Source organism: Rhizobium sp. KDH_Rht_773_N, assembly GCF_052946295.1.
The window spans coordinates 2,717,501-3,170,383 of record NZ_CM129525.1; the positions used below are offsets into that span (position 1 = coordinate 2,717,501).

Genomic DNA, 452,883 nt, shown 5'->3' on the forward strand with positions numbered 1-452,883 from the left:
GTAAACGGCGGCCGTAACTATAACGGTCCTAAGGTAGCGAAATTCCTTGTCGGGTAAGTTCCGACCTGCACGAATGGCGTAACGACTTCCCCGCTGTCTCCAACGCAGACTCAGTGAAATTGAATTCCCCGTGAAGATGCGGGGTTCCTGCGGTCAGACGGAAAGACCCCGTGCACCTTTACTATAGCTTTACACTGGCATTCGTGTCGGCATGTGTAGGATAGGTGGTAGGCTTTGAAGCAGGGACGCCAGTTTCTGTGGAGCCATCCTTGAAATACCACCCTTATCGTCATGGATGTCTAACCGCGGCCCGTCATCCGGGTCCGGGACAGTGTATGGTGGGTAGTTTGACTGGGGCGGTCGCCTCCGAAAGAGTAACGGAGGCGCGCGATGGTGGGCTCAGAGCGGTCGGAAATCGCTCGTCGAGTGCAATGGCATAAGCCCGCCTGACTGCGAGACTGACAAGTCGAGCAGAGACGAAAGTCGGTCATAGTGATCCGGTGGTCCCGCGTGGAAGGGCCATCGCTCAACGGATAAAAGGTACGCCGGGGATAACAGGCTGATGACCCCCAAGAGTCCATATCGACGGGGTTGTTTGGCACCTCGATGTCGGCTCATCGCATCCTGGGGCTGGAGCAGGTCCCAAGGGTTTGGCTGTTCGCCAATTAAAGCGGTACGTGAGCTGGGTTCAGAACGTCGTGAGACAGTTCGGTCCCTATCTGCCGTGGGTGTAGGAATATTGACAGGATCTGTCCCTAGTACGAGAGGACCGGGATGGACATATCTCTGGTGGACCTGTTGTCCTGCCAAGGGCATAGCAGGGTAGCTATATATGGACGGGATAACCGCTGAAGGCATCTAAGCGGGAAACCCACCTGGAAACGAGTGTTCCCTATCAGAGCCGTGGAAGACGACCACGTTGATAGGCCGGGTGTGGAAGTGCGGCAACGCATGAAGCTTACCGGTACTAATAGCTCGATTGGCTTGATCGTTCTCATTGACTATGCTCATCGAATGAAATTCGATGAGCCAGACCTTCTGTCCTGACGCTGTCGCGGCTCTGCCGCTTCGCTCCGGACGGGCCGCGCCACTAGGCGCGACGGCCGCTTGGCCTTGCGGAGCTCTGCTCCGACGCCCTCATGAAGGTAAAGACGTGTTCAAAAAAGATGTGAAAACATCACCAGCTTCTCACACAAGTTGCGCTTCGCTGACCTGGTGGTTATGGCGGGGTGGCTGCACCCGTTCCCTTTCCGAACACGGCCGTGAAACGCCCCAGCGCCTATGGTACTTCGTCTTAAGACGCGGGAGAGTCGGTCGCTGCCAGGTCTGCTAAACGCAACTCAACGCATGTGCCCGAAGCTGAACAAGCTTCGCAACCCTACATGCGGAAATAATGATAAAATCTTCTCTTCACAAACTCTACGGCCCAAAGCCGATCAAAGGGCCGCTCACATAGCGGCCTTTTGCTTTATAATGCCTCATGAACGCGAGACAAATTGCGTCGCAATTTGCTCGGATGAGATCCGCAAAGCGCACACGCTTTGCGTAGCCGCGACAAATCCCCTTGGGATTTGCGCTGGACGCGGGGTGGAGCAGCCCGGTAGCTCGTCAGGCTCATAACCTGAAGGCCGCAGGTTCAAATCCTGCCCCCGCAACCAATCTCCCCCCTAACCCAATCAAAACCCCGCCACAGCGCCTTTTGGCCTTCCCGGAACCCACAAACCGACAGTTCTGCCAGATCAGCGACCAAATTTGACGGGGCGCGTCAAACCCAGCCCCCGTTAAGGTGGTGGCTCCTTCCGCCCGGCGCGCTCGCGCTTCCTCTCTTCCTCTTGCCTATTGTGACTTTACGAGCCCCGAGAATCCGGCGACGGCCAGGAGGCTCAGGGTCCAGCCGATCACCGACTGGAAGAAATAGTATTTCAGAGTGAATGGGCCATTCGGCTTCAATGAGTCCGGCCGCCAGTATTCCCTTTGCCCGATCGAGGCGACCGGCAGGAGCACGTCCAGAGAGTACATCATGGCATTGAACTCCGGGTAGCTGGCTGCCTCCGGCTGATTGCGAAAGCAAGTGAGTTGGTTCTCGCCGGTATCGGCACGCCCCGCCAACTCCTGCCCACTCGACGGCATGAAACGGCTTTCGCCTCGCCGTAGATCGCACATCGTCCACTCCGGCGAGCGCAGGACAACAGGGCTGTTTGGCTTCATCGCGCCGGTTCGGTACGCAGTCGCAAAGACGGCGGTCCCGATGGCCCAGAAGAGCGCAAGCCAGACCAGCGCCAGAAGCGGTTGGCGCCCATAGCGCAGGGTGACGGCAAGGACGGCGTCGACAACTGCGAGCATCGTCCGCAACATCGGGTTCTTCGCGCGAGCCCGCCGTGCGCGCCGTTGCAGCCTTTCCTTGGTGATCAGCACGGCTCGGGCCTCCTCGTCATGGCCCATCTCCCGGAGGACCTTCGCCAACTGCTCATAGGGCTGCGGCCAGAAGTCCGCGCCAAAGCGTTCCGGCGTCTGGCGCGACAACCAGTCGAGACGGTTTTCCGCATCGGCGGGTCCGCCAATAAAGGCGCCATACTGGCAGCGGTTTAGAAGCAGGTCGCCCGGAGCTGGCCAACTCGCCTGTTCGTCGTCGATCGCACCGATCGTGGTGGCCGTCAGGTCGAGCGTCCCCTCGATGCGCGCTTCCTGCCGTAACAGGAACGCGCCTTCGATCGTGGCGCGGTTGAGCCGCAACGCAAATCCATCCGGATGCGAAAGCGACGCCGCCGCGCAGTCGATGTCGCCGCCGAAGCGGGCGCCCAGCAGACGCGTTTCACCGATGATGGTCGCTCCCCGCAACGCAAGGTCGCCAGCAACAATAATCGCATCACAGTTGAGGACGACTTCGGCCGGGCGTTCAAGCCGGGCGCCGGTCGCATTGAGGTCGCCGCCAAGGCGAACCGCTGCGAGATTGATGCCGCCTCGAACTTCCGCCCCGCGTAGCAGAATGCCGCCGCTTGCCTCGGCCCCGTCAGCGTCGAGCGCGATCGCGCCCGGTGAATTGACCGAGATGCCATCAGCTTCAATGCTGGCCCCTATCCGTGCGCCGAGAAGTCGGATTTCGCCGGTGACACTAGCACCGCGAAGGGACAGACAGCCGCGCGCTTCGAGCCGGTCGGCCTGCAATCCGGGCAACGCCGAGCCGTCCAGGAACAGATTATCGATGATGGCGGACCGCAACACGAGCGAGGCTTCGAAATGGCAGTCCTTGAGCCCGATGTCGCGCGGAATCCTGCATCCCTCGAGATCGAGGATACCCTTGATCCAGGCTCCGCTTAGGCGCAGGCCCTTCTCGTGCAGGCGATAGCCATCGGTGCCAAGGATGAGGTAACGCAACAGTTCGGCTCGCACTGTCCGCTCTGGCTCCTCCCGATCAGGGCGCAGGCCATCGCCCAGCCGGTCGAAGTCGCCCAACTGCAGATGGGCGACGACCTTTGCCTCCGCAGCGCTCAGGGGGCCAAAGCCCGCAAGGCCCGATGAGAAGGGAATGCCTTGCCCTGAGGGCGGGGATTTCTGGTTCATGAAACCGGCATCCGTCTGATCCGAGCTTTGCATCGTGCGCTCAAGTTCCGTTTGACGGGGCGTCTGCCGCCTTGCCCGCGTTTTTCTTGCCATGGCGTTGCTGCCGATACTCTCCCCTCTGGCGGTTAGCGCTGGCCCCGGAGGCTTGAGTGACACCGAGTGCGGGGCAGTTGGCCGACAACGCAGCGTTGGCCTCCGTCCCGTTCCTCGTGGGTGAATTCGCCGGTTTTGGCTGCAGGTCAAGGGGCGTTGTCGAAATGGCTGCCGGTGGCGCGACATATCGGACCATATGCATAGTTTCTGGACTTAATGCCGATCACAGCCTGTCGCACCCGATGCTAAGGTGCTGCGATGACGCTTGGAATCCGCGTCCGCCGCCGAGATGCCGCATAGAGAGAGGCCTGCCAGGGAGCGGAGGTCGGAACTCTTCCCTGGACTGCGCGCTGCCACTTCACCGAACTTGTCGAAAGCCTGCCATGCCAGAAGACCAAGAAGCACCAAAGCCAAGCGAACCGGCAATACCGCGAGGTCTTGTCCTTCTTTCGGGCTTACTCTTGACAATCTGGCTGGTGATAAATTCATCGCTTGAACTGCCAATTGTGGCCGTCGGCGCGCTCACCTCCCTGGTCCTCGCTGCCATTTTCGTTCATCGCGGCGAGGTCTGGAGCATCAGTGTCACGCCCGCCAGGGTCCTGCATTTCGTCGCCTATACCGGCGTCTTCTTCCGCGAGTTGGTGAAGGCAAACATCAACATGCTTTGCTACGTCTATTCGCTGCGCATCGATATTCGCCCGGGGATCGTCAAGGTCAGGATGCCGCTGAAGTCCCCTCTCGGGCGGCTCGCTCTTGCCAATTCGATCGCACTGACGCCCGGCTCGCTGGTAATGGACCTTAAAGGCGAGGCCCTCTTCATCCACTGGCTCGACGTGGCGTCCACGGACCCGGAAGAAGCGAGCCGGATCATCGTCGATCCCTTTGCAAAACATCTGGAGGCAGTGTTTGGCTGATTTCCTTCTGCAGATCGCCGTCGTCCTGATCTTCTTCAGCATCGCCTTTTCCGTGCTGCGGCTTGTGATCGGCAGAACGGCAATCGATCGTGTTGTCGCCATCGATATGCTCACGGTTGTGACGATTTCCCTGGTTACGCTCTACGCCCATATTTCAGGGCGCTTCGTCTATATCGACGTTGCTCTTGTCTACGGCTTGTTGAGCTTTCTAGCGGTACTCGCCATCGCCCGCTTCCTGGAACGAGGACCCTAGGCACCATGCTCGAGATGCTGATTCTGTTGATGTGCGGCAGCATCCTGGTGAGCGGAGTGTTGGCCGTCGCCCTGAAAAACCTGATGGCAGCCATGGTCAGTGGCGGACTGGCAAGCCTTTTTGCGGCCGCGTCCTATGTGCTGTTGGCCGCGCCCGATGTCGCCATGGCGGAGGCCGCCATCGGCTCGGGCCTCGCAACGCTGATCTTCCTCTACACGATACGCAAGACCGATGGCGGAGGCCGCGTCGATGAGTGAGGTGATCGGCAGCATCGTCATCCTCGTCGGAGCGTTTTTCCTGTTTTCTGCAGGCGTCGGGTTGCTGCGCATGCCGGACGTCTTCACGCGCATACAGGCCGGCACCAAGGCCTCGACACTCGGCAATATCCTGGTCCTTGCCGGCCTTGGCATCTACCATCCAGACTGGTCATTGAAGCTCCTGATCATCGCCTGCTTCGTGCTGATGACCAATCCGCTGTCGTCCCATGCGCTGTCGCGGGCTGCCCATGCCATCCGCACACCAATGGCAGCGGCAACCATCGTCGACGCTCTGAGGGAGGAGAATGACCGGGTGAGAGAGGACCGCTCATGAGGCGCGTCTTCAGCCTCATCGCCGTGCTTTCGTTCGCCGGGGTCTTTGCCGGACTTGTCAGCGATTACGACGAGCGCCAGAGTCTTTCCGCGCTCGCGATACACTATCTGACGCAGGTTCCGAAGGATCTCGGAGCCGCCAATGTGGTGACCGGAATTCTCATCACCTTTCGCGGTTTTGATACGCTGGGTGAAGTCGCAGTGCTGTTCATGGTAGCGGCCAGCGTCGGTTTGCTCCTCGCCGGCGGGGAGGTGGCTGAGCCTCGCTCGTCGCAAGCAGGCAACGGCGCGAGCCAAGGGCCAAGCGAACTGGTGCGCAACGGCGCAGAGGTCGTGCTTCCGGTGATTTTCCTTTTCGGCGCCTATGTCATATTGCACGGCCACTTGTCGGCTGGCGGCGGATTTCAGGGTGGCGCAGTCGTCGCCTCCGGCGTCATGCTCATGATGTTGGCTTATCCGACAGGGCCGTTGAACCACGGCTTCCTCAGCATAACGGAATCGCTCGCAGGCGTGGTCTATGTCCTGATCGGCATCCTTGGCATTATCGTGGGCAGCGGCTTTCTGGACAGCCACATCTTGCCACGCGGCAATTTCGGGACGCTCGTCAGCGCTGGCGCCATCCCGCTGATATCAGCTCTGCTGGGCATCAAGGTCGGGGCGGAACTGAGTGTCATCATCGACCGGTTTCGCAGCTAGCCCGAAGGGGAGGGAGCCATGGGATTGCCGATATCGCACATTCTTTTTAGCACCGGGTTCCTCATCGTTCTCATTGGCTTCTTCGGGATGCTGTGGCACCGCAACATCCTGCGCATCATCATCGGCTTCTCATTGATCGATACCGGCATGCACATCGTTCTGGTTGCCACCGGCTATGTCACCGGGGGAACCGCGCCGATCGTCGACGTGGCGCTCTCGACAACAGACGCGGCAACGCGCGCCGTTGACCCCATTCCGGCCGCGCTCGTCGTCACGGCCATCGTGATCGGGTTTTCGGTCACCGCGATCATGCTGTCCTTTGCGATCCGACTCCATGCCGTGAGCAAAACTCTGTCGATTGATGCGCTGACGGAGTCTCGATGGTAGACGACCTTCTCCACCCCCTGAACATCTTCCTGCTTGGACTGGGTGGGGGATTTCTCATTCCCCTGCTTTATCGCGTCGCCAGACCGTTGCCTGCAGTCGGCTTCATCATTGCCCTGCTCGGAATGACCGTCATCTCGTGTGTTGGCCTGTGGCGCATTTACGATGGCGCGCCGACGCTTGAAATCCTGACTGCGGGAAGCGTGCCACCGTTTTCGATCAATCTGCGCTTTGGTCCATGGGAAGGTTTCTTCTGCGCTTGCGTCAATCTCGTCGCCACACTTGGCGCCTGGCACCTCTGGCACCGGCTGCGCTCGAATTACGCGGCTGTCCTGCTCTATCTGATCCTGGTCATGGGCATCAACGGCATGGTCATGACCCGTGACCTGTTCAATCAGTTCGTTTTCCTGGAAATCATGTCGATCGGGACCTATGGCCTGCTCGGCCTGGAGCGCACCCCTGCAGCCCTCGCGGCAAGTTTCAAATACATCATGGCGACAGTGCTCGCCTCGTCGTTCTTTCTGCTTGGTGCCGGCCTCCTCTACCACGTGACAGGCACGCTCAACATCGACGACATTATCGCCCAAAGGGCAGCAATCTCTGGCCCGATCGGCGTAAGCGCGCTGCTGTTCGTCCTTGCATGCCTCGTGCTGGAGCTGAAGCCGTTTCCGGCCAATGGCTGGGGGCTGGACGTGTATGAAACCGCGGAAGGCGGCATCGCCGCAATTGTTTCCGTCGGGGTTTCTGCCGGGGTGTTCTTCGGGCTTTTCAAGCTGCTGCCGCTTTTCGAAGCCTACCTCGGCATCCTCGCCGTGTCGGGAGGGATCACCTTCCTCTGTTCTAATCTCGTCGGACTGCGGCAGACGAACGTGCAACGCATGCTCGGATATTCCTCTATCGCCCAGATGGGGCTCCTGATGCTTGCGCTTGCCCTGCTGCATCAGCTTGGGGCAGAGCAATCGCTGCCTCTGGTGGTGGGTGGACTGTTCGTCAATCATCTCCTGGCGAAGGCAGGCCTGTTCTGGCTGGCGGGGCGTATCGGGCGCCCGGACATCGAAAAATGGTCCGATGTTGCCGGCAACCGTGTCGTGCTTTCCGTTCTTGCCGTGTTTGTGGTCGCTATCGCAGGTCTCCCGCCCTTTCCGGGATTTTGGGCGAAATGGGAACTCGTGATGCAGGCTTCGGCCGGCGAGAGATCGATCTGGATCGCCGTCATTCTGGTCGGGTCGCTGCTCGAGGCCGCCTATATGTTCCGCTGGTTCAAGCTCGCCACGCGCCCGATCGGTGACCGGGCCGAGCGCATCCTGCCGGCGGAGCGAACAACCTTGACCGCTCTTCCGGCGATGAGGCTTGGTCCCATGATGGGGGCTGCCATCCTGCTGTTTGTCAGCGGCTTTGTGGCGGCGTCCCTTGCCGGCGCGGTTTCGCCGCTGCTCATCGCCCCTTTGTGCATTGGTGGCGTCCTTTTCCTTCTCGACGGACTCCCGGGGCGGATCAAGTGCGTGTTGATGCTGGTTGCGACGGCGATCGCCGGATCGTGGATCGCTCGTGACACGGACGGGTTGCGTGCGCTCTTTGCCGCCCTGCTTCTTTCGGGGGGCATCGTCGTCGCTTTCGCCAGTCTCTACCGGCTGGATGTCCGCCGGGGCTTCTACCCGATGATGGCGATTCTGCTTCTGTCAATCGCCGCTCTCCTGCGCGCCGAAACCAGCCTCGAATTCTTCTTCCATTGGGAAATCATCACCCTTTCGTCCTACTTCTTGATCGCTCAACGGCCTGGCGCTCATCCCTACGTGCTGCAGTTCCTTCTGTTCTCCTTGGTATCGGCGTTCTGTCTGCTTGCCGGCTTCGGCATCGCTACCCGCGCCAATAGCAGCACGGCCCTGGCAGCCTTTGCCACCGCTGGTCCGGATGCCGCCCGTGCCTTCTTGCTCCTCGCAATCGGATTTCTGATAAAGGCCGGGGCCGTCGGCGTTCATGTCTGGCTTCCAGGCGCCTATGCCGAGGCCGATGACGATCTGTCGGCCATGCTGTCCGCCGTCATCAGCAAGGTCGCGGTATTCGGACTTTTCATGGTGACCTATCTCGCCATTCGCTCCGACGTCGGGCTTGAGATGGCACATGTGATGGGGTGGATCGGCGTTCTGACGGTGATTGCCGGCGCGTTGATGGCGTTTCAGCAGTCCGACCTGAAACGAATGCTCGGCTATTCCAGCATGAGCCAGATTGGATACATCATCACCGCGATTGCATTGATGAGCCATCTCGGCTGGGTCACCGCGTTTTACCTCGTCGCCAATCACCTGATGGTCAAGGGCATACTGTTTCTCGCTGCGGCTGCTGTCATTCTGCGCACCGACACCCGATTGTTCGATGAGACCGGCGGCCTCGCGCGTCAGATGCCGCTTACTTTCGCCGCGGTTGTTGTCGCCCTTGTCTCGATGTCCGGTCTTCCCCCGCTCGCCGGTTTCGGCGGCAAATGGCTTCTGCTGAGCGCAATGGTAGACCGCGGATGGTACGGCCTTGCGGTCACTGGAGTGGCCGCGACGTTCATCGGCTTCCTTTACATGTTTCGTTTTGCCTATTCGATCTTCCTGGGCCAGGCGAAGCCCGTGGTTCGGGTCGTCAAAGAAGCGCCCCCGGCGCTGCTGGTGCCTCAGTTCGTGCTGGTCGTCGCGATTTTCCTGCTCTCCTTCTTTCCAAAACTTGTCATGGATCCGGTCTCAGCGGCGATCGACCCCTATTTTGCCTCGACACTCGTCTGGCAGGGCATGTCGCTGGAAACGATCTACGGGTACTGGAATCCGATCCCGGTCATGATGGTAAGCGTCGCGATTGCAGGGGTGCTGCTTGCGATCTTCCTCCTGGTCTACAAGACGTCGCGCGGTCGCTTCATACCGTTCAGCGCCGCGCATTTTTACGCCTTCTATCGCGCTGCTTTTACGCCGCTCGTGACACCCTTCGCAAATCTGGTGTGGGACGGCGTTTGCAATTTGACGATCGGCGCAGGTGGAGTCGTGCGCCGTGTCTATACCGGCAACGGGCAGACCTACGCGCTTTATGTGCTGTACTATGCCATGGCGCTCTACGTCCTCGGCACGCTGCGCTTCGTTCCAGCTTGACCTCAGCCTTGCCAGCCTCGGCGCTCGGTCACTATTGGCCCGCCGAAGCTTGCGCCAGCCCGCCCAATATACGGCTGGGCAGGAAGATCACCAGGGACGCAGCTCCTTCGACGACCGACGCACCATCGGCGAGTATTGTCTGGCCCACCGGCCCCTGATCCTCCCTGAGGATGCTGCGTATCAGGGCATCGTTGTTGACGACCTCCATCAGAGTCGGCGAGCTTGCAAAGACATTGTGCCTGCCGCCGTCAATATCGGAAACGTCGATGACTGCAATCTCCCTCTTCTGAAGAGTGGCGACTTCCTGGCCGCTTCCGACACGCGGATGCCCGCCCGCCAAGCGCCTTGAAAATCCCAGCGCACGGTCACGCTTGGAAACAATGATGGTGAAGGGTCGCGGGACCTCGCCAATGTCGTCAAGCTGGCTCAAGAACACGTCGACATCGATATCGGGCGCGGCAAGAACAACGCCCCCCAAGCGCTTCAATGTGCTGGTGCGGCCCCTCAGTGCCAGATCCCGTAGCGCTTCGGTGACCACGTACGCGCCCATCGAATGACCGACCACGACGACTCTCTTCGCATTGGTCTGAGCTGCTATCTCGATCGTCTCGGCAAGTCCACGCCGGCCGACCAGGGCGCTATCACGATCGAACACGTAGAGCGGAATCGATGCTCCCGATGGCCAGGCGTAGTGAAGTGACACCGCCTTGATATTGTAGTCGTGCACGATCTGGGCATTGCGGAAGACGCTGTCGGCGAAGTTGTTGTTGTAACCGTGGACAAAGATGAAGATCTCGCGGTCTTCTTGCGGTCGCCGCGCGAGCGCCGTGTTCAGCTGTTTGATGAACTCCTGCCGACCGTCGATTGGTTGGTAGGTCGCTGCCGAAAAATGGCGGCTGGGATCTGGAATCCGGCCGCTTGCCTCGACGCGGCCAGGAACGTGGTTTCGTGGAATGGCGATGTCGAGCTTCGCAAAATTCAGCGTTTTCGATCGCTCCGCAGAGTAGGGCAGGGAAAGATTGTTGGATCGGGCGCGTGTCGTTACGACGTAGACCGGCACCGTTGCCAGGGTTTGCGTTGCAGGCGACGGCGTCACCGGAAGGCCGAGAACCGCGCGTGGCCCCCCGCAGCCGGCGAGCACAAACAACATGATCACGATGACGGACAATCGCATTGACGACATAGTCCAGCCTATCCCTGGCAAGCTGTCCAACCTTGGCGAACCACAAGGACAATCGGTTCGGATCACTCGCTCCGGCTGCACGCATGAGGCGAAGCGTACAAAACTCTTAAGCTATGAATCGCTCCGGCGGTAGATGAATTTCCGACCCGGCAGCGCAAATCGGAGGCGTGTGTCGCCTAGACGACAAAGGACGGCGTGGCAGTCATTCGGTCGCGATCCGGGACAGGAAGACCGACAAAATCTGGACTGCAGGCATGGTCACGGGATTCTGTGCTGATCACTTCGCTTCTTGAACCGCTCTATAGTCCATAATGGGCATCCCGCCGTGCGGTTTTACGACTGCGCAGGGCTGATCGACGTTAGGAAGGAGCATCGCTTGATGGATGACGTGGGTGTTCCGCGTCCTCCTCGCAAATGACGTTTCAACAGAATTGCAGACTCTAGCAGCAGGACGTTTGCTCACATATCGAACGCGGCGTGCGGCCTCCGATCGACGGCGCATCGATCACATTGAGAATGACGCTTTCTAGCTGCCTGCGCACCTTGAGCGTCCATCGCCGAGGAGCGTTCGGGAAGGACTGGGGGATCCGCCGATGAACGTGCATGTCGCTCAATCCAGGTTCGGCAAATTGCTCGGCGTATCGGTCGCGATATTGGCGACCTCGCTGTTGGCAGCTTGCCGCGATGAGGACGAGTCTGCCGAAAGACCGCCGCGGCCGGTTCGAACCGTTGCCGTGTCGTTTAATCCCGAGGACACTTTCGGGTCGCTCGTCGGCGAGATCCGGCCGCGCACCGAGACCAGCTTCAGCTTCAGACAGGGCGGGGAGATCCGGGAGCGCGACGTCGAAATTGGAGACCTCGTCGAAGTGGGAACCGTCCTTGCTCGCCTTGACGCAGAGGACGCTCAGGATGCGATGCGCAAGGCCGAGGCAAATCTCTTTGCAGCCCAGGCTCAGTTCCAGAATGCCGAGACCGAGCGCGCACGCCAGCAGCAGCTCTATCCACGCACATCCACGCGTCAGGCCATGGAGGCCGCGACTGCCGCGGCAAGCATGGCGCAGGCTGGTGTCGATGCCGCTCAGGCCGGCTTGAGAATTGCCCAGACGAACCTCGACAATCGCGTTCTCAAGGCAAATGCCGCCGGCGTCGTTACCGCGATCGGCGGCGAGGTTGGACAGGTCGTGGGCGGCGGTCAGATGGTTGTGCGGATCGCCCAACTTGGAACGCGCGACGCCGTGTTCCAGGTTCCCGAGGCTACCATCCAGACCACGGGTGGCGATGCACGCGTCGACGTGCAGCTCCTGAGCAACTCAAACATAAAGGCGACCGGTACGGTCAGGGAGATTTCACCGACAGCAGACCCCATCACCCGCAATTTCACCGTGCGCGTCGGACTGGATACCGCGCCTGACGAATTTCGTTTCGGTAGCGCCGTGCGCGGTACGATCCGCCTTGCCGGCGAGCCCGCGGCGCGGCTGCCCATCACGGCCCTGTTCAATCAAGGCAACGAGAATGCCGTCTGGATTGTCGATGCGGCCAGCAAGACAACGAAGCTCGTGCCCGTCGAGGTGCATCGCTTCGACACTGAGGATTTCCTCGTCTCCAAGGGTCTGTCGACGGGAGACAAAGTTGTCGTCGCCGGTGTTCAGCAGCTTCGCCCCGGCATGCCTGTGCGGTTGCTTGAAGGAACCACAGAATGAACGAGGGCTTCAACCTGTCGGGCTGGGCGATCCAGCGCCAGAGCCTTATCATCTTCCTTGTGTTCTTGAGTGCGGCCGCTGGCGTACTTGCCTATGTCAATCTAGGTCGTGATGAAGATCCGGAGTTCACCTTCAAGACAATGATCGTCTCGGCCGGGTGGCCGGGCGGAACAATCGAACAGACCACGGATCAAATCACCGACCGCCTCGAGCGAACGCTTGAGGAGGTTCCCCATCTCGACAACCTGCGCAGCCTGACGACGGCCGGACAGTCCGTCGTCTATGTCACGCTTGACGATTCCACCCCCCCTGATCAGGTGGGTGAGTCCTGGTATCAGGCCCGCAAGAAGGTCGGCGATATGGTTTCGACTTTGCCGGCAGGTGTGCGCGGGCCGTTCTTCAATGACGATTTCGGCGATACGTTCGGCATCATCTATGGTTTCACCTCGGAGGGATTTCGTGATCGCGAAGTCCGCGACTGGGCCTACGAAGCCCGCACCCGCCTGCTGAAAATCGACAACATCGGCAAGGTCCAGCTGATCGGCACGCAGGACGAAACGATCTATATCGAATTCTCGACCGAACGTCTGGCAAGTCTCGGCCTTAGCGCTGCGACGGTCATCAATACCATACAGGCGCAAAATGCCGTGCTGCCGGCGGGCCTGATAACCTCGGCCCAGGACCGGACCATCCTGCAGGTGTCCGGTAGCCTCGCCGACGAGACCACGCTGCGACAGTTGAACATTCCGACCGCTTCCGGTTTCGTGCGCCTCGAGGACATCGCGAGCGTCGTGCGCGGGACGGTCGATCCGCCGCAGCCGCGATTCCGAATCAAGGGCAAGCCAGCGATCGGCATCGCCATTTCGATGGCGTCGGGCGGCGACATCCTGCAACTCGGCCAGAACATTGAAGCGACGATGCAAGGGCTCGAGGATGATCTGCCGATCGGCATCAACCTAACGCATGTCGCCAGCCAGCCGGCCGTCGTCAAAACGGCGATTCGCGGCTTCACGACGTCGCTCGCCCAGGCGGTGATCATCGTTTTGGGCGTAAGTTTCCTTGCGCTTGGTGTACGAGCAGGCATTGCGGTTGCCGTTTCCATTCCGCTTGTTCTCGCCTTGACCTTCCTGTTCATGGACATCACCGGAATCGCATTGCAACGGGTTTCCCTCGGTGCATTGATCATCGCCCTGACACTCATGATCGACGATACGATGGTGACCGTCGAGACGATGATGGCGAAGCTGGAGCAGGGCTACGAGCGTATCCAAGCGGCGTCTCACGCCTATACATCGACCGCATTTCCGATGCTTGCGGGCACGCTTGTGACAATCGCCGGCTTTATTCCGGTCGGCTTCGCCAACAGCTCTTCGGGCGAGTATGCGCGATCTCTCTTCCTGGTGATCGGTTTCGCACTGATCGTGTCCTGGCTTGTCGCCGTGCTCCTGACTCCGATCATCGGCCTTGCCGTGCTGAAATCGAAGTCGGCATCCGGACCAAAGCCGGACGGCGCGCTGCTGCGTGGCTTCAAGAACTTTCTCCATGCCTGCATGCGGATGCGCCTCGTCGTCGTTCTCGCGACAGCGGGGTTGTTTGCGGCCGCGCTGATCGGATCACAGGCCATGAAGCGTCAGTTTTTTCCCCCGTCCGATAGGCCGGAACTGATCGTGCAGTTGACCCTGCCCCAAAGCGCCTCGCAGGAGGCGACCGCTGTCGAGGTGTCGAAAGTCGAAGAGGTCCTTGCCGCCGACCAGGATGTGGCCGACTGGAGCTTCTACATCGGCTCCGATCCGGTCCGCTTTTATCTGTCGATGGATCTCCAGGCCCCCGCCCCCTCGCGCGCCCAGGCGGTGGTTATCGCCGCGAGCGTCGGCGCAAGGGAAGCCTTGCAGGCGCGTCTGCAGAAGGCACTGGACGAGAAGCTTCCCGACATGATCGTGCGCGTCTCACCCCTCGAAATGGGGCCGCCGGTCGGCTGGCCAGTCCAGTATCGTGTCAGCGGGCCTGATATTGCGGGCGTGCGCAACGTCGCCTGGCAGGTGGCCGACGCCATCAGCAAGGTCCCCGGTGTGGTCCAGCCGAACCTTGATTGGAACGAGCCGGTCCGCAAGATCGTCATCAATGTCGATCAGGACAGGGCCCGACTCGTCGGACTCAATTCCTCCGTCATCGCCCAGACACTGTTTGCGACGGCTTCCGGTATTCCAATCACACAGGTGAGGGACTCCATCTACCTCATCAATGTCGTCGCCAGGGCCGCTGCCGATGAACGCGTCGATATCAGCACGATCCGGACGCTGCAGATCCCTGTCGGCCCCAACCACACGGTGCCCCTCTCCAGTATCGCCACGATCGACTACCAGACGACGCAGCCCGTTGTCTGGCGTCGTGACGGCTCGACGTCCATCACCGTCCAGGCCGATACCGCCGAGGATGTACTGGCAGCTGACGTCGTCGCGGCGGCAACGGACAAGATCGAAGAGCTGCGCCAGGCAAACCCGCGGTACCCGATCGTCGTCGGCGGCGCGGTCGAAGGCGCGGAAGAGGGGCTTGCCTCGGTCGTCGAGATGCTTCCTGTCATGGCGGTCATTATCCTGATTGTGCTGATGTTCCAGCTTCAGAGCGTGCAGCGGCTGTTGCTGGTCATCAGCGTCGTGCCCCTTGGATTGATCGGCGTCGTCCTGATCATGCTGATCACCAACACGCCGGTCGGTTTTATCGCGGTCTTGGGAATGATTGCGCTCATCGGCATGATCACCCGCAACTCCGTGGTGCTGATCGATCAGATCGACCTTGCCATCGAGGAAAAGGGCCGCACCTGGGGTAGCGTTATTGACACCACCGCGCAGCGTCTTCGGCCAGTGTTTCTGACGGCCGGCTCGACTGTGCTCGGCATGCTGCCGATCATCCGCGACCCCTTCTGGTCGCCGCTCGCCTTTACCGTGATCGGCGGACTGGTGGTTGCCGCGGCGCTGACCCTGATCTTCCTGCCGGTGCTTTATGTCCTGTGGTTTCGCATTCCAGCCGAGGCCGCGACCGACAAGGCCGAGACGTCCGTGCCGGAACCTGCCCAGGCTTCGGGGTGAACGTTCGGTCGAGTGACCTTCGGAGGCATGACCTGATGCAAAGAGATCCAGAATGGGAGGACTGACGATGTCTACTTTGATTGCAATTGTTTATCCGACAGAAGCCAAAGCCGAGGAAGTGCGCCAGCGCTTGTTCGAATTGCAGAAGGAGTACCTCGTCAAGGTGGGAGACGCTGTCATCGCGACGAAGAATGACGGCGGCAAGATCAAACTGAACCAACTGGTCAATACAACGGCAGCAGGTGCGGCGTCGGGTAGCTTCTGGGGTTTGCTGATCGGCGTTCTGTTTCTCAACCCGCTGCTGGGCGTGGCGGTTGGCGCAGCGTCGGGAGCGATCGGCGGCGCACTATCGGACGTCGGTATCAACGATGCCTTCATGAAGGACCTGGCCGCCAACCTTGATCCCGGCAAAGCGGCCTTGTTCGTGCTGATCCAGGAGATGACCGCGGACAAGGTATTGAAGGAGATATCGAGTCATGGGGGCGTCGTCCTCAAGACGTCCCTCGACGAAACGAAGGAGCAGGTTTTGCGTGACGCATTGCAAAAGGCGACTGCAGCCGCCTAACTTGCACACCCGATATCTTGGGCAACTCTGGCGGGTCCGGACGGCGAAGTAACATTGCAGGGGCGAGCATGCAGGAAACAAGTGGGAGTCGCATGATGGGTTCGGCGGCAACCGGTATCCTTGTTCTTGCTCTGCTCTACGTCGCGCAATCGATCTTCGCACCTCTCATATTCTCGCTGTTCGTCATCGCGCTGGTCTGGCCTTGCCAGGCAAGGCTGCAGCGCTTTCTTCCGAAGCTTCTCGCACTGCTGATCACGCTCAGCGTCACGATGGTTGCGATCGCGGCGATTGGATCGTCTGTGGCGTGGGGCTTCGGCAAGCTGGCGCAATGGCTGTTCGTGAACGCCGACCGTTTCCAGGCCAGCTATGTTGACTGGACAAATTGGCTTGAAAGTCACGGCCTGGCGGTCGCCGGCCCGCTGGCCGACCGCTTCGACGTCGCCTGGCTGGTTCGCTTTGTCCAGGGGATGGCGGGGCGATTAAACAGCTTCGCCGGCTTCGCGGTCTTGGTCTTCGTCTTTGTCATGCTCGGACTGCTGGAGGTCGAAGACTTCAACACGCGTCTCGTGGCCCCCGGAGCCCAGCCCTACGGAATGCGCATCCTGACGGCCAACCGAGTCATCGGCGAAAAACTTCGCCGTTTCATGGTCGTTCGCACCTTCGCCAGCATCCTCACGGGATTGGTGGTCTGGCTCTTTGCGCTGGGTGCAGGGCTTGAGCTTGCCGCAGCTTGGGGTGCGATTGCGTTCGCGCTCAATTACATCCCATTCCTCGGGCCGTTTGTCGCGACCGCTCTGCCGACCCTGTTTGCCATTGCCCAATTTGAGTCCTGGTACACGGCGGGTGCCATTTTCGCCTGCCTCAACCTTATCCAGTTCATCATCGGCAGCTACCTGGAGCCGCGGCTGACCGGAGCTTCGCTGGCGATATCTCCCTTCGCCGTGATCTTCGCGGTATTTTTCTGGAGCTTCATGTGGGGAATTTCGGGTGCATTTATCGGTGTGCCTATCCTGATAGCGTTCATTGTGTATTGCGCAGGAACGCCGTCTGGAACCTGGATTGCCACGCTGCTGTCGGGCAGTTCGTGGACCGACAAGGATCATCAATCAGGGTGAGGACGACGGAGGAGAATCGGCTCGGTTCCGCGTTGCAACTTTAAGCCTCCGTGCAGCTTTGCATCTGACGGTTGAGTAGGGGGGCGGAAAGGACTAAACTGCAAGAGGGGAGACCACTCGCTGCCACCGGCAGCTACGGGATGAAGGCTGCAGCTTCGGCATTCCTTGTTGAGCCATCGGCAAGAACATGCAGAACGAGCCTTCACTTGCATCATTCAGACGTCATCCGGGCCTGCTTCTCGGGCTGAAGAGGAGAGCACGAATGAACTGCACATTTGTTTATGTCGCGCCCGCGACTTTGAAAAGCGATACCGGCATGACCTACCGCGTCCGAGGGGGGCGCCGCCAATTCGAGCGCTTCAATTCCCTACCTATCCGTGGCGGCCAGCTTCCGGCACGTGATGCATCGTCAGTATCCAGAGCACAATGGGCAGTATGTCTGCCAAGCCAGCCGCACATGGCCTGCCTCGCCTTGTCTGCAGTCGACAGGAGGTAATGCGATGGCGATGGAAGGTGTCCCGAACCGTGCGGGGCTGCCCGAAGGCGGGCCGGACCATGGGCGCCTCGCGAGCCGGAATTTCGACGCAGTCGAGGCAATGTCGGAAAATGGCAAAGCGGCCCGCTTGCCTTCGTTTGAATTTTCGACCGAAGGGCTGCCTCGGGCAGATCAGTTCATGGCATGGCACGATAGTTTCGCGCCGATGCTCGAACTCTCGGACATCGACCCCAGAACAGCCAATTTCAACGGCCGACAAAAGCTGTGGGATCTCGGCAGTCTTGTCCTTGCTCGGATCAGCACGGATCGTCTGGCGTTTTCAAGCCTGCCTGGACATCGTCGGCGCGATCCCCTCGATCACTGGACCATAACGGTTCTGCTGTCGGGACAAATTCACACGGATGCGGCAAGGAGCGCGTTTACCGCGGGTCCGGGGGAGGTCCAGATCCATTCGCTTGGGCGCTGTTTCGACGGCGTCGTCGACAAGAGCGAGATGCTCATTCTGTTCGTGCCGCGCGACCTGTCCCTCGAGACGTCGGCCAGACTTGGCTCGGCGGAATTTTCGACACTGGCGACTGGCATGGGGCAGCTGTTTTCGGACTATCTCGTTGACGTCGCCAAACGTTTGCCGATGCTTACCCAGGCCGAACTGCCCGGACTCGTCGCGGCCACGCGCGGGATGATCCTTGCATGTGTTTCGCCGTGCGCAGACCATATCGAAGCCGCCGAAGGGCCGATCGCCACTGTTCTTCTCGAGCGAGCACGCCAACTTGTCCAGAACAGGTTGCTCGATCCCAAACTCGGGTGCGAGTTGTTGCGGCGGGAGCTCGGGATTTCGCGAACGCGGCTTTACAACCTGTTCGAGCCTTTTGGCGGCGTGATGCACTACGTTCAGCACCGTCGACTGCTGAGTGCCCATGCCGCGCTAACCGACCCCAACGACCGGCGCCTCATTTTTCAAATCGCCGAAGAGCGTGGTTTCACCGATGGTGCGGAGTTCAGCCGCGCGTTCAAGCGAGCATTTGGTTACAGCCCGAGCGAAGTCAGGAATCGAGGCGGCGGCGGCATTCCTGTTCACTCCGACCTCGAGGAGTGCCCATCCGAGGAGAGGCTTGGTGTCCTTTTGCGAAGATTGCAGGGTTGACCTCCCGCGCAAGCACGGAACGCGGGCCAAACTCAACGAACAAGAAAGCCAAGCGCCGCCGCGTTTGCCAGGTCGATGAAGAACGCTGAGACAAGCGGGAGGATAATGAACGCGACCGTCGCTGCACCATGAGTCTTGGTGACAGCAGTCATGTTGGCGATTGCAGTCGGTGTGGCGCCAAGCGAGATGCCGCAGAAGCCCGCAGAAATTACGGCCGCTTCGTAGTTGCGCCCCATTGCTGGAAATACCACGAACAGGATGTAGGCAACGGCGATGATCGTCTGGATGGCAAGCACCACGGCCAGCGCCGGCCCAAGTCCACTCAGGCCCCACAATTGCATGCTCATCAACGACATGGCCAGAAACACGTTCAACGAGAGATCGGAGATCAGCGAGAGGGCGCGGCTACGTGTTGGCCATGGCAGCTTCGGCGCGACGAACGGGACGGTGTTCGTCATCACGATCGCGACGAGCAGGCAGACAACGAATAGCGGAAGATTGATACCAGCGTCGACAATGATCTCATGCAAGGCGTATCCGATGAGGATCGCAAGGTTGGTGACGAGTAAGGTCCGCAAGAGGCTGACGTAGCTGACGTCATCGTGATGGCCGCTTGTCGCTGCGCGCGATACGCCGATCGTAAGCTCCTCTTCTGCACCGCTCAAGCCATGGCGTTTGATCAGGTATCGTGCGATCGGCCCTCCGATAAGGCTGGCAATGACAAGGCCGAGAGTTGCGCTGGCGATCCCGATCTCCAGTGCATTCGTAAGGCCGAAACGGCTTGTTATGATCGGCGCCCAGGCGATCGTCGTACCATGCCCGCCGATCAGGGACGTTGATCCCAGCAACACCGAGGTGCCGGGCGGAAGTCCGAGGATGTCGCTCGTTGCAATGGCCACAAGGTTCTGGATGACGAGAAAGACCAGCGTGATGCCGAGAAGAATGAGGAAGGGTCTTCCTCCTGCTGCCAGATCGGAGAGTCGCGCATTCAGTCCGACGCCGGTGAAAAAATAGAGAAGCAGCATATCGCGTGCGGCCAGGGTAAAGCTGATCTCGACTCCAAAAAACTCATAGGCAATCAGGGTCGCAAGGGCCGCCAGAAGTCCTCCCGTGACGGCTTCAGGAATGCTCCAGTGGACAAGGATGGGAACCAGACGGTTGAGATTGGCGCCCGCAAAGAAGACAAGAATCGCGATAGTGAAGGATAGTAGTCCTGGGAGCTGCATCACCGACATGTGTCACCCCTCCGGCGCCGCGGCCCTCGCCACGTTTGCGGTTGCAGGCTCGACTTTGCCACGCGCCGCGCGGTTGAGCCAGTTCTAATCCGTTCATGCGGGCATGGTTGCAACGAAGTGCAAGACAAAACCGAGCCGCCGCCGACCAGCCGGTCGTCACCGCCCCTTTCGCCAATGCTCACCTACGGCAAGGTTTGACCTTTCCCTGCGAGTATTCCCCAAGGCCGATTCATGCAGGTGCCACGCGAGGTTAGTCACGTCACCGGTCGTGAGTTTTGAACTCAGGGCTTGGTTTTGGGATTCTATGCCGATCACAGACCGTCTTCTACGACACTATAGTCGGGACGAGGCGTACAAGTTGAAGTCGCGAATGTTCTGCCAAGCGAACCTCACAGAGGGCGAGTGATGAAGAAATTGCTGATGTGTTCGATTGCAGGCATTGCGCTTGCAAGTTGCACTCCCACACAGCAAGGCGCCGGTATCGGTGCCGCAACAGGGGCGGTGGTCGGCGGAGCCGTGCGGAACGACGTACGCGGGGCAGCGGTTGGCGCAGCGATCGGTGGCGCAACCGGGGCAGTGATTGGCAACGTTGCCGGTCGTCCGGGACAGTGCGAGTTTCAAGATCGCAACGGTCGACGTTACATTGCAGCCTGCCCACGCTGATTTCGAGGGGGCAGGCGGATACAGGCGGTATGGGAACGAAGGCTCGGCAGGATGCGAACGGCACGACTGTTCTGATCGCGGCATTTCCAGCTTAGCCGCTGTGCGTGGGAGTTCAATCAAGCGCGCCGATTGACGACCCTTTGGGTGCGATGAACTCGGTTCAACTGGAGGCAAGACATGGCCACTGCCAATGCCGCACCAAAGACAGCAATGCAGAGATTTCTCGACGGCGTTGAGAAGGTGGGAAACATGGTTCCCCATCCGGTGATCATCTTCCTGATCCTCATCGGCATCGTCATTGTGCTGTCGGCGGTACTTGGCGCATTCGGAGCGGCCGTAAACTATGAGCGCATCAATCCCGACACGCATGAGATCGAGCAGGCATCGACCGCCATCCGCAGCCTGCTGAATGTGGAGGGCATCCGCTTTCTATATTCATCGCTCATCCCCAACTTCATGAGCTTTACGGCAGTCGGCCTGATGATCGCTGCCATGATCGGCGCCGGCGTTGCAGAAGAGTCGGGCCTGGTCACGGCGCTGATCCGCAAGCTGGTGATTGTTTCACCGAGCTGGGCCCTGACCTATATCCTCGCCTTCGTCGGGATCCTTGCCAGTATCGCCGCCGATGCCGGATATCTCGTGCTGATCCCGCTCGCCGGCGTTGCCTATCTGGCAGTCGGGCGCCACCCGTTAGCGGGACTGGCGCTCGGATTTGCCGCCGTCGCCGGCGCGTTTACCGTCAACATGCTGATCAAACCGCTCGATGCGGTGCTTGTCGAATTCACCAACGATGCAGCGCATCTCGTCGATCCCGCGCGATCGATCGGCCTGGCGTCGAATGTGTGGTTTTCGATTGCCTCGGTGCTGTTCCTGACGGTGGTGATTGCATTCATTACCGACCGCATGATCGCGCCGCGGCTCGGCGAGTACAATCCGGCCTTGGCCGAAGGCGATGTTCAGCCCCAGGGAGCAACGCTCTCCGAGCAGGAATCGCGTGGCTTGCGTTTCGCCCTGTACGGACTGATCGGCCTTCTCGTCGTCTTCTTGCTTCTGACCATTCCAGGTGGGGCTCCATTGCGCAATCCCGATTCGGGCGAACTCATCGGCAATTCACCTTTCATGAACGGGTTGATCGCGCTCATCATGCTGATCTTCCTGGTGACGGGTTGGGCCTACGGGATTGGCGCCGGCACCCTCAAGACACTTGCCGAAGTCATCGCGGCGATCGAGAAATCAATCAAGAACATGGGCGGGACCATTTTCCTGTTCTTCGTGCTCAGCCAGTTTGTCGCCTATTTCACTTACACCAATATTGGCACCGTCATGGCGCTCAGCCTCTCTGGGGCGTTGCAGGCCGCCAACATCGGCGCCCTGCCACTGCTGATCGGCTTTATCGTCGTCGTCGCCATCATCGACCTCCTGCTGACCGGCGCCATTGCCAAATGGGCAATTTTCGCTCCCGTCTTCGTTCCGCTTCTGATGAAGCTCGGCGTCGAGCCGGAAGCGGTCCTGGCTGCCTATCGTGTCGGTGATTCACCGATGAACGCAATCACCCCCCTCAACGCTTATTTCGCGCTCGTCGTTGGCTTTGCCCAGAAGTACGACAAGTCGGCCGGTGTCGGCACGATCGTCTCGCTGATGCTTCCCTACGTCGTGCTGATATTCGTGCTCTGGACAGGCCTTTTTGCGGTCTGGAAGGCCCTTGGGCTTCCATGGGGGCTGTGAGGCTGGGTGCCCGCATCCTTGAATGAATGAACACTCGAATGATCGGATGAGATAATGAGCAACACCTCCATTCCACTCGACGTCGCCGCCGCGGAAAATCATCTCATGCGTTTCCTGTCGGTGGAGGGCATCACCGGTCAGGAAAAGAACATCGGGCTTGCCGTCGTTGATGCCTTGAAGGCGATCGGCGTTCCCGAGAAGGCCATTCGCTTCGATGACGCCAACAAGCGGATTCCCCTGCCGACCGAGACAGGCAACTTGATCGTCGATATCGCCGGAACGCGGCCGGGGCCTCGGCTTCTCTTCTCGACGCATCTCGACACGGTGCCACTTTGCGCAGGCGCCAAGCCCCGGCGCGAGGGCGACCGAATTGTCTCCGACGGCACGACGGCACTTGGCGGTGATGCCCGCACCGGCGTTGCCGTCCTTGTGGTGGTCGCCGAGACCCTGATCAAGAACAACCTCCCACACCCGCCGATCACGCTGTTGTTTACGGTTCGCGAGGAAAGCGGTCTTCACGGGGCGCGGGAACTCAATCCCGCCGACCTCCATGGCGCCGCGATGTGTGTCAATGTCGATGGCCAGATGGCTTCCGACCTGATCGTCGGCGCCGTCGGCCAGGAAAATTGGGAAGTCGAGATCGTTGGCCGCGCCTCGCATGCCGGGGTTGCGCCCGAAAAGGGCATCTCGGCAACGCTGGTGGGTGCCGTCGCATTGGCGGAGGCAAGGAACAACGGCTGGTTCGGCAAGGTGGTCAAGTCCGATGGCCGCGGTACCAGCAATGTCGGCATTTTCGGCGGCAAGGACAACAAGCCGGCGGGCGACGCGACCAACGTCGTGACCGACTACGCCTTCATCAAGGGTGAGGCGCGTAGCCCCGAGGCAAGCTTCGCGACGAAGATTGCGACGGGCTACAAGGAGGCCTTTGCCAGGGCCCAGAGCGAAGTGACGGACGATCAGGGCCACAAGGCCGAGGTCAAGTTCAGTCACAAGCCATCCTATCCACCGTTTGAACTCGGCAAGGACACGCCGATCGTCAAGCGCGCGACAAGGGCCCTGCAGATGCTCGGCATCGAGCCGGTCTATGTCTTCTCGAACGGCGGACTAGACGCCAATTGGCTCGACAAGCATGGCGTTCCAACCATCACCATCGGCGCCGGGCAGGCCGAGATCCACACCATCAAGGAATATGTAAACCTCAAGGAATACGAGAAGGGCTGCCGTCTCGGCGTGCTGATGGCAACGCTTGATGATTGACGGGCGGGCATTGCACGGGATGGCGGCAGGCCTGACCTTTGCGGCGGGAGATGGGCGGCCGGCACGCATCACGTCATTGTCGTCCGCGCAAGCCATGGCCGAATTCACCGGAAGTCACGAGGCAGTGTTGGCAATTGTGTGCCCGCGGGGAACACCCGCGGTCCGCATGGCCCGAAAGCGCGAAAGGGAGCCGGGCGATTGAGTCCGATAGCATACACAGCGACCATCATCGCCGTTGCCGTGGTTCTGTTCGTCTGGAACAAACTGCCGGTCGTCTTCGTCGCCATGCTGACTGCCCTGGCCTTATGGGCCACCGGCGTGCTGACGCTCGGGCAAGCGCTTGGCGGGTTTGGCGATCCGGCGGTCATCTTCATCGCGTCCCTGTTCGTCGTCAGTTCCGGGCTGGAAGTCACCGGCGTTACTGCATGGGCGGGTCAGCTTTTGATCCGCGGCGCCGGCGAGGAAAGCCGTGCACGCCTGCTCCTTCTGACCATGGGCCTGGTATCGCTTCTCACTGCGCTGATCAGCGTCAACGGCGCGGTCGCAGCACTCCTGCCCGTCGTCGTCGTCATCGCCGTGCGCCTCCGGCGGAACTCTTCGCAGCTGCTCATGCCGCTGGTCTTTTCCGCGCACGCCGGATCGATGCTGGCATTGACGGGAACACCCGTGAACGTCCTCGTTTCGGAGGCCGGCATCGACGCGGGTGTGGGCGGTTTCGGCTTTTTCGAGTTCGCGCTTGCCGGTATTCCGCTTCTCGCCGGCACCATGGCCATCATCATCCTGTTTGGAAAGCAACTGCTTCCCGAACGCAACGGCGCGACCATGCCGGCCGATTTCAGTCATCATGCGAAGACGCTCGTCGAGCAATACGGGCTTGCAAGTGGCATCTACCAGATGCGGGTGCGGGCAAGCTCACCCTACGTTGGCAAGGCATCGACCGATGTCGATCTTTCTGCCCACCCGGGCTTGCAGCTAGTCGCCCTCCAGGAGGGCGAGACTGCCGGCCCGCTGCGCAGGCCCATCCTCGCGGAGGGTGACCATTTTATCGTGCGCGGAGAACCCGAGGTCGCTGCCGCATTTGCAGCAGCCATGCATCTCGCCTTTCGCGACGACAAGCCGAGTGGGCAGGGCGAAGAGACACTCTTCAACCGCAGCTCGGGTCTTGCAGAGGTCGTCATCCCGCCGCGGTCTGGCCTCATCGGCGAAACGGTTTTCCCAGGCATGGTCACCGAAAGCGGCGATCTGATCATTCTTGCGGCGCAGCGCGGGGGCGCCGGCATTCCGCCGGGCAGCGTTGCCAAAGATGCCGGTGGCGTCGTCCTGCAGGCTGGCGACACGATGCTGCTGCAGGGAACCTGGAGAGCGCTCGACGTCCATCTGAACGACCCGGATGTGCTGGTGGTGAACTCGCCCGAACTGGTCCGCCGCCAAGCGGTTCCCATGGGTCCCGGCGCCCGTCAGGCGGTTGTCATCCTGGTCGCGATGGTCCTTCTGCTCGCCACCGGCCTCGTGCCGCCGGCGGTGGCGGGTCTGCTTGCCGCCGGCGCCATCATTCTCTCGGGGATCATGACCGTCGAGCAAGCCTACCGCGCCGTCGGCTGGACGACCGTTATCCTCGTCGGCGCGATGATGCCGCTCTCGACGGCAATGGTGGAAACAGGCGCGGCCAAGCTGATGGCAGATCATCTCGTCGCCGCCGTCGGAGAGGCGGGTCCCGTCGCGCTGCTTGCCGGGCTTTTCGTGCTCACATCGATCATGGGGCAGTTGATCAGCAATACGGCGACGGCCTTGATCGTCATCCCGATCGGGGTGGCGGCGGCGACCGCCATGGGGATTTCGCCACGCCCGGTCCTGATGAGCACTGCGGTTGCCGCGGCAGCCGCCTTCCTGACCCCGATAGCGACACCGACGAACCTGATGGTCATGGGTCCCGGCGGCTATGCCTTCAACGACTACTGGAAGCTCGGATTGCCGTTGTTGCTCTGGTTCTTCGTCGTGTCGGTGTTCATCGTGCCGTTGATCTGGCGGTTCTGAATTTGCTGGATGGAGGCCGACCGTGGCGACGATCTGGTCGTGTCGCCTCCGATGAACTGGCGACCTGGCTGGCGTGGCATCGCCGCGTTTGCAGCATGACCGCTCGTGATGCAAGTAAGTAATAGCGGCTGTATAGCAGTTGCGGCTTGTGACTTTACAGGTTGTCCGTGCAATCAGGCCCCCGCATCCGGCTGCTTGATGTCATGATCCCCTGTTCCTATACCGGAATCTGAAGTGGCCCCCTCACGATACCGATGACCTGCCTGCCTCCTGGGCGGCCGCCGGACTGGCGACACGCCATGCAGATGGAAAAGCGGGCGGTATCGATGGGGAAATAGGGTGAGGTGGCTGGCCGTCACCTAACTTCCACAGGCTCGAGCACCCACGCCGTTCGCTCGGCCAGTTCGGGAATCTTGCTCAGATAGGCCTGATAATGGGACGTCATGCGATGCGCCTCGACGGCGGCAGCGTCCAGGTAGAGCTCATCGAGAACATAGCGATCGCCATGTGCCCGGTCGCGCCAGACATCCCAGCGCAGATTGCCGGGTTCGGCCCTGCAAAGCGGTGCCATGCCAACAAGCAATGTTCGCAGCTCGGCGGCTTTGCCGAGGTGGGCAGTCAGGATGGCTGTGATCCTGGTCGGCGATTGCATCATACCAAAGGCTCCCCGATGGGATGCGCCAGGCCGGTCCGCCTGGACGCACAAGACATTGCGGGCAGGGGACAACGGCATGAAAGGGCACACCGGCACCTTCCATGCCGCCATCGCGTCAACTCATGCCGAAACGGTTGCCCGGTCGAGCGCCTCGATGAGTTTCTCCGCGAGGGGATGATCCGATTGCGGGTTTTGGCCTGTGATCAGTTCGCGGTCCTCCACGACATGCGGGGAGAAGTCGACCGGGGTTGTGGTGACGTCGCCGCCAGCGATGCGCAAAGCGTCGGGCATGTTGAAATAGAGTTTGCCGTGAAGGATCTGTTCTTCGATCGGTTTCTCCTCGCTGGCGGAAAATACCGTCATCTTGTAGCCGGCATATTGCCAGGCCTTCGCCAGTTCGGACGCCTTGCCCAAGTCGCCGGAAATCAAGGCCGCCCGGTATTCTTTTGCCTGCGGCAGCGCGGCAAGCGAGGCGATCGGCCCGTGACACAGGAAGGCAGTGGGCTTCCCGCTCTTGTGGAAATGGCGCAGGATTTCGCCGAGGTCGGCGTTCTGCATGAGATCGACGACCGGCGCCTGTCCGCCAGGCACGAAGACACCCGCATAGCCCTCGAGCCCCTCGTCGATCACCGATCTCAAGGTCCGGACGTGCTTCATTCCCGGATTGTCACTGAAAAAGGCGCGCCCGCGCTGCAGGGCGGCCTCATCACCATCAAAATGCTGGGCAACATCCGATACGGGATCGATATGCGGCCTGGTGCCGTCGGGCGTCGCCAGCACAACGTCGTAACCGGCTTCGAAAAGCGCCATGGCAGGTACGACGGTTTCGTTGAGGTATTGACCGGTGGGACCAGTTCCACCGCCTTGAATTTCGATCCGGGTAGCATTCGAACCAATGACAAGCACTTTACCCTTGTTCATGGGAACCTCCTGACTTGATGCGGTTAAAAACGGTGCGAGCGAGCGGTTACGATGGCGAAACTCATTCCAATGCCCATGCCGGCGGCCCCTGGCTCACGTTCCCTCAGCATCCTGGTCTCGGAAAGTGAAGGTTGCAATTGTGGGCATCGCATGGTCCTGCCTTGCCTTTGTCGGCCTACCGAGCCGCCTCCACGATGAGATCTGCGACCTCTTCGGGATGGGAGAGCATGGCAACGTGGCCCGACGGCACTTCAACCATCTCGGCTTTTGCGGATTTCACCTGGTCTCTTTGCATATCGGGCGCGATGATCTGATCCTTCGTCGCTACAACCATGAACGAGGGTTTGTCACGCCAGGCGGCATGGCTGACGGGCGTGGTGGTGGCGCGCACATGGAAACGTCCCTGCACGACCGCTACGAGCCTCTGCTCGTCTGGCGACAGGCCTGCCGCGAAGTACCTGGAGATTCCTTCATCGCTTATCTTGAGATACCCGTCCTCATCCTTGACATAGGTCTTTCGGCTTTCCTGAGCGGGGTATCTGGAGGCGATATCGACCAGCGATTGGCCGGCATCAGGTGCGTAAGCAGCTACATAGACCAGGGATTGGACCTTCTGGCTGTTGCCCGCCTCGGTGATGACCACGCCACCCCACGAATGACCCACGAGCACGACAGGTCCTTCGGCATCGCGGATTGCGCGCCGGGTGAAGGCCACATCGCTCTCGAGGGATTCCAAAGGATTCTGGACGGCGATAACTTTCAATCCGACCTTTTCCAGAAGCGGGATCACCTTCTGCCAGGACGATCCGTCGGCAAAAGCGCCGTGCACAAGGACGACGGTCTTGGCTTTGAGATCCGCTGCGAGCGCGGCAGGAGATATGCTTGCGAAGGCCATTAGGGCGCTGGCGACAAGTCCAAGGTTTCGGGACATGCGACGTTCTCCGGTCAGTGATCCGATGGCGATATTGGGAATAATCAACCAACCGAGCCTCGGAGGCATATTAATTGTGGTTAAATCCTGCGATTATGGCGTGTTCAGATGTGCGCCAGGCAACCGCATCCTCCCGTGGTTCTTCAGACCCTTCGCCTCCTCCCGTTTTGCTGCGTTGGCCGACGAGGCATCATGGCCGCCTGCCGGCTGCCGTCTCGGTAGTGCGCGCCAATCCATTTGCATCGAGAAACTGCATGGTCTGCGGCTCCCGGGAGGAAACCCTGGAAGCTCAAGATGCCTGGAGTTGCATCGCCTGTCCGCCATTCGACGAGACAATCATGCTCGCATCGTGTTGTTGAGATGTTTGAACATGGCGCAAAGACTGGGGATGTTCTGTGAGCATGCGCTCCCCAGATGCGCGCAGCTTGAACGCTGCATAGGTTTTAGCGATGCCTGATAGCTTGAGGTGCGCAGGTCCCGTGCCCGGGTGAACTGAAAGGAGGGACTTGTCGATAAGATTACCGATGGATTTGACGGTATCTGCTTGCCCGAGGCCATCGTCTTCCATCATCGTGAGGGCGGCATCGAGGGAGAACTCGCCCGAGAAGGCCGATAGTTGCCTGAAGACTCGTTGATCCATCGCGGACAGAAGGGCATAGCTCCAATCCATCATTGCTTCCGCATTTTGATGTCGAGGGTTGGCGTATCGACTGCCCCGCCATCGTAAAGCAAGTTGGTTGTCCAGCAGTTGCGCGACCCGATCGAGGCCATAGGGTCCCATGCGGCTTGCAACAAGCTCGATCGCCAGCGGGTTGCCGTCCAGTCTCCTGCAAATGGCCGCTATCCTAGCTGCTTCCTCGTCGCCCAGCGGCTCCAGGTAACCGCTATCGACCGCGCGTTCCACGAATAGCTGGATCGCGGGCCAATGTAACGCCTGGGCGGCGGTCAAACGCCCTGTGTTTGGAGGAACAGCAAGCGGTCGCAGAAGGAATACCGACTCGCCGGGCATACGGAGCGCTTCCCGGCTCGTGGCGAGAACATGCGTATTGGAGGTCCGTCGAAGCAGCGAATTCACGATATCGGCCACTGCGTCAATAACATGCTCACAGTTGTCGAGGACTACGAGGATGCGTCTTGGTGACAGCTGACCGATAATGGCCCCAATGGCATCACTTGCTGAAACGGGGATCTTCAGAGCTGAGGCCACCGCTCCCAGCACCGCTGCCTCATCTTCGACTGAGCCGAGATCGACGAAATACGCCAGTTCGAACATGGGGAGCGCACGTGCCACCAGGATGGCTAGAGTCGTCTTGCCGATTCCTCCCGCGCCCACAATGGTCATGAAGCGGCGCTCCGCCACCATCTGTGAAAGCATGGAAATATTCTCGTCGCGGCCGATAGGGCGGCCCAATCGAGGCGGAAACGAAACCATCGTTGCGGCATAGGACCCATCGAGACAAGTCCGATCGTCGCTCAGGGCGGCATGGCAGGGCGGATCCGGTTCGGACGCCCCTTCCCACGTGACCGGAGCGACGAAGCTGTAGCCGCGGCCCGCAACGCTGACGATGTAGCGATTGCCATTTTCGCCACAGCCGATTTCGCGCCGCAGATGTGTCATTTGCACGCGTATGTTGGAAGCTTCGACGTTGAGGCCAGGCCATGCAAATGCCATGAGTTCCCCGTGTGAGAGGACCTGTCCCTGGTGTCGGACGAGGGCGACAAGCATGTCGAAGGCGCGGCTGCCTATTGCCAGCAGATCGTTGCCTCGCAGGAGAACCCTTGCAGTCGGGTTCAAGCGAAATGGTCCAAAGCTAAAATAGCCGCTGCTGCCGTGATATCCCATTTCGGTTTCCCTCGATGGTTTTGTCCTCGTTAGGGCAACGCAATCCGTATGTATCCAGTTCTGATGTTACAGGAGTTCGCCACCAAGGGGGGTAAAGTGCGGTAAATTATCGGGCGCCGCGCGGCATGAAACTGACGCCGACAATCGGCCAAAAATTTATCGGCCGGCTATGGGCGTGGTATATCAAAGCAAGCCAAGTGAGGTAATTTGGTCCGATAATGCCGCCGATGGCAGACAGGCTCTGCCGTGCTCCAGGGCTGGTTGGCCGAGATCCGGAAATTGTCGCGTCCGCCCGCGCGCGATAATGGCCTCGATACCATTCTTGCGCGGACCCGATCATTCAGCCCGCAAAGAGGAGCGCATGGTATCGACGGAACCGGATGATGTGGTCGCATTTGGTCCCTTTCGCCTTCACAGGGAGCATCGCCGCTTGTTTTGCGGTGCCGAAGAGGTGCAGCTCGGCGGTCGGGCAATGGAGATGCTGGTGACCCTGGCCCGAAAAAAGGGCGAAATAGTCCAGAAGGAGGAACTATATAACGCTGCGTGGCCAGGCATCTTTGTCCATGAGGCCAATCTGAAAGTGACAATCGCATCGCTCAGGCGGGCACTGAGGGAATATTCCCCCGCGGAGGACTATATCAGGACGTTTGTAGGTCGTGGCTATTGGCTGAGCGATCAGATTGTTGCCGAAAACATCCCGAGCATTGCGGATCTGCCTGTTGTGGCAAATACCCGGTTTCCCGAACTGGGCACGGTTATCGGGCGGGATGTTGAAATCGCCGAATTGCGAGACAGTATTGCCACCAACCGACTGACCACGATCGTTGGCCCCGGCGGCATTGGAAAGACAACGGTTGCGGTCGCCACCGCTCAGCTGTTCGAAGACGAAGAGGGCGGTTTTGTCACCTTCATCGATCTCGCCCGGGTGGCCGGTGAGGAATTCGTCATCCCTTCAGTTGCCGCGGCGTTCGGTATCAGTTCAAGCAGTCAGGATCGCCTTGAGGCGATCTCATCGATCCTCGCTCGAAGGAAGACACTGCTTTTGCTCGACACGTGCGAGCACGTACTCAATGCCGTTGCGCATCTTTGCGATGTCGTCCTTGCAAATACCAGGGACGTCAGGATTCTCGCGACGAGCCGCCAGGCTCTCCGCGCGAAACGAGAAGAGGTTCTCTGGCTTTCCCCTTTGGAAGTACCTCCGCCTGGCCGCAGCTACACCGCCGAACAGGTCCTTCTTTACTCCGCGCCCCAGCTACTTGTCGAACGAGCGTCCGAGAAGGGGAAATACACGATTGAGGATAGAGATGCCTCTGCGGTCGCCGAGATATGCAGACGGCTCGACGGATCGCCTCTTGCCATCGAACTTGTTTCGTCCTGGCTGACGGGCCGAAGTGCTCCCGATGTACTGGGGGAGCTTGACGATCGTTTCACGACACTGATCGGACGTGGTGAGGATGGACTACTTCGCCAACAGACCCTGCTTGCGACATTGGAGTGGAGCTATGCACTCCTGACGAAGAGCGAGGCAGCCGTGTTGCGTGCCGTGTCGATCTTCATGGGTACGTTCGATATGGATGCGGTTGTCAGCGTCGCAATCCACTACGGCCTGGATCCAACGACCGTTTTTGATGCTGTCGCCGGGCTGCGCGCCAAGTCGATGCTGAGCGTCGAACAGATGTCGGGCGGGATGCGATACCGCCTTCTTGACAGCACTCGAGCATTTGCAGGCAATCTGCTGGAAGCCTCGGGGGAGCTGCCAGTCGTGTCGGAGGCTCATGCTCGCCTTGTGCTGGGCATCTTCACTCGTGCGAGTGTCGATCGGACACGACTTCCGGCGCGGCAGTGGCACGCTGCCTATGCCAGCCACGCGGACGATTTGCGCAGGGCTATCGGGTGGGCGCTCTTTCTTCGCGGCGATCCGCTGCTTGGCATGCAACTGGTCGCATCCGGCATACCTCTATGGCATGAGTTGTCGTCAAGCGAAGAGGCCCGCAGCAACTGCGAGCACGCGCTTGCCGAGTTCGACCGTGTCGGCTGCGATGATAGAAGCCTGAAGCTTAAGCTGATTGTGGGGCTGGCGGCCGTAAGCAGCTACATATCAGCCGATGCGGACAAGGCCATCAGGACCTTTGAGACCGCAATTCAGCTATCACGTGAAATCGGGGATACCAATGCTGAGTGCCAGGCCTTGGGCGCTCTGGCGAGATATCGGCTCCTGCCCGGCAACCAGACCGAAGTCCAAAAGATTCTCAAAGAGTTGAAACGCGTCGCAGCGCGCTCGCACAATCGCCCGGCGCAATGGGAACATGAATTTCTTCGTACGGAACTGGACATCATCCACTGCCAATATCCACCCGCGATAGCCAGGATGGAAAAGTTGCGTCAGCAACTGCGGAACGCCTCGGAGGGATCCGTTTCGCGCTTTGATCTCGATCCCAGGATCAGATCAGAAACGGCAATAAGTGCGCTTATGTGGCTTGGCTCCCGCAGGCCCGGAACGGGCCTCAGCGGCGCCCGAATTATCGCGCGTGAGGCGTTGGAAGCTCATCATGGATGGACGCTCATCTATTCTTATGCACACGGAATACTTTTTGTTCTGAGCGAATGTCAGGAATGGGCGCAAGCCAAATATTACTCCGTGCTACTGAAGGACACGATCTATCGTCACGGCATGCCGGCATGGATTCCGGTCGCAAACTGCCACATCGAAGCGCTTGATGCACTCTCCGGCGTTCGAAAGGACCCAGACGGAGTAATGTCGGCGTTTGATGAGCTCCGCACCGGTCTTAGGCAGATCGGACGTCATGTATACTACGCGCTTTTGATAAGGGCCCTCTACGCGAACGGGCATACGGATGAAGGCATGCGGATTCTCGACTATTTGTTCGAGGTAGGACCGCAACGCTCGATGGTGCCCGAATTGCTGCGCTTGCGGGCCGTCAAAGAACGGTCGGCTGGGCGCGATGACGATGCGATCGCCACCTTGCGTCAGTCGCTACAAGCGGCCGAAGACAACGGTGCGTGGGGCTGGAGGATTCGCTCCGCAACGGATCTTGCCGCTGTTTTGAAAGATCGTTTGCGGTTTGATGACGCGAAAAGTGTTCTCGAGCCCATCTATCGCCAATTCGTGGACGGCTTCGATACTCCTGACTTGCAAAGAGCCGGAAACCTGCTGACGGAACTGCGGAATTTCGGGCGTGTTCCGCGCTCATAGCGAGCTGCACGCCGGTTCGTCGCGGATCGCGTGCACGCGGTAATTGCGAAGAACTGCAAGACCTTCCATCGCCTGTGCTTGGCTTTGTTAATTCGAGCAAGAGCGATGACATGGCAGATTTCGCACGCATTGACGGCGTTTAGCGTGCATCGCCAAGACCGGATGTTAGTCTGTATCCCATTCAGATGACGGAGACGCATCGTGCGGACGCTCCGGCATGTCGCCGCGGCTGTGAACTGTTCGCTCGAATGATGTGCGCCGATCGGATCTTCCGAGGATGCGACATGACCAGGCTTATCGCTACCCTTACCCTCGATGACGCTAAACTGATGCTGTCGGCGGCGGAAGCAAAGGCGGTGGAGTTTGCCATCGCCTACAATGTCGCCGTGGTCGATGCCGGAGGACATCTTATTGCCTTCGTCCGGCAGGACGACGCGCTGATCGGCAGCATCGATCTGGCCATCAAGAAGGCCGTTACGGCACGGCTCTTCGACAAGAAAACGGATTACCTGGCAAGCCTGGCCCAACCCGGCAGGCCGCTTTTCGGCATCCATCAGAGTAATGACGGCAACGTCGTCATCTTTGGTGGCGGGCTCCCCGTTGTCCGAGAAGGGCGGCTGATCGGCGCGGTGGGAGCAAGTGCCGGCTCGGTGGAGCAGGACATCGCTGTCGCCCAAGCCGCCGTATCCGCCATTGATCTTGGGTTGGCGGGCACGCGATCGGTCAATTCAGGAAAGGAGCAGAGAAGATGACGACCAATATCGAAGGAAAAGTCGTACTGATCACCGGTGGCGGAACCGGCCTGGGCGCCGAGACCGCCCAGATGCTGGCTTCAAAGGGCGCGAAGGTCGCGATAGCCGCGCGCAGGCGGGGCAAACTTGACGAGGTTGCCTTCAGGATTTCCGCCTCCGGCGGCAAGGCCCAAGCCTACGAGTTGGACGTAGCAAACAAGAACCAGTTCAAGTCGGTCGTGGACGCGGTCGTTTCCGATTTCGGAAAGCTTGATGTCCTGATCAACAATGCCGGGTTGATGCCGATCCGCCCGATGGCGGAGGCGAATACCGAAGAATGGGACGCGATGATCGACGTCAACCTCAGGGGCACCCTTTACGGCATTGCTGCGGTCCTGCCGATGTTCATCAAACAGGAAATGGGCCATATCATCAACGTCAGTTCCGTCGCTGGCGTCAAGGTCTTCGCGCCGGGGGGCACGGTCTATTCCGGCACCAAGTTCGCTGTCCGCGCCATCTCCGAGGGGCTGCGCCAGGAAGTCGGAAGCAAGATCAGGGTGACCTCGATCGAGCCCGGCGCCGTCGAGAGCGACCTCAAGCACACGACGAGCGGCACGTCGCAGGATGCGGTGATGGAATTTTACAAATCGGCGATCCCCGCCAGTTCCGTTGCAAGGGCGATCACGTTTGCCATCGAGCAACCTGCTGACGTGGACATCAACGAGATCGTGCTGCGTCCGACGGCGCAGGAATTCTGATCGGCGGCTCGAATCCGTTACCGCCACGACTCTCATCGATCGCGACCCGGGTCGCGGCGCTGCGCGAAGGCGCGTCCAATGTTCTCAAGATCGGCCGTTTCCGATCCCACATTAAGAGGAGAATATGACATGGCTTATCAGAGCGTAAATCCGGCGACCGGTAAGGTCCTCAAGACATTCAACAATCACAGCGACGAGGAAATTGAAAGGGCGCTCACCCGGGCGCACTCCCTCTATAAATCGCCTTGGTGCAAAGGCGACAGGACGCCCCGGCTCAAGGTCTTGCGCCGGCTTGCGGAATTGGCAAGCGAGCGCGTGGACGACCTGGCACGCATCCTTACGCTGGAAATGGGCAAGCGCATCAACGAGGCGCGCACCGAGGTGCGGATCACCGCCGAAATCGCCCGGTATTATGCCGACAACGCCGAAGCCTTTCTCGCCCGCGAGAAGGTCGTGACATCGAAGGGCGATGCATGGTTGGAATATCACCCGATCGGCGTCGTCGTCGCCGTCGAGCCCTGGAACTTCCCCTTCTATCAGCTGGTTCGCGTGGCCGGACCGAACCTCGCAATCGGCAATCCCGTGCTCGCAAAACATGCCAGCATGGTCCCGCAGGCCGCAGTTGCCTTCGAAGAGCTGCTGATCGAAGCAGGTGCGCCGGAGGGCGCCTGGACGAATATCTTTGCGACGGGTGAGCAAATCTCAAAGCTTATCGGCGACGATCGGGTTCAAGGCGTGGCCCTTACCGGTTCGGAGGGCGCGGGGAGCATCGTGGCGGCCAACGCGGGCAGGAATCTCAAGAAGTCCGTGATGGAACTTGGAGGAAGCGACGTTTTCGTCGTCCTCGACGATGCGGATGTCGACAAGGCCGTCGCCGCCGGGTTTGAGGCACGGCTTCGCGGGTGCGGGCAGGTCTGCAACGGCGCGAAACGCTTCCTCATCCACGAGAAGGTTGCCGACGAGTTCGTCAAGAAGCTCGCCGAAAAATTCACGAGCACCAAGATTGGCGATCCCATGGATGAAACCGTCGGGCTGGGACCGATGTCTTCGATAGGGGCACGTGACGATATTGCGGGGCAAGTTGAGCGCGCCGTCAAGGCCGGGGCCAAGGTCCTGGTCGGCGGAGAGGTGATCGAGGGGCCTGGCGCCTACTACAAGCCGACCATTCTCACGAATGTAATGCGAGACAACCCCGCCTATTTCGAGGAGTTCTTCGGTCCTGTGGCGCAGGTGCATGTCATCGCGAACGATGACGACGTCATCAGGATCGCGAACGATTCGAATTTCGGGCTCTCCGGCGCGATCTTCACCGCGGACGTCGAGCGCGCGAAGTCGCTGGCATCGCAGGTCGAGACCGGGTCGGTGTGGATCAACACATCCTCTTTCACCGGGCCGGAACTTCCGTTCGGCGGGGTGAAGAGATCCGGCTACGGTCGCGAGCTCGCAGGTGCGGGTATCAAGGAACTGGTGAACCAGAAGATGGTGCTTGTCGCGCACTGATCCGCGTATCGTGCCAACCGGATCGCACTGGCATCCAGCGTCACGAAAGGGGCCGCGGCAGAGCGGCCCTCGTCAGGGAGCCACGGCCCCGCACCTGCCCTGAAATGGGCTCCTTGAGGCGCGCCGGGGATTGGGGTCGGTCCGGCTCCGATATCGTCGAGCTGCGATCAAGCCCCGACGATTGCGAGAAAGAACAGTTTATGGAACTTCGGGCCTGACGCCGACGCCGACGGCGTGTGTGCGGATTTTACCAAGTGCAGGACAAGGATTTGAGTAAGTCCGGATGCACAAGACGGAAGCAAGTCAAGCTTCTGTTAGTCGTCTTTCGTGATTTCTCAGCCACAACCATCCCGAAAACTTGCGCGCCCCAATATCCCCATAGCGTTGTAGCTCCGACTAAGCTACATCCTGTGTAAAGGCTCAAGGTGAACGGTTCGCCGCCACAGCTGCGCCTGTCGGCAACTTAAGGGAAAATGACTTCGCTTATGGATGGCATCGGTCCGCAGCATCACGACTCCGGTCTTCGTGCGCTTTGCGGTATCGCTGCATTCTATCGGATCGCTGCTGACCCGATCCGGCTTCAGCACGATCTGGCGCTGAAAGGGCGTGCATCCGAAGCCATCGACATCCAGCGAGCAGCCGGGATCATCGGCCTCAAGGCGCGTGTGGTAGAGAAGGTCACGGAGCACCGCCTTCGATCAATGCCGGTACCGGCAATCGTGAAAGTGCGCAGTGGCTCCTTTCAAGTGCTCGGCGGCTTGAATCCGTCCGGAAAGTACAGGCTCGTCGATCCGATAACGCGTGTTGATCGCGAAATTGCCCCCTCGGACATATTGGCGGAAATCGGTTCGCGCGTGATCCTTGTCGGCCGGCGGATCGGCGGGGACGGATCCGATCCCAGGGAGTTCGGCTTCAAGTGGTTCCTGCCGTCCATCTGGCGGTATCGCAAGCCACTCGCCCATGTTCTGCTTGCCTCGCTGTTTGTGCAGATATTTGCGCTCGTGACACCCCTGTTCTTTCAGGTCGTGGTCGACAAGGTTCTGACACACAAAGGCTATTCGACGCTTTTTGTGCTGGTCGCAGGCATTGCGATCATCGGTCTCTTCGATGTCGTGCTTCAATATCTGAGAACCTACGCGCTGGCGCACACGACGAACCGGATCGATGTCGAACTTGGGCAACGGTTGTTTCATCACCTCTTGCGGCTTCCACTCGGCTATTTCGAAACCCGCTCGGCAGGCCAGACCGTTGCAAGGGTACGCGAGCTCGAAACGATCCGTGCATTTCTGACCGGCCAGGGGCTTTTCTCTGCGCTTGATGTCATTTTTACTTTTGTCTTCATCGCGGTTCTCTTTGCTTATTCGTGGAGCCTGACGCTGATCGTCATTGCCGCGATCCCGATCTACATCCTGATCGGTATGATCGTCAGGCCGCCGCTTCGCGAATTCGTCAAGGAGAAATTCAACCGTGGTGCTGCGAGCCAGCAGTTCCTCGTCGAAGCGATCGTCGGCATCCACACGGTCAAATCCGCTGCGGTGGAACCGGTGATGCAGGCACAATGGGAGGAGAAGCTTGCAGCCTACGTGCGGACAGCTTTCGACACGACGCTGCTTGGCGCTGGCGGACAAAACGCCATCCAATATGTCAGCAAGCTTTCGACGGCAGCTCTTCTTCTCTTCGGCGCCAAGGCCGTTATCGATGGCGAGCTGTCGGTTGGTTCGCTCGTCGCTTTCAACATGATTGCCGGCCAGGTCACCCAGCCGGTCTTGAGGCTTTCCCAGCTCTGGCAGGATTTCCAGCAGGTGCAAATCTCCGTTGATCGGCTTGGCGACATTCTCAACACGCCGACAGAGCGTCAGCCCGCCGTTCGTTTGTCGCTGCCGGCTCCGAGGGGGCATATCGAATTTCGAAATGTCACCTTCCGTTATCGGCCCGGCTCCCCGGACGTTCTGAAGAACGTATCGCTCGAGGTTCGGCCCGGAGAGGTGATCGGCATCGTCGGTGCTTCCGGTTCTGGAAAATCGACGCTGACCAAGCTCGTGCAACGCCTGTATCTCCCCGAAGAGGGGCAGGTTCTTCTCGACGGGGCGGATCTTTCGCAACTCGATCCGGCCTGGCTTCGAAGCCATATAGGCGTGGTTCTCCAGGAGAACCTTCTGTTCAACCGTACGATTCATGACAACATCGCTTTTTCAAACCCGGCGATGCAACGGGCTCAAGTCATTGCTGTTGCCAGGCTCGCCGGCGCCGATGATTTCATCACAAGGCTGCCGCAGGGCTATGACACGATGATTGAAGAGCGCGGGGCAAACCTCTCCGGCGGCCAGCGCCAGAGGATCGCTATCGCCCGGGCTCTTGCGACCAATCCGCGGATCTTGATTTTCGATGAGGCAACCAGTGCGCTCGACTACGAAAGCGAGAGGGTCATTCAGGCGAACATGGGGCAGATTGCCAGCGGCCGAACGGTGATCATCATCGCCCACCGGCTTGCCGCGATCCGGCCATGCAACAGGATCGTCGGTATGAAAGACGGCCGGATCGTCGAGGTCGGCAGCCATGACGAATTGCTGGGGCGGCCAGATGGCCTCTATTCGCGTCTTTGGGCCTTGCAGAACGACAGGGGAGCGGCATGAGCGCAACCGCGAACGCCTCTCGCTATTTGGGTCTTCCGCGACGGCCGGCAAAGCGTGCCGATCACGAATTTCTGGCGCCGGCCCTCGAGGTTCTGGAGACGCCGCCATCGCCCATACGCATGGCGCTGATCCTGATCATCTGTCTGTTCACCACGGTTGCGCTGGTCTGGTCCTATTTCGGCCGCATCGACATTATCGCTGCGGCGCAAGGCAAGATCCAGCCGACCGGCCGCGTCAAGGTCGTACAGCCGTTGCTGACAGGCAAGGTGAAGACGCTGCCGCCACAAAACGGCGACCATGTGCGCCGGGCCGACATTCTGCTCGAACTTGATCCGGCGGATGCTCTCGCAGACGAAAGGGACGCCGCAAAGAGCCTTGCCTCAGTCAAGGCGGAGGTTGAGCGCCGCAGGGCCGCCATCCAGTTCGTGCGTTCGCAACCGGCGGCGGGATCCGTTCCGGAAGTCAGCTGGGACCACGATACCGGCCTCGAGCTGCAGCAGCGCGAGAACGGCATTCTTCGCGGCGATATCGAGAAATATCACGCAATCATCGCCTCGCTCGACGCGCAGCAGCATCAGAAGGAAGTGGAGAGTGAACGGCTCAAGGCAACAGTGGCCGCGCAGGAATCCCTCGTTGAAACGCTCAGGGAGCGTGTGGCGATGCGCAGCATGCTTGCCTTGAAAGATGCCGGCACCATGGCAAGCGTCATCGATGCAACAGAAACAATGAAGGAACAGGTGACGCAGCTGGCGATACAGCAGGCGCAACTTGCTGACGCCGAGGCTGCAATCGATGTCTTCGCCAAGGAGAAACGGAAAGCAGAAGGCGCCTTTCTGAGCGATCAGCTTGACCGGCTTGGCGATGCCGAGCGGCGCGCGGACGAATTGGAGCAGCGTCTGGCGAAAGCAAAGAATTCTCTCGAGCAGATGACGTTGCGCAGTCCGATTGACGGGACGGTGCAATCCTCATCTGTCACCGGTATCGGGCAGGTGGTCACCGTTGGCCAGGACCTGATGCGGATCGTACCGGAAGACAGTTCGCTTGAGCTTGAAGTCTATATGCCGAACAAGGACATTGGCTTCATCAGAGTGGGCCAGGAAGCCGTCGTAAAGCTTGAGGCCTTTCCCTTCACCCGCTACGGGACGGTTTCAGCCGTCGTCGTGAAGGTCGCCGCGGATGCCATTCCCGAGCCAGACGCGACCCGTCGTGAAGGAGACCCTATCGCGAGGCAGTCAGGCGCAACCTTTGGCGGTGCCGAGCGAATGCAGAATTTGGTCTTTCCCGTTACGCTGCGCCTTGCGAGTGATCACATTCAAGCTGACGGCGCGGATGTCAAATTGTCGCCGGGCATGGCGGCTGTCGCGGAGGTGCGCACCGGCCAGCGCAGAATATTAGAGTATGTGTTTTCTCCGTTGGTTGAGGTGGCTGACGAGGCGCTTCATGAGCGATAGAGGACCGGCACGATTTATGGGCTGCGTACGTCTTGCGACTGCGGTACGCTCGCCCGTTTTGTAAGTAAATAACAAGGCTTATCTTGGGTTTTAGGGATGAAAGGCGTGTTTACTGTAAACTATGTTCTGAAGTGCTTTACCCATCAGCACAACTCAAAGAGCCAATTGTCAGGGCTGTCGGCATCGCTGTGCCGACGGGCTTAACTTCAATTTTCAGCCGAGCGTCGTGCCTGCGGGGAGGTGAACCGATCCGGGGCATGGCAGGGTGGTATAAACAAGCGGTGATTTCATGACGGGCATTGTTACTCCCACGAAGAACGTCAGCTTGACGGGAGATCAGAAAATCGACGGGCTTCTCAGCGGCTACGCCTGGGACAGCACGATAACCTACGCGTTTCCCACCAGCTCGATTTCGTATTCCTATGACGGCGAGAAGGACTACGGCTTCTCCGCGATCTCTTCGCAACAGCGCTCTTTTGCCTTGTTCTTTATGGAGCAATCCTACGGAAACACGGCAAATGACGGCTTCTCCGTTGAGGGGTTTACCAATGCCGATTTCGTCGCCGGGAACGCGGACACTGCGTCGGTGCGCTTTGCACAATCCTGGTATCCCCCGACTGCGTGGGCGTATACCCCAAGTGCGGACAGTGCGGCCGGCGATGTCTGGTTCGGGACGGCATATGCCGGCACGGTAGTTGATTATCGCTACCCGGAGTTCGGCAACTATGCCGGCCATACGCTGGCACATGAACTGGGTCATGCTCTCGGTCTGAAACACGGTCATGAGCCGGACATAGACAATCCGCTGGTCGTGCCCGGTGCCTACGATTCCCTCGAATATACGATCATGACCTACCGTACATATGTCGGAGACAGTCCGACTGGTTACAAATACGAGCAGAACGGTGCGCCGCAGACCTTCATGATGCTCGATATCGCCGCTCTACAGGAAATGTACGGTGCGGATTACACGACCAACAGTGGCAATACCGTTTACAAGTGGAAGCCAAACGAAGGCGTCACCTATGTGGACGGGGTCGCGGCCATCACGCCGGACGCGAACAGGATCTTCGCGACAATTTGGGATGGCGGCGGTATCGACACCTATGATCTCAGTGCCTACACGACCAGCCTTCAAATCGACCTGCGACCAGGGGGGTACTCGGTCTTTTCTCAAGTCCAGTTGGCTTACTTGGGCGGTGGCTCGAATGGTGGCGATGCTCGCGGCAACATCTTCAATGCGCTTCTCTATCACGACAACCTGGCATCGCTGATCGAGAATGTTCAGGCAGGCTCCGGTAGCGATACGATTGTTGGCAACGAGGTCGACAACGCCCTATGGGGCAATGCCGGAAATGATACGCTGACTGGCGATGCCGGCGACGATACCTTAAACGGCGGCACCGGATCGGACCGGATGTCGGGTGGGGTGGGTGACGACACCTATATTGTCGATGTTGCGAACGATGTCGTGACTGAGAACGCAGGCGAGGGAACGGACACGGTCAGGACGACGCTTTCGAGTTACACGCTCAGCGTCAACGTCGAGAACCTGACTTACACGGGCACGACGTCGTTCACCGGTACGGGCAACGCTGCGGTCAATATCATTACTGGCGGAACTTGGTCCGATTGGCTGGATGGCAAGGCGGGAGCCGACATCCTGATTGGTGGGGCGGGCAACGACACTTATTTTGTCGATAATCTGGCCGACGTTGTGACCGAGGCTGCCAATGAAGGCACGGATCTGATCAAGACGACGCTTTCTGCCTACACGCTGACCAATATTGCCAATGTCGAGGACCTGGCCTACAGCGGCACAGGCGATTTTGCCGGGACGGGCGATGCCCTTGCCAACACCATTACCGGTGGTGCCGGCAACGACATACTGGTCGGCGGTGCGGGTAACGACAGGCTGATCGGCGGCGCCGGCAATGACGTGCTCTCCGGGGAGGCTGGCGACGATTGGCTGGATGGCGGCACGGGTGCCGACACGCTTTCCGGCGGTATCGGCAACGACACCTATTGGGTTGACAATGGCGGGGATACGGTCGTCGAGGCTGCCGACGAAGGCAGCGATACGGTGTACGTGCAGTCGGTCTATTTCGGGAGCTACGCGCTCGGCAGCAATGTCGAGAACCTGACCGTCTCCGGCACGACGGCTTTTACCGGCATCGGCAATGCGCTGAACAATATCCTGACCGGCGGGGCCGGGATCGACACGCTGAAGGGTGCGGCAGGTGACGACACCTATGTCATCGGCACCGGCGATATCGTCGTCGAGAATGCCGGCGAGGGTACCGATACCGTAAAGACGGGTCTGGCGGCCTATACACTGGGTGCCAATGTGGAGAACCTGACCTACACCGGGTCAGCGGCCTTTGCCGGTACCGGCAATGAGCTGGACAATATCATCAAGGGCGGTGCGGCGGCCGACAAGCTGACCGGGGCTGCCGGCAACGACACGCTGGACGGTGGGGCGGGAGCCGACACGCTGGCCGGCGGCATCGGCGACGACACCTATGTCGTGGATGCTGCCGGCGACGTGGTCACGGAGGCAGCAGGTGCGGGTACGGACGAGATCCGCACGTCACTTGCGACCTATTCGATCGCTGCGCTCGCCAATATCGAGAACCTGACCTACACCGGTTCGGCTGCCTTCACGGGCACCGGCAATGCTGTGGCGAACGTGATCACCGGCGGCGCCGGCAACGACACGCTGAACGGCGGCGCCGGCGCCGACACGCTGATCGGTGGGGCGGGCAACGATACCTATATCGTTGACAATGCCGGTGACCTCGTCACCGAAGGTGCCGATGCGGGGATCGATACGGTGAAGGCTGGGTCGGCGACCTATACGCTTGCCGACAATGTCGAGAACCTGACCTATACGGGCACGGTGGCCTTCACCGGAACGGGCAACGACCTTGCCAACACGATCACCGGCGGGGCTGCGGCCGACCGGCTGTCGGGTGGAGACGGCAACGACACGCTGAACGGCGGAGCCGGAGCCGATACGCTGATCGGTGGAGCGGGTGACGATACCTATATCGTGGATGTCGCCGGCGACGTCGTTACCGAGGTTGCAAATGCAGGCACCGACACTGTCAAGACCGCGCTTGCGGCCTACACGCTCGGGGCCGATATCGAGAACCTGACCTATACGGGTACGGTGGCCTTCACCGGCACGGGCAACAGCCTTGCCAACACGATCAGGGGTGCGGCGGGTGCCGACACGCTGGACGGCAAGGCGGGAGCGGATGCGCTGATCGGCGGTGCCGGCAACGATACCTATGTTGTCGACGATCTGGCCGATGTCGTGACCGAGGCCGCCAACGAAGGCACGGATCTGATCAAGACGGCGCTTTCTGCCTATGCGCTGACCAACATCGCCAATGTGGAGAACCTGACCTTCACCGGCAGCGGCGATTTTGCCGGGACCGGCAATGCCCTTTCCAACACGATCACCGGCGGTGCCGGCAACGACACGCTGGACGGTGGCGCGGGTAACGACACGCTGGTTGGCGGAGTTGGCACGGACAGGCTGGACGGCGGAGCGGGTAACGATACGCTGGTCGGCGGTGCCGGCAACGACACCTATGTCGTGGATGCCGCCGGCGACGTGGTCACGGAGGCAGCAGGTGCGGGTACGGACGAGATCCGCACGTCGCTTGCGACCTATTCGATCGCTGCCCTCGCCAATATCGAGAACCTGACCTACACCGGTTCGGCTGCCTTCACGGGCACCGGCAACGCTGCGGCGAACGTGATCACCGGCGGTGCCGGCAACGACACGCTGAACGGCGGCGCCGGTGCCGATACGCTGATCGGCGGGGCGGGTGACGACACCTATATCGTGGATATTGTGGGCGACGTCGTTACCGAAAGTGCCGATGCGGGCACCGATACGGTGAAGACCGCGCTTGCGGCCTACACGCTCGGCAGCGATATCGAGAACCTGACCTATACGGGCGCGGTGGCCTTCACCGGGACGGGCAACGACCTTGCCAACACGATCACCGGAGGGGCTGCGGCCGACCGGCTGTCGGGTGGCGACGGCAATGACACGCTGAACGGCGGAGCCGGAGCCGATACGCTGATCGGCGGAGCGGGTGACGATACCTATATCGTGGATGTCGCCGGCGACGTCGTTACCGAAAGTGCCAGCGGAGGAGTCGATACGGTGAAGGCTGCGTCGGCGGCCTATACGCTTGCCGACAACATCGAGAACCTGACCTATACGGGTACGGTGGCCTTTGCCGGAACGGGTAACAGCCTTGCCAACACGATCAGGGGTGCGGCGGGCGCCGACACGCTGGACGGCAAGGCGGGTGCCGATACGCTGGTCGGCGGTGCCGGCAACGACACCTATGTTGTCGACGATCTGGCCGATGTCGTGACCGAAGCTGCCAACGAAGGCACGGATCTGATCAAGACGGCGCTTTCTGCCTATGCGCTGACCAACATCGCCAACGTGGAGAACCTGACCTTCACCGGCAGCGGCGATTTTGCCGGGACCGGCAATGCCCTGGTCAACACGATCACCGGCGGTGCCGGCAACGACACGTTGGACGGTGACGCGGGTAACGACACGCTGGTTGGCGGAGTTGGCACGGACAGGCTGGACGGCGGAGCGGGTAGCGATACGCTGGTCGGCGGTGCCGGCAACGATACCTATGTCGTGGATGCCGCCGGCGACGTGGTCACGGAGGCAGCAGGTGCGGGTACGGACGAGATCCGCACGTCGCTTGCGACCTATTCGATCGCGGCGCTCGCCAATATCGAGAACCTGACCTACACCGGTTCGGCTGCCTTCACGGGCACTGGCAACGCTGTGGCGAACGTGATCACCGGCGGCGCCGGCAACGACACGCTGAACGGCGGAGCGGGAGCCGATACACTGATTGGTGGAGCGGGTGACGATACCTATGTCGTGGATACCGCGGGTGACGTCGTCACCGAAAGTGCCGGCGGAGGAACCGATACGGTGAAGGCTGCGTCGGCGGCCTATACGCTTGCCGACAACATCGAGAACCTGACCTATACGGGCACGGTGGCTTTTGCCGGCACGGGTAACGGCCTTGCCAACACGATCAGGGGTGCGGCGAGTGCCGACACGCTGGACGGCAAGGCGGGAGCCGATACGCTGATTGGCGGTGCCGGCAACGACACCTATGTTGTCGACGATCTGGCCGATGTCGTGACCGAAGCTGCCAACGAAGGCACGGATCTGATCAAGACGGCGCTTTCTGCCTATGCGCTGACCAACATCGCCAATGTGGAGAACCTGACCTTCACCGGCAGCGGCGATTTTGCCGGGACCGGCAATGCCCTTTCCAACACGATCACCGGCGGTGCCGGCAACGATACGTTGGACGGTGGCGCGGGTAACGACACGCTGATCGGCGGAGTTGGCACGGACAGGCTGGACGGCGGAGCGGGTAACGATACGCTGGTCGGCGGTGCCGGCAACGACACCTATGTTGTGGATGCCGCCGGCGACGTGGTCACGGAGGCAGCAGGTGCGGGTACGGACGAGATCCGCACGTCGCTTGCGACCTATTCGATCGCGGCCCTCGCCAATATCGAGAACCTGACCTACACTGGTTCGGCTGCCTTCACGGGCACCGGCAACGCTGTGGCGAACGTGATCACCGGCGGCGACGGCAACGACACGCTGAACGGCGGCGCCGGTGCCGACACGCTGATCGGTGGAGCGGGTGACGACACCTATATCGTGGATATTGTGGGCGATGTGGTCACTGAAGCTGCAAGTGCAGGCACCGATACGGTCAAGACCGCGCTTGCGGCCTACACGCTCGGCAGCGATGTCGAGAACCTGACCTATACGGGCACGGTGGCCTTCACCGGAACGGGCAACGACCTTGCCAACACGATTACCGGCGGTGCTGCGGCCGACCGGCTGTCGGGTGGCGACGGCAACGACACGCTGAACGGCGGAGCCGGTGCCGATACGCTGATCGGCGGGGCGGGTGACGATACCTATATCGTGGATATTGTGGGCGATGTGGTCACTGAAGCTGCAAGTGCGGGCACCGATACGGTGAAGACCGCGCTTGCGGCCTACACGCTCGGGGCCGATGTCGAGAACCTGACCTATACGGGCACGGTGGCCTTCACCGGGACGGGCAACGGCCTTGCCAACACGATCAGGGGTGCGGCGGGCGCCGACACGCTGGACGGCAAGGCGGGTGCCGATACGCTGATCGGCGGTGCGGGCAACGACACCTATGTTGTCGACGATCTGGCCGATGTCGTGACCGAAGCCGCCAACGAAGGCACGGATCTGATCAAGACGGCGCTTTCTGCCTATGCGCTGACCAACGTCGCCAACGTGGAGAACCTGACCTTCACCGGCACCGGCGATTTTGCCGGAACCGGCAACAGCCTCGACAATAGGCTGATCGGCGGCGCCGGCAATGACGTGCTCTCCGGGGAGGCTGGCGACGATTGGCTGGATGGCGGCACGGGTGCCGACACGCTTTCCGGCGGTATCGGCAATGACACCTATTGGGTTGACAATGGCGGGGATACGGTCGTCGAGGCTGCCGACGAAGGCAGCGATACGGTGTACGTGCAGTCGGTCTATTTCGGGAGCTACACGCTCGGCAGCAATGTCGAGAACCTGACCGTCTCCGGCACGACGGCTTTTACCGGCATCGGCAATGCGCTGAACAATATCCTGACCGGCGGGGCCGGGATCGACACGCTGAAGGGTGCGGCAGGTGACGACACCTATGTCATCGGCACCGGCGATATCGTCGTCGAGAATGCCGGCGAGGGTACCGATACCGTAAAGACGGGTCTGGCGGCCTATACACTGGGTGCCAATGTGGAGAACCTGACCTACACCGGGTCAGCGGCCTTTGCCGGTACCGGCAATGAACTGGACAATATCATCAAGGGCGGTGCGGCGGCCGACAAGCTGACCGGGGCTGCCGGCAACGACACGCTGGACGGTGGAGCGGGAGCCGACACGCTGGCCGGCGGCATCGGCAACGATACCTATGTCGTGGATGCCGCGGGCGACGTGGTCACGGAGGTAGCAGGTGCGGGTACGGACGAGATCCGCACGTCGCTTGCGACCTATTCGATCGCGGCGCTCGCCAATATCGAGAACCTGACCTACACCGGTTCGGCTGCCTTCACGGGCACCGGCAACGCTGTGGCGAACGTGATCACCGGCGGCGCCGGCAACGACACGCTGAATGGTGGCACGGGCGCCGATACGCTGATCGGTGGGGCGGGCAACGATACCTATATCGTTGACAATGCCGGTGACCTCGTCACCGAAGGTGCCGATGCCGGGATCGATACGGTGAAGGCTGGGTCGGCGACCTATACGCTTGCCGACAATGTCGAGAACCTGACCTATACGGGCACGGTGGCCTTCACCGGAACGGGCAACGACCTTGCCAACACGATTACCGGCGGTGCTGCGGCCGACCGGCTGTCGGGTGGCGACGGCAACGACACGCTGAACGGCGGCGCCGGAGCCGATACGCTGATCGGTGGAGCGGGTGACGATACCTATATCGTGGATGTCGCCGGCGATGTCGTTACCGAAAGTGCCGATGCAGGCACCGATACGGTGAAGACCGCGCTTGCGGCCTACACGCTCGGCGCCGATGTCGAGAACCTGACCTATACGGGTACGGTGGCCTTCACCGGGACGGGTAACGGCCTTGCCAACACGATCAGGGGTGCGGCGGGTGCCGACACGCTGGACGGCAAGGCGGGAGCCGATACGCTGATTGGCGGTGCCGGCAACGACACCTATGTTGTCGACGATCTGGCCGATGTCGTGACCGAAGCTGCCAACGAAGGCACGGATCTGATCAAGACGGCGCTTTCTGCCTATGCGCTGACCAACATCGCCAATGTGGAGAACCTGACCTTCACCGGCAGCGGCGATTTTGCCGGGACCGGCAATGCCCTTTCCAACACGATCACCGGCGGTGCCGGCAACGACACGCTGGACGGTGGCGCGGGTAACGACACGCTGATCGGCGGAGTTGGCGCGGACAGGCTGGACGGCGGAGCGGGTAACGATACGCTGGTCGGCGGTGCCGGCAACGACACCTATGTTGTGGATGCCGCCGGCGACGTGGTCACGGAGGCAGCAGGTGCGGGTACGGACGAGATCCGCACGTCGCTTGCGACCTATTCGATCGCGGCCCTCGCCAATATCGAGAACCTGACCTACACTGGTTCGGCTGCCTTCACGGGCACCGGCAACGCTGTGGCGAACGTGATCACCGGCGGCGACGGCAACGACACGCTGAACGGCGGCGCCGGTGCCGACACGCTGATCGGTGGAGCGGGTGACGACACCTATATCGTGGATATTGTGGGCGATGTGGTCACTGAAGCTGCAAGTGCAGGCACCGATACGGTCAAGACCGCGCTTGCGGCCTACACGCTCGGCAGCGATGTCGAGAACCTGACCTATACGGGCACGGTGGCCTTCACCGGAACGGGCAACGGCCTTGCCAACACGATCAGGGGTGCGGCGGGTGCCGACACGCTGGACGGCAAGGCGGGAGCGGATGCGCTGATCGGCGGTGCCGGCAACGACACCTATGTTATCGACGATCTGGCCGATGTCGTGACCGAAGCCGCCAACGGAGGCACGGATCTCGTCAAAACGGCGCTTTCTGCCTATGCGCTGACCAACATCGCCAATGTCGAGAACCTGACCTTCACAGGGTCGGGTGGTTTCACCGGGACGGGCAATGCTCTTTCCAACACGATCACCGGCGGTGTCGGCAACGATACGCTGGACGGTGGGGCCGGAGCCGACACGCTGATCGGCGGCATCGGCAACGATACCTATGTCGTGGATGCAACCGGCGACGTGGTCACGGAGGCAGTGGGTGCGGGTATGGACGAGATCCGCACGTCACTTGCGACCTATTCGATCGCTGCCCTCGCCAATGTCGAGAACCTGACCTACATCGGTTCGGCTGCCTTCACGGGCACCGGCAACGCTGTGGCGAACGTGATCACCGGCGGCGCCGGCAACGACACGCTGAATGGCGGCGCCGGCGCCGATACGCTGATCGGCGGAGCGGGTGACGATACCTATATCGTGGATGTCGCCGGCGACGTCGTTACCGAAAGTGCCGGCGGAGGAATCGATACGGTGAGGGCTGGGTCGACGACCTATACGCTTGCCGACAACATCGAGAACCTGACCTATACGGGTACGGTGGCCTTCATCGGAACGGGCAACAGCCTTGCCAACACGATCAGGGGTGCGGCGGGTGCCGACACGCTGGACGGCAAGGCGGGGGCCGATACGCTGATCGGCGGTGCCGGCAACGATACCTATGTTGTCGACGATCTTGCCGATGTCGTGACCGAAGCTGCCAACGAAGGCACGGATCTGATCAAGACGGCGCTTTCTGCCTATGCGCTGACCAACATCGCCAATGTCGAGAACCTGACCTTCACCGGCACCGGCGATTTTGCCGGGACGGGCAATGCCCTGGTCAACACGATCATCGGCGGTGCCGGCAACGACACGCTGGACGGCGGAGCGGGTAACGATACGCTGATCGGCGGTGCCGGCAACGACACCTATGTTGTGGATGCCGCCGGCGACGTGGTCACGGAGGTAGCAGCTGCGGGCACGGATACGGTGAAGACTGCGCTTGCGACCTATTCGATCGCGGCGCTCGCCAATATCGAGAACCTGACCTACACCGGTTCGGCTGCCTTTACGGGCACCGGCAACGCTGCGGCGAACGTGATCACCGGCGGCGCCGGCAACGACACGCTGAATGGCGGCACGGGCGCCGATACGCTGATCGGTGGGGCGGGCAACGATACCTATATCGTTGACAATGCCGGTGACCTCGTCACCGAAGGTGCCGATGCCGGGATCGATACGGTGAAGGCTGGGTCGGCGACCTATACGCTTGCCGACAATGTCGAGAACCTGACCTATACGGGCACGGTGGCCTTCACCGGAACGGGCAACGACCTTGCCAACACGATTACCGGCGGGGCTGCGGCCGACCGGCTGTCGGGTGGCGACGGCAACGACACGCTGAACGGCGGAGCCGGTGCCGATACGCTGATCGGTGGAGCGGGTGACGATACCTATATCGTGGATGTCGCCGGCGACGTCGTTACCGAAAGTGCCGGTGCAGGCACCGACACGGTAAAGACCGGGCTCGATCGCCTGACACTTGCTGCCAATGTCGAAAACCTCGTCTACACCGGCAGCGGTGGCTTTAATGGCATCGGCAACGCGCTTTCCAATACGATCACCGGAGGTGTCGGCAACGATACGCTGAGTGGTGGAGACGGTAGCGATACGCTGATCGGCGGCAAGGGCAACGACTATTACGTCGTCGACAATGCCGGGGACGCCGTCATCGAAAATGCCGGCGAAGGAATCGACCAGGTGCAGACGTCCCTTGCCAGCTATACGTTGGGAGACAACATCGAAAACTTGAGCTCGGGTGCCACTGGCTTCGAAGCCTTTGTCGGAACAGGCAATGCGCTCGACAATCGGATTGTGGGCAATCTCGCGGGGTCGAATACGCTGACAGGTGGCGCCGGAGACGACGTCCTTATTGGTGGAATAGCCGCGGACTTTTTCGTCTACGAGCCGAATTGGGGGCACGACACGATCATGTCTTTCGAGGTAGCTGGCGGGGCACATGATACGATCAGGATCGATCACACGATTTTTGCCGACTGGGCATCGCTGCTCGCCTCATCAATCCTGTCGGGCAGCGACACAATCATTACCGCAGATGCGGACAATACTATCACACTGAAGAACGTGACTGTGTCGAGCCTGCAGTCGTCGGACTTCCAGTTTGTATGAGTTCGGTTCGGACCTGCCGACGGGACTTCCTGTCGGGAGGACCGGAATGGAGTTCCGTCGTGTCTGAAAGGAATTGGATGTGCGCGAGGGAGTTCACGCAACCGGGAATGAAGCTGTCGACAAACGGGGGTGCGTGATGGTCAAACGCATTCTCGGTTTGAACTCGGAAGAAGGTTGGTGCGCATGCCAGCACCAACGCTTTCCGAGCATGGTGCCGTTTCCGTCGCCCAGACCGCCAGGGACGAGGTGATGGCTTTCCAGTGGGTAAATTTCCCGCAAAGCTCGCCAGAACCTTGAAGAATGCGTAAGCGAACCGGGCAATCCCCGATGCAAGGACCAATAATGCGGAATGCCGTCAGAGCAGACGAAAGACGCTAACGCGCCCAATCGCGCGCTTGGCCGGATTCGCGCAGCTCGGCCAAAGTCTTGCCGACACAACTGCCGCCGCCCATATCGCCGATTGCTTTCGCTCGGCCGTCCAGCGTGATTGTGCCCCCTATACGGTCTGAAGCCACATAGGTCGCCACCCCGTCCTGCGAGATCCGCGACAGGTAAAAGATGTTATAGGTTTGGTTGTATTTGCACTGGATGACCAGGGGAAACTGGTTGAATGGATCATCCTGCGCCTGAACGGCAGGAAAGGGGAAGCCGGCGAGCAACACCAGGCCTGCGAGGAATGTTTTTGCGTATCCGCGTGGTCTCTGGCGGTATATCCGGGCCATCGTTCCGTTCCTTCCTGAAGTTGACCTTCGAAATGAGGGGGCATTGGAGCATTTCCGGCGGGGATCGAATCGCCCGAAATGCTCTATCCCTTTGTTTCCAGGTAATTCCGGACGCAAAACCGTTTCACATTCTTGCTGGAACTACTCTGGACGGTCAGGGCCATCAGTCCGTTGCGGTCAAGGAGGCGAACGCTGCGTTGCAGCCTGCCGTTCAGCCGAAGGATACGTTTTTCGCGGAGCTTCGTGAAACAACGGGCAACAGTTTCGACAGTCAGACCGAGATAGTCGGCAATATCGCTGCGCGACATCATCATATCGAATTCAGCATCTTCCGGATGACGCTCTGCCATTTCGCAGACGAAAGCCGCAACCCGCTTCAGCGCGCTTTGCTCGGTGATGACGAGCTGTTTATGCTGGGCCTTTGCAAGGTTCATGAGCGCGATGTGGAGAAGGTCTACGGGGACGGTCGCGTTTTGGTTGGCCCGAAAGGGTCTGATGGACGTTTCGCAGACGGCTTCGGCAAAATCGGTGCGAATATTACCTGTTTCCAGGCCGAACCATTCGCCCTTGCCGCAAAAGGACAAGATGTATCTCTGGCCGCTGGTAGTCAGGCGGTAGATCCGCACCGCGCCTGCCTCGACCTGGTAGATTGCAAGCGCATGTTCGCCTTCGCTGTAGATTGTTTCGTCGGCCTTGAGCCTGATCGATCGATCCCTTACCGTTTGCCCGACAGCCCGATGGCGGTGCCCCGGCGCTGTCGTGTGTTTTACAATCGCGTGGTCTTGAAGCATCGGCGTCGCCCCCATCCGCGTCGCAGCATATGCAATCGTTGCTTGCCGCGGTATTCGAGATACCCCTTACGTATTGCTACTGAAGCCCGGAACCACGGGCGGGTGTATAAGCCTATGCCCCTTGTTGAGAGCGATACGAAAATATCGGGGAGGTCTCGATGGCATCGGAAGAGGAAGGGGAAAGCCGGGCACTCCAAAACCCCGTTGACGTGCGCATACAGCTCGAGCGGATTCTGACGAGCCCGGAATTCCTTGCTCCTGAACGTGGACGGCGCTTCCTGCAATATATCGTCGAGGAGACACTGGAAGGTCGCAGCGAGCGGCTCAAGGCCTATACGATCGCCCAGGCGGTTTTCGGGCGCGACACCTCGTTCGACGCCCAGAATGATCCGGTTGTCCGTATCGAGGCGGGGCGCATCCGTCGTGCGCTCGAACGCTACTACCTCGTCAGCGGAAGCTGCGATCCTATTCGCATCACTATTCCCAAAGGGAGATATTCGCCGCATTTTTCAGATTTTGAGGGCAGCCCGAATGGGGACGAAGCGGCAAATTTGCGGGATTCTGCAAATCAGCGGCGCAATACCGAACGAGCGATCAGCTGGCGCAATCTTCTACTGCCGATCGGCCTGCCTGCGCTGTTCGGCACCATGGCTGTCCTTGCTCTCATTCGTCCGCTCGAGACCTATCTCTCGCCGCCAAAGCCCCCGCCACCCCCGGCCACCGCGACTTCTCAGAACAGACCCAAGGTTATCGTGGAACCCTTCGCGGCTCTTGGTGGCGCCGCAGAAGGGTCGGACTTCGCTAAAGGGCTGGTCGATCAGTTGATCGCGAAGCTCATGAAGGCAGAGCGCTTCGTCGTGCTTGCACCGGGTCGATTCGACACCGCTACGACCGGCATGCAATACAGCCTTCAGGGGAGTGCGCTGACCGAAGGTACGGTCCTCCATCTGCATGTCCGCCTGATAAACGGCGCCGATGGTACGGTTATCTGGGCAAACCAATATGATCGCGACCTGCGCGGTCAGACCATGCTCGATGTCGAAGAGGAGATCGCCACCCAAATCGCGATGGAGATAGCGAATAATCGCAAACTGAACGGCACAGGCTCCGAGCCATAGCGGTCTATCTTGCCGCAATGGCCAGGCCAGAGGCGCGCAGCCCGTTCAGGAAGCGCTCCTGATCCTCCTGCCGCTGCAGGCGCAGAGCGACTTCCTTGCGGACATTGGCCAACAGTGCCGGCGCGTGGAGGCTCAGCCAATCCTCTTCCCGCCTGGCTTCGTCCGTCTTTCCAGCTGATCCGAGGATAGACATCAGCACAAGGCGGTGCATCGGGTTGGAGTCGAGATCGGATTTTCGCGACCACCGCTCCGCCTCTTCGACATTTCCCTTCATGAACGCACATAGCGCCATGCCGACCTCGTAATAACCCTCGGGGCCGATACCCCTGTTCAACGCGATCGACAGCAGTTCGCAGCCGGATTGCCATTTTCCCGACATTGCCAACCGGAAGCCATATTCACCGGCGACTTCCACATCATCGGGATTTGCCGCATAGGCTGCAGCTCCGGCCTTCAGAGCCTTGTCGATATCCCCTCTGTAGAAGCTTACCATCATCAGGGCCTGCAATACGCGGGGATTGCCCGGCGCAAGCCCTGCCGCCCGCTGTACCGCCGCCGTTGCCTGTTCGAGCGACGGGGCCGAAGGGGCGGTGCCAAGCTTATGGCGAAACCGCACCTCATCGAGGTAAACCACGGACAACAGGGCCCAGGACAGGGCGTTGTCGGGAAAACGCCGGGTCGCCTGCTGCAGGCATTCGCGCACGGCGCCGTGGCTTTGCGTGGTCATGCTCTGGCGGTAGCTGTAATAGGCGGCCGTGCAGGCATAGGCGCCCTGATCGCCTGTCCGTGCAGGTTCGGCGGCTGTATCCGTGTCGATCTGAAAGATGGCGCCATGGGGTTGCGTGATCGCATTGGCGATTTGCCTGGCGATATTGCCCTGGATCGCAAGCTTGTTCTCGGCGCTGAGATCGGCATCGAAATTGTTGGCCCAGACGATAACCCCGTCCAACTGGCGTACAAGCCTGGCTGCGGTGCGCAGTCTGCTGCCGTCGAGCTGGACATTTCCCTGCAACACCAGGTCGCCCCCGGCCCCGGTGTGCAGCGGATCGGCGACCACGACAATGTCGTCGGACTGGGCAAGTTGACCGATAACGTCGTCGCGCACACCACGAGCTATATCCAAGCCGGTATCGGCGAGGTCGCTCTCGGAAAAAAATTCGACGATAACTTTCGGCAGGGAAGCTGTTGCCGGCAATGGACCGGTCGGTCCATCTCGTTCGGCAGAGAGCGCAAATGCAAGAACGGCTATCACGCCGATGCCCAGGCCGAGAAGACTCAGCCGCACCGGGCGCCATGCTCGCGCAGCAAGCGGGCGGTCTCGATGCGCCGGTTCCGTCGCCCGCGATGTTTCCTCGCCAATCGCTGCCAGCGGGGGCGGCAGATCTCGGGCATATTCGAAATGCGGCACATAGCCACCCTTGGGGACGGTGATGATGACCATATCCGCCTGGCCCGCGACGAGATAGTAGCGCTCGAGCGCCTTTCTTATCCGGCCGGCCTCGATCCGCACGACCGGATCGTTTTGCGGATCGAACGATGCTTCCCGGCCGAAAACGATATTTGCGATCGTGAATGCCTTCAGGAAATCGGAACGGCCGGCAAGCGTCTCATTGACGACAAACTCCAGGAAGTTCCGCCCGCGCTTCGGTGCATGGAACTCCTCGCTGCCGAGAATCCGTTCAACCTGCCGGCAAATTTCATCTGCCGTCGGTCCAAAACTATTGAAAACATTGATATTTGCGCTTCTCATAATCGTCCCTACGACAAGATCACGCAATTATTTAAGTCAGTCCTAACACATCATATCCCACAAGCCGGTGGTTGCAAGGCTTGCTTTAGGTATGTCAAATATAAGCGGGCCATGCAGGCGACGTATTCGCAGGCTCAAGCGGTTGCGCAGTCACGTCGATGGCGATGGTCATTCGCATGAGCTCGGCCAGATTTCGCGCACCCATCTTGGCCATGACGTTGGCGCGGTGGACCTCTACCGTACGGGCGCTGATGCCGAGATGATAGGCGATCATCTTGTTCTGCAGGCCCTCGAGAACGCCGGTCAGAACCTGGCGTTCGCGCTCCGTGAGCTGACGAAGCCGGGCCGCGACATGCTCGCAATCGGTGTTGGGCCTGTCGATCCGCCCATGTTCCATCGCTGCTTTGATGGCCGAGATCAGCGCTGCTTCCTTCAGCGGTTTTTCCAGAAAATCAGATGCCCCGGCCTTCATCGCCTGAACGGCCGCGGCTATATCGCCCTGGCCGGTGATGACAATCGCGGGCACGGCCGGGTTGAGACGCCTCAGCCGCCGAAGCAATTCGATGCCGTCGATATCGGGCATGCACAAGTCCGTGACAAGACAGGTTCGGCCCGAAAGTGGCAGGAGTTCCAGAAAGGCCCTCGCGCAACTGTGGGCACGAACGGCAAAACCCGCCGATACGAGCAGAAACGTCAGAGATCGACGGAGCGACTCTTCGTCATCGACGAGATGGATCGTAAGGTCGTTCGCCATTGATTGTGGCCTCCGCCAGCGGAAGTGAAAAGGAGAGGATTGAGCCGCCCTGTATTGCCTTATGCGCAGCTATGCGACCGCCATGCGCTTCGATGATGCGCTTGGACAGTGCCAGACCCATGCCGAGGCCGTGTGGCTTGCTGGTGACGAAGGGGCGAAACAGCGCCTCCTCGATGTCGGCAGCAATTCCGCAGCCGTTGTCCGACACTTCGACAACCAGATGCGAGAAATCGTCGGTTCTGGTGCGGATCACGATAGCCGGCTGCTCGACACCGTCGGTTGCCTCCATGGCGTTGCGGAAAAGGTTCGTCAGGACTTGGACAATCTGAACGCGGTCTGCGAGCACGGTGTCACGCTCTGCTGTGAGCTGCAGATCGGGGCAGGCGTTTTTCCGGGACGATCCGGCGAGGGAAAGCGCCACCGCTTCGCGGACCAACGCGTGAACCGCCTCCAGCTGCCTGTCGCCGACGCCGCGCTTTGCGAATCCCCGGATGTTCCGGACGAGCGCTCCCGCCCACAAGGCGTGCTGCGCAATTTCGGACAAGCCCTCACGAAGCTTCTCGTCGTGCCGATGGTGATCGTCGGTCATAAGGCGGCCGCAACCTTCGGAGTAAGCGACGATGGAGGATAGCGGCTGGGACAGTTCGTGAGCCAGTGTCGCAGTCATCTCCCCGAGCGCCGCTATTCTTGCGAGATGTGCCAATTCGCATTGCAGGTCCCGAATCTGACGCAATGTTTCGCGTTCTGTCCGAAAGTCCTCGAAGATCGCCGCCGTAAAGCCTTCCCTTTCGCCAGGTTTGTGGATGATTGTCAGGGCAGCTGGAAATCGAACGCCGCTCTTGGTCGTTGCCAGGCCGGCCCGAACCGCACCCTGGTCCGCCCAACGTGCCTTGAGCTGAACATCCGGCGTCGAGGACCAGACGGTGTCGATCTTATGGTCAAGCAATTCGTCTTCTTCATAGCCGAATAAGGCCACGGCAGCTCTGTTGCAGGCCGAAATTCTGTTGTTTTCGGTCAAGACGAACACTGCATCCGGCATGTGCCGATAGAGTTGCCGCATCCAGCTCGTCTCTGGCCAGTTCTCTTCGGACAACGCGTGTGCCGGCTTGCGGCGTGCCGATGGCGATCCGATGAGCGAGGTCCGCCGCCCCAGGCCGGAGATCACGGAACTGTATTCGGCAATATGCGGCGTCTCCATCCTGGTGGACATGATGGCCTTCTCCGCCACTTGAGAGATGTTGGTGTTTCGACTGCCCTTTTCTCTCGACAATGACGAGAATCTACCACCTTTGGACCGGGCATCGATGTAGTATCGCGTAGACTCTATTGGTCTTTTTCTACAAGCCGACCAGCGAAGGCCTGCCAAGCGGGCACGCCCGGTCGGCCGCATTTCCATTGATCCGGCTCAATGCCTCCGGCTCCTTGTTGCGCTACTCTGATATTCGCTGGCGGCAGGTTGTTCGAGGGAGCCGGAAGATGACGACGTTTGCCCCTGCAATCGCTGTTGCAACCGCCGCGTCGATCGTGACGCCCGTCGGCGCCCAGGAGACCCGCAACGAATTCAGGCGCATGAACCGGGCCGAAAACCTGCCGGGGCACATCAGGACCTATCACAACAAGCCCGCCGCGTGATGAGGCAACAGGCTGCGGATTCAGGCGCCGGACGGGAGCGAGGGTTGGGCCTCCTTTGGAAAGAGATTCGTGACAACCCCATGCTCTGGCTGCTTGTCGCAGTGCCGGTGGTCTTCGTCGCCGCGCGCGTTGCCCCCGAGGCGCATACGGTGCTCTTCATTCTGTCGGTGCTTGCCGTGATACCCTTGGCCGGCCTCCTTAGCCACGCGACCGAATCCGTTGCGGCAAAAACGGGCGATGCTGCCGGCGGTTTGCTCAACGCCACGCTCGGGAACCTGACGGAACTGGTGATAGCGCTGACCGCCCTGCATGCCGGACAATATACTTTGGTAAAATCGTCCGTTGCCGGCGCGATCGTCACGAATACGCTGTTCATGCTGGGGGCATCGTTTCTACTCGGCGGCCTCAAATATCACAGTCAGGAATTCAACCGAGCCAATGCGCGCCTTCAGGCAGGCCTGCTCTTCCTCGCCACGATCGGCCTGCTGATGCCGTCGGCGGTCGCCTCGATGGATTCAACGTCGGCGAGCGCAGTCATCCAGAAACTCAGCTTCGGCCTGGCGATCCTGCTCATCGTCGGCTACGGGCTGGGGCTGTTGTTCACGCTCAAGACGCATCGCGAGTTCTTTGCCGCAGCCGAGCACGCTGAGGCGGACGAACAGCCGTGGCCGATCGGCATGGCTTTATCCACACTTGCCGGCGTGACGATACTTGTCGCGCTGGTCAGCGAGATCTTCGTCGAGTCCGTGCAGGAGGCGGCCGAAGTCTTCGGGATGACGCCCGCCTTTGTCGGCTTCATCGTCGTCGCGCTGGTTGGCGGCGCGGCCGAAATGGCTTCCGCCTTCTCCGGTGCGCGCAAGAACCGCCTCGACCTGAGCGTGGGCATTGCGCTCGGAAGCGCATCGCAGATCGCGTTGTTCGTCGCTCCCGTGCTGGTCTTGTTGAGCTATGTGATCGGTCCGACACCGATGGATCTGCAGTTTTCGCCGGGCGTCGTGGTCATGGTTTTCCTGGCGACGATTACGGCGATGTTCGTCACCAATAGCGGGCGTTCGGCATGGTTCGTCGGCATGCTGGTGCTGATGGTCTATATGATCTTTGCCACGACCCTATATGTTTTGCCCGAGCGGGCCCTGTGAGGCGGATTGCACAGAGGGTCCGGCCGACCTGAACCTGGGAAGGTCGAAAACGTGCCGATGAAATCTGGCCATAGATTGACCCACAGGCAAATGCGGCGTCTGTTCTTCGTCGCGCTCGCAAGGCAGATTCGTGTGATCTGGCCGATCCTGTCCGGGATCGTCTCGGTGATGATCCTATCCGGGCTTGTAATCTGGCGCATCGAAGGCTGGCGGATCGACGAAGCTCTCTATTTCACTTTCGTCACGGGCCTGACCATCGGCTACGGCGATCTTACCCCCAAACATGTTTCATCGCGGATATTGTCGTTGGTCATCGGCTTTGCAGGCATTGTGCTGACCGGCATCGTCGCTGCCGTCACCGTCAAAGCCCTCAATTCCGCCGATTGGGAGCCCTGACGTCCCGCGTCGGATCGGCTGCCTGGATGCCAGTGAGAGCGCCGGCCCGTCGCTCTTGCCCTCTGGATCGAGCAATTGAATCTCGTGCGACGTGATCCGACCGAGCCGTCCCTGCGAATGATATTGGAGACGAGGATCGGGAACGAACGGCGTTCCGTCGAGTTTGGATGATTGACGGGTTCGCGCAGATGATCGGAGCTACGCCATGAGCAGAGAGCGTGGACGAAGGAAATTGATGCTCCGGCTCCCCGATATCCGTCATCGTCTCGTTGGCATGACGAACGAGACGCTGGGTGAGATGTTTGAGGCCTATGACCTTGCCGTCGACGCACTGGATCGGTTCCGAAATCAGCACCCGCGAGAAGACAGGCTGATCGCCGAATATGAACAGCTCTGCCTGGAAATAGAGCGGGAAATTGTCGTCTACTGTAGCGACCGCTGAACCTGTCCGCCGAACCCGGCAGCGGGATGATCGTTCCCGCTTGCCGTCGTTCCGGGCCAGGCCCAGGCCCGCAGCAATTCATAAAAGACGCTGAGGACCACGGGTCCGAGAAACAGGCCGAGAAGCCCGTGAGAGAGCGTGCCGCCGATGACCCCGATCAGGATGACGGGCATAGGGGTCGAGAGGCCACGTGCCATCAGCACGGGCTTCAGGACATTGTCGACGACCGTGATCGGTATGGCGAGACAGGTAAAGAGGAGGGCGGTGGCAGACGGCCAGGAGAACCATGCCCATATGATCATGGGCAGAAGCACCAGCGCCGGTCCCAGCTGCATCACGCAGAGCATGAAGACGGCGAAGGTCAGTGCGCCGCGTGCTGGAATGTCGAAGAAGGCAAAACACAGGCCGCAAAGCAGGGTCTGAAGGAACGCGACGCCGATGACGCCGCGCGAGACATTCCTTACCGTGGCTCCGGCAAGCCGTGCAAAGCCAACACCTTTTTCGCCGGCAATACGGCTTGCCAGCACCTGTATCGCCGCCGCCAGATGTGTGGCTCGTGTGAGAAACAGGCCGGAAAGAATGGTGGAGACGACAAAGCTCAGCACGCCGCCGCCGATCGAGGCGAGCTTCGTGACGACGACGCCCGTGACCTCGCGAATGGGAGCCTGAAACTTGATGATGGTCAAGGCGAGATCGCCTGCTATCTTGTTCCATGCGTCGTCGATACGCTCTCCGATGATCGGCCACTCCTTGATGGCGGCCGGTGCGGCGGGCAGTGCAATATTCTCCGTCATCAGCTTTTCGATCAGCGCCTGCGCGGCATCGGCAAAATTGACGGCCACGAGGGCCAGCGGCGCGATGATAAGGACGAGGCAGCCGACGACAACGATGACGGCCGCAATAACCGGCCTGTTCCCGATCAGCCGCGAGAGCGCCTCGAACATCGGAAACAGTGCCACGGTGAGGATCGCCGCCCAGATGACGATCAGCGCGAATGGCGCAATGAGTACCACGGTCCAGTAGGCGAAAAGCCCGATAATGCCCAGCCGGACAAGATCGCTGACCCTTGCCTCTATCGAAATCTGGCCGGCCTCGGTTTTCGGTGCCGGTGTCTCGGTCGTCTGTTCCATCTGGCCATCCGCCATGTGTCAGGCGGCTCCGCCTACGGCGTTGTGTCGGGCACGATACGGCGGATGCTGCGATCCTCCATGAAGTCGGCCGGCCGCTTCTGGCGTTTGCCGAGATCGGGCTCGTCAAATTTCAGCCGCTCGTAGGGGATGGACTGCAGGATGTGCGAGATGCAGTTGATCCGCGCGCGTTTCTTGTCGTCCGAGGGTACGATCCACCACGGAGCGTGATTGGTGTCGGTCATCCGCAGCATCTCGTCATAGGCACGCGTATAGTCCCACCAGCGCTGGTAGGATTCGACGTCCATCGGGCTCAGCTTCCACTGCCGCAGCGGGTCGTCGATCCGGCGCCGGAAGCGACGTTCCTGCTCTTCCTCGCTGACGGTCAGGAAATATTTGAGCAGGATGACGCCGCTTTCGACGATGGCTGCCTCAAAGCGGGGGGCAAGCTCAAGAAAACGCTGTGCTTTCTTCTCGCTGCAGAAGCCCATGACGCGGTCCACGCCGGCGCGGTTGTACCAGCTGCGGTCGAATATCACGACTTCGCCGGCAGCCGGCAGGTGGGCAATGTAGCGCTGCATGTAGATCTGCGATTTCTCGCGCTCGGTCGGCGCCGGCAGCGCCACGACGCGGAAGACACGCGGACTGACCCTCTCGGTTATCCGCTTGATCATGCCTCCCTTTCCGGCGGCGTCACGTCCCTCGAAGACGATGACGATCCTTGCGCCGGATTTCTTCACCCAGGCTTGCAGATGGGCAAGCTCCACCTGCAGCCGCCCGATTTCCTTGTCGTAATCCCACGGCTTCTTTTTCTTTTTGTCCTTGCCGCCGCGGCTTGCCTCACCCTCGGCCTGCTTCAGCTCGTAATTCTCGTCCATGGCTCTGCCTCCTCCTGTCACTCAGATGCATTGTTTGCCGGCGCGGCATTGCCGATCTGGTCGATATCGCCAATCAGCGTCCGCAAGGCTTCCTCTCTGCCGTTGAAAAGATTGTGGGCGCCGATTGCCTTGATGACGCCGGCGCGTTCGAGCACGCCGCGGCTTTCTTCGCTGAGATCGGCGATTGCGAAAATGACATGCCGTTTGGCAAGGATCTCGGCGACGGCCTCGAGGGCGGTTGCGCCGGTGCTGTCGACATGTGTGATGGCGCTTGCATCCAGCACCAGGCATCTGGTTTCGGCGGGAAGCGCCCTTGCTGTCGAGATGAGCCGCGTGCGCACGTAATCGGCGTTGTAAAACAGGATGTTGCCCTGGATCGCGAAGACGGCCGCACCCGCAACGGGGCGAGCTTCCGCGAACCGTTGAAGGTCGAAGAAGCCGTGCCGCCCTTCGATGCGGCCAAGAAGGCCGTCACGCGGAAACATCGTCTGCCGCAGCAGATAGGCGAAGGTTGCCGCAACCGCGACGATGACACCGTTGAGGACGCCGAAGCTGATTGCGCCCCACATGGCGATCAGCGCGAAGAGAAATTCCATGCGGCTGATGTGCCAGATTTTCTTCAGTTCGTTGACGTCAATGAGGCTGATGGCCGCCGCTGCCAGGATCGCGGCAAGTGCGGGGATCGGAAGGATGCGCAGCGCAGCGTGAAGAAAAACCAGGGCGGCGACCAGGGTGGCGGCCGACACCAATCCTGCAACCTGCGAAACGCCCCCCGTCGATAGATTTATGGCCGTTCGGGAATCCGATACGCTGACCGGAAACGAACCGAAGAGTCCGGGCGCAATATTGGCGGCGCCGAGCCCGATCAGTTCCTGATTGGCATCGACCTCTTCGCCGGTTCGCGAGCCGAAGCTGCGTGCCGCCACGATGCCGGCGCCAAAGCTCACCAGGAAGATCGCCGCGGAACCGGCAGCGATCTTGTCGAGCGGCATCTGATGGAAAGCGGGCAGGGAGAGCGAGGGAAGCCCGCGCGGGATATCGCCAACCACTGCGATGCCCTGGCCCCGAAAGTCGAAGATCGCAGACAGGGCGACGGAGACGACGACGACCAGCACCGGACCCGGAATCTTGAAGCGGAAGGCCCGGACGAGCCAGAGCAGCGCGAACATGGCGAGGCCGAGGATGAGCGAGGGCATGTGGATCATGCCGCTTTTGGCAAGGATTTCGACGACGGGTTGGACCAGGCCGTCGGATTCGATCTTCACGCCTGTGAAACGGCCGATCTGGCCGACCAGGATCGAGAGCGAGACGCCGGCGAAGAAGCCGACCAGAATTGGGCGGGACAGGAAGTTCGCGAGAACGCCGAGCTTCAGCAATTTTGCGGCGATATAACAGATGCCGACCCCGAGGGCGAGAGCGGCCGCGATGGCGACGCGGTCGTTGCCGGCGGCAGGATCGGCTGCGACGATAGCGCCCATCGCAGCCGCAAGCACGGTCATCGTCGCAGCGTCCGGCCCGACAATCAGCAGCCGTGACGGCCCGAAAATCGCATAGGCGATCGGTGCGACGATGCTGGCATAGATACCGGTCTCCGGCGGCAGGCCGGCGATAGCGGGATAAGCGATGGCGCTCGGCAGGCCGACTGCGGCGATCGACAGCCCCGCAGGGATGTCGCTGCGGAGCCAGCTCCTGTAGAAACCGGTCAAGCCTCGCAACATCGGAAGACTGCCTATCACCGCTCCCTCCTTATGCTTTCACCATGAGCCCCATGGTGTTTTGCCGTCGCTTGCGGCGATGCAGACGCCGCCGCCGCGATCGCGATAGATTGCGGCCTCGATCAGCAGCGTAAAACAGCATGACGACGACAAAGATCAGCACGCCCAAAGCAGAACCGTCGAGAAACACAGCCGCGCCCTTCCGGCTGGTCCGGACAAGCCGTTCGATCGCTATCAGCGCGGAATAGTAGGCTTGTTTTGGCTCCGATGCCCGTAGCATCGCGTAGTCTCTATCGCGCTATCACGGGCATATCCGTCGCGCGGGATTGCCTCTGCAGCAGGGCAAGGAGGCGGGACCGGCCAAAGGACTGCCATTCCAGCCCCTACACCCGGAATCCACGTGGGTTTTGGAAGCCGGCTAACGTATGATCGCGTATTTTACGTCTCCCGCCGATCCGCTTGTTATATAATTTCCTCATCTGCTTAGCGCAGTTTGACAACGGGGGGGATGATGTCGGGAGAGCAAGGTTCGACATTCTTGTCCGCCCTTGAGACGGCAGAGACCTATTTCCCCGACCAGAAGCGGCTGGTGCAGCGGCTTTTTTATGTGAGTGAGCCCTTTCACAGCATGTGTGAGGATCTGGCTGCCGCCGCGGAGGCCCTAGCGCATGTCGAGCGGTTGCCGGAACCAATTCGGGACGCACGCCAGCTGGAATATGCGGGTCTCGTCGACGCACTGCTGAAAGAGATGGGGGAGGCGATCGCCCAATCGAAAATCGTCGTGCTCAGGCAGTCTCCGCGAACCGGCCCGAAATCTCCATGAGCGCAGCTGCCATTCAATGACCCAAGGGAGGTCCATGCGTGATGAAAGCAATTTCCCGCAAACTGCTTGGGGGATTCTCGGTGCTGGCAATCATTGCATTGCAGCCTGCCCTTCCGGCGCGAGCCCAGGTTCCCATTCCGGCACCGGCACCCGCACAGGCGAGTGCCGGCGAGCCGGCGGCAACGCTTCTATCCGATGACGAGCTTGAAGTGCTCGTGGCGCGCATCGCGCTCTATCCCGACGAGCTCGTTGCGGCAATTTCAGCGGCATCGCTCTTTCCCCTTCAGGTCGTTGAGGCACAGCGCTTCCTGGAGGCGAAGAAGAAGAACTCCGATCTCAAGCCCAAGAGCGATTGGGACGGCAGCGTCGTTTCCCTGCTGAACTACCCGGATATCGTCAAGATGATGAGCGAGGACCTCGACTGGACCCAATCGCTCGCCGACGCGCTTACCAACCAGCAGAAGGACGTCCTGATCGCCATCCAGCAGCTTCGCGACGAAGCGGTGGAGAAGAATATCATCAAGACGGATGACAAGGTGACGGTCGTCACCGAGAACGACAACATCATCATCCGGCCGACCGATCCGGAAAAGATCTATATCCCGCAATATCCGCCGGAAATGCTTTATGAGCCCGGTTATGCGTCAGAGCCGATCTCCTATTATCCCGATTATTACGACAGCTACTATTACCCCGGCGCAACCTTCTTTGCCGCTGCTGTGACCGGGCTTGCCTGGGCCGCCATCGTCAACTGGGATGACTGGGGTGTCTGGGGCGGCCGCTGGGACGGCGATATCGACATCGACTGCAACAATTGCCTGAACGATCGCGATTTCAACGGGAAGCTGAAGTGGAACGACGTCGACTGGAGCAATGTCGACCGCAGCAAACTGAGCATCGGCAAGGACCAGCTTTCGAAGCTGGACCGGTCGGCGATCAAATCCGGCCTGCAGGCCGACAATCGCAACCAGTTGCGCAACAGGGCCAAGGATATCCAGGCGAGCCAGAGGCCCGGCAATCGCGCCAATTCGGCGCGCGCGGACGATATCCGCAAGAGCACGGCGCAACGCCTGAAGGACAGGCCGCAGGCAAACAGGCCGGCAGCGGCAAACAGGCCGGCGGCGGCCAATCGGCCGGCCGCATCCCGGCCCGAGGCGCGTCCTCAGAAGGCAGCGAACCGCCCGTCCAAGCCAGCGCAGAAGTCCGCCGTGAAGCGGTCCAACAAACCGCAGATGGCCGCCAGAGCGGACAATCGCGGACGCCAGCCAAGCGCGCTCGGCAATGTCCAGTCCGGTCGCCGTGAGGCTGTCGCCTCGAAACGGGGAGCGCAGAGCATGGGCGCCCATCGCCAGTCGGCTCGTCCTGTCCAGCACCGGCCGCGCCCGTCCGGAGGAGGGGGCCGCGGTGGTGGCGGCAGACGGCGATGAGGCCTTTTCAAGTTCAGGGAGTTACATCATGAGACGTCAACCGACGGCAATTCCGCTTGTGTTTGCGGCAGTGTTTTGTGCAATGCCGGTTGCGCCGGCGCTTTCGCAAGTGCAGACCGATCTTGCCGAATACAGGGCGGCAACGTCCTCACCGAAATTCGACAGTCCGCAGCTTGCGCTCGACAAACTGAAATCGGTGCTGGGTTCCGGCAATATCGACGATCTCGCCACCCTGCTCGGCCTCAGGGCGGACAAGCTGCGTGCCAGCAACGAGGCGATGACCGCCTACGGATTGATCCGCGAGGGTGCCGAACGGCAGGCGGTTTTGCGGGATTTCGACGGCGCAACGATCGTGGCGATCGGAGATCGGCTCTGGCCGCTGCCTTTTCCCCTGATCGAGGACAAGGACGGCAAATGGTCCTTTGACACCGAGCGCGGCCTCGAAGAGATCGTCAATCGCCGCATCGGCGAAAACGAACTCGCCACCATCGACACGATGCATGAGTATGTGGCGGCGCAGTACCAATATGCGTCCGCCGATCGCGACGGCGACGGCATCTACGAGTTCGCCAGGAAGCTGATCAGCAGTCCGGGCAAGCTCGATGGCCTGTACTGGGAGCCGAACGTCTATCCCGAGGAAAGCCCGGCAAGCGCGCTGGTCGAGACGGCCGCCTTTGGGGCGGCCAAACGTGGCGAGGGCTATTTCGGCTATCGCTACCGGATTCTGACATCCCAGGGAGACAACGTGCTCGGCGGCAAGCAAAGCTATGTCGTCAACGGCTACATGACCGGCGGCTTTGCGCTGATCGCCTGGCCGGTCAAATATCGAGTGACCGGCGTTCAGACGTTCATGGTCAATGGCACGAGCGTTATCTACCAGCGTGATCTGGGACCGGAAACGGAGGCACGCGCGGCGGCGATTAAGGATTTCAATCCGGATGCCAGCTGGACCGTGGTAAGCGAATAGGATTTCAGCCGCCGGCGTCCCGCAGCGCCGGCGATGCGCACAGGGCAGCCGCCATCGCGCGGTTCGAATAGCGCCTCTTGCCAGTGACCTCGCGCCCCAGCCATTGCGGCAGGTCCGGCTGCTCGTCTTCGCTCGCCATTTCGATCTCGGCGAGCGTCAGCCCCTCGTAGGCGCCGGCAAAGACATCCACATCCCAACTCCTGCCGTCATGGAGAACGCGGTAGCGGGTCTTTTCAATGACATGGCCGGCCGCATGCAGCAGCAGGTCGCGGGCCTCATCGACCGGAATCGCATACTCGAATTCCTCCCGGGCAAGGCCTGGCCTGCGGATTTTGATCGTCAGGCGCGCAGAGCGCCCGTCAATCAGGCGAACGCGTATGGAGTTCTGATCCCGGTCGCAAAGATAGGCCTGCCGGAGGACGTTCGGCGGGCCGGCGTTTGCGCGCCATCCGTCGTTGCGGACGAGGAACTTTCGCTCGATCTCCGTCGCTTTCAATTCGGTACTCCTTCGCTCATGCCTGCGGGTGCCGGTCAGTCGACCGGCGGTTCCCAGGTGAGGAAGAAGCCGACATCCCCCGGCATGCCATCGGGAAAGTTGATGATCATGGCCTTGAGACCGTAGCCTTGCGGTTTGGCGACTTCCTCAAACAGTTCGAGAAGTTCTTTTGCCTTTCCCTGCAGCGTCTTCTGCCATCCGGGCAGGTTGTTGTTGATGGCGCGTCCGCTGTCCGTGCAGAATGTCGAGGGAAAACTGTAGATCAGTGCCTCGTATTTGCCTTCTGCAGCGGCCTTCATGACCAGCCGCTTGATGACGGCCCGCTCCGTTTCTCCGATCTGTTTGCGGAAAAAATCCTCGACGAATTCGGCATGTTTCTTTGCCTCACGCGCCTTGATCTTTTCGTTGCGCTCCATTTCCAGGAGCTGGAGTTCCAGAGCTCGTTTGCGCAGATCCTCTGCGCTTGTCATGGGTTGGGGTGTGGACGTCTCAGGTGATGTCATCGCCGTCTCCTCCAATATGCCTGGAGATGATAGAGCGCGCGATCGCATGAAGGCAGTAAAATACACGTCCGCTTCGGTAGGATACGGTATCCTACGCGGGCGGGAACATATCAGGACCTGTCCGGCAGACGGGATTCCTTTCGTTCGAGTTGCCTTAATTAGCAATTCCGACTGAATTGCGTTGCCGTTGCGCCCGCTCGGGTCTATCGTCCGGCCCGGTACCCTGCAGGTTGTTTGCAATCGGGACCTTTTGGGGGAGCCCATGACAAACGCAGGCGTTGACAGGGCTGGTGGCGCCATCCCATCCCAGCAGGAGGTGGAGCGGCAGCTCGAGCAGATTCTGTCCAGCCCGGAATTTCGTCTCCCCGAGCGGGCGAGACGATTCCTCGAATTCATCGTGACCGAAACGCTTGCCGGCCGGCGGGAATATCTTAAGGCCTTCACGATCGCGCAGGCGGTTTTCGGCAGAGATGCGCATTTCGATGCCCAGCAGGATCCCTGCGTTCGCATCGAGGCGGGACGGTTGAGGAGGGAACTGGAACACTATTATCTCACCGCCGGCAGCGGCGACCGGATCGTCATCACAGTTCCCAGAGGCGGTTATGTGCCCGTGTTCGACATCCGGCAAAATGCCGATACCGTGGAGACGGGGCCTTCGGAACAGTCCGGCCGGTCGTCCACTTCGCCGGAGGCAAGCCAGCAGGTCGATCTCACGGGCGACATGGTCGGCACGGACAGGACGAAATGGCCTCTGTCACGGCCTGGAAAATGGCTCCTTGCGGCAACCGCCGTGTTTGCCTCTGCCGTCGCCGTGGCGATATTTTACTACGCCGGGCCGTTCACTGCCGGCCACGAGACCTTGGCAACTGCCAATCGCCCGACCATCGTCGTCGAAACTTTCGACAGCGCTCCCGAGGGTGCCCTTGCATCCGACATCTCTCGGGGCATCACCGATAGTGTCATCGAAAGGCTCATCCCCTTCAAGGACGTCGTCGTGGTCGCTCGCCTGCCTCAGAGCAGGGAGGCTCAGGCCTCTTCGGAGCCGCTCTACGCCCTTCAGGGAAGCGTGCGACTGGAGGGCAACACATTGCGTTCGACGGCGAGACTCGTGCGCCGGGCAGACGGAGTGGTCATCTGGGCCAACAATTACGATGCGGATATGAAGGTTCAGGATGTCCTGAAAACGCAGGCAAGCCTCGCCGAAGATATCGCGACGGCGGTCGCGCGTCCGTTCGGCGTCATGTTCAAGATCAATACCGCCAATATTGCCGGACGCACGGATCCCTTCTCGTGCATATTGTCCTATTACAGCTACCGCAGCGAAATGACCGCGCAAGCGCATGCGGTGGCGCAATCCTGCCTGCAGCAGGCCGCCGAAAAGAGGCCTGGAGATTCCAATCTCGCGGCTTTCCTTTCGCTGACCTATCTGGACCTGTTCCGCTTTCCCTATCAGCTGAATTCGAAGCCGACCGCCGATACGCTAAACATTGCCAGGGAGCTTGCCGAACGCGCGGTGCGGCTTGACCCCACGAATGCGCGGGCTTTGCAGGCGCTGATGCTCGCCCATTTCTTCGCCAATGACACGACGGAGTCGTTGCGTGCCGGCGAGGCTGCCTATGCAAGCAATCCAAACGATACGGAAGTCGCGGGCGAATACGGCTTGCGCCTGTCGATGTCGGGAAACTGGGACAGGGGCTGCGAGCTGATTTCGCGAGCCGTCAGCCGGAATGCCGGCCCGCACGGATATTACGAAGTCGGCATGGCGCTCTGCGCCTTCATGCGCGGCGATGCCGAGGCGGCGGAACTATGGGCGCGCATGTCGGATCTGAACTACAATCCGATGCACCGCCTTGTCCTGCTTTCAATTCTTGGCTCTCTTGGAAAGACGGTTGACGCAAAGGAACAGATCGACTGGATCGAAACCCGATCGCCGGCACTCGTCCCGAATATCAGGCGGGAGGTCGTCAGGCGGCTGGCGCGCGCCGAGGACCAGAAGCGGTTTTTTGTCGGGCTGGAGGCCGCAGGCCTGATCGTCCCGGGTGAGAAAGCGCCCGCGGACTAGAATGAAAATACTGCATGGCGGTTGCTGCATACCGGCGCTCGATATCGGATCGTCCGCGCGTCTGTGGCGGAACATGATCGGTCGTCCGGGGGCGGTAAGTTGCGCGCAACGCAGCCGTAAAGGCGGCCGCCCGAGCGTAAATCCCGCAGCGTTTACCGTTGCGTACTTCCTTGAGGGGCCGTGGTCCGCATAGTCTTCGCCATTGCTTTTGTCGGGAGGCGCGGCGTCGATGGGAAAACGGGGCAGGGCCGACAGCGGCGGCGCCGATGCCGCGCAGCTCGGTCTATGGAGACTCATGCTGAAACTTCCGGCGCTGCGCGGGCGTCTGCAGATTGCCGCGTCCCGGTCCTCCGCGCTGAACGACCTCCTGGAAGCTTACGAAGAGGCGAGCTTCGCGCTTGAGCGCTTCATGAAACGCGGCGATCCGCAATCGAGAACGTTGGCGGACGAATACACTGCGCTTTGTGCCGAAATCGAGAGCGATATCATTCGTCACCTTCTCGACACGACTTCGCCTTTGACGGATTGAGGCCGAGCCGTGCGGCCACCGACCCGTATCGGTTTTGTCGGCGGCTCGTGTTGCAACTTTTCGTTTTTTAGGCAATAAGCTTACCTTGCTACTTTAGTTGAATCTACTTTAGCTAAATCAAAGCGTGCGAGGCGGCCATGGGTGCTGAGATACACGACTTGAGGGACTGCGAAGTATCGACGGCGGTGGCGAGGGAGGAACTGGAACGACTTCTTGACGATCCAAGATTCAGGGTGACTGCAAGGCAGCGCGACATCCTGAAATATCTGGCGGAACGCCGTTTCGATGGATACGACGGCAACGTCAAGGCCTATGCTATTGCACTCGACGTGCTTGGAAGACCGAGTGGGTTCGACGCTGCAAACGATCCGATCGTCCGCATCGAGATAAGCCGGTTGCGCAGCGGTCTGCACGCTTACTACGAGGCATTCGGCACCGACCGCGAAATTTCGATCCACATTCCCAAGGGAATGTATATAGCGCTTTTCCCGAAGAATCCGCCGCCGCTCGAGCCCGACGATGCCGGGGAGGACGAAGTCTTGGCCGGCGATGCCGGATCGGACGTCAACAATGCGGAAGGGCCGCCGAAAGAGGAGCGCGTGGTGACCGGCAGCCGGCCCCGGTGGAAGCCGGCACTTGCGGTTGCAATCGGCGCTTGCCTGCTTGCAGGCGGTGGGCTTGCTGTCTTTCCCGCGTCGCCCGTTCTCACGGTTCGCCCGACGGTCTACGTCTCCATGGAGGGCATGGATGCCGGGATGAGAGGAGAGGCGAGCGTCACGCGCGATATGCTGCTTGCAGCCTTTACGCAATTTCAGACGCTGACGGTCGCGAAGGCCACTCCCGGTCTTGCCGACAAGGCGGCTTCGTCGTCACGGAGCTACGATCTCGACATCAAATATTACGGGGACGGGGACGATCGCAGCATCTGGTGGCAGCTTGTCGACAAAGGTTCTGGAAATCTCCTGAGGGCCGGTGTCGAGCGGTTCGATATCAGCGGCAGCAGCCATGCCGCGGTCAGGGAAGAAATCACCGATCGGCTTGCAAGGAGGCTTGCCTCCGGCCGCGGTGCCATCAACATGGTCGAGATGCAGGCCGGCAACGACAGCGATATCGGCAATGCCTGCGTCATCAGGATGGAATACGCGCTGGACGAAGCCGACCCGGATATCGCCAGGAAATTTCAGCATTGTCTCGGAAAGACCCTTGCCGCAGCGCCTGACGATCCCGATGCGCTCGCACTCATGTCGCAGGGCCTGTTGGCCACGGATATGCCGGATCCGACCGCCACGGCGAAAGCTTTGGAAACCGCAAAGAGGGCGGTTTCTCTCGCGCCGCTGTCTGATCGGGCGCAGATCGCCTTGATGAATGCGCAATTTGCCGATGGCAGGTCGGAAGCGGCAATCCAGACCGGAAATCGGGCGATTGCGCTCAACCCCCACAATCCCGAGACAGCGGCAAACCTGGCGATCATCCTCTATTCTGCGGGTTATCGGGAGGCCGGTGTGGCAATGGCCCAGGATGCCGGCCGATCGGTCGATACTGTCCCACGCAATGCGATGCTGGTTCTCGCGCTCGAGGCCTATCGGACCGGTGATTATTCCGAGGCTTCCCTGCTTGTCGAGCAGGTCAGTTCCGGCGATTTCCTGACGGGCGCGATCCGTGCCGCGGCTTTGGGACAGCTCGGATCGGAGGGCGCGGGATCTCGTCTTGCCGAAATTGCGACAGGTGTCCCTGACTTCGGCAGAACCTTCGAGCAGCGGATGGCGCAGGCACGGCTGGACCCCCAGCTGGCGACGGATATCAAGTTGGGGCTGGTCAAGGCCGGGGCCGATTTCAAGGTCGCCGCCGCTGGGCCTCGGTCGTAAATGAAGCAGTGCTTACGGAAGCGTTTACGTTGACGTTTACGGTAACTTACTTCCGTTCGACGCGGCAGATGTGTCCTATTGGGACGGGGGATGCCAATTTCGTGGGTCAGCAGAGGGATTTTTGATGCGAAGCACCGTGCTGTTGTTGTCCGCGGCCATTCTGGCCGTGCCAGTCATGTCTCATGCCGCCGATATCGCTCCTGTTCTGGCGCCTCAGCCGCAGCCGGCCGATCCCGATAAGTGGACCTTTTCGCTGTCGCCCTATTTCTGGGCCGCCGGGATCACCGGCGACGCCGGCGTTTTCGGCCTTCCGGAGGTTCATGTCGACGAGAGTTTCGGCGACATTCTCTCGGATCTCGATTTTGCCTTCATGGCAGCGGGGGACGCACGCTACGACCGCTTCAGCATCGTGACCGATATCACCTATGTCCGGGTGACGACCGATTCCGCCACGCCGCGTCGCCTATTGGCCAACGAGGTCGACCTGAAGCAGGAAACCTTCGCGGCGATGATCGGCGCGGGCTACGCCGTGATTGACGAACCCCAGGGCCGTCTCGATGTCATCGGCGGCGTCAAGATCTGGTATACGGAAACGACGATTTCCTTTGCCGGAGGACCGCTGGATGGCGTGTCGGGCAAAGACGATGCCACCTGGGTCGATGCCATGGCGGGTCTCAGGGGGATGTACTCGATTACACCCTCGGTCTATCTGACCGGGTGGGGTCTGATCGGTGCTGGCGGTGCCGATCTCGACTGGGACGTGATGGGGGGTATCGGCTACAAATGGAACGACGCCATTTCCGCTGTTGCCGGCTATCGCGCTCTCGGCGTGAACTACAGCGACGATACGCTGACCAACGATATCGTCGAGCACGGACCGATCCTGGGCGTGGTCTTCCACTTCTAAAGCGATAACCGGCAGCGAGGCTACTGAAAGGCGAAAATCGTCTTCCAGTCGCGCTTCATGTCGACTACCAGCCAGTTCCGCCGTTCGGCCTCGTCCAATGCCTTGTCCAGTTTTCCGAAGGCCGACTCCCGGTCATAGGCATATTCACGATCGGCGTCCGTATGGTGCACCAGCATGGCGAAGCTCGGACCTTCGCCTGCCGTCGTCCAGCGCATCATCTCGTAATCGCCGTCGGAATTGCCGGCGACGAAGATCGGCCGCGCGCCGATGAACTTGTTGATGCCCACGGGCTTGCCGGGACCGTCGTCGATGAAATCGATCTTCGGCAGGCGTTTGAGAACCGGGACGTCGCCGACCAGATCATATTGCGTTGCGATGGTGCTGCCGACCACCTGTTCGGGCGGGATGCCGTAGATCCGTTCCGTCACCGGCCGCATGAATTCCACCCCGCCGCCCGAAACGATGTAAGTGCTGAAGCCATTGGCCCTGAGATAATCGAGCAATTCGCGCATCGGCACGTAGGTCATTTCGGTATAGGGCTTTCCCGTCCTGGGGTGTTTTGCGGTCGCAAACCAGTCAGAGACGGTTTTGCTGAATTCTTCGGTGGTCATGCCGGCGTGTGTCGCCATCACGAGGTCGACGATGCCCTTTTCCCCGCCGCGCGCGATGCCTTTCATGTCGCCGGCAAGAACGCTCTTGAAAGGCTCCTTTGTTTTCCATTCGGGATGTCGGGGCGCCAGCGCCTTGACCCGGTCGAGCACAAAGCCGAGCTGGGTGTAATAGGGCTGCTCGGACCAGAGCGTGCCGTCATTGTCGAAGACGGCAATACGGTCCGAGGGGGCAACGTAGCCGTTGCCGCCCTCCGTGACGGTCGCCTTGACGAAATCCAAGATACGGGCCTTGGCCGGCGTGTCGTTCCAGGAAGGCAGCGGCTCCTGCGCGAAGACGGGGTTCCATGCCGCCGCGATCAGCAGGATGAGGGCGACGGCAACGGAGGCAAGACTGACGTCAATGGCTTGCGTGGACCTTCGCATGGACATCCTCCTTTGCTGCGGACACTCGCTTGATGCAGCGGAAGCCGAGATGGCTGGTCGACGTATCCTCCGGCTCCGCATGGCGGGCGGCCGGACGATAGCGGCGGCAATAGTTCGGGGCGCACAGATGCGAGCCGCCCTTGAGCACACGACGCGGAATGCGGATGCCGGGCTGGCGCGCATCGTAGCTCGCCTCCATGCCCCCGCCACGCGGGTTGTCTGGAATGCAGCAGGCTTTTGCCACCGGTTGCGGATGGCGATCGGACCAGTAGTCCATCGTCCATTCCCAGACATTGCCGATCATGTCGTAGAGGCCGTAACCGTTCGGCGGGAAGCTGCGGACGGGCGAGGTCCGCTCGTGGCCTTTCGCCTTCGTGGATTTCACGGGAAAGGTGCCCTGCCAGGTATTGGCCATGGGGACGCCACCTGGCATCAACTCGTCGCCCCAGGCGAATTCCGCATCGTCGAGACCGCCGCGGGCTGCAAGCTCCCATTCGGCCTCGGTCGGCAGATCCATGCCTGCCCAATCCGCGTAGGCTTTGGCATCGCACCAGGCGACGTGCACGACGGGGTGGTCGAGCTTGCCGCGCAGATCGCTCAGGCCGCCGAGCGGCCGGCGCCAGTTCGCACCGAACTTGAAGGTCCACCATTGGGTAATATCAGGTCCGTTCACGGTCTTCGGCTGAAAGAAGACGAGCGATCCGGCGCGCAGCATTTCCGGTTTTGCGCCGGGATAATCCTTCGCTTCCGGCGCTTTTTCGGCAAAGGTGACGTAACCCGTTGCCTTGACGAATTCCATGAACCTGCGGTTCGTGACGGGGATCTCGTCGATCCAGAAGCCATCCACCCTTACCGGATGGGCAGGCGCCTCTTCGGGATAGTGCTTGTCCGAGCCCATCGTGAAGGTCCGGCCGGGGATCCAGATCATGCCTTCGGGCGCCGTGCCTGGGGACCGCCCATCGTCGAATGCCAGTGCCATCATCGCCTCCGGGGTGTGAGCCGAAAGCTTCGCGCGTAAGCGAAAGGGACGGAAGTAAATTACCGTAAATGCGCGCACCGTTACGGCACGGGCTGCCGCACGCCAGCACGATCGCTCCGTTTTCCGGGCAGGGAAGCGGCAGGGCGGTTCGGGCGCAGGTAACATTTCTTCCGTCAGCGGCGACCGGATTGAGCGGCGACAGCCCTGATCGTTCCCGTAACCTCTGCCCGTAAACCGGTCGGTCAATTGGTCAGCGGTTTGGATTGCGGGTCGGCGCGAAGCGTATCCTCGACATTCGCTGGTCTTGCCGCGGTGCGCGACGGCTGTTCGATGATCGTCAGAGGGGCGGCCACCGCCGTTCCCGCGACCTTGCCGACTGTCTGGGCCGTACCGCCGACCACCGCGGCAACGCCTTCGCCAAAGGTGATATTGGAGTCCGTCAGGGTCTGGCCCGTCATCAGGCGCTGGCCGATCAGCTGGACGATTTCGGGGCTTTCGGCGAACTTGCCGTGGTTCAGGCTGTCCCCGGTCTTGACCTCGGTCAGGTCGATCGCGGTAATGCCTGCTTCCTCCAGCCGGCTGCGATATGGCTCCTTGGACGGATCGATTGCGCCGAGCCGGGATACTTTTCCGGTGATAAGGCTGGACACCGCCAGAGCCCGATCGTCCTGCGAAACGAAGATCGTGAATTTCGGGTGGGGCGTGCCCATCTCCACGAACTGTTTGGCGAAGACCTGTATGTCGATATCGGGCGAAGCAAGAATGACGTCACGGATCTTCGGGTTCACGTGACCATCGCGGATGCCCATCTGGCGCAGGGATTCCATGGCAAGCCAGGTTCCCATGGAATGGGCAAGGATGGTGATATCCTTGACGCCCGGGTCCTGCGCGAGAATGCGCAATGCCTGTTCGAGCGCCGTGCGCGAATAGTTCGTGCTTTCCTTGTCGTATTCGTAGGCCGTCAGCCGCGCGCGCGACGGCCAGGTGAAGAGAACCGGTGTCGCGTCCATGCCGCTGTCGTGGACAATCTGGGCAAGACGGAAAACGGAATCCTCGTATTTGTTGTTGAAACCATGCACGAATACGAGTGCGTGGCCATCTTTGAGGTGCTGGTTGAACCAGGCGCGGCCCTCCGCCCGCGTTTCGAGATGTTCGACATGGGTGACGGCAAAATCGGTCGCCGGGTTCGGCGGCAGCCGCTTGGGCCACTGCACGGTGCCGGCAGCGCGTTTTGGCGGGATGGATACGGCAATGTCGGTCAGATAGGGTTTCGGGCTGCGTTCGCCATTGAAAAGCGTCGCGGGATCGCCGGAAGGCTGACGTGTCGTCGCCACCAGCATCTCGACCTGTGATGTCTTCGGACCGGGCGCGGTGAGCGCGACCGGCGTCATCACGCCACTTGGATGTCCGCAGGAGCAAAGCGACAGCAATACGGCGAAAGCAGGCAACGTCCTCATCAAGGTCCCACCAGGTTCCAGACCGGGGACAATAGGCGCCGCCGATCTGTGCGTAAGTACGCAACAGTAAATTTACGCTGCGCGTCTTCGTGCTCTCTGCTGTTTGCCGATGTTGACGACGAAATGGGTTTCCTGCCAACCGACGTTTTGCCTAAACGCTGGGCGGGCGCGGTCTGGTGACTGCCGATTTTCACGGCAGCGGGTTGCGGATGCGGGGCGGCAGTCGAGAAATCTCAGTCTTTTCAGCAATATCCTGGCTTGGCATGGTTCTTGCTGCCGCAATTCCGGTTGCTGCGGGCAACTGGCATAGCGTCCAACGGCGGGCGTCTCATAGCAAAGCTGCTGATCTGAAACTGGCGTCTCCTTCGGACGACATTTTTGGTCAGCAGCTTTTTTGTTTTTGGACTTTTCAGGACGTCGGGTGTCGTCCAAGGAGATTGAGCAGAATGCCTGCCCATCGTTTGAAGCCGGTCAATGGCTGTTCGTTCGTGTCTGTGAACGGGAGCCAATTATGAGAGAGCCTATCGAAACGTTCCGGTTCGAGAGCGACTTCGCAGGCAGCCTCCGCTGCATCCCGATGGCGGTGCGGTTCAAGCTGGATCTCTGTGGCATAAAGCTGTCGCTGCGACAGTGGAGCCGCTTTGAAGAGCCGGAACGGCGATGGCTGCTGGAGCAGCCCTGCAAGGTGCCCGCCGACGTGGACGCATACCGCATGGCGCTTACCGAGTTCATTGCACGGCGCACCGGTGAACTGGCGAAGTCGATCGATGCCGGCGAGGCAGTGGCATGGGCGGCTTCCGATGGCGTGCCGCAGGTCGTGACAAGCCAGGCGGCCTCAAGAGGTGTCACGCCACCGACTGGTGCTCAGTGGTGCAAGCTGACGGACCTCCAGCGGTTCGCGCTGCTCAAACTGACGCGACCCGGCCACGACAATGAAAACTTCGTCCCTGCAATGCTCGAGTTCGGGATTCTGTCTGAGCTGGAGGGAACTCTATGACCTCCGACAGCAAGACCGTCAAAGGCTCTTGTCCCTATTGCGGTGTCGGTTGCGGCATCGTGATGGAGGTCAAGGGCAACAGGGTGGTCAAGGTCTCCGGCGACAAAACGCATCCGACGAATTTCGGAAGGCTTTGCACGAAAGGCAATACCTGCGGCCAGGCAATCGCCGAGTCCGGTCGGATGGACAAGGCCCACATGCGCCTTGCCCGCAGCCAGGACCAGCTCCCGGTTTCAGTGGACAAGGCGATCAGCGAGACCGCACGGCGGCTGAAGGCAATTATCGAACGCGATGGTCCCGATGCCGTTTCCTTCTACGTCTCCGGCCAGATGTCGCTCGAAGCACAATATCTCGCCAACAAGCTTGCGAAGGGTTTTATCCGCACAAAGCACATTGAATCCAATTCACGGCTTTGCATGGCGAGCGCGGGAAGCGGCTACAAGCTTTCGCTCGGTTCCGACGGTCCGCCCGGCTCGTATCAGGATTTCGACAAGGCCGACCTTTTCTTCGTTATCGGCGCCAACATGGCCGATTGCCACCCGATCCTGTTCCTTCGCATGATGGATCGCGTCAAACAGGGCGCGCGGCTGATCGTGGTCGATCCACGGCGCAACGCCACCGCGGACAAGGCTACCCTCTTCCTGCAGATAAAGCCAGGAACCGATCTCGCGCTTCTGAACGGTCTCCTGCATCTGGTGGTCAAGAACGGTCACACGGATTCCGCTTTCATTGCCGAATTCACCGACGGCTGGGAGCAGATGGTGGACTTTCTGGCGGACTACCCGCCGGAAAAAGTGTCCGAGATCACCGGAATTCCGATTGACGACATCATCAAGGCCGCCGAACTGATCGGCAGTTCGCCGGAGGTCATGAGTTGCTGGACCATGGGCCTGAACCAGAGCACGCACGGCACCTGGAACACCAACGCAATCTGCAATCTGCATCTCGCCATGGGCAAGATATGCCGGCCCGGAAGCGGCCCGTTTTCTTTGACCGGCCAGCCGAATGCGATGGGCGGCCGGGAAATGGGATATATGGGGCCAGGGCTTCCTGGTCAGCGCTCGGCGCTTGTCGAAGCGGACCGCACCTTTACCGAAGACCTCTGGAAAATCCCCCACGGCAGTTTGCGCGCGGAGGCGGGCGGCGGAACGATCGCCATGTTCGAAGACATGGCAGCCGGTGCGATCAAGGCCTGCTGGATCATCTGCACGAATCCTGTGGCGACCGTATCCAACCGCGACAACGTCATAAGGGCGCTGAAGGCGGCCGAACTGGTGGTGACGCAGGACGCGTTTCTCGACACCGAAACCAATATCTACGCCGATATCCTTTTGCCCGGCGCGCTCTGGGCGGAGGGCGATAGCGTGATGATCAATTCCGAGCGCAACATGACGTTGACGCGCAAGGCCGTCGAGCCGCCGGGGGAGGCCTTGCCAGACTGGCTCATTATCGCGCGCGTCGCGTGCGAAATGGGCTTTGCCGAAGCCTTCGACTATGCCTCTTCGGCCGAAGTGTTCGAGGAGATCAAACGGGCCTGGAACCCGAAGACCGGCTACGATATCCGCGGCGCGAGCCACGAGCGATTGAGCGCCGGGCCTCTGCAGTGGCCCGTGGCCTCGGCGGAGGCTGCCGACCGCAATCCGATCCGCTACGTCAACAACGGCGTCAGCCAGGAGCGAAAGGTCCTGGCTGACGGGACCGAGCCCCGGCTCGCCTTTGCTACGCCGACGGGGAAAGCAGTCTTCTTTCCACGCCCGCATATGGCGCCGGCGGAAATGCCGAGCCCGGATTTTCCCATCGTGCTGAATACCGGTCGCCTGCAGCACCAATGGCACACCATGACGAAGACCGGAAAAATCCCGACGCTGAACAAGCTCAATCCCGGCCCCTTCGTCGAAATCCATCCCGAGGACGCGGCGGAACTCGGCATAGAGGAAAAGGACAGGGTCGAGATCCGTTCGAAACGGGGCAAGGCGGTGCTTCCCGCCGTCGTCACCGATCGGGTGCTGCCCGGAACCTGTTTTGCGCCGTTTCACTGGAACGACAGCTTCGGTGACGACCTCGCCATCAATGCCGTCACGAGCGACGCGGTCGATCCCCTGTCCCTGCAGCCCGAGTTCAAGTTCACTGCCGTCGCGATCCGCCTGAGCGAGAAAGCGACCTCGACGGACAGCGAACAGGAGAAACGTCCGATGAATGCCATTGTGGAGGCTCGCGTCGAAACCGCAGCCGCCCCAGCGCCTTCCGCCGCGCCCGAAATCACTGCCCTGAGTGCTATGACAGGAGTCGGGCTTGCCGCTGTTCCGGCTTTTACACCTTCGGAGCAGGTTTATCTGCAGGGGTTCATGACAGGGTTGAACGCTGCGATCGCCATCGGCTCGGTCGCTCTTCCGGTTCTTCCCGAGAGCGCACCTCTGGCGGCCGAGAGCCGGCTGCTTGTCGACGGGATGCTGGCAGGACTCTTTTCGCGGGATCGTAGAAGTCCGGGCGAGATCGTATCCCCGCCTTCCGCTCCGGCGCCGGCACTCCCGGCGGAGGTGACGGCTCCCGTCGTTCTGGTCGCATGGGCATCTCAAACCGGCAATGCCGAGACGGCTGCCTCGAACTTTGCAAAGCGCTTTGAGGCGCAAGGCCGGAAATTTCGTCTTTCTGCGCTGGAGGCCTTGTCACCCGGCGATCTTGCCGGGGCTCAAACCTGCCTGTTTTTCGTCAGCACATTCGGCGACGGCGACCCGCCGGACAACGGCGCCGATTTCTGGAAGGCCCTGAACAAGGAGACCGCGCCGCATCTTGCCGGCCTTCACTATTCGGTCTGCGCATTCGGTGACAGTAACTACGATCAGTTTTGCGGCTTCGGCCGCAAGCTCGACGAGCGCCTTGCGGTTCTGGGCGCGCAGCGCCTTGCGGACCGCATCGACTGCGAGCCTGACTACGAGGCGTCGGTCGCATCCTGGGGGGACCGTCTTTGCGAGATGCTGCAGCCGGCCAAGGTCGCCGAGCTTGCGGTCGCGTCCTCCCGGGCGACGGCAGCGGTTGTCGCTGCACCTCCAGCGGTCGCCGGTGTTTCGCCGAAACCGACGTTCAGCCGGAAGGCGCCCTATGCATCGAGGCTGCTGGTCAACAAGCGGCTGACGGCGGAGGGCGGCGCGAAGGAGGTCAGGCAATTCGCTTTCGACCTTGGTGACGGAGAATTGAGCTACGAGGCGGGCGACGCGCTCGGCGTGTGGCCGAGCAATAGCCCTATGCTTGTCGACGAGATCCTGACGACGCTGAAGCTCGAAGCCGATAGTCCGGTTTCGGTTGAGGGATCGGGAGACATGCCGCTTGCGGAGGCCCTGGAAAAGCATTTCGAGCTCGGGCGGGCGAGCGGCGACTTCGTGAAATGGTGGGCATCCGTTTCAGGCAGCAATACTTTGTCGGAAATATCGTCCGGTGAGCGCGAAGAGCTTGCACGCTGGCTGTGGGGCAAGCAGATCGCCGATATCGTCGCGCTGGCGCCATGCCGGATCCAAGCACAGGAATTCATTGGTGGCCTGAAACGCTTGCAGCCGCGCCTTTACTCGATCTCTTCAAGCTCCAAACTTCATCGAAACGAGGTTCACCTGACGGTCTCCGTTGTCAGATACGCAAACGGCGCCGTGAACCGGGCAGGGACCGCATCGGCCTTCCTTGCCGATCGTGCTGGCGATGTCGTCACTCCGATTTTCATTCAACCTTCGGCACATTTCCGTCCGCCGCATGACCCGGACGCGCCGGCCATCATGGTGGGACCCGGCACAGGCATTGCTCCCTTCCGTGCCTTCCTCCAGGAGCGTGAGGCGCGTGGTGCCAAGGGAAAGAACTGGCTGTTCTTCGGAGAGCAGCATCAGGCCACGGATTTCTACTACCGCGACGAGTTGGAGCGCTGGACGAGGAGCGGTCATCTCACCCGCCTGGACCTTGCCTTCTCCCGCGATCAGGATGCGAAAATTTACGTTCAGCACCGGATGGGCGAGTACGGCGCCGAACTATTCCGCTGGCTGGAGGAGGGCGCGTATTTCTACGTTTGCGGCGATGCCAGCCGTATGGCCAGGGATGTCGATGCGGCGCTCAAGGAAATTGTCGCATGTCACGGAAACATGACCAGCGACATGGCCGAGAAATACGTAAAGGCGCTCTCGGCGGCAAAGCGGTATGTGAGGGATGTCTATTGACGATGGCCGCGAACACGGCTGCCGTTCGTGTTGGACCGACGCGCCGGTATCGGTCCAGCCGGACGGCCGAACACGGCATGTTGGCGGCATTCCGGCGATCCCGAACGCTCGATACGTTCGCCTACTCGTCGCGCCGCAGATTGCGAATTCGGTCGAAGAGAACGGCAAGCACGATTGCCCCGCCGATAAAGCTGCCTTGCCAGAAGGCATTGATGCCGAGCAGGCCAAGGCTGTTGCGGATGACCTCGATGAGCGCCGCGCCGATCAAGGCCCCGAAGGCGGTGCCGACGCCGCCGGCCAGATTGGCGCCGCCGATGACCGCGGCGGCAATGACCTGCAGTTCCATCCCGGCGCCGATATTTGTCGTGACAGCGCCGAGCCAGCCGGTCTGGATGATGCCGGCAACCCCCGCCGACAGGGCGGAAATCATATAGACGATGACCTTGATCCTCTGCACGGGGACGCCCGTCAGCGTCGCGGCCTGTTCATTGCCGCCGATGGCAAAAACATAGCGGCCGAACTTGGTCCAGCGCAGCACGAAACCGGTCATGAGCGCCAGAACGACCATGTAGACCACCGGATTGGCAATGCCGAAAAGCCAGGCGCCGCCACCGAGCGCCAGAAGTTTGTCGTGGTCAGGTCCGAACTGGAAGACGACGGTGTTGTTGGAGGCAACCATCGCAAGGCTGCGCGCGATCGACAACATGCCGAGCGTGACGACGAAAGGCGGAAAGCCGAGATAGGCGATCAACAGGCCGTTGAACGCTCCGACCACAAGGGCAGTGCCGATCGAGGCGGCGATGCCGACTTCGATGCTGTATCCCGCGTGCATGACGACCGCCAGCACCATGCTGCACAGGCAAAGCACGGAGCCAACGGACAGATCGATGCCGCCGGTGATGATGACCAGCGTCATGCCCAGCGCGATAATCGCAACGAAGGTGACGTTGCGGGTGATGTTGTAGATGTTCTTCGCCGTGGCAAAGGAGTCCGTCGTCATCGACAGGAAAATGCAGGCGAGAACGACCGCAACGAGAACCCAGAATGTCTGGCTGCTCAGGATCGCCGCAAGCCAGCTGCGTTGCTTCTGCTCAATCGTCTGGTCAAGTGTAATCGCCATCGTCGGCCTTCTTCCTTCCTGCCCCTGCAACGGATGGCATCGATCACACCTGTTCGATGGCGCCGGTGATGAGGCCGGTCACTTCCTCGGGCGAACTTGCCGCAATTGGCTTGTCGGCCACCTTTCTTCCCCGCCGCATCACGATCACCCGGTCGGCGACCGAAAAGACGTCGGGCATGCGATGACTGATCAGGACAACGGCAATGCCCCGGTCGCGCAATTGGCGGATCAGGTTGAGAACTTCAGCTACCTGGCGCACGGAAATGGCGGCGGTCGGCTCGTCCATCAACACGATTTTCGCTTCCGAAAGCATCGTGCGGGCGATTGCGACCGCTTGCCGCTGGCCGCCTGACATCTGCTTGACGAGATCGCGCGGGCGGGTCTCGGATTTGAGCTCGCGAAATATCTCGCCGGCGCGCTTGTACATCGCCTTGTAGTCGAGGATGCGAAGGGGCCATACGCCGCGGCGCAATTCCCGCCCGAGGAAGACGTTCGCCGCCGCCGTAAGATTGTTGCAGAGCGCCAGGTCCTGGTGAACGATCTCGATACCGTGCTGGCGTGCCTCCTTCGGCCGATGGAGCACGAGATCGGCGCCATCGAGACGCATGGTCCCGTGGCTCGGCCGAAAGTTGCCGGCGATCATCTTGACCAATGTGGACTTGCCGGCGCCGTTATCGCCCATGAGGCCGACCACTTGCCCCGCTTCGAGCGAAAACGATACGTCGCTGACGGCCTGGATGGCGCCGAAATGTTTGGAAATATTGGTGAGTTCGAGAACCGCCACCAGCCTTCTGGCCTCCCAAAACCTGTCGCTATCCGTTCGCTCCGAACCCGGCTTGTTTTCGACGCGCGGCTGCAGCGAATTCGTCTTTCCAATATCCTCCCAGGAAAAACGAATATGAGCATTTACGCAAAACCCCGCGACAGCGTCAACTCATTGTCCGCGGTGGGGAGCCTATTGTAACAAAAATCCGTTTTGTCGGACAAATATCAATTGACGGAAGCCGCGCTCGAATATTAGCTATCACTGGGAGAGAGAGCATGCTGATCCTTGTTACCGGTGCGACGGGCAAGGTCGGGCGGCGCTTCATTGCTGGGCTGCTTGACGATCCGAGCTTTTCCAAAGCGCGTATTCGCGCGCTTTGCCATAACCGCGTGTGCGGAGCGACCGACCGCGTCGAAGTCATCCGCGGTTCGATTGCCGACCGCGATGTTGTCGCTGCCGCGCTCCATGACGTCACCCATGTCGTGCATCTTGCCACCTGCAAGGAAACCCCGAGCGAAATCATGGACGTCGCGGTCAAGGGGCTCTTCTGGCTGCTCGAGGAATTCCGCACCAGCGCCACGGCACGCCAGTTCATCCTGATCGGCGGCGATGCGGGCATTGGGCATTTTTACCATCGCCATGACGATCCGATTACCGAGAGCGTCCGCCATTGCGCCTATCCGGGAAGCTACGCGCTCTCGAAGGTTCTGGAAGAAGTCATGCTGGAGCAGTTCGGTATCCAATATGGCCTCAATGGCTGCTGCCTGCGCGCGCCCTGGATCATGGAAAAGGACGATTTCAAATATTCGCTGTCCTTCGGAGACGACGTCTTCGGCGGTCCGGACTGGAAGACGATGGTTCCGGAAGAGGCCGCACGGCGCTATGCCGCCGCGGGCACGGTGCCGCTGCTGCTCGATGCCGACGGGCGTCCGCTCAAACGCAACTTCGTGCATGTCGACGACCTCGTCTCTGCGATCCTGGCGGCGATCGACAACCCTCGGGCGGAGCGGCAGCTCTTCAACATCTGCATGGATCGGCCGGTCGACTATGCCGAAGTCGCAGCCTATCTGTCGCGCACGCGAAACCTCGGTTCTGTCGAGATACCGAGCCGCTTCCATTCCAACTGGATGGACAACAGCAAGGCGAAATATCTGCTGGATTGGCGGCCGAATTACGATCTCGAAATGCTTATCGACTCGGCGTGGCAATACGAGCGTTCGAAGGAGGAGCCTCGCGTCGTCTGGTATCCGGGTTGATTTCGTATGGCGGGTATGCCGTGCCCGTCGTTTTGAAGGGAGGAAACCATGAAGAAAGCATTGTTACTGACTGTCGCAATTCTGGCGCTGACCGCGGGCCAGGCCCTGGCCAAGAAGCAACTCGTCATCGTCGTCAAAGGGCTCGACAATCCATTCTTCGAAGCAATCAATCAAGGTTGCCAGAAGTGGAACAAGGAGAACCCGGATTCGGAATATGAGTGCTTCTATACCGGTCCCGCATCGACTTCGGACGAAGCCGGCGAGGCGCAGATCGTGCAGGATATGTTGGGCAAGGCAGACACGGCCGCAATCGCGATTTCGCCGTCGAACGCAAAACTTATCGCCCAGACCCTGAAGACCGCCAATCCGACGGTTCCGGTGATGACGCTCGATGCCGACCTTGCAGCCGAGGATGCGGCGCTGCGCAAGACCTATCTCGGTACCGACAACTACCTGATGGGCGCGCGCATCGGTGACTATATCAAGAAAGCCAAGCCGAACGGCGGGAAGATCTGCACGATCGAGGGCAATCCGGGTGCGGACAATATCCTGCGCCGCGCCCAAGGCATGCGCGACACGCTTACCGGCCAGAAGGGGCTTACCGAGCTGAAAGGCGAGGGTGGCTGGACGGAAGTCGCCGGATGCCCGGTCTTCACCAATGACGACGGTGCCAAGGGCGTGCAGGCGATGACCGATATCCTTGCGGCCAACCCCGATCTGGACGCCTTCGGCATTATGGGTGGCTGGCCGTTGTTCGGCGCGCCGCAACCCTATCGCGACCTGTTCAAGCCGATGGCCGACAAGATTGCCAGCAATGACTTCGTCATCGGCGCCGCCGACACGATCGGCGACGAGGTTGCCATTGCCAAGGAAGGTCTGGTGACTGCGCTCGTCGGCCAGCGGCCGTTCGAGATGGGCTACAAGGCACCTTCGGTGATGATGGATCTGATTGCCGGCAAGGCGGTTGAAGATCCGGTATTCACCGGGCTCGATGAGTGCACGAAAGATACGGTCGATACCTGCATTCAAAAGTAGGCTCGCGGTCTGAAACGCCAAGGGGGCACTAGTTGCCCCCGAGACGGATCGAAAGATCCGCAGGGCTTGACGCGTCTTGAATTCCGCGCATTTTGCCAGAGTCAATCGCAGGCGACTTCCTCGTTATTACGATTGTCTTGATAGCACGCGCAGACAGTCGAAAGAATGCTGAGGCAGTAGAAATAAATGCCTGACAAGAAATCGGGAAAGCCGACGGCTTCGGTCGAGGTGGCAACGGTTGACCGCTCGGCCACCGCAAGGCGCCCAAATGCTCCGCGTATAACCGGGGCAAGTGTTCATGTGTCTTTGGCAGGCGAGATCGGCCTCAGGATCGTGCGCGGCGATTATCCGCCGGGCACGATCCTGCCAAACGAGGCAAAGTGGTCGCAAGTCTTCGAAGTCAGCCGATCGGCGGTGCGCGAGGCGATCAAGATGCTGATGGCCAAGGGACTGCTTTCTTCCCGTCCGAAAATCGGCAGCTGGGTTGAGCCCAAGGAACGCTGGAACCTGCTGGATCGCGACGTATTGGGCTGGTATGCCGCCTCTCCCGATCGCGAAGCCTTTCTGAGGACCGTGCAGGAACTCAGGCACATGATCGAGCCGGAAGCGACGGCCCTTGCCGCGGAGCGCCGGACCGAGGAGCAAATGAAGGCAATCAGTCAGGCTCTGCAGGATATGGGGCAGGCGACATCACTCCAGCAGCGAACGGAATCCGATACGCGATTTCATATCGCCATCCTGCGCGCTTCCGGAAATGATCTGCTGGTGCCGCTCGGCGTCTTGATCGAATCGGCGCTGAACCACCTCTTCACCCATGTGACGCGAGAGGAGGACAATTTGCGATATGTGCTGAAACTTCATGAGAATATCGAGAAAAGCATCCGCCTGCAACGGCCGAACATGGCGCGCAACGCAGTCCGCAAGGTGCTGGCAAATACCGATCAGATCATAGCACGCTGGTCGCGATAGAAGCCTGAACCCGCCCGCCAGAGGAAGCGGCGGCTGTCGAAACGGCTTGGTCATCGGTGCAAAAGCCCGCATTCAAGCGGGCTCTGCTGGCCGGAGCTGTAAAGATGCCGGTGTCAGGAGGCCAGCGCCGTGGCGGCGCGCGGCGACCGTGCCATCAGCCGCGCATAAGCGATGGCCGAGAGCATGTTGACGTGGTTGGCGCGGCCGGTTCCTGCGATGTCGAAGGCGGTGCCATGATCGACGGAGACGCGGTCGATCGGCAGGCCCAGGGAGACGTTGACGGCGGTCTCGAAGGCGACGAGCTTGATCGGGATATGGCCCTGGTCGTGATACTGGGCAATAACCAGATCGAAGGCGCCGTTATAGGCGCGGGCAAAGACCGTGTCGGCGGAAATGGGACCGACCACGTCGATACCCTTGGCCTGTGCCAGTTCGACGGCCGGTGCCAGGAACTCCGTGTCCTCGGTACCGAAGAGGCCGTTTTCGCCGCAATGCGGGTTGAGACCGGCGACCGCGATACGAGCTTTCCTGCCGAGGCGCATGAAATGATTATGGCCGGCTTCGATCGTCGCCAGCACGCGCTCGGTCCTGGCGCGTTCGATCGCGCCCTTCAGGGAAACATGGGTGGAAACGTGAATGGTGTTCAGCCGCTCGGAGGCGAGCAGCATGAAGGAACTCTTGGAGCCGGTCAGATGCGCCAGCAGGCCGGTATGGCCGTCGAAATGATGGCCGGCGAGGTTCATGGCCTCCTTGTTGATCGGCGCGGTGACGATGACGTCGGCTTCCTTTGACATGGCCAGATCGACGGCGCGGGCGATATAGCGAACGGATGCATCGCCGGCGACCGGGCTGACCTTGCCGATCTCGGGAAGCGGCGCGCCAAGCGGCACCTCGTCGACGGCGATGGTGTTTCCGTCTTCGGAGGCGGAGGGGCCGAAGCGCAGGCCGACTTCGGTCGCGCGCGCAGCGCGCTCCAGCGCTTCGCTGTTGCCGACGATGACGAAGTCGCGCCGTTCGGCAGCCGGCAACGCCGCCAGTGCCTTGACGATCACTTCCGGGCCGACGCCGGCGGGATCGCCGAGGGTTACTGCGACTTTAGCATTTCTGTCCATCGGTCAAATTCCTTTTGAAAGCCCTGCCTCAATAGGCTGCTTCGTAGATCGAGCGTATGTCGGCGCGCGTCAAGTCGCGCGGATTGTTATCCAGCAGCCTGCGGATGGCGAAAGCATCGTCGGCCATGGCATCGAGATCGTCTTGCGGCACGCCGAGGCCCGAGAGGGTCATCTCGATGCCGAGCTCCGCGCAGAAGGCATAGGCGGCATCGAAGACCGATTTGCCCGTGTCCGAGACACTGTAGCCGAGCGCTTCCATGACCGCTTTCGTCTTTTCCGGTACGGCTGGCGTGTTGAAGGCGAGAACATGAGGGAAGATCAATGCGTTGGCCGCGCCGTGGGCGACATGCCAGCGCGTACCGAGCGGATAGGCGAGCGCATGGCCGCCGGCCGTATTGACCGGGCCGAGGCAGAAGCCGCCATAGAGCGAGGCCAGCGACAGCCCGGCGCGGGCTTCGGCATCCGATCCGTCGCGGACCGCTCTCGCAAGATATTTGCCGACGAGCCGCGTTCCCTCGATCGCATACATGTCGATCATCGGATGCGCCTTGCGATTGGTGAAGGCCTCGACGCAATGCGCCATGGCATCGACACCGGTTGCGGCCGTCGTGCGCGCCGGCACGGAGAAGGTCAGCGACGGATCGATGACGGCGATATCGGCAAGCATGTGAAGGCTCTCGACCGCGAGCTTGGCCTTTGTTTCAGGATCGGTGACAAGTGCGCGGATACCGGCCTCGCTGCCCGTGCCCGAGGTCGTCGGCACCTGCGCGAGCGCTGCCTTGCGCGGCCCTTGAACCTTGTTGGGGCCGACCACCTCGCGGAGCGTCTGCGACGAGCCGGCGAGCACGGCGGCGAGCTTGGCAAGATCCATGGCGCTGCCGCCGCCGAAGCCGACGATGAGGTCGGCTTGCGCGGCTTCCGCAGCGGCGAGCACCTTGTCGAGATTGGCAATATCCGGTTCGGGTGTCACGTCGGCGAAGACCGAAACCTCACCCTTCAGCTGCAGCAGTTCGACGCGGGCGGCATTGAATGCATCCGAAATGACCAGTGTCCGCGAATACCCCTTGCTCGCGGCCCAGGCGCCCAGCTTTCCCGCCGTCCCAAGGCCGAATTCGATCAGGTGCGGCCGGACAACGGTAATAGGTGAATCCAAACTGACCATAGGCGGTCCTCCCCGATGCGCGACGGACTAGGCCGTCAATGATGTAAATTTGTTATCCTGTCCCACGATTTTTGGCAAGAATGAATGGTTGTTTTTCTTGTTTAGATATCCATTTTGGTCGAAGGTGCGCCGAATGTAGCACGTGAGTTTTGGCGTAAGAATTTGAAATTGATTAGATAATTATGAACTATGCAGTTCTGCGGTGGGGCCAGCGCAATTTGAAGCGGACTTGTGGTGTATTTGTAAAAACGGGAGTCCTGTGCAGAGAGGTCCGATGCTGTGCATATCGGACCTCTCCATGCCTTCCCGGTCGGCCAGTCGGCCGTTAAGCGATTGATTCCAATGGGAGGCGCACATATTTAATGGCGCGCCTGTAATAGGTGTAGGCGACATGGAGCGTACCGTCCGCCCCCTGGATGATGGAGGGGTAGGAGAACTCGCGGTTGAGCATGTCTTTCGAGTTGTTGCTCAGGCAATATCCGTCGCCGGTATCCAGGTCGAACTTGCGTTCGAAATGGCCGCCGTGGTCTGCCGAAACCGCAAGGCTCAGCGGCGCGCGCGGAACACCCCAGACAGCCTTTCGGGCTGGACTATCGGGCATTTCCGCGACAGGAGCATTGCCGCTTTCGATCTCGTCATAGAGCGATTGACGTCGGGCGTCGGAGGAGGCAGCGCTGCTGTGGTTGTAAACCATCGCAATTCGTCGATCGCCAAGGCCGACGGCCTGGATCGAGGAATTATTGTTGGGCAGATTGGTTGGTTCCGGCGCACTCCAGGTCTCGCCCTGATCCGAGGAGAACGAGGCGCGAATATGCTCTGCGTAGCGATCGCGGAAGAAGGCGATCATTCTGTCGCCTTCGAGCGGCACGATGTTCATGTGCACGGCGCCCAGGCTGCCTTCTATCTCCTTCATTTTCCAGCTCTTTCCGCCATCGCGGGAGGTCAGGACGCCTGCCGTGTCGGCGTCGCCGCTCCAGCGTTGACCGGGCAGGCTGATGCAGCGGAAGACGGGAAGCAGCCAGTCGCCTCTGCCGTTGACGACTATCTGCTGGCGCACGAAGGTGCCGGGCAGGTCGCAGAGAACGGTGGGAGGAGCAAAACTCTTGCCGCCATCCTCCGAGATCCGGCATTTGACAACCGCGCCGTCCTGGTCGCCCGATGTCTGTGATGTGTAGAGCAGCCAGACGCGACCGTCAGGTGCGTTGAAAATCAACGGATTCTGCTCGGATTTCGCCGGATCGTCCGACATTTTCTCCGGTCCTGACCAGCGGTCGGCGCCGGGTGCCAGCCGGGACATGTAAATCGAAATGTCGCCCATGCCTTCCATCGTGCCGCCGAACCAGACGCATGTCAGTGTTCCATCGGCCAGGAAAGCGAGATTGGCGGCGTGGTTCTGGATGCAAGGAGACGGCAGGTAGGCATCAAGGCGGCCGGCCTGGGCGGAATTTGCCCTGAGCGTGCCGTCCATCAGCGAGGGAACGTCTTCGGGCTTCAAACCTGTCGGTTGCATGGTTTTCCTCCCTTATGGCAGCTTTGCGTAGCCTTCGGCGAGTGCCGCATATTCGGCGTCGTTGAGCGGCACCAGCGGCGGGCGCGTGCGCCGCCAACCGGCGTTGCCGGTCTTCAGGCCAACCATGGCCTTGATCGTCGGGATCTGCACATAGGAGTTCGACAGAGTGCGGAAAGCGTTGATGCGTGCCTGTGCGGCCTCGACTTCGGCGCTTTTCGCCTCGTCATGAACGTGGTCGTAGACGGTGCGCAGCGAATTGGCGACGAGGTTCGAGGTGGCGGTGATGCAGCCGGCACCGCCGGCCTTCAGGAGCGGCAGCAGCAGCGGGTCGGCGCCGCAGAGCACGGAGAAGCCGGGGCAGGCGGCGATGATTGCCTGCATGTTGTTGAAATCGCCTGCAGATTCCTTGATGCCGACAACCGTGTCCGGGAAGGCTTCAACCAGGCGCCTGATCAGCGGGATGGAGAGCGGAACGCCCGAAACCTGCGGAATATGGTAGAGGATCACCTGCAGTCTGGTATCGCCGATTTTCTCCAGAATCTGGGCAAAGGCGGTGAGGAGGCCGTCGTCGGACACGCCCTTGTAGTAGAAGGGCGGCAGCATGACGACCTTGGTGACGCCGAGCGAAAGCGCGTGTTTTGTCAGTTCGACGGTCTCGGGAATGGCAACGACGCCCGTGCCGGGCAGCAGCTTGTCGGCGGGAATGCCGGCTTTCAGCGCGGCTTCGAGGATCATGCGGCGCTCGGCGGAGGAGAAGGAATTGGCCTCGCCCGTCGTTCCGAGCAGCGCCACGCCGTGGCAGCCTTCTTCGATCAATCGCTGGCAATGTTCGGTGAAGAGGCCGAGATCCGGGCTGCCATCGGTATTGAGAGGGGTGGTCGCGGCGCTATAGACGCCTGTAATCTTGTGATTGCTCAAGGGTGTCCTCCTCGTCAGACCGGGCCTGCCCGGCACGTTCCTATGCTGCCGTATTCATCCCAATGTCCCTCAGTTGTCAATCTTACAAATTTGAAATCTACGGGCGTCGATTTTTAAAATATTGATTTTGCTTCTGAAATAATTTCAATCCCCTGATTTGATGTTCTATATGTTATTTTCCATTGACAGATTTACATTATCGCGCAAATGTCAGCGTCATATCGCGCAGCTTCGGGGAGGTCTTTCGAAAGGCGCGCTATTTGCCACGGAGGAGCAAATGACAATTGGTAGTGACCAAGACTTTTCGCAGATTTCCCGTCGTAACGCGCTGAAGCTGGGGCTTGCGGCCGGTGTCGGCTTCTCGCTCTTCGGTGCGAGCGCCCGCATCGTCATGGCGCAGGACGGCCAGGTGTTGAAGGCCATCAATCCCGCCTTCGACCAGGACTGGTCGCCGCTGCGCGGCGGCGGCAGAACTTTCCGCTGGAACTCGTTCTGGTGGGCGTCGCCGATGTATTTCGATGCCGACGGCAATATCCAGCCCTACGTCTTCACGAGCTGGGAATCGCCGGACAAGAAGGTCTGGACCTTCAAGATCGACCCGAAGGCGGTCTTCTCCGACGGCAGCAAGATCACCTCGGCCGATATCAAGGGTTCGTGGGACGTTTCCGCCATGCCCAACACGAAGAACCAGCGTGTCGATCAGGTGCTGAGCAAGGTTGCCGGCTACAAGGAAGTTTCCGCCGGCTCCGCAAACGAACTGACCGGCGTTGCAACGCCGGATGAATCGACCGTCGTCTGCACGCTGACGGAAGCCGATCCGATCTTCTTCATGCGCCTTGCCAACCATATCGTGCCGATCACCAAGGCCGCCCAGTCGCGCGGCAGCGACGGCGAGGAAGTGGCTGACTGGTACAAGCCCGACAGCAGCGCCGTCTATTCCGGCCCGTTCAAGCTGACGGCGCTCGATATCGACGCCGGCACGCTGACCTTCGAGCCGAACGAAAAATTCTTCGGACCGAAGCCGAAGCTTGCCCGTATCGAAATCAGCTCGATCGAAGACAACGTGACCGCGACGTCGCTGATCAAGTCTGGCGAATACAATGCGCACACCGAGCTCGTCACCTCGACGATCATCCAGGATCTCGGCCCGGAATTTTCGGCGGGTCCGCTCATCCCGACCAGCCAGCATTTCTGGTTCAACACGTCTCGCGCGCCGATGGACGATCCGAAGGTGCGCCAGGCGCTGATCATGGCGGTCGATCGCGACGGCCTGTTCAAGGCCTCCTATCCGGATGGTCCGCACAAGAAGGCCGACCAGATCCTCAACTCGGTTCCGGGTGCGGAGAATTCCGGCTTCGAGCCCTATCCGTATGATCCGGCCGCCGCCAAGAAGCTGCTTGCCGAATCCAGCTACGGCGGTCCGGAGCGTCTTCCCAAGCTGATGTTCGTCGGCATTTCCGGTCCGGCGATCCAGGCGGCAGCCCAGTTCATCGCCGAGCAGTGGCGCCAGAACCTCGGCATCACCGCCGTCGACATGAAGCCGCAGCAGGACGCCTATGCCGGTCCGGACCAGAATGCGGTCCAAATTTTCCGCGACGACGTCGGCACGCGCGTTCCCGACGCCGTTTCCTATCTCGCCGGCTCCATCGCTTCCACGTCGTCCAACGCCCAGAACAAGCTCGGCGGGTACAAGAACGACAAGGTGGACAGCCTGCTTGCAGAAGCTGCAACGAAGGCCGCCGACGATCCGGAGCGCGTGAAGCTCGCGCAGGAAGCCCAGAAGGCCTTCCGCGACGACTGGGCCTTCCTTCCGTGGTATTCTCAGGCGATGTCGCGCTGGGCCACCAAGGAAGTCAAGGCCATGGAAAAGAACCTCGACTGGCAGGTCGTGGCTCCCTGGGATGTGTCGATCGGCTGAGGCCGATAACAGGGCCGCATGATGCGGCCAAAGCAGCGGCGCGAGGGCCGAAAGGCCTTCGCGCTATATTTCAAGAAGAACCGGCGGTTGCGGCCTCCCGCGGAAATGCGCCGGGCAAGAATGGGAGGTGGCCTTGTTACGCTACGTGTTCACGCGGTTTGCCATCTGGATTCCGTCCGTCCTGGTCGTGATGATGGCCGTCTACGCGATGGCTTTCTACGGTGCCGGCGATCCGATCAAGCTGATCTTCCTTCGTGCGCCCGGCGACGTTGCCTATAATCCGCAGCGTATCGAGGCGATCCGCGAAAGTGCCGGTCTCAACAAGCCCTTCATCGAGCAGTTCGGCCTTTACATCTGGAACCTCCTGCACGGCCAGTTCGGCAATTCGCTGACCTCGGGCCGCTCCGTCTGGGCCATGGTTTCGGCCGCCGCCCCCGTTTCCTTCCAGCTTGCGCTCTGTTCCATCATCCTGACGGCGATCGTCGCAATCCCGCTCGGGATGATCGCGGCGCTGAACCAGAACAACCGCATCGACTATACGATCCTCGGTTCGGCGCTGTTCCTGTGGGCAATCCCGGCCTATGTCGCAGGCCCTCTCTTGATGGTGGCGCTGATCGTGCTCCTGCCGATGATCAAGGTGCCCTATGGCTGGGGCGGCGTCTTCGACGTGCGCATCATCCTGCCGCTCATCGTCTTGTCCTTCCAGCCGATCGCGCTGATCGTGCGCCAGACGCGCGCCGCCGTCATCGAAGTGCTGTCGGAGGATTTCGTCCGCACCGCGCGCGCCAAGGGCGTGCCGGAAATCGTGGTGGCGCTGAAGCATATCCTGCGCCCCGTGCTCACGCCTGTGGTGACGCAGCTTGGCCTGATCATGATCACCATCGTCAACGGCGCCATCTTCGTCGAGCTTGTCTTCGGCCTGCCGGGTCTCGGCCGGTTGACCGTGCAGGCGCTCACCAATTCCGATTATCCCGTCATCCTGGCGATCACCCTGATCGGATCCTTCCTGGTCATGGTGTCGAACCTGCTGGTCGATGTGCTCTATCCGATGCTCGATCCGCGCGCCAATGATTCCAGAAGGAGCCGCTGATCATGTCCGCCATTCCTCTTGCGACGGTCGAGACGGCCGAGGAGCCGCCGGTCAACCTGTGGCGTGACGCCTGGCAGCGCCTGAAGCGCAACAAGCTTGCGATCTTCGGCCTCGTCGTGATCGTCATCCTTGCCTTCACGGCGATCTTCGGCCCGTCCCTGACGCCCTATGACTATCTCAGCCAGGATCTCGCCTCGCGCAACGCGCCGCCGTCGCTGGCGCATTTCTTCGGCACCGACGATCTCGGCCGCGACGTCTTCAGCCGTATCGTCTTCGGTACGCGCACGGCCTTCCTCGTCGCCGTCATCGTCACCTTCATCGCTGTCCTGATCGGGCTGCTGCTCGGTGCCGTCGCCGGCTTTTTCGGCAATCCCTACGATCGCGCCATCATGTGGCTGACCGATGTGACGATGTCGGTGCCGAACCTGCTTCTCGTCGTCGTCATCAACGCATCCCTGAAGACGCCGATCACGAAATGGATGGAGGCGCAATATCTCGCCACCCTCAATCCCTTCTACCGCCAGACCGTGTGGGTCGATTTCATCCTGGTCTTCGGCTCGATGGCATTGATCTCCTGGCCGCCCTATGCGCGCCTCGTGCGCGCCCAGGTCCTGTCGATCCGCAATCGTCCCTATGTCATGGCGGCGCAGGCGCTCGGCCTGTCCAACTGGCTGATCATCCTGCGCTATATCGTGCCGAACGCGCTCGGGCCGCTGATCGTTTCCGTCAGCGCCGGCCTCGGCACGGCAATGGTGCTGGAAAGCGCCTTCAGCTTCCTCGGCGTCGGCGTCAATCCGCCGACCCCCAGCTGGGGCAACATGATTTCGGACGGCCTGCGCGTCTGGCAGCACTATCCGCATCTCCTCGCCGCTCCGGCGGCCGTGCTCGGCCTTGCTTCGGTGGCCTTCAGCTTCCTTGGCGACGGCCTCAACGACGCACTCAATCCGCGGGGCAGCAAATGATGAACGCAACAAGCAACGAACGCCTGCTGGACGTGAAGGATCTCACCATCGAGATCGATACGCGCCGCGGCCCCGCCGTCGTCGTCGATGGCATCGACCTCTATGTCAACAAGGGCGAGACGCTTGGCGTCGTCGGCGAATCCGGCTGCGGCAAGAGCCTGACGATGCTCAGCCTGATGCGGCTTCTGCCGAACAAGATCAAGGTGACGAAGGGTTCGGCGAACTTCGACGGGCGCGACCTGCAGAAGATGTCCAATTCCGACCTGCGCAAGGTGCGCGGCGGCGATGTCGGCTTCGTCTTCCAGGATCCGATGACCTCGCTCAATCCGGTCATGCGCATCGGCGACCAGATCTGCGAGCCGCTGATCTATCATCGCAGGATGTCGAAGGCGGATGCGCGCGCACGCGCCGTCGAGCTTCTGCGCCTCGTCGGCATTCCCGGCCCCGAAGAGCGGCTGATGGCCTATCCGCACGAGCTTTCTGGCGGCATGCGCCAGCGCGTGATGATCGCGATCGGCCTTGCCTGCAATCCGAAGCTTCTGATCGCCGACGAGCCGACGACCGCGCTCGACGTGACGATCCAGGCCCAGATCGTCGATCTGGTGAAGGATCTGCGCGCCAAGCTCGGGATGTCCGTCGTCTGGATCACCCACGACCTCGCGTTGATCGCCGGCCTCGTCGATCGCGTCGCCGTTCTCTATGCCGGCACGGTCGTGGAAGATGCGCCGGTGGACGAGCTTTATGCTCGTCCCAGCCATCCCTATACGCGTGGGCTGCTGTCCTCGATCCCGAAGCTCTCGGATGCGCCGGCAAGCCGGCTGTCCTCGATCGGCGGCACGCCGCCGGAGCCCGGCCGCCGGCCGAAGGGTTGCCCCTTTGCGCCGCGTTGCCCGCTGGCGGAAGCCGTCTGCCACGAACGTGTGCCGCGGCTTGAGCCGGTATCCGGCAACAGCGCGCATCGCGCCGCCTGTTTCGTCGTCCAGAGAATGCAGGAGGCTGCGTGATGGGTGCCCAACCGCTCTTGAAGGTCGAAAACCTCGTCAAGCATTTCCACGTCAAGCTCGGCGCTTTCGGCGAGCGCTCGGCGACCGTCTATGCGCTCGACAACGTCAATCTCGACATCATGGAAGGCGAGACGCTGAGCCTCGTCGGCGAATCCGGCTGCGGCAAATCGACGACCGGCTTCACCATTCTCAACCTCTATAAGGCGACGAGCGGCAAGGTGGTCTACAAGGGCCAGGATATTGCCACGCTCGATGAGAAGCAGATGCGGCCCTTCCGTCGCGACCTGCAGATCGTTTTCCAGGATCCCTATTCGACGCTGAACCCGCGCATGACGGTCGGCGAGGCGATCGGCGAGCCGATCCTCTTCCACAAGCTTGCCACCAAGGCCGAGCTCAAGGACAAGGTCGCAGCCCTGCTGACCGATGTCGGCCTGCCGACGCGTTTTGCCCAGCGTTACCCGCACGAGCTTTCCGGCGGCCAGCGCCAGCGTGTCGTCATCGCGCGTGCGCTCGCCTGCCAGCCGAAGTTCATCGTCTGCGACGAGGCGATCTCGGCGCTTGACGTGTCGATCCAGGCGCAGATCATCAACCTGCTGCTCGACCTGCAGGAAAAATACGGCCTGACCTACCTCTTCATCGCGCATGACCTCGCCGTCGTGCGCCATATCAGCACGCGCGTCGGCGTCATGTATCTCGGTCGTCTGGCCGAGCTTGCAACGCGCGAAGAGCTTTTCGACAATCCGCTGCACCCTTACACGAAGGCGCTGCTTTCGGCCGTGCCGGAAACCGATCCGGAACTGGAGCGCAGCCGCAAGCGCCAGATCCTGCAGGGCGATGTGCCGAGCCCGCTGAACCCGCCGGCAGGCTGCCGTTTCCATACGCGCTGCCCGATCGCCATGGACGTCTGCAGCAAGGTCGTCCCGGAATGGAAGGAAGCCAAGCCCGGCCATCTCGTTGCCTGCCATGCCGTCAATCCGGGGCAGGCCTCATGACGCTGAAAGTCGCCATCATTGCCGACGACCTGACCGGCTCGCTCGATACGGGGACACCCTTTGTGGAGGCCGGGCTGTCGGTTGCTGTCGCGATCGATGTCGAAGCGGCCGGCAAGGCGCTGGAAACCGGTGCGGAAGTCGTTGTCGTCAATACAGCCTCGCGCGGCCTGCCGGAGGCGGAAGCGGCGGCGCGCGTGCGGGCCGCTGCCGAAACTCTGCGTGCCGCCGGCTCGGCGATCTTCATGAAGAAGATCGATTCCCGGCTGAAGGGCAATGTTGCGGCCGAAAGCATCGCACTGGCCGACGTGCTCGGTCTCGACACCATCCTGATGGCGCCGGCTATTCCCGATCAGGAGCGCATTACCTATCGCGGCTGCGTGGTCGGGCGCGGCGTGGAACATCCGTTGCCGATCGCGGACCTCTTTGCCGGATCTGCTCGTGGCGTGACGGTCGCCGATGCCGAAGACGATGCCGATCTCGATATTGTCGTGGCGGAAAACGACTGGCTTTCCACCCTTGCCGTCGGCGCTCGCGGCCTGGGCTCGGCGCTGGCGCGCCGGCTCGGCGGACATGTACGGCTGACGCCGGAATTTCTCGCGACGCGAAAGACGCTGTTTGCCTTCGGTTCCCGCGATCCAATTACGGCCGCCCAGATGGATCGTCTCGAAGCTTCGGGTGCCCTCCGTATCGTCGTGGACGCGCCGATGGGTGCGGTCGAAAGCGGGGAGGGGCTGGCATTGCCGGCGCTGCTGCGCTGCACGGGCGAGATGACGAGCGATGGCGCGCGTGTCGCCGCTCGCTTTGCGCAGGGCGTGAAATCGGTCATAGATGATACGAATCCTGACATGGTCATGGTTGGCGGCGGCGATACCGCGCTTGCCGTTTTCCGTGAACTGGGCGTTTCGGTCCTGCTGCCGAAGGGGGAGATCGAGGCCGGTGTTCCGTGGTTCGACGTCAGGGATGTCAACGGGCGGCAATTCCGATGTGCCGTCAAGTCGGGGGGCTTCGGCAATTCCGATAGTTTGCTAAGACTGATCGTTCGGAATCAGGCGGCGTAAGGAATGCCAGCGGGGAGAATGAGAGTGGATGAAGCGAATGGCGGATCGGTAAATCCGGAAGCGGCTCCGGCTGCACGGCCGGAGCGCGGCAGGGCCGTGAAGCTGGTCGATCGTGTCTTCGATCAGCTGATGGAGCGCATCCGCGCCGGCAACTATCCGCCCGATTCACGGCTTCCGGGTGAGCACGAGCTTGCTTCGATGCTGGGTGTTTCGCGTCCTATCGTGCGTGATGCGCTGGCGCGTCTGCGCGAGCAGGGCATCGTTTATGCGCGGCAGGGTGCCGGCACGTTCGTCAGCGCGCATGGCTCGCCGACGGCGCAGCTTGCCTATTCGCCGGTCAAGACGATCGCCGATATCCAGCGCTGCTACGAATTCCGCCTGACGATCGAGCCGGCGGCCGCCTATTTTGCCGCCAAGCGCCGCGACGATGCGGCAATCCAGAAGATTGCCGCGGCCCTTGCGGATCTGCGGGAAGCGACAAGCCATCAGTTGCACCGGGTGGATGCCGACTTCGTCTTCCATCGCGCCGTCACAGAGGCCGCCAACAATCACTATTACACGGCCTCCATGGATGCGCTGAAGGCGCACATCGCCGTCGGCATGCATCTGCACGGACTTTCGCTGCTTGGTCCGCGGCCGGGCCTCGAACAGGTGTATCAGGAACATAACGAAATCTATAAGGCGATCGCCGAGGGCAGGGCGGAAAACGCGCGCGACCTGATGCGCGCGCATCTCGAAGGCTCGCGCGACCGCCTGTTCGAAGGGCGCGTGCTCGACCTGTCCTTCTGAAGGGGCTTATTCCTCGAACAAGGCGCGTTCTGTCGCGAATATCTTCGTCAGATAGTCGGCGACGGTTCGGATCGGCAGATCCTTGCGCTGCTGGCGTCGCGTGAGAAGCCAGACCTCCCGCGGCGGCGGCACCGGCTCCAGCGGGCAGTGGCGAAGGCTCTTTTCCGTGCGTCCGATATAGTGCGGCAGCAATGCGAGACCGGCGCCGGCCCTGGCGGCCGTTGACTGGGACACCTGGTTGTTGGCACGGAACGACACGCGCGCATGCGGGAAATGGCGGGCGAGCCAGGCCGCCTCCGGCACGAAGGCATTCACCTCGTCAAATCCGACGAAGACCGGCTCGGCGCCGTCTTCGACCTGCCGGCAGACCTCCTCCGTTCCGTAAAAGCCGTATCCGATCGTCGCGAGCTGCCTGGCGATGAGATCGCCGTCCTGCGGTTTTCCGAGGCGGATGGCAATGTCGGCCTCGTGGCGTTCAAGGCTGATGCTGCGCATGTCGGTCGCCAAGTCGATGTCGAGGCCGGGAAATTGCATCGTAATCATCGCCAGACGGGAGACGAGAAAACCCTGCGAGAGCGCGGGTGACGCGTTGATGCGCACGAGGCCCTTCGGCGTGTCGTCCTTCCAGCCGCGCCCGAGCGTCTGGACGGAGGCCTCCATGTCGCTGGCCGCAGTCAGTGCGCGGGTTCCGGCAGGGGTCAGCACATAACCGTCCGGGCGGCGCTCGACCAGTTTCTCGCCGAGCGTTTCTTCCAGCGAATGAAGGCGGCGGGCAATCGTTGCGTGGTTGACACGCAGCGTGCGGGCGGCGGCCGACAGGCTGCCGTGCCGTCCGAGTGCAAGGAAAACCCGGATATCCTGCCAGTCCGGCTCTGTGCGTTTTTTATCAGCCATTGGCAAAGAATAGCGAATTTTTCGCAGAAGGGAACGGGACTAGATAGGAGGCGACCTCAAACAGAAAGGTTGCCGACATGAGCTCTTCCAGTCTCACCCTCACGCTGATCGGCGGGCCGACCGTGCTCGTCGAATATGGCGCGTTGCGCCTTCTTACCGATCCGACCTTCGACCCGCCGGGCCTCTACAGGGAAACGCCCGTCCGTTTCGAAAAAACCTCCGGCCCCGCCCTGTCTGTCGAAGAGATCGGCCGGCTGGATGCCGTCCTTCTCAGCCATGACCAGCACCTCGACAATCTCGACAGTGCCGGCCGGGCCATGCTGCCCGGCGTTGGCACCACCTACACGACCAGGGCCGGTGCGGAGCGGTTGGGCGGCAATGCGCTCGGGCTTGATCCTTTCGAAACCGTCACACTCGAAGGTGCCGGCGGCGAGAAGCTTCTGGTCACGGCGACGCCCGCCCGGCACGGCCCCGTCGGCATCGAACCGATTTCCGGCGATGTCGTCGGCTTTGCACTTGGCCGCGAAAAGCCGGGCGACCTTCTCTACGTGACCGGCGACACGGTCTGGTACGAGGGTACGGCCGAGGTTGCGCGGCTCTTTTCCCCGAAAGTGGTCCTGCTGTTTACCGGTGCTGCCGAGCCCCGTGGCCGCTTTCGCATGACGATGGGCAGCGAGGACGCTCTGGAAGCGGCGCATGCCTTCCCGAACGCGCTGCTCGTACCTGCGCATAACGAGGGCTGGGTGCATTTTCGCGAAAATCAGGACCAGCTCGCGCACGCCTTTTCGGTCTTCAACCTCGCAGACCGGCTGAGGCTCTTCGAAAAGGGCAAGCCGCTCAGCATCGAGCTGACGGCCTGATCCCTCTCAAACTGGCGCCAGGCGCCAATCTTCCAAGGAGACATATCATGAGTAACGAACAGAAAGTCGCCATCGTCACCGGTGCCTCGCAGGGTATCGGTGCCGGTATCGTTGCGGCCTATCGCAGGGAAGGCTACGTCGTCGTCGCCAATTCCCGCAGCATCGAGCCGTCGTCCGATGCGGGCATTATCGCTGTCCCCGGCAGTATCGGCGAGCGCGGCGTGGCCGAACAGCTGGTCAGGACGGCGGTCGAGCGTTTCGGCCGCGTGGACACGCTGGTCAACAATGCCGGCATCTTCATCGGCAAGCCGTTTACCGACTACACGGTCGAAGACTTCAACAACGTCATCAACGTCAACGTTGCCGGCTTCTTCCATGTCACGCAGTTTGCCATTGCCCAGATGCTGAAGCAGGGCCATGGTCACATCGTTCAGATCACGACGGCCCTTGTGGAACAGCCGATCGCCGATGTTCCGACGGGCCTTGCGACGCTGACCAAGGGCGGTCTCGACGCCGTTACCCGTGGGCTTGCAATCGAATATGCCAGGAGCGGCATCCGCGTGAATGCGGTGGCGCCCGGCATCATCAGGACGCCGATGCATGCGCCGGAGACGCATGATTTCCTCAAGGGGCTGCATCCGGTCGGCCGCCTGGGCGAAGTGAGCGAGATTGTCGATGCCGTGCTCTATCTGGAGCGTGCCGGCTTCGTGACCGGCGAGACGCTCAATGTCGATGGCGGCCAGCACGCCGGCCGCTGGTAGTGGGGAGGTAACGGGCGGAGCGCGATGTGGCGCCCGCCGCCAAGGAGAACGACAATGCCTTATGTGAATATCAAAGTGACGCGTGAAGGCACGGCTCCCGGTGCAAGCAGCACCACGCCGGAACAGAAGGCCGCGCTCATCAAGGGCGTCAGCGATCTTCTTTTCGATATTATGGGCAAGCCGCATGACAGTACCTTCGTCGTTATCGATGAAGTCGAGATGGAAAACTGGGGTGTGGGCGGTCTGCCAGTGCCTGAATATCGCAAGCAGCTTGCGGAAAAAGCGGCGAGACAGAAATAGTGTCGTGGCGGCCTTCGGGGCCGCCACCCGCTTTGCACCAAATGAAATGCAGGGATATCACCTCATGGGCAACTGGCAGGACAATCGTATCGTCGACCTTTTCGGGATCGAGCTTCCTATCATTCAGGCACCAATGGCCGGCGCGACGACGCCGGAAATGGTGATCGCAACCAGCGAAGCCGGCGGCCTCGGATCGCTTCCTGCAGCGCTTTTAACGATCGAGCAGACAAGGGCGTCGCTCGAGCAGATACGATCGGCGACGTCAAAGCCGATCAATGTGAATTTCTTTGTTCATGCCAATCCGGCGGCCGATGCCGTTGCCCAGATGAAATGGCGTACCGCGCTTGCCCCTTACTATGTCGAGCTGGGGCTCGATCCCGCCGCGCCGGTTCCGGCGGCCGGGCGTGCGCCTTTCGACGGCGATTATTGTGCGCTTGTCGAGACCTACCGGCCCGAGGTCGTCAGCTTCCATTTCGGCCTGCCGGGACCGGATCTTCTGGAACGCGTGCGGCGTACCGGCGCCAGGGTCATCGCTTCGGCGACGACAGTTGCGGAGGCGCGCTGGCTGGTGGAGCGCGGTGTCGATGCCGTCATCGCCATGGGGCTGGAAGCCGGCGGCCACCGGGGAAATTTCCTTGGTGACGACATGAACATGCAGGTCGGCACGATGGCGCTTGTGCCGCAGATCGTCGATGCGGTTCCCGTACCGGTCATTGCGGCTGGCGGCATCAGCGACCGGCGCGGCGTTCGCGCCGCTTTTGTGCTTGGTGCCTCCGCAGTTCAGGTAGGTACGGCCTATCTCCTTACGCCGGAAGCGAAAATCACCGCCTTCCATCGCGACGCGTTGAAGTCGGCGCGGGACGACAATACTGCCCTGACCAACATCTTTACCGGTCGTCCCGCACGCGGCATCGTCAATCGTATCATGCGGGAGATCGGACCGCTGTCGGCAACTGCACCGGCATTCCCGACCGCCGGCGGTGCGCTTGCGCCGCTGAGGGCGGTGACGGAGAAGGAAGGCCGGTCGGATTTCAGCAATATGTGGGCTGGTCAGGCTGCAAGCCTTGCACGCGAAATGTCGAGTGCGGAGCTGACGCGGTATCTCGTCGAAGCAGACTAGGAGCAAGGACCCATGCGGGTCGGCACGGACGTCATCGAGGCCGCTAGCGTGAGGGCGTCGCTTCGCCTGCGATAACGGCGCCTGTCTGGACTGGAACGGGGGCTTTGGCGGGTGCGGGCGAGCTCTTCTGCCGCACTTCCGCATCGGACGCGCTGTGCCAGAATTGCCAGCCTTCTCCCTGGATAAGGCCGCGGTCGGAAAGATCCTTCCAGTGGCGATAGGTGGCGGTGCCCGTGTAGACGAAGTTGCGCGCATCTTCGGGGGAGGAATACATGGTGTATTCGGCCGTATGTTGCGAGCGGTTGGCAGGATCGGCCACCTTGTGGAGGAAGCTCGACAGGAACTTGAAGTGAAGAAGGGCGCTGGTGACGCCGACGGCGCCGCGCATTTCGCCGAGATTGAGCGAGAGCGGCCAGACCTGATGCGAGGATTTGAGGTAGAGGCGTTCGCCGGACACATAGATCAGCGGGATCTTGTTGAGCGCGGGGCCGTCCCAGACGCGGCCGCGAAAATAGACACGGCCGCGCACACCGCCCTTGATCCAGATGGTGCGGCTCTTCCTGTCGAAGTGCGATTCATAGCCTGAATGGTCGAAAAGGCTGCATATATCGAGAGGATTGCGGCCGGGTTCGCAGATGTTTTCGCTGACGGGATTGCGGCTGTACATGTCGATCATGACGGAGCGCAGCGAATGGGCGCCGACAGATTCCATATAGGCGGTCAGCTGGCCGATCGAACGCGTATCGCAGTGCGGGTAGACCAGGAACTCATCCGCATCGACATAGAGAACCCATTTCTCCTGGCAATGGCGGTTGATGACTGCGTTGATCCAGTCATTGCCGAAGCGGGCCGCCTTGTAGGAACCGGTGGCTGACAGAAGCGAAACGTCTTCCATGCCGGAAAGGAATTCAGCCGTGCCGTCGCTCGAGCCGTTGTCGATGCAGATGAAGTGCTCGACACCAAGATCGCGATAATATTGCAGGAAGAACGCCATCCGGTGTCCCTCGTCGCGGATCACGCAGATCAATACGTGGCGTGCCTGCTTCAGGCCGCCACGAAGGCCGGCATAGCCGAGTTGCCCGGCCTTCAGCGAGCGGCGCAGCCGGGCCTTGGCGTAGTGCGAGATGCTGGTGGTCAAAGCGCTCATTTCTGCTCCTGAACACTCGCGCCGGCCTTCAAGACCGGCTCTGCCTGCAGGGATCGGGTCGACCTTTCATCACACGACATAATCGCCGGCGAGCAGGGTCTGTACGCGCGGATTGGGCATTTCATTCTGCAGGGCATGTCTTACGCGCTCCCGTATCGAACGGTATTTGTAGACGACCTTGCGGTCGAAGCTGATGCCCCGGTAAAGCGCGTTGTAGGCCGGGTGCGTCTTGCGCAGGTCGATATAGACCTGGCTTTCGGTGTCGCTCCACGGGAAGAACGTGCCGTGCCAGGGTTTGGGGTGAGCCATGTAGTGGACGATGGCGAGCGAGGACATGTCCACCAGATGCAGGAACTGCTTGGGGAAATTCCAGCGGTTCGACACCAGGATGAGCGAGGAACCGCAGACGTAGTTCAGGGCGCCCTGGTCATGTTTGCCGTCGCAGGCGTCCGGGTTCGTGGCGAAGAGCTGCAGTGCCTCCGGCCCGATCCAGCCGTCGCGGTGGAATTTCAGGACGCCGGCATTGAAATAACTGCTGTCCTTGCCGTTCTGCAGCAGGCCGTGGATGGAGGTGTAATCGCGTGCCGCGAAAAACTTTCCGGGTGGTGCGAACGCATTCTCAAGATCGGCAAGGCTGCTGACGATCTGCGTGTCGCCGTCCAGATAGATGATCTGGGTATAGTTTTCGGGCAGGACCTGGGCGAGCACGAGTTTGGCCATGGTGCTGACGCTGATGCGGCCCATGAAATGCGAACCGTCGAGCTTGCCGAGGGATTCGCGCAGCGCTTCCGTCGCGTCCATCAGCTTGACGCCGCTCAGTGCCAGCAGGCCCTTCAGTTCCTCGAAATTGTCGAGGTGCTCCGACATGAGAACACAGATATCCGTCTCGGGATTTGCAAACTTCCGCGCCTGCAGCGCCGAAAGAATAGTCGGAAAGGAATATTCGACATCCGTAACGTAGGCCACGCACTGATTACTCATGGTACAATCCTTCTCGCAGTTCTTCGCCTGGAAGTGTCTTTGTTGAATCCGTGGAAAATTTCTCTTTGCCGGGATGCCGCCGTCTGCCTGCTGAAGGCGGGCCAATTCTTGTTCCGTCAGCAACAAAACGTCCCTCGTCGGCGTTTTGATCGCGGCAGATTGTGAGAAAATTAACCATTGCTATCGCTCCACTACCAAATGCCGGGTGTTGTGGATTTGGCCCTGTAATGTGAAGATCGGCACGGGCGCATGTGGGACGACAGGAAGGGATAAGGCATCGCAATGCTGAACGGCACGATCATTGTGATACTGATTTCGCTCGCAGCCGGAACCGCCATTCGCGCCTGGGCCTTTGCCATATTCGCAATCGTCGTATCGCTCGGTTTCGGCGTCGTGGCCCACCAAAGCGCGTCTCTGCTCGAGGCTGCGCTCTACGGTCTCGGTATCCTCGTGCTGATGCAGGCCTGCTATGTGACCGGCGTCTTCGCAGCCGGGCTCTGGCGTCGCAGCCGCAAGCCGTCCAAGGAGAGTGCCATGGCCGATCCGGCACCTGTGCCGGGCAAGCAGCGGCAAGGCTGAGATCGCCGACATCTTTTCGGCCCCGCACATCATCGTGACGAAAATACCGGCGTGCTCATCAGCGATGCCGGTGTCCTCTGAAGTCGGGCCATGCGGTTCGGCAGCGCATAGGGTGTTGCCAGGCAACCGCTTGCAAGGCCGGCCGTGATGCTGAACAGCAGGCCAAGGTCGGTGCTGCTGCCGGAAATCGTCGCCGAGGCGATCTGCGCGACGGAGGCGAAAACGGCGGCCATCCCGATCGCCCGGTTTTCGCGGTTCACCAGCTTGCTGCGGGCGGCGGCCATCAGGAGGCTGTAGAGGAAGAGCAGGAAGAGAGCCGTGCCCGTGAGGCCGACATTCGACAGAAGGGCTGCGGCGAAGCTCGATGCGCGCACGGTGCCGAGCCCGGCCCCGAAGGTGGCCGTTTCCACAAAGGAGATCAGCGCCAACGTGTTCCAGGCGGTACGTTCCTCGCCGGATTGGGATTCGAGCTTGTTGGCGAGGGTTACGTTCGCCAGATCGCCAAGAGCGTTCCAGACGCTGGGGATCAGCGCCATCGCCAGGACCACGCAAGGCACCATCAGCAGCGTAATCAAAAGGAAGGTGGCATAGGGGCGCGTCGCCTGGCCGCTCAGGAGACGCCTGAGTGCGAACAGCACCGCGACGCCGATCATGAAGAGGCCGGCGACATAGGCCGTCGTCGACGTGCAGAGGATCAGGGTCAGGCCGATCGACAGCGTCGCAAAGCCGGTAAAGCGGCTGGGGAAGCGTTCGAGCCAGAGGATGAGCGTGAAGCAGAAGAAGACAAGGGCAGCCGTCCCATAGGCGCTCGCTTCCGGGAAAGAGCCGACAATGCGCTTGAAGCCGCCGATGACCTCGGCCGTGTGCATCGTGTAATTGGCATTGCGCATGAAATCGAGCAGGTCGGGCTGGCCGATCGTGAAGGTCGCGATATCGACGAGGGCGAAACCCAGGCAGACGAGCGCCGTGACGATGAGCTGGCGGGCAATGAAGCGCCCGTGCCCCAGCCGGGCAAGACCGCAGACGACGGCGAAGCAGACGAGGTCGCCGAGCAGGTAGACGGACTGCGTGAGATTGGAGGAACCCGGCGCCAGCGGCGATGCCATGATCGACATCAGGCCGGAACTGCTGCGCGCGGATGAATAGACCAACGTCGCGCCGGCGAAAATACGCGGCAGGAAGAAGGCCGATACCGCGGAAAACAGGACATAGGCGGCAAACCAGAAGCCGGGGCCGGGATAGGCCAGGCTCGTAAGCGCCGCCTGTTTCTGGCGCGGACGCAGCAGCACGCCGATCGTGACGAAGAAGAGCAGGAGGTGGCTCGGCTGAATGCTGCTGCCGCCGAGTGCCGGAAGCTGGAAGGCTGCCGCCGCGCCGAGCAATGTGGAGATGCACAGCGCCGTGATCGCGAAGCGGGATCCGTAATAGACGAGCGCGAGGCCGAGCAGGAGCACAAGGAAGCCGATCGGTTCTATTGTCATGCCGCAGCCTCCGAGGGGGGCCGAGGATTCTCTGCTCCTGCGCCAAGCGGGCCATGCGTGCGGCCCGACAGGACGGCAAATGCGGACATGAACTCAATTCCGATGCTAACAGGCATAATCCTACCGTGGTCTCCTAGTTCGATCCTGTCTGCGATACCCAGTTCGGTGGCGGCGCATCGCTCCGGGCTATGTCGGGAACAGGGGCGGCGGCCGCCTGCTGCGGCTGCGGCGCCGGCGTGGCGGCGGAGACATCGGCCGCTGCCTCGACGCCGATCTCGATAATGTCGTGCGGCAGCAGGGCCGTGTTCTCATCGGCCACGATATTGCTGTAGCTGCCGTCTTCGTTGCGGCGAACGATCTTGAAGTTCTTTTTCGTCTTGCCGAGGAGCGTCGATTCCGCGCCCATGCGGGCGAGCTCCGCGCTATAGCCGGCCTGATCGCCGAGCAGTTGCGCCACCTGCATATCGATGCCCGCCTTGTTGATGGCCAGGCTGATCGTGTTCAGCTCCTGCTGGTTTTCGGCGTTCCGCTTGTTGATGATGGTTGCCTTTTCGCGCTCGCTCTCGTTCAAACCCTGGCGCGACTTGGTCAGCGCGATCTCGAGGTCCAGCAATTCGCTCTGCGCTTCCGCCAGGCCGCGATCGACCGAATATTGGCGGGTGTTGCTGGTGAGGCCCTTGCTGACGAGGCTGTTGACGTTGTTCAGCTCCTGCTGCGCAAGGTCGATCTGCCGTTTCTGGGAGACGATCTTGGCTTCGAGCGACTGGATTTCCTGCGTGTAGAGGCGGCTGAGATCGTTTGCCGCCTCGATCTGGCTATTGGATTCGACCGCCCGCAGGCGCATCAGGTTCAGTTCCTCCGCCTTGAGCTTGTCGATATCGGGTACGCCGGCGAGTTCGGCGGGAATGTCGAAATCGGACTGGCCGGCGATCTCGGCGCGCAGGCGCGCGGCACGCATCAGGAGATCGCGGCGGTTGAGGACGGCTGTACGATAGTCGCCGGCAGCCTGAATGCGGTCGCGGTCGTAATAGCTGCTGTCGTCACGCGCGCGCATGTAGCCGCCGGCAACGCTGACGGCCTTGATGACGGTCATGTTGGCCTCGAAGGGGTAACGTCCCGGCCGCTCGATGCTGCCGTTGACGAAGATCGGCGCATGCTGGTCGATTTCGACGGCGATGAACGGCCGTCCGGGAAGGTCGGCCTTTTCGGCCAACGCATCTGAAATGGCATCCGACAGCTGCTCGGTCGTGTGACCGGAGGCCCTGATCTGGCCGGCGATCGGAATCGACAGGTTGCCTGCATCGTCGACAGTGTAGGTTCCGTCGAGAGCTTCCCAGCTCGCATATTTGGAATCGGCGGACCGCCATTCCACGATCCGCAGCTTTATCTTGTCCTCGGGAACGAGCGTGTAGTTGTCGGCGCGGGCAGCGCTCCATCCCATCGCGCAGCTGAAGACGGCGGCAAGGCCGACGAGCGCAAGACGATCAGCGAAAAATATGGGTCTCATGGCGTCTGTTACCTCCGTTTTGCCGCGATGGATGGCGAGGCCATCTCACGGTTTGAGGACTGGCTGAGTTCGAGGATGCGCATCGGGGATGCACGTCCCGTCAGAAGGTCGGACAAAGCCAGGAAATTGCCATTCAGCCGGCCGCGGCGGTCGACCGCGCGATCGTTGAGCAGCGCGCCGCGGGCGTTTGCCAGGATGTTACGGCCGATCTGTGCCAGCGCACGGGTCGCGGACATGGTGCCTTTGCGCATCAGGTGCACGGGATTTGCGACTTGCGAGTAGCCGAGCCTCTTGCCGGGCTGACGTCCGGACTTGACGCCAAGATGCACGCCACAGGCGCCCGAAATACGCACCGATCGTCCGAAGCGGGCGATGGAGCGGCTGAAATCGACATCTTCGAGCCAGCCGTAGAGCGGCAGCTGCTCGTCGAAGGCGAGGCCGTGACCGACGATTGGCGCCAGCCGGACCGCCATGTTGCATCCGTAGGCGTTGTAGACTTCCGTCACCTGCTCGCCTCTTTCGCCGGCGGTCTTCATGACATCGATGGCTTCGGACTGGGTCAGCCCTTTGCCGAGGATGCCGTCTGCGAGGACGTCGCCGGTCGCGATGACCACATCCGGATCATCGGCGAAGACGGCGGCCATGCGCGGAATGAAGCCCGGCGCCGGAATGAAGTCGTCGTCGAGGAAGATCAGCACGTCCATGTCCGCGCTTGCCGCCTCGATGATCCGGTTGCGCTGGCAGGTCAGGCCACGAGGGCCGAGCATCAGTTCCACGCCCTTGCGGCCGGCGAGCCCGGCAGCGTCATCCAGGCTGGGGACGCAGACGATGATGCGTTCCGGATGGGGCTGGAGGCTGTCGAGATAGGCGACTGTCTCCAGAAGCGTCGCCGGTCGGCCCGCCGAGGCAATGCCGACGCCTATCTTGAGTTTGGGTGCCTGTGATGTCGGGATCGTCATGGCTGAACGCTCGACGGTGTGTTGTTGACGATCGCGCCGAGGATTTCTGCCCCGACATTGCGCATGCTGTCGACGACGCGGACCGTTTCGTCGATCGAGGTTTGGCCGTAACAGGTTACAACGAGAACGCCGTCCAGTTCCGGAGCGATCGCATTGGCGTCCGGCGACGAGGTGAAGGCGGAAATATCGACGAATATCGCGTCGAATTCCTTCTTCAGATCGTTGAAGTTGAGCTGGGTGCGGCGCGAGCTCAGGCGAATGGCGGGCGTCACGGCGCGGACCTTGCCGAGCGGCAGGAATTTCAGCGTCGGCGTCAGTGACAGGGTGGCGGTGCGGATCGCCTCGATATTGTCGAGCACGTCGATCAGGCCGGCTGAACTGTTCGGTGCGATGGACTTGCTGAGCGAGGACTTCGTCGCAGCCGCATCGATCAGCAGGGTGCGTGAGCCCGATATCGCCGAGAGCACGGCCAGTTCGCAGGCGATGGTGGATGCTCCGTCGCCCGGGTTGACGGCGACGATGCCGATCACCACGCGCCGTCGGCGACGGAAGCCGGTGACGGTCGCGCCAAGCTCGGCCATTCCCGGGATCATCGGATAGGCGACGGTGCCGCTGTCGCTGGCGGTCGGCAGTGCGGCCGCGCGCCCGCTCCTCTTTGCGCGTCCGAGAGAGGTGACGAAAGCCAGGCCAGCCGCCTGCGAGAGCTGCTGGGTGCGCATGATGCGCCGATCGCTGACATGGCGGATCATGGCGAGGCCGAGGCCGGAACCGGCGCCGACGATCAGTGCGAAGGCAAGGATCAGCGAATTGTTCGGCTGCGCCTTGGAGAGCGGTGAGGTCGCCTGCGAAACGATGGTCGCGTCGGAGACCGGATAGGAGATGCGCTGCTTGGCCTCGGTATATTGGGTAAGCGTATTTTCGAAGAGCGTGCGGCGGGCGGCGGTCGCGCTCTGCAACTCCGCAAGCTTGAACTGGTCGCGCGGATTCGCCTTGAAGGTGGCAAGCGCGTTTGCGGCATCGGCAAGCCCGCGCTGCTGTTCGTTGACGAATTGCTCCAGCCATTCGCTATATTGCTGGGCTGCCGCCGCCTTCATCTGAACGTTCTTGCGAATGTATTGCTGGGCAACGGCATCGGCGATCTCGACCGCCCTCTGCGGGTCGGATGCGGATGCGGATATTTCGAGGATCGTCGACTGGCCGATGCGGCGCATTGCGACGATATTGCGCAGACGCGCGATCGCCCGGTCGGTCCGCGACGTCTGCTGGCCCGTCGCAGGCTGGGCCTTGTTCGAGTTCGCGGCATCCTGTGCCGTGTCGGGCTGGGTGGTGCTGGCGAGGTTGCCCGTCAGCCAGTCCTTGACCCTGTCCTGCAGGGAAAGGGCCTGACCGGAAAAAGCCGGATCGTCGGCGAGGTTCAATGCGTTTACGGCGCCGCCAAGGACATCGCTGGATTTGGCGATTTCGAGCTGCGCATCGATGAAGGCGTCTTCGGCGAAGGCTCTTTGGGCGTCCGAGCCGTTCACCTGCGGGAAGACCATAAGCTGGGTACTGGCCACATAAGTCGGCTTGGCGATCAGAAGATAGGCGCCGGCAAGCGCCACGAAGGCCAGGATGGTCGACACGATCCAGGGCCAGCGCATTCTGACGAAAAAGGACATGTCCCGCAGCGTCAGCGGCGAACTCGCGCTGACGGCGGCCGGCAGGGATATCGGGGAGACGCTGCTGAAGACGTGATTTGAGTTCATAGTGTCCTGATCCAAAGGGCGAGAGTGTCTTCTTCGTTGCTGTCCAGCAGGTGCATGGCCCGGAGGGGCCATATGTCGTTTGCGGATTAGTAGCAGCCGCGCTGCGAAAACAGCGCCGGAACGGTCTTCGCGATGATGATGAAATCGCGCGTGAGCGACCAGTTGCGGACATATTGGACATCGAGCGCAACGCGGTATTCGTAGCTGACATCGTTACGCCCGCTGGTCTGCCACTGCCCGGTCAGGCCCGGTCTTGCGGCCATGTAGCTCGTCACATGCTCGCCGTAGCGGGTGAGCTCGTCGGCCGTCACCGGTCGCGGGCCTACGATGCTCATTTCGCCGCGCAGGATATTGATGAGCTGCGGCAGCTCATCAATGCTGGACTTCCTCAGGATCTCGCCCACCGTCGTAATACGCGGATCGTTCTTCAGTTTCCGCGTCGCTTCCCACTCGGCTCGCGCTGACGGATTGGTGCGCAGCAGTTCGGCGAGCTGGGCGGCGGCATCGGTCTTCATCGTGCGAAACTTGAGGCAGCCGAAGGCGGCGCCTCCGTAACCAATGCGCGTATGCGAATAGAAGATCGGTCCCTGATCGCTCAACTTTACGATGAGTGCCACGATCAACATCAGCGGCGACAGCAGAACCAGGGCGGTGGCCGCCATCGCGATATCAACCGCCCGCTTGGATGCCCTGCCGACGACGTGGGGCCGCGATGCCGAGCGCCGATCCTTGTTCGGCCCGGACTGGTCAACATTCGGCCAGGATTCACGAACTTCAATACTCTGTGCTTCCCAAGTCATTGACCGACTCCAACAGTTTCCGTTTAGAACCTTATGAAGTTTGGTGCAGCGCAATGTGCTTGTCTGTGACCGCGGTCATAATGATTAGCAAATTCTTTATGCTAATACTGTGATGCTACGGAGTTCGCCACGAATTCAGCGGCAGGGGATTTCCAAATCCTAATTTTATTCGAGATTTTAACTTAGTATGGCGTCAGAACGCGCGGCTTGAATAGATAAAGTCGGGCGTTATAGCTGTTTTTTGGACAATGTTGATTTAAATCGCCCCAAAAATGGGCAATTCGGCATAATACACCCCTCGAATTCGACGGATGCTAGAAAAAATATAATCTATATAACTGCAGGTATCGTCACTATTATTTGAGATGCTCTTGTCATCTTCGATTGTTATTTGACTCTCAAGTTAGGACAATATAAATGATGCAGTGCAGCATCAGCTACGACCAATCTGTTTGTTTGGGGAGTTATGCGCATGGACGGAGCTACACAAGCGAGAGACTATAGGGTCGCTATGGGCAAGGCGGCCATTAGCGTTGTTCCGGATTCATCTTTGAACAACCGCATCTCAAACGACGACGACTTCCCGTTCTGCCGCGCGACTGTACGCAACTTCCGACGCGGCGAACTAATCGCAGGCGCCGGAGTCTTTGTAGACACGTTTGCTCGCGTGCAGCGCGGGCTGGTCAGCGCCAGTACGATGCTGCCGGATGGCAGGGAATTCATTGTCGAGATCATTCCGAGGGGAGGTCTGATCGGCGAACTTGAAGTATTGCGCAAGCAGATGCTGAACCTGGAGTATAGGGCCAGTTCGGATTGCGAGTTATACTTCTTTGAAGGCCGGCTGCTGCGGGAAAGGTACGCAACCGATCCGCAGTTTCAGGAAAAGGTCTTTTCCAGAACGCTTGCGCGCGTTTCCGAGCTGGAGCGCCGCATCATTTCGAATGCCGGATCGAGCCTGCAGTCGCGACTGGCGGCAATGCTTCTGCGGCTGTCTTCTGTCTACGGAAGGGATACGCCGGCCAACCGGGACGTGCTGGTCATTTCCCAGAACGACCTGGCGGCGACGCTTCCGGCCTCTCGCGAAAAGGTCAACCAGTGCTTGCGGCGCCTGCGCGAATGCAAGGTGATCGACGGGGCTCAAGGCAGGATCCGTATCCTCAACCGCAAGGCGCTGGAAGCCTATGCCGACGGTGCAGCCTCGGCAAAATAGTGCGCTTCGTCCCGAACCGGCGAGCGTCTGCCGCCGGCTCGCGACCACTTCACCTCTCATGGACGGCGTAGGGGCCTAGCCGTCAAAAGCATCCATTGTGTCTGTCGTCGGAGAGCTTCTATGAACGACATCGGCCAACTGCGTCCTGATGAAAATGGGTCCGCCGTTTCGACGTTGCGGTGGCCGGCTTCCGGACGCTATGCCAAAATATGGAGGGACGGTATCGCTGCGCGACCGGTGCTCGACCGCGTGGTCATCATCGATGACTATTCGACGGCGAGGGGCGGGGCGACCGCGCTTGCGGTACTGTCGGCGAAACTCTTGCGCGGGCTCGGCATTGCCGTGACCTATATATGCGGCGACGACGGCGCCAACGAGGAGCTTGCCTCTCTCGGCATCCCGATCGTCAAGCTCAACAGCCGCGACCTTCTGAGCTCCAATCGCGCGAAGGCCTTCGCAACAGGCATTCACAATCCCGCGGCCGCCGTGATGATTTCCGCCTGGATACGTGCCAACGATACGCCGAAGACGGCCTACCATGTTCATGGCTGGCATCAGATCCTGTCGCCGGCCGTCTTCGACGCGCTTGCGCCGGTTGCCGAGCGATGCGTCGTTCACGCGCACGATTTTTTCAACGGATGTCCCAACGGGGCGTTCTTCGATTATCGGGCGCAAGAGATCTGCCGGCGGCGCCCGCTCGGGGCAAGCTGCATCGCCACTTCCTGCGACAAGCGCAGCTATGCGCAGAAACTGTGGCGAACGGCGCGCGGCGCCAATCTCTTCCGTGCGCTCAGAAGCCGTCCCGCCTTCGGCAGGATCATTCTGCTCCATGAAAAGATGGCCGAATTCCTCGTCGGTTCGGGCTACCGGCCGGAACGGCTGATCACCATCCGCAACCCGATCGCGCCGCTGACGGCCGGGCGTGTCGCAGCCGAGGACAATGACGAATTCGTCTTCATCGGCCGGCTGGATGAGGAAAAGGGCATAGAAGACGCGCTTGCTGCCGTGCGCCGCGCCGGCGCAAGGCTCTGCGTGATCGGTGACGGACCGCTGATGCCGAAGGTTGCGGCGGCCGGCGAGCACGTGCGGGCCATGGGCTGGCAGTCGCATGCGGAGATCGGCCGGATCATCCGCACCGCAAGCGCGCTCGTCATGCCGTCCCGCTATCCCGAACCGTTCGGCCTCGTGGCGATCGAGGCGGCGCGCAGCGGCCTTCCCGTCATCATAACCAAGGGCGCCTTCCTTGCGGAGGAAATGGAGAGGGCCGGAATGGCGATCTCCTGCAACACGATGGACGAGCAGGCCTTTGCCGCGACATTGGCGGCCTTCCGCCAGATGCCCAGGGAGGATGTCCGCCTGATGAGCGAGCGTGCCTTCCGGCTGTCGCCCAATCTGGCAACGACGCACGAAGAATGGCGCGACGCCCTTCTCGCCCAATATCGCAGTCTCATTCCGACACATGTGGTGCCCGAGCCGAGGGGCGGGGCAATTGTACAAGGAGCGTTCAGGTGACTGTCAAAGCAGCAAGCTCTCTCCCAGAAGCAATGGCATTCCGGGGCGATGCCCCCGTCGTGGCACGAAGCCGGGCCGTCGAGGCCGGCGGCAGGGCCGAGGCGAAACCGCTTCGCGTCGCCATCGTCCACTACTGGCTGGTGTCGATGCGCGGTGGCGAAAAGGTGGTGGAGGAACTCTGCCGCATGTTTCCGCAGGCAGATATCTTCACGCTGGTCCATAATCCCGAACGGACCAGCGATTTCCTGAACAGCCGCAACATATATACGTCCTTCCTGCAGAAGATTCCGCGGGCGACGCGCCACTACACGAAGATGCTGCCGCTCATGCCCTTTGCGCTCGAGCACTTCGACCTTCAGGACTATGATCTTGTCATTTCAAGCGAATCCGGTCCTGCCAAGGGCATCATCACGCGGGCGGATGCGCTTCACATCTGCTACTGCCATTCGCCGATGCGCTATATCTGGGATCAGTTTCACGTCTACCGGCGCGGCGTTTCCTGGGTCGGCAAGGCCATGATGTCGCTCACCGCCCCGATGCTGCGTGCCTGGGATGTAACGACCGCCTCGCGCGTCGATACGTTCGTGGCGAATTCCAGCTATGTCGCGGGCCGTATCCGCCGCTTTTATGACCGCGACGCCGTCGTCATCTATCCGCCGGTTGCGACCGACGATTTCGCCATCGGGCAGGGCAAGGGCGAATTCTATCTCTATGCAGGCCAGCTCACCGCCTATAAGCGGCCGGATATTGCCGTGAAGGCCTGCACGGAAATGGGCCGCAATCTGGTCGTGATCGGGGAGGGCGAGCAGGAAGCCTATCTGAGGTCAATCGCCGGGCCGACCGTACAATTCCTCGGCCACCAGCCGTTCCCGGTTCTGCGCGATCACCTGTCGCGTTGCCGGGCGCTGCTGTTCCCCGGGATCGAAGATTTCGGCATTCTTCCCGTGGAAGCGATGGCGTCCGGCCGGCCGGTTCTGGCCCTTGATGCCGGAGGCGCGCGCGAAACCGTCTGCGCGCCGCATGTCGGCTTCCGTTTTGCAGAGCAGAGCGTGGAAGCGCTGATGGAAACGATGGCGGCGTTCGAGGCGGTCGAGGATACGCTCGATCCGGCCGCGATCCGAAACCACGCGCTGAGATTCTCCGCTGCGGTTTTCCGCGACCGCCTCGGCTTGCTGATCGACGAGCAACTGGCCAAACACGGGCGCCAGGCCGCAAGCCCCGTCAGAAGGAAGGCAAGCTGACGCGCAAAATCGGCCAGGAGGCCGGCAAAACCGGAGCGGCGGGTAGGCCGGCGCCCCGGAAAAGGTTGGTTGCACATGGCCAGGGACCAGATCGTGTCAAGCGTATCGCATAAAACGGCAACAGCAAGTATCTGGACAATCGGCGGAAAATTCCTTGCACGACTGCTCGATTTCGTGAGCCTGCTCGTGCTTGCGCGACTTCTGAGCCCGGCCGATTTCGGGATCGTCGCCATCGCTACGTCGGTTCTCGTGATCGTCGAGGCGATCCTCGATCTTCCGCTCACCCAGGCGCTGGTACGCATTCCCTCGCCATCGGAGCGGATGTTTGCAACCGCCTTCACGCTCAGCCTCATCAGAGGGGTCGCGATCAGCCTGCTGATGATCGTCATCGCCTGGCCGATGGCTGTCGTCTATAACGACACGCGGCTTTTTCCGCTCGTTGCCGTGGTTTCGATCGCGCCGGCGATGCGAAGCGTAATCAGCCCGCGCATGGTGCTTTTCATGCAGCGCTTCGACTTCCGGCGCGAATTTGCCCTCGATCTCATTACCAAAGGGTCGACCCTGATTTTCGGTGTAGGCGTCGCACTCGCGACGGACAGCTACTGGGGGCTGGCGATCGGCGCCGTCGCAGGGCCGACCGCGGCGACTATCGTCTCCTATATCTTCGCGCCGATGCGGCCGAGACTCAGCCTCTCGGAATGGAAGCATTTCCAGGACATGATCGGCTGGAACACGGTTTCGCAGGTTCTCAATTCGCTCAACTGGCAGATGGATCGACTGCTGCTGCCGCGCTTCACGAGCCTTTCCACCTATGGCGCCTTCAGCGTCGCGGACAATCTTGCCGGCATTCCCTATCAGACATTCGTCGGTCCGCTCATGCGTCCGCTGATGGCCGGTTTTTCCAACGTCAGCGATCGGGGCAAGCAGACCGCCGCCTATCTGAAGGCCACCAACGCGATCATGGTCGTGGCGGCGCCGATCCTGCTCGTCATCATCCTGCTGGCCGAACCGATCCTGCGCATTGTCGTGGGCGAGAAGTGGGCGTTTGCGGCACCGATCCTGCAGTGGCTGTGCATCGTCAGCCTGATCGGCCTGCCGACGACGATCATGCCGCCGCTCGTCATGGTTCTCGACAAGACCCGCTATGTGGCGCTCAGGATGTTTGCTGAATTCGCCGTGCGGGCGCCGGTTACGGTGCTCGGCGTGATGATGTTCGGGCTTGACGGCGCGCTGGCCGCGCGCGTCATCGCCGCTGTCGTTGCCTGTGCCGTCTGCATCATCATCACCCGCCGGCTGATCGGTGCCTCGATCGGCGCGCAGTTCCATGCGGTCGTCCGGCCGCTTGCGGCCTGCCTGCCGATGATCGGCTTCCTGCTCTGGCTTCAGCCCGTTCTCATCGCCATGCCGCTCGGCGTCGACCTTGTCATTGGCGTCGGCCTCTGCAGCGGTGCAGCCCTTGCCATCTTCTGGCTCTCTTCCCTGCTCCTGTGGCAGGCGGCGGGGCGGCCCGACGGGCTGGAAGCCATCATTGTCAGGAGGTTTATGCCCTGGCGAAACGGAGTCGTCGTTTCATGATCGGCTCGCAAAACCCCGCAACGGGGTCGAGATCTCCTGGAGGGAGAACCATGCGTCACGCGAAGTTTGGCGGTAGATTTGCGCTTCTGATCCTCATCTGCCTTTTCGGCCCGCCCGGCCCTCGGCCGAGCGAAGCGGAAGAACCGCTCAATCTCGACGATTTTCAGCTCACCTTCGCCGAGGACTTCAACACGCTCGATGTTTCGGCCTGGGGAGAAAACCGATCGCGCTGGATCGCCCACACCCCCTGGAACGGCGATTTCGGCGATGCCCGCTTTACCGACCCGATGGACGGTTTTCCTTTTACGGTCAATGACGGCATCTTGCGGATCGAGGCTCGCAAGGATGCGGACGGCAAGTGGCGGTCCGGTCTCATCGCCTCGACCAATCCGAAGGGCGAGGGCTTCTCGCAAAAATTCGGCTATTTCGAAGCCCGCATGAAGCTGCCGCCGGGCAAGGGCGTCTGGCCGGCCTTCTGGCTGATCGGTCTCGACCGGTCCAAATTCACCTCGGAAATCGACGTGATCGAATATTACGGTCGCGCGCCCGGCGAGTTCAGCATGGGCTATCACGTCTGGCGGCCGAGCAACCAGCACACGACGGACGGCCACCTGACGAATGTGCCCGAAGGCTCGCTCAGCAGCGACTACCATACGTTCGGCGTGGATATCGGCCCGCAGAAATCAACCTTCTATCTGGACCGCAAGCCGTTGTGGAGCTTCGATACGCCGCCGGAATTCCAGATGCCCTTCTACCCGCTGGTCAATCTTGCGCTCGGGGCAGGCTGGCCGATCGACGAGACGCCGAACCCGTCCTACCTGCTGGTCGACTATATCCATGTCTACCAGCGCAAGAGCCTCGTTTCCGGCGAATAAAGGCTCTATGGCTGGGGCCGGAGGGCGGTCTGCGAGCGCTTGAGCGCATCGAGCACGATGCCGGTCAGCCGGCGCGACGGGGAACTGCGTGGCCAGAGCATGCCGACCTCTCGCGGTGGAAAGGGCACGGGCAGTTCGAGGACGGCGAGGTTGAGGCCTTCCGGCCAGGGCCTTGCCCAGTCCGGCACCAGCGAAACGCCGAGCCCGTTGGCGACCATGACCGAGATCGCCTCGAGGGAATCGAGTTCCAGCCGCTCAGCCGGTTTCAGGCCCTGCCTTTGAAGATATTCGTCGGCAAGACGGCCGCCCCAGTTGTTGCGGTCGTAGCGGATGAAGGGACGGGTCTTCAGGAGCGTGTGCGGATTCTCGCCCTGGCAGTCGGCAGGGGCGACGAGAGCCAGGCGTTCGGCGCGCAGCAGCTCCCATTCCAATGTTTTCGGTATTGAAAAAGGTGGTTTCACGAGGATCGCCGCGTCGATATCGCGGTCTATCAGCCGCTGATAGAGATCGGTGGAGGGGCCGGGCAACAGGAAGACCTCCACATGCGGCATGCTGGCAAACACTTGATGAAGAGCGGCCGGCAGCAGCCCGGTCAGCGCGGTGGTGATAGCGCCGAGCCGAAGCTCGCCGGAGGGCAGATCGGCATTGGCGAGGCTGCGCAGGTCGCGGACCTCGGCGAGGATCCTGCGGCTCTTTTCGATGATGGCGTGGCCGGTATCGGTCGGGCGCACGCGGCGGCCGACGCGGGTCAGGAGCGGCACGCCGACATCGTCTTCCAGCGCCTGCATGCGCTGGGCGACCGCGGCCGGTGTGATGCCGAGGCGGCGGGAGGCTTCGGCCAGTGATCCAAGCTCGGCAACCAGGAGGAAAGTATCGAGAAAACGTGTCTCCATAAGAACAGATTTTCTATCTTCTGAAAGCAGAAAAAGCGAGATTTTTCTTCTTCTTGCGATCGCCATAATGCGGGCGAAACGGGAGTACCTGCCTTGGATATGCAATTGAACGGAAAGACCGCGCTGGTATTCGGCGCGGGTGGTGGACTGGGCGGGGCGATTGCCCGCTCGCTGGCTCAGGAAGGCGTCCGCGTCGCCGTTGCCGATATCGACGAGGCGGCGGCCGCAAAGACGGCGGAAGGCATTGTTTCCGCCGCAGGACAGGCGCTTGCGATCGGCTGGGACATTGCCGATCTCTCCGTCATCGAAGCAAGGCTGGCGGCAATCGCCAAAGCGTTCGGACCTGTCGATATCCTTGTCAACAACACGGGTGGTCCGCCACCGACGCCCGCATCCGGCCAGGCGGCCGAGACCTGGTCGAAATATTTCGACATGATGGTACGCTCGGTGATTGCGGTAACGGATGCCGTGCTGCCCGGCATGAAAGAACGCGGCTGGGGCCGCATCATCACGTCGACGTCGTCAGGCGTCGTGGCGCCGATCCCCAATCTCGGGATCTCGAACAGCTTGCGCCTGGCGCTGGTCGGCTGGTCGAAGACGCTTGCCCGCGAGATCGGGCGGGACGGGATTACCGCCAATATCGTGCTGCCGGGGCGCATCGCGACCGGCCGCATCACCTTCCTCGACGAGCAGAAGGCCAAGCGCGAAAACCGGCCCGTGGAAGAGGTGACGGCGGAGAGCACCGCCTCGATCCCTGTCGGGCGTTACGGACGACCGGAGGAATATGGGGACACGGTTGCTTTTCTGGCCAGCCCGCGCGCATCCTATATCACCGGCTCCGTCATCCGTATCGACGGCGGCCTCATCCAGAGCATATGAGGTGCCGACAATGTCTCTCGATCCGGCTGTCATCGAAACCCTGAAGGGCGTTTCCACGGCAACGCTGACGACAGTGCTTCTGAAAAAGGGGCTGAGAAATGTCTGGATGCGCGGCACCAAGCCGCTGAGGCCCGGCCAGGAGCGGGTCGTCGGGCCGGCTTTCACTCTGCGCTTCGTGCCGGCGCGCGAGGATCTGGCGACGCCCGAGAGCTGGGCTTCGCCGATTTCCACGCGAGCGGCGATCGAAGACATGCCGGAAGGATGCGTTGCCGTGGTCGATGCCATGGGCGTGCAGGATGCCGGCATTTTCGGCGATATTCTCTGCGCGCGGATGATGAAGCGTCGGGTCGCGGCTCTCGTCACCGACGGTGTGGTGCGCGACCTGGAAGGCGTGCTTGCGAGCGGGCTGCCCGTCTGGTGCGACGGCATGTCTGCGCCCCCTTCGGTCGCCGGGCTGACCTTCGTCGGCTGGCAGCAGCCGATCGCCTGCGGCGGCGTCGCGGTCTTTCCAGGCGATATCGTCGTTGCCGACAAGGATGGCGCAGTGCTCATACCGGCCGCTCTCCTGGAGGCAGTCCTTGCCGAGGCGCCGGAGCAGGAGCGCATGGAAGCCTGGATCATGACCGAGATCGACCGGGGCGTGCCGCTTCCCGGTCTCTATCCCATGAATGCGGAAACAAAGGCACGCTATCAGGCGTGGAAGGATGCACAATGAGCTTCGGACCTGACGCAAAGGGCGTCTATGCCATCGCAACCACGCCGTTCCTGGCGGATGGCACGCTCGATACGCCATCGATCGACCGGCTGACCGATTTCTATCAGGATAGCGGCGTCACCGGCATGACCATCCTCGGCATCATGGGTGAGGCGCCGAAGCTGGAACCGGCGGAATCGCGGGCGATCATTCGCCAGGTGGTCGGCCGGTCCAGAGTGCCCGTTATCGTCGGCGTCTCGGCACCCGGCTTTGCGGCGATGCGCTCGCTCGCCCGCGATGCGATGGACATGGGGGCTGCCGGCGTGATGATCGCGCCGACGCCGGCGCTGCGCACCGACGAGCAGATCGTCCAGTATTTCGCCCAGGCCGTCGAGGCCGTCGGCACGGACGTTCCCTGGGTGCTGCAGGACTATCCGCTGACACTGACGGTCGTCATGTCGGCGAGCGTGATCGCCAGGATCATTTCCGACCATCCCTCATGCCTGATGCTCAAGCACGAGGATTGGCCGGGGCTGGAGAAGATCTCGAAACTGCGTGCCCTGCAGAAGGCCGGCGAGCTGCGTCCCTTCTCGATCCTCTGCGGCAATGGCGGCATGTTCCTCGATTTCGAGCCGGAGCGCGGTGCGGACGGTGCCATGACCGGCTATGGCTTCCCCGACATGCTGGTCGAGCTGGTCGGTCTCTTTGCGGCCGGCAAGCGCGACGAAGCGCACGATCTCTTCGACGCGCATCTGCCGCTGATCCGTTACGAGCAGCAGCTCGGCGTCGGCCTTGCCGTTCGCAAGCATGTTCTCATGCGCCGGGGCGTCATCACATCGGATGCGCAGCGCAAGCCTGGAAGCGCTCTCAGCGTGACGGCACGGGCCGAGGTCGATTATCTTCTGCGCCGTCTCGCGCGGCATGATCCGCGCGCACCAGTCTGAAGCACCTGGCTCCCCGCCTCAGGCGGGGAGCCGTTCGTGCTCAGGATGCAGGTCCGGCTTCCGTCCCACGCAGCGCGGCAATGATGTTGTCTGCCGTCTGAAGCCCGGTCCGCTCGACGGCGGCACTCGTCTGCGAGGCGATATGCGGCGTCAGGATAATGTTCGGGGCCTTCAGCAGCGGATTGCTCGGATTGACCGGCTCTTCCGAGAAAGTGTCGAAGGCAGCGCCGGCAAGTTTGCCGGAACGGAGCGCTTCGGCAACGGCGGCCTCGTCCACCAATGCGCCGCGGGCCGTATTGATGAGCAGCGCGCCGGCTTTCATCCGGCCGATTGCCGTTGCGTCGATCAGGCCCGTGGTTTCCGGCGTCGCAGGGCAATGAAGGCTGACGATATCGGCCGTTTCCAGCAGCTGTTCGAAGGTGACTGCGGTGACGGGAAGTTCCCCCGTCCGAGGAGTGCCACCCGGCCTTGCGGCGATCACCCTCATGCCCAGCGCGTGTGCCGTCACAGCCAGCCGTCCGCCGATATGGCCGAGGCCGATGATGCCGAGCGTTCGGCCGGCAAGTTCGCGACCCTGGTATCCTCCGCGGTCCCAGTGGCTGTTGCGCATGCGATCGGTCAACCGTGGCAGATCCCGGCCGAGAGCCATGATCATGGAGAGCGCGAGTTCCGCAACCGCAGCCGCGCCCGCTTCACCGGCGGTGGTGACGGCGACACCGGCATCGCGAGCGGCCTGCAGATCGACGCTGTCGACGCCGGCGCCATGCTTGGCGATGATCTTGAGGGACCTTGCCGTCTCGATGAGCCGCCGCGTGATCGGCGGGTTGCCGCGCAGCAGGATTGCGTGGACCGGTCCGCTGCCGACAGCGTCGAGCAGAGCCTGTTCGTCGGGCGTCGCCACCGTGAATTCGAGAGACATGCCGGCTCGCTCCAGCCTTTCGCAGGCAGGCTTCGCCAGTGCGTTACTCGTTACGAGCACGCGGTATTTTTCATCTGTCATATGCACTTTTCCCAGGAGTAAGATGCCGCAGCATATTGCGTCGCGCCGATTGCCGAAAGGCTTCCTGGCCGGTGCGTGGAGTTTCCGGCACGGCCTTTCCCGATCTAATTCGAGGAATTGAGAATACGGACCGGCTTTCCCTCGATCCAGGCGGCGATATCCTCGACGGCATCGCCATAGAATATGCGATAGGTCGCCTCTGTCACATAGCCGAGATGCGGGGTGGCGACCACATTGGCGAGGCGCCGGAAGGCGTGGTTTGCGGGCAGGGGCTCCTCATCGAAAACGTCAAGGCCGGCGCCTGCGAGATGACCGCTTTCCAGCGCGGCGATCAATGCCGGTTCATCGACGAGTGGACCGCGGGACGTATTGAGGAGAATGGCGCCCGGCTTCATGAGGCCGAGTTCGCGCCTGCCGATGATGCCTGTTGTTTGCGTGTTCAGGGTCAGATGTATCGTGACGATATCGGCGGCGGCCAGCAGTTCATCGAGGGAGGCGGCGTAGCCTATGCCGAGATCGGCGCTCTTCTGCGGCGTGTTGGAGCGCGACCAGGCGGCGACGTTCATGCCGAAGGCGCGACCGTAGGCGGCGACCTGCTGGCCGAGCTTGCCAAGGCCGGCGATACCGAGCGTCAGTCCCCGGAGATCGCGCCCGACCGACAGCTGCCAGGGGTTCCGGGCTGCACGGAAGTTGGCGATTTCGGAGGGAATATGACGAACGAGCGCCATGAGCAGTGCCCAGGTCAGTTCCGCGGCCGAGCCGACGAAGCCGCGCGTGCCGGCAACCACAATACCGAGGCGGGCGGCCGCGGCCATGTCGATCGAGGCATTGGCCATGCCGGTCGTAACCAGCAGTTTCAGCTTCGGCAGCCTGCTGAGGCGTTCGGCGTCGAAGGCGGTCCGTTCTCGCATGGCGATGACGATGTCGTAGTCTGCCAGCCGGGTGATCAGCGCATCGGTATCGGCGATGTGGTCGTCGAAACGGTTGATCTCGACCTTTCCTTCGATATTGCTCCAGTCGGCCATGGTGAGGGCGACGCGCTGGTAGTCATCGAGAATGGCGCAGCGTAAAGGCATTGGAAAAACTCCACGAAATATCGATGTTTACCACCCGGGCCGGAGAAGCTTTATCGCATATTCGAGGGCGATGGTGGCCGCTCGCGCAATCGTGAAAGCGGTGCTGGCCCGTCGAGGTCTGCCGAATGCTGCCGGAGCAGAGCCAGGAATTCAGCCTGAAGCATCGTCGGCAGCCAGTGGCGGCGCAGCGTGACGCCGACGGGGCGGCGCGAATCCGGCAGGGGATAGTCCATCACGGCAAGGAAGTTCGCCGCCAGCTCATAGCGGATCTGGTGGCGGGAGAGCAGCGCGAGATGATCGGATTTCAGAAGCACGCCCCTGATCGCGTTGAGCGAGCCGGTCTCGACGCTCCGGCGGGCGGGTTTGTCCTTCGGAAAGGTTGCGGCCATGGCGTTGAAAGTTTCACGCGAGGGCGTGCCGCGGCGGGCGACGACCCAGGGATAGCCGGCGAGGTCATCCGGCGTGATCTTGCGGGACTGCGCCAGCGGATGGTCGGCACGTCCGACGACGCTAAGCTCGAAATCGAAAAGCGGTTCCTGATGCAGCGTGTTGGAGACAAGGTTTCTGCGCAGTGCGCCGACGAGGATATCGATCCGGCCGCGTTCGAGATCGTCGACCAGCACTTCGTAGCTTCCCTCGACGATCTCGAAACGTGCGAGCGGAAAGCGGTTGGCAAGATGCGCGATCACCTCGGGCACGAGGAAGGTTCGGGTCAGCGGCAGCGTGCCGATCGAAATGCGGCCGGCATAGTGGTTGCGGGCCTCCAGAAGCTCGTCGCGCAGGCTGACGAACTCGGCAAGCGCCAGGCTGAACCAGCGGGCGGCGGAAAGGCCTGCCACCGTCAGGCGGACGTTGCGGCCGGAATTTTCGAAGAGGCGAACACCCATGACGGCTTCCGCCTCGCGGGCGGCGCGCTGCACAGCGGGTTCGGATTGTCCCAGCATGCGGGCTGCGGCGCTGAAGCTGCCGTGTTCGGCAAATGTCGCGATGGCGCGCAGGTGAGGCCATGCCAGTCGGGTTTCGACAGTGACGATCGCGGCTCTTGCGGCCGGCGGGCAGGCCTGACGGATAAGGTCAAGCAGGCGGCGGGACCGCTGCAGGGCGATCCTGCCTTCCGCCGTCAGCGTCATGGTGTCGCGTTCGACAAGGCCTGTATCCAGATGCTTTTCCAGCCGCCGCAGGGCCTGGGAGGCCGCCGGCTGAGTGATGCCGAGAGCGGTTGCGGCCGATGTCAGCGAGGCGGTCTCGGCGCAGGCGACAAACAGCCTGATATGGCGCAGGTTCGGATAGGTTGGCGTCGGCATGGTTCTTCCTGAAGGCCCGCTGCCGGGCTGTGTCAGGGTAGCGCGACAGATGTTTCAACGGAACGGTGTTTGTTCATCCAGTCGGCCGCGACCCGGATGCCGCCGAGCGGAAAGATATGCAATCGGCTGACGAGACTTTCGGGCCTTCTTGCCTTGTGATCGGCGAGGGCGGCGACGAGATCGGTCGGCTCATAGGGCAGCAGCAGTTTCGTCATGTCCATGGCGCGTTTCTGCAAAACCCTCATGGAAGGGCCGATGCCGCAGGAGACTGCATATTTGATCAGGGTCTGCAGCCTTGCCGGGCCGGCAATGCCGACATGGATGGGCATGGTGACACCGGCCGCCTGGACGCGCTCCGCCCAGTCGATGACCGGCTGAGGATCGAAGGTGAATTGGGTGGTGATGGCAAGTTCGGCATCGGTTCGGGAGGCGAAATCCTGCTTCCAGAGCAGCGCCTGATCGGCAAGGGCGGTCGATCCGTCCGGATCGACATCACGGCTGCCTTCCGGATGGCCGGCAAAATGCAGGTGGGTGAAGCCGTGGTGATCGAAAAGGCCCGTCTCGATCAATTGCATGGAACTATGGAAATCGCCTGCCGGTGCTGCCCGGCCGCCGCCCAGCAACAGCGCCTGGCGGACGTCGGCTTCGCCGCGATAGCGCTCCAGCCAGTTCGCCAATGTGCCGATATCGGGAATGCTGCGGGCCGGTATATGCGGCATGACCGCAAAGCCTTGCCCCGTCAGCCTCCTTGCCGTTGCCAGCATGTCCTCTATCGGCGTGCCATCGAGGTGGGCGATGTAGACGCGGGTTCCAGGCGGCAGGAGAGGGCGGAAGTCGTCGATCTTGGCGGCGGTGCGCGGCATGACCTCGATCGACCAGCCGTCGATCATGTCTGCGAATTCCGGCTCCGGCGCGCTTACCCTGGACTTGCCGGCGAAATTCAACAACGCCATCGCATCGCTCCCTTTGATGCTCCTCCATGTCTCTCGAAATGTATACATTCATGAATTCATTTCAATCAAGGAGAGTCGATTCTGCGTATAAAATGCGAAAATCTGCATAGTGCGCAGATGAGAGGTATTCATTTTGTCGAGGAGAATTGACTGATCTACGGAAATGCGGCTTGCGCGCCAAAGTCTCATCTGGCAGTCTGCTTCCCGGAGGACGTGCAGGTTTCGTGGAGGAGGCCGGCACGGGAACATTGGCATGACATTGGCCGGGCCTTACCCGGCGCAGGCGCTGAAGTGCTTGAAATTGCCGGCTCGTTCGAGCCCGCAAACCGTCTTCATGTCTCAAGGAGGAGCAGCAATGAATCTCATGACCAGGCCGAAGTCCGTGCTGCATGCGCCCGAGAAATTCTTCATCGGCGGCGAATGGGTGAACCCGCTTTCGGACCGGATGCTCGATGTGGTCTCGCCGGTCACCGAGGAGCTGATGATGCGATATCCCGAGGGTTCGGCCGAGGATATGGATGCAGCGGTGGCTGCCGCCCGTGACGCCTTCGACAACGGTCCCTGGCCGCGCCTTTCGCCGCGGGAGCGAGCCGGCTATCTGCGCAAGGTCGCAGAAAATATCACCGAACGGCTGGACGAGATCGCTGAAGCCTGGACGCTGCAGGTCGGGGCGCCGATCATGCTGACGAAAAAGCTGGTGCCGCAGAACGCGACACTCTTCAACTATTACGCCGATCTGATCGACGGCAACTCCTACAGTTTCGTCGATGAGCGCACGCGCGCCGATGGCGGCAAGGTGCGGGTCGTCAAAGAACCGGTCGGCGTGTGTGCTGCGGTCACGCCCTGGAATGCGCCGATGGTGCTTTTGAGCTACAAGATCGCGGCGGGTCTGGCGGCGGCTTGCACCTTCGTTTCGAAGCCCTCGCCGGAGACCCCGCTGGAAGCCTATATCCTTGCCGAATGCATCGAGGCGGCCGGCCTGCCGAAGGGTGTCTTCAACCTTGTCCCGGCGGGGCGCGAGGCGGGTGATTATCTGATCCGCCACAGGGGCATCGACAAGGTTGCCTTCACCGGCTCGACGGCGGCGGGCAAACATATCGCGGCGGCCTGCGCCGAGCGCCTTGCCCGTGTCAGCCTGGAGCTTGGCGGCAAATCGGCGGCGCTTCTGCTCGACGATGCCGATTTCAGGCAGGCGCTGCCGAGCCTGATGGTCTACACCATGCCGATCACCGGCCAGGTCTGCTTTTCGCTGACGCGTATCCTCGTGCCGGAGACGCGCAAGCAGGAATTCCTCGACCTTTTCCTGGGTGCTGTCTCCAATATCAAGGTCGGCGATCCTTCCGATCCCGCTGTGCATATGGGGCCGCTGGCGATGGGCCGTCAGCTGGAGCGCGTGAAGGCCTATATCGATGCCGGCATTCGGGGTGGCGCGACGCTTGCCTGCGGCGGCGGTCGTCCGGCCGGGCTGGAAAAAGGCTTCTATGTCGAGCCGACCGTCTTCACCGATGTGACGCCGGCCATGAAGATTGCCCAGGAGGAAATCTTCGGGCCGGTTGTTTGCGTCATCAGCTACAGCGACGAGGAGGACGCGATCCGCAAGGCGAATGACAGCGCCTATGGCCTTAACGGCGCGATCTACAGTGCCGATCCGGAGCGCGCCTATCGCGTCGCGCGCCGTATCCGCTCCGGTGGTCTGACGATCAACGGCAATATCGTCGATCCGACCATGCCCTTCGGGGGTGTCAAGGAATCGGGGCAGGGCCGCGAAGGCGGGATCGAGGGCCTCGACAATTACATCGAGCTGAAAACCATCCATTTCGCCTGAGTGCCGGCGGGGACGGACGGTCGCCGGAGAGGGGCTTTGGCGGCCGTCCTTTCAGGTCGGCTCCGGGTCGATCTGTACGCTCAGCTTATGACCCGTCAGCAGAACGAAATTGCCTGCTGCTGCCGGCATTCCTAGTATTTTCAGCGGCAGGCGGGCGTGGAGGCGCGCGCCGGCGAGGAGGATCATCATGAGATATCTGCAAGCGGTCAGGTCCGTCGGCCGAGGTGCCGGCGCATGAGCGAGCCCTGCTTCGACGTCGCCCATCTCGGCCATGTGGAACTTTACAGCGACCGTTTTGACGAAAGCCTCGATTTCTTCACGCGGGTCTATGGGCTCACACCCAGCCTGATCGAAGACGGCGTCGCCTACCTGCGCGCCTTCGACGATTACGAATTCCACACGCTGAAGCTCGTGCGCCACCATACGACCGGTGTCGGCCATGTCGGCTACCGCACCTCGTCTCCGGAAGCGCTGGAGCGGCGGGTGAAGGTGATCGAAGGCATGGGATGCGGCATCGGCTGGGTGGACGGCGATGCGGGTCATGGCCGCGCCTATCGCTTTACCGATCCGGACGGCCACGTTTTCGAGCTTTATTACGATACGCATGTCTATGAGGCGCCCGAGGGAGAGCGGCCGGCGCTGAAGAATATCGCGCAGCGCTACCACGGCCGCGGCTGCTGCCCGCGCCGGCTCGATCACCTCAACCTGCTGGCAGGCGATGTGCGGGCAATCCGCGATTTCATGACGAAAGCGCTCGGCAGCCGGGTGACGGAGCAGATCCAGCTCGACAATGGCAGGCTCGGCGGCTGCTGGTTCACGGTCAACAACAAGACCTACGATATCGCCTATTCCGAGGATCATACCGGCGCGAAGGGCCGGTTCCACCACGTTACCTATGCTGTCGATCAGCGCGAGGAAATTCTGCGTGCGGCCGATATCTTCCTGGAAAACGGCGTTCATATCGAAACCGGGCCGCACAAGCACGCAATCCAGGGCACCTTCTTCCTCTATGTCTGGGAGCCTGCCGGCAACCGCGTCGAACTCGCCAATGCCGGTGCGCGGCTGATCCTCAGGCCCGACTGGCCGACCGTCACCTGGACGGAAACGGAGCGCAAGAAGGGCCAGGCCTGGGGCCTGAAAACGATCGAGACATTCCACACGCATGGCACGCCCCCCGTGGCGAGGAAGGACTAGTTCATGGCGAAGACGGCCTTGGTCATCAGCGCGCATTCGGCGGATTTCGTCTGGCGCTGTGGCGGCGCGATCGCGCTGCATCAGGAAAAGGGCTACGAGGTCACGGTCGTCTGCCTGTCCTATGGCGAGCGCGGCGAGAGCGCCAAGCTCTGGAAGAATGCCGGAATGACGCTTGAAAAGGTGAAGGCGGCGCGGCGCATCGAAGCGGAAAATGCCGCGCGGGCGCTCGGTGTGCATGACATCCAGTTCTTCGATCTCGGGGACTATCCGCTGGTCGTCGATCAGGAGGCAAAGTTCCGGCTGGTCGACGTGATCCGTGCCGTGCAGCCGGAATTCATGCTCAGCCACTCCAGGTGGGACCCCTATAATACCGACCATATGTACGCGACACAGGTCGCGCTTGAGGCACGGATGATCGCGCAGGCCTGGGGGCATAATCCGGGCGAGAAAATCCTCGGCGCGCCGCAGCTCTATCTCTTCGAGCCGCATCAGACCGAGCAGATGGAATGGAAGCCCGATGTCTTCCTGGATATCTCGCCCGTCTGGGAGAAGAAATGGGCGGCGATCCAGTGCATGGAGGGACAGGAACACCTCTGGCACTACTACAGGAATGTCGCCGAAAACCGTGGCAACCACTTCATGCGCAATTCCGGCGGGCAGTCGGGCGGCCGCAAGGCGACGCATGCCGAGGGCTTCCAGTCGGTCTTCCCGCGAACGGTGGACGAACTCTGATGGCGATCGTTGTCCGGAACATCGAACGGGCGGAGCGATCCGTCATCGATCGGCTCGCGGCTTGCGGGGTGGCGACCGTGCACGAGGCGCAAGGTCGAAAGGGGCTGCTTGCGAGCTATATGCGGCCGATCTATCCGGGCGCGAGGATCGCGGCGAGTGCCGTGACCATATCCGCGCCTGCGGGCGACAACTGGATGGTGCATGTGGCGATCGAACAGATCAGGGAAGGGGACCTCTTGCTGCTTGCGCCGACCAGTCCCTGCGAGGATGGATATTTCGGCGATCTCCTGGCGACGTCGGCCATGGCGCGCGGTTGCCGCGGGCTCGTCATCGATGCGGGCGTGCGCGATGTCGCAGATCTCAGGGAGATGAAGTTCCCTGTCTGGTCCAGGGCGATTTTTGCGCAGGGCACGGTCAAGGAGACGCTGGGCTCGGTCAACATTCCCGTCGTCTGCGCCGGGGCGCTCGTCAATCCCGGCGACGTTGTCGTCGCCGATGACGACGGGGTCTGCGTCGTGCGGCGGGAAGAGGCGGCCGAGGTCGCCGACAAGGCCGAGCAGCGTGTTGCGGCGGAAGAAGACAAACGCCGGCGGCTTGCTGCCGGCGAACTCGGGCTCGACATCTACAAGATGCGCGAGCGGCTGGCACAGAAGGGGCTGAAATATGTCTGACCCCGTTCCGCAGGAAGGCGTGCGCTGCATGTGGATGCGCGGCGGCACGTCCAAGGGCGGTTATTTCCTGGCGGAGGACCTGCCGGAAGATCGCGACGCGTTTCTGCTTCGCGTCATGGGGTCGCCCGATCGACGGCAGATCGACGGCATGGGCGGGGCCGATCCGCTGACCTCGAAGGTCGCGGTCGTCAGGCGGTCGGAGCGGCCCGGTGCCGATATCGACTATCTCTTCCTGCAGGTCTTCGTCGAGGAGCCCATCGTCACCGATGCGCAGAACTGCGGCAATATCCTTGCCGGCGTCGGCCCTTTTGCCATCGAGCGCGGCCTTGTCGAGGCTGGCGACGGGCAGACGGAAGTGCGGATCTTCATGGAGAATACCGGGCAGATCGCCACTGCGAAGATCGCCACGCCGGGTCGCCGCGTGACCTATGCGGGAGAGGCCCGCATCGACGGGGTTCCGGGCGCCTCAGCTGCGGTGCCGATCACATTTGCAGAGACGGCGGGTTCGAGCTGCGGGGCGCTTTTGCCGACGGGCCATGCTGCTGACGTCATCGAGGGGATCGAATGCACGTTGATCGACAATGGCATGCCGTGCGTCGTCATGCTGGCGAGCGATCTCGGCATAGAGGGCACGGAAAGACCTGATGAGCTCGAAGCCGACAACGAGCTGCGAACGAAACTCGAGGCGATCCGGCTGAAGGCCGGGCCGATGATGAATCTCGGCGACGTCTCGAAGAAGTCGGTGCCGAAGATGACGATGGTTTCGCGCCCAAGGGCCGGCGGCGCGATTTCGACGCGCACTTTCATTCCCCATCGTTGCCATGATGCGATCGGCGTGCTCGGCGCCGTCAGCGTGGCGACGGCCTGCCTCTTGCCGGAAGGGCCGGCGGCGAAGCTGGCGGTCGTGCCCGATGGCGGCGAGAAACTGATCTCGGTCGAACACCCGACCGGCGAGATGAGCGTGATTGCAACGGTCAGGGATGGTGTCGTGACGGATGCCGCTGTGTTGCGCACCGCCCGCAAGCTCTTCGACGGATATGTCTTTGCGTGACCGCCGGAATGTTTCGGCGAGCGCGTGGTCCTTCGGAAATGGGAGGTTGGCATGAAGATCGGGTTTCTGGGATATGGCGAAGCGGCGCGCGCATTCCATGAGGGGTTGGCCCGGCCGGGCCTGAGCTTCGTCGCCTACGACATCCTGCTCGCTTCCAACGGTGCGGCAATGCGCGAGGCGATGCGGATGCGCGGGGCCGGGATCTGCGAGACCATTGCCGGACTTGCGGATGCGGACTGGGTGTTCAGTGCCGTGACGGCGGATCAGAGCCTGCTTGCCGTCGAACCGCTCCTGCCGCATCTGCGCCAGGGGCAGGTGGTCATCGATATCAATTCGGTCTCTCCCGGCAGGAAGCGGGAGACGGCTGCCGCTATAGAAGCGGCCGGCGGCGAATACCTCGACATGGCTGTCATGGCGCCGGTTCATCCGCGCAAGCATCAGACGCCGGTTCTGCTTGCCGGCGGGCCGGTAGAGAGGCTGTTGCCCGAACTTTTCCGTCTCGGGTTCTCCGGCGAAATCGCAGGGACCGCGCCCGGTGCCGCGACGGCGATCAAGATGGTGCGTTCGCTGTTCGTGAAGGGCTTGGAGGCGATCACCGCCGAGGCCCTGCTCGCGGCAAAGGCGTCCGGCTGTTACGACGAAATCCTCTCCTCGCTTTCGGGGTCCTTCCCCGGCCTCAACTGGCCGCAATTTGCCGAATACCAGATGGAGCGCACGACGCGGCACGGCCGGCGGCGGGCCGCGGAGATGCGCGAGAGCGCGGCAACGCTCGAGGCGCTTGGCCTTCGTGGCGGGCTGGCGGCAGAGATCGCCGAGGTGCAGGAACGCCTGGGCGCCTGCGGCGTCGGGCAGGCCAGCGGATTGGAAGAAACCGTCGGGCGCGTGCTGGAATTGCGGTTGAAGGCGCACAGGGCCGAACAGGCGGGCTGATCGCGATCGTGGCCTGGATGAGGGGGCTATAGCGAACAAGCGACCTTCCCTCGTGTTCCGGTCGTTCCCTCCCTTGTTGTGCCAGCCCCCTCATCTGCCCCTCTCCGGGGCACCTCCTCCCGCTGGCGGCGGAACCGAATTTACGGCCTCGGCGTCATCGGATCGCTGATACGCCCGGCCTGGAATGTCGCAGGCAATGGCGTGAGTTCGATCTTTGCCACAATGCCCGCCTTGTTGAAAGGGTCGCCCTCGGCAAAGGCTTTGGCTTCGGCCAGACCTGCTGCTTCCAATATGCCGAAATTGCCGATCGGGGCCCCGCGGGCATCCTGCAGGGCAGAGCCGATCAGCACTGTGGCAAGGCCTTCGCCGCCCGATTGTACCCAGGCGCGATGAGCCGGGCGATGCCGGTCGCGGGCCGCATCCTGTCCCTCGTGATGCAGGCAGCGCATGAGGAAGAAGGCCGGCATCAGGCGGCGTTTTCCAGAACGACCATGCCGGCGCCGGTCATGGAGGCCGGGGCGTGGTAGTGTTTGTGGATGAGGTTGACCTGTTCGTCCATCGCGGCGCGCATGACCAGCCACATGATGAGTTCGGCGCCTTCGGAGCCGAACTGCTCCACATAATCCTCACGGCTCATCGCGCGGTAAGGCTCCGGATTGGCGGCGATGCCATCCAGCCAGGCGCGATCGGCCGCCTGGTTGATGAAGCCGGCGCGCGCACCCTGCAGCTGATGCGACAGGCCGCCCGTGCCGAGGATGACGACCCGCTCGTCGCCCGGCCAGCTTTCGATCGCCTCGCGCAGCACCTTGCCCATTTCCCAGCAGCGCTGCGGTGTGGGGATCGGGTACTGGATCGTGTTCACCCAGATCGGCAGAACCTTGACGGGCCAGCGCTCCGGCCGGCCGAAGAAGAGTTCCATCGGTACCTGCAGGCCGTGATCGACCTCGATCTCACGGCAGACCAGCGGATCGAAATGGCGCTCGACCAGCCTGTCGACGAAGTGCCAGGAGAAATCGACGGCACCTTCGAAGGCGGGAATGGCCCGCGGACCCCAGCCTTCATCGACCGGCCGATAGCTTTCAGCCACGCCGACGGCGAAGGTCGGCACGCGATCGAGGAAGAAGCTGTTGCCGTGATCGTTGAAGACGACGACGGCGATATCGGGCCGCGCCTCGCGCATCCACTGCTTGCCGGCTTCGTAACCGTCGAAGAAGGGTTTCCAGTCCGGTGTGTCACGCAGGCCCTTGTCGAGCGCTGCGCCGATCGAGGGGACGTGGCTCGTTCCGAGGCCGCCGATGATCTTAGCCATGTCTCTTCTTTCCCAGCCGTTCGTAGAGAAAATCCTCATGCGACATGCCGGCCTGGGCCGCGCCAATCTGCGTGATCGGGGTCGGATCGACAGCGGCGATCTTGAGGATGAAAAACAGGTTGCCGCCGAGGCGCACCATCTCGCGCCAGTCGCGGCTCTTGACCGCGGCCCTTTCCTCCTCGCTCAAGGCGAAGCGGGCGAGATAGGCGTCCTCATCGGCCTTGAAGGCTTCGCGGTTGTCCATCTGGCCGAGCGCCATCGCCATCTTGTTCAGCCGGTAGCCGCGGATCGAGCCGGCCCGGTCGAAGAGCGGCGTATCGGGAATGGCTGTCTTCTCAGGCATCGGCTCCTCCAAATCTACGTGTCAGCCAGCCAGTGATTGCGGCGGTGACTTCGGCAGGCCGTTCCACGGGTGCGAAATGGCCGGCATCTTCGACAATGACAAGTTCCGTATCGGGTGCCGCGTCGGCGATTTCCTGGTGCTGGGCGAGCGGGCTCCAGCCGTCGTGGCGTGCGGCGACAAGCAGGATGGGGCAGCCGAGTTCGGCCATGTAGGCTGACGCGTTCGGCCGGTCGATCAGCGCGCGGATCTGCCGCTCGTGCACGTCGGGGCCGGCCCGCAGCACCATGGCGCGCAGGCCGGCGACCAGTTCCGTGTCCGACAGCCGGGCGGGGCTGAGCATCGGCGGCAGCCATTCGTCGGCAAGGTCCTCCATGCTGCGGTGGCCGAGATCGATCATCTGCTGGCGCCTGATTTCTTCGCCATCGCGTTTCGGGTGATGGCCGGTATTGGCCAGCACGAGCCCCTTGACGCGATCCGGTGCGATGCGTGCCATTTCCATGGCGACGCGGCCCCCCATGGAATGGCCCGCTACGATCAGATCGCCCTCGGTGGCGGCGAGAACGCTTTGCGCCATGCCCGATATCGAGGAGGCGTGGGAGACATCGGCCGCGTGCACAGGCATGCGGTGTGCCACGGCGTCGGCAAGCGATGCCCAGACAATGCCGTCGGACACGAGCCCCGGAATGAGCACGAGCGTTGCCATCGATTTTCCTCCCGCAGATCAGTCATCACAAATGTATACATCATGTCAAGAGATCGGCGAATTCTGTGCCGATAATCGTCGCATTGAGGAAATTATCCCGCTGTCGTGCATACAATCATATGATAGGATGCCGGCCCGGGGTGGGGTTTTGTATGCGTTCTGGCTGTTATATACATTTAGCCGGGATTGGAGGCGTCGATGAAGCAGAGTGAAGCCGCAACGCATGGCCGTCGCGCCGTCATCGAGTTGCGGGAAAAGATTTTGAGCGGCGAATTGCAGGGCGGCACGCGCCTCTTCGAAGTGCCGCTGGCCGAGGCGCTCGATATTTCCCGGACGCCGGTGCGTGAGGCAATGTCGCGGCTCACGGAGGAGGGGCTGCTCGATCGCCTGCCGAATGGCGGCTTTGTGGTTCGTCGTTTCGGTTTTGCCGATGTGGTCGATTCCATCGAAGTGCGTGGCGTGATGGAAGGCATGGCGGCAAGGCTGGCGGCCGAACGCGGCGTTCCGGCTGATGCGCTCGAGGATATCAAGCAGACGGTGCTCAAGCTCGACGACTGTTTTGGCGAGCAGCTCGACGATGTCGATTTCGATGCCTATTCCGATCTGAACGAGAAATTCCACCATCAGCTTGCCGCGCTTGCCGGCAGCGAGATCATCCGGCGTGAAGTGGAGCGGGCAAGCTCGCTGCCCTTTGCGTCCCCTTCGGCCTTCCTGCCGGACAAGGCCGATATTGCCGCGTTTCGCCGTTCGCTGCGTTCCGCGCAGGACCAGCACAGGGCGCTCGTCAGCGCGATCGAGGCACGGGAAGGCAGCCGCGCGGAAGCGATCGCCAGGGAGCATGCGCGCACGGCGCGGCGCAATCTTGAATACATTCTTGCAGAAGACCCGACGCTCATCGAACAGATCAGGGGACTTGCGCTGATTCACCGATAATATCGGACAAATCGGGTTTTGGAGGGGGGCGGCTCGGGCCGCCCTTTTGCGTTTCCGTCTCCGGGAGTAGGATGCTGCCGGCAGAAAATAGGCTTGCAATCCGATCGCATTGGGCATTTCATGTATACATTATCGCATGCCAATGGGAGGACATCAGGTGGCGAGATCGAACCTATCCGAAGTTTTGAAGTCGGCCGGCAATACGGTGGAACTGCTGCGCAATTCCAAGGTCGGCATGTATGTATACCCGGTCGTGGCGGCCGAGTTTTCCAACTGGCGCTCGGAGCAGGCGGCATGGCGCAACTCCGCCGTTCTCTTCGACCAGTCGCATCACATGGACGAGCTGACCGTCGAAGGCCCCGACGCGGAGAAGTTCCTTGCCTATCACGGCATCAACTCCTTCTCGAATTTCGATACGAACCGCGCCAAGCATTTCGTGCCGGTCACGCCGGCCGGTCACGTGATCGGCGACCAGATCATCTTCCGCGAGCGCGAGGACAAGTTCATCCTCGTCGGCCGTTCGCCGACATCCAACTGGCTGATGTTCTGCGCCGCCTACGGCAAGTGGAACGTGCGGCTGAAATATGATCCGCGTTCGCCCTCGCGGCCGGAAGGCGAACGTGTGCTGCGCACCCACTACCGCTACCAGATCCAGGGACCGGACGCCCCGAAGATCTTTGAGAAGATGAATGGCGGGCCGATCCCCGACATCAAGTTCTTCCATGTCGACAGGATCAAGGTCGGCTCGAAGACGGTGAACGCGCTGCGCCACGGCATGTCCGGCGCGCCGGGTCTGGAGATCTGGGGTCCCTACGAGGACAAGGCCTATATTCTCTCGGTCATCCTGGAATCGGCAAAGGCGGCGGGTGTCGATCTCGTGCGCTGCGGCAGCCGCGCCTATTCGACCAACACGCTGGAATCCGGCTGGATCCCGTCGCCGCTGCCCGGCATCTATACCGGCGACGGCATGCTGGCCGCCTATCGCGACTGGCTGGGCGCAGACAGCTACGAGGCGACGGGCGCGATCGGCGGCAGTTTCGTCTCGAGCAATATCGAGGACTATTACGTCAATCCGTTCGAGCTCGGCTACGACTTCTATATCGGCTGGAAGAAGGACGACTTCATCGGCAAGTCGGCGCTCGAAAAGATGAAAGGCAGGACGAACCGCAAGAAAGTGACCTTCGAGTGGAATGCCGAAGATGTCGTCAATGTCATCGCCTCGGCCTTCCGTCCGGGCGAGGATCATTTCAAGTGGATCGACTTCCCGCAGCCGAACTATGCCTCGACCAGCGCCGACAAGATCATGCGCGACGGCAAGATGGTCGGCATGTCGATGTTCAACGGCTACAGCTATAATGAGCGCTGCATGCTTTCGCTCGGCATCGTCGATGCCGACGTGCAGGTGGGTGACGTTCTGACCCTCGTCTGGGGCGAACCCGATGGCGGTTCCGGCAAGACCTCGGTCGAGCGGCACAAGCAGGCGGAAATCCGCGTGCGCGTTTCGCCCACGCCCTATTCCCGTGAAGCCCGCGAGAATTACGCCGACAGCTGGCGCAGCAAGAAGGGCTGAGTTCCGACACCACCATCCACGGTGTTACCGACGGCGCCCGGGAGGGCGCCGTTTCTTATGGATTCGTCCCGCCGTCTTGGCTCTAGCCGTCCGCGCGCGGCGGCGTTAAAAAACAGCCGCACTTCCCGATCGGCGATCAATCCGATGTCACAATGACAACGCAGATATGCCCCCTGAAAAATCGATTCGAACAAGGACGACAGCAGTGGCACAGGCCCAGCCGCATGAGCGAATTCAATATATCGTCGAGGGCGGCCACCGCCTTGCCGGCGAAATCCATCCAAGCGGCAACAAGAATGCCGCCCTGCCGATCATTGCCGCGTCGCTTTTGACCGACAAGCGGGTGCATCTGACCAATGTGCCGCGCATCCGCGATGTCGAAGCGCTGGTCGAGTTGATCCAGTCCGTCGGTGCAAGGGCGCGCTGGCTCGGCCGCAACGAACTCGAAATCGAAGCAAGCGACCTGAAGCCGGCCGATCTGGACCCCGCCCTCTGCGCCCGGATCCGCGCGTCCATCCTGCTTGCCGGTCCGATGCTGGCGCGGTGCGGCGAGATCACGCTGCCGCCGCCGGGCGGCGATGTCATCGGGCGGCGCCGCGTCGATACGCATTTCCTGGCCCTCGAGCAGCTGGGCGCCGAAATCAGCGTCAACGGTTCCTACAGTTTCCGCGCCGCACAGCTGCGCGGCGCTGATGTCTTCCTCGACGAACCCTCCGTCACGGCGACGGAAAACGCGCTCTGCGCGGCCGTTGCCGCCGAAGGCAAGACGATCCTGCGCAACTGCGCGTCCGAGCCGCATGTCCAGGATCTCGCGCATTTCCTCATCGCCATGGGCGCGAGGATCGAAGGCATCGGCACCAACACCATGACCATCCACGGCGGCCAGCCGCTTGGCGGCGCGTCGCATCGCATCGGCCCGGACCATAACGAGGTCGGCTCGCTGATCGGCCTTGCCGCCGTGACCGGTTCCGAGATCGTCATCCGGCGAGCGGGTGTAGAACATCTGCGCTCGACGCTGATGACCTTCGAGCGTCTCGGCATCCGTTGCCGCATCGAGGGCGACGATCTCGTGGTGCCGGCAGGCCAGGAGATGAAGATCCAGCCGGATTTCGGCGGGCATATCCCGAAGATCGAGGACCAGCCCTGGCCGGCCTTCCCGGCCGACACCATGTCGATTGCCATCGTGACTGCCTCGCAATGTGACGGCGTGGTGCTGATGTTCGAGAAGATGTTCGAAAGCCGGATGTTCTTCGTCGACAAGCTGATCGCCATGGGCGCGCGCATCGTGCTCTGCGATCCACACCGCGCGATCGTCGCCGGTCCGTCGAAGCTGCGCGCCGCACAGGTGGAAAGCCCCGACATCCGTGCCGGCATGGCGATGCTGATTGCCGCCATGTGCGCCGAGGGTACGAGCGTCATCAACAATGCCCAGCAGATCGAACGCGGCTATGAGCGGATCGAGGAGCGGTTGAACGCGCTCGGCGCGCGCATCACCCGCGTTCCGCCGCGCGAGGCTTGAGCCTCAAACGCTGAGATGGGCGTCGAGCGTCTCCGGAGAGGCGAGCAGTGCTTGTGATGTGTCGCGATAGCTCACCGCGCCGCGTTCGAGCACGATGACCTCATCCGTCAGCGGCAGCACCTTGCGGGCCTTCTGCTCGACGATGATCGCCGACATGCCTTCGCCGGTGACGATGCGGCGAAGTGCGGCCAGAAGTTCGTCGACGATGATCGGGGCGAGACCTTCGAGCGGCTCGTCGAGCAGCAGGATTTTCGGGTTGAGCATCAGGGCACGGGCGATGGCGAGCATCTGCTGTTCGCCGCCGGAGAGCTGGTTGCCAAGGTTGCGGCGGCGTTCCTGCAGGCGTGGGAACATCTGGTAGACGCGGCTGACGTTCCATGCGCCGGGGCGGGCGCTCGCCGTGAGGTTTTCTTCCACCGTCAGCGAGCGGAAGATATTGCGCTCCTGCGGCACCCAGCCGATGCCAAGCGGTGCGCGCTTTTCCGCCCCGAGCCGGGTGATGTCGCGCTGCTGCAGGTGGATGGAGCCTGCATGGTGGGTGGTTACACCGATGATGGTGTTCAGAAGGGTCGTCTTGCCGGCGCCGTTGCGGCCGAGCAGGGCGAGCGAACGGCCTTCCTCCAGCGTGAAATCGACCTTGGCAAGAACATGGGCTTCGCCATATCCGGCGACGAGGCGTTCGATCCGAAGCAGTTCGGCCATTACGCATCCTCCCCGAGATAGATGGCCTTCACCTGCGGATCCCTGGAGATCTCGGCCACAGTCCCCTCGGCAAAGAGTGCCCCGGCGGCAAGCACCGAAATACGGTCCGCGAAGGAGAAGATGAGATCCATGTCGTGTTCAATCAGCACGACCGTCACGTTGGCCGGCAGTTCGCGGACGATGCCGAGAACCTCGTGCCGCTCCTCTTCGGGAACGCCGGCGGCAGGTTCGTCAAGCAGCAGCACTTTCGGCTGCATGGCGATCGCAAGGGCGATTTCGAGCAGACGTTGCTTGCCGTAGGGCAGGAGCGTTGTCGGCACGCCCATGACATCGGCGAGGCGGAAGCGTTCCAGCAGGCTGGCGGCTTCATCGGCGACTTCGCGGTCCGCAGAGAGCGGCCGCCAGCCGAAACGGCCATGCCCCCGCCGTTCGCTGATTGCCAGCATGACGGAATCGAGCGGTGAGAAATCGCCGAAGAGCTGGTTGATCTGGAAGGTGCGCGACAGGCCCTTGCCGACCCGGCGGTAGGAAGAGACGCCGGTGATGTCTTCCCCGGCGAGCAGGATCTCGCCGCTGTTCGGCGTCAGAACACCGGTCAGCAGGTTGATGATGGTGGTCTTGCCGGCGCCGTTCGGGCCGATCAGGGCATGACGGGCGCCCTGGCGGATCTGCAGAGAGACGTCGTTGGTGGCGACGAAACCGCCGAAGCGTTTGACGAGATGGCGGGTTTCCAGCGCGAGCGTCATTTGCTTTCCTCAGCCACGGCTTGCTGCATGCGGGTCTCACGCTTGCGCGCCGAACCCGGCAACAGCCTCCGCCAGCTTGGCAGGCGTTCGCGGCCGACCAGAACGATGATGATGAGCACGAGGCCGATCCAGAACATCCAGTATTGCGGCGTGATGACCGAAAGCCAGTTGCGCAGGATGGAGAAGACGACCGCGCCGAAGACGCCGCCATAAAGATAACCGACGCCGCCGATGACCAGCACCAGCAGCACCTCCGCCGAACGGTGGAAGGCAAGCACATCGGGCGAAACGAAGCTCGTCGTCTGCGTCAGAAGCGCGCCCGCAATACCGGCATAGGCGGCGGAGATCGTGTAGATCGCGACGATGCGGCGTGTGGGCGAGATGCCGAGCATGGAGGCGCGGCGCTGATTGCGCTTGATCGCCTTCAGCGACAGGCCGAAGGGAGAATGGACGATGCGTCGGGCGATGTAGGTGAGAGCGATCAGCACGATCAGGCAATAGACGTAGCCGGTGCGGCCCCAGAGATCGAATTCGAAATAACCGAGGATCGGGTTCAGCATCACGCCGCTCAGCCCGTCGGCGCCGCCCGTCAGCCAGGCTGCCTGATTGACGAGTTCGGCAAGCAGCATGGCGACGCCGAAGGTGGTCATCAGGCGCGTGAGATCGGAGCCGCGCAAGACGAGGAAACTCGTCAGGAAGCCGAAGAGGCCGCTGACGAGAGCGGCCGCCAGCAGGCCGATGACCGGCTCGCCCGAGACATGGACCGCAAAAAGGCCCGCCGCATAGGCTCCGAGGCCGAAGAAGGCCGTGTGGCCGAGCGAGACGATGCCGCCATAACCGAGGATGAGATCGAGCGAGACGGCAAAGAGCGCCAGGATGGCGATCTCCGTCAGGATCAGCATCTGCGACGGCAGGACAAAGATCGCGGCGATGGCGACCAGCCAGAGCAGAAATTCCCAGACATGCCACCGGCCGGCACGCTTCAGGAGCCCCATGGCCTCGTCGGAGGCATTGTTGCGTTCGCCGTTCATCGGCTGCCCTCCCGGGAGAAGAGGCCATGGGGCCGCAGGATCAGTACGAGGATCATGACGGCATAGATGATGAAGGCGCCAAGCTGCGGCACGTAATATTTGCCGGCGACATCGGCAATCCCAAGCAGCAGTGCGGCAATGAAGGGACCCGTTATCGACGAGGTGCCGCCGACGGTGACGACGATCATGAAATAGATCAGGTATTTCAGCGGAAAGTTCGGGTCGAGGCCGAGCAGTTCGGTGCCGAGCGCGCCGCCAAGGCCGGCGAGGCCCGAACCGAGCGCGAAGGTCAGCGCGAAAATGACGGAGACGTTGATGCCCATGCCGCGGGCGACGCGGCCGTCATCGACGGCGGCGCGCAACTGGCTGCCGAAGCGGGTACGGGTGAGCGCCAGCTGCAGCGCGACCGTCAGCACGGCGCAGATAACGATGATGAAGAGGCGGTAGCGGCCGATATCGATGCCCAGAAAGCCGAAGCGGCCGCTGAGCTCGGGCGGCAGGTTGATGAGCTGCTGCTGGCCGCCCATGAAATAATCGATTGCCGAAATCGACATGAAGACGAGGCCGATCGAAAACAGCACCTGGTCGAGATGCGAGGCCGAATAGAGGCGGCGATAGAGCAGCCGTTCCAACAGGGCGCCGACGAGGGCGGTGACGACGAAGGCGGCCGGCAGGCACCAGTAGAAGGACATGCCGTAGCGGTTCATCATGATGACGGTGATGTAGCCGCCGGCCATGGCGAAGGCGCCGTGCGCCAGATTGACGAAATTCATCAGGCCCAGCGTGACAGACAATCCGCAGGCGAGAACAAAGAGAAGCATGCCATAGGCGATGCCGTCGAACAGGATTGTCAGCATGAGACCTCACTGCGTCCAGACGGCGGAATTGCTTCCGCCGCCTGTTCCAAAGGCTTACTTGGCAGCCGTATTCGGATCGTGGATCTTCGGGTACGTGGCGAACTCGACATTGTAGAGCTCGCCGTTCTTCTCCTTGACCTCGCGCATGTAGATATCCTGCACGATGTCGCGGGTTTCGGGATCGATGGTGATCGGGCCGCGCGGGCTGACGAACTCCATGCCCTTCATGGCGTCGACGAGCTTGGTGCCGTCCGTATCGCCACCGGTCTTTTCGAGGGCGGCATAGGCGACATGCATGGCGTCATAACCGCCGACCGACATGAAGTTCGGTCGCATGTTGTTGTTGGCCTTGCGGACTTCGGCGACGAAAGCCTGGTTTTCCGGGCTGTCGTGGTCGCTCGAATAGAAGTGGCCGGTAATGACGCCCTTGGCGGCCGGTCCCATGCCGTTCAGCAGATCGTCATCGGTCACGTCGCCGGTGGCGATCAGTTTGATGCCGGCATCCGCCAGGCCCCGGTCGACGAACTGTTTCATGAAGATGGCGCCGACACCCGAGGGCACGAAAACGAAGAGGGCGTCGGGCTTGGCGTCACGCACACGCTGCAGGAAGGGTGCGAAATCCGGGTTCTGCAGGGGAACGCGCAGCGCCTCGACAACCGTGCCGCCTTCCTTCTTGAACTGGTCGGTGAAGCCCTTCTCGATGTCGATGCCGGGACCGTAATCGGTCACCAGCGTGACGACACGCTTCAGGTTGTTCTGGACGGCCCAGGTGGCGACCGGAACGGCAGACTGCGGGCCTGCCATCGAGGTGCGCACGAAATAGGGCGACTGCTTCATGATGGCAGACGTGGTGGCCGAGGTGATGATCGCCGGGACCTTTGCCTGGTTGAGAACCGGCGCGACACCCATGGCAAGCGGCGTCAGGCCGAAGCCGACGAGCATCTTGACGCCGTCATTGACCACGAGTTCCTGGGCGATGCGGCGGGTCTGGTCGGCGGTCCCGGCATCGTCACGCAGGACGAGTTCGATCTTCTTGCCCGCAACCGTGTCGCCGTTGATTGCCATGTATGCGCGCGCGCCGGCCTCGACCTGGCGCCCGGTCGAGGCAAAAGGGCCCGTCATCGGCAGGATCACGCCGATCTTGACCGTTTCCTGTGCAAATGCAGGCGTGCCGGCAAGCGTGGCAAGTGCCGCGCCGGCTATGAATAGTCTTCTTGAAAACGAAACCATGTATACTCCTCCCTTTGTTGCGCATCATATCTCTCTCCCAGAGATACGCCCGCGACCTGGGCATTTTCCCTCTCTCCTCCAGAGGAAAAAGCTGATGCCGCGGAAATTGCTCAGCAACATCAATGTATACATAAAACTTGACATGGCACAAGCTGCGACGCCGGTCGGTCCTGCCAACAGGGCTTGGCGCAAGCACGGTTGGACGCTCCGGCTGAACGGTATTTTGCGCCTGCGGTCCTTGCGTTTTGCCAAGGCAAATCTTCCGTCGTCGCAACTCTGTCATATAGCTATGGCGAGAACGTGCTTTATCGAGTGAATAGAACAGGGAGCGTGCCATGATCGAAAACACTCAGCTCGACCGCATCAAGAATGAAATCGCCGATAGCTTCGACGAGGAGCTGGAAATGCAGATGGAGGAGGACCGGCTCGACGAGCTGGTTGCCGAGGGCATGCCCGGCGAGGCGGAGCAGACACTCGACCGCAAGCTCTATTTCCGTGAACTTTTCCGCCTGCAGCACGAATTGGTCCGTCTTCAGGACTGGGTCCAGTACAAGAAGCTCAAGGTCGTCGTGCTTTTCGAAGGCCGCGATTCCGCCGGCAAGGGCGGTGCGATCAAGCGCGTGACGCAGCGCCTCAATCCGCGCGTCTGCCGCGTCGTGGCCCTTCCGGCGCCGACCGAGCGCGAGCGGAACCAGTGGTATTTCCAGCGCTATACGCCGCATCTGCCGACAGCCGGCGAAATGGTGCTCTTCGACCGCAGCTGGTATAACCGCGCCGGCGTCGAGCGCGTCATGGGCTTCTGCACGAAGGATGAACTGGAAGAATTCTTCCGTTCCGTGCCGGAATTCGAGCGCATGCTGGTTCGTTCCGGCATCATTCTCATCAAGTACTGGTTCTCGATCACGGACGAGGAACAGGAATTCCGCTTCAACATGCGTATTCACGATCCGCTGAAGCAGTGGAAGCTTTCACCGATGGACCTGCAGAGCTGCGTCCATTGGGAGGAATATACCAAGGCCAAGGAAGAGATGCTCGACCGCACGCATATTCCCGAAGCCCCGTGGTGGGTGGTCCAGGCCGTGGACAAGAAGCGGGCGCGCCTCAACTGCATCGCCCATCTCTTGGCGCAGATCCCCTATGAGGATGTGCCGAAGGAGGCGATCGTGTTGCCGGAGCGCGTGCGCCATGATGATTATCATCGCGCCCCGGTTCCGCCGGAAATGTACGTTCCCGAAGTCTATTGATCGAAAAGGCTGCTGCCGGAAGCCGGCAGCAGCCTATCGCGAAGCCGTGTCGCCGTTTTGCGTGCGACGCTTCAATGCGCCGATTGCTGCTTGGCGCGGGCGACGATCTGCGTCGGATTGACGAATTGCAGTGCGATGACGAGCCAGAAGAGCGTCGTCACCATATAGACCACCGCCATCGCATCGATCGACTGGCCGGCACGCACGCCTGAAGCAAAGACCGCATAGTAGAGCGAGACGACGAGCGTCTGCGTCTGCGGCCCGGCAATCAGGAAGGTCAGCTCGAACATGGCGAGCGTGCGTACGAGCACCAGCAGAAGTGCCGCCAGCATGCCGGGCAACAGAAGCGGCAGCAGAATACGGATGAAAAGACTTGTGGTCCCGGCGCCGAAGACACGGGCGGCGGCCTCTATGCGCGGATCGATCTGCTCGATGAAGGGGATCATGACCAGCACGACGAACGGAAAGGACGGCACGAGGTTGATCAGCACCACGCCCCAGAAGGTGCCGCCGAGTCCAAGCTGGTAAAGCACGGTCGCCAGCGGAATGCCGTAGGTGAGCGGCGGGATCAACAGCGGCAGCAGGAAGAGCAGGATGATGGCGCGCTTGCCGGGGAAATCGCGTCGCGCCAGCGCGTAAGCGGTCAGCACGCCGAGAATGCCCGAGATGATGACGACGACGAACACCATCTCGAAGGTGACGATCAAGACGCTGGAGAGCTGGAACTCGCTCCAGGCGCTGAAATACCAGCGGTCGGTCCAGCCGCGCGGCAGCCAGGTGCCGAGCCAGCGTGTCGCAAAGGAGTTGAGAATGACGACTGCGATGATCGCCAGCAGATTGAGGACAAAGAGCGTGGCAAGCGCCCAGACGGCGATGCGCCAGATCTTCGAGGTCAGGCCCTGGTCACGGATCATGGCTCAACCTTTCGTGCCGCCGGCCGGGCCGCGGTAGAAGAGCGAACGTGCGCCGAGAACGGCGACGACGACGATAAGCTCGACCATGCCCATGATAAGGGCGATCGCCGTGCCGTAGGAATGGTCATATTGCTCGAAGGCGGCCTGATAGGCGGCGATCGAAATGACGCGCGTCGGCCCCGCCGGCGCGCCGAGCAGGACGGCGGACGGAAACACCGCGAAGGCCTGGACGAAAGACAGGCAGAACGTCACGGCAAGGCCGGGTACCAGAAGCGGCAGGAAGACGCGCGTGAAGCGCTGCCGCGCATTGGCGCCAAGCGTTGCGGCGGCCTGTTCGATCGCGGGATCGATGCCGGTGATATAGGACAAGGTCAGCAGGAAGGCGAAAGGAAAGCCTGTTATCAGCAGCGAGGCGAAGACGCCCCAATAGTTGTTGGTCAGTTTGACCGGCGAATCCAGGATGCCGAAAAGGATGAGAGCCTGGTTGAACCAGCCGCGCGGGCCGAGATAGGTCAGAAGCCCGTCGGCGACGAAAACCGTGCCGAGCGTGATCGGCAGCACGAGGATCGTCGTCAGCAGCCGCTGCCGGCGCATCAGGCGGACGCGGAAGGCGACCGGGATCGCGAAGGCGAGGTTGACGATCGTCACCGGCAGGGCAAGCCACATCGTGTTGGCGATCGTGCCGTACTGGAACTGGTCGGAGAAGAATTTCGCGTAGTTCTCGTACCAGACGCCGCCATCCTTCGGCATCAGGGAATCCGCGACGCCGTAGACGAAGGGATAGATGAAGAGGGCGATCATGAAGAGCAGGCCCGGCAGGACGAGCAGGGTCGTGCCGTCGAGGCCTTGAGCCGCGAGACGGGTTTTCAGCGACGGGCCGCTCATGCCGGCGCTCCCCTGAAGACCAGTGCGCGGCCGGTAACCGGTTGCAGCGTGGCGGAGGAGCCGCGCGCCAGCGCATCGTCGGCGCGGAAATAGAGTTCCGATCCGTCCTTCGAGCGGGCCATGCCGAAGAAGGCGCGGCCGCGATATTCGGTGCTGGCAACGGTCACGGGAATGCCGGTGCCGTCCGTGGTGGCGACAAGGTCTTCCGGGCGCACGGAGAGCACGGCGGCATCGCCGACGGCGAGGGTATCGCGCATGGTGCCGGTCAGCCGCGCGCCGGCGGCTTCGATTTCCGCTTCGCTGCCGGAAACGGAGATGACACGACCGGGAATGCGGGTGCGGAAGCCCATGAAATCGGCGACATTGAGATTGACCGGGCGCTGGTAGAGATCCTGCGGCGTGCCGATCTGCTGGATGTGGCCCTGGCTCATGACGACGATGCGGTCGGCCAGCGACAGGGCCTCGTCCTGGTCGTGGGTGACATAGATGGTCGTGGAGCCGATCTGGTCGTGGATGCCGCGGATTTCGGCGCGCATTTCCAGGCGCAGCTTGGCGTCCAGGTTGGAGAGCGGCTCGTCCATCAGGACGATCGGCGGCCGGATGACGATGGCACGGGCGATGGCGACGCGCTGCTGCTGGCCGCCGGAGAGCTGGCCGGGCAGCTTGTCCGCCTGGCTTTCGAGGCGCACGAGCGCCAGCGCATCCATGACGCGCTTGTCGGCTTCCGCGCCGCGGATACCCTGCATGGCAAGACCGAAACCGACATTCTTTCGCACGCTCATATGCGGGAACAGGGCATAGCTCTGGAAGACCATGCCGAAGCCGCGCTTTTCCGGCTCCAGCTGGTCGATGCGATCGCCGCCGAGGCGGATTTCGCCGCCGGAGAGGCCAAGCAGGCCGGCAATGCAGTTCAGCGCGGTGGACTTGCCGCAGCCGGAGGGGCCGAGAAGCGCGATAAATTCGCCGGGTTCGATGGTCAGATCGATGCCGTCGAGGGCGTTATAGGCGCCGAAGGATCGCTTGATGCCATCAAGCTCAAGGCGCGCATTTTTCCGCGATGACGCCGCTGCTGCGTTTTGAACCGGCAAAGTCAATGCAATCTCCATTTATCGGCAATCATGGCCGCCAGAGGTCCGGCGCTGGCAGGCCAGCGCCGGACTATTGTGATGGACAGGGATCAGCCTTTCTTGGCGCCGATCTTTTCGTCCCAGATGCGGAAGGCCTGGACGAGCTGCTTGGGCTCCAGCGGCACTTCCAGCGGGCTGCCGGCGATCCAGTCGGCATATTCCGGCCGTCCGAATTCCTTGATGACGTCCTGGCTTTCTGCCGGCGCCATCTCGAGCGTGACGTCCTTCACGGCCGGGCCGGGATAGAAGTAACCGGCGTCATAGGCGATCGCCTGCTGCTGCGGCTGGTAGATGAAGTTCAGCACGTCGAGCAGGACGCCGACCTTCTCGTCGGAAACGCCCTTCGGGATTGCCGCATAATGGGCGTCCGTGACCCAGTGGAAGCCTTCCAGCTTGCCGACCTTGGCTTCCTCGGGAACGATGCCGAGTGCGCGCGGGTTGATATCCCAGCCGGTCGTGGTGGCGACGATGTCGCGCGTGCCTTCGCCGAGTTCCTTGAAGACCACGGCAGTGCCGGTCGGGTAATATTCGATGTTTTCGCCGAGCGCGGCCAGATATTCCCACGTCTTGGCCCAGCCGTTGACCGGGTCGCGCGGGTTGCTGTCGCCGAGCAGGTACGGCAGGCCCATCAGCAGCGTGCGGCCGGGACCGGAATTCGCCGGGCGGGCATAGAGGAACTTGTTCTTGTTCTGCTTCGCCCAGTCGAGCAGTTCCTGCGCCGTCTTCGGCGGGGTCGCCACCTTGTCCGGCATGTATTCGATCAGCGGGCCGGACGGGTAATAGGTGATGACGACGCCCTGATCCTTGGCGAGCGCCTGCATCTTGAAGGCCTGCGGCAGCAGGATGCTTTCAAGATCGGGAAGGGCGGATTTCTTGCCGGACATGTCGATCCACAGGCCCTGGTCGACGCCGGCCGAAAGCGCGTCCGTGCCGGTCAGCACGAGATCGATATCCACCTTGCCGGCAGCCTGCTGGGCCTGGATCTTGGCCGGCAGTTCCGGTGCGGGGGCTTTGGTGAAGGAGAAGCTGGAAACGAATTCCGGCTTGGCCTTGGCGTAGTTTTCGAACATGCCCTGCGTCAGCGCCAGGTTGCCGGCGACATCGACGATGGTGATGGTAACAGGACTTGCCGGTGCCTTTGCCTGCGCGAATGCGCGAAGCGGCAGTATTCCGGCGGCCGCGACGCCGGCAGCTCCGCCGACGAACGTTCTGCGTGTGATCTTCATTCTGTCCTCCTCCGTTGCGGCGGTGCCGGCCTCAGCCCCGAGCACCGCCCGTTTGCATCGCAATGCACGTCCCACGCGTCGATGCGCCGGTTTCCCGGCGGCATCAAACGCTTGCTGCTCGAAGCTTTCCTCCGGTTGCAATTCACGCCGCCGTTCTCCTCCGCGGCATGTCTTGGCAACAGAATTCAATTGATATACTAGTATGCATGAAAGTGTCAACGTCCCGAGACCATGCATGCGGCAGGCTTCCGACCCTGAAATCCTTGCCTTTCCGGCGCCACGCGAGGCCGGCGGAAAGATTCGGCGCGTGACGACGGCGGCGGCGATCCACGAGCGGCTGCATGCCGATATCGTGTCGCTGAAAATTCCTCCGGGCACGGTCTTGCAGGAAAAGCGGATTGCCGAGGATTTCGGCGTCAGCCGGACACCGGTTCGCGAGGCGCTGCTGCGGCTGTCGGAAGGCGGTCTCGTCGATATCTACCCGCAGTCGGGCACGGTGGTTTCGCGCGTTCCGGTCTCGGCTATTCCGGAAGCGGTCATCGTGCGCAAGGCGCTGGAGGGAACGACGGTGGAGGCGGCCGCCGGCATTGCGACGGAGGCCGATATCGCCCACCTCGATGCGATTATCGCGCGGCAGAAGACGCATGCGGCGCTCGGCAACGCCTCAAGCTTTCATGAAGAGGACGAGGCCTTTCACGAGGCGATCGCGCAAATTGCCGGTTATCCCGGCATCTGGGCCATCCTGAAGACGGTGAAAGTGCAGATCGACCGAGCGCGGCGCCTGACGCTGCCGGTCCTCGGGCGCATGGACAACGTCGTGGGCGAGCATATGGTGATCCGCGATGCGATCGCGGCGCATGACGGCGCGGCGGCGCGCGAGGCCATGATCCATCACCTCAGTGCCGTCATTCCTGACGTGGCGGAACTGCGCTCGCAGTACCCGGACTATTTCTGCTAAAAAAAATGAAAGACCAAGGAGACAGATGAAATGCGGCAAGGTTGGAGATGGTTCGGGCCGGAGGCGCCGGTCACGCTGGACGAGGTGCGCCAGACGGGGGCGACGAATATCGTCTCATCGCTGCATCAGGTGCCGATCGGCCGTGCCTGGACCGAAGCGGAAGTGCGCGAACGCCAGTCGCTGATCGAGACGACACCCGCCGGCCGCTCGAAGCTGACCTGGAGCGTCGTGGAAAGCATTCCGATCCCTGACGCCGTCAAGCGCAAGGGCGGGCAGGCAAAGGCAGAAATCGAGGCCTGGATCGCCAGCCTCGAGGCTGTCGCCGCCTGCGGTATCCCGATCGTCTGCTACAACTTCATGCCTGTGGTCGACTGGACGCGTACCGATCTCGATTACGTGACGCCGACCGGCGCCACCGCCATGCGGTTCGACCATGAGCGTTTCGCTGCCTTCGAGCTGTTCGTTCTGCAACGACCGGGCGCTGCCGAAGAATATTCGGATGAGGACAAGGCGCGGGCCAAAGCCGTTTACGAAAGCATGACGGAAGCGGAAATTGCCGAGATTACCCGCATCATCACCTCGGCTCTTCCGGGCTCGACCACCGAGCCGCTTACCATTCCGGCCTTCCGCGAAAAGCTCGTCGCCTATCAGGGCATCGACGCCAGGAAGCTTCGCCAGCATCTCATCGAATTCCTCGAAGCCGTCGTGCCGGCTGCGGAAGCGCGCGGCGTGAAGCTGATGCTGCATCCCGACGACCCGCCGCGCTCGCTCTTCGGCCTGCCGCGCATCGCCTCGACGGCAGAGGACTACGCGGCGCTGTTTGATGCCGTGCCGGCCGCCGCCAACGGCATGTGCTATTGCACCGGTAGCCTCGGCGTGCGCGCCGACAATGATCTGCCGGCGATCGCGCGGCGTTTCGCCTCCCGCATCTATTTCGCGCATCTTCGCGCCACGACCCGCGAGGGCGACGGCCGTACGTTCCACGAAAGCGCGCATCTCGAGGGCGACGTGAACATGGTCGCGGTGCTGAAGGAACTGGTTGCCGAGGATCGCCGTCGCAGCGCCGATCAATCGATCGTCTTCCGCTCCGACCACGGCCACCGGATGCTTGACGACCTGCAGAAGAATGTCACGCCCGGCTATCCGGCAATCGGCCGTCTTCGCGGCCTTGCCGAGCTACGCGGCATTCTGCACGCGCTCGACGCGCCGCCGACCTGATTTTCTGTTTCAGGCAAGACCGCTGCACGTTTGCGCTGGCATTGCGTTAGCTCCGGCTTGCCGCCGAGAGCTGCCGCAGCGCTTCGATCGCCCGTTCGGCATCTGTCGCCGGCACGAAAATGTGGTCGTGGTAATAGGCCGCGACCACATTGGCGCTGATGCCGGCTTCGGTTAGCGCGCGCGAGAAGGCGGCGGTCAGGCCCACGGCCTCAAGCGAGGAATGCACTTTCAGCGTGATCTGCCGCAAAGGCGCGCTTGCCTGCAGCCCGGCCCTGTTCGCCGCATCCCGGGGCAGGATGAGCGTCAGGCCTTCCGTTTCGCGGAAGAGGCCGAGCGGGTGAAGGTGGAGATGGTCTTCCAGCTGCGAGGCCGGCACGGTGCAATAGACGAATTCGCCCTCCACCAATTCCGGCTCCATCGTGGCGAGAAGAACTGAGAGGTCGGTAATGCCTGTCATGTCATCTTCCCTGACGTCTCGTGTTATGGATGGCTGTTCTCCAGCACCGGAAGACCGGTGGTTGGAACGGATGAGTCGGCCGCGACACCGGATCGCGATCCGCGCAGGATTTTTGCGGGCGTTCGCGCCGGGACAGGCGGATGCGGGGCAGGCGGAGGCCATATCCTGCGGACGAGAACCCCTGCGAAATGTCCTTCCCGCCGGGAAGCTAACATGTTCTGCCGACAAGGCGAAGAAACGTGCGAGCATTTGCCGTGGCATGCGCAGGTTCAGGTGCGTCGTGACAGTGCGTGATGGCCCATCCGGCTGCCGGCAAATGCGCTGACCGACCGGGAGGAAAGCCGGTCAGCGCCGGAGGCGCAAGGATCAGAAACGGGTCCGGCCGATTTCATCCGGGCGGCGTTGCGCGGCAATGCGCACCGGCTGATACTCGTAGATCGGATTTTCCGGCTCCAGGCGCAAAAGCGCACAATGGAGCTTGTAATTCGCACCGGTCACGATGTTGGAGAAGATCACATCCATCAGAATGTTCTTCCCGACGCTGATAAAAATCGGACGCTTGAGCTTTATCATGGCGTTCACCTCGTTTTCTATCCAGTGGACTGGATTTTACGAGATCTACTTTAGTCTTTCGTGATATTATTTTGAATTATACATAGGTGTATGTTTCGGTTCGCTGCGTTCTGCAGAGGCAATACTATCAATTCCAGCGCAGTGAAGCCTCACGGCTTCAGCGCGATTTCCAGATAATTGATGAGGGAATCGAACTCGACCGGTTTGCCCAGAAAGGCCAAAGCCCCGCCTTCCATGGCTGCCGCGCGGGTTCGCTCGTCGCGATAGGAGGTCATGAAGATCATCGGCGGCTTTTCGGGCTCGCCGTTGAGGATTGCCTGCAGTTCGATGCCGCTCAGACCCGGCATCTTGACGTCGACGAGCATGCAGTCGATGGCCGCCCGGTCGTCAAAGGCCAGAAACTCTTCCGCGGAGGCAAAAAGCTTGCTCCGATAGCCGCAGGACTGGATGAGATCGTCAAGAGCCTCCCGGATGGCCTGATCGTCATCGACGACCGCGATTGTGGATGTATGTGACACGAGATTGTTAGCCTTGCTTATTCTTGCATTATCTGACGTCTATTATGAGGTTTTGGATGGTGGCGCGGTACCATACAAGGGTCTAGGTTCGGTTATCTGCCTTCCAGCATCTCCGCCTTGCGCACCAGATCGGCTACCGAGCGGACCTGCATCTTGCGCATGACATTGCCGCGATGCAGCTTCACGGTGATTTCGCTGATTCCGAGGTCATAGGCGATCTGCTTGTTCATCAGCCCCTTGACGACGGCGGCCATCACCTCCCGCTCGCGCGGCGTCAGCGTATCGACGAGCGAGGCGACCGCGTCGCTTGCGGCCATTTCCCGCCGGCGGGCCATATCCTTTTCGATCGCGACGCCAACGGCATCGAGAATATCCTGGTCGCGGAAAGGTTTTGTGAGGAAATCGACCGCGCCGGCCTTCATCGCCCGCACGCTCATCGGAATATCGCCGAAGCCGGTCATGAAGACGATAGGCATCCTGCTGCCGATCCGTTCAAGATGAAGCTGAAAATCCAGCCCGCTCAGGCCCGGCAGGCGCACGTCGAGGAGAATGCAGCCCGGCCGGCGCAGGTCGGCGGCGTCGAGGAAGGCGGCCGTGGTCGCGAAGGAGACGGCATCCATCTGGATCGACCGGAAGAGATCGACAAGCGACTCGCGGATGGATTCGTCATCGTCGACGACATAGACGATCGGCAATGCGGATTGAGCGGCTGCCTTCGATGCGGCACTAGTGTCGGTCATGCTCGTCCTCAATCGGTATGATCATTTCGAAGATGGCGCCCCCTTCGGGATGGTTGCCGGCAATGAGCTGACCGCCTCCGGCTTCCAGCGTGCTGCGGCAGATCGATAGACCCATGCCCATTCCGGAGGGCTTGGTCGTGAAGAAGGGGGTGAAGAGCTTCGCCATCGCCTCCTCGCTGATGCCGGGTCCGAAATCCCTGACGGAGAGGGTGACGAATATATCATCCTTCCTGGCGAGTGAGACCAGAATCTTGCGCCGGTCGATTGCCGTCTCGCGCATGGCTTGCACGGCATTGGTGACAAGGTTGATGAGAACCTGCTGCAGTTCGATGCGGATTGCCTTTACTGTGAGCGGCCCTTCGGCCGGGGCCACGTCGAAATCGACCATGTCGCGCTGGAAGTCGTGTTCCATCAGGGCGCGCGTTTCCTCTACCAACGCTTCGAGATCGACCTGTTCGGGCGTGCGGTCGGCCTGCGTCAGCATGGAGCGGGTATTGTGGATGATCTCGCTCGCCCGCTGGCTGTCGCGGATGATGCGTTCGGCCGAGCGGCGCACCGCGGCAAGATCGGGAGGTTCGCGATTCAGCCATCTGAGCAGCGTCTGGGCGTTGACGACGATGGCGCCGAGCGGCTGGTTGAGTTCGTGGGCGAGCGAGGCGGACAAGGTGCCGACGGTTGCCGCGCGGGCGGCACGAGCCAGCTCGTCCTGGGCCTCGCGAAGGGCCTTCTGCATCATCTCCCGCTGCGTGATATCGACCATGCCGACCACGACGCGGTTGAAGGCGGCGGGGTCTTCGGGAAAACTCATGCTCATGATGACGAGCCTGGTTTCGCCGTTCTCGGCTATCAGATTGCCCTTGCCCTCGAAATGCCGCTCGCCGCGAAAGATGGCGTTCATCAGTTCCAAGAAGGTATCGTCGTCAGGGGCGATGTAGCGGCGCATCGCGCGCGAGGGAAGACCGTCGGCCACGTGGCCGAGCAGTTCGAGCGCCGCGTCGTTGGAGGCGATGGTGCGGATGAGGCCCGTGCAGGTGGCGATGACGCCGGGGTTCGTTCGGTAGTAGTCTTTGAGATCGCTCACGCCTTCCGCCTTCAATGACATCAGGAAGGCTCGCACTGCGGAATAGTCGCGCTCCCAGAGCGCGATGCGGCTGTGCTCGAAAATATAGCGGTAGCGGGTTTCGCTGTCGCGGAGGTGCAGGTTGGCCTCGATCAGCCCGACGCGTGCGGTCTCGTTCCTGAGAATGAGCGCGCAGGTGATGGTGATGGCGGCGAGAGAGACTGCAAGGCGCAGCTGGGCTGGCACATTTTCCTCGAGACCATGCGAATAGAGATAGGCAAAAAGGGTAAGGCCGGCGCAGATGACCGCCAGCAGCGTCGTGCCAAGCCGCGTCAGCATTTCCGCCGATAGCAGCAGCACGATGACATAGAGGACGGCAATGGCGCTTTCGATCTCGGTGAAGGCGTCGACATAGAGCACGGTGGCAGCCAGCACCAGCGCGATCAGGCCGAGCGTGATCTCATGCGAGAGCGTTCCCCGCCGGTTGATGAGTTTCGATACAAAAGCTGATCCCATACCCCCTCGCTGTTGGTTGAGGTCCTCTGCCCATACCGTTCGGTGCGCGTTTACCTTAATGGCGCGTTTGTCGGCGCAAAACTATACCAAAGTGTTGGAAGCATAGGCCGAATTGGCTCCGGTGTTTGAAAGAAAAGACCGTCCCGGGCGGCGGGACGGTCTATGGCGGATGGGAGGATCCGCGGGGCTTCGGCGGAGGGGAGCGCCTGCCCTGGAGGTGGCAAGGGGCGATGCCACCAGCCTGGAACCGTGAATGGTCAGGTCGGTTCCGAGCTACGAATATAGAATAGACCCAAGGGCCCTTAGACATAACTATACTTAGGTTTTGGTCCGGCCATACGAAGCGGCAGGTCAGGCTTGCGGGCAAATAAACTTGATACGCGTCCGCATAACTTCCGCAATCGCAACGAAACTGCGGCAGATGGCGGGCGGAGCCGATCAAGTTCATAGGCCCGCAACGGAAAAGCCTGCCGCGCATATTTCCGCGGGCGGCCGGTCGCGCCGTATCTCATTTTGAGATAGCCGCATCGAATAAACCTATTTGTCACAATAGTGTCGCCACGGCATAGTCTTAGGAGGGAGAAACACTTTTAGGACATCGCTGTGGAATATGTGCGCTTTGGCCGGACCGGCCTGAAGGTTTCGTCGCTTTGCCTTGGTACCATGGGTATCGGCTCATCCAGGTGGAAGGGTTGGGTGCTCGACGAGGAAAAGTCGGTACCGATCCTCAAGAAGGCGCTCGATGTCGGCATCAACTTTTTCGACATGGCGGACTGGTATTCGACCGGTATCAACGAACAGGTGGTCGGCCGCACGCTGCTGTCGCTGACGGATCGCGAAAAGCTGGTGCTCGCCACCAAGGCCTTCTATCCGATGAGCGACGATCCGAACGACAAGGGCCTGTCGCGCAAGCATCTGATGGCCTCGATCGACAAGTCGCTGAAGCAGATGGGCACCGACTATGTCGATCTCTATGTCATCCATGCCTTCGATCCGGAAACGCCGATCGAGGAAACGATGAGCGCGCTGCACGACATCGTGAAGTCGGGCAAGGCGCGCTACATCGGCGCTTCCACCATGTATTCCTGGCAGTTCGCCAAGATGAACCATGTCGCCGACCGGAACGGCTGGACGCGGTTCGTCAACATGCAGTGCCAGTATTCGCTGCTCTATCGCGAGGAAGAGCGCGAAATGATGCCTTATTGCCAGGACGAGGGCATTGCGGTCACGACCTTCTCGCCGCTCGCTCGCGGTTATCTTGCCGGCGGCGGTTCGGCGCCGCGTATCGCGCATGACCTTTACCTCGACTGGTTCGGCGACGAGATCGACCAGGAGATCGCCAAGCGTGTCAACGAGATCGCCGCCAGACGCGGCAAGACGGCAAGCCAGATCGCCCAGGCCTGGGTCATCGGCTCCGGCAACAGCACGGTTCCGATCGTCGGGACGGAAAGCCCCGAGCATGTCGTTGCCGCGATCGAAGCTGCGGCGATCGAACTCACGGCGGAAGAGCGCGCCTTCCTGGAAGAGCCCTACCGCCCGCGCGACATGATCAACGACTATAACCCGGTCCGTCGCCCGCGCGCACTTTCAAGGGAGTAATGGGCAAGGGCATAATGGGTTCGACTCGCATCGCTACTGGAGATTTCAATGCTTTACATCGGTGAAGGCTTCGAGGGTTCCGGCCCGAACGCTGCCCATATCAACCTCTATCTCGGCCCGAAGAACGGCCCGATTTCCGGTGCGCTCGCCGGCGCGGCCGCAAGCCCCGGTCCCGGCCACCTGCCGTTCCAGGCCGTGCTGAAGCCTAACCTTCCGGCCAAGCCCGTGACGCTCTTCATCGCCAAGGCGGTGATGGAATCGGGATCCTCGCACGAGCTGATGACCTGGGGACCGGCACAGGCCGGCGTTGCCGCCGGCATTACTGCTGCCCTGCTCGATGGTTCGCTGCCGGCCGAGGCTGAGGATGACTGGGTGGCGATTGCCGCCGTCTGGGTCAATCCGTCGGCAAACGATGCCGAAGAAGTGTATCATAACAACAAGGCTGCAACGCATCTTGCAGCCAAGCGCGCGCTGCTGAAGGGCTGGCCGTCGCGTGCCGAGCTTGCCGAAGGCGTGGCAACGGTCGGCAATCCGTTCTTCACGCCGAAGGTTGCCTGATATGAAGCTAGTGGAAGACAATGCGCTGATCGGTGGAGGATGGGGAAGTGCGGCCGACAGCAGGCGGTTTGCCGTGCTCAACCCCGCCGATGGCAGCGAGCTTGCGACCGTGCCGGATTGCGGCGCGGCGGAAGCCCAGCAGGCGGTCGATGCCGCAGCGAAGGCCTTCAAGACCTGGCGCAAGACGCTCGCCTCGGAACGCTCCGCCGTGCTGCGCCGCTGGGCGGAACTGATGCTTGCCAATCAGGACGATCTCGCGCGGCTTTTGACCGCCGAGCAGGGCAAGCCGCTTGCCGAAGCGCGCGGCGAAGTTGCTTATGCGGCCGGGTTCCTCACCTGGTTTGCCGAGGAAGGTCGCCGCTCGCATGGCGGCGTCGTGCCGTCGCACAAGGCCGATGCGCGCATTGTCGTGATGAAGGAGCCGGTCGGCGTCGTCGCGGCTGTCACGCCGTGGAATTTCCCGCTGGCGATGATTACCCGCAAGGTTGGTCCCGCACTTGCTGCAGGCTGCACGATTGTCATCAAGCCGGCTGAGGATACGCCGCTTTCGGCGCTGGCACTTGCCCGTCTCGGCGAGCAGGCCGGCGTTCCCGCCGGTGTCGTCAGCGTCGTGACGACGAAGTCGCCCGCCGATGTCGTCGGCGTCTGGATGAAGAGCCCTGTCGTGCGCAAGTTCTCCTTCACAGGATCGACGGCGACCGGCAAGCTGCTCATGCGCCAGAGTGCGGATACGGTGAAGCGCATCAGCCTCGAACTCGGCGGCAATGCGCCGCTGATCGTCTTCGACGATGCCGATATCGATCAGGCGGTGCGCGGCACGATCGCCTCCAAGTTCCGCAATACCGGGCAGACCTGCGTCTGCGCCAACCGCATCCTCGTCGAGGACGGCATCTACGACCGCTATGCCGAGGCGCTTGCCAAGGCCGTCGCGGCCATGAAGGTCGCGCCCGGCGTCGAGGACGGCGCGGCCCAGGGACCGCTCATCAATGCGCCGGCGCTGACGAAGGTCGAACGGCATGTGAGCGATGCTGTGGAAAAGGGTGCCAAGGTTTTGACCGGCGGCAAGCCGCACGCGCGCGGCGGCCTTTTCTACGAACCGACGGTTCTGACCGGCATGACGACCGATATGGCGCTGGCGACCGAAGAGACCTTCGGCCCGGTCGCCGGCCTTTTCCGCTTCAAGGGCGAGGAAGAGGCGATCGCGCTTGCCAATGACACGGAAACCGGCCTCTCGGCCTATTTCTTCACGCAGAATCTCGGCCGCGCCTGGCGCGTCGCCGAAGCGCTGGAAGCCGGCATGGTCGGCATCAACGAGGGCGTGATCTCGACGGAAGTGGCACCCTTCGGCGGCGTCAAGCAATCCGGCCTCGGCCGCGAAGGTGCCGCCGAAGGCCTCGACGAATATCTTGAGAGCAAATACGTCCTGTTCGGCGGGCTTGCGGGATAATGACGGAGGATCGCTCTCCCCAGACGAAGAAGGAGCCGGCGGTCGATCGCCGCCGGTTGCCGCTGAACGCGCTGCGGGCCTTCGAGGCCGTGGCGCATCACGGCAGCTTCACGGCGGCAGCCGTCGCGCTCAACATTTCGCAGAGCGCGCTTTCGCGGCATGTCATCGGTCTGGAAGAGAGCATCGGCCGCAAGCTTTTCGAACGCGGCCACAAGGCTACGACGCTCACCGACGACGGACGCTCGCTCGCCGCCGGCATCGGCAAGGGTTTCGACCGTATCGAACAGGCGATGCGCGAAGTCTGCGCGCCGGATGAGCAGCGCCAGCGGAAGCTGCGCATCAACCTGCCGCCGAGCTTTGCCATGAAGCTCACCGTGCCGCTGCTGACCGATTTCCGGCGCAGCTTCCCGGATGTGCTGCTGGAGGTTTCGACACCCTACGGGGTGCCGGACAGCGAATTCGACGTGGCGGTCGTCTATACGCGGCCGGCCGTCGACGAATGGATCACCGACCTGCTCTGGGAGGAGCGGCCGACGATCCTGTGCCATCCCGATCTGGTCAGGGGAGGGGTTTCGGATCTGGCGGATTTCATTGCCGCAAACGAGATCATCCACATCAAGATCGTCGACATGGAGCCCTACGTTACCTGGCAGCGCTTCCTTGTACAGAACGGTCTTGGCGGGGTTTCCGTGGCTCGCGGCGTGACCTTCGACAGCGCCAGTCTCGGGGTTCAGTACGCATTGTCGGGGCAGGGCCTGGTGCTGGCAGATCCGGCATTGTTTCGGGAGGAAATAGAAAGCGGCCGCTTGGTTGCGCCGGTCACCGCACACTATTACGAAGGCTTCGGCTATTACCTGAAGACCGATGCGGAGGGGCTGGTGGATCCTTTGATTGCAGGGTTTCGATCCTGGATTATCAGCCGCTTCAGCAATCGCATGGTGAACGAAGGTGAAAAGCCCGCCCTGCGCATCGTGTCTGGCACAGAGGGTGCCTGAAACGAATTCACTGCCATTCAAGGAGGAGGCAGATCATGACTGAATTGAAGACCCATAGCGGCAAGCCGCTGCATCCCTCGGTGCCGGAACTGTGCGAGCAGGTCCGCGCCGGCAAGATCGATCGCCGCGGCTTCCTGCGTGCCGTCGCCTGGCTCGGTGTGACGGCGGCCTCCGCCAGCGCCTTCCTCGGCGACAGCAAGCCCGCACTTGCTCAGGAAACGCCTGTGGATGGTGGCACGCTGCGTTTCGGCTGCCAGATCCAGGAACTGACAGATCCGATGATGACGAGCTGGATCGAGGCGTCGAACCTCTATCGCAACAGCCTGGAATTCCTGACCTTTGTCGATGCCGACAATGTCACTCATCCCTATCTGGCCAAGAGCTGGACGCCGTCTGCCAATCTCAAGACCTGGGATTTCGAGCTTGACGAACGCGCCAAATGGTCGAACGGCGATGCCTTCACGCCCGAAGACGTGATCTTCAATATCCAGCGCTGGATCGCACCGGACTCGCAGTCTTCCAACAAGACCGCCTTCTCGGCCGTCGAGAAGGTGGAAAAGACCGGCGACCATACCGTCCGCATCACGCTGTCGCGCGCCGTTTCCTCGTTGCCCGAACAGCTCTATTCCTACACCTGCCCAATGTTGCATCGCGACTTCGTCAAGGGCGGCGCCAACTGGCCGGCCAACCCGATCGGCACCGGCCCGTTCAAGCTGGAGAGCTATGAAGTCGGCCGCCAGGCCGTGTTCTCCAAGCGCGCCGATTACTGGGGCAAGCCGGCTCATCTCGACGGTATCCAATATATCGACCTCGGCACGGATATCACCACGCATCTTGCGGCGCTCTCGAGCGGCCAGATCGACATCATCTATCGCGCGACGATCGCCGAATACGATCTGATGAAGTCGCTGCCGAATATCCAGATTCTGACCGGCAAGGCAGCCCATACGCTCGTCATGCGCATGCAGTCCGACCAGAAGCCGTTCGACGATATCCGCGTGCGCAAGGCCGTGCAGCTTGCCGCCGACAACAAGCAGATGCTCGATGTCGCCTATCGCGGCGAGGGCGAAGTCGGCGCCAACTTCCACGTCTCTCCGGTCCAGCCAGACTATTTCGCGCTGCCGGCGGTTGCCCGCGATGTGGAAAAGGCCAAGGCGCTGCTTGCCGAAGCCGGCCACAAGGACGGTCTCGATCTGGAACTGACGCTCGGCAATACGCAGGGGACCTGGGAACAGGATACCGCGCAGGTGCTGCAGCAGAACCTTGCCGAAGCCGGCATCCGGCTGAAGCTCAACGTTCTGCCGGCCTCGCAGTACTGGCCGATCTGGGACAAGGTTCCCTTCGGCCTGACCTACTGGGCGCACCGTCCGCTCGGCGCCATGACGCTCGACCTTGCCTACCGCTCCGGCGGCGCCTGGAACGAGAGCCATTTCGCCAGCAAGGAATTCGACGCTGCGCTCGACAAGGCGCTTGCCGTCGTCGATCCGGCCAAGCGTCCCGAAGCCATGAAGGATGTCGAGCAGATCCTGCAGGATTCCGCCGTCATCATTCAGCCCTATTGGCCGAACCGCTTCAGCGCTGCCGCCACCACCGTCCGCGGCTTCCAGCTTCACCCGGCGGATTATTTCCGCATGGACGGCGTCTGGCTCGCCAAGGCTTGATCTTCGGCGGGGCCGCTCATCGCGGCGGCCCCGACCCGGCAAAGAGGTGGTTCGTGACTGTTTTTCTTTTCATTCTGCGTAAACTGGCAAGCGCTCTCGCGGTGATGTTCACCGTGTCGCTGCTCGTTTACCTGGCGCTGGAGGTCAATGTCGGCGATGTCGCCGTCAAGGTTCTCGGCCAGTTCTCGACGCCGGCCCAGCGCGCCCAGTGGCTGACAGCCAACGGTTACGACGATCCCTTCATCATCCGTTACGGCCGCTGGCTCTGGTCCTTCGTGACCGGCGATTGGGGAATGTCCACCTATTATCGTGCGCCGGTTTCCCACCTGATCCCGGATCGGCTTGCCGCCTCCGGCATTCTTGCTGGCGGGGCGCTGCTCATCATCGTTCCGGTCGGCCTGTTTGCGGGCATCATCGCCGGCATGCGCCCGGGCTCCGTTCTCGACCGCATCATTTCCTTCATCGCGATCGCCACGACCTCGATCCCGGATTTCGCCTCCGCCGTTTTCTTCTCCGCCGTCTTCGTGTTCTGGCTGCACTGGTTGCCCGGCGCCAGCACGATGCTGACGGGCTTTTCGCTGCAGCAGATCATCCTGCCGGTCCTGGTGCTCGGCTTCTATTCGACCGGTTACCTGGCACGTGTCACCCGCGCCTCGATGATCGAGGTCATGGGCACGCACTATGTCCGCACGGCGCGGCTGAAGGGTGCGAGCACGGCGCGCATCGTCTGGCGCCATGCTTTGCGCAACGCGCTGATCACGCCTGTGACCGTCATCATGCTGCAGCTCCCGTGGCTTCTGTCGGGCGTCATCGTCGTGGAGGTTTTCTATGCCTATAAGGGCTTCGGCACGCTTCTCTACGACGCCGCGCTCAACAGCGATATCCGCCTCGTCGAGGCCTGCGCGATGGTGAGCGTCGTGGTGGTCGTTGCGACGCAGATCCTCTCCGACCTCGCCTATGGCTGGCTCAATCCGCGCGTCTCGCTGCTCGATGCGGCCAAGGGACGGAAGTGAGGGCGCCATGCGGAAAACCGTAACACCCTACCTCTCCAATCCCGTCATTCTGATCGGCGGGTTCCTCACGATCGGCTGGCTGCTGGTGGCGATCTTCGCGCCGTGGCTTGCGCCCTATGATCCGATCCGCACGCTGCTGCCGCTCGCAAAGCCGGGTATGGCCGATCCCTCGGGCAATGTCTTCTGGCTCGGAACGGACAAGCTCGGCCGCGATATTCTCTCTCGCCTCATCTATGGCGCACGCACCGTCGTCGTCTTCTCGACGCTGGCGACGTTGACGGCCTATGTGGTCGGCGTCGTGCTCGGGCTTGCCGCCGGTTACTGGCGCGGCTGGGGCGATGCGGTTCTGTCCTATGTCGCCAATGTGGTGCTCTCCTTCCCGGTGCTGGTGCTCTACATCGTCATCATCGTCGTGGTCGGTTCCTCGCCTTTCAACATCGTGCTGGCCGTCACCTTCGGCAGCGCGCCGGCGATCTTCCGCATCGTGCGCGGCATCACCATCGACGTCGCCAGCCGTGATTACGTGGCGGCGGCGGTGACGCAGGGCGAAAGCACCTGGCGCATCATGCTCTTCGATATTCTGCCCAATGCCAGCGGGCCGCTCGCCGTCGATTTCTGCCTGCGCCTTGGCTACACGGCGATCACCATCGGCACGCTCGGCTTCCTCGGTCTCGGTCTGCCGCCGCCGACGCCGGATTGGGGCACGATGGTCAATGAAGGCCGCGCCATGGCGATCGCCTTCCCGCATCTCGTGATTTTTCCATGCCTTGCGATCTCGTCGCTGATGCTGGGCTTGAGCCTGCTGGCCGACGGATTGCGGGAAGTCTCGGAAGCGCAGGGGAGGCGCGCATGAGCAGCAACGAAAGCCAGCCGATCCTTCGGGTCGAGAACTTAAGCGTCGCCCTGCCGAAGGGTGCTGACCGGCCCTATGCCGTGAAAGCTGCAAGCTTCGATCTGAAGGCGCGCGAAATCCTCTGCATCGTCGGCGAGTCCGGTTCGGGCAAGTCGGTGCTGTCGAGCGCGCTGATGGGTGCGGTCGCGGAAGGGCTGAAGGTTGCCGGCGGCAAGGTTGTGCTCGGCGATACCGATCTCGTCGGCCTTTCCGAGCGGGCGTTCCGCGCTATCCGCGGCAGCGATATCGCCATGATCTTCCAGGAGCCGATCGCCTCGCTCAATCCGGCGATGACGGTTTCGGCGCAGATCGAGGAAGTCTTCGAACTGCATTCGGATTTCGATGCCGCCGAGCGCAGGAGACGCGCCCGGGCGCTGGTCGAATCCATGCATCTGCCGAACCCGGACCGTATCCTGCAGGCCTATCCGCATGAGCTTTCCGGCGGCCAGTGCCAGCGCGTCGTCATCGCCATGGCGCTTGCCATGAACCCGCGCGTGCTGATCGCCGACGAGCCGACGACCGCACTCGATGTGACCACGCAGGCGCAGGTGCTGAAGCTGGTGCGCGAGCTGCGCGACGTGCACGGCCACGGCATCGTCTTCATTACTCACGATTTCGGCGTGGTGGCCGATATTGCCGACCGCGTGGCCGTCATGCGCCATGGCGAGATCGTCGAGATCGGCGAGGCGAAACAGGTGCTGACGGCACCTGTTCATCCCTACACGAAGGAGCTGATCGCCGCCGTTCCGAGCCTGACGCCGCATGGCCGACCGGCGGCGCAGACCGGCGAGCAGCCGGTGCTTGCGGTGCATGATCTGCAGCATTCCTACGGCAGCGTTCAGGTTCTGAAACATGTGGAGCTCAGCCTGCTGCCGGGCCGCGTTGTCTCCATCGTCGGCGAATCCGGTTGCGGCAAGTCAACGCTTGCCAAGGCGATGATCCGGCTGATCGAGCCGAAGAGCGGCCGGGTGGAAGTCGCGGGTGCCGATCTTCTCGGCCTTTCGCCGGCGCCGCTGCGGGCGCGCCGCCGGTCGATCCAGATGATTTTCCAGGATCCGTTCGGCTCGCTCAATCCGCGCCGCCGCGTCGGGCCGATGATCGCGCGTTCCGCCATGCTTGCCGGTGTCGAGGCGGGCGAGGCGCGCCGCAGGGCGGAAGAACTGCTTGATCTCGTCGGCCTGCAGAAGAGCGCCTATTGGCGCAAGCCGTCGGCTTTCTCCGGCGGGCAGCGCCAGCGCATCGGCATTGCCCGCGCGCTTGCCATGCGGCCGGACGTGCTGATTGCGGATGAGAGCGTTTCGGCGCTCGACGTCTCCGTTCAGGCGCAGGTTCTGAAACTGCTTCGCGAATTGCAGGAGAAGCTGCAGCTCGCCATCGTCTTCATCACCCACGACCTGCGCGTCGCGGCCCAGATCAGCGACGAGATCGTGGTGATGCAGAAGGGTGAAATCGTCGAACGCGGCAGTGCGGCCCAGGTGCTGCAGGCGCCGACACACCCCTATACGAGAACACTTCTCGACGCGGCGCCGGGCCGCAGCACGTTCTAGCCGCCGCTTCCGGGCGTCGGCACCCTGTTTCGTTTCAACGCATGGCCGGCAGAGGCCGGCATGCGCGTGATTGTCTATTGTCCCGAGGATGCCGTCATGACGGAATATCGCAATTTCATCGCCGGAGAATTCCGGTCTTCCGGCACTCTGGTGCCGGTGCTCAATCCGGCAACGGAAGCCCAATTCGCCAAGGTGCCGTCGGCGACGGCCGATGAAGCCGTCAAGGCTGTCGAGGCGGCGGCGAAAGCGCAGAAAGAGTGGCGGGCGCTGCCGGCCATTGCGCGCGGCGATGCGCTGCGCAAGCTTGCTGTTGTCATCGAGCAGCGGGCGGAAAAGATCGGTTCGGCGCTGGCGCTGGAATCCGGCAAGAGCCTTGCCGATGCGACGGGCGAGGCGATCTACGCTGCCGAGCTGATGCGCTATCATGCCGAATGGGCACGCCGCATCGAGGGTGAAATCATCCCGAGCGACAATGCCAACGAAACGCTGCTTCTGAAGCGCGAGGCGATCGGCGTCGTCGCCTGCCTGATCCCCTTCAATTTCCCGATCTACACGCTGGTGCGCAAGATCGCGCCGGCGCTGATTGCCGGCAACGCGGTCGTCGTGCGCCCGAGCAATTCGACGCCGACCTCGGCCTTCGAAATTGCCGAAGCCGTGGTCGAGGCGGGACTGCCGGCCGGGCTTATCAATATCCTCACCATGTCGCATGAGGTTGCGGCGACACTCTGCACCCATCCGAAGGTCGGCATGATCACGCTGACCGGCAGTCTGCAGGCCGGCCGTGTCGTGCTCGACTATTGCAAGGCGAACATTGCCAAGCCGTCGCTGGAACTCGGCGGCAAGACGCCCGTCATCATCGAGCCGGATGCCGATCTCGATGCCGTTGCCGCGCAGCTCGTTGCCGCCAAGACCAATCATTGCGGCCAGCTCTGCACGGCGCCGGAGCGTGTCTATGTGCACCGTTCCATCCATGATGCGCTGCTTGCCGAGCTGAAGGCCGGCTTTGCCGCACGCGCCTTCGGCGACCGTTCGGTCGATGCGTCCCGCGTCGGGCCGCTCGCCACCAAGGCTGCGCAGACCAATGTGCATAAGGCCGTCCTGAAGGCGGTGGAGCAGGGGGCGCGTATCGAAGCCGGCGGCATCCTGCCTGAAGGCCCCGGCTTCTTCTATCCGCCGACGCTGCTTTCCAATTGCCGCCAGGACATGAAGATCATTGCCGAGGAAATTTTCGGGCCGGTTCTGCCTGTTGTTGCCTACGATACGACCGAGGAGGCGCTGGCGCTCGCCAACGACCATCAGTTCGGTCTGAGTTCGGTGCTCTTCACCAACGATCACCGCACGATCATGCGCTTTTCCGACGCGATCGAAGCCGGCGAATTCTACGTCAACCGTTTCCCGGCCGATCCCTACCAGGGCTATCACGCCGGCTGGAAGCGCTCCGGCCTTGGCGGCGATGACGGCAAGCACGGCATGCTCGAATTCACCCAGACGCGCCTCGTCATACTCAAGCATTGAGGATCACGGCCATGCAGATCGCATCGCTTTCCACCCATGTCGTCGCCGTTCCGCCGCCGCATATCGGCGGCATGTACTGGATCTTCGTGCGGCTGACGACAGCCGACGGTATCGAGGGTGTCGGGGAAATCTATTCGACCGCCTTCCATCCGCAGGCGCTCGTGCCGCTGATCGAAGACGTCTTCCAGCGCTATCTGCTCGGCCATGATCCGCATGATATCGAGCGTTTCTGGCGGCTCGCCTATTCGAGCGGTTTTACCCAGCGCCCGGACCCGACGATGATGGGCATCGTCTCCGGCCTGGAAATCGCCTGCTGGGACATTATCGGCAAGGCGGCCGGCAAGCCGGTGCACAAGCTGATCGGCGGGCGCGTGCATAAGAAGCTGCGCGCCTATACCTATCTCTATCCGAAGAACGCGGCCGGCGAATATGACTATAACGATCCCGACCTCGCCGCCGAATGTGCGGTGAAGATGGTCGAGATGGGCTTTACCGCCGTCAAGTTCGACCCGGCCGGTCCCTATACGGCCTATTCCGGCCATCAGCTTTCGCTCGGCGTCATGAACCGCTGCGAGGAATTCTGCGCCCGGATTCGGGAGGCTGTCGGCAGCAGCGCCGATCTGCTCTTCGGCACGCATGGGCAGATGGTGCCGTCCTCGGCGATCCGGCTGGCGCAGCGGCTGGAGAAATATGATCCGCTCTGGTTCGAGGAGCCGGTGCCTCCGGGCCAGGAAGAGGCGATGGCGGAAGTTGCCCGCAAGACCTCGATCCCGATTTCGACCGGCGAGCGGCTGACGACGAAATACGAGTTCCAGCGCGTGCTGGAAACCGGTGCGGCCTCTATCCTGCAGATGAACGTGGCGCGCGCCGGCGGCATTCTGGAATCGAAGAAGATCGCCGGCATGGCGGAGGCGCATTACGCGCAGATCGCGCCGCATCTCTACAACGGCCCGATCGGTGCCGCGGCCAGCATCCAGCTTGCCGCGTCTTCGCCGAATTTCCTGATCCATGAGGCGATCGTCGATTTCTCGGGCTTCTATGCCGAGATCCTGAAGACACCGCTGCGTTTCGAGGACGGCTATCTGATCCCGTCGGACGAACCGGGACTGGGCGTGGAGCTCGATCTCGATGTCGTCGCCAAACACTCGCCTTACGAAGGACAGCGGTTGCATCTGCAAATGGATGACAAGCCTGCCGACGTGAAGGCCTTTGCGCCGGCCCGCGGCTGAGAACGAAGATGACGACATACGATTATATCATCGTCGGCGCCGGCTCGGCCGGCTGCATTCTGGCCGCGCGCCTCAGCGAGAGCGGCAGGCACAACGTGCTTTTGATCGAAGCCGGCGGCAATGATAGCTCGCCCTGGTTTCGCATCCCGGTCGGTTATGCGCGCTCCTACTACGATCCGAAGGTCAACTGGATGTACTGGAGCGAGCCGGAAGCGGCACTGAACGGCCGGCGCATTTATGCGCCGCGCGGCAAGGTGCAGGGCGGTTCGGGCTCCATCAATGCGATGATCTTCGTGCGCGGCGCGGCCGACGATTTCGACGACTGGAAGGCCGCCGGCAATCTCGGCTGGGGCTATGAAGACGTGCTGCCCTTCTTCCGCAAGCTGGAAACGCATGCGGGCGGCGAGAGCAAATATCATGGCGGCGGCGGGCCGATCCACGTCACGCCGATGCGCGGCCAGTCGCATGCGATCACCGACCGCTTTCTGGAGGCGTGTGCCGAGCTGCAGCTGCCGTTGAACGGGGATTTCAACGGCGAGAGCATCGAGGGCGCCGGTATCTACGACATCAATACGCGCAACGGCGTGCGTTCTTCCTCGTCGCTTGCCTATCTGCGGCCGGCGCTCGGACGGCCCAATCTTGCGATCTTACGCAAGAGCCGCGTGCGCCGGGTGATCGTCGATGCCGAGGCGCGCGCGACCGGCGTCGAGGTGATCGGGCCGGGTGGCGTCACCAGCTATGCGGCGCGGCAGGAAGTCGTTCTTTCGGCCGGCGCGGTCGATACGCCAAAGCTGTTGCAGCTTTCCGGCATCGGCGACGGGGCGCATCTGCAGTCGCTCGGCATTCCGCTCGTCCGGCACCTGCCGGCGGTCGGCAAGAACCTGCAGGACCATCTCTGCGCCAGCTTCTACTATCGCTCCACCGTGCCGACGCTGAACGACGAACTCGGCACCATCTTCGGGCAGGCGCGGCAGGCGCTGCGCTACATCCTGACCCGGCGGGGGCCGCTGGCGCTGAGCGTCAACCAGGCGGGCGCCTTTCTGCGCGGCAGTCCGGAGGAAGAGCGGCCGAATATTCAGCTCTATTTCAACCCGCTCTCCTATCGCATCCCGAGCGATCCGAAGGCGGGACTGAAGCCGGAGCCCTATTCGGGCTTCCTTCTGGCTTTCAATTCTTGCCGGCCGACGAGCCGCGGTTCGGTCAGCATCGTCTCGCCCGAACTGGCGCATGCGCCGCAGATCCGGCCGAACTATCTCGGTACCGCCCATGACGAGGAGGAGGTCATTCAGGGAAGCCGGCTGGTGCGACGGATCATGGAAGCGCCGGCGCTGCGGGCCATCACCGAAACGGAGATGCCGCCCTCAGCGGAGGCTCAGACCGACGAGGAGCTGCTGACCTATTTCCGGGGCAATTCCGGCTCGATCTATCACCTCTGCGGATCGGCTGCGATGGGGCCGGATGAGACGACATCCGTCGTCGATGCGTCGCTGAAGGTGCATGGCGTAAACGGGCTCAGGATCGTCGATGCTTCTATCTTCCCGAACATCACGGCCGGCAATATCAACGCGCCGACGATGATGGTGGCGGAGAAGGGCGCGGCGATGATCCTCGCCGCTGCCTGAGCTATACCTGGTGCCGGTGGATCGGGTCGATCCACGGCACGTCCTCCGGCTTTTCGACCGGTTCGATGTCGAGGTTGACGACCACAGGTTCCTGGCCTGAACGCACGAGCACGCATTCCAGCGTCTCGTCGCGGCTGGCATTGATTTCCTGATGCGGCACGAAGGGCGGCACGTAAATGAAATCGCCGGGGCCGGCTTCCGCAGTGAATTCGAGCTTTTCGCCCCAGCGCATGCGGGCCTTGCCTTTGACCACATAGATGATGCTTTCGAGATCGCCGTGGTGATGGGCGCCGGTCTTGGCATTGGCGTGGATCGTCACCGTGCCGGCCCAGATCTTCTCGGCGCCCGCACGCGCATTGTCGATGGCGGTCGCGCGGTTCATGCCCGGCGTCTGGGCGGTGTTTGGGTCGAGCGCATTGCCGGGAATGACCTTCACGCCGTGGTCGCGCCAGTCGATATGCTTGTGGTCGTGATCGTCGCTCATGCCGCTCCTCCGCTTTTGAACGCAATTTAGGCAAGGCGGGACCGGCGGCCAAGAGCTGCCGGTCCTTTATCCGTCATTCGCGGATCAGTACGTGATTGTCCTTCAGCCAGAAGGGTGGCAGATAAAGCGGCGTATCCGAGAGCGGCAGGATGCATTCCTTCAGGGCAACGCCGAGCTTGTCCGCCATGAAGGCGCGGCGGGCGGCGATGCGGGCATGCATCTCGGGATAGCGGGTGCGGATGGCATCGCGCAGGTCGGCATCGGCAAAGGCGATTGCATCCTCGCAGTTCAGCGCCCAGCCGGCCGGCATCGGCACGGGTATGACATCGACCTGGAAGGGCATGCCGGAACGCAGGCGCTCGATGGAACCGGGGCGAACAGGCGAATGCAGCCATTCCTCGTGGCTGCCGAGGTGGCCGGGGTTGAGAGCGGAGTTCAGGCCGGCGGATTTCAGCTTCTCGGTGACGGCGGTGAAGAGGTCGCCGCCGGTCGTGCCGATATCGGCGGTCTCATACCAGGTGATCAGCGCTTCGAAATAGGCCTTGGCGGATTTGAGAAAGGCCTCGTCATGATCGGTCAGCAGGCCGGCCCGCGAGGAGAGGGCGCCCCAGTAACCGAGCGCGGTGGTGACGCCGTCGCCCTTCTTCAGGCGACGGGCCGTCGGGCTGCGCAGGCCGACGATGTTTTCGCCCTTGCAGACGGAGGCGAACATGGTGTGGACGTTCAGCGGATCGCCCTCGTAGCCCAGCCGGCCGAGCGCTTCGAATTCGGTGTCGCCTTCGCGGACGCCGGATACGACGCGCCAGAGTGCGCGCGAGCAGCGGGCCGACGCCCATTCGAAGGCGGCAAGCTGGTCGACATCGACGACGGATCGCAGGCCGTTTTCCGGATGCATCACGACGGCCGTTGCGTCGGTAACGCTGCCGGCAACACGGCGGAGTACAGCGACGATGAAATCGGGGACGAAGAAGCAGTTTGCGTGGTCCTCGTCCTCTTCCGCCGAAAGATATTTCCAGCCGACGAGGCCGATGCTGTCGTCCTTGCCGATGCCGGCATCGACAAGGCGGTCGGCAAGACGCGGGTTCTGCGTGCGGTCCTGGCCCATGAGGCTGAAGGTCTGTGCCCGCAGCACTTCGATGCCGGGCAGGCGGGCGAGCACCGTATAGCTTTCGGATTCATTGCCGGTGATGACGATGCGCTTTCCCTTGGGGCCGAGCAGCAGCAGGGCCTCCTCGAAGCGCGGCTCGAAGCCGGAGAGGAACATGATATTGCCGAAATGCTCACGGTCGCCATAGACGACGAGCCAATCCGTGCCGGCAGCCTTCAGCGCAGCGTCGGCGCGGGCGGCGTAGGTCCCGGCCGGGATCTGTGGCTGATCGGCGGCGACCGGCCCGAAATCGGGCAGGCCGAGGGGCGAGAGGGTGATTGCCATGCGGTTCCTCCATTCAAGCTGGCATTGAGGCGAAAAGCGGCGTTGGCACCGGTTTCAGTGCCGTGAAAGTGGATGATTGCAAGTTTCCGATAGCGAAGATGCGCTTGTCTGCGCTATCACGCCATGACTGGTTGGAAAGCGCTCGAATATGACACAGAACAATGGCCGCGATGCCGCTCCGACGATTGCCGATGTTGCAAAGCTCGCCGGCGTGTCGCGCGCGGTTGCGAGCCGGGCGCTGTCCAACGAGCCGAGGCCGGTTTCGGCCGACAAGCGCGAACGGGTGGTCGAGGCCGCCGCCCGGCTCGGCTACAAGCCGAACCTTCTGGCGCAGAGCCTGACGACCAAGACGGTCAATCTCGTTGCGGTCGTCGTCAACCACATCCACGATCTTTCCGACCTCGATCTTTTCGACCGGCTGCTGGACCAGATCCAGTCGATCGGCAAACAGGTCATCATGATCCGCATCGGCTCGGTCGCCCGTGTGGAGGAATTCCTGCGCAATGGCGTGGCCTATCATGTCGATGCGGCGCTGGTCTTTTCGGATTTTGCGGATGCGGCGACGGTCAGGCGCATGTTCCGCTCCGATCTCGTCGTCATGCTGAACGGGCTGCATGACGATCTCTCGCCGGTGGTCATTCCCGATGAGGGCAGCGGTATTGCCGAGGCCGTGGCCGACGCCGCGAGAAAAGGCGTCCGGCAGGCTGGGCTTGTGACCGGGCGTTCGTCCTCGCCGATGGAGCAGGCGCGCATCGGCTTCTACAGGCAGGCTTTCGCCGAGAACGGCATAGAGCTGGTGCGCACGGTGCAAGGCGACTATTCCTACGAGAGCGGGCATGCGGCAGCCAAGGAACTGACCGGCGCCGATTGCCCGGATGCGATCTTCTGCACGTCGGATGCGATGGCCATGGGCATTCTCGATGTCTGCCGCGCCGATTTTCCCGGCAACCGGCCGACACGCTTCCGGCTCTACGGTTTCGACAATCTCTCGCTCACCGATTTCGATGCCTATCCGATCTCCTCGATCGGTTACGACAAGGGCGTCTATGTGGAGCAGATGGTGGATTTCATCGCCAATCCCGGCGATTTCCGTCCCGGCCAGCCGCCAGTCATCGTGCCGACGACCTATTTTCCGCGCCTGACTTCCTGATGGTAATGACATCCTGATAGCAAACAGGCCGCCCGGAGGCGGCCTGTCAGGATCATCTCACCACTGCGGGTTCAGAGCCGGCGGGTTGGCTTCGGGACCCCACCATTTCTTGTAATTGGCTTCGTAGGCGCCCGACTGAATGTAATCGGAGACGAACATGTCGAGCCAGCGAACGAATTCCGGATCGCCCTTGGCAACGGCAATGCCGATCGGGTCGTTGGAATAGAGGCCGGCAAGGGTCACGAGCGTCGGGTTCTTGGTGGCGAGGTAGTCGAGCAGCGAGGAGTCCTCGATCGCGGCGTCGACGCGCTTCTGCTGGAGCTGCAGGACGCCATCGGGGGCGAACTGGTCGACATAGACGAGCTGTGCGTCCGGAACGGCGGATTTCAGGAAGGTTTCGCCGGTCGTGCCGCGGCCGACGACGACCTTCTTGCCGGCGAGATCCTTCAGTTCCTTGATGCCGGCGTCCTTCTGGACGATGACGCGCAGGCCGGCGCGGTTGTACGGGATCGAGAAATTGACGACCTTGGCGCGCTCGAGCGTGGCCGACGTATTGGCGATCGCCACGTCGATCTGGCCTGACACCAGCATGGAGATGCGGGCATCACCCGAAACGTCGGTGAATTCGACGGGTACGCCGAGCTTTTCCGCCAGGCGATTGGCGACATCGACGTCATAACCGACCGGGTTGTTCTGGGCGTCGCGGAAGCCGATCGGCTCGCCGCCGAGCGACACGCCGATGCGCACGACGCCGCGCGAGCGGATATCGTCGATCATGCCGGCCAAGGACGGAAGCGCAGAGCCGGCAACGATGGCCAGCGCGGCAATGGCTGTGAGAATGCGTTTCATGGTTCCATTTCCCTCTTCTTGATTATGCCTGTTTCGCGACCCGAAGTTCCGGTTCGGGCATCGAGTCCTCCCAGAGCCAGTAGCGGATTTCGCCCTCGCATCTGAAATTCACGACCTCATGGTTTCCCTTTGCGTCGACGGCATGGATGACCACGCCGGCCAGGAAACCGGAGGACAGTTCCTTGAGCTCCTCAACAGCCAGCTTGACGGCGTCGGAGAGCGAATAGCCGAATTTGAGCGCCAGAACGACGGTGCGCGCAGTCGAGCAGCGCATGGTCATCTCGCCGGTATGAGTGCAGGCGGCCGCACCGTAACGGCTGTCGGCATAGAAGCCGGCGCCGGGAATGGGGCTGTCGCCAAGACGGCCGGGATATTTCCAGGCCCAGCCGGAGGTGGATGTCGCAGCATGGATGCCGCGCGTCGGATCGGCAGACAGAAAGACGGTGGTGTCGCGCACACGCTCGGGATCGGTGATGGCGCGGCTCAGGGGGGCCAGCGGGATATCGGGGAATTTCGCCAGATCTTCCGGCGAGAGTTCCTTTTCCAGCCGCTCCCACCAGACGCGCTTGCTGTCCTCGAAGAGCACGTCGTCCTTGGAGAAACCGATTTCACTGGCAAAGCGGCGCGCGCCGTCGCCGGTCAGCATCACATGCGGCAGGCGCTTCATCACTTCATGGGCGAGACGGGCGACCGGCAACGTGTTCGGCACGGCGCCGACGGTGCCAACATCGCGGGTATTGCCGTCCATGACGGCGGCGTCGAGTTCCATGTTGCCAAGCATGTTCGGCCAGCCGCCGTAACCGACGCTGCGCACCTTGACTTCGCTTTCCACCTTACTGATGCCGGCGACCATGGCGTCGAGGCTGACGGCGCCCTCGCGCAGCATCTGCACCGTCGTCGGGAAACCGGGCCAGGCTTCTTTATTGGCCAAGAGCAGCATGAATACCTCTAATCTTTACGCATTTTGGACAGGAACTGGGCGATACGCGGATTGGCCATGCCGCCCTCGGCGGCGAAGAAATCCGCAGTCGGAAGGTCGACGAGCAGCTTGCCCTTGTCGAGGAAGACGATGCGGTTGGAAATCTGCCGGGCGAACTCGATCTCGTGGGTGACGAAGAGCATGGTCGTGCCCTCGGCCGCGAGCTTGGCGAGGATCGCCAGAACCTCGGCCGTCATTTCCGGGTCGAGGGCGCTGGTCACTTCATCGAGCAGCAGGTAGCGCGGTTGCATGGCAAGCGCCCGGCAGATGCCGACACGCTGCCGCTGGCCGCCGGAAAGCTGGGCCGGATAGGCATCGGCGCGGTCGCCGAGGCCGACGGAGGCCAGCAGCGCGCGAGCAGCGGCTTCGGCTTCTGCGCGCGGCTTCTTCAGCACTTCGATCGGCGCCAGAGTGACGTTACCGAGCACCGTCATATGCGGATAGAGATTGAAGAGCTGGAAGACGGTGGCCGAGCGCTTGCGGGCTTCGGCCAATTCCTTCGGCTTGCTGACGTCGAAATCGTCGACGGTGATGTGGCCGCCGTTCAACTTCTCCAGGCCGTTGATGCAGCGGATCAAAGTCGATTTGCCGGAGCCGGAGGAGCCGAGAATGGAAACGACCTCGCCGGGATTGATGGTGAGATCGACGCCATCGAGAACGGTGACGGGACCGAAGGCCTTTTTGACGTTTTCTACTTTGAGCATATTAGAGCCCTCTCCAGGCGGCATGCGCCCTGAGGCGGTTTTCGAAGCGGGCGCCGAGCTTTGCGAGCAGCTTGGCGCAGACGTAATAGAGCAGGCCGACCACGGTCCAGACGATGAAGGGTTTTAGCGTGCGCAGGTTGAGGATATTGCCGATCTTGGTGAGATCGACGACGCCGATGACCGAGATCAGCGACGTGACCTGCAGCTGGTTGACGAGCAGCGCCGTCAGCGGGCCGATGGCGAAGGCCATGGCCTGGGGGGCCACGACATGGCGCAGCACCTGCCAGCGCGTGAGGCCGAAGACGCGGGCGGCCTCGATCTGGTCGCGGCCGATGGATTCGATCGCCGAGACCGCGATGACATAGACGAAGGCGGCGGTGTTGGCAGAGAGCGTGATGGTGGCGGCCGCGGTCGGCGTGATGCGGATGTGGAAAAGGCCGGGCAGGCCGAAAAAGACCAGGAAGAGCTGTACCAGGACAGGCGAGTTCTTCAGCAGTTCGGCAAAGAAGGTGATGATCGGGGTCAGCGCGGGCACACGGTAGAAGCGGCAGACGGCCCAAAGCGTGCCGATCAAGAGGCCGACCAGCGATGTCGAGAAGAACAGGCCGAGGCTGACGCCGAGACCCTGCAGCAGCAGCCAGATGTCGAAGGGCGTGAAATCGGAAAAGCGCATCAGGCAACGGCCTCCATCATGTCGCGGTTCAGGCGGCGGTGGAGGAGGGCGATGCCGAGCGAGACGAGATAGGTCAGCGCAGCATAGACGACGAGCAGCACGACATAGACTTCGAAGGGCCGGTAGGTCTGCGAGACGACGATCTGCGCCGAGCCGGTCAGCTCGTTCAGCGTGATGGTCGAGAGGATCGAGGACGTGAGGATCATGTTGATCAGCACCGAGCCGAGCGGGCGAACGGAGGTTCTGAGCGCGATCGGCAGCACGATCTTGGTGAAGACTATCCGGCGCGACAGGCCGCAGACCTCAGCCGCTTCGATAATGCCCTGGTCGATCGCCAGGATGCCGGCGCGGATGACGTCGGAGGCATAGGCGCCGCCGGCAATCGACAGTGCCACGACCCCCGTCGTGAAGGCATCGATATAGATGCCGATCTCCGGCAGGCCGTAATAGAAGAAGAACAGCTGCACGATGAAGGGCACGTTGCGGAAGATATCGACGTAGACGAAGGAAATCCGGCGCAGAAGGGCGGATGAGGAGGTGCGCGCAATGGCGACGAACGCGCCCATGATGACGCTGCCGATCAGTGCCAGGGCACAGGCCTCCGCCGTCAGCAGCGCGCCCTGCGCGAGAAAGCCCAGATGGGGCAAGAGGATCGAAAGGTCGAACCGCACGATCACTCCCTATGTACGATTGAAACCGGTTTCATCGTGTCGTTTGTGCGCCCTGATGTCAAGAACGCCTGATACGAAATGCTGATATATCTGTGGCGAAAAGTTCGTTTTTGCCGGTAACGTTCGGCGGAATATTTTTCGTCAAAAGGCGAAAAAGCTGGATGAATATGGACTGCACAATATCTCACCACCTCGCTAGCCTTTATCGCACAAAGAAAGAGCAATCCGCATGAGCCAGCTTCCCCCGATCGACTACGACACCGCTTCCGCGGAGATTCGCGCAGCGCACGACGAGGAAGTGCGGGTTCGTGGCAATATGACCAACATGAAGCGGACGCTGCTGCATTCGCCGGAGGCTCACCGCATCTATGCCGAATGGTTCACGCTGAGGGCCGAGCTCAACCCTGCCATCAGCGATCGCGAGATCTGGATCTTTTCGCATGCGATCTCCAAGGCGCTGAAGTCCGATATCGCCGTCACCTTCTTTCGCCGCGCGCTGATCAGGAACGGGTTCAACCCGGATGCCCTCGAACTCAGCGAGAGGGAATCGCTGCTTAAACGTTTTGGCACGGCCATTGTTGCCGATTCCAAGGCCATTCCCGCCGATATCTGGGCCGAACTGAAGGCGCGCTACGACACCAAGGTGCTCGTCGATCTCGTGGCCTTCGCCGGCATCATGATTGCCACTGCCGTCTACATCAATGTTGTCGAGGTCGATTTCGACCCCGAGCTTGAGGCGTTTGCCGAAGGCGCCAACTGAACTTTTCATCACCCGAGGGGAGTTTTCCATGTCCATCATCAACAGCCGCGCCAAGCTGCTCGGCACCGTCTTCAGCCTGGCGCTGGCTTTCAGCGCGCCGGTCGTTCACGCCGAAACGCCTGCAAATGTGCTTGTCGTTGCCCAGTCGATCGACGACGCGGTCAGCTTCGACCCGGCCGAAGGCTTCGAGCTGACGACCGTCCAGTCCTTCAACAATCTCTATCAGCGTCTCGTGCAGTCCAACCGTGACGACGGTACGAAGATCGAGGCTGCGCTTGCTGCTTCCTGGGAAGCCGGCAGCGACGGCAAGAGCCTGACCTTTGCACTTGCCGACGCGAAATTCGCCTCCGGCAATCCGGTCCGCCCCGAAGACGTGATCTTCTCGCTGACGCGCGCCGTGAAGCTCAACAAGTCGCCGGCCTTCATCCTCAACGAACTCGGCTGGAAGGCCGACAATGTCGATGCCGCCATCACCAAGGTTGACGACAAGCACGTCAAGCTCACTTGGGCGGCCGATGTCGGCTCCGGCTTTGCGCTCTCGATCCTGACGGCGCCGATCGCCTCCATCGTCGATGAGCAGACAGTTTCGCCGCAGGCCAAGGACAATGATTTTGGCAATGGCTGGCTGAAGACCAATTCGGCCGGCAGCGGCGCCTATACGATCGCCACCTACACGCCGCATGAGGCGCTGGTGCTGCAGGCCAACGCCAATTCTTCCGACAAGCCGGTGCTCGAAAGCGTCATCATCCGCAACGTGCCTGACGTCGGCGCCCGCCGCCTGCTCGTCGAACAGGGCGATGCCGATATCGCCCGTGGCCTGTCTGCCGACCAGATCGAAGCGCTGAAGGACAAGAGCGGCATCAAGGTTCTCTCCGTTCCCTCCGCCCGCCAGGACTATATCCTGCTGAACAGCAAGGCGAACCCGACGCTCGGCAACCCGGCCTTCTGGGAAGCGGCGCGTTACCTCGTCGATTATGACGGCATCACCAAGAACCTGCTGCGCGGCCAGAGCAGCGTTCATCAGGCCTTCCTGCCGAACGGCTTCCCCGGCGCGCTCAGCGACACGCCCTTCAAGCTCGATGTCGAGAAGGCCAAGAAGATCCTTGCCGACGGTGGCATCAAGACGCCGTTCAAGATCGAGTTCATCGTCTTCAACGACCAGCCGTTCCTGTCGATCGCCCAGTCGCTGCAGTCGACCTTCGCCCAGGCCGGCATCACGCTCGACATCCAGCCGGGGGTTGCCAGCGACATCTATGCGCGCGGCCGCGCCGGCAAGTTCGAGATGACGCTGCGCTACTGGATCCCGGACTATTTCGACGCCCACTCCAACGCCAGCGCCTTTGCGATCAACAAGGACAACTCGGCCAATACCGTTGCCAAGCAGGCCGGCTGGGTAATCCCGGAACTGACCGACGAGACGCTTGCCGCCGTCAAGGAGCAGGATGCCGCCAAGCGCGCCGCGCTCTACCAGGACCTGCAGAAGAAGATCCAGGCGAGCTCGCCCTTCGTTTTCATGCTTCAAGGCAATGACCAGGTCGTGCTAAGCGACAAGGTGAAGAACTATGCCCAGGGTCTCAACGCAGACCAGGTCTATTACGACAAGGTAGCGAAATAAGTGCCGCAAACGGCAACGCATAATCATGCTGACATGACCAACTCCCGCCAGCGCAACAGCTGGCGGGAGTTGTCGTTCGTCTGGCCGCTTTCGAAATGGCTGTGGTCGTTCGCGCTGACGCTTTTCGGACTGGCGCTGGTTACCTTCGCGATGACGCGGCTGTCGCCGATCGATCCGGCGCTGCAGCTCGTCGGCGATCATGCCAGCCAGTCCACCTATGAGCAGGCGCGGCTGGAGCTCGGGCTGGATCAGCCGCTACCGGTGCAGTTTTTCCGCTACGTCGAGACGGCGCTGTCAGGCAATTTCGGCCAGTCGATCTCGACCGGGCAGCCGGTGGCGAAGGATATTGCCCGCACCTTCCCGGCGACGATCGAGCTTGCGACGGCTGCCATTATTCTTGGTGCCGTCATCGGCCTTGCGCTCGGTATTACCGCCGCCATGCGGCAGGGGACGTGGGTGGACGGGCTCGCCCGCTTCGTCTCGCTCTTCGGATACTCGGTGCCGATCTTCTGGCTCGGCCTCTTGATGCTGCTGCTCTTTTATGCGCGGCTGCACTGGGCGCCGGGGCCGGGCCGGGCGGATGTGGTCTTTCAATATGCGGTGAAATCCGTCACCGGCTTTGCGCTTATTGATACCTGGATATCGGGCAAATCAGGCGCCTTTCGCGATGCGCTGGCGCATCTGGCGCTGCCGGCGATCGTGCTGGCCTTTCACGCGCTCGCCGCCATTTCGCGACTGACGCGCGCTGCGATCCTCACCGAACTCGGGCAGGAATATGTGACGACAGCGCGTACCAAGGGTGCCGGCCTCGGGCGTATCGTCTTCATCCACATCCTGCCGAATGTCTCCGGGACGCTGCTGACGGTGATTGCCCTTTCCTATGCCAGCCTGCTGGAAGGTGCCGTGCTGACCGAGACCGTCTTTGCCTGGCCGGGTATCGGCCGGTATCTGACGACGGCGATGTTTGCCGGCGACATGCCGGCGATCCTCGGTGCGACGCTGGTCGTCGGCGCCTCCTTCGTGCTTCTCAACGCGCTGACCGATCTTGGCGTGGCGCGGCTGGAATCGGGGAAGAAGCGATGAGCGCGATCGTCCAGGCGCCGCTCGGCGGCCCATCCTTCCTGCGGCGTGTGCTGCGTTCGCCCTCGGCGGCGGCGGGCAGTGCGGTCGTGCTCTTCATCCTGGCGCTTGCGCTGCTGGCGCCGCTGATTGCGCCTTATGATCCGAACCTGCAGGAGACGGCCAATCGGCTGATGCCGCCTGATGCGGCACACTGGTTCGGCACGGATGGGTTCGGCCGGGATATCCTGTCACGCATCATCTTTGGCGCGCGGCCGACACTGTTGCTGGTGCTCGTCGTCGTGCTGCTGATGGCGCCGCTCGGCATTCTCGTCGGCATCCTCTCGGGTTTCTTCGGTGGCATCACCGAACGCGTGCTGATGCGCATCACCGATATCGTCATGTCCTTCCCGCGGCTGCTGCTCGCCTTCGCCTTCGTCGCCATCATGGGGCCGGGGCTCATCAATGGCGCACTGGCGCTGGCGTTGACGAGCTGGCCGGCCTATGCGCGTCAGGCGCGTGTGGAGACGGCGGCATTGAGGCGCAGCGATTATCTGGCGGCGGCCGAAATGGTCGGCATCCGCGGTGTGCGGCTGCTCTGGGGGCATATCCTGCCGCTGGTGCTGCCTTCGGCGATCATCCGTCTCGCACTCGATCTCTCGGGCATCATTCTTGCTGCCGCCGGCCTTGGCTTCCTCGGTCTCGGTGTGCGTCCGCCGACAGCGGAATGGGGTTCGATGGTTTCGGAGGGCACGCAGGTGATCTTCGATCAATGGTGGGTGGCGGCCGTGCCCGGCTTTGCGATCCTGATTACCTCCTTTGCCTTCAACCTGCTGGCCGATGGCCTGCGCGATATTCTGGATCCGCGCCATGACTGAGCCGCTGCTTTCCGTCGTGGATCTGTCGATCGCCTTCCCATCCGAGGCCGGACCTGTGCGTGTCGTCGATGGCATTTCCTTCGCCGTCGGCCGCGAAGTCGTGGCACTGGTCGGTGAATCCGGCTCCGGCAAGTCGATGACCGGCAGGGCGATCATGGGGCTCTTGCCGCGCCGGGCAGAGGTCGTGGCAAAGCGTCTCTCCTTCGACGGGCAGGAGCTGACGACATTGGCCCCATCCGGCTGGAACAGACTGCGCGGCAGTGGTCTCGGATTGATCCTGCAGGATCCGAAATATTCGCTCAACCCGGCCCATAAGGTCGGCCGGCAGGTGGAAGAAGCATTGCTTCTGCACACGAAGCTTTCTGCTGCCGAGCGGCGCGAGCAGGCGCTCGATATGCTCGACAAGGTCGGTCTGCCCGATCCGCAGCGTGTCTATTCGAATTATCCGGCCGCTCTTTCCGGCGGCATGGGGCAGCGCGTCATGATTGCCGCCATGCTGATCAACCGGCCGAAACTCCTGATCGCCGACGAGCCGACTTCGGCGCTCGATCGCGGCCTGCAGGACCAGATCCTGACCTTGCTGCGGTCGCTGACCGAAGAACTCGGCATGGGACTGTTGCTCATCAGCCATGATCTGCAGCAGGTCTCGCGTTATGCCGATCGCGTCATGGTCATGCGGCACGGGAAGATCGAGGAACAGATGGCCTCTGCCGATCTCGCCAATGCCAGATCGGATTATACGCGCGCACTCTGGGCGGCGCGGCCCTCGGCCGCGACCTACGGGACGCGGCTGCCGGTTTACGGAGGCGAGGCATGAGCGCGCTCTCCGTTTCCGATCTTTCCGTGACCTTCCAGGGCGACGGCAAGAGCTTTACCGCCGTGCGTGGTATCGGCTTCGAGGTTGCGCCGGGGGAGACGTTCGGGCTGATCGGCCCGTCCGGTTGCGGCAAGACGACGGCGCTGCGTGCCGTTGCCGGGCTGAATACCCATTGGCAGGGCTCGATCACGGTGTTCGATGAGGCGCTGCGACCGGGGCACAAGATCACCGGGCCACTGCGCGCCAACATCCAGATGGTGTTTCAGGACCCCTATTCCTCGCTGCATCCGCGCCACCGCATCTCGCGCATTCTCGGTGAACCGCTGGCACTGAGGGGCGTGTGCAATGTCGAGGATGAGGTGCGGACTGCGCTCGATCAGGTCGGCCTGCCGGCCGCAGCGGCCGGGCGATATCCGCACCAGCTTTCCGGTGGGCAGCGACAGCGCGTGGCGATTGCCCGTGCGCTGCTCCTGAAGCCGAAATTGCTGCTGCTCGATGAGCCGACTTCGGCGCTCGATGTCTCGGTGCAGGCCGAAATCCTGAACCTGCTGAACGATCTGAAGGCCTCGCATGGCATGACCTTCGTGCTCGTCAGCCACGATCCCGGCGTCGTCGCGCATATGTGCGACCGGGCGGTGCTGATGCAGGCCGGTCGCGTCGAAAGCGAACTCGACCGCGCCGCGCTTTCGCAAGGCGGCTGGGTCGAGCAGCTTGCCGTGCGTTAGCTACGCCAGCGGCAGGATCAGCACGTCGCGAGCCGGAACCTCGATACGATTCAGATCATAGCCGTATCCCACCGGCCAAGCGGGTTTGCCGCCAGACAGTTTCCCATCGGCAAGGCTGACCGTCGTCGCCTGGGTCTTGCGGGTCGGATTGACCAGCCACAGGAAGCTTCCTTTCTCGCCCTTGTGGACGCGGGCATAGACCGCATCGTTGGAAAGCGTCACATGGCGCGTCCGACCACTCCATTTGACCAGTTCGGCGAAGAAGGCGGCGTTGGCCTTGCCATCGGTGCGGTAGAAGGCGACGGAAGGATTGGTGCCGATCAGCAGGGTGCGGCCCTTGCCGAAGCGATTTTCGACGACAGCCAGACGTCCGCCATCGAAGTTCCCGCGGCCGGTGCCGCCGGTCAGGCGGTAGGACTGGAGGAGGCCGCCGCCATCGACGGCCATATCGTCGAACCTGAAGTGGATGCGGTCGCCGATATCGGGCATGAATTCCACTTCCTCCTCACGCGCGCCGAAGACCTCGTCGAGCCCCATATTCGGCTGTACCTGACCGACATGGCCGCGGTCGCCGAAATAGCCGGGGCAGGCTTCTGCAATCAGCGTGCCGCCCTTTTCCACCCAGGCTTTCAGGCGCGCCGCCTGTGCGGCGGTGAACATGATCGGGTAGGGGAAATAGAGGAAATCATAGGCATCGATATCGTCGATATGCACCCAGTCCGGCTGCAGTCCCTCACCGAGGAAGGCGCGGTAGGCACCCCACATGGCTTCCGGATAAGGCTTTTCCTTGCGGTCGTAGTTCAGCAGGTAATCCCATTCCTGCGTTTCGGGGACAACGAGAATGCCGACTTCGCCACGCACCGGCTTTGCGTCCCAGAGGGTCTTCTGCGCCGGGTCGTTCGCCCATTTCGCCATTGCGCTCTGCATGTCGGAGCGCGGCGTGCGGCTGCCGTCCATGCCATAGGCGCCGAAGGCGCCGAAGAGCGGGCCGTCGAGCAGCGGGCGCCAGCGCAGGTTCAGAACGCCGCGGGCGCCGCCGGCAAAGGAGGTCATGCTCCAGATACGGATATCCTCGGGCTCTGCCACGCGGCCGTCTTCCTTGTCGCGGCCGATCACCTGCGGCTGCAGCCAGAGCGGGCCGCCCTGGCGCTCGGCGTGCCAGAAAGGCTTGCCGCGGGCGGCAGCGCGGTTGATATCGACGCCGTACCAGGTCTTCCACGGTTCGGTGCCCTTGCGGGCCTGGATCCAGGTGAAACCGTAGATTTCCACCTTGGAGGCGGCAAGCCAGTCGTCGCAGCCATTGGCGGCCATGTTGGGGATCGCGCCTGATATGCCATGCGCGGCAATGACGTTCTTCTGATCGACGGCGCGGATCGTATCGATGCGCCACTGCATCTGGTCATAGAAATTGTCGCGCTTGAACTGCAGCCAGTCGATGCATTCGGGGTAGGGCGCCATATGGACCGGCGGCTCGACATCATCCCATTCGGCATAGCTGTAGCGATGCCAGGCCTTGGCGAGCACTTTCAGGCTGCCGTATTTCTTCTCCAGCCATTTGCGGAAGGCGGCCTTGGCATAGCTGCTGTAATCGACATCGGCGGAATAGTTGACTTCGTTCCAGACGTCGTAGCCGTAGATCGCCGGATGATCCTTGTAGCGGGTGGCAAGCGCCGTCAGGAACTTGCCGGCGGCTTCCTTCACTTCCGGGCAGTTCAGCGTCAGCGCGCCGGCGCCGCCGCCATTGTTGGAAAAGCCGCCGGTTGCGGCCGAGACGCCCATATAGGAGCCGAGCTTGGTGCCGTCGGCATTGACCTGGAGCGCATCGGCATATTTGCGCACCGCCCAGTCCGGCACGGCATGGATGAGCTCGGCGATGACGGTCTTGATGCCGTTCCTGGCGGCGAGATCGAGCTGGCGGTCATATTCTTCCCAGTCGTAGGCGCCGGGGGCCACTTCGATCGCACCCCACATGAACCAGTGGCGGAAGATGTTGAGGCCATCTTCGCCGGCGGTCGCGTAGTCGCGTTCCCAATCGTCGCGCGGCGGATTGGACTTGCGGAAATAGACGGCGCCGAAAGGGAATTGGATATCGTTTCTGAGCATTGTCCTGTCCTTCTCTATTGATGTCCGGACACAGCTTCGCCGTCCGGAGACAAGGCTCCGGCAGGAGGCAATCGAAGATGTCGTCCGGGTGTTCTAGGCGGTCCTGATCTCTAGCGCGGCCCTCCGGCGAGGAGTTCGAGCGTGCGGATAAGGGCGGAATGGTCGCGTTCGCCGTCGCCATTGGCAACAGCGGCATTCATGAGCTGCTGGGTCGCTGCCGTGTTCGGCAGCGACAGATCGAGTGCGCGGGCGGCATCGACGGCGAGCGTCATGTCCTTGCGGTGCAGGCGGATGCGGAAGCCGGGGTCGAAGGTTTCCTTGACCATGCGCTCGCCGTGCACTTCGAGAATGCGGGAGGCGGCAAAACCACCCATGAGCGCGGCGCGCACCTTGGCCGGATCGGCGCCGGCGCGTTTGGCAAAGAGCAGCGCTTCGGAGACGGCCTCGATGGTGAGGCCGACGATGATCTGGTTGGCGACCTTGGCCGTCTGGCCGTCGCCGACACCGCCGACCAGGGTGATGTTCTTGCCCATCTTTTCGAAGAGTGGCCGCGCGCGCTCAAAGGCCTCTTCCTTGCCGCCGATCATGATCGTCAGCGATGCAGCCTTGGCGCCGACCTCGCCGCCGGAGACCGGCGCATCGAGATAATCGCAGCCAAGCGCTTCGATGCGCCTGGCGAAGCCCTTGGTGGCGACAGGCGAGATCGAACTCATGTCGATAACGAGCTTGCCGGCAGAGAGGCCGGAAGCGACGCCGTCTTCACCGAAGAGCACGGCTTCGACATCAGGCGTATCCGGCAGCATCAGGATGATGATGTCGGAGGCTTCCGCGACGGCCCTGGCGCTGTGGGCGGCCTTGCCGCCCTTGGTGACGAGATGCTGCGAGGCTTCCTTCACGCGGCTCAGATGCAGCGTGTGGCCGGCATCAATCAGGTGTTCCGCCATCGGGCGGCCCATGACGCCCAGTCCGATAAAACCGATATTCATGTCACGCTCACTTCCGATAGGGTTTCATCCAGCCAAGGCCCTCGCTGGTGCCGGCCTTCGGCTTGTATTCGCAGCCGACCCAGCCGTCATAGCCGAGGCGGTCGAGTTCGGAGAGGATGAAGCCGTAGTTGATCTCGCCCGTGCCGGGTTCGTTGCGGCCGGGATTGTCGGCGATCTGCACATGGGCGATCCTGTCTTTCAGCCGCGTGAAGGTCGGGATCAGGTCGCCCTGCATGATCTGCATGTGGTAGAAATCATACTGGATGTAGAGATTGTCGGAGCCGACCTTTTCGAGGATGCGCTCGGCGTGATCGGTGCTCGACAGGAAGAAGCCAGGTATATCGCGCAGGTTGATCGGCTCGATCAGCAGCTTTACGCCGGCATCGGCCGTGCGCGCGGCGGCATATTTCAGGTTCTCCACCAGCACCTTTTCCAGCGTTTCGAGATCGGCACCCTTTGGCACGAGGCCGGAGATGACGTTGACCTGCGGGCAGGCGAGCGCCTTGGCATAATCGAGCGCCAGCGAGATGCCGTTGCGGAATTCCTCGATGCGATCCGGCAGGCAGGCAATGCCGCGTTCGCCGCCGGCCCAGTCACCCGAGGGCACGTTGAAAAGCGCCTGTTTCAGGCCGTTTGCCTGGAGCGCCGCGGCGACCTTTTCTTTCGGCTCGGCATAGGGGCCGAGATATTCGAGCGCGCCGAAACCGTCCCTTGCGGCGGCGGCGAAGCGGTCCAGGAAGGCTAGATCCTGATAGAGGAAGGAAAGATTGGCGGAAAATTTCGGCACTGGAACATCCTCAGGCATTGGCGGGAGCGACGAAGCGATGCCGGTGCAGCATGCGTTTGTCGCGTGGGTCGGGATTTGGAACGGCTGAAATGAGGCTCTTCGTATAGGCTTCCTGCGGCGCGGTGCAGATCTGCTCGGCCTCGCCAAGTTCGACGATCTTGCCGCGATGCATGACCGCCACGCGATCACAGAAATAGCGTACCACGGAAATATCGTGGGAAATGAAGATAAAGCTCAGGTTCAGCCGCTGGCGGATATCGAGCAGCAGATCGAGGATCTGGCTGCGGATGGAGACGTCGAGCGCCGAGGTTGCCTCATCGGCGATGATGATGCGCGGATCAAGCGCAAGGGCGCGGGCAATGCCGATGCGCTGGCGCTGGCCGCCGGAGAAGGCGTGCGGATAGCGCTCCATGCCCATCGGATCGAGGCCGACGAGGCGCATCAGTTCGGCGACGCGATCTTCCAGCGCCTTGCCTTTGGCAAGCCCGTTGACGATGAGCGGATCGCCAATCACTTCCTTGACGGTCATGCGCGGGTTCAGCGAGGCGAAGGGGTCCTGGAAGACGAGGCGGACTTCACGATGGAAGTTGCGCAGCTCTTTCTTGCCGAGCCGGGTGACGTCGGTCTCGCCGCCATCCTTGCCGCGATAGAGGACAGTTCCGGTCGTCGGCTCGACGGTGCGCAGGATCAGGCGGCCGAGCGTCGTCTTGCCGGAACCGCTTTCGCCGACGATGCCGAGATTTTCGCCGGAGTAGAGGTCGAAATTGGCGTCGTCGACGGCGCGCAGCGTATTGGCACTGCCGTGCCAGCCGAAAGTCTTGCTGAGATTGCGCACGGACAGGATCGGCTGCGGCGCATCCGAAGACAAAGCGACGGCTGACGGCCTGCCTTCGACGTGATGGGTGAGCTTCACCGTCGAGGCCAGAAGCTGGCGGGTATAGGGATGGGTGGCCGCATGGTAGATCGCATCGACCGGGCCGCGCTCGACGATATGGCCGAAACGCATGACGGCGACGTCGTCGGCCACCTCGGCCACCACGCCCATATCATGGGTAATCAGCAGCATCGCCATGCCGCGCTCGACCTGCAGGCGCTTGATGAGGTCGAGGATTTCGGCCTGTGTCGTCACGTCGAGTGCCGTCGTCGGTTCGTCGGCGATCAGGATATCCGGGTTGCCGGCAAGCGCCATGGCGATCATGGCCCGCTGGCGCATGCCGCCGGAAAATTCGAACGTGTAGCGGTCGGCCATCTTGTCGGGATTGGGGATTTCCACCTGGCGCAGCAGGTCGACCATGCGGGCGCGTGCGGCCTTCTTGTCGAGATTGCTGTGCAGGCGGATGGCTTCCACGATCTGCGAGCCGATCGTGTGGACCGGCGAGAGCGAACTCATCGGCTCCTGGAAAACGAGACCGATGCGCCGGCCGCGGATCTCGCGCATGGCGCGGCTGCCGGGCGGGAGCGTGGCAATATCGGTGACTTCGCTACCGTTGCGCAGCAGGATGCGGCCGCCGACGATGCTGCCGGGCTTGTCGACGATCTGCAGCAGCGAGCGGGCGGTGACACTCTTGCCGGAGCCGCTTTCGCCGACGAGGCAAAGCGTCTGGCCGCGCTTGAGCTGGAAGCTGACATCCTCGACGGCGTGCAGGATATGCGTGCGCAGGCGGAAGTCGATCGAGAGATTTTCAACCGAGAGGACGACGTCATCGGGAAGACCGGTCATGGCTGCCTCCTCAGTTGTCATAGGGATCGGCCGCATCGCGCAAGCCGTCGCCGAAGAAGTTGAAGGACAGGACGGCCGTGACGACCGCGAGCGACGGCCAGATCAGCAGCCAGGGCGCGGTCGCAACCGTGCGGATATTCTGGGCATCCTGCAGCAGCACGCCCCAGCTGACGACCGGCGGCTTGAGGCCGATGCCGAGGAAGGAGAGCGAGGTTTCGGCGACGATCATCGTCGGCACCGCGAGGGTGACGACGGCGAGGATATGGCTGGTCAGCGAGGGCAGGATATGGCGGAAGATCAGCCGTGCTTCGCTTGAGCCGTCGAGTTTTGCGGCAGTGACGAAATCCTCGCTGCGCAGCGCCAGAAAGCGGCCGCGCACCTCGCGGGCCAGACTTGTCCAGCCAAGCAGCGAGACGATGATGGTGATGACGAAATAGACGTTGACCGGCGACCATGTCAGCGGGATCGCCGCCGCAAGGCCGAGCCAGAGCGGAATGGTCGGCATGGCGCTGACGACTTCGATGACGCGCTGGATCAGCGTATCCACCCAGCCGCCGTAAAAGCCGGAGATGGAGCCGAGCACGACGCCGAGCACGAGCGACATGGCGACGCCGACGAGGCCGATCGACATGGAGATACGCGTGCCGTAGATCAGCCGGGTCAGAACGTCACGGCCGAGGCGGTCGGCGCCGAGCAGGTACATGGGGTCGTTGGCATTGATCGGGCCGATGAAATGCGTGGTCATCGGGATCAGGCCCCAGAGCTGATAGGCCGGGCCTTTGACGAAGAAGCCGATCGGCACGACCTTGGTGTCATCGACCACGAAGGTGCGCCTCAGCGCCACCTTGTCGATCTCCACCTTGTAGCCCTTCACATGGAAATTGAACTCCGAGCTGCCGTCAGGCTTTTCCACGAAGAAGCTGAAACCCTGCGGCGGCGCGTAGGTATATTGCGGCTTGGAGGTCGCGGGCAGGGACGGCGCCAGAAACTCGGCGAACAGGCCGACGAGGTAGAGGAAGAGGATGATCGCTCCGGCGACCATCGCCACCTTCTGGCGGATCAGCTTGCCGGCAATCAGCCGCCATGGGCCGATCGCGGCGATCGAGACGGTCTTGCCCTGTTTCAGCGGGCTGATCGAGGGACCGTCTGCGACGACGTTGAGGGGGCCGGTATGGGGTGCGAAGGTTTCGTGCGTCATCGGCGCCTCCTCAATTGAACCGGATGCGCGGATCGAGCAGCGCAAGCAGTAGGTCGGACAGGAGCATGCCGACGAGGGTCAGTGCCGAGAGAAGCAGGATAAAGCTGCCGGCGAGATACATGTCCTGCGAGACCAGCGCGCGGAAGAGCAGCGGTCCGGCAGTCGGCAGGTTCAGCACGATTGCGGTGATCGTGACACCCGAGACGAGATGCGGCAGTACCCAGCCGATCGCCGAGACGAAGGGGTTCAGCGCGATGCGCACCGGATATTTCATGATCACCTTGTATTCCGGCAGGCCCTTGGCGCGCGCGGTAATGACATAGGGCTTGTGCAGTTCATCCGTCAGGTTGGCGCGCAGGATGCGGATGAGGGCAGCCGTGCCCGAGGCGCCGATGATGATGATCGGGATCCAGAGATGGGCGAGGAAATCGCCGACCTTGGCGAAGCTCCAGGGTGCCTCGGCATATTCCGGCGAGTTGAGGCCGCCGACGCTCTGGCCGAGATAGCGGTAGGCGATATACATCAGCGTCAGCGCCAGGATGAAGTTCGGCACGGCCAGTCCAATGAAGCCGAAGAAGGTGAAGACGTGGTCGCCGACGGAGTGGCGGCGCACGGCCGAATAGATGCCGATCGGCAGCGCGACGATCCAGACGAAGAGCAGGCTGAGGAGCGAGATGACCAGCGTCGAGCCCATGCGCGCCCAGATCAGGCCGGAAACGGGCTGGTTCCATTCGAAGGACCAGCCGAAATCGCCGCGGCTGACGATACCCCACATCCATTTGAGATACTGGATGTAGAAGGGGTCGTCGAAGCCGTAGATCTCCTTCAGCCGCTCGATCTGTGCGGGATCGACGGCCTGACCGCTGTCGCTCATCGTCGCGATCATAGAGGTCAGGTAGTCACCCGGCGGCAGCTGGATGATCAGGAACGAGATCAGCGACATGCCGATCAAGGTCGGGATCATGTAGAGCACGCGCTTGAAAATATAGCCAAGCATCGGAATGTTTCTCCTCCCGTTGAGAGCGCCCGGCCAGGCGCTTCCTTCGGATCTCCACCCGCTTTCGGCCCCTCCAGGCCGAAAACGCTCCTCCTTGTCTTCCCCGCCGCTGGGGGCACCTCATTTCCAGGTGAGGTGCAACACCTCCAGCCGTTCGACATCGGGCACCTCCACCTGTGCGCGGCCGTCCTTGACGCTGAAGTTTGCGGCGCGGTCGGTAACGACGAGCCATGCCTTGGCCACCGACTTGCCCTCAGGAATTTCCACCGAAACCGTCTGGGCCGCCAGAGGGTAATTTTCGCGTATCGGCCCTTTCATCATCATCGGATTGGTGAGGTTGAAGAGGCTGAGCGCGATGCCCCCGGCATTTTCGCGCAGCGCCAAATCGATAACGCCGGGGCCCTCGACGGTGACGCGCGGCGTCTTGCCAAGCGCCCAGCGCACGGCATTGGCGATCAGCTTGCCATGGTCGACCGCGAAGACTTCCCAGAAGATTTCGCCGATGTTCCAGGGAATGTAGACGGTGCGGCCGCCCTTGCCGGTTCCGCGGGCGATGACGGCGGCGCCTTCCGGGGCCTTGCGCGGATAGACCTCTTCCATCGGCAGGTCCGGGAAATCAGGCACGTAGAGGAAGGGCGTCGTCGCGTTGCCGGTCGGATCGGCGTGGATGAGGCGCGTGCCGCCCATGATGCGCTCGGCACCGTCGTAGCCCCGATTGATCGGATGATCGCCCGAAAGCGCCACATAGGTGTTCTTGACGATGCCGCGCGGGCCGGAGACGAATTTGGCGCCGAGTACATCGGAGAGGCCGAACTCCTTGCGCTTCTTGCCGAATTCGTCGCGCAGCGAGGTTTCGTAGGAGGCAATGACGCTGCCGCCGCGGTTCACATAGGCGCGGATCGCCTCGTTCTGCGCATCCGAAAGGCAGGAAGCGTTGGCGAGGATGATCAGCTTGAAGCGGTCGAGATTTTCCTTCGTCAGAACCTGATCGGAAAGAAGCTCGAAGGGCAGGCGGGCCTCGATGAGGGCATGATAGAAGCCGAGGTCGTGCTTCTCGGCGCTGTGGCGTTCTTCCGGCGCCCAGTGGCGGAGCGTGGTCGAGGGATCGATGACGGCGATTTCGGCCGTCGGATGCATGCTCTCAAGGACAGGCTCGACGGCGGCCTGCAGGGCGAAGGAATCGGCGACCGGTTCGACCCAGCGCTTGTCGGGCACGACGCCGTTGAACTTGGTGAACCAGGCATAGAGGCCGTGGGCCGTGCCGTCATTGATCCAGAGCTGCATTTCCTCGCCGGAGGTGACGGCATCCTTCCAGCGGTATTCCTCCTCCGGGCCGATCGAGGTGATGAGCACGACCGGGCGGTCGGGGAAGGTAGCGCGGATGCGCTTGCCGTTGCGGCCGGCCGACCAGCCGAGTTCCAGGCCCTTGCGGCCCTGATGGTCGACGACGAGGAAGGGGCAATGTTTGGCGATGACCGAGAGGTCGAATTCCATCAGCGAAGCGCCGCCCATGTTCGGGATGAAGCTCGCATGCGGGCGGATCGCTTTGACGGCATCGTCCCACTGGGCGATCATGTCGGTGAGCACGCGGCGGCGCCACTGCACCCAGGCCTGCCAGGCCGGATCGTCGGCATCCGGTTTCGTCGGCAGCGCGTGGCCGAACATGTCCTTGAAGCGGCGGGCGCTGTCTTCGCTGTAATCGACGCCGTGACCCTGCCAGCGATTGGCGAAGATCGCGTCGATATCGTATTTGCGGACGATTTCCTTCACCACTTCCGGCATGAAGACGGTGTTGTAATCGCCATAGGCATTGGTCACCCAGACATCGGGATAGGCCCAGTGGCGGCGCGGCGTGCCGTCGGCATTGACCATCACCCATTCGGGATGCGCCTTGGCGGCATCGTCGTGGATCGCATGCGGATCGACACGCGCCATGACATGCATGTCGAGCTTGCGGGCGGCATCGACGAGCGCGCCGAAAATATCCTTGTCGCCCAGATATTTGCTTACATAGTGGTAGGGCACTTCGCTCGGATAATAGGCGATGTAGCCGCCGGCGCTGAGGCAGACGGCATTGGATTTCGTGCGCTTGAAAACGTCAATCCAGAAGGCCGGATCGTATTTTTCCGGGTCGTCCTCCACGAAGGTCAGCTGGGTCCAGCGCGTGGCGGTCTTGAACCAGTCCGGCGTGCGCAGCGTGTCGGTATTCTGTCTTCTGGCGTCGAGCATCGTCTTCATCCAATCATTGGCAAAAGAGGGCATTGGCAAAAGAAGGGCCGTGGCGCCGACCGGTGGAGCCGACGCCCGGAAATCATCGTCGATGTCGCAGGCCGTCAGACCTTGTAGAACTGCTCCGGCATGGTGGGAGCGGGTGTCGGCCAGCCGAAGGAGTTCGGCATGGTCTTCGTGATGTTCTTCATGTTGTTCTTGACGATGCCGTAGCCATCCGGCGGCAGGGAAATGCCGAAGACATAGAAGTTGTCGGCGGCACCCTGCAGGATCTGTTTCATGATCTCCTGCTGACCGGCCGCGTCGGAAGTCGATTTCAGCTTGTCGTAAAGCTCGAGCTGCTTCTTCGTTTCTTCCGGCGGCTCTTCGGCGTTGGCATTGTTGCGGTCGAGATACCAGAGCTGCCAGGCCGGGGCGTACATGGCGTTCGAATCCGTCGGCACGTAGTAGCGCGGGTCAAGCATGGCGGCGACACCGCCATTGGCGCCGAACTGGTGGGCCGTCGCATCGAAGTCGCGGCCCTGGCGGACGCGGGTCTCCCAGAGCGAACGGTCCATGGTGCGCATCTGCGCATCGATGCCGACGGCCTGGAACATCGGGATGACCAGCTGGAAGAGATCGAGGAAGACGGCGCGCGCCTGGTCGATTTCGAAGATCACCGTCAGGCGGCGGCCCTTCTCGTCCAGACGGAAATTCTGGTCGTCGCGCTTCGGGATCAGCGTGTCGAGCATGGCATTCGCCTTGTCGACGTCGTAGCTCGTGAATTGCGTGGCGAGTTGCTCGTTGTAGAGCGGATCGCCCTGCTTGATCGAGGGCTGGGCCGGAGCGCCCTGGCCGACGAGAACGGCATCGATCAGAGCCTGACGATCGAGCGACATGGAGAGTGCCGCACGGAAATCCTTGTTGCGGAAGAGCTTTCGTTTGGTCTCGTCGTTGTGGTTCAGGTTGAAGATGAAGTTCATCACATTGGCTTCGGTCGAAGTCAGCGTGTAGAAATCATACTTGCCCTGCTCGCGCGCATCGTAGAGCACCGACTTGTTGTTCGGCGTGGCGATATACTGGTCCATCAGGTCGACTTCGCCCTGCATGGCCTTCAAGAGCAGCACCTGCGGATCGGCGACCATCTGGTAGACGATGCGGTCCATATAGGGGAGCTGATTACCTTCCGTATCGACCTTCCAGTAGAAGGGGTTGCGTTCGGCAATTGCGCGTTCCGTATTCTCGCCGGGTGCGGTCGTGAACATCCAGGCATGCAGGCAGGGTTTCTTCGAGGAGTTCAGGAAGAAGGCGTTGTCGTCCTGGAAACCGGAGGCAGACTGGAAGGCGGCAATCCAGCTTTCGAAGCCGCGCTCTTTGGCAAGCTCGTCCGCCTTCGGATTATAATCGATATGGAACTGCTCGAGGTAATGTTTGGGGCAGCGGGTCGTGTGGTCGTTATTGGCCCAGGCTACCTGAAGCGGGAACATACCGTTAGGTTTGGCAAAGATAACTTTGAAGGTCTGTTCGTCTATGACTTCAAGCTTCGCCGGCTTGCCTGCCGTCTTCCAGTGGCCCTGTCCGTTAACGGCGACGCGTTTGTCGGTCAGGATCGTGTCGTACCAGAATTTGACGTCCGCCGTCGTGTAGGGCTGACCGTCCGACCACTTCATGCCCTTGCGCAGGCGGATCGTATATTCGGTGGAGTCGGCATTGCCGTCGAAGGCTTCGGCGACGTTCAGCGTCACGCCGGACCAGTCGGGCGTATAGCGCAGCAACGGTTCATAGGCCTGGTAGCGGAACAGCATGGACAGCGAGCCGCCGCCGACGAGGGCCATGTTCCAGTCGCCGCCATATTTGCCGACGCTTTCGACCGGCTTGATGACAAGCGGATTTTCCGGCAGCCGGTCTTTCAGGGCCGGCAGTGCGCCGCTTGCAACCTTGTCTTTCAGAATGTCCGCTTCCTTGTAATCGACGGCAAGGGCCGGCAGCGCCGGTAAAAGCAGAACGGCCGAGGTCCCGGCCAGAAACGCACGACGTTTCAGCTTGATCATAGGGTTCTCCTCCAAAAATCCGCGGCCCTTGTCGTTGTTTTTGCTTTCAGGCCGGGATAACGGGAAGAATACATTTGGATATTGTTAGGTAAAGCGTTATGTTCCGTTAGTGCAAGAATTTGCAATTCCGGCGGCGAACGTGTAGCCAAGCGCTCCGAATGCCAGGGGATACGAGGTGGAATGTGGGAAGCAGGGGTCGAGTAACCTTACAGACGATCGCGCGAGAGGTCGGCCTTTCGAAATATGCGGTCTCGCGCTCGCTGGCGGGCAAGAGCGGCGTCAGCGAGGAGACGCGCGCGCTGATCCGCGCCGCTGCCGAGCGGCTCGGCTATACGCGCCCTGCCGGCCAATCGCAGACGAACGACATCGCCGTCGTTTTCCATGATCTCGATGCCGTCAACAGCGAACTTTACATGCAGATCCAGAATGGCGTGCAGCGCGAGGCGCACAAACTGGGCATGGCGCTGCGCATCCGTTGGACCCACAGTGCCGGCCAGCTCGAGGAACTGGCGCGTTCCTGCGCCGGGCTGCTGCTCGTCGGCCCGCACGACCGGGAGGCGATCGTGGCGGCCACGGCGACCGGCGTGCCGATCGTGCGTTTCGGCTGGGTCGATCCTCTGGAGCAGGCCGATCAGGTGACGGGAACCGACCATGAGGCGGGTCAGGCGGTGCTGCAATATCTGATCGAACTCGGCCATCGGTCGATCTGCTATGTCAACGGCACGCCCGGTTTCCGAGGCCGGCGCGAGCGCTTCTACGGGGCGCGGGAGATTGCCGAACGCTGCGAGGACGTTTCTCTGCATGTGCTGCGCTTCGACGAGCAGATCGGCTTCGGCGAGGCCTTCCGCGACCTCAAGGCAAGGGGCATTCACCCGACGGCCTTCTTCTGTGCCCATGACGGACTGGCGCTGACGGTGGTTTCCGAACTGCTGGGGCAGGGATACCGCATTCCCGACGATGTCTCGGTGGTGGGCTTCGGCGATTTCTCGCCGGCCACGCAGATTTCACCGCCGCTGACGACGGTGAAGATGGAAGGGCAGGAGGGTGGGGCTGTCGGCCTGCGGCTGCTCCTGGAGCGCATTGAAAATCCGCGTCTGCCCGGCATGCCGGCCCGGCGCGTGATGATTGCCTCACGCATCGTCGAGCGCCGGTCCGCCGGCCCGTGCAAGGTGCCGGCTGCCGCCGATCCGATCAGGCAGGGGCAAACCGGCGGCGCGCTTGTCGAGTGACCGGGCCGCAGCCTCGACCGGAGAGCGTCAGCCCATCGTTGCGATCGCTGCCTTGACGGCGTCGGCGCCCGGTGTCGTCGGCTTGTATTCCAGGCCCACCGCGCCCGCATAGCCATTGGCGTAAATCCAGTTGAGGCGGCGGGCGAGATCGATGGCGCCGGTGCCGGGTTCGTTACGGCCGGGATGATCCGCCACATGGACGTGGAACAGGCGGTCGATGCGCCCGGCCAGAACGTCTTCGGTACGCTCGTCCATGACGGCGGAATGGTAGATGTCGTAGACGATGCCGATTTCCGGGCGGGCGACGTCATCGACGATATCCAGTCCTTCGCGGGTGGAATCGAGGAAATAGCCGACATGGTCGATGCGGATGTTGAGCGGTTCGACGCCGAGGCGCACGCCGCTGCCCTTGAGGATGTCGGCGCCGGCGCGCAGCGTTTCGGTCAGCGCCTTGCGCTGTTCGTCCCGGGTGAAGCCGTCGAGATCGTTGCCTGCCTGCGCGATCAGCACAGGTGCGCCCAGGCGCTTTGCGACGGCGACGGAATCGGCAAGACCGCTCAGCCAGGTCTGGCGGTTGGCGGCATCGGTCAATGCGATCATCGGCTCGGCGACGAGGCTCGTCACATTGAGGCCGGTTTCCTTCAATGCGGCCTCGATCGCGTCGAGGTCCTTGTCTGTCCAGCGCCAGAACTCGATGGCCTTGAGGCCGGCGGCATGGGCGCGGCGGATGCGGTCGGCGAAGAGATCGCCTTCCTCGGCAAACAACCATTCGATGCAAGCTGAATAAAGACGCATGAAAGCTCCTCCGATCGCCTGCAGGCATGCGACAGATCGCAGCCTGCGGCAAGAGGGATCGTCTGCTCATGCCGATGATTTTCCGCCACGGCTTGACGGCCAGAACCAATGTCGGAAGACTTGGCGGATCGGCCGCAGCTGCCGGCCGCATTCGGGAGGATTTCATGGATCTTGGTTTGAAGGGAAAGACCGCCGTCATTACCGGCGGCTCCGTCGGTATCGGGCTTGCCATCGCGGAAGGGCTGGCGGCGGAGGGCACCAACCTTATCTTGTCCGCGCACGGGCGCGAGCGGCTCGATTCTGAGGCTCAACGCATCGCCCAAAAATATGGTGTCAGCGCCATTGCCGTCGAGAGCGATGTTGCGACCGTCCAGGGCACGGAAGCGATCATTGCGGCGGCGGCCGAACGCGGCGGAGCGGATATTCTCATCAACAATGCCGGCACCGGCTCCAACGAGACGGTCATGGAAGCGCCGGACGAAAAATGGCAGGCCTATTGGGACCTGCATGTGATGGCGGCGGTGCGCCTTGCCCGCGGGATCGCGCCGCAGATGAAGAAGCGCGGCGGCGGCGTGATCCTCCACAATGCCTCGATCTGCGCCGTGCAGCCGCTCTGGTACGAGCCGATCTACAATGTCACCAAGGCGGCGCTGATGATGTTTTCCAAGGCGCTCTCCACCGAGCTCGTCAAGGACAATATCCGCGTCAACTGCGTCAACCCCGGCCTTATCCTGACGCCGGACTGGATCAAGACCGCCAAGCAGCTGACGACCGAAACCGGCGGCGACTGGGAGGGCTACCTGCAGAGCGTGGCGGATGAACATGCCTCCTCCAAGCGGTTCGGCACGCCGGAGGAGCTTGCGAATTTCTTCGTCTTCCTCTGCTCCGACAGGGCGAGCTACAGCATCGGTTCTACCTATTTCGTCGATGGCGGCATGCTGAAAACGGTATAGGCGTTCGTTCCGGTCGCTCCTGTGTCGGCCCGGGGTGAGGCCGGCACATCAATCTTGCTGGGTCTCACCGGACTTGAAGGCGCGGTTTTACGGCAACATAGATAGGCGAAATAACCTATAAAAACGGGTTATTTTGTTGTCTCTTCATGGTTTTGACTCTATTTGCCTGTTATTACAGAAGCATAATGCCGTGAAGTGCAGGGCGACCCAGAGATGTTGACGAAAAAGGGAAAATACGGATTGAAGGCGCTTGTCGATCTGGCGCGGCTGGCGCCGGGCGAGACCGCCTTCATCAACGATATCGCCTCGCGCAACAATATCCCGAAGAAATTCCTGGATACGATCCTGCTCGAACTGCGCAATGTCGGCATCCTGCGATCGAAGAAGGGGCCGGGCGGCGGCTATTCGCTCTCGCGGCCCGCCTCGGAGATCCGCATCGGTCACGTCATCCGCACGCTGGACGGGCCGCTGGCGCCGATCCGATGTGCGAGCCGTACGGCCTACGAGGCCTGTGACGACTGCGCCGATCCCGAGACCTGTCAGGTGCGGCGCTCGATGACCGAAGTCCGGGACGCGATCGCCGCCATTCTCGACAATATGACGCTCGAGCAGTTCGTTGCCGGCGGCGGCCTCGAGAAGGTCGAGGAGAAGCTCCCGGTCTCCGCCGCGAGCTGATCCGCATTCTGTTTGTCTTCGGGCAATTCCGGGCGCGCAATCGCAGCACCGTCTTGCCGGAACTCGTCAGCTTTCCCTGACTTTCAGACTATGCGCGCCGGCTGCGCTCAACAGCGGCTCGCGCTCGATCGCCATGCCGTGGATGCGAGCGTTGCGCCAGTGACGGTCGAGGTTGAGCGCGATGCTGCCGGTTGCGCCGCGGGCAAGTTCGAAGAGAGCGTTTGCCGTGTCCAGCGCCACCTCGGTTGCCGCAAGGCAGGCGGATAAGGCGGAGAACCAGGCTTCCGCCATGGCTGCCTCGGCGGGGCTTACCTGGGCGATATCCAGTTTGCGGCCCGCCTGCTCCAGCGCGCCGGTCGCGGTTTCGATGCGGATGGCGCGCTCGCCGATTTTGCCGGCGGGAGCAGAGGGTCCTCTTGCCATGGCAAGCAGATCGGCGAAGGCGGCGCGGGCAATACCGAGGCCGACGGCCGCCTGCAGCAGCAGGCCGAGCGATTTTTCCGTCGCATGGTCGCCGGATGAGGCGAGCGTGATGCTGTCGGCATTCACGTGCAGTTTGCCGGCAATCAGCGTTGCCGTGCCGTTGGTGCGCAGGCCGAAGGCATCCCAGTCGTCCACCGCCTGCAGGTCTTCGCTGTCACGCTGAAGGTGCATCACGACCCTGCGGCCGGCGGGATCGACCGCTGCCGCAGCGATCCGGTCGGAAAAAAGAACGGCCGGCGCCTGGTCCGAACGGCCCGTCAGGCGAAAACCGGAGCCTTCGGCCACGAGGACCGCCTGATCGGCAAAACGGGCAGGGGCGAAACGGTCGCCATCCAGGGCGCGCTCATAAAGGGCAATCTTCAGCGCTTCCGAAGACTGGTTGCGCAGCCCCTCCAGCACGCGGAAATGTGCTGCCAGAACATCGCCTATTGAAGCATCGCTTTCGGCAATGATGGCGACGATCTCGGCAAGCAGGGCATTGGAAATGTCGAGGCCCTGATATTCCGGAGGCACGGTTATCGCCGTCAGGCCGGATTGGGAGAGGATGTCGAGCTCGCCGTTCGGCATGAGGCGGTTGATGTCGCGCTCGTTAGCCTGCCGGCGAAAGACGGCGGCAAGCTCGCGGGCTGTGGAAACGGCTTCCTCCTCGGTCTCGATGCGGTGCGCCGGAGGGCGCACATTGTCGTGCAATTGCGATATCGTGCCCATCTGCCACTCTTTCCCAGTGCTAAAAAAGTGCGCGATTGCATCGGCTTGCGTAAGGCCGGTTTTTCCACAAAAGCCCGGCCTGTCGAATTTTCTTACCAGCTTGATCGCCTTGCCGTATGCTCTACGTATGGTTAAGGGACAGCCAACCGATCAGGAATGATGATGAGCGATTCTCTTGCACGAAGCCGCGAGGGTTCGAAGGCTGGACGTCAGCCGCGCCCGCGCGTGAGCATGGATATAGCGGATATCCCGACTTACGCCATCGGCGACGTGCATGGGCGTCTCGATCTGCTGCAGAAAGCGGAGGAGGCGATCGTACGCGATGCCGAGCACCTGCCGGGCAAGAAACTCATCGTCATGCTCGGCGATTACATCGATCGCGGCCCGCAATCGGCCCATGTCCTCAGCCACCTCATGGACCCGGCGCCCGAAGGTTTCGAGCGCATCTGCCTTGCCGGCAACCATGAGATCGTCATGCTCGACTATATCGACGGCTGGGCCTCCTACGACGACTGGATGACCATGGGGGCCGCCGAGCTTCTGCGATCCTATGGTCTCGATCCCGATCACCTGCCGCTCGTCTTCCGCTCCGGTGCGCAGCTCGACGCCTTCATCCGCCAGTCGCTGCCGCATACCCATATCGATTTCATCCGCTCCCTGCCGATCATGCTCGACACGCCCAATGTCGTCTTCGTGCATGCCGGCATCGACCCGCGTGTGCCGCTCGAAGAGCAGGCCGACGATGACATGGCCTTCATCCGCCAGCGGTTTCTGGAAAGCCCGCTGCCGCTGCCGAAGCTCATCGTGCATGGCCATACGCCCGGCGACCAGCCGGACGTGCAGCCGATGCGGCTCAATCTCGATACCCGCGCTTTCAGGAGCGGCAGGCTCTCCGTCGCCCGCTTCTGGCAGGGACAGGTCTACCTTTTCTCCACCTGATGCCTGCTCAGGCAGCGTTCTCCTCCGCATCGACCTGAGCCGGCACTTCCGCCGGCTTTTTGCGCCAGCGTCGCAACACGACGTAGAAGACCGGCGTCAGGAACAGGCCGAAGATCGTCACGCCCAGCATGCCCGAGAATACGGCCGTGCCGAGCGACTGGCGCATTTCGGCACCGGGGCCGGTGGCGATGGCCAGCGGCAGGACGCCGAAAATGAAGGCGAAGGCCGTCATCAGGATCGGGCGCAGGCGCAGATGGCTGGCCTCGATGGCGGCATCGACGACGCTTTTGCCTTCTTCCTCCGCCTGCCTTGCAAACTCGACGATCAGAATGGCGTTCTTGGCCGCAAGGCCGATCAGCACGATCAGGCCGATCTGCGTGAGGACGTTGTTATCCATTCCCCTCAGCGATACGCCGATCAGCGCGGCCAGGACGGCGAGCGGAACGATGAGGATGATCGCCAGCGGCAGGACCCAGCTTTCATATTGCGCCGCAAGCGCAAGGAAGACGAAGATCACCGACAGGGCGAAGATATAGATGGCGGTATTGCCGGTGTGGGTTTCCTGATAGGCAAGTTCCGTCCACTCGAAGGTCGTTCCCGGCGGCAGGATCTGCGCCGCAAGGTCCTCCATCTTCTTGATGGCGTCGCCGGTCGAGGTGCCGGGCGTCGGGTTGCCCTGAAGCGGTACCGAGACATACATGTTGTAGCGCTGGACGAGCGCCGGGCCGCTTGCATCCCTGATGTCCATCAGCGTGCCGAGGGGCACCAGCGCGCCGGTTGCCGATCTTACCTTCAGGGCAAGGATGTCGTCCCTGTCCATGCGGTATTGCCGGTCGGCCTGGGCGCGGACCTGGTAGACGCGGCCGAACGCGTTGAAATCGTTCACATAGGCGACACCCAGATTGATGGAGAGCGCGTTGAAGATGTTGGGGATCGGCACGTTCAGGAAACGCGCCTTGTCGCGATCGATCGCCAGGAAATATTGCGGGCTGGCGTCCGAGAATGTCGTGAAGACGCCGGTGAGGCCCGGCGTCGTGGCCGCGGCACCCATCATCTGGCGGGCAAGGCCCAGGACACGCGTCATATCGGCGTTTTCAAGATCGGAAATCTGCATCTTGAAACCGCCGGAATTGCCGACGCCGCGAACGGACGGCGGCGGGATGGCAATGATGAAGGCTTCCTGGATGCTCTGCAGCTTGCCGTAAAGCTCGCCGATGATCTTGTTTGCCGTCTCGCCGCCCTCTTCACGTTCGGCGAAGGATTTGAACGGCACGAAGACGACGCCGGCATTCGAAGCATTGGTGAAGGTCGCGCCGCTGAAGCCGGCAAATTGCACGGCATTGCCGACGCCCGGTACGGTACGGGCGATGTCGCCGACCTGTTTGACGACGGCATCGGTGCGCGCAAGCGAGGCACCGTCCGGCAGCTGGATGACGATGATCGCGTAGCCCTGGTCCATGGTGGGGATGAAGCCGGAGGGGACTTTCTGGCCCATGTACCAGGTCGCGCCGAGCAGGCCGGCAAAAGCGAGCAGCGAGCAGGTCAATCCGATCCAGCTGCTGACCAGATGCCGGACGATCCACGAATAGCCAGAGCTCATCCGGTCGAAGCCGCGGTTGAAGCCGTTCGCAAGGCCGCTTCCCAACTGCGAGAAGATGTTCCTGGGCTTGCTCTCGTGATCGTGCGTTTTCAAGAGAATACCGGCGAGGGCGGGCGAAAGCGTCAGCGAATTCAACGCGGAAATTGCGGTGGTGACTGAGATCGTCACCGCAAACTGTCGGTAGAACTGGCCGGAAATGCCGGGAATGAAGGCCGTCGGCACGAATACCGCAATCAGCACCAGCGAGATGGCGACGACTGCGGTTCCGACTTCGTCCATCGTGACATGCGAGGCTTCCTTGGGCGACATGCCGCGCGCCAGGTTTCGCTCGACATTCTCGACAACCACGATGGCGTCGTCGACGACGATACCGATCGCAAGGACGAGGCCGAAGAGGGTCAGCATATTGAGCGAGAAGCCGAAGGCCAGCAGGACCGCAAAGGTGCCGATCAGCGATACCGGAATGGCGACGATCGGAATGATTGCCGTTCGCCACGATTGCAGGAAGACGAGCACGACGATGGCCACCAGGATCGCCGCTTCGGCGATCGTCCTGTAGACCTCGCTGATCGAATCCGAGATGAATTCGGTCGTATCGTAGACGATGCGGTATTCCAGACCCTGGGGGAAATTCTGGGAGAGATCCTTCATGATCGCCTGGACCTGATGGGCGGTATCCAGTGCGTTGGTTCCCGGTCGGGCGAAGATGCCGAGGGCAACCGCCGGGTCGTTGTTGAGATAGCTGTTGGTGACGTAGTCCTGAGCGCCAAGCTCGATACGGGCGACATCCTGCAGGGACACAAGCCGGCCGCTGGCCGTCGATTTGACGATGACATAGCGGAACTGGCGCACGTCCGAGAAGCGTCCGTCCGTTCGCACCGTATATTCGAAGGCGTTCGGTCCGGTCACGGGCGGGGCGCCGATCTTGCCCCCGGACACCTGAACGTTCTGGTCCCTCAGCGCGGCAACGACGTCATCGGACGTCATTCCGTAGGCGGAAAGCTTTTCCGGATCCAGCCAGATACGCATCGAATATTGGCGTTCGCCGAAAAGCTGGACGTCGCCGACGCCGTCAAGGCGCACGAGCACGTCGCGGATGCGGTTGCGCGCATAGTTGGAGACGTAGAGCTGATCGTAACGGTGCGACGGCGAGAGCAGATGCACGACCATCATCAGGTCGGGCGAACTCTTGTCGGTGGTCACGCCAAGGCGCTGGACCTCTTCGGGAAGGCGGGGAAGGGCGATGGACACGCGGTTCTGGACAAGAACCTGGACCTTGTCGAGATCGGTACCGAGCTTGAAGGTGATCGTCAGCGACATGGCGCCGTCGGCGCTCGAATAGGAAGACATGTAAAGCATGTCTTCGACGCCGTTGATCTGCTGTTCGAGCGGGGTCGAAACCGTATCGGCGATCGTCTGCGGGTCGGCGCCGGGATAGGAGGTGCGCACGACGATGGTCGGCGGGGCGATCTCGGGATATTGCGATACCGGCAATTGCGTATAGGCAATGCTGCCGACGACGAGGAGAAGGATCGAGATGACGGCCGCAAAGATCGGCCGGTCTACGAAGAAATGGGCAAATCTCATTGGCTGCTCTCCGCACCGGCGGTTTCGGGCGGGGCATCGGTACGCTGCTGCGGCAGCTCGCTCATCTGCGGCGTGACCTTTGAGCCGGGCCGGGCGCGGATCAGGCCGTTGACGACGATCGTCTCGGTGCCGTCCAGACCTTCGCGGATGACGCGGTAGCCGTAGAGCCGCGGACCGGGCCGGACCGGCTTGGTCGATACCGTGCCGTCAGCGCCAACGACGTAAACGACGCGTTCATTCTGGTCCGAGCCGATTGCCTCGTCGGGAACAAGGATGGCCTGGTAGGTATTGGAGGCCTCGATCTGAATGCGGCCGAAAAGACCGGGCTGGAGGACGAGATCGGGGTTGGGGAAACGTGCGCGCAGGCGGATGGTGCCGCTTTCGTTGTCGATCCGGTTTTCTGCGAAGTCGAGTTTGCCCTTGAACGGCTTGGCATTGGGATCGGAGATCGTGACCACGACATCCAGTCCGCCGCCGCCCTGCTGCAGGTCCTTGCCGAGCTTGCGCGCCGTCTCGGCGAAGTTCAGCAGCCGGCGCTCGTCGACGTCGAAATAAAAGTCGATCGGGTCGAGCGAAACGATCGTGGTCAGCACGGTCTGGTCGGTCTGTACCAGATTGCCGGCGGAGATCAGGCGGCGGTCGATGCGGCCGCTGAGGGGGGCGGTGATCTCCGTATATTCCATGTCGAGGGCCGCGCGGTCGGCGGCGGCCTGTGCGCCGCGGACATTGGCCTGGGCCGAATCGAATTCGCGGCGGCGGTCGTCCAGCGTCTGTGCCGACTGGCTGCCGCTCGAAGCAAGCGACTGCGCACGTTTATACTGCGCATCGGCAAAGACCAGTGCCGACTTCGCTGCTTCAAGCGCGGCATTGGCCTGATTGAGCGCGGTGACGAACGGCCTTTGATCGATAACGAAGAGGCGGTCGCCTTTCTTCACCAGCGCACCGTCAGTGAAGTCGATTTCCTGCAGATAGCCGCCGACGCGCGACCGTACCGAAACCTCGTCGACGGGTTCGAAGCGGCCGATGAACTCGTCGCTGTCGACCACGTCGCGCACGACGGGTTTGGCGACAGTGACGGGCGGGGGAGCAGGCGCCTGCTGCGCCTCAGCGATAAGCGGCAGGAAAGCGGCCAAGCAGCCGAGTGTCAATGCGTGTCGAAGCGAATAAGCCATTCCGGTCCCCCTTGCGGGCGGCCGAATGCAGCCGCCTGAACCTATGCCTGAGAAAAGCTGTCCATGCCTGCTGGAACGAAAGCATGAGCCTTCGTCCTAAGTCCGAATTCTACCCATGCGTGGCTGCCGGGAGATGACAGGTGCAAGCCGGCACCTCGAAATCAACCGGAGGGAGAAAATCGCGATCTCCGTAACCCTATGAAGGCAGACTATAAACGGGAGAATCCGAAAATTGCAAATGCCAATTGACCGCCCCGATTTGCAGTTCCGCAAACCCCGGCATTTCCGCCGATATCGCTCCATCACGTTGCCGAGAGCGGTTTCTGTCGCTGCCCGGACGTTCGCAGGAGGCCGGATCGAAAGCTCCGCCTAACCGCGGACTGCGGCATTTTGGTCGCAGGTGCGGAATCTTGCGGTTGCATCCTTGTGCATTGCACATGCTCAATATATCTATCAACATCATAAGGATGCTTATTACTAGCCGGCGAAGGTATATGACCAACACTCCAACACTCGGTTTTCTTCTGCACGACGTCGCCCGCCTGCTGCGCAAGCGGTTCGAGCAGCGGGCAAAGGACCTTGGGCTGACACGGTCTCAGTGGCAGACGCTCGCCTATCTCGCCAATAATGAGGGCATCCATCAGAGCGGACTTGCCGAAATCCTGGAAATCGAGCCGATCACGCTGGTGCGCATTCTCGACAAGCTTGCAGAGCGCGGCCTGATCGAGCGCCGCCAGCACCCCACCGACCGGCGTATCTGGCTGCTCTACATGCGTGAGGCCGCCCATCCGATCCTCGCCGAAATGCGCGAGCTCGGCGACGTGACGCGCGGCGAGGCATTGGAAGGCGTAACCCCCGAAGAGCGCGACCGGCTTTTCCACACCCTATCCGTAATGAAGACGAACCTGGTGCAGGCTTGCCGGACCCCGGTCGCCGAGAATGAGACGAAACATGGCTGACAAATCCCCCTTGCGCGTCGTGTCCGACGCGAATGCCAAGAATCCTGCCGACGAAAAAGAGATCCCGCAACAACCGGAAACGGTGGCTGAGGCGCCTTCATCCAGTTCAGCGCCCGCGGCTGCCGCGGTGGCTGCGCCTGGCGGCAACAAGGTCCGCCGCCGGCGCAGCTTCACCCGCCCTGTCCTCTTTGCCCTGCTGCCCGTGGCGCTCGTCGTCGGCGGCTATTATTACGTCAATGGCGGCCAGGTCATGTCGACCGACAACGCCTATATCCAGGCGGACATGGTGGGCATCACGACCGATGTTTCGGGCATCGTCGCGCAGATCAACGTGCATGAGAACGAGCAGGTCAAGGCGGGGCAGGTGCTTTTCAGCCTGCAGTCCGACGCCTTCAGGATCGCGCTTGACGGCGCCAGGGCCCAGCTCGGCGCGCAGCGAAACCAGATCATGAACCTCAAGGCCAGCTACCAGCAGTCGCTTGCCGAGATCACCCAGGCCGAAGCCGATCTGCCCTATTACCAGGATCAGTTCGACCGACAGCAGAGCCTCGTCAACAACGGCAGCGCGACGCAATCGGCCTATGACGAAGCCAAGCACAATCTCGAAGCCGCGCAGCAGAAGGTTTCGGTCGCCAAGGCGGAAGCCGCAACGACGCTCGCCCAGCTCGGCGGCAGCGCCGACCAGCCGGTCGAGGAAAACCCGCTCTACCTGCAGGCCAAGTCGCAGGTCGACAACGCTGAGCGCGAGCTCGACCACAGCGTCGTCAAGGCGCCTTTCGATGGTATCGTCACCAACGTAAACGCCTTGCAGGTCGGCTCCTACCTGCAGGCTTCGCAGCAGGCTTTCTCGCTGGTTTCGACCTCGCATCTTTGGATTGCCGCAAGCCCGAAGGAAACCGAGCTTACCTACGTCAAGCCCGGCCAACCGGTCGACATTTACGTCGATACCTATCCGGGCGTGATGTGGAAGGGCAAGGTCGAGAGCATCAGCCCGGCTTCCGGCTCCTCCTTCTCGCTGCTGCCGGCGCAAAATACGACCGGCAACTGGGTGAAGGTCGTGCAGCGCATACCGATGCGCGTCAGCATCGATGATGCCGAAGGCAAGCCGCCGCTTCGCGTCGGCATGAGCACGGTCGTCGAGGTCGATACCGGCCATGCGCGCGGCCTGCCCGATTTCGTCAACAACCTTCTCGGCCAGGGCAAGAGCCACGAGTAACGGCCATGAGCAATGCTCCCGCATCACCGGCAACCCCGGTTGCCAATCGCGGCGCGATCACGGCCTGCGTCATCCTGGCCGTCATCATGCAGGCGCTGGATACGACGATCGCCAACGTGGCGCTGCCCTATATCCAAGGCAGCGTTTCGGCGTCGGCCGACCAGATCAACTGGGTCTTGACCTCCTATATCGTCGCGGCTGCCATCATGACGCCGCCGTCGGGCTTCCTTGCCGCCAAGTTCGGCCGCAAGCGCGTGCTCCTGACGGCGATCGTCGGCTTCGTCGTCGCCTCCGTTCTTTGCGGTCTCGCGCAATCGCTGCCGCAGATCGTCGCTTTCCGCCTGCTGCAGGGCCTGTTCGGCGCTTCGCTGGTTCCGCTCTCCCAGGGCATTCTCCTCGACATCTATACGGTCGAGGAGCGCGGCTCGGCCATGGCCTTATTCGGCGTCTCGGTCATGGTCGGGCCGGTTCTGGGGCCTGTCATCGGCGGCTGGCTGACGGACAATATCAGCTGGCGCTGGGTCTTCTACATCAACGTGCCGATCGGCGCGCTCGCCTTTGCCGGCATCGTCATCTTCGTTTCGGAGACGAAGAGGGATGCGCTCGCCAAACTGGACTGGTTCGGCTTCGGGATGATGAGCCTGTTCATCGCCGCGCTGCAGCTTTTCCTCGACCGCGGCGAGCAGCTCGACTGGTTCTCGTCAGGTGAAATCGTCATCGAAGCGATCATCTGTGCGGCCGCCTTCTACCTGCTTCTGGTGCATACGCTGACGGCGGAAAAATCCTTCGTCAATCCGCGGCTCTTCCTCGACCAGAATTTCACCGTCAGCATGATCTTCATCTTCGTGATCGGCATTACCTATCTCGCTTCGCTGGCGCTGATGACGCCCTATCTGCAGACGCTGATGGGCTATCCGGTCATCACGGCGGGCATCGTCATGGGGCCGCGCGGCCTTGGCACCATGCTCTGCATGTTCATCGTCGGCCGGCTGATCGGCAAGGTGGATACGCGCTGGCTGCTGCTGCTCGGCCTCGGCCTGACTGCCTGGGCGATGTATGACATGACCGGCTGGACGCCCGACGTGTCGCAATGGACCATCGTGTCGGTCGGCTTCATCCAGGGGGCGGGCCTCGGCTTCCTCTTCGTGCCGCTGACGACGATTGCCTTTGCGACATTGCCGGCGCAGATGCGCGGCGACGGAACCGGCCTCTACAACCTGTCGCGCAATATCGGCTCCTCGGTCGGCATCTCGATCGTTTCGGCGCTGATCGTTGAGAACACGCAGAGCAACCACGAGTCGATCGCCGCCTATGTGACGCCGTTCAACCGGGCCTTCGATGCGACGGCGGCGCAGGGCCTCAGCCCGCTGACCGCCGTTGGCCGGGCGGCGCTCAACGACGTCATCACGCTGCAGTCGACGATCATCGCCTATATGGACGATTTCAAGCTGCTGATGCTGATGTCGCTTGCGGTGATGCCGCTGGTCCTGCTGCTGCGCAAGCCGAAGGCCGCGCCGGCCATGGACCACAGCGCCGTCATGGAGTGATGGCGCATACCCGGCCTATCGGAACGGCTTGCTCAGATAGCGCGATCCCTGAATGCCGAAGCGCCATGGCGCTTCGGCATTTTTCGTAATGCCAATCCGCTTGCCAGAGACGACGGGCAGGGGCGAGGAAGGCGAGAGCGCGTAGGGCGGCCGGTCGAGAGTGCGGTCGTTGACGGAAATGTTGATGCCGAGCGCCTGGCAGAGCTTGCCGGGGCCGCTGCAGAGCTGTGTCAGCACATCGGTGCCGCGTCGTTCCATCATCGCCTGCAGGCCGATTTCCGGCTCCAGCGCACGGATCAGCACGGCCGAGCCCGGCGTGCAGACGAAGTTCAGGCACCAGTACATGCCGTAGATGCGGTAGATATAGACATTCCCGGGGCGGCCATACATGGCCCCGTTGCGCTTTGTCGGGCCGCGGAAACTGTGGGAAGCCTCGTCGTCGGGATAATAGGCTTCCGTCTCGGTGATCCGCCCGCCCGACCCGCTGACCGTAAGGTGGCAGCCGAGCAGATCGCGGGCGACCTCGATCGCATCGCGTTCGAAGAAATGGCGCAGGCTTTCCCCGGCAAGCGGGTCGGCGCCAACAGCGCCATTGATCATATCGTTCGTCATGGAGATTGTCGATAGCATCCTCTCGGGCGATCGACCACCCGGAAGCCGAACGTGGCGTCGTGCGCGGCGAGGTGCGCGTCGACAATATCGTCCTGACGCAGGTCTAGTGACCGGCGTTGGGGTCGCGCATCGGAATGGACGAGACGGTGACGGAGACCGGATCGCTTGCCGGGAAGGAATCTTCCAGGCCTTCGTTCAGTTCCTCTTCGAGCAGGGCGGCATCCTTGTTGCGGGCGCTGTCGCCGTGAACGGGCTCGAATACGGAAGCGAGCAATGCCTTGGCTTTGGCGATGGCATTGTCGTGGGTGAGGTCGGGGGCTTCGCGCAACGTGACCGCGATCCTGTCCTCGCCTTCACTGCCGAACTCGACGACGAAGCCTTCATCGGCCTGGTAGACGATGATATCGCTGAGTGCCATGCCCGTTCCTCCGAAATCGCTAATATGAGTGAAGCGCGTTTTCGGCTGTTTGTCGAGCAAAGACCTTCACCAGCCAGTCGATGAAGACCCGCACGCGCGGCGAAAGCTGGCGGTTGCGCGGGTAGAGCAGCGAGACCGGCGTCTGCGTCAGCGGGAAATCGGCGAGCACCTCGACGAGGGTGCCGGCGGCCAGGTCCTGTTCGGCGTGGTAACGCGGGATCTGGATCATGCCGAGACCCAGGCGGGCGGCCGATATGTAACTTTCGGCGGCGTTGACCGTGACGGTTGCGGGAATGGTGACGTTGCGGACACTGCCGTCGACAATGAATTCCAGCGGCAGCGGGCCGGCACTGCCGGTTGCGCGGAAGCCCACCATGCGATGCGCGCCGAGCCTGTCCGGATGGTCAGGGCTGCCGAAAGCGGCAATATAGGAGGGCGAGGCGAGGGTGATTTCGTCCAGCATGGCGACCCGTCTGGCGACCATGTCGCTGTCCTGCGGGGTGCCGACGCGCAGCACGCAGTCGATGCCCTCGCGCACCAGATCCACCAGCCGGTCGCCCTCGCTCATGTAGAATTCGATGTCGGGGTAGGTCTCCAGAAAGGACGGCAGGCTCGGCAGCACGAAATGGCGGGCAAGCGTGCCGTGCACGTCAACCCGCAGCAGCCCCTTCGGCTTGGTGCCGGCGAAGGCGCCTTCGGCATCCTCGATATCGGCGAGGATCGACAGGCAGCGCTGATAATAGGCCTCGCCGTCGAGTGTCGGGCTGACATGGCGTGTCGTGCGCTGGAGCAGGCGCACGCCGAGGCGCGCCTCCAGCTGCTTGACCGCATCCGTCACCGTCGAGCGCGGCAGGCCGGTATCTTCGGCGGCAAGCGTGAAGCTGCGGCGCTCCACGACGCGGGAGAAGACCCGCATGGCATCGAATCTGTCCATTTAGTTTGTTCGCATTTGCCGGATAGTGATGCCGGATAATGGCTGATTATCCGCAAAGTGGAAAGGGACATCTTCTCCTCATCGAAAGGGCGCTGCGGCGCCGACGCAAAGGAGAAGGAAATGTCTGCCAATCAAAACAAGGTCGCTCTCGTTACCGGCGCTTCCCGCGGCATCGGTGCTGCGATCGCCGAACGCCTCGCAAAGGACGGCTTTACCGTCGTCATCAATTATGCCGGCAACGCGGCGCTCGCCGAAGAACTGGCCCAGAAGATCGAGAAGGCCGGCGGCAAGGCGCTGACGGCGCAGGGTGACGTTGCCGATGCGGAGGCCGTGCGCCGCATGTTCGATGCGGCAGAGGCTGCCTTCGGCGGCGTCGACGTGCTGGTCAACAATGCCGGCATCATGCTGCTGTCGCGCCTTGCCGACGTCGATGATGCGAGCTTCGACCGCCAGATCGGCGTCAACCTGAAGGGCACGTTCAACACGCTGCGCGAGGCCGCCAAACGCTTGCGTGACGGCGGCCGGGTCATCAACTTCTCAAGCTCGGTCGTCGGTCTGAAGCCGGAAAGCTACAGCGTCTATGCCGCGACGAAAGCCGCCGTGGAGACGATGGGCGCGATCCTTTCCAAGGAAATGCGCGGCCGCCAGATCACCGTCAACACGGTCGCCCCCGGTCCGACAGGCACCGATCTCTTCCTCAACGGCAAGTCCGATGAGCTGATCGACCGCCTCGCCAAGGCCAACCCGCTCGAGCGTCTCGGCACGCCCGAGGATATTGCCGGTGTCGTCGCCTTCCTCGCCGGCCCCGATGGCGCCTGGATCAACGGCCAGGTGCTGCGCGCCAATGGCGGCATGGCCTGATGCTTTCGCCGTGGCGGCCTGAGTGCCGCCACGCTCTTTTCTCGCATCCTTTCAATCAACCCCGATCGAACAGCCACCTGCACGAACAGAAGGAACAGGACCATGAGCAAACAAGTCATCGTCATCACCGGCGCTTCCAGCGGTTTCGGCGCTCTTACCGCCCGCGCGCTCGCCAGGGCCGGCCACATCGTCTACGCCTCGATGCGCGAAACCGAAGGCCGCAACAAGCCGCAGGTCGAGGCCGTCGACGCCTTCTCCAGGGAAAACGGCGTCGATCTGAAGGCGGTCGAACTGGATGTCGCTTCCGATGCCTCCGTCGAAACAGGCATCGCCAAGGTGATCGCCGCCGAGGGCCATATCGATACGATCATCCACAATGCCGGCCATATGTCCTTCGGTCCGGCGGAAGCCTTCACGCCGCAGCAATATGCGGAGCTTTTCGATATCAACGTGCTTTCGACGCAGCGCGTCAATCGCGCGGTGCTGCCACATCTGAGGAAGCAGGGCAGGGGCCTGGTCGTGTGGGTTTCGTCCTCGAGCACCCGCGGCGGCACGCCTCCGTATCTCGCCCCCTATTTCGCTGCCAAGGCCGCGATGGATTCGCTTGCCGTCTCCTATGCCAGCGAGCTGACCCGCTGGGGCATCGAAACCGCGATCATCGTTCCAGGCGCCTTCACCAAGGGCACGAACCACTTCGCCCATTCCGGCTCGCCTGCAGACACGGCCCGCGCCGCCGAATATAACGAGGGTCCCTACAAGGGGTTGCCGGAACAGGCGCTCAAGGGGCTTGCTTCGCTCGAACCCGCCGATGCGGATGCCGCTTCCGTCGCGACAGCCATTGTCGAAGTGGTGAACATGCCGTTCGGCAAGCGGCCGTTCCGCACCCATATCGATCCGTCGCAGGATGGTGCGGAAATCGTCAACGGCGTTGCCGACCGCGTCCGGGCCGAACTCTTCCGCCGCATCGGCATCGAGGACCTGCTGAAGCCCGTTGTCGGGAAATAACCGCCTGTCGCAAAATTGTGAACGGTGTCTCGGCGTGCTGCCCCTTACTATCCGGCTAAGCGCACCTATATCAGATTGGACGGAGGCGGACGGCAAGTTGCCGCCAGCCTCCCGACCTCCACTCCAGGGCCTGCCGCGCCTTTCCTGCGGTGCGACAGGCCTCCAGTTTCAGACATCAGATTAAGGCCCGTGACGGTTATCCCTCCCATCGCGGGCCGCTTTCTTTGGGCTTTCAGCGGGCGTTGAGCTTGGCGTCCGCCAGCAGTTTCACCAGCCAGTCGACGAAGACCCGAACCTTGTTGCTGAGGTGCCTGTTCGGCGGGTAGACGACGTAAAGCGGCAGCGATTCGCGCGTCCATTCCGTCAGAGTCTGGACCAGTTCGCCCTTCGCCAAGGGCTCGCGCGCCATGAAGATCGGGATCTGGGCGAGGCCGAGGCCGGTAAGCGCTGCCGTCATATAGGTACGGCTGTCGTTGACGGAGACGATGTAGCGCGGACTGACCTCGATGATCTCATTGCCCTTGCGGAACTCGAAAGGCACGGTGCGATTGTTCTGGGCGCGGAAATAGTTGACGGAATAATGTTCCGTTTCAAGCTCTTCGGGCCGCTGCGGCAGGCCGAATTTCTCCACGTAAAGGGGGGCGGCGCAGGTGATCATTTCGATCTCCGAGACGCGCCTGGCGATCAGCGACTGGTCGGCCGGCGTGCCGGCGCGCAAGGCGCAGTCGACATTTTCGGCGAGATAATCGACTGTGCGGTCACCAACGCCAAGGTCGATGCGGATATCCGGATAGCGCTGGTAGAAATCACAAAGCGCCGGCACGACAATGGAATCGGCAAAGGCGCCTGCCATCTCGACGCGCAGCCGTCCCGTCGGCAGGCTTTGGGAATTCGAAAGGCTGCCGTCCAGCTCCTCCAGTTCGGAAATGATCTGCGCTGCGCGTTCGTAATAGAGGGCGCCATCCGTCGTCACCATGACGCGGCGCGTGGTTCGGTTGAGGAGCTTGGTGCGCAGATGCGCCTCCAGCCCCTGGATAAGATTTGTCACCGTCGCCTTGGGCATGGCGAGCATGTCGGCGGCGCGGGTGAAATTGCCCGTCTCCACCACGCGGATGAAGACACGCATTGCCGAGAGTTGATCCATCGGTTCACTTCCGCAGTTTGCGTTGCAACATTGTTCAGGATTCGGAATAGTGTTATCGCGATATCGCTTCTTATTCCCCGATTTGAATAACAATATCTTTTTGGCGCAAAATGCAAGAGACAGGCGTTGTCTGTCCCTATGCCAGGCAGCGAAGAGATAGAGACGATGGTGCCCGAAATTAAGGACATGGTGCTGGAAAAGGTGGCCGCTGGCCCCGTTTCTGCGCGTGTCTATATGGGGGCCGATTTTGGCAAAGGCCCGCCGATCGTTCTCTACCTGCATGGCGGAGCCTTCCTCGACAGCGACCCGAACGCCGATCGCCCGATTGCGGCGAGCCTTGCGAGGGCTGGTGCGATCGTGGTTTCCGCCGACTACAGCACGCTCTCCGGCAATGTCTTTCCGAAGGCGCTTGAAGTGTCCTTCTCGATCTTTTCCTACCTTGCCCTCAAGAAGGCCGGCCTTGGCGATCGCAAGTCGCTGCTGTTCGTCGCCGGGGAAGAGGCGGGTGGCAATGTCGCTGCCGGCGTTGCGCTGAAAGCACGCGACCAGATGCCGGATGCGCTGGACGGCCAGATCCTGCTTTCTCCGCTTCTCGATCCTTTCATGGGTACATCCTCGATCCGCAAGGCGGACAAGATCGGCATGCGCCAGCGCTGGACGGAGGGCTGGAGCCACTATCTGAGCGGCGGCGGTTGCCATCCCTATGCTGCGCCCTGCCTTTGCTCGCGGATTTCGGGTGTTGCACCCGCACTGATTTTTACGGCGGAGGACGATCCGCTGCATGACGAGACCCTCGGTTACGCCGCTCGCCTGAAGAAGGCAGGCGTTGGCGTGCGCCAGCATGTTCTTCCCGCCGGGACAGGCTGGCCTTCCATTTATGGCGGAAAATCTGAGGGAACTTCGATCTGGCAGGACAACGTCAGCCGCCATTTCGGGGACTTCCTTCAGGATGTGAGCGTTCAGCCACAATTGCATTGACGACGAACTGATTTTTACGGCCGTTTGGGCCGCAAGGAGAGTACCAATGACGTCCAAAAATAAGCGCTGGGCCCTTGTGGGCGCCGGCCTAGGCCTCGCTGCGTCCGTTTCGGCTGCGGCCATCTTTTTCGAACTGCCGATGAGCGCAACTGCCACGGCTGCCTCCGAACCTGCGCAGCCTCCGGCCGTGCCGGTGACAGTTGCCGTCGTCGCCAGCCGCGACGTGACGAACTGGGAGAATTTCTCCGGTCGCCTGGAAGCCATCGACCGCGTGCAGATCCGCCCCCGCGTCGGCGGCGCCATCCAGTCGGTGCATTTCCGTGAAGGCGCGCTGGTGAAGCAGGGCGACCTGCTCTTCTCCATCGATCCGGCTCCCTATCAGGCGGCTGTTTCTCAGGCGCAGGGCCAGGTCGCTTCGGCCGAAGCCAAGGTCAGCCTGGCGCAGACCGAACTCGACCGCGGCCGCCGTCTCTCGGACAACCGGACGATTTCGCAGAGCGATCTCGACCAGCGCCAGAGCACGTTGGCCGAAGCCCAGGCGAGCCTGCGTTCGGCACAGGCAGCCCTGCAGTCCGCTCAGCTCGATCTCGACTATACGCAGGTGCGTGCTCCGGTTTCCGGCCGCATCGGCAAGATCGAGGTGACGGTCGGCAACATTGTCGCGGCCGGTTCGGCCTCGCCGGAACTGACGACGCTGGTCTCCGTCGATCCGATCTACGCAAGCTTCAACGCAAGCGAAGAAATGGTCACGAAGGCGCTTTCGCAGCTTCCGGCAACCGACGCGGCACTGCCGGCTGTCGAGCAGATCCCGGTCGAGATCGGCACGCTCGCCGACGACGGCACGCCGATCAAGGGCAAGCTGCAGCTCGTCGATAACGAGGTGGATGCTGCCAGCGGCACGATTGCGGTGCGGGCGGTCTTCGACAATCCCGGCGGCAAGCTGATCCCCGGCCAGTTCGTGCGCGTGCGCATGGGCCAGCCGAAGGCCGAGAACAAGATCGTCATCAGCGACCGCGCCGTCGGCACCGACCAGGACAAAAAGTTCGTCTTCGTCGTCGACGATGAGAACAAGGTCAACTACCGGCAGATCCAGCTCGGTTCCCTGTTCGACGGCCAGCGCGTGGTCGAAGGCGGCCTGAACGTCGGCGACAAGATCGTCGTCAACGGTCTGCAGCGCATCCGTCCGGGCGCGGTGGTCGCACCGCAGATGGAAGAGAAGGTCGCGACCGCTCAGTAAAATCCAGCCTCCTTCCCTCGGGCGGGAGGCCGCCAACCCGACATGAAATGACCTGCCGGCAGGCCCTCGGGCAGCCGGAGAGGACTTTGCATCCATGTTCACCCCGGAGAGGGCTTTAAAATGAACATATCCAGATTCTTTGTCGACCGCCCGGTCTTTGCCGGTGTTCTTTCGGTCCTCATCGTGGTCGCCGGCCTGATCGGCCTCCGGGCGCTGCCGATCTCGGAATATCCCGAGGTCGTGCCGCCGTCGATCGTCGTGCGCGCCACCTATCCCGGCGCAAACCCGACCGTCATTGCCGAAACGGTGGCGACGCCGCTCGAAGAGCAGATCAACGGCGTCGAGGGCATGCTCTACATGTCCAGCCAGGCGACGTCGGACGGCGTTCTCAACGTCACCGTCACCTTCAAGCTCGGCACCGATCCGGACAAGGCCCAGCAGCTCGTGCAGAACCGCGTGTCGCAGGCCGAGCCGCGCCTGCCGGCGGAAGTGCGTGCGCTCGGCATCACCACGGTCAAGAGCTCGCCGGACTTCATCATGGTCGTCAACCTCGTCTCCGACGGGGAGAGCCATGACATCACCTATCTGCGCAACTATGCGACCTTGAACGTCAAGGACCGGCTCGCCCGCATCGCCGGCGTCGGCCAGGTGCAGGTTTTCGGTGCCGGCGACTATTCGATGCGCGTGTGGATCGATCCGCAGAAGGCTGCCGAGCACAATCTTGCCGCCAGCGACATCAGCAATGCGATCAGCTCGCAGAACGTCCAGGCTGCAGCCGGCATCATCGGTGCCTCTCCCAGCCAGCCGGGCGTCGATCTTCAGCTCAACGTGAACGCCCAGGGCCGTCTGCGCACACCGGAGGAGTTCGGCAACATCATCGTCAAGACGGGCGCCAACGGCGAGATCACCCGCCTGCGCGACGTTGCCCGGATCGAGCTCGGTGCGGCCGACTATACGCTGCGCTCGCTGCTCGACGGCAAGCCGGCGGTCGCCGTCGCCGTCCTCCAGGCGCCGGGCTCGAACGCGATCGAGATCGCCGACAATGTCCGCGCCACCATGGACGACCTGCAGCAGGCCATGCCGACAGGCGTGAAATACGAGATCGTCTACGATACGACGAAGTTCGTGCGCGCCTCGATCGAGAAGGTCATCGACACGCTGCTTGAAGCCATCGCGCTCGTCGTTCTCGTCGTCATCCTGTTCCTGCAGACATGGCGTGCTTCGATCATCCCGCTGATCGCCGTGCCGGTATCCATCATCGGCACGTTCGCGGTCATGTATGTCTTCGGCTTCTCGATCAACGCGCTCAGCCTTTTCGGCCTTGTTCTGGCGATCGGTATCGTCGTGGATGACGCGATCGTCGTCGTCGAAAACGTCGAACGCAACATCGAGGCCGGGCTCAGCCCGCGCCAGGCGACCTACAAGGCCATGAAGGAAGTGTCCGGACCGATCATCGCGATCGCGCTGGTGCTTGTCGCGGTCTTCGTGCCGCTCGCCTTCATCTCCGGCCTGTCGGGCCAGTTCTACCGCCAGTTCGCCCTGACGATCGCCATCTCGACGGTGATCTCGGCCTTCAACTCGCTGACGCTGTCGCCGGCGCTTGCCGCTCTTCTGCTGAAGGGCCATCACGCGCCGAAGGACTGGCTGACGCGGTTCATGGACGCGATCTTCGGCTGGTTCTTCCGCGGCTTCAACCGCGTCTTCGGTGCCGGCTCGAACTATTACGGCAAGGGTGTGGGCGGTCTCGTATCGCGCAAGAGCATCGTCATGGTGATCTACCTTGTGCTGGTCGGCGCGACATACAATATCTTCAATACGGTTCCCGGCGGCTTCGTGCCGTCGCAGGACAAGCAGTATCTGATCGGCTTTGCCCAGCTGCCGGATGCCGCCAGCCTCGACCGTACGGAAGACGTCATCAAGCGCATGACCGACATCGCCCTGAAGCAGCCGGGCGTTGCCAACGCGATCGCCTTCCCCGGCCTGTCGATCAACGGCTTCACCAACTCGTCGAATGCCGGCATCGTCTTCGTGACGCTGAAGGATTTCGAGGAGCGCAAGACGCCTGATCTTTCGGGCGGGGCGATCGCCATGGCCCTGAACCAGAAGTTCGGCGCCATCCAGGATGCCTTCATCGCCATGTTCCCGCCGCCGCCGGTCAACGGTCTCGGCACGACGGGCGGTTTCAAGCTGCAGATCGAGGACCGTGCGGGCCTGGGCAACCAGGCGCTCGACGAAGCCACCAAGGCCGTGCTTGCCAAGGCCTATCAGACGCCTGAACTGGCCGGCCTGTTCTCCAGCTTCCAGATCAACGTGCCGCAGCTCTATGCCGATCTCGACCGCGCCAAGGCCGAGCAGCTCGGGGTTTCCGTCACGGACGTCTTCCAGACGCTGCAGATCTATCTCGGCTCGCTCTATGTGAACGACTTCAACGCTTTCGGCCGCACCTACAGCGTCCGTGTGCAGGCCGATGCCAAGTTCCGCGCCCAGCCGGAAGATATCGGCCAGTTGAAGGTTCGCTCGGCATCCGGCCAGATGATCCCGCTCGCGGCTCTCCTGAAGGTGGATGCCAGCACCGGTCCGGAACGTGCGAACCGTTACAACGGCTTCCTGGCTGCCGATATCAACGGCGGTCCGGCTCCGGGCTTCTCCTCCGGCCAGGCCCAGGCGGCGATCGAGAAGATCCTGCATGAGACGCTGCCGGCCGGCATCGACTTCGAGTGGACGGACCTGACCTACCAGCAGATCCTGGCCGGCAACTCCAGCGTCGTCGTCTTCCCGCTGGCCCTGCTGCTCGTCTTCCTGGTACTTGCCGCCCAGTACGAGAGCCTGACGCTGCCGCTGGCGATCATCATGATCGTGCCGATGGGTGTTCTGGCCGCCTTGACCGGCGTCTGGCTCACCGGTGGAGACAACAACATCTTCACGCAGATCGGCCTCGTCGTCCTTGTCGGCCTATCGGCCAAGAACGCGATCCTGATCGTGGAATTTGCCCGCGAACTGGAGTTCGAAGGCAGGACGCCGCGTGAAGCCGCGATCGAGGCCAGCCGCCTGCGCCTGCGCCCGATCCTGATGACCTCGATGGCCTTCATCATGGGCGTCGTGCCGCTCGTCACCTCGACGGGTGCGGGTGCCGAAATGCGCGCCGCCATGGGTATCGCCGTCTTTTCGGGCATGATCGGCGTCACCTTCTTCGGCATCTTCATGACGCCGGTATTCTACGTGCTCCTGCGCCGGATGACGGGCAACCGTCCGCTCATCCAGCACAACGACAACCATCCGCAGGACGAGGACGACCATATGAAGGTCGCTGCGGAGTAATCTCTCCTTTGTCGGGTAAATCGGGCGGGGACTTCGGTCCTCGCCCGTTTCGTTTTCGGGCATGCGACAAAAATGCGTTACGTTCATCAAAACGGTTGCATGCTGATGCGAGGGGGTTATCAAAGGCAGGCAACAGTTCGGGAGGGCCGGGTGATGCACGCATCGAAAGACGGCAGGAATGCCCGGCCGGGAGGACGAAAATGACCGACAGCAAGACCGCCAAGCGCCGCCTGCGTTCGCAGGACTGGTTCGACAATCCCGATCATATCGACATGACGGCCCTCTATCTGGAGCGCTTCATGAACTATGGCGTGACGCCGGAGGAGCTGCGGTCCGGCAAGCCGATCATCGGCATTGCCCAGAGCGGCAGCGACCTGACGCCCTGCAACCGCGTCCATATCGAACTGGCCAAGCGCGTGCGCGACGGCATCCGCGACGCGGGCGGTATCCCGATCGAATTTCCGACCCATCCGATCTTCGAGAATTGCAAGCGCCCGACGGCGGCCCTCGACCGCAATCTTGCCTATCTCGGTCTCGTTGAAATCCTCTACGGCTATCCGCTTGACGGCGTCGTGCTGACGACCGGCTGCGACAAGACCACGCCGTCTGCGATCATGGCGGCCTCGACGGTCGATATTCCCGCAATCGTCCTGTCGGGCGGGCCGATGCTCGACGGCTGGCATGAAGGAAAACTCGCCGGCTCCGGCATGGCGATCTGGCAGTCGCGGCGGAAGCTTGCGGCAGGCGAGATCGACGAAGAGGAATTCCTGCAGACGGCGCTCGATTCGGCCCCTTCCGTCGGCCATTGCAACACGATGGGCACGGCCTCGACGATGAATGCGCTCGCCGAGGCGCTCGGCCTGTCGCTGACGGGCTGCGGCAATATTCCGGCCGCCTATCGCGAGCGCGGCCAGATGGCCTATCGCACCGGCCGTCGCGCCGTGGAGATCGTGCTCGAAGACCTGAAGCCGTCGGATATCTTGACGCGCGAGGCCTTCCTCAATGCCATCAAGACCAATTCGGCGATTGGCGGCTCGACCAACGCCCAGCCGCATCTTGCCGCCATGGCGAAACATGCCGGCGTCGAGCTGTATCCGGAAGACTGGCAGGTGCATGGTTTCGACATTCCGCTGCTCGCCAATGTGCAGCCGGCGGGCGCCTATCTCGGCGAGAAGTTCCACCGTGCCGGCGGCACGCCTGCCGTCATGTGGGAATTGCTGCAGGCCGGCAAGCTCAACGGCGACTGTCGCACCGTCACCGGCAAGACCATGCGGGAAAACCTCAAAGGGCGTGAAGCACGCGACCGCGACGTCATCAGGCCCTATGACGAGCCTCTGAAGGAGCGTGCGGGCTTCCTCGTTCTGAAGGGCAATCTCTTCGATTTCGCCATCATGAAGATGAGCGTCGTGTCGGAGGATTTCCGCAAGCGCTACCTGCAGGAGCCGGGCCGCGAAGGCGTGTTCGAAGGCAAGGCCGTCGTGTTCGACGGTTCGGAAGATTATCACAAGCGCATCAACGATCCGCAGCTCGGTATCGACGAAAACACGATCCTCGCCATCCGCGGCGCCGGCCCGCTCGGCTGGCCGGGCTCGGCAGAAGTCGTCAACATGCAGCCGCCGGACCACATCCTGAAGCGCGGCATCAACAGCCTGCCGACGATCGGCGACGGGCGCCAGTCCGGCACGTCGGACAGTCCTTCGATCCTCAATGCCTCGCCGGAAAGTGCAGCCGGCGGCGGGCTTGCGTGGCTGAGGACCGGCGACATCATCCGCATCGACTTCAACAAGGGCCGCTGTGACATGCTGGTCGACGAGGCCGAGATCGAACGGCGCAAGGCCGAGGGAATCCCGCCGGTGCCCGCCGATGCGACGCCGTGGCAGCGCATCTACCGCAAGACGGTGACGCAGCTTTCCGACGGTGCGGTCATCGAAGGGGCAGCCGATTTCCGGCAGATCGCCAGCAATCCGCCAAGGCACAATCATTGATTGAAGCGTTTGTTCGGCAAAAGAATACTGAGCGAAAAGGAGGCAGTCGTAACGAACAGTTCACCTAGTAACTAGTTCGGTACTTGCGAAAAGGCTTCATTAATGAGGGCTTGCGACTATATTATCAGTTTTTGCAGGCTTCCAAGGCTGAGACCAATTGCCCGAGAATAAACCAACGCGATCAGAGCAGGAGTTCCAGGATCTTCTTCGGCGACTGGAGCTGGCGCTTGATGCTTCGCAGATTGGTGTGTGGGAGCATAGTATCAACAAGGATGCTATTCTCTGGGATGCGCAGATGCACCGCCTGTACAGTACCGGCCAGACGGATCGGGAAGTGCCGACCTGGGTGTGGACGAATGCCATTCATCCCGAGGACCGGGAACGGGCCGAGCAGGATTTCGAGCGGGCGATCTCTGAACGCGGCGCCTACAATTCCCAGTTCCGCATCATTCTGCCGAGCGGGGAGATCCGGCATCTGCGCTCACGCGCGCATTTCTATGTCGACGAGGAGGGAACGCCGTCCTTCATCGGCGCCGAATGGGACGTGACCTCCGACGTGCTGCTCAATGCCGAGCTCGGCAAGCAGAAGATGATGGCGGAAGCCCGCGCGCTGGCACTCGAAGAAAGCAATGCGCGGATCGAGCATGTCGCCAATCACGATTACCTGACCGGCATGCCGAACCGGCGCCTGCTCGACAGGCGGCTTGCGGAGCTGCTGGCGGACAAGAGCGTATCGACGCTTGCGGTCCTGCATCTCGATCTCGACCAGTTCAAGCAGATCAACGACAGCCACGGGCACGCTGCCGGCGATGCCGTGTTGCGCGCGGCATCCCTCAGAATCCTGGCGGCCATTCCCCCCGATGGCATGGCCGCCCGTGTCGGCGGCGACGATTTCGTCATCGTTCTGGTCAATTTCGCCGGCCTCGACGCGTTGACCGCGATCGTCGAGGACGTGCAGCGGCGGCTACGCAAGAAAATCCGCTTCGGGCAGGAGATGCTGCAGTCCGGCGCCTCGATCGGCGTTTCCTGGAGCAACGACAAACGGGCGCGCAATCTGCTCGCCGAATCCGATCTGGCGCTCTACCAGGCAAAAAAGCTCGGCCGCAACCGTATCGAATTCTTCAGCCGGCAGCTTCAGGACGACCTGCGCGGCAAGCGTCGCCTGGCCGAGGATCTGGCCCAGGCGCTGGAACAGGGCGAGATCATTCCCCACTACCAGGTGCAGCTCGACGCGCGCAGCCGCGAGATCACCGGGCTGGAGGCGCTGGCGCGCTGGAACCATCCGGAAAAGGGCCTGCTTGCGCCGGGCGTTTTCCTGCGCGTTGCGGATGAGTACGGGCTTTCGGCCGATATCGATGCTGCGATATTGCAGCGCGCGCTCGAGGATCGCCTTGCTTGGCAGGCTGCGGGCTGCAAGGTGCCGCGCATCGCCGTGAACATCTCGCCCGGGCGTCTTGCCGATCCCGCGCTGCTGGACAAGCTGCGCCGGCTGGCCATCCCGCCGGGCGCCATCGTCTTCGAGCTGGTCGAAACGATCTTCCTCGATGATTGCGACGAGAAATTCCTCGCCAATATCGACCTCATCAAGCAGATGGGCATCGATATCGAGATCGATGATTTCGGTTCCGGCCACGCCTCGCTGATCGGCCTTGTGCGCCTGAAACCGAAGCGGCTGAAGATCGACCGCCAGCTCGTTACCGATGTTGTGGAATCGGCCGAGCAGAGGCGCGTGGTCGGATCGATCGTCGAGATCGCCAAGGCGCTCGATGTCGAGGTGATTGCCGAGGGGGTGGAGACCGAGGCGCATGCGGTCACGCTGTCACGGCTCGGCTGCGACAGCCTGCAAGGTTTTGCCCTCGGCTATCCTTCCAGTGCGGCCGATACGGGAAGCCTGCTTGCAGCGACCGGCCACGACGACAAATCGCGAAGCGTTGCCGGCTGAGATTTGCAGCTGAGATCGAGTGGATGGTCGGAGGGTTGCGGTTTTGCCGGTCCAGCCGGTGAACGGCCCGGGCTGGTTCCGGGTGCGCCGACACGGCACGCCTTGGGTGCGTGCCGTATTTTTCAGGTCGTGCGGAAGCGGCCCCGGATCTGGCTCATGTAGAAATCGCCAGGCGAAGCTGCTGCGGTCAGTCCGACGACGATGCCTTCCGGGACGTCCTCGTAATGCCGGCGTTGGCCGTTGGTCAGATAGAGCGTGAGGTGTCGGGTCTCGCGCTTGTAGTCGATCGCTTCAATGAGTTTGGACTGCAGTCTAGTTTCCATGCGGTACTCCCCGATGTGTTTCGCGCGAGAGAGGTGGCTGCTGGATCCGACGAGCGGTTCAAGACAGCCCCAAAGCTAATCTCTGGTCGATTCAAGTCAAGGATCGAAAGCGCTGAGCCGCACCTATTTTGAGTTAAATGCGTCTGAAGTTTGACGCGCTAAATTAGCTCGGAAGGATTAGGAGGATTGCGCACGCCCTGGGGTGGAAACATGCTCCTCCAGCGCGTGTTCGAAGACGTTTGCGTCCAGCCTTCAAACGGGGATGACCTTGCGGGTGATTGCAGAACTGCTCCTCCTTGCCGGCCGCGTCTGTTGTGCGTTCGCGGCCGTTATTGGCGCGATGGCTCTCGCCTCCTATCTCGTCGCCTCTCCGGTCGATGCGACGCCGCGGATGGATGCGGAAAGCGGGGCGATCTGGACCTCCGTGCCGGTTCATGTCGATCCGGGCCACCAGCCCTATGAGCGCGTGCCCGATAGCTATCCCTTCAAGTTTTCGGCGGGACGGTCCCTGACGGTCATCGACAACGCGACCTTTTCCCTCGACGGCAACACTTTCGTCCTTGCCGGTGTCCCGCGCATCGCTCCGCGGGCGCTCTGTGTGGATGCGAACGGGCGGCGTCTCGCCTGCGGTCAGAATGCGGCAGGGGCCTTGCGGACAGTCTTGCGCCGCGGCCTCATCGCGTGCCGCCGCAAGGCGTTGGCGCCGAAACTGTTCATGGTCAGCTGCCTGCGGGACGGTCAGGATCTTGCAGGACTGCTCAAGGGAGTGCCGCGGCCGCAGCTCTTTGCCGGCGCGCGGTAGTTACACGCGCCGCCAGAAGATGAGTTCCGGCACCAGCCAGGAGGGGTCGGGCGCGGGCAGCCAGGTCTTCGGGGAAAAGTAGTCCTTGGTGCGGCGCTGCTGGGCGGAGGTCTCCTGAAGCAGGAGCGTGAAGTTGAAGGCGCCCGGCCGCGAATATTCCTGGGTGAAGTTGATGAGGGCGCCGAAGCCTTCCTCCTTCACATCCTTCAGATTGCGGATCGCCGCCAGCGCCTCGTGGAAATCCAGCCAGGCCGGCTGCGTCAGCATGGTTTCGAAGATGCGCAATATGCCCGGGTCGAGCTGTCCGTTGCCGTCGGTCGCGGGGCCGACGAGCTTCACGCGCATGCTGGTGATCGTGCCCCTGCCATTGCCGCGCACGACGAGGAAGAGCGAGCTGGCGATATGCTCCTTCTCCTTCTTGTAGATATGTTCGTAGGAGCATTCGTACGTATCGGAATTGAAGGCCGTTTCCGTCCATTCGCTGGTTTCGACGCCAGCAGAGCGCAGCGCCTCGCACATGACCGGTCCGGAAATCCGCCATGTGCGCAGGAAGACGCTCGCGAGTGCGGGCTGCGGCGGGTCGAACATGCGCGGCGCGATCTTGATGCTGACCGGCTCGGTGCGGCGGAAAACCCTGGGCGGCGGCGGAGGCGGGGGCGCTGCGGGCGGGAAAAGCTCTATGCCGAAAGAGTGGGCGAGCGACTTCAGGTGCCGCATGTCATTCGACAGCAGCACCGTTGCGCCAACGATCGAGACGGACAGAACAATCAGCAGCCACATGACGGCGCGGCCCTTTTTCGGCTGCGGCGCCAGTTTCATGTTCTGATCGGACGATGGCATCGTCAGTTCGCGAGACCTCGGACAATTGAAGTCATCATTTATAAGGCTCGCGCCGATGTGGCAATCGATCTCGGTCCGGGGGCGGCGCGATCGCTTTCAAGTCGCGCCGGCAAAGCTTTCGAAATGCGTCAGGCCGCGATGCGCCGGTAACGCTTTCTGATCCGGTCGATATAATACTGGCCCGGCGAGGGCGCCGTCACCATGGTGCTGACGTCGTCGGCCGGCACGCCCTCGAACAGGCGCTCCTCGCCGTTGCGGAAGCAGATGCGCAGGCGCCCGTCTTCCTGGCTGAAATAGACGTTCTGGATGATCCTGGATTTGACGGGAACTTCGTGCATCGTTTTTGGCCCTGTTTCGTTTTGAGGCAGCTTAAAAGTAAGGATGCGAAGATACCGTCAAGGCGTATGGTAAAGATTGTTTTCTACCTGGACAGCGACAGTCTAAAAAACCGCGTTTCAATAAAATTGTAGGGATCGGCTTAAAAGGCCTGCAAATAGCGGCATGTAGAGTGAGCCTCATGAAAGCGGCGGGCATGGACAGATGCGACCGGCGCTGCGGCCAGGTAAAAACAGCCGGCCGGCTGGAAACGGGGACTTTCGATGAGCAGACTTCTTCTTGTCGCCGCACTCGCAATTGCGGCATCGGGCGCAAGCCAGCCGGCTTTCGCTTTCGGCCCGGGCGGCTTTGGCCGCGATCTCATGTATACGTCGGCCATCGGCCACCTGCCCGAGGAGCCGCTGACGACGAGCGCCGGTTTCGTTCGCCCGAACGTGCCCTTGGCCCTGCAAGCGCCGGTCCAGGCCGAAGGCGAGGGCTATCGGCTCAAGGCCTATTCGCAGCAGCTGACTATCGTCGTCGGCTTTGTCTTCGACAGGGTTGTCAATCAGGCGGCCGAGACCATCAGCGCTGCCGAAGCATTGGGGCCGTTTCTGCGCTAAGGCTTCAATACCTGACAGTTTCGTCTTTCGATTTGCGCCCGCCGGAAGGATCCTGCGGGCGTAGTAATTTTCTTGAGATTGCAATTACATTGTTTCATGCTAAGGCGAGATCGAAGTTCTTTTGCATTGCATTTCAAAACGACGACACGCATCGTTCAAGCCGTGAACGCAAGTTCATCATCACCGGTCTGAGCGCAGGGACAATCGACTTGGCGATTGCTTGGCGCATCAGAAAATGGACTTGCGGGTTTCAATCTGGGAAGGTTGCATGAATTCGGAATTTGCCGTTCGTTCCATGCGGCCCGGCGAACTGGAGCTTGCGCTGGAATGGGCACGTCAGGAGGGCTGGAATCCCGGCCTCGACGATGCGATCGCATTCCACGAAGCCGATCCTTCCGGATTTTTCGTCGGCGCCATCGGCGAGGTGCCGGTCGGCTCCATCTCGGTCGTCAAATATGGCGACAATTTCGCCTTTCTCGGTCTTTATATCGTACATCCCGATTTCCGCGGGCGGGGTTTCGGCAAGGCAATCTGGAATGCCGGTATCGCATCGGCGGGGGAACGCACGATCGGCCTCGATGGCGTTGCCGCCCAGCAGGCAGCCTACCGCAAGGCCGGTTTCGAGGTTGCCTACAACACGATCCGTTATGGCGGCGTGCCGACATCGGTGCCGCAATCGTCACTCGTCGCGCAGCCGGTTCCGGATGCGCGGCTCGAGGGCCTGCTGCGCTACGACAACGGTATTTTCCCGCAGCCCCGGGCAGCTTTCCTGGCCGCCTGGTGCACGGCGCGCAAGGGGCGCAGTTCGCTTGTCGTGCGCAAGAGCGGCAAGATCCGCGGCTACGGCACGATCCGCCGCTGTTACGAGGGCTTTAAGATCGGCCCGCTTTTTGCCGGCGACGCAGACAGTGCGGCCGCCCTTCTGGCCGGTCTCATTCCACAGGCGCACGGCGCGTCGATCTATATCGATATCCCGGCCGGAAATGGCGAAGCGATTGCGCTTGCCGAAGGCATCGGGCTCGAACCCGTCATGGAAACCGCGCGCATGTATCGCGGTCCGGCTCCGGAAATCCCGCTGAAGAACGTCTATGGCGTGACGACGCTGGAACTCGGTTAGTCGACGGGCGAAGCCGGCACGGTGGGCGCCGCCGCCTTCGGGCGGCCGGTTTCGGCGATGGCGATGCCGCCGAGCGTCAGCACGAGCGCAATCATGTGGAAAAGCTGCAGCGTTTCGCCGAGCAATGCCACGGAAAGCAGCGTGCCGAAAACGGGAACGAGATTGATGAACAGGCCGGCGCGGTTGGCGCCGATTTCCTCGACGCCCCTGATATACAGTATCTGTGCCAGCAGAGAGGCGAAAATTGCCGTGTAGACGGCGATCGCCCAGCCTTCGCCGTCAGGCCATTGCGCCGTCCCGCGGGAGGCTTCCCACAACAGCAGGGGCAGGGCGGTCAGGGCGGCACCAAGCGCCGGGATTGCCATCAGCGTGCGCCAGTCGACGACGGGTTTCCAGCGCAGGAAGATCGTATAGACGGAATAGGCGGCAACGGCGATCAGCATCAGGCCGTCGCCACGGTTGAGGCTCAACTGCAGCAGCGTTTCGAGATCGCCATGGGCAGCCGTCAGGCCGACGCCGACAAGCGTCATGCCGAAGCCGATCACCTGGGCCAGCGAAACGCCGGTGCGGAAGAAGACGAAATTCAGGAGGAAGATCAGCATGGGAATGCCGGCCTGCTCGATCGCGACATTGATTGCCGTCGTGTATTGCACGGCCGAATAGAGCATGGCGTTGAAGGTCGTGTAGCCGATCACGCCGTAGAAGAAGAGCAGGGGCAGGTTCTTGCGCACCACCGGCCAGTCCTTCTTCAACTGCGGCAGCGAGACGGCGGCGATCAGCACGAGCGCCAGAAACCAGCGAAGGAAAGTCAGCATCATCGGGCTGACATGGCCGAGCGCCAGCTTGCCGGCGACGGCATTGCCGCCCCAGCAGAGCGTCGCAATGACGAGGCAGATATAGGCTGTGGCTTGCAAGGGGCTCTTTCCGTGCATGTCGTCTCTGGCGGGCTTTTATGATCGGGCTTAGCCTGCCGGCGGCTGATTTGTCACGTAAAAAGCCGAATCTGCTGTGACAACAGGGTCGCTTTCCCAAAAACAAAGCTTTATAGATGCGCGGGTTTGAGCAGGTGTGCGGTTCTCCGCCGGTAACAGGAAGAGTTAGATGACGAACGTGGTCGTGGTCGGTTCGCAGTGGGGTGACGAAGGCAAGGGCAAGATTGTCGATTGGCTTTCGGAACGTGCTGACATCGTTGTGCGCTATCAGGGCGGACACAATGCCGGCCATACGCTCGTCATCGACGGCACGAGCTACAAGCTCTCGCTGCTCCCTTCCGGCGTCGTGCGCCCCGGCAAGATGGCCGTCATCGGCAACGGCGTCGTCGTCGACCCGCATGCGCTGATCGCCGAGATCGGCCGGCTGGAGGCGCAGGGCGTGAAGGTGACGCCGGAAAACCTGCGCATCGCCGACAACGCGACCCTCATCCTGTCCCTGCACCGCGAACTCGATGCCTATCGCGAAGACGCGGCCTCCAACAGCGGCACCAAGATCGGCACGACGCGGCGCGGCATCGGCCCGGCCTATGAAGACAAGGTCGGCCGTCGCGCCATCCGCGTCATGGATCTTGCGGACCTCGAAGCCCTGCCGGGCAAGGTCGACCGCATCCTGACCCACCACAACGCGCTTCGCCGCGGCCTCGGCGTTGCCGAAGTCAGCCATCAGGCGATCATGGACGAACTGACCTCGATCGCCGATCGGGTTCTGCCGTTCCGCGATACGGTCTGGCTGTTCCTCGACAAGCAGCGCCGCAAGGGCGCCCGCATCCTGTTCGAAGGCGCGCAGGGCAGCCTGCTCGATATCGATCACGGCACCTATCCCTTCGTGACCTCGTCCAACACGGTGGCCGGCCAGGCCGCGGCCGGTTCGGGCATGGGGCCGGGTTCGCTCGGCTATATTCTCGGCATCACCAAGGCCTATACGACGCGAGTCGGCGAAGGTCCGTTCCCGACCGAGCTGATGGACGAAATCGGTCAGTTCCTCGGTGAGAAGGGCCATGAATTCGGCACGGTGACGGGTCGCAAGCGTCGCTGCGGCTGGTTCGACGCAGCCCTCGTGCGCCAGTCGGTCGCCACGAACGGCATCAGCGGCATTGCGCTGACCAAGCTCGATGTGCTTGACGGCCTCGACGAACTGAAGATCTGCGTCGGCTATACGCTCGACGGCGAACAGATCGACCATCTTCCGGCAAGCCAGGCAGCGCAAGCTCGGGTCGAGCCGATCTACGTCACGCTGGAAGGCTGGAAGGAATCGACGGTCGGCGCTCGCAGCTGGGCGGATCTGCCGGCGCAGGCGATCAAATATGTTCGCCAGGTCGAAGAGCTTATCGGCGCGCCCGTTGCGCTTCTTTCCACCAGCCCTGAGCGTGACGACACCATACTTGTGACCGATCCGTTTGAGGATTAATGTCGCGGGTCACTTAAGGCGACCGTTCGGGAGTGTGCCGGACTTCTTGAGAAAGTACTGATGGCGGATTTTATTGCAGTTATTCGGCGGGCAGTCGACGGCCTGTCTGAAAATACCCCCGAGATGCGGGTGAAGGTCTACGAGCGTGCGCGCGGCGCAGTGCAGCGGCAGCTCGAGAACATGAAGCCGCGTCCGCCGGAAGCCATGCTGCAACGCCAGCTTGAAAAGCTTGAGGCCGCAATCCGCGAAGTCGAGGCCGAGCATTCGGAAGCCATGCCTGTCGAAGAGGCTGTCGCAGCCGTTCCGGAGCCCGAAGCCTATCAGGAGCCGGCGCCCGAACACGAAGCCGAACCGGAGCCCGGGCAGGCGGCCTCTGTTGCCGAGGCGCCTGCCGACGAAAGCGATGACCGGCAGGACGCGGAGCCTGTCTACGAGCAGGCTGCCGAGCCGGAAGAGGTCGTCCAGGCGGCTGCTCCCGCCGAAGAGGCCGTGCCCGAGCACGCCGGATGGCATCCCTCTCATGAGGAGGAGGCGCCGGCAGAGGAATGGCGCGCGCCGGAGGAGGCTCAGGATCATGCAGAGCCCGAGCACCTTCATGAACCGGCGGAGGAATATTTCCGCGAAGAGCCGCGTCCCGAAGAGGTCGCTGCCGAGCCGGTAGCCGAAACCGCCGGCGAGGTGGAGGAAGAGGTTCACCAGCCGGCGCCGCGCGGCCTGGACCGCGCGTCCAATCGGCTTGTCGAGCCGATGGCCGATTTCGAACCGCAATCGCAGCCGCAGACCAACGACTTCATCGAGCACACGCGCGAGGAACCGATTGCGGTGGATGCGGCAGCGCATTTCGATCGCATGTGGTCCGAGCCGGCTGCCGAAACGCCGGCTCCCATACCGCAGGAAGCCGAGACCGAGTGGGCGCGCGAAGAGCTCCAATCCTTTGCCGAGGCTACGCCTGCCGTTCCCGCCGATGCTTCGGCACGCGCTTTCGACGAGGTCTCGACACTCGGAAACGGTGCTTCGCCGGCCGCCATGCCGGCTGCCAAGGAAAACTTCTCCTGGGAAGCGGCCGCCTTCGACGACCTGCCGCCGATCGAGGCTGGCACGGACAAGAAGACGCCCGTTTCCGCGCATTTCGACGACGTCGATATCTTTGCGGAAGTGCATGCCGGCAACGGCTCCAGTTCGGCGGCTCCCGCACCGGCCGCAGCCCCCGGCGAAGGCTGGCGCGAGGCGCGTGCGCTGCGTGGTTACGACCGCCGCAACGCTGCAGCCGACGACGACGACAGCAATCCGCCGATGGATCTGGACCAGATCGTCGCTTCCAAGATGCAGGGCAAGAGCTTCCGCATGGAGCCCAAGCGCCGCCGCTTCGGTATCGGCACGATCCTGGCGGTGCTCGTGACGCTCGGCATTCTTGGCGGCGGCGCCTATGCCGGCTGGACGAACCGCGAAGCGGTAATGGCAATGGTCGACGGTCTCGTCAGCTCGGCGCCGTCGCAGGCGGCGCGTGACGACGCGGCCACGCCGGGGGCAACGTCTCCGGCGCAGCAGAACGGCACATCCGCAACACCCCGGGCGACGGATGAGGGGGCTGCGACGCCGCCGGCGCGAGCCAACCAGGAAGTCGCCTCGCTCGACGGTTCGGCCGCCAATACCAAGTTCACCCAGCGGCTGCTTGCCGATGGCACCGAAGTCGATAGCGGACCTGCGGCCGTGCCGGGCACGCCGACGGCGGAAGGCAAGTCGGTCGCCGAGCAGAATGTCGCTGCCGCCGATACCAGCGCGCCGAGCGTGCAGTCCGACGCTGCGCCGGCCGAAAACCTGACGCCGAACGGCGCTGTCGCAGCGCCCGCCGCACAGAGCACGCCTGTCGGCGCCACCGAAAAGATGTTCCTCTACGAGGAGCGGATCGGTGAAAGTTCGCCCACGGCAATCGAGGGGGCCGTCGTCTGGACCGTGCAGCACGAAGCCGGACAGGACGGCCGTCAGGAAGCCACCGTGCAGGGCAATGTCACCGTGCCGGAGCGCAACCTTTCGGCACTGCTGACCTTCAAGCGCAATTCCGATCCGTCGCTGCCGGCAAGCCATCTGGTCGAGATCGTCTTCTCGGTTCCGCCGAATTTCGAAGGCGGCAGCATCGACAGCGTCCAGCGCATTTCGATGAAGCGCACCGAGCAGGATCGCGGCGATCCGCTGATTGCGGTTCCGGCCAAGATCACCGACGATTTCCACATGATCGCGCTCAACGACTATCCGGATGCGCGCAAGGCCAATCTGGACCTTCTTGCCACCCGCGACTGGATCGACATTCCGATCACCTATCGCAACGGCCGCCGGGCGCTCTTGACCATGCAGAAGGGCGCCACTGGCGGGAATGCCTTCAACACGGCGATCAAGGAATGGACGGCGCTCGGAGATCTCTCGACCAGCCAGTGAGGTCGAAGATCCCTGAAAAGCCGGGCAAAACAAAAGGCGGGCCGCAAAGACCCGCCTTTTTCATGTCGTTACTGCGGCCGGCTTATGCTGTGGCTTCGACCACACGCACGGCCTTGGCGCGCTCCAGCGCTTCCTTGCGGACCGCGTCCTGCACCTTTTCGAAGGCGCGGACCTCGATCTGGCGGACACGCTCGCGGCTGATGTCGAATTCGGCCGAAAGGTCTTCCAGCGTCACCGGATCTTCGGCAAGGCGACGAGCCTCGAAGATGCGGCGTTCGCGGTCGTTCAGCACGCTCATGGCCTTCGACAGCATGCGGCGGCGGGTATCGAGCTCATCCTGCTCGATCAGCACGTCTTCCTGGCTGTCGTGGTCGTCCACGAGCCAATCCTGCCATTGGCCGCTGTCGCCTTCGGAGGCCTTGATCGGGGCGTTCAGCGATGCGTCGCCGGAAAGGCGACGGTTCATCGAAACGACCTCCTCCTCGGAGACGTTCAGCTTGGTGGCGATCTCGGTCACATGCTCCGGCTTCAGGTCGCCGTCGTCGATAGCCTGGATACGGCCCTTGAGGCGGCGCAGGTTGAAGAACAGGCGCTTCTGGTTGGCGGTCGTGCCCATCTTCACCAGAGACCACGAACGCAGGATATATTCCTGGATCGAGGCCTTGATCCACCACATGGCGTAGGTTGCAAGGCGGAAACCGCGTTCCGGATCGAACTTCTTGACGGCCTGCATCAGGCCGACGTTACCTTCGGATACGACTTCGCCGATCGGCAGGCCGTAGCCGCGATAGCCCATGGCGATCTTCGCGACGAGGCGAAGGTGGCTGGTGACGAGCCTGTGGGCGGCGTCGCGATCGCCGTGCTCGGAGTAACGCTTGGCGAGCATGTACTCTTCCTGCGGCTCCAGCATCGGGAATTTGCGGATTTCGTCGAGGTAACGATTGAGACCGGCTTCGCCGGCGGTAATGGACGGCAAGTTATTTCGGGCCATAATGCACCCTCCTTATATGGACTCCGGTTCCCGATGGAACGCGCCCTCGCGTTAAAGGCAAACCGGGACATGCGGCTCTCTCCAAGCCCGCAATAGGTCCATTTACAGATAAGTATGGCGAAACGGGGATTCAAGGTGGTCCCGGCGTTCACGAGCCCGTTATCGGGCCTTGGCCGGCGCCTGCCGCCGGCATTGATTTTACAGGCGGCTGCCGCATTTTTCCAGTGGCGGCGGCACTCTTGCCTGGCCGCTTCGATGAGGGGAACCTGATGACCAGACCAGCTTTTGCCGCCATCCTGCTGCTTTCGCTTTCGGCCGTTCTTTCATCCTGCGCCAATACCGCAAGGGGACTGGCGGAGGATGGGCGCGATACCAGCCATGCTCTCGACAATGCCACGCACCGGATCCTGGGTGCAGGCGCCAAATAGCGGTCGCAACCTCTCAGCCGCGCAGCGCTTCGGCAAGCTCGATCATGTCATCCGGCAACGGCACTTCGAAATGCATCACCTCGCCGGTACGCGGATGCTCGAATTGCAGCATGTAGGCGTGCAGCGCCTGGCGGCTGAACGTCCTGACGACCTTGCGGGCCTCGTCTGGCAGTAGATTGGCCTTGGTCTTGAAGCCGGCGCCGTAGACGGCATCGCCCAGCAGCGGATGGCCGATATGGGCCATGTGAACGCGGATCTGGTGAGTGCGGCCGGTTTCCAGATGGCATTCGACGAGAGAGGCGAGGGCGCTGGCATCCGGGTTTTCGTGGAAGCGTTCGAGCACTTCGTAATGGGTGATCGCCTCGTCGGCATTGTCGCTGTCGGCGCGCTTGACGGCGCGGCGGGTGCGGTCGCCGGTGGCGCGGCCGAGCGGCGCGTCGATCGTTCCCGAGAGCGCGCGTGGACGACCCCAGACGATCGCCTGATAGGCGCGTTCCAGCGGCATGGTGCGGCCGTGATCGGCAAACTGCAGCGAGAGATGGCGGTGGGCCACGTCGTTCTTGGCGACGACCATGACGCCGGTCGTATCCTTGTCGAGGCGGTGCACGATGCCGGGGCGGCGCACGCCGCCGATGCCGGAGAGCGTGTCGCCGCAATGGTGGATCAGCGCGTTGACGAGAGTGCCGGTCCAGTTGCCGGGACCGGGATGGACGACGAGGCCGGCAGGCTTGGAAATGACGATGACGTCTTCATCCTCGTAGAGGATATCGAGCGCAATAGCCTCGCCCTTCGGGGCCGGATCTTCAGGCTCGGGCAGGGTGATCTCGTAGCTGTCGCCGGCTCGCACCTTGCGTTGCGGGTCGGTAACGGGCGCGCCCTTCAAAAATACCTGCCCGTCCTTGATCAGCGCCTTGATGCGGCTGCGGGAAAACTCCTCGCCGACCTGCGCGGTCAGCCAGGCATCGAGGCGGCCTTCGGCCGTCTCGTCGGCGGTCAGGACTTTTCTATTGTCATCTGCTTGTTTAAAGGGGTCGCTCAAGACGCTTCTTCTCCGACGTATTTTTAGAACGGGACGCCATAGATGACGAAATTCGAGCCAGCCGACGACGAGCAGGAAGAAAAGCCCCTCGATCCGGCTATGGAAAATGTCCGGCGCAAGATGGTTCGCCTGCAGATCGTCTCGGGCGCCATCATGTTCGTGAGCCTTATGGCGGTCTTCGGCGCCGTTGTCTACAAGGTGACGCGTGCCGAACCGTCCCAGGCCACGGCATCTGCAGGCTCTTCCGGCGTTCCTTCAGACGCACCGGTAACGGCAACCGCTTCGCTGCCGCTCGGCTTCAGGATCGAGCAGACGTCGCTTTCCGGCGGACAGATCCTGTTTTATGGCACCGATGTCGACGGCAAGCGCAAGGCGCTGGTCTTCGACATCAAGGCAGGCCGGATCGTGGCCAATATCACGCTGTCGGGCAATTGAGGCCGGCATGGCCGCAAAGCCCGTCACGATCGAAAACCCCGGCGACCCGCGGATTGCGGAGTTTCGCGACATCCGCGAGCGCGACCTGACGGGCCGGCAGAACCGCTTCATCGCCGAAGGCACGGTCGTGCTGCGCATGCTTGCCGAGGCGCATGCTGCGGGCCGGGGATTTTCGGCCGAAAAGATACTGCTGCTCCGCAACCGGCTCGAGGGCGTGTCCGAGATTCTCGACCGCTTTCCCGTCGAGGTGCCGGTCTATGTGGCGGATGCCGATGTTCTGGACGGTATCGTCGGCTTCAACATGCATCGCGGCGTGCTCGCTCTCGGGCGGCGGGAGCAGGCGGCGGAGGCTGCGCTTCTCGATGGACTGCCCGAGCGGGCGCTGGTTCTGGTGGGCTGCGGCATTTTCAATCACGACAATGCCGGGTCGATGTTTCGCAATGCCGCTGCCTTCAAGGCGGATGCGATCCTTCTTGACGAGACGTGCTGCGATCCGCTCTACCGCAAGGCGCTGCGTGTTTCGGTCGGCTCGGTGCTGAGCACGCCCTACCACCGCGGCGGGGATGCGATTGCGCTGCTGTCGAGCCTTGCCGAGCGCGGCTTTGCCATCTGGACGCTTTCTCCGCGCGGCGAAACGGACATCCGCCGGATACCGGCTTGCGATCGCATGGCGCTCGTCGTCGGCACCGAGGGCGAGGGGCTGCCGGAGGCAGTGCTTTCCCGGTTCCGCAGCGCGCGCATTCCCCAGTCCGACGGGCTGGACAGTCTCAACGTGGCGACGGCGACGGGTATCGCGCTCTTTGCCATATCCTCGGCGATGGCGCGGATCTGACGGTTCAGCGCTGCGGATCGGCGATGATCGCAGCCGCGCGGTCGGCGAGGTTCACGCGGTCGTTTGCTCCCTTCTTCTCGCCGGCGGCAGGAAGGAGGGGAAGGATCGGAGAGGACGGGCCTTCCTTGAGGGCTGTGAGCGCCACCATGTTGGCGGCGATCGAGGTAATTTCCTCGCGAAGCGCGCCATCGCGTCCCGTGTTGTTTCTTGCCTTGAACAGATGGTCGGCAAGGGCTGCGCTGCGCCGGCGCACATTGTCGCTCATCTGCGCGGCGATGGCGGTGAGATCGAGTTCGGAGGCTTCCGCCTCGCTGGCCGCTTCGGCGGGCAGATCGGCCAGCGACTTGGCGAGGCCGGCATCACGCAGCACCTTGGCGGCCTTGCGCAGTTCGGCATTGGCGGCCTTCAGCTGATCCTTCAGCCTGGCGATTTCCTGCTGCCGGCGGCCGAGAAGAACTTCCTTGTCTGCCGCGGAGGCAGCCTCGCGGGCGGCCTTGTCTTCCAGGCGAATGACCATGTGCTGTTGCTGGCTGAGCTTCTGTTCGGCGTCCTTGGCGCGCTTCTGCAACACGATCATGTCCTGGCGGATCGTATCGCGTTCCTCGCGCAGCGCGTTGGCTCGGAACTTCAGGTTCTCGGCTTCCGTCTCGCGCGCTGCAAGGTCGATCTTCAGGCTGTCCGTCTGTTCCGCAAGCTTGGAAAGCCGCGCACGCAGCGTTTCCAGTTCGCTATCCTTGTTGGAGCCGGCCTGTTCGGCAATGTGCAGGCTGGTCTTCAGCTGGCTGATATAGTTTTCGTCCTTGCGCAGGTGCGAGCGCTGCTCGGCCGCCTCAACCTGCATTTCGCCGATCTGCGCGCGCGCCTCGTTGACTTCGGAGGCCAGTCTGCCGGCATCGACGGCGAGCGCGTCGTGGCGAAGCTGCAGGGAGAGCGATTTCTCGCGTTCGCGCTGCAGGTCCTGCGCCGTGCGGGCATTTTCGGCGGCGTAGAGCGCGCGCACCATGTCCTTCTGCGCCCGCACTTCCTGCGGGCTCAGCGGCATCGTCGCCTTGAGGCGGTTTTCCGTGTACCAGACGATGCGGCGATGGACGGCAGGCGAGATCAGAAAGACAAGAAAGGCCGCGGTCAGGAAGCCCAATCCGAACAAAAGAGCATATTCGATCACGGCGCGGCCATCGATTCGAAGGTTGATACGGGTCAGTCCGGTTGATTAAGCACGCAGCCGCCGCATCGGCAAGGCTGCGCGCACCGGCAGGACCATATTCCCAAGGATATTAGCGCCGGTTCCGGCTTTTCAGAAGGGGTTCCAGGTCGGGTTCGGCGTGATCTTGAGGTAGCCGACATTGATTCCGAGACGGGCGCCGACGCCGGTGCGGATCGGTACGACCAGGACATTGTTGTTCTTGAGCAGCGTCATGCCAAAGCCGGCAATGACATAGGCCGAGCCGCTGACGCCGCCGAAACGCGCATAGATGGAATCGATGGAGGGCAGGTCATAGACCAGCATCATGACGCGGGAGCCCTGGCCGCCGTAATCGAGGCCGAGGGACGGACCCTGCCAGTAAAGCGGATGTTCGCCGGCATTCTTGGTGTTGAGCTGGCCCTCGCCGTAGGTGAGGCCGGCGATGAAGGCGCCGCCGCCTTCCTGACCGAGAATGTAGCCGTTGGGCAGGCCGTATTTCTGGAAGGCGTTTTCAACAACCTTGGCCAGACCGCCGCTGGTGGAGCCGAAGAAGGAGTGGCCGGCATCGACGATCTCCTGCATCGTGTACTGGCCGTTGTCCTGCGCGGCAGCCTGTCCGGCCACGACCACCGAGGATACCATGATCGCGGTCAGCAACCTGCAGAAGCCGATAAATCTTCCGAGAAATTGGAGGCGCATGATGTCATCCATTCGTCATTGTCAGAGGCATTGGCATTTGATGCATTTTGCGCCGATCGTCTTAACAATCGGTTTACCAAATATGGTGTCATTATGGCGATGAGTACGGTCGCAAACTTCGCGCAATTTTGATCAGGCACACTACCGGGTGGAATGACACTGCCGCCCTCAGGAGACGATGATGTCCAAGAACCCGAATCTCACTCTGTCCGGCCCGGACCTGGCAGCACTTCTGTGCAGCCGCGTGTGCCATGACGTGATCTCGCCCGTGGGCGCGATCAACAACGGCCTGGAGCTTCTGGACGAAGGCGGAGCGGATTCGGACGCGATGGATCTCATCCGCACCAGCGCGCTCAATGCTTCGGTTCGCCTCAAATTCGCACGTCTTGCTTTCGGTGCCTCCGGTTCCGTCGGCGCCTCGATCGATACCGGCGAGGCGGAACGCGCCGCCAAGGACTTCGCGGTGGCCGAAAAGAAGACCGAGGTGACATGGAACGGTCCGCGCGCGATCGTCGCCAAGAACAGGGTCAAGCTGCTCCTGAACCTCTTCCTCGTCGCCTATTCCTCCATCCCGCGCGGCGGCAGTCTGGATATCACGCTGGAAAATCCGGAATTCGATGCGAGCTTCACGCTTGTCGCCAAGGGCAAGCTGATGCGCGTGCCGCCGAAATTCATCGAAATCGCCACCGGCACCGTCGAAGAGGCGATCGATGCGCATTCGATCCAGCCTTACTACACGGTGCTGCTGGCGGAAGAATGCGGCATGGTCCTGGATCATGTGGTTGGCGCCGAAGAGATCGTCTTCACTGCCAAGGTCGCTGCCGCGTAGTTCACCGATTGCTGATCGAAGCGGCGGCGGTAACGATTCCTTAGCCTGATCGACCTATCTTCGAAGGTTAGGAAGGCCCTCGACGGAGACGGCGCGAGGGGTAAGGAGCTGCCATGCAGAGATTCATGATCACCGACAGTTCGGACATCGTTCGTAAGGTCGGCAAGCGAATCCTTTCCGAGCTCGATTTCCTGGTCAGCGAAGCGTCGAATGCCGAAGAGGCGCTGCAGCGCTGCCAGGCCGAACTTCCCGAATATCTGATCGTCGATTCGGGCATGGAGGGAGCGCTCGATCTCATCGCTGCCATCCGCGCCATGGATGGCGGCAAAGAGGTGAAGATCTATTATTGCGTCATCGAGGCGGATCTCAAGAAGCTGATGGCCGGCAAACGGGCCGGGGCGACCGACTTCCTGCTCAAGCCCTTCGACCGCAAGATCCTTACCGCCGTGTTCGGAAATCGGGCAATCGCCGCCTGACGGGCCGCGCCAATCGTTAACGGGAGCCGTCCTTCGGGGCGGCTTTTTCATTTCGCGATAGCCGCGCCCAAACAAAAATCCCGCCACAAGGGCGGGACTTTCAAGGATAAGGGGATTCGGCGGATCAGGCGGTTTCGGCGTATTCGGCACCATCGGGCTCGCGCAGCACATAGCCGCGGCCCCAGACGGTTTCGATATAGTTGGCGCCGCCGGCAGCATTTGCGAGCTTCTTGCGCAGCTTGCAGATGAAGACGTCGATGATCTTCAGTTCCGGCTCGTCCATGCCGCCGTAAAGGTGGTTCAGGAACATTTCCTTGGTGAGCGTGGTGCCCTTGCGGAGCGAGAGAAGCTCCAGCATCTGGTATTCCTTGCCCGTCAGGTGCACGCGCTGGCCGCCGACTTCGACGGTCTTGGCGTCGAGGTTGACGATGAGCTCGCCCGTGACGATGACCGACTGGGCATGGCCCTTGGAGCGGCGGACGATGGCGTGGATACGGGCGACGAGCTCGTCCTTGTGGAACGGCTTGGTCATATAGTCGTCGGCGCCGAAGCCGAGACCGCGAACCTTGTCTTCGATGCCGGCCATGCCCGAAAGGATGAGGATCGGCGTCTTGACCTTCGACAGGCGGAGAGTGCGCAGCACTTCATATCCGGACATGTCGGGAAGGTTCAGATCGAGAAGGATGATGTCGTAATCGTATAGCTTGCCCAGATCCACGCCTTCTTCGCCGAGATCCGTCGTATAAACATTAAAACTCTCAGATTTGAGCATCAGTTCGATGCTCTGCGCCGTAGCGCTGTCATCCTCGATGAGAAGTACCCGCATAATTATCCCCTTTACCGCCGCCGAAAGGTGGCATGGCCCCCTACGCGATACCGAATAAGCTACGTGATTTGGAAGCTGCCACGAAATGGTTAACAAATTCTAATTCACTCTGGCAAGGAGTATCGAATTTATTAAATAATTTTTCCATTTCTCTGTTTTCCAATGGGAATCTCAAAACCCTATTCTCAACTTCGACATTAAGAAACAGCGCTAAGTGATTCATCCGACTCGCTAATGAAAAGGTTCGGTTTTCCTGTCCTGGCATTTACCGAGCCTTAAATCATCGGGCCTATCATTAACGATGCCCGTAAACGAAAGGTTACCAGCGGTAGGTTTTTGTTAATATCGCAGGAAATTTTTCGGCAAACCGTGTCAAAGCGGCGCGCAAGGGCGGTTTCAAGTTGAGCCGGGGTCTCGCATCACGGGAGTAATGCGTATGAAGTCGCGAGAGAGCCTCGTTCGCCTGAAGGAGTTTCAGGTTAACGAAAAACGTCGTCAGCTGCAGCAATTGCAGATGATGATGTCCGAATTTGAACGGATGACGAAGGATCTGGAGAGCCAGATCGTCGTCGAGGAAAAGAAGTCCGGTATTTCCGACCCGAATCACTTTGCATATCCGACCTTCGCCAAGGCCGCACGTCAGCGTGCCGACAATCTTCAGGTCTCGATCAAGGAACTGAAGGTTCAGGAGGAGGCGCTGGAACTGGCGCTCGAGGAAATGCAGGCGGAATATGCCAGGGCGACGGCGCTCGAAGAGCGCGACGGCGCAGTCCGCGCCAGGGCCTGACGATACTGCGGGCGCCGATGCCCGGCGCCTTGGGGGATTAACACAGAAGCCATGCATGACGGGCGCGGTGTCCGTCATGCATGGCTTTTGGTGTTTCTGCCGCGCCAGGCGGCTTTCTCAGTTCACCACGTCGTTCCATTCGGGGTGGCGCTGCGCCTGTGATTTGAAGAAGGGGCACAGCGGGATGATCTTCCAGCCGCCCTTGCGGGCCGCCTCGACCGCATGAAGGGCGAGCGCCTGGCCGACGCCCTTGCCGCGCAAAGCGTCCGGCACGCCGGTATGATCGATGATGATAAGTTTCGGCGATGTGCGGGAATAGGTCATTTCCGCATCATGGCCTTCCACAGTCGCAACGTAGCGGCCGCCGGAACCGTTTTCCTCAATCCTGATATCCATGCCTGTCTCCTGAAGAATTATATGGCCGGAAGCGTGACATGGCCGCATCGGCATGCCAAGCGTGGCGGCAGGAGACAGTGTGTTCAAAAGGGGAGGGGAAACTTGAACAGGCTTGCGGCGATCCGGCCCGTTCTCATGGTAGCGGCGCCGTTCCTGCTGGCGCTCGGCCTTGTGCTTCCGCTCATCCGTTTCGAGAAGCTCTGGTTCTTCGACGAGACGCCGTCACTCCTGCAGATCGTGGCTTTGCTCTGGACCGGCGGCGACATGGCGCTTGCTGCGCTCGTTGCGCTTGTCTCGATCGTGCTGCCGGTTCTGAAGATGATCGGGATCGCGGCTGAATCGGAGGCTGCCGGCGGCACCGGCAGCCTGTTTTATCGCAATGTCGTGCCGCATCTGTCCAAGTGGTCTATGATGGATGTGCTGCTCGTCGCGATCGTGATTGCGGCGGCGAAGACGACGGGACTTGCGAATGCGTTTACGCAGCCCGGCCTCTGGTGTTACGCGGCCTCGGCAATGATTTCGGGCCTTCTTCATTCCCTCAAGGGAAATGCGTCCGGCCCGAAATAATCAGCGAATGGTGGCTCAGTGGCGGTATTGCTGGATGCGCGTGGTGCGCAGGCCGGCAAGGCCATGGCTGTTGATGGAGGACTGCCAGGACAGGAATTCTTCGACAGTGAGCGTGTACCGCTCGCAGGCTTCTTCCAAGCTCAACAGGCCACCGCGAACTGCCGCGACAACCTCTGCCTTCCGGCGGATGACCCAGCGCCGCGTATTGGGCGGCGGAAGATCCGCAATCGTCAGGGGGCTGCCATCGGGGCCGATGACATATTTCACTCGGGGACGTATCATTTCGGTCATTGGACTCTCTACACAACGCAAGACCACGGGCGCCACTCTAACTTGCCACATTTAAAAATTGCCTAAACGCATCGTAAGACTTTGATAACAAATTTAGACGCGCGCCCGGACGGCTGATTTGCGGGTGCCTGCCGTTACGTCAATTTGAGGCGGCTGCATGGGAGCCATGCGGAATAAATGTTACATATTCTTCCCGCACAATCTTATAAGCGCTGCAACATAAGTATGAGCGCAAAGACTTCGTTTCCGCTCTTCTCGCAGTATCAATAAAGATTGCCGTTTGATTGCTTCGTGTCCTTCGGATGCGGGGCAAATGCCGTCTTTCCGATCGTCCGGCGCGTCCAATCCGCGGCCGGTTGCGAGGCAGAGCCGAAGCCAGGCCCGTGAAGGAACTCGAGAATGAAGAGACGTGAACGCGCAGTCCGCGACTGCGCCGATGATGCCGCATTTTCTGCGTCCGAGGCCCGTTTTGGCGGCGTTTCCGCCGTCGACGGCCCAAGCCGCCTGGACGCGCTGGCGAAGGCCGCCGGGTTCGAATATTACCTGTTTTCCGTCTTCCCGCGCGGGGACCGCACGGCCTTTCTCGAAAACAAGCTGGTCAGCAACTGGCCGCAGAGCCTCATCAATTTCTATGAGGAGGCGGACCTCTTCTATTGCAGCAAGCTGGTCGCCGTCATGAAGCGCACGATCATGCCTGTCTTCTGCGAGGAGGGGCCTTTCGGCGGCAATGCGGCGAATCAGGAAAACCGCCGTCTCAACACGATGTTTCAGATGCACGGGCTGCAGCGCACCTTCGCGCTCGCGCTGCACGACGCTGACCTGAAACAATACATATTCGCTTTTTCGGGCGCGCGCGCCATGCCTTCCCACGAGGAGGCGATGGCGTTGCTCTATGGCTGCATGGAGCTCCTGGACACGCTGCCGGGCGACGAGAAGCCGGAAGACCGGCCATCCGAAACGCTCACCCGGCGCGAGATCGAATGTCTGCGCTGGTCGGCTGCAGGCAAGAGCAGCGACGAAATTGCGATCATTCTCGACCTGTCGTCGCATACGGTGGTGGGATATTTGAAGAGCGCGATGCGCAAGCTGGATTCGGTCAACCGCATGCAGGCGGTTGCCCGGGCATTCCGGTACCGGCTGCTGTAACAGCCGATACCCTTTATTCCATCAGAAGCCTTTGCCGCCGTTCAGCTCGGAAATCAGCGTTCCGACGATGATGCGCATGTCCATCAGCAGCGAGAAGTTCTCGACATAATAGAGATCGCTGGCGATGCGGGCGCGCGCCTTGGCCGGGCGGTCCGTCGGGCCGCGCAGGCCGCGCATCTGCGCCAGGCCGGTGATGCCCGGACGCATGGCGTGGCGGTGATGATATTGTGGAACGAGTTCTTCGTAGAGCATGCCGCCGGCACGCATGCCGATCGCGTGGCAGCGCGGTCCGACGACCGACATGTCGCCCTTCAGCACGTTGAGAAGCTGCGGCAGCTCGTCAATGTTCGAGCGACGCAGGAAGGCGCCGACGCGGGTGACGCGGGGGTCGTTCTTGACCGTCTGCGCGACGCCGGTGACGTCCTGCATGTCCGTGCGCATGGAACGGAACTTGTAGACCTTGATGGCGCGGCAGTTCTTGCCCCAGCGCGTCTGCTTGAAAAGAACGGGACCGGGGCTGTCCATCTTGATCAGGGCTGCGACGACCAGGAGCAGCGGGGCAAGCACGATGAGCGCGCTGATCGAGGCAAAAATATCGAAGGCTCGCTTCAGCACGAACTGCACCGAGGCGGGGGGCGGAACGATGCTGTCGAGTGCGGTAACTGGGAACCTCGCGTTGACCTGACGAACAGGCGTAACGCGAAAGCTCTCTTCAGAAATACTTTTGTTAAGGTCCATGACGCTCAAGGATCTACCCTTTGTATTTTGAAGCTTTCGGCGGTGTCATTCGCTGGCTTGGTTAGCGCCAGAATAAGGCGCGACAATGTTAGGCGACGTTTAACCCTACTACATCCTAAATTTGCGACATTTGTTTAACCGAGTCCAGAGAAATTTCGCATCGCAGCAAACTTCGCAGTTGCGTTAAGTTTATGCAAAATCAGGAGTTTTATTTTTCAACCGGGATTTTTATTAGGAATTTTATGTGTTTGGCAGATTCGGGACAGCAAACGACGGTTGTGATGGTTGTGGCCTACACCGTACCAAAACGTGCCATTCCCGTCGCCGCCAAGGCGATCCTGGCCCTGCCGGAATGGAATTGGTCGTCTATTGTGCCGGAATGGGAGCGAGGGGAGGCGGCCGGAACCAACCTTCCGAAACTATGGTCTGACTGTCACAATTATGTCTGCCCGTCGCGGCGATGTTACCGAAGTCACATTGGCGCGGCGGCGCGGATTGTGGCGACATTGTGTCGAGGCGCATGCGGCCGCAAGGTGGCGCACGGGTTATCGAGGTGAAAAGCGGAGACGGAAATTGCCGGGTGATTCTCCCGGCCGGAAACATCCGGGCTCGGGTGCCCGGCAGTCGCGCGGAACAATGCCGCGACAAAGGCAAAGACGCCGGGGGCGGCGATCGTTATGCCTGCTCAAGCACAGGCTTGGTGCCGCCCCAGGAGACGAAGTGGGGATTTGCGAAGTCGAAATCGGCAGCCGCACCGGTCTTGCCGTAGATGAGCGGCCGGCCGTCCATCGTCACGGTCGAACCGCCTGCTGCGCGCAGCACTGCGTCGCCGGCTGCGGTATCCCACTCCATCGTGCGGGTGAAACGCGGGTAGACGTCGGCCTTGCCTTCCGCCAGCAGACAGAATTTCAGGGACGAGCCGATATTGGTGCATTTGGAGATCGCATGTTTCGCAAGGAAGAGGCCGGTCTCGGGACTGTCGTGCCGAAAGCTTGCGAGCGCCAGGGTTTCCGCTGGCCGCTTGCGCACTTTGATCGGCATTCTTGCCTTTATGGCAAAATTCTCGTCGATCACCAGCTTTTCTGCATGCGCGCGCTCGCCGGAAAATGCGATGCCGAGGGCCGGGGCAAAGACAATGCCGGCGACGGGAGCGCCATTTTCCACATAGGCGATGTTGACCGTGAATTCCTGGCGCTTGTCCAGGAATTCCCGGGTGCCGTCGAGAGGATCGACGAGGAAGAACGACTTTCCGGCGATGTCGGGCACCTTGCCGGCGGCCACCGATTCTTCGGCGATGACGGGGATGTCGGGGAAATCGCGTTCCAGATGCGTCAGTATGATGCGCTCGGCCTCCCGGTCGGCGACCGTCACGGGGCTTTCGTCAGCCTTCATTTCCACCGGGCAGCCGTTGCAGAAGACCTCGATGATGGCCCTGCCGGCTTCGAGCGCCGCCCGTTCAAATGTGCTCAGCATGATCCTGCCGTTCGTCCGCGAATTCGCCTTGAGACTGCTGCGCCTCATATAGTGCATGGGAGCCGTTGCCGCATCCCCTTGCCGGGAAGCTGCAACTCTAGCACAGGCTCGCGGGCCGGTACAAAGCGCATCGTGAGCGATGCTCATGAAATGGCATTCGCAATTGCCGGCATCCCGGAGGCTGAAATTTCGCCATCTTCCTTATTTGTGGAATAGATTACGCACGAGGCGGGTATTTCCTGACCGGGTTCGCGCCAAAAGATTAATGGCTCTGGCTAAAAATTTGCCATTTCATGCCGTTTTTGTGTGGATTTTGGTTCGAATTGCGCCATTTAAGCCTGTTTGCCCAAAATTCTGGCCCAGTAAATCCTTTTTGTCTTCACATTTCCGACGAAACCGCTATGCAATGCGACTAGTGGCTCGTGTGAAAGCACGTGCGATAAAACCAATAAGAGATGCAACTTAAATTTGGTTCGCATCCAGGGGAAATGACATATGGAGTATTTCGTCCAGCAGCTCTTCAACGGGCTGACTCTCGGATCCATCTATGGCCTTGTGGCTATTGGCTATACGATGGTTTACGGCATTATCGGCATGATCAACTTCGCCCATGGCGACATTTTCATGCTTGGTGGTTTCGCTGCTCTTATCGTCTTTCTCGTTCTCACATCCATCTTTGCAGGTCTTCCGGTAGCCGTGCTGCTGCTGGCAATGCTTGTGGTCGCGATGCTGATGACGAGTTTGTGGAACTGGACGATCGAGCGCGTCGCCTACCGTCCGCTGCGCGGTTCGTTCCGCCTGGCGCCGCTGATTACCGCGATCGGCATGTCGATCACGCTGTCCAACTTCATCCAGGTCACGCAGGGTCCGCGCAACAAGCCGATCCCGCCGCTCGTCGGCACGGTCTACAATATCGGCGGCATTTCGATCTCGCTGAAGCAGATCATCATCATTGTCGTGACGGTCGTCCTGCTTGCCGCCTTCTGGTATCTCGTCAACAAGACGGCGCTCGGGCGCGCCCAGCGCGCCACCGAACAGGACCGCAAGATGGCGGCTCTGCTCGGCGTCAATGTCGATCAGACCATTTCCATTACCTTCGTCATGGGTGCGGCGCTCGCTGCCGTCGCCGGCACGATGTTCCTGATGTACTACGGTGTCGCGTCCTTCACGGATGGCTTCATCCCGGGCGTCAAGGCCTTCACCGCAGCCGTTCTCGGCGGCATCGGCTCGCTGCCGGGCGCCGTTCTCGGCGGGCTGATGATCGGCCTCATCGAATCCCTGTGGTCGGCCTATTTCACCATCGCGTACAAGGATGTCGCCACCTTCGCCATCCTTGCATTCGTGCTGATCTTCAAGCCGACGGGCATCCTCGGGCGACCGGAAGTCGAGAAAGTATAAATCATGGCAAACATCGACACTTCTGCGGGTAAGCCGTGGTCTTCGATTGTCCAGAAGGGGTTTAAAGAAGCCTTCCTTACTGGCCTCATTTCGCTTGGCTTGTTCGTTCTCTATATCGGTCTCGGCACGCAGCAAAACATAAACAACGAGCTGATCGTTGTTCAACGCTGGGGCCTACTGGCAGTTTTCGTGCTGATTGCGGCCGCTGGTCGTTTTTTGGTCGTTATCTTCAAGGCGAGGCCAGGTCTTTTTGCCAGGGTCATGCGTATTGCATTGCCTGTGGTGATTTTGCTGATCGTGGCATTCATTGCCGCCGACTTTGTTCAGAAGGAACAATGGTACGATCTGGCTATTCTGGCCGGTATCGTCGCGGTGGCGGCACTCCTGTGTTTGCTGACTATTTATGTTTTGCTCCCTGCCGAAAAAAAACGGAACGAGCGAAATGCGGAAGCAGCAAGATTGGGTTTGCCGCAGGAAAAGAGCCTATACGAGACCCATTTTCTGAAGGCCGTGCTTGTTGCGCTGATACTCTATCCACTGGTGATGGTGGCGAAATTCGGTGCGCAGGGTTCGTTGACGTTCGTTGACAATTTCGGGGTTCAGATCCTGATTTACGTGATGCTGGCGTGGGGCCTGAACATCGTCGTCGGGTTGGCTGGCCTTCTTGATCTTGGCTACGTCGCTTTCTACGCGGTCGGAGCTTATTCCTATGCGTTGCTGTCAAGCTATTTTGGTCTGTCATTTTGGGTGCTGTTGCCGCTTTCGGGCATACTCGCGGCGCTTTGGGGGCTGATTCTCGGTTTCCCGGTGTTGCGCCTTCGCGGCGATTACCTGGCGATTGTCACGCTTGCCTTTGGCGAAATCATCCGTCTTGTCCTCATCAATTGGACTGATGTGACAAAGGGGACTTTCGGTATCACCGGCATCGCCAAGGCTTCGATCTTTGGCATCTGGAGCTTTGATATCGGCAAACCGAACAATTTCGCGAAGGCTTTCGGGCTCCCGATGGCATCGGGTTATTACAAGGTCTTCCTGTTTTACGTTATCTTGGCTCTGTGCATGCTGACGGCCTATGTAACGATAAGACTTCGCCGTATGCCGATCGGTCGAGCATGGGAGGCCTTGCGTGAAGACGAGATCGCTTGCCGTTCGCTTGGGATCAATACGGTCACGACAAAACTGACCGCCTTTGCGACGGGGGCGATGTTTGCCGGTTTCGCTGGTTCCTTCTTCGCGGCGCGCCAAGGGTTCGTTTCGCCTGAATCTTTCGTTTTCCTTGAATCGGCGGTCATTCTCGCCATTGTTGTTCTGGGTGGTATGGGTTCGCTTACCGGCATTGCTATTGCTGCGATTGTGATGGTTGGTGGCACGGAGGCGCTGCGTAGCATGGATTTCCTGAAGGATATCTTCGGGCCGACCTTTACGCCGGAACTCTATCGCATGCTGATATTCGGCCTTGCCATGGTTGTAGTGATGCTTATCAAGCCGCGCGGTTTCGTTGGCTCACGTGAACCGACCGCTTTCCTCAAAGAGCGCAAAGCGGTTTCGGGAAGCTTTACCAAAGAGGGCCATGGTTGATGAGCCCTGTCGAGAACACGATGTCGAGTGACACTTTGCTTAAGGTCGAGCACCTGTCGATGAAGTTCGGCGGTCTGATGGCCATCAACGACTTTTCCTTCGAAGCCAAACGTGGCGAGATCACCGCGCTTATCGGTCCGAACGGCGCCGGCAAGACGACCGTCTTCAACTGCATCACCGGTTTCTACAAGCCGACGATGGGCATGATCACGTTGACGCAAAAGAGCGGCAAGGAGTATCTTCTTGAGCGCCTGCCGGACTTCCGCATTACCAAGGAAGCCAAAGTTGCGCGCACCTTTCAGAACATTCGCCTGTTTTCGGGCCTTACCGTTCTGGAAAACCTTCTCGTTGCTCAACATAACAAACTGATGAAGGCTTCGGGATTCACCGTGCTGGGCCTCCTGGGCATTGGCCCTTACAAAAAGGAAGCCGCAGCAGCGATCGAGCTTGCGCGTTTTTGGCTCGAGAAGGCTGATCTGATCGATCGCGCTGATGATCCGGCCGGTGATCTGCCTTATGGCGCACAGCGCCGTCTGGAAATTGCCCGTGCCATGTGTACTGGCCCTGAGCTTCTCTGCCTCGATGAGCCTGCGGCAGGTCTTAACCCACGTGAATCGGCTGCCCTTAACGCCCTCCTGCGAGGAATTCGTGCTGAAACGGGTACATCTATTCTGCTTATCGAGCATGACATGTCGGTGGTCATGGAGATTTCCGATCATGTTATCGTTCTGGAGTATGGCCAGAAAATCTCCGATGGCACGCCCGATCATGTGAAGAACGATCCAAGGGTCATTGCGGCCTATCTTGGTGTCGAAGATGAGGAAGTTGAAGAGGTCATAGCGACCGTAGAAGGGGGCGCAATCTGATGGCCGGGGAGCATCTTCTCAAGATTCAGGGCGTCGAGACATATTACGGCAATATTCGCGCGCTTGCCGGTATCGATGTTGAAGTCAACAAGGGAGAGATCGTCAGTCTGATCGGCGCCAACGGCGCTGGCAAATCAACGTTGATGATGACGATCTGCGGCAGCCCGCAAGCCCGTACCGGCTCGATTATTTTCGATGGACAGGATATTACCAAGCTGCCGACGCATGAGATCGCGCGGCTTCGTATCGCCCAATCACCCGAAGGGCGACGTATCTTCCCGCGCATGACCGTTATGGAGAATCTCCAGATGGGCGCCGGTCTCGATAATCTCAAGTACTTCCATGAGGATGTAGAGAAAATTTTCGCAATGTTCCCGCGCCTTAAGGAACGTCACTCGCAGCGTGGCGGAACTCTGTCTGGCGGCGAGCAGCAGATGCTTTCGATCGGTCGTGCGCTTATGGCTCGCCCGAAACTACTGTTGCTTGACGAGCCCTCGCTTGGTCTTGCGCCACTGATCGTCAAAGGCATTTTCGAAGCAATCAAAAAACTCAATGAAAACGAGGGATTGACCGTATTCCTTGTTGAGCAGAACGCATTTGCAGCTTTGAAACTTTCGCATCGCGCTTACGTGATGGTCAATGGCAAGGTGACGATGAGCGGTTCCGGCAAGGATCTGCTTGCCAATCCGGAGGTTCGCGCCGCTTATCTCGAAGGCGGCCGGCATTGATCCTCGCGTACAGGAGAGTTTAATTATGCAGGGACTTTTCTTCGAGAGCGACGTCGGCGCTCGTACAGTCATCCGAGCGCTCGTGGTGCTCATCGGCTTCTGGACGGCTTGGCGCGCCGGCCGGGCGGTTGCGGACGGTTGGAGCAACTATCCGCTGGCCGTCGTCTATACTTTCCTGCTCGCCTGGGTGATGCAGTTCCTGCACCACGCGCTGTTTGACGGACCGATGCTCAGCGCCTTCTTCTATGCCATCGATTTCGTAACGCTGCTGATCTTCTCGACGGCCGGGTTCCGCTATCGCCGCACCAACCAGATGGTCAACAACTATTACTGGCTGTACGAAAAAACTTCCGCGTTTTCGTGGAAGGAGAAACATTGACAGCCCGTTGAAACTAGGCATGAATTGCCTTCAGAGTGGAACAGCTTTCCTGGCGCAGTCAAAGGTGGGGTATGCGTCAGGCCTTGGAAGAAACCCGCCCAAAAATTGGGAGTAACAATATGAAGAAGTCTCTCTTGTCAGCAGTGGCACTGACGGCGATCGTCGCTTTCGGCGGCGTCGCGCGAGCTGACATCCTGGTGGGCGTTGCTGGTCCGCTGACCGGCGCGAACGCCGCGTTCGGCGCACAGCTGCAGAAGGGTGCCGAACAGGCCGCCGCTGACATCAACGCTGCCGGCGGCATCAACGGCGAGCAGATCAAGATCGAGCTCGGCGACGACGTTTCCGACCCGAAGCAGGGCATTTCCGTCGCCAACAAGTTCGTTGCCGACGGCGTGAAGTTCGTTATCGGCCACTTCAACTCGGGCGTTTCCATCCCGGCTTCCGAAGTCTACGCCGAAAACGGGATCCTCGAAATCACCCCGGCCGCTACGAACCCGGTTTTCACCGAGCGTGGCCTGTGGAACACGTTCCGTACCTGCGGTCGTGACGACCAGCAGGGCGCGATTGCCGGCAAGTATCTGGCAGACCACTTCAAGGATGCCAAGATCGCCGTCATTCACGACAAGACGCCTTACGGCCAGGGTCTTGCTGACGAAACCAAGAAGGCTCTGAACGCCGCCGGCGTCACCGAAGCCCTCTACGAAGGCGTCAACGTCGGCGACAAGGACTTCTCGGCCCTCATCGCAAAGATGAAGGAAGCCGGCGTATCGATCATCTACTGGGGCGGTCTGCACACCGAAGCCGGTCTCATCATCCGCCAGTCGGCCGATCAGGGCCTGAAGGCAACGCTCGTTTCGGGTGACGGTATCGTCTCGAACGAACTTGCTTCCATCGCTGGCGACGCCGTTGCCGGTACGCTGAACACGTTCGGCCCGGATCCGACGCTGAACCCGGCCAACAAGGACCTCGTTGCGAAGTTCAAGGCCGCCGGCTTCAACCCGGAAGCCTACACGCTCTATTCCTACGCTGCGATGCAGACGATCGCTGCTGCTGCCAAGGCTGCCGGTTCGACCGACGCTGAAGCCGTTGCCGGCGCCATGAAGGAAAAGGGTCCGTTCCCGACCGTTCTCGGCGATATCTCCTTCGACGAAAAGGGCGATCCGAAGCTTCCGGGCTACGTCATGTACGAATGGAAGAAGGGCGACGACGGCAAGTACAGCTACTTCCCGAAGGCCGACTAATCTCAGCCTCCGGCAGTGATGCCTTTCATGGAAGCCCGGTCATCGACCGGGCTTCCTTCGTTTTGTTGCCGGCGCAAGATTGGGTGTCGCGGCAGGCGAAAGCCATTCCATTCCCGGCCCTCATGGCCTAAGCCGGAAGCAAAGGATGGAGGAACCAGATTGATGACCAAGCCCCGTATTCTCGTGACCCGGCGCTGGCCGGCTGCCGTGGAGGCCGTGCTCGCCGAGCGTTTTGACGTGACGCTGAACGCCGATGACGTGCCGCTCGGTGAAAGCGAGTTGCGCCAGGCCGTGTCGGACTATGACGCGGTGCTGCCGACCGTTTCCGACAAGCTGCCGGCCTCGGTTTTTGCCGGCGATGTCCGCGCGAGGATCCTCGGCAATTTCGGGGTCGGCTTCAATCATATCGATATCGCCGGCGCCAAGGCGAAGGGCATCGTCGTGACGAATACGCCCGGCGTGCTGACCGACTGCACGGCCGATATTGCCATGCTGCTTCTCCTGTCCGTCGCACGCCGCGGCGGGGAGGGGGAGCGACAGTTGCGCGCCGGCGCATGGAAGGGCTGGTGCCCGACGCATATGATCGGCACGAAGGTGAGCGGCAAGACCGTCGGCATCGTCGGCTTCGGGCGCATCGGCAAGGCGTTTGCGCAGCGCTGCCATTTCGGCTTCGGCATGGAGGTCCTGTTCTTCAATCGCTCGAAGGTCGATCCGGCCGAGGCGGCGCGTTATGGCGCGCGCCAGCTTGCTTCGGTGGAGGAGGTGCTGGCGGCTTCCGATTTCGTCTCCCTGCATTGCCCCGGCGGCGCGGAGAACCGGCACCTGATGAATGCGGCACGCTTTGCCGCGATGAAGCCGGGTGCCTTTCTCATCAATACGGCGCGTGGCGACGTGGTCGATGAGGCAGCGCTGATTGCGGCGCTGACAAGCGGCACGATCCGCGGCGCCGGGCTCGATGTTTACGAGGCGGAACCGCATGTGCCGGAGGCGCTGCGGCGTATGGAGAATGTCGTTCTGCTGCCGCATCTCGGCAGTGCCACGGAGGAAACGCGCACGGCGATGGGGATGAAGGTCGTGGAGAATGTGACCGCCTTCTTCGAGGGGCGGGAAGTGCCGGACCGGGTGGTCTGAAGGCGCCGTCCTTCACTTGCTACATCTCGTGCAGCACATGCGCCGCCTTCACGGCGGCGGATGCCCTGTTCTCCACGCCGAGCTTCACATAGATCTGCTCCAGGTGCTTGTTGACCGTGCGGGCGGAGAGGCCGAGAATTTCGCCGATATCGCGGTTGGCCTTGCCCTTGGCGATCCACATCAGCACTTCGGATTCGCGCTGGGTCAGCGCAAAATGCTGGCGCAGCACTTCGTCGTCGCTGCGCTTGCCGGCGGCAGTCAGGCGGAAGAGATATTCGTCGGGGCCGATGGCGCCGAGGAAGGCCAGTTGCAGGGCGGCCTGGCCGGCATGGGCGATGGAGATCAGCGCGTCGCGGGCAGCGGCGGCACGTTCCCGCATCCAGTTGCCGATGGTGCGGGAGACGACGTCCATGCCGTCGTCGCTGCCCATGGCGGCGTTGACGAGGCGGGTTGCCTGCGGCGTGGACCAGTGGATCGCGCCATCGCCCTTGACGGCCAGCAGATGGCGGCCTGCCGCATCGAGCGCCACGCGGGCGCTCTGCGCCGAGCGGGCATTGCGCAGGTGGACGCGGATGCGGGCGCGCAGCTCGTCGATATTGATCGGTTTCGACAGGTAATCGACGCCGCCGGATTCCAGCGCGTGCACGACATGTTCGGTTTCGGTGAGCCCGGTCATGAAGATGACGGGCACCTGGGCAACGGCGGCATTGGCCTTCAGCCGGCGGCAGGTCTCGAAACCGTCCATCGAGGGCATGACGGCATCGAGCAGGATGAGATCGGGCGTGATGCGCTCGACGATGTTGAGCGCGGCCGAACCCGACGTGGCGATGAGCACGGAAAAGCCCGACTGCTCCAGTGCATCGGTCAGGAAGCCGAGCGCCTCGGGCGAATCGTCGACCAGGAGAACGATGTCGCGGGGAAGCTCAGCCAACGGTTTCACCCTTTTCTTCGAACCTGTGCAGGAAATCCATGAAGCCGGCGAGATCGAAGGCGGCGACATAGGAGCGGAGTTCTTCCGTGAATGGCTGATTTGCCTCCAGCTTGGCAAGGTCGGCGAGCTTGGCTTCTATACCTCTGATATAGCCGATTTCGCCGAGGCGCAGCAGCTCCTGCACATGCGCCGCGCCGGGGCTGCCGAGCGGCATGGTGGCGGTCATCGGCGCCGGTGTCTGGTCGTCGGCATAAAGCCATTTCAAGCCGAGATGCAAAGCGAGCTTGTCGCGCAGCTGCCTGATATCGACGGGCTTGCCGATTGCATCGTTGTGGCTGTCGTCGCTGTCGCCATGGGCGGCGGCATCGCCGATATTGGCCGAGAGCATCAGGATCGGCGCCGTGCGTCCCGTCTCGCGCAGGCGCGAGACGAGCTGCCAGCCGTTCATGCCGGGCATGGAAATATCGACGAGGAAGAGGTCCGGCTCGATGCCTTCGACCAGCGTCAGGCAGTCCGGGCCGCTTGCGGCCGTCAGCACGATGAAATCGAGGGGAGCGAGGATTTCACGCATCATCTCGCGATGGTCCTCGTTGTCGTCAACGACGACGACGGTGCGGCGCGGGCCGTCATAACCGGCGATCTTTTTCTCCTGCGGCGGGGCAGCGGGGCGCATGACCGCCGACAGCATGAGGCGGACGCGGAAAGTGGAGCCCTTGTCCTTTTCGCTCGCGACGGAGATTTCGCCGCCGAGCGTGTTGGTCAGAAGGCGTGTGATGGTGAGGCCAAGCCCGAGGCCGGGCATGGGACGCACGCTTTCGGCCTCACCGCGCTGGAAGGGCTCGTAGATGCGGGTCAGATCCTTCTCGGCAATGCCGCGGCCGGTATCGGAGACGGTGAAGGTCGCGACCTGGCTGCGATAGCCGATATCGAAGGTGACGCTGCCTTCGTCCGTAAACTTGATGGCGTTGGAAAGCAGGTTGACGAGGATCTGACGCAGCCGCTTCTCGTCGGTCCGCACGAATTGCGGCAGGGCCGGCGCACGGTCGTGGATGAAGGTGAGGCCCTTGGCCTGCGCCTGCGGGCGGAACATGTCGACGATCTGGTCGAGGAAATCCTGGATGTTGATCTCGTTCGAATAGACCTGCAGGCGGCCGGCCTCGATCTTCGAGATGTCCAGGAGGCCGTCGATCAGGCCCGAGAGATGTTCGGCGCTGCGGCGTATGACCTTGATGGAGGACTGGCGCGGAGTGGGGATCGTTTCGTCGCGTTCGAGGATCTGGGCGTAGCCGAGAACGGCGTTCAGCGGCGTGCGCAGCTCGTGGCTCAAGCCCACGACATAACGGCTCTTGGCGCGGTTGGCGGCTTCCGCGGCCTCCTTGGCGGTCTGCAATGCCGCGTCGGTCTTCTTGTGGGCGGCGATTTCCCTGAGAAGCAGCGTGTTCTGGCGGGAAGACTCTTCCTCGGCGACGACACGGCTGTCATGGGCAAGCACGTAGAACCAGCAGGCGATGCCGGCGATGACCGAGAAGACGAAGAAGACGATCAGGATCGTACGGTTGACGACTTCGGCCGTCTCCGGCGAGGCCGAGGCGACCTGATGGGCAATCATGGCAAGGATCGCGCCGACCGCCGTCAGCGCCAGCGCCACGGCAATGCCGTAGCGGCCGAGGCGGGTGGTCAGTTTCTGGACGATGGTTTCCGGCAGCAGGGTCTTTGCCACGGCGCCGACCTGCGCATTGAAGCGGGCATTCGGCTTGCACATGTCATGGCAGCGGCTGTCCAGCGAGCAGCAGAGCGAGCAGATCGGCGCGGCATAGGCGGGGCACCAGGCCATGTCCTCCGGCTCGAAAGGATGCTCGCAGACGGAGCAGGTGATGGTGGTCAGGTTCTTCCAGGCGTGGCGCGGCTTGCGGGCGAGGTAGAACCTGCCTTTCGTTGCCCAGGCGAGAGCGGGCGAGGCGATCAGCGCGATCACCAGCGTGACGTAAGGAGCAAGCGAGGCGGCGACCGAGCCGAAGACACCGAAATGGGCAACGAGCGCGATGCCGGCCGACAGCGTCATGGCGCCGAGGCCGACCGGGTTGATGTCGTAGAGATGGGCGCGCTTGAATTCGATGCCGGGCGGGGCAAGGCCGAGCGGCTTGTTGATGAAGAGGTCGGCGGAGATGGTGCAGAGCCAGGCCATGGCGATGATCGAGAAGATGCCGAGCGTTTCCTCGAGCAGCCGGTAAATGCCGAGTTCCATCAGAAGCAGGGCGATCGCCACGTTGAAGACCAGCCAGATGACGCGGCCGGGATGGCTGTGCGTCAGGCGCGAGAAGAAATTCGACCAGGCGAGCGAGCCGGCATAGGCATTCATCACGTTGATCTTCAGCTGCGAGACGACGACGAAGGCGGCCATCAAGAGCAGCGCGGCATTGTGCCAGGGGATCATGTAGCCGAAGGCGGTCAGATACATCTGCGCCGGGTCGGCGGCGCGGTCGACCGGCACGCCCGAGGTAAAGGTCAGCACGACGAGGAAGGAGCCGGCCAGCAGCTTCGGCGCGCCGATGATGACCCAGCCGGGACCGGCGAGGAAGACGGCAAGGCGGTGGCGCCATTTGCGCTGCGGGTCCGGCGGCAGGAAGCGCAGGAAGTCCGCCTGTTCGCCGATCTGCGACATCAGCGCCAGAATGACGGCCGAGGCCGCGCCGAATTCGACGAGGTTGAAATCGGCGACCGTGCCGGGCGGGCCGGAAGCATGGCGGATGCCGGCAAAGGCGCGCCAGACATCGAATTGCTGCCAGTCCATCAGGGCGATGAAGATGAAGGGCAGGATGTTGAGGATGATCCAGAAGGGCTGGGTCATCAGCTGGAACTTGCTGATCAGCCGCACGCCATGGGTGACGAGCGGGATCACCATGACGGCGCTGATAATGTAACCGATCCATAGGGGTATGCCGAGCGTCAGTTCCAGCGCGCCGGACATGATCGAGGCCTCGATCGCAAACAGCATGAAGGTGAAGCTGGCATAGATCAGCGAGGTGATGGTCGAACCGATATAGCCGAAGCTCGCCCCGCGCGTCAGCAGATCGATATCGACGCCGTGGCGGATGGCATAACGGCTGATCGGCAGGCCGATCGCCAGCATGGCGATGGAGGCGACGATGATGGCGAAGAAGGCGTTGGTCGTGCCGTAGGAGAGCGTGATGGCGCCGCCGATCGCCTCCAGCGCCAGGAAGGAGATGGCGCCGATCGCCGTCTGCGAGATGCGCTGGGAGGAGAAGCGCCGGGCGCTCTTGGCGGTAAAGCGCAGCGCATAGTCTTCGAGCGTCTGGTTGGCGACCCAGCGATTATATTCGCGTCGCACAGGAATGATGCGTTGGCGCGCTGCCATGCGGTTCCTTCAGGCTTCTTGTTCCCCTTGTGACGCTTTCGTAACACGGATCATCCCGGCGCTTAAGAGTGCGCTGCGGCGCAAACCTGCACATTTAGCCCCGTCGGTTACGTCAATCGACGTATACGGTTTTGCGATGCAGCACCCGATAGTTCTTTAAGCAACAGTTAATCTCCGTTTCCGGCCTGTTGCGGAACAAGAAGAGGGGAGTTCAACCAGATGAATCTCAAATCCATATTTACGGGCGCTGCGCTCGGCGCGGTCATGGCCGCATCGGCCGCCTTCCACGGCGCGGTTGCCGCCGACGACACGATCAAGGTCGGCGTTCTGCACTCGCTCTCCGGCACGATGGCGATTTCCGAAACGACGCTGAAAGACGCCATGCTGATGCTCATCGACGAGCAGAACAAGAAGGGCGGTCTCCTCGGCAAGAAGCTCGAAGCCGTCGTTGTCGACCCGGCTTCCGACTGGCCGCTCTTTGCCGAAAAGGCCCGCGAGCTGATCGAGAAGGACAAGGTTGCGGCCGTCTTCGGTTGCTGGACCTCGTCTTCGCGCAAGTCGGTCCTGCCGGTTTTCGAAGAACTGAACTCGCTGCTCTTCTATCCCGTCCAGTACGAGGGTGAAGAATCCTCGCGCAACATCTTCTATACGGGTGCCGCTCCGAACCAGCAGGCGATCCCGGCCGTCGACTACCTGATGAACACGGAAGGCGTGAAGCGTTTCGTGCTCGAAGGCACCGACTATGTCTACCCGCGCACGACCAACAAGATCCTGGAAGCCTATCTCGAATCCAAGGGCATTCCGAAGGAAGACATCCTGATCAACTACACGCCGTTCGGTTTCTCCGACTGGCAGACGGAAGTCTCCAAGATCAAGGAATTCGGCTCGGCCGGCAAGAAGACCGCCGTCGTCTCCACCATCAACGGTGACGCCAACGTTCCCTTCTACAAGGAACTCGGCAACCAGGGCATCAAGGCAACCGATATCCCCGTCGTCGCCTTCTCGGTCGGCGAAGAAGAGCTTGCCGGTCTCGACACCAAGCCGCTCGTCGGCCACCTGGCAGCCTGGAACTACTTCGAATCCGTCGATACGCCGATCAACAAGAAGTTCATCAAGGAATGGCACGCCTTTACCAAGAACGACAAGCGCGTGACCAACGACCCGATGGAAGCCGCCTATATCGGCTTCAACGCCTGGGTTAAGGCTGTTCAGGCCGCCGGCACGACCGATACGGATGCGGTTCTCGACCACATTATCGGCGTCTCCGTCCCGAACCTCTCGGGCGGTACCGCAACCGTCATGCCGAACCACCACATCACCAAGCCGGTGCTGATCGGTGAAATCCAGGCCGACGGCCAGTTCGAAATCGTCCAGCAGACCCCCGAGGTCGTCGGCGACGAATGGTCCGACTTCCTGCCGGACTCCAAGGATCTGATCTCCGATTGGCGCAAGCCGATGAACTGCGGCAACTTCAACGTTGCCACCGGCAAGTGCGGCGGCAAGGGTTCCTGAGTTGGCCCGTCCGACATGAGCCAGAAGAACTTCCGTCCGGATTTCAGATCCGGGCGGAAGCTCCGTCCCCAGCGGTTGCTGCCAAACAGGCCAACGATTTAGGCGGGAAAGCCGATGTATCGCGCCATCAAGATCTTTCTTTTGACCCTTTGCCTGAGCCTCACGGGGCTGACGGCCGGCCTGAAGGCCCAGGACGATATCCATGCGCTTGTCGATGCGCTCGGCGTCGGCGGTTTTCCGGAGCGCGAGGCGGCCATCAAGGCGCTTGTCGCTTCCAAGGATGCGCATGTCAGCCGGATATTGCAGCAGCTGAGCGACGGCCTTCTTTACGTCAATTCCGATGCGGGCGGCCCTGTGCTGGTGCAGGGCGGCACGGATGACGAGCCCACCTATTCCGATCCGCTTACCGGCGAAGCCGTTGCCGATATCGATCCCGACACGATGTCGAAAGTGAGGATCAACAATTCCGTGCGCACGCTCATCGGCACGATGATGAGCCAGCTGACGCTCCTGAGCCCGGATCGCGGCGCCCGTCTTGCGGCTGCCCAGGGGCTTCTGAAGGATGCCGATCCGGCCAATCTCGACCTGCTGAATGCCGCGCTTGCCGGCGAAAAGGACGCCGAGATCAAGGGCACGATGGAAGCGGCGCGTGCGGTCATGGTGTTGAAAAGCGATGTCAGCGCCGACGAGAAGAGACAGGCGATCGATACGGTTGCCGCTCGCGGTGGCCGCGATGCGCTGACGATCCTGACGAGCGCGCTTGCCACCGCACCTGACGATCTCAAGCCGGCCATACAGGCGCATATCAGCACCATCAACCGCAGCCTCGCGCTCTGGGATATCGTCCAGAACGTCTGGTACGGGCTGTCGCTCGGCTCGGTGCTGCTGCTGGCGGCCATCGGCCTTGCCATCACCTTCGGCGTCATGGGCGTCATCAACATGGCGCATGGCGAGATGGTGATGATCGGCGCCTATACGACCTATGTCGTGCAGGAATATATCACCGCGAACTTTCCCGGCATGGCCGATTATTCGCTGGCCTTTGCCGTGCCCGCCGCCTTCGTCTTCACCGGCTTCGTCGGCCTCGTCATCGAGCGCGTCGTCATCCGCTATCTCTACGGCCGGCCTCTGGAGACGCTGCTTGCCACCTGGGGCGTGTCGCTGATCCTGCAGCAGGCGGTGCGCACGGTGTTCGGCCCGACCAATCGCGAAGTGCGCAACCCGAGCTGGATGTCGGGCGCCTTCGAACTCGGCGGCTTGTCGATCACCTGGAACCGTCTGTGGATCATCGTCTTCTCGATGGCCGTCTTCGTGGCGCTGCTGATGCTCCTGAAGCGTTCCGCCTTCGGCCTGCAGATGCGCGCCGTCACCCAGAACCGGCGCATGGCCTCGTCCATGGGCATCCGCACCGGCTGGGTCGATGCCTTCACCTTCGCGCTCGGCTCGGGCATTGCCGGCATGGCGGGTGTCGCCCTCTCGCAGATCGACAACGTCTCGCCGAACCTCGGCCAGAGCTACATCATTGACAGTTTCATGGTCGTGGTCTTCGGCGGCGTCGGCAATCTCTGGGGCACGCTGGTCGGGGCGCTCTCGCTCGGCGTCGTCAACAAGTTCCTGGAGCCCTTCGCCGGCGCCGTGCTCGGCAAGATCCTGGTGCTCGTCCTCATCATCCTCTTCATCCAGAAGCGTCCGCGCGGGCTCTTCGCACTTAAAGGAAGGGCGGTGGAAGCATGATTACGGCCTTCCTTCTCCGGTCTCTCGATCGCCGGATCTCCATTGCCATCGCCATGCTGCTGGTGGTCGCGGTGCTGGTGCCGGTGCTCAACCTGGCGACCTCGGCGGACAATCCGCTGCATGTGCCGACCTATATCATGGCGCTGTTCGGCAAATACCTGACCTACGCGCTGCTGGCGCTGGCGCTCGATCTCGTCTGGGGCTTCTGCGGCATTCTCTCGCTTGGCCACGGCGCCTTCTTCGCGCTCGGCGGTTATGCGATGGGCATGTATCTGATGCGCCAGATCGGCTCGCGCGGCGTCTATGGCGACCCGATCCTGCCCGACTTCATGGTCTTCCTGAACTGGAAGGAGCTGCCCTGGTTCTGGTACGGCTTCGACCAGTTCTGGTTTGCGGCGCTGATGGTGCTGGTCGTGCCCGGCCTGCTTGCCTTCGTCTTCGGCTGGTTCGCCTTCCGCTCCCGTGTCAACGGCGTCTATCTGTCGATCATCACGCAGGCCATGACCTATGCGCTGCTGCTTGCCTTCTTCCGCAACGACATGGGCTTCGGCGGCAATAACGGCATGACCGATTTCAAGGATATCCTTGGCTTCAACGTGCAGGCGGACGGCACGCGTGCGACGCTCTTTGCGGCGACGGCGATCTTCCTTGCGCTGTCGCTGACGATCGCCTCGGCGATCGTGCGTTCGAAATTCGGCAAGGTGCTGGTCGGCGTGCGCGATGCGGAAAGCCGCACGCGCTTCCTCGGCTACCGTGTCGAGCATTTCAAGCTCTTCACCTTCGTCGTCTCGGCGATGATGGCGGGTATCGCCGGCGCGCTCTATGTGCCGCAGGTCGGCATCATCAATCCCGGTGAATTTGCGCCGGCCAACTCCATCGAGGTCGTCATCTGGACGGCCGTCGGCGGACGCGCGACGCTGATCGGGCCGATCATCGGCGCCATCCTCGTCAATGGCGGCAAGACGATCTTTACCGGCCTCTTCCCCGATTACTGGCTGTTTGCGCTCGGCGGCCTCTTCGTGCTTGTCACGCTGTTCCTGCCGAAGGGCATCGTCGGCACGATCGCCCAGTATCTCGGCAAGCGGAAGCCGGTTTCGAACGGCGTGCCGCCAACCGCTGCCGAAGAGGGCGTCGAGGCAAAAATCCAGGCTGCGGAGTAGACCCATGATCCCCGACGTCAAACCCAAGAGCGTGCTCTATCTCAACGGTGTCTCGGTCTCCTTCGACGGTTTCAAGGCGCTGAACTCGCTCTCCATCGTCATCGAACCCGGCGAACTCCGGGCGATCATCGGCCCGAACGGCGCCGGCAAGACGACGATGATGGATATCATCACCGGCAAGACCCGGCCGGACGAGGGCGAGGTCTTCTTCAACGGCACGGTCGACCTCACCAAGAAGGACGAGGCCGATATTGCCCAGCTCGGCATCGGCCGGAAATTCCAGAAGCCGACGGTCTTCGAAAGCCACACGGTCTGGGACAATCTGGAACTGGCGCTGAACCGCCGGCGCACGGTGTTTTCGACGCTGTTCTACCGGCTCTCCGGCGAGGACAAGGATCGCATCGAGGAAATCCTGGAGACGGTGCGGCTGACGCATCGCCGCGAGGAGCTCGCGGCCAACCTGTCGCACGGCCAGAAACAGTGGCTGGAGATCGGCATGCTCTTGGCACAGGAGCCGAAGCTGCTGCTCGTCGATGAACCGGTGGCCGGCATGACCGATGCCGAGACGGCGGAAACGGCGATCCTGCTGAAAGACATCGCCAAGACGCGGTCCGTCGTCGTCGTGGAGCACGATATGGGTTTCATCCGCGATCTCGGCGTGAAGGTGACGTGTCTTGCGGAAGGCTCGGTGCTGGCCGAGGGATCGATCGATTTCGTCAGCAACGATCCGAAGGTGATCGAGAACTATCTGGGGCGCTGAGATGCTGACAGTCGAAAACGCAAATCTTCACTATGGCGCGGCCCAGGCGCTGCGCGGCATCTCGATCAAGGCCGAGATGGGCAAGATCACCTGTGTGCTCGGGCGCAACGGTGTCGGCAAGAGTTCGCTCCTGCGCGCCGTCACCGGCCAGCATCCGCTGTCTGCGGGCACGATCACCTTCAACGAGACAAAGCTGAACGGCCTGCCGCCTTTTGCCCGGGCCAAGCAGGGCATCGGCTACGTGCCGCAGGGGCGCGAAATCTTCCCGCTGCTGACGGTGAAGGAAAACCTCGAAACCGGCTTTGCTCCGCTTGGCCGCCGCGACCGCAACATCCCCGACGATATCTTCAGCCTCTTCCCGGTGCTGAAGTCGATGTTGTCGCGTCGCGGCGGCGATCTTTCCGGCGGGCAGCAGCAGCAGCTGGCGATCGGCCGCGCCATGGTCACGCGGCCGAAGATCCTCGTGCTCGACGAGCCGACCGAGGGTATCCAGCCGTCGATCATCAAGGATATCGGCCGGGCGATCCGTTACCTGCGCGATTCCACCGGCATGGCGATCCTGCTGGTCGAGCAATATCTCGATTTCTGCCGCGAACTTGCCGATTACGTCTACATCATGGATCGCGGCGAGATCGTGCATGAGGGCCTTGCCGAGACGCTGGATACGCCGGAAGCACGCCGCCATCTGACCGTATGACCTCTCTGGCGATCACACCGGCAGATGCCGTATTTTGCGGCAGACGCCGTCAGCCCCCTGCGAAAGACCGGTGGGGATACGGGCGTGCGGAAAGCGGCACGGGACTTGCTTTCTTCCAGTCACCGGACACATTCAACGCAAGTTGCCGGACGGGACGGCATCTGCACGGGGGTGGCATGACGAGCGTGGCGGCAGGCATCACCAGACCGCAGAGGGCGGAAGGACGCGGGCATCTTGCGGCCGGGATGCAGGACGGGCGCACGCGAATCCGTGAGCTCTATCAGGAGGGCGCGGCGAAGATCCGCCTGCCGGACACGTTCGACGCCTCGATGGAGGCCGTCATCATCAATACGGCCGGCGGGCTGACGGGTGGCGACCGGATGAACTGGAGCGTGTCGGCCGGTGCCGGCACGCGCATCGACGTCACCACACAGGCCTGCGAGAAGATCTACAGGGCATCGGCCGGTACTGCCGAGGTGACGACGCAGATCGAGGTGGGGTCGGGCGCCCGCGTCGACTGGCTGCCGCAGGAGACGATCCTTTTCGATCGCGCCTCGCTGTTTCGCCGCCTGGATGTCGATCTGGACGACAGCGCGGAATTCCTGGCTGTCGAAGCCATCCTGCTCGGCCGCAAGGCGATGGGCGAGACCATGGAGACGGGGCTGTTTCGCGATCGCTGGCGCATCCGCCGGTCGAGCCGGCTGATCCATGCCGAGGAGCTGCGCCTTTCCGATGCCGTGGCGCTGCTTGCGGCCGAGCAGGCGGTGCTTGGCGGGCAGGTGGCCTTTGCGACGGTGCTCTATGCGGGGCCGAAGTCGGAAGCCTATCTTGCCAGGGTGCGGCCGCTGGTGGAGGGGCATATGGGCGGGGCGAGCGCCTGGAGCGACAAGCTCATCGTGCGCCTTGCCGCAGCCGATGGTTTTGCGCTCAGAAAAATCCTCATCCCGGTCATTTCCGCCTTGCGCAATGGAGCGCCTGTGCCGAAAGTCTGGAATCTATGAGTTCAACAAGCGGATAGACGATGAACCTCACCCCGAGAGAAAAAGACAAGCTGTTGATTTCCATGGCCGCGATGGTGGCGCGCAAGCGGCTGGAGCGCGGCGTCAAGCTGAACCATCCGGAAGCCATCGCCCTCATCACCGATTTCGTCGTCGAAGGCGCGCGCGACGGCCGCCCGGTCGCCGAACTCATGGAGGCCGGCGCCCATGTCATCAGCCGCGAGCAGGTGATGGAGGGCATTGCCGAGATGATCCACGACGTGCAGGTCGAGGCGACCTTTCCCGATGGCACGAAGCTGGTGACAGTGCATCAACCGATCCGCTGAGGAGGGAGCCATGCTGGAGCTTCGGCCCAATTGCGAATGCTGCGACAAGGACCTGCCGCCCGACAGCGCGGAGGCGATGATCTGCACTTTCGAATGCACCTTCTGCGCGGATTGCGTCGCCGACGTGCTGAACGGCGTGTGCCCCAATTGCGGCGGCAATTTCGCCGCCCGGCCGATCCGGCCCGCATCGAAGCTTGCGAAATATCCGGCTTCCACGAAGCGCGTACTGAAGGCCGAGGGCTGCGCGCCCAAGGCGGCTTAAGGAGACACAGATGATCCCTGGCGAAATCATTGCCGCCGACGGCGAGATCGAACTCAATGCCGGAGCGCCGACCGTGACGCTCGAGGTTTCCAATACCGGCGACCGCCCCGTGCAGGTCGGCAGCCACTATCATTTTGCCGAGACCAATGCCGGCCTGTCCTTCGATCGCGAGAGGGCGCACGGGATGCGGCTCGACATTCCCGCCGGCACGGCCGTGCGTTTCGAGCCGGGCCAGACCCGCTCGGTGACGCTGATACCGCTCTCCGGCAAGCGCGAAGTCTACGGCTTCCGCCAGCTGGTGATGGGCCGGCTCTAATCAAAAGAAAATAACGGAGGAAATACATGCGCTTGAAGATCGGGCTCATCGGGGCGGCGCTGATGCTGCTTGTCTCCGGTGCCGCTCATGCCAAGGACGTGGATTGCGCCAATGCGCAGACGCAGGCCGATATGACGAGTTGCGCGCAGGCGCGCTATGACGCGGCCGACAAGGCGCTCAATGCCCAGTACAAGCTGACGCGCGCCGCCATGGTGGCGATCGACAAGGATCTCGACGGCGACATGAAGGGCGCCGAGCAGGCACTGCTCAAGGCGCAGCGTGCCTGGATCAGCTATCGCGACGCCCAGTGCGAAAATTCCGGCTTTCAGGCCCGCGGCGGCACGATGGAGCCGATGCTGGTGGCGGGCTGCCTTGCCGACCTGACCGATCTCAGGACCAGGGAACTCAAAGCACTCGCCGACGGGATGGGCCGGTAAGGTGGGCAGGACAATCATCATCGTAGGCAACGGAGACGTGGCGGAAGGCGGGGCTGAGATCATCGACGCTGCCGACTTCGTCATCCGCTTCAACGAATGCCGCTCTTACGGCGCCGGTGGCACGCGCACCGACGTGGTTGCCGTGTGCAATACCGGCCGTCCCGCCAAGGCCATGCTCGGTTCCGAGAGCTGGCGCGTCCATCCGGGTATCGTCGAAGCCGCGGAAATCTGGAGCGTGCGCGATCCGGAAAAATTCGCGGCCATGCGCGCACCGCTTGCCGTATCGCATCCGGAACTCGACGATTTCTGCGATGACTATACGAGCCGATTCAACGACTTCTGCGTGCAGGCTGGCAAGATACATCGGATCGTTGAGAAACAGATTCATGAGGCCGTGGACCGGGCGCTTTCGGCCTTCTCGCCGGCGCCTTATGTCGTGCCGAGCAGCGGCATGATCGTGATCGGCGACGTGCTCGACAGGTTTCCCGACGACGAGGTGACGCTGGCAGGCTTCGGCCATGTGGGCTGGGAATGGCACCCCTTTGCCGCCGAAAAGCAGCTCGTCGATTCCTATATCGCCGCCGGCCGTCTGAGGCGGCTTGCCGGAAAACCGCCCGGAAAACCGCTTGTCTCTTCCTCGCAAGGAGCCCGATAGATGCCCTACAAGATCTCCCGCGCCGCTTATGCCGGCATGTTCGGTCCGACCACCGGCGACAAGGTGCGCCTTGCCGATACGGAGCTTTTCATCGAGATCGAAAAGGATTTCACCACCTATGGCGAAGAGGTGAAGTTCGGCGGCGGGAAGGTCATCCGCGACGGCATGGGCCAGAGCCAGGTGACGCGGGCTGGCGGCGCTGTCGATACCGTCATCACCAATGCGGTGATCGTCGACCATACCGGCATCTACAAGGCCGATATCGGGTTGAAGGACGGGCGCATCGCGGCGATCGGCAAGGCCGGCAATCCGGACATGCAGCCGGGTGTCAACATCATCGTCGGTCCGGGCACGGAAGCGATTGCCGGCGAGGGCAAGATCGTGACGGCCGGCGGCATGGACAGCCATATCCATTTCATCGCCCCGCAGCAGATCGAGGAAGCGCTGATGAGCGGGCTGACCTGCATGCTCGGCGGCGGCACCGGGCCGGCGCACGGCACGCTCGCGACCACCTGCACGCCCGGCCCCTGGCATATCGCCCGCATGATCGAGGCTGCCGATGCCTTCCCGATGAACCTTGCCTTTGCCGGCAAGGGCAATGCCTCGCTGCCCGGCGCATTGCAGGAAATGGTGCTGGCCGGTGCGACCTCGCTGAAGCTGCACGAGGACTGGGGCACGACGCCCGGCGCCATCGACTGCTGCCTGTCGGTTGCCGACGAGTACGACGTGCAGGTGATGATCCATACGGATACGCTGAACGAAAGCGGCTTCGTGGAAGACACGATCGGCGCCATCAAGGGCCGCACCATCCATGCCTTCCATACGGAAGGTGCGGGCGGCGGCCATGCGCCTGATATCATCAAGATCTGTGGCCAGCCGAACGTCATTCCGTCCTCCACCAATCCGACCCGGCCCTATACGGTCAATACGATTGCCGAGCACCTGGACATGCTGATGGTCTGCCATCACCTGTCGCCGTCGATCCCCGAAGACATTGCCTTTGCCGAGAGCCGTATCCGCAAGGAGACGATCGCGGCGGAAGACATCCTGCACGATATCGGCGCCTTCTCGATCATCTCCTCGGACAGCCAGGCCATGGGCCGTGTCGGCGAAGTGCTGATCCGAACATGGCAGACGGCCGACAAGATGAAGCGCCAGCGCGGACGCCTGAAAGAGGAGAAGGGCGACAACGACAATTTCCGTGTCCGCCGTTATGTCGCCAAATACACGATCAATCCGGCGATCGCCCACGGCCTGTCGCATGAGATCGGCTCGATCGAAGTCGGCAAGCGCGCCGACCTGGTGCTGTGGAACCCGGCCTTCTTCGGCGTGAAGCCGGATATGGTGCTGCTCGGCGGCTCGATTGCGGCGGCGCCGATGGGCGATCCGAACGCCTCGATCCCCACGCCGCAGCCGGTGCATTACCGGCCGATGTTTGCCTCCTTCGGCAAGAGCCTGACGAATTCCTCCGTCACCTTCGTCTCGCAGGCGTCGCTCGATGCCGGCATCAAGGGCCGCCTCGGCGTCGCCAAGGATCTCGTTGCGGTGAAGAACACGCGCGGCGGCATCTCCAAGGCGTCGATGGTCCACAACGACCTGACGCCGGAGATCGAGGTCGATCCGGAAACCTATGAAGTGCGGGCGAACGGCGAGCTTTTGACCTGCGAGCCGGCGACGGTGCTGCCGATGGCGCAGCGCTATTTCCTGTTCTGAGGGCGTCTTGCCTGCCGGCGGATCGAAGGCGCCGCGATGGCCGGTACGGGCGATCGCGCTGCTTGCGGCCGCATTGTGCAAAGCGGCCTGCAAACCGGATTCCGGAACCGGATGCCGCAGACGGCGGTGCTTTCAGCTATCCTCTATAAGCGAAGTATAACTGCTCGTGCGCAACCATGGCGTCGGGAACAGGATCGCTTATTTTGCCGTTTCGGCCCTTGTCTTTCTGAGGGGTTGCTGACCATTGTTCCTCTTAAAGTGAATTCTGAACATCACTCTCTGACTGGTTGTGGAAATCAGTGGATGGACTGTGGTTTTTCAGCCATAGACCATTCTGGAACAGGCACCCGGTGCTTCCTATAAATTCTGTTTAAGGTCAAAAGCTTAGATATGTTTCCCATCGTGGTGATTCCTGTCCCGAAAAGTTGCACTTCCTGCTAGAAAAAGCAGATGCGTGGAATCCCCTGAAATCACTCGAATTTTAGTGATCGGATTAAGACCCCCGCAGCAATTGCGATCTTATCAATGCCCTGGAACCGCTGGGCAGGAAGGTCGATTCTCATGGAAAACTGGATATCGCTTCAGGCTGAGCTCGGCAGTTTCGAGCATCGCAGGACAGTTTATACTTTCGCGCTGAAGATGAGTTTTCTGGCGGTCATTCTCTCCGGATTCATCATCCTGATAACCTTGCCGCCGCTCGACTTCATCGGAATGCTGCCGATCACGCTCGGGCAGGCCATGGTCTTTGCCATCATCCTTTCCTGGCTCATCGGCGGAATGGTGTCCGGCGTGCTGTCGCTCGTGGCCGGTTTCGCCATTCATGACCTGACCGTATCGCGCGCCGAATTCGAAAAGCTCAGCCGCACCGATACGCTTTCCGGGCTTTTGAACCGGCGCGCTTTCACCGATGCCCTGGAGAAAGTGGAAGGGGATGCCTGTCTCGCCATTTTCGACGTCGACCGTTTCAAGGCGATCAACGACCGTTTCGGCCACGGCTGCGGCGATGCCGTCATCACCGCCGTCTCGGCCATGCTTGCGGATGCTTTCGATGGGGCCTCGGTCGTGGCGCGGCTCGGCGGCGAGGAGTTTGGCGTGATCGTGCAGGGCGGCACGCCGCAGGAGCGGGTGGCGCGCATCGAAGCGGTGCGGGCACAGATCGCCGCGCGGCCGATTCCGGCGGATGGGCACGAGGTCACCATCACCATCTCGGGCGGCATTGCCGATCTGCACGAGGGGCGCGACAAGGAGGCGGTCTATGCCTGCGCGGACAAGGCGCTCTATCTTGCCAAGGCGCTCGGCCGCAACCGCGTCGTCCACGAGCGCGAGGGGCTCAACCACGCCTGGCACGGGCTCGTGGAAAACGGTCTCGGCGTCCAGGGCGTCGCGCCTGACGAGGCGGAACTGCTGCAGGCGTCGGGAATCTAGAGCCGTTTGCGGACGGGGCGTTTACGAAACGTGCATTGGTGCTTGCATCGCAAAGGGCTATTTTGCATGGTCTAGGTCCCAGATTAACGGATATGTCATGCAGCGCGTCACCTCCTATCTCCCCGCCGGCACCCCTTCCTCTCACCCGACCGCACAGGTCAAGCTGCCGCACGATCTGCGGCACCTGCGCCGCAAGCTCCTGCATCTGGAGAACGGCGAGATGGTGATGCTCGATCTCAAGGAGCCGGTGCTGTTCGCCAATGGCGACATGCTGGTGCGCGAGGATGGCGAGCTGATCGAGATCCTCGCTGCCGACGAGAAGCTGTTCGAAATTCGCGGCCGCGACCGGGCGCATCTGATCGAACTCGCCTGGCATCTCGGCAACCGCCATCTTTCGGCGCAGATCGAGGAGGATCGCATCCTGATCCTGCGCGATCACGTCATCCGCACCATGCTGCAGGGTCTGGGCGCAATGGTGCTCGATATCAACGAGCCCTTCCAGCCGGCGCGCGGCGCCTATCATGCCCACGGCGGACATTCGCACGGGCACGACCATCACGACCACGGCCATGACCACGATCACGAGCATCATGATCATGACCACGATCATGATCATGACCACGGGCACGGGCATGACCACCACCACGGTCATCAGCACAAGCACGATTGACGGCTGATGGCTGGAGACAGTGAGCTGCAGGCTCTGCTGCGCCTGACGGCATGGCTTTCGCCGGCCTTTCCCGTCGGCTCCTTTGCCTATTCCGGCGGGCTGGAGCGGGCCGTGGCGGACGGGCTCGTTGGCGATGCCGGTATGCTGCGGCACTGGCTGGAGACGCTGATCGGCAAAGGCTCCGTCTGGAACGACGCCGTGCTGCTGGCGGCCAGTCATCGCGATCACGGTGACGCCGCCCGCCTTGCCGAGCTTGCGGAACTGGCCGCGGCACTTGCCGGCTCGCGCGAGCGCCATCAGGAGACGATGCTGCTCGGCGAAGCCTTCCTGACGGCCGCGCAGGCCTGGACGGACGACGTCTTCGGCCGATTGCCGAAAAAGGCTGCCTATCCGGTCGCCGTCGGCGCCGTGACGGGGGCGCATGCGATCGGGCGCGAAAAGGCGCTTGCCGCCTTTCTTCACGCCTATCTCTCCCAGGCCGTCTCCGCCGGCATCCGGCTCGGCGTGGCAGGGCAGAAGGATGGCGTTGCCATCCTTGCCGGGCTGGAGGCGCGGGTGATCGATATTGCCGCGCGCGCTGCCGGTTCCAGCCTCGACGATCTCGGCTCGGCAACGGTTCAGGCCGATATTGCCGGGCTTCGCCACGAAACGCAGCAGACGCGGCTGTTCCGCTCCTGAGCGGGACTTATGCGCATATCTGCGTCATTTGCCGGTGGCGGGAAAGCAGCGCTTCGCTATCATCTGGCTTCGATTGGAGTAAGGCACATGAAATCAAGAAACGGACCCCTGCGCGTCGGCATCGGCGGGCCGGTCGGCTCGGGCAAGACGGCGCTGACCGAAAAGCTCTGCAAGGCGATGCGCGACGACTATTCCGTGGCCGTCGTGACCAACGACATCTATACGACCGAGGATGCCGAAGCGCTGGTGCGCATGCAGGCGCTGCCGTCCGATCGCATCGTCGGGGTCGAGACCGGCGGTTGCCCGCATACGGCCATCCGCGAGGATGCGACGATCAACCTGCAGGCCATTGCCAATCTCAACGAGCGTATTCCCGATCTCGACGTCGTTTTCATCGAATCCGGCGGCGACAATCTGGCGGCCACCTTCTCGCCCGACCTTGCCGATATCACCATCTACGTGATCTCCGTCTGCCAGGGCGAGGAAATCCCGCGCAAGGGCGGGCCGGGCATCACGCGCTCGGACCTGCTCGTCATCAACAAGAAGGATCTGGCGCCTTACGTCGGGGCCGACCTCGAGGTGATGGACCGGGATGCCGCCCGCATGCGGGCGAGCCGCCCTTTCGTCTTTTCCGACATGAAGCGGGGCGACGGCATCGGCTCGATCGTCGATTTCCTGCGCGTGCAGGGCGGCCTTTAGGGCATCCGTGAGGATGCTCCCTCTGCTCAAGCTGCCGACGCTCAGATGCGTTTGAGCATGTTGACGTCGCTGATGGCGATGAAGCGGCCGCGCACGGTCACGCCGGCCGCTTTCAGCGTCGAGAAGGCGCGCGACAGTGCCTCCGGCGCCAGACCCAGCTTGCGGGCGAGCAGGTTTTTCGGGAAGGGCAGCCGTAGCGATGCCGTTGTTGCGCCGTCCTCCACGCAATTTGCGAGCAGATAGTGTGCCACGCGCTGCGGCGCCGTCTGCATCCGGTCGTTGGCGAGGCACTCCATCGCCGACAGCAGATGCAGCGACAGGCTGCGCATGATCGCGGTGCCGATCTGCGGATGTTCGGCCAGGAGGGCGCGCACCTTGCCGATATGGAAACGGGCAAGCACGGTGTTGTCCATCGACTGGGCGCCGTAGCGATAGGTGCCGCCGGCCTGGATCAGGCATTCGGCGAAACTGTCGCCCGGCTCGCAGATGCGGATATCCGCCTCGCGACCTTCGCCGTTCAGGCGAAAGAGCCGGACATAGCCCTCCAGCACGCTGTAGAAATAAACGCCAGGCTCGCCCTCCTGAAAGAGAATGTCGTGTGAAGCAGACGTGATCACGGTGGAGCAGGCGCGCAGCGCCTCCGCTTCCACGCTCTCCAGGTCTGCAAGTATTCCGGCTCTGGAAAGCAGCGCGCGTTCGCGGCTGCCTTGCATCAGCATCCTGTTCATGTTGCGCCTCCGGCAGCGGTCAAGGCCGCCAATGTCCCCCTTGATGATGCAAGGATAGGGGAAGCGAGACGCGGGGGAGTTGATTTTGATCAAACGCTTTCGCGGCGCGTTTATCGAAAGCGGCGATCGACCGGGATGGTGAAGGACCAGGCGTTCGGGAGCTTGCGGCCGGCGATAAACCTGCGCATGAAGGGCAGCAGGACGAACAGGCGCTTGCCGCTTTCGGGCTGTTCGACAGGCTGGCCATCGCGCGGGTTGCCCCAGCGGTCTTCATAGAGATCCTTGAAAAGCGAGCTGACCGGGATCATGGCTTCGTCTCCACAATATTGAATCGATTCAAAATCTCGACGGAGATATTGAACCGATTCAATCCTGCGCCTCCTGCCGGACGCTGTCAAGTTTATTTTGAACCGATACAATCCTTTGCTAGAGTGAACCGAACTCGGAACTGCAAGGAGCGGCATTGGGAAAAGGACATGTGAGGCTGGCCGATGTCGCCAAGGCGGCAGGCGTATCGCAGGGGACGGCATCGAATGTTTTCAGCCGCCCCGAAGTGGTCCGGGAGGAAGTGCGCGAGCGGGTGCTGAATGTCGCCCGCGAGCTCGGTTACGGCGGACCCGACGTCAAGGGCAGGCTGCTGAGGGCAGGGCGGGTGAACGCGATCGGCGTGGCCGCCGTCGAGCCGCTCACCTATTTCTTCGACGATCCCTGGGCGCGGTCGCTGATGACGGCGATCGGCGAGGTCTGCGACGCCAGCGGCACGGGCATTGCCGTCGTCTCGGCGATGAACGAGGAACGGCTTGCCTGGAACATCAACAGCGCGCTCGTCGACGGCTTCATTCTGCTGTGCGTGGAAGGCGGCGAGAGGCTCGTGGAACTCACCCGTCAGCGGCAGCTGCCGTTCATCGCGCTGGCGCTCGGCATCGAGGACGAGACCATCCCGGCAATCGGCATCGACAATGTAGCGGGCGGGGCGGCGGCAGCGCGGCATCTTCTGGAACTCGGGCACCGGAATATCGCGATCCTGTCGATCGGCGATGTCGACGGCCTGGTCGGCCGGGTGGCGCCCGAGCGGGTCGATCCGGAAATGGAAGCGACCCCGCGCGACCGCATGCACGGCTATTGGCAGGCCCTGGCGGAATACGGCATCGCGCGCGACGCCGTTCCGATCCAGGGGACCCTGCATGACAGGCCGAGCACGCTGGCGGCGATGGAGGCGCTGTTTTCCGCCGGCAATCCGCCGACGGCAATTCTGGCGATGTCGGACAAGGTTGCGCTCCATGCCATGCAGTGGCTGGCTGAGCGGGGGCTGAAGGTCCCCGAGGACGTATCCGTCGTCGGCTTCGACGGCGTGCCGGAAGCCGCCACCTCGCTGCCGCGCCTGACCACGGTGGCGCAACCCTTTGCCGAAATCGCACGGCGTTCGGTAACGGCGATCCTCGAAAATGCGCTGCCGCAAAACCACGAGGCGCTCGATCTGGAACTTGTCGTGAGAGACAGCACTGCGGCGCCAAGGCCGCGATAGGTTCGCAAAACAAAAAGGCCGGGTCGATGCCCGGCCTCTCGTCTTATGATTGCCGTCTCATTCGGCCGCGAAGGGCGGCAGCCGCAGCACGTTGGTGTCGCTGCCGGTCTTGCGCTTGCTTTCCGGCTTCTCGATCGCGGCCAGGCGCTCTTCCAGGGCATCGATCGTGCTCTGGCTCGTCTTGAGCTCGCGGGTGAGCTCCTCGCGCGACATGGCGAGCTCCTCCTCTTCCTTCTTGCCGACGAGGCGGCCGAAGAGCCAGCCGAGCAGACGGGAGAGGTCGTCCATGATCAGGAAGAAGGAGGGCACGACGACCAGCGACAGCACGGTCGAGACGATAATGCCGCCGATGACGGCAATCGCCATCGGTGCGCGGAAGGAGCCGCCTTCGCCGACGCCGAGCGCAGACGGCAGCATGCCCGCCGACATGGCGATCGAGGTCATGATGATCGGGCGGGCGCGCTTGCGGCCGGCTTCCACCATGGCATGAACGCGTTCCAGTCCGTGGCGCTTCATCTCGATGGCGAAATCCACCAGCAGGATGGCGTTCTTGGTGACGATGCCCATCAGCATCAGGATGCCGATCAGCACCGGCATGGACAGCGCGTTCTGGGTGATGATCAGCGCTGCCGCCACGCCGCCGATCGCAAGCGGCAGGGAGAACAGGATGGTGAAGGGCTGGATCACGTCCTTGAAGAGCAGGATCAGCACGACCAGAACCAGCAGCAGGCCCATCAGCATGGCGTTGCCGAAGCTGCCGACCAGTTCGGCCTGGACCTTGGCGTCGCCGCTTTCGGCCAGATGCACGGTCTTGGGCAGTTCCGTCTCCGCCACGATGCGCTTGAACTCGCCCGACGCCGTATCGAGCGCGGTACCGAAGGGCACGTCGGAACCGATGGCGACGACGCGGTTGCGGTTGTTGCGCTTGATCGAGCTCGGACCTTCCGAATAATCGACATCCGCGACGCTGTAGAGCGGTACGGAGGCGCCGGTCGAGGTCTTGATCTTCAGCGCCCGGATGGAGGCCAGATCGCGGCGGACATCGAGCGAGGCCTGGACGCGGATCGGGATCTGCCGGTCGTCGAGCGAGATCTTGGCAAGGTTGGCGTCGATATCGCCGATCGTGGCGACGCGCACCGTCTCGGAGATCTGCTGCGGCGTGATGCCGAGGCGGGAAGCTTCGGCCATGCGCGGGCGGATCTGCAGTTCCGGCCGGGGCAGGGCGCCTTCCGAGGAGACGTTGGCAAGGATCGGCGAAGCGCGCAGCTTGGATTCGAGCAGGCTGACCGCATCGTTCAGGTCCTGCTCGTTGGTCGAGAGGAAGTTGAAGGACAGGTCGCGTTCGGCGCGGTCGTTGACCTTGGAGATGCGGGCGTCCGGAATGGAGCGCACGGCGGCGAAGATATCCTTCTCCACATCCCACTGCGGACGCGTGCGGCCGTGCTCCTCCATCTTCGGCACATATTGGCCGATGACCGGCAGCCCGCCGAGGCCCTTGTTGACGAGGGTCTTGACCAGCGAATGGTCGATATTGCCGAGGATGACGCGCACGGTGGCGCGGCGTAGCTCCAGATCGCCCTTCGGCGAAGCGCCGCCGAGGATGAAGACGCTTTCGACGCCGTCGATGCCGCGCACCGCGTCATAGATCTTGTCGGTCGTGGCGGCGGTTTCGTCGAGCGTCGCGTTCGGCGGCAGTTCGACGGAGAGAACGACGCGCGAGGAATCGTCCGGCGGCATGAAGCTGCCCGGCACCTGGCTCAGAAGCATCATCGAGCCGACCAGGAAGCCGATGGCGGCAAGCAGCGTCGTGTAGCGCCAGTACCATTTGCGGGTCGTGCCGGTGACAAGGCGCGTATAGGCCTTCATCAGCAGGCCGTCATTGTCCTGATGGTCTTCCATGCCGTCTTCGGCGCGCATCAGGTAGGCCGCCATCAGCGGCGTGACGAGACGCGCCACCATGAGCGAGAAGAAGACGGAGAAGGCGACGGTCAGGCCGAACTGGATGAAGTACTGGCCGGCGATGCCCGGCATGAAGGAAACCGGCACGAAGACGGCGATGATGGTGAAGCTGGTGGCGATAACGGCAAGGCCGATTTCGTCGGCAGCTTCGAGTGCTGCCCGATAGGGCGTCTTGCCCATCTTGATGTGGCGGGCGATGTTTTCGATCTCGACGATCGCGTCATCGACCAGAATGCCGGTCGCCAGCGTCAGCGCCAGGAAGCTCACGAGGTTCAGCGAGAAGCCCATGAGGTCCATGATCCAGAAGGTCGGGATCGCAGACAGCGGCAGTGCGACGGCGGCAATCAGCGTCGCGCGCCAGTTGCGCAGGAAGAGGAAGACCACGATGACGGCAAGGATCGAGCCTTCCACCAGCGTGTGCAGCGCCGCCTCGTAGTTGCCGTAGGTGAAGTAGACGGAATCGTCCACCATCTGGATGGCGACAGTCGGATTGGCCTTGCGCACCTCGTCGAGGCTCGCGGCCACGGTTTCGGCAACCGAGACTTCGCTGGCGCCCTTGGCGCGGAAGACGGCGAAGGTGACGGAGGGCGTGCCGTTGAAGCGCGAGAAGGACTTCGGCTCTTCATAGGTATCGGTGATCGTGCCGAGTTCGGAGAGCTTGACGAAACGGCCGTTCGGCAGGGCGATCGAGGTGTCGGTCAGCTGGGCGACGCTGCGGGCGTCGCCCAGCGTGCGGATCGTCTGCTCGTTGCCGGCCACCTGGCCGCGGCCGGAACCGAGGTCCACGTTCGTGCCGCGCAGCTGCTGGTTCACGTCGGCGGCGTTGATGCCGTAGGCGTTCAGCTTGTCCTGATTGAGCGAGACGCGGATTTCGCGGTCGGAGCCGCCGTAGCGGTCGATACGGCCGATACCCGGCTGGCCCTGCAGGGCGCGCTTGATCGTGTCGTCCACGAACCAGGAGAGCTCTTCGAGCGTCATGTTCGGGGAGGAGACGGCGAAGGTCTGGATCGCCTGTCCTTCGACATCGACCTTGGAGACGATCGGCTCCTCGATGCCGGCAGGCAGGTCGGAGCGGATCTTGTCGATCGCGTCCTTGGTGTCCTGCACGGCCTCTGCCGTCGGCTTTTCGATGCGGAAGACGACGACGGTCTGCGACTGGCCATCGGTCACGGTCGACTGGATTTCATCGATGCCGCTGATCGAGGCAACGGCATCCTCGACTTCCTTCGTCACCTGCATTTCGAGCTCGGAGGGCGAGGCGCCGCTCTGGGTCACGGTGATGGAGACGACGGGAACGTCGATGTTCGGAAAACGGGTGATCGGCAGCGCGTAGAAGGCTTGGATGCCGACAAAGAGCAGCAACGCGAAGCCGAGCAGCGGTGCGATCGGATTGCGGATCGACCAGGCGGAGAAGTTCATGGAGCTAACCTCAGTCAGTTCGATGCGGCGGATTCTTCCGCCACCGGAGCGATCTTGTCGCCGTCACGCACGAAGGCGCCGGCCTTGGCTACGACCACGTCACCAGCCTTCAGGCCGCTGGTGATTTCCACAAAACCGCTATCCTGAATGCCGGTTCCAATATCCACCTGCTTGACGACGTTATTCTCCACCTTGCGGGTGAAGGAGCCGTTGCGGCTGGTGTTGACGGCTGAAAGCGGCAGGGCGAGCGCCCTGGTTTCGGCGATGATGATCTCGGCGCTGCCGTACATGCCGGCGCGGGCACCGCTTTCATCGTCGATGGCAATGTGAACGGAGCCGAGGCGGGTCGTCTGATCGACGATCGGGGCGACGAGGCGAACCTTGCCTTCGATCTTGCTGTTGCCGCCGGCCACGGTCACGATCGCCTTCTGGCCGACCTTGATCTTCTGGATGTCGGTTTCGGAGAGATCGGCAACCAGTTCGATCGCGCCGTCCTTGATGACGGTGAAGAGCGGATCGGCGTTGCCGGCGGCAATCGCGCCGATCTTGGCGTTCTTGGCCGAAACCACGCCGGCGACCGGGGTCTTCACATCCGTGCGGGCAAGCTTCAGGTCGGCATCGGCGATCTGGCTGTCGACGACCTTGAGATCGGCTTCGGCCACTTCGATCGCCTGTTCGGCGGAACTGACGCGGGCGTTCGCCGCGGCGGCCGTCGCATCGGCCTGTTCGACCGTTGCGGTGGAAACCGTGCCCTTCTTGCCCATTTCCTGGGCGCGGGCCTGCTGCTGGCGCGCCTGTTCGGCATTGGCCTGCGCTTCGGCGAGCTGGGCGCGCAGCTGCGCAAGGGTCGCTTCGCCCTTGGCCTTGGTCGCCATCATCTGGCTCTTCTCCAGAACCAGGGCGTCGTCGTTCAGGGTCGCAAGCGTGCTGTCGGCGGTGACTTCATCGCCGACATCGACATTCAGGGCGCGGATCGACAGACCGTCCACCTGGGGCTGGATATAGACTTCCTCGATCGGCCGGACCGTGCCCGTGCCGATGACGCGGTCGACCAGCGCGCGCTCGCTCGCCTTGGTGACGACGATTGCCGGCAGGTTCTGCGGAGCCTGGGCCTGCGGCTGGCTGGCCTTGGGTTCCTGGGCGAATACGGCGGCGGCCGCAAAAGCGGCGACAAGGAAAGTGGAGGCGCGTAGTAATGCGTGCGGCTTCAGTGCCATGCGTCGTCGTCCAATCTCTTGACGGGATCGGCCTCACTCACGGGTCCTCGAACAGGCTCGCGGTCGGGCGAATGCCGTCTTCCAAATCTCAGAGGTATTTACCCGCATCCCATTTGCCGGAACCTATCGTCCCTGATCCGGCAAATCCGGCTAGTACGTGGTATCGATTTGCTCCACATGCAAGCCCGGCAGAAAATAATTCCCCATGAGACAATATTAATCACCATTGCGGGGCTCATCAATCACCTCAGGGTTATGTGAACATGACGATGATTGATCGGCTCCCCGATGCTTTGACGTTTGAGGCCCGACAAATGCGACAGGTGCGGGCGATTTTTTCCATCCGGCGCAAAAAACGCGCGGGAAAAGCTCCCGCGCGTCCTGTCCTGCCGGCGGCAGGCCGTTACTTGGCCGCCGCTACTTGGCTGCCGCGTCGGTGATCTCGTGGGTCCAGGCGCCCGACGGCTCCTTGTTGATGATCTTCTGGTCGAGCAGGGCCTTGGCCGTGCGGTCGTAGAGCGTCGTGTCGAGCTTGCCGGTGCCGTCGCCGATCAGCTTGGCGACTTCGCCCATCATGCGCTTCTGGTGGTTCTCGTCCTGGCCGCCGGCATCGACGACGATCTCGGCCGCGTCGTCCGGGTTTTCCATGGCGTATTTCCAGCCCTTCATGGAGGCGCGCACGAACTTCACCATCTTTTCCTTGAAGGCCGGGTCCTTGAGCTTGTCTTCCATCGCATAGAGGCCGTCTTCGAGCAGGTCGTTGCCCATGGCGGTATAGTTGAAGACGGTGAGGTCTTCCGGCTTCAGGCCGGCATCGATCGCCTGCCAGTATTCGTTATAGGTCATGACCGAGATGCAGTCGGCCTGCTTCTGCAGCAGCGGCTGCACGTCGAAGCTCTGCTTCAGCACGGTCACGCCGTCAGGGCCGCCGTCGGTCTTCAGGCCGAGCTTGTTCATCCAGGCGAAGAACGGGTACTCGTTGCCGAAGAACCAGACGCCGAGCGTGTGGCCCTTGAAATCGGCCTCGGTCTTGACCGGTCCGTCCTTGCGGCAGATCATTTCCATGCCGGATTTCTGGTAGGGCTGGGCGATGTTGACGAGCGGAACGCCCTTTTCGCGGGCAACGAGCGCGCCGCCCATCCAGTCGACGATCACATCGGCGCCGCCGCCGGCGATCACCTGTTCGGGCGCGATATCGGGGCCGCCGGGCTTGATATCCACGTCGAGGCCTTCCTCTTCGTAATAGCCCTTTTCCTTGGCGACGTAATAGCCGGCGAACTGAGACTGCGTGACCCATTTCAGCTGCAGCGTGACCTTGTCGGCGGCCATCGCCTGGGCTGCGGCAAGCGACATGGCGCTCGCCATCATTGCAACCATCAACTTTTTCATTTTCTTTTTCCCTCTGAAGTTATGCCCAGGCCCCTTGCAGGGCCGGGGCGCGCCTAACCACCACGGATAGACGGATGCCAGAAAGTCACCGCCCTTTCGGCAAGGGCGACGACGCCATAGAAGATCGAGCCTGCAAGCGCCGCCACGGCGATCTCGGCCCAGACCATGTCGACATTCATGCGCCCCATCTCGGTGGAGATGCGGAAGCCCATGCCGACGATCGGCGTTCCGAAGAATTCCGCAACGATGGCACCAATCATCGCCAGCGTCGAGTTGATCTTCAGTGCGTTGAAAATGAATGGCATTGCGGCCGGAAGCCGGAGCTTTACGAGCGTCTGCCAGTAGTTCGATGCGTAGGTGCGCATCAGGTCGCGCTCCATGTTGCCGGAAGCGGCAAGGCCGGCAACCGTGTTCACCAGCATCGGGAAGAAGGTCATGATGATGACGACGGCGGCCTTCGACTGCCAGTCGAAGCCGAACCACATGACCATGATGGGTGCGACGCCGATGATCGGCAGGGCGGAGACCATGTTGCCGATCGGCAGCAGGCCGCGGCGCAGGAAAGCGAAGCGGTCGGCGAGGATGGCGACCACGAAGCCGCTCGCGCAGCCGATGACATATCCGACGAGAACCGCCTTGAAGATCGTCTGCCTGATATCCTCGCCCAGGATCGGCAGGGAGCCCGATATGCGCGTCCAGATCGCGCTTGGCGGCGGCAGGATGACGAAGGGGATGCCGGCTCCGCGCGAGACCGCCTCCCAGACGATGAGGATCCAGGCGCCGAAGATCGCGGGAATGAGGAGACGCAGCAGCCATCTGCCGACAGGCGCGGGCGGCTGGAGTTCGGACAGTTCCGTGACGCAGCGCGAGGCGAGCAGCCAGCCGGCGACAAGCAGCAGGAAGAAGGAGGAGGTCGCGAAGCCCTCGTTGCCCGGCAATGTGGCGAGCAGCAGCCAGGCCGCACCGTGAGCGCCGACGAAGAGGGCGGTCGCGGCGAGCGTTCTCGAGATGGGCGCGAAGGAAACCAGCGCCGCGGCAATAGCGAGCAGGGCGATCAGCGCCGATGTCGCCGATGATGAGGGCGCAGAGGCTCCCGCCGCATAGAGAGGCAGCGTGAACATGGCTGCGATCGTGCAGACAAGGGCGACGAGGCCCTGCCAGGAAAGTGCCGCCCGCTTCATGCCGGTCTCCCGCCCATTGCGCGATCGACGATCTTTCCGACGAGGCCGACGATCGTGACGAGGATGGCCGCCAGGACCGAGCCCGCGACGAGTGCGGCCCAGATATCGATCGTCTGGCTGTAATAGGAGCCGGCCAGCAGCTTCGAGCCGATGCCGGCAACGGCGCCTGTCGGCAGTTCGCCGACGATGGTGCCGACAAGGCTTGCGGCAATCGCCACCTTCATCGACGTGAAGAGGAAGGGAATGGAGGCCGGCACGCGCAGTTTCCAGAAGGTTTGCGCTGATGTCGCGTTATAGGTGCGCATCAGATCGAGATGCATGACCTCGGGCGAGCGCAGGCCCTTCACCATGCCGACAGCAACCGGGAAGAAGGAGAGATAGGTCGATATCAGCGCCTTGGGGATCAGGCCGGTAATGTTGATCGAGCCGAGCACGACGATGATCATCGGCGCCACCGCCAGGATCGGCACGGTCTGCGAGGCGATGATCCAGGGCATCAGGCTGCGGTCGAGCGCCTTGATGTGGATGATGGCGACGGCAATGACGATGCCGAGCAGCGTGCCGAAGGCGAAACCGAGCGCGGTGGAGGAGAGGGTGACGCCCGCGTGGTAGACGAGGCTGCGATTGCTGGAGAGTTTTCTGAGGAAGGTGTTTTCGAAGACGTTCTGCGCCACCTGATGCGGCGCCGGCAGGACGGGTTTCGGCTGAGACAGCGTCTTGCCGATAAATTCCATCGTGGTCGAGGTGACGTTGTTGCGCGTATCCATGTCGCGCTGGAACGGCGTGTTCAGGATGACGGCGGCCACATACCAGATGGCGACGAGGACCAGCAGGATGGTGAGGACGGGGACGATCTTGTCCTTGATTGTGTCGGGTTTCATCACCTGCCCCCCGAGATCCGAAGTCTGGGCTTACTGCTCATAACTATGCCCCGCCCGCAGCCCCTCGCGCACGCGATGGGCGATTTCGAGAAATTCCGGCGTCTCGCGGATATCGAGCGGGCGCTCGCTCGGCAGGGTCGAGTCGATCACGTCGGTGACGCGGCCGGGGCGCGGCGACATGACGACGATCTTGGTCGAGAGGTAGACGGCTTCGGGAATCGAGTGGGTGACGAAGCAGATCGTCTTGTTGGTGCGCGCCCAGAGTTTCAGGAGCGCGGCGTTCAGGTGGTCGCGGACGATTTCGTCCAGCGCCCCGAAAGGTTCGTCCATCAGGAGCAGGTCGGCGTCGAAGGCAAGCGCGCGGGCGATCGAGGCGCGCTGCTGCATGCCGCCGGAAAGCTGCCAGGGGAATTTCTTCTCGAAACCTGCGAGTTCGACGAGATCGAGCGCCTCGGCGATGCGCTTTTTCTGATCGGGCCTGGAATAGCCCATGATTTCCAGCGGCAGGGCGATGTTCTTCTCGATCGTGCGCCAGGGATAAAGCGCCGGCGCCTGGAAAACATAGCCGTAGGCACGCGCCTTGCGGGCCTCTTCCGGCGTCATGCCGTTGATGGCGATTTCGCCTGACGTCGTGCGCTCGAGATCGGCGATGACGCGCAGGAAGGTCGTCTTGCCGCAGCCGGACGGGCCGATGAAGGAGACGAACTCGCCCTTGCGGATGTCGAGATTGACATCGGCGAGCGCATGAACCGCGCCGTCATTCGTCTGGTAGGTGAGACAGAGATCCTTGGCGGATACGACGGAGGGTGCTTGCATCAATGAACCAGTCTTGTTTTCGCCGCGCCGGCGCGGTTTTCCGTGATATTATTGCCGCCGGCCTGACCGGCAGCACAGTCCCTGGAGGAAGAGGATGGACGCAAAATCAAAGCCCACCTGCCATATTGTTCGCCCCAACCACAGCTATGACGGCAAGCAGGGGCTCAGCTATTTCGAAGGTATCGCTGCCGAGACGGTGGGTGCCAAGGGCATCTGTATGCATCTTCTGACGATCCCGCCCGGCGTGCGCGCCAAGGCGCACCTGCACGAGGCGCATGAGACGGCGATCTACATGCTCTCGGGCGAGGCCCATACCTGGTACGGCGACAGACTGGAAAACCATGTGATCGTGCATGCGGGCGAGCTTTTCTACATCCCGGCCGGCGTGCCGCATCTGCCGGCGAACCTCAGCAGCACGCCCTGCACGGCGATCATTGCGCGCACCGATCCGAACGAGCAGGAGAGCGTCGTCCTGCTGCCCGAGCTCGATCAGCTGGTGCCGGCATGAGGTCATTTGCATAGCGGCAGCGGCCCCCACTTGATTGCGGCATCGGCCACGAACCCGATCGTGTAGCCTTTAGGCCCTGATATGATCCTGACGGTGTCGTCGCTACTGCCCTCTTCGCCCTCTGCCTGGCAAGCGACCGTGGCGGTGAAGTCCTTGCCTTCGGTCTTCAGGACTTTCTTGATTTCGCAGTAAGAGGCCGCCGTGGTGATGCCCTCGGAAGTCAGCAGAAAGAAGGTGTCGGAACCGGTGCTTTCGCCGCTCCTGGCGTAGGAGCAGCCATCCTTGTTGCCGTAGCTGCCCTTGATGGGCAGCGTGTCAGCATGTGCCGCGGTGGAAAGCGCGGCCAGGGAAACGATCGTCAGAAACAGATGGCCGCGCATTGCTATCACACGCCGCTTGCCGGGATGCCCGTGCGCTCGACCTTGCGCGGCGCGGTGATCTCCTTCCAGGTCGACAGCGCCTTGCTGACGGCGGTGACAGGCTCGCGCCGGACGAATTCGCCATGGCCCGAGCGGGTCTTGACCGTATCTTCCTCGATCGCCACGACGCCCCGCGTCAGCGTGTAACGCGGCAGGCCGGTGACTTGCTTGCCCTCGAAGACGTTGTAATCGATCGCAGACTGCTGGCTCTTCGACGAAATGGTCTTGGAGCGCTTCGGATCCCAGACGACGAGGTCGGCATCGGCGCCGACGAGGATGGCGCCCTTCTTCGGATAGATATTGAGGATCTTGGCGATGTTGGTGGAGGTGACGGCGACGAATTCGTTCATCGTCAGCCGGCCGGTATTGACGCCATAGGTCCAGAGCATCGGCATGCGGTCTTCCAGGCCGCCGGTGCCGTTCGGGATCTTGGTGAAATCGCCGACGCCGAAACGCTTTTGCGCTGTGGTGAAGGCGCAATGATCCGTCGCCACCACCTGCAGCGAGCCGGAGGCGAGGCCGGCCCAGAGGCTGTCCTGATGCTGCTTGTTGCGGAAGGGCGGGGACATGACGCGGCGGGCGGCGTGATCCCAGTCCTTGTCGAAATATTCGGTCTCGTCGAGCGTCAGGTGCTGGATCAGCGGCTCGCCATAGGCGCGGATGCCCTTCTGGCGGGCGCGGCGGATCGCTTCATGCGCCTGTTCGCAGGAGGTATGGACGATATAGACGGGGCAGCCGGCCATGTCGGCGATCATGATGGCGCGGTTGGTGGCTTCGCCCTCGACCTCGGCCGGGCGCGAATAGGCATGCGCTTCCGGGCCGTTATTGCCTTCGGAGAGCAGCTTGGCCGACAGCGAGGCGACGACGTCGCCGTTTTCGGCATGCACGAGCGGCAGGGCGCCAAGCTCGGCGCAGCGCTGGAAGGAGGCGAACATCTCGTCGTCGTTCACCATCAGCGCGCCCTTATAGGCCATGAAATGCTTGAAGGTGTTGATGCCCTTGTCCTGAACGATGGTCTTCATCTCGTTGAAGACCTGCTCGCCCCACCAGGTGATCGCCATGTGGAAGGAATAGTCGCAATTGGCGCGCGTCGACTTGTTATCCCACATGGTCAGCGCTTCGAGCAGCGACTGGCCGGGCGAGGGCAGCGCGAAATCGACGACCATGGTCGTGCCGCCGGAAAGGGCCGCGCGCGTGCCGCTTTCGAAATCGTCGGAGGAATAGGTGCCCATGAAGGGCATTTCGAGATGGGTGTGCGGATCGATGCCGCCGGGCATGATGAAACAGCCCGTGGCGTCCAGCACCTCGGTGCCGGAAAGGTTCGGGCCGATCTCGACGATCTTGCCGCCGTCGATCTTCACGTCAGCCTTATAGGTGAGGTCGGCCGTGACGATGGTGCCGTTCTTGATGACTGTGGTCATGATCATTTCCTCAATCGTAAAAAGCCAAAGCCAAGACTGCGCCGCGTCCCTCCTCGGTTCGACGCCAATTCACGAATGCGACGCATTCCAGCAGGTTGATCCACTGGTCCGGCGCGGCGTCCTTGAAATGCAAATAGTTGTTGATCCGGATGGTCAAAACCTTTCCCGGCTCAACAATCAGTTTCGACATGCCAGCATCCGGATCGTCGAGATAGCTCATGCAGTCAATCCAGGCGTCCATGTTCCGGCCATAGAAGTCGGGGAAGCCAAACGCCTCGGCGAAGCCATCGTGAAAACTTTCCCGTCCGATGAGGCGAGTGCCATCCATGACGACCACCATCTCGGCTCCGGTCACACCACAATCTCCGCCGTCTCGACCACCGCATGGAACAGCACGTCGGCTCCGGCGGTGGCCCATTCCTTGGAAATCTCTTCCGCTTCGTTATGCGACAACCCACCCACACACGGGCACATGACCATCGTCGCGGGCGCGACCTTGGCGGCCCAGCAGGCGTCGTGGCCGGCGCCCGAGATGATGTTCATGTGGCTGTAGCCGAGGCGTTCGGCGGCGGAGCGGACCGAGGTGACGAGCTTTTCGTCGAAGGTGACGGGCTCGAAATGGCCGATCGCCTCGATGGAACAGCCGACACCCAACGCGTCGCAGATCTTGGGTGCTTCGGCCTCGATCTTGGCCCGCATGCGGTCGAGCTTGGCCTTGTCAGGCGAGCGGATATCGACGGTGAAGACCACCTTGCCCGGCAGCACGTTGCGGGAGTTGGGCGAGAAGAAGACCTGGCCGACGCCGCCGACGGCGCCCGGCTGTTCGCCCATGGCGACAGCCTGGACCATTTCGAGGATGCGCGACATCGCCAGGCCGGCATTGACGCGCATATTCATCGGCGTCGAGCCGGTATGGGCTTCCTTACCGGTCAGCGTGAATTCCAGCCACCACAGGCCCTGACAGTGGGTGACGACGCCGATCTGCTTGTTTTCGGCTTCGAGGATCGGACCCTGCTCGATGTGATATTCGAAATAGGCGTGCATCTTGCGGGCGCCGACCTCTTCGTCGCCGACCCAGCCGATGCGTTTCAGTTCGTCGCCGAAGAGATTGCCCTCGGGGTCCTTGCGGTTATAGGCGAATTCCAGGCTGTGAACGCCGGCGAAAACGCCCGATGCCAGCATGGCCGGCGCAAAACGGGCGCCTTCCTCATTGGTCCAGTTGGTGACGACGATCGGGTGCTTCGTCCTGATGCCCAGGTCGTTCATGGTCCTGACGACCTCGAGGGCGCCGAGAACGCCGAGAACGCCGTCGTATTTGCCGCCGGTCGGCTGAGTGTCGAGATGCGAGCCGACATAGACGGGAAGGGCGTCCGGATCGGTGCCGCGGCGGGTCGCGAACATCGTGCCCATCCTGTCGACGCCGAGCGTCAGGCCGGCCGCCTCGCACCATGTCTTGAAGAGGTTGCGGCCCTCGGCATCCGAATCCGTCAGCGTCTGGCGGTTGTTGCCGCCGGCAACCCCCGGGCCGATCTTCGCCATGTCCATGAGACTGTCCCAGAGACGGTCCCCGTTGACGCGCATGTTTTCGCCTGGCGCTGCCACCATGATTGAAAGTCCTCACCTGTTTTGCGGCAGTCATGCAAAGTCCATGCCCGCCTTGTTCCCGTGGTCAAATCCCGCTGCCGTCTTCCGTTCGTTCAGTGCCGGAAAATCGCCAGTTGCCTTTGTTTTTTATCTGGCGGATAATTTGACCGATTGGTAAACATTACAACTTCCATCGCTGCGCTCAAGACGAAAATCACGAAAAATCGATAGAAAATACGGGCAAAAATACAGGCAATTGCCTCTAAAAGCGGCAGGAGGGCCGCTCTTCCAATCTTGAGCGAAGGAGTTGAATTTCAAGGGGAAAAGAGCGAATGGCCATACCGAGAGCGGCGAAGACACTGCGGCGGACACGCATCCAGGAAGAAAAGGAAGAGCAGATCCTGGAAGCGGCGCTGGACGTGTTTTCGGTCAGCGGCTTCCGCGGCTCCACCATCGACCAGATCGCCGACGTGGCCGGCATGTCGAAGCCGAACCTGCTCTATTATTTCCGCACCAAGGAGGCCATGCACCGGGCGCTGATCGACCGGGTGCTCTATAACTGGCTGGAGCCGCTCAGGGCCTTCGACGCGGAAGGCAATCCGGAATCGGAAATCCGCAGCTATATCCGCCGCAAGCTCGAAATGGCGCGCGATTTCCCGCGCGAGAGCCGGCTCTTCGCCAACGAGATGCTGCAGGGCGCGCCGCACGTTCTCGATATGCTGAAGGGACCGCTGAAGGAGCTGGTCGACGAAAAGGCGGCCGTCATCCGCGCCTGGGCGAATAGCGGCAAGATCGCCCATTGCGATCCCTATCACCTGATCTTCTCGATCTGGTCGACGACGCAGCACTATGCCGATTTCGACGTGCAGGTCCGCGCCGTGCTCGGCGAGGAACATTCCGGCGACGGACGGTTCGAAGATGCGGCACGCTTCCTGGAACAGCTCTTCATCAACGGGCTGCTGCCGGAGCACGCTCGCGGCTGACGCATGTCGCGCAGAAGTGTGCAGCGGTCTTGCGATAACGAGATGCGCAGGAACAGAGAGGCATGTCGCGCAAAAGTGTGAAGCGGTTTTGCGATAACGACATGCGCAAAAACAGAGAAACATGTCGCGCAAAAGTGTGGAGCGGTTTTGCGGGATTCTAAGGCTTCTGCGGAACCGCCAGACGGGCCAGGATGTCCGTGACCCCCTCGATCGTATAGGGCTTCTGCAGGACCGGCGCGTCCGAGTGGCTGTGGGCCTGGGCTATTCCCTCACCATAACCGGTGGCGAAGACGAAGGGCACGTTGTTGGCGGCCAGCCGGTCGGCAATGGCGAAACTGGTTTCGTCGCCGAGATTCACGTCGAGCAGCGCCAGATCGAAGGACTGGCCGGACAGGAAGGCCATGGCATCGGCGACACTGGGCGCGGTGGCGACTTCCGCGCCAAGGCGGCGCAGGATGTCTTCGCCATCCATGGCGATGATCAGATTGTTTTCCACCAGCAGCACGTTGAGGCCGGCGAGCGGCTCGTCGTTTCGCGCCGCGGCCGGGCGTGCGGCCGCTTCGACCGGTGCCGGGGCCGGCAGTTCGCCTGTCGCGCCGACCGTGTTGACGTATCTGGCCGGAATGGAGAAATCGGCCTCCAGCCCTTGCCTGACGTAGCGGACCTCGGCCTTGCCGCCGAGATCGTAGGGGATGGAGCGGCGGATGATCGTCGAGCCGAAACCCTGCCGCTTGGGCTGCGTGACCGGCGGGCCCTCCTTTTCGCGCCAGCGGATGTGGAGAGTGCCGTCCTCGTCCCGTTCCCAGCCGAGTTCGACAAGGCCGGACCCGGAAAGGCTGCCGTATTTGGCGCTGTTCGTCACCAGCTCGTGGAAGACGAGGGCCGTCGTCGAAAAAGCCTGGGGTTCCAGCAGCACGTCGTCGCCGGTCATGCGGATGCGCTGGGCGTTTTTGCCAAGATAGGCGGCGGCTTCGGCCAGCAGCAGCTGCCGCAGCGAAGCCGGCGCCCAATGGTCGCGGGTGATCTGGTCGTGGGCTCGGGAGAGCGACTGGACGCGGCCTTCGAGCTGGCGCACATAATCGGGCAGGCTTGCGGATGTCGATTGCGACTGCCGGATCAGTCCGCCGATGAGGCCGAGAATGTTGCGGACACGGTGGTTCAGCTCGGCGATCAGCAGCTCCTGCCGCTCGTTGGCGAGCTGGCGCGCCATGCTCGCCTCGTCCGTCAGGCGCAATACGACCTCGATCAGGGTGACGCGGATGGTTTCCGCAACCCGCCTTTCCGCTTCGGTGAAGGGCAGGGAACGGCCGCGCACGAGCTCCGACCAGGCCTCGAAACTCTTGCGCGGGGTAAGCCGCGGGCCGTTCGGGCCGTATTCCACCGGCTTGTGCGGGTCGCCGGCCCAGCGGACGGTGCGGACGATCTCCTGGCGGAACAGCACGACATAATCGCGCGGCGAACGGGAGATCGGAATGGCCAGCATGCCGGCAACGGTACCGTCGGTTTCGATATCGGGATAGGTTTCGCCGAGCCGGTCCACGGCATAGACCCGGCCCGCCGCATTGCGGTTGAGGTGGCGGACGAGGGCGGCGAAACCCTTTTCATCCGGCCCGAGGCCGGCAATCGCCAGCCGGCCGTTGATCCACACGCCGATGCCGTCGGCGGGAATGGCGTCGGCCAGCGCGTCGATCAGCCATGCCGGATCGTCGAGCAGGCTCGCATTGTCGGCAACGGAGGTCAGCAGCCGGTCGGCGATGCGGCGCGCCTTGGTCTCGTAGTCGAGCGCCAGGCGCCGTTCGCGGCTTTCGAGGCGGGAGGCGAACATCTGGCCGAAGAGTTCGGCCGTGGAGCGGCTTTCGGCCGAGGGCAGGCGGGCGGAGTAGTGATGGCAGGCAAACAGGCCCCAGAGCCTGCCGTCGACGACGATGGAGATCGAGAGCGAGGCGCCGACGCCCATATTCTTCAGATATTCGATGTGGATGGGCGAAACCGAGCGCAGCACCGACATGGAGAGATCGAGCGGGCGGCCATGCTCGTCGCGTTCGGGCAGGATCGGCACCGGCACCGCATGGATATCGGCAATGATGCGGAAGAGATTGCGCAGATAGAGCGCGCGCGCCTGCACCGGAATATCGGATGCGGGATAATGCAGGCCGAGGAAGGAGCCGATGCCGGGCCGGGCGGCCTCCGCCACGACTTCACCGGAACCGCTGTCGTCGAAGCGGTAGACCATGACACGGTCGAAACCGGTCAGGGCACGCGCCTGGCGCGCGCCTTCGCGAAAGAAGGCTTCCAGCGTTTCGGTATGGTCGAGGCGGGCCATCATGCTGCGCATGGAAAGCGACGGGCCCTCTTTGCCTTCGTCGCAAGGTTCGCCTTCGATGATGATCTGGCCATGGCTCACATGGATCGCCACGTCGAAGCGCTGGTGGCTGGAGGTGAGCGCTATACCAAAAATGCGTTCCACGACATCGGGTCCGCGCAGGGTGGCAAGCTTGTTGCGAAGGCTGTGCAGCGCATCCGGCACGAGGATCGACGAGACGGGCCGGCCGACCGCTTCGGCATGGGCAATGCCCAGGAATTGCGAAAGGTTTGCCGAAGCGCGGGTGACGATCCAGTCGGCGGAGACGGCAAGCAGGAAGCCGAAGGGCTGGACGGAGCCGAGCTGATGGATCGGCTCCCGGTCGCAATTGGTCAGATCGACAGGGCTTGCTGCCTGGTTCATCAAGCCGTTTCCAGTTCGAGCTGCGCGGCCTTGCGGAAGAGCGCGAAGGCATGGCGCGCCGCGGCAACCGCGCCTGCTATATCGTCGATGCCGCTCGCATCCAGGCTGTCCATGAACAGGCGCATGGAGCCCTTCGGACCCTGGGGGCTGAGATAGACGCTCGGCAGGTGCGCGGGCACGGTCCTTGCGAGCATGGCGCCGCCAAGCTTCGACCCTTCCAGCACGTAGGCCGCGCCCCAGAGGGAGGCGTCGTCGTCAAGCTCGGGCTGCTGAAGGGGCCGGGGTGGAAGGTCGTCCAGCGCCGCGATATCGGCAAGGAGAAGGGGCGTGCGCCGGCGTTCCGGCCAGTCCGGCAGCAGCCTGGCAATGCCGGCCCGTTCCAGGGCGGATTCGATTGCGGGCACGGCGCGCGCGTGGGCGCGCAGGAAGGCCTTGTAATCGCCGGGATCGGAAAGGCTGAAATTACCGAAGAGGGCGTCCACCTCGGCATGGCAATCTGCTGTTTGTGCGCGTAGGGCACTGCGAAGTGACATGCTGGCCGTGTTCCAAGTAATATCGCATAGATGCGGCCCGGATGGGGCAGACGAAACTAACGATATACGGCAGCGCTGGCGCATTTCCAGAGAAATCCATAGAAAAACATGGATTTCGCAGAGATTGGCAATGCAATTTCTGCGGATCTGTCCAGCCGGGCCGGCATAGAGCGGCCAGACATTGACGCGGCGCGAAAGTCATGGCCGGCGACAGGTGAAATTCCCTTCCCTCCATCGCAGAGAGAAGGGAGATTGGATCAGGCGGCCGCGCTTGCCCCGCCTTCGAATGCGAAGCCTTCGTCCGCCCAGCCGGTCAGGCCGCCGATCATCAGTTTCACGGAAAGGCCGAGGCGCGAGAGGCGCAGCGCCGCCTTGTCGGCGCCGTTGCAATGCGGGCCGGCGCAATAGACCACGAACAGCGTGTCGGAAGGCCATTCGGACATGCGGTGGGCAGTCATCTTGCCATGCGGCAGGTTGAGGGCGCCGGGAATATGCGAAAGGTTGAAGAGCGCGGGCGAGCGCACGTCGAGCAGGACGAAATCGACCTTGCCGAAGGCGAAGGCCGCGTTCACATCCGAGCAATCGGTCTCGAAGGCGAGCTTGCGGGCAAAATATTCGGCAGTGGCGTCGGGCGCGGCGGCGGGGATTTCGGAAACGGGGCTCGGCATGATCTGGTCCTTTGCTGGCTTGGCTTCGGTTGCGGGCGATCATTGCCGATGATAGGGATGGACGAAATTGGCCATCATGACTGATAGCGTAAAGATCATGCCAAAATCGGAGACATATCGGACACAGGGACCGCATGTGGTGGCGCTCGCCTATGACGGGCTCTGCACGTTCGAATTCGGCATCGCCTACGAGGTCTTCGGCCTGCCGCGGCCGGAAATGGGCGAGGGCTGGTATCGCTTCTCGGTCGCCGGCATCGAGCCCGGTCCGCTGCGGGCGGCCGGCGGGCTGACGGTTGCGGTCGATAGGGGGCTGGAAGTGCTCGACGAGGCGGATCTCGTCATCGCGCCGGGATGGCGGGCGATCGACGCGCCGGTGCCGGCGCCGCTGATATCGGCGTTGAGGGCGGCGCATGAGCGGGGCGCGCGGGTCATGTCGCTCTGCTCCGGTGTCGCCGTGCTTGCGGCATCCGGCCTGCTCGCCGGCCGGCGGGCCACGACCCACTGGCGCTACGTCGCCTCGATTGCCGAGCGCTATCCCGACATCGCGCTCGATGCCGACGTGCTCTACATGGACGAGGGCAGCATCCTGACGGCCGCCGGCAGTGCGGCCGGTATCGATCTCTGCCTGCATGTGGTGCGCGGCGATTTCGGCCCCGATGCCGCCAACAGCGTGGCGCGCCGCCTCGTCGTGCCGCCGCATCGCGAGGGCGGGCAGGCGCAGTTCATCGCCGCTCCCGTGCCGGAAGAGCGCGAGGGCATCCGTCTCGGGCCGCTGATCGAATGGATGCGTGAACGGCTGTCCGAAGAGCAGCCGATCAGCCTGCTTGCCGGCAAGGCCGGCATGAGCATGCGCACTTTCCAGCGCCGTTTCGAGGCAGCCACGGGCGACAGCGTCGGCGAATGGCTGCTGAAGGAGCGGCTGCGGCACGCGCGCGATCTTCTGGAAAAGGAACTTGCCGTCTCGCTCGACGATATCGCTGTCGCCAGCGGTTTCGGCACGCTCGCGACCATGCGCCACCATTTCCGCCGGCGGCTGGGAACGAGCCCCAGCGCCTACCGGAAGTCCTTCGGGCTTTGAGGACCAAATAGCGGGAAAAGAAAAGCCGCCGTGGATGGGCGGCTTCTTCGTCAGGCTTTCGGAGGTTTTACTCCGCCGCCTGCCTCGCCATCGGGTTGTTCGGATGGGTCGTCCAATTGGCGTAGTTCGGATCGACGACCTTGCCGGTGCGCTTGTCGAGGGCGCCTGCCGGAAGCGCTTCCATGGTGATGCAGTTTTCGACCGGGCAGACGCTGACGCAGAGATTGCAGCCGACGCATTCCTCTTCCATCACCTCGAAATGGCGGGCGCCATCGACGAAATTGGTGATCGCCTGGTGCGACGTGTCCTCGCAGGCGATGTAGCAGCGGCCGCATTTGATGCAGGCGTCCTGGTCGATCTTGGCCTTGGCGATGTAGTTGAGGTTGAGGTACTGCCAGTCGGTGACGTTCTGCACGGCGCGGCCGGTAATGTCGTCGAGGGTCTTGTGGCCCTTTTCGTCCATCCAGTCCGAGAGGCCCGTGATCATTTCCTGGACGATCTTGAAACCGTAGGTCATGGCGGCGGTGCAGACCTGCACGTTGCCGGCGCCGAGCACCAGGAATTCGGCCGCGTCGCGCCAGGTGGTGATGCCGCCGATGCCGGAGATCGGCAGGCCGTAGGTTTCCGGATCGCGGGCGATCTCGGCGACCATGTTGAGCGCGATCGGCTTGACGGCCGGGCCGCAATAGCCGCCGTGGCTGCCCTTGCCGCCGACCGTCGGGTTCGGGGCAAAGTTGTCGAGATCGACCGAGACGATCGAATTGATCGTATTGATGAGCGAGACGGCGTCCGTGCCGCCGGCCTTGGCGGCGCGCGCCGGGCGGCGGATGTCGGTGATGTTGGGCGTCAGCTTGGTGATGACGGGCATGCGCGTATACTGCTTGCACCAGCGCACGACCATTTCGATATATTCCGGCACCTGGCCGACGGCCGAGCCCATGCCGCGCTCGGACATGCCGTGCGGGCAGCCGAAATTCAGTTCGATACCATCGGCGCCGGTTTCTTCCACCAGCGGCAGGATCGCCTTCCAGGCCTGTTCCTCGCAGGGCACCATGATCGAGGCGATCAGCGCCCGATCCGGCCAGTTCATCTTCACCTGCTTCATTTCGCGCAGGTTGGTCTGCAGGTCGCGGTCGGTGATGAGCTCGATATTGTTGAGGCCAAGCAGGCGACGGTCGGCGCCCCAGATCGCGCCGTAGCGCGGGCCGTTGACGTTGACGACGGGCGGGCCTTCCTCGCCCAGCGTCTTCCAGACGACGCCGCCCCAGCCCGCCTTGAAGGCGCGCTCGACATTGTAGGCCTTGTCGGTCGGCGGCGCGGAGGCGAGCCAGAAGGGGTTCGGGGACTTGATGCCGACGAAATTGTTGCGGAGATCAGCCATTGTTCATTCTCCCCTTCAGGCGACGGCGACAGCCGGAGCGGCTGCGGCAGTCAGGGCGCGGTGAATGGATTCGGCCGCATCGCGGCCGTGGGCGACGGCAGAGACGGTGAGGTCTTCGCCGCCGAAGACGCAGTCGCCGCCGGCCCACACACCTTCGATCGAGGTGCGGCCTTCGGCATCGACAGCGATCCGGCCGGATTCCATGCGCAGCGCGCCGAGGCCGGAGGCTTCGAAGGTCTGGCCGATGGCTTTGAGGATGTGGTCGGCAGTGATGACGCCGGTCTCGCCGGTGCCGGTGAGGCGGCCATCGACGAGCGCGGTATATTCGACCTCGATGCCTGCCACCTTGCCGTCATGCGAGAGGATGGATTTCGGCGCCAGCCAGTGGCGGATGATGACGCCCTTGGAGGTGGCGAGATCCTGCTCGAATTCCGAGGCGTTCATATGCTCCTTGCCGCGGCGGTAGCAGATGGTCACTTCCTCGGCGCCAAGCAGCTTTGCCTGCACGGCGGCATCGATGGCCGTCATGCCGCCGCCGAGAACGACGACGCGGCGGCCGATGGCGATCTTGCCCTTGTCGGAAGCCTGGCGCAGGGCGTCGATGAAATCGACGGCGTCGTCGACACCCGGCAGGTTTTCGTTATCGATGCGCAGCGCGTTGACGCCGGCAAGGCCGAGGCCGAGGAAGACGGCATCATATTGCGCCTGCAGATCGGCAAGCGAGAAATCGCGGCCGAGCTGCTGGCCGTGCTTCACTTCGATGCCGCCGATCGAGAGGACATAGTCGACTTCCTTCTGGGCGAAGTCGTCGACCGTCTTGTAGGTGGCGATGCCATATTCGTTGAGGCCGCCGGATTTCGGCCTGGCGTCGTAGATCACGACGTCATGGCCCTTGACGGCCAGGCGGTGGGCGGCGGCAAGGCCGGCAGGTCCGGCGCCGACGACGGCGATCTTCTTGCCGGTCGCCTCGGCGCGCCGGTAGAACTGCTTGTCGGCAGCCATCGCCGCATCCGTCGCATAACGCTGCAGCCGGCCGATCTCGACGGGGCGCTCTTCGGCGGTGTTGCGCACGCAGGCCTGCTCGCACAATTCTTCGGTGGGACAGACGCGGGCGCACATGCCGCCGAGGATGTTCTGGTCGAAGATGGTCTTCGCCGAACCCAGCGGATTGCCGGTCGAGATCTGGCGGATGAAGAGCGGAATGTCGATGGAGGTGGGACAGGCCGTCATGCACGGCGCGTCGTAGCAGAAATAACAGCGGTCGGCTGCGACCAGCGCTTCGTGGTTGTCGAGACGCGGGTGAAGATCGGAAAAATTAGCCTCGTACTCGGCGGGCGAAAGCCGGCCGGCACGAATCCCAGTTTCCAGGCGTTCCATTGAAGTTCCCTCTTTATTGGTAACGACTAGTGAGGGAATCGTAACTCAGGTTCAAAAATTTATCAAACGGTAAAATTTTGGCAATTTTCTTGCGTTTTCAGCCTGTAAGCAGTTGATTTTGTTTGTTGTGGCGTTTCTTTGGGCAGCCCCTGCCTGCGAAGTGGAACCTGGCATCGGTAAGCCGGATCGCGGGCCGTTGCGAAAAAGCCGACAAAAGGCGAATTTTTTTACGATCGGACGGAACTAAAGTTAACGCGGGTAGTTGATGGGGTATCCGGATGATGACCGCATCGACCCAACATGCGCGCCCCCAACCCATCATTCGGACGAACTCACGGTCCCCTCCCGGTGAGTGGAGACAACCGGTGCGCCGCCCTCGCACCGGTTGTTTTCCGTTTGGGCTCCAGCTTTCCGGCAAAAGCGTGCAGCGTTGCGCCTCAGCCGCGTTTGAGGATTTCGAATTCCGTTTCCGGAACCGTCAGGTGATATTCGATGCGGCCGGGTACGAGCGTCAGTTCGGCCTTGCCGTTGACGGAGGAGGGCACGACACGTTCCAGCACGGTGCGGCCGAAGCTGTTTTCGCTGAATTCGTGCACGTCGGCGCGGTTCGGCAGCACTTCCACCCAGGCAAGTTCGATGGCCTTGCGGCCGGCAATGTCGGCTTCCCGGCAGTTCAGCGTGACCGATGTCGCGCCGCTGGCGATGGCGCCGTAGGAGGCGGAATTGACGATGAGCTCGTGCAGTGCGAGGCCGAGATGCACGGCGGCGTTCGGCGTCAGGTGGGCGTTGATGCCGAAGATCGGCATGGAGCCGGACGTTTCGGGCCAATAGGGGGCGAACTGCTTTTCGGCGAGCTCGAACAGGAAGGCGCCGCGCCAGCTGGAATCGGTCACGAGATCCTGGGAATTGGAGAGCGACTGCAGCCGCCCGCGGAACTTCACCAGGAAGGAGTCGAGAGAAATCGTGTTGCGCGCGGTCTGCGTGGCAATGCCCTGGATGATGGCAAGCAGGTTCTTGGAGCGGTGCGACAGCTCGCGCAGCAGCGATTTCAGCACTTTCTCGCGGTGGCGGCTTTCGGTGACCTCGGAGATGACCGAGAGCAGGCCGTAATCGCCGTGCCCGCCGGTGCGCTGGACCTTCAGTTCGAATGTCCTGGTTTCGCCGTCGATGGCAACCTCGACCTCGGCGGCGCTCGACGCGCCCGTCTCCAGCACCCGGCGCTTCATCGCCTTCAGTTGTTTGCCGTGCGCCTCGCCGAAGAGCGAGGCGTCGTCGCCGCCGCGCACGAAGCGCTTTTCGAAATGCGGGGGAAGGTTCTCGGCGTAGACGATCGAAAGCCGGGCATCCTGATAGAGGATGGAAATGGCGGCGCTGGCGAGCGCCCGCTCCAACATGGCCGCCTTGCCTTCGGTGGTGAAAGGCGTTCCGGACAATGGTCCAGTCGTATTCACTCGGCCGCCTTTCCTCAGTCCCTTCGAATATAGGGAGGGATGTCACCCCCCGACAAACCTGCCGGTCATTCTAGAAGCAAGCGCTGCAAAAACCGTTAAAGCCGCCAATACGCTCCGGCAGAGCCGGAACGCATCGTCGCCGGAATGGTTCCGGCGCGGCCGAAATTCGCGTTTCAGGCCGCCACGCGGGTCGTTTCGTTAAAGAAAAGCGCCTGGCTGATCAGAGCCTTGACCATGTCGGGGTTGAACGGCTTGGTGACGAGGAAGGTGGGCTCCGGCCGCTCCCCGGTCAGCAGCCTTTCAGGGAAGGCGGTGATGAAGATGACGGGCACGCTCGACGTCTTCAGGATATCGTTGACGGCATCGATGCCCGAGCTGCCGTCGGCGAGCTGGATATCGGCCAGCACCATGCTCGGCTTGGTCTTGTTGTAGAGGGCGACGGCCTCCGCATGGGTGCGGGCGATGCCGGTGACGCGGTGGCCGAGGCTTTCGACCATCTGCTCGATATCCATGGCGATCAGCGGCTCGTCCTCGATAATCATGATATCGGTCGCCACCTGGCGCGAGATCTCGTTCGAAGCCTTGTCGAGCAGCTGCATGGTTTCCTCTTCGGTGATCTCGAGGATCTCGCCGATTTCGGAGACGCGGAAATTCTCCACCGAGGCCAGCAGGAAGGCCTGGCGGGCGAGCGGCGAGACCTTGGAGAGGTTCAGCGTGGCGCGCTGTTCCCAGGCATAGGGAGAGGACGGTTCCGGAATCTCGACCGCGGTGGAACCAAACAGTTGCGTGAACAGTTTGTAGAGTGCAACGCGGTCATTCGCGGTATCCGGGAAAATGGAGAGATCGGCGATGATCGCTTCCAGGACGGCGGCGACATAAGCATCGCCCGATGTCTGGGTGCCGGTAAGCGCGCGGGAATAGCGACGCAGATAAGGAAGGTGCGGCGCAATTCGAGTGGAAAGTGTCATTAAAAAACTCCCGTCTGCAGGCCGGTAATGGCTGCAATGACCTGAAAACGCCGCCTCGGTAAAAAAGTTCCGGAGGCGAGGAACTTTTTTTGCGATGCCGCATTACCCTATCCGACAAATGAAGGGCGTCACGTTTTGACCCATGCGAACGGACTGGAACAGAGCCATCAAGGGTTCGAAAGAGCCGGCTTGATCGATCCGGTATCGGTTCCATTTACCTTTAAGGGGGAATTTGCCTTTCATCCCGAGACAACAGGCAAGAAGTGATCAGTTGATGACGACAGCAAAGACAGAAGCATCGGACGAGCGCCAGCTGGAACTCAGGGCGAGCGATTTACTGGATCCGAACAATCAGATCGGCGTCAGGCTGCGGTCGCTTTATGCCGCGGTACAGGAAGAGGCCATTCCCGACCGCTTCCTCGACCTTCTGGAAAAGCTCGACCAGGCCGAAATGATGGCTTCCGCAAAGATGGCCGAATAGGATATCCGCATGGAAAAAGCGCAACCGAGCTTCAAGCGCGAACTCCTGGCGGCCCTGCCAAGCCTTCGCGCTTTTGCCATCTCGCTGATCGGCCGGCATGACCGGGCCGACGACCTGGTTCAGGACACGATCATGAAGGCCTGGGCCAAGCAGGACCATTTCGAGATGGGCACCAACATGAAGGCCTGGCTCTTCACGATCCTGCGCAACGAGCTTTACAGCCAGATGCGCAAGAGCGGCCGTGAAGTGCAGGACAGCGACGGACTGTTTACCGAATCCATGGCGACGCATCCGTCCCAGTACGGCGCGCTCGACCTGCAGGATTTCAAGAAGGCGCTCGACCAGCTGCCGCCGGATCAGCGCGAAGCGATCATTCTCGTCGGCGCCTCGGGCTTCTCCTACGAGGAAGCGGCGGAAATCTGCGGCTGCGCGGTCGGCACCATCAAGAGCCGCGTGAACCGCGCGCGCCAGCGGCTGCAGGACCTGCTGCAGATCTCGGGCGAGGCGGATTTCGGCCCGGACGCCACCTCGGCGCCGCTGACCTCGAAGGCCTTTGCCTTCTGATTGACCCGTTTCCTGGGAGGAAGGATGGCCGGCTGCCCCATCGGGCGCCGGCTTTTTTATTGCCGCCGAACGGATATCGCGGCGCGCCGCATGCACGGGCGCGCCGCGTTCTTCCGATGTCGAAGCGCAGGCAGAATTGGCGGGATCAATCGTCGCGCCTGGACCCCACGAGATTGGCGGCGACAAGGGCGGCAACGATGCCCGCCGTCAGCAGCGGCTGCGAACGGACGAGGCCGAGGCCGACGGTTGCCAGAGATTCGAGGGCCGCGCGGCGCTCGCGGGCGCGGCGGGCTTCCTGGTGGTTCATGATCGTCATGATGACGAAGACGACGATGGCGATCAGCAGGGCGCAGGCTGCCAGGAAGAGCGATGCGCCGATCGGCCCGTAGATGCCGGCAAGCCAGATGGCCCCGGCGGTGACGGCCAGCGCATAGGCGGTCAGGACGAACAGCAGTGCAACGGCAATGAAGATGCTGTTGCGCTTGGTGCGCTCCACGGTGCGTTGAACGCTCGTGCCCACGAGCAGGCTCAGGATCGGGAAAAGCATCGAGCCTCCTAAAGCGGTTCCGGCCATATGCGCGGTGGTTCTGCGTCCGGAATCGGGTTGAAACGAAGAGATAGGGCGGTTCGCCTCCACAAGAAGGCAAACGGCCTAGCGGCGGGCGAGCATGGCGACGAGCAGGCCGAAGGCGGCGGCGGCGCCGACGGTTGCCAGCGGGTGGCGACGCACGGTGCTTCTGACTTCGCTTGCGCCGCGCAGGTAGCTCTGCTGCAATTCGCGCAGCAGGTCCTCGCTCCGGCCGAGAATGTCCTCGTAACTTGCCGATACCTGCGAGCGCAGCTTCTCGCCCTGATGGCGGGAGGTCTTGCCGAGAACATGGGTGAGTTCGGCAAGCTCTTCGCGCAGCGCCTCGATCTGCTCCTCGATGCCGGTTTCGAGATTGTGGAGGGCGCCGTTGCGGCTGCGGCGGCTGCGGCTGGAATGGAAGAGGGAGTAGGCCATGTCTGTCTCCATTGCTGGGCGCAGAAAAGCGCCACCCGGTTTCGCGCGGGGTCAGCGCCATCAATGGCACGGAAGGGAGCGCCCGGCTTTGACCCAAATCATTGCGGACAACGCATTCGGGCGGGAAAGGTTCCTAGCCGGCGGCAAGCGCGCTGTGGGCCAGCACGAAAGGCGTGCCGTCGGACGGCACCTGATTGACGCGTAGCGGGCAGCCGAAGACGGATTGCATGCATTCGTCCGTCAGCACCTCGCGCACGGTGCCGGAAGCGGCCAGCCGGCCGGATTTCATCAGCACGATCCTGTCGGCGAAAAGGGCCGTCAGGTTGAGATCGTGCATGACCGCGATCACCCCGCCGCCGCGCTCGCAGAAATTCCGCGCCAGCCGCATGATCGTCAGCTGGTGGCTGATATCGAGGCTGGAGACCGGCTCGTCCAGCAGCAGCCAGCAGGGCTTGCCGCCGACGGTGGGCTCGGCGATCTGGCAGAGAACGCGGGCCAGCTGCACGCGCTGCTGCTCGCCGCCGGAAAGCTCCTGGTAGAAGCGCCCTTCGAAGCCCATGAGATCGACGGCGGCAAGCGCTCTGGCGGCCGTTGCATCGGCCTGGTCGGCATGAAGGTTGAGGCCGGAGGTCAGCCCCATGCGGACGATTTCCCGCACCGTGAAGGGAAAGGAAATGCTGCTTGCCTGCGGCAGCACGCCGCGAACCGAGGCAAGCTGCCAGGGTTTGAGCGTGCGCACTTCCTCGCCGTTCAGGAGCACCGAGCCGTCATAGGCGAGTTCCCCGGAAACGGCCTTCATCGTCGTCGTCTTGCCGGAGCCGTTGGGGCCGGCAATGGCGGTCAGTTCGCCGGCCCTTGCGGCGAAGGCGACATGCTGCACGATGGTCTTGCCGGAAAGGCGCACGCTGACGCCGGAAACTTCGATCATCGGGGCAAACTCAAAGGGCAAGGCGCGAGCGCTGCCGCAGCAGGATCCACAGGAAGAAGGGGCCGCCGACGGCCGCCGTGATGATGCCGATCGGCAGTTCGGCGGGGGCGACGATGGTGCGGGCCAGCACGTCGGCAAAGATCAGCAGCGAGCCGCCGAGCAAAGCCGAGGCCGGCAGCAGGAAACGGTGGTCGGGGCCGATTGCCATGCGCAGGATGTGCGGCACGACGATGCCGACGAAGCCGATGCCGCCGCTGACGGCAACGGAGGCGCCGGTTGCGGCCGCCACGGTGACGATGGCGACATTCTTCAGCCGCTGCACCGGCACGCCCATGTGGAAGGCGGCGGCCTCGCCGAGCGTGATGGCGTTCAGCCCGCGCGCCATGAAGGGCAGGGCGACGAAGGAGAGGAGAATGATCGGGCCGGCAGCCGATATCTTGATCCAGGTGGCGCCGGCAAGCGAGCCCATGCCCCAGAAGGTGAGGTCGCGCAGCTGCTGGTCGTTGGCCATATAGATCAGCACGCCCGTCAGTGCGCCGGCGAGCGCGCCGAGCGCGATGCCGGCAAGCAGCATCGTGGCGACCGAGGTCCGGCCGTTGCTGGTGGCGACGCGGTAGAGCAGCAGCGTGGTGGCAAGGCCGCCGCCGAAGGCTGCGAGCGGCAGGGCATAGATGCCGAGGGCCAGGTAGAGCGGCGCTGCGACGCTGCCGCCGAGCACGATCATGACGACGGCGCCCAAGCCCGCGCCGGAGGAAACGCCGACAAGGCCGGGATCGGCGAGCGGATTGCGGAACAGGCCCTGCATGACCGCGCCGGACACGGCAAGCGATCCGCCGATCAGGAAGCCGAGAATGGCGCGCGGCAGGCGGATATCGAAAATGATGATGCGGTCGCGGGCGCTGAGAGCCGTTTGCGACCCCGCCATGTTTCTCACGACATCGAGGATGGAGGCGTCCGAGGCCCCTGTCGTGACGGAGAAGAGCAGGGCGAAGACGGAAGCCACGAGGAGGAAGGCGATTGCCAGCAGGGCGAGTTCGGTCCTGTCGCCCGCCTGCCGGCTTTTGCGGAATGCCGCCGAAAGGGATCGCCTGTTGTCCGTCATGGCTTCCGGAACGGCCATCGTCAGCCCCCGTAGATCGCCGCGTTGAGCTCGCGCACGGCGCTCGCCGTGCGCGGGCCGAAGCCCAGCAGGTGCAGGCCGTCCATGCGGATGATCGCCTTCTTCTCGCCGGCGGGCGTGATCGCGATCGCCGGCTGGGCCAGCAGGTCCTCGTTCTTCGTACCCGCGCCGTCGCCGCGGTTCATCATCAGGATGACGTCGGGCCTGGCGCTGACGATCGCCTCGTCGGTGAGCGGCTTGTAGCCGGGGAATTCGCCGATCGCGTTGACGGCGCCGGCAAGCTTGATGACGCCGTCGGCGGCCGTGCCGGTGCCCGAGGCCATGATGCGGCCGTTCTGGGCGCTCAGGATGAAAAGCACCCGCTTGCGCTCGGCCTCGGGGCGCTTTGCGGCATCGGCGACCGCGGCATCGAGATCGGCGCCGACCTTTTCTTCCAGCGCCTTGGCCTTTTCCGGCACGTTCAGGAGCGTGCCGACGCGGTCGATCTTGGCGATGATGCCGTCACGCGTATAGGCGTTGGGAACGGTTTCGAAGGGCACGCTGGCATTCTTCAGAACGTTCAGCGCTTCCTGTGGGCCGGAACCCTCGACGGCGATGATCGCCGTCGGGTTCATGGCGAGAATGCCTTCCGGGGAAAGGGCGCGCATGTAGCCGACATCGGGCAGTTTCAGCGCGGCTTCCGGATACATGCTCGTCGTGTCGCGGGCGATCAGCCGGCCTTGCTCGCCGAGCGCGTAGATGATCTCGGTGACGTCGCCGCCGACCGAAACCAGCCGCGACGTATCGAGCTTCTTCTCCTCGGCATGGGCGGCGCGGACGAAAGCGTAACCCTCGCCCGCCGGTGCGGCCGGGATCAGCGGCAGGGCCATGACGGCAGCGCTCAAAGCCAGTTCCCAGAGGCGGATCCGGCGCAGGTTGTGAGGCATCTTCATCGCTCCGATCCTCACGCGGCCACGCTTGCGGCCCGCGGCAGGTTTTCCATGATCTGGCGCCATTCGGCGCGCTCGTCGGAGCCTTCCTTCCGCTTGCCGAAGAACTGGATAATCATATCGCCGTTGGCGTCATAGGCTTCGAGCGAGGTGACGTGGCCGTCCCTGGTCGGCTTGCGCACGGCCCAGGTCTCGGCAATGTGGTCCTGGCGCAGGTGCAGGTGGAAGGTCTCGTCGAGGATATTGATCCACGGACCCATCGGCTGGACGTTGAAGATCGGTCCGGAATGGATCTGGACGATGCCGTTATTGGCAACGAAGCACATGATCGGCAGGCCCGACTTGACGGAGGCGTGCATCATTTCGGCCGTCGCCCTGTTGTCGAGTTTCCAGGCGTAGTCGTCGCCGACGGTGCGCACGGCGGCCTGCCGGCCGATCTTCAGGCGCTTCAGCATGCCGAAGAACTCGTGCGTGTCGGTCATCTTGCTCCAGTTGTCGCGCAGTTCCTCCTTGCTGACGTTGCCGTCCTCGTCGGAGGCGAAGGAGGCTTCGGCCTCCGCGAATTCCTGGCTCTGGTCTTCCAGCGTCAGCTCGGCGACGATGCGGCGGTAGGCTTCGACATTGGATGCCGGGCGCAGGTGGATCTTGTGGATGGCGCTGCCGGTCCTGTCGAAATACTGGAGGCTGAGGCGCTCGGTGTCGCCGTCCTTCTTGGTGACGGCAAAGGCATGTGCCCAGCGGCTCGGGAAGATGCGCAGGTCGATGTTTTCGCCGAGCACGATCGCGTTGTGTTCGCCGACCTTGATGTTTTCGTAGACGCCGATCTTCTCGTGAACGGCGCTTTCGTTGCGCGACAGCGCCAGGACCTCGCCGAGATCGGCGACGCGCTCCAGGAGCCTAGCGGCGCTGGCATCGATGCGCGTTGCACTGATGCCGACTTCGGCGGCGACGAGGGCGGCTTCGGAAATCTTGAGCTGCGCGGCAATGTCGCGCTCGCGCATCTTCGGATTTTCGGCGCGGAACGCGCGGATTTCTGCTGGTGCCGGTCTGGTCTGCTCGGTCATGTCCTACCCTGCTGTCAAGCTTACTTGTTGAGAATGAGTTTGCCCTGACGGGTGATCTTCAGGCGGTAGATCAGGCCGTCGTGCCGAATCATGATCTCGTTGGTGCCGGCAAAAAGGTCGCCGCTTTCGAGAACGCGGATATCGGCCGCCGCAGCTTCGTTGCGCGGCGGTGCGAGCTTAAATGTATCTGGCTTTTCAACCATCATTTCGGTTGGCTTATTCCGTGATTGCGGGGGTCAAGACCCCGGTTCCGGTGACATTTATCTTGACTTTCATACTCATAGTTTTTTAAAGACGCAATAATTGAAGACAATCGCAGTCAAGTTTTTGATCGGGCTGCTGCGAACCCGCCGGCAGCAGCCAATTTGCCATATGGAGAGACGATAATGATGGGTCGGTTTGCTGCTTTTGCGGCCAGCGTGCTGTTTTCGGTGTCGGGCGTGGCCGGGGCCCATGCGCAGGATGCGGCAGCGGCCGCCAGTGCCCCCGCCGCCGGACTCGATGTCGAGCTTAACGCGCTGGCGCCCTCGCAGAAGGGCTGCATGATGACCTTCGTGGCCGAAAACAACCTGGCGGCGCCGATCAACAAGATCTCCTTCGAGCTCGCCTTCTTCAACGACAAGAACGCCGTCGACCGCATCACCGTGCTCGACTTCCGCGACCTGCCGCAGGGCAAGAAGCGCGTGCGCCAGTTCGATATGCCCAACGTCAAGTGCGAGACGGTCACGCGCATCATCATCAACGATACGCCGGTCTGCGACGGGCCGGCGACCGGCGAATGCATGAAGGGTCTCGTGACCCGCTCGCAGATCTCCGTTCCTTTCGAGGGTTAAGGCGGGTCGAAGGCTAAACCCAGGCCGGGCCGAAGCCCGGCGCGCATGTTGCAGTCTGTCCGAGGCGTAAAATGGCAATTTCAGCGAAATCCAGATCGAGACACGTGCTCATCGAGGAGGCGAGCGCTGACGGCAGCCTGAACGACAACACGCCCGGCATGCATCCCGGCCACGAACTGTCCGACCTGCGCAACGCGCAGCGCCAGCCGGCCGGCGAGCAGGTCATCCACTATGCGCGTTTTGCGCAGATCTCGTCCTTCCCCGATCATCCGCAAGCGGCGCCGGCCGTTGCCTCCGCGCCGCCGCCGATGGATGCGGCGGTGGAAAAGCAGGAGGACGAAAAGGCGCCGGTGCGGCGGCGGCTGACGCTGACCTGCATCTGCTCGCTGATCTTCCATGCGGCGTTGGCGACTGCGCTGATCGTCGCTTTTCCCAAGGCGCCCGAGGAGGCGATCGAGGAAGCCGGCGAGGCTGTCAGCGTCGTCATGTACGGCAATTCCGATGTCGACCAGACGGCCGCCGGCGAGACGGAAACGACCGTCCAGGAAGAAATCATCCCGGAGGCGGTCGAACCCGATACGATCCAGCCGACGGAAACGCAGACGGCGGAGGTCCAGCCCGAAACCGTTCAGCCGACGGCGCTTGCGCCGGCCGAGACGCAGGATCCCGTTCAGCCGGCGCCGGCGCAGGAAGTGACGCGCGTCTCGCCCGAGACGGCTGCGGCCGTCGAGCCGGAAATCCTGGTCTCCGAAGTGCCGGCAGAGGAATCCGTCGTGCAGCCGATGTCGACGGTCGTTCCCGAACAGCCGACGCCTGTCGATACGGTCAGTTCCGAAGTGCAGCCGGCAGAGGTTCAGCCTGTCGAGACGGCGACGGTGCCGGAGGAAGTCAAGCCGGTCGAAACGGCGGAAATCCAGCCCGAGCCGGAGCAGCCGCAGGAGGTCGTGACCCCGGCGCCGAAACCGAAGCCGACAGTGCAGGAAAAGCCGAAGCCGGTCGAGAAAAAGCGGCCGCCGAAGAAGACGGCGGGTTCGCGCGGCGAAGGCCAGCAGGATTCCCAGCGCGGCGTGGCCGAAGGCACCTCGCAGGCGCAATCGGACAGCAATTCGCGGGCCGCCGGCAACAATAGCGGCATCGGGACCGCCGCGACGGCAAATTATACCGGCAAGGTTCGAAGCCGTATCCGTCGCGCCATCAGGCAGCCTCGCGGCGTTCAGGGCAGCGTCGTCGTCACTTTCTCGGTGAGCGGCAGCGGCAGCCTGACGTCGGCGCGCGTATCGCGGGGATCGGGCGTTCCGGAAATCGACCAGCTCGCCCTTGATGCGGTGCGCCGCGCGGCGCCTTTCAGCCCGCCGCCGGGCGGCCAGTCGATGACCATGTCGGTGCCGATCGAGATCACGCCGCGATAATATGATTAAAACATTCAACTTTATACTTTACTCTAAAAATCAAGTTTAATAAGGTCCGTTCGCACACGCAGGAATCGTGTGACGATCAACGAGCGAACGGGTGGTAAATGGCTCGCAAGGCGAAGAAGGGGGCGAACCGGGAGATCCGCGTTCAGGCCGATCAGGAGAGCAGACAGGCCTCCTCGGGGCGCTCCAAGCTGGATGGCCGCAGTTTCCTCTATGTCGGCGGCCGCGATTGCCAGGTGGCGCATTTGCGCGAGATTGCCAGCAGCTTCGGGGCGGAACTCATCCATCACGACGGCGGCCTTCGCGAAGCCGTTTCGCGCATCGATACGCTGCTTCCCTCCGTGGACTGCGTCTTCTGCCCCATCGACTGTATCAGCCACGATGCCTGCCTGCGGGTGAAGACCGGCTGCAAGAAGTTCAGCAAGGCTTTCATTCCGCTGCGCAACGGCAGCAAGTCCAGCCTGGAGCGTGCGCTGCAGACGATGAACGAACGAGACAATTCCCGATGAACGACGAACGCCCTGACGGGTTTACGATGATCGGCCTGCACAAGCTTGCCGCACATGGCGGCGACGGCCTGGTGCCGGAGCTTTACGCGGTTTTCCTGGAAAATGCGGCGCGCCAGCGCAGCTATCCCAATGTCGTGCTGTTTCCCGCCTGGGAAGCGCGCATGCCCGGCGAGGCGGCCGCAAGGCCCGTCGGCGCGGATGCGGCCGCCGGCAATAATATCGTCGCCTTTCCGCGCTATGCGCAGCGGGCGAGCAGGAAGAAGGCGTGAGGAATTTTCGATGTATATCGCGATGAACCGCTTCAAGGTGGCCGCCGGCGCCGAAGGCGATTTCGAGAATGTCTGGCGCAACCGCGATTCCGGCCTGTCGCAGGTTCCGGGCTTCGTCGAATTCCGCCTGCTGCGCGGCAAGGCCAATGCGGAGGAAGGCTACACGCTGTTTTCCTCGCATACGCTCTGGGCGAGCGAAGAGGATTTCCAGAACTGGACGAAGTCGGAGAATTTCCGCGCCGCCCATCGCAATGCCGGGGACAACAAGGCCATGTACAAGGGGCCGCCGGTATTTGAAGGTTTCAACGTGGTCGAGGGCGTGTAAGCGGCCTGCGTTTTGGCGGCGTAGTCTGCCGCTTGCTCATCCCCTTCTCCCCAGCGGGGAGAAGGTGGCCCGAAGGGTCGGATGAGGGGGCTCCGGGCGCGGCGCCGACAATCTGGTCGTTTCCGACTTCCGACCCTACTACAGGCCGAAACCTCGTTGATGTCTAACAAAATTACGGTCGGCCATCGCAGCCCATCATCCGCCCTTCGGGCACCTTCTCCCCGAGGGGCAGAAGGGGGGGTGGGTTAGGCCCGCACCCGCCAGAAGGCGCTCGCAGAGACCGCCAGCCAGCCCAGCATCATCCCCCAGCCGCCGGTCGGCGCGGCATAGGGGAAGAGGCCGGCGCCGGTGAAGCGCAGGGTGACGAGGTCGCCGGCAAAGAGCAGGGTTCCCACGATCATCAGCAAGCCGGCGAGCCAGGCGGTTCTAACCCTGGCCGCGCCGATCGCCAGGGCCAGAAGGGCCGGGGCGTGGGCGAGGCACATGGCGGAGGCGGAAGCTGCGAGATGGGCCTCGCCGCCGCCGTGGGCGGCAAGGGCGGCAAGGGCCACCCCGGCAAGGCCGAACAGGCCGGCGAAGAGATAGAGCACCGGCTCCAGGCGCGCGTTCAGGCTCATGGCTATTCCTTGTTCTGCATGTGGTGGGCGAGGCGCTCGACGGGCGCCCAGATGAGATCGCGCAGGGCCTTGCTGGCGATGGTCTCGTCGATCGCGCGGCGGAAGCAGAGCAGCCATTCGTCGCGTTCGAGCGGGCCGATCTCGGCCACGAAATGGCGGCTGCGCAGGCGGGGATGGCCGCGCTTGTCGGTATAGAGCGGCGGGCCGCCGAGATAGCCGGTCATATATTCGTAGAATTTCTCCTCGCTGCCTTGGAGATCCGGCGGATGCACGGCGCGCACATGCCTTGCTTCCGGCAGCGTATCCATCAGCTCGTAGAAACGATGCGTCAGCGCCCGGACGGCCGGATCGCCGCCGATCGCCTCATAGAGTGTGGTGACATTTTCCGTCACGAAACCATCCCTTCATTACCCGTCCCGGCGCAGCGCTGACCCCTGCGCCGCCCCCAGGCTCCGTCTCTCGCATCGCATTGTCCGAAAACCGTTTCAGGCGGCCCGGTCCGGTGTTCTAGATGCACCCGATCAAAAAGGATCGCAACTGTCATCAAAACAGCGCGGCATTTCGCGCATAATCCCTTGCGGGGCAGGGGCTCCGGCAGATTTCCCTTGACAAAACCGTCTGGACGGTATCTTTGTAAAACCATGTCAAACGCTCACCATCGCAAGAAACAACCCGTGCTCGTTCGCCAGCAGCTGCTGGAGGTCGCCGCGCGTCTTGCCGGGGAGCAGGGCATGGGCGCCGTCACGCTCGATGCGGTTTCGGCCGCGTCGGGCGTCAGCAAGGGCGGGCTGCTGCATCACTTCCCCACGAAGAATGCGCTGCTGGACGCCCTGTTCGAAAGCCTGCTCGAGAGGTTCGACGCCGACATGGACGAGCTGATGCGCGGCGATCCGCTGCCGCAGGGCCGTTTCTCGCGCGCCTATCTGCAGGCGGTGTCCGGGCTGAAGGATCGGCCCGACGATTCCCGAAGCTGGACGCAGGTGACGATCGCGCTCTTGGCCGAACCCCGGCTGCGCCACCGGTGGCGCGAATGGGTGGCGGCAAGGGCCGAGGAATATATCGGCACCGATTCGGCGCTCGACACGCTGATCGTGCGGTTTGCCGCCGACGGCCTGTGGTTTGCGGATACGCTGGAAAGCCACGATATCGACGACGGACTGAGGCGAGAGCTGATCGCCCGCCTCATCGAGCTGACCCACAAGTAGAGCCGGGGCCTCCCTCCATTCTCAGGATGACGGGGGACGCTCCACCCCTTCGTTTCCAGGCAGGTCCGGACGCAGAGCGCCTCCCACGTTCGCCGGCATTGCTGGAGCTTGATATTGCACAATTCCGCGCACAGGGCGGAACGTGTTTGAAAAGGAATACCGCCATGAACCCGGCTGCCGTCTACGGGCTGCTCGTCGCAGCCATCGTGCTCGAAGTGATCGGCACGACCGCCCTTCAGCTGTCCCAGCAGTTTACCCGGCTCGGGCCGACAGCACTCGTCGTCGCCTGCTACGGGGCGGCCTTCTACTGCCTGTCGCTGACGCTGAAACATATTCCCGTCGGCATCGCCTATGCGATCTGGAGCGCTTTGGGGATCGTGCTGATTTCCTCCGTCGGCCTCGTCTTTTTCAAGCAGCGGCTGGATACGCCCGCCATTATCGGGCTCGGGCTGATCATTGCGGGCGTGGTCGTCGTCAATCTCTTCTCCAAGACCGTTTCCCATTGATGTGAAAGGGGATTTTTGCCGGCAGTGCGGCGGCTGAAAATCCCCTTTGTCAAAATCGCGGCAAAGGTCTATGTCTTCTTCCGACGCGGAGGAGGAACGGTTTTGGCTGGCCATCTTTCCAAAGCGCTTTGAATCCCGCCTTTTCGCCTGCCGAACATATCCAGAAGTTCTAGAGGAGCATCGCCATGGCCATTCGCACCGTCGTCTGGGGTGAGAACATCCATGAGAATACCAATGCCATCGTCCGCGAGATCTATCCCGAGGGCATGCACACGACCATTGCCAAGGCGCTGAACGGCGACCCGGCGATTTCGGCGACCACGGCCACGCTGCAGGAGCCGGAGCACGGTCTTTCCGAAGCCCGGCTTGCCGAGACCGACGTCCTGACCTGGTGGGGCCACAAGGACCACGGCGCGGTTTCCGACGTCGTCGTCGAGCGCGTCGCCAAACGGGTCTGGGAGGGCATGGGCCTGCTGGTGCTGCATTCGGGCCATTTCTCCAAGATCTTCAAACGGCTGATGGGCACGCCCTGCGCGCTGAAATGGCGCGAGGCGGGCGAGCGCGAGCGGCTGTGGACGATCAACCAGCGCCACCCGATCGCCGCCGGCCTCGGCGAGCATTTCGAGCTGGAGAACGAGGAAATGTACGGCGAGCAGTTTTCCGTGCCGGAGCCCCTGGAGACGGTGTTCATCTCCTGGTTCCAGGGCGGCGAGGTGTTCCGCTCGGGCCTGACCTGGCGGCGTGGTGCCGGCAACATCTTCTATTTCCGCCCCGGCCACGAGACCTACCCGACCTATCACGATGCCAACGTGCAGAAGGTGCTGATCAACGGGGTGAAGTGGGCCTATAACCCGGCGGGCGCATTGAAGAGCATTACCGACGCCCCAAATGTGCCGGTAGAAAAAGCCCTGGAGCCGATCGTCGAACGCGGCCCGAGACTGCACCAGGCCGGCGAAGCCGGTTATCGCTGAGGAGCATCCATGCGACTACTCGTTCTTGGTACGGGCCTGATGGCAAAGAACCAGCTCGACCACTTCACCCGCATCGACGGCGTGGACGTGGTCGGCGCCGTCGATACGGATGCCACCCGCCTTGCCGCCTTTGCCGACAAGTTCAATATCGAAAAGCGGTTTCTGTCGCTCGACGAGGCGATCGCCTGGGGCGAATTCGACGCGGCGACCAATATTACGCCTGACCGCATCCACCACCCGACGACGATGGCCCTGATCGCCGCCGGCAAACATGTGCTGTGCGAGAAGCCGCTGGCGGAGAACTATCCGAAGGCGCTGGAGATGACGGAGGCGGCGGAAGCGGCCGGCGTCATCAACATGGTCAACCTCACCTACCGCAACGTCGCACCGCTGCAGCGGGCGCGCGAAATGGTGCTGGCGGGCGAGCTCGGCACGATCCGCCATGTGGAGGCGTCCTACCTGCAGAGCTGGCTGGTCTCGCGCGCCTGGGGCGACTGGCGCACGGAATCGACCTGGCTGTGGCGCTTGTCGACCGGCCACGGCTCGAACGGCGTGCTCGGCGATGTCGGCATCCACATTCTCGATTTCGCCGCCTATGGCGCGGCCACCGATATCGACCATGTGTTTGCGCGGCTGAAGACCTTCAACAAGGCGCCGGGCGGGCAGATCGGCGAATATCTGCTCGATGCCAACGACAGTTTCACCATGTCGGTGGATTTTGCCAACGGCGCGCTCGGCGTCATTCACGCGACGCGCTGGGCGACCGGCCATCTCAACGAGCTGAAGCTGCGCATCTACGGCGAGAAGGGCAGTCTCGAAGTCAACCATCGCCCCGACGGTTCGGACCTTCGCGGCTGTTTCGGCGAGGACATCGAAAGCGCCACCTGGCGCGACATCGCGGTGCCGGCCGTGCCGACCAACTACCAGCGCTTTGCCGAAGCGGTCAGGACCGGCAAGCAGGACGACCCCACTTTCCGCCATGCCGCCAATCTGCAGAAGGTGCTCGACCTCGCCATGGTGACGGAGCGCGACCGCCGCGAACTGAAGATCTGATCTTCCTCCCGATAGCTTTCGAGATCGTTGCCGCCGCCCGGCAAGGCGGCGGTAACATGCGGCAATTCATCGCTAAAACCTGTACTTAAGTGTACTTGAGCGACGCCCGGCACTATCCATATTTGCTCAATGGTCAACGCGTAACCCTCGTGTCGGCTCTTGCGCGGCAGGCCATGCAATTTCCTTGAGCCCCCCAATGGAAAGCCCATGACTGACGTTATCTCCAACTCCACCCTTCCCGAAAAACCAGCCGCCGCAGCCCAGACGCAGGAGTTCGCCACGGCCGGCATTGCCCCGATGGACCGGCCGAGCGCGATCACGCGCTTCTTCATGAGCATTGTTGCCTGGGCGGAGGGCCTGAACTTCAAATATGCCAAGCTCGGCAATCCGCCTGTTTACGACAATGCGGTGTTTCCCTGGGCGAAGGAGGTCGAAAAGGCCTGGCCGCAGATCCGCGCCGAGCTCGACCGCGTGCTCCTGCGCCAGAGCGAGCTGCCGAGCTTCCAGGACATCTCCACCGACGTGCAGACGATTTCCAAGGATAACCGCTGGAAGACCTTCTTCCTCCTCGGCTTCGGGGTGAAATCGGAGCAGAATATCCAGGCCTGCCCGGAAACCTGGAAGGCGGTGCAGAAGATCCCCGGCCTGAAGACGGCGATGTTTTCGATCTTCGAGCCCGGCAAACACCTGCCGGCCCATCGCGGCCCCTATAATGGCGTGCTGCGCCTGCATCTCGGCATGATCGTTCCGGAACCGGCCGACAAGCTCGCCATCCGCGTCAAGGACCAGATCTGCCACTGGCAGGAGGGCAAGGCGCTGATCTTCGACGATGCCTACGAGCACGAGGCCTGGAACCACACGGACAAGACGCGCGTCGTCCTCTTCGTCGATTTCGTCAAGCCGCTGAAATTCCCGGCGCGGCTGATCAACTGGACCCTGCTCAACCTTGCGATTTTCACGCCGTTCATCCGCGAAGGGCTCGACAATCACAAGGAGTGGGAGAAGAAGTTCTATGCGCAGGCCGAAGCGCTGCGCAATCGCGGCTGAGGCGGGGCTGCGCCGCCCCAGCATAATCCTCCGAACAGGCCGCACACGAGGGAAGAGAGGTTGAGGCTCCGCAATCGCGGGGCCTTTTCTTTATGCGGCGCGCCGAATTGCACGGCGGACCTGTGTGGAAACGATCGCTGAACGCATCGTTCACCGAAGCGACATTGACCGCTGCGATAATCACGGATAAAGTTTATCCATGATTGGAGACAGCCGATGAAACTCAGCGAAGGCGTGGAACAGGCAATTCATTGCATGACCTTCCTCAGCGGATTGTCCGAGCAGGGCGTGCTGTCGGCGGCGGCCCTTGCCGAGCTTCACGGCGTTTCGGCAAGCTATTTGCTGAAGCACCTGCAGGCTCTTTCCGGTGCGGGACTTCTTCTCACGGTGCCGGGGCCGAAGGGCGGCTACGGGCTGGCGAAGGCGCCTCACGAGATCAATCTGCTCGATATCGTGCTTGCGGTGGAGGGGCCGGCGCCGGCCTTCCGCTGCGCCGAGATCCGCCGGCGCGGTCCCAATCACCTGCCGGCGCGCTATTTCACCAGACCATGCCAGATCAACGCCGCGATGCTGAGGGCCGAGAAGGCCTACCGCGCTGAACTGGCCAAGGTGACGATCGCCGATCTTGCGGCGGAGGTCGCTGCAGACGACGACGGCAGCATCGCCGCGCGCGGCTGCGCTTTTCTTGAACGCAACGAACGGAAGACGGGCAACCGCGCCGCGTCATAGGAGAAAGATAACATGAACACATCAAAGAAGGTCGTCGTCATCGGCGGCACGGGCCTCGTCGGTTCGAAAGCAGTCGCCATTCTGCGCAATGCCGGTCACGAGGCCGTCGCCGCCAGTTCGCGAAACGGGATCAACGCCTTCACCGGCGAGGGCCTGCAGGCCGCGCTTGCCGGGGCCGATGCGGTGATCGACGTTTCCAACCTCATGTCCTTCGACGAACCGGTGATCCGCAATTTCTTCGCGACGGCCAGCCGCAACCTGACCGAAGCGGAAAAATCCGCCGGCGTGCGCCATCACGTCGTTCTTTCCATCGTCGGGACCAGCGGGCTTTCGGGCAATCCCTATGTCGGCGGCAAGCAGGCGCAGGAGGAGGCGGTGAAGGCGTCCGGGCAGGACTATACGATCGTGCGCGCCACGCAGTTCTATGAATTCCTGGATGCGCTGGCCGATGCCTATGCCGATGGCGCCGGGCTGAAGGTTCCCGATATCGCCTTTCAACCGATCGCCGCCGCCGATGTCGCCGCTGCCCTGGTCAAGGTGGCGCTCGAAAATCCGCGCAACGGCATCGTCGATCTTGCCGGTCCCGATCGCGGCGCGTTCGCGCAGGTAATGCGCAGCTATCTCGCCGCAAAGGGCGACGGGCGCGCCGTGGGGGTGGATGCCTCGCTCGGCTATTTCGGGGCGCCGGTCACGGCCACCTCGCTCGTTCCGACCGGTGATTTCATCCAGGGCCGGATCACGCTGGCGGACTGGCTCCGTCAACAGAACAATGAAACGAAAGTGGAGAAATCCTGATGAAGACCATGCTTTATGCCCTGGCTGCGCTCGTGCTTCCGGTCACAACCGCCTCGGCGTACGACGTCGCCAAGGGTGAACTCGTCTATGAGACGAAGGGCGCCAGGGTGACGGAAGTCTATGCTCACGTGCTGCCGGACAATCCGGGCAAGAGCGTCAAGGGCGTGCTCGTCGAATATGAGCCCGGCGGCTACAGCTCTGCGCATACCCATGCCAAGTCGGCTCTCATCTACGCGACCGTTCTCGAAGGAGCGATCCTGAGCGGGGTGAACGGCGGGGAGGTGAAGACCTTCACCAAGGGAATGAATTTCACCGAGCTTCCCGGCGACCGGCACGATGTCAGCGCCAATGCCAGCAAGACGGAACCGGCAAAACTGCTCGCCGTGTTCGTGGTCGACACCGACGACAAGGTGCTGACGACGCCGCGCAAGCCCTGATTCCCGGCAGGACGCATGGAAACGGCCCCGGGAGCGGGGCCGTTTGCCGTTGTTCGATATCTTATTCGATCACCTGGACCACGCGATGGGTCTGCGGCTCGACGATCACATGGCGGTCGTTGACGACCGTATAGGCGTAGCGCGGATTATCCGGCACGGGGATCACCTGCACGTCGGCCGGAAGCGGCTTGCCGACGACGATCGGCTGCTGCACGACGACGGCGGACGGCGGGGCCGGCTGTTGCTGGACGTAGGTGACGACCTCGCGCGGCGGCGGATCGATCACGGCGCCGGTGACGGCACCGGCCACGCCGCCGATGGCAGCGCCCACAGGGCCGCCGACGATCGCGCCGGTGATGGCGCCGCCGGCCGCACCGGTGACGGCGCCGTCGGCCAGCGCATTGGTGGCGACAGACGAGAGCGCCAGCGCGCCGGATACGAGAATGATCTTGTACATGTCGTTTTCTCCTTCGCTATAGAGCATTTGCGTTTTTCGGAGGAAAGACGGAAATGCTCTATCTCATTGTTTAAACGCGCAATTCCGGACGCAAAACCGCTTCGCACTTTTGCTGGAATTGCTTTGTTTCTGCGCAATTCCGGACGCAAAACCGCTTCGCACTTTTGCTGGAATTGCTCTGGTTTGCGCTGAGGAAACGGGCCGGGCATTTCGTTGTTCCGGCCTGCCGGAGTCACGGATCGGTAATGGCGGTTACAGTGCGTGAGGCCGTCATTCCAGCCGGCGGCGGAACAGCCAGGCGGCGGCGCTGAGGGTCGCGGTCGCGATCAGCGCCAGCGGAACCGTCTGGTTCAGCACTTCCTCGGCGGGGATATCCTTGAGGAAAACGCCTTTGACGATGATGAGGAAATAGCGCAGCGGGTTGACCGTCGTCACCGGCTGCAGCCAGTCCGGCATGTTCTCGATCGGGGTGGCGAAACCCGACAGCAGCATGGCCGGCACCATGAAGAGGAAGGCGCCGAGGATTGCCTGCTGCTGGGTCATCGACAGCGCCGAGATGAAGAGGCCGAGGCCGGCGACGGAGCCGAGATAGAAGATCGAGCTGCCGTAGAGCAGGAGAAGCGAGCCGCGCAGCGGCACGCCGAAGATGAAGATCGCCGCCAGCAGATAGAGCGTCATGTGGAAGAGGCCGATCATGACAGGCGGAATGAGCTTGCCGATCAGGATTTCGTGGACGCGCAGCGGCGAGACCATCAGCTGGTCGAAGGTGCCGAGTTCCCTCTCGCGGGCAATCGACAGCGCGGTCACGATGAGGCCGATCAGCAGCGCGATGCTGGCGATCAGGTTCGGCACCATGAACCATTGGTAGGTGAGGTTGGCGTTGAACCAGTTGCGCGGCACGGTCGCGACGGTGCGCGCCACCATGCGCCGTCCGGCCGGCGTTTCGGCCGAAAGCGTCATGCCGATCTCGGTGAGATAGCCGGAGACGATCTGCGAGGCGTTGGAGCGGCGCCCGTCGAGCACGATCTGCAGGTCGGCCGGGATGCCGGCCTCGATGTTGCGGGAGAAATCCGGGCCGATCTCGATGGCGGCGATCACCGACTGGTCGTCGATGCCCTGGCGGATGTCGGCCTGGTTTTCGGCTGTTTCGATGCGCCGGAAGGTGGGCGAGCCCTGGATGCGCTGGACCAGCTCCTGTCCCCAATGGCCGCTGTCGCGGTTCAGCACCATGACATCGACATTGCGCACTTCGAGCGTGGCCGCATAGGAGAAGACGAGGAGCTGCATGACGGGCGGCACGATGAGCACGAAACGGCCCTTCGGGTCGCGCAGCACGGCCAGCAGTTCCTTCACGATCAGCGCTTTCAGCCGCGTCCACCACATCTCAGCCGATCCTCTTTCTGGTGCTGCGGGCGGCGAGCACGAACATGACGGCGCCGATCAGGAGCATGACGGCGATGGCGCGGGCAAACATCGGCCAGATATCCCCGGCAAGGAACACCGTCTGCAGGCTGGGGATGAGATAGCGGGCGGGCACGATGATGGTGATCCACTGGATGATCTCAGGCATGGAATTGATCTCGAAGAGGAAACCCGAGAGCAGGAAGGCCGGCAGGAAGGCGGTGATGAGCGCGATCTGCGAGGCGAGGAACTGGTTCTTGGTCGCCGTCGAGATCAGCAGGCCCTGGCCGAGTGCGGGGATCAGGAAGGCGGAGGAGAGCGCATAGAGCGCTGCGACCGAGCCGCGGAACGGCACGCCGAAGAGGAAGACGGCCAGCAGCACGCAGAGCGTCATCGAGGCAAGGCCGAGCAGGAAATAGGGCAGGATCTTGCCGGCCAGCAGTTCGGCCGAGGTCACGGGTGTCGCCATCATCGCCTCCATCGTGCCGCGCTCCCATTCGCGGGCGACGACCAGCGAGGTGAGCAGCGTGCCGACCAGCGTCATGACGATGGCGATCGAGCCGGGGACGAGGAAGTTGCGGCTGGTCAGCTCCGGATTGAACCAGAAGCGCTGTTCGATGGCGATGGGCGGGCCGGCGGCGACCGTTTCGGACTGGCGCTGCCGCTCCCAGTTGGCGACGGTGCCCTGCACGTAGTTCTGCACGAAATTGGCGGTGTTCGGGTCGGAACCGTCGACGAGGACCTGCACCTGCGGATGGTTGCCGGCGGCGTAATCGGTGGCGAAATCGGCTGAAATCACCACGATGCCGCGCACCTTGCCGCGCACGAGATCCTCTTCGAACATGCGCCGGTCGCGCCCGAGCGTGACGGAGAAATAACGCGACGCCTGGAAGCTTGCCGCAAGGTCCTGCGTCAGCGGCGTTGCCTGTTCCAGCACGAGGCCGATGCGGGTGCGGGTCGCATCCAGCGACACGCCGTAGCCGAAGAGGAAAAGCAGGATGAGCGGCAGCACGAAGGCGATGAGGATGCTGCTCGGGTCGCGGATCGCCTGATAGCTTTCCTTGCGCACGAGGGCGGCAAAGCGGCGCATGCGGGAGGAGGTGCTCATGCGGCCTCCTCCTTTTCCGACTCCTGAACGAGCGCGATGAAGGCATCCTCCATCGTCGGGTCCGGCTGCTCCCTGGTCGCCACCTGCGCCTTCAGCGCGTCGGGCGAGCCGAGCGCGATCGAGCGGCCGCGATAGATGAGCGAGATGCGGTCGCAATATTCGGCTTCGTCCATGAAATGCGTCGTCACCAGCACGGTGACGCCCTTTTCGACGAGCGCATTGATATGCGTCCAGAATTCGCGCCGGGTGATCGGGTCGACGCCCGAGGTCGGCTCGTCGAGGAAGAGGGCGCGCGGCTCGTGCATGACGGCGCAGGCGAGCGCCAGGCGCTGTTTCAGGCCGAGCGGCAGGTCTTTGGCCGAATAGCGGGCATGGCGGCCGAAATCGAAGATCTCGCTCATCAGCTCGATGCGCTCGCGCTTGCGGCTGCCGGACAGGCCGTAGACGCCGGCGAAGAATTCGAGGTTCTGCATGACGGTGAGATCGCCGTAGAGCGAGAATTTCTGCGCCATGTAGCCGAGCTGGTTGCGGGCTTCGGCGGCGTCCCGGCGCAGGTCGAAGCCGGCCACGCGGCCTTGCCCGCCCGTCGGCTTCAGCAGGCCGCAGAGCATCTTGAAAGTGGTGGATTTGCCGGCGCCGTTCGGCCCGAGCAGGCCGAAGATTTCGCCGCGGCCAATATCGAAGGTGATGTTGTCGGCGGCGGTGAAATCGCCGAAACGCTTGGTCAGGCCGTGCGCCTCGATGACGGGGCGCTCGTCCGTGCGGCTGGGCGCGCCCTGGGCTTCGGCCAGTTTCGAGCGGCCGCCGGGACCGCCGCCCAGCATGTCGATGAAGGCGTCCTCGAAGCGGGCAGGGGTGGGACTGAGCTTGGCCCCGCCGGCGGCGGCGGCGATATCGGGCGTGCCGTCCCTGCCGGTGACGAGGCGGATGGCATCGCCCTGGATGACGCCGTCGATCACGCCTTTCGTCTGCAGCAGTTCGGCCAGCACCCGGCGCCTGCGGCCGGAAACGCCGGAGACCTTGAAGACGTGGTCCTCGACGCGGCCGGTCAGGTCGTGCGGAGGGCCGGAAAAGAGCAGCTTGCCCTGGTTGAGCAGCAGAACGTGGTCGCAGGCTTCGGCCTCGTCCAGATAGGCGGTGGACCAGAGCACGCCGATGCCTTCCTGCGTCAGGTTCTCCACCATCTTCCAGAGGTCACGGCGCGAGATCGGATCGACGCCGACGCCGGGCTCGTCGAGCAGCAGCAGGCGCGGCTTCTTCAGGAGCGCGCAGGCAAGGCCGAGCTTCTGCTTCATGCCGCCCGAAAGCTTGCCGGCAAGGCGCGTGGTGAAGCGCTTGAGGTCGGTGAAGGTCAGGAGCTCCTCGAACGTGCTCGTGCGCTCGGCCTTCGGCAGGCCGCGCAGATCGGCATAGAGATCGAGATTTTCCTGGACCGAGAGGTCTTCGTAGAGGCCGAAGCGCTGCGGCATGTAGCCGATCGAGGCCTGGATGGCGGCCGGGTTCCGGTGCGTGTCGAAGCCCAGCACCTCGACCGTGCCGCTATCGGGCAGCATCAGGCCGGTCATCAGCCGGATCAGCGTCGTCTTGCCGGCGCCGTCGGGGCCGACAAGGCCGGTGATGGCGCCGCCGCGGATCTCGCCGGAGACGGCGTCGAGGGCGGGCGGGCCGTCGCCGAAGCGCCTGGTGACGTCGCTCAGCCGCACCAGCACGTCACCGGTTGTGGACGGGGAGGCGCTCATCGGCCGGCCAGCGCGGGAAAGCGCACGGTGACAGGCATGCCCTGGCGCAGGTCCGGGCCGGGCTTGTCGATGACGATGCGCAGGCGATAGACGAGATCGGTGCGCAGCTCGGGCGTCTCGACCGATTTCGGGGTGAATTCGGCGACCGGCGAAATGAAGCCGATCGTGCCGTCATAGGGCTTGTCGGGCCGGGTATCGGAAGAGACCTGAACCTTCATGCCGGGATGCAGGCGGCCGAGATCGCCTTCCGCCACGTAGCTCCGCACCCAGACCGGCTCGGTCAGCGACAGGACATAGACGGTATCGGCGGGCGAGACGATGGCGCCGGGTTCACGCACGCGCGAGAGGATGACGCCGTCATTGGGCGCGCGCAGTTCGGTATCGGCAAGCGAGATGCGGGCGGTGGCGAGCGCGGATTGCGCGGCCTGCAGCTGGGCCTCGGCATTGGCGATATCCTCCACGCGGCTGCCTTCCTGCAGCAGTTTCAGCGCTTCGTTGGCGGATTCGGCGCGTGCGGCGGCCATTGCCCGGTTGGCGGTCGCCAGGTCGAGATTGGCTTCGGAAATCGTGCCCTGCGGGCGCAGCTGGCGGGCGCGCTCATAGCTGAGATTGGCGTTGTTGAGCGAGGCGAGGCTTTCGTCATAGGCGGCGCGGGCCTGGGCGATTTCCGTCTGGCGCGGGCCGGCCCGCAGCTTGTCGAGCGTTGCCTGCAGGGCGGCGACATTGGCTTCGGCGGAGGCGACAGCGGCCTCGAAGGGGGCGGCGTCGAGCCTGCCCAGCACGTCGCCGGTCCTGACCATGTCGCCCTCGTCGACGGCAAGCGCGGCCAGCCGGCCGTCGACCCGGAAGCCGAGCGAGACCTGGCGGATATCGACATTGCCGTAGAGCGCGAATTCCTTCGCGCGCCCCGGCAGCCAGCCGAGCTGCTGCGGCAGGCCGTACCACCAGGCGGCCGCGCCGGCGGCAATGAGGATGACGATGGCAAGGGGGAGGATGCGTTTCATCTTGTCTTTCCTTTCGCCGGCTGAAGCTGGCCGACAAGTTCCGCGGCGAGGTTGCGCAGGGTCTGGAGCTGTTCCGGGCCGACCGACTGCCATTCCATCTGGGCGAGAACGGCCGCATGGGCGACACGGAAGATCATGATGTTGCCGACGAAGGAGAGCGTGCGCAGCCGCACGTGCTCGCTGGCCGGGTCTTCCCGCAGGATGGCGCCGATCAGCCGCCGCGCCATCTCGATCATCGGCCCCATCAGGCCCTGATAGACGCGGGCGAAGGCTTCGGTCGGCTCCATCTGCTCGCGGATGATGAAGCGCGCCCAGGGCTCGGATTCCTTGCTGACGAACAGGCCGACCATGGTCGTGGCCACATCCGTCAGGAAGGAGCGTGCCTCCTCTTCGCCCAGTGCCTCGCCGGCAGCGGCGAGCGCCATCAGGCGGCCGCCGATCCGCTGCCGGAGCGTGCCGACATGGCGCTCGATGCGCGACACCAGATATTCGGCGGTTGCGACATAGAGGCCTTCCTTGCCGCCGAAATAATAGGGAATGGCCTGCAGGTTGACGCCGGCCGCCTCGCTCAGCTGTCGCGTCGAGGTGCCGTCGAAACCGTAGCGGCCGAAGACGTCGAGCGCTGCGGACAACAATTTTTCCCGCGTGATCTCGGCGCGGTTCGGCTGGGATTGTTCATCAGTCATGGCTCACATATAACCCCAACGAAAGTTTCAGTCAATCGAATGAATTTATTTTCATGGCGGCGGCCGCAGTTTCTGCACCTGCGGGCGAAATTGCACTTTCGCAAAGTCTAATATTCTGGCTGAATAGGGGCATGGGAAACGAGCGGGTCATCGCAGGACATGCCCTTAGAGCGCTTGCCGGCGGCGCCGCGTTCTGTCTTTTGGCGAGCGCGGTCTGCGCCGACGATACGGTGCTGGCAAAGGGCGGCCGCCTGCAGCCGAGCGAGGTTCTGAAACCCGCGCCGCACGAGGGGCGCCTGGCGCCGCCGCATCTGAGCGCCGACTGGTGGCTGCGCCTGACGCATGAGGAGGCCTCGGCCGGCACGCCGGACGGTTCCCGGCAGGGTTTCGTGCGCGATGACGCCGAGCGGTGACGGCCGCTCCGGCTATTTCACGCCGGTTTGCGACGGGTAGGGGCGCGGGTCCTTGCTCCTGCGCTGCACGAGGCCGATCAGCGAGAGGGCGGCTCCGGTCGGCAGCAGCCGGGCGACGATGGCGGTCAGTTTCGACGACAGGCCGGGAATGACGAGGCGGCGGCCGGATTTGAAGCCGCGCCACGCCTGCTCGGCCACGTAATCGGCATCGAGCTTCGGCAGGACCTTGAAGAGTGCCGCCCGGTCGGCGCCGGATTTTTCCAGGAAATCGGTCGAGACCGGGCCGGGTGCCACGCAGGTGACGGTGACGCCGAAGCCGCGGACCTCCTTGTGAAGGGCGGCCGAGAAGGAGCGCACGAAATTCTTGCTGGCATAGTAGAAGGTCATGTACGGCCCCGGCGTGAAACCGGCGATGGAGCCGAGATTGATGATGCCGCCGCTGCGGCGCGCCACCATGCCCGGCAGGAAACGAAGCGTCATATCGGCGAGCGCGCGGATGTTGACGTCTATGATGCCGAGCTGCTCCTCGGCGGAAAGCGCGGTCACGGCGCCGCGCAGGCCGTAGCCGGCGCTGTTGACGAGAATGCCGCAGGCAAGGCCGCTTTCCGCCAGGAACGCTTCCAGCCGCGAGGAAGCTTCCGGCGCGGCAAGGTCGAGCGCCATCGTCAGGGCCTTTCCGCCGCTTGCGGTGATTTCGGCCGCCGCCGCCGCAAGATCGTCGGCAGAGCGGGCGACGAGCACGACCGGATAACCGTCGCGCGCCGCCACCCTGGCAATGGCCCGCCCGATGCCGCGCGAGGCGCCCAGCACGACGACGGCGAGAGAGGGCTCGGCGGCTGATGTCATGGCGTGGCTCCTGCGATCGGCATGCCGGCAGGTCTTGCGCCCTGCGCCAGCGCTGCGGTTTCGGCTGCGACCTCGCCGTTCAGGATGCGCTCGAAACGCTCCAGGGCGCGGGCAACGCTTGCCCCGTCCATGACCCGGTGGTCGTAATGGATGCGCACCAGCACCGATCCCTGCGCATCGATCGGGCCGTAGTTCAGAAGCGTGGTCAGCGGCGTCAGCGGGTTGAGGGATTCGGCGCCGAGGCCGGAATAGACCGACAGCTGGAACGTGCCGAAATAGCGCGCCCGCTTGCGCCCGAGATTGAGCCCCAGCCACATCAGCGACCAGCGCAGCAGGGCCGGCGCGCGGGCGAGCTTGAGCGAGCGGCGGAATTCCTTGATCTCGGCAATCGGCAGCGAGCGCGCCTCGCGGATCAGCGCTTCCAGCTGCGGGATGGGGCGCTGTTCGGGACCCTTGATGGTGCTGAGCAGCACGATCCGCTCGCCCTCGTGCTCGCGCTCGTGGGCAATGGAGGCCACGCTTTCGGGATATTCGTAGAGCTGGTGGCGCGGAAACTTGACGTAGGCGCGCCTGAGATCCGGGATCTCCTTCGACAGAAGCGCATAGCCCTTCAGAAACAGCACGGTCCATGACGGGCGCGGATCGCAGCCGCCTCTCGCATCGAGCAGCGGTCGCAGGTTCATCTGCCGCTGCACGGTGACGCGCGGAATGCCGATCGAAAACCGCATGAGGTCTCCGACGAGCCGCCTTGCCGGCGATAGCCTGACCGTTTTTCCCCTCATCCTGCTCCCCCTAATACAGATAAGGGATGATCCGCTTGGTTTTGTCCATATAGGCGCGGTATTCAGGGCCGAAAACGTCGAGCATCATGCGCTCCTCCTTGTCCACCCGCAGGAAGAACAGCACGGCAAAACCGGCGAGCCCGGCCAGCCCCGCCACCCAGTTGGCGAGCAGGAAGGCCTGCGCCAGCCCCATCAGCATGAAGGAAGTGTACATGGGGTGGCGCACCAGCGCGTAAGGGCCGGCGCAGATCAGCTCGTGCTTCTGGCGGATTTCCAGCGTGATGGACCAGTTGCGCCCGAGCTGCTTGTGCGTGCGCCGGAAGACCCACATGGCGAGGCAGAAGAGGATGGCGCCGACGATCACGGCCCAGAGCCTGGCCGGGTAATCGGCGGCCTGCGGAAAACCCGTCGCGACGTAAAGGCCCGGCAGGATGGCAAGCCCGGCAAAACCGGCGGCCAGCGCCACGCGCTCGGAGAGCGTGCGCCGGCTGCTGACCACGGGCACGCGCTTGCCGCGGCGCTCGAACGGATATCGAATTACGTACCATGCGATAATCCCGACGACCCAGACGATCTCGCCAATTGCACCCACCGACATGTTCAAACCGGCACCAGAACCTTTCCCCGATCCGGCCCCGCGGATCGCCCTCTTTGTCTCAACCCGTATTCATCTCCCGCAGGCTGGTGATGAACTGCTGCGGGCGCAGCCAGATGCCCGGCGTCTTGTAGCCCATGTGCCGGGCGATATCCGCCACGAAGGCGTTGCAATTGTAGACCGTCGCCTCCCAGAGCCGGCTTCGCGCCTGCAGGCCCCTGATATAGGCCACCGTGTCGTTATATTCGTCGTCCGTCAACATCACCCGCCAGCTTGCCGAGCGGTATTCCTCTTCCAGGTCGCCGTCCGTGGCGCCCGTCGTGGCGGGCACGGGGATGAAATGGCCGAGCACGTAGGGGGCGGCATCCTCCGAGGCCGGGGCAAGGCCGGCGACCTCGGGATTGATCATGCGCCCGTTCCTGTCGGCGCGGCCGAAGACGACATAGGTGTGGCCGTAGGTCAGCGCGTAACGCGAGCGGAATTCGATGAAATGGCGGTTGGACTGGTCCTTGGCGGTGGCCGGCCTTTTCAGGTCACGCGCGTCGGATGTGTAATGCGGCTGGGGGGCCTTGTCTTCCGTCTGGCAGGAGGAGGCCAGGGCCGCCACAATAGCGAGCAGGAACAAGCGGCTTCTCAGAGGCGCCATCAGCAAGCTCCATGTGCAAGCTCCCGAAAATGCGAGCTTGATGCCGGATAACCAACCGCGCCCGCCTTATGAATGGCAGCGGATCGATCCTGGCCGGTTTCGGATGTCGGGGAGGGGAAGGGCTGCGCGAGCCCTTCCTAGTCATTGCGAATTTTACTTGTAGACGGCCGTTGCCGCCGGCGGCGGAGCTTTCCCCTTGCCTTTGCCAACCGACCCGCAGGCACTCAGATTGGCCACCGCAAGCGTTGCGAGGATCACGAATAAAATTCTGCTCATCAAGAAGTCCTCTCCTCATCCTGGCCCAGGCCGTGACGGCCTGCACCTTAAAGTTTGACGATATCGGCACTTTGAACAGTGCGGGTATGATGCAACGTGCAACGAATCTACATTAGCAGATACTAACCATTGTGACCAACCCCGCAATTTCGCTTGGTAAACGGGATCGACGAATGGTTTTGCCGCTGTTGCAAAACCGCCTCACACCGATGCGCAGCCGGCTTCAGATCACAACCACGCGCGTTCCGATGCGCGTGCGCGCGTAAAGATCGACGATATTGGCGTTGGTGAGCCGGATACAGCCGTTCGAAACGGCATGGCCGATCGACCAGGGGGCGTTGGTTCCGTGCAGCCGGAAGAGCGTGTCGCGGCCGCCCTGGTAGAGATAGAGGGCAGCGGCCCCCAGCGGGTTGTCCGGCCCGCCCGGCACGCCGTCGGCATATTGGGCAAGCCGCGGCTTGCGCGCGATCATGTCGTCTGTGGGCTTCCAGGAGGGCCATTCCGCCTTGCGGCCGATCGTGGCCTCGCCCTTGAAGCTCAGGCCTTCCTCGCCGACGGCGACGCCGTAGCGGGTGGCAATGCCGCCGGGTTCGACGAAATAGAGGTAACGCGCGCCGGTATCGACGACGATGGTTCCCGGCGGCTCGCCGCCGTCATAGGCCACTTCCTGGCGCCGGTAGCGCGGATCGGAATCCGGGTCCCGTCCCAGAACCCGGTAGCCCAGCGGCGGGCCGTCCGAGGTCGTCGTGCATGCCTGAAGCGTCAGTGCCAGGCTACCCAGAACGAAAGCCCGGCGTGTCACAGCTGCCCGTTTGCGCATCTTCACCGGCCCACCCTTTCGACCGGCTTGGACATTGCGGGCCTCGATCGCTCCTGTGGACCGATTTGCCTGACGGGCGGACAAGCTGCGCAACTTGCAATAGTATGCATTTCGACCATTCACGAATCTCCTTGCCTCAACCACTCGTTTTGAAAGAATATTAGAAGACAAGAATGGAAGGAAGCGATGAAACTTGGCCTGGAAGGAAAAGTCGCAATCGTGACGGGGGCGGGCTCGGGGATCGGGGCGGCCGTTGCCCGGCAGCTGGCCGGCGAGGGGGTCGAGGTCGTCATTGCCGATCTCAACGAGCAGGCGGCGCATGAGACCGTGGCGGCGATCCGCGCCGATGGCGGGCGGGCGCGCGCCTTCGTCGTCGACGTGGCCGATTTCGAGGGCGTGCAGCGGCTGGTCGATTTCACCGTGGAGCGCTGCGGCAGCCTCGATCTCGCCGTCAACAATGCCGGCATAGACGGGGTGAGGGCGGCGGTCGCCGACTATCCGCTCGACGACTGGCACCGGCTGATGAACGTCAACCTCAACAGCGTCTTCTACTGCATGAAATGCGAGCTCGGGGCGATGCTGAAGGCCGGCGGCGGCGCCATCGTCAACATGTCCTCCGCTCTCGGTGAGGTCGGCCTGCCGACGGCGGCCGCCTATACGACGGCCAAGCACGGGCTCGTCGGGCTGACGAAAGTGGCGGCGATCGAATATGCGCGCTACGGCATCCGCATCAACGCGGTCGGCCCCGGCTGGATCGACACGCCGCTTCTGTCGGAGCATCAGGAGGCGGCAAGCACCCGGCGCATGGCCGCCCTGCAGCCGATGTGCCGGCGCGGCACGCCAGACGAGGTCGCCAATCTCGTCTCTTTCCTCTTGTCCGGGCAGGCGAGTTTCATCACCGGCGCGCACTATCTGGTCGACGGGGCCTATACGGCCCATTGAGGGCGGCAGGAGGCTGCCGCCCGCGGAACCGAAACGGCGCGGCCGGACATGCCCGAGCGGCACCGCGCTTTCGCGCGCCCGGCAGGGGCCCGCGCACACCAGGCGCCTTGCCGGTTTGCCGTCATACCCTAGATTGAAGCTGGGCGGATTTTTCGCGCCCGACGTCCATGCCGTTGTTGCGGATGCGGAGGGCTTCCATCATGTCGGACAAGTCGAAGACGGGTATCGATCGCCGCGACCTGCTGATTGCGTCGCTTGCGACGGTCGGCGCCTCGGCCGCCCTTGCCGCCGGCACGGGGCCTGCGAAGGCGCAGGCGGCAACGACAACGGCAGCCGCAGCCGATCCGACGCCGGGAACGGTCTATACCGGCGATGTCATCCAGGGAAAAAAGGTCGTCAGCGCGCTCGACGTCGACGACCTGGAGCCGGGGCAGAAGCACCATCTCTATTTCCGGGGCGTGCAGATGCCCACGGGGCAGCACTGGTATGCGTCCGTCATCGTCGCCAAGGGGGCGAGGCCCGGCAAGCGCGGCGTGCTGACCAGCGGTGTGCATGGCGACGAGATGAGCAATATCCACACGGTCCAGACCGTGATGAACCAGCTCGATCCGGCGCAGATGTCGGGCACCGTCATGGCGGTCACCGACGTGGCGCGGCCGGCCGTCGAAAGCATGCAACGCAGGTGGCCCAACCAGGGCAGGGGCGCAGACCTGATCGACATGAACCGGGAATGGCCGGGCAACGAGAACGGTCTCACTGCGCCGAGCCGCCACGCCGGGCTGATGTTCAACCGGCTGCTGCGGCCGAACGCCGACTTCGCGATCGATTTCCACACCGGAACGACCGGGTTCGAAGTCACCGCATTCAATATCGGCGGCATGGATGTGCCCGAGGTCAAGGCCATGCTGGAGCTCTATCCCGTCGGCCAGATCTTCGACAACCATGTCTATCCCGGTGTGCTGCACAACGCCTTCATGGACGTGGGCATCCCCTCCTTCACGCCGGAGATCGGCGCTGCCCGCGTTCTGGATATCGAGATGATCTCGCTGTTCGTGGAAGGCACGATGAACGTCCTCAAGCATTACGGCATCGTTGCCGGGCCGATGGGACGGACCGGCAAGGACGTGAACGTCTTCGTCGGCAACAGCGCCTTTCCGATCCTGGCAACCGAGGGCGGGATCGTCGAGCATCTGGTCAGGCTCAACGACAAGGTCGAGCCCGGACAGAAAGTGGCCATCCAGCGCAACAGCTTCGGCGAAGTGGTCGCGGAATATACAAGCGGCGTGGCCGGAGAGATAACGGGCCAGCGCAGCGACGCAATGGCCGAGCCCGGCAACCCTCTGGTCTTCATCCTCTTCCACAAGGCGGCGCCTGGCGGTGGCGAGGCCTATCCCGAGTAAGAACCGGTTATCGGTGCCTCGAAAACGAACAAATTCACAGAGATCGTCAACTTATCCGTTTACTTGGCCCGGAATTGCGCAGAATATTAGCAAGTGGGAGAATAAGCCTCCGGCCCCACTCTCGTTACATTGCGCCCGTCAGGCTTTTCTCCCCTGGTTGCAAGGGAGGACCAATCATGAGGCGTGTATTGTTCTATGCGGCTTCGGCCGCAATACTGTCGATCGGTGTCCCGCAGGCATTCGCGCAGTCGGGCAGCGTCGAAAAGGCGGTCGGCGGCTATAATTTCGAGGAGGCGGCCAAGGAAGCCCCCGGCACGAAGGATTTCCATTCGGCCGACGGTCATCTGACGTTTGCGATCGTGACGCACACGGCAGGCAACGGTTTCTTCGATCCTGTCTATGTCGGCGCCACCGTCGCCGGCAACATGATCGGCGCCAAGATATTGCTGCTCGGTTCGGAATCGCCGGTGGACGACCCGGCCCGCGAGATCGAGATCCTGAACCAGATCGTGCAGGACCCGACGATCGACGGCATCATCATGACGACGCCGCAGGTCGGCGCCTATAACGATATCGTCAAGGCGGCCGAGGCGGCGGGCATTCCGGTGGCGACGACCAATTCGTTCGACGGCACTATCCTGCACCGCAGCGCCATCAGCCATACCGGCCAGGATGCCTCGGCTGCGGCGATCGGCGGCGAGGCGCTGGCCAATTGCGTGCTGGCGAGCGGAGCCACCGGCGGCTCGATCCTGCTGCCGTCCTCCACCGCGATGGGCAATATCGAGGTGAACAACCGTGTCACCGCCGCCTTCAACGCCATCGTCAAGACGCTGAAGGATGCCGGCAAGCTCGATGCCTTCAAGGTTGACGCCGGCCCGGAAAACGTCGGCATCGACACGAACCCGAACGACCCCGTCAACGCGCTGGTTTCGCTCTTCGAATCGCGCGGCGACGTGGTGGGCGCCTTCACGGCCAACAACGTCTTCACGCCGCCGCTCGTCAAGGCGGTTGCGCAGATGGGCAAGACCGGCAAGTTCTGCGCCTTCGGCTTCGATCTCGGCCCGGCACAGCAGGAAGGCATTGCGGCGGGCAACCTGACCGGCTCGCTCGGCCAGCAGCCCTTCCTGCAGGGGTTCTGGCCGGTCATGCAGCTCTACCTGCAGATCGACCGCGGCATTGCGGCGGCCAATCTCGATACGCGCGCCCAGCTGGTGACGAAGGATACGGTCGCCAATGTCGGCAAGCGCTTCGAGAACTGATTGCGGCTCGAAACGCCTGAAACAGCGGCGGGAGGGCGCAGGCCGTCCCGCCGCGCCAAAGCCAAAGCCAGGGACCGCTCGGTAGAAATTCATGGAGCCCGCCACGACGACATCGCTCGGCCGTGCGCCGCCCCAGCTCGTCGGCGGCTGGGAGGCGGGGCTCGTGCTGTTCCTTGCGCTGCTCTATCTCGGCGGGGCCGTCGTCAACCCGGCCTTCTTCGGATCGACGGAGGCCCTTCACGCGCTGCTGCGCGATACGTCCCGCGTCGGCATCATCGCGGTCGGCATGACCTTCGTCATCGTCAACCGGGATCTCGACCTTTCGGTCGGCTCGACCTACGGCCTCGTCGCCGTGGTCTTCGCCAGGCTTTTCGCCGCAAGCTTCCTCGATTTCGGCGTGGTCGCGTCGGCGCTGCTCTGCCTGCTGCTCGGCACGGCGATCGGCCTGACCAACGGCGTGCTCGTCACCCTCCTGAAAGTGCCGGCCTTCATCGCCACGCTGACCATGCTCTTCATCGGCCGCGGCTTCGTGCTGGCGCTGACGCACGGGCAGGCGATCTACTATTCCGACAAGGCGAGGGACTATCCGCTGTTCTTCCATCTCGGCGAGACGAACCTCTTCGGCTTCAACAACCAGATCGCGATCTTCTTCCTCGTCGCCGTCGCGGGCGCCGTCGTGCTTGCCAAGACGCGCTGGGGCTACGAGACCTTTTCCACCGGCGGCAACGAGCAGGCGGCCGTCTATGCCGGCATCCGCACCCGCTGGGTGCGCATCCGCGCCTATCTCATCTCCTCGCTCGCGGCCACGCTTGCGGCCCTGCTCTCGGCCGCGCAGGACAAGGGTGTGACGCCGCTTTACGGCGTCAGCTGGGAACTCACCGTCATCGCCTCCGTCGTCATCGGCGGCGCGTCGATCCTCGGCGGGCGCGGGCGGGTGATCGGCTCGTGCCTGGGGGCCGCGGTCGTGGTGCTGATCGACAAGGTGCTGCGCGAGGGCTGGCCGATCACGCGCATCGTCGTCATCGACGGCGAGAATGTCGCCGTCGGCGCCAAGTTCACCTTGCCGGCAGGGGCGGTGCTGGTCTTCCTCGGCCTGCTTCTCGTCGCCGCGGTGCTGATCGAGCCCGTGCTCATCCGCCGCCAGCTCGCCGCCCGGTTCTGGGCGTGGCTCCGCGGCCGGCCGCCGCCGCCGGCCTACGAGACGGGCGGCGTGGCGATCGAGGGCGTGCAGACCAAGGGGGCCGCGGCGGCGGACGCGGCGCTGTCGGCCGGCGGGCTCGGCCGGTTTCTCGCCCGGCGCGACGCGCTCGCCATCATCCTGACCGCGCTCCTGTGGCTGACGGGCCTGGCGCTGAGGCCGGACTACTGGTGGAACCTGCCCAACACCTTTGCCATCCTGCTCAACTATACGGAGCTTGCCCTCATCGCCGTCGGGCTCACCTATGTCATCGCGGCCGGCGATATCGACCTTTCGGTCGGCGCCGTGCTTGCCCTTGCCGGCAGCACGGCGGCCTATTGCCTGAAGGTGCTCGGCGCCGACCCGCTGACCGCCGTGGCGATGGGCCTGCTGGCCGGCATGGCGGCCGGTGCCGTCAACGCCACGGTCGTCGTCGGCTTCAGGCTGCCGGCCTTCATCGCCACGCTCGGCATGTTCTACATCGCCCGCGGGCTTGCCGCCTGGTTCGTGGCGGGCCAGCAGCTGACCGGCTGGCCGGAAGCCTATAACCTGCTCGGGCGCAAGGTGAACGACGTTCTCCTGCATTTCGGCCTCGCATTGCCGCCCGGCATGTTGCGCACCGTGGCCGAGGCCGTCAGCGTGCAGACGATCTGGATGTTCCTTGTCGCCCTTATTGCCGGCATCATGCTGGCCTATACGCCGTTCGGGCTGAAAGTGTGCGCGGCCGGCGGCAACGTGCGCGCGGCCGCCTATGCCGGCATCGACACCAACCGCGTGCGCTTCCTCTCGCTCATGCTGTCGGCGCTCTGCGCCACGATGGCCGGGATCATCAACGTCGCCTATTTCCGCAGCTTCAACCCGGTGGCCGGCCAGTTCCGCGAGCTGGACGCGATCGCCTCCGTCATCATCGGCGGCGGCTCGATCTTCGGCGGCTACGGCACGATGATCGGCTCGCTGGCGGGGGCGGCGGTCATCACGCTCGTGCGCGCGCTGCTGCAGCTCAACGTGCAGGGCTTCAGCATGCCGCAGCACTGGATCAACGTCTTCGTCGGCGTCATCCTCATCGTCGCGGTGCTGATCGACATCTGGGTGCGCCAGGCCAATATTTTCGGGCGGCTGCGGGCGCGGCTGAGGCCGGCGGCGCCGGCAGGGGAGAGCGGTCATGGCTGAGGCGGCACCATCCGTCCCGATCGTGGAAATGCGCGGCATCGAAAAGGCCTTCGGGGCGGTGCAGGCGCTGCGCAAGGTGGACCTGACGCTGTATCCCGGCGAGATCCTCGGCCTTGTCGGCGACAATTCGGCCGGCAAATCGACGCTGATGAAGATCCTGACCGGCGCCTACCAGCGCGATGCCGGCGATATTCTCGTGGCCGGCCGGCCGGTGCGCTTCAGGAGCCCGCACGAGAGCCGCGATGCCGGCATCGAGATGATCTACCAGGATTTCGCGCTCTGCGGCAACATGGATGTCGGCCAGAACATCTTCCTCGGCCGCTGGCCGCTGATCGGCCCCTTCGTCAACCGGCGCAAGATGTATGCGCAGGCCGACAGCGTGCTGAAGCGGCTGAAGGTGGACGTCAACTCCGTCTACCAGAAGGTGGAGAGCCTGTCGGGCGGGCGCCAGCAATCGGTGGCGATCGCCCGCGCCATCTCCTTCGATCCGCGCGTCGTCATCCTCGACGAGCCGACCGCCAACCTTTCGGTCATGGCGACCGAACGGCTGCTGGAAACCATGCTGGAACTGAAGCGGCAGGGTGTTGCCCAGATCATCATCTCGCACCGCCTGGTCGATATTTTCGCCGTCGGCGACCGTGTGATGGTGCTCAAGCGCGGCGAATATGTCGGCGACCGCTATATCCGCAATACCGACGAGCACGAGGTGCTGGAGATCATCGTGTCCGGCACGCGCGAGAGCGCGCGGACCGCCGACGAGGCGCGGCGGGGCTGAACGGGCGGGGCGATTCCATCCGCCAACCTTTTTGCGGATAGGCCTGCGGGTCCGAAGCCTCTTCCTCCACCCCGCACGGAAAATCCCATGCCGCCTGTGACCGCCCAAGCCCCGCAAAACGACTGGCTCGCCATGCTCATGACGAACGGCAAGGGCAATCCGCTTCCTGCCCTCACGCTCAACTGGACGGTGATGCTGGAACAGCATCCGGACGCGCAGGGAATGCTCGCGCTCGACGAATTCAGCGGCCAGACGATGCTGCTGCGCCGGCCGCCGTGGGATCTGCGGCAGGGCGCCTGGAGCCCGCGGCCCGTCGGCAACAACGACCTTGCCGAAGCGGTGGAATGGCTGGAAGGTTTCGGCCTGACGCCGAAGGTTTCCAGCATCAATTCCGTCATCGACAAGGTCGCCGGCCGGCATCCCTATCATCCGGTGCGGGGCTGGCTGTCGTCGCTGCCGGCATGGGACGGGCTGCGGCGCGTCGATACGTTCCTGACCTATTATCTCGGCGCCGAGGACACGGCGCTGAACCGCGCCTTTGCGCGCAAGTGGCTCTCGGCGCTCGCCCGGCGCGTCTTCCAGCCGGGCTGCCAGTTCGACCATGTGCTGACCCTGCAGGGCCGGCAGGGGCTTGGAAAATCGTCCTTCGGCCGGGCGCTGGTGCCGATCGAGGAATGGGTGACGGACGGCGTGACGGTGGGCGACGGAGCGCGCGAGGTGATCGAGAACACGCGCGGGCGCTGGATCGTCGAGCTTGCGGAACTTGCCGGCCGGACGAACCGGGAGGTGGAGGCGATCAAGAAGTTCATCACGGTCCGCGAGGATACGGCACGCGGCGCCTACCAGCAGCGGGTCGAGGCCGTGCCGCGCCAGTTCGTGTTCTACGCCACGACCAATGCCGACGAATTCCTGACCGATACGACCGGCAACCGCCGCTGGTGGCCGGTCAAGCCGACGTCGATCGACATCGAGGCCATCCGCGCCGACCGCGACCAGATCTGGGCCGAGGTCATGACCATCTACAAGCACGAGCCGCTGTGGCTGGAAGACGAGGCCCTGCAGGCTGATCTTGAGGCGCTGCACAAGGGTGTGACGGATTTCGGCCCCACCTACGAGATCATCCGCGACCTCATCCCTGCCGGCAACATGATGGTGCCCTGCGCCGACATCCGCCGGCTGCTGACCGGCGGCAGCGCCGATGCCAGCCGCCTGCCGGCAGGATGGCGCGCCAACCTGCACAGGGCGCTTGTCGGGCTCGGCTTCGAACCGCAGGCGGTGGTTTCCAATCGCGGCCGCGATTCCGTGCGCGCCTATATTCGCGGCGATATCAGCGGCAAGCCCTGGGCGCGCTGGGAGGACGGCCGCATCGCATTCGAGTCCGGCTGGCAAAGGCGCGGGCGCGACTATTAGATTTTTCAGCCGCACCGCCGCCGCACCACCTGCCTGCTTACGGCGCTTACGATTGCACACGCAAACTTCGTAAGCGTGTTTGCCTAACGGTTTCAACGGTTTATCGAAGCGCTTACGGACTTACGAAAATATGGCGAAACACAGGTGGAGATCCGTTATTCCTATGGGAGTGGGAGACGGGGCGCAATTTCGTAAGTTCGTAAGCGCGAGCGTCAAGATGCTGAATTCGTTCGGCAAACGCGCTTACGAAATGGGCGGGCGAAGGCCGGCGCTTACGAAATCCGGGCGTTGGGCCGCAGCGGGCGCGGAAACCAAGACCCGGCAAGGGGGCGGTTCCCGCCCCCGGTGGTCCGGGGAACGGCCGGGCAGATCAATGAAGCACGGCGATGGCGGTAATGCCGGCCTCGGCGGCGGCGCGAATGATCGCCGCTCTCAGGTCTTCCGGGTCGGCCTTGCCCTGCACGACATCCAGGCAGATCTTGATCGCCGCCAGAAACTCCTCCCCGTCATCGCAGGGGAATTCCGTCATCAGCACATTGGCCGCCCCGATCGCCGTGCGCACGGACAGGACCCTGTCCGGATTGTGAAACATCAGGATCACGGGATCGAATTCGATTGGAGTGTCCCATTCCATGACACAATACTCCCGATGGGATGGCGTATTGTTAACCACGCAAGAGGCGTGCCACGGGGAGGGTGGGGCGCGGAATGGGTGTGGTGCTTGCCGGACGGGGCGGAGAGAGGGATCGCCGGCGCCCGGACGCCAAGTAGGTTTCGCGATCCGATGATTTCGGATGTGCGCTGGTAATCTTTCATTCGGATTAGGAAGTTGAATAGATTGGCAGTCAGTCGATAGCCAACCGGCAGTGACGCGGCGAGAACATACTTGCAAAAGTTGCAGATTTTGATAACCGAAGAGGTATTCCGATTAGTAACTTCGATGGCGTAAGCCGAAAGTCGAGGTCAATACTATTCTTAAGCTCACCCTGCCGGCCCTTTCGGCAGTTATTTTGGTTTCTGCTATGATTTACCCGGCCTATGACCAGTCCGCGAGCGATTCACCTGCTGCCGACAGCGGATTTGTGAAATGGCTGTTCGGATATGAAAAGCCTCCCAAACTGGCCGCGCGATCGCAAGTCAATGCCGTGCCGCCGAGACAGCGTGTGACGCTGTGATGCCGCCGCTTCACCCTTTCCCTCGCCGAATGCACAGGCAGCTCCGACGCCAAAGGCAAGCATCAGGACTAAGCGGGTGCCGGCTCTGGTAAATCCGACTGCCCGCACGTTCCGTCCAATCGCCCGTCCTTCGTTTTACTCACCCGTCTATAAATCTTTCCGAGAGGTCTCGTTATGGGAAGCTTTTCTCTATTCCACTGGCTGATTCTCATCGCCATTGTTGCCGTCGTCATCTTTCTGGCATCTCGCGGCAGTTCTCCAAAACCCCAGCACATCAAGGTCGGCAGCAAGGCCGAACTGTTTGGGGCCGTCCAGAAATATGCTGCCCAAGGCTATCAGACCGTGATGGACCGGGGACACATCATCGTCATGAACAAGAAGATTCCGTTCAACTGGTTCCTGTTCATCGTTCTGCTCTTCATTCCCATCATCGGTTGGATCGCGCTTCTGGTGCTCCTGTTCGCCAATAAGAACAAGATCAGCAGCGTCACCATCGAAGCTCCCGAAAACGCCTGATCTATCGCATATTCATCGCAGGGCCGGCCGCTTGATTGCGCGGTGCGGCCATTTGCGGATTCGGAGGGCAGCCCGGCCTCGCGCTCATCCGGCATCCTGCGCAAGCTGGGCGTCGCGCCCGGCAAAGATGAGCTGCACTTGCGCCATGTTCTGGGTTCCCCAGGTGCAGAGCGGCACGATGGCGGCGGCCAGGCTGCGGCCGAGCGGGGTCAGCGTGTAGTCCACGCGCGGCGGCACTTCGTGATAGTCGGTGCGCACCAGCACGCAGTCGGCCTCCAGCTCCTTCAGCTGCTGGATCAGCACCTTGTCGCTGACGCCCTCGATCGCGCGTTTCAGCTCGCCGTACCGCTTCGGACCATCGAGAAGGAAATAGAGGATCAGCGGCTTCCACTTGCCGGCGATGATGCGAAGCGTGACGGCGAGGCCGTGGGAATAGCCGAGGCCGCAGTTGGGAGAGGTTTCGCAGTTGTCGGAGGATTCGCTCATTTTTTTCCATACTTACCAAATGGTGCATACTTGTGGCTAGGTAATCACCCTCTTAGGTCAGTGCAACCCCAACAGAGGAAGCACAGCATGACCAGACTGAATGGAAAGACCGCCGTGATCACCGGCGGCGCGACCGGCATCGGCCGCGCGGCGGCGAAGCGTTTCATCGAGGAAGGCGCCTTCGTCTATATTTTCGGCCGGCGGCAGGAGGCGCTCGATGCCGCTGTCGCCGAACTCGGGCCGAACGCCCGCGCGGTGAAGGGCTCGGTCTCCGATCCTGACGACCTCGACCGGCTCTATGCGGCGGTGAAGGCCGAGCGCGGAACGCTCGACATCGTCTTTGCCAATGCCGGGGCGGGAAGCCCGCTGCCGCTCGGCCAGATCACCGCCGAGCATATCGACGAGACCTTCGATACCAATGTGAAGGGTACGATCTTCACCGTCCAGAAGGCGTTGCCGCTGATGGGGGCTGGCGGTTCCATCATCCTGACGGGATCAAGCGCCGGCACCACGGGCGCGCCGGCGTTCAGCGCCTATAGCGCGAGCAAGGCGGCGGTGCGCAACCTCGCGCGAAGCTGGGCGGAGGACCTGAAGGGCACCGGCATCCGCGTCAACGTGCTGTCGCCCGGAGCGACGGCGACCGAACTCGCCAAGGAGGCGCTGGGCGAGGAGGGCCAGAAGGTCTTCGCCGCGATGACGCCGCTCCAGCGCATGGCCGATCCGGCCGAGATCGGCGCGGCGGCCGCCTTTCTCGCCTCGCCGGACAGCAGCTTCATGACCGCCAGCGAAGTCGCCGTCGACGGCGGCCTTGCCCAGCTCTGAGGCGCTGCGCCCTGCTGCGCCTGGCGGCGCGGCAGGGCTGGCGGACTGAAGGAGAAAATCCATGCGCTACGCAATTATCGGCTTCGGCAGGATCGGCCACGCCATTGCCGGGGCCTTTGCCCGAAGCGGCGTCGAGCTATCCGTCGCGACGACCCGCGACCCGGAAAGCTTTGCCTCCGATGCGGCCGCAATCGGGCCGACAATCGTTCCAAGGACGCTGGCGGAAGCGGTCAAGGCGGATGTCTTGATCATGACCGAGAGCGCGAAGGCCCTTGGACTTTCGCCACCTATGCCAAACGCGCATCGAAAACGATGGGGACATTGGGTAAGCCAATCGCGCAGCAGCTGAAAAACCTCCGCAAGGCAATCAGACGACGAATTTCCTATGAGCTTGCACGTGCCCGGTATCTGCTTGGCATCAGCGCAAACTGAGCGATACCAGTCTTTCCAGATCGATTCCACGTCTCTCATAAGAAGTGAACGTCGGGAATTGCTCGAGGCTGACCTCGTTGTCCTACGAACCGCTGGGAAGGTCATGGATGCGCACGACCGCACAAGTTGCCTGAAGTGCCCAGAGGCACTCGACAAGAACCTCCAAGCCGCCTCATAGCGAAACCCGTCCGCTCGGCACGCCCGCAACAAGATCGCGCGGAAACGAAATCGGTCAGGACTGCCGGATCATCTTGCTGCGGTTGGGCTAGCTCGGGATTCACGTCCGAATGCTTCCCGTTCCTCTTGATCGTCGAAGAGCGGTTAGTGCCCAACGCGCAATAGTAAATGGCATGATAGAATCCGCTGCGGCCTCTGCACAATCGGAAGATGCCTATCAATAGTATTGGATTCGTCATTGTTAAATCGCTCATCGCCTTGACTTATTTCAAGGACTCAACACGTCATGTCGCTTTAGGGCTGGAGACGTAGGAATGACTGCCAAAATCCGCATCAAAGCTGGGCCTGTAGAGTTCGAATACGAAGGCGAGACAGAACTCGCCGTCGCTGACATCAAGGAATTGTTCTCGCACATCGAGACCCTTTTCAAGGTTCCTGTGCTCGCCGAGGGAGGTGACGGGGCGCATTCACAGCAACATGGTGCGCCCACGTATGTCGAACAACCTCAGCAGGGTGGGGCGAAACAGATGCTTCATGTCAACAGTATCGCATCGGCCTTGGGTGCGAAGAGTGGGAGTGAAGTAGCAGTCGCTGCGGCCGCCTCACTGCAAATCTACGAAGGAAAGGAAACCTTCACCCGATCCGAACTCCTCGATACGATGAAGAAGGCGACCATGCACTACAAGGATTCCATGTCCGGGAACCTCAGTAAGGCGTTGACCACCCTGGTCGGATCCAAGTTCAATCAGATCAAGGACGGCGTCTATTCGCTGAACAAGGCAACCTACGATCAGTTGGTTGGTCAGCTTGATTGACAAGGAAACCCTAAAGAACTGGCTCCACCGCGACCTGAGCAGCCGTGAAAAGCTACTGTTGATCCTAGGATCATTCGATGCTCCTGGAAAGCTCGACGAGATCCGCAATCGCGCCGTGGAAGCTGGGTTCCGTATTCCGAAAAAATGGAACCTCTCCGACATTCTCGGTAGAAGTGGCGGCCTAGCTCTCCGGATGCCAACAGGGTGGGAGCTTTCCCAGTCCGGGAAGGCCCACCTTCAGGCCATGGGAATAGTGTCGGCCAGTCCTGGTGTGGTGCGGATCGCTGTTGATCTCCGAGCGCATCTCGAGAAGATCAAGAACCAGACTACGCGGGCGTTTGTCGAGGAAGCAATCAATTGTTACGAGGCCGGTCTGCACCGATCCGCCATCGTGATGTCATGGATCGCTGCGGTGGACGTCCTGTACCACGAGGTAGTCACACATCACCTTGCCGCATTCAACAAAGAAGCGAAGTCGGTGAATGCGAAGTGGAAGGATGCGGTAAACGCCGATGGACTTACACGCATGGGTGAGTCGGATTTCCTTGAGCGTTTGGTGCCGATCGGTGTCATTGGCAAGAATGTTAAGGATGAGCTGCAGAAGGCGCTCAGGCTCCGGAACGGATGTGGGCATCCGAACAGCTTGAAGACGGGGCCGAACATGGTGGCTAGCCACATCGAGTCCCTTCTTCTGAACGTCTTCGAGACATTTACAACTTAGCCGGAAGTCGTGGGCGACGGCCAGCTCCCGAATCCGCGGCCCAAAAATAAGGAACGCGTTTTCCTCGCAAGATGCGCGTGAGCTACAGGATCCCCCGACAGTGTGCCGGGGACTTTTCTCCTCACTTTGTCCGCGATACCACGATGTATGTTGGGCCATGTCCATTGCGAGTCAAAGGAACCGAAAGACGTGAAAGTGCATTCGCTTGGCGAGGAAGCGCCGCCGAGAAGTCATGGCGGATGTTCGCGCCACTGCGCGGTGTCCGCCAGGCGCCAAATCCTTGATCGAATGCGAGCGACACAGAGAGGCCTCCCTCGAAGATGACATCCATATGCCTTGCATGCGGGATCTGTGCGAATTGGACGTTCAGGTTGCCGCGCTTCGAAGCGTATCTGGCAGGGGAGCGGGCGAGGAAGCCGAGGTTCTGAGGGACAAAAGGGAATGAAGCCTCTTTAGATTCGCTAAATTGCCTCCCAGGGGATTCAGAGTCGAATCCTCTAGGAAAGTTCGAGCCGGGATGCCATGACGGGCGACTATCGTAGGTTCACACGTCGCCCGGAATTCTTGTCAAGACGGTCCGGCCGAACAGGGATTCGCAGCCGAATCCAGAAGCATCAAGCGATGCCAAAGATATTCTTGTAAAAATCGCCGATATAAGGATTTATTCTCCGCCAAATCTGAGTGATCCCGCGGTCGATGCAAAATTTTCTTAAATAGACTTCATGGTTAGGCAAGTAATGATAGGTATCAGATCTGCGGTTCGTCCCACGAAGACGCCAAAATATTCTTGAAAAAATTTTCGAGGCTCCCAACCCAGGCGATCCATACTGCAAGGACTCAGTCCTTTCTTCGAGCCGGGAGATCGCGAGGGAAAATTGGGCAGGATCCACGGCTGATGGCGGGCCTCCAGCCGTGCGCAGAAGCGTTGCGGAGCGGTGAGCACCTGCCTCCAGCGCGACTTCGCTAGGAAACCTTCGGATCCAGAAGCGCCCAGTACCACTGGCACGAAGATGGCGCTTTCATTGTTTTCATTCAATTTTCTGGAAGCCGGTGTACGCTGACGCCAAGCACAGCGCATGTTGTTGCCAATCTGGCGCACGCTGATGCCAAGCACTACAGGTCAGTGGCGCACCCGACAGGATTCGAACCTGTGACCTTTGGAATCGGAATCCAACACTCTATCCAGCTGAGCTACGGGTGCATGCCTGACGATGTGACTCGTCGTCCGATGTCGTGGTTCTTAGCCTAGCTTTGGCTCTGCTTCAATCGCCAAGTTGGCGAAATTCGGCCTTGCGGCGTGCTGCGGTGTTTTCAAGGGGATGGGCTGGGGGTAAAAGCTTCCTCGTTTGGTTTGGTTTTATCGGGGGATTCGTGGGCGAGGCGGTTTTCGATCTGGCGCGGCGGGCGCGGTTTGCGGGGCTTTCGGGGAATTTTGCCCTGGGGCATGAGATTTTGGACGGGGCGGTTGCCGAGGCCGGGGCGGAGGAGGGGGCGCGGGCCTGGATTGCGATCGAGCGGGGGCGGCTTTTCAACAGTGCCGGGGAGGCTTCTCGGGCCTTGCCGTTTTTTGGCGAGGCATGGGAGCTGGCGCAGCGGGCGGGGGATCATAATCTGGCGGTCGATGCGGCGCATATGCTGGCGATCGCTTCCGATGTCGAGGCGGCCGAGCGCTGGGTGGCCGTGGCGCTCGACTATATCGACGCGCATGGGGCGAGCCCGCATTGGCGGGGCATGCTGCACCACAATCTCGGCTGGACCTATTTCGAGGCGGGGCGGTTCGACGATGCGCTCGGCGCCTTCCGGCGCGACGAGGCGATCCGCGAGGCTTCCGGCAATGCGCAGACGCTGAAGGTGGCGCGTTATGCCGTCGTGCGCACGCTCCGGGCGCTGGGGCGGCTGGACGAGGCGATCGCGCTCGCGGAGGAGGTCGTGCGGCTTGCGGATGCGGCCAATGACGCCGCGCCCTACGTCTGTGAGGAACTGGCGGAATGCCATGCGCTCAAGGGCGCGACGGCGCAGGCGCGGCACTTTGCGGCGCGGGCGCATGGCGTCCTGTCCGGCAATGCGGCCTTCGCGAAGGAGGAGCCTGCGCGGCTGGCGCGGCTTGCCGCCCTTGCCGGTGATGCGGCGGGCGCTGGCTGAGGCGGACACGAAAACTCCGCCGGCCCTTGCGGGCGGCGGAGCCTCCTGCCGGACAGCTGCCGGATATCAGAGCTGCATGGCGCCGGGGCCGGGAATGGCTTTCGGCGGCACCTTGCCGAGGATGATCATGCCGAGCACCTCGTCCTTGGTCACGTCCTCGGTGCGGGCGTGGCCGACGACCTGGCCGTTCTTCATCACCGAGACGCGGTCGGCGAGGTCGAAGACGTCGTGGATGTCGTGGCTGATGAGGAAGATGCCGATGCCTTCCTTCTTCAGCTGCTTGATGAGCTCGCCCACCTGCGCCGTTTCCTGCGGGCCGAGCGCTGCCGTCGGCTCGTCCATGATGAGGATGCGGGCGTTGAACAGGATGGCGCGGGCAATGGCCACCGACTGGCGCTGGCCGCCGGACAATGCCTTGACCGGCTCCTTGAAGCGCTTGAAGTTGGGGTTCAGGCGGCCCATCACCTCGCGCGCGGAGGCTTCCATCGCCACGTCGTCGAGCGTGCCCCAGCGGGTCTTCAGCTCGCGGCCGAGATAGAGGTTGGCGGCGGCATCGACATTATCGGCGACGGCGAGCGTCTGGTAGATCGTCTCGATGCCGAATTTCTTGGCGTCGCGCGGGTTGCGGATGTCGGCCGGTTCGCCGTTGATCAGGATTTCGCCCGAGTCGCGCTTGTAGGCGCCGGAGAGGATCTTGATCAGCGTCGACTTGCCGGCGCCGTTATGGCCGAGAAGGGCCACGACTTCGCCGGGATAGAGATCGACCGAGGCATTGTCGACCGCGTGGATGCCGCCGAAGGAGATCGAGATGTTTTTCAGTTCCACAAGGGGAGTGCGTTGTTCAGCCATGGTTCGTACTCCTCTTACTTCGCACGGGAGCGATAGACGGTGTCGAGCCAGACGGCAATGACGAGCACCGCGCCGACGACGACGTTCTGGATGGGTGTGTCGACATTGGCGAGACCCATGCCCGACTGCAGCGACTGCATGACGAGCGCGCCGAGCATGGCGCCGGCGATCGTGCCGGTGCCGCCGGCAAGCGACGTGCCGCCGATGACGGCTGCCGCGATCGTGTAGAGTTCGTAGGTCGTGCCCTGCGAATTGGCGGCGGCGTTGAGGCGGGCCGTCGAGATCGCGGCGGCGACGGCTGCGAGGAAGCCCATCAGCGCGAAGATGCGCACCGTGACCCAGCGGGTCTTGATGCCGGCAAGCTCGGCCGCTTCCGGATTGCCGCCGATGGCGAAGACATAGCGGCCGAAGCGCAGGCGGGTGGCGATGAAGGTCATGACGATGCCGACGAGGATGGCGATCAGCACCGGCACGGCAATGCCGTAGGGGATCATCAGGCCGCCTTCCGGCACGGGAATGTTGTTGGCTTCGGCGTAACGCTTGGCAATTGCCGGCGGCCAGTAATAGATGGTGGAGACCCAGATGGCGCCGAGCACCATGGCGCAGCCGAGCACGCCGAGGAAATATTCGGCCCAGAGCGGGCGGCGCGGGAAGTTGAAGCGGCGGCGCTGGTGGCGCGAGCCGATGATGGACACGACGATCAGCACGCAGGCGACCGCGCCGATGACCCAGCTCCAGGTGGCGCCGATGGCGCCTTCGGCGCCGCCGCCCATGATGCGGAAGGTGGTGTCCAGCGGCGCGACCGTCTGGCCGCTCGTGACATACCAGGCAAGGCCGCGCCAGGCGAGGAAGCCGCCGAGGGTGACGATGAAGGAGGGCACGCCCATGAAGGCGATGATGACGCCCTGGAACAGGCCGATCGCGGTGCCGACGAGAAGGCCGCAGACGAGCGTGATCACCCAGGTGAAGGAATTGTCGAAGCCCAGATATTGCGGCAGGAACTGCGCCTGGACCACGCCCATGATCATGGCGACGAAGCCGAGGATCGAGCCGATCGACAGGTCGATGTTGCGGGTGACGATGACCAGCACCATGCCGGTCGCCAGAACCGCGATTTCCGTCGTCTGGACCGAGAGGTTCCAGAGGTTTCTGGGGGTGAGGAACAGGCCGCCGGTATAGAAATGGAAGCCGACCCAGATGACCAGCAGCGCGCCGATCATGCCGAGAAGGCGGGTATCTATTTCCGTCGCCCGCAGGAAGCGCGTGAAGGGGCCTTCCACTGCCGTGCGCGGGCCTGACGTTGTCGATTGGGTGATGTCTGCCATGGGTTTGCCGTTTCCCCCATTTGTTTGGGCGCGGGCCTGCTTGCGAAAGCTGCCGGCGATCGCCCTGTTCTTGATGTGACCACCGGGACGCTTCCGAAAATAGCCGATCACGACGGCACTATTCTGGCAGGGAATCAAAGCATCCGCGGTGCGCGCGAGGACGGAGAAGCATGCACAGGCGGGCTTCATCCGCATCCGGCGCCGCAGCGGAGGCCGCTGCGGCGCCGGTCTTTCCAGTCAGCCGGCGAGGATCAGTCGCAAGCCTTGACGGTGCCGGCCTTGACGCCCTGGCAGGCTTCGGCCTTGGAGATCCAGCCTGCGTCGATGACGACGTTCAGGTTGTCCTTGGTGATGGCCTGCGGCTTGAGGAAGATGGATTCCATCTTGACCTTCTTCGGGCCGCCTTCGAAGGTCTGGACGCCTTCGATCTTGTCCATGGTCGTGCCGCCGGCGAGTTCGAGGGCGATCTCGGCAGCGCGCTTGCCGAGCTCGCGGCTGTCCTTCCAGACGGAGACCGTCTGCGTGCCGAGAGCGATGCGGTTGAGAGCCGCCTTGTCGGCGTCCTGGCCGGAAACCGGAACGGAGCCGGCCATGCCCTGGGCGTCGAGAGCGGCAACGGCGCCGCCGGCCGTGCCGTCGTTGGAGGCGACGACCGCGTCAACCTTGTTGTTGTTGGCGGTCAGGAACTGCTCCATGTTGCGCTGCGCGTTCTGCGGCAGCCAGCCGTCGGTATAGGCTTCGCCGACATTCTTGATCTTGCCGGCGTCGATTGCCGCCTTCAGCACTTCCATCTGGCCCGAGAAGAGGAAGTCGGCGTTCGGATCGGAAGAGGAGCCCTTGATGAAGACGTAGTTGCCTTCCGGCTTGGCCTTGAAGACTTCCTGAGCCTGCAGGCGGCCGACTTCCTTGTTGTCGAAGGTGATGTAGAAGGCAGCCGGATTTTCGATCAGGCGGTCGTAGCCGACGACCGGGATGCCTTCGCTGGCGGCCTTTTCAACGGCCGGGCCGATCGCGTCGGAATCCTGGGCGAGGATGATGAGGGCGTTGGCGCCCTGGGAGATCAGCGATTCGACGTCGGTCAGCTGCTTTGCGGCCGAAGACTGCGCGTCAGCGGAAATATACTTTGCGCCCTTGGCTTCGAGGGCCTTCTTAATGGCGGCTTCGTCCGTCTTCCAGCGCTCTTCCTGGAAGTTCGACCAGGAAACGCCGACGACGAGGTCGGCTGCCATGGCTGCGGACTGCAGCGAAACGAGAATGGCAGCGCCTGCCATCAGCTTGTAAATAGACTTCATAATGTCCTCCCGAGTGAATTGCAGCCGGCCCAGCATCAGCCTCCTCCGGCCACCGCGAAAGCCTGTCCAGAAAGGTTCGGATTTTTTTCTCGACAGTCGAGAAATTTAGTGTCAGAGATTTTTTCAACTGTCAACACCGCACTACCGGCTTAATTTCCTTTGACGAAAGGCCCCCGGAGATGCTGTGGCAATAAGGGGCGGAACGAACGGGGAAGAGGCGGCCGACAGATGCTGACCAAGTCGAGCACGGAGCTCGTGCGGCAGAGAAACAGCGTGCTTGTGCTCGCCACCCTTCGCCGTCACGGAGCGCTGGCTCATACCGAGATATCCGATTTCACGCGGCTGTCCTCCGCGACCGTTTCTGCGATCACCGCCGATCTGGAAAAGGCGCAGATCATCGAGAAATCCGAGCAGCAGGCGGCCAGCGGGCGCGGGCGCCCGCGCGTGCTTCTGCGCCAGCGGCGCGACTGCGGCTATCTCATCGTCGTCATCATCTCGTCCGATGCCGTGCAATATTCGCTCGTCGATTATGCCGGCAAGCTGATCGACCGGTTCAGCGAGGAGCGCTCGCACGATCCGGACGGCGCCGGCCGCTTCGTGAACGGGGTGCGGGAAGGCTTGAACCGCATCTTGTCGCGCTCGCGCATCGAACGCGAAAAGGTGCTGCTCATCTCCATCAGCAGCAAGGGGCTGGTCAATTCCACCGAGCCGGTCCTCGTCTGGTCGCCGATCTTCGGCAGCGACCAGATCGATTTCGAATCGGCGCTGAAGCCGGAATGGCCGGCCAAGGTCATCCTCGACAACGAGACGCTGCTGGTGGCGGCCGCGCTCGGCGCGCATGAGGAAAACGTCAAGGGCGGCGATTTCCGCGCGCTGGCGGCCCTTTCGCTCGGCCACAGCATCGGGCTCGGCATCGTCCGGCGCGGCAGCCACGGCGGGCACGAGGTCTCCGCGCCCAATTTCGGGCATATGCTGCACATGGCCAATGGCGGCCTCTGCCGCTGCGGCTCGCGCGGCTGCATCGAAGCCCATGCCGGTTTCTACGCCATCCTGCGCACCGCCTTCGAAGTGCCGCTCGACACGATCCCGGCCAAGTTCGTGCCGGTGGCGGAGCTCGACAAGATCGCCGCAAGGGCGCGGCAGGGCCACCGCATTTCCGGCTTCGCCTTCCGGCAGGCGGGGCTGGCGCTCGGCAACGGCCTGTCGCGCATGCTGAGCCTGACGGAGCGCATGCCGATCGCCATTACCGGGCCGGGAACCCGCTATTACGACCTGCTGCGGCAGGGGATCGAGGAAGGGCTCGGCCAGTCGCATATCGTGCGCATGGAGGGCATGCCGGAATTGCGGGTGGTGGCCGACGAGCAGAACCTGGTGTTCGAGGGGCACCTGAACCGGGCGCTGTCGGTGATCGACGAGGATATCGTGGTGGCGGGGGTTCAGGGCGGGGATTAGTGGTTCCCCCTTCGCCCCATCGGGGAGAAGGTGCCCGAAGGGCGGATGAGGGGGCCGCGGACACGAAGCTGACCGGTCCGAGCTATCAGTTTTCTCCACCGCCTAAAACGATATTATAACAAATACTTAAAGAAATCTCTGTCGGCGGTTGTGGCCCCCTCATCCGACCCTTCGGGCCACCTTCTCCCCGATGGGGCGAAGGGGAAAGTCACCGTCGCACTCTTCTTTTCCCCTACCGGCATCTCACAAAACGAGAAATGGCCGGGCAGGGACCCGGCCATCTCATGGTGGCGACCGTCGGGAGAGGGCGGTCAGCCGATCTTGACGAGCTTGCCTTCCTTGACGGACTGCACGGCGGCATCGGCCAGCGCCAGCGCCGCAAGGCCGTCTGCGCCGGAGGGCGAAATCTTCGAGCCCTTCTCGATTGCCGAAATGAAGCTGGCGATCTCGTTGGCATAGGCTTCGGTATAGCGGGTCATGAAGAAATCGTGCAGCGGCGGGCGGGTGTAGCCGTCGGCATTGGCGACTTCGATGGAGACCGGGCGCTGGTTTTCGGCCGAGACGACGCCCTTGGAGCCGTGCGCCTCGATGCGCTGGTCGTAGCCGTAGGTGGCGCGGCGCGAATTGGAGATGATCGCCTGCTTGCCGGAAGCGGTCTGCAGGATGACGGAGACGCTGTCGTAATCGCCGGCCTGCCCGATCGCCTTGTCGACGAGCACGGCGGCGGTCGCGACGACCGAAACCGGCTCTTCGCCGAGCAGGAAGCGGGCCATGTCGAAATCGTGGATCGTCATGTCGCGGAAGATGCCGCCCGAGCGCTTGATGTAATCGACCGGCGGGGCGCCGGGATCGCGCGAGGTGATCGTCACCATCTCGACATCGCCGATCCGGCCTTCGTCGATGACCTTGCGCACCGCCATGAAATGCGGGTCGAAGCGGCGGTTGAAGCCGACCATCAGCTTGGCGCCGGTCTCTTCGACAACCTTGATGCAGGCCTTGACGCGGGCAACGTCGAGATCAATGGGCTTTTCGCAGAAGATCGCCTTGCCGGCACGCGCGAAGCGCTCGATCAGGTCGGCATGGGTATCGGTCGGCGTGCAGATGACGACGGCGTCGATATCCTTGGCGGCCTCGATCGCCTCGATGCTGCGCACGTCGCAGCCATAGGCGGACGCGATTGCTTCGGCAGCCTGGGGGAAGGCGTCGGCGACGGCCACGAGCTTTGCATTGGCATCGCCGCTGACGGCTTTCGCATGGACCTTGCCGATGCGGCCGGCGCCGAGAAGACCAAATCTCACTGTCATTACTGCCTCCCTTTATTCGGAACAAATAAACCGAATTGATATAAGTTTGGAATTTTCATTCCATTTTCCAATGGCCGCGTCAAGTCCGCGGGCCTTTCACATTTGTGAAATCCATCCTAAAGACAAGTGACCGAATTGCGACAACGGACATGAGATGCAACTGATCGATCCCAACCATCCGGCCTACCGGCACCTCTGGGTGCGCGTTGCCATCGTCGTGGTCTGTTTCGGCTGGGGCATCTTCGAATTCATCGGCGGCGACCCGTTCTGGGGCGTGCTGGCGCTCGGCGCCGGCGCCTATTCCTTCTATATGCTGATCTGGACTTTCGATCCGAAGCCGCCGGAGACGGCGGCCGCCGTCACGCCCGACGAGGAGGACGGGGACGGGCCGGAAAACGAAGGGGAAAAGAAGGCCGAATAGGCGAGAGGCGGCGCGATCCAGGGGGATGCGCGCCGCGCTGCGGCAGAGGTAACCGGCACCTGCGCTGCGAAGGCGGGCAAGGCCCGCGCTGTGTCAGCGCGACAGTTCGCTTGCCTGCGCGTCGATCTTTTCGCAGGCATCGGCGAACGGATCGCGCATCGGCACCAGCGGCGAAGCGCCGAGCAGGAGCAGCGCCTTCAGGTGCTTCCAGCCGCCTTCCTCGCCCAGAACCGGCGCGAAGGAGGCCATCGCGGCGGGTTCCTGGCCGTAGAGGCGCCGGTATTGCGCGAAATTGGCGAAGGCTTCGAGGCTGCTTTCCAGAAGGCGGTAGCTTTCGGCGGCGGCCCCTTCGGCCAGGATGACGTCATGCGCATCGAGCAGGACGCCGTAATATTCCACCGAAGCCCCGTCTGCCGGGACGACCGGGGCGATGATGGTGCCGTTGACGAGATCCTTCACGCGGATCAGCACGCCGTTCAGGAACAGCGCGTGGTCCGGCGACAGGTAGAGATCGGCATGGGGCGTGCGGGCATCCAGCGCATGGCGGCGGATGCGGACCGGCACGACGCCCTGCTGCCAGCGCTGGCCGCTTTTCCTGAAGACCTGGCGGCCGACCCACCGGACCGGGCGGGTGCCGCCGCCGGCAAGGGCGACACGGTCGCCGATGCGCAGGTCCTCGACCGGCTTTTCACCGCGATCGGTGAGGATCGCCGTGCCGCGCAGGAAACATTGCGCATTGCCGCCGCCGCCGGGGCCGCCATGCCCGCCCGAGCCGCCGTTGCCGCCCGAACCGCCATGCCCGCCGGAGCCGCCGTGCCCCCAAAGCCGACCCAGCGCATGGGCGGGCGAGGTGGAAATGGCCGTCGCCAGGGCCGCCACGCCGGCAAGCCTCGTACCGGCGGCCGCAACGACGCCCAGAAAGTGCCTGCGCGCGCTGTTGCGCGGCAGTTTCGGATCTTGTGAGGATGTCATGACGCAGGTCCCTTCGATAACATTTTTATCCGCCTATGTTACAAGGGGTTGCATTGCGTTCAATTTCGCTAAACTGCGCTGGTATCTACCAATAAGGGAGTAGGCAGGGGCTATCGTGCTGGAAAAATGACGCCGCTGCCGGCACCAAAAGCTGATGAACTATATGCCATCGACGCGTGAAACTCTGGAATCGGACACGTTTAAGGTGCGGGCCGGGAGCGCCCGCGCGTTGCGGCCCGAAAGGCGCTAATTGCGCGGCAGGCGGCGCATGGCCTCGTCGATCAGCAGGTTGGCGATCATCATGCGCCTGTTCGCATTGTCGCGGAAAGGCGGGGCGACGCGATCGGGGTGGTTGGCCCTGGCGAAGGCGCGCCGCTTCTCGTTGAGGACCTGCTGGCTGTCGGCCGGAGAGAGCGCCAGTTCGGCGGCGATCTCCTCCGGGGCGATGCGGGCGAGATGTTCCGGCATGACCGGTTCGGGCGAGGGGGCGGGCGCCGGCGGCGCCTCGGCTGAAGGCTCGGGGCCGAGATTGTCGAAATAGGCTTCGCCGACACGCTGTGAAGCGGCCGAGACGCCTTCCATCACATCGAAGGCAAGGCCGGTCGGAAAGCCGGAGACGCGGTGGACGGCCGGTTCTTCCGTTTCGCCGGCCGCGTCCTCTTCCGCTTTCAGCCGTTCGAGAACGGATTGGAATATCGATTGTCCGAACAGCATGCGCCTTCCTTTTCGAGCGGCGCATTAGACGGCGCCAAGGTGGCGCCGGGCTGGATTTCAGGTTTCGGACTGGCGCACGCTCTCCTGCAGGATGAGGTCGTAGAGCAGCCGCGCGCTCGGCGGCAGGGCGCGTTCGCGCACGGTGATCATGCTGTAGGGCTTGACGTTGATCTCGAAATCGATCGGCAGGATGCGCACGTCGGAAGCGTTGGAACTCTGCGAGGCGAGGAAATGGGCGACATCGACGGCAACCGGGGCGATCGCATCCGTCTCGCAGACGATGGCGCAGGTCAGAAGCAGGGACGAGGTGTTGACGACGTTCTGCGGCAGTTCCACGGCGCGCGACAGGAAGATATCCTCGATCGTGCGGCGCAGCAGCGTGCCGGGCGGCTGGAACACCCAGTCGTAATTCCTGACCTCTTCGAGGCCGCTCGGCTCCTTCCTCTTTAACAGGGGATGGCCGCTGCGCACGATGAGGCAGGCCTTCTCGATGCCGATCTCGCGCACTTCGAAGAGGCGCGGATTGAGGTCGTCGGGAATGCGGCTGATGATGAAATCGTGGCGGGCGGCCAGAAGCTCGCGCGCGAGCACGTTGCTGGTCTCCACCTGGATGGAGACCTCGATGCCGGGAAAGGTCTTGCGCACCGTGTGGATGGCGGGCACGACGAGGCTCATGGCGGGGGCCGTGACGGCGCCGATGAAGACCGAGCCGCCCTTGCCGCTCTTCAATTCGCCGATCTCGCGGCTGGCCTCGCGAAGCTCCAGAAGGATCTTGCGCGCGCGCCTGGCGAGCGCCTCTCCGAAGGTCGTCAGCGTCACGCCGCGGGCCACCCGCTCGTAGAGCGAAGCCTTCACGATCGATTCCATATCCGACAGCATTCGGGAGGCCGCCGGCTGCGATATGTTCAGCACCTCGGCGGCGGCCGAAATCTGCCCGCTATCTTCGATTGCGACAATCATACGCAGGTGATTCAGCTTAAGTCCCGCACGCAAAAGGCCGTCATCGCCAAAATTGTCGCTGTTAATGTCGACATGGTCCAACGAAAGGGGCTCCGAGATGATCGTCATGGTTGCAGCCTCCCCACTGCGCTCCATCAAAAGTAATACTTTTTAACGATATACCAAATTTGTTATGCATATTACCAGTTATTCTATTTGACAGTTATAGGAATCCATACCAGTTTGCCGCCGTGTGCTGGTTGGCACTCAACACGTGTGAGATCGTGGAGGAGACCTACTTCGTTTCTCACCATCTGAAGTAACTATCCAATACGGAACCTGCCACAGTTTCGGGGCGGGCGATTTTTCGTCCGCCAATCTTTAACAAGGGAGAGAGAAATGAAATCCATTATCTCATTGATGGCTGCGGCTGCCTTCGGCGTCGCATCGTTCGTTATGCCGGCAATGGCACAGGACAAGGGTCTGGTCGGTATCGCCATGCCGACGAAGTCCTCCGCCCGCTGGATCGACGACGGCAACAACATCGTCAAGCAGCTCCAGGCCGCCGGCTACCAGACCGACCTGCAGTATGCCGACGACGATATTCCGAACCAGCTTTCGCAGATCGAAAACATGGTTACGAAGGGCGCAAAGGTTCTCGTCATCGCTTCGATCGACGGCACGACCCTCTCAGACGTTCTCCAGAAGGCTCATGACGCCGGCATCAAGGTCATCGCTTACGACCGCCTGATCCGCGACTCTGCCAATGTCGACTACTACGCCACGTTCGACAACTTCCAGGTTGGCGTTCTCCAGGCCGGCACGATCGTCGACAAGCTCGGCCTCAAGGACGGCAAGGGCCCGTTCAACATCGAACTCTTCGGCGGTTCGCCTGACGACAACAACGCCTTCTTCTTCTATGACGGCGCAATGTCTGTCCTGCAGCCCTACATCGACTCGGGCAAGCTCGTCGTGAAGTCCGGCCAGACCGGCATGGACAAGGTCGGCACGCTGCGCTGGGACCCGGCAACGGCCCAGGCCCGCATGGACAACCTGCTCTCGGCTAACTACACCGACGCCAAGGTTGACGCCGTCCTGTCTCCCTACGACGGCCTGTCCATCGGCATCATCTCGTCGCTGAAGGGCGTCGGCTACGGCACGGCCGACCAGCCGCTCCCGGTCGTCTCCGGCCAGGACTCGGAAGTTCCGTCGATCAAGTCGATCATCGCCGGCGAACAGTATTCGTCGATCTTCAAGGACACCCGCGACCTCGCAAAGGTCACCGTGCAGATGGTTGACGCCGTCATGTCCGGCAAGGAGCCTGAAGTCAACGACACGAAGACCTACGACAACGGCGTCAAGGTCGTTCCGTCCTACCTGCTGAAGCCGGTTGCCGTCACCAAGGACAACTACAAGACCGTCCTGATCGACAGCGGTTACTACACCGAAGACCAGCTGAAGTAATTCTGAATGGCCGGGACCCGCGTGATTGCGGGTTCCGGTCTTCGATTCTATGATCGCCGGGCCATTTCCGGTCGCGGCGTTGGGTTTTTAGTCATGGAAAATACAATCCTCGAAATGCGGAACATCACCAAGACGTTCCCGGGCGTAAAGGCGCTCGAGAATGTGAACCTCAAGGTTCGTCAGGGTGAGATCCACGCATTGGTGGGCGAAAACGGGGCCGGCAAGTCGACCCTGATGAAAGTGCTCTCCGGCGTCTATCCGGCAGGAAGCTATGATGGCGACATCGTCTACGAAGGCGAAGTGCGCAACTTCAAGGTTCTGAAGGATTCCGAAGAAATCGGGATCGTCATCATCCATCAGGAACTGGCGCTCGTGCCGCTCCTGTCGATCGGCGAAAACATCTTTCTCGGCAACGAGAACGCCAAGAAGGGCGTCATCAGCTGGGAAGAGACATTCAACCGCACCAAGCAGCTTCTGGCCAAGGTGGGCCTGCGCGAATCTCCGAACACGCTTGTCACCGACATCGGCGTCGGCAAGCAGCAGCTCGTCGAGATCGCCAAGGCGCTGTCGAAGAGCGTCAAGCTGCTCATCCTCGACGAGCCGACCGCATCGCTGAACGAAAGCGATTCAGACGCGCTGCTCAACCTGCTCATGGAATTCCGCCGGCAGGGCATCACCTCGATCATCATTTCCCACAAGCTGAACGAGATCCGCAAGGTCGCCGACCAGATCACGGTCCTGCGCGACGGCATGACCGTCAAGACGCTCGACTGTCACAAGGACGAGATCAGCGAAGACATCATCATCAAGAACATGGTGGGCCGCGACCTGGCCGACCGCTACCCGCCGCGCTCCGTGCCGATCGGCGAGACGATCTTCGAAGTCAGGAACTGGAACGCCTTCCACCAGCACCACCGCGACCGCCAGGTCCTGCACGATATCAACGTCACCGTCCGCAAGGGCGAAGTCGTCGGCATTGCCGGCCTGATGGGTGCGGGCCGCACCGAATTCGCCATGAGCGTCTTCGGCAAGTCCTACGGCCACAAGATCACCGGCGACGTCTTCGTCGACGGCCAGAAGGTGGACACCTCGACGGTGCGCAAGGCGATCGATGCCGGTCTCGCCTATGTGACGGAAGACCGCAAACATCTCGGCCTCGTGCTGAACGACAATATCCTGCACAACACCACGCTCGCCAACCTGCTCGGCATCTCGAAGAATACCGTCATCGACGACATCAGGGAGATGAAGGTCGCGACGGACTATCGCTCGAAGCTGCGCATCCGCTCGTCGGGCATCTTCCAGGAAACGGTCAATCTTTCGGGCGGCAACCAGCAGAAGGTGGTGCTGTCGAAGTGGCTGTTCTCCGATCCGGACGTCTTGATCCTGGACGAGCCGACACGCGGCATCGACGTTGGCGCGAAATACGAAATCTATACTATCATCAACCAGCTTGCCGCCGATGGAAAGGGCGTTCTGATGATCTCGTCGGAAATGCCGGAACTGCTTGGCACATGTGACCGCATCTATGTGATGAACGAAGGACGCATCGTCGCCGAACTGCCGAAAGGAGAAGCAAGCCAGGAAACCATCATGCGCGCTATCATGCGCTCAGGGGAGAAGAAACAATGACTCCTGTCAACCCGACAACCTCAGAGGAAAGCAACGTCGTTTCGATTGGCGACTATATCCGCGGCAATATCCGCGAATATGGCATGCTGATTGCGCTCGTCGCGATCATGGTATTCTTCCAGTTCTATACGGGCGGCATCCTGTTCAAGCCGGTCAATATCACGAACCTGGTACTGCAGAATTCCTTCATCATCATCATGGCGCTCGGCATGCTGCTGGTGATCGTGGCCGGACATATCGACCTGTCGGTCGGCTCGATCGTCGCCTTCGTCGGCGCCCTGGCGGCCATCTTCACCGTTTCCTGGGGCATGAATTTCTGGCTGGCGGGCCTGCTCTGCCTGATCGTCGGCGGCGTCATCGGTGCCGCGCAGGGCTATTTCATCGCCTATCACCGCATTCCGTCCTTCATCGTGACGCTCGCCGGCATGCTGGTCTTCCGCGGCCTGACGCTGACCGTGCTCGGCGGCAAGAACATCGGCCCGTTCCCGAAGGAATTCCAGGTCATCAGCACCGGCTTCCTGCCGGGCGACATGGTCGACATTTTCGGCATCCCGACCCAGCTCACCTCGCTGGTGCTGACGGTCATCCTGCCGGTCGTTCTGTTCTATCTCGCCTGGCGCCGCCGCAAGGTCAACGAAAGCCACGGCATCGATGTCGAGCCGATGGGCTTCTTCATCGGTCAGAACCTGCTGATTTCGCTGGCCATCGTCTGGCTGGGCTGGCTGCTGTCGACCTATAAGGGCCTGCCGAACGTCCTCATCGTCATGCTGGTGCTCATTGCCGTCTACAGCTTCGTCACCCGCCGCACGACGATCGGCCGCCGCATCTACGCCATGGGCGGCAACGAGAAGGCAACCAAGCTTTCGGGTATCAATACCGAGCGGCTGAGCTTCTTCACTTTCGTCAACATGGGTGTTCTGGCCGGTCTCGCCGGCATGATCGTGGCGCTGCGCCTCAACTCGGCGACGCCGAAGGCCGGCGTCGGCTTCGAGCTTGACGTCATCGCGGCCTGCTTCATCGGCGGTGCCTCGGCTTCGGGCGGCGTCGGCAAGATCACCGGTGCAGTCATCGGCGCATTCATCATGGGCGTCATGAACAACGGCATGTCGATCGTCGGTCTCGGCATCGACTTCCAGCAGATGGTCAAGGGCGCGGTTCTGCTCGCCGCCGTCTTCTTCGACGTCTACAACAAGAACAAGGGCTGAGCTTCGGCCCAGCCCCCGCATCGCAGTCATATGAAAACTGAATTCCGGCTCCTGTTGGAGCCGGAGCGGCGAAGCTTTGCCATCGCCAAACGAAAGGATTAGGACCGTGCTTATCTCGCAGATCAAGGGCGCCAGCGGAGAAATCATCGTCGCCGTGCGCGAACCGGGTGCCGCCGCCAAGGCCGTCAAGGGTGCCACGAGCGTCTACGCCCTGGCGATGGAGGCCGCAGACAGCGGCAAGTCTCTCGTCTCCGTCATCGAGGCGCATGGATATGGCGACGCCATCGATCTCGAAAAGGTCTATGAGGAAGGCCGCTTCCTGCCGCCGATCACGCATCCGGATGCCGCGCACCTGCATCTGACGGGCACCGGCCTGACGCATCTGGGATCGGCGGCAACGCGCGATTCCATGCACAAGAAGACGACCGAGGCGGCAGAGGAAACGCTGACCGACTCGATGAAGATGTTCAAGATGGGCCTCGAAGGCGGCAAGCCGGCGGCCGGCCAGAAGGGCGTGCAGCCCGAATGGTTCTACAAGGGCAACGGTTACGGCGCGGCAGCACCCGGCGCCCCGCTCGTCTCTCCCTCCTTCGCGCTCGACGGCGGCGAAGAGCCTGAAATGGCCGGCATCTACGTGATCGGCAAGGACGGCACGCCGTTCCGCATCGGCTTTGCGCTGTCGAACGAGTTTTCCGATCACGTCACCGAGCGGATCAACTATCTCTTCCTCGCCCATTCCAAGCTGCGCCCGGCAAGCTTCGGCCCGGAAATCCGCATCGGCGCGGCGCCGGAGGATATTCGCGGCACCTCGCGCATCAAGCGCGGCAACCATGTGATCTTCGAAAAGCCGTTCCTGTCCGGCGAGGCGAACATGTCCCACACTTTCGCCAATCTGGAATATCACCATTTCAAATATGGCCTCTTCCGCGTGCCGGGTGATGTGCATGTACATATGTTCGGCACGGCGACGCTTTCCTTTGCCGAAGGCATCAAGACGGAAGAGGGGGACGTTTTTGAAATCGAGGTGGCCGAATTCGGCCTGCCGCTGCGCAACCCGCTGAAGGTTGCCGCCGAGGAAGCGATCGCCGTCAAGCAGCTCTGATTTCAACTGTGGTCTCAAGGGCCGGCCGCCCCGCGGGCCGCCGGTCGCTTGTCATAGAGGAGGCTTTAGGCCCATGACCATCCATCAGAATCTCATTGCCGGCGAATGGACCGGCACCAATGCCGCCGAAAACATCAACCCGTCCGATACGAACGAGGTCGTCGGCCTCTACGCCCAGGCGAGCGCCGAGGATGCGAAGGCGGCGATCGCCGCCGCCAAGGCGGCTTTCCCGGCCTGGTCGCGTTCCGGCATCTGGGAGCGCCACGTCATCCTGAAAAAGGCCGGCGACGAGATCATGGCGCGCAAGGACGAGCTTGGCGCGCTTCTCGCCCGCGAGGAAGGCAAGACCCTTCCGGAAGCGATCGGCGAAACCATCCGTGCCTCGCAGATCTTCGAATTCTTCGCGGGCGAAGCCCTGCGCCTTGCCGGCGAGGTCGTTCCTTCGGTGCGCCCGAATATCGGCATCGAGATCACCCGCGAGCCGCTCGGCGTCATCGGCATCATCACGCCCTGGAACTTCCCGATCGCCATTCCGGCCTGGAAGATCGCGCCCGCACTCTGCTACGGCAACACGGTCGTCTTCAAGCCGGCCGATCTCGTTCCCGGCTGTTCCTGGGCGATTGCCGACATCCTGCACCGCGCCGGCCTGCCGAAGGGCGTTCTCAACCTCGTCATGGGCAAGGGCTCGGTCGTCGGCCAGGCCATGCTCGACAGCCCCGACATTGCCGGCATCACCTTTACCGGCTCGACCGGCACGGGCAAGCGCGTCGCCACGTCCTCCATCGAGCATAACCGCAAGTTCCAGCTGGAAATGGGCGGCAAGAACCCGATGGTCGTGCTCGACGACGCGGACCTGACCGTCGCCGTCGAGGCGGCCGCCAATTCCGGCTTCTTCTCCACCGGCCAGCGCTGCACGGCCTCGTCGCGCCTGATCGTGACCGAAGGCATCCACGACAAGTTCGTGGCGGCGCTCACCGAAAAGCTGAAGACGATCGTGGTCGACAACGCCATGAAGCCCGGCACCCATATCGGCCCCGTCGTCGATGCCCGCCAGCTGCAGACCGATACCGATTACATCAGGATCGGCAAGGAAGAGGGCGCCAAGCTTGCCTTCGGCGGCGAGCTCATCTCGCGCGAGACGCCCGGCTTCTACCTGCAGCCGACGCTGTTTACCGAAGCGACCAACCAGATGCGCATCTCGCGCGAGGAAATCTTCGGACCCGTCGTCTCCGTCATCCGCGTCAAGGATTACGAAGAGGCGCTGGCGACCGCCAACGACACGCCGTTCGGCCTGTCTGCCGGCATTGCCACGACCAGCCTCAAGCACGCGACGCATTTCAAGCGCAATTCCGAGGCCGGCATGGTGATGGTGAACCTGCCGACCGCCGGCGTCGATTTCCACGTTCCCTTCGGCGGCCGCAAGGGCTCGTCCTACGGCCCGCGCGAGCAGGGCAAGTACGCCGCCGAGTTCTACACAACCGTCAAGACCGCTTACACGCTGGCCTGAGACACAGCGCGATGACCCTGGCCGTACGAGGCGGTCAGGGGATATCCTGAAGGACAGAGACTATGAAGAAGAAAGCAGAATGGCCGCGTAAGCTGAGGTCGCAGGAATGGTACGGCGGCACGAGCCGCGACGTGATCTACCACCGCGGCTGGCTCAAGAACCAGGGTTATCCGCACGACCTGTTCGACGGGCGCCCGGTCATCGGCATCCTCAATACCTGGTCGGACATGACGCCGTGCAACGGCCACCTGCGCGAGCTCGCCGAAAAGGTGAAGGCGGGTGTCTGGGAAGCCGGCGGTTTCCCGCTGGAAGTGCCTGTGTTCTCGGCCTCCGAAAACACGTTCCGCCCGACCGCGATGATGTACCGCAACCTTGCGGCGCTCGCCGTCGAAGAAGCGATCCGCGGCCAGCCGATGGACGGCTGCGTGCTGCTTGTCGGCTGCGACAAGACCACGCCGTCGCTGCTCATGGGGGCGGCATCCTGCGATCTGCCGTCGATCGTCGTCACCGGCGGCCCGATGCTGAACGGCTATTTCCGCGGCGAGCGCGTCGGTTCCGGCACGCATCTGTGGAAATTCTCCGAAATGGTGAAGGCCGGCGAGATGACGCAGGCCGAATTCCTCGAGGCCGAAGCCTCGATGAGCCGTTCGTCCGGCACCTGCAACACGATGGGCACGGCTTCCACGATGGCCTCGATGGCCGAAGCGCTCGGCATGGCGCTGTCCGGCAACGCCGCCATCCCCGGCGTGGATTCCCGCCGCAAGGTGATGGCGCAGCTGACCGGCCGCCGCATCGTGCAGATGGTCAAGGACGACCTGAAGCCCTCCGACATCATGACCAAGCAGGCCTTCGAAAACGCCATCCGCACCAATGCGGCGATCGGCGGTTCGACCAATGCCGTCATCCACCTGCTGGCAATCGCCGGCCGCGTCGGCATCGACCTTTCGCTTGATGATTGGGACCGTTGCGGCCGCGACGTGCCGACCATCGTCAACCTGATGCCGTCGGGCAAATACCTGATGGAAGAGTTCTTCTATGCCGGCGGCCTGCCGGTCGTGCTCAAGCGCCTCGGCGAAGCCGGCCTGCTGCACAAGGATGCGCTGACCGTCTCCGGCGAAACCGTCTGGGACGAGGTCAAGGACGTCGTCAACTGGAACGAGGACGTGATCCTGCCGGCCGAGAAGGCGCTGACGCAGTCCGGCGGCATCGTCGTCCTGCGCGGCAATCTCGCGCCGAAGGGCGCCGTCCTGAAGCCGTCTGCCGCTTCGCCGCACCTGATGGTGCATCGCGGCCGCGCGGTCGTCTTCGAAGACATCGACGACTACAAGGCCAAGATCAACGACGACAGCCTCGATATCGACGAGACCTGCGTCATGGTCATGAAGAACTGCGGTCCGAAGGGCTATCCGGGCATGGCCGAAGTCGGCAATATGGGCCTGCCGCCGAAGGTGCTGAAGAAGGGCATCACCGACATGGTGCGCATTTCCGACGCCCGCATGTCCGGTACGGCCTATGGCACCGTCGTGCTGCACACCTCGCCGGAAGCCGCCGTCGGCGGTCCGCTCGCCGTCGTCAAGAACGGCGACATGATCGAGCTCGACGTGCCGAACCGCCGCCTGCATCTCGATATTTCCGAGGAAGAGCTGGCAAAGCGCCTCTCCGAATGGCAGCCGAGCCACGACGTGCCGACCTCGGGCTATGCCTACCTGCACCAGCAGCATGTCGAAGGGGCCGATACCGGCGCCGACCTCGACTTCCTCAAGGGTTGTCGCGGCAACGCTGTCGGCAAGGACAGCCACTAAGGCCTGTCGGGGACAGGAAAACGATGAAGAGGCGGGGCCAAGGTCCCGCTTTTTTGTTGGCCGGCGGGAGCGCCTGCGAGCGATCCTTGCGCGACAGGGATATGGCGCTATATTCTGTACATATGTACAGGAGATATGGTCATGTCGAAAACGGTCGGCGCAGCGGAGTTCAAGGCGAAATGCCTGAACCTCATCGATCAGATGGGCAGGGACCATGAACCTATCGTCATCACAAGGCGCGGCAAGCCGGTCGCGGTGTTATCGCCGGCGCGGCAGAGCGGCGTGCGCAAGAGCATTATCGGCGCGCTGAAGGGCAGCGTACAGCGCTACGACGATCCGCTGGCTCCGGTCGCCGAGCCCGAGGACTGGGACGCCGTCCGTTGATCGTCATCGACACGCATATCCTCGTCTGGGCCATGCAGGACGACGCGTGCCTTGGCGCAGAGGCCCGGCAGGTCATCGACGAGACGGCGGAGAAAAGCCGGATCCTGATTTCGGCGATCACGCCCTGGGAGATCGCAATGCTGGTCGAGAAGGGGCGCCTGGCGCTTGGCGACGATGTCGGGCGATGGATCGATCAGGCGCTGTCCCTGCCGGCGCTCCAGGTCGCGCCGATCGAGCCGTCCATCGCCGTCGACAGCGTCCGGCTGCCCGGCGAGTTCCACGCCGACCCCGCCGACCGCATCATCGTGGCGACCGCCCGCTTTCATCGCATACCGCTGCTGACCGCCGACCAGGCGATCCTCGCCTACGGCGCGCGCGGCCATGTTCAGGTTCTTGCGGCTGTCCAGGCCATGACCGGGCGCGTGTCGCCCTAACGGCCGACGCTTTCGGCCACGAAGAGTTCGACGCCGTTGCGCCGGCCGACATCGACCAGGCGCTGAATGTCCGGCGGCTCGCCGGTCTGCGGCGGCAGCTCCCGCGTTCCCGGCGGCATCGGATCGCCGGCCTGCGAGAAGAAGGCGTCATGGACCTTGCCGGGCATGTTGATGATCAGCATGCGCGACGGCTTCTCGTCGATATTGGTGAAGGCGTGGACGGCGCCCGGCGGCACCTTGACGAACGTGCCGGGCGTTGCGACGCGCTTTTCGCCCTCGATCATGAACTCGTATCTGCCTTCCAGCACGTAGAAGGATTCGTCGTCTGCCGGATGCCTGTTGGGCGGCGCACCGGCGCCAGGCGCGGTGGTGGCCTCGACGAGGCTGAAGGCGCCGCCCGTGTCGGGATTGCGGGCGATGAAGCGCACGAGAATGCCGTAGAGATGATAGGTATCGGTCTGGATTGCTGACATGGCATGTCCCCCGGACGTGATGCAATCGGCCCGAGATCGGAAACGATCTTCGGAAGGTCCGATGCGTCGTTTCAAAGAACCGGAGCGTCCCTTGTGCGTGCGAGTGGACGCGCGGCGCTCCGGAAGTGTCATGCTTGCAGCACCCTTATAACACATCCGCGGCGCCAGATGATGACGCCAAGTTGTATTATACGAATGGGGGTTGCGCCTAACCCGAGCGGGTGTCAGCCGTGCGAGCGCAGGGGCTCGTCCTTGCCGCCGGGCGGATCGAAAAGCGTGCGGATGGCCGGCCACTTGCGGCGGAAGGCGGCGACGCAGGCGGGGTCGAAATGCGTGCCGCTGCAGGCGATGATTTCGGCATAGGCGGTCGCGACCGGCCATGCCTGCTTGTACGGGCGCTCGGAGCAGAGCGCGTCGAAGACATCGGCGACGGCGACGATGCGGGCTTCGAGCGGGATCTGCTCGCCGGCAAGGCCCTGCGGGTAGCCGGTGCCGTCCCATTTCTCGTGGTGCGCGCCGATGATGGCGGTGGCGACGCGGGAAAGCTCGGCGGAACTGTTGCGCAGGATCGATACGCCGATCGGCACGTGCTCGCGCATCTTCTCGATCTCGTGCGGCTCCAGCTTGCCGGGCTTCTGCAGGATGGCGTCGGGAATGCCGATCTTGCCGATATCGTGCAGGGGGGCGGCGAGATAGATGTTGCGGCGCTGGATGCGGTCCATGCCGAGGCCTTCGGCGATCAGCTCGGAGATCGTGGCGACCCGTTCGATATGGTCGCCGGTATTGCCGTCGCGCGAGGCCATGGCCTGGGCCAGGCACCAGATGATTTCCTGTTCGCGCATGTCGGCGCGTTCGCTGGCGCGGCGGAAGGCCTGATCGAGCGAGCGGGCGCGGTCGACGAGGGCGAGCTGGGCGCTGCGCAGGGCGAGGAGATTGACGATGCGGGCCTCGAGCTCCAGCGGATCGAAGGGTTTGGCCAGGAAGTCGGTGGCGCCCGCTTCCAGCGCCTCCAGGCGCACCGAGCGTTCCGTCTGGGAAGTAATCATCACCACGGGCACGGTTTCGTAGCCGCGCTGGCCGCGCAGGCGGCGGATCACGTCGATGCCGCTGAGCTCGGGCATCATGTAATCGACCAGCACGATGTCGAATTCGACAAGCTTCGCGCGTTCCAGGGCTTCCAGCGGATTGGCGAAGCTTTCGATATCGCAGCTGGCGAAGCGGCGGACGGCGGTTTCAAGGGCAAGCAGGCTGGATTTGCTGTCGTCGATAATAAGAAGAGACATAACGACCTACTGAAATCTCTCAATAAAACAGGCCGGCGCCCGCAACGCCGGTGCCCGCAGATGCGAGCGCTAACAGGCCCACAGCTTCCGCCTGCCGGTTTAACATCGGGTTAGTTCAAAGGGGAGAATTGGCTGCAATCGCAATTATTGCGTGTCTCACAGCGCAAAATCGCTGGGACGGACCGGCCTTGCCCGTCAGCTCTGGCTCTGGCTCTGCATCTGGCCGCCGTTTTCGACCTTGACCGTGACCGAAAGCTTCTCGCCCGGCGTGCCGATGCGCATGCCCGATACGGGTGCAGCGTCACGGTAGCAGAGGCCGGAGGCCATGCGCACATAACGCTCGTCCGGGCAGATCTTGTTGGCGGGATCGAAGCCGACCCAGCCGAGGCCGGGAATATGGGCCTCGCCCCAGGCATGGGTTGCGGCCTGCTCGACCTTCTCGTCCATCATCAGATAGCCGGAAACGTAGCGCGAGGGGATATCGAGGGCGCGGGCGGCGGTGACGAAGATATGGGCGTGGTCCTGGCACACGCCGGCCTTCTTCTCCAGCGCCTGTTCGGCCGTGGTTTCCGTGCCGCTGGTGCCGGGCCTGTATTCCACCGCCTCGTGGATCGCCGCCATCAGGGCATGCATGCGGGCCAGTTCGTTCTCGCCCGTGATGCCTTTGACCAGTTCCTTCACCAGCTTGCCGCTCTTCGTCAGCGGCGTCTCGCGCAGGAAGAGCCAGAGGGGGCAGAAGCCGGTATGGGGGCCGGTAACGCCGTTGCGATCCTCGGTTTCGACCTCGCCTTCGGCGACGATGCGCGTCACCTGCTGCTCGCCTTCCAGCGAGACGAGGTTGACGTGGTTGCCGTACTGGTCGTCATATTCGACCTCGGGCTTGGCGCCTTCGACATTGAGCGACCAGTTGAGAACGGTCTGGCCGGCCACGCTCGGCGGCGTCAGGCGCAGGCGCTGCAGGGAAAACTGCGCCGGCTCGTCGTAGCGGTATTCGGTGAGGTGGCTGATCTTCAGTCTCATGATCTGACCCGCTTAAGCATAGAACCGGTAGCCGTCGGAGATTTCGTTGCCGAGCTTGTTGTTGCGGGCGACGAAATCCTCCAGGAATTCATGCAGGCCCTGATCCATGATGTCCTTGATCTTGAGGGTCTGCAGCGTGGCGCGGATGGCGTCCGCCGTATCGTGGGCCGGCAATCGCTCGCCGTAGTCCTTGGCGATATAGCCGATGTTGCTGACGATCTTCTCGTAGCAATAGGCGAGCGAGCGCGGCATCTGGCCGTTCAGGATCAGGAAGTCGGCAATGTTCATGGCGCGGTATTCGCCGTCATAGGCCCAGCTGTAGGAGCGGTGGGCGGAGACCGAGCGCAGGATCGATTCCCACTGGATGTTGTCGACCGAGGAGCCGACCTGCGAAACCGAGGGCAGCAGCACGTAATATTTCACGTCGAGGATGCGGCTCGTATTGTCGGCGCGCTCGATGAAGGTGCCGATACGGGCGAAATTATAGAGTTCGTTGCGCAGCATCGAGCCGTGGAAGGCGCCGCGGATGAGGCCGGCGCGATGCTTGATGACGTCGATGACCTCCGGCAGCTCGGCCGCCTTCAGCTTCTTCGACAGGAGTTCCTTGAGATCGATCCAGCATTCGTTGGTCGCTTCCCAGGTCTCGCGCGTCAGCGCCGTGCGCACCATGCGGGCATTGTTGCGGCCGAAATCGATGCAGGACATGACGCTCGACGCGTTGGACCGGTCGCGCAGCAGGTAGTCGATCGCATCGGCGCTCGTCAGCTTCGTATGCGTCTCGTCGTAGAGTTCGCGCACGCCGGCGCTTTGCAGCACGCCGTCCCAATTGTCGTCGCCCGAGCCGCTGCGGGTCAGCGACATGCGCAGGCCGGCATCGACGAGGCGCGCGATATTTTCGGCGCGCTCGATATACCGGAACATCCAGTAGAGCCCGTTTGCAGTTCTTCCGAGCATCAGTCCTCCAATACCCAGGTGTCTTTGGTGCCGCCGCCCTGGCTGGAATTGACGACCAGCGAGCCCTGCTTCAGCGCCACGCGGGTCAGCCCGCCCGGAATGATCTGCACCTTGTCGGAAACAAGCACATAGGGGCGCAGGTCGACATGGCGGGGCGCGATACCCTTGTTGACAAGGATCGGAACGGTCGACAGCGAAAGCGTCGGCTGGGCAATATAGTTGCTGGGCTTGGCCTTCAGCTTCTCGGCGAAATCGGCGCGCTCCTTCTTCGACGCCGTAGGGCCGACGAGCATGCCGTAACCGCCGGAACCGTGCACTTCCTTGACGACCAGTTCGTCCAGATGGTCCAGCACATATTTCAGGCTGGAGGCTTCCGAGCAGCGCCAGGTCGGCACGTTTTCGAGGATCGGCTTGCGGCCGGTGTAGAACTCGACGATCTCGGGCATGTAGGAATAGATCGCCTTGTCGTCGGAAATGCCGGTGCCCGGCGCGTTGGCGATGGTGATGTTGCCGGAGCGGTAGACATCCATGATGCCGGGAATGCCGAGGGCCGACTCCGGGCGGAAGGTGAGGGGATCGAGGAAGTCGTCGTCGACGCGGCGGTAGAGCACGTCGATCGCCTCGTAACCGCGCGTCGTGCGCATCTTCACCTTGCCGTCGATGACGCGCAGGTCCGAGCCTTCGACGAGTTCGACGCCCATCGTGTCGGCGAGGAAGGAATGTTCGTAATAGGCGGAATTGTAGATGCCGGGTGTCAGGACGGCGACACGCGGCTTGCCCTTGCAGCCGGGAGGGGCGAGCGAGGCCAGGCTCTGGCGCAGGAGATAGGGATAGTCCTCGACGCGCTGCACCCGGTTCTCGTGGAAGAGTTCCGGGAACATCTGCATCATGGTTTCCCGGTTTTCCAGCATGTAGCTGACGCCCGAGGGCGTGCGGGCATTATCCTCCAGCACGTAGAACTGGTCTTCGCCCGTGCGTACGATATCGGTGCCGACAATATGGGTATAGACGCCGCCGGGCGGCCGGAAGCCGATCATCTCGGGCAGGAAGGCGGTGTTCTTCTCGATCAGCTCGCGCGGGATGCGGCCGGCGCGGATGATTTCCTGCTTGTGGTAGATGTCGTCGAGGAAGGCGTTCAGCGCAATCACCCGCTGCTCGATGCCCTGGGCGAGCTTGCGCCATTCGCGGCCGGAGATGATGCGGGGGATGATATCGAAGGGGATGAGCTTTTCGGAACTGTCGGCGTGGCCGTAAACCGCGAAGGTGATGCCGGTTTTCCGGAAGATGTTTTCCGCATCGCGGGACTTTGCAATCAGATGCGCCCGATCCTGGCTGTTGTACCACTCAAAGTATTTTTCATATGGCGCTCGGGGACTTTCGTCGCCCGTGATCATTTCATCAAATGCCAAAGGTGTGGCTCCCCTTTTTTGTTCATTTGAATACAACGCAAAAGGCAATGCAAGAACCATGCACAGTTCGCATGGAAGATTCATAAAATCTTCTGCAACGCAAAATCGGCTGAAAAACTGGGCATTTATCAGGAGCTGGAGCGGCATGGACCGATGTCAATCCAAGGATGCCGCTCAAAAGATGAGCAGGTGATTATTTCCTGTCCGGGCGGAGGGGCAAACTCTGTCCGGGCTGGCGACCGGAATGCCGGTCAAAAGACAAGGGCCGGATCGCTCCGGCCCTGGTCTCGAATTCAGGCGCGTTCGCGGCGCGGGCCGCCGCCGTTGCGGCCGCCCTTGCGGCGCATGCCGCCGCTGCCGTCGCGGCGCTGTTCGCCCTGCTGTTGCTGGTCGCCGTGGTTGCGTGGCGGCCGGCCGTGGACGTGCTGCTTGTTGCCGCGATGGTGGCCGTTGGCTTCTGCCGGCTGGGCCGGGCGCTGCTGCTGCGGCTTGCGGGTCGGGCGGAAGTCCGAGGTCGAAACCAGATCGTTGTCCGGGCCGAGATCCGGCGCCTGCTCGTTGCGGCGCTGGCCGCGGAAGTCCTGGTTGCGGCGGTCGTTGCGCTGATCGTTGCGATGCGGGCGGCCGCGACGCTCCTCGCCGGCGCGGACCTCGGTAACGTCGCCCTCGTGGCGGGGACGGCGGTCGCCGTGACCGGCGGGACGGCCGCTGCCGTTGCGGGTTTCGCTGCGGCGGGCTTCGCCATCGCCGCGCCCGCCTTCGCGGCGTTCGCCACGCTGGCCGCCTTCACCGCGGCCACCCTGGCCGCGCTGCTGGTTCTGGCCGCGGCCGCGATTGTTGCCGCGCGGGGCAGCGCGCAGATCGGCCGGCGGCTCGCCGCTGGCAACGGCGATCTCGATGCCCATCAGCTTTTCGATATCGCGCAGCAGGCGGGCCTCATCCGGCGCGCAGAAGGCGATGGCGATGCCGTCGCGGCCGGCGCGCGCCGTGCGGCCGATGCGGTGGACATAGGCGTCCGGCACTTCCGGCAGGTCGTAGTTGAAGACGTGGCTGACGGCGGGAATATCGATGCCGCGGGCGGCGACGTCGGTGGCGATCAGCGTCTTGATGGCGCCGTCGCGGAAGCCCTTCAGCGCCCGTTCGCGCTGGCCCTGGCTCTTGTTGCCGTGAATGGAGGCGACGGAATAGCCGACCTGTTCCAGATGCTTGGCGAGCTTTTCGGCGCCGTGCTTGGTGCGCAGGAAGACGATGGCGCGTCCGTCAGGATTTTCGGTCAGCGACTTCTTCAGAAGAACGGTCTTGTCGTTCTTGCCGGGAACGAAATGCACATATTGCTCGATCTTGTCGGCAGCCTTGCCGGGCGGTGTGACTTCCACCTTCACCGGATCGGTGAGGTAATCGCCGGCGAGATCGGCAATCGCCTTCGGCATGGTGGCCGAAAACAGCATGGTCTGGCGGCGCTTCGGCACCAGCTTGGCGATCTTGCGCAGGTCGTGGACGAAGCCGAGGTCGAGCATCTGGTCGGCCTCGTCGAGCACGAGGTAACGCACGGCCGTCAGTGTGATGGCATTGCGGTTGCAAAGGTCGAGCAGGCGGCCGGGCGTGGCGACGAGGATATCGGAGCCGCGCTCGAGCTGAAGCTGCTGCTTGTTGATGGAGACGCCGCCGACGACGAGGTTGATGCGCAGCGGCGACTTGCGGATGAATTTGCGCAGGTTGTCGGCGATCTGGTTCACCAGCTCGCGGGTGGGGGCAAGGATCAGCGAGCGGACGGTGCGGTTGTCGGGACGCTTCTCCTCCTTCAGCAGGCGCTCGATGAGCGGCAGGCCGAAGGCGGCGGTCTTGCCGGTGCCGGTCTGGGCAAGGCCGATCAGGTCTCGGCCCTGGATGAGAAGCGGGATGGCCTGTTCCTGAATGGGGGTCGGCGTTTCGATGCCGAGCTGGAACAGGGTGGCGACGACCGGCTTGGAGACGCCGAGCGATTCAAAATTGGTCAAGTCATAACCTTTTAGGGCGCGCCAAAAACAAACGCCGGATCGCGACAGTGCGGTCCGGTGTCGATCTGGCGTCAAGAACCCCGCGTGAAATGGGAACTTGTAAGTTGGAAAAAGCTTTCCAGCGCGTCTTGCCGCTTTTGGGGCGCGGCATCATGAAAATGCGCTCTATCCTTCTTCAGCATCTGTTGCAGTGGCACGCTCACGCGGCGGCCGGAAGGTGAAAGCCTGCTGGCATGTGGTCTATTTCTTGCCCGAAGTCAAGAGGACGCGCCGATATCAGCCGTCCCGAGGCATGGAAAGGACGAAATTGCCCGCCGCCGTCTCGACGCCGTTGATGAGAATGACGATGCGATGTTCGCCCGGATAGTAGCGCCGCGTGGTGATCGGCCGCATGGCGTGGCGGCGCTGGACGACATGGTCCTCGCCGGCCGCCAGCGTGACGGTCTTCCATTTGAAGACCTTGGGAGAGAGCGAACCGTCGGCCTTCACGTGATGGATGGCGTAGTCGATCATCAGGGATTGCGGCGCCTTGCCGGCATTGCGCAGGCGGATGCCGAAATCCAGACCTTCGCCGAAAAGCACGGCCGGATTGGGCAGCAGCAGGCTGCATTCCAGCGCTGCGGCGGCGCCGAAGCCGAAATTGGCAAGCGCTTGGGCGTGGCCCTTTTTCAGAAGCGTGCGGGAGGCGTGTTTCAGCAGCCAGCGGCGCTCGGCCGATGCGCCCTCGATATGGTCGGCGATAAAGGCGGCGACGAGATCGGGGTGATCCTTGGCGATGTCGTTCAGGCTGTTTGCGACGGAGCGGCGCACATAATCCTCCGGGTCGTCCATCAGCGCCGTCAGGATCGGGATGATCGGCGAGGGGTCCTTGACCAGCTGCGGCAGCCGCATCGCCCAGGGCAGGCGGGGCCGGGTGCCTTCGCTTGCCAGCCGGCGGACATGGTGGTTTTCGTCGCCCGCCCAGCCGCTGATCGTCGCCAGCGCGCGCTGCTGGTCCTGGTGGATGAAGGGGCGGATGCCGAACTCCGCCGTAAAATGCGGCGTCAGCGCTTTCAGGAGATCGAGCGCCCGGTCGAAATCGCCAAGGCCGCGGGCGGCGATGAACTGGTTGACCGGCAGCAGCATCCAGCCGGTCAGGCCGTCCCTGCCGGCGGCGGGCAGGCTGGCGGAAAGGATCGCCGCGGCCTCGGGGAAATCTGCCGGCAGGGTGGCAAAAAGCGCGTCGCGGATGAGCGTGGCGCGCTCCATCAGTTCGAGCGATTCGATGCCGTCCGTTGCGAGCGCGGTGAAGCGTGCGCCGTCGAAGGACGGCGCGCGGGCGGCGATGACCCCGGCCATCGCGCGCACGAGTGCTGGATGCAGCAGGTTCTTGAGCGGTTCCGGCATTGCACGATCTCCCTCCGGTCGTGCGATGCATGGCCCGGCGGAGGCGGCAGGTCAAGCGGCGCCGGCAAGATCCTCAGCGCCTGCAGACGTCGATGCGATAGGGATGGCCCCAGCGGTCGTGACGCCATTCGGGATGGCAATAGCGCGGGCCGTAATAGACCGGATAGGCCGGGTAATAGGCGTAGGGGCGCGGATAGTAGGCATAAGGCGCCGGATAGGCCGGGCCGGAAGCGATCGCGCCGCCCACGAGGCCGCCGACGACGCCACCGGCGACACCGCCCCAGAAAGCGTTGCCGGAATGCGCGTCTGCCGTATCGGCCGTTGCCAGCGAGGCGCCGGCAAATGTCAGTGCAATCAGGCCCGCCGCCATTGTCTTATGAAGAACGGACATGTCGAATTCCTTTCGTCTCAGGCTCGTCATTGAAGCCGGCGCCAGAATCTGCCGCGATCGCGGCGCGCTGATGGTGGCGCAAGCGGTATGCGGATTAAATTTTCTTCATGCTTGGCTGCTGCCGGGCCGTATCTTCGCCCGGGAAACGTCGAATCATTTCAGTTTCGTGCAAGCCTTTGTTGCCACTCTGATTCATCGACTTCATGAGCCGGCTTGGAATTTTTGCCTGTGAAATTTTATGGTTAACAGCTTGTTAAAAGCCTTGGCGTTATAGTCGTTGTAGGGGATGTTTCGTTCATTGCGGGAGTGAAGGTTTTTTGAATTTTACCGGGGAACTCTTGGAGCTGGCCTGCCGCCGGATCGCTGATCTGGATACCCCGGCCTATGTCAAAAACAGCGAGTTGCGCTATGTCGCCGTCAACGAGGCCTATGCCCGCTTCTTCGGCCGCGAGATCTCCGATTTCATCGGCCGGCGCAGCCGCGAACTCTTCGACCGGCCGGAAGAGGAAGAGCGCGAGGACCGCGAACGCCGGGCGCTGGTTTTCGGCACGGAAGAGACGGCCATCTCCTTCGATGCCGCCGGCCTCAGCCACGAGCGCGTGCTGATCGAAAGCTTTTCGCCGTCCCAGGACCGGGCCTATGTGCTCGGCATTTTCGAAGCGCGCGAACCGCGCCGCGCCATTCCCGACGTTGCCGACACGATGGCTGCCGATTTCGGCCGTATCCGCGAGGCGCTCGAAAATCTCGATTACCCGATCGGCATCTTTGCCAAGGACGGGCGCCCGCTTGTCGTCAATGCCGCCTATCGCGGGGGCAGCAGACATGCGCCCGACGCAGGCAGGGCCGACGCAGGCAGGGCCGTGCCTGACGGCGAGACCGCCTGGCACGAAAGCGTGCGCGAGCGCGACCTGCTGCGCACCATCATGGAGGATCTTCCGGTCGCCGCCTTCGTGCGCGACGAGGATCACCGGCTGGTCTATGCCAACCAGTATTACGAGACGTTCACCGGCCACCTGCGCTCGAAGGCGCTCGGCCTGACCGAGCACGACATGTTCGGGCAGGAGGCGGGCGAGGCGATCTACCGGGAAAACCTGCTGGCGCTGGAAAACGGCGTGCTGACGGAAGTCGAGAGCAACCTGCCGAATACGGACGGGGACGTCTTCCAGGTCATCTCCCGCGTCAACCGCGTCGTCACCCCTGACGGCAAGCGTTACGTCGTCGGGTCCTTCTCGGACATCACGCCGCTGAAGGCGCGCGAGAAAGAGCTGATCGAGGCGCGCCGGCAAGAGGAGGCGCTGCATCAGGAGATCGAAAGCATCCTGCGCTCGCTGCCGGTCGGCGTGCTGATCCTCGACAACGACCACACGATTCTCTACGTCAACGACGAGTTCTACAGCATCTGGGACCTGCCGCCCGACGACCGTTTCGACGGGCGGCCGTTCATCGACGTGATCAAGCGCAACTACGAGCGCGGCCGTTACGGCGACACGCAGACGCCGGAAGAAATCTATGCCTTCCGCAAGGGCCTGTTCGAAGCCGCCAACCCGGAGCCGATCGAGCTCGACTGGGCGGCCGGCAAATCGGTCATCTTCGATTCCAGGCGCATTTCCTCCGACCGCATCCTGCTGACCTATTCGGATATTTCCGCCGTGCGCGAGCGCGAGCGGGAAATCCACGAGGCGCGCGCAGCGCTCGAAAGCCTGGGCGAGATGATGCGCGATGCGACGCATGCCATGTCGCAGGGGCTGGCGATCGTGCAGGACGGCATCATCAAGCTTTCCAATGACGGTCTTGCGGACGTGCTGCGCATTCCTGCCGAGCTTACCGAAGCCGGGCGCGGCTGGATCGATCTTTTCCAGTTCTGCGCCAATCGCGGCGATTTCCACGACAGGGCGGTCGAAACGCTGGAGGAATGGCGCGCCAATATTGCCGCGCGCCAGCCGATCTCCACCGTCTTCCATGTCGGCGGCGAGCGCTGGGTGAACATGGAAGCCACGATCAGCGAACGCCAGCATTGGGTGGCGCTGTTTACCGACGTGACCGAACTGAAGCAACGCGAGGAGGAGCTGACCGGGCTTCTGTCGCGCGCAGAGGCCGCAGACCGCGCTAAGTCGGAATTCCTCGCCAATATGAGCCACGAGATCCGCACGCCGATGAACGGCGTTCTCGGCATGGCGGAACTGCTTGCCAAGACCAATCTCGACACGCGCCAGAAGACCTTCGTCGATATCATCGTCAAGTCGGGCAACGCGCTGCTCACGATCATCAACGACATCCTCGATTTCTCGAAGATCGATGCCGGGCAGATGAAGCTGCGCAAGGCCGCCTTCGATCTCATCGAAGCCGTCGAGGACGTGGCGACGCTGCTCTCCTCGCCGGCGGCGGAAAAGGATATCGAACTTCTGGTGCGGGCCGCACCCGACCTGCCCGCCGCCGTGATCGGCGATGCCGGGCGCTTCCGCCAGATTGTCACGAACCTCGTCGGCAACGCGGTGAAATTCACCGAGCGCGGCCATGTCTTCGTCGATATCGGTTTCGAGCCCGCCGTCGGCGGCGAAATCATGACCAGCATCCGCATCGAGGATACCGGCATCGGCATTCCCCCGGAAAAGCTGGAATCGGTCTTCGAGAAGTTCTCGCAGGTCGATTCCTCCTCGACCCGGCGGCACGAGGGCACGGGTCTCGGCCTTGCGATCACGGCCGGCCTCGTCGATCTCTTCGGCGGATATATCAACGTGGAAAGCGAATGGGGCAGGGGCTCGGTCTTTACCGTCAAGCTGCCGTTTGCGATCGCTGCCGCCCGCATCGAGCCGAAGCCGCTGCCGATCCACGTGCAGGGTGCGCGTATCCTCGTCATCGACGACAACGAGGTCAATCGCCGCATCCTCACCGAACAGCTCGGCCTCTGGGGCTTTGACGGAGTTGCCGCAGAGGGCGGAGCCACCGGCTTTGCCATTCTGGAAGCTGCCGCCGATCTCGGCATTTCGGTCGATGCCGTCGTGCTCGATTACCATATGCCGGATATGAACGGCGCCGAAGTCGCGCGGCGCCTGCGCGCCGACAGCCGTTTCGTCGACCTGCCGATCATCTTCCTGACCTCGATGGATATTTCCGGCACGGAGAAGGAATTTGCGGCGCTGAACGGCCATGCGCATCTGATGAAGCCGGCGCGCGCCAATGTGATGCGCAATACGGTCGTCGAGGTGGTGCGCGCAAGCCGGGTCAAGCAGGCTTCCGAAGCCGAGATCGCGCGGCTGCAGAAGGAGGCGGAGGCGCCGCCGCCGGTGGCTGCGCCGGCGCCGCAGCGACGGGCGGCCGATTTCGTCGATGTGCTCGTGGCCGAAGACAACGAGGTCAACCAGATCGTCTTCACGCAGATCCTGCAGGGAACCGGGCTTTCCTTCCTCGTCGTCAACAATGGCGAGGAGGCGGTGGAGGCCTGGGAGCGGCATGCGCCGCGGCTGATCATGATGGACGTTTCCATGCCGGTCATGAACGGCCATCAGGCGACCCGGCTGATCCGCGAGAAGGAGCAGGGGCAGGGCCATCGCGTGCCCGTCATCGGGGTTACGGCGCACGCGCTGGAAAGCGACCGCGACCTCTGCCTCGATGCCGGCATGGACGATTACATGTCGAAGCCGATCAGCCCCGAGCTTCTGGAAGACAAGATCCGCCAGTGGCTCGGCGGCGGCGAGCTGCAGCCGGGCCGTTCGGGCTACTGAGCTTTCACCCCGCAGAGCATTTCCCGCTTGCCGGCAAAACCCTTGCGCCGTTCGACCGCAAAGCCGGCGGCGGCGAGATTGCGGCGCACGAAGCCCGCCGCGGCATAGGTGGCGAAGCTTCCGCCGGGCGCGGTCTTCTCGCAGACGAGGCGCATCAGTTCTTCCGACCACATGTCGCTGTTGCGCGACGGGGCGAAGCCGTCGAGATACCAGGCGTCGAACCCGGGAGCAGCCGCGGCAACGCCGTCCAGTGCGCGGCCGCAGACGACGCTGAGCCTCGTCTGCCCGTCGAGATCGAGCGCGACGATGCCTTCGGGACCGTCAGGCCAGAGGGCGGCCAGCGCCTGCCGCTCGGCATCGATTTCGGGCCAACGGGCGAGCGCCCGGTCGATTTCGGCGCGGCGCATCGGATAGAGTTCGAAGGACATGAAATGCAGATGCTGGCCGGGCCGGCGATGGAGCTTCCACTGGCGCCAGGTTTCCGAAAAATTGAGGCCGGTGCCGAAGCCGAGTTCACCGATGAGGAAGGTGGGGCGATCGCTCCAGCGGTCGGGCAGGCCGTTGCCGGCGAGGAAGACATGGCCGCATTCCAGCCGCCCGTCGGTCTGGCAATAAAAATGGTCGCCAAAGGCGGTCGAATAGGGCATATCGCCGTCGCGCCATTCGAGGGGCTGCGGCTTGCCCGCGCCGATCTGATCGGGATTGATGTCTGTCATGGAAAAAGCCGATAGTCCCGCCCCGGCCGCGGGTCAATCATCCTTCGATCTTCTCATCGTCGGCGGCGGCATCATGGGCCTGTGGGCGGCGGTGCACGCCGAGCGCCGCGGCATGAAAACGCTGCTTGCCGATGCGGGCAGGCTTGGAGGCGGGGCGAGCGGCGGGCTGCTCGGCGCGCTGATGCCGCATATGCCGGACCGCTGGTCGCAGAAGAAGCAGTTCCAGTTCGACGCGCTCGTTTCGCTGGAGGCGGAGATTGCCGCCATCGAGGCGGCGACCGGGCTTTCGGCCGGTTATCGGCGCTCCGGCCGGCTTATCCCGCTGCCGAAGCCGCATCTGCGCAAGATCGCGCTCGGCCATTCGGCCGATGCCGAAAGCCACTGGAGGGCGGGGGAGCGGCGCTTCCACTGGCATGTGCTGGACGGGCTGCCGGGCGAAGGCTGGGTCGATCCGGCCGCCGGCGAAAGCGGTTTCGTGCACGACACGCTCGCTGCCCGCGTTGCGCCTCGTGCGCTCACCGCCGCCCTTGCCGCCTTTCTACGGGAGGCAAGGCATGTGCGGGTGCTGGAACAGGCCGAGGTGACAGGGATCGATCCGCTGCGGGGAACGGCCTCGCTCGCAGGCGAGGCCGTCGCCTTCGGGCGCTGCGTGCTTGCCGCCGGCCATCGCTCCTTTCCGCTTCTGGAGGAACTGACGCCGGGGTTGCAGAAACCGCTTGGACAGGCGGTGAAAGGGCAGGCGGCGCTGCTGGCCGCCGATATCGACCCCGGCCTGCCGACGATCTTCCGTGACGGGCTCTATGTCGTCGCGCATGAGGGCGGGCATGTAGCGGTCGGCAGCACCAGCGAAAACAGCTTTGCCGATCCCTTCTCCACCGACGAACAGCTCGACGCGCTGATCGAAGCCGCCCGCGAGATGGTGCCCGCATTGCGCGGCGCGCCGGTCGTCGAGCGCTGGGCCGGGCTTCGCCCCAAGGCGATCGACCGCGATCCGATGGTCGGCGCGCATCCGCAGAATCGCAATCTCATTGCCCTGACCGGTGGTTTCAAGGTCAGTTTCGGGCTCGCGCACCGGCTGGCGGAAGCGGCAATATGCATTGCAAGCGATGCAAATGCAGAATTTTTATTGCCGGAAAGCTTTGCAATTTCAAACCACATCGCAGTCTCTTCACGTTAAGCGTGAATTAGAAGCCGCTCCGCTTCGTTATTCTGTCATGCAAATCACCTATCTGCTTGCGCATCGAAAGCGCGGAACACGATCCGCGCTCACCTCAATCAGATGGAGGAAATTGCATGCGCTATGCCATTTGCTTCACGCCATCAGCGAGCGATCCGCTCTCGCATGTGGCGGCCAATTGGCTTGGCCGCAACGTATTTTCAGGCGAAATGGTCGAGCCGCCGGCAATCCGCGGGCTTGGCATCCACGAGATCGCCTTTCATACGGCAGTGCCGCGTCGCTACGGATTCCATGGCGTGCTGAAAGCCCCGTTCCACCTGTCGGCCGACGTTTCCGAATCGCAACTCCTGCGCGATCTCATGCGTTTTTGCGGCACGCTGTCGCCCTTCCAGATTCCGCGTCTGGAAGTTGCGCGTCTTGGCACCTTCTACAGCCTGTCGCCGATCCGCCCCTGCGACCAGGTTCACTATCTCGCTTCGGCGATCGTGCAGGAATTCGACCGTTTCCGCGCGCCGCTGTCCGAGGCGGATATCGAGCGCAGCGATCCGGACGGGCTTTCGGCGGCGCAGTTTGCCAACCTGCACCGCTGGGGCAACCCCTACGTGATGGACGAATTCCGTTTCCATATGCCTGTGACCGGCCCGGTCAACGCTATCGACATGCCGCGCATCGAGCAGGCGCTGCGGTCGGTCTTCGATCCGGTGCTTGCCGATCCGGTGACGGTCTCGAATGTGGCGCTGATGATCGAGGAGGGGGCCGGCGGCCCGTTCCGGGTGCACTCGCTGCATCCGATGGGCAAGGTGAGCGCGCGCAAGATCGCCTGAGCGGCACGCCTCGGGCCGAACGCCGGTTACGCACTTTTACGCCTCGACATTCCGCCGATGGATGCTACCGTTTCACCTGTCTTTTCAAAAGGTGATTTGATGGTATCCGAGACCTATCCGCGCAATCTTGTCGGTTACGGGCGCACGACGCCCGATCCGAAGTGGCCCGGCGAGGCACGCGTCGCAGTGCAGTTCGTCATCAATTACGAAGAGGGCGGCGAAAGCTCCATCCTCGACGGCGATCCGGCTTCGGAAAACCTGCTGTCGGAAATCGTGGGCGCCCAGCCCTGGCCGAACCAGCGCAATCTCAACATGGAGTCGATCTACGAATACGGCTCGCGCGCCGGCTTCTGGCGGCTCTGGCGTCTCTTTACCGATCTGAAGGTTCAGGCGACCGTCTATGGCGTGACGCTTGCCATGGCGCGCAATCCGGAAGCGGTCGCGGCCATGAAGGAAGCCGGCTGGGAGATTGCCAGCCACGGCTATCGCTGGCTGGAATACAAGGATTTTCCCGAGGATCTGGAGCGCAAGCACATTCTGGAAGCCGTGCGCCTGCATACCGAGCTGACGGGCGAGCGGCCCTACGGCATGTACCAGGGCAAGCCTTCGGACAATACGCTGCGGCTGGTGCAGGAGGAGGGCGGTTTCCTTTATTCGTCAGACTCCTATGCCGACGATCTGCCCTATTGGGTGAAGGGCATCGACGACAATCCCTTCCTCATCATTCCCTATACGCTTGAAACCAACGACATGCGCTTTGCGACACCGCAGGGCTTCAATTCCGGCGACCAGTTCTTCACCTATCTCAAGGATGCTTTCGATACGCTCTACGAGGAAGGCAAGGACGGCAGCCCGAAGATGATGTCGGTCGGCCTGCATTGCCGCCTCGTCGGCAGGCCGGGGCGCGTCGCGTCGCTGAAGCGCTTCATGGAATATGTGCTGAAGCACGACAAGGTGTGGATCCCGCGCCGTATCGAGATTGCGCAGCACTGGCACGCGCACCACAAGCCGGAAACGATCTGATGATTTCGCGCAACGAATTTGTCTCCCGCTTCGGCGGCGTCTTCGAGCATTCGCCCTTCATTGCCGAACGGGCCTATGACGACGGCTTTGTCGGCGAGAAGCTGACTGTCGACCGCGTGCATACGGAGCTTGTCGCCATTTTCCGTGCCGCGGGCCGGGAGGAGCGTCTCGGCGTGCTGCGCGCCCATCCTGATCTTGCCGGGCGGCTGGCGATTGCGGGCGAGCTGACCGAAGACAGCAGGAAGGAACAGGCGGGTGCAGGGCTCGACCGGCTGAGCCCTGAAGAGCACGCCCGTTTCACCGAGCTCAATGCCGCCTATACGCAGAAATTCGGCTTTCCCTTCATCATCGCGGTCAAGGGGCTGAACAAGGACGCCATCCTTGCCGCTTTCGAAAGACGGATCAACAACACCCGCGACGAAGAATTCGTGACTGCGGCAGCCGAGGTCGAAAAGATCGCGCTGCTGCGCCTGACATCCATGCTTCCGGAGACCTGAATGAGCGATACGACCGATACCAGCCTGCCAGCTTTCGCCACGGGCGCCATCAATCTTGCCTCGGCCCGCCTCGGCGCCAGGGGGATCTACGCCACGGACGAATTCTTCGCGCCGCTGGAGCGCATGCTGCAGGACGTGCCGGCAAGCTTCGATCCGGATCTCTACGACGATAACGGCAAGTACATGGACGGCTGGGAAAGCCGCCGCAAGCGTGTGCCCGGCCATGACTGGGCGATCGTCAGGCTCGCCATGCCGGGCCGCATCTTCGGCTTCGACGTCGATACCAACTATTTTACCGGCAATTATCCGCCGCACTGCTCGATCGAGGCGGCTTTCATCGACAGCGGCGATCCTGATGATGCGACCGTCTGGACCGAAATCCTGGCGAAGTCGCCGCTCGGCCCCAGCGCCCATCATTTCTTCGAAAATGCCGACAGGCAGAAGATCTGGACGCATCTGCGCCTGCATATCTATCCGGACGGCGGCGTGGCGCGCCTGCGCGTCTATGGCTCGGCCTATTTCGACTGGTCGAAGGTCGGCGCCGGCGAGGAAGTCGACCTTGCCTATATCTTCAACGGCGCCAAGGCGCTTGCCTGGTCGGACGCGCATTACGGCCATCCCGACAAGCTGCTCGGACCGGGGCGCGGCATCAACATGGGGGACGGCTGGGAAACCAAGCGCCGCCGTGGTCCCGGCCACGACTGGGCGATCATCCGCCTCGGCCATGCCGGCACGATCAAGCGGGTGATCGTCGATACCGCCTTCTTCAAGGGCAATTTCCCCGACACGTGCGAACTCTTCGGCGCCTATCTGCCCGATCTCGGCGATACGCTGTCGCAGGCCGATATAGCCGCATCCGAAAGCTGGAAGCCGATCCTGCCGCGCAGCAAGCTGCAGATGGACCATATCCACGAATATGGCAGCGATGCCATCGCCGATATCGGCCCGGTGACGCATGTGCGCTATGCCATGCACCCGGACGGCGGCACGATGCGCCTGAGGCTCTTCGGGGTGAAGGCTTGAGTTCTTTCCTCTTTCCAGCGCCTCGCCTATATTCGCGGCATCAGGAGTGATGCCGCGATGAGGCCGTCGGAAGCGCTGGAGAAGAACAGGCAGGCAATCCGCGAAGCGACCAAGCGCTTCAATGCGGCGAACCCGCGTGTATTCGGTTCCGTCGCCCGCGGCGAGGACCGGCCGGACAGCGATCTCGATATTCTGGTGGATGCGCTGCCCGGCACATCGCTGTTCGATCTCGGCGGATTGCTGGAAGAATTGCAGGATATTCTGGGGGTTAAGGTGGATCTGGTTACGTCGGGCGGGTTGCCGGAGCGCATCAAACATCGTGTTCTATCGGAAGCCTCCGCCATATGAGCCGTGAGCGCGTTCTTGAACATGTGGATCGCATGCAGGAGGCTGCTCAGCAGGCCTTCGACCTGACAGAGGGCATGAGCCAGGAACAGTTTCTCCGTGATATTCGCACGCAGTTGGCAGTAACGATGTCGCTTGTCCTGGTCGGCGAAGCGGCAGCCCGAATTTCAGCGACCGATCCCGGTTTTATTCAGGATCATCAGGAAATTCCGTGGACCCGGATCAAGGGCATGCGAAACCTGATCGTCCACGACTATTATCGGGCAGAACTGCCGGTCATCTGGCAGACGGTGAGGAGCGATCTGCCGGCTCTGGTTTCCCAACTTGAAAATGTTCGCCATTGGCGCGTTCAGGGCGAATAGGCTCAATGTCCCGATATCTCGAAATACAGCCGCTCACAAAATCCGCTTTCGCGCCCTTCGGCGAGGTGATCGAGGCCGATCCTGCGACCATGCGTTATATCAACGGCGGCAATACAGAGCGTTTTCATGCGCTTGCGGCACCCGAAGCCGTGGGCGAGGGCGCGCGCGTCATCATCAATCTCTTTCGCGGCCAGCCGCGCGCTTTCCCCTACGATGTCGGCATGATGGAGCGGCATCCGTTCGGCAGCCAGAGCTTCTCGCCGGTCTCTGGCCGGCCCTTCCTCGTCGTGGTTTCGGAGGATGAAGGCGGTCGCCCCGGCCGGCCGCGGGCCTTCCTGGCGCGCGGCGACCAGGGCGTGAACTACCGGCGCAATGTCTGGCACCATCCGCTGATGGCGCTTGGCGAACCCTCCGATTTTCTCGTTGTCGATCGCGACGGGCCGGGCAACAATCTGGAAGAATTCTTCTTCGACACACCCTTCATCATCAGAGAGCCCGCGCCATGACCGGACTGACGACCCATGTTCTCGACACCGCTCTCGGCAAGCCGGCCGAGGGGCTGCGGATCGACCTCTTCCATATCGAGGGCGAGGTTCGCCATCATCTGAAGACGGTGGAGACCAATGCGGACGGGCGTGTCGATGGCGGGCCGATCCTGATCGGCGAGAGCTTTCGTGCCGGAACCTATGAACTGCTCTTTCATGCCGGCGATTATCTGAGGGCAAGCGGCACGCCGCTGCCGCATCCGGCCTTTCTCGACCTCGTGCCGATCCGCTTCGGCATCGCCGATACGACGGCGCATTATCATGTGCCGCTGCTGATTTCGCCCTACGGCTATTCCACCTATCGCGGCAGCTGACATGCGTTTTGCCGCGATTGCCGATATCCACGGAAACGATCTTGCGCTGGAGGCCGTGCTTGCGGATATCGCAGGGCGGGGCATTACGGATATCGTCAACCTCGGCGATTGTTTCAGCGGTCCGCTGGAGGCGGGCAGGGTGGCCGAGCGGCTCCTGTCGCTTGCCATTCCGACCGTGCGGGGCAATCACGACCGCTACCTGATCGAACAGCGCCCGCAGGACATGCATATTTCCGATGCCGCTGCCTTTCGGCAGCTTGGTCCCGCCCATCTCGACTGGCTGCGCTCGCTGCCGGTCGATCTGATCTACCGGGGCGAGGTCTATCTCTGCCATGCGACGCCCGCCGACGATAACCTCTACTGGCTGGACATGGCCGTTGCCGACGGCAATGTCGTGCTCAGGCCGCAGGCCGAGATCGAAGCGCTGGCCGCGGGTATCGATGCGCCGCTGATCCTCTGCGGCCACACGCATATTCCGCGCATGGCCGCGCTGACCGGCGGCCGCCTGATCGTCAATCCCGGCAGCGTCGGCTGCCCGGCCTATGACGACGACAAGCCCTATCCGCACAAGGTCGAAACCGGCCATGCGATGGCGAGCTATGCGGTGCTGGAAAAATCGGCAGCCGGCTGGACGGCGCAATTCCGCAATGTCGGATACGACAACATGGCCATGTCGGCGCTGGCCGGAGCCAATGGCCGGCCGGAATGGGCGGCAGCCCTCGCGACAGGCCGCATGCCGTAACCTGCCGCCGTCAGGCGATGATCGAGGAATCGACATCCTTGATATCGCGCTTGCCGCAGAGCGCCATGGTCATGTCCATCTCCTTGCGGATGATTTCGAGCGCCAGCGTGACGCCTTCCTTGCCCATGGCGCCGAGGCCATAGAGGAAGGGGCGGCCGATATAGGTGCCGCGGGCGCCGAGCGCCACGGCTTTCAGAACGTCCTGGCCGGAGCGGATGCCGCCATCGAGATGCACTTCGATGCGATCGCCGACGGCATCGACGATCCGCGGCAGCATGCTGATCGAGGACGGTGCGCCATCGAGCTGGCGGCCGCCGTGATTGGAAACGATGAGCGCATCGGCGCCCGTCTCGACGGCGTGTTTGGCATCTTCGACATCGAGGATGCCCTTGATGATCAAGGGGCCGCCCCACTGTTGCCTGATCCAGGCCACGTCCTTCCAGGACAGCTGCGGATCGAACTGGTCGTGCGTGAATTTCGAAATCGACGAGAGGTTGGTGACGTCCTTTGCGTGGCCGAGAATATTGCCGAAGCTGCGCCGCTTCGTCTTCATCATGTCCATGCACCAGAGGGGGCGCCTCGCCATCTGCCAGATATGTTTCGGGGTGAATTTCGGCGGTGCCGAAAGGCCGTTGCGCAGGTCCTTGTGGCGCTGGCCGAGGATCTGCAGGTCGGCCGTCAGCACCAGCGCGGAGCATCTGGCGGCCTTGGCACGGCTGATGAGATCGGCCACGAAGCCCCTGTCGCGCATGACGTAGAGCTGGAACCAGAAAGGCTTCGTCGTGACCGAGGCGACATCCTCGATCGAGCAGATGCTCATGGTGGAAAGCGTGAAGGGCACGCCGAATTCTTCCGCCGCCCGCGCCGCCAGCATCTCGCCATCGGCATGCTGCATGCCGGTCATGCCCGTCGGGGCGAGCGCCACCGGCATGGACACCTTCTGGCCGATCATCGTCGTCTCGAGCGTGCGGTTGGTCATGTCGACCAGCACGCGCTGGCGCAGCTTGATATCCTTGAAATCGGCCTCGTTGGCCGCGTAGGTGGATTCCGTCCAGGCGCCGGAATCGGCATAGTCGAAGAACATTTTCGGCACCCGGCGCCGGGCCATTTTCTTGAGATCGGCGATGGTCAGCGGCTTGGCCATGAAGAAAACCTGCGTATTCGGAGGGCCGTCGGCCACACCATTGTCAGACAAAGCGTTGAGCGAGGATTGGGGACGGAACGATTGTGATTGCCGCGCTCCTGCGGCCAACTGCGGCATCCATTTTTGCGGCGGGGAGCAGATCTCAGGCCGCGTGTTCGTTAATTCGCGAAGCAGAGGCACTTCTTTGAAGTAGTTTTACGGCATTCAAGGCGTCGGCCTTCGAGGAAAAAGCGTCTGAACGAAAGACGGTTTGCCCAGTACCCGTCACCAGCCGAAACAGAAAACTGCCTTTCTTGTCTTCGTAAATTTCGAAGACGGGATTTTCCGGCAATGCCGCCTGCTGCGCGTCGGTTTCATCACGCCGCTCGTCAGCCATGAACAGTGCTACTGCTTCAGGTGTCGGTGCGTCCATGGGGAAATGTTCGCTCTCATAGACATCGATCAGCGTCGCAAGAATATCGAGCTTGTCGCCCTCCGGGGTGCCGCTCTTGGCGCCCCACAATTCGGCAAGCACCTGAAGAGCTTCGTTATAGTCCTGCTCCGAATGGATCGGTTTCAAGTCAGCCATATTGCACCTTAGCGACGTCGATACGGTCATAATCCTTGTGTGTGCCGATCCATTTTATCCAAATGATGGATTTTTCAAAGTCGGCGGCAACGACCAGGCGAAAATCGTTTCCCTTGATATTAAATACAATACGCTCGGCATTGATGATGCTGGCCGTGGCAAAGGTTTTCTTGACGTCGGCCGCGCTTTTCCAGTTCGCCTTGCTTGTCAGCGAAAACCAGACATCGATAGCGTCCTTGACCGCGGGTTGATCGTGCCTGGTCGCCAGGCTGGCGACAAATTTCGTGAGCGTACTGCGTGCGATAATTCTCATATCAGGGCGCCGCCGACCATTGCCTTCGCTTCAGTTCAAGGATGCCTTCATCGCCACGCCGGCCACATAGGTCTCCGCGACGGCGCGGTCGTCGCCCATGGTCTGCAGCAGGAACAGCTCTTCGGGAAGGGTCTTCACGACGTCCATCTTCAGCGCCATGGCCGGTGTCGCTGCGGCGTTGAGAACGACGAGGTCGGCGTCGGTGCCGGCATCCAGCGTGCCGATCCTGTCGGCAAGCGACAGCGCCTCGGCATTGCCGAGCGTCATGTAATAGTAGCTGTCCAGCGGGTTCAGCCGCTCGCCGAGAAGCTGCTGGATCTTGTAGGCCTCGTCCATCGTGCGCAGCATGGAATAGCTGGAACCGCCGCCGATATCGGTGGCGACGCCGATGCGGACGGGCTTTTCCCGGCGGGCAAGCGCCTTCAGCGGGAAGAGGCCGGAGCCGAGGAAGAGGTTGGAGGTCGGGCAATGGACGGCGACCGCGCCGGCCTCGCTCATGGCGTCGGCTTCGCGCTCCGACAGATGGATGGCGTGGCCGAAAAGGCTTTTCGGGCCGAGCAGGCCGTAGCGCGCATAGATATCCGTATAGTCGGCCGCTTCCGGATAGAGCTCGCAGGTGAATTTGATCTCGTCGTGGTTTTCCGACAGGTGCGTCTGGATGTGCAGGTCGGGGAATTCGCGGGCAAGCGTTGCCGTCGCTTCCATCTGCGCCGGCGTCGAGGTGATGGCGAAGCGCGGCGTGATGGCGACGTGGTTGCGGCCCTTGCCGTGCCAGTCGGCGATCACCTGCCGGGTTTCGTCGTAACCCATTTCAGGCGTATCGAGCAGGCCCTGCGGCGCGTTGCGGTCCATCATCACCTTGCCGCCGACCATGCGCATGTTGCGGCGCATGGCCTCGGCGAAAAAGGCGTCGGCGGAGGTCTTGTGGACCGAGCAATAGGCAACGGCCGTCGTTGTGCCGTGGCGGATCAGTTCGTCGTAGAAATGCGTGGCGATCCTCTGCGCATGGGCGCTTTCGACGAAACGGCATTCCTCGGGGAAGGTGTAGGTGTTGAGCCATTCGAGGAGGTTGGCGGCATAGGAGGCAATCACCTGCATCTGCGGGAAATGCAGGTGCATGTCGATGAGGCCGGGCAGGATGAGGTGCGGGCGATGATCGGTCTCGCTGACCCCGGCCGGTGCCTTGGCCCTGATATCGGCATAGGCGCCGACGGCGGCGATGATGCCGTCCTTGATCAGCAGGCCGCCGTCTTCCTCGTAAAGATAGCTCTCGCTGTCTGCGAGGCTGAGCGGGGCGCGGCGGAAGGAGAGCAGGCGCCCGCGCAGGAGTGTCGTGGTCATTCTTTGTTGCTTTCGACTGCGCTTTCGAACCAGGCGACGAGCAGCCTGCGCTCGTCGGGCGTGATATCGGTCACGTTGCCCGGCGGCATGGCATGGCTGCGGCCCGCCTGTATATAGATTTCGCGGGCATGGGCGGCGATTTCGGCGTCGTTTTCCAAGATTACGCCCTTCGGCGGCCGGGCGATACCCTCATAGACCGGCTCTGCCGCATGGCACATGGAACAGCGCGTGCCGATCAGCTGCCTGACTTCAGGGAAATGCGGGTCGCCGGCGAACTGCCGGAAGGCGGGTGCCACGGACGCGCTCTGATCCTCGCCGGTCAGCATCTTCGGCGCGGTCGACAGCCACATGATGAGGATGAAGAGCACGACGGTGACGATCCAGGTCCAGGTCGGCCGGCCCTTGCGCGCATGCGTGGTGTTGAACCAGTGGCGGATCGTGACGCCCATCAGGAAGACGAGCGCGGCGATCACCCAGTTGAAGGCGGTGCCGAAGGCCAGCGGATAGTGGTTCGACAGCATGAAGAAGATGACGGGCAGCGTCAGGTAGTTGTTATGGAGCGAGCGCTGCTTGGCCATATAGCCATATTTGGCATCCGGCGTGCGGCCGGCGATCAGGTCGGCAACGACGATCTTCTGGTTGGGAATGATGATCATGAAGACGTTGGCCGACATGATCGTGGCGGTAAAGGCGCCGAGATGCAGGAAGGCGGCGCGGCCGGTGAAGACCTGCGTATAACCCCAGGCCATGAAGACCAGCACGAGGTAGAGAACCGCCATCAGACCCCAGGTATTCCTGCCGAGCGGCGATTTGCAGAGCAGGTCGTAGACGATCCAGCCGCCGGCGAGTGAGGCGAGCGAAATCAGGATCGCGACGGGCCTGGAAATATCCAGCACATGACGGTCGATGAGGAAGAGATCGGCGCCGCCGTAATAGACGATGCACAGCATCAGGAAGCCGGAGAGCCAGGTGAAATAACTCTCGTATTTGAACCAGGTCAAATGTTCCGGCATCTCGGCCGGCGCCACCAGATATTTCTGGATATGGTAGAAGCCGCCGCCATGGACCTGCCATTCCTCGCCGTGGACGCCGGCGGGCAGATGCGGGCGCTTTACCAGGCCGAGGTCGAGCGCGATGAAATAGAAGGACGACCCGATCCAGGCGATCGCGGTGACCACATGGAACCAGCGCGCCGCAAAGGCCAGCCACTCCCACGCTATGGCATATTCATACATTCAGTTCCCCTGTTCTTCTTCCCGACTCGTGAGATTGCGAGAAATTCGCCAGCGAGGGAAGGGGGAACGTGGGGTTTCTTGCCGCAGCAGGCGCTGCGGGAAGCGCTCACGGGGCAGGAAGAGCTTGCCGGGTGCGGCATTTGTGCTAAGGCATCGCCAACGACGCTATTGAGGAGCCGCTGAAACATGCAGATCGAAGTCCCTTGCCCGAAATGCCGCAACACGCGCATGAAGTTTCCGCGCCCGCAGCCGATCGACAGCGACATCATCACCTGCTTCAGCTGCAATTTCGAACTCGGCACCTACGGCTCGATCAAGAAGAAGATGGTGGCGATGCTGAACCGCGTCGCGGCTGCCGAGCAGCAGCAGAAGAAGAAGCACTAGTTCAGGGCTCCACAGACAGGGGCCGTCTTGCAGCGGGCGTGGCGCGCAGCCGCAGCTTGCCGCGAAGGAAGGCCGCTATTGCGGCGACCCGCGAGCCGGCCGAAGCCGGTGCCTCGGGCTCGGCGATACAATCGGCAATGTCCGCCAGCAGGCGGGCATCGAATTGGCCGACAGAGCGGGGAGCCGGCGTAAGCTTGCCCTGGTCGGGCGACAGGATCGTCAGGGGCGATAACATCGTAACCTCTCATGCTGGTGCGCCGTCTGCGCGATGAGAGGAGATTGCCCCGCCTGCCTGCGCCGGGTCCTTTAGCGGCAGCCTAAAAGATCCAAAGAATGCCGAAACGTTGCTAAGCTTCGGGCAGACCGGCGCGGCGCAGCCCGTCCAGAACGAGGGCCAGGCGTTCGGGAACCTTGGTTGCCTGGCCGGCCGCGATGCTTGCCAGCGTGCTGTCGGGCGCAATGCGCAGGAGATGCTGCAGGAAGCGCCTGGCCTCGTCGATGCGGCCGAGATTCACGTTGTCGGTGATCAGAATCCAGACCGTCGGATCGAAGTTCGGGTTCAGCGCCAGCGAGCGCGACGCCCAGAGAAGCGACTGCTCGTAATTGCCGCGGATCATCTCGATATCGGCAAGGCCGCAGAAGGTGATGTGGGCATAAGGATCAAGCGGGCTCAGGCGGTGGGCGCGCATGAGATATTCCTGCGCGCGATCGAGGTTGCCGCAATGAAGATGCGCAATTCCTGCCCGCAGGACCACGTTGAGGCTGTTCGGATTGAGGTCGACGGCGGCCTGCATGATCGCCAGGCCCCAATCATATTCGCGCCCGACCTGAATGAGCGACATGCCGCAGGTGGCCATGATCGTCGCGTCGCCCCTTGCCAAGGCGATGCCCCGGCGCGCGAGCGCCACGCATTTTTCCGCATCGTCAGGCCCGAAGGGCGGCCAACCCATCGTCCTGCGATGTTCGAGCGTGTAGGAGGCAAGTGCCAGGATGCGGGCATTGTCCGGTTCGCGCTCAAGTGCCTCGGTCAGCAGCGCATGCGCCTCGGCGTTCTGGGCCGAGGTTTCGGCCAGAATCTTCGGCAGGACCTGCAGGCAGATGTCATAGACGGAAATGCTGCCCGGCCGCTCCCGACGCGCCCGCTCCAGCTCGGCGTGGTGGACATGCGGCTCGATGCCTATGGCAACGGATTCGGTGATGCGGTCCTGGAATTCGAAGACCTCTTCCAGATCGCCGTCGAAGCTTTGCGCCCAGAGCTGCACATTGGCCACCGCATCCACGAGGCGGGCATAGATGCGCAGCCTGCTGCCGGATTTGCTGAGGCTGCCTTCGAGCACGTATTTGACGCCGAGTTCACTGGCAATCTTCCTGATATCGCCGCCGCGATAGACGAAGCTGGTATTGCGGGCGATGACGGCAAAGGACGTGAAGCGGCTGAGCGCCGTGATGATGTCGTCGACGATGCCGTCGGCAAAATACTGCTGCTTTGGATCGCCGCTCAGATTTTCGAAGGGCAGGACCGCGAGCGAGGGGAATATGTCATCCCCGGTTTCGGCGACGGCGACCTGTCTGCGTAAGAGCCGGTAGCCGAGGCGCGGCAGCGTGACGATCCATTCCTGGCCGTCCGGCCGCTGCCCGAGCGCCTTGCGCAGATGCGCGATCTGGACCGAGAGATTGCCTTCCTCCACCATCAGCCCCGGCCAGCCCGCCTCGATCAGCGCCTCCTTCCCGACCGGTCTTCCGTCCGCATCGAGCAGCGCCTTGAGAAGCGCGATCGCGCGCTGGCCGAGCGGGACCGGCTGGCCGTCCCGCCGCAGCACGCCGCTGCCGGGGTCGAGCATGAAACGGCCAAAAGCATATCGCTGCTCTTCCATGGAAATATTTATATCCGCGCAATTTGGGGTGGCAATCCGGTTGCGTGAGGCGGGCACGGCATTCGCGTGCCTTAAAAAATCGCGGATTTCTGCGACATCCTGTTTTCCGCCGGTGCTCCGATGCGGGGCAGGCGGTTTCTTGAAATGTGAAGTTTGGGTTACAGTTTTTAAACGCAAGCCGCCGGTATGAGGGGAAACCGCATCATGCCGGCGGCGCATTCATCGACGGAGAAGATGCCCATGCGCAGCATTCTGACATGTGTGATGATTGCCTATGCGTCGTTCGCGACAGCCCACGACGCCGGTACGGGGTGGAGCTACGACCCCTATTGTTGCAATGGAAATGCCGAGAACGGCGATTGCCAGATGATCCCGTCCAAGACCGTGGCGATCACGCCCTACGGCTATCGCGTGACGCTGAAGCCTGGCGATCACCGGCTCGTGACACGCTACCATGTCTTTCTGCTGCCGATGACCAAGGCGATGCATTCGGGCGACAGCGAATATCACATCTGCCTGTTTCCGAACGAGGACACGCCGCGATGTTTCTATGCGCCTGAAATGGGCTTTTAAGCGCTCAGTCTGAGAGCCCTTCCTGCTCGACATGGAATTTGTCCAGCAACCATTTCCGGAAATTCCTGATTTTCGGAACGTTGCGCCTGTTCTCGGGATAGGCCAGCCAGTAGTCGCGCCCGTCGTAGCCGGTCAGTTCGAAGGGCTGGTACAGCCTTCCGGCGGCGACATCGTCCTGGAAGTGGCCGGGATTGAGCATGGCGACGCCGCCGCCGGCCATGGCGATGCTGGCATCGAGGATCTGCGTGCCGAATTCGCTTTTCGGATAGCGGGAAAGATCGGCGTCCTCGACGCCGGCGGCCGCAAACCATTGCGCCCACCAGGGATCGCCGGCGCTGATCAGGGGGAGTTTCAACAGGTCCGCGGGCTCGTGAACGCCGCCGATTTCGGCAGCGAGTTTCGGGCTCAGCATGGGGGCGTAATCAAGCTTCATGATGCGGTGGCTGATGAGGCCCGGCCAATCGCCGCGGCCCCAGCGGATTGCGACATCGGCGGCCTCCTTCTGGAAATCGACGAGATTGCCCGAGGTGACGAGCCTCACGGCGATATCCGGAAACTGCAGCTGGAAGGAGCCGATGTAGCGCGACAGCCATTGCTGGGCGAAGGTTGCCGTCGAATGGATCGTCAGCGTTTCCTCGGTCGCCTTGCGCATCGAGGCCATGGCGTCGATCAGGATGTTGAACGCGTCGGAGACCCTGGGGGCGAGATATCTGCCCGCTTCCGTCAGTTCGATCTGGCGCGGCCGGCGCAGGAACAGCGGCTCGCCGATATTCTCCTCCAGAAGCTTGATCTGGTAGCTGACGGCCGTCTGCGTCATGCCGAGCTCGTCGCCGGCCTTGGTGAAACTGCCGAGCCGGGCCACGGATTCGAAGACGCGCAGCGCATTCAGCGGGAACTGCTTCGACAGTTTCATGGATAAGTTCTCTTTATGAGTTCAGACGGTTGTTCGATTGGAATTGCATCATTTTTCGCTGCAAACTGCAATCATCTCATCAAACCATCAAGGTGATGTCATGGATTGCCAGGCTATCGAAGAGAACCGTTCTGTCGCAAGAGAGGCATTGATCGCCACCGTTGCCCGCCGGCTGCTCCGGGGGATCGGCAGCCGCATGCCGAAGCTCGATATGGATGTCACGCCCGACCGCATCAAGCGCGATCTCGGTTTCCTGGACGGGCGCGACCCGCGCTACGAGGACGACCGGTCGCGATAGGCGGCAAGCGCCGTTAGGATTTCGGCGGCCGTCATGGCGGCGATCACCTGCGGGCGCTTGTCCTTCACCGCCGATCCGCCGATCGGCAGGGTGAGGCGATCGAGCCAGGCGCGCTCGCCGCCCGCCTCGCGGCAAAGCCAGTTCGCAAAGGTCGCCCGCTTGGTCGCCGAGCCGATCATGCCGATATAGGCAAGGTCGGTGCGGGCGAGCGCTTCGCGGGCGATGAGGAAATCGAGCGCGTGGTCGTGCGTGAGGATGACGAGTGCCGCGCCGGCGGGCATGTCCTTCACCAAGGCCTCGGGCATCGGCACGAGGCGGCTTTTCGTCGGGACCGGCAGATTGGCAAGCTCGTCCTGCCGGGTTTCGATCACGGTGACGGATAGCGGCAACGGTGCGAGCGCTGCCGCCAGCGCGCGGCCGACATGGCCTGCGCCGAAGACATGGACTTCCGGCAGGCTATCGGCTTCGCTTTCCTGCCTTCTCTCCATCTCGTTCCGGACCGTATCGGTAACGCGGCGGAAACGCAGTTGCGTGCGGCCGCCGCAGCACTGGCCGATTTCCGGGCCGAGCGGAATATCCATCGTCTCCGTGCCGCCGCTGCCGGCGAGCAGGGCGCGGCCATTGCCGATCGCGATATATTCGAAATGGCCGCCGCCGATCGTGCCCCAGACACTTGCCGCCGAAACCAGCATGAAGGTGCCGGCTTCGCGTGGCGTCGAACCTTGCGTGCCCGATATCTCGATCAGGATCGCTTCGGGCTGCAGGGCCAGAAAGGCGCGGAAGTCGCTGCCGGGCACAAAACCGGAAAGGATTTCGCGCCGCGTCATGGCTACACCCTCTTCATCCTCTCGACTGCCATCAGCACGCGCTCGGGCGTGGCAGGCGCATCGAGATGCGGGCAGACGCGATAGTTGGCAACGCTTGCGACCGCCATGGAAAGGGCTTCCAGCACCGAGATCGCCAGCATGAAGGGCGGTTCGCCGACGGCCTTGGAGCGGCCGATCGTGGCTTCCGCGTTTTCGGACCATTCGGCAAGGCGCACGTTGAAGATCTTCGGCCGGTCGGAGGCGAGCGGGATCTTGTAGGTGGAAGGCGCGTGGGTGCGCAGCCGCCCCTTGTCGTCCCACCAGAGTTCTTCGGTCGTCAGCCAGCCCATGCCCTGGACGAAGGCGCCCTCGACCTGGCCGATATCGATTGCCGGGTTCAGCGAGCGGCCGACATCGTGGAGGATATCGGTGCGGTCGACGAGATATTCGCCGGTCAGCGTGTCGATAGACACTTCGCTGCAGGCGGCGCCATAGGCGAAATAGTAGAAGGGCGTGCCGCGGCCGGCCTTGCGGTCCCAGTGGATCTTCGGGGTCTTGTAGAAGCCGGCGGCCGACAGCTGCACGCGGGCGAAATAGGCCTGTTTGATGAAATCGGGGAAGGGGATTTCGATCTCGCCGACCCGCACACGGTTGGGCAGGAAGACGATGTCGGTCGCCGGAACGCTCCATTTCTCCGCCGCGAAGGCGACGAGCCGTTCCTTGATCTGGCGGGCCGCGTCGAAGGCTGCCATGCCGTTCAGATCCGAACCGGAGGAGGCGGCGGTCGCCGAGGTGTTCGGCACCTTGCCGGTCGTCGTCGCGGTGATCTTCACCCGGTCGATATCGACCTGGAAACTGTCGGCCAGAACCTGCGCCACCTTGGTATAGAGGCCCTGGCCCATTTCCGTGCCGCCATGATTCAGGTGGATCGAGCCGTCCTGATAGATATGGACCAGCGCGCCGGCCTGGTTGAAGGCGGTCATGGTGAAGGAAATGCCGAATTTCACCGGCGTGAGCGCAATGCCCTTGCGGATATAGCGGCTGTCGCGGTTGAAGGCGACGATGGCGTTGCGCCGGGCGCGGTAGTCGGCGCTCTCCTCCAATTCGTCGACCACGCGGGCGATGATATTGTCCTCGACCTCCTGATGGTAGGGCGTGGTGGTGCGTCCGGACCCCGGCTGGCCGTAGAAATTCAGCTTGCGGATATCGAGCGGATCCTTGCCGACGGCATAGGCGATCTCCTCGATGAAGCGTTCGGCGCCGAGCATACCCTGCGGGCCGCCGAAACCGCGGAAGGCGGTGTTAGAGACCGTATGCGTCTTCAGCGGCTGCGAGACCAGATGCACATGCGGGTAGAAATAGCTGGAATCGGCATGGAAGAGGGCGCGGTCGGTGACGGGGCCTGAGAGGTCCGAGGAGAAGCCGCAGCGGGCCGAATAGGTGGCGTCGACCGCGTGGATGCGGCCTTCGTCGTCGAAGCCGAGTTCGTAATCGACGCGGAAATCGTGGCGCTTGCCGGTGGCGCTCATGTCCTCGTCGCGATCGGGACGGAACTTGACGGCGCGCTTCAGCTTCTTGGCCGCAACCGCGGCAAGGGCCGCAAACTGGTTGCCCTGCGTTTCCTTGCCGCCGAAGCCGCCGCCCATGCGGCGCACGTTGACCGTGACGGCATTCGAAGGGATATGCAGCACATGGCCGACAATGTGCTGGATCTCGCTCGGATGCTGGGTGGATGACCAGACAGTGACCTCGTCATCCTCGCCGGGGATCGCCATGGCGATATGGCTTTCGAGGTAGAAATGCTCCTGGCCGCCGATGCGCATGCGGCCCGTCAGCCGGCGCGGGGCGTTTTCCATTTCCGCTTTCGCTTCGCCGCGCTGCAGGGTCATCGGGGTGATGACGAGCGGGCTGCCGTTTTCGATCGCGCCGTCTATATCGCTCCAGTGCGGCAGGTCGCGATATTCGATCTTCGCCTTGCGGGCGGCGCGGCGGGCGATCTCGCGGCTTTCGGCGATCACCGCGAAGATCGGCTGGCCGTGGAATTCCACCCTGGTTTCGGCAAGCAGCGGCTCGTCGTGGCTGCCGTTGGAGCTGACGTCGTTGACGCCCGGAATGTCCTTGCCGGTGAAGACCCAGACGACGCCGGGCTGTGCGGCGACCTCAGAGAGATCCATCGAGAGGATCTCGGCATGAGCCCGGTCGGACAGGCCGAGCGCGCCGTGCAGAAGATCGGCGGGCTCGGGAATATCGTCGATATAATCGGCACTTCCCGTGACATGCTTATGTGCTGAATCATGCCGCAGCGAGACATGCATCTGGCCGTTGATGAGCTTGCGATCCTCGAAGGTGGACTTGTCCATCAGCGGGCTCCTTCGTGAGGAGATGCAGTGCCGTGTGGCCCCCTCATCCGGCTGCCGCCATCTTCTCCCCGCCGGGGAGAAGAGGATGCCGCGCCGTCTCGTTCCCCCCTTCTCCCCTCGGGGAAAAGGTGCCCGAAGGGCGGATGAGGGGGCCACACGGCATCAACATATCCCATTCTCATCACGCCACCTCCTCGAACCGCTTCAGTTCGGCTGGTGCGCCGACCGTTTCGAGATAGAAGCGCGTCAGCAGGTTCTTCGCCGTGAGCTGGCGATATTCCGCTGTGGCGCGCCAGTCCGTCAGCGGCTGGAAGTCGGCGTCGAAGGCGGGGCGGGCGGCCTCGATGGTTGCCTCGCTCCAGACCTTGCCGATCAGTTCGGCCTCGACGCTGCGGGCGCGTTTCGGCGTTGCCGCCATGCCGCCGAAGGCGATGCGGATCTCGGCAACGCGCTCGGCCTCGTCCAGCACCAGATAGAAGGCGCCGAGCACGGCAGTAATATCCTCGTCGCGGCGCTTGCTGATCTTGTAGACGGCGAATTTCGCCTCGGCGACCGGGTAGGGGACGAAGACGCTTTCGACGAATTCGCCCGGTCGGCGGTCCTGCTTGCCATAGGCGATGAAATAATCCTCAAGCGGCATCCTGCGCGCGCCTTCGACCGAGCGCAGCGTCAGTTGCGCACCGAGCGCGATCAACGGCGGCGGGCTGTCGCCGATCGGCGAGCCGTTGGCGATATTGCCGCCGATCGTGCCCATGTTGCGGACCTGCTCGCCGCCGATGCGGGTGATGAGGCGGGCAACGGCAGGAAGCTTGCGGGCAATGGTTTCCAAAGCGCGGCTATAGGTGACGCCGGCACCGATGCTGATGCCGTAGTCGCCGGCAATGATCGACTGAAGCTCCGTCAGGTGGTTGATGAAGACGACGGGGTTCAGCTGCCGCATCTGTTTCGTGACCCAGAGGCCGACATCGGTGGAGCCGGCAACGATCGTGGCCGCCGGTTCGGCCGCAATGATCTTTGCCAGCGCCTCGGCGGAGCGCGGCACGATGAGACGGCCTTCCTCGGACGTGATCGTCAGCGTTTCGGGTGCTTGCATGGCCCAGAGGCGGGCGATGATTTCGGCGCGGGTCTTTTCCAGCGGATCGAAGAGCGTGCTCGGGCGCTGCAGGCTCACCTGCTCGGCCGCCCTGACGATCGGCTCGTATCCGGTGCAGCGACAGAGATTGCCCTGGAGCGCCCTTTCGATCTCGGCGCGGTCGGGCTTCTCGTTGGACAGCCAGAGGCCGTAGAGCGACATGACGAAACCGGGCGTGCAGAAGCCGCATTGCGACCCGTGGCAATCGACCATGGCCTGCTGCACCGGGTGCAGCGTGCCGTCTTTTGCCGCCAGATGTTCGACCGTCACCACATGCGTGGCCTGGAGCGAGCCGATGAAGCGAATGCAGGCATTGACGGATTCGTAGAAGAGCTTGCCGTCGATCAGCCGGCCGACAAGCACGGTGCAGGCGCCGCAATCGCCCTCGGCGCAGCCTTCCTTGGTGCCTGTCAGCCGCCGCTTCAGCCGGAGGAAATCGAGAAGCGTCTCGGTCGGCCGGACGTTCTTCAGGGAAACGTCCTCGCCATTGAGGATGAAGCGGATGCTGTCGTTCATGATGTTCCCGAGTATTTTTCCTAAAATGGTTATGCCGCCGTCCAGCCCCCGTCAATCGAGATATGCGTGCCGGTCACCTGCCGGGCTTCCTCGCTTGCGAGGTAAAGCGCCAGTGCGCCGATCTCCTCGGCCTTGACGAATTCGTGCGTCGGCTGCGCCTTGAGGATGACCTCAGTCTTGACCTGCTCTTCGGTCATGCCGCGCGCCTTGGCGGTATCGGGGATCTGCTTTTCGACCAGCGGGGTCAACACATAGCCGGGGCAGATGGCGTTTACCGTCACGCCGAATTCGGCAAGCTCGAGAGCCGCCGTCTTCGTCAGGCCTAATATACCATGCTTTGCCGCTACATAGGCAGATTTGAAGGGCGAGGCGACCAGGCCGTGGGCCGAGGCGATGTTGATGATGCGGCCGTGTTTTTTCGCCTTCATCAGCGGGATGGCAGCCCGCATCGTATGGAAGGAGCTGGACAGGTTGATGGCGATGATCTGGTCCCATTTCTCGATCGGGAAATCCTCGATCTTTTCGACATGCTGGATGCCGGCATTGTTGACGAGCACATCGACGGTTCCGAAGGTCTTGCCGGCAGTCTCGATCAGGTCGGCGATCTCGGAAGGCTTCGTCATGTCGGCCGGATGATAGAGGACCCCGGCTTTCGACGATGATTCAAGGCGCTCCACTATCGCCTTGATTTCATCCTCCTTTCCGAAGCCGTTGATGACGACGTTATCGCCCCTGGCGGCAAAGGCCGAGGCGATCGCAAGCCCGATACCGCTGGTTGACCCGGTGACGACGACTGATCTCTTCATGCTTCTTCCTCCCTGGAGCCGAGATGCTGCATTGCAGCGTCAGAGCGAGGTTATGCTCAAAGGCGCCGGGCTGGCAATCGGGAAGTGGCGGCGGTGCGCCGCGGCCACTTACACCCTTCCAAGTGCTGCGGACCTGCCCTATTGATTTGCCACGACAACGGGATGCGCGGGAGGAATCGCATGGGTGGATATGTTCTGGCGGTCGATCAGGGAACGACCTCGACGCGGGCGATCGTCTTCGACGGCGACATGAAGATCGCCGGCATGGGCCAGAAGGAATTCACGCAGATCTATCCGCGCTCCGGCTGGGTGGAGCACGATCCCGAGGAAATCTGGGATTCGGTCGTTTCCACCGTCAACATGGCGCTGCGCGAAGCGAAGGTGAGTGCGACGGATATTGCCGCGCTCGGCATCACCAACCAGCGCGAGACGGTCGTCGTCTGGGAGCGCGAGACCGGCAAGCCGATCCAGAACGCCATCGTCTGGCAGGACCGGCGCACGGCAAGCTATTGCGACAACCTCAAGCGGCAGGACCTGGAGCGCACCTTCACGAAGAAGACCGGCCTCATCCTCGATCCGTATTTCTCGGGAACCAAGCTTTCGTGGATGCTCGCCAATGTGAAGGGCGCGCGGGCAAGGGCTGCGCGCGGCGACCTCTGCTTCGGCACGATCGACACGTTCCTGATCTGGCGGCTGACGGGCGGCAAGAGTTTCGTGACCGACGCGACCAACGCGTCGCGCACGCTGATGTACAACATCGCGACCAACGCGTGGGACGAGGACCTGCTCGACATCCTGCGCGTGCCGGCCGCCATGCTGCCCGAGGTGAAGGATTGCGCCGACGATTTCGGCACGGTCGATCCGGCGCTCTTCGGCGCGGCCATACCCATTCTCGGTGTCGCCGGCGACCAGCAGGCGGCGACGATCGGGCAGGCCTGCTTCGAGCCGGGCATGCTGAAATCGACCTACGGCACCGGCTGCTTCGCATTGCTCAATACCGGCAGCGACATGGTGCGCTCGAAAAACCGGCTGCTGACGACGATCGCCTATCGCCTGAACGGCGAGACGACCTATGCGCTGGAAGGTTCGATCTTCATCGCGGGGGCGGCGGTGCAATGGCTGCGCGACGGTCTCGGCATCGTCGATAAGGCATCCGATACCAACGACCTGGCAGAGAAAGCCGATCCGACGCAGGACGTCTATCTGGTGCCGGCCTTTACCGGCCTCGGCGCCCCGCACTGGGATGCCAAGGCGCGCGGCGCGATCTACGGGCTGACACGCAACAGCGGCCCGGCCGAGCTTTCCCGCGCCGCGCTCGAGGCCGTCTGCTACCAGACTCGCGACCTGCTGGAGGCCATGCAGAAGGACTGGAAGAACGGCGCCGACGATACGGTGCTGCGCGTCGACGGCGGCATGGTCGCCTCCGACTGGACGATGCAGCGGCTTGCGGACCTGCTGGAGGCGCCGGTCGACCGCCCCGTCATTCTGGAGACGACGGCGCTCGGGGCCGCGTGGCTCGCCGGCAGCAGGGCAGGCGTGTGGCCCAACCGGGAAAAGTTTTCCGCCACCTGGAAACGCGACCGCCGCTTCGAGCCTGCAATGGACGAGAAGACGCGTGCCGCGAAGCTCAAGGGCTGGAAGAACGCGGTGAAGCGGACGCTGAGCGAATTCTAGCCGCTCAGCTTGCCGGGCTCATATGCGCATATTGCTTGCGGTATTCCGCAGGCGTGACGCCGAGATGGCGCATGAAGGCGCGGCGCAGCGTGTCGTCGTCGGCAAAGCCGCATTCGCTCGCCACCTGTTTCGGTGCGTGCCCGCTTTCGAGCAGCCGGCGGGCGGCGGCGATGCGGGTGGATTCGACCCAGGCTGCCGGTGTCACGCCGACTTCCTCGCGAAAAAGGCGGGCAAAATGCCGGGGGCTGAGTTCCATGCGGCGGGCGAGCTCGGCGACGCTGTGGTCGGCAGCGGGATTGGCGGCGATCCAGCGCTGCACTTCCTGAAGGGCCGAGCGCCCGGCGGGGGCGGCTTCGCCCTTGCGGCTGAACTGCATCTGGCCGCCGGGGCGCTTGAAGAACATGACGAGCTGGGCTGCTGTGCGCATCGCCACCTCGCGGCCAAGGTCTTCTTCGACAAGGGAGAGGGCAAGATCCAGTCCCGCGGTGACGCCGGCGGCGGTTCTCAGCTTTCCGTCCGCCACATGGATCGCGTCTTCTTCCACGGTTGCGGCGGGATAGGCCTGTCTCAATCTCTCTGCGACGGCCCAGTGGGTCGTCACGCGTCGGCCATCGAGCAGGCCGGCCGCCGCAAGCAGGAATGCGCCGCTGCAGACCGAGCCGTAACGGCGGGCCTGCGGCGCGGCCTTGCCGAGCCACGAAAGCAGCTTTGCATCGTGTTCGGTCTCGGCCGCATTGGGGCGGCCCGCCACCAGCAGCGTGTCCAGCGGACCGGTCTCATCCTCGATCGTATAATCGGCGACCAGGCGCACGCCGGAGGAACTGCGGATATGTCCGTGCGTGGTGGCGATGACGACAGGACGGTAGGCCTCCTTGCCGCTCTGCAGGTTGGCCTCGGCAAAGACGTCGAGCGGGCCGGAGACATCCAGAAGCTGGACGCCGGGAACGGCGAGGATTGCGATGTTCCTGGGTTTCATCTGACGGCCTCATGTCTGCAGCAGGGTGGTTTTGGCAGAAAATGACGGATGGCGTCGATTGCTGACGCATTCAGCGGCTTTTACGCTCCCTGGCATCCACCATCAAGGAGAAAGACGATGACATTGACGATCGGCGGCATCAGTATTCCCGACAGCAAGCTTGCCCGCGACATTACCGAACTGGTGCGGGACGCGGAGTCGCCGCTGCTCTTCCACCATTCCAGCCGGGTCTATTATTTCGGTGCGCTTTCCGGCAAGCGCCGCGGGCTGAGCTTCGATCCGGAACTGCTTTATGCCGGCGCCATGTTCCACGACATGGGGCTGACGCATCAGCACAGTTCGGCGCATGAGCGCTTCGAGGTCGACGGCGCCAATGCCGCGCGCGATTTCCTGAAAAGCTACGGCATCTCGCAGGCCGATATCGATACGGTCTGGACAGCGATCGCGCTGCATACGACGCCCGGCATTCCGCAGCATATGCACCCGGTCGTGGCGCTGGTGACGGCCGGCGTGGAGATGGACGTGCTCGGCATCGACTATCACGGCTTCGGCGATGCCGACCGCGAAGCTGTGGTGCATGCCCATCCGCGCACGCCGCATTTCAAGGAGGATATCATCCAGACCTTCTATGACGGCATCAGGCACAAGCCGGAAACGACTTTCGGCAATGTGAAGGCGGATGTGATCGCGGACAGGGAGCCGCATTTCCACAGAGGCAATTTCTGCAGCGTCATCCGCAATTCGGCCTGGGTCGGCTAGGGCATTCGAAAATATCGGGGCAGGCGGCCTTGCGACCGCCTGCCGGCTCTTGTCATTTCTTCAGCCAGGGTGTGGCCGTGCTCCAGAAGATCACGTTGGCGCCGAGATAGTCCTCAGCGAAGGCGGTGAACTCTTCCCTGGTGAAGGGTTTTTTTGTCGCCGGGTTCTTGTAGGTCAGCGTCGGCTCCTGCACGGCGAGGCCGACATAGGGGAGCTTGCCCTTGTACTTGTTGAAGAAGGGGTAGGAGTTCTTCATCTGCGCCTTGCGGTTCGGCACGATATCGGGACCGCCGAGGCCGACATTGTTCCTGGCGGCATAGTCGAAGAGGCGGCCCATGTAATTATGGTCGTTCTCCCATTCGCAGGGCCAGAAGTTCACATATTGAACGACCAGCGACTTTTTGAAGACCTTGCGGGCGAAGGCGAGGTTTTCCATCTCGGCCGAAAAATAGGCGTCGCAGGAAAAGCCCTTCGGCTCGTTCCTGGGGTCGAGATCGATGGAGGTTTCCGGCAGGTTGATGCCGTAGACCTGGCCGTCGAACTTTTCGGCGAGCGCCTTCAGGAGCGCCTGATAGCGGGCGCGCACGGCCGGGTTCCATTGCTGGGCGACCCAGCCGGAACCGACGGGCTTGTTCTCTCCGGGATTGTCGAATTGCGGGGTCAGGCCGCCGTCATATTCCGGTTCGGTCAGCATGTAGTCGGGAATGTTGCGCGCCTTCGGATTGAAGAAGCGGTCCTGCACCTGGATGAACATCTTCCTGTTCAGGCTTTTGGCGATGGCGAGATCGGCTTCGATCGCCGAGAAATCATACTGGCCCTTGGCAGGCTCCAGGCTTTTCCAGTTGTAGACGACCTGCACGCCGCCGATATCGGGCCGGGAAAGCGTTGCCTTTGCGGCGGCGAGATTGCCGGCGCTCGTATAGAGGAAGTTTTCCGGCGCCGAGGCAGCATGGGCCGCTTGCCGCGGCAGGACGAGGGCGGCAAGGGCCGCCAGAAGTATCTGGAATCTGGTCATGGGGTCTCGAACGAAAAGGTGATGGAAAGCGCGCAAAGCTCTCGGGGCCAAATCGGGCAACTCGATGGCGGCCTTTGCCGAGCGCGCGCGCATGGTTAATCCCGGTGTTTCCATCGCGTTTGCCAGTTTCCCCATCGATAATTTTTTGATGCGCCCTGTCTGCCAAGCGGTTACTCCTTCGTCATTCGGAAAGAGGAGTAACCGATGCTTTACGCAATCCTTTGCTACGCCAATGAGGAAACCGTCTTCGCCTGGACCAAGGAGGAAGAGGCTGCCGTCATGGGAAAGCTTCACGCCGTGATCGAGCCGCTCGCCGCTGCCGGCAAGCTCGGCCCGACCGGCCGGCTGATGCCGACGACGGCGGCAACGACCGTGCGCAAGGGCAAGGACGAGGCCTTCGTCGTCGACGGCCCGTTTGCGGAAACGAAAGAGGCGCTTCTCGGCTTCTACACGGTTGATTTCGAAACGCTGGATGAGGCGATCGCCTTTTCCAAAGAGCTTTCGGCGGTCAATCCGGGTTCCACCTCTTACGAAATACGGCCGTTCTACACGTTCAGGCCGGGAGAAATCGCATCATGACGGACATTGCCTGGATCGACCTCGCGCTTGCCTCGGCCCGGCCGAAGGCACTCGGTGCGCTGCTGCGCTACTTCCGCAATCTCGATACGGCGGAGGAAGCGTTTCAGGAAGCGTGCCTGCGGGCGATCCGGACATGGCCCGAGAAGGGGCCGCCGCGCGATCCGACCGCCTGGCTGATCTTCGTCGGCCGCAACAGCGGCATCGACGCGGTGCGCAAGCGGGCGAAGATCCAGGCGCTGCCGGACGAAGACCAGATTTCCGACAAGGAGGATGCCGAAAGCGATATTGCCGAGCGGCTGGACGATTCCAACTATCGCGACGACATCCTGCGGCTGCTCTTCATCTGCTGCCACCCGGACCTGCCGGCCACGCAGCAGATCGCGCTGGCGCTGCGCATCGTCTCCGGCCTCACGGTAGCGCAGATCGCGCGCGCCTTCCTCGTCTCCGAAAGCGCCATGGAACAACGCATCACGCGCGCCAAGGCGCGGGTGGCAAAGGCGGGCGTGCCCTTCGAAACGCCAAGCCCGCAGGAAAGGGCCGAGCGGCTGGCGATCGTCAGCACGATGATCTACCTGATCTTCAACGAGGGCTACAGCCAGGCCGACCCGGAGCAGGAGGCGGCCGCCTTCAGCGACGAGGCGATCCGGCTGGCGCGGCTGATGCTGCATATCTTCCCCGCCGAGCCGGAGCTGATGGGGCTGCTCTCCCTGATGCTCTCGCAGATTTCCCGCAGGCCGGCGCGCTTCAGCGCCGAGGGCGAGATCGTGCTGCTGGAAGATCAGGACCGTTCGCTCTGGAACCAGGCCTTCATCAACGAGGCGCTGGCGCTGCTCGACAAGGCGCTGCGCCACCGCCAGCCCGGCCCCTACCAGCTGCAGGCGGCGATCGCCGCCGTCCATTCCCGCGCCAAACGCGCCGAGGATACCGACTGGGTGGAAATCGACCTGCTCTACCGGGCGCTGGAGCGCGTGCAGCCTTCGCCCGTCGTGACGCTCAACCGCGCCGTCGCCATTTCCAAGCTGCACGGCCCGCAGGCCGCACTCGACCTCATCGAACCGCTCGGCGCAAAGCTGGACGGCTACTTCTATTATCACGGCCTGCACGGCAATCTCCTGAAGCAGCTCGGGCGCATTGGCCCGGCACGCATCGCCTTCGACCGCGCCATCGCGCTTGCGCATTCGGCGGCGGAGGCCGCCCATATCCGGCGGGAGATCGACAAGATGCAGGAAGAAGCGGCGCAGCCGGCGACGAAATAATCTGTGCCTCCACGCGATGCCGCCCCACGGCTTCAGGGAGCGGGCATCGAAATCATCGATCCGCGGCAGGCGCCGGCCCGACGCGCCTATCAACTTTATCGAACAATCCGTTCCAGAATTTCCGTTTGCTCCAGGCTCTGCCGGACCTTATTTCAGGGGCAAGTCAGAGAGGATGCAGACCATGGAACTCGGCCTTTACACATTTGCAGACGTCAATCCCAATTCGCCCCGCAAGGGCGTGGAAGCGGCCGAGCGGATCAGGCATCTGATCGAGGAAATCGAGCTTGCCGATCAGGTCGGCCTCGACGTCTTCGGTCTCGGCGAACATCACAGGCCCGACTATGTGGCCTCGGCACCGGCGGTGGCACTTGCCGCGGCGGCGGCCAGGACGAAGAACATTCGCCTGACCAGCGCCGTCACGGTACTCTCGTCGGACGATCCGGTGCGGGTGTTCCAGCAGTTTGCGACGCTCGACCTGATTTCCAACGGTCGCGCCGAAATCATGGCCGGGCGCGGTTCCTTCATCGAATCCTTCCCGCTGTTCGGCTACAATCTCGAAGATTACGACCAGCTTTTCGAAGAGAAGCTCGATCTGCTGCTGGCGCTGCGCGACAACGAGGTCATCACCTGGAAAGGGGAGCTGCACCCGCCGATCCATGGACGCGGCGTTTATCCCCGGCCGCTGCAGGACCCGCTGCCCTTGTGGATCGCCGTCGGCGGCACGCCGCAATCGGTGGCGCGCGCCGGTGCGCTCGGCCTGCCGGTGGCGCTTGCCATTATCGGCGGCGAATATCCGCGTTTTGCGCCGCTCTTCGATCTCTACCGGGAAGCGGCCCGCCGGGCAGGGCAGGATGCCGCCAAGCTGAAGACCAGCATCAACGTGCACGGTTTCATCGCCGATACGACGGAGGCTGCGGCCGACCAGTTCTACGGCCCGCAGGCCGAGGTGATGAACCGCATCGGGCGCGAGCGCGGCTGGGGGCCGACGAGCCGGGCGCATTTCGACATGGCGCGCGGCCCGACCGGCAATCTCTTCCTCGGCGATCCGGAACGGGTGGCGGAAAAGATCGTTGCGGCCCACAAGATATTCCGCAACGACCGCTTCCTGCTGCAGATGGCGATCGGCCAGATGCCGCACGAGCAGGTGATGCGCGGTATCGAACTCTACGGGACAAAAGTGGCGCCGATCGTCAGAAAGGCATTGACTGGGGCTTCCGAAGGCGCGAAAGCCACCGCTTGACGAAGAGCCTGTCGCTCTCGGCAAAGCCGGAACGGGTCCATGGTAATCGAGAACGACGAAGAACTTTCCAAGCTCAAGGAGATCGGCCGCATCTGCGCCAACGCCATTCAGGTGATGGCGGCGGCCATGGAGCCCGGCATGACGACGCTGGAGCTCGACCAGATCGGCCGCAAGGTGCTGGAAGATGCCGGTGCCCGCTCGGCGCCGGAATTCTGCTACCAGTTTCCGGGCGCGACCTGCATCAGCGTCAACGAGGAAATCGCCCACGGCATTCCCGGCCCGCGCGTCATCCGCCCGGGCGATCTCGTCAATATCGACGTGTCGGCGGAAAAGGACGGCTTCTTTGCCGATACCGGCGCCTCCTTCGCCGTGCCGCCGGTCAAATCCAGGATCGAAAAGCTTTGTCGCGACGGCAAGCGGGCGCTCTGGGTCGGCCTCAACCAGGTGAAGGCCGGCGAGCCGCTGGCAAAGATCGGCAATGCCGTCGGCGCTTTCGCCCAGAAGAACCGCTACACGCTCGTCGCCAACCTCGCCAGCCACGGCGTCGGCCGTTCGCTGCACGAGGAGCCGGCCGAGCTTTCCACCTGGCCCGACCCGTCCGAACGGCGCATGATGACGGAAGGCCTGGTCTTTACCGTCGAGCCTTTCCTGTCGCTCGGCGCCACATGGGCCGAAGGCGGCGACGATGCCTGGACGCTCTATGCCGATCCCAAGGCCCCGACGGTGCAGTACGAGCACACCGTCGTTGCAACCCGCAACGGGCCGATTATTCTCACATTGGCGGCCTGAAGGGCTTTCCCTTCGCCGCCGGAGGTCGAGATGGCTGTTGCTTTCACCAAGGAAGAGAGTGCCGAAACGGCGGCGGAAACGCTGCTGCCCGACCGCGCGATCTCGCCGCATCCCAATCTCGTGACGGAAGCCGGGCTGAAGGCGCTGGAACTGCAGGTGCAGGAAGCGCGGCTGGCCTATGAGGCCGCGGGCGCGATCGAGGACGTCAACGAAAAGCGGCGGCAGCAGGCCAATCCACTGCGCGACCTGCGCTATTTCGTCGAGCGTGTTCGCACGGCGCAACTCGTGCCGAACCCGACCTCGACCGAAACCGTTGCCTTCGGAAGCACCGTGACCTTCAGCCGCGACGACGGCCGGGTGCAGACCTATCGTATCGTCGGAGAGGATGAGGCCGATCCGAAGGCCGGATCGATCTCCTATGTCTCGCCGGTCGCCCGTCTTCTCATGGGCAAGGCCGTCGGCGATGTCGTTACTGTCGGCGATCAGGAACTCGAGGTCGTCGCGATTTCGTAGAGTGCTGCCCGCTCTTTGCGCGCCGCGCCGGCGTCATGTCAGGCGGCTTGCGGCAGGCGGGCGATCGCCTTGATTTCGAAGTCGAAGCCCGCCAGCCAGTTTACGCCGACGGCCGTCCAGTTCGGGTAGGGCGCTTGGCCGATTTCCTTCATTCTGATGCCGGAGATGACGGGCCACTGCGCTTCGGGATCGGTGTGGAAGGTCGTGACGTCGACGACATCGTCGAAAGTGGCGCCGGCGGCCTTCAGCACGGCTTTCAGATTGTCGAAGGCAAGCTGCACCTGCCGTGCGAAATCCGGCTCGGGCGAACCGTCTTCACGGCTGCCGACCTGGCCGGAGACGAAAAGAAGATCGCCGGAGCGGATCGCCGCCGAATAGCGGTTGATCTCATAGAGCGCCTGGCGGCCGGCGGGGAAGATCGCATCACGTTTGCTCATCGTTTTCTCCTGTTCGGGCAAAGGGACACTTATCGCCGGGCGGGCGCCCGTCGACAGCGGTCGGATATTCGCGGGTATGGCCTTGCCCATCGTGCGGAGCTTCAATTGATATACGCTCCGTATGTGGATATAATCAGACATACGCTGCGTATGTCAATACACATACGACGCGTATGTGTATTCTGGAGATGGTGATGGCGGCAAAGACCCGGGCGCAGATGATGGAGGAGACGAGGGCGAAGCTCATTCAGGCCGCCCGGAAGGCTTTCGCAGCCAAGGGTTTTGCGGCTGCTTCGATGGACGACCTGACAGCCGATGTCGGGCTGACGCGCGGGGCGCTCTATCACAATTTCGGCGACAAGAAGGGATTGCTGCAGGCCGTCATCGACCAGATCGACAGCGAAATGGGGGAGCGGCTGCGCATCGAGCGCGACCGGGCGGAGACGGCCTGGCTCGGGCTGCTGGCGGAATATACCGCCTATATCGAAATGGCTCTGGAGCCCGAGATCCAGCGCATCATGCTGCTCGACGGGCCGGCGGTGCTCGGCGATCCCTCGCAATGGCCGAGCCAGAATGCCTGCCTGCGGACGACGACCCAGACAATCCAGGCGCTGATCGACGAGGGCACCGTCAGGCCTGTCGATGCGGAAGCCGCCGCCCGGCTGCTGAACGGGGCCTCACTCAGCGCCGCACTCTGGATTGCCGCTGCCGATGATCCGCACAGCCTTCTGGCAAAGGTGGTCGAGGCTTTCCGCGGTCTCGCAAGCGGCCTGCTGAAAGCCGGGGATTGACGGGGCGGCAGTTTTGCCGCCCCCGGTCGCAGCGGGTCAGTCCTGCTGCGGATCGGCCTTGCCGCCCTGCAGGATTTCCATGGCGGCGCGCTCCAGGATGCCGGAGATCCTGGCGGCTTCGCTTGCCGACCAGGGATGGCGCATCCGCAGTGCCGAACGCAACAGCTGGCGGGCGGCGCGGACATTGCCGTCGTCGCGGCCGAAGTCGTCGTCCTCTTCCTCGCGCCGGCGCCGGCCGCCGCCGCCGGGGTGCTGATCGGGGTCGAACATGCGGTTGACGAAGGCCATGCCCTCGGCAATGCGCTCCAGCTTGGCAAGGGTCTGGTCGACCGCAGCGCGGTTTTCCTCCACCTTCTGGCGGCCGGCCCCGGTGATCTTATAGAGTTTCTTGGCTCCGTCGTTTTCCACTTCCGCCAGTCCGGTCTCTTCCAGATAGGTGAGCGCCGGATAGATGACGCCGGGGCTCGGCACGTAAAAGCCGCCGGAACGCTCCTCCAGCGTCTTGATCAGTTCGTAGCCGTGGCTCGGACGCTCTTCCAGAAGCGCCAGCAGGATCGTCTGCAACTCGCCGGCGGAAAACCTGCGGCCCATTCCCATGCGCATCGCCTCACCGGCGAAACCACCTCGAAAACCTCTCATCATAGGCTCCTTTATGTCAGATGTATCGTTAACTACGTCGTACGATATATATCGTAAGATATGACTTTCAAGAGTGCGGCCGAAAAATTCTGTTCGCGAAATTGAAGCACCCATCAGAAATACTCACTTGTCCCGGCCATGCTGCAGCGCGATAAAACGGACCATGCTGGCTCCCAACGACGACCGCCCGGTCAATCTCCTCACCACAGCGCTTGCAGGGGCCGTCGCCATGGCGGCGGCCATGGGCTTCGGGCGCTTCTCCTTCACGCCGATCCTGCCCGGCATGATGGTCGGCGTGCCGCTTTCGGCCGCCGACGCGGGTTTCATCGCCTCGGCCAATTTCGTCGGTTATCTCGTCGGCGCGGTTCTCGGCGCCTATGGCTGGGCGGCGGGGCGCGAGCGGCTGGTGGCGCTTCTTTCGCTGTTTGCCACCGCAATCCTGCTGGCGGCCATGGCGGCGACGGAATCGGTGCTGCTCTTTGCCGTCATTCGCTTCCTGGCCGGCGTAGCGAGCGCTTTCGCGATGGTCTTCACGTCGGCAATCGTGCTGAGCCACGGGGCGGCGGCCGGCAACGACCACGTTCAGGCGGCGCATTTCGGCGGGCCGGGGGCGGGGATTGCGATTTCCTCCGTCATGGTGCTGGCGCTCGGTTGTGCCTTCGACGATGCGGCCGGCGGCTGGCGGGCCGACTGGATCGGCGGCACGCTCTTCTGCCTCGCAAGCCTTGTCGTCGCCTGGGCGTTGCTGCCGAAGGCGCCGGTGCGCTCGGGGCGGGCGAAGGAGCCCGGTCTCGTCTGGAGCCGGCCGATGGTGCTGCTGACGCTCTCCTACGGGTTCTTCGGCTTCGGCTATGTCATCACCGCAACCTTCCTCGTCGCCATCGCGCGCATGAGCGCCTCGGGACCGATCGTCGAATTCCTGTGCTGGTTCATTGCCGGGGTGACGGCGACGGTGGCGCTGTTCATCTGGAGGCCCTTCGTGCGGCCGCTCGGGCTCGGCGGCGTCTATGTCGCCGCACTTGTCATCGAGGCGATCGGAGTGCTGGCGACCGTGGAACTGCCGCGTTCGGTCGCGCCCCTGATCGGCGGCGCGCTGTTCGGCGCGACCTTCCTTGCGATCACCGCCTACGGATTGCAGATCGGCCGCCGGCTCTCACCCGAAAGCCCGCGCCGCATCCTGGCGCTGATGACGGCCGCCTTCGGCGTCGGCCAGATCGTCGGCCCCGTCGTCGCCGGCTGGATTGCCGAGGCGACGGGCAATTTCGTGCTGCCGACCATCATCGCGGCCATCGTGCTGGTTTTCTGCGCGCTGCTCGTGATGCCGGTGATGAAGAAAATCCCTTAAGTGGTTACAAGTGCGTAACAATGGCTTGAGCCCATTGCTGCTTTCTTCGAACTGCCTTAATTTCCGGGCAACCAGTGGTTCGCCACTCTTCCGTGACTCCAGTTCAGGAAAGCAAATCCTCCCGTGTTCCACTCTTTCTTCCCCCAGCCGAAGGCGTTTTTTACTTCGCTCGTAGTCTGGACCCTGGCCGCAATTTTCGGCTGGTATTTCTTCGCCGCCGGTCTCGGCGCCTCGCTTGGCTTTGCGCCGGTTCCTGAGGAGCAGCAGCCGATCGACCTGTCGTTCTTCCTGCTGCCGGAAAACCTCTGGTTTTACGGCTATTTCCTTTTGACCGCGCTGATCTTTTGCGGGGTGTGGCATTTGAAGGCCTTCAGCCATCCGTGGAAGATTTGGTCTATTTGGGGTTCGGCGCTTATCATCTTCGTGACTTATTTTGGCGTGCAGATCACGGTCGTCATCAACAATTGGCGCCGGCCTTTCGGTGATCTGCTGCAGAATGCGCTGACGAAGCAGCCTGGCATCACTGTCGAAAACTTCTACGATCTGTTCCTGATCTTCGCGCAGATCGCTTTCCTGAGCATGTTCGTGTCGATACTGACCGACTTTTTCACCAGCCATTACATCTTCCGCTGGCGGACGGCGATGAACAATTTCTACATGGCCAATTGGGAAAAGCTTCGCCATATCGAAGGCGCATCGCAGCGTGTGCAGGAAGATACGATGCGCTTTTCCACCACTCTGGAAGGTCTCGGCATCAACCTGATCAATTCGGTGATGACGCTGGTCGTCTTCCTGCCGATCATGCTGGCGCTGTCGCATTATGTGACGAGCCTGCCGATTCTTGGCGAAGTGCCGAACTCCCTCTTCTGGCTTGCCATCTTCTGGTCGGCTTTCGGCACCGGGCTGCTCGCCATTGCGGGTATCAAACTGCCCGGACTGAATTTCAAGAACCAGCGCGTGGAAGCCGCCTACCGCAAGGAGCTGGTTTATGGCGAGGATCATGCCGACCGAGCTCAGCCGCCGACGGTCCAGGAACTGTTCTCACGGGTGCGGAAGAACTATTTCACGCTGTACTTCCACTATCTGTACTTCAATGTTGCGCGCTCGTTCTATCTGCAGGCGGACAATCTTTTCGTCTATTTCTTTATGGCGCCGACCATCGTTGCCGGCGCCATCACTTACGGTATCTTCCAGCAGATCGCGACGGCCTTCGGCCAAGTCAGCAACTCGTTCCAATATCTCGTCAATTCCTGGACGACGATCATCGAGCTGCTTTCCATCCACAAACGCCTCAAGGCTTTCGAGGCGGCGATCGACGACGAGCCGCTGCCGGATATCGACCAGCGTTATCTCGAGCGCGAGGCGGGAGCCGTTCACGCCGACGGCTGATACCAACAGAAAAGCCACCGATATGGTGGCTTTTTTATTGTGGGATATTCAAATGTGCCGGGTCATTACAACCCGGAAGTCTGCTGCAGCCTGCCGCGCGTCTCGATCATCGGGATCGCTTCGGAATAGCTGACGCAGGCAACGTCCGATCTGTGGCAGACGTCGCTGACCAGCCTGTCGAGCGCGCGCCAATAGGCGCCGCCGTTCATTTCCACGAAATGAAAGCCGAGCTGCAGGGGGATGCGGCTGCCGGCATATTGTTTGTCGAAGGCTTCCTTGAAGGCGGTGTAGGCGCGCTCCTCGAAAGCGGCGCTGTCGGCGGCATCCTCCTCGCCTTTGGAATGGCGGACGAAGAGGTTGTAGTCCATGCCGATGATGGGCTTTTCCGCCGGGCCTTCAGGGATGAGCGGCAGGCCGAAGCGGAGGATGCCGTCCTCCTCGACCGGCATTGCCGGTCCCTTTGTCACCAGGCTTGCGTCATAGGTGAAGCCGGCCTTCTTCTCGGCCGCGATCATATCCGCGCCGCCGCCGGTCGAAAGATAGGGCGCGCGAAAACCCTTTATGCCGTGATCGACGAGATCCTGCCAGCCGGCCGGCTCATCGAGGCCAACGCTCTTCCAGGCGTTCTTCAGCGTTGTCCTGAAGGTTGCGTATTCCGCCGACCAGTCCGCCTCGCTCCACTGGCGGCCGTCGAAATGGCCGCAGGCATGGCTGGAAATGTCATGGCCTTCCAGATGGGCGTGCCAGATATTGCCGAGGCGCTGGCGGATCTCGTCGTCGCTCCGGGCAAAACCGACATTGGATTTTCCGCGCTTCTGGTGCGGGGCCTCGTAGGCCTTCTTGGCCGCCTCGTTCATCAGGAAGGTGCAGGAGAGGAAATAGGTGAAATGTGCGCCGTTCCGGGCCGCCATTTCGCGGCTCTTCTGCCAGAGCGCATTATCATGGGCGCCGTCGAAGGAGATGATGACGAGCTGTTTCGGCTTGTCGGCTGCACCGGCAGCGACAGGAACAATCAGGGACAAGGCGAGGGAAGCAGGAAAAATCGAACGAAACATGGGCACCGCGACAATTTGCATTGCGGTTTTCCTGTTACAGAAATGCGGCGAAGCTGCGGTCTTGCTTTCATTTTTCGTCCGGGACCGGTAATCCATGGCTGACCAAGAAACGGGAAAACAAGATCATCATGGCTCTGCTCGTCCTCAGCCTCATTCTCTTCCTCGGCGTTCACCTGATCCGCGTCGTCGTGCCGGGCTTCCGGCAGGCGATGATCGACGGGATCGGCAAGCCGGCCTGGATCGCCATCCATTCGGCCGCGAGCATCCTGACGCTGGTTTTCGTGATCTACGCCTTCGGCGCGGCCCGCAGCGAGCCGATCGGCCTGCTCTACAATCCGCCCATGGGCATGGCGCATCTGACCGTCACGCTGATGCTGATCGCTGTCATCTGTCTGGTGGCGGGTTTCCTGCCGGCCGGTCATATCAAGACGAAGACGAAACATCCGATCGTGCTGTCGGTAAAGATCTGGGCGCTGGCCCATCTCCTGTCGAACGGCGAGGCCTATTCGGTGCTGCTGTTTGCGGCGTTCCTCGCCTGGGGCGTGGTGATGCGCATCTCGCTGAAGCGGCGTCAGCAGCGCGGCGAGATCACGCTGCCGGTCTTCGTCTCGGCCAAATACGACCTCTACGCCGTCATCATCGGCGCGGTCGTCTGGGCACTGATGATCTGGCGCGTTCACGAATGGCTGATCGGCGTCGCGCCGCTGCCGATGCTCGCTTCGTGACGATTCTGCGATATCCCCCTTACAACGGCCGCAAAATGGAGTAGAAGGCCCGACAATGTGCGTTTTGCACTGTGAATGGGCGCTACCCGGCCGGAGACGAGAATGGCATTCAACGACGACAGCTTCATTCGTGAAGTCAATGAGGAACTGCGTTCCGACCAGATGAAGGGCGCATGGCGCCGGTTCGGCCGCTATATCATTGCCATCGCCGTTCTCATCGTGCTCGGAACCGTCGGCAAGGTTGCCTATGAATATTGGGACGACAGCCAGTCTTCCGGCGCCGGCGACCAGTTCCTGGCGGCGATGAAGCTGGCCGACGAGAACAAGACGGACGAGGCGCTGGCCGCGCTCGAGAAGCTCGAGAAGGAAGGCCACGGCGCATACCCGGTTCTGGCGCGCATGCGTGCCGCGACCGTTCTGGCGCAGAAGGGCGACAATGCCGGCGCCATCTCGTCCTTCCAGGAAATTGCCAAGGACAAATCCGTTCCGGCTGCGGTGCAGGATGCCGCCAAGATGCGCGCCGGCTGGCTGCTGATCGAGAACGGCACTTATGAGCAGGTTTCCGCCGCCGTCGAGGAAATGGCCGTGCCGGGCAACGCCTTCCGCCATTCGGCGCGCGAGGCGCTTGGCCTTGCCGCCTACAAGGCCGGCAACATGGCGCAGGCGCGCCAGTGGTTCCAATCGATCGTCGACGATGTCGACAGCCCGCGCGCTGTTGCCAATCGCGCCCATATGATGCTTGATCTCATCACCGCATCCGGCAAGGCGCCCGCCGCGCAGGGCTGAGCTTAAGGGAAAAGAATGAGCTTTACGGTCGCCATCGTCGGTCGCCCGAATGTCGGCAAGTCGACGCTTTTCAACCGCCTGGTTGGCAAGAAGCTTGCGCTTGTCGACGACACGCCGGGCGTGACGCGCGACCGCCGGCCGGGCGAAGCGCGGCTTGTCGATCTGCGTTTTACGATCGTCGATACGGCAGGCCTCGAGGATGTGACGGATGAGAGCCTGCAGGGCCGCATGCGCCAGCAGACGGAGGCGGCAATCGACGAGGCCGATCTGGCGCTCTTCATCGTCGATGCCAAGACCGGGCTGACGCCGGTCGATACGGCGCTCGGCGAGATGCTGCGCCGCCGCGGCAAACCCGTCGTGCTCGTTGCCAACAAGTCGGAGGCGCGCGGGTCCGACAGCGGTTTCTACGACGCCTTTTCGCTCGGGCTCGGCGAACCCGTGCCGATTTCGGCCGAACACGGGCAGGGCATGCTCGATCTGCGCGACGCCATCGTCGCGGCGGTGGGCGAGGATATCGCCTTTCCGCCGAAGGAGGACGTGGCCGTCACCGACGTGGACCTGCCGCAGGCGTCATCCGAAGAGGACGAGGATGACGAAGAGCCCGTCTACGACGACAGCAAGCCGCTGCGTGTGGCGATCGTCGGTCGCCCGAATGCCGGCAAGTCGACGCTCATCAACCGTTTTCTCGGCGAAGACCGGCTGCTGACCGGGCCGGAAGCCGGCATCACGCGCGATTCCATCTCGGTGGAGTGGGAATGGCGCGGCCGCACCATCAAGATGTTCGACACGGCCGGCATGCGCCGCAAGGCCAAGGTGATCGAGAAGCTGGAAAAACTTTCGGTCGCCGATGCGCTGCGCGCCATCCGCTTCGCCGAGACCGTGGTCATCGTCTTCGACGCGACGATCCCTTTCGAGAAGCAGGATCTGCACATCGTCGATCTCGTGCTGCGCGAGGGACGCGCGGCCGTTCTCGCCTTCAACAAGTGGGACATGATCGAGGATCGCCAGGCGGTGCTGGCGGACCTGCGCGAAAAGACCGACCGGCTTCTGCCGCAGGCGCGCGGCATCCGCGCCGTGCCGATCTCCGGCCAGACCGGCTGGGGTCTCGACAAGCTGATGCAGTCGATCATCGATACGGACCGCGTCTGGAACAAGCGCATCTCCACCGCCAAGCTCAATCGCTGGCTGGAGCAGCAGCAGGTGCAGCACCCGCCACCGGCCGTTTCGGGCCGCCGCATCAAGCTCAAGTACATGACGCAGGTAAAGGCCCGCCCGCCGGCCTTCATGGTGTCCTGCACCCGCGCCGACGCATTGCCGGAATCCTATACGCGCTATCTGATCAACGGCTTGCGTGCCGATTTCGATATGCCGAGCGTGCCGATCCGGATTCACTACCGGTCGCCAGACAATCCCTATGAGGGCAGGAAGAAGCGGACCTAAGTCCGCCTCCCGGGGCGGGCTGCGCAAGCCGGGGTGGGCCTGCCGGACATGCCTAGCTTGAAGATGCGCTTCTATTCAGTGCTTCCCGCAGGGCGACGATCTCCGCCTGCAGCCGTGCCAGCTGGTCCGTATCGCGACCGCTGGCATCGATGATGCAGCCGGGCACGGTCTCGGCCCTTTCCTGCAGCCGCTTGCCTTCCTCCGTCAGGCGAAGCAGGACGACGCGCTCGTCCTTGCTGCTGCGTTCGCGGCGGATGTAGCCTGCCGTTTCCAGGCGCTTGAGGAGGGGGGTCAGCGTACTCGATTCCAGGAACAGTTTTTCGCCGAGGCCGCCGACGGTCTGGCCGTCTTCTTCCCAGAGACAGACCATGGCCAGATATTGCGGGTAGGTGAGGCCGAGCTCGTCGAGCAGGGGCTTGTAGACGCGGTTGAAGGCGTGGCCTGCCGTATAGACGGCAAAGCAGATGAACGTATCGAGTTTCAGCTGGTCCGACATGGCTCAATCTCCAGAACCCGTGGATGTTATATCGTGCGATAAATAATCGTATGCGCTTTTAATGCATGGCAGCCATGCAATCATTTATATCGCGCGATAATCAGTCGTGTGCGATATAAATGACGTGTTCAGGACGAACGCAACGAACCCCAAGAGGATACGACAATGTCTGGCATCAAGACCGCAGTTTCCGCAGCAGCAATCCTGGCAGCTTCCGCCGTTGGAGCGTTTGCCGATCCCGTGCTGGAACCGACAACGCAGAAATTCATCGATAGCCTGGCAGGCTCCAAGCCGATCTACACATTCTCGCCTGCCGATGCCCGCGACATCCTCGCCGGCGCCCAGAAGGGCGACGTGAAGAAGCTCGCCGCCCAGGAGGAAGACAAGGTCATCAAGGCCGGCCCGACCGGCAGCGTCAAGCTGCGCATCGTGCGTCCCGAAGGCGCCAAGGGCACGCTGCCGGTGGTGATGTATTTCCACGGCGGCGGCTGGGTGCTGGGCGATGCCGATACGCATGACCGGCTGGTGCGCGAAATCGCCAACGGCGCCAAGGCGGCCGTCGTTTTCGTCGATTACGACCGCTCGCCGGAAGCCCGCTACCCCGTCGCCATCGAGCAGGCCTACGCCGCCACGAAATATGTCGCCGAACATGCCAAGGAGTTCAACGTGGACGCGAGCCGCCTTGCCGTTGCCGGCGATAGTGTCGGCGGCAACATGACGGCCGCCGTCACCCTGCTTGCCAAGGAACGCGGCGGTCCGGCCATCGACCAGCAGGTGCTCTTCTACCCTGTCACCGACGCCAATTTCGACACCGGCTCCTACAACCAGTTCGCCAATGGCCCCTGGCTGACCAAGGAAGCCATGAAGTGGTTCTGGGACGCCTATCTGCCTGACGAGGCCAAGCGCAAGGAGCCGACCGCTTCGCCGCTGCAGGCTTCGCTTGAACAGCTGAACGGCCTGCCGCCGGCACTCGTCATCGTCGATGAGAACGACGTGCTGCGCGATGAGGGCGAGGCCTATGCCCGCAAGCTCTCCCAGGCCGGCGTGAGGGTCACCTCGATCCGTTACAACGGCACGATCCACGATTTCGTGCTGCTGAACGCAATCGCCGAGACGCCGGCCGTGCGCAGCGCGATCTCGGTCGCCAACACCACGCTGCGGGCCGCCCTTCAGAAGTAAGGGTCAGTCGGAGGATGCAAGAGGCCCGGCGCTATCGCCGGGCTTCCTTCTTGGAAGGGACTTTGTGGCATATTGCCATGCCTTCTTCCATTTCGGCGTGATGACACCATTGGCGGCGCGGATATTGTTGATGAACTGCAGCGTCGCCGCTTCCCACGAATATTGCATGGCAAGCTCGCGCGCCTTCTCCCGCGAGCCCGACAGAGCCGCGAGGCAGGCCGCCCGCAGGTCTTCGTCCAGCGCGCCGACCTGGCTGTCCTCGCCGATAATGTCCAGCGGGCCGGTGACGGGATAGGCTGCGACCGGCACGCCCGAGGCCAGAGCCTCCAGGATGGTGTTGCCGAACGTATCCGTCAGCGACGGGAAGACGAAGACGTCGGCCTGCGCATAGGCTTTCGCCAGTTCCTCGCCGAATTTCACGCCGGTAAAATGCACGTCTGGATAACGTTCCTCGAGTTCGGCACGCGCAGGGCCGTCGCCGACCACCACTTTCGAGCCGGGCAGGTCGAGGTCGAGGAAGGCCGGCAGGTTCTTTTCCAATGCCACGCGGCCGACCGTCATGAAGATCGGGCGGGGAAGGCCGAAGGGATTTACCTCCAGGGGCATCGGATGGAATTGCGTGGCATCGATGCCGCGGCTCCAGGGCATCAGGTTCTTGAGCCCTCGGGCGGAGAGTTCGCGGGCAAGGCTCGGGGTTGCGACCATGCAGCCGGCGCCGCCATTGTGGAACCAGCGCACGAAGGCATAGAGCCAGCTCTCAGGGATCGGCAGGCGGGCCGAGACATATTCGGGAAAACGCGTGTGGTAGCTGGTGGAGAAGGGCATGCGCTTCCTGATGCACCAGCGGCGCGCCGTCAGGCCCAGCGGGCCTTCCGTCGCGATGTGGACGTAGGACGGATTGTGCTTTTCGATCTCGCGGGCAACGCGGCTGTACCAGGCGATCGACAGGCGGATCTCGGGATAGGTGGGGCAGGGCACGCTTGCGAAGCGCTCGGGCGTCACCATCGAGACTTCGACGCCCATCCTGGCCAGTTCGCGATTGGTGTTCTCGATCGAGCGGACAACGCCGTTGACCTGCGGATGCCAGGCGTCCGTCACGATCACCAGCCGTTCCGGCATGGCGCCGGCGGCTGCGGCACGAGCCCAGCTTTCGCCGCTATATGAATTTGACGGACGTTGCAGCATGCTTCCATTTCCATCAGCGTCGCATGGTTCTGGCAACGCACAACCCCTGGCGGGGTTCCGGAATGGCGATTCCCGCGTGCCTATTCTGGCGGAAGTGCATGATGGAAATATTACAGCCCTGCATGAGCATATACAGGAACTTACGGCAGGCAAGGCCGGCATTTATGTCGGAACGACCGGCAGAGAGCCGAGGGGCAAAAAAGCGGCGGCGCCGGCGGGGAGGCCGGCGCCGCTATGAAACTCAGGCTGCGGCCGAAGCGAAGCCGGACGTCGGGACTTCCGAGATCGTCTTCAGAACCTGCGAAGCGATCTGGTAGGGGTCGCCCTGGGAGTTCGGGCGGCGGTCTTCGAGATAGCCCCTGTAATCGTTCTTGATGAAGGAGTGCGGAACGCGGATCGAGGCGCCACGGTCAGCAACGCCGTAGGAGAACTTGTTCCACGGAGCCGTTTCGTGCTTGCCGGTCAGGCGCATGTGGTTGTCCGGGCCGTAAACGTCGATATGGGCCTGCAGGTTCTTGTCGAACTGCGCCATCAGCGCTTCGAAATAGGCCTTGCCGCCGACTTCGCGCATGAACTTGGTCGAGAAGTTGCAGTGCATGCCCGAGCCGTTCCAGTCCGTGTCGCCGAGCGGCTTGCAGTGGAACTCGATGTCGATACCGTACTTTTCGCACAGGCGCAGGAGCAGGTAGCGTGCCATCCAGATCTGGTCGGCGGCCTTCTTGGAGCCCTTGCCGAAAATCTGGAATTCCCACTGGCCCTTGGCCACTTCGGCATTGATGCCTTCGTGGTTGATGCCGGCGGCCAGGCACAGGTCGAGGTGTTCTTCGACGATTTCGCGGGCAACCGAACCGACGTTCTTGAAGCCGACGCCGGTGTAGTAGGGACCCTGCGGAGCCGGGTAGCCGCTTTCCGGGAAGCCGAGCGGACGGCCGTTTTCGTAGAAGAAATATTCCTGCTCGAAGCCGAACCATGCATCCTCGTCGTCGAGGATCGTGGCGCGCTTGTTGGATTCATGCGGCGTGACGCCATCCGGCATCATGACTTCGCACATGACCAGAACGCCGTTTGTACGGGCCGGATCGGGATAGAGTGCGACGGGCTTCAGCACGCAGTCGGAGCTGCGGCCTTCGGCCTGCATCGTCGACGAACCGTCGAAGCCCCAGAGCGGGAGCTGTTCGAGCGTCGGGAAATCATCGAATTCCTTGATCTGCGTCTTGCCACGCAGGTTCGGTACCGGAGTGTACCCATCGAGCCAAATGTACTCGAGCTTATACTTTGTCATCGCTACTCTCTCTGCTGCGAACGTGAGCAAATCCTGAGGCAGTAGACGCAAGCGTGCGGCCACCCGCCAGGGGATGCCTAACGTAAAGCACGTAGCGTGCCAGATCGCGCGAGTGACACAAAAAATTTACGAATCACCTCGCGGCTGCCGATTGGCAGCGGCTGCGGCCGGTGGCCGAGACCGTCCGGCGCGCGCCTATCCCGCTTTGCGACGGGCATTTTTCGCGTTGGAACCAGATGAAAATTCCGGCGTTGAGCGGGATGGATGAAGTTTTGGACAAATCAGCGCAAGCTTAATCACGAAATGTCGCGGCGATCGTTTATAATTGCGACATTGCCGTTATTTTGTGCAGTTTGCATAAACTATGTGCATTGTGCTACTATACAGACCGTGAATGTTGATAGGCCGAGCTGAAGAAAGGCTATCTCATGGCAATCGGTTTCCATCGTGAATCCGCGACGATCTACCAGTTTCCCATCAAGGCCGTTCAGGCCCGAAGCCGCTTCGAGCGTTTTCGCACGATGGAGCGAGAGGCGGCCGATGTGTGCGATGCCGCACTCGACAGCTGCTGGTATCACGACGAAGCCGTTCGTGCCGAAGACAAGAAGCCCAATTCCTGATGCGGCTCGACGATCAATGACCGCTTAGGCGGGGGCGAGCCTGCGCGTGGCCGCGCGACAAGCGACATGCGCAGGCTTCAACGACGATATCAGAGGCCGAGCTTTTCCTTCGGCACGAGCGCGCCATGCTCGCTGACGACGCGGGCGGCGATTTTGGCCCCGAAGCGGGCGGCTGCCGGCGCGTCCCGGTTTTCCAGATAATGTGCAAGGAACGCGCCGTTGAAACTGTCGCCGGCGCTCGTCGTGTCGACGACCTTTTTGACCTTTTCGGCCGGCACGTGGACTTTCTCGCTGGCGAAGCTCAGTGTCGCGCCCTCTGCGCCGTTCTTGACGACGACATGGGCGGCGCCGAGCGCACGATAGCGCTCGATCGTGGCCTCGATGGAGGCGTCGCCGAAATGGGCAACCTCGTCGTCGAAGCTCGGCATGACCAGCGAGGAGGCGCGACCGCCTTCGCTGATCGTCGTGTGCATGACGTCGTAGCTCGACCAGAGGCGGGGGCGGATGTTCGGGTCAAAGACGACGAATTTGCCGACGGCCTTGGCGCGGCGGATTTCGGCCAGCAGCGTTTCGGCATCGTCATGGGAGAGGATGGCGAGCGTAATGCCGGAGAAATAGACGACATCGGCGCTTTCCACCGCTTCGCGCAGCCGGTCGGGGTCGGCGGCGAGGCTGCGGGCGGCCGAGCTGTCGCGCCAATAGCTGAAGGAGCGCTCGCCGTCCCTCAGGTTAATCATATAGAGGCCGGGCGTCTTGCCCTTGATGCGCCGGATGAGGCCCGTGCCGATGCTGGCCTTGCCCATGAAGGCGACCATTTCGTCGGACATCGGATCATCGCCGAGCGCGGTAAAATAATCGACCGACCAGGCGGCGGGCAGGCAGGCGCGGGCGTACCACGCGGTGTTGAAAGTATCGCCGGCAAAGCCTTTGCGCAGCAGGCCTTCGCCCGCCTGCGAGAGTTCCACCATGCATTCGCCGATCGACAGAAACCGTCCGCTCAAAGCCATCCTCCCGGATTTTTTCCGTCTTTGCGGATACGCGAAGAGGCGGGAGGAGACAAGCGGCGAGTTACCACAAGTGGCCTAAGCAGGCTGCACCCAGGCATCCCACCGGAACTCTTCCTTAACTGCCCGGAGTGATGATCGTAATAACCGGGGGTGGGTATGGCATTAAGGCAATTTCAGATCATACAGTCGTTGGGACAAGCACTCGAATGGTTCCAGAAAGAGCTTTCATGGGGAGTGCCCGCAGCTGAGCTCAATCATCTGACCGGTCGGATCGGTGAACTTTACACCGCGATGTTTACCTACGGGCAAATGGCCACCGAGGTGAACCAGCGCGGCTATGATGTTGTCAGCGCTGAAGGTGAAAGAATTTCTGTTAAGACGATTACATCGAGCACCCATGTCAGCTTCAATCAGCAGACATTCGACCAAGTCGATCGTGTCGTTGTTTTGCGTATCAACACCGACGAGCTTGCTATCGAAATCCTGATGGATAAGCCGGTTAATGAAGCTCGGGCATTGATGCGTCAGTCAACCGGCAAACTGATCTTCCCAACCTACCGACCGCCAGAGGAGCGGCTTGTCCGACCACTCAGCGAGATGGTCGTCATTGCTCGGGCGATGTTTGGTCCACATTTGATCAGACAATACGAAAATGGGTCGATAGAGGTTTTAACAGATGGGGTAACCGAACCGGTCGCCAAGCCTATTCTCAGAAAGATTGCGGCTGATATTCAGGTCGATTTGCTGAACGGCACCGGATCGCCGAAAACCACTCGACAACTTGGCGACCACATCATCAAGAAGCTGAGAGAGCTGGAGGTCGCGTGAGCCAATCCTCCAGGGGAGGATTGGCTAAGCGATACTAAGGCCGGTCCATATGATAGCAGGCGGCCGTCTGGCCGGGACGGACCAGTTCCGTCGGCGGCATTTCGGTGCGGCAGATATCCGTCGCCTTCCAGCAGCGCGGCGAGAAGACACAGCCCTTCGGCGGGTTGAGCGGCGAGGGCGGGTCTCCCTGCAGGCGGATGCGGCTGCGCAGGCGCGCGAGCTTCGGATCGGGGATCGGAGCGGCCGAGAACAGCGCCTGCGTGTAGGGATGGGCCGGATGTTCGAAGACCGTGGCGCAATCGCCGGCCTCGACCACCTTGCCGAGATAGAGAACCAGCACGTCGTCCGAGATCAGGCGCACGACGGAGAGGTCGTGGCTGATGAAGATCAGCGTCAGGCCGAACTCCTTGCGCAGCTTGCGCAGCAGCGTGATGACCTGGCCCTGGATCGACACGTCGAGGGCCGAAACCGGTTCGTCGCAGATGATGAGCTTCGGCTTGGTGACGACGGCGCGGGCAATGCCGATGCGCTGCGCCTGACCGCCCGAAAATTCGTGCGGATAGCGGTTGATCATTTCCGGCACGAGGCCGACGGCGGCCATGATCTCGCGCACGCGCTCGAGCCGCTGGGCCTTGGTCAGCTTCGGTTCGAAGACGGTGAGCGGCTCGGCGATGATGTCGCCGACCGTCATGCGCGGATCGAGCGAGGCGATCGGATCCTGGAAGATGATCTGCATGTCGCGGCGGGCGGCACGCATTTCTTCGTCCGACAGGTCGAGCAGGTTGCGGCCCTGCCAGAGGATGCGGCCCTTCTGCGACTTCAGGAGCCGCAGGATGGAGCGGCCGAGCGTGGATTTTCCGCAGCCGGATTCGCCGACGATGCCGAGCGTGCGGCCTTCGGCGAGATCGAAGCTGACATTGTTGACGGCCGTCAGCATGACCGGCGGCTTGAAGAGCGATTTCGAGGGGATCTCGAACTGGGTCGTCAGGTTCTCGACCCTCAGAAGCGAGCGATCAGCCATTGACGAGCAACTCCTCGCGGCGGGGGAAGGGGTGGAAGCAGGCGGCACAGTGGTTTGCGGCCTGCGGTTGAAGCTGCGGCGGGCGGTCGATGCAATCGTCCTGAACCTGCGAGCAGCGCGGCGAGAAATTGCAGCCCTTCGGCAGATGCTGCAGGTTCGGCGGCCGGCCGGGGATGACGACGAGATCGTCGACATCCTGGTCCGGGCGCGGGATCGAGGCGTGCAGGGCCGCCGTATAGGGATGGGCCGGGTTTTCGAAGAGTTCGTCAACCGGGGCTTCCTCGACAATGCGGCCGGCATACATGACGGCGACCTTGTCGGCGAGACCGGCCACGACGCCGAGGTCGTGGGTGATCATGACGAGCGCCGTGTTCATCTCGGCCGTCAGGTCGTTGAACAGGTCGAGGATCTGCGCCTGGATCGTCACGTCGAGCGCGGTCGTCGGCTCGTCGGCGATCAGGAGCTTCGGTTTGGTGAGCAGCGCCATGGCAATGACGATGCGCTGGCGCATGCCGCCCGAAAGCTCGTGCGGATAGAGGTTGAAGCGCCGCGTCGGGTCAGGGATGCCGACGCGCTTCAGCATGTCGAGCGCCGTGGCCGAGGCTGCTTTCGCCGTGAAGCCGCGGTGGATCTCAAGCTGTTCCGTCAGCTGCCGGGAAATCCTCAGAGACGGGTTCAGCGCCGTCATCGGGTCCTGGAAGACCATGGCCATGTCCTTGCCGCGGACTTGGTCGAGTTCGCGCGGCTTCAGCGCCAGCACGTCCTTGCCTTCGAGCAGGGCCTGGCCGCTGGTTTTGCCGTTCTTGGCAAGCAGGCCCATGATGCCGAGGAAGGTCTGGCTCTTGCCGGAGCCGGATTCGCCGACGATGGCGATGCGCTCGCCGCGGCGAACCGTGAGGTTCATGTTCGAGACCGCCTTCACCTGACCCTCGGGGGTTTCGAAGGTGATCGAGTAGTCCTTCAGTTCGAGAAGGGTATCGTTCTGTTTTTCTTGATTCATCCTATCGATCCTTCGGGTCGAACGCATCGCGCAGCCCGTCGCCGATGAAGAGCAGGCTGAGCAGCAGGGCCACGAGGAAGCTTGCCGGGAAGATCAGCAGCCAGGGCATGCTTTCCATGGCATCGGTGCCTTCGGCGATCAGGGTGCCGAGCGAGGTCAGCGGTTCCTGCACGCCGAAGCCGAGATAGGAGAGGAAGCTTTCGGTTGCGATGATCTCCGGCACTGTCAGCGCCGCGAAGATGACGACGGGGCCGACGAGGTTCGGGATGATGTGCTTGGTGATGATCTTGAACGGCTTCTGACCGGAGGCGCGGGCCGCTTCCACGAATTCGCGGTGCTTGAGCGACAGGGTCTGGCCGCGCACGATGCGGGCCATGGTGAGCCATTCGAGCGCGCCGATCGCCGCAAAGAGCAGGTAGACGTTGCGGCCGAAGATCACCATCAGCAGGATGACGAAGAGGATGTAGGGAAGCGCATACATGATATCGACGAAGCGCATCATGATGGAGTCCAGCCTGCCGCCGATATAGCCCGAGATCGCGCCATAGAGCACGCCGATGACGACGGAGACGAGGGTTGCGGTCAGCGCCACGGCGAGCGAGATGCGGGTGCCGTAGAGCACGCGGGCAAGCAGGTCGCGGCCGTTCGGGTCGGTGCCGAAATAGTGGCCGCTTTCGAAGGACGGGGGCGTGCGGAAGGCGGCCCAATCCGGATCCTCGTAGTTGAAGGGAATGAAATTCGGGCCGAGGAAGGCGGCAAGGATCAGGAGAACCAGAACGCCGATCGATACGACCGCAGCCTTGTTGCGCGAGAGGCGGCGCAGCGCATCCCTGGTCAGCGAGCGGCCTTCCGGAGACAGGCCTTCGGCTTCCAGCAATTCGGCTGCAAGCAGCTCTCTTTTTGCGGGATTGAGGATCATCTGTTTCTCACTTTCGGGTCCAGCCAGGCGTAGGCGATATCGACCAGAAGGTTCAGGAACACGATCAGCACCATGTAGAAGATGACCGTACCGAGAACCATGCCGTAATCGCGGTTCAGCGCCGCGTTGACGAAATAGCGGCCGATGCCGGGCAATCCGAAGATGCTCTCGACGACCAGCGAGCCGGTGAGAAGATAACTTGCCGCCGGACCCAGATAGGAGACGACGGGCATCATGGCGGGTTTCAGCGCATGGCGCATGACCGTCAGGCGCGGGCCGATGCCCTTGGCCTTGGCGGTGCGGATGAAGTTCTGGTTCATCACCTCGATCATCGAGCCGCGGGTGATGCGCGAGATGCGGCCGGCATGCGGCAGCGCCAGAACGACGATCGGCAGGACGAGGAACTTGATCGAGCCGTCACCCCAGCCGCCGACTGGAAACCAGGCGAGGTGGATGCCGAAGATCAGCTGCATGATCGGGGCGATCAGGAAGTTCGGAAGGACGACGCCCACCAGAATAAGGGCACTCAGAATATAGTCCGGCGCCTTGTTCTGATAGAGCGCCCCAAGACAGCCGACGGCCACGCCGACGATGATGGCGATCAGGAAGGCAGCCGTACCGATGGTGAACGTATAGGGCAGACCGATCATGATCTGCTGGGCGACAGTGAAGTCTTCGCTCGCGAAGGAGGGGCCGAGGTCGCCTTTCAGCAGGTCGCCGACATAGATCAGGTACTGCTGGACGAGCGGCTTATCCAGATTGTAGTGGGCCGCAAGATTTTTCAGGATCACCGGCGGCAATGGCCTTTCGCCATCGAAGGGGCCGCCGGGGGCAAGGCGCAAAACGAAAAAGCAGGCTGTGACGGCGATCCACAGGACGGGGATCGTCGACAGCAATCGACGGAGGGCGTATTTGATCATGGTCGTGGAGCGGCTCTTCCCGGGCCAGCCGGGAAGAGCCTTTCATCCTTATTCCTTGATGGACAGCCAGCGCGTGCGGTGGATGTCCTGAACGTTGTCGACGAAGCCCTCGATCTTGGGCGAGACGACGTTCTTGGAGACATAGTAGTAGATCGGCAGGGCGGCGGATTCGTCGAGCGCCAGCTGCTCGGCCTTCTTGAAGATCTCGGCGCGCTTCGTCAGATCGGTCTGAGCGTTGCCGTCCTTGATCAGCTTGTCGTAGTCGGCATTCGACCAGCGGCCGTAGTTCATCTGAACGCCCGTGACGAGCAGGTTCAGGAAGTTGTCCGGGTCGTTGTAGTCGGCGAGCCAGCCGGCACGGCCGATATCGACTTCACCGCGCTGCAGCTGGTCGTAGTGAACCTTGGTTTCGGCGTTGACGAGCTCGACGTTGACGCCCAGCGGCTTCCACATGGAGGCGATCGCGACGGCGATGCGCTTGTGGTTGTCGTTGGTGTTGTACTTGAGCTGGGTGGTCAGCGGGTGATCCGGGCCGAAACCGGCTTCCTTCAGGAGCTTCTTGGCTTCTTCGACCTTATCCTTGTAGGGAAGGTCCTTCCAGGAAACATAGGCCGGTTCGCCATAGTTGGCGGTGCCCGGCGGAACCCAGGAATAGGCCGGCAGTTCGCCGGTGCCGAGGATCTGCGGGCCGATGACTTCGCGGTTGATCGCCATGGAGAGCGCCTGGCGGACGCGCTTGTCGTTGAAGGGCGGCTTGGACGAGTTGATGACGTAGTAGTAGAGGCCGGAGAAGGGGGCGACATGCGCCTGGCCCGGCAGGTTCTTTTTCATCCACTCGTACTGGTCGGTCGGGAAATCGGTGAGGATGTCGAATTCGCCGGCGCGGTAGCGCTTCAGCGCGGCTTCCTGGTCTTCAAGCACGAAGAACTTCGCGCCGTCGATCTTCACATCCTTGGCACCGTAATACTGGTCGTTCTTGACAGTCGTGACGTGCGAACCGGGCACCCACTCGACCGGCTTGTACGGGCCGTTGGTGACGATGTTGCCGATCTTGACCCAGTCCTGACCCTTGGCCTCGACGACATGCTTCGGCAGCGGATAGGCCGTGTAGTGCATGAGCGCGTTGATGAAATAGGGGGTCGGGTTTTCAAGGGTGATTTCGAGCGTCTTGTCGTCGATCGCCTTGACGCCGAGCTCGTTGAGATCGGTGATCTCGCCCTTGTTGATCTTTTCCGCGTTCTTGATGGTGAACTGCAGATAGGCATAGTCGGCAGCGTTCTTCGGGTCGATCAGGCGCTGGAAGGCGAAGACGAAATCGCCTGCCGTCACCGGCTGGCCGTCCGACCACTTGATGCCGTCGCGCAGTTTGAACGTGTAGACCTTGCCATCGGGGGAAATGGTCCAGCTTTCGGCCTGGCCCGGAATCGGGTTGTCCTTGGCGTCTTCGGTGACGAGGCCTTCGAAGATATCGCCGGCAATACGGTTTTCCCAGTCGCCGGAGAGTTTTTGCGGATCCAGCGAGGTGGGGTCGCCACCATTATGGATGTTGATTGTGGCCGCGTGGGCCGAAAATGCGAGCAATGAGCCAACCATTGCGGACGCGAGAAATTTTTTCGTAAAAAAGGACATAGTTTGTCCACCTTTCTAGGCTTTTCGCCTTTTCTTTAGTCATTTGTTCCCGGTTGGACCTGTTACGTGCAGGTCAACGGCACCTTAACGCAAAGGTTTGGCGTTGCAACCCCTAAACCGGTGGGTAGCATTAGGGTGTGGACAAGCCTATAAGCGTCTCCCCTTTGCCGGATCGCGACGGCCTCTCTTTGCGGCCGGGCATGCCGCCAGCATTGCTTTTGCTGAACTGGTTTAAAACGTGAAGCGATCTTCCGGATTCGCGCGCCACGCTTTAAGTCTTGTCCGGCATGTTGTGATCGCAAAACCGCTGCACGGTCTTGCGCGACATGCTTTAAGTGTTGCGGGCAAAATGACGCAGGAGGCGGCGGGCAATGGCATTGCAGACGGGCGGGAATGCGGATTGGTGGCGCGGCGCGGTGATCTATCAGGTCTATCCGCGCTCGTTTCAGGACACTGACGGAGACGGGCTCGGCGATCTCAAGGGGATAACCCGGCGGCTCTCCCATATTGCAAGCCTCGGCGTCGACGCGATCTGGCTCTCTCCCTTCTTCAAATCGCCGATGGCCGACATGGGCTACGATGTCTCGGACTATTGCGACGTCGACCCGATTTTCGGCACGCTCGACGATTTCGACGAGATGATGGCCGAGGCGCACAGGCTCGGCATCAAGGTCATCATCGACCAGGTGATTTCCCACACGTCCGACCGGCATCCGTGGTTTATCGAAAGCCGCTCCAGCCGCACGAACGACAGGGCCGACTGGTACGTCTGGGCCGATCCCAAGCCCGATGGAACGGCGCCGAACAACTGGCTGTCGATCTTCGGCGGGCCGGGCTGGGAATGGGACGGCGTGCGCCGGCAATATTACCAGCACAACTTCCTGACATCGCAGCCGGACCTGAACTTCCACAGCAAGCCGGTTCAGGATGCGCTGCTGAAGACGGTGAAATTCTGGCTCGACCGCGGCGTCGACGGCTTCCGGCTCGATACGGTGAACTATTATTTCTGCGACAGGCTGCTCCGGGACAATCCGCCGCATGTGCCCGATCCGGATCAGGCCGGCCTCGATGCGCCCGACAGCAATCCCTACGGCATGCAGAACCATCTCTACGACAAGACGCAGCCGGAGAACCTCGAATTCCTCCGGCGTTTCCGGGCTCTGCTCGATCAGTACGAAGGGCGCACGACCGTCGGCGAAGTGGGGGACGGCGCGCGTTCGCTGAAGACAGTGGCGGCCTATACGAGCGGCGGCGACAAGCTGCACATGTGCTACACGTTCGATCTGCTCGGCCCGGACTTCACCGCCGCCCATATCCGCAACTGCGTCGAGAGCTTCCAGCGTATGGTCAGGGACGGCTGGGTCTGCTGGGCCTTCTCCAACCACGACGTCAACCGTCACGTCAGCCGTTTCGCGCTGACGGAGGAGGAGCGGCCGGTGATCGCCAAGCTGGCGATTTCGGTGCTTGCGGCCCTGCGCGGTTCGATCTGCCTCTATCAGGGCGAGGAACTGGGGCTGCCGGAGGCGGAGCTTGCCTTCGAGGACCTGCGCGACCCCTACGGCATCCGTTTCTGGCCGGCCTTCAAGGGCCGCGACGGATGCCGCACGCCGATGCCCTGGGAGGCCGGCAAGGCGCATGCCGGGTTTACCAGCGCCGAAAAGAGCTGGCTGCCGGTTCCCTACGAACAGGCGGCACTTTCGGTCGATACGCAGGAAAACAACGACAGTTCGGTTCTGCACCACTACCGGCGCACGCTGGAATTCCGCAAAAGCCAGCCCGCGCTGCTCGACGGCAGCATGGAATTCGTCGGCACCAATAAGGATCTGCTAGCGTTTGTTCGCGAGAAAGATGACGAGAAGCTACTTTTCGTTTTTAACCTGACGCGTGAGCCTGCAGAGTTTCGCTTTCCCGCCGGGATTAAGCTCGTTGCTGCTCTGGCGATGCCTGGCTTCCAGGCGGCAGCCGACAATGATGTCGTTAGACTCTCGGCACTGGATGCTTTTTGCGCGAGAGTTCGGTGATCAGGCGGCGGTAGGGCGCTTGACCGTCTGATCGCCGCGTCCGGCCAATAGGCCATTGATCGAGATATCTTCGTCAAGATCAGTCCAGTGAAGGCCCATCGAGCTGATCTCGACAGTGCGAAGCTGTTCCGGCGTCGCATTCAACAGGCGCGGAAACCATGCCAACGGTACGCCCAGAGTGCGCCCGTCATCGAGCGCGACCCACATCGTATTTTCATCGAAAGTCACATCAGTTGCGGAAATGTTCATCCCACGCCCTTTCGATGGCGGATTGGTTCTTGATGACTTCCCGAATGATAACAGCAAGTTCGCGTGGATTGAAGCCTTTGCTGTCGGCAATGCCGATTGCGGGCTGTATCCAGACCTTAGCTTCGCCGTTCGGGCCGCGAACATGAATATGGATTGGCTCGCGAGGATCGCCCTCGTTTGAATAGAAAAAGAACTTCAGGTTTCCGAACGTGAAGACCAATGGCATCGGGTACTCCGTCCGGGTTCAGCCGATCAGCGTGAAGCGATCGACATCGACCATTCCCTTGTCCGAGATCTTCAGATGCGGGATCACGGGCAGGGGCAGGAAGGCGACCTGCAGGAAGGGCTCTTCCAGCGTCGTGCCGAGGGCGTAGGCGGCCTTGCGCAGGCGATGCAGCGTGTCGCGCACCGTTTCGTAGGGCTCGAGGCTCATCAGGCCGGCGACGGGCAGGGCGATCTCGCCGGTGACTTTGCCGTCCTCGACGACGACGAAGCCGCCCTTGATCTCGCCGAGCCTGTTGGCGGCGAGCGCCATGTCATCCTCGTTGACGCCGACGACGCAGATATTGTGGCTGTCATGGCCGACGGTGGAGGCGATCGCGCCCTTCTTCAATCCAAAACCCTGGACGAAACCGTTGGCATGGTTGCCGTTCTTGCCGTGGCGCTCGATGACGGCGACCTTGACGATGTCGCGGCCAAGATCGATGCCCGTCTGGTTGCCGTTGGCCGGCAGGCGGTAGCGGCGGTGCTCGGTGATGATCTTGCCGGGCATGACGCCGATGACGGGCGTTTCGCCCTCCGAAACCGGCACGCCGAAATGGGCCGCGTTGACCGGCCGCGCCTTGACGCTGTCGAGGCCGACGGGAGCGACCGGCTTGCGGGTGGCAAAGAGCGCGTCGGTGACATGGCGGCCGGCCGAAATGACCATATCGGCCCGGCAGTTTTCGAGACTGTCGATCACGACGAGATCGGCCCGCCAGCCTGGGGCCACGAGGCCGCGGTCCCGCAGGCCGAAGGCGCGGGCGGCCGATATGGAGGCGGCGCGATAGATCGCCAGCGGCTCGACGCCTTCGGCAATTGCCGTGCGGATCATGTAATCGAGGTGGCCCTGCTCGGCGATATCAAGCGGGTTGCGGTCATCGGTGCAGAGCGCCAGATAGGGCGAAAGGCGCTCGGTGACGATCGGCAGCAGCGCGTGCAGATCCTTCGAAACGGAACCCTCGCGCACGAGGATATGCATGCCCTTGCGGATTTTCTCCAGCGCTTCGGCAGCACTCGTGCATTCATGTTCGGTGCGGATGCCGGCCGACAGATAACCGTTGAGATCGTTGCCCGACAGAAGCGGCGCATGCCCGTCTATATGGCCGCCCTGGAAGGCGTCGAGCTTTGCCATGCAGACCGGATCCTTGTGGATCACGCCCGGGAAATTCATGAATTCGGCAAGGCCGATAACCTTGGGATGATCGCGGTAGGGCAGGAGGCTTTCGACGGGCAGGTCGGCGCCGGATGTTTCCAGATGCGTGGCCGGCACGCAGGAGGAAAGCTGGACGCGGATATCCATGATCGTTTCCAGCGCCGAAGCGAGGAAGAATTCGATGCCGTCCCTGCCGAGCACGTTGGCGATCTCATGGGGATCGCAGATGGCGGTCGTCACGCCGTAGGGCAGGACGCAGCGGTCGAATTCATGCGGCGTGACGAGCGAGGATTCGATGTGCAGATGCGTGTCGATGAAGCCGGGAACGACGATCTTGCCGGAAATATCGATCTCGGTCTCGCCGCCATAGGTGCCGCAGGTGCCAATGATGCGGTCGCCGCCGATGGCGATGTCCGACTGCACGAGATCGCCCGTCACCAGATCGAAGAAGCGCCCGCCTTTCAGGACGATATCGGCGGGAATGCGGCCCACACCCTGATCGATGAGACGTTCGAGCTTGGCGGTCATGACTATCCTCGCGATGCAATCGATTCCGCAAGTTATAGCGCATCTGTTTGCGGATTTGATGCCCGCAAACGAAACCGGGCGCCGATGGCGCCCGGTCCCGTGTCTCGTTCGTTGCGATTACTCGGCAGCGACGATCTTGCCGCCTTCCCACTTGTAGAGCGAGAAGCTCTGCGAGGAGAGGTCGCCGGTTTCGCCATAGGTGAGCTTGCCGATGGCGGTGGGGATCTCTTCGCCGCCCTTCAGGGCTGCTGCGACGGCTTCCGCATCGTTGGCGCTGCCGGCCTTCTCGATGCCGGCCTTCAGCACTTCGACTGCGGCATAGGCGTTGAGCGTGAAGGCTTCGGCCGGGATTTTCCTGGCGGCGAGCGCATCGGCAGCCGCCTTGGAATCCGGGCTCTTGGTGGCGTCGGAGGCGTTGGTGAAGAGCGTGCCGGCTGCCGCATCCGTGCCGATCGTCCAGAATTCGGTGTTGGAGAGGCCGTCGCCGCCGATGATCTGGGCGTTGACCGAGAGGTCATGCAGCTGGCGGGCGAGCAGGCCGCCTTCCGGGTGATAACCGCCGAAATAGATGAGATCGACATTCTCGGCCTTGATGCGGGTCGTCAGCGCCGAGAAGTCCTTGTCGCCGGGGGTGATGGAGTCGTTGATGACTTCGGTGACGCCACCGGCGTTCAGCGTTGCCTTGAAGGCATCGGCAAGGCCCTTACCGTAGGCGCCCTTGTCGTTGATGATGGCGACGCGCTTGTCCTTGAAATGTTCGAGAACGTATTTTGCGGCGACTTCGGCCTGCTGGTCGTCGCGGCCGCAGGTGCGCAGAACGTTGGTCAGGCCGCGCTTGGTGAGGTCAGGCGCGGTGGCGGTCGGCGTGACCATCAGAACGCCGTTTTCGGCCAGAACGTCGGAAACCGGAATGGCGACGCCGGACGTGACCGGACCGACGACGAAGCGGATGCCTTCGCCGACAACCTTGTTTGCGGCCGAAACGCCCTGCTTGGGTTCGCCGGCGTCATCGGCGAGTTCGAGGACGACTTTCTGGCCCAGAATGCCGCCATTCTTGTTGATTTCATCGACGGCGGTCTGTGCGCCGTTCTTTACCTGGTCGCCATAGGCGGCCACCGGGCCGGTCAGCGGCGCGATCAGGCCGATGGTGATATCTGCATGCGCAAGCGGCGCGAATGCCAGCGAGGCGATGAGCGTCGCCGTCAAGGTTTTCAAGGTCATGTTCTGTCTCCTTGGATGGGGTCGTTTCGACCACCGGTTGCTTGCCACGCAGATCGTTTCGTCATCAGTGATCCCGCCGGGACCATGCCAAGGATGAGGAAAAACCGCGTGGTCAATGAGCTGTGCGGCCATGTTTGGCTCGCTCGGCGCATGGCAAGATTTCTAGGAATTTCGGTGAGATTCCGCAAGATCTTAACAAGATCGGGCCGGTTTTCGCCAATTTTGGAAAGATTGCGCCCGATTTTTTGTTGTTTCAGTCCATTTCCCGCAATTTTCGGTCGGCGGCGTGCCCCGTGCATGTGACGCCGCGGCGCTTCGATATTGCCCGGTCATCTCTTGCCGGTCGCATGAAGGCGCACATTTACGGAGAGCCGAAAGCCATCCCGCTTTCCGCAGCATATCGCATCGGCCGTCAAGCAGCACGCGGAGGAACAGGCGCAAGATTTCCCGATGATTTTCAAATGTCCAAGTCAAATTAATAATTGATTCCAAGAATCATAGTAGAACTATTGTTCCTGGATATATTGTTGCAGTGCAACAGATATGCAGTCTGTCGATATTGGGATTTGGCGGGAGTAGATATCCGGATGCTGAAGCGTATCGAAGCCAGACAAGTACGAACCGGCATGTTTATCGAGATGATCGAAGGCATCTGGAACGATCCTTTTCTATCCAGGCGGCGGTTCTTACTCCGTCACGAGAGTGATACGTTGAAACTGAACGAGTGCGCCGACGCGGGCGTGGTCATCAACACCACCAAGGGCCTCGATGTCAGCGATGCTTCCCGCAGGATCGAGATCGACGTCAAGGCGGCGCGGGAAACCATCCAGAAGTCGGTGCAGGTGCTCGAGAATGTCTTCGGCCGGCTGCGGGAGGGGGATGCCAGCACTATCGACCAGGTTGAGCCGGTGATCTCTTCCGTCTCGAAATCGATGGACGACCACCCCGCGGTCTTCATGAGCGTGACGCGGCTGAAATCCAAGGACGAAGTCACGTTTCTGCATTCGCTTTCGGTCAGCGCCCTGATGATCCTTTTCAGCCGCCACCTCGGGCTGAACGAGGAGCTGGTGCAGACGCTCGGCACGGCGGGCCTGCTGCACGATGTCGGCAAGCTGGAAATTCCGCTTGAGGTGCTCAACAAGGAAGGACGCCTCAGCGAGGAGGAGATGCAGCTGATCCGCGACCATCCGGAGAAGGGGCATGCGATCCTGTCCCGCCAGGAAGGCATGTCGCAGATCGTTCTCGACGTCTGTCTCAACCATCACGAACGGATCGACGGCAAGGGCTATCCGCGCAAACTGTCCCATGGCCAGATCAGCCTGCACGCACGGCTTGCCGCGATCTGCGACGTCTATGACGCGATCACTTCGGTGCGTCCCTACAAGGCGCCCTGGAGCGCGAAGGAGGCGCTGACCTGGATGCTTGCCAATGAGGGGCATTTCGACCGCCGGCTCGTCAAGAAATTTGCGCTCTGCCTGTCGGTGGCCTCCGTTTCCTGAACGTTTCTCTTTGATCGGACAGGGCCTGCGGGCATTCGATCCAACGCAGGCCGGATGCCGCTATCGCCCGGCGAGCGCCTTTCCCAAGGGCAGGTGCTGGCATGGGATCTCCATTGGGCTGACTTGCCCTGTCTGCAGGAAATCCGTGACGCCGGAGACCGATAACGCGATCGAGGCCGGCACAAAGGAAAGGGCGAGGCCGCAGCCCCGCCCCTGAACTCAACTGGAACGATCGAATTCAGATATTGTTCTGCAGGATCGTGCGCAGTTTGCCGAAGAGCTCGTCAATGTGCTTCTTCTCGATGATCAGCGGCGGAGACAGCGCGATGATGTCGCCGGTGGTGCGGATCAGGAGACCGCTCTCGTAAGCCTTGAGGAAGGCCGTGAAGGCGCGTTTGGTCGGCTCGCCGGCGATCGGGTCGAGTTCGATCGCGCCGATCAGGCCGGTGTTTCTGATGTCGATGACGTTGGGGCAATCCTTCAGCGAATGCAGCGCATCGGCCCAGTAGTCGGAAAGTTCGGCTGCGCGGGTCAGCAGGCCTTCTTCCTTGTAGGTGTCGAGCGTCGCAATGGCGGCGGCCGAAGCGATCGGGTTCCCGGAATAGGTATAGCCGTGGAAGAACTCGATCATGTGCTCGGGGCCGTTCATGAAGGCATCGTGGATTTCCGAGGTCACGAAGACGGCGCCCATCGGGATGACGCCGTTGGTCAGCCCCTTGGCGGTGGTGATGATATCGGGCTTGACGTCGTAATACTGGGCGGCGAAGGGCGCGCCGAGGCGGCCGAAGCCGGTGATGACTTCGTCGAAGATCAGCAGGATGCCGTGCCTGGTGCAGATTTCGCGCAGCTTCTGCAGGTAGCCCTTCGGCGGGATGAGCACGCCGGTGGAGCCGGCGACCGGCTCGACGATGACGGCGGCGACGGTGGAGGCGTCGTGCAGGGTAACGATGCGCTCGAGTTCGGTGGCGATATCGCCGCCATGCTCGGGTTCGCCGCGCGTGAAGTTGTTCTTGCCGGGCAGGTGGGTGTGCGGCATGTGATCGACGCCGGTCAGGAGCGTGCCGAACATCTTGCGGTTGGTGACGATGCCGCCGACGGAGATGCCGCCGAAATTGACACCATGATAGCCGCGTTCGCGGCCGATCAGGCGGAAGCGCGAACCGTTGCCCTTCACGCGGTGATAGGCGAGCGCCACCTTCAGCGCCGTCTCGACCGATTCAGAACCGGAATTGGTGTAAAGCACGTGGTCCAGGCCCTCGGGGGCGATATCGACCAGGCGGTTGGCAAGCTCGAAAGCCTTGGGATGGCCGAGCTGGAAGGCGGGGGCGTAGTCAAGCTCGCCCGCCTGTTCGCGGATCGCTTCCGTGATCTTCGGGCGGCAGTGTCCGGCATTCACGCACCAGAGGCCAGCCGTGCCGTCCAGCACCTGGCGGCCGTCATGGGTCTGGTAATACATATCCTTCGCGCTCACGAAGAGGCGCGGTTCCTTCTTGAACTGGCGGTTCGCGGTAAAGGGCATCCAAAAGGCGCGAAGGTCGTTTGGCGTTGCATTGAGGCGGTTGGACATGCTGTTCTCCTGACCGTTGGGGTGGCCGTTCCCGTTTTAGGCTTGGCGCCGATTATTTTTACTGCCCGGTCAAATTATCAGCGCCCGGAAAAGCGTCAAGCCGCAGAAACGCCGCCAGCTGCCGTTCTGCGACACGTCAGGCGTCATCAATCCTTCGCCCGGCATTGCTAGAAAAACCGATGGCCGCAATGGCCGAGGGCATTTCATTCATTTCCTTGAAATTCAACCGTTTTTACCGGAGGTAGTCATGACGGACCGCCAGAAGACCAGACCGCGTCCCAATCCGCGGCGCGCATTTGCGCCGAGCTACGGCACCATTCTCGAAGAAGGCGTTCGCCGCCGCACCGTTCTGAAGGGCTTTATTGCAGCCATGGGGGCGGCCGCTTTTGCGCCGGCGCTCGAAGCAACGAAGGCGGAGGCCGCCCAATCGACGCTCACTTTCCCCGAACTGAAGCGTGTGCGCGACACCGCCGACCACTGGCCGGAAGGTTACGAGCGCCAGATCCTCGTGCGCTGGGGTGACGCGCTCTTTGCCGACAGCCCGGAATTCGACGTCAGCAAGCTCGACGGCAAGGCGGCCGAGCGCCAGTTCGGCTACAACAACGACTTCACGCAGTTCCTGCCGCTGCCCTGGGGCGAGAAAAGCTCGGATCACGGCCTGATGGTCGTCAGCCATGAATATGCGACGCCCTACCTGATGTTTCCCGGTCTGACGGCGGACGACTACCGCGAGAAGATGACCGAGGACCAGATCCGCGCCGTCATGGCCGCCGTCGGCGTCTCCGTCTTCGAAGTGCGCAAGGACGGCGACCAGTGGCAGGTGGTCAGGGACAGCAAATATAACCGCCGTATCCACATGAGCACGGAAATCGGCATTGCCGGCCCGGCTGCCGGCGACGACCGGCTGAAGACCAAAGCCGATCCGACCGGCACGGTCGTCTTCGGCACGATCTCGAACTGCAATGGCGGCATCACGCCCTGGGGCACGATGCTTTCAGGCGAAGAAGGCGCGATGGACGTTTTTGCCGGCGACTACAAGACGCTGCCGAACCAGGAACTGGTCGAACGCCAGGGCTGGGACGAGGACGAGAACGACATCTATTCCGTCAGCCGGGTCGAGCCGCGTTTCAAGTTCGAGGAAGAGCCGAACGAGTGGATGCGTTTCGACTGGGTCGTCGAAATCGATCCGTTCGATCCGACGGCAAAGCCGGTCAAGCGCACCTCGCTCGGGCGCATGACGCATGAAGGCGCGCAATGTTGCGTCGCCCCTGACGGGCGCGTCGTGGTCTTCATGGGCGATGACGACGATTTCGAATATATCTACCGCTTCGTCACCCGCGATCCGTGGAACCCGAGCGATCGCGCCGCCAACAAGGACCTGCTCGACCACGGCACGCTGTCGGTCGCCAAGTTCGAAAGCGACGGCACGATGCGCTGGATCCCGCTTACTGCCGGCGAAGGCCCGCTGACGGCGGAAGCCGGCTTCAAGACGCAGGCAGACGTGGTTCTGGCCACGCGCGCTGCCGCCGATCTCGTCGGCGCGACGCCGATGGACGGCCCGGAAGGCTTCATCCCGCATCTCGGCACCGGCAAGCTCTATGTTGCCATGACCGAGAACGAGGATCGCCTGCCGAAGGGGGAGGGCGACGACGAGAAGGAACAGGTCAACGTCGCCAATCCGCGCGGGCCGAACCCGCACGAGCACCTGCTGGAACTGGTGACGCCCGGCGGCCCCGACAAGCCGGATTACGCGGCCGAAAGTTTCAAATGGGACGTTTTCGTTCTCTGCGGCGATCCGGCCAAGCCCGAAGACCAGGCGATGTTCCATCCGGCGACGACCGCGGCCGGCTGGTTCACCGATCCCGACAACCTTGCCGTCGATCCGGCCGGCCGCCTCTGGGTGACGACCGACGGCCCGCCGCCGGAAGGCATTGCCGATTCCGTCTATGTGATGGATACGGAAGGTCCGGGCCGCGCGCTGCCGAAACTCATCTATATCGCGCCCGTCGGCTCGGAAACCTGCTCGCCGACCTTCACCCCGGACGGTTCCAGCGTCTTCCTCTCGGTCCAGCATCCGGGCGAATTGCGCATGGCCGACAATGAGGACGCGACGTCGATGGACGATGCCGGCACCAGCTGGCCGGACTTCAAGCCGGGCGTGCCGGCCCGTCCTTCGCTTGTCGTGCTGAGCCGCGGCAACAATGCGGTGGTGGGCAACTGAGCCCGCTCCTGCGCGACATCTGACGCAAAAACAAGACCGGCAATTCGTAGGAATTGCCGGTCTCTAATGCTTCACGTGCTGAAAAGGGGTAAGCGGCGTCCGCGGAAAGATCTCTCTGGAACGCTGCCTATGCCGACATCATGTCAGCGCTAACATCAGGCTGCAGACCTGCTCCGGCTCGGGGCCACGTAAATCTCTTCGAGTGTTGCAAGGATTTTCATGACCGGTTCGGAGTTGCTGGAATAATAGATCGTCTGTGCGTCACGACGGGTCTTGACCAGCTTCTGAGCGCGCAATTTCGACAGATGCTGGGAGAGCGCCGACTGGCTCAGGCCGACCTGGGTGGCGAGAACGCCGACAGGCACCTCTCCCTTTACCAGGCTGGTGAGGATCAGCAAACGCTTGGGGTTGGCCATGGCCGATAATAAAGCTGCCGCCACATTGGTGTGCTCGGCCAAATCAGAGGTTTCCATATTTTTCTTCCTAATGCGAAACGTACATCATCCGTACAGGCACAGGCCGTCAGACGGTTCTTTGACTGACGGCGAAAACTAGCAATTGGGCTTGAAGATTGTATATACCTAAATTTAAGGTATCAGGTATGCTATTTTAGATATGTTTGAACAAATGTGATCTAAATCCTCAGCGGGTATGTCGAACTCGCAACGCAACAATAAGTCACCTGAAATCATATCAAAACCTGCGGAATCGACGCCTGATATGCGCCAGGGGCCTGCTTCGGGCGCCTTTAGCCGGGATGCCAGCGCCGAGACCAGATCCGGATGGCGCGCTACTAAATCTTGCACTGCGGCATCAGCTTTTTCAGCGATCTCGTCATTTGCGGCACAGTGAATCATGAGATCGCCGCCATCAAGCACGTAGGCACGGCCGAAACCGCCATTGAGGCTGGCCGTGTGCGGGACGAGGCGGAAGAAGCGGAAATCCGGGAAATCGATATAGAGTTTCGCCTTGGCGTGACGGCTGAGGAAACGGCTGCGGATGCGCGCATGGAGGGGCGTGTCCCGTTCCACCTGTTCGGCACGGCATTGCGTGGTCAGGCGCGCATGGGCGAGCGGATCGCCCTTGCCGGGCTCGCCGGTCAGGAGCGAGGCCCTGGGGTCGGCGGCGAGCGCTTTCGTGTGGGCCGAGAGCGCGGAAACGAGAATGACCGGCACGCCGTCAATATCGGTGCCGAGGAGAACCCGGCTTGCGAAGGGAAAGCCGGTTTCAGGATCGAGAACGGCGAGGGCCGCGTAGCGGGCGGAGCGCAGGAGGGTGCGGGCCAGCTTGCGGGCTTCGTCGTCGGTTTCGCGCAGTGTTGAGGACGGTTCTTTCATACCGCCATGTTGCAAAGCGGAGTGAGCGGATCAAGTCTAAAGCGTGTCGCGGTCTCCAAGATCCGCTTGCCACGCTTCAGATCTCGGTTTCACGCATGCCGTGGCCGCAAACCGCTGCACACTTTGCGCGACATGCTTCATTCCTTCCGCCTGTGCCGCGTGAGGCCGGTGACGACATCCTGTGCCGAGATGGTGCCGACGATCTGGCCGTTATCGACCACGCCGATACTGCCGGGCTGCCTCGACAGCGCATCGAGGACATCGACGAGCGGCGTCGTCGGGCGCGCGGTGGCGCTGACCGACATGCCGATTGCCGCATCGCCAAGTCCGGGCTGCATGATGTCGGAGGCCATCAGCATGTTGATCGGGTTCATGTTCTGCACGAAATCGGCGACATACTGATCGGCAGGGTTCTTGACGATTTCCTGCGGCGTTCCGCACTGGATGATGTGCCCGCCCTCCATGATGGCGATGCGGTTGCCAATGCGGAAGGCCTCGTCGAGATCGTGGCTGACGAAGAGGATGGTCTTCTTCAGCCGCCGCTGAAATTCCAGGAGCTCGTCCTGCAGGCGTGTGCGGATCAGCGGATCAAGTGCCGAGAACGGCTCGTCCATCAAAAGGATCGGCGCGCCGGTGGCGAAGGCGCGGGCAAGGCCCACGCGCTGCTGCATGCCGCCGGAGAGCTCGTTGACCTTGCGGTCGGCCCATTTCGTCAGGTTGACGAGTTCGAGTTGTTCGCCGACGCGGTTCTTGCGTTCCGCATCCTTCATGCCGGCGAGCTCGAGGCCGAAACCGACATTTTCGGCAACGGTGCGCCATGGCAGCAGGGCGAACTGCTGGAACACCATGGAGACCGTATGCGTGCGCAGGTCGCGCAGCGCCTTGGCATTGCATTTGTAGGGGTTTACCGGCCCCGTTGCCGTCGAAACGGCGACGTCGCCGCGCACGACGGGCGCAAGCCCGTTGACGGCGCGCAGGAGCGTCGACTTGCCGGAGCCGGAAAGGCCCATCAAGACGAGGATTTCGCCTTCCTGGATCGTCAGCGAGGCATTGGCGACGCCGAGAACGAGGCCGGTCTCGGCGCTGATCTCGTCGCGCGTGCGGCCCTGATCGACCATGGCAAGCGCGGTTTCCGGCCGGTCGCCGAAGATGATGCTGACATCCTTGAAACTGACCGCGGTCATGCGCCGTCTCCTTCGCCTGCGGTGCGGAACATGCGGTCCAGAATGATCGCCAGGATGACGATGCAGAGACCGGCCTCGAAGCCTTTGGCGACGTTGACGGTATTGAGCGCGCGCACGACCGGCACGCCGAGACCGTCAGCGCCGACGAGGGCTGCGATGACGACCATCGAGAGGGAGAGCATGATGGTCTGTGTCAGGCCGGCCATGATCTGCGGCGTGGCGAAAGGCAGTTCCACCTTGCGCAGGACCTGCACCGGGGTTGCGCCGAAGGCGACGGCGGCCTCGACGAGGGAGGGAGGCGTCGAGATGATGCCGAGGCGGGTAAGGCGGATCGGGGCGGGGATCGCGAAAATGACGGTGGCGATCAGGCCCGGCACCATGCCGAGGCCGAAAAGGATAAGAGCCGGAATGAGATAGACGAAGGTCGGGATGGTCTGCATGAGGTCCAGAACCGGCCGCATCGCGGCATAGACCCAGGCGCGGCGGGCGGCCGCGATGCCGAGCGGAATGCCGATTACCATGCTGACGAAGGTCGAGGCGAGCACGAGCGCCAGCGTTTCCGTCGTCTCCTTCCAATAGCCCTGGTTCATGATGAGCAGCAGCCCAAGACAGGTGAAGATCGCGACCGCGATTGATCGGCGCAGCCACCATGCAAGGAGGGTGATGGCGAGGATAACGATCAGCGGATTGGGCGTCTGCAGCACAAGAAGCAGACCGTCGACGACATGCGACAGCAGGGAGGCAAGCTGGTTGAAGAACCATTCGCCGTTCGTCGTCAGCCAGTCGACAAAGGACTTGGCCCAGGGACCAATGGGAATTTTAGCGTCAGTGATCCAATTCACGAGGCGCGCCTGTCTTTTGAGAACGAAGATCGGGATGAAAACGAAAATGGGGCGGCAGGTCCGCCCCGTTCATTTCATCAGAGGCCGAGGCCGGACTTGACGGCTGCGAGGCCGTCGCCGCTGCCGTCGCGCGTCTTGACGCCGGCAAGCCAGGGCTCGACCGTGGACGGATTGGCCTTCAGCCATTCGCCCGCTGCCTTTTCCGGATCCTCGCCGTCGTTCAGGATCTTGTTCATGATCTCGTTCTCCATCTTCAGGGAGAACTTGAGGTTCTTCACGAATGTCCCGACGTTCGGGCATTCCTCGATATAGCCGGCGCGCACGTTGGTATAGACTTCAGCGCCGCCGAAATTCGGCCCGAACGTGTCGTCGCCACCCGACAGGTAGGTCATCTTGAAGTTGGTGTTCATCGGGTGCGGTTCCCAGCCGAGGAAGACGACCGGCTTGCCTTCCTTCTCGGCGCGGGCGACCTGGGCCAGCATGCCCTGCTCGGAGGATTCGACGAGTTCCATGTCCTTCATGCCGAAGGTGTTCTTGTCGATCATGTCGATGACATGGCGGTTGCCGTCATTGCCGGGCTCGATGCCGTAGATCTTGCCGTCGAGTTCGTCCTTGTGGGCGGCGATATCCTTGAAGTCCTTGATGCCGAGTTCGGCGCCCTTGGCGTTTGTCGCCAGCGTGTACTTGGCGCCGACAAGGTTCGGGCCGTAGGACTCGACCGACTTGTCGTCGAGATAGGGCTGGATATCGGCCTTCTGGGACTGCATCCAGTTGCCGAGAAAGACGTCGATGTCCTTGTTCTTCATCGACGTATAGGTGACCGGCAGGGAGAGAACCTTGATGTCGGTCTCATAGCCGAGCTTCTTGAGAAGCAGGGCTGCGGTCGCCGTGGTGGACGTAACGTCCGTCCAGCCGATGTCCGACAGATGGACGGTGGAGCAGCTTTCCGGATCTGCGGAGAAGGCGGCGGTCGCAGCGGAGAGGGCAGCGACTGCAGTTGCGGTGATGAGTTTGAATGCGCTTGTTGTTTTCATTTTAGACTCCCAGTCTTACGTTCCCAAGCCAACCATCAATAGACCAGTTTTACAAGCGATCTCGGCGCGTTTGCGGCGTTCCGGACTATGCGATTGCGACGCCCGGCATTTTTTGGGAGAGCTTGGATTTCAAGGCTTTTGGCGATTTCGCCGCCGGGATTTCCTGTGACTATCGCTTTGCCGGGGCTTTTCTTTGCATTCCCGAGCTTCCAAGAAGCCAGATAAGGAGAATCCGATGGCAAAACTCTATTTCAACTACTCGACGATGAATGCCGGCAAGTCGACCATGCTGCTGCAGGCCTCCTACAACTACCAGGAACGCGGCATGCGCACGGTTCTGCTGATTGCGGCCTTCGACGATCGGGTTGCCAGGGGCGTCATCGGTTCGCGCATCGGGCTCGAAGCGGAAGCCATCCCTTTCGAGGGCGACAGCGATCTTTATGCGCTGGTTCGGGAGCTTAGCCGCGAGGGGCAGCCGATCTCCTGCATTTTCGTCGACGAAGCGCATTTCATGACCCGCGACCACATCTGGCAGCTTGCCCGCGTGGTCGACAGGCTTGGCATTCCCGTCATGGTCTACGGGCTCAGGACGGATTTCCAGGGCAAGCTTTTCCCGGCCTCGCAGGAGCTGCTGGCGATTGCCGACGAGATGCGGGAAGTTCGCACCATCTGCCATTGCGGGCGCAAGGCCACGATGGTCGTGCGCCTGGACGGCGAAGGCAAGGTGCTGCACGAAGGCGCGCAGATCGAAGTCGGCGGGAACGAAAAATACGTTTCGCTGTGCCGCCGCCACTGGGACGACGCGATGAACGGCGAATGGGTGGCCGAGGCCGTCTCGGCAGGCTGATGCCTGTTTTCTTTGAAGCGGCAAATGACTAGTCTGCAATCTGCAGATTCCCTGGGAGTGCCCGGTGCGCAAGAGCCCGCCTTTCGACAGCCAGTATGATGCGGCCCGTGACCTTGCCGAGGCCATGGCCGGCGAGGCGGATTATTGCGCTGCATGCATCACCGGCTTCGATGGCGACGGTTCGCGTTCCTCCGACGAGATTTTCCTGGAGCAGAATGCGCGTTTCCAGGCCTTCCTCAACGACAGCGCCACGCTCGACGTGCTGCTTGCGGAACTCGTCTTCTCGCTCGACCGGCTGACGGCGAAGGTTTCGGCCGATCTCGACAGTTTTCGCGGGCTGACGCGGCGCGAAAAGATGGCCGGCTGGTTTTCCCGCCAGCGCATGTGGCGCATGCACAGCGCGCGGGTGCGCGAGGCGCCGGTCGTGGACCAGCTGCTCGATCTTCTGACGAAATCCGACCTGCTGGCGACGCTGCTGCAGGAGCAGAGGCGCTCCCTCGTCGAGCGTCACAAGAGCGCCGAGCAGAGTCTCATCGACATTGTCGAGCGCCGGCGGCGGCTCGTCGACGAGATCGACATCGCGCGGATGCGGATGAAGGAACTCAACGCCAAGGCTTTGAACGCGCAGGGCCGCATCGGCGTTTACGGCAACAAGGCGCATTGGGAGCAGATGGAGGCGGAGCGGCTGGCGCTGAAGGCGGAAGCCGAGCGCATTTCCGTCGAGGAACATGCGATGCGCGACGAAAGCCAGCGGCGCGAGCGCTTCATCGGCATGTTCCAGGCCTTCGTCGACAGGCTGAACGGCCGTATCGCCGGCTGCAACGCGCTCATCCGCAAGCTCTCGGTCGATACCGAAGAGCGGCTCATCATCTATCAGGCGCAGGTCGATACCGACCGTCCGGGCATGAAGGCGCGGATCAAGCCGGAGCTTTTCCCGAATATTGCCGAAACCATCGCGCTTTTCGAAAAGGGCATGCTGGTGCCCCAGGATCTGGTCCAGCGAAAGAGCCGCGCCGACCAGGAATTTGCCCGGAAGTTTCCCGCCTATGCCGAGGAGACCTCGGACGCGCCGCTGATCGATATGGTGCGAAAATCTCCCGTGTTCGGGTTTGGGTTCCTGCGTTCGCTGCGCTCCTGACAGGCCGCTCGCCTCTTGCGGCCGCAGCCGGCCAAAGCGCTGTCCGGCCGAAATATCCTTGTGCGTTGTTGTGCTTGGGCGATCGAGCGCATATGTGGATGGAAGGGATATCCCTGTTTTCGCCGCCTGACAGGAGACGACGATGCTCGACCGGATTGCCGGTTTTTTCAGACTGATCGGCCAGACGATCGGCCGCTGGGTTCGCCTTTTTGCCGCCTGGGCCATCTGGCCCTTCATGGCCGCGCACGGATGGTATGCGCGGCGGACCTGGATGATCCGGCTGCCGATCATCGCGTTCGTCGCGCTTCTCGTCGTTCTCTACGGCTATTTCATCTGGCAGACGCAGATCTGGTCGAATTTCAACACGAACTTCGTCGATCAATATCGGCTTTCGGACCGCAAGGTGGCGGCAGGGCAGGAAATTCCGGCGGCGGACGGGACTGCCGCCAAGACCTGCCAGCGCTCGGCCATCGTCGATGTCGCGGCCGACCTGACGGATTTCAACGTCAACCAGAATGCCTGGATTTCGTCGATGGTGCTCTACAAGATGGGCTTCTTCGGCATCGACTGGGACCACACGCCCTTCCTCGACAACAAGGCGTCCTTCCAGCGCGGCATCAATCAGGCCGTCCGGCGGACTTCGGCGGAGCTGGTCGATACGCTTGGGCGCGTGCGCGGCACGTCCGGTATCAACAATGATCTGCAAAGCGCGCGCGGCAACCTGCAGTTCGACGAATTCAGTTGGTATTTCGGGCTCGATCCCTTCGGCCTGAAAACGCCGACGCCAGCCTTCTACCGCACAGCCATCAGGGATTTGCGCAAGTTCAACACCGATCTCGCTGCCTGCAACGCAGTTTTCGACGGTCGCGCCGACAACCTGATGCAGTTCATCGACCGGATCGCGAACGATCTCGGCGCCACTTCCGATATGCTGGCCGAGCGCTCGGAACATCATAATCGCGGCTGGTTCGACACCAGGGCCGACGACCGATTCTGGTTCGCCTATGGTCAGCTATACGCCTATTACGCGATTCTTTCGGCCGCACAGGCAGATTTCTCTCAGGTTGTGTCGGAGCGGAATCTCGGAGCGATCTGGGCGGGCACGACGCGGCAGTTCCAGGCCGCGCTGCGCATCCAGCCGGCCATCATTTCCAACGGGCGCGAGGACGGCTGGATCATGCCGAGCCATCTCGCGACGATGGGCTTCTATATATTGAGGGTGCGTTCGAACCTCGTCGAAATCCGCTCGGTGCTGGACCGTTAGGCCCCTTTGGCGTTAACCGGCGCGGCATCGCTGTCCTCGAAGCCGACGATGCGCAGCTTCTCGACGAATTCGTAGGTGATGCCGACGATGCCGCCGCCGCTGGCGTCGTCGCGGAACTGGCCGACGGTGCGTACCATCTTGTAGCCGCCAAGCCCGTTTTCGACCCGATAGACATAGTGAAAGCCGACGCGATAAAGGCTCGCCTGCTCGAAGGTTTCGGCAATCAGCAGGCGGTCTTCCTCGTGGATGCGCGACATGAGTTCGGTCAGGTTGACCGGACCCTCGCTGTAGGGAAGATCGAAGATCCGGTGTACGTCTTCGCTGGCGAAGAAATGTCCGGTCTCGAGGTTCATGCGCCAGAAGCCGAAGAGGCGGTAGGCGGCGAACATCGTTACCGCTTCGGCATCGGTAATGCCGATATGGGTGCGGGATTGCGGCCGATGCTCGACTGCGGGCTGTTCGAAACGAAGAGGCACGGTTTCTCCCTAGTGGGGGACGACGCGCTGATTCTCTTCTGATTCCTCAGTTGATCAGCTTCAATCGGATAGCTTTTGCTACCAACTGGGTGCGGTTGACGCAATCGAGTTTTTTAATTGCGTTGGTCATATAGGCATTTACCGTGTGATCGGAGAGCGCCAGGATCTGGCCGATCTCGATCGAGGTCTTGCCCTGCGCCGTCCACCGCACGACTTCGAGTTCGCGCGCCGAGAGCGCGCTATGGGCGCTCTCCTCGTTGCGCTTGACGCTGTTATAGGTATCGAGCGCGTGGAGTATGATCATCGCCAGTTCGTTGATCTCGCTCTGGCCCAGCGCCGCGCGTTCGCCGCTGAACCAGAAGACGAGGCGCTGCCCGTCGGCGGAGTTGATCGGCATGGCAATGCCGGCGGTCATGCCGTATTGCAGCATCAGGTTCCTGATGCCGGCGGGGAAAGACTGGGCATGGCCGGGATCGCTGAGGTGCCAGACCTGCGGCACGGCCGATTCCCGCAGCCGCGCGGCGAAGGGACAGGCGCGCAGCATATGGGCGCGATCGAAATCCCTGACGTAGGAAACCGGCAGCGAACTCTCGATAATCAGCGGCTTGAGAAGCAAATCTTCCGCCGCCGGCGCGTGCAAGAGCGTGGCATGCTCAAAGCCGAACGCGGCCGCCACCCGTCCGAGCGCTTGTGCGAAAAGGCCGCGCGTGCGCGCCACGGCCAATTCGTTCGATAGCAATGACTGCCTTTCAGAGGTAGTCATGTAAGACATTATATGCCCCCGCAAGTCCCCATGTTATCGCTATCAAATACATAAATCCGCCTGCATGCTAGCCCTAATTGACTTAGCACACACTGATTAATTCATTTCGTGAAAAATTAACCAGACGAAAAACGCGTTTAAGTTGATTTATGAGATGTTGTGGTAGACGAACTGCGTGTTTTTACTTCCTCGGCGACCGGGCCGGTGAGCTTCGTCAGGCCCGAGAGGGAAGAATCACCTCCGAAAGGCGTTGGCGGCAAGCTTCCGTTTCCGTCTTTACACGATAGCCGAAGACCGGATGCGACGATATGACATTCCGCAACGGTGTCACTGCGATTTACTGCCGCAGTGAAGGCAACGGGGACATCGGGGCGGAACCGATCCGGCTTCGTGGATGCCTCCCGGGATCGCCGCTTCCTGATAAACAAGGGTATAGCGCGGGGCGCTATTCACAGTCCGGGCATATTTCGCTATCCGATTGTGAAATAAACGCCGAGTCCGTCGCGCGCCGAGAGAACGGGGACCTGATCCATGGCTGCCATCAAATCCGATATCGAAATCGCGCGCGCGGCAACGAAGAAACCGATCTTCGAGATCGGCGCCAGCCTCGGCATTCCGCCGGAGCAGCTCGTTCCCTACGGTCACGACAAGGCCAAGATCAGCGCCGAGTTCATCGCCGCGCAGGAGGGCAGGAAGGACGGCAGGCTGATCCTCGTCACGGCGATCAACCCGACGCCGGCGGGCGAGGGCAAGACGACGACCACGGTCGGTCTCGGCGACGGGCTGAACCGCATCGGCAAGAAGGCGATCGTCTGCGTGCGCGAGGCCTCGCTCGGTCCCTGCTTCGGCGTGAAGGGCGGAGCGGCAGGCGGCGGTTATGCGCAGGTCGTACCGATGGAAGACATCAACCTGCATTTCACCGGCGATTTCCATGCGGTCACCTCGGCGCACAATCTGCTGGCGGCGATGATCGACAACCACATCTATTGGGGTAACGAAGAGAATATCGACCTGCGCCGCGTCACGTGGCGGCGGGTGATGGACATGAACGACCGGGCGCTGCGCAGCATGGTCTGGTCACTCGGCGGCGTATCGAACGGATTTCCCCGGCAGGGCGGCTTCGATATCACCGTGGCATCGGAAGTCATGGCGATCCTGTGCCTTGCAACCGATCTCAAGGATCTGGAACGCCGCCTCGGCGACATCATCATCGGTTACCGCTTCGACAGGACACCGGTCTATGCCCGGGACCTGAAGGCCGACGGGGCCATGGCCGTGCTCTTGAAGGATGCCATGCAGCCGAACCTCGTGCAGACATTGGAAAACAATCCCGCCTTCGTGCATGGCGGGCCGTTCGCCAATATCGCCCACGGCTGCAATTCGGTGGTCGCGACGAAGACCGCGCTGAAGCTCGGCGAATATGTCGTGACCGAGGCGGGCTTCGGAGCCGATCTCGGGGCGGAAAAATTCTTCAACATCAAGTGCCGCAAGGCGGGATTGAAGCCGAGCGTCGCGGTGATCGTTGCCACCGTCCGGGCGCTGAAGATGAATGGCGGCGTGAAGAAGGACGATCTCGGCGCGGAGAACGTTCCGGCGCTGGTCCGCGGCTGTTCCAACCTCGGCCGCCATATCGCCAATGTGCGCCGCTTCGGCGTGCCTGTCGTGGTTGCGATCAACCATTTCGTCTCGGACACGGATGCCGAAATCGCCGCGGTCAAGGAATATGTCGCCCGCCACGGCGCCGAAGCCATCCTCTGCCGCCACTGGGCGGAAGGTTCTGCCGGCATCGAGGATCTTGCCTACAAGGTGGTGGAGCTTGCCGAATCCGGACAGGCGAAGTTCGAGCCGCTCTATGGCGACGACCTGCCGCTGTTCGAAAAGATCGAGATCGTCGCCTCGAAAATCTATCATGCCGGCGAGGTGACGGCCGACAAGGCGGTGCGCGACCAGCTCGCCGCCTGGGAGGAGCAGGGATACGGCAGGCTGCCGGTCTGCATGGCGAAGACGCAATATTCCTTCTCCACCGATCCAAACCTGCGCGGTGCACCCGAAGGACATATCGTGCCGGTGCGCGAGGTGCGCCTGTCGGCGGGGGCCGGCTTCGTCGTAGTCATTACCGGCGAGATCATGACCATGCCCGGCCTGCCGAAATCACCGGCGGCGGAGCGGATTTACCTCAACGACCAGGGTTATATCGAAGGGCTGTTCTGATCGGCAGCCGTCTCACGATCCGGTTCAAGGCTTTTGCAACGGGGTTGCGATTTTGCGGCCAGGTCTTTGACCTTCCTGTCGAATTTCAGTGGCAATAGCGAAAGCCTCCCTTTCTCTCGATCACGTCGAGATGGAAATGGGTCTCGTGGGCAGCATCACTTTCCGGATCGAGCACCGTCGTGAAATAGAGGCAGCCGGCGGCGCTGACGGTGCGCTGGAAGGCGCCTGTGAGCGTCGAGTCCTCACGGCGCGAGCGCACCGCGACAGGTTCGCCCTTTTCGAAGCCGAAGCTTGCGATATCGATGGCGTTGCCGCGGGCATGTTCGGAAATCTTGCCGGTGTCGGCGCCGTTCCGCAGCCGGCAGATATAGGCGGAGGCCTGATTGACGGTGGTGATACGGCCGCTTTCCGGCAGCGCGACGGACGCAGCGGGAATGACGCTTCCCTTCATCCATCGCGCAAGCGCGAGAGCCGTCGGGCAGCGCAGCGTTGCCTCGGGCTTCAGCGCGATGCCGGGCAGGGCCTCGGAGACGATGATCGGCCTGTCGATGCCGCAGCCGTTGCCGCCGTCGATGCGCGGCGTTTCCCGGAAGACGACGCCGAGGCTCTGCAGGTCTTTCGTACATTCGGCATGGTCCGCATCGCTTTCGGGCTCGATGGCCAGATGCTGCTCCTCAAGCGTCTGTTCCCCCGGTCTTGGCGGTCCCTGATATTGCGGCGCAGCAGCCGGTAACGCGTCCTTTTCGGCGGGCGGGGCGGCAGGGGCCTTGCCGGGTTTGGGTTGCGGCGTCGGCACGTCGGATGCTGACGGCTGCGTTTCGGGCTTCTGCCCGGATGCCGCCGGCTGAGGTGCGGGAGTCTTCCCGGTTTCCGGCTTCTTTTCCGGCAGCGGGGCCGCCGGCGCTTCGGTTGCCGCTTCCGGCTTTGCCTGTGGCACCGGCCCGGTTCGCGGCAGTCTTGCACCGGGGAGCAGGGCGAGTGCGGCGAGAAGAACCGCCATCTTCCGAAATTCTCTCACACGTCGTTTCCCGTCGTTGATCGAGCGGAGAGGAAACGCAAGAGCGGCGGATTCGTTGCAATTGCGCAACGTTTGCAAAGATCGTTAAAACTTGACGGTAATATTCAACATAAGACGGCGGAATATATTGACAATAAAAGTCATGTTTTTTATGCGGCAAAAAGAAGGCGGCCGTTGGGGCCGTTCTACGTGCCTAGCCAGCCCCTCGAGCATTTGATGCCGACCAGCCAGCCCGGTTATTAATCACTCAAGGGTTGGTTTCATGGTTCTTGGACGTTGGCGTTCCGCGCTGTTGGTCTGCACAGCAGCCGTATTCACTTTTCCGATTTCACAGGTCTTCGCGCAGAGCACCACGCCGGCCGCCACAACGGGCGAAAAGCCCACGGTGCTGGCGCCCATCGTCCTGAAAGGCAAGCGGGCCACGAAGGATGCCGGTAGTCCGGCAGACAGCCCGGTCGTCTCGGAGACGACCGCCGAACAGATCGACGAGAAGCAGATCACCAGCATCGAGGATCTCGGCCGCACGACAGAACCGGGTGTTTTCTTCAACGTCAATAACGAAAGCGTAAACATCCGCGGCCTCGAACAGAGCCGTGTTCTGACGACAATCGATGGTATTCCGATCCCGTATATCGACGACGGCGCGCGCGGTGCTGAAGGAGGAATCAACACCTTCAATTTCGATTCGCTATCCACTGTGGATGTCTTGAGGGGAGGCGATTCAAGCCGCGCGGGTTCGGGCGCTCTCGGCGGCGCACTGATCCTGCGTACGTTGGAGCCGGAAGATCTCATCGATCCGAACGCGACGTGGGGCGGTATTTTCAAGTTCGGCTATGACAGCAAGGATCGCAGTTTCGGCGGCTCCGCCGCTGTTGCAAAGCGCATCGACAACACTGCCGTGCTGTTCCAGGGCGACTATCGGAAGGGGCATGAATCCGAAAACAACGGGGACGTTGGCGGCTATGGCGCAACGCGTAGCGAAGAGAACCCGGAAGACTACCGCTCGAAGAATTTTCTCTTCAAGGTTCGCCAGTATACGGATAGTGGCCACACGTTCGGTCTGACAGCCGAACATTATGACAAGGATCGCGATATCGATCTTATGACGGGACAGACGTTGACCGGCACCTATCGTCCGGGCAACCGCAATACGTTCAATGACGCCAGGCGCGATCGCGTTTCGCTGGACTATAAATATGAAGCGACTGATGCCGACAGCCTGATCGATCGGGCCAACGCGGTCTTCTATTGGCAGGATATCGTCAAGAATGTCGGCGACGACAGTATTCGCAGCTCGACGCCGATTGGCGTCTACAAGCGTGACAACGAATTCGAACAGCGGGCGATCGGTTTTGCGGGAAATGCCGAGAAGAGCTTTGAAGCTGGCGGGTTCGATCACAAGGTGACCGCGGGTCTGGATATTTCCTTCTCCAAGGCAAACCAGTATTCCTCCGGCGTGGACAGTTGCGGTCCCGGGCCATTCCCGCCATTCAGTACCTGCAACTTCCTGCATACGAACCAATCGGACATGCCTGACGTCGATGGAAGCAAGGTCGGCTTTTTCATTGACGACAAGATCTCTGTCGGAGACAGCTCGTTCTCGCTGACCCCCGGTGTCCGTTTCGACTGGTACGATTACAGCCCGAAGCAGACGACAGCCTATGAAGAAAACCCGGCTTACAGCGGTTTGCCGGCAGGTCAGAGCGATAGCCAGTTCTCGCCCAAGCTCCGTGCCTCCTTCGAGCCGCGTCCGGACGTCGAAATCTATGCGCAGTGGTCGATGGGCTTCCGCGCGCCTGATGTTGAGGAACTTTATCTCGACTACGGTGCGCCGGGCAGTTACCTCAGCCTCGGAAATCCTGACCTGAAGCCGGAAACCAGTCAGGGCATCGAAGTCGGTGCGAATTTCGGCGACAGCGATCTCGGTGGTCACGTCGGTCTCTTCTACAACAAGTACCGCAACTTCATAGATACAGAGACCTTCACAGACACGACCGGGACATATCCGCTCGGCATCACGTCGTATTTCAACCGCGACCGTGTGCGCATCTACGGTATCGAAGCCAATGCGCATAAGACCTTCGACAACGGTTTTCATGTCTCTGCCGGCATCAGCTACATGAACGGTATCGACACGCAGACAAACGAAGTCATTCGCTCGGTCACGCCGTTCAAGGCCATTGCCAGTGCCGGCTATGCAACAGAAACCTGGGGTACGGATGTCACGCTCAATGCTTCGACCGGAGCAAAGGATGACGGCGACCCGGATACGTTCGATGCGCCGGGCTATGGCGTTGTCGATCTGACTGCATGGTGGGAGCCCGAACAGATAAAGGGTATGACGCTTCGGGCCGGTGTCTACAACGTCTTCGACAAGACGTATTACGAAGCGGTAAATACTCAGACGCTTTCTGACTCGCCTACGCAACCGATCGAATATTATTCGGAGGCGGGGCGAACCTTCAAGGTCACGTTGACCCAACGCTTCTAACATCCTGAGGGCGGCTTTCGGGCCGCCCTTTTTCGTGAGGTGATCGCCTCTTGCGCTTGGCTCCATCTCAGGCTAACAATTTTGCTCATGAAGAAGTCCTTGAACATTGCAGTTTGGTGGTGGGCTCGCTGAGGCGGCCTCGACCAATCGTGTCCAAAGACGACGAACGAGCCGCCCGAAACTTCGAGGCGGCTTTTTTGTTTCAAAGGCCGCCTTTCGTCCGGGCCGAGAACGGAGTGGAACTATGGTAACGATCCTGCGGGATGATGGTGCGGAAATCTACGAGACCAAGGGCGGCATCACCGTCACCCGGCAGAGGCGGGCCATCCCCTATGCCGACGCGGTTTCGTCCTATGTCGACAAGCTCGACGAGCGGCGCGGCGCGGTCTTTTCCTCGAACTACGAATATCCGGGCCGCTATACGCGCTGGGATACGGCCGTCGTCGATCCGCCGCTCGGCATTTCCTCTTTCGGCCGCAATGTCTGGATCGAGGCCTATAACGAGCGCGGCGAAGTCATCCTCGGCTTCATTGCCGAGCGGCTGAAAACTGTCACCGAGCTGGAACCCGGCGCATCGAGCGCGCGCCGGCTCGACCTGACGGTGAAAATGCCGGACCGCGTCTTCACCGAGGAAGAGCGCTCCAAGATGCCGACGGTCTTTACCGTGCTTCGCGCCATCACCGATCTCTTCCATTCGCAGGCCGACGCCAGCATCGGCTTCTACGGCGCCTTCGGCTACGACCTTGCCTTCCAGTTCGACGCGATCAACCTGAAACTGGAGCGGCCCGCCGACCAGCGCGACATGGTTCTCTACCTGCCGGACGAAATCCTCGTCGTCGATAACTACGCCGCCAAGGCCTGGATCGACCGCTACGATTTCGCCAAGGACGGCAAGACGACCGAGGGCAAGGCGGGGGATATTGCCGCCGAGCCGTTTGTCCGCACGGATGCCATTCCGCCGAAGAGCGATCATCGGCCGGGGGAATATGCCGAACTGGTCGTCAAGGCGAAGGAGAGCTTCCGCAAGGGCGATCTCTTCGAAGTCGTGCCGGGGCAGAAATTCATGGAGCGCTGCGAGAGCAAGCCTTCCGACATTTCCAAGCGGTTGAAGGCGATCAATCCGTCGCCCTATTCCTTCTTCATCAATCTCGGAAACCAGGAATATCTGGTCGGGGCCTCGCCCGAGATGTTCGTGCGCGTTTCGGGCCGCCGCATCGAGACCTGCCCGATCTCGGGCACGATCAAGCGCGGCGACGATCCGATCGCCGACAGCGAGCAGATCCTGAAGCTCCTGAACTCCAAGAAGGACGAGTCCGAACTCACCATGTGCTCGGATGTCGACCGAAACGACAAGAGCCGCGTCTGCGAGCCGGGTTCGGTCAAGGTCATCGGCCGTCGGCAGATCGAGATGTATTCGCGGCTCATCCATACGGTGGACCATATCGAAGGCCGTCTTCGCGACGACATGGACGCCTTCGACGGCTTCCTCAGCCACGCCTGGGCCGTGACCGTGACGGGCGCGCCGAAGCTCTGGGCGATGCGCTTCATCGAATCGCATGAGAAGAGCCCGCGTGCGTGGTATGGTGGGGCGATCGGCATGGTCGGCTTCAACGGCGACATGAATACCGGCCTGACGCTGCGCACCGTGCGCATCAAGGACGGTATTGCCGAAGTGCGCGCCGGCGCGACGCTGCTGAACGATTCCATCCCCGAGGAAGAAGAAGCCGAAACCGAACTGAAGGCCTCAGCCATGCTTTCCGCAATCCGCGATGCCAAGACGGGCAATTCCGGCAAGACCCAGCGCGATGTCGCCTCCGTCGGCAAGGGCGTCAACATCCTGCTGATCGACCATGAAGACAGTTTCGTGCACACGCTGGCGAACTATTTCCGCCAGACGGGCGCCACCGTCTCGACCGTGCGCACGCCGGTGCCGGAGGAAGTCTTCGACAGGCTGAACCCGGATCTCGTGGTCCTGTCGCCCGGTCCCGGCAATCCGAAGGATTTCGATTGCAAGGCGACGATCAAGAAGGCCCGCGCCCGCAACCTGCCGATCTTCGGTGTCTGCCTCGGCCTGCAGGCGCTGGCCGAAGCCTATGGCGGCGAGCTTCGCCATCTGGCGCTGCCGATGCATGGCAAGCCGTCGCGCATCCGCGTGCTGGAGCCGGGCATCGTCTTCTCGGGCCTTGCCAAGGAAGTGACGGTCGGCCGCTATCACTCGATCTTTGCCGATCCCTCGACGCTGCCGCGGGAGTTCATCATTACCGCCGAGAGCGAAGACGGCACGATCATGGGCATCGAACATGCCAAGGAGCCGATCGCGGCCGTGCAGTTCCATCCGGAATCGATCATGACGCTCGGCGGCGATGCCGGCATGCGGATGATCGAGAATGTGGTGGCGCATCTGGCGCGGCGGGCCAAGACCAAGGCCGCCTGACGCCGGTCTCCAGAATGGGCAAAACCCGCCGGAAACGGCGGGTTTTGCGTTGGAAATGTTCGTCTAGACGCGCCGCATGAGCCGGGCGACGATGGATACGACGAACAGCACCAGGAAGATGAAGAACAGGACCTGGGCGATCGAAGCGGATGCGCCGGCAATGCCGCCAAATCCAAGGACGCCTGCAATCAGGGCTACGACGAGAAATACCAGAGCATAATACAGCATCGCGATCTCCTTAAGCGGTTGCTGGCAAGGATAACGGAAGCGTGAGCCGTTCGTTCCATTGTCGCTGCGACAATTGGATTTCGCGCCGATTTAAATCTTCTCAACCGAACTGCAGATCGGCCTTGAAAGACCGGTCGCCATCGCGCGGCATGGGCGGTTCTGCTGCGGCAAGATAGGATCTTGCCGGCCCCGTCAGCACGAACCAGAGGCTGGCGCCGATCATGAAACAGGCGGCCGACGGGTCGCTGGAACGCGTGACGAAGGGAAGGCAGGCGGCGGTGAAAAGGATGGCGAGCCTGACGGCCCATTCCGCCTCGCGTTTCATGAAGGCCTTGGTCCTCAGCCGCTTGTAAGCGGCGACATCGTAGCTGTCGGCATCGCGGCCGGTGAACAGCGTCCAGGCGGAGGGGAGGGCCAGCATGACGAGGCCGCCATAGCACAGAAGCAGCGCCGGGCCGGCGAGAAAACGGCTGGCTGCGAAGATCAGCAGGCCCGTCACGGCAATATTCCAGAGCGGCTCCAGCCGTTCCGGCGACAGGCCGGTGCGGATGTGCCAGGCCCGCAAGAAACGGGCCGCACCGTCAAGCAACGGCTGGTCGATGTAGCGATTGATCCAATGCATGTCTCATGCGGTCCCCAGTTGACTGCCAGGCCGTCAACACCATGCAATTGGGTCGCTATCATGGCGCAGATGGCGAAAGCAGGCGGCTGTGACCTTTTGGCCGGGCTAGGCGCTGCGCCTGACGACGCGGAAGTTCAGCTCTGACCGCAGCTTGAAGCCGAGCGTCTTGTAGAGTGCGATGGCGGACGTGTTGGTGTAATAGGCATGCAGGAACACGGTATCGCCCCTGGCGGAAATCTCGCCGGCGACATAGCGGAAGAGCAGGGTGCCGAGACCCTTCCCCTGAAAATCGGGGTGGGTGCAGAGACCGCTGAGCTCGCCATGTCCGGGAAGCCGCAGACGCTGACCGGCCATGGCGACGAGGCGGCCGTCGATCTTGACGCCCCAGAACGTTCCGAGTTTCTGGGCGCCGAGCGTGAAGGGGCCGGGCCTGGTCAGCGTCGCGAGCGCCAGCATTTCCTCCGCATCGTCAGGGGTCAGAGGCTGCAGGCGGCTGTCGGAAATGCGCTCGTAGGGACGCTCGGCGATCATCTGCACCAGCTTTCCGTCCGTGAGGACCGTCAGGCCCTGCGGCACGGTGATAGGGCCGGCTTCGACGATGGCCATGACCTCGTCCGCCGCGGGCAGGTTTTCCAGTGCTTCGAGGCTTTCGCGCGTATCGTCGGCGGTAGCCGCGAAAGGCACGATGGAGGGCGGATAGCGCCTGGCGCGTTCGCCGCCCTCAGCGAGATCGGCATGCGCCGTATGCAGCGCGTTCCAGATCGGTCGGTCGAGAATATGGCTCATGGGGTTTTCTCCTGTACGGCGCCCGCGCGGCGGGTGAGCGGCGCTTCGGCAAGGCCGTCCTCGATCGCGGCAAGCTGTTCCAGCAGCGGGCCGTCGAGATCCCGGCAGAGATCGGCGACGGCGGCTGCGATGCGCGGCCAGACCTTCTGCCTGGAATAATCGACGAGTTCCTGGCCTTTGGCCGTCAGCGAAACGACCCTGCGCCGCTGATCCTCGGCGGAGGACTGCATGTCGAGAAGGCCGAGTTCCATCAGCTGGGCGGCGGTGCGTGTGGCGCCGGGCTGGGTAATGCCCACGGCCTGGGCCAGTTCGCCGATCGTCAGCGGGCCAAGCCTGTCGATGGCGCCGAGGAAAGGATATTGCGCGGCCTGGATGGAGACGCCCAGTTCCTCGATGACCTGCTGCGTGTCGGCCTGCAGGCGTTCGCCGATCCGGCGGAAGCGGCTGCCAAGGCACAAATAGCCCAGCGATTTCACGACATCCTCGACCAAGGCGGGTTCCTCACGTCATTTACATAACAGGTTATATAAATGCTTATGGAGTTGCCGTCAATCATGCAGGCGGGCCGGTTCTCGCCATTCGCACGGGATGGGCCTGTCTTTTGTGCGACATGTGGCAAAGGCTTTGACTTTTCGGGCCTGATTGCCCATATCACCGGCATTGGCCGCCTGCGCGATTCCCGCGCGGGCGGTTTTGCGTTTCAATGGCTTAAATGCTGCAATTCATTCGCATCCGCAGGGGGACGATATGAACGAAGAAGGCAATCTCACGGTTCGGAAACTGGCGTTCTGGGGCATTCCCCTGTCGCTCGGCGTCATGGGGCTGAAGATGGTCGCCTGGTGGGTTACGGGTTCGGTGGCGCTGCTGTCGGACGGGCTGGAATCCTTCGTCAAC

420 protein-coding genes, 2 tRNA genes, 2 rRNA genes and 4 pseudogenes (2 of these 428 only partly in view) are annotated in these 452,883 nt (G+C 62.3%); 229 read left to right on the top strand and 199 right to left on the bottom strand.

Going from position 1 to position 452,883, the window contains the following annotated elements; translation table 11 throughout:
• From ACU8HS_RS13500 to ACU8HS_RS13510, 3 genes are all read left to right on the top strand, one after another.
• Positions 1-992 (top strand): 23S ribosomal RNA (locus ACU8HS_RS13500) (it extends 1,808 nt beyond the left edge of the window).
• A gap of 219 nt (positions 993-1,211) precedes the next feature.
• Positions 1,212-1,326 (top strand): 5S ribosomal RNA (gene rrf, locus ACU8HS_RS13505).
• A gap of 255 nt (positions 1,327-1,581) precedes the next feature.
• Positions 1,582-1,658 (top strand) — tRNA-Met (locus ACU8HS_RS13510).
• 178 nt (positions 1,659-1,836) lie between these two features.
• On the opposite strand, the gene ACU8HS_RS13515 is transcribed toward ACU8HS_RS13510, so the two are convergent.
• Entirely contained in the window at positions 1,837-3,561 is a 1,725-nt protein-coding gene (locus ACU8HS_RS13515; RefSeq protein ID WP_447014548.1) for a hypothetical protein, read from the bottom strand.
• Positions 3,562-4,037: 476 nt separating this feature from the next.
• Between ACU8HS_RS13515 and ACU8HS_RS13520 the strand changes: the two genes are divergently transcribed.
• The 7 genes from ACU8HS_RS13520 to ACU8HS_RS13550 are packed head-to-tail and all read left to right on the top strand — an operon-like array spanning position 4,038 to position 9,613.
• Complete coding sequence (locus tag ACU8HS_RS13520; RefSeq protein ID WP_113413454.1) at positions 4,038-4,568, top strand: Na+/H+ antiporter subunit E; 531 nt, start codon at positions 4,038-4,040, stop codon at positions 4,566-4,568.
• Positions 4,561-4,821 carry a monovalent cation/H+ antiporter complex subunit F gene (locus ACU8HS_RS13525; protein ID WP_112706359.1) on the top strand — a complete coding sequence of 87 codons (261 nt, stop codon included), beginning with the start codon at positions 4,561-4,563 and terminating at the stop codon, positions 4,819-4,821. Before ACU8HS_RS13520 ends, ACU8HS_RS13525 begins: the two co-directional genes overlap by 8 nt.
• A 5-nt stretch (positions 4,822-4,826) precedes the next feature.
• Positions 4,827-5,078 carry a hydrogenase subunit MbhD domain-containing protein gene (locus ACU8HS_RS13530; RefSeq protein ID WP_112563173.1) on the top strand — a complete coding sequence of 84 codons (252 nt, stop codon included), beginning with the start codon at positions 4,827-4,829 and terminating at the stop codon, positions 5,076-5,078.
• On the top strand, positions 5,071-5,412 hold the full coding sequence (mnhG, locus tag ACU8HS_RS13535; RefSeq protein ID WP_112563224.1) for a monovalent cation/H(+) antiporter subunit G: 342 nt from the start codon (positions 5,071-5,073) through the stop codon (positions 5,410-5,412). Before ACU8HS_RS13530 ends, mnhG begins: the two co-directional genes overlap by 8 nt.
• A complete protein-coding gene (gene mbhE / locus ACU8HS_RS13540) occupies positions 5,409-6,107 on the top strand; it encodes a hydrogen gas-evolving membrane-bound hydrogenase subunit E (protein ID WP_112758458.1) in 699 nt (232 codons plus the stop codon). The genes mnhG and mbhE overlap by 4 nt, the downstream gene beginning before the upstream one ends.
• 18 nt (positions 6,108-6,125) lie before the next feature.
• Positions 6,126-6,494: a cation:proton antiporter subunit C gene (locus ACU8HS_RS13545; RefSeq protein ID WP_112758456.1), complete on the top strand. Its 369-nt coding sequence runs from the start codon at positions 6,126-6,128 to the stop codon at positions 6,492-6,494.
• Positions 6,488-9,613 carry a proton-conducting transporter transmembrane domain-containing protein gene (locus tag ACU8HS_RS13550; protein ID WP_113413455.1) on the top strand — a complete coding sequence of 1,042 codons (3,126 nt, stop codon included), beginning with the start codon at positions 6,488-6,490 and terminating at the stop codon, positions 9,611-9,613. Before ACU8HS_RS13545 ends, ACU8HS_RS13550 begins: the two co-directional genes overlap by 7 nt.
• A 31-nt stretch (positions 9,614-9,644) precedes the next feature.
• Here the strand turns inward: ACU8HS_RS13550 and ACU8HS_RS13555 are convergent, their stop codons facing one another.
• On the bottom strand, positions 9,645-10,796 hold the full coding sequence (locus ACU8HS_RS13555) for an alpha/beta fold hydrolase (protein WP_113413456.1): 1,152 nt from the start codon (positions 10,794-10,796) through the stop codon (positions 9,645-9,647).
• A gap of 593 nt (positions 10,797-11,389) precedes the next feature.
• On the opposite strand from ACU8HS_RS13555, the gene ACU8HS_RS13560 reads away from it, so the two are divergent.
• The 5 genes from ACU8HS_RS13560 (at position 11,390) to ACU8HS_RS13580 (ending at position 18,902) form a co-directional block, all read left to right on the top strand.
• Positions 11,390-12,496 (top strand): efflux RND transporter periplasmic adaptor subunit, encoded by a 1,107-nt coding sequence (locus ACU8HS_RS13560; protein ID WP_112706355.1) that lies wholly within the window; start codon positions 11,390-11,392, stop codon positions 12,494-12,496.
• Positions 12,493-15,582, top strand: coding sequence for an efflux RND transporter permease subunit (locus tag ACU8HS_RS13565; RefSeq protein ID WP_113413457.1), 3,090 nt, complete (start codon positions 12,493-12,495; stop codon positions 15,580-15,582). The genes ACU8HS_RS13560 and ACU8HS_RS13565 overlap by 4 nt, the downstream gene beginning before the upstream one ends.
• Before the next feature lie 67 nt (positions 15,583-15,649).
• Positions 15,650-16,147 carry a DUF1269 domain-containing protein gene (locus ACU8HS_RS13570; RefSeq protein WP_112563159.1) on the top strand — a complete coding sequence of 166 codons (498 nt, stop codon included), beginning with the start codon at positions 15,650-15,652 and terminating at the stop codon, positions 16,145-16,147.
• A 92-nt stretch (positions 16,148-16,239) separates the two neighbouring features.
• Positions 16,240-17,262 carry an AI-2E family transporter gene (locus ACU8HS_RS13575; protein WP_447014549.1) on the top strand — a complete coding sequence of 341 codons (1,023 nt, stop codon included), beginning with the start codon at positions 16,240-16,242 and terminating at the stop codon, positions 17,260-17,262.
• A 500-nt stretch (positions 17,263-17,762) separates the two neighbouring features.
• Positions 17,763-18,902, top strand: coding sequence for a helix-turn-helix domain-containing protein (locus tag ACU8HS_RS13580; protein ID WP_447014550.1), 1,140 nt, complete (start codon positions 17,763-17,765; stop codon positions 18,900-18,902).
• A gap of 32 nt (positions 18,903-18,934) precedes the next feature.
• Here the strand turns inward: ACU8HS_RS13580 and gltS are convergent, their stop codons facing one another.
• Positions 18,935-20,137, bottom strand: a complete 1,203-nt coding sequence (gene gltS, locus ACU8HS_RS13585; protein ID WP_112758446.1) for a sodium/glutamate symporter — start codon at positions 20,135-20,137, stop codon at positions 18,935-18,937.
• Between the two features lie 405 nt (positions 20,138-20,542).
• Between gltS and ACU8HS_RS13590 the strand changes: the two genes are divergently transcribed.
• The 4 genes from ACU8HS_RS13590 to ACU8HS_RS13605 all read left to right on the top strand — a co-directional run bounded on the left by ACU8HS_RS13590 (position 20,543) and on the right by ACU8HS_RS13605 (position 25,816).
• A complete protein-coding gene (locus tag ACU8HS_RS13590) occupies positions 20,543-20,800 on the top strand; it encodes a glycine zipper domain-containing protein (RefSeq protein ID WP_112563153.1) in 258 nt (85 codons plus the stop codon).
• Positions 20,801-20,977: 177 nt separating this feature from the next.
• The gene (locus ACU8HS_RS13595) at positions 20,978-22,525 is read left to right on the top strand and encodes an AbgT family transporter (protein WP_113413459.1); all 1,548 of its coding nucleotides are present in this window, start codon (positions 20,978-20,980) and stop codon (positions 22,523-22,525) included.
• Between the two features lie 54 nt (positions 22,526-22,579).
• A complete protein-coding gene (locus ACU8HS_RS13600; RefSeq protein ID WP_112758442.1) occupies positions 22,580-23,782 on the top strand; it encodes a M20/M25/M40 family metallo-hydrolase in 1,203 nt (400 codons plus the stop codon).
• Positions 23,783-23,980: 198 nt separating this feature from the next.
• Positions 23,981-25,816, top strand: a complete 1,836-nt coding sequence (locus ACU8HS_RS13605) for an SLC13 family permease (protein ID WP_112758438.1) — start codon at positions 23,981-23,983, stop codon at positions 25,814-25,816.
• A 355-nt stretch (positions 25,817-26,171) separates the two neighbouring features.
• Here ACU8HS_RS13605 and ACU8HS_RS13610 read toward each other — a convergent pair whose 3' ends face one another.
• The 4 genes from ACU8HS_RS13610 to ACU8HS_RS13625 all read right to left on the bottom strand — a co-directional run bounded on the left by ACU8HS_RS13610 (position 26,172) and on the right by ACU8HS_RS13625 (position 30,166).
• A complete protein-coding gene (locus ACU8HS_RS13610; protein WP_112758436.1) occupies positions 26,172-26,471 on the bottom strand; it encodes a putative quinol monooxygenase in 300 nt (99 codons plus the stop codon).
• A 120-nt stretch (positions 26,472-26,591) separates the two neighbouring features.
• On the bottom strand, positions 26,592-27,392 hold the full coding sequence (locus tag ACU8HS_RS13615) for a type 1 glutamine amidotransferase domain-containing protein (RefSeq protein ID WP_447014551.1): 801 nt from the start codon (positions 27,390-27,392) through the stop codon (positions 26,592-26,594).
• 175 nt (positions 27,393-27,567) lie between these two features.
• Positions 27,568-28,323 carry an alpha/beta hydrolase gene (locus ACU8HS_RS13620; RefSeq protein WP_113413460.1) on the bottom strand — a complete coding sequence of 252 codons (756 nt, stop codon included), beginning with the start codon at positions 28,321-28,323 and terminating at the stop codon, positions 27,568-27,570.
• Positions 28,324-28,612: 289 nt separating this feature from the next.
• Entirely contained in the window at positions 28,613-30,166 is a 1,554-nt protein-coding gene (locus ACU8HS_RS13625) for an ATP-binding protein (protein WP_447014552.1), read from the bottom strand.
• 361 nt (positions 30,167-30,527) lie between these two features.
• Between ACU8HS_RS13625 and ACU8HS_RS13630 the strand changes: the two genes are divergently transcribed.
• From ACU8HS_RS13630 to ACU8HS_RS13660, 7 genes are all read left to right on the top strand, one after another.
• Positions 30,528-33,380 carry an ATP-binding protein gene (locus ACU8HS_RS13630; RefSeq protein WP_447014553.1) on the top strand — a complete coding sequence of 951 codons (2,853 nt, stop codon included), beginning with the start codon at positions 30,528-30,530 and terminating at the stop codon, positions 33,378-33,380.
• Between the two features lie 284 nt (positions 33,381-33,664).
• Positions 33,665-34,132, top strand: coding sequence for a GlcG/HbpS family heme-binding protein (locus ACU8HS_RS13635; protein WP_112705771.1), 468 nt, complete (start codon positions 33,665-33,667; stop codon positions 34,130-34,132).
• The gene (locus ACU8HS_RS13640) at positions 34,129-34,869 is read left to right on the top strand and encodes an SDR family oxidoreductase (protein WP_112758432.1); all 741 of its coding nucleotides are present in this window, start codon (positions 34,129-34,131) and stop codon (positions 34,867-34,869) included. Before ACU8HS_RS13635 ends, ACU8HS_RS13640 begins: the two co-directional genes overlap by 4 nt.
• 129 nt (positions 34,870-34,998) lie before the next feature.
• On the top strand, positions 34,999-36,369 hold the full coding sequence (locus ACU8HS_RS13645; protein WP_113413462.1) for an NAD-dependent succinate-semialdehyde dehydrogenase: 1,371 nt from the start codon (positions 34,999-35,001) through the stop codon (positions 36,367-36,369).
• Between the two features lie 485 nt (positions 36,370-36,854).
• Positions 36,855-39,002 (top strand): type I secretion system permease/ATPase, encoded by a 2,148-nt coding sequence (locus tag ACU8HS_RS13650; RefSeq protein ID WP_113413463.1) that lies wholly within the window; start codon positions 36,855-36,857, stop codon positions 39,000-39,002.
• A complete protein-coding gene (locus ACU8HS_RS13655; RefSeq protein WP_113413464.1) occupies positions 38,999-40,453 on the top strand; it encodes an HlyD family type I secretion periplasmic adaptor subunit in 1,455 nt (484 codons plus the stop codon). The genes ACU8HS_RS13650 and ACU8HS_RS13655 overlap by 4 nt, the downstream gene beginning before the upstream one ends.
• A gap of 289 nt (positions 40,454-40,742) precedes the next feature.
• Positions 40,743-51,317 carry a M10 family metallopeptidase C-terminal domain-containing protein gene (locus ACU8HS_RS13660; RefSeq protein ID WP_447014554.1) on the top strand — a complete coding sequence of 3,525 codons (10,575 nt, stop codon included), beginning with the start codon at positions 40,743-40,745 and terminating at the stop codon, positions 51,315-51,317.
• Positions 51,318-51,691: 374 nt separating this feature from the next.
• Here ACU8HS_RS13660 and ACU8HS_RS13665 read toward each other — a convergent pair whose 3' ends face one another.
• Positions 51,692-52,039, bottom strand: a complete 348-nt coding sequence (locus tag ACU8HS_RS13665) for a hypothetical protein (protein ID WP_113413466.1) — start codon at positions 52,037-52,039, stop codon at positions 51,692-51,694.
• Positions 52,040-52,122: 83 nt separating this feature from the next.
• Complete coding sequence (locus ACU8HS_RS13670; protein WP_447014555.1) at positions 52,123-52,830, bottom strand: helix-turn-helix domain-containing protein; 708 nt, start codon at positions 52,828-52,830, stop codon at positions 52,123-52,125.
• A 158-nt stretch (positions 52,831-52,988) separates the two neighbouring features.
• Here ACU8HS_RS13670 and ACU8HS_RS13675 point away from each other — a divergent pair, with 158 nt between their 5' ends.
• A complete protein-coding gene (locus tag ACU8HS_RS13675) occupies positions 52,989-53,948 on the top strand; it encodes a hypothetical protein (RefSeq protein WP_113413468.1) in 960 nt (319 codons plus the stop codon).
• A gap of 4 nt (positions 53,949-53,952) precedes the next feature.
• On the opposite strand, the gene ACU8HS_RS13680 is transcribed toward ACU8HS_RS13675, so the two are convergent.
• The 3 genes from ACU8HS_RS13680 to ACU8HS_RS13690 all read right to left on the bottom strand — a co-directional run bounded on the left by ACU8HS_RS13680 (position 53,953) and on the right by ACU8HS_RS13690 (position 57,662).
• The gene (locus ACU8HS_RS13680; RefSeq protein WP_113413469.1) at positions 53,953-55,698 is read right to left on the bottom strand and encodes a hypothetical protein; all 1,746 of its coding nucleotides are present in this window, start codon (positions 55,696-55,698) and stop codon (positions 53,953-53,955) included.
• Between the two features lie 94 nt (positions 55,699-55,792).
• Complete coding sequence (gene fixJ / locus ACU8HS_RS13685; RefSeq protein ID WP_113413470.1) at positions 55,793-56,452, bottom strand: response regulator FixJ; 660 nt, start codon at positions 56,450-56,452, stop codon at positions 55,793-55,795.
• Positions 56,418-57,662, bottom strand: a complete 1,245-nt coding sequence (locus ACU8HS_RS13690) for an ATP-binding protein (RefSeq protein WP_113413471.1) — start codon at positions 57,660-57,662, stop codon at positions 56,418-56,420. The genes fixJ and ACU8HS_RS13690 overlap by 35 nt, the downstream gene beginning before the upstream one ends.
• 266 nt (positions 57,663-57,928) lie before the next feature.
• Here ACU8HS_RS13690 and ACU8HS_RS13695 point away from each other — a divergent pair, with 266 nt between their 5' ends.
• The 4 genes from ACU8HS_RS13695 to ACU8HS_RS13710 all read left to right on the top strand — a co-directional run bounded on the left by ACU8HS_RS13695 (position 57,929) and on the right by ACU8HS_RS13710 (position 60,061).
• Entirely contained in the window at positions 57,929-58,084 is a 156-nt protein-coding gene (locus ACU8HS_RS13695; protein WP_447014556.1) for a hypothetical protein, read from the top strand.
• Positions 58,085-58,164: 80 nt separating this feature from the next.
• Entirely contained in the window at positions 58,165-59,223 is a 1,059-nt protein-coding gene (gene cax, locus ACU8HS_RS13700; RefSeq protein ID WP_447014557.1) for a calcium/proton exchanger, read from the top strand.
• Positions 59,224-59,313: 90 nt separating this feature from the next.
• A complete protein-coding gene (locus ACU8HS_RS13705; RefSeq protein ID WP_447014558.1) occupies positions 59,314-59,619 on the top strand; it encodes a potassium channel family protein in 306 nt (101 codons plus the stop codon).
• Between the two features lie 205 nt (positions 59,620-59,824).
• Complete coding sequence (locus tag ACU8HS_RS13710) at positions 59,825-60,061, top strand: hypothetical protein (protein ID WP_112563123.1); 237 nt, start codon at positions 59,825-59,827, stop codon at positions 60,059-60,061.
• On the opposite strand, the gene ACU8HS_RS13715 is transcribed toward ACU8HS_RS13710, so the two are convergent.
• From ACU8HS_RS13715 to ACU8HS_RS13730, 4 genes are read right to left on the bottom strand one after another with little or no spacing between them, the layout of a single operon-like run.
• Complete coding sequence (locus tag ACU8HS_RS13715; RefSeq protein ID WP_447014559.1) at positions 60,043-61,191, bottom strand: AI-2E family transporter; 1,149 nt, start codon at positions 61,189-61,191, stop codon at positions 60,043-60,045. The two genes, ACU8HS_RS13710 and ACU8HS_RS13715, sit on opposite strands and share 19 nt — an antisense overlap.
• Before the next feature lie 32 nt (positions 61,192-61,223).
• Entirely contained in the window at positions 61,224-62,066 is an 843-nt protein-coding gene (gene ppk2, locus ACU8HS_RS13720) for a polyphosphate kinase 2 (protein ID WP_112563119.1), read from the bottom strand.
• Between the two features lie 17 nt (positions 62,067-62,083).
• Complete coding sequence (locus tag ACU8HS_RS13725; protein WP_447014560.1) at positions 62,084-63,802, bottom strand: SulP family inorganic anion transporter; 1,719 nt, start codon at positions 63,800-63,802, stop codon at positions 62,084-62,086.
• A gap of 10 nt (positions 63,803-63,812) precedes the next feature.
• Positions 63,813-64,061 (bottom strand): hypothetical protein, encoded by a 249-nt coding sequence (locus tag ACU8HS_RS13730; protein ID WP_113413475.1) that lies wholly within the window; start codon positions 64,059-64,061, stop codon positions 63,813-63,815.
• 228 nt (positions 64,062-64,289) lie between these two features.
• On the opposite strand from ACU8HS_RS13730, the gene ACU8HS_RS13735 reads away from it, so the two are divergent.
• The 3 genes from ACU8HS_RS13735 to ACU8HS_RS13745 are packed head-to-tail and all read left to right on the top strand — an operon-like array spanning position 64,290 to position 66,998.
• Positions 64,290-64,604: a hypothetical protein gene (locus ACU8HS_RS13735; RefSeq protein ID WP_112704779.1), complete on the top strand. Its 315-nt coding sequence runs from the start codon at positions 64,290-64,292 to the stop codon at positions 64,602-64,604.
• A 41-nt stretch (positions 64,605-64,645) separates the two neighbouring features.
• Positions 64,646-66,031 carry a DUF3300 domain-containing protein gene (locus tag ACU8HS_RS13740; protein ID WP_447015906.1) on the top strand — a complete coding sequence of 462 codons (1,386 nt, stop codon included), beginning with the start codon at positions 64,646-64,648 and terminating at the stop codon, positions 66,029-66,031.
• 28 nt (positions 66,032-66,059) lie between these two features.
• A complete protein-coding gene (locus ACU8HS_RS13745; RefSeq protein WP_447014561.1) occupies positions 66,060-66,998 on the top strand; it encodes a DUF2950 family protein in 939 nt (312 codons plus the stop codon).
• 4 nt (positions 66,999-67,002) lie between these two features.
• Here ACU8HS_RS13745 and ACU8HS_RS13750 read toward each other — a convergent pair whose 3' ends face one another.
• Together ACU8HS_RS13750 and ACU8HS_RS13755 are read right to left on the bottom strand one after the other, a co-directional pair.
• Entirely contained in the window at positions 67,003-67,494 is a 492-nt protein-coding gene (locus tag ACU8HS_RS13750) for a CYTH domain-containing protein (RefSeq protein WP_447014562.1), read from the bottom strand.
• Between the two features lie 35 nt (positions 67,495-67,529).
• Positions 67,530-67,997, bottom strand: coding sequence for a hypothetical protein (locus tag ACU8HS_RS13755; protein WP_112563107.1), 468 nt, complete (start codon positions 67,995-67,997; stop codon positions 67,530-67,532).
• Positions 67,998-68,259: 262 nt separating this feature from the next.
• Here ACU8HS_RS13755 and ACU8HS_RS13760 point away from each other — a divergent pair, with 262 nt between their 5' ends.
• From ACU8HS_RS13760 to ACU8HS_RS13775, 4 genes are all read left to right on the top strand, one after another.
• Positions 68,260-70,059, top strand: a complete 1,800-nt coding sequence (locus ACU8HS_RS13760) for a hypothetical protein (RefSeq protein ID WP_447014563.1) — start codon at positions 68,260-68,262, stop codon at positions 70,057-70,059.
• A gap of 295 nt (positions 70,060-70,354) precedes the next feature.
• Positions 70,355-70,588, top strand: coding sequence for a hypothetical protein (locus ACU8HS_RS13765; RefSeq protein WP_447014564.1), 234 nt, complete (start codon positions 70,355-70,357; stop codon positions 70,586-70,588).
• Positions 70,589-70,725: 137 nt separating this feature from the next.
• Positions 70,726-72,453, top strand: coding sequence for a hypothetical protein (locus ACU8HS_RS13770; protein ID WP_447014565.1), 1,728 nt, complete (start codon positions 70,726-70,728; stop codon positions 72,451-72,453).
• 124 nt (positions 72,454-72,577) lie between these two features.
• Positions 72,578-73,360 carry an outer membrane protein gene (locus ACU8HS_RS13775; protein ID WP_447014566.1) on the top strand — a complete coding sequence of 261 codons (783 nt, stop codon included), beginning with the start codon at positions 72,578-72,580 and terminating at the stop codon, positions 73,358-73,360.
• A 20-nt stretch (positions 73,361-73,380) separates the two neighbouring features.
• Here ACU8HS_RS13775 and ACU8HS_RS13780 read toward each other — a convergent pair whose 3' ends face one another.
• The 3 genes from ACU8HS_RS13780 to ACU8HS_RS13790 all read right to left on the bottom strand — a co-directional run bounded on the left by ACU8HS_RS13780 (position 73,381) and on the right by ACU8HS_RS13790 (position 76,830).
• Complete coding sequence (locus tag ACU8HS_RS13780; RefSeq protein WP_447014567.1) at positions 73,381-74,394, bottom strand: HAD family hydrolase; 1,014 nt, start codon at positions 74,392-74,394, stop codon at positions 73,381-73,383.
• Positions 74,369-75,373 (bottom strand): formylglycine-generating enzyme family protein, encoded by a 1,005-nt coding sequence (locus tag ACU8HS_RS13785; RefSeq protein WP_447015907.1) that lies wholly within the window; start codon positions 75,371-75,373, stop codon positions 74,369-74,371. The genes ACU8HS_RS13780 and ACU8HS_RS13785 overlap by 26 nt, the downstream gene beginning before the upstream one ends.
• Before the next feature lie 242 nt (positions 75,374-75,615).
• Positions 75,616-76,830, bottom strand: a complete 1,215-nt coding sequence (locus ACU8HS_RS13790) for an alpha/beta hydrolase (RefSeq protein WP_447014568.1) — start codon at positions 76,828-76,830, stop codon at positions 75,616-75,618.
• Between the two features lie 421 nt (positions 76,831-77,251).
• Between ACU8HS_RS13790 and ACU8HS_RS13795 the strand changes: the two genes are divergently transcribed.
• Positions 77,252-77,827 (top strand): nitrate reductase associated protein, encoded by a 576-nt coding sequence (locus ACU8HS_RS13795; protein WP_447014569.1) that lies wholly within the window; start codon positions 77,252-77,254, stop codon positions 77,825-77,827.
• Positions 77,824-82,020, top strand: coding sequence for a molybdopterin-dependent oxidoreductase (locus ACU8HS_RS13800; RefSeq protein ID WP_447014570.1), 4,197 nt, complete (start codon positions 77,824-77,826; stop codon positions 82,018-82,020). Before ACU8HS_RS13795 ends, ACU8HS_RS13800 begins: the two co-directional genes overlap by 4 nt.
• 121 nt (positions 82,021-82,141) lie before the next feature.
• Here the strand turns inward: ACU8HS_RS13800 and ACU8HS_RS13805 are convergent, their stop codons facing one another.
• Positions 82,142-83,140, bottom strand: a complete 999-nt coding sequence (locus tag ACU8HS_RS13805) for an ABC transporter permease (protein WP_112563087.1) — start codon at positions 83,138-83,140, stop codon at positions 82,142-82,144.
• Between the two features lie 43 nt (positions 83,141-83,183).
• Positions 83,184-83,924 (bottom strand): sugar ABC transporter ATP-binding protein, encoded by a 741-nt coding sequence (locus ACU8HS_RS13810; protein ID WP_112704768.1) that lies wholly within the window; start codon positions 83,922-83,924, stop codon positions 83,184-83,186.
• A 257-nt stretch (positions 83,925-84,181) separates the two neighbouring features.
• On the opposite strand from ACU8HS_RS13810, the gene ACU8HS_RS13815 reads away from it, so the two are divergent.
• From ACU8HS_RS13815 to ACU8HS_RS13825, 3 genes are all read left to right on the top strand, one after another.
• A complete protein-coding gene (locus tag ACU8HS_RS13815; protein ID WP_447014571.1) occupies positions 84,182-85,162 on the top strand; it encodes an NAD-dependent epimerase/dehydratase family protein in 981 nt (326 codons plus the stop codon).
• 48 nt (positions 85,163-85,210) lie between these two features.
• Positions 85,211-86,197, top strand: coding sequence for a substrate-binding domain-containing protein (locus ACU8HS_RS13820; protein ID WP_112563081.1), 987 nt, complete (start codon positions 85,211-85,213; stop codon positions 86,195-86,197).
• A gap of 186 nt (positions 86,198-86,383) precedes the next feature.
• Complete coding sequence (locus ACU8HS_RS13825; protein ID WP_112563079.1) at positions 86,384-87,166, top strand: FadR/GntR family transcriptional regulator; 783 nt, start codon at positions 86,384-86,386, stop codon at positions 87,164-87,166.
• Positions 87,167-87,279: 113 nt separating this feature from the next.
• On the opposite strand, the gene pdxA is transcribed toward ACU8HS_RS13825, so the two are convergent.
• The 4 genes from pdxA to ACU8HS_RS13845 all read right to left on the bottom strand — a co-directional run bounded on the left by pdxA (position 87,280) and on the right by ACU8HS_RS13845 (position 91,868).
• Complete coding sequence (gene pdxA, locus ACU8HS_RS13830) at positions 87,280-88,278, bottom strand: 4-hydroxythreonine-4-phosphate dehydrogenase PdxA (RefSeq protein WP_112704766.1); 999 nt, start codon at positions 88,276-88,278, stop codon at positions 87,280-87,282.
• A 28-nt stretch (positions 88,279-88,306) separates the two neighbouring features.
• On the bottom strand, positions 88,307-89,440 hold the full coding sequence (locus tag ACU8HS_RS13835) for an iron-containing alcohol dehydrogenase (RefSeq protein ID WP_447014572.1): 1,134 nt from the start codon (positions 89,438-89,440) through the stop codon (positions 88,307-88,309).
• Between the two features lie 325 nt (positions 89,441-89,765).
• The gene (locus ACU8HS_RS13840; protein ID WP_113413485.1) at positions 89,766-90,950 is read right to left on the bottom strand and encodes an exo-alpha-sialidase; all 1,185 of its coding nucleotides are present in this window, start codon (positions 90,948-90,950) and stop codon (positions 89,766-89,768) included.
• A 12-nt stretch (positions 90,951-90,962) separates the two neighbouring features.
• Positions 90,963-91,868, bottom strand: a complete 906-nt coding sequence (locus tag ACU8HS_RS13845) for a dihydrodipicolinate synthase family protein (RefSeq protein WP_113413486.1) — start codon at positions 91,866-91,868, stop codon at positions 90,963-90,965.
• A gap of 277 nt (positions 91,869-92,145) precedes the next feature.
• On the opposite strand from ACU8HS_RS13845, the gene ACU8HS_RS13850 reads away from it, so the two are divergent.
• The 7 genes from ACU8HS_RS13850 to ACU8HS_RS13880 all read left to right on the top strand — a co-directional run bounded on the left by ACU8HS_RS13850 (position 92,146) and on the right by ACU8HS_RS13880 (position 99,681).
• Positions 92,146-93,786 carry an ABC transporter substrate-binding protein gene (locus ACU8HS_RS13850; protein ID WP_112753531.1) on the top strand — a complete coding sequence of 547 codons (1,641 nt, stop codon included), beginning with the start codon at positions 92,146-92,148 and terminating at the stop codon, positions 93,784-93,786.
• Positions 93,787-93,919: 133 nt separating this feature from the next.
• Entirely contained in the window at positions 93,920-94,876 is a 957-nt protein-coding gene (locus ACU8HS_RS13855) for an ABC transporter permease (RefSeq protein WP_112563069.1), read from the top strand.
• Between the two features lie 2 nt (positions 94,877-94,878).
• Positions 94,879-95,838: an ABC transporter permease gene (locus ACU8HS_RS13860; RefSeq protein WP_112563067.1), complete on the top strand. Its 960-nt coding sequence runs from the start codon at positions 94,879-94,881 to the stop codon at positions 95,836-95,838.
• Positions 95,838-96,842: an ABC transporter ATP-binding protein gene (locus tag ACU8HS_RS13865; RefSeq protein ID WP_112704761.1), complete on the top strand. Its 1,005-nt coding sequence runs from the start codon at positions 95,838-95,840 to the stop codon at positions 96,840-96,842. Before ACU8HS_RS13860 ends, ACU8HS_RS13865 begins: the two co-directional genes overlap by 1 nt.
• Positions 96,842-97,834, top strand: a complete 993-nt coding sequence (locus ACU8HS_RS13870; protein WP_112563063.1) for an ABC transporter ATP-binding protein — start codon at positions 96,842-96,844, stop codon at positions 97,832-97,834. Before ACU8HS_RS13865 ends, ACU8HS_RS13870 begins: the two co-directional genes overlap by 1 nt.
• Complete coding sequence (locus ACU8HS_RS13875) at positions 97,831-98,892, top strand: four-carbon acid sugar kinase family protein (protein WP_113413488.1); 1,062 nt, start codon at positions 97,831-97,833, stop codon at positions 98,890-98,892. The genes ACU8HS_RS13870 and ACU8HS_RS13875 overlap by 4 nt, the downstream gene beginning before the upstream one ends.
• Before the next feature lie 24 nt (positions 98,893-98,916).
• A complete protein-coding gene (locus ACU8HS_RS13880; RefSeq protein WP_377311376.1) occupies positions 98,917-99,681 on the top strand; it encodes a FadR/GntR family transcriptional regulator in 765 nt (254 codons plus the stop codon).
• Positions 99,682-99,687: 6 nt separating this feature from the next.
• On the opposite strand, the gene ACU8HS_RS13885 is transcribed toward ACU8HS_RS13880, so the two are convergent.
• The gene (locus ACU8HS_RS13885; protein ID WP_113413489.1) at positions 99,688-100,575 is read right to left on the bottom strand and encodes a LysR family transcriptional regulator; all 888 of its coding nucleotides are present in this window, start codon (positions 100,573-100,575) and stop codon (positions 99,688-99,690) included.
• 77 nt (positions 100,576-100,652) lie between these two features.
• Here ACU8HS_RS13885 and ACU8HS_RS13890 point away from each other — a divergent pair, with 77 nt between their 5' ends.
• The 4 genes from ACU8HS_RS13890 (at position 100,653) to ACU8HS_RS13905 (ending at position 103,616) form a co-directional block, all read left to right on the top strand.
• The gene (locus tag ACU8HS_RS13890; protein WP_113413490.1) at positions 100,653-101,435 is read left to right on the top strand and encodes an MBL fold metallo-hydrolase; all 783 of its coding nucleotides are present in this window, start codon (positions 100,653-100,655) and stop codon (positions 101,433-101,435) included.
• Between the two features lie 47 nt (positions 101,436-101,482).
• A complete protein-coding gene (locus ACU8HS_RS13895) occupies positions 101,483-102,196 on the top strand; it encodes an SDR family oxidoreductase (protein ID WP_112704757.1) in 714 nt (237 codons plus the stop codon).
• 54 nt (positions 102,197-102,250) lie between these two features.
• The gene (locus ACU8HS_RS13900; protein WP_113413491.1) at positions 102,251-102,496 is read left to right on the top strand and encodes a tautomerase family protein; all 246 of its coding nucleotides are present in this window, start codon (positions 102,251-102,253) and stop codon (positions 102,494-102,496) included.
• 64 nt (positions 102,497-102,560) lie between these two features.
• Positions 102,561-103,616, top strand: a complete 1,056-nt coding sequence (locus tag ACU8HS_RS13905; RefSeq protein ID WP_113413584.1) for an NAD(P)H-dependent flavin oxidoreductase — start codon at positions 102,561-102,563, stop codon at positions 103,614-103,616.
• A gap of 43 nt (positions 103,617-103,659) precedes the next feature.
• Here ACU8HS_RS13905 and ACU8HS_RS13910 read toward each other — a convergent pair whose 3' ends face one another.
• Both ACU8HS_RS13910 and ACU8HS_RS13915 read right to left on the bottom strand, forming a co-directional pair.
• The gene (locus ACU8HS_RS13910; RefSeq protein ID WP_113413492.1) at positions 103,660-104,763 is read right to left on the bottom strand and encodes a glycosyltransferase family 2 protein; all 1,104 of its coding nucleotides are present in this window, start codon (positions 104,761-104,763) and stop codon (positions 103,660-103,662) included.
• Positions 104,764-104,832: 69 nt separating this feature from the next.
• On the bottom strand, positions 104,833-105,744 hold the full coding sequence (locus ACU8HS_RS13915) for a glycosyltransferase (RefSeq protein ID WP_113413493.1): 912 nt from the start codon (positions 105,742-105,744) through the stop codon (positions 104,833-104,835).
• A gap of 282 nt (positions 105,745-106,026) precedes the next feature.
• On the opposite strand from ACU8HS_RS13915, the gene ACU8HS_RS13920 reads away from it, so the two are divergent.
• The gene (locus tag ACU8HS_RS13920; RefSeq protein WP_112755446.1) at positions 106,027-106,323 is read left to right on the top strand and encodes a hypothetical protein; all 297 of its coding nucleotides are present in this window, start codon (positions 106,027-106,029) and stop codon (positions 106,321-106,323) included.
• A gap of 29 nt (positions 106,324-106,352) precedes the next feature.
• On the opposite strand, the gene ACU8HS_RS13925 is transcribed toward ACU8HS_RS13920, so the two are convergent.
• The 4 genes from ACU8HS_RS13925 to ACU8HS_RS13940 form a co-directional block, all read right to left on the bottom strand.
• Entirely contained in the window at positions 106,353-107,804 is a 1,452-nt protein-coding gene (locus ACU8HS_RS13925; RefSeq protein WP_447014573.1) for a hypothetical protein, read from the bottom strand.
• 133 nt (positions 107,805-107,937) lie between these two features.
• A complete protein-coding gene (locus ACU8HS_RS13930; RefSeq protein WP_113413495.1) occupies positions 107,938-109,311 on the bottom strand; it encodes a polysaccharide biosynthesis/export family protein in 1,374 nt (457 codons plus the stop codon).
• 8 nt (positions 109,312-109,319) lie between these two features.
• Positions 109,320-110,270, bottom strand: a complete 951-nt coding sequence (locus tag ACU8HS_RS13935) for a glycosyltransferase (protein ID WP_113413496.1) — start codon at positions 110,268-110,270, stop codon at positions 109,320-109,322.
• Positions 110,267-111,892, bottom strand: a complete 1,626-nt coding sequence (locus ACU8HS_RS13940; RefSeq protein ID WP_447014574.1) for a cellulose synthase operon protein YhjQ/BcsQ — start codon at positions 111,890-111,892, stop codon at positions 110,267-110,269. Before ACU8HS_RS13940 ends, ACU8HS_RS13935 begins: the two co-directional genes overlap by 4 nt.
• Between ACU8HS_RS13940 and ACU8HS_RS13945 the strand changes: the two genes are divergently transcribed.
• Entirely contained in the window at positions 111,882-112,004 is a 123-nt protein-coding gene (locus tag ACU8HS_RS13945) for a hypothetical protein (RefSeq protein ID WP_447014575.1), read from the top strand. The genes ACU8HS_RS13940 and ACU8HS_RS13945 overlap by 11 nt on opposite strands.
• A gap of 97 nt (positions 112,005-112,101) precedes the next feature.
• On the opposite strand, the gene ACU8HS_RS13950 is transcribed toward ACU8HS_RS13945, so the two are convergent.
• Entirely contained in the window at positions 112,102-112,815 is a 714-nt protein-coding gene (locus ACU8HS_RS13950) for a sugar transferase (protein WP_112563034.1), read from the bottom strand.
• Positions 112,816-113,287: 472 nt separating this feature from the next.
• On the opposite strand from ACU8HS_RS13950, the gene ACU8HS_RS13955 reads away from it, so the two are divergent.
• The 5 genes from ACU8HS_RS13955 (at position 113,288) to ACU8HS_RS13975 (ending at position 119,228) form a co-directional block, all read left to right on the top strand.
• Entirely contained in the window at positions 113,288-114,025 is a 738-nt protein-coding gene (locus tag ACU8HS_RS13955) for a Crp/Fnr family transcriptional regulator (protein WP_112755454.1), read from the top strand.
• A 120-nt stretch (positions 114,026-114,145) separates the two neighbouring features.
• A complete protein-coding gene (locus ACU8HS_RS13960; protein WP_113413499.1) occupies positions 114,146-115,537 on the top strand; it encodes a glycosyltransferase in 1,392 nt (463 codons plus the stop codon).
• Positions 115,534-116,778 (top strand): glycosyltransferase family 4 protein, encoded by a 1,245-nt coding sequence (locus tag ACU8HS_RS13965; protein WP_113413500.1) that lies wholly within the window; start codon positions 115,534-115,536, stop codon positions 116,776-116,778. The genes ACU8HS_RS13960 and ACU8HS_RS13965 overlap by 4 nt, the downstream gene beginning before the upstream one ends.
• 93 nt (positions 116,779-116,871) lie before the next feature.
• On the top strand, positions 116,872-118,353 hold the full coding sequence (locus ACU8HS_RS13970; RefSeq protein WP_113413585.1) for a lipopolysaccharide biosynthesis protein: 1,482 nt from the start codon (positions 116,872-116,874) through the stop codon (positions 118,351-118,353).
• A 50-nt stretch (positions 118,354-118,403) separates the two neighbouring features.
• Complete coding sequence (locus ACU8HS_RS13975; RefSeq protein ID WP_113413501.1) at positions 118,404-119,228, top strand: glycoside hydrolase family 16 protein; 825 nt, start codon at positions 118,404-118,406, stop codon at positions 119,226-119,228.
• Between the two features lie 5 nt (positions 119,229-119,233).
• Here ACU8HS_RS13975 and ACU8HS_RS13980 read toward each other — a convergent pair whose 3' ends face one another.
• A complete protein-coding gene (locus ACU8HS_RS13980; protein ID WP_113413502.1) occupies positions 119,234-120,121 on the bottom strand; it encodes a LysR family transcriptional regulator in 888 nt (295 codons plus the stop codon).
• 99 nt (positions 120,122-120,220) lie between these two features.
• On the opposite strand from ACU8HS_RS13980, the gene ACU8HS_RS13985 reads away from it, so the two are divergent.
• The 3 genes from ACU8HS_RS13985 to ACU8HS_RS13995 are packed head-to-tail and all read left to right on the top strand — an operon-like array spanning position 120,221 to position 122,638.
• Entirely contained in the window at positions 120,221-121,000 is a 780-nt protein-coding gene (locus ACU8HS_RS13985) for an SDR family oxidoreductase (RefSeq protein ID WP_112704797.1), read from the top strand.
• 10 nt (positions 121,001-121,010) lie between these two features.
• Positions 121,011-121,715 (top strand): ribonuclease activity regulator RraA, encoded by a 705-nt coding sequence (locus ACU8HS_RS13990; protein ID WP_113413503.1) that lies wholly within the window; start codon positions 121,011-121,013, stop codon positions 121,713-121,715.
• Positions 121,712-122,638: a dihydrodipicolinate synthase family protein gene (locus tag ACU8HS_RS13995; protein ID WP_112563020.1), complete on the top strand. Its 927-nt coding sequence runs from the start codon at positions 121,712-121,714 to the stop codon at positions 122,636-122,638. The genes ACU8HS_RS13990 and ACU8HS_RS13995 overlap by 4 nt, the downstream gene beginning before the upstream one ends.
• Before the next feature lie 40 nt (positions 122,639-122,678).
• Here ACU8HS_RS13995 and ACU8HS_RS14000 read toward each other — a convergent pair whose 3' ends face one another.
• The 4 genes from ACU8HS_RS14000 to ACU8HS_RS14015 all read right to left on the bottom strand — a co-directional run bounded on the left by ACU8HS_RS14000 (position 122,679) and on the right by ACU8HS_RS14015 (position 126,971).
• Entirely contained in the window at positions 122,679-123,638 is a 960-nt protein-coding gene (locus tag ACU8HS_RS14000) for an NAD(P)-dependent oxidoreductase (RefSeq protein ID WP_447014576.1), read from the bottom strand.
• Between the two features lie 104 nt (positions 123,639-123,742).
• Positions 123,743-124,714: a D-2-hydroxyacid dehydrogenase family protein gene (locus ACU8HS_RS14005; protein WP_447014577.1), complete on the bottom strand. Its 972-nt coding sequence runs from the start codon at positions 124,712-124,714 to the stop codon at positions 123,743-123,745.
• A gap of 50 nt (positions 124,715-124,764) precedes the next feature.
• Entirely contained in the window at positions 124,765-126,018 is a 1,254-nt protein-coding gene (locus ACU8HS_RS14010; RefSeq protein WP_447014578.1) for a LysR family transcriptional regulator, read from the bottom strand.
• Positions 126,019-126,050: 32 nt separating this feature from the next.
• Positions 126,051-126,971 carry a methylenetetrahydrofolate reductase gene (locus tag ACU8HS_RS14015; protein WP_447014579.1) on the bottom strand — a complete coding sequence of 307 codons (921 nt, stop codon included), beginning with the start codon at positions 126,969-126,971 and terminating at the stop codon, positions 126,051-126,053.
• 355 nt (positions 126,972-127,326) lie between these two features.
• Between ACU8HS_RS14015 and ACU8HS_RS14020 the strand changes: the two genes are divergently transcribed.
• The gene (locus ACU8HS_RS14020; RefSeq protein WP_447014580.1) at positions 127,327-128,796 is read left to right on the top strand and encodes an aldehyde dehydrogenase; all 1,470 of its coding nucleotides are present in this window, start codon (positions 127,327-127,329) and stop codon (positions 128,794-128,796) included.
• A 51-nt stretch (positions 128,797-128,847) separates the two neighbouring features.
• Here the strand turns inward: ACU8HS_RS14020 and ACU8HS_RS14025 are convergent, their stop codons facing one another.
• Entirely contained in the window at positions 128,848-128,985 is a 138-nt protein-coding gene (locus tag ACU8HS_RS14025) for a hypothetical protein (RefSeq protein WP_162706861.1), read from the bottom strand.
• 45 nt (positions 128,986-129,030) lie between these two features.
• Here ACU8HS_RS14025 and ACU8HS_RS14030 point away from each other — a divergent pair, with 45 nt between their 5' ends.
• The 5 genes from ACU8HS_RS14030 to ACU8HS_RS14050 are packed head-to-tail and all read left to right on the top strand — an operon-like array spanning position 129,031 to position 133,374.
• Complete coding sequence (locus ACU8HS_RS14030) at positions 129,031-129,990, top strand: VOC family protein (RefSeq protein WP_112563009.1); 960 nt, start codon at positions 129,031-129,033, stop codon at positions 129,988-129,990.
• Positions 129,991-129,993: 3 nt separating this feature from the next.
• The gene (locus ACU8HS_RS14035) at positions 129,994-130,722 is read left to right on the top strand and encodes a PIG-L deacetylase family protein (protein ID WP_112563007.1); all 729 of its coding nucleotides are present in this window, start codon (positions 129,994-129,996) and stop codon (positions 130,720-130,722) included.
• The gene (locus tag ACU8HS_RS14040; protein ID WP_447014581.1) at positions 130,722-131,393 is read left to right on the top strand and encodes a 4-carboxy-4-hydroxy-2-oxoadipate aldolase/oxaloacetate decarboxylase; all 672 of its coding nucleotides are present in this window, start codon (positions 130,722-130,724) and stop codon (positions 131,391-131,393) included. The genes ACU8HS_RS14035 and ACU8HS_RS14040 overlap by 1 nt, the downstream gene beginning before the upstream one ends.
• On the top strand, positions 131,386-132,444 hold the full coding sequence (locus ACU8HS_RS14045) for a 4-oxalomesaconate tautomerase (RefSeq protein ID WP_447014582.1): 1,059 nt from the start codon (positions 131,386-131,388) through the stop codon (positions 132,442-132,444). The genes ACU8HS_RS14040 and ACU8HS_RS14045 overlap by 8 nt, the downstream gene beginning before the upstream one ends.
• Positions 132,445-132,495: 51 nt before the next feature.
• Entirely contained in the window at positions 132,496-133,374 is an 879-nt protein-coding gene (locus ACU8HS_RS14050; protein WP_447014583.1) for a DUF1932 domain-containing protein, read from the top strand.
• 140 nt (positions 133,375-133,514) lie between these two features.
• Here the strand turns inward: ACU8HS_RS14050 and ACU8HS_RS14055 are convergent, their stop codons facing one another.
• From ACU8HS_RS14055 to ACU8HS_RS14070, 4 genes are read right to left on the bottom strand one after another with little or no spacing between them, the layout of a single operon-like run.
• Positions 133,515-133,841 carry a YciI family protein gene (locus ACU8HS_RS14055; protein WP_447014584.1) on the bottom strand — a complete coding sequence of 109 codons (327 nt, stop codon included), beginning with the start codon at positions 133,839-133,841 and terminating at the stop codon, positions 133,515-133,517.
• Positions 133,841-134,683: a class III extradiol dioxygenase family protein gene (locus ACU8HS_RS14060; RefSeq protein ID WP_112562999.1), complete on the bottom strand. Its 843-nt coding sequence runs from the start codon at positions 134,681-134,683 to the stop codon at positions 133,841-133,843. The genes ACU8HS_RS14055 and ACU8HS_RS14060 overlap by 1 nt, the downstream gene beginning before the upstream one ends.
• Positions 134,676-135,026 (bottom strand): extradiol ring-cleavage dioxygenase, encoded by a 351-nt coding sequence (locus tag ACU8HS_RS14065; RefSeq protein ID WP_112562997.1) that lies wholly within the window; start codon positions 135,024-135,026, stop codon positions 134,676-134,678. Before ACU8HS_RS14065 ends, ACU8HS_RS14060 begins: the two co-directional genes overlap by 8 nt.
• Positions 135,019-135,729, bottom strand: coding sequence for an alpha/beta fold hydrolase (locus ACU8HS_RS14070; protein WP_447014585.1), 711 nt, complete (start codon positions 135,727-135,729; stop codon positions 135,019-135,021). The genes ACU8HS_RS14065 and ACU8HS_RS14070 overlap by 8 nt, the downstream gene beginning before the upstream one ends.
• Positions 135,730-135,927: 198 nt before the next feature.
• Here ACU8HS_RS14070 and ACU8HS_RS14075 point away from each other — a divergent pair, with 198 nt between their 5' ends.
• The 3 genes from ACU8HS_RS14075 to murA all read left to right on the top strand — a co-directional run bounded on the left by ACU8HS_RS14075 (position 135,928) and on the right by murA (position 139,751).
• The gene (locus ACU8HS_RS14075) at positions 135,928-136,662 is read left to right on the top strand and encodes a GntR family transcriptional regulator (RefSeq protein WP_112704733.1); all 735 of its coding nucleotides are present in this window, start codon (positions 135,928-135,930) and stop codon (positions 136,660-136,662) included.
• Positions 136,663-136,819: 157 nt separating this feature from the next.
• Positions 136,820-138,232, top strand: coding sequence for a vanillate/3-O-methylgallate O-demethylase (gene ligM, locus ACU8HS_RS14080; RefSeq protein WP_112562991.1), 1,413 nt, complete (start codon positions 136,820-136,822; stop codon positions 138,230-138,232).
• Between the two features lie 205 nt (positions 138,233-138,437).
• On the top strand, positions 138,438-139,751 hold the full coding sequence (murA, locus tag ACU8HS_RS14085; RefSeq protein ID WP_112562989.1) for a UDP-N-acetylglucosamine 1-carboxyvinyltransferase: 1,314 nt from the start codon (positions 138,438-138,440) through the stop codon (positions 139,749-139,751).
• Positions 139,752-139,754: 3 nt separating this feature from the next.
• Here murA and ACU8HS_RS14090 read toward each other — a convergent pair whose 3' ends face one another.
• The 5 genes from ACU8HS_RS14090 to ACU8HS_RS14110 are packed head-to-tail and all read right to left on the bottom strand — an operon-like array spanning position 139,755 to position 144,317.
• Entirely contained in the window at positions 139,755-140,453 is a 699-nt protein-coding gene (locus ACU8HS_RS14090; protein ID WP_112753573.1) for an ABC transporter ATP-binding protein, read from the bottom strand.
• On the bottom strand, positions 140,453-141,199 hold the full coding sequence (locus ACU8HS_RS14095) for an ABC transporter ATP-binding protein (protein WP_447014586.1): 747 nt from the start codon (positions 141,197-141,199) through the stop codon (positions 140,453-140,455). The genes ACU8HS_RS14090 and ACU8HS_RS14095 overlap by 1 nt, the downstream gene beginning before the upstream one ends.
• Positions 141,196-142,230 carry a branched-chain amino acid ABC transporter permease gene (locus ACU8HS_RS14100; RefSeq protein ID WP_447014587.1) on the bottom strand — a complete coding sequence of 345 codons (1,035 nt, stop codon included), beginning with the start codon at positions 142,228-142,230 and terminating at the stop codon, positions 141,196-141,198. Before ACU8HS_RS14100 ends, ACU8HS_RS14095 begins: the two co-directional genes overlap by 4 nt.
• Positions 142,227-143,087, bottom strand: coding sequence for a branched-chain amino acid ABC transporter permease (locus ACU8HS_RS14105; RefSeq protein WP_112562981.1), 861 nt, complete (start codon positions 143,085-143,087; stop codon positions 142,227-142,229). The genes ACU8HS_RS14100 and ACU8HS_RS14105 overlap by 4 nt, the downstream gene beginning before the upstream one ends.
• Positions 143,088-143,141: 54 nt before the next feature.
• Positions 143,142-144,317: an ABC transporter substrate-binding protein gene (locus ACU8HS_RS14110; RefSeq protein ID WP_447014588.1), complete on the bottom strand. Its 1,176-nt coding sequence runs from the start codon at positions 144,315-144,317 to the stop codon at positions 143,142-143,144.
• A gap of 335 nt (positions 144,318-144,652) precedes the next feature.
• Here ACU8HS_RS14110 and ppk2 (ACU8HS_RS14115) point away from each other — a divergent pair, with 335 nt between their 5' ends.
• Positions 144,653-145,561 carry a polyphosphate kinase 2 gene (gene ppk2, locus ACU8HS_RS14115; RefSeq protein ID WP_447014589.1) on the top strand — a complete coding sequence of 303 codons (909 nt, stop codon included), beginning with the start codon at positions 144,653-144,655 and terminating at the stop codon, positions 145,559-145,561.
• A 71-nt stretch (positions 145,562-145,632) separates the two neighbouring features.
• Here the strand turns inward: ppk2 (ACU8HS_RS14115) and ACU8HS_RS14120 are convergent, their stop codons facing one another.
• The 4 genes from ACU8HS_RS14120 to ACU8HS_RS14135 all read right to left on the bottom strand — a co-directional run bounded on the left by ACU8HS_RS14120 (position 145,633) and on the right by ACU8HS_RS14135 (position 149,713).
• Entirely contained in the window at positions 145,633-146,475 is an 843-nt protein-coding gene (locus tag ACU8HS_RS14120; protein ID WP_112562975.1) for an ABC transporter permease, read from the bottom strand.
• 3 nt (positions 146,476-146,478) lie between these two features.
• Positions 146,479-147,360 carry an ABC transporter permease gene (locus tag ACU8HS_RS14125; protein ID WP_112562973.1) on the bottom strand — a complete coding sequence of 294 codons (882 nt, stop codon included), beginning with the start codon at positions 147,358-147,360 and terminating at the stop codon, positions 146,479-146,481.
• On the bottom strand, positions 147,357-148,466 hold the full coding sequence (locus ACU8HS_RS14130; RefSeq protein WP_447014590.1) for an ABC transporter ATP-binding protein: 1,110 nt from the start codon (positions 148,464-148,466) through the stop codon (positions 147,357-147,359). The genes ACU8HS_RS14125 and ACU8HS_RS14130 overlap by 4 nt, the downstream gene beginning before the upstream one ends.
• A 71-nt stretch (positions 148,467-148,537) precedes the next feature.
• Positions 148,538-149,713 (bottom strand): extracellular solute-binding protein, encoded by a 1,176-nt coding sequence (locus ACU8HS_RS14135; RefSeq protein WP_112562969.1) that lies wholly within the window; start codon positions 149,711-149,713, stop codon positions 148,538-148,540.
• 235 nt (positions 149,714-149,948) lie between these two features.
• On the opposite strand from ACU8HS_RS14135, the gene ACU8HS_RS14140 reads away from it, so the two are divergent.
• Positions 149,949-150,671 (top strand): GntR family transcriptional regulator, encoded by a 723-nt coding sequence (locus tag ACU8HS_RS14140; RefSeq protein ID WP_447014591.1) that lies wholly within the window; start codon positions 149,949-149,951, stop codon positions 150,669-150,671.
• Between the two features lie 30 nt (positions 150,672-150,701).
• Positions 150,702-151,889 (top strand): mannonate dehydratase, encoded by a 1,188-nt coding sequence (gene uxuA, locus ACU8HS_RS14145; RefSeq protein WP_447014592.1) that lies wholly within the window; start codon positions 150,702-150,704, stop codon positions 151,887-151,889.
• 46 nt (positions 151,890-151,935) lie between these two features.
• Here the strand turns inward: uxuA and ACU8HS_RS14150 are convergent, their stop codons facing one another.
• The 5 genes from ACU8HS_RS14150 to ACU8HS_RS14170 form a co-directional block, all read right to left on the bottom strand.
• Complete coding sequence (locus ACU8HS_RS14150; RefSeq protein WP_447014593.1) at positions 151,936-152,346, bottom strand: ACT domain-containing protein; 411 nt, start codon at positions 152,344-152,346, stop codon at positions 151,936-151,938.
• A gap of 366 nt (positions 152,347-152,712) precedes the next feature.
• Positions 152,713-152,919, bottom strand: a complete 207-nt coding sequence (locus ACU8HS_RS14155) for a hypothetical protein (RefSeq protein WP_112563207.1) — start codon at positions 152,917-152,919, stop codon at positions 152,713-152,715.
• 149 nt (positions 152,920-153,068) lie between these two features.
• Complete coding sequence (locus ACU8HS_RS14160; RefSeq protein WP_112562962.1) at positions 153,069-153,437, bottom strand: response regulator; 369 nt, start codon at positions 153,435-153,437, stop codon at positions 153,069-153,071.
• A 92-nt stretch (positions 153,438-153,529) separates the two neighbouring features.
• Positions 153,530-154,177 (bottom strand): response regulator transcription factor, encoded by a 648-nt coding sequence (locus ACU8HS_RS14165; RefSeq protein ID WP_112562960.1) that lies wholly within the window; start codon positions 154,175-154,177, stop codon positions 153,530-153,532.
• Positions 154,164-155,753 (bottom strand): ATP-binding protein, encoded by a 1,590-nt coding sequence (locus ACU8HS_RS14170; protein WP_447014594.1) that lies wholly within the window; start codon positions 155,751-155,753, stop codon positions 154,164-154,166. Before ACU8HS_RS14170 ends, ACU8HS_RS14165 begins: the two co-directional genes overlap by 14 nt.
• A gap of 603 nt (positions 155,754-156,356) precedes the next feature.
• Between ACU8HS_RS14170 and ACU8HS_RS14175 the strand changes: the two genes are divergently transcribed.
• The 11 genes from ACU8HS_RS14175 to ACU8HS_RS14225 are packed head-to-tail and all read left to right on the top strand — an operon-like array spanning position 156,357 to position 169,831.
• Entirely contained in the window at positions 156,357-157,352 is a 996-nt protein-coding gene (locus ACU8HS_RS14175) for an aldo/keto reductase (protein WP_447014595.1), read from the top strand.
• Between the two features lie 48 nt (positions 157,353-157,400).
• Positions 157,401-157,910, top strand: a complete 510-nt coding sequence (gene fae / locus ACU8HS_RS14180; protein ID WP_037104361.1) for a formaldehyde-activating enzyme — start codon at positions 157,401-157,403, stop codon at positions 157,908-157,910.
• Position 157,911: 1 nt separating this feature from the next.
• Positions 157,912-159,357, top strand: a complete 1,446-nt coding sequence (locus ACU8HS_RS14185) for an NAD-dependent succinate-semialdehyde dehydrogenase (protein WP_112562955.1) — start codon at positions 157,912-157,914, stop codon at positions 159,355-159,357.
• On the top strand, positions 159,357-160,352 hold the full coding sequence (locus ACU8HS_RS14190; RefSeq protein WP_447014596.1) for a LysR family transcriptional regulator: 996 nt from the start codon (positions 159,357-159,359) through the stop codon (positions 160,350-160,352). The genes ACU8HS_RS14185 and ACU8HS_RS14190 overlap by 1 nt, the downstream gene beginning before the upstream one ends.
• Positions 160,353-160,387: 35 nt before the next feature.
• Positions 160,388-162,013, top strand: coding sequence for an ABC transporter substrate-binding protein (locus ACU8HS_RS14195; RefSeq protein ID WP_447014597.1), 1,626 nt, complete (start codon positions 160,388-160,390; stop codon positions 162,011-162,013).
• A 53-nt stretch (positions 162,014-162,066) separates the two neighbouring features.
• On the top strand, positions 162,067-163,026 hold the full coding sequence (locus ACU8HS_RS14200; RefSeq protein ID WP_377311337.1) for an ABC transporter permease: 960 nt from the start codon (positions 162,067-162,069) through the stop codon (positions 163,024-163,026).
• 7 nt (positions 163,027-163,033) lie between these two features.
• Entirely contained in the window at positions 163,034-163,879 is an 846-nt protein-coding gene (locus tag ACU8HS_RS14205; RefSeq protein WP_112562949.1) for an ABC transporter permease, read from the top strand.
• Positions 163,876-165,465 carry a dipeptide ABC transporter ATP-binding protein gene (locus ACU8HS_RS14210; protein ID WP_112562947.1) on the top strand — a complete coding sequence of 530 codons (1,590 nt, stop codon included), beginning with the start codon at positions 163,876-163,878 and terminating at the stop codon, positions 165,463-165,465. The genes ACU8HS_RS14205 and ACU8HS_RS14210 overlap by 4 nt, the downstream gene beginning before the upstream one ends.
• A 60-nt stretch (positions 165,466-165,525) precedes the next feature.
• The gene (gene aldA, locus ACU8HS_RS14215; RefSeq protein ID WP_113413522.1) at positions 165,526-166,980 is read left to right on the top strand and encodes an aldehyde dehydrogenase; all 1,455 of its coding nucleotides are present in this window, start codon (positions 165,526-165,528) and stop codon (positions 166,978-166,980) included.
• 11 nt (positions 166,981-166,991) lie between these two features.
• Positions 166,992-168,209: a mandelate racemase/muconate lactonizing enzyme family protein gene (locus tag ACU8HS_RS14220; RefSeq protein WP_113413523.1), complete on the top strand. Its 1,218-nt coding sequence runs from the start codon at positions 166,992-166,994 to the stop codon at positions 168,207-168,209.
• Between the two features lie 8 nt (positions 168,210-168,217).
• On the top strand, positions 168,218-169,831 hold the full coding sequence (locus tag ACU8HS_RS14225; protein ID WP_113413524.1) for a GMC family oxidoreductase N-terminal domain-containing protein: 1,614 nt from the start codon (positions 168,218-168,220) through the stop codon (positions 169,829-169,831).
• 1 nt (position 169,832) lies between these two features.
• Here the strand turns inward: ACU8HS_RS14225 and ACU8HS_RS14230 are convergent, their stop codons facing one another.
• Positions 169,833-170,315 carry a cupin domain-containing protein gene (locus tag ACU8HS_RS14230; RefSeq protein WP_113413525.1) on the bottom strand — a complete coding sequence of 161 codons (483 nt, stop codon included), beginning with the start codon at positions 170,313-170,315 and terminating at the stop codon, positions 169,833-169,835.
• Positions 170,316-170,388: 73 nt separating this feature from the next.
• On the bottom strand, positions 170,389-171,747 hold the full coding sequence (locus tag ACU8HS_RS14235; RefSeq protein ID WP_113413526.1) for a M24 family metallopeptidase: 1,359 nt from the start codon (positions 171,745-171,747) through the stop codon (positions 170,389-170,391).
• Positions 171,748-171,895: 148 nt separating this feature from the next.
• Here ACU8HS_RS14235 and ACU8HS_RS14240 point away from each other — a divergent pair, with 148 nt between their 5' ends.
• A complete protein-coding gene (locus ACU8HS_RS14240; RefSeq protein WP_113413527.1) occupies positions 171,896-172,897 on the top strand; it encodes a LacI family DNA-binding transcriptional regulator in 1,002 nt (333 codons plus the stop codon).
• A 57-nt stretch (positions 172,898-172,954) separates the two neighbouring features.
• Here ACU8HS_RS14240 and ACU8HS_RS14245 read toward each other — a convergent pair whose 3' ends face one another.
• The 5 genes from ACU8HS_RS14245 to ACU8HS_RS14265 are packed head-to-tail and all read right to left on the bottom strand — an operon-like array spanning position 172,955 to position 176,773.
• Positions 172,955-173,746: a transporter substrate-binding domain-containing protein gene (locus tag ACU8HS_RS14245; protein ID WP_112562935.1), complete on the bottom strand. Its 792-nt coding sequence runs from the start codon at positions 173,744-173,746 to the stop codon at positions 172,955-172,957.
• Positions 173,747-173,768: 22 nt separating this feature from the next.
• Entirely contained in the window at positions 173,769-174,686 is a 918-nt protein-coding gene (locus ACU8HS_RS14250; RefSeq protein WP_113413528.1) for a N(4)-(beta-N-acetylglucosaminyl)-L-asparaginase, read from the bottom strand.
• A gap of 8 nt (positions 174,687-174,694) precedes the next feature.
• Positions 174,695-175,429: an amino acid ABC transporter ATP-binding protein gene (locus tag ACU8HS_RS14255; protein ID WP_447014598.1), complete on the bottom strand. Its 735-nt coding sequence runs from the start codon at positions 175,427-175,429 to the stop codon at positions 174,695-174,697.
• A gap of 1 nt (position 175,430) precedes the next feature.
• Positions 175,431-176,102 carry an amino acid ABC transporter permease gene (locus ACU8HS_RS14260; RefSeq protein ID WP_113413530.1) on the bottom strand — a complete coding sequence of 224 codons (672 nt, stop codon included), beginning with the start codon at positions 176,100-176,102 and terminating at the stop codon, positions 175,431-175,433.
• Positions 176,102-176,773, bottom strand: a complete 672-nt coding sequence (locus ACU8HS_RS14265) for an amino acid ABC transporter permease (RefSeq protein WP_113413589.1) — start codon at positions 176,771-176,773, stop codon at positions 176,102-176,104. The genes ACU8HS_RS14260 and ACU8HS_RS14265 overlap by 1 nt, the downstream gene beginning before the upstream one ends.
• Before the next feature lie 229 nt (positions 176,774-177,002).
• On the opposite strand from ACU8HS_RS14265, the gene ACU8HS_RS14270 reads away from it, so the two are divergent.
• From ACU8HS_RS14270 to ACU8HS_RS14295, 6 genes are read left to right on the top strand one after another with little or no spacing between them, the layout of a single operon-like run.
• Positions 177,003-177,533, top strand: a complete 531-nt coding sequence (locus tag ACU8HS_RS14270) for a hypothetical protein (protein ID WP_377311331.1) — start codon at positions 177,003-177,005, stop codon at positions 177,531-177,533.
• Positions 177,534-177,561: 28 nt separating this feature from the next.
• The gene (locus ACU8HS_RS14275; protein WP_447014599.1) at positions 177,562-179,148 is read left to right on the top strand and encodes an ABC transporter substrate-binding protein; all 1,587 of its coding nucleotides are present in this window, start codon (positions 177,562-177,564) and stop codon (positions 179,146-179,148) included.
• Positions 179,149-180,231 (top strand): ABC transporter permease, encoded by a 1,083-nt coding sequence (locus ACU8HS_RS14280; protein ID WP_447014600.1) that lies wholly within the window; start codon positions 179,149-179,151, stop codon positions 180,229-180,231.
• On the top strand, positions 180,228-181,085 hold the full coding sequence (locus tag ACU8HS_RS14285; protein WP_113500203.1) for an ABC transporter permease: 858 nt from the start codon (positions 180,228-180,230) through the stop codon (positions 181,083-181,085). Before ACU8HS_RS14280 ends, ACU8HS_RS14285 begins: the two co-directional genes overlap by 4 nt.
• Positions 181,078-181,902 (top strand): ATP-binding cassette domain-containing protein, encoded by an 825-nt coding sequence (locus ACU8HS_RS14290; protein WP_447014601.1) that lies wholly within the window; start codon positions 181,078-181,080, stop codon positions 181,900-181,902. The genes ACU8HS_RS14285 and ACU8HS_RS14290 overlap by 8 nt, the downstream gene beginning before the upstream one ends.
• A complete protein-coding gene (locus ACU8HS_RS14295) occupies positions 181,899-182,627 on the top strand; it encodes an ABC transporter ATP-binding protein (RefSeq protein WP_447014602.1) in 729 nt (242 codons plus the stop codon). Before ACU8HS_RS14290 ends, ACU8HS_RS14295 begins: the two co-directional genes overlap by 4 nt.
• On the opposite strand, the gene ACU8HS_RS14300 is transcribed toward ACU8HS_RS14295, so the two are convergent.
• The 8 genes from ACU8HS_RS14300 to ACU8HS_RS14335 all read right to left on the bottom strand — a co-directional run bounded on the left by ACU8HS_RS14300 (position 182,628) and on the right by ACU8HS_RS14335 (position 194,677).
• Complete coding sequence (locus tag ACU8HS_RS14300; RefSeq protein WP_447014603.1) at positions 182,628-184,730, bottom strand: beta-galactosidase; 2,103 nt, start codon at positions 184,728-184,730, stop codon at positions 182,628-182,630.
• 110 nt (positions 184,731-184,840) lie between these two features.
• The gene (locus ACU8HS_RS14305; RefSeq protein WP_377311324.1) at positions 184,841-185,716 is read right to left on the bottom strand and encodes a 2-hydroxy-3-oxopropionate reductase; all 876 of its coding nucleotides are present in this window, start codon (positions 185,714-185,716) and stop codon (positions 184,841-184,843) included.
• Between the two features lie 7 nt (positions 185,717-185,723).
• Positions 185,724-186,503 carry a 2-oxo-tetronate isomerase gene (gene otnI / locus ACU8HS_RS14310; RefSeq protein ID WP_377311323.1) on the bottom strand — a complete coding sequence of 260 codons (780 nt, stop codon included), beginning with the start codon at positions 186,501-186,503 and terminating at the stop codon, positions 185,724-185,726.
• Positions 186,504-186,513: 10 nt separating this feature from the next.
• Positions 186,514-188,223, bottom strand: coding sequence for an ABC transporter ATP-binding protein (locus ACU8HS_RS14315; RefSeq protein ID WP_447014604.1), 1,710 nt, complete (start codon positions 188,221-188,223; stop codon positions 186,514-186,516).
• Between the two features lie 10 nt (positions 188,224-188,233).
• Positions 188,234-189,421 carry an ABC transporter permease gene (locus tag ACU8HS_RS14320; RefSeq protein WP_112755546.1) on the bottom strand — a complete coding sequence of 396 codons (1,188 nt, stop codon included), beginning with the start codon at positions 189,419-189,421 and terminating at the stop codon, positions 188,234-188,236.
• Positions 189,422-189,431: 10 nt separating this feature from the next.
• Positions 189,432-190,418 carry an ABC transporter permease gene (locus ACU8HS_RS14325; RefSeq protein ID WP_447014605.1) on the bottom strand — a complete coding sequence of 329 codons (987 nt, stop codon included), beginning with the start codon at positions 190,416-190,418 and terminating at the stop codon, positions 189,432-189,434.
• 120 nt (positions 190,419-190,538) lie between these two features.
• On the bottom strand, positions 190,539-192,647 hold the full coding sequence (locus ACU8HS_RS14330; protein ID WP_447014606.1) for a family 10 glycosylhydrolase: 2,109 nt from the start codon (positions 192,645-192,647) through the stop codon (positions 190,539-190,541).
• 104 nt (positions 192,648-192,751) lie between these two features.
• Positions 192,752-194,677 carry an ABC transporter substrate-binding protein gene (locus tag ACU8HS_RS14335; RefSeq protein ID WP_112704698.1) on the bottom strand — a complete coding sequence of 642 codons (1,926 nt, stop codon included), beginning with the start codon at positions 194,675-194,677 and terminating at the stop codon, positions 192,752-192,754.
• A 182-nt stretch (positions 194,678-194,859) separates the two neighbouring features.
• On the opposite strand from ACU8HS_RS14335, the gene ACU8HS_RS14340 reads away from it, so the two are divergent.
• Entirely contained in the window at positions 194,860-195,906 is a 1,047-nt protein-coding gene (locus ACU8HS_RS14340; RefSeq protein WP_112704697.1) for a LacI family DNA-binding transcriptional regulator, read from the top strand.
• A 27-nt stretch (positions 195,907-195,933) separates the two neighbouring features.
• On the opposite strand, the gene ACU8HS_RS14345 is transcribed toward ACU8HS_RS14340, so the two are convergent.
• Positions 195,934-196,701, bottom strand: a complete 768-nt coding sequence (locus ACU8HS_RS14345) for a TIM barrel protein (RefSeq protein ID WP_113413542.1) — start codon at positions 196,699-196,701, stop codon at positions 195,934-195,936.
• A 164-nt stretch (positions 196,702-196,865) separates the two neighbouring features.
• Here ACU8HS_RS14345 and ACU8HS_RS14350 point away from each other — a divergent pair, with 164 nt between their 5' ends.
• Both ACU8HS_RS14350 and ACU8HS_RS14355 read left to right on the top strand, forming a co-directional pair.
• A complete protein-coding gene (locus tag ACU8HS_RS14350) occupies positions 196,866-197,654 on the top strand; it encodes an SDR family NAD(P)-dependent oxidoreductase (protein ID WP_447014607.1) in 789 nt (262 codons plus the stop codon).
• Between the two features lie 213 nt (positions 197,655-197,867).
• Positions 197,868-198,329 (top strand): RrF2 family transcriptional regulator, encoded by a 462-nt coding sequence (locus ACU8HS_RS14355; protein WP_112562897.1) that lies wholly within the window; start codon positions 197,868-197,870, stop codon positions 198,327-198,329.
• A 66-nt stretch (positions 198,330-198,395) separates the two neighbouring features.
• On the opposite strand, the gene ACU8HS_RS14360 is transcribed toward ACU8HS_RS14355, so the two are convergent.
• Entirely contained in the window at positions 198,396-199,520 is a 1,125-nt protein-coding gene (locus ACU8HS_RS14360) for an acyl-CoA dehydrogenase family protein (RefSeq protein ID WP_112562895.1), read from the bottom strand.
• 162 nt (positions 199,521-199,682) lie between these two features.
• Between ACU8HS_RS14360 and ACU8HS_RS14365 the strand changes: the two genes are divergently transcribed.
• A complete protein-coding gene (locus ACU8HS_RS14365; protein WP_112563195.1) occupies positions 199,683-200,459 on the top strand; it encodes a metallophosphoesterase in 777 nt (258 codons plus the stop codon).
• A 7-nt stretch (positions 200,460-200,466) separates the two neighbouring features.
• On the opposite strand, the gene ACU8HS_RS14370 is transcribed toward ACU8HS_RS14365, so the two are convergent.
• Entirely contained in the window at positions 200,467-203,646 is a 3,180-nt protein-coding gene (locus ACU8HS_RS14370; RefSeq protein ID WP_112562893.1) for an efflux RND transporter permease subunit, read from the bottom strand.
• Positions 203,643-204,818 (bottom strand): efflux RND transporter periplasmic adaptor subunit, encoded by a 1,176-nt coding sequence (locus ACU8HS_RS14375; RefSeq protein ID WP_447014608.1) that lies wholly within the window; start codon positions 204,816-204,818, stop codon positions 203,643-203,645. Before ACU8HS_RS14375 ends, ACU8HS_RS14370 begins: the two co-directional genes overlap by 4 nt.
• 494 nt (positions 204,819-205,312) lie before the next feature.
• Between ACU8HS_RS14375 and ACU8HS_RS14380 the strand changes: the two genes are divergently transcribed.
• The 3 genes from ACU8HS_RS14380 to ACU8HS_RS14390 are packed head-to-tail and all read left to right on the top strand — an operon-like array spanning position 205,313 to position 208,540.
• Positions 205,313-205,777 carry a MarR family winged helix-turn-helix transcriptional regulator gene (locus ACU8HS_RS14380; protein ID WP_112562889.1) on the top strand — a complete coding sequence of 155 codons (465 nt, stop codon included), beginning with the start codon at positions 205,313-205,315 and terminating at the stop codon, positions 205,775-205,777.
• Positions 205,770-206,993 carry an HlyD family secretion protein gene (locus tag ACU8HS_RS14385; RefSeq protein ID WP_447014609.1) on the top strand — a complete coding sequence of 408 codons (1,224 nt, stop codon included), beginning with the start codon at positions 205,770-205,772 and terminating at the stop codon, positions 206,991-206,993. The genes ACU8HS_RS14380 and ACU8HS_RS14385 overlap by 8 nt, the downstream gene beginning before the upstream one ends.
• Positions 206,994-206,998: 5 nt before the next feature.
• Positions 206,999-208,540 (top strand): DHA2 family efflux MFS transporter permease subunit, encoded by a 1,542-nt coding sequence (locus ACU8HS_RS14390; RefSeq protein ID WP_112562885.1) that lies wholly within the window; start codon positions 206,999-207,001, stop codon positions 208,538-208,540.
• 15 nt (positions 208,541-208,555) lie between these two features.
• Here ACU8HS_RS14390 and ACU8HS_RS14395 read toward each other — a convergent pair whose 3' ends face one another.
• The 3 genes from ACU8HS_RS14395 to ACU8HS_RS14405 all read right to left on the bottom strand — a co-directional run bounded on the left by ACU8HS_RS14395 (position 208,556) and on the right by ACU8HS_RS14405 (position 210,504).
• Entirely contained in the window at positions 208,556-209,170 is a 615-nt protein-coding gene (locus ACU8HS_RS14395) for a DNA-3-methyladenine glycosylase (protein ID WP_447014610.1), read from the bottom strand.
• An 85-nt stretch (positions 209,171-209,255) separates the two neighbouring features.
• Positions 209,256-209,570: a hypothetical protein gene (locus ACU8HS_RS14400; RefSeq protein WP_112562881.1), complete on the bottom strand. Its 315-nt coding sequence runs from the start codon at positions 209,568-209,570 to the stop codon at positions 209,256-209,258.
• Positions 209,571-209,589: 19 nt separating this feature from the next.
• The gene (locus tag ACU8HS_RS14405) at positions 209,590-210,504 is read right to left on the bottom strand and encodes a LysR family transcriptional regulator (RefSeq protein WP_112704688.1); all 915 of its coding nucleotides are present in this window, start codon (positions 210,502-210,504) and stop codon (positions 209,590-209,592) included.
• A 120-nt stretch (positions 210,505-210,624) separates the two neighbouring features.
• On the opposite strand from ACU8HS_RS14405, the gene ACU8HS_RS14410 reads away from it, so the two are divergent.
• Positions 210,625-211,365, top strand: a complete 741-nt coding sequence (locus tag ACU8HS_RS14410; protein WP_447014611.1) for an SDR family oxidoreductase — start codon at positions 210,625-210,627, stop codon at positions 211,363-211,365.
• 102 nt (positions 211,366-211,467) lie between these two features.
• Entirely contained in the window at positions 211,468-212,370 is a 903-nt protein-coding gene (locus tag ACU8HS_RS14415) for an SDR family oxidoreductase (protein WP_447014612.1), read from the top strand.
• A gap of 232 nt (positions 212,371-212,602) precedes the next feature.
• Here the strand turns inward: ACU8HS_RS14415 and ACU8HS_RS14420 are convergent, their stop codons facing one another.
• Positions 212,603-213,514 carry a LysR family transcriptional regulator gene (locus tag ACU8HS_RS14420; RefSeq protein ID WP_112562875.1) on the bottom strand — a complete coding sequence of 304 codons (912 nt, stop codon included), beginning with the start codon at positions 213,512-213,514 and terminating at the stop codon, positions 212,603-212,605.
• Between the two features lie 165 nt (positions 213,515-213,679).
• On the opposite strand from ACU8HS_RS14420, the gene ACU8HS_RS14425 reads away from it, so the two are divergent.
• The 5 genes and pseudogenes from ACU8HS_RS14425 (at position 213,680) to ACU8HS_RS14445 (ending at position 222,974) form a co-directional block, all read left to right on the top strand.
• Entirely contained in the window at positions 213,680-214,492 is an 813-nt protein-coding gene (locus ACU8HS_RS14425) for an alpha/beta hydrolase (protein ID WP_112562873.1), read from the top strand.
• A 46-nt stretch (positions 214,493-214,538) separates the two neighbouring features.
• Positions 214,539-215,729, top strand: coding sequence for an efflux RND transporter periplasmic adaptor subunit (locus ACU8HS_RS14430; protein ID WP_112704684.1), 1,191 nt, complete (start codon positions 214,539-214,541; stop codon positions 215,727-215,729).
• A gap of 120 nt (positions 215,730-215,849) precedes the next feature.
• On the top strand, positions 215,850-219,047 hold the full coding sequence (locus ACU8HS_RS14435) for an efflux RND transporter permease subunit (protein ID WP_112704683.1): 3,198 nt from the start codon (positions 215,850-215,852) through the stop codon (positions 219,045-219,047).
• A gap of 200 nt (positions 219,048-219,247) precedes the next feature.
• Positions 219,248-221,032 carry an IlvD/Edd family dehydratase gene (locus ACU8HS_RS14440; protein ID WP_112704682.1) on the top strand — a complete coding sequence of 595 codons (1,785 nt, stop codon included), beginning with the start codon at positions 219,248-219,250 and terminating at the stop codon, positions 221,030-221,032.
• A gap of 131 nt (positions 221,033-221,163) precedes the next feature.
• A pseudogene (locus ACU8HS_RS14445) lies at positions 221,164-222,974 on the top strand (putative bifunctional diguanylate cyclase/phosphodiesterase).
• 122 nt (positions 222,975-223,096) lie between these two features.
• Here ACU8HS_RS14445 and ACU8HS_RS14450 read toward each other — a convergent pair.
• Entirely contained in the window at positions 223,097-223,297 is a 201-nt protein-coding gene (locus ACU8HS_RS14450) for a KTSC domain-containing protein (protein ID WP_051942244.1), read from the bottom strand.
• 268 nt (positions 223,298-223,565) lie between these two features.
• Between ACU8HS_RS14450 and ACU8HS_RS14455 the strand changes: the two genes are divergently transcribed.
• Complete coding sequence (locus ACU8HS_RS14455; protein WP_447014613.1) at positions 223,566-224,099, top strand: hypothetical protein; 534 nt, start codon at positions 223,566-223,568, stop codon at positions 224,097-224,099.
• On the opposite strand, the gene ACU8HS_RS14460 is transcribed toward ACU8HS_RS14455, so the two are convergent.
• Together ACU8HS_RS14460 and ACU8HS_RS14465 are read right to left on the bottom strand one after the other, a co-directional pair.
• Entirely contained in the window at positions 224,100-224,939 is an 840-nt protein-coding gene (locus tag ACU8HS_RS14460) for a DUF6030 family protein (RefSeq protein ID WP_113413548.1), read from the bottom strand.
• A gap of 128 nt (positions 224,940-225,067) precedes the next feature.
• A complete protein-coding gene (locus ACU8HS_RS14465; protein WP_112705967.1) occupies positions 225,068-225,277 on the bottom strand; it encodes a KTSC domain-containing protein in 210 nt (69 codons plus the stop codon).
• Between the two features lie 261 nt (positions 225,278-225,538).
• Between ACU8HS_RS14465 and ACU8HS_RS14470 the strand changes: the two genes are divergently transcribed.
• Both ACU8HS_RS14470 and ACU8HS_RS14475 read left to right on the top strand, forming a co-directional pair.
• Complete coding sequence (locus ACU8HS_RS14470) at positions 225,539-225,877, top strand: hypothetical protein (protein WP_447014614.1); 339 nt, start codon at positions 225,539-225,541, stop codon at positions 225,875-225,877.
• A gap of 268 nt (positions 225,878-226,145) precedes the next feature.
• Positions 226,146-226,994: a GNAT family N-acetyltransferase gene (locus ACU8HS_RS14475; protein WP_447014615.1), complete on the top strand. Its 849-nt coding sequence runs from the start codon at positions 226,146-226,148 to the stop codon at positions 226,992-226,994.
• Here the strand turns inward: ACU8HS_RS14475 and ACU8HS_RS14480 are convergent.
• Entirely contained in the window at positions 226,991-227,908 is a 918-nt protein-coding gene (locus tag ACU8HS_RS14480; RefSeq protein ID WP_112562851.1) for a DMT family transporter, read from the bottom strand. The genes ACU8HS_RS14475 and ACU8HS_RS14480 overlap by 4 nt on opposite strands.
• 187 nt (positions 227,909-228,095) lie before the next feature.
• On the opposite strand from ACU8HS_RS14480, the gene ACU8HS_RS14485 reads away from it, so the two are divergent.
• The gene (locus ACU8HS_RS14485) at positions 228,096-229,394 is read left to right on the top strand and encodes an adenylosuccinate synthase (protein ID WP_112705964.1); all 1,299 of its coding nucleotides are present in this window, start codon (positions 228,096-228,098) and stop codon (positions 229,392-229,394) included.
• A gap of 60 nt (positions 229,395-229,454) precedes the next feature.
• A complete protein-coding gene (locus ACU8HS_RS14490; RefSeq protein ID WP_447014616.1) occupies positions 229,455-231,827 on the top strand; it encodes a hypothetical protein in 2,373 nt (790 codons plus the stop codon).
• A gap of 82 nt (positions 231,828-231,909) precedes the next feature.
• Here the strand turns inward: ACU8HS_RS14490 and rpoH are convergent, their stop codons facing one another.
• Positions 231,910-232,818 (bottom strand): RNA polymerase sigma factor RpoH, encoded by a 909-nt coding sequence (rpoH, locus tag ACU8HS_RS14495; RefSeq protein ID WP_037104500.1) that lies wholly within the window; start codon positions 232,816-232,818, stop codon positions 231,910-231,912.
• 269 nt (positions 232,819-233,087) lie between these two features.
• Here rpoH and ACU8HS_RS14500 point away from each other — a divergent pair, with 269 nt between their 5' ends.
• Positions 233,088-233,246 (top strand): entericidin, encoded by a 159-nt coding sequence (locus ACU8HS_RS14500; RefSeq protein ID WP_112563191.1) that lies wholly within the window; start codon positions 233,088-233,090, stop codon positions 233,244-233,246.
• 13 nt (positions 233,247-233,259) lie between these two features.
• Here the strand turns inward: ACU8HS_RS14500 and ACU8HS_RS14505 are convergent, their stop codons facing one another.
• Positions 233,260-234,285 carry an RluA family pseudouridine synthase gene (locus ACU8HS_RS14505; protein ID WP_113413551.1) on the bottom strand — a complete coding sequence of 342 codons (1,026 nt, stop codon included), beginning with the start codon at positions 234,283-234,285 and terminating at the stop codon, positions 233,260-233,262.
• 42 nt (positions 234,286-234,327) lie between these two features.
• Here ACU8HS_RS14505 and ACU8HS_RS14510 point away from each other — a divergent pair, with 42 nt between their 5' ends.
• Together ACU8HS_RS14510 and ACU8HS_RS14515 are read left to right on the top strand one after the other, a co-directional pair.
• Complete coding sequence (locus ACU8HS_RS14510) at positions 234,328-234,720, top strand: hypothetical protein (protein ID WP_112705961.1); 393 nt, start codon at positions 234,328-234,330, stop codon at positions 234,718-234,720.
• Between the two features lie 7 nt (positions 234,721-234,727).
• The gene (locus ACU8HS_RS14515; RefSeq protein ID WP_447014617.1) at positions 234,728-235,552 is read left to right on the top strand and encodes a TrmH family RNA methyltransferase; all 825 of its coding nucleotides are present in this window, start codon (positions 234,728-234,730) and stop codon (positions 235,550-235,552) included.
• 4 nt (positions 235,553-235,556) lie between these two features.
• On the opposite strand, the gene ACU8HS_RS14520 is transcribed toward ACU8HS_RS14515, so the two are convergent.
• On the bottom strand, positions 235,557-236,717 hold the full coding sequence (locus tag ACU8HS_RS14520) for a hypothetical protein (RefSeq protein WP_113413552.1): 1,161 nt from the start codon (positions 236,715-236,717) through the stop codon (positions 235,557-235,559).
• A gap of 129 nt (positions 236,718-236,846) precedes the next feature.
• Positions 236,847-237,434 carry a DUF1134 domain-containing protein gene (locus ACU8HS_RS14525; RefSeq protein WP_112563189.1) on the bottom strand — a complete coding sequence of 196 codons (588 nt, stop codon included), beginning with the start codon at positions 237,432-237,434 and terminating at the stop codon, positions 236,847-236,849.
• Positions 237,435-237,615: 181 nt separating this feature from the next.
• On the opposite strand from ACU8HS_RS14525, the gene chpT reads away from it, so the two are divergent.
• Both chpT and ACU8HS_RS14535 read left to right on the top strand, forming a co-directional pair.
• Positions 237,616-238,263 (top strand): histidine phosphotransferase ChpT, encoded by a 648-nt coding sequence (chpT, locus tag ACU8HS_RS14530; protein WP_112562836.1) that lies wholly within the window; start codon positions 237,616-237,618, stop codon positions 238,261-238,263.
• 113 nt (positions 238,264-238,376) lie between these two features.
• A complete protein-coding gene (locus ACU8HS_RS14535; protein WP_112562834.1) occupies positions 238,377-238,739 on the top strand; it encodes a response regulator in 363 nt (120 codons plus the stop codon).
• A 124-nt stretch (positions 238,740-238,863) separates the two neighbouring features.
• Here ACU8HS_RS14535 and ctrA read toward each other — a convergent pair whose 3' ends face one another.
• Positions 238,864-239,565: a response regulator transcription factor CtrA gene (gene ctrA, locus ACU8HS_RS14540; RefSeq protein ID WP_112562832.1), complete on the bottom strand. Its 702-nt coding sequence runs from the start codon at positions 239,563-239,565 to the stop codon at positions 238,864-238,866.
• A gap of 436 nt (positions 239,566-240,001) precedes the next feature.
• Here ctrA and ACU8HS_RS14545 point away from each other — a divergent pair, with 436 nt between their 5' ends.
• A complete protein-coding gene (locus tag ACU8HS_RS14545; protein WP_112543982.1) occupies positions 240,002-240,352 on the top strand; it encodes a flagellar export protein FliJ in 351 nt (116 codons plus the stop codon).
• 117 nt (positions 240,353-240,469) lie between these two features.
• Here the strand turns inward: ACU8HS_RS14545 and ACU8HS_RS14550 are convergent, their stop codons facing one another.
• Entirely contained in the window at positions 240,470-240,748 is a 279-nt protein-coding gene (locus ACU8HS_RS14550; RefSeq protein WP_112562830.1) for a GNAT family N-acetyltransferase, read from the bottom strand.
• A 135-nt stretch (positions 240,749-240,883) separates the two neighbouring features.
• On the opposite strand from ACU8HS_RS14550, the gene ACU8HS_RS14555 reads away from it, so the two are divergent.
• Complete coding sequence (locus tag ACU8HS_RS14555) at positions 240,884-241,315, top strand: paraquat-inducible protein A (protein WP_447015908.1); 432 nt, start codon at positions 240,884-240,886, stop codon at positions 241,313-241,315.
• A gap of 15 nt (positions 241,316-241,330) precedes the next feature.
• Here ACU8HS_RS14555 and sciP read toward each other — a convergent pair whose 3' ends face one another.
• On the bottom strand, positions 241,331-241,606 hold the full coding sequence (gene sciP / locus ACU8HS_RS14560) for a CtrA inhibitor SciP (RefSeq protein WP_007533628.1): 276 nt from the start codon (positions 241,604-241,606) through the stop codon (positions 241,331-241,333).
• 399 nt (positions 241,607-242,005) lie between these two features.
• Between sciP and ACU8HS_RS14565 the strand changes: the two genes are divergently transcribed.
• Positions 242,006-242,752: a LuxR C-terminal-related transcriptional regulator gene (locus tag ACU8HS_RS14565; protein ID WP_113413553.1), complete on the top strand. Its 747-nt coding sequence runs from the start codon at positions 242,006-242,008 to the stop codon at positions 242,750-242,752.
• 21 nt (positions 242,753-242,773) lie between these two features.
• Here the strand turns inward: ACU8HS_RS14565 and ACU8HS_RS14570 are convergent, their stop codons facing one another.
• Both ACU8HS_RS14570 and cysQ read right to left on the bottom strand, forming a co-directional pair.
• A complete protein-coding gene (locus tag ACU8HS_RS14570) occupies positions 242,774-243,490 on the bottom strand; it encodes a sugar transferase (RefSeq protein WP_112705957.1) in 717 nt (238 codons plus the stop codon).
• 675 nt (positions 243,491-244,165) lie between these two features.
• Positions 244,166-244,963: a 3'(2'),5'-bisphosphate nucleotidase CysQ gene (gene cysQ / locus ACU8HS_RS14575; RefSeq protein WP_112753728.1), complete on the bottom strand. Its 798-nt coding sequence runs from the start codon at positions 244,961-244,963 to the stop codon at positions 244,166-244,168.
• Positions 244,964-245,458: 495 nt separating this feature from the next.
• On the opposite strand from cysQ, the gene ACU8HS_RS14580 reads away from it, so the two are divergent.
• The 8 genes and pseudogenes from ACU8HS_RS14580 (at position 245,459) to ACU8HS_RS14615 (ending at position 252,284) form a co-directional block, all read left to right on the top strand.
• Entirely contained in the window at positions 245,459-246,361 is a 903-nt protein-coding gene (locus ACU8HS_RS14580; RefSeq protein WP_112562821.1) for an ABC transporter permease subunit, read from the top strand.
• Positions 246,362-246,364: 3 nt separating this feature from the next.
• Positions 246,365-246,592, top strand: a pseudogene (locus tag ACU8HS_RS14585) (DUF3382 domain-containing protein); the annotation flags it as partial.
• 105 nt (positions 246,593-246,697) lie between these two features.
• Positions 246,698-247,939, top strand: a pseudogene (livM, locus tag ACU8HS_RS14590) (high-affinity branched-chain amino acid ABC transporter permease LivM); the annotation flags it as partial.
• On the top strand, positions 247,939-248,805 hold the full coding sequence (locus ACU8HS_RS14595; RefSeq protein WP_112562817.1) for an ABC transporter ATP-binding protein: 867 nt from the start codon (positions 247,939-247,941) through the stop codon (positions 248,803-248,805). The pseudogene livM and the gene ACU8HS_RS14595, both read left to right, overlap by 1 nt.
• A complete protein-coding gene (locus ACU8HS_RS14600; protein WP_112562815.1) occupies positions 248,805-249,533 on the top strand; it encodes an ABC transporter ATP-binding protein in 729 nt (242 codons plus the stop codon). The genes ACU8HS_RS14595 and ACU8HS_RS14600 overlap by 1 nt, the downstream gene beginning before the upstream one ends.
• 25 nt (positions 249,534-249,558) lie before the next feature.
• The gene (locus tag ACU8HS_RS14605) at positions 249,559-249,912 is read left to right on the top strand and encodes a DUF6867 family protein (protein WP_112562813.1); all 354 of its coding nucleotides are present in this window, start codon (positions 249,559-249,561) and stop codon (positions 249,910-249,912) included.
• 119 nt (positions 249,913-250,031) lie between these two features.
• Positions 250,032-251,153, top strand: a complete 1,122-nt coding sequence (locus ACU8HS_RS14610) for a branched-chain amino acid ABC transporter substrate-binding protein (RefSeq protein ID WP_112562811.1) — start codon at positions 250,032-250,034, stop codon at positions 251,151-251,153.
• Positions 251,154-251,315: 162 nt separating this feature from the next.
• Entirely contained in the window at positions 251,316-252,284 is a 969-nt protein-coding gene (locus ACU8HS_RS14615) for a 2-hydroxyacid dehydrogenase (RefSeq protein ID WP_447014618.1), read from the top strand.
• Positions 252,285-252,303: 19 nt separating this feature from the next.
• Here ACU8HS_RS14615 and ACU8HS_RS14620 read toward each other — a convergent pair whose 3' ends face one another.
• Together ACU8HS_RS14620 and ACU8HS_RS14625 are read right to left on the bottom strand one after the other, a co-directional pair.
• Positions 252,304-253,215 carry a response regulator transcription factor gene (locus ACU8HS_RS14620; protein ID WP_113413555.1) on the bottom strand — a complete coding sequence of 304 codons (912 nt, stop codon included), beginning with the start codon at positions 253,213-253,215 and terminating at the stop codon, positions 252,304-252,306.
• Entirely contained in the window at positions 253,208-256,591 is a 3,384-nt protein-coding gene (locus tag ACU8HS_RS14625; protein WP_447014619.1) for a hybrid sensor histidine kinase/response regulator, read from the bottom strand. Before ACU8HS_RS14625 ends, ACU8HS_RS14620 begins: the two co-directional genes overlap by 8 nt.
• 219 nt (positions 256,592-256,810) lie before the next feature.
• Between ACU8HS_RS14625 and urtA the strand changes: the two genes are divergently transcribed.
• From urtA to ureG, 16 genes are all read left to right on the top strand, one after another.
• Positions 256,811-258,103 (top strand): urea ABC transporter substrate-binding protein, encoded by a 1,293-nt coding sequence (urtA, locus tag ACU8HS_RS14630; RefSeq protein WP_112562803.1) that lies wholly within the window; start codon positions 256,811-256,813, stop codon positions 258,101-258,103.
• Positions 258,104-258,217: 114 nt separating this feature from the next.
• Positions 258,218-259,837, top strand: coding sequence for an urea ABC transporter permease subunit UrtB (gene urtB, locus ACU8HS_RS14635; RefSeq protein ID WP_112562801.1), 1,620 nt, complete (start codon positions 258,218-258,220; stop codon positions 259,835-259,837).
• Complete coding sequence (gene urtC / locus ACU8HS_RS14640; protein ID WP_447014620.1) at positions 259,834-260,997, top strand: urea ABC transporter permease subunit UrtC; 1,164 nt, start codon at positions 259,834-259,836, stop codon at positions 260,995-260,997. The genes urtB and urtC overlap by 4 nt, the downstream gene beginning before the upstream one ends.
• Positions 260,998-261,001: 4 nt before the next feature.
• Complete coding sequence (urtD, locus tag ACU8HS_RS14645) at positions 261,002-261,757, top strand: urea ABC transporter ATP-binding protein UrtD (RefSeq protein WP_447014621.1); 756 nt, start codon at positions 261,002-261,004, stop codon at positions 261,755-261,757.
• A 1-nt stretch (position 261,758) separates the two neighbouring features.
• A complete protein-coding gene (gene urtE, locus ACU8HS_RS14650; RefSeq protein ID WP_112562795.1) occupies positions 261,759-262,454 on the top strand; it encodes an urea ABC transporter ATP-binding subunit UrtE in 696 nt (231 codons plus the stop codon).
• Positions 262,455-262,630: 176 nt separating this feature from the next.
• Positions 262,631-263,455 (top strand): urease accessory protein UreD, encoded by an 825-nt coding sequence (locus tag ACU8HS_RS14655; protein ID WP_112705951.1) that lies wholly within the window; start codon positions 262,631-262,633, stop codon positions 263,453-263,455.
• A 20-nt stretch (positions 263,456-263,475) separates the two neighbouring features.
• Positions 263,476-263,778, top strand: a complete 303-nt coding sequence (locus tag ACU8HS_RS14660; RefSeq protein ID WP_112705950.1) for an urease subunit gamma — start codon at positions 263,476-263,478, stop codon at positions 263,776-263,778.
• Positions 263,779-263,788: 10 nt separating this feature from the next.
• Positions 263,789-264,040, top strand: a complete 252-nt coding sequence (locus tag ACU8HS_RS14665; RefSeq protein WP_112562789.1) for a DUF1272 domain-containing protein — start codon at positions 263,789-263,791, stop codon at positions 264,038-264,040.
• A 10-nt stretch (positions 264,041-264,050) separates the two neighbouring features.
• A complete protein-coding gene (locus tag ACU8HS_RS14670) occupies positions 264,051-264,356 on the top strand; it encodes an urease subunit beta (RefSeq protein ID WP_112562787.1) in 306 nt (101 codons plus the stop codon).
• A gap of 26 nt (positions 264,357-264,382) precedes the next feature.
• Positions 264,383-264,793 carry a lysozyme inhibitor LprI family protein gene (locus ACU8HS_RS14675; protein ID WP_112705948.1) on the top strand — a complete coding sequence of 137 codons (411 nt, stop codon included), beginning with the start codon at positions 264,383-264,385 and terminating at the stop codon, positions 264,791-264,793.
• A 16-nt stretch (positions 264,794-264,809) separates the two neighbouring features.
• Positions 264,810-265,448 carry a Urease operon accessory protein gene (locus ACU8HS_RS14680; protein WP_112755620.1) on the top strand — a complete coding sequence of 213 codons (639 nt, stop codon included), beginning with the start codon at positions 264,810-264,812 and terminating at the stop codon, positions 265,446-265,448.
• Positions 265,449-267,161: an urease subunit alpha gene (ureC, locus tag ACU8HS_RS14685; protein ID WP_447014622.1), complete on the top strand. Its 1,713-nt coding sequence runs from the start codon at positions 265,449-265,451 to the stop codon at positions 267,159-267,161.
• 561 nt (positions 267,162-267,722) lie between these two features.
• On the top strand, positions 267,723-268,586 hold the full coding sequence (locus ACU8HS_RS14690; RefSeq protein ID WP_112755591.1) for a GGDEF domain-containing protein: 864 nt from the start codon (positions 267,723-267,725) through the stop codon (positions 268,584-268,586).
• 97 nt (positions 268,587-268,683) lie between these two features.
• Entirely contained in the window at positions 268,684-269,256 is a 573-nt protein-coding gene (locus ACU8HS_RS14695; RefSeq protein ID WP_112755593.1) for an urease accessory protein UreE, read from the top strand.
• Positions 269,257-269,262: 6 nt separating this feature from the next.
• Positions 269,263-269,934 (top strand): urease accessory protein UreF, encoded by a 672-nt coding sequence (locus ACU8HS_RS14700; RefSeq protein ID WP_112755595.1) that lies wholly within the window; start codon positions 269,263-269,265, stop codon positions 269,932-269,934.
• An 87-nt stretch (positions 269,935-270,021) separates the two neighbouring features.
• Positions 270,022-270,633, top strand: coding sequence for an urease accessory protein UreG (gene ureG, locus ACU8HS_RS14705; protein ID WP_112562775.1), 612 nt, complete (start codon positions 270,022-270,024; stop codon positions 270,631-270,633).
• 41 nt (positions 270,634-270,674) lie between these two features.
• On the opposite strand, the gene ACU8HS_RS14710 is transcribed toward ureG, so the two are convergent.
• Both ACU8HS_RS14710 and ACU8HS_RS14715 read right to left on the bottom strand, forming a co-directional pair.
• Positions 270,675-271,361 carry a Crp/Fnr family transcriptional regulator gene (locus ACU8HS_RS14710; RefSeq protein ID WP_112562773.1) on the bottom strand — a complete coding sequence of 229 codons (687 nt, stop codon included), beginning with the start codon at positions 271,359-271,361 and terminating at the stop codon, positions 270,675-270,677.
• A 110-nt stretch (positions 271,362-271,471) separates the two neighbouring features.
• On the bottom strand, positions 271,472-271,669 hold the full coding sequence (locus ACU8HS_RS14715) for a hypothetical protein (protein ID WP_447014623.1): 198 nt from the start codon (positions 271,667-271,669) through the stop codon (positions 271,472-271,474).
• 155 nt (positions 271,670-271,824) lie between these two features.
• Here ACU8HS_RS14715 and ACU8HS_RS14720 point away from each other — a divergent pair, with 155 nt between their 5' ends.
• Positions 271,825-272,886 carry a LacI family DNA-binding transcriptional regulator gene (locus ACU8HS_RS14720; protein WP_447014624.1) on the top strand — a complete coding sequence of 354 codons (1,062 nt, stop codon included), beginning with the start codon at positions 271,825-271,827 and terminating at the stop codon, positions 272,884-272,886.
• A 57-nt stretch (positions 272,887-272,943) separates the two neighbouring features.
• On the opposite strand, the gene ACU8HS_RS14725 is transcribed toward ACU8HS_RS14720, so the two are convergent.
• From ACU8HS_RS14725 to ACU8HS_RS14750, 6 genes are all read right to left on the bottom strand, one after another.
• Positions 272,944-276,264: an efflux RND transporter permease subunit gene (locus ACU8HS_RS14725; RefSeq protein ID WP_112562767.1), complete on the bottom strand. Its 3,321-nt coding sequence runs from the start codon at positions 276,262-276,264 to the stop codon at positions 272,944-272,946.
• Positions 276,265-276,278: 14 nt separating this feature from the next.
• Entirely contained in the window at positions 276,279-277,481 is a 1,203-nt protein-coding gene (locus tag ACU8HS_RS14730; protein WP_112705939.1) for an efflux RND transporter periplasmic adaptor subunit, read from the bottom strand.
• Positions 277,482-277,898: 417 nt separating this feature from the next.
• Positions 277,899-278,870 (bottom strand): ABC transporter substrate-binding protein, encoded by a 972-nt coding sequence (locus ACU8HS_RS14735; RefSeq protein ID WP_447014625.1) that lies wholly within the window; start codon positions 278,868-278,870, stop codon positions 277,899-277,901.
• Positions 278,871-278,923: 53 nt separating this feature from the next.
• Entirely contained in the window at positions 278,924-280,051 is a 1,128-nt protein-coding gene (locus ACU8HS_RS14740; protein ID WP_447014626.1) for an ABC transporter permease, read from the bottom strand.
• Positions 280,048-280,932, bottom strand: coding sequence for an ABC transporter permease (locus tag ACU8HS_RS14745; RefSeq protein WP_112705937.1), 885 nt, complete (start codon positions 280,930-280,932; stop codon positions 280,048-280,050). Before ACU8HS_RS14745 ends, ACU8HS_RS14740 begins: the two co-directional genes overlap by 4 nt.
• Positions 280,933-280,962: 30 nt before the next feature.
• Positions 280,963-281,748, bottom strand: coding sequence for an ABC transporter ATP-binding protein (locus tag ACU8HS_RS14750; RefSeq protein WP_112562755.1), 786 nt, complete (start codon positions 281,746-281,748; stop codon positions 280,963-280,965).
• Between the two features lie 94 nt (positions 281,749-281,842).
• On the opposite strand from ACU8HS_RS14750, the gene ACU8HS_RS14755 reads away from it, so the two are divergent.
• Complete coding sequence (locus ACU8HS_RS14755) at positions 281,843-282,256, top strand: cupin domain-containing protein (protein WP_112562753.1); 414 nt, start codon at positions 281,843-281,845, stop codon at positions 282,254-282,256.
• A 2-nt stretch (positions 282,257-282,258) separates the two neighbouring features.
• On the opposite strand, the gene ACU8HS_RS14760 is transcribed toward ACU8HS_RS14755, so the two are convergent.
• The 4 genes from ACU8HS_RS14760 to ACU8HS_RS14775 are packed head-to-tail and all read right to left on the bottom strand — an operon-like array spanning position 282,259 to position 285,701.
• On the bottom strand, positions 282,259-282,636 hold the full coding sequence (locus ACU8HS_RS14760; protein WP_447014627.1) for a hypothetical protein: 378 nt from the start codon (positions 282,634-282,636) through the stop codon (positions 282,259-282,261).
• A gap of 5 nt (positions 282,637-282,641) precedes the next feature.
• A complete protein-coding gene (gene hydA / locus ACU8HS_RS14765) occupies positions 282,642-284,096 on the bottom strand; it encodes a dihydropyrimidinase (RefSeq protein WP_112705933.1) in 1,455 nt (484 codons plus the stop codon).
• Between the two features lie 10 nt (positions 284,097-284,106).
• Positions 284,107-284,451 carry a barstar family protein gene (locus ACU8HS_RS14770; RefSeq protein WP_112562749.1) on the bottom strand — a complete coding sequence of 115 codons (345 nt, stop codon included), beginning with the start codon at positions 284,449-284,451 and terminating at the stop codon, positions 284,107-284,109.
• Positions 284,448-285,701: a Zn-dependent hydrolase gene (locus ACU8HS_RS14775; RefSeq protein ID WP_112758370.1), complete on the bottom strand. Its 1,254-nt coding sequence runs from the start codon at positions 285,699-285,701 to the stop codon at positions 284,448-284,450. The genes ACU8HS_RS14770 and ACU8HS_RS14775 overlap by 4 nt, the downstream gene beginning before the upstream one ends.
• Positions 285,702-286,012: 311 nt before the next feature.
• Between ACU8HS_RS14775 and ACU8HS_RS14780 the strand changes: the two genes are divergently transcribed.
• Positions 286,013-286,663 (top strand): TetR family transcriptional regulator C-terminal domain-containing protein, encoded by a 651-nt coding sequence (locus ACU8HS_RS14780; RefSeq protein WP_112562745.1) that lies wholly within the window; start codon positions 286,013-286,015, stop codon positions 286,661-286,663.
• 157 nt (positions 286,664-286,820) lie between these two features.
• On the opposite strand, the gene ACU8HS_RS14785 is transcribed toward ACU8HS_RS14780, so the two are convergent.
• The 3 genes from ACU8HS_RS14785 to ACU8HS_RS14795 form a co-directional block, all read right to left on the bottom strand.
• Positions 286,821-289,388 carry an HWE histidine kinase domain-containing protein gene (locus ACU8HS_RS14785; protein ID WP_112758372.1) on the bottom strand — a complete coding sequence of 856 codons (2,568 nt, stop codon included), beginning with the start codon at positions 289,386-289,388 and terminating at the stop codon, positions 286,821-286,823.
• Complete coding sequence (locus tag ACU8HS_RS14790) at positions 289,388-289,921, bottom strand: biliverdin-producing heme oxygenase (protein WP_447014628.1); 534 nt, start codon at positions 289,919-289,921, stop codon at positions 289,388-289,390. Before ACU8HS_RS14790 ends, ACU8HS_RS14785 begins: the two co-directional genes overlap by 1 nt.
• Before the next feature lie 257 nt (positions 289,922-290,178).
• Complete coding sequence (locus ACU8HS_RS14795; RefSeq protein ID WP_447014629.1) at positions 290,179-290,589, bottom strand: rhodanese-like domain-containing protein; 411 nt, start codon at positions 290,587-290,589, stop codon at positions 290,179-290,181.
• Positions 290,590-290,665: 76 nt separating this feature from the next.
• Between ACU8HS_RS14795 and ftrA the strand changes: the two genes are divergently transcribed.
• Positions 290,666-291,667: a transcriptional regulator FtrA gene (gene ftrA, locus ACU8HS_RS14800; RefSeq protein ID WP_113413594.1), complete on the top strand. Its 1,002-nt coding sequence runs from the start codon at positions 290,666-290,668 to the stop codon at positions 291,665-291,667.
• 67 nt (positions 291,668-291,734) lie between these two features.
• On the opposite strand, the gene preA is transcribed toward ftrA, so the two are convergent.
• From preA to ACU8HS_RS14820, 4 genes are all read right to left on the bottom strand, one after another.
• Entirely contained in the window at positions 291,735-293,048 is a 1,314-nt protein-coding gene (gene preA, locus ACU8HS_RS14805) for an NAD-dependent dihydropyrimidine dehydrogenase subunit PreA (RefSeq protein ID WP_113413574.1), read from the bottom strand.
• Between the two features lie 15 nt (positions 293,049-293,063).
• The gene (locus ACU8HS_RS14810; protein WP_447014630.1) at positions 293,064-294,425 is read right to left on the bottom strand and encodes an NAD(P)-dependent oxidoreductase; all 1,362 of its coding nucleotides are present in this window, start codon (positions 294,423-294,425) and stop codon (positions 293,064-293,066) included.
• A 437-nt stretch (positions 294,426-294,862) separates the two neighbouring features.
• On the bottom strand, positions 294,863-295,858 hold the full coding sequence (locus tag ACU8HS_RS14815) for a sensor histidine kinase (RefSeq protein WP_112562729.1): 996 nt from the start codon (positions 295,856-295,858) through the stop codon (positions 294,863-294,865).
• A gap of 191 nt (positions 295,859-296,049) precedes the next feature.
• A complete protein-coding gene (locus tag ACU8HS_RS14820; RefSeq protein ID WP_112562727.1) occupies positions 296,050-296,844 on the bottom strand; it encodes a response regulator in 795 nt (264 codons plus the stop codon).
• 274 nt (positions 296,845-297,118) lie between these two features.
• On the opposite strand from ACU8HS_RS14820, the gene ACU8HS_RS14825 reads away from it, so the two are divergent.
• Both ACU8HS_RS14825 and ACU8HS_RS14830 read left to right on the top strand, forming a co-directional pair.
• Positions 297,119-297,325: a NepR family anti-sigma factor gene (locus ACU8HS_RS14825; RefSeq protein WP_112562725.1), complete on the top strand. Its 207-nt coding sequence runs from the start codon at positions 297,119-297,121 to the stop codon at positions 297,323-297,325.
• A 9-nt stretch (positions 297,326-297,334) separates the two neighbouring features.
• Positions 297,335-297,889 carry an RNA polymerase sigma factor gene (locus ACU8HS_RS14830; RefSeq protein ID WP_007815244.1) on the top strand — a complete coding sequence of 185 codons (555 nt, stop codon included), beginning with the start codon at positions 297,335-297,337 and terminating at the stop codon, positions 297,887-297,889.
• A 145-nt stretch (positions 297,890-298,034) separates the two neighbouring features.
• Here the strand turns inward: ACU8HS_RS14830 and ACU8HS_RS14835 are convergent, their stop codons facing one another.
• The 7 genes from ACU8HS_RS14835 to hemP all read right to left on the bottom strand — a co-directional run bounded on the left by ACU8HS_RS14835 (position 298,035) and on the right by hemP (position 303,139).
• Positions 298,035-298,436, bottom strand: coding sequence for a hypothetical protein (locus tag ACU8HS_RS14835; RefSeq protein WP_112562723.1), 402 nt, complete (start codon positions 298,434-298,436; stop codon positions 298,035-298,037).
• A 105-nt stretch (positions 298,437-298,541) separates the two neighbouring features.
• Entirely contained in the window at positions 298,542-298,892 is a 351-nt protein-coding gene (locus ACU8HS_RS14840) for a DUF883 family protein (protein ID WP_447014631.1), read from the bottom strand.
• Positions 298,893-299,025: 133 nt separating this feature from the next.
• Complete coding sequence (locus ACU8HS_RS14845; RefSeq protein ID WP_447014632.1) at positions 299,026-299,820, bottom strand: heme ABC transporter ATP-binding protein; 795 nt, start codon at positions 299,818-299,820, stop codon at positions 299,026-299,028.
• Positions 299,821-299,830: 10 nt separating this feature from the next.
• Positions 299,831-300,940 carry an iron ABC transporter permease gene (locus ACU8HS_RS14850; RefSeq protein ID WP_112562717.1) on the bottom strand — a complete coding sequence of 370 codons (1,110 nt, stop codon included), beginning with the start codon at positions 300,938-300,940 and terminating at the stop codon, positions 299,831-299,833.
• Positions 300,941-300,942: 2 nt separating this feature from the next.
• Positions 300,943-301,872, bottom strand: a complete 930-nt coding sequence (locus tag ACU8HS_RS14855; protein WP_447014633.1) for a heme/hemin ABC transporter substrate-binding protein — start codon at positions 301,870-301,872, stop codon at positions 300,943-300,945.
• An 11-nt stretch (positions 301,873-301,883) separates the two neighbouring features.
• The gene (locus tag ACU8HS_RS14860; RefSeq protein WP_112705921.1) at positions 301,884-302,933 is read right to left on the bottom strand and encodes a ChuX/HutX family heme-like substrate-binding protein; all 1,050 of its coding nucleotides are present in this window, start codon (positions 302,931-302,933) and stop codon (positions 301,884-301,886) included.
• A gap of 20 nt (positions 302,934-302,953) precedes the next feature.
• Entirely contained in the window at positions 302,954-303,139 is a 186-nt protein-coding gene (gene hemP / locus ACU8HS_RS14865) for a hemin uptake protein HemP (protein WP_112562711.1), read from the bottom strand.
• A 180-nt stretch (positions 303,140-303,319) separates the two neighbouring features.
• Between hemP and ACU8HS_RS14870 the strand changes: the two genes are divergently transcribed.
• The 5 genes from ACU8HS_RS14870 (at position 303,320) to ACU8HS_RS14890 (ending at position 306,284) form a co-directional block, all read left to right on the top strand.
• On the top strand, positions 303,320-303,766 hold the full coding sequence (locus ACU8HS_RS14870) for a hypothetical protein (protein ID WP_447014634.1): 447 nt from the start codon (positions 303,320-303,322) through the stop codon (positions 303,764-303,766).
• Positions 303,767-303,837: 71 nt separating this feature from the next.
• Positions 303,838-305,175 (top strand): TonB family protein, encoded by a 1,338-nt coding sequence (locus ACU8HS_RS14875; RefSeq protein WP_447014635.1) that lies wholly within the window; start codon positions 303,838-303,840, stop codon positions 305,173-305,175.
• Positions 305,176-305,282: 107 nt separating this feature from the next.
• A complete protein-coding gene (locus tag ACU8HS_RS14880) occupies positions 305,283-305,690 on the top strand; it encodes a DUF2325 domain-containing protein (protein WP_112705918.1) in 408 nt (135 codons plus the stop codon).
• Positions 305,687-305,959: a hypothetical protein gene (locus ACU8HS_RS14885; RefSeq protein ID WP_113413579.1), complete on the top strand. Its 273-nt coding sequence runs from the start codon at positions 305,687-305,689 to the stop codon at positions 305,957-305,959. The genes ACU8HS_RS14880 and ACU8HS_RS14885 overlap by 4 nt, the downstream gene beginning before the upstream one ends.
• A gap of 10 nt (positions 305,960-305,969) precedes the next feature.
• A complete protein-coding gene (locus tag ACU8HS_RS14890) occupies positions 305,970-306,284 on the top strand; it encodes an antibiotic biosynthesis monooxygenase family protein (protein ID WP_112562701.1) in 315 nt (104 codons plus the stop codon).
• 245 nt (positions 306,285-306,529) lie between these two features.
• Here ACU8HS_RS14890 and ACU8HS_RS14895 read toward each other — a convergent pair whose 3' ends face one another.
• Together ACU8HS_RS14895 and ACU8HS_RS14900 are read right to left on the bottom strand one after the other, a co-directional pair.
• A complete protein-coding gene (locus ACU8HS_RS14895; RefSeq protein WP_113413581.1) occupies positions 306,530-306,901 on the bottom strand; it encodes a DUF423 domain-containing protein in 372 nt (123 codons plus the stop codon).
• Between the two features lie 2 nt (positions 306,902-306,903).
• A complete protein-coding gene (locus ACU8HS_RS14900; protein ID WP_112562697.1) occupies positions 306,904-307,293 on the bottom strand; it encodes a group II truncated hemoglobin in 390 nt (129 codons plus the stop codon).
• Between the two features lie 249 nt (positions 307,294-307,542).
• On the opposite strand from ACU8HS_RS14900, the gene ACU8HS_RS14905 reads away from it, so the two are divergent.
• The 8 genes from ACU8HS_RS14905 (at position 307,543) to ACU8HS_RS14940 (ending at position 313,644) form a co-directional block, all read left to right on the top strand.
• Positions 307,543-308,106 (top strand): TetR/AcrR family transcriptional regulator, encoded by a 564-nt coding sequence (locus tag ACU8HS_RS14905; RefSeq protein ID WP_112562695.1) that lies wholly within the window; start codon positions 307,543-307,545, stop codon positions 308,104-308,106.
• Positions 308,107-308,270: 164 nt separating this feature from the next.
• A complete protein-coding gene (locus ACU8HS_RS14910; protein ID WP_112562693.1) occupies positions 308,271-308,612 on the top strand; it encodes a DMT family transporter in 342 nt (113 codons plus the stop codon).
• Positions 308,613-308,797: 185 nt separating this feature from the next.
• Complete coding sequence (locus ACU8HS_RS14915) at positions 308,798-309,583, top strand: ThuA domain-containing protein (RefSeq protein ID WP_447014636.1); 786 nt, start codon at positions 308,798-308,800, stop codon at positions 309,581-309,583.
• Between the two features lie 9 nt (positions 309,584-309,592).
• Entirely contained in the window at positions 309,593-310,636 is a 1,044-nt protein-coding gene (locus ACU8HS_RS14920) for a Gfo/Idh/MocA family protein (protein ID WP_447014637.1), read from the top strand.
• 207 nt (positions 310,637-310,843) lie between these two features.
• On the top strand, positions 310,844-311,683 hold the full coding sequence (locus tag ACU8HS_RS14925; RefSeq protein WP_113412079.1) for an aspartyl/asparaginyl beta-hydroxylase domain-containing protein: 840 nt from the start codon (positions 310,844-310,846) through the stop codon (positions 311,681-311,683).
• Positions 311,684-311,899: 216 nt separating this feature from the next.
• Complete coding sequence (locus tag ACU8HS_RS14930; protein WP_447014638.1) at positions 311,900-312,412, top strand: RrF2 family transcriptional regulator; 513 nt, start codon at positions 311,900-311,902, stop codon at positions 312,410-312,412.
• Positions 312,413-312,424: 12 nt separating this feature from the next.
• The gene (locus ACU8HS_RS14935; protein WP_447014639.1) at positions 312,425-313,207 is read left to right on the top strand and encodes an SDR family oxidoreductase; all 783 of its coding nucleotides are present in this window, start codon (positions 312,425-312,427) and stop codon (positions 313,205-313,207) included.
• Entirely contained in the window at positions 313,204-313,644 is a 441-nt protein-coding gene (locus ACU8HS_RS14940) for a cupin domain-containing protein (RefSeq protein WP_447015909.1), read from the top strand. The genes ACU8HS_RS14935 and ACU8HS_RS14940 overlap by 4 nt, the downstream gene beginning before the upstream one ends.
• Before the next feature lie 61 nt (positions 313,645-313,705).
• On the opposite strand, the gene ACU8HS_RS14945 is transcribed toward ACU8HS_RS14940, so the two are convergent.
• The 6 genes from ACU8HS_RS14945 to ACU8HS_RS14970 form a co-directional block, all read right to left on the bottom strand.
• Positions 313,706-314,101, bottom strand: coding sequence for a DUF1236 domain-containing protein (locus ACU8HS_RS14945; RefSeq protein WP_112706065.1), 396 nt, complete (start codon positions 314,099-314,101; stop codon positions 313,706-313,708).
• 270 nt (positions 314,102-314,371) lie between these two features.
• A complete protein-coding gene (locus ACU8HS_RS14950) occupies positions 314,372-315,484 on the bottom strand; it encodes an ABC transporter permease (RefSeq protein WP_112572760.1) in 1,113 nt (370 codons plus the stop codon).
• 1 nt (position 315,485) lies between these two features.
• A complete protein-coding gene (locus ACU8HS_RS14955; RefSeq protein WP_112572758.1) occupies positions 315,486-316,610 on the bottom strand; it encodes an ABC transporter permease in 1,125 nt (374 codons plus the stop codon).
• Entirely contained in the window at positions 316,607-318,349 is a 1,743-nt protein-coding gene (locus ACU8HS_RS14960) for an ATP-binding cassette domain-containing protein (protein ID WP_447014640.1), read from the bottom strand. Before ACU8HS_RS14960 ends, ACU8HS_RS14955 begins: the two co-directional genes overlap by 4 nt.
• The gene (gene hlyD / locus ACU8HS_RS14965) at positions 318,346-319,353 is read right to left on the bottom strand and encodes a secretion protein HlyD (RefSeq protein WP_113497014.1); all 1,008 of its coding nucleotides are present in this window, start codon (positions 319,351-319,353) and stop codon (positions 318,346-318,348) included. Before hlyD ends, ACU8HS_RS14960 begins: the two co-directional genes overlap by 4 nt.
• Positions 319,350-320,039 (bottom strand): CerR family C-terminal domain-containing protein, encoded by a 690-nt coding sequence (locus ACU8HS_RS14970; RefSeq protein ID WP_447014641.1) that lies wholly within the window; start codon positions 320,037-320,039, stop codon positions 319,350-319,352. Before ACU8HS_RS14970 ends, hlyD begins: the two co-directional genes overlap by 4 nt.
• 131 nt (positions 320,040-320,170) lie before the next feature.
• On the opposite strand from ACU8HS_RS14970, the gene ACU8HS_RS14975 reads away from it, so the two are divergent.
• Positions 320,171-320,452 carry a hypothetical protein gene (locus ACU8HS_RS14975; RefSeq protein WP_112706009.1) on the top strand — a complete coding sequence of 94 codons (282 nt, stop codon included), beginning with the start codon at positions 320,171-320,173 and terminating at the stop codon, positions 320,450-320,452.
• A 12-nt stretch (positions 320,453-320,464) separates the two neighbouring features.
• Here ACU8HS_RS14975 and ACU8HS_RS14980 read toward each other — a convergent pair whose 3' ends face one another.
• The 6 genes from ACU8HS_RS14980 to ACU8HS_RS15005 form a co-directional block, all read right to left on the bottom strand.
• The gene (locus ACU8HS_RS14980) at positions 320,465-321,298 is read right to left on the bottom strand and encodes an SDR family NAD(P)-dependent oxidoreductase (protein WP_447014642.1); all 834 of its coding nucleotides are present in this window, start codon (positions 321,296-321,298) and stop codon (positions 320,465-320,467) included.
• On the bottom strand, positions 321,295-322,080 hold the full coding sequence (locus tag ACU8HS_RS14985; protein WP_112572745.1) for a hypothetical protein: 786 nt from the start codon (positions 322,078-322,080) through the stop codon (positions 321,295-321,297). The genes ACU8HS_RS14980 and ACU8HS_RS14985 overlap by 4 nt, the downstream gene beginning before the upstream one ends.
• A 10-nt stretch (positions 322,081-322,090) precedes the next feature.
• The gene (locus ACU8HS_RS14990; protein WP_112572743.1) at positions 322,091-322,678 is read right to left on the bottom strand and encodes a protein-S-isoprenylcysteine O-methyltransferase; all 588 of its coding nucleotides are present in this window, start codon (positions 322,676-322,678) and stop codon (positions 322,091-322,093) included.
• Positions 322,679-322,736: 58 nt separating this feature from the next.
• Entirely contained in the window at positions 322,737-323,321 is a 585-nt protein-coding gene (locus ACU8HS_RS14995) for a hypothetical protein (RefSeq protein ID WP_447014643.1), read from the bottom strand.
• Between the two features lie 153 nt (positions 323,322-323,474).
• Complete coding sequence (locus tag ACU8HS_RS15000; RefSeq protein ID WP_112572739.1) at positions 323,475-323,597, bottom strand: ABC transporter; 123 nt, start codon at positions 323,595-323,597, stop codon at positions 323,475-323,477.
• A gap of 223 nt (positions 323,598-323,820) precedes the next feature.
• The gene (locus tag ACU8HS_RS15005) at positions 323,821-324,417 is read right to left on the bottom strand and encodes a L,D-transpeptidase (protein ID WP_447015910.1); all 597 of its coding nucleotides are present in this window, start codon (positions 324,415-324,417) and stop codon (positions 323,821-323,823) included.
• A 186-nt stretch (positions 324,418-324,603) separates the two neighbouring features.
• On the opposite strand from ACU8HS_RS15005, the gene ACU8HS_RS15010 reads away from it, so the two are divergent.
• The 6 genes from ACU8HS_RS15010 to ACU8HS_RS15035 all read left to right on the top strand — a co-directional run bounded on the left by ACU8HS_RS15010 (position 324,604) and on the right by ACU8HS_RS15035 (position 332,550).
• Entirely contained in the window at positions 324,604-325,359 is a 756-nt protein-coding gene (locus ACU8HS_RS15010) for an SDR family NAD(P)-dependent oxidoreductase (protein ID WP_112572737.1), read from the top strand.
• Positions 325,360-325,559: 200 nt separating this feature from the next.
• Positions 325,560-326,759, top strand: a complete 1,200-nt coding sequence (locus tag ACU8HS_RS15015; RefSeq protein WP_447014644.1) for a peptidase M14 — start codon at positions 325,560-325,562, stop codon at positions 326,757-326,759.
• A 176-nt stretch (positions 326,760-326,935) separates the two neighbouring features.
• Positions 326,936-328,018: a substrate-binding domain-containing protein gene (locus ACU8HS_RS15020; protein WP_112706013.1), complete on the top strand. Its 1,083-nt coding sequence runs from the start codon at positions 326,936-326,938 to the stop codon at positions 328,016-328,018.
• A gap of 91 nt (positions 328,019-328,109) precedes the next feature.
• Complete coding sequence (locus ACU8HS_RS15025; protein WP_112706014.1) at positions 328,110-330,365, top strand: ABC transporter permease; 2,256 nt, start codon at positions 328,110-328,112, stop codon at positions 330,363-330,365.
• Positions 330,358-331,140 (top strand): ATP-binding cassette domain-containing protein, encoded by a 783-nt coding sequence (locus ACU8HS_RS15030; protein WP_112572729.1) that lies wholly within the window; start codon positions 330,358-330,360, stop codon positions 331,138-331,140. The genes ACU8HS_RS15025 and ACU8HS_RS15030 overlap by 8 nt, the downstream gene beginning before the upstream one ends.
• A gap of 87 nt (positions 331,141-331,227) precedes the next feature.
• Positions 331,228-332,550 (top strand): virulence-associated E family protein, encoded by a 1,323-nt coding sequence (locus tag ACU8HS_RS15035; RefSeq protein ID WP_112759480.1) that lies wholly within the window; start codon positions 331,228-331,230, stop codon positions 332,548-332,550.
• Positions 332,551-332,920: 370 nt separating this feature from the next.
• Here the strand turns inward: ACU8HS_RS15035 and ACU8HS_RS15040 are convergent, their stop codons facing one another.
• The gene (locus ACU8HS_RS15040; protein WP_112572725.1) at positions 332,921-333,184 is read right to left on the bottom strand and encodes a DUF982 domain-containing protein; all 264 of its coding nucleotides are present in this window, start codon (positions 333,182-333,184) and stop codon (positions 332,921-332,923) included.
• Between the two features lie 715 nt (positions 333,185-333,899).
• Here ACU8HS_RS15040 and ACU8HS_RS15045 point away from each other — a divergent pair.
• On the top strand, positions 333,900-334,241 hold the full coding sequence (locus ACU8HS_RS15045) for a hypothetical protein (protein WP_112572723.1): 342 nt from the start codon (positions 333,900-333,902) through the stop codon (positions 334,239-334,241).
• 84 nt (positions 334,242-334,325) lie between these two features.
• Here the strand turns inward: ACU8HS_RS15045 and ACU8HS_RS15050 are convergent, their stop codons facing one another.
• The gene (locus ACU8HS_RS15050) at positions 334,326-334,727 is read right to left on the bottom strand and encodes a winged helix-turn-helix transcriptional regulator (protein WP_112757162.1); all 402 of its coding nucleotides are present in this window, start codon (positions 334,725-334,727) and stop codon (positions 334,326-334,328) included.
• Between the two features lie 87 nt (positions 334,728-334,814).
• Between ACU8HS_RS15050 and ACU8HS_RS15055 the strand changes: the two genes are divergently transcribed.
• From ACU8HS_RS15055 to ACU8HS_RS15070, 4 genes and pseudogenes are all read left to right on the top strand, one after another.
• On the top strand, positions 334,815-335,549 hold the full coding sequence (locus ACU8HS_RS15055; RefSeq protein WP_112572719.1) for an SDR family oxidoreductase: 735 nt from the start codon (positions 334,815-334,817) through the stop codon (positions 335,547-335,549).
• 61 nt (positions 335,550-335,610) lie between these two features.
• A pseudogene (locus tag ACU8HS_RS15060) lies at positions 335,611-335,802 on the top strand (NAD(P)-binding domain-containing protein); the annotation flags it as partial.
• Between the two features lie 670 nt (positions 335,803-336,472).
• Positions 336,473-336,973, top strand: coding sequence for a hypothetical protein (locus ACU8HS_RS15065; protein ID WP_447014645.1), 501 nt, complete (start codon positions 336,473-336,475; stop codon positions 336,971-336,973).
• Positions 336,966-337,694, top strand: a complete 729-nt coding sequence (locus tag ACU8HS_RS15070; RefSeq protein WP_447014646.1) for a hypothetical protein — start codon at positions 336,966-336,968, stop codon at positions 337,692-337,694. Before ACU8HS_RS15065 ends, ACU8HS_RS15070 begins: the two co-directional genes overlap by 8 nt.
• A 1,124-nt stretch (positions 337,695-338,818) precedes the next feature.
• Here the strand turns inward: ACU8HS_RS15070 and ACU8HS_RS15075 are convergent.
• Positions 338,819-338,895: transfer RNA gene (locus tag ACU8HS_RS15075), tRNA-Arg, on the bottom strand.
• A gap of 356 nt (positions 338,896-339,251) precedes the next feature.
• On the opposite strand from ACU8HS_RS15075, the gene ACU8HS_RS15080 reads away from it, so the two are divergent.
• Positions 339,252-339,836: a hypothetical protein gene (locus ACU8HS_RS15080; protein WP_447014647.1), complete on the top strand. Its 585-nt coding sequence runs from the start codon at positions 339,252-339,254 to the stop codon at positions 339,834-339,836.
• 66 nt (positions 339,837-339,902) lie between these two features.
• Here ACU8HS_RS15080 and ACU8HS_RS15085 read toward each other — a convergent pair whose 3' ends face one another.
• From ACU8HS_RS15085 to xylF, 3 genes are all read right to left on the bottom strand, one after another.
• Positions 339,903-340,685 carry an ATP-binding cassette domain-containing protein gene (locus tag ACU8HS_RS15085; protein ID WP_112572712.1) on the bottom strand — a complete coding sequence of 261 codons (783 nt, stop codon included), beginning with the start codon at positions 340,683-340,685 and terminating at the stop codon, positions 339,903-339,905.
• Between the two features lie 14 nt (positions 340,686-340,699).
• Positions 340,700-342,010: a sugar ABC transporter permease gene (locus ACU8HS_RS15090; RefSeq protein ID WP_112572775.1), complete on the bottom strand. Its 1,311-nt coding sequence runs from the start codon at positions 342,008-342,010 to the stop codon at positions 340,700-340,702.
• A 251-nt stretch (positions 342,011-342,261) separates the two neighbouring features.
• Complete coding sequence (gene xylF, locus ACU8HS_RS15095; protein ID WP_447014648.1) at positions 342,262-343,302, bottom strand: D-xylose ABC transporter substrate-binding protein; 1,041 nt, start codon at positions 343,300-343,302, stop codon at positions 342,262-342,264.
• A gap of 228 nt (positions 343,303-343,530) precedes the next feature.
• Between xylF and ACU8HS_RS15100 the strand changes: the two genes are divergently transcribed.
• On the top strand, positions 343,531-344,754 hold the full coding sequence (locus tag ACU8HS_RS15100) for an ROK family transcriptional regulator (protein ID WP_447014649.1): 1,224 nt from the start codon (positions 343,531-343,533) through the stop codon (positions 344,752-344,754).
• Positions 344,755-345,065: 311 nt separating this feature from the next.
• Here the strand turns inward: ACU8HS_RS15100 and iolG are convergent, their stop codons facing one another.
• Positions 345,066-346,058, bottom strand: a complete 993-nt coding sequence (iolG, locus tag ACU8HS_RS15105) for an inositol 2-dehydrogenase (RefSeq protein WP_112572708.1) — start codon at positions 346,056-346,058, stop codon at positions 345,066-345,068.
• A gap of 154 nt (positions 346,059-346,212) precedes the next feature.
• On the opposite strand from iolG, the gene ACU8HS_RS15110 reads away from it, so the two are divergent.
• On the top strand, positions 346,213-346,479 hold the full coding sequence (locus tag ACU8HS_RS15110) for a hypothetical protein (RefSeq protein WP_112706023.1): 267 nt from the start codon (positions 346,213-346,215) through the stop codon (positions 346,477-346,479).
• A gap of 93 nt (positions 346,480-346,572) precedes the next feature.
• On the opposite strand, the gene ACU8HS_RS15115 is transcribed toward ACU8HS_RS15110, so the two are convergent.
• From ACU8HS_RS15115 to ACU8HS_RS15125, 3 genes are all read right to left on the bottom strand, one after another.
• Positions 346,573-347,451 (bottom strand): Hint domain-containing protein, encoded by an 879-nt coding sequence (locus ACU8HS_RS15115; protein WP_447014650.1) that lies wholly within the window; start codon positions 347,449-347,451, stop codon positions 346,573-346,575.
• A 246-nt stretch (positions 347,452-347,697) separates the two neighbouring features.
• Entirely contained in the window at positions 347,698-348,165 is a 468-nt protein-coding gene (locus tag ACU8HS_RS15120) for a hypothetical protein (protein WP_112706025.1), read from the bottom strand.
• 57 nt (positions 348,166-348,222) lie between these two features.
• Complete coding sequence (locus ACU8HS_RS15125) at positions 348,223-349,233, bottom strand: LysR family transcriptional regulator (RefSeq protein ID WP_112572699.1); 1,011 nt, start codon at positions 349,231-349,233, stop codon at positions 348,223-348,225.
• A 270-nt stretch (positions 349,234-349,503) separates the two neighbouring features.
• Here ACU8HS_RS15125 and chvE point away from each other — a divergent pair, with 270 nt between their 5' ends.
• The 8 genes from chvE to ACU8HS_RS15165 all read left to right on the top strand — a co-directional run bounded on the left by chvE (position 349,504) and on the right by ACU8HS_RS15165 (position 358,634).
• Complete coding sequence (gene chvE / locus ACU8HS_RS15130) at positions 349,504-350,568, top strand: multiple monosaccharide ABC transporter substrate-binding protein (protein ID WP_112706026.1); 1,065 nt, start codon at positions 349,504-349,506, stop codon at positions 350,566-350,568.
• Positions 350,569-350,661: 93 nt separating this feature from the next.
• On the top strand, positions 350,662-352,200 hold the full coding sequence (gene mmsA / locus ACU8HS_RS15135; RefSeq protein ID WP_112572772.1) for a multiple monosaccharide ABC transporter ATP-binding protein: 1,539 nt from the start codon (positions 350,662-350,664) through the stop codon (positions 352,198-352,200).
• Positions 352,197-353,405, top strand: a complete 1,209-nt coding sequence (gene mmsB, locus ACU8HS_RS15140) for a multiple monosaccharide ABC transporter permease (protein ID WP_112706027.1) — start codon at positions 352,197-352,199, stop codon at positions 353,403-353,405. The genes mmsA and mmsB overlap by 4 nt, the downstream gene beginning before the upstream one ends.
• A 106-nt stretch (positions 353,406-353,511) precedes the next feature.
• The gene (gene araD1 / locus ACU8HS_RS15145) at positions 353,512-354,507 is read left to right on the top strand and encodes an AraD1 family protein (RefSeq protein ID WP_112572693.1); all 996 of its coding nucleotides are present in this window, start codon (positions 353,512-353,514) and stop codon (positions 354,505-354,507) included.
• Between the two features lie 73 nt (positions 354,508-354,580).
• Positions 354,581-356,014 (top strand): aldehyde dehydrogenase family protein, encoded by a 1,434-nt coding sequence (locus ACU8HS_RS15150; protein ID WP_112572691.1) that lies wholly within the window; start codon positions 354,581-354,583, stop codon positions 356,012-356,014.
• 62 nt (positions 356,015-356,076) lie between these two features.
• The gene (gene araD, locus ACU8HS_RS15155) at positions 356,077-357,816 is read left to right on the top strand and encodes an L-arabinonate dehydratase (protein ID WP_112572689.1); all 1,740 of its coding nucleotides are present in this window, start codon (positions 356,077-356,079) and stop codon (positions 357,814-357,816) included.
• A gap of 141 nt (positions 357,817-357,957) precedes the next feature.
• A complete protein-coding gene (locus ACU8HS_RS15160; protein WP_112755772.1) occupies positions 357,958-358,200 on the top strand; it encodes a type II toxin-antitoxin system Phd/YefM family antitoxin in 243 nt (80 codons plus the stop codon).
• Positions 358,197-358,634, top strand: a complete 438-nt coding sequence (locus tag ACU8HS_RS15165) for a type II toxin-antitoxin system VapC family toxin (RefSeq protein WP_112757146.1) — start codon at positions 358,197-358,199, stop codon at positions 358,632-358,634. Before ACU8HS_RS15160 ends, ACU8HS_RS15165 begins: the two co-directional genes overlap by 4 nt.
• On the opposite strand, the gene ACU8HS_RS15170 is transcribed toward ACU8HS_RS15165, so the two are convergent.
• The 8 genes from ACU8HS_RS15170 to ACU8HS_RS15205 all read right to left on the bottom strand — a co-directional run bounded on the left by ACU8HS_RS15170 (position 358,631) and on the right by ACU8HS_RS15205 (position 367,547).
• Positions 358,631-359,107: a cupin domain-containing protein gene (locus ACU8HS_RS15170; protein ID WP_112572682.1), complete on the bottom strand. Its 477-nt coding sequence runs from the start codon at positions 359,105-359,107 to the stop codon at positions 358,631-358,633. The two genes, ACU8HS_RS15165 and ACU8HS_RS15170, sit on opposite strands and share 4 nt — an antisense overlap.
• 224 nt (positions 359,108-359,331) lie before the next feature.
• On the bottom strand, positions 359,332-360,390 hold the full coding sequence (locus ACU8HS_RS15175) for an HD domain-containing phosphohydrolase (protein WP_113412104.1): 1,059 nt from the start codon (positions 360,388-360,390) through the stop codon (positions 359,332-359,334).
• A 195-nt stretch (positions 360,391-360,585) separates the two neighbouring features.
• Complete coding sequence (locus tag ACU8HS_RS15180; protein WP_113412105.1) at positions 360,586-361,410, bottom strand: transglutaminase-like domain-containing protein; 825 nt, start codon at positions 361,408-361,410, stop codon at positions 360,586-360,588.
• A gap of 12 nt (positions 361,411-361,422) precedes the next feature.
• The gene (locus tag ACU8HS_RS15185; protein ID WP_112572676.1) at positions 361,423-362,364 is read right to left on the bottom strand and encodes an alpha-E domain-containing protein; all 942 of its coding nucleotides are present in this window, start codon (positions 362,362-362,364) and stop codon (positions 361,423-361,425) included.
• On the bottom strand, positions 362,364-363,773 hold the full coding sequence (locus ACU8HS_RS15190; protein ID WP_112572674.1) for a circularly permuted type 2 ATP-grasp protein: 1,410 nt from the start codon (positions 363,771-363,773) through the stop codon (positions 362,364-362,366). Before ACU8HS_RS15190 ends, ACU8HS_RS15185 begins: the two co-directional genes overlap by 1 nt.
• A gap of 293 nt (positions 363,774-364,066) precedes the next feature.
• Positions 364,067-365,818 carry a DEAD/DEAH box helicase gene (locus ACU8HS_RS15195; RefSeq protein ID WP_447015911.1) on the bottom strand — a complete coding sequence of 584 codons (1,752 nt, stop codon included), beginning with the start codon at positions 365,816-365,818 and terminating at the stop codon, positions 364,067-364,069.
• 228 nt (positions 365,819-366,046) lie between these two features.
• Positions 366,047-367,156 carry a DNA alkylation repair protein gene (locus ACU8HS_RS15200; RefSeq protein WP_112757140.1) on the bottom strand — a complete coding sequence of 370 codons (1,110 nt, stop codon included), beginning with the start codon at positions 367,154-367,156 and terminating at the stop codon, positions 366,047-366,049.
• 73 nt (positions 367,157-367,229) lie between these two features.
• The gene (locus tag ACU8HS_RS15205) at positions 367,230-367,547 is read right to left on the bottom strand and encodes a hypothetical protein (protein ID WP_112568831.1); all 318 of its coding nucleotides are present in this window, start codon (positions 367,545-367,547) and stop codon (positions 367,230-367,232) included.
• On the opposite strand from ACU8HS_RS15205, the gene ACU8HS_RS15210 reads away from it, so the two are divergent.
• Positions 367,546-367,779, top strand: a complete 234-nt coding sequence (locus tag ACU8HS_RS15210; RefSeq protein WP_447014651.1) for a hypothetical protein — start codon at positions 367,546-367,548, stop codon at positions 367,777-367,779. The two genes, ACU8HS_RS15205 and ACU8HS_RS15210, sit on opposite strands and share 2 nt — an antisense overlap.
• Positions 367,780-367,864: 85 nt before the next feature.
• Positions 367,865-371,269, top strand: a complete 3,405-nt coding sequence (locus tag ACU8HS_RS15215) for a response regulator (protein WP_447014652.1) — start codon at positions 367,865-367,867, stop codon at positions 371,267-371,269.
• Here ACU8HS_RS15215 and mnmD read toward each other — a convergent pair.
• Positions 371,263-371,985 carry a tRNA (5-methylaminomethyl-2-thiouridine)(34)-methyltransferase MnmD gene (gene mnmD, locus ACU8HS_RS15220; protein ID WP_112757136.1) on the bottom strand — a complete coding sequence of 241 codons (723 nt, stop codon included), beginning with the start codon at positions 371,983-371,985 and terminating at the stop codon, positions 371,263-371,265. The two genes, ACU8HS_RS15215 and mnmD, sit on opposite strands and share 7 nt — an antisense overlap.
• Here mnmD and ACU8HS_RS15225 point away from each other — a divergent pair.
• From ACU8HS_RS15225 to ACU8HS_RS15270, 10 genes are all read left to right on the top strand, one after another.
• A complete protein-coding gene (locus tag ACU8HS_RS15225) occupies positions 371,984-373,162 on the top strand; it encodes an NAD(P)/FAD-dependent oxidoreductase (protein ID WP_447014653.1) in 1,179 nt (392 codons plus the stop codon). The two genes, mnmD and ACU8HS_RS15225, sit on opposite strands and share 2 nt — an antisense overlap.
• Before the next feature lie 116 nt (positions 373,163-373,278).
• Positions 373,279-373,986: a DUF1045 domain-containing protein gene (locus tag ACU8HS_RS15230; RefSeq protein ID WP_112757132.1), complete on the top strand. Its 708-nt coding sequence runs from the start codon at positions 373,279-373,281 to the stop codon at positions 373,984-373,986.
• A gap of 99 nt (positions 373,987-374,085) precedes the next feature.
• A complete protein-coding gene (gene puuE / locus ACU8HS_RS15235; RefSeq protein WP_112757130.1) occupies positions 374,086-375,009 on the top strand; it encodes an allantoinase PuuE in 924 nt (307 codons plus the stop codon).
• The gene (gene uraD / locus ACU8HS_RS15240; protein ID WP_113412110.1) at positions 375,009-375,506 is read left to right on the top strand and encodes a 2-oxo-4-hydroxy-4-carboxy-5-ureidoimidazoline decarboxylase; all 498 of its coding nucleotides are present in this window, start codon (positions 375,009-375,011) and stop codon (positions 375,504-375,506) included. The genes puuE and uraD overlap by 1 nt, the downstream gene beginning before the upstream one ends.
• A complete protein-coding gene (gene alc, locus ACU8HS_RS15245) occupies positions 375,507-376,529 on the top strand; it encodes an allantoicase (protein ID WP_112757127.1) in 1,023 nt (340 codons plus the stop codon). It begins immediately after the preceding gene.
• A gap of 57 nt (positions 376,530-376,586) precedes the next feature.
• Positions 376,587-376,877: a nucleotidyltransferase family protein gene (locus ACU8HS_RS15250; protein WP_112568806.1), complete on the top strand. Its 291-nt coding sequence runs from the start codon at positions 376,587-376,589 to the stop codon at positions 376,875-376,877.
• Entirely contained in the window at positions 376,874-377,236 is a 363-nt protein-coding gene (locus ACU8HS_RS15255; protein WP_112568807.1) for a HepT-like ribonuclease domain-containing protein, read from the top strand. The genes ACU8HS_RS15250 and ACU8HS_RS15255 overlap by 4 nt, the downstream gene beginning before the upstream one ends.
• A 5-nt stretch (positions 377,237-377,241) precedes the next feature.
• Positions 377,242-377,742 carry an ureidoglycolate lyase gene (locus tag ACU8HS_RS15260; protein ID WP_112757125.1) on the top strand — a complete coding sequence of 167 codons (501 nt, stop codon included), beginning with the start codon at positions 377,242-377,244 and terminating at the stop codon, positions 377,740-377,742.
• Positions 377,739-378,095: a hydroxyisourate hydrolase gene (gene uraH / locus ACU8HS_RS15265; protein ID WP_112757123.1), complete on the top strand. Its 357-nt coding sequence runs from the start codon at positions 377,739-377,741 to the stop codon at positions 378,093-378,095. Before ACU8HS_RS15260 ends, uraH begins: the two co-directional genes overlap by 4 nt.
• A 1-nt stretch (position 378,096) precedes the next feature.
• A complete protein-coding gene (locus ACU8HS_RS15270; RefSeq protein WP_113412111.1) occupies positions 378,097-378,837 on the top strand; it encodes a metallophosphoesterase family protein in 741 nt (246 codons plus the stop codon).
• A 10-nt stretch (positions 378,838-378,847) separates the two neighbouring features.
• Here ACU8HS_RS15270 and ACU8HS_RS15275 read toward each other — a convergent pair whose 3' ends face one another.
• From ACU8HS_RS15275 to ACU8HS_RS15295, 5 genes are all read right to left on the bottom strand, one after another.
• Positions 378,848-379,981 (bottom strand): alpha-hydroxy acid oxidase, encoded by a 1,134-nt coding sequence (locus ACU8HS_RS15275; RefSeq protein ID WP_112756037.1) that lies wholly within the window; start codon positions 379,979-379,981, stop codon positions 378,848-378,850.
• 142 nt (positions 379,982-380,123) lie between these two features.
• Positions 380,124-380,549, bottom strand: coding sequence for a DUF1508 domain-containing protein (locus tag ACU8HS_RS15280; RefSeq protein ID WP_112706047.1), 426 nt, complete (start codon positions 380,547-380,549; stop codon positions 380,124-380,126).
• On the bottom strand, positions 380,542-380,862 hold the full coding sequence (locus tag ACU8HS_RS15285; RefSeq protein WP_112568819.1) for a type II toxin-antitoxin system HigB family toxin: 321 nt from the start codon (positions 380,860-380,862) through the stop codon (positions 380,542-380,544). Before ACU8HS_RS15285 ends, ACU8HS_RS15280 begins: the two co-directional genes overlap by 8 nt.
• A 30-nt stretch (positions 380,863-380,892) precedes the next feature.
• The gene (guaD, locus tag ACU8HS_RS15290; RefSeq protein WP_447014654.1) at positions 380,893-382,203 is read right to left on the bottom strand and encodes a guanine deaminase; all 1,311 of its coding nucleotides are present in this window, start codon (positions 382,201-382,203) and stop codon (positions 380,893-380,895) included.
• Positions 382,200-383,438 (bottom strand): urate hydroxylase PuuD, encoded by a 1,239-nt coding sequence (locus ACU8HS_RS15295; RefSeq protein WP_447014655.1) that lies wholly within the window; start codon positions 383,436-383,438, stop codon positions 382,200-382,202. Before ACU8HS_RS15295 ends, guaD begins: the two co-directional genes overlap by 4 nt.
• Before the next feature lie 186 nt (positions 383,439-383,624).
• On the opposite strand from ACU8HS_RS15295, the gene ACU8HS_RS15300 reads away from it, so the two are divergent.
• Positions 383,625-383,822 carry a hypothetical protein gene (locus ACU8HS_RS15300; RefSeq protein ID WP_112568825.1) on the top strand — a complete coding sequence of 66 codons (198 nt, stop codon included), beginning with the start codon at positions 383,625-383,627 and terminating at the stop codon, positions 383,820-383,822.
• Position 383,823: 1 nt separating this feature from the next.
• On the opposite strand, the gene ACU8HS_RS15305 is transcribed toward ACU8HS_RS15300, so the two are convergent.
• Together ACU8HS_RS15305 and ACU8HS_RS15310 are read right to left on the bottom strand one after the other, a co-directional pair.
• Complete coding sequence (locus ACU8HS_RS15305) at positions 383,824-384,057, bottom strand: hypothetical protein (RefSeq protein ID WP_447014656.1); 234 nt, start codon at positions 384,055-384,057, stop codon at positions 383,824-383,826.
• A 112-nt stretch (positions 384,058-384,169) separates the two neighbouring features.
• Positions 384,170-385,696, bottom strand: coding sequence for a winged helix-turn-helix domain-containing tetratricopeptide repeat protein (locus tag ACU8HS_RS15310; RefSeq protein ID WP_447014657.1), 1,527 nt, complete (start codon positions 385,694-385,696; stop codon positions 384,170-384,172).
• Positions 385,697-385,936: 240 nt separating this feature from the next.
• Here ACU8HS_RS15310 and ACU8HS_RS15315 point away from each other — a divergent pair, with 240 nt between their 5' ends.
• Positions 385,937-386,269, top strand: a complete 333-nt coding sequence (locus ACU8HS_RS15315) for a hypothetical protein (RefSeq protein ID WP_112563418.1) — start codon at positions 385,937-385,939, stop codon at positions 386,267-386,269.
• A 4-nt stretch (positions 386,270-386,273) separates the two neighbouring features.
• Here the strand turns inward: ACU8HS_RS15315 and ACU8HS_RS15320 are convergent, their stop codons facing one another.
• The gene (locus ACU8HS_RS15320) at positions 386,274-387,182 is read right to left on the bottom strand and encodes a LysR substrate-binding domain-containing protein (RefSeq protein ID WP_112563400.1); all 909 of its coding nucleotides are present in this window, start codon (positions 387,180-387,182) and stop codon (positions 386,274-386,276) included.
• A 100-nt stretch (positions 387,183-387,282) separates the two neighbouring features.
• Between ACU8HS_RS15320 and ACU8HS_RS15325 the strand changes: the two genes are divergently transcribed.
• On the top strand, positions 387,283-387,480 hold the full coding sequence (locus ACU8HS_RS15325) for a hypothetical protein (RefSeq protein ID WP_113412116.1): 198 nt from the start codon (positions 387,283-387,285) through the stop codon (positions 387,478-387,480).
• On the opposite strand, the gene xdhC is transcribed toward ACU8HS_RS15325, so the two are convergent.
• The 4 genes from xdhC to ACU8HS_RS15345 all read right to left on the bottom strand — a co-directional run bounded on the left by xdhC (position 387,456) and on the right by ACU8HS_RS15345 (position 393,100).
• Positions 387,456-388,307: a xanthine dehydrogenase accessory protein XdhC gene (gene xdhC, locus ACU8HS_RS15330; protein ID WP_113412117.1), complete on the bottom strand. Its 852-nt coding sequence runs from the start codon at positions 388,305-388,307 to the stop codon at positions 387,456-387,458. The genes ACU8HS_RS15325 and xdhC overlap by 25 nt on opposite strands.
• A gap of 2 nt (positions 388,308-388,309) precedes the next feature.
• Positions 388,310-390,646, bottom strand: a complete 2,337-nt coding sequence (gene xdhB / locus ACU8HS_RS15335) for a xanthine dehydrogenase molybdopterin binding subunit (RefSeq protein WP_113412118.1) — start codon at positions 390,644-390,646, stop codon at positions 388,310-388,312.
• Positions 390,647-390,827: 181 nt separating this feature from the next.
• A complete protein-coding gene (gene xdhA, locus ACU8HS_RS15340) occupies positions 390,828-392,294 on the bottom strand; it encodes a xanthine dehydrogenase small subunit (RefSeq protein ID WP_112755921.1) in 1,467 nt (488 codons plus the stop codon).
• Positions 392,295-392,323: 29 nt separating this feature from the next.
• On the bottom strand, positions 392,324-393,100 hold the full coding sequence (locus ACU8HS_RS15345; protein ID WP_112706055.1) for a 3-hydroxybutyrate dehydrogenase: 777 nt from the start codon (positions 393,098-393,100) through the stop codon (positions 392,324-392,326).
• Positions 393,101-393,280: 180 nt separating this feature from the next.
• On the opposite strand from ACU8HS_RS15345, the gene glpK reads away from it, so the two are divergent.
• On the top strand, positions 393,281-394,774 hold the full coding sequence (glpK, locus tag ACU8HS_RS15350) for a glycerol kinase GlpK (RefSeq protein WP_112755925.1): 1,494 nt from the start codon (positions 393,281-393,283) through the stop codon (positions 394,772-394,774).
• 4 nt (positions 394,775-394,778) lie between these two features.
• Here glpK and ACU8HS_RS15355 read toward each other — a convergent pair whose 3' ends face one another.
• The gene (locus ACU8HS_RS15355) at positions 394,779-395,750 is read right to left on the bottom strand and encodes a DJ-1/PfpI family protein (protein ID WP_112757100.1); all 972 of its coding nucleotides are present in this window, start codon (positions 395,748-395,750) and stop codon (positions 394,779-394,781) included.
• 117 nt (positions 395,751-395,867) lie between these two features.
• Between ACU8HS_RS15355 and ACU8HS_RS15360 the strand changes: the two genes are divergently transcribed.
• Positions 395,868-396,509, top strand: coding sequence for an HD domain-containing protein (locus ACU8HS_RS15360; protein WP_447014658.1), 642 nt, complete (start codon positions 395,868-395,870; stop codon positions 396,507-396,509).
• Positions 396,510-396,561: 52 nt separating this feature from the next.
• Here ACU8HS_RS15360 and ACU8HS_RS15365 read toward each other — a convergent pair whose 3' ends face one another.
• Positions 396,562-397,524, bottom strand: coding sequence for a hypothetical protein (locus tag ACU8HS_RS15365; RefSeq protein ID WP_112757211.1), 963 nt, complete (start codon positions 397,522-397,524; stop codon positions 396,562-396,564).
• Between the two features lie 204 nt (positions 397,525-397,728).
• Here ACU8HS_RS15365 and ACU8HS_RS15370 point away from each other — a divergent pair, with 204 nt between their 5' ends.
• The 5 genes from ACU8HS_RS15370 to greA all read left to right on the top strand — a co-directional run bounded on the left by ACU8HS_RS15370 (position 397,729) and on the right by greA (position 401,901).
• Positions 397,729-398,103 carry a YciI family protein gene (locus ACU8HS_RS15370; RefSeq protein ID WP_112757098.1) on the top strand — a complete coding sequence of 125 codons (375 nt, stop codon included), beginning with the start codon at positions 397,729-397,731 and terminating at the stop codon, positions 398,101-398,103.
• On the top strand, positions 398,100-399,359 hold the full coding sequence (locus tag ACU8HS_RS15375; protein ID WP_447014659.1) for an RNA polymerase sigma factor: 1,260 nt from the start codon (positions 398,100-398,102) through the stop codon (positions 399,357-399,359). The genes ACU8HS_RS15370 and ACU8HS_RS15375 overlap by 4 nt, the downstream gene beginning before the upstream one ends.
• 181 nt (positions 399,360-399,540) lie before the next feature.
• The gene (locus ACU8HS_RS15380; protein ID WP_112756041.1) at positions 399,541-400,599 is read left to right on the top strand and encodes an LLM class flavin-dependent oxidoreductase; all 1,059 of its coding nucleotides are present in this window, start codon (positions 399,541-399,543) and stop codon (positions 400,597-400,599) included.
• Positions 400,600-400,638: 39 nt separating this feature from the next.
• Positions 400,639-401,388 carry a type I methionyl aminopeptidase gene (map, locus tag ACU8HS_RS15385; RefSeq protein WP_112563380.1) on the top strand — a complete coding sequence of 250 codons (750 nt, stop codon included), beginning with the start codon at positions 400,639-400,641 and terminating at the stop codon, positions 401,386-401,388.
• Positions 401,389-401,418: 30 nt separating this feature from the next.
• Complete coding sequence (gene greA / locus ACU8HS_RS15390) at positions 401,419-401,901, top strand: transcription elongation factor GreA (protein ID WP_112757094.1); 483 nt, start codon at positions 401,419-401,421, stop codon at positions 401,899-401,901.
• Positions 401,902-401,939: 38 nt separating this feature from the next.
• On the opposite strand, the gene ACU8HS_RS15395 is transcribed toward greA, so the two are convergent.
• On the bottom strand, positions 401,940-402,338 hold the full coding sequence (locus ACU8HS_RS15395) for a RidA family protein (protein ID WP_112706061.1): 399 nt from the start codon (positions 402,336-402,338) through the stop codon (positions 401,940-401,942).
• 194 nt (positions 402,339-402,532) lie between these two features.
• Here ACU8HS_RS15395 and ACU8HS_RS15400 point away from each other — a divergent pair, with 194 nt between their 5' ends.
• Entirely contained in the window at positions 402,533-403,129 is a 597-nt protein-coding gene (locus ACU8HS_RS15400) for a TetR/AcrR family transcriptional regulator (protein ID WP_112563374.1), read from the top strand.
• Positions 403,130-403,165: 36 nt separating this feature from the next.
• On the opposite strand, the gene ACU8HS_RS15405 is transcribed toward ACU8HS_RS15400, so the two are convergent.
• Positions 403,166-403,768 (bottom strand): PadR family transcriptional regulator, encoded by a 603-nt coding sequence (locus ACU8HS_RS15405; RefSeq protein WP_447014660.1) that lies wholly within the window; start codon positions 403,766-403,768, stop codon positions 403,166-403,168.
• A gap of 163 nt (positions 403,769-403,931) precedes the next feature.
• Here ACU8HS_RS15405 and ACU8HS_RS15410 point away from each other — a divergent pair, with 163 nt between their 5' ends.
• Positions 403,932-405,113: an MFS transporter gene (locus ACU8HS_RS15410; RefSeq protein ID WP_112757090.1), complete on the top strand. Its 1,182-nt coding sequence runs from the start codon at positions 403,932-403,934 to the stop codon at positions 405,111-405,113.
• Between the two features lie 123 nt (positions 405,114-405,236).
• Positions 405,237-406,502: a peptide antibiotic transporter SbmA gene (sbmA, locus tag ACU8HS_RS15415; protein WP_112706064.1), complete on the top strand. Its 1,266-nt coding sequence runs from the start codon at positions 405,237-405,239 to the stop codon at positions 406,500-406,502.
• A 65-nt stretch (positions 406,503-406,567) separates the two neighbouring features.
• Here sbmA and ACU8HS_RS15420 read toward each other — a convergent pair whose 3' ends face one another.
• Positions 406,568-407,557, bottom strand: coding sequence for a polysaccharide deacetylase (locus ACU8HS_RS15420; protein ID WP_112757209.1), 990 nt, complete (start codon positions 407,555-407,557; stop codon positions 406,568-406,570).
• Positions 407,558-407,685: 128 nt separating this feature from the next.
• On the opposite strand from ACU8HS_RS15420, the gene ACU8HS_RS15425 reads away from it, so the two are divergent.
• The 3 genes from ACU8HS_RS15425 to der all read left to right on the top strand — a co-directional run bounded on the left by ACU8HS_RS15425 (position 407,686) and on the right by der (position 410,508).
• Entirely contained in the window at positions 407,686-408,282 is a 597-nt protein-coding gene (locus tag ACU8HS_RS15425) for an NnrU family protein (RefSeq protein ID WP_112563368.1), read from the top strand.
• 102 nt (positions 408,283-408,384) lie between these two features.
• The gene (locus ACU8HS_RS15430) at positions 408,385-409,068 is read left to right on the top strand and encodes a tetratricopeptide repeat protein (RefSeq protein WP_112703986.1); all 684 of its coding nucleotides are present in this window, start codon (positions 408,385-408,387) and stop codon (positions 409,066-409,068) included.
• 15 nt (positions 409,069-409,083) lie between these two features.
• Positions 409,084-410,508, top strand: coding sequence for a ribosome biogenesis GTPase Der (der, locus tag ACU8HS_RS15435; RefSeq protein WP_112755944.1), 1,425 nt, complete (start codon positions 409,084-409,086; stop codon positions 410,506-410,508).
• A 52-nt stretch (positions 410,509-410,560) separates the two neighbouring features.
• Here der and ACU8HS_RS15440 read toward each other — a convergent pair whose 3' ends face one another.
• Positions 410,561-411,004 carry a MarR family transcriptional regulator gene (locus tag ACU8HS_RS15440; protein WP_112755946.1) on the bottom strand — a complete coding sequence of 148 codons (444 nt, stop codon included), beginning with the start codon at positions 411,002-411,004 and terminating at the stop codon, positions 410,561-410,563.
• Between the two features lie 165 nt (positions 411,005-411,169).
• On the opposite strand from ACU8HS_RS15440, the gene ACU8HS_RS15445 reads away from it, so the two are divergent.
• A complete protein-coding gene (locus tag ACU8HS_RS15445; RefSeq protein WP_377311510.1) occupies positions 411,170-412,183 on the top strand; it encodes an alpha/beta hydrolase in 1,014 nt (337 codons plus the stop codon).
• Between the two features lie 3 nt (positions 412,184-412,186).
• On the opposite strand, the gene ACU8HS_RS15450 is transcribed toward ACU8HS_RS15445, so the two are convergent.
• A complete protein-coding gene (locus ACU8HS_RS15450) occupies positions 412,187-413,368 on the bottom strand; it encodes a glycosyltransferase family 4 protein (protein WP_447014661.1) in 1,182 nt (393 codons plus the stop codon).
• Positions 413,369-413,609: 241 nt separating this feature from the next.
• On the bottom strand, positions 413,610-414,650 hold the full coding sequence (locus ACU8HS_RS15455) for a glutamine synthetase beta-grasp domain-containing protein (RefSeq protein WP_112703981.1): 1,041 nt from the start codon (positions 414,648-414,650) through the stop codon (positions 413,610-413,612).
• A gap of 428 nt (positions 414,651-415,078) precedes the next feature.
• Between ACU8HS_RS15455 and ACU8HS_RS15460 the strand changes: the two genes are divergently transcribed.
• The gene (locus tag ACU8HS_RS15460) at positions 415,079-415,270 is read left to right on the top strand and encodes a DUF2735 domain-containing protein (RefSeq protein WP_112563355.1); all 192 of its coding nucleotides are present in this window, start codon (positions 415,079-415,081) and stop codon (positions 415,268-415,270) included.
• Between the two features lie 89 nt (positions 415,271-415,359).
• Here the strand turns inward: ACU8HS_RS15460 and ACU8HS_RS15465 are convergent, their stop codons facing one another.
• Positions 415,360-416,271 (bottom strand): sugar kinase, encoded by a 912-nt coding sequence (locus ACU8HS_RS15465; RefSeq protein ID WP_113412203.1) that lies wholly within the window; start codon positions 416,269-416,271, stop codon positions 415,360-415,362.
• A gap of 162 nt (positions 416,272-416,433) precedes the next feature.
• On the opposite strand from ACU8HS_RS15465, the gene ACU8HS_RS15470 reads away from it, so the two are divergent.
• The gene (locus ACU8HS_RS15470; RefSeq protein WP_447014662.1) at positions 416,434-417,105 is read left to right on the top strand and encodes a DUF6998 domain-containing protein; all 672 of its coding nucleotides are present in this window, start codon (positions 416,434-416,436) and stop codon (positions 417,103-417,105) included.
• A gap of 34 nt (positions 417,106-417,139) precedes the next feature.
• Here ACU8HS_RS15470 and ACU8HS_RS15475 read toward each other — a convergent pair whose 3' ends face one another.
• Genes ACU8HS_RS15475 through ACU8HS_RS15495 form a run of 5 tightly spaced genes read right to left on the bottom strand, consistent with a single transcriptional unit; the run spans position 417,140 to position 422,594 of the window.
• Positions 417,140-418,126 carry an ABC transporter ATP-binding protein gene (locus ACU8HS_RS15475; protein ID WP_112563351.1) on the bottom strand — a complete coding sequence of 329 codons (987 nt, stop codon included), beginning with the start codon at positions 418,124-418,126 and terminating at the stop codon, positions 417,140-417,142.
• Complete coding sequence (locus tag ACU8HS_RS15480; RefSeq protein WP_112563349.1) at positions 418,119-419,126, bottom strand: ABC transporter ATP-binding protein; 1,008 nt, start codon at positions 419,124-419,126, stop codon at positions 418,119-418,121. Before ACU8HS_RS15480 ends, ACU8HS_RS15475 begins: the two co-directional genes overlap by 8 nt.
• A 1-nt stretch (position 419,127) precedes the next feature.
• Complete coding sequence (locus ACU8HS_RS15485; protein WP_112563347.1) at positions 419,128-420,045, bottom strand: ABC transporter permease; 918 nt, start codon at positions 420,043-420,045, stop codon at positions 419,128-419,130.
• Positions 420,042-420,965 (bottom strand): ABC transporter permease subunit, encoded by a 924-nt coding sequence (locus tag ACU8HS_RS15490; protein ID WP_113412129.1) that lies wholly within the window; start codon positions 420,963-420,965, stop codon positions 420,042-420,044. Before ACU8HS_RS15490 ends, ACU8HS_RS15485 begins: the two co-directional genes overlap by 4 nt.
• A gap of 48 nt (positions 420,966-421,013) precedes the next feature.
• Positions 421,014-422,594 carry a peptide ABC transporter substrate-binding protein gene (locus tag ACU8HS_RS15495; protein ID WP_112563343.1) on the bottom strand — a complete coding sequence of 527 codons (1,581 nt, stop codon included), beginning with the start codon at positions 422,592-422,594 and terminating at the stop codon, positions 421,014-421,016.
• Between the two features lie 371 nt (positions 422,595-422,965).
• On the opposite strand from ACU8HS_RS15495, the gene bglA reads away from it, so the two are divergent.
• Positions 422,966-424,615, top strand: a complete 1,650-nt coding sequence (gene bglA, locus ACU8HS_RS15500; protein WP_113496939.1) for a beta-galactosidase BglA — start codon at positions 422,966-422,968, stop codon at positions 424,613-424,615.
• On the opposite strand, the gene ACU8HS_RS15505 is transcribed toward bglA, so the two are convergent.
• The 4 genes from ACU8HS_RS15505 to ACU8HS_RS15520 all read right to left on the bottom strand — a co-directional run bounded on the left by ACU8HS_RS15505 (position 424,616) and on the right by ACU8HS_RS15520 (position 428,027).
• Positions 424,616-424,864, bottom strand: coding sequence for a DUF2442 domain-containing protein (locus tag ACU8HS_RS15505; RefSeq protein WP_112563339.1), 249 nt, complete (start codon positions 424,862-424,864; stop codon positions 424,616-424,618).
• On the bottom strand, positions 424,845-425,090 hold the full coding sequence (locus ACU8HS_RS15510; protein WP_112563337.1) for a DUF4160 domain-containing protein: 246 nt from the start codon (positions 425,088-425,090) through the stop codon (positions 424,845-424,847). Before ACU8HS_RS15510 ends, ACU8HS_RS15505 begins: the two co-directional genes overlap by 20 nt.
• A gap of 18 nt (positions 425,091-425,108) precedes the next feature.
• Complete coding sequence (gene ade, locus ACU8HS_RS15515; RefSeq protein ID WP_447014663.1) at positions 425,109-426,806, bottom strand: adenine deaminase; 1,698 nt, start codon at positions 426,804-426,806, stop codon at positions 425,109-425,111.
• A gap of 117 nt (positions 426,807-426,923) precedes the next feature.
• On the bottom strand, positions 426,924-428,027 hold the full coding sequence (locus tag ACU8HS_RS15520) for a branched-chain amino acid ABC transporter substrate-binding protein (RefSeq protein WP_447014664.1): 1,104 nt from the start codon (positions 428,025-428,027) through the stop codon (positions 426,924-426,926).
• 134 nt (positions 428,028-428,161) lie between these two features.
• Between ACU8HS_RS15520 and ACU8HS_RS15525 the strand changes: the two genes are divergently transcribed.
• Entirely contained in the window at positions 428,162-428,506 is a 345-nt protein-coding gene (locus ACU8HS_RS15525; RefSeq protein WP_162706864.1) for a hypothetical protein, read from the top strand.
• A 108-nt stretch (positions 428,507-428,614) separates the two neighbouring features.
• Entirely contained in the window at positions 428,615-429,526 is a 912-nt protein-coding gene (locus tag ACU8HS_RS15530; RefSeq protein WP_112563330.1) for an HD-GYP domain-containing protein, read from the top strand.
• Positions 429,527-429,764: 238 nt separating this feature from the next.
• Here the strand turns inward: ACU8HS_RS15530 and ACU8HS_RS15535 are convergent, their stop codons facing one another.
• Positions 429,765-431,093: an aspartate aminotransferase family protein gene (locus ACU8HS_RS15535; protein WP_112755967.1), complete on the bottom strand. Its 1,329-nt coding sequence runs from the start codon at positions 431,091-431,093 to the stop codon at positions 429,765-429,767.
• Positions 431,094-431,340: 247 nt separating this feature from the next.
• Here ACU8HS_RS15535 and ACU8HS_RS15540 point away from each other — a divergent pair, with 247 nt between their 5' ends.
• On the top strand, positions 431,341-433,314 hold the full coding sequence (locus tag ACU8HS_RS15540; protein ID WP_447014665.1) for a PhoX family protein: 1,974 nt from the start codon (positions 431,341-431,343) through the stop codon (positions 433,312-433,314).
• A 155-nt stretch (positions 433,315-433,469) separates the two neighbouring features.
• Here ACU8HS_RS15540 and ACU8HS_RS15545 read toward each other — a convergent pair whose 3' ends face one another.
• From ACU8HS_RS15545 to ACU8HS_RS15565, 5 genes are all read right to left on the bottom strand, one after another.
• The gene (locus tag ACU8HS_RS15545; protein ID WP_112703974.1) at positions 433,470-433,787 is read right to left on the bottom strand and encodes an ArsR/SmtB family transcription factor; all 318 of its coding nucleotides are present in this window, start codon (positions 433,785-433,787) and stop codon (positions 433,470-433,472) included.
• 114 nt (positions 433,788-433,901) lie between these two features.
• A complete protein-coding gene (locus ACU8HS_RS15550; RefSeq protein WP_112703973.1) occupies positions 433,902-434,651 on the bottom strand; it encodes a HugZ family pyridoxamine 5'-phosphate oxidase in 750 nt (249 codons plus the stop codon).
• A gap of 137 nt (positions 434,652-434,788) precedes the next feature.
• Entirely contained in the window at positions 434,789-435,835 is a 1,047-nt protein-coding gene (gene choV / locus ACU8HS_RS15555) for a choline ABC transporter ATP-binding protein (protein ID WP_112703972.1), read from the bottom strand.
• A complete protein-coding gene (gene choW / locus ACU8HS_RS15560) occupies positions 435,832-436,677 on the bottom strand; it encodes a choline ABC transporter permease subunit (RefSeq protein WP_447014666.1) in 846 nt (281 codons plus the stop codon). Before choW ends, choV begins: the two co-directional genes overlap by 4 nt.
• Before the next feature lie 77 nt (positions 436,678-436,754).
• Complete coding sequence (locus tag ACU8HS_RS15565; RefSeq protein WP_112563315.1) at positions 436,755-437,711, bottom strand: choline ABC transporter substrate-binding protein; 957 nt, start codon at positions 437,709-437,711, stop codon at positions 436,755-436,757.
• A gap of 235 nt (positions 437,712-437,946) precedes the next feature.
• On the opposite strand from ACU8HS_RS15565, the gene ACU8HS_RS15570 reads away from it, so the two are divergent.
• From ACU8HS_RS15570 to ACU8HS_RS15580, 3 genes are all read left to right on the top strand, one after another.
• Positions 437,947-438,558 (top strand): thymidine kinase, encoded by a 612-nt coding sequence (locus ACU8HS_RS15570; protein ID WP_112563313.1) that lies wholly within the window; start codon positions 437,947-437,949, stop codon positions 438,556-438,558.
• A 64-nt stretch (positions 438,559-438,622) separates the two neighbouring features.
• Entirely contained in the window at positions 438,623-439,696 is a 1,074-nt protein-coding gene (locus ACU8HS_RS15575) for a hypothetical protein (protein ID WP_113412135.1), read from the top strand.
• Between the two features lie 142 nt (positions 439,697-439,838).
• A complete protein-coding gene (locus tag ACU8HS_RS15580) occupies positions 439,839-440,960 on the top strand; it encodes a DUF2333 family protein (protein WP_112703969.1) in 1,122 nt (373 codons plus the stop codon).
• On the opposite strand, the gene ACU8HS_RS15585 is transcribed toward ACU8HS_RS15580, so the two are convergent.
• Both ACU8HS_RS15585 and ACU8HS_RS15590 read right to left on the bottom strand, forming a co-directional pair.
• Positions 440,957-441,436, bottom strand: coding sequence for a diguanylate cyclase (locus ACU8HS_RS15585; RefSeq protein ID WP_113412136.1), 480 nt, complete (start codon positions 441,434-441,436; stop codon positions 440,957-440,959). The two genes, ACU8HS_RS15580 and ACU8HS_RS15585, sit on opposite strands and share 4 nt — an antisense overlap.
• Positions 441,437-441,482: 46 nt before the next feature.
• Positions 441,483-442,208, bottom strand: coding sequence for a LuxR family transcriptional regulator (locus ACU8HS_RS15590; RefSeq protein WP_112703967.1), 726 nt, complete (start codon positions 442,206-442,208; stop codon positions 441,483-441,485).
• 522 nt (positions 442,209-442,730) lie between these two features.
• On the opposite strand from ACU8HS_RS15590, the gene ACU8HS_RS15595 reads away from it, so the two are divergent.
• Entirely contained in the window at positions 442,731-444,410 is a 1,680-nt protein-coding gene (locus tag ACU8HS_RS15595; RefSeq protein ID WP_447014667.1) for a formate--tetrahydrofolate ligase, read from the top strand.
• Between the two features lie 85 nt (positions 444,411-444,495).
• Here ACU8HS_RS15595 and ACU8HS_RS15600 read toward each other — a convergent pair whose 3' ends face one another.
• The gene (locus ACU8HS_RS15600; protein WP_113412137.1) at positions 444,496-445,410 is read right to left on the bottom strand and encodes an extensin family protein; all 915 of its coding nucleotides are present in this window, start codon (positions 445,408-445,410) and stop codon (positions 444,496-444,498) included.
• 280 nt (positions 445,411-445,690) lie between these two features.
• Here ACU8HS_RS15600 and ACU8HS_RS15605 point away from each other — a divergent pair, with 280 nt between their 5' ends.
• Together ACU8HS_RS15605 and ACU8HS_RS15610 are read left to right on the top strand one after the other, a co-directional pair.
• Positions 445,691-447,919, top strand: a complete 2,229-nt coding sequence (locus tag ACU8HS_RS15605; RefSeq protein WP_113412138.1) for a TonB-dependent hemoglobin/transferrin/lactoferrin family receptor — start codon at positions 445,691-445,693, stop codon at positions 447,917-447,919.
• A gap of 244 nt (positions 447,920-448,163) precedes the next feature.
• A complete protein-coding gene (locus ACU8HS_RS15610) occupies positions 448,164-450,353 on the top strand; it encodes an anthranilate synthase (protein WP_113412139.1) in 2,190 nt (729 codons plus the stop codon).
• Between the two features lie 63 nt (positions 450,354-450,416).
• Here ACU8HS_RS15610 and ACU8HS_RS15615 read toward each other — a convergent pair whose 3' ends face one another.
• The 4 genes from ACU8HS_RS15615 to ACU8HS_RS15630 form a co-directional block, all read right to left on the bottom strand.
• Entirely contained in the window at positions 450,417-450,581 is a 165-nt protein-coding gene (locus ACU8HS_RS15615; RefSeq protein WP_007824505.1) for a DUF1328 domain-containing protein, read from the bottom strand.
• A gap of 100 nt (positions 450,582-450,681) precedes the next feature.
• A complete protein-coding gene (locus ACU8HS_RS15620; protein ID WP_112757057.1) occupies positions 450,682-451,203 on the bottom strand; it encodes a hypothetical protein in 522 nt (173 codons plus the stop codon).
• A 105-nt stretch (positions 451,204-451,308) separates the two neighbouring features.
• Positions 451,309-451,989, bottom strand: a complete 681-nt coding sequence (locus tag ACU8HS_RS15625; RefSeq protein WP_113412140.1) for a GNAT family N-acetyltransferase — start codon at positions 451,987-451,989, stop codon at positions 451,309-451,311.
• Positions 451,986-452,480, bottom strand: coding sequence for a MarR family transcriptional regulator (locus tag ACU8HS_RS15630; RefSeq protein ID WP_112755987.1), 495 nt, complete (start codon positions 452,478-452,480; stop codon positions 451,986-451,988). Before ACU8HS_RS15630 ends, ACU8HS_RS15625 begins: the two co-directional genes overlap by 4 nt.
• A gap of 256 nt (positions 452,481-452,736) precedes the next feature.
• On the opposite strand from ACU8HS_RS15630, the gene emfA reads away from it, so the two are divergent.
• Positions 452,737-452,883, top strand: the beginning of a protein-coding gene (emfA, locus tag ACU8HS_RS15635) for a CDF family cation efflux transporter EmfA (protein WP_112563290.1). Its footprint extends 768 nt past the window's final position; only the first 147 of its 915 coding nucleotides appear in the window; the start codon lies at positions 452,737-452,739; its stop codon lies off the right edge, out of view.

Coding starts and splice junctions, on each gene's coding strand:
- ACU8HS_RS14880 (WP_112705918.1), top strand. CDS start 305,283: ATGGCTCGCAAGGCGAAGAAGGGGGCGAACCGGGAGATCCGCGTTCAG.
- ACU8HS_RS13980 (WP_113413502.1), bottom strand. CDS start 120,121: ATGGAGACACGTTTTCTCGATACTTTCCTCCTGGTTGCCGAGCTTGGA.
- ACU8HS_RS15520 (WP_447014664.1), bottom strand. CDS start 428,027: ATGACCTTGAAAACCTTGACGGCGACGCTCATCGCCTCGCTGGCATTC.
- ACU8HS_RS15600 (WP_113412137.1), bottom strand. CDS start 445,410: ATGGCGGTTCTTCTCGCCGCACTCGCCCTGCTCCCCGGTGCAAGACTG.
- ACU8HS_RS14730 (WP_112705939.1), bottom strand. CDS start 277,481: ATGGCACTGAAGCCGCACGCATTACTACGCGCCTCCACTTTCCTTGTC.
- ACU8HS_RS14935 (WP_447014639.1), top strand. CDS start 312,425: ATGAACACATCAAAGAAGGTCGTCGTCATCGGCGGCACGGGCCTCGTC.
- ACU8HS_RS13820 (WP_112563081.1), top strand. CDS start 85,211: ATGAAGAAAGCATTGTTACTGACTGTCGCAATTCTGGCGCTGACCGCG.
- ACU8HS_RS13730 (WP_113413475.1), bottom strand. CDS start 64,061: ATGCTACGGGCATCGGAGCCAAAACAAGCCTACTATTCCGCGCTGATA.
- ACU8HS_RS13755 (WP_112563107.1), bottom strand. CDS start 67,997: ATGACATCACCTGAGACGTCCACACCCCAACCCATGACAAGCGCAGAG.
- ACU8HS_RS13995 (WP_112563020.1), top strand. CDS start 121,712: ATGAGCTTCGGACCTGACGCAAAGGGCGTCTATGCCATCGCAACCACG.
- ACU8HS_RS15005 (WP_447015910.1), bottom strand. CDS start 324,417: ATGCGCAAACGGGCAGCTGTGACACGCCGGGCTTTCGTTCTGGGTAGC.
- ACU8HS_RS14375 (WP_447014608.1), bottom strand. CDS start 204,818: ATGGCTTATTCGCTTCGACACGCATTGACACTCGGCTGCTTGGCCGCT.
- ACU8HS_RS14430 (WP_112704684.1), top strand. CDS start 214,539: ATGACGTCCAAAAATAAGCGCTGGGCCCTTGTGGGCGCCGGCCTAGGC.
- ACU8HS_RS14860 (WP_112705921.1), bottom strand. CDS start 302,933: ATGACCGAGCAGACCAGACCGGCACCAGCAGAAATCCGCGCGTTCCGC.
- ACU8HS_RS14660 (WP_112705950.1), top strand. CDS start 263,476: ATGAACCTCACCCCGAGAGAAAAAGACAAGCTGTTGATTTCCATGGCC.
- ACU8HS_RS13925 (WP_447014573.1), bottom strand. CDS start 107,804: ATGACAATAGAACCGATCGGCTTCCTTGTGCTCCTGCTCGGCCTCGCG.
- ACU8HS_RS14125 (WP_112562973.1), bottom strand. CDS start 147,360: ATGAGCGGCCCGTCGCTGAAAACCCGTCTCGCGGCTCAAGGCCTCGAC.
- ACU8HS_RS14830 (WP_007815244.1), top strand. CDS start 297,335: ATGGAAAAAGCGCAACCGAGCTTCAAGCGCGAACTCCTGGCGGCCCTG.
- uxuA (WP_447014592.1), top strand. CDS start 150,702: ATGCGGCAAGGTTGGAGATGGTTCGGGCCGGAGGCGCCGGTCACGCTG.
- ACU8HS_RS13650 (WP_113413463.1), top strand. CDS start 36,855: ATGGATGGCATCGGTCCGCAGCATCACGACTCCGGTCTTCGTGCGCTT.
- ACU8HS_RS15200 (WP_112757140.1), bottom strand. CDS start 367,156: ATGCCGGAACCGCTCAAGAACCTGCTGCATCCAGCACTCGTGCGCGCG.
- ACU8HS_RS13890 (WP_113413490.1), top strand. CDS start 100,653: ATGAGCTCTTCCAGTCTCACCCTCACGCTGATCGGCGGGCCGACCGTG.
- ACU8HS_RS15495 (WP_112563343.1), bottom strand. CDS start 422,594: ATGTCCTTTTTTACGAAAAAATTTCTCGCGTCCGCAATGGTTGGCTCA.
- ACU8HS_RS14335 (WP_112704698.1), bottom strand. CDS start 194,677: ATGATCAAGCTGAAACGTCGTGCGTTTCTGGCCGGGACCTCGGCCGTT.
- ACU8HS_RS14355 (WP_112562897.1), top strand. CDS start 197,868: ATGTTGACGAAAAAGGGAAAATACGGATTGAAGGCGCTTGTCGATCTG.
- ACU8HS_RS14325 (WP_447014605.1), bottom strand. CDS start 190,418: ATGCTTGGCTATATTTTCAAGCGCGTGCTCTACATGATCCCGACCTTG.
- hemP (WP_112562711.1), bottom strand. CDS start 303,139: ATGATGGTTGAAAAGCCAGATACATTTAAGCTCGCACCGCCGCGCAAC.
- ACU8HS_RS14350 (WP_447014607.1), top strand. CDS start 196,866: ATGGATCTTGGTTTGAAGGGAAAGACCGCCGTCATTACCGGCGGCTCC.
- ACU8HS_RS14210 (WP_112562947.1), top strand. CDS start 163,876: ATGAGCAGCAACGAAAGCCAGCCGATCCTTCGGGTCGAGAACTTAAGC.
- ACU8HS_RS14270 (WP_377311331.1), top strand. CDS start 177,003: ATGAGCCAGCTTCCCCCGATCGACTACGACACCGCTTCCGCGGAGATT.
- ACU8HS_RS14515 (WP_447014617.1), top strand. CDS start 234,728: ATGGCCGCAAAGCCCGTCACGATCGAAAACCCCGGCGACCCGCGGATT.
- ACU8HS_RS13530 (WP_112563173.1), top strand. CDS start 4,827: ATGCTCGAGATGCTGATTCTGTTGATGTGCGGCAGCATCCTGGTGAGC.
- ACU8HS_RS15295 (WP_447014655.1), bottom strand. CDS start 383,438: ATGTATGAATATGCCATAGCGTGGGAGTGGCTGGCCTTTGCGGCGCGC.
- ACU8HS_RS14825 (WP_112562725.1), top strand. CDS start 297,119: ATGACGACAGCAAAGACAGAAGCATCGGACGAGCGCCAGCTGGAACTC.
- ACU8HS_RS15050 (WP_112757162.1), bottom strand. CDS start 334,727: ATGAGCGAATCCTCCGACAACTGCGAAACCTCTCCCAACTGCGGCCTC.
- ACU8HS_RS14725 (WP_112562767.1), bottom strand. CDS start 276,264: ATGAACTTCTCCGCCTGGTCGATCCGCAATCCGATCGCACCGCTGCTC.
- ACU8HS_RS14490 (WP_447014616.1), top strand. CDS start 229,455: ATGGCGGATTTTATTGCAGTTATTCGGCGGGCAGTCGACGGCCTGTCT.
- ACU8HS_RS14010 (WP_447014578.1), bottom strand. CDS start 126,018: ATGCCGACGCCAACCTATCCGAACCTGCGCCATATCAGGCTGTTTGTC.
- guaD (WP_447014654.1), bottom strand. CDS start 382,203: ATGACCACGACACTCCTGCGCGGGCGCCTGCTCTCCTTCCGCCGCGCC.
- ACU8HS_RS14370 (WP_112562893.1), bottom strand. CDS start 203,646: ATGAGATTTGCCCATTTCTTCGTAGACCGGCCGATCTTTGCGGCCGTC.
- fixJ (WP_113413470.1), bottom strand. CDS start 56,452: ATGGCGAACGACCTTACGATCCATCTCGTCGATGACGAAGAGTCGCTC.
- ACU8HS_RS15545 (WP_112703974.1), bottom strand. CDS start 433,787: ATGGAAACCTCTGATTTGGCCGAGCACACCAATGTGGCGGCAGCTTTA.
- ACU8HS_RS14380 (WP_112562889.1), top strand. CDS start 205,313: ATGACCAACACTCCAACACTCGGTTTTCTTCTGCACGACGTCGCCCGC.
- ACU8HS_RS14760 (WP_447014627.1), bottom strand. CDS start 282,636: ATGCGCGGCCATCTGTTTCTGACGATCGTTTCCCTGGCCGCGCTTTCC.
- uraD (WP_113412110.1), top strand. CDS start 375,009: ATGATTTCGCGCAACGAATTTGTCTCCCGCTTCGGCGGCGTCTTCGAG.
- ACU8HS_RS14110 (WP_447014588.1), bottom strand. CDS start 144,317: ATGGTTTCGTTTTCAAGAAGACTATTCATAGCCGGCGCGGCACTTGCC.
- ACU8HS_RS13675 (WP_113413468.1), top strand. CDS start 52,989: ATGGCATCGGAAGAGGAAGGGGAAAGCCGGGCACTCCAAAACCCCGTT.
- ACU8HS_RS13875 (WP_113413488.1), top strand. CDS start 97,831: ATGACGCTGAAAGTCGCCATCATTGCCGACGACCTGACCGGCTCGCTC.
- ACU8HS_RS14875 (WP_447014635.1), top strand. CDS start 303,838: ATGGCAATTTCAGCGAAATCCAGATCGAGACACGTGCTCATCGAGGAG.
- ACU8HS_RS14100 (WP_447014587.1), bottom strand. CDS start 142,230: ATGAACGGCGAACGCAACAATGCCTCCGACGAGGCCATGGGGCTCCTG.
- ACU8HS_RS15285 (WP_112568819.1), bottom strand. CDS start 380,862: ATGAGAATTATCGCACGCAGTACGCTCACGAAATTTGTCGCCAGCCTG.
- ACU8HS_RS15030 (WP_112572729.1), top strand. CDS start 330,358: ATGGCTGAGGCGGCACCATCCGTCCCGATCGTGGAAATGCGCGGCATC.
- ACU8HS_RS14610 (WP_112562811.1), top strand. CDS start 250,032: ATGAAGAAGTCTCTCTTGTCAGCAGTGGCACTGACGGCGATCGTCGCT.
- rpoH (WP_037104500.1), bottom strand. CDS start 232,818: ATGGCCCGAAATAACTTGCCGTCCATTACCGCCGGCGAAGCCGGTCTC.
- chvE (WP_112706026.1), top strand. CDS start 349,504: ATGAAATCCATTATCTCATTGATGGCTGCGGCTGCCTTCGGCGTCGCA.
- ACU8HS_RS15565 (WP_112563315.1), bottom strand. CDS start 437,711: ATGAAAACAACAAGCGCATTCAAACTCATCACCGCAACTGCAGTCGCT.
- ACU8HS_RS15150 (WP_112572691.1), top strand. CDS start 354,581: ATGACCATCCATCAGAATCTCATTGCCGGCGAATGGACCGGCACCAAT.
- ACU8HS_RS15270 (WP_113412111.1), top strand. CDS start 378,097: ATGCGTTTTGCCGCGATTGCCGATATCCACGGAAACGATCTTGCGCTG.
- ACU8HS_RS15445 (WP_377311510.1), top strand. CDS start 411,170: ATGTCTGGCATCAAGACCGCAGTTTCCGCAGCAGCAATCCTGGCAGCT.
- ACU8HS_RS13815 (WP_447014571.1), top strand. CDS start 84,182: ATGCTGATCCTTGTTACCGGTGCGACGGGCAAGGTCGGGCGGCGCTTC.
- ACU8HS_RS15275 (WP_112756037.1), bottom strand. CDS start 379,981: ATGGCCAAGCCGCTGACCATCGCCGATCTCAAGAAAATGGCCCGGCGC.
- puuE (WP_112757130.1), top strand. CDS start 374,086: ATGGTATCCGAGACCTATCCGCGCAATCTTGTCGGTTACGGGCGCACG.
- ACU8HS_RS13860 (WP_112563067.1), top strand. CDS start 94,879: ATGTCCGCCATTCCTCTTGCGACGGTCGAGACGGCCGAGGAGCCGCCG.
- ACU8HS_RS14425 (WP_112562873.1), top strand. CDS start 213,680: ATGGTGCCCGAAATTAAGGACATGGTGCTGGAAAAGGTGGCCGCTGGC.
- ACU8HS_RS13660 (WP_447014554.1), top strand. CDS start 40,743: ATGACGGGCATTGTTACTCCCACGAAGAACGTCAGCTTGACGGGAGAT.
- ACU8HS_RS15170 (WP_112572682.1), bottom strand. CDS start 359,107: ATGTCAGCAATCCAGACCGATACCTATCATCTCTACGGCATTCTCGTG.
- iolG (WP_112572708.1), bottom strand. CDS start 346,058: ATGACAGTGAGATTTGGTCTTCTCGGCGCCGGCCGCATCGGCAAGGTC.
- ACU8HS_RS15305 (WP_447014656.1), bottom strand. CDS start 384,057: ATGTTATCGCCCCTGACGATCCTGTCGCCCGACCAGGGCAAGCTTACG.
- ACU8HS_RS14820 (WP_112562727.1), bottom strand. CDS start 296,844: ATGACACTTTCCACTCGAATTGCGCCGCACCTTCCTTATCTGCGTCGC.
- ACU8HS_RS13745 (WP_447014561.1), top strand. CDS start 66,060: ATGAGACGTCAACCGACGGCAATTCCGCTTGTGTTTGCGGCAGTGTTT.
- ACU8HS_RS15280 (WP_112706047.1), bottom strand. CDS start 380,549: ATGGCTGACTTGAAACCGATCCATTCGGAGCAGGACTATAACGAAGCT.
- map (WP_112563380.1), top strand. CDS start 400,639: ATGGTAATCGAGAACGACGAAGAACTTTCCAAGCTCAAGGAGATCGGC.
- ACU8HS_RS13915 (WP_113413493.1), bottom strand. CDS start 105,744: ATGAGTAATCAGTGCGTGGCCTACGTTACGGATGTCGAATATTCCTTT.
- ACU8HS_RS14885 (WP_113413579.1), top strand. CDS start 305,687: ATGAACGACGAACGCCCTGACGGGTTTACGATGATCGGCCTGCACAAG.
- urtA (WP_112562803.1), top strand. CDS start 256,811: ATGAATCTCAAATCCATATTTACGGGCGCTGCGCTCGGCGCGGTCATG.
- ACU8HS_RS15505 (WP_112563339.1), bottom strand. CDS start 424,864: ATGAACATTTCCGCAACTGATGTGACTTTCGATGAAAATACGATGTGG.
- ACU8HS_RS13520 (WP_113413454.1), top strand. CDS start 4,038: ATGCCAGAAGACCAAGAAGCACCAAAGCCAAGCGAACCGGCAATACCG.
- ACU8HS_RS15120 (WP_112706025.1), bottom strand. CDS start 348,165: ATGCTGTTCGGACAATCGATATTCCAATCCGTTCTCGAACGGCTGAAA.
- ACU8HS_RS15090 (WP_112572775.1), bottom strand. CDS start 342,010: ATGGCAGACATCACCCAATCGACAACGTCAGGCCCGCGCACGGCAGTG.
- urtE (WP_112562795.1), top strand. CDS start 261,759: ATGCTGACAGTCGAAAACGCAAATCTTCACTATGGCGCGGCCCAGGCG.
- ACU8HS_RS15455 (WP_112703981.1), bottom strand. CDS start 414,650: ATGACAAAGTATAAGCTCGAGTACATTTGGCTCGATGGGTACACTCCG.
- cysQ (WP_112753728.1), bottom strand. CDS start 244,963: ATGCTGAGCACATTTGAACGGGCGGCGCTCGAAGCCGGCAGGGCCATC.
- ACU8HS_RS13640 (WP_112758432.1), top strand. CDS start 34,129: ATGACGACCAATATCGAAGGAAAAGTCGTACTGATCACCGGTGGCGGA.
- ACU8HS_RS14395 (WP_447014610.1), bottom strand. CDS start 209,170: ATGCTATCGACAATCTCCATGACGAACGATATGATCAATGGCGCTGTT.
- ACU8HS_RS14150 (WP_447014593.1), bottom strand. CDS start 152,346: ATGACAGGCATTACCGACCTCTCAGTTCTTCTCGCCACGATGGAGCCG.
- ACU8HS_RS15320 (WP_112563400.1), bottom strand. CDS start 387,182: ATGAAACTGTCGAAGCAGTTCCCGCTGAATGCGCTGCGCGTCTTCGAA.
- ACU8HS_RS14075 (WP_112704733.1), top strand. CDS start 135,928: ATGAAGCAGAGTGAAGCCGCAACGCATGGCCGTCGCGCCGTCATCGAG.
- ACU8HS_RS13575 (WP_447014549.1), top strand. CDS start 16,240: ATGATGGGTTCGGCGGCAACCGGTATCCTTGTTCTTGCTCTGCTCTAC.
- ACU8HS_RS14155 (WP_112563207.1), bottom strand. CDS start 152,919: ATGATAAAGCTCAAGCGTCCGATTTTTATCAGCGTCGGGAAGAACATT.
- ACU8HS_RS15175 (WP_113412104.1), bottom strand. CDS start 360,390: ATGTCTCTTCTTATTATCGACGACAGCAAATCCAGCCTGCTTGCCCTT.
- ACU8HS_RS13900 (WP_113413491.1), top strand. CDS start 102,251: ATGCCTTATGTGAATATCAAAGTGACGCGTGAAGGCACGGCTCCCGGT.
- ACU8HS_RS14605 (WP_112562813.1), top strand. CDS start 249,559: ATGCAGGGACTTTTCTTCGAGAGCGACGTCGGCGCTCGTACAGTCATC.
- ACU8HS_RS14095 (WP_447014586.1), bottom strand. CDS start 141,199: ATGACGCTCGCGCTGGAAACCCGCCATCTCGTCAAACGCTTCGGCGGT.
- ACU8HS_RS14475 (WP_447014615.1), top strand. CDS start 226,146: ATGAATTCGGAATTTGCCGTTCGTTCCATGCGGCCCGGCGAACTGGAG.
- ACU8HS_RS15460 (WP_112563355.1), top strand. CDS start 415,079: ATGGCAATCGGTTTCCATCGTGAATCCGCGACGATCTACCAGTTTCCC.
- ACU8HS_RS14785 (WP_112758372.1), bottom strand. CDS start 289,388: ATGAACCAGGCAGCAAGCCCTGTCGATCTGACCAATTGCGACCGGGAG.
- ACU8HS_RS15065 (WP_447014645.1), top strand. CDS start 336,473: ATGACTGCCAAAATCCGCATCAAAGCTGGGCCTGTAGAGTTCGAATAC.
- mmsB (WP_112706027.1), top strand. CDS start 352,197: ATGACTCCTGTCAACCCGACAACCTCAGAGGAAAGCAACGTCGTTTCG.
- ACU8HS_RS14985 (WP_112572745.1), bottom strand. CDS start 322,080: ATGAGGGGAAAAACGGTCAGGCTATCGCCGGCAAGGCGGCTCGTCGGA.
- ACU8HS_RS15025 (WP_112706014.1), top strand. CDS start 328,110: ATGGAGCCCGCCACGACGACATCGCTCGGCCGTGCGCCGCCCCAGCTC.
- ACU8HS_RS13955 (WP_112755454.1), top strand. CDS start 113,288: ATGGACGGAGCTACACAAGCGAGAGACTATAGGGTCGCTATGGGCAAG.
- cax (WP_447014557.1), top strand. CDS start 58,165: ATGCTCTGGCTGCTTGTCGCAGTGCCGGTGGTCTTCGTCGCCGCGCGC.
- mnhG (WP_112563224.1), top strand. CDS start 5,071: ATGAGTGAGGTGATCGGCAGCATCGTCATCCTCGTCGGAGCGTTTTTC.
- ACU8HS_RS14715 (WP_447014623.1), bottom strand. CDS start 271,669: ATGATCCCGGTCAGCTCGCTTTTCAAGGATCTCTATGAAGACCGCTGG.
- urtD (WP_447014621.1), top strand. CDS start 261,002: ATGATCCCCGACGTCAAACCCAAGAGCGTGCTCTATCTCAACGGTGTC.
- ACU8HS_RS15015 (WP_447014644.1), top strand. CDS start 325,560: ATGTCGGACAAGTCGAAGACGGGTATCGATCGCCGCGACCTGCTGATT.
- ACU8HS_RS13590 (WP_112563153.1), top strand. CDS start 20,543: ATGAAGAAATTGCTGATGTGTTCGATTGCAGGCATTGCGCTTGCAAGT.
- ACU8HS_RS15395 (WP_112706061.1), bottom strand. CDS start 402,338: ATGAGCAAACGTGATGCGATCTTCCCCGCCGGCCGCCAGGCGCTCTAT.
- ACU8HS_RS14185 (WP_112562955.1), top strand. CDS start 157,912: ATGAAGCTAGTGGAAGACAATGCGCTGATCGGTGGAGGATGGGGAAGT.
- ACU8HS_RS14740 (WP_447014626.1), bottom strand. CDS start 280,051: ATGAAGCGGGCGGCACTTTCCTGGCAGGGCCTCGTCGCCCTTGTCTGC.
- ACU8HS_RS13670 (WP_447014555.1), bottom strand. CDS start 52,830: ATGCTTCAAGACCACGCGATTGTAAAACACACGACAGCGCCGGGGCAC.
- ACU8HS_RS14305 (WP_377311324.1), bottom strand. CDS start 185,716: ATGAATATCGGTTTTATCGGACTGGGCGTCATGGGCCGCCCGATGGCG.
- ACU8HS_RS15185 (WP_112572676.1), bottom strand. CDS start 362,364: ATGCTCGGAAGAACTGCAAACGGGCTCTACTGGATGTTCCGGTATATC.
- ACU8HS_RS13840 (WP_113413485.1), bottom strand. CDS start 90,950: ATGCAACCGACAGGTTTGAAGCCCGAAGACGTTCCCTCGCTGATGGAC.
- ACU8HS_RS13695 (WP_447014556.1), top strand. CDS start 57,929: ATGACGACGTTTGCCCCTGCAATCGCTGTTGCAACCGCCGCGTCGATC.
- ade (WP_447014663.1), bottom strand. CDS start 426,806: ATGACCGCCAAGCTCGAACGTCTCATCGATCAGGGTGTGGGCCGCATT.
- ACU8HS_RS15590 (WP_112703967.1), bottom strand. CDS start 442,208: ATGTCTTACATGACTACCTCTGAAAGGCAGTCATTGCTATCGAACGAA.
- ACU8HS_RS15570 (WP_112563313.1), top strand. CDS start 437,947: ATGGCAAAACTCTATTTCAACTACTCGACGATGAATGCCGGCAAGTCG.
- ACU8HS_RS13975 (WP_113413501.1), top strand. CDS start 118,404: ATGCGTCACGCGAAGTTTGGCGGTAGATTTGCGCTTCTGATCCTCATC.
- ACU8HS_RS14780 (WP_112562745.1), top strand. CDS start 286,013: ATGGCCATACCGAGAGCGGCGAAGACACTGCGGCGGACACGCATCCAG.
- ACU8HS_RS14690 (WP_112755591.1), top strand. CDS start 267,723: ATGGAAAACTGGATATCGCTTCAGGCTGAGCTCGGCAGTTTCGAGCAT.
- ACU8HS_RS14700 (WP_112755595.1), top strand. CDS start 269,263: ATGGCTGGAGACAGTGAGCTGCAGGCTCTGCTGCGCCTGACGGCATGG.
- xylF (WP_447014648.1), bottom strand. CDS start 343,302: ATGAAGTCTATTTACAAGCTGATGGCAGGCGCTGCCATTCTCGTTTCG.
- ACU8HS_RS14345 (WP_113413542.1), bottom strand. CDS start 196,701: ATGCGTCTTTATTCAGCTTGCATCGAATGGTTGTTTGCCGAGGAAGGC.
- ACU8HS_RS14060 (WP_112562999.1), bottom strand. CDS start 134,683: ATGGCTAAGATCATCGGCGGCCTCGGAACGAGCCACGTCCCCTCGATC.
- ACU8HS_RS15490 (WP_113412129.1), bottom strand. CDS start 420,965: ATGATCAAATACGCCCTCCGTCGATTGCTGTCGACGATCCCCGTCCTG.
- ACU8HS_RS15480 (WP_112563349.1), bottom strand. CDS start 419,126: ATGAATCAAGAAAAACAGAACGATACCCTTCTCGAACTGAAGGACTAC.
- ACU8HS_RS14205 (WP_112562949.1), top strand. CDS start 163,034: ATGCGGAAAACCGTAACACCCTACCTCTCCAATCCCGTCATTCTGATC.
- ACU8HS_RS15450 (WP_447014661.1), bottom strand. CDS start 413,368: ATGCTGCAACGTCCGTCAAATTCATATAGCGGCGAAAGCTGGGCTCGT.
- ACU8HS_RS13775 (WP_447014566.1), top strand. CDS start 72,578: ATGCGAAGCACCGTGCTGTTGTTGTCCGCGGCCATTCTGGCCGTGCCA.
- ACU8HS_RS13565 (WP_113413457.1), top strand. CDS start 12,493: ATGAACGAGGGCTTCAACCTGTCGGGCTGGGCGATCCAGCGCCAGAGC.
- ACU8HS_RS15535 (WP_112755967.1), bottom strand. CDS start 431,093: ATGTCCAACCGCCTCAATGCAACGCCAAACGACCTTCGCGCCTTTTGG.
- ACU8HS_RS14320 (WP_112755546.1), bottom strand. CDS start 189,421: ATGACGCACGAAACCTTCGCACCCCATACCGGCCCCCTCAACGTCGTC.
- ACU8HS_RS14195 (WP_447014597.1), top strand. CDS start 160,388: ATGACTGAATTGAAGACCCATAGCGGCAAGCCGCTGCATCCCTCGGTG.
- ACU8HS_RS14960 (WP_447014640.1), bottom strand. CDS start 318,349: ATGAGCGCCTCCCCGTCCACAACCGGTGACGTGCTGGTGCGGCTGAGC.
- ACU8HS_RS13555 (WP_113413456.1), bottom strand. CDS start 10,796: ATGTCGTCAATGCGATTGTCCGTCATCGTGATCATGTTGTTTGTGCTC.
- ACU8HS_RS15345 (WP_112706055.1), bottom strand. CDS start 393,100: ATGAAGAGATCAGTCGTCGTCACCGGGTCAACCAGCGGTATCGGGCTT.
- ACU8HS_RS15230 (WP_112757132.1), top strand. CDS start 373,279: ATGCGCTATGCCATTTGCTTCACGCCATCAGCGAGCGATCCGCTCTCG.
- ACU8HS_RS14290 (WP_447014601.1), top strand. CDS start 181,078: ATGACTGAGCCGCTGCTTTCCGTCGTGGATCTGTCGATCGCCTTCCCA.
- ACU8HS_RS14120 (WP_112562975.1), bottom strand. CDS start 146,475: ATGATCCGTGACCAGGGCCTGACCTCGAAGATCTGGCGCATCGCCGTC.
- ACU8HS_RS14890 (WP_112562701.1), top strand. CDS start 305,970: ATGTATATCGCGATGAACCGCTTCAAGGTGGCCGCCGGCGCCGAAGGC.
- ACU8HS_RS13690 (WP_113413471.1), bottom strand. CDS start 57,662: ATGTCCACCAGGATGGAGACGCCGCATATTGCCGAATACAGTTCCGTG.
- ACU8HS_RS14420 (WP_112562875.1), bottom strand. CDS start 213,514: ATGGATCAACTCTCGGCAATGCGTGTCTTCATCCGCGTGGTGGAGACG.
- mbhE (WP_112758458.1), top strand. CDS start 5,409: ATGAGGCGCGTCTTCAGCCTCATCGCCGTGCTTTCGTTCGCCGGGGTC.
- ACU8HS_RS14015 (WP_447014579.1), bottom strand. CDS start 126,971: ATGGCGTTGTTGAATTTCGCCGGCAAGTCCAGGGTAAGCGCGCCGGAG.
- ftrA (WP_113413594.1), top strand. CDS start 290,666: ATGACTGATAGCGTAAAGATCATGCCAAAATCGGAGACATATCGGACA.
- ACU8HS_RS15355 (WP_112757100.1), bottom strand. CDS start 395,750: ATGAAACCCAGGAACATCGCAATCCTCGCCGTTCCCGGCGTCCAGCTT.
- ACU8HS_RS14670 (WP_112562787.1), top strand. CDS start 264,051: ATGATCCCTGGCGAAATCATTGCCGCCGACGGCGAGATCGAACTCAAT.
- ACU8HS_RS14330 (WP_447014606.1), bottom strand. CDS start 192,647: ATGCTCGACGCCAGAAGACAGAATACCGACACGCTGCGCACGCCGGAC.
- ACU8HS_RS14840 (WP_447014631.1), bottom strand. CDS start 298,892: ATGGCCTACTCCCTCTTCCATTCCAGCCGCAGCCGCCGCAGCCGCAAC.
- ACU8HS_RS13580 (WP_447014550.1), top strand. CDS start 17,763: ATGGCGATGGAAGGTGTCCCGAACCGTGCGGGGCTGCCCGAAGGCGGG.
- ACU8HS_RS14140 (WP_447014591.1), top strand. CDS start 149,949: ATGCGGCAGGCTTCCGACCCTGAAATCCTTGCCTTTCCGGCGCCACGC.
- ACU8HS_RS13950 (WP_112563034.1), bottom strand. CDS start 112,815: ATGACTTGGGAAGCACAGAGTATTGAAGTTCGTGAATCCTGGCCGAAT.
- ACU8HS_RS13800 (WP_447014570.1), top strand. CDS start 77,824: ATGACCTCCGACAGCAAGACCGTCAAAGGCTCTTGTCCCTATTGCGGT.
- ACU8HS_RS14945 (WP_112706065.1), bottom strand. CDS start 314,101: ATGTACAAGATCATTCTCGTATCCGGCGCGCTGGCGCTCTCGTCTGTC.
- ACU8HS_RS15315 (WP_112563418.1), top strand. CDS start 385,937: ATGCGCAGCATTCTGACATGTGTGATGATTGCCTATGCGTCGTTCGCG.
- ACU8HS_RS14465 (WP_112705967.1), bottom strand. CDS start 225,277: ATGCACGAAGTTCCCGTCAAATCCAGGATCATCCAGAACGTCTATTTC.
- ACU8HS_RS15125 (WP_112572699.1), bottom strand. CDS start 349,233: ATGACGATCATCTCGGAGCCCCTTTCGTTGGACCATGTCGACATTAAC.
- urtB (WP_112562801.1), top strand. CDS start 258,218: ATGTATCGCGCCATCAAGATCTTTCTTTTGACCCTTTGCCTGAGCCTC.
- hydA (WP_112705933.1), bottom strand. CDS start 284,096: ATGACCACAGTCATCAAGAACGGCACCATCGTCACGGCCGACCTCACC.
- ACU8HS_RS15000 (WP_112572739.1), bottom strand. CDS start 323,597: ATGAGCAGAATTTTATTCGTGATCCTCGCAACGCTTGCGGTGGCCAAT.
- ACU8HS_RS13595 (WP_113413459.1), top strand. CDS start 20,978: ATGGCCACTGCCAATGCCGCACCAAAGACAGCAATGCAGAGATTTCTC.
- ACU8HS_RS13665 (WP_113413466.1), bottom strand. CDS start 52,039: ATGGCCCGGATATACCGCCAGAGACCACGCGGATACGCAAAAACATTC.
- ACU8HS_RS14545 (WP_112543982.1), top strand. CDS start 240,002: ATGAAGTCGCGAGAGAGCCTCGTTCGCCTGAAGGAGTTTCAGGTTAAC.
- ACU8HS_RS15410 (WP_112757090.1), top strand. CDS start 403,932: ATGCTGGCTCCCAACGACGACCGCCCGGTCAATCTCCTCACCACAGCG.
- alc (WP_112757127.1), top strand. CDS start 375,507: ATGAGCGATACGACCGATACCAGCCTGCCAGCTTTCGCCACGGGCGCC.
- ACU8HS_RS14510 (WP_112705961.1), top strand. CDS start 234,328: ATGACGAAATTCGAGCCAGCCGACGACGAGCAGGAAGAAAAGCCCCTC.
- ctrA (WP_112562832.1), bottom strand. CDS start 239,565: ATGCGGGTACTTCTCATCGAGGATGACAGCGCTACGGCGCAGAGCATC.
- ACU8HS_RS14315 (WP_447014604.1), bottom strand. CDS start 188,223: ATGACCGGTCTTCCCGATGACGTCGTCCTCTCGGTTGAAAATCTCTCG.
- ACU8HS_RS14750 (WP_112562755.1), bottom strand. CDS start 281,748: ATGCAAGCACCCTCCGTCGTATCCGCCAAGGATCTCTGTCTCACCTAC.
- ACU8HS_RS14040 (WP_447014581.1), top strand. CDS start 130,722: ATGGCGATCGTTGTCCGGAACATCGAACGGGCGGAGCGATCCGTCATC.
- ACU8HS_RS13865 (WP_112704761.1), top strand. CDS start 95,838: ATGAACGCAACAAGCAACGAACGCCTGCTGGACGTGAAGGATCTCACC.
- ACU8HS_RS14615 (WP_447014618.1), top strand. CDS start 251,316: ATGACCAAGCCCCGTATTCTCGTGACCCGGCGCTGGCCGGCTGCCGTG.
- ACU8HS_RS13570 (WP_112563159.1), top strand. CDS start 15,650: ATGTCTACTTTGATTGCAATTGTTTATCCGACAGAAGCCAAAGCCGAG.
- ACU8HS_RS15260 (WP_112757125.1), top strand. CDS start 377,242: ATGTCCCGATATCTCGAAATACAGCCGCTCACAAAATCCGCTTTCGCG.
- ACU8HS_RS13715 (WP_447014559.1), bottom strand. CDS start 61,191: ATGGAACAGACGACCGAGACACCGGCACCGAAAACCGAGGCCGGCCAG.
- ppk2 (WP_112563119.1), bottom strand. CDS start 62,066: ATGGACGAGAATTACGAGCTGAAGCAGGCCGAGGGTGAGGCAAGCCGC.
- ACU8HS_RS13600 (WP_112758442.1), top strand. CDS start 22,580: ATGAGCAACACCTCCATTCCACTCGACGTCGCCGCCGCGGAAAATCAT.
- ACU8HS_RS14385 (WP_447014609.1), top strand. CDS start 205,770: ATGGCTGACAAATCCCCCTTGCGCGTCGTGTCCGACGCGAATGCCAAG.
- ACU8HS_RS14410 (WP_447014611.1), top strand. CDS start 210,625: ATGTCTGCCAATCAAAACAAGGTCGCTCTCGTTACCGGCGCTTCCCGC.
- ACU8HS_RS13910 (WP_113413492.1), bottom strand. CDS start 104,763: ATGAGCGCTTTGACCACCAGCATCTCGCACTACGCCAAGGCCCGGCTG.
- ACU8HS_RS14460 (WP_113413548.1), bottom strand. CDS start 224,939: ATGCCATCGTCCGATCAGAACATGAAACTGGCGCCGCAGCCGAAAAAG.
- ureC (WP_447014622.1), top strand. CDS start 265,449: ATGCCCTACAAGATCTCCCGCGCCGCTTATGCCGGCATGTTCGGTCCG.
- ACU8HS_RS14580 (WP_112562821.1), top strand. CDS start 245,459: ATGGAGTATTTCGTCCAGCAGCTCTTCAACGGGCTGACTCTCGGATCC.
- choV (WP_112703972.1), bottom strand. CDS start 435,835: ATGACCGCGGTCAGTTTCAAGGATGTCAGCATCATCTTCGGCGACCGG.
- ACU8HS_RS14595 (WP_112562817.1), top strand. CDS start 247,939: ATGAGCCCTGTCGAGAACACGATGTCGAGTGACACTTTGCTTAAGGTC.
- ACU8HS_RS13765 (WP_447014564.1), top strand. CDS start 70,355: ATGCTGAAACTTCCGGCGCTGCGCGGGCGTCTGCAGATTGCCGCGTCC.
- ACU8HS_RS14790 (WP_447014628.1), bottom strand. CDS start 289,921: ATGTCACTTCGCAGTGCCCTACGCGCACAAACAGCAGATTGCCATGCC.
- ACU8HS_RS13930 (WP_113413495.1), bottom strand. CDS start 109,311: ATGAGACCCATATTTTTCGCTGATCGTCTTGCGCTCGTCGGCCTTGCC.
- ACU8HS_RS14745 (WP_112705937.1), bottom strand. CDS start 280,932: ATGAAACCCGACACAATCAAGGACAAGATCGTCCCCGTCCTCACCATC.
- ACU8HS_RS14300 (WP_447014603.1), bottom strand. CDS start 184,730: ATGCTCAGAAACGATATCCAATTCCCTTTCGGCGCCGTCTATTTCCGC.
- aldA (WP_113413522.1), top strand. CDS start 165,526: ATGCGCGTGATTGTCTATTGTCCCGAGGATGCCGTCATGACGGAATAT.
- ACU8HS_RS15110 (WP_112706023.1), top strand. CDS start 346,213: ATGCAACTGATCGATCCCAACCATCCGGCCTACCGGCACCTCTGGGTG.
- ACU8HS_RS13620 (WP_113413460.1), bottom strand. CDS start 28,323: ATGTCCCGAAACCTTGGACTTGTCGCCAGCGCCCTAATGGCCTTCGCA.
- ACU8HS_RS15485 (WP_112563347.1), bottom strand. CDS start 420,045: ATGATCCTCAATCCCGCAAAAAGAGAGCTGCTTGCAGCCGAATTGCTG.
- ACU8HS_RS14555 (WP_447015908.1), top strand. CDS start 240,884: ATGGTAGCGGCGCCGTTCCTGCTGGCGCTCGGCCTTGTGCTTCCGCTC.
- ACU8HS_RS14050 (WP_447014583.1), top strand. CDS start 132,496: ATGAAGATCGGGTTTCTGGGATATGGCGAAGCGGCGCGCGCATTCCAT.
- ACU8HS_RS13610 (WP_112758436.1), bottom strand. CDS start 26,471: ATGATGCAATCGCCGACCAGGATCACAGCCATCCTGACTGCCCACCTC.
- ACU8HS_RS13735 (WP_112704779.1), top strand. CDS start 64,290: ATGATGTCGGGAGAGCAAGGTTCGACATTCTTGTCCGCCCTTGAGACG.
- ACU8HS_RS13885 (WP_113413489.1), bottom strand. CDS start 100,575: ATGGCTGATAAAAAACGCACAGAGCCGGACTGGCAGGATATCCGGGTT.
- ACU8HS_RS14625 (WP_447014619.1), bottom strand. CDS start 256,591: ATGGCAGCGCGCCAACGCATCATTCCTGTGCGACGCGAATATAATCGC.
- ACU8HS_RS14915 (WP_447014636.1), top strand. CDS start 308,798: ATGGCCATTCGCACCGTCGTCTGGGGTGAGAACATCCATGAGAATACC.
- ACU8HS_RS15615 (WP_007824505.1), bottom strand. CDS start 450,581: ATGCTGTATTATGCTCTGGTATTTCTCGTCGTAGCCCTGATTGCAGGC.
- hlyD (WP_113497014.1), bottom strand. CDS start 319,353: ATGAAACGCATCCTCCCCCTTGCCATCGTCATCCTCATTGCCGCCGGC.
- ACU8HS_RS14845 (WP_447014632.1), bottom strand. CDS start 299,820: ATGATCGAAGTTTCCGGCGTCAGCGTGCGCCTTTCCGGCAAGACCATC.
- ACU8HS_RS15530 (WP_112563330.1), top strand. CDS start 428,615: ATGCTGAAGCGTATCGAAGCCAGACAAGTACGAACCGGCATGTTTATC.
- ACU8HS_RS14655 (WP_112705951.1), top strand. CDS start 262,631: ATGACGAGCGTGGCGGCAGGCATCACCAGACCGCAGAGGGCGGAAGGA.
- ACU8HS_RS14995 (WP_447014643.1), bottom strand. CDS start 323,321: ATGGCGCCTCTGAGAAGCCGCTTGTTCCTGCTCGCTATTGTGGCGGCC.
- ACU8HS_RS15625 (WP_113412140.1), bottom strand. CDS start 451,989: ATGAGCCATATTCTCGACCGACCGATCTGGAACGCGCTGCATACGGCG.
- ACU8HS_RS14665 (WP_112562789.1), top strand. CDS start 263,789: ATGCTGGAGCTTCGGCCCAATTGCGAATGCTGCGACAAGGACCTGCCG.
- ACU8HS_RS13785 (WP_447015907.1), bottom strand. CDS start 75,373: ATGGCACTGGCATTCGACGATGGGCGGTCCCCAGGCACGGCGCCCGAA.
- ACU8HS_RS14570 (WP_112705957.1), bottom strand. CDS start 243,490: ATGGACCTTAACAAAAGTATTTCTGAAGAGAGCTTTCGCGTTACGCCT.
- ACU8HS_RS14925 (WP_113412079.1), top strand. CDS start 310,844: ATGACTGACGTTATCTCCAACTCCACCCTTCCCGAAAAACCAGCCGCC.
- ACU8HS_RS14920 (WP_447014637.1), top strand. CDS start 309,593: ATGCGACTACTCGTTCTTGGTACGGGCCTGATGGCAAAGAACCAGCTC.
- ACU8HS_RS15045 (WP_112572723.1), top strand. CDS start 333,900: ATGGGAAGCTTTTCTCTATTCCACTGGCTGATTCTCATCGCCATTGTT.
- ACU8HS_RS13780 (WP_447014567.1), bottom strand. CDS start 74,394: ATGCGAAGGTCCACGCAAGCCATTGACGTCAGTCTTGCCTCCGTTGCC.
- ACU8HS_RS15180 (WP_113412105.1), bottom strand. CDS start 361,410: ATGAGACTGAAGATCAGCCACCTCACCGAATACCGCTACGACGAGCCG.
- ACU8HS_RS15380 (WP_112756041.1), top strand. CDS start 399,541: ATGGAACTCGGCCTTTACACATTTGCAGACGTCAATCCCAATTCGCCC.
- ACU8HS_RS14450 (WP_051942244.1), bottom strand. CDS start 223,297: ATGGAAACTAGACTGCAGTCCAAACTCATTGAAGCGATCGACTACAAG.
- ACU8HS_RS14135 (WP_112562969.1), bottom strand. CDS start 149,713: ATGAAGATCACACGCAGAACGTTCGTCGGCGGAGCTGCCGGCGTCGCG.
- ACU8HS_RS15620 (WP_112757057.1), bottom strand. CDS start 451,203: ATGCATTGGATCAATCGCTACATCGACCAGCCGTTGCTTGACGGTGCG.
- fae (WP_037104361.1), top strand. CDS start 157,401: ATGCTTTACATCGGTGAAGGCTTCGAGGGTTCCGGCCCGAACGCTGCC.
- mnmD (WP_112757136.1), bottom strand. CDS start 371,985: ATGACAGACATCAATCCCGATCAGATCGGCGCGGGCAAGCCGCAGCCC.
- sciP (WP_007533628.1), bottom strand. CDS start 241,606: ATGACCGAAATGATACGTCCCCGAGTGAAATATGTCATCGGCCCCGAT.
- ACU8HS_RS13705 (WP_447014558.1), top strand. CDS start 59,314: ATGCGGCGTCTGTTCTTCGTCGCGCTCGCAAGGCAGATTCGTGTGATC.
- ACU8HS_RS13645 (WP_113413462.1), top strand. CDS start 34,999: ATGGCTTATCAGAGCGTAAATCCGGCGACCGGTAAGGTCCTCAAGACA.
- ACU8HS_RS15250 (WP_112568806.1), top strand. CDS start 376,587: ATGAGGCCGTCGGAAGCGCTGGAGAAGAACAGGCAGGCAATCCGCGAA.
- uraH (WP_112757123.1), top strand. CDS start 377,739: ATGACCGGACTGACGACCCATGTTCTCGACACCGCTCTCGGCAAGCCG.
- ACU8HS_RS14795 (WP_447014629.1), bottom strand. CDS start 290,589: ATGCCGAGCCCCGTTTCCGAAATCCCCGCCGCCGCGCCCGACGCCACT.
- ACU8HS_RS13635 (WP_112705771.1), top strand. CDS start 33,665: ATGACCAGGCTTATCGCTACCCTTACCCTCGATGACGCTAAACTGATG.
- xdhC (WP_113412117.1), bottom strand. CDS start 388,307: ATGACGCGGCGCGAAATCCTTTCCGGTTTTGTGCCCGGCAGCGACTTC.
- ACU8HS_RS14405 (WP_112704688.1), bottom strand. CDS start 210,504: ATGGACAGATTCGATGCCATGCGGGTCTTCTCCCGCGTCGTGGAGCGC.
- ACU8HS_RS14245 (WP_112562935.1), bottom strand. CDS start 173,746: ATGAAACGCATTCTCACAGCCATTGCCGCGCTGGCCATCGTTGCCGGC.
- ACU8HS_RS15325 (WP_113412116.1), top strand. CDS start 387,283: ATGGATTGCCAGGCTATCGAAGAGAACCGTTCTGTCGCAAGAGAGGCA.
- ACU8HS_RS15605 (WP_113412138.1), top strand. CDS start 445,691: ATGGTTCTTGGACGTTGGCGTTCCGCGCTGTTGGTCTGCACAGCAGCC.
- ACU8HS_RS15255 (WP_112568807.1), top strand. CDS start 376,874: ATGAGCCGTGAGCGCGTTCTTGAACATGTGGATCGCATGCAGGAGGCT.
- ACU8HS_RS13990 (WP_113413503.1), top strand. CDS start 121,011: ATGTCTCTCGATCCGGCTGTCATCGAAACCCTGAAGGGCGTTTCCACG.
- ACU8HS_RS14835 (WP_112562723.1), bottom strand. CDS start 298,436: ATGCTTTTCCCGATCCTGAGCCTGCTCGTGGGCACGAGCGTTCAACGC.
- ACU8HS_RS14170 (WP_447014594.1), bottom strand. CDS start 155,753: ATGGGATCAGCTTTTGTATCGAAACTCATCAACCGGCGGGGAACGCTC.
- ACU8HS_RS14065 (WP_112562997.1), bottom strand. CDS start 135,026: ATGCCTGAGAAGACAGCCATTCCCGATACGCCGCTCTTCGACCGGGCC.
- ACU8HS_RS13935 (WP_113413496.1), bottom strand. CDS start 110,270: ATGACGATCCCGACATCACAGGCACCCAAACTCAAGATAGGCGTCGGC.
- ACU8HS_RS14870 (WP_447014634.1), top strand. CDS start 303,320: ATGATGGGTCGGTTTGCTGCTTTTGCGGCCAGCGTGCTGTTTTCGGTG.
- ACU8HS_RS14980 (WP_447014642.1), bottom strand. CDS start 321,298: ATGACATCAGCCGCCGAGCCCTCTCTCGCCGTCGTCGTGCTGGGCGCC.
- ACU8HS_RS13710 (WP_112563123.1), top strand. CDS start 59,825: ATGAGCAGAGAGCGTGGACGAAGGAAATTGATGCTCCGGCTCCCCGAT.
- ACU8HS_RS13615 (WP_447014551.1), bottom strand. CDS start 27,392: ATGAACAAGGGTAAAGTGCTTGTCATTGGTTCGAATGCTACCCGGATC.
- ACU8HS_RS14955 (WP_112572758.1), bottom strand. CDS start 316,610: ATGAGCACCTCCTCCCGCATGCGCCGCTTTGCCGCCCTCGTGCGCAAG.
- ACU8HS_RS15365 (WP_112757211.1), bottom strand. CDS start 397,524: ATGACCAGATTCCAGATACTTCTGGCGGCCCTTGCCGCCCTCGTCCTG.
- der (WP_112755944.1), top strand. CDS start 409,084: ATGAGCTTTACGGTCGCCATCGTCGGTCGCCCGAATGTCGGCAAGTCG.
- mmsA (WP_112572772.1), top strand. CDS start 350,662: ATGGAAAATACAATCCTCGAAATGCGGAACATCACCAAGACGTTCCCG.
- ACU8HS_RS15020 (WP_112706013.1), top strand. CDS start 326,936: ATGAGGCGTGTATTGTTCTATGCGGCTTCGGCCGCAATACTGTCGATC.
- ppk2 (WP_447014589.1), top strand. CDS start 144,653: ATGATCGAAAACACTCAGCTCGACCGCATCAAGAATGAAATCGCCGAT.
- ACU8HS_RS14360 (WP_112562895.1), bottom strand. CDS start 199,520: ATGGGCACGATATCGCAATTGCACGACAATGTGCGCCCTCCGGCGCAC.
- ACU8HS_RS15370 (WP_112757098.1), top strand. CDS start 397,729: ATGCTTTACGCAATCCTTTGCTACGCCAATGAGGAAACCGTCTTCGCC.
- ACU8HS_RS14755 (WP_112562753.1), top strand. CDS start 281,843: ATGGACGCAAAATCAAAGCCCACCTGCCATATTGTTCGCCCCAACCAC.
- ACU8HS_RS14020 (WP_447014580.1), top strand. CDS start 127,327: ATGAATCTCATGACCAGGCCGAAGTCCGTGCTGCATGCGCCCGAGAAA.
- ACU8HS_RS13805 (WP_112563087.1), bottom strand. CDS start 83,140: ATGGCGATTACACTTGACCAGACGATTGAGCAGAAGCAACGCAGCTGG.
- ACU8HS_RS15420 (WP_112757209.1), bottom strand. CDS start 407,557: ATGTTTCGTTCGATTTTTCCTGCTTCCCTCGCCTTGTCCCTGATTGTT.
- ACU8HS_RS15430 (WP_112703986.1), top strand. CDS start 408,385: ATGGCATTCAACGACGACAGCTTCATTCGTGAAGTCAATGAGGAACTG.
- ACU8HS_RS13655 (WP_113413464.1), top strand. CDS start 38,999: ATGAGCGCAACCGCGAACGCCTCTCGCTATTTGGGTCTTCCGCGACGG.
- ACU8HS_RS14130 (WP_447014590.1), bottom strand. CDS start 148,466: ATGGAGATTGCATTGACTTTGCCGGTTCAAAACGCAGCAGCGGCGTCA.
- ACU8HS_RS14190 (WP_447014596.1), top strand. CDS start 159,357: ATGACGGAGGATCGCTCTCCCCAGACGAAGAAGGAGCCGGCGGTCGAT.
- ACU8HS_RS14005 (WP_447014577.1), bottom strand. CDS start 124,714: ATGCCTTTACGCTGCGCCATTCTCGATGACTACCAGCGCGTCGCCCTC.
- ACU8HS_RS14905 (WP_112562695.1), top strand. CDS start 307,543: ATGTCAAACGCTCACCATCGCAAGAAACAACCCGTGCTCGTTCGCCAG.
- ACU8HS_RS15510 (WP_112563337.1), bottom strand. CDS start 425,090: ATGCCATTGGTCTTCACGTTCGGAAACCTGAAGTTCTTTTTCTATTCA.
- ACU8HS_RS14260 (WP_113413530.1), bottom strand. CDS start 176,102: ATGCGCTTTTCCGATTTCACGCCCTTCGACATCTGGCTGCTGCTGCAG.
- ACU8HS_RS13895 (WP_112704757.1), top strand. CDS start 101,483: ATGAGTAACGAACAGAAAGTCGCCATCGTCACCGGTGCCTCGCAGGGT.
- ACU8HS_RS15540 (WP_447014665.1), top strand. CDS start 431,341: ATGACGGACCGCCAGAAGACCAGACCGCGTCCCAATCCGCGGCGCGCA.
- ACU8HS_RS14285 (WP_113500203.1), top strand. CDS start 180,228: ATGAGCGCGATCGTCCAGGCGCCGCTCGGCGGCCCATCCTTCCTGCGG.
- ACU8HS_RS13960 (WP_113413499.1), top strand. CDS start 114,146: ATGAACGACATCGGCCAACTGCGTCCTGATGAAAATGGGTCCGCCGTT.
- chpT (WP_112562836.1), top strand. CDS start 237,616: ATGTCCAAGAACCCGAATCTCACTCTGTCCGGCCCGGACCTGGCAGCA.
- ACU8HS_RS15475 (WP_112563351.1), bottom strand. CDS start 418,126: ATGGCTGATCGCTCGCTTCTGAGGGTCGAGAACCTGACGACCCAGTTC.
- ACU8HS_RS14255 (WP_447014598.1), bottom strand. CDS start 175,429: ATGCTCAAAGTAGAAAACGTCAAAAAGGCCTTCGGTCCCGTCACCGTT.
- ACU8HS_RS14165 (WP_112562960.1), bottom strand. CDS start 154,177: ATGACCGACACTAGTGCCGCATCGAAGGCAGCCGCTCAATCCGCATTG.
- ACU8HS_RS14910 (WP_112562693.1), top strand. CDS start 308,271: ATGAACCCGGCTGCCGTCTACGGGCTGCTCGTCGCAGCCATCGTGCTC.
- ACU8HS_RS14485 (WP_112705964.1), top strand. CDS start 228,096: ATGACGAACGTGGTCGTGGTCGGTTCGCAGTGGGGTGACGAAGGCAAG.
- ACU8HS_RS14235 (WP_113413526.1), bottom strand. CDS start 171,747: ATGGCAATCACCCTCTCGCCCCTCGGCCTGCCCGATTTCGGGCCGGTC.
- ACU8HS_RS15470 (WP_447014662.1), top strand. CDS start 416,434: ATGGCATTAAGGCAATTTCAGATCATACAGTCGTTGGGACAAGCACTC.
- xdhB (WP_113412118.1), bottom strand. CDS start 390,646: ATGGACAAGTCCACCTTCGAGGATCGCAAGCTCATCAACGGCCAGATG.
- ACU8HS_RS14565 (WP_113413553.1), top strand. CDS start 242,006: ATGAAGAGACGTGAACGCGCAGTCCGCGACTGCGCCGATGATGCCGCA.
- ACU8HS_RS15400 (WP_112563374.1), top strand. CDS start 402,533: ATGGCGGCAAAGACCCGGGCGCAGATGATGGAGGAGACGAGGGCGAAG.
- ACU8HS_RS14030 (WP_112563009.1), top strand. CDS start 129,031: ATGAGCGAGCCCTGCTTCGACGTCGCCCATCTCGGCCATGTGGAACTT.
- ACU8HS_RS14045 (WP_447014582.1), top strand. CDS start 131,386: ATGTCTGACCCCGTTCCGCAGGAAGGCGTGCGCTGCATGTGGATGCGC.
- ACU8HS_RS13760 (WP_447014563.1), top strand. CDS start 68,260: ATGACAAACGCAGGCGTTGACAGGGCTGGTGGCGCCATCCCATCCCAG.
- ACU8HS_RS15610 (WP_113412139.1), top strand. CDS start 448,164: ATGGTAACGATCCTGCGGGATGATGGTGCGGAAATCTACGAGACCAAG.
- pdxA (WP_112704766.1), bottom strand. CDS start 88,278: ATGGACAGAAATGCTAAAGTCGCAGTAACCCTCGGCGATCCCGCCGGC.
- ACU8HS_RS14415 (WP_447014612.1), top strand. CDS start 211,468: ATGAGCAAACAAGTCATCGTCATCACCGGCGCTTCCAGCGGTTTCGGC.
- ACU8HS_RS14225 (WP_113413524.1), top strand. CDS start 168,218: ATGACGACATACGATTATATCATCGTCGGCGCCGGCTCGGCCGGCTGC.
- glpK (WP_112755925.1), top strand. CDS start 393,281: ATGGGTGGATATGTTCTGGCGGTCGATCAGGGAACGACCTCGACGCGG.
- ACU8HS_RS14105 (WP_112562981.1), bottom strand. CDS start 143,087: ATGCTGACAATCCTGTTCGACGGCATCGCCTATGGCATGCTTCTCTTT.
- ACU8HS_RS13545 (WP_112758456.1), top strand. CDS start 6,126: ATGGGATTGCCGATATCGCACATTCTTTTTAGCACCGGGTTCCTCATC.
- ACU8HS_RS14550 (WP_112562830.1), bottom strand. CDS start 240,748: ATGGATATCAGGATTGAGGAAAACGGTTCCGGCGGCCGCTACGTTGCG.
- ACU8HS_RS13625 (WP_447014552.1), bottom strand. CDS start 30,166: ATGGGATATCACGGCAGCAGCGGCTATTTTAGCTTTGGACCATTTCGC.
- ACU8HS_RS14070 (WP_447014585.1), bottom strand. CDS start 135,729: ATGGCAACGCTCGTGCTCATTCCGGGGCTCGTGTCCGACGGCATTGTC.
- ACU8HS_RS14975 (WP_112706009.1), top strand. CDS start 320,171: ATGGGAAACGAGCGGGTCATCGCAGGACATGCCCTTAGAGCGCTTGCC.
- ACU8HS_RS13770 (WP_447014565.1), top strand. CDS start 70,726: ATGGGTGCTGAGATACACGACTTGAGGGACTGCGAAGTATCGACGGCG.
- ACU8HS_RS13905 (WP_113413584.1), top strand. CDS start 102,561: ATGGGCAACTGGCAGGACAATCGTATCGTCGACCTTTTCGGGATCGAG.
- ACU8HS_RS13560 (WP_112706355.1), top strand. CDS start 11,390: ATGAACGTGCATGTCGCTCAATCCAGGTTCGGCAAATTGCTCGGCGTA.
- ACU8HS_RS13870 (WP_112563063.1), top strand. CDS start 96,842: ATGGGTGCCCAACCGCTCTTGAAGGTCGAAAACCTCGTCAAGCATTTC.
- gltS (WP_112758446.1), bottom strand. CDS start 20,137: ATGTCGGTGATGCAGCTCCCAGGACTACTATCCTTCACTATCGCGATT.
- ACU8HS_RS14090 (WP_112753573.1), bottom strand. CDS start 140,453: ATGGCCGAACTGCTTCGGATCGAACGCCTCGTCGCCGGATATGGCGAA.
- ACU8HS_RS14775 (WP_112758370.1), bottom strand. CDS start 285,701: ATGGTGGCAGCGCCAGGCGAAAACATGCGCGTCAACGGGGACCGTCTC.
- ACU8HS_RS15375 (WP_447014659.1), top strand. CDS start 398,100: ATGACGGACATTGCCTGGATCGACCTCGCGCTTGCCTCGGCCCGGCCG.
- ACU8HS_RS15160 (WP_112755772.1), top strand. CDS start 357,958: ATGTCGAAAACGGTCGGCGCAGCGGAGTTCAAGGCGAAATGCCTGAAC.
- ACU8HS_RS14735 (WP_447014625.1), bottom strand. CDS start 278,870: ATGAAAAAGTTGATGGTTGCAATGATGGCGAGCGCCATGTCGCTTGCC.
- ACU8HS_RS13630 (WP_447014553.1), top strand. CDS start 30,528: ATGGTATCGACGGAACCGGATGATGTGGTCGCATTTGGTCCCTTTCGC.
- ACU8HS_RS13985 (WP_112704797.1), top strand. CDS start 120,221: ATGCAATTGAACGGAAAGACCGCGCTGGTATTCGGCGCGGGTGGTGGA.
- ACU8HS_RS14930 (WP_447014638.1), top strand. CDS start 311,900: ATGAAACTCAGCGAAGGCGTGGAACAGGCAATTCATTGCATGACCTTC.
- ACU8HS_RS14895 (WP_113413581.1), bottom strand. CDS start 306,901: ATGAGCCTGAACGCGCGCCTGGAGCCGGTGCTCTATCTCTTCGCCGGC.
- ACU8HS_RS15580 (WP_112703969.1), top strand. CDS start 439,839: ATGCTCGACCGGATTGCCGGTTTTTTCAGACTGATCGGCCAGACGATC.
- ACU8HS_RS13740 (WP_447015906.1), top strand. CDS start 64,646: ATGAAAGCAATTTCCCGCAAACTGCTTGGGGGATTCTCGGTGCTGGCA.
- ACU8HS_RS14240 (WP_113413527.1), top strand. CDS start 171,896: ATGACACAGAACAATGGCCGCGATGCCGCTCCGACGATTGCCGATGTT.
- ACU8HS_RS13550 (WP_113413455.1), top strand. CDS start 6,488: ATGGTAGACGACCTTCTCCACCCCCTGAACATCTTCCTGCTTGGACTG.
- ACU8HS_RS14220 (WP_113413523.1), top strand. CDS start 166,992: ATGCAGATCGCATCGCTTTCCACCCATGTCGTCGCCGTTCCGCCGCCG.
- ACU8HS_RS14600 (WP_112562815.1), top strand. CDS start 248,805: ATGGCCGGGGAGCATCTTCTCAAGATTCAGGGCGTCGAGACATATTAC.
- ACU8HS_RS14710 (WP_112562773.1), bottom strand. CDS start 271,361: ATGAACAGGATGCTGATGCAAGGCAGCCGCGAACGCGCGCTGCTTTCC.
- araD (WP_112572689.1), top strand. CDS start 356,077: ATGAAGAAGAAAGCAGAATGGCCGCGTAAGCTGAGGTCGCAGGAATGG.
- ACU8HS_RS14435 (WP_112704683.1), top strand. CDS start 215,850: ATGAACATATCCAGATTCTTTGTCGACCGCCCGGTCTTTGCCGGTGTT.
- ACU8HS_RS14695 (WP_112755593.1), top strand. CDS start 268,684: ATGCAGCGCGTCACCTCCTATCTCCCCGCCGGCACCCCTTCCTCTCAC.
- ACU8HS_RS14500 (WP_112563191.1), top strand. CDS start 233,088: ATGACCAGACCAGCTTTTGCCGCCATCCTGCTGCTTTCGCTTTCGGCC.
- ACU8HS_RS15035 (WP_112759480.1), top strand. CDS start 331,228: ATGCCGCCTGTGACCGCCCAAGCCCCGCAAAACGACTGGCTCGCCATG.
- ureG (WP_112562775.1), top strand. CDS start 270,022: ATGAAATCAAGAAACGGACCCCTGCGCGTCGGCATCGGCGGGCCGGTC.
- ACU8HS_RS13825 (WP_112563079.1), top strand. CDS start 86,384: ATGCCTGACAAGAAATCGGGAAAGCCGACGGCTTCGGTCGAGGTGGCA.
- ACU8HS_RS15440 (WP_112755946.1), bottom strand. CDS start 411,004: ATGTCGGACCAGCTGAAACTCGATACGTTCATCTGCTTTGCCGTCTAT.
- ACU8HS_RS14250 (WP_113413528.1), bottom strand. CDS start 174,686: ATGCTGCTCTTGGCCAATAAAGAAGCCTGGCCCGGTTTCCCGACGACG.
- ACU8HS_RS13680 (WP_113413469.1), bottom strand. CDS start 55,698: ATGAGAAGCGCAAATATCAATGTTTTCAATAGTTTTGGACCGACGGCA.
- ACU8HS_RS14440 (WP_112704682.1), top strand. CDS start 219,248: ATGACCGACAGCAAGACCGCCAAGCGCCGCCTGCGTTCGCAGGACTGG.
- ACU8HS_RS14230 (WP_113413525.1), bottom strand. CDS start 170,315: ATGAGCGACGATCACGACCACAAGCATATCGACTGGCGCGACCACGGC.
- ACU8HS_RS13515 (WP_447014548.1), bottom strand. CDS start 3,561: ATGAACCAGAAATCCCCGCCCTCAGGGCAAGGCATTCCCTTCTCATCG.
- ACU8HS_RS15405 (WP_447014660.1), bottom strand. CDS start 403,768: ATGAGAGGTTTTCGAGGTGGTTTCGCCGGTGAGGCGATGCGCATGGGA.
- ACU8HS_RS14275 (WP_447014599.1), top strand. CDS start 177,562: ATGTCCATCATCAACAGCCGCGCCAAGCTGCTCGGCACCGTCTTCAGC.
- ACU8HS_RS14365 (WP_112563195.1), top strand. CDS start 199,683: ATGAGCGATTCTCTTGCACGAAGCCGCGAGGGTTCGAAGGCTGGACGT.
- ACU8HS_RS15010 (WP_112572737.1), top strand. CDS start 324,604: ATGAAACTTGGCCTGGAAGGAAAAGTCGCAATCGTGACGGGGGCGGGC.
- ACU8HS_RS15310 (WP_447014657.1), bottom strand. CDS start 385,696: ATGGAAGAGCAGCGATATGCTTTTGGCCGTTTCATGCTCGACCCCGGC.
- ACU8HS_RS13945 (WP_447014575.1), top strand. CDS start 111,882: ATGGTCGACACGATCCAGGGCCAGCGCATTCTGACGAAAAAGGACATG.
- ACU8HS_RS14000 (WP_447014576.1), bottom strand. CDS start 123,638: ATGACAGATGAAAAATACCGCGTGCTCGTAACGAGTAACGCACTGGCG.
- xdhA (WP_112755921.1), bottom strand. CDS start 392,294: ATGAACGACAGCATCCGCTTCATCCTCAATGGCGAGGACGTTTCCCTG.
- ACU8HS_RS14470 (WP_447014614.1), top strand. CDS start 225,539: ATGAGCAGACTTCTTCTTGTCGCCGCACTCGCAATTGCGGCATCGGGC.
- ACU8HS_RS15210 (WP_447014651.1), top strand. CDS start 367,546: ATGTCGAATTCCTTTCGTCTCAGGCTCGTCATTGAAGCCGGCGCCAGA.
- ACU8HS_RS13835 (WP_447014572.1), bottom strand. CDS start 89,440: ATGGTCAGTTTGGATTCACCTATTACCGTTGTCCGGCCGCACCTGATC.
- ACU8HS_RS15360 (WP_447014658.1), top strand. CDS start 395,868: ATGACATTGACGATCGGCGGCATCAGTATTCCCGACAGCAAGCTTGCC.
- bglA (WP_113496939.1), top strand. CDS start 422,966: ATGGCATTGCAGACGGGCGGGAATGCGGATTGGTGGCGCGGCGCGGTG.
- ACU8HS_RS14950 (WP_112572760.1), bottom strand. CDS start 315,484: ATGTGGTGGACGCGGCTGAAAGCGCTGATCGTGAAGGAACTGCTGGCC.
- ACU8HS_RS14850 (WP_112562717.1), bottom strand. CDS start 300,940: ATGGCCGTTCCGGAAGCCATGACGGACAACAGGCGATCCCTTTCGGCG.
- greA (WP_112757094.1), top strand. CDS start 401,419: ATGGCTGTTGCTTTCACCAAGGAAGAGAGTGCCGAAACGGCGGCGGAA.
- ACU8HS_RS15225 (WP_447014653.1), top strand. CDS start 371,984: ATGGAAAAAGCCGATAGTCCCGCCCCGGCCGCGGGTCAATCATCCTTC.
- ACU8HS_RS14675 (WP_112705948.1), top strand. CDS start 264,383: ATGCGCTTGAAGATCGGGCTCATCGGGGCGGCGCTGATGCTGCTTGTC.
- ACU8HS_RS15055 (WP_112572719.1), top strand. CDS start 334,815: ATGACCAGACTGAATGGAAAGACCGCCGTGATCACCGGCGGCGCGACC.
- ACU8HS_RS14055 (WP_447014584.1), bottom strand. CDS start 133,841: ATGCCGGCCTTCTTCCTCATGCGCTGCCTGCATCACGAGGGACAGGAT.
- ACU8HS_RS14970 (WP_447014641.1), bottom strand. CDS start 320,039: ATGACTGATGAACAATCCCAGCCGAACCGCGCCGAGATCACGCGGGAA.
- ACU8HS_RS13790 (WP_447014568.1), bottom strand. CDS start 76,830: ATGAGGACGTTGCCTGCTTTCGCCGTATTGCTGTCGCTTTGCTCCTGC.
- ACU8HS_RS14035 (WP_112563007.1), top strand. CDS start 129,994: ATGGCGAAGACGGCCTTGGTCATCAGCGCGCATTCGGCGGATTTCGTC.
- ACU8HS_RS15300 (WP_112568825.1), top strand. CDS start 383,625: ATGCAGATCGAAGTCCCTTGCCCGAAATGCCGCAACACGCGCATGAAG.
- ACU8HS_RS15040 (WP_112572725.1), bottom strand. CDS start 333,184: ATGGAATGGGACACTCCAATCGAATTCGATCCCGTGATCCTGATGTTT.
- ACU8HS_RS14400 (WP_112562881.1), bottom strand. CDS start 209,570: ATGGCACTCAGCGATATCATCGTCTACCAGGCCGATGAAGGCTTCGTC.
- ACU8HS_RS13850 (WP_112753531.1), top strand. CDS start 92,146: ATGACAATTGGTAGTGACCAAGACTTTTCGCAGATTTCCCGTCGTAAC.
- ACU8HS_RS15595 (WP_447014667.1), top strand. CDS start 442,731: ATGGCTGCCATCAAATCCGATATCGAAATCGCGCGCGCGGCAACGAAG.
- ACU8HS_RS15425 (WP_112563368.1), top strand. CDS start 407,686: ATGGCTCTGCTCGTCCTCAGCCTCATTCTCTTCCTCGGCGTTCACCTG.
- ACU8HS_RS14990 (WP_112572743.1), bottom strand. CDS start 322,678: ATGTCGGTGGGTGCAATTGGCGAGATCGTCTGGGTCGTCGGGATTATC.
- ACU8HS_RS15205 (WP_112568831.1), bottom strand. CDS start 367,547: ATGTCCGTTCTTCATAAGACAATGGCGGCGGGCCTGATTGCACTGACA.
- ACU8HS_RS14025 (WP_162706861.1), bottom strand. CDS start 128,985: ATGATGATCCTCCTCGCCGGCGCGCGCCTCCACGCCCGCCTGCCGCTG.
- ACU8HS_RS14810 (WP_447014630.1), bottom strand. CDS start 294,425: ATGGAACGCCTGGAAACTGGGATTCGTGCCGGCCGGCTTTCGCCCGCC.
- ACU8HS_RS15115 (WP_447014650.1), bottom strand. CDS start 347,451: ATGACATCCTCACAAGATCCGAAACTGCCGCGCAACAGCGCGCGCAGG.
- ACU8HS_RS15100 (WP_447014649.1), top strand. CDS start 343,531: ATGCTGACCAAGTCGAGCACGGAGCTCGTGCGGCAGAGAAACAGCGTG.
- ACU8HS_RS14295 (WP_447014602.1), top strand. CDS start 181,899: ATGAGCGCGCTCTCCGTTTCCGATCTTTCCGTGACCTTCCAGGGCGAC.
- ACU8HS_RS13920 (WP_112755446.1), top strand. CDS start 106,027: ATGCTGAACGGCACGATCATTGTGATACTGATTTCGCTCGCAGCCGGA.
- ACU8HS_RS14390 (WP_112562885.1), top strand. CDS start 206,999: ATGAGCAATGCTCCCGCATCACCGGCAACCCCGGTTGCCAATCGCGGC.
- ACU8HS_RS14535 (WP_112562834.1), top strand. CDS start 238,377: ATGCAGAGATTCATGATCACCGACAGTTCGGACATCGTTCGTAAGGTC.
- ACU8HS_RS15085 (WP_112572712.1), bottom strand. CDS start 340,685: ATGGCTGAACAACGCACTCCCCTTGTGGAACTGAAAAACATCTCGATC.
- preA (WP_113413574.1), bottom strand. CDS start 293,048: ATGGCTGATCTCCGCAACAATTTCGTCGGCATCAAGTCCCCGAACCCC.
- urtC (WP_447014620.1), top strand. CDS start 259,834: ATGATTACGGCCTTCCTTCTCCGGTCTCTCGATCGCCGGATCTCCATT.
- ACU8HS_RS15550 (WP_112703973.1), bottom strand. CDS start 434,651: ATGAAAGAACCGTCCTCAACACTGCGCGAAACCGACGACGAAGCCCGC.
- ACU8HS_RS14525 (WP_112563189.1), bottom strand. CDS start 237,434: ATGCGCCTCCAATTTCTCGGAAGATTTATCGGCTTCTGCAGGTTGCTG.
- ACU8HS_RS14855 (WP_447014633.1), bottom strand. CDS start 301,872: ATGAAGATGCCTCACAACCTGCGCCGGATCCGCCTCTGGGAACTGGCT.